Origin of the sequence: Actinomadura sp. NBRC 104425 (genome assembly GCF_030269545.1) — a bacterium.
GTDB classification, from domain to species: domain Bacteria; phylum Actinomycetota; class Actinomycetes; order Streptosporangiales; family Streptosporangiaceae; genus Spirillospora; species Spirillospora keratinilytica.
Genome location: NZ_BSTN01000003.1, coordinates 56,207 through 432,967, shown reverse-complemented (window position 1 = coordinate 432,967; position 376,761 = coordinate 56,207). Strand labels below are relative to the sequence as shown.

General features: G+C 73.5%; 340 protein-coding genes, 5 tRNA genes and 3 pseudogenes (1 of these 348 running past the window's edge). 208 read left to right on the top strand and 140 right to left on the bottom strand.

Going from position 1 to position 376,761, the window contains the following annotated elements; translation table 11 throughout:
• Positions 1-436, top strand: a pseudogene (locus QSK22_RS07810) (DUF5685 family protein); the annotation flags it as partial.
• A gap of 498 nt (positions 437-934) precedes the next feature.
• Positions 935-1,894, top strand: a complete 960-nt coding sequence (locus QSK22_RS07805; RefSeq protein WP_285493311.1) for a helix-turn-helix domain-containing protein — start codon at positions 935-937, stop codon at positions 1,892-1,894.
• Between the two features lie 222 nt (positions 1,895-2,116).
• Here the strand turns inward: QSK22_RS07805 and QSK22_RS07800 are convergent, their stop codons facing one another.
• The 9 genes from QSK22_RS07800 to QSK22_RS07760 form a co-directional block, all read right to left on the bottom strand.
• Positions 2,117-2,506, bottom strand: a complete 390-nt coding sequence (locus QSK22_RS07800; protein WP_285493310.1) for a hypothetical protein — start codon at positions 2,504-2,506, stop codon at positions 2,117-2,119.
• Entirely contained in the window at positions 2,503-2,778 is a 276-nt protein-coding gene (locus tag QSK22_RS07795) for a hypothetical protein (RefSeq protein ID WP_285493309.1), read from the bottom strand. The genes QSK22_RS07800 and QSK22_RS07795 overlap by 4 nt, the downstream gene beginning before the upstream one ends.
• A gap of 207 nt (positions 2,779-2,985) precedes the next feature.
• Positions 2,986-4,221, bottom strand: coding sequence for a helix-turn-helix domain-containing protein (locus QSK22_RS07790; protein ID WP_285493308.1), 1,236 nt, complete (start codon positions 4,219-4,221; stop codon positions 2,986-2,988).
• 314 nt (positions 4,222-4,535) lie between these two features.
• Positions 4,536-5,990, bottom strand: coding sequence for a serine hydrolase (locus QSK22_RS07785; RefSeq protein WP_285493307.1), 1,455 nt, complete (start codon positions 5,988-5,990; stop codon positions 4,536-4,538).
• 129 nt (positions 5,991-6,119) lie between these two features.
• Positions 6,120-6,515: an NUDIX hydrolase gene (locus tag QSK22_RS07780; RefSeq protein ID WP_285493306.1), complete on the bottom strand. Its 396-nt coding sequence runs from the start codon at positions 6,513-6,515 to the stop codon at positions 6,120-6,122.
• Positions 6,516-6,517: 2 nt separating this feature from the next.
• The gene (locus QSK22_RS07775) at positions 6,518-7,345 is read right to left on the bottom strand and encodes an SAM hydrolase/SAM-dependent halogenase family protein (RefSeq protein ID WP_285493305.1); all 828 of its coding nucleotides are present in this window, start codon (positions 7,343-7,345) and stop codon (positions 6,518-6,520) included.
• Positions 7,346-7,370: 25 nt separating this feature from the next.
• Complete coding sequence (locus QSK22_RS07770; RefSeq protein WP_285493304.1) at positions 7,371-7,682, bottom strand: DUF202 domain-containing protein; 312 nt, start codon at positions 7,680-7,682, stop codon at positions 7,371-7,373.
• 13 nt (positions 7,683-7,695) lie between these two features.
• The gene (locus QSK22_RS07765; protein WP_285493303.1) at positions 7,696-8,073 is read right to left on the bottom strand and encodes a YidH family protein; all 378 of its coding nucleotides are present in this window, start codon (positions 8,071-8,073) and stop codon (positions 7,696-7,698) included.
• Between the two features lie 108 nt (positions 8,074-8,181).
• Positions 8,182-8,856, bottom strand: coding sequence for a MerR family transcriptional regulator (locus QSK22_RS07760; RefSeq protein ID WP_285493302.1), 675 nt, complete (start codon positions 8,854-8,856; stop codon positions 8,182-8,184).
• Between the two features lie 80 nt (positions 8,857-8,936).
• On the opposite strand from QSK22_RS07760, the gene QSK22_RS07755 reads away from it, so the two are divergent.
• Positions 8,937-9,950 carry a TlpA disulfide reductase family protein gene (locus tag QSK22_RS07755; RefSeq protein WP_285493301.1) on the top strand — a complete coding sequence of 338 codons (1,014 nt, stop codon included), beginning with the start codon at positions 8,937-8,939 and terminating at the stop codon, positions 9,948-9,950.
• A 31-nt stretch (positions 9,951-9,981) separates the two neighbouring features.
• Here QSK22_RS07755 and QSK22_RS07750 read toward each other — a convergent pair whose 3' ends face one another.
• On the bottom strand, positions 9,982-10,701 hold the full coding sequence (locus QSK22_RS07750; RefSeq protein WP_285493300.1) for an IclR family transcriptional regulator: 720 nt from the start codon (positions 10,699-10,701) through the stop codon (positions 9,982-9,984).
• 100 nt (positions 10,702-10,801) lie between these two features.
• Here QSK22_RS07750 and leuC point away from each other — a divergent pair, with 100 nt between their 5' ends.
• The 4 genes from leuC (at position 10,802) to QSK22_RS07730 (ending at position 13,635) form a co-directional block, all read left to right on the top strand.
• Positions 10,802-12,199: a 3-isopropylmalate dehydratase large subunit gene (leuC, locus tag QSK22_RS07745; RefSeq protein WP_285493299.1), complete on the top strand. Its 1,398-nt coding sequence runs from the start codon at positions 10,802-10,804 to the stop codon at positions 12,197-12,199.
• A 14-nt stretch (positions 12,200-12,213) separates the two neighbouring features.
• Positions 12,214-12,801, top strand: coding sequence for a 3-isopropylmalate dehydratase small subunit (gene leuD, locus QSK22_RS07740; RefSeq protein ID WP_285493298.1), 588 nt, complete (start codon positions 12,214-12,216; stop codon positions 12,799-12,801).
• Between the two features lie 128 nt (positions 12,802-12,929).
• A complete protein-coding gene (locus QSK22_RS07735) occupies positions 12,930-13,199 on the top strand; it encodes an SCO5555 family protein (protein ID WP_285493297.1) in 270 nt (89 codons plus the stop codon).
• A 157-nt stretch (positions 13,200-13,356) separates the two neighbouring features.
• Positions 13,357-13,635 carry an HU family DNA-binding protein gene (locus QSK22_RS07730; protein ID WP_067916442.1) on the top strand — a complete coding sequence of 93 codons (279 nt, stop codon included), beginning with the start codon at positions 13,357-13,359 and terminating at the stop codon, positions 13,633-13,635.
• Between the two features lie 152 nt (positions 13,636-13,787).
• Here QSK22_RS07730 and QSK22_RS07725 read toward each other — a convergent pair whose 3' ends face one another.
• A complete protein-coding gene (locus tag QSK22_RS07725; protein WP_285493296.1) occupies positions 13,788-14,000 on the bottom strand; it encodes a hypothetical protein in 213 nt (70 codons plus the stop codon).
• Between the two features lie 63 nt (positions 14,001-14,063).
• Entirely contained in the window at positions 14,064-14,735 is a 672-nt protein-coding gene (gene cofC / locus QSK22_RS07720) for a 2-phospho-L-lactate guanylyltransferase (protein WP_285493295.1), read from the bottom strand.
• A gap of 84 nt (positions 14,736-14,819) precedes the next feature.
• Here cofC and QSK22_RS07715 point away from each other — a divergent pair, with 84 nt between their 5' ends.
• The 5 genes from QSK22_RS07715 (at position 14,820) to QSK22_RS07695 (ending at position 20,017) form a co-directional block, all read left to right on the top strand.
• Positions 14,820-15,698, top strand: coding sequence for a lysophospholipid acyltransferase family protein (locus QSK22_RS07715; protein WP_285493294.1), 879 nt, complete (start codon positions 14,820-14,822; stop codon positions 15,696-15,698).
• 17 nt (positions 15,699-15,715) lie between these two features.
• Entirely contained in the window at positions 15,716-16,705 is a 990-nt protein-coding gene (locus QSK22_RS07710) for an NAD(P)H-dependent glycerol-3-phosphate dehydrogenase (protein WP_285493334.1), read from the top strand.
• Positions 16,706-16,718: 13 nt separating this feature from the next.
• On the top strand, positions 16,719-17,996 hold the full coding sequence (locus tag QSK22_RS07705) for a trans-sulfuration enzyme family protein (protein ID WP_285493293.1): 1,278 nt from the start codon (positions 16,719-16,721) through the stop codon (positions 17,994-17,996).
• Between the two features lie 20 nt (positions 17,997-18,016).
• Positions 18,017-19,129: a D-alanine--D-alanine ligase family protein gene (locus tag QSK22_RS07700; RefSeq protein WP_285493292.1), complete on the top strand. Its 1,113-nt coding sequence runs from the start codon at positions 18,017-18,019 to the stop codon at positions 19,127-19,129.
• Positions 19,130-19,246: 117 nt separating this feature from the next.
• On the top strand, positions 19,247-20,017 hold the full coding sequence (locus QSK22_RS07695) for an acetamidase/formamidase family protein (protein WP_285493291.1): 771 nt from the start codon (positions 19,247-19,249) through the stop codon (positions 20,015-20,017).
• Positions 20,018-20,162: 145 nt separating this feature from the next.
• Here QSK22_RS07695 and QSK22_RS07690 read toward each other — a convergent pair whose 3' ends face one another.
• A complete protein-coding gene (locus QSK22_RS07690) occupies positions 20,163-20,489 on the bottom strand; it encodes an aldehyde dehydrogenase family protein (RefSeq protein WP_285493333.1) in 327 nt (108 codons plus the stop codon).
• Between the two features lie 4 nt (positions 20,490-20,493).
• Here QSK22_RS07690 and QSK22_RS07685 point away from each other — a divergent pair, with 4 nt between their 5' ends.
• The 8 genes from QSK22_RS07685 to QSK22_RS07650 all read left to right on the top strand — a co-directional run bounded on the left by QSK22_RS07685 (position 20,494) and on the right by QSK22_RS07650 (position 23,529).
• Positions 20,494-20,763 carry a hypothetical protein gene (locus QSK22_RS07685; protein WP_285493290.1) on the top strand — a complete coding sequence of 90 codons (270 nt, stop codon included), beginning with the start codon at positions 20,494-20,496 and terminating at the stop codon, positions 20,761-20,763.
• 333 nt (positions 20,764-21,096) lie between these two features.
• Positions 21,097-21,173 (top strand) — tRNA-Leu (locus tag QSK22_RS07680).
• A 1-nt stretch (position 21,174) separates the two neighbouring features.
• Positions 21,175-21,249, top strand: a tRNA-Leu gene (locus QSK22_RS07675).
• 255 nt (positions 21,250-21,504) lie between these two features.
• Positions 21,505-21,581, top strand: a tRNA-Leu gene (locus tag QSK22_RS07670).
• A 1-nt stretch (position 21,582) separates the two neighbouring features.
• Positions 21,583-21,657: transfer RNA gene (locus QSK22_RS07665), tRNA-Leu, on the top strand.
• A 309-nt stretch (positions 21,658-21,966) separates the two neighbouring features.
• Positions 21,967-22,049, top strand: a tRNA-Tyr gene (locus tag QSK22_RS07660).
• 482 nt (positions 22,050-22,531) lie between these two features.
• Positions 22,532-23,107, top strand: coding sequence for a TetR/AcrR family transcriptional regulator (locus QSK22_RS07655; RefSeq protein WP_285493289.1), 576 nt, complete (start codon positions 22,532-22,534; stop codon positions 23,105-23,107).
• 227 nt (positions 23,108-23,334) lie between these two features.
• A complete protein-coding gene (locus QSK22_RS07650; protein WP_285493288.1) occupies positions 23,335-23,529 on the top strand; it encodes a hypothetical protein in 195 nt (64 codons plus the stop codon).
• On the opposite strand, the gene QSK22_RS07645 is transcribed toward QSK22_RS07650, so the two are convergent.
• The gene (locus tag QSK22_RS07645; protein ID WP_285493287.1) at positions 23,526-24,032 is read right to left on the bottom strand and encodes a DUF3515 domain-containing protein; all 507 of its coding nucleotides are present in this window, start codon (positions 24,030-24,032) and stop codon (positions 23,526-23,528) included. The two genes, QSK22_RS07650 and QSK22_RS07645, sit on opposite strands and share 4 nt — an antisense overlap.
• Positions 24,033-24,068: 36 nt before the next feature.
• Complete coding sequence (locus QSK22_RS07640; RefSeq protein ID WP_285493286.1) at positions 24,069-24,302, bottom strand: Lrp/AsnC family transcriptional regulator; 234 nt, start codon at positions 24,300-24,302, stop codon at positions 24,069-24,071.
• Between the two features lie 97 nt (positions 24,303-24,399).
• On the opposite strand from QSK22_RS07640, the gene QSK22_RS07635 reads away from it, so the two are divergent.
• From QSK22_RS07635 to thiD, 3 genes are all read left to right on the top strand, one after another.
• Positions 24,400-25,320 (top strand): thiamine-phosphate kinase, encoded by a 921-nt coding sequence (locus QSK22_RS07635; RefSeq protein WP_285493285.1) that lies wholly within the window; start codon positions 24,400-24,402, stop codon positions 25,318-25,320.
• 119 nt (positions 25,321-25,439) lie between these two features.
• Complete coding sequence (locus QSK22_RS07630; protein ID WP_285493284.1) at positions 25,440-26,039, top strand: cellulose binding domain-containing protein; 600 nt, start codon at positions 25,440-25,442, stop codon at positions 26,037-26,039.
• A gap of 50 nt (positions 26,040-26,089) precedes the next feature.
• Positions 26,090-26,908, top strand: coding sequence for a bifunctional hydroxymethylpyrimidine kinase/phosphomethylpyrimidine kinase (thiD, locus tag QSK22_RS07625; RefSeq protein WP_285493283.1), 819 nt, complete (start codon positions 26,090-26,092; stop codon positions 26,906-26,908).
• Between the two features lie 160 nt (positions 26,909-27,068).
• Here the strand turns inward: thiD and rpmB are convergent, their stop codons facing one another.
• On the bottom strand, positions 27,069-27,263 hold the full coding sequence (rpmB, locus tag QSK22_RS07620; RefSeq protein ID WP_067916462.1) for a 50S ribosomal protein L28: 195 nt from the start codon (positions 27,261-27,263) through the stop codon (positions 27,069-27,071).
• Positions 27,264-27,531: 268 nt separating this feature from the next.
• On the opposite strand from rpmB, the gene QSK22_RS07615 reads away from it, so the two are divergent.
• The 16 genes from QSK22_RS07615 (at position 27,532) to QSK22_RS07540 (ending at position 47,515) form a co-directional block, all read left to right on the top strand.
• Positions 27,532-29,133: a DAK2 domain-containing protein gene (locus tag QSK22_RS07615; protein WP_285493282.1), complete on the top strand. Its 1,602-nt coding sequence runs from the start codon at positions 27,532-27,534 to the stop codon at positions 29,131-29,133.
• 48 nt (positions 29,134-29,181) lie between these two features.
• Entirely contained in the window at positions 29,182-31,389 is a 2,208-nt protein-coding gene (recG, locus tag QSK22_RS07610; RefSeq protein WP_285493281.1) for an ATP-dependent DNA helicase RecG, read from the top strand.
• A 224-nt stretch (positions 31,390-31,613) separates the two neighbouring features.
• Positions 31,614-32,510, top strand: a complete 897-nt coding sequence (locus QSK22_RS07605; protein ID WP_285493280.1) for a HEAT repeat domain-containing protein — start codon at positions 31,614-31,616, stop codon at positions 32,508-32,510.
• Between the two features lie 129 nt (positions 32,511-32,639).
• Entirely contained in the window at positions 32,640-33,209 is a 570-nt protein-coding gene (gene rsmD / locus QSK22_RS07600; RefSeq protein WP_285493279.1) for a 16S rRNA (guanine(966)-N(2))-methyltransferase RsmD, read from the top strand.
• Positions 33,210-33,381: 172 nt separating this feature from the next.
• Complete coding sequence (gene coaD, locus QSK22_RS07595) at positions 33,382-33,867, top strand: pantetheine-phosphate adenylyltransferase (protein ID WP_285493278.1); 486 nt, start codon at positions 33,382-33,384, stop codon at positions 33,865-33,867.
• 185 nt (positions 33,868-34,052) lie between these two features.
• Positions 34,053-34,619, top strand: a complete 567-nt coding sequence (locus QSK22_RS07590) for a YceD family protein (RefSeq protein ID WP_285493277.1) — start codon at positions 34,053-34,055, stop codon at positions 34,617-34,619.
• A gap of 1 nt (position 34,620) precedes the next feature.
• Positions 34,621-34,800, top strand: coding sequence for a 50S ribosomal protein L32 (rpmF, locus tag QSK22_RS07585; RefSeq protein WP_285493276.1), 180 nt, complete (start codon positions 34,621-34,623; stop codon positions 34,798-34,800).
• Between the two features lie 309 nt (positions 34,801-35,109).
• Positions 35,110-35,895, top strand: coding sequence for a ribonuclease III (rnc, locus tag QSK22_RS07580; RefSeq protein WP_285493332.1), 786 nt, complete (start codon positions 35,110-35,112; stop codon positions 35,893-35,895).
• Positions 35,896-35,941: 46 nt separating this feature from the next.
• The gene (mutM, locus tag QSK22_RS07575) at positions 35,942-36,859 is read left to right on the top strand and encodes a bifunctional DNA-formamidopyrimidine glycosylase/DNA-(apurinic or apyrimidinic site) lyase (protein ID WP_285493275.1); all 918 of its coding nucleotides are present in this window, start codon (positions 35,942-35,944) and stop codon (positions 36,857-36,859) included.
• Between the two features lie 19 nt (positions 36,860-36,878).
• Positions 36,879-37,160 carry an acylphosphatase gene (locus QSK22_RS07570; protein ID WP_285493274.1) on the top strand — a complete coding sequence of 94 codons (282 nt, stop codon included), beginning with the start codon at positions 36,879-36,881 and terminating at the stop codon, positions 37,158-37,160.
• 247 nt (positions 37,161-37,407) lie between these two features.
• Entirely contained in the window at positions 37,408-37,605 is a 198-nt protein-coding gene (locus tag QSK22_RS07565; RefSeq protein WP_285493273.1) for a hypothetical protein, read from the top strand.
• Between the two features lie 594 nt (positions 37,606-38,199).
• Entirely contained in the window at positions 38,200-41,868 is a 3,669-nt protein-coding gene (gene smc / locus QSK22_RS07560) for a chromosome segregation protein SMC (RefSeq protein ID WP_285493272.1), read from the top strand.
• A gap of 101 nt (positions 41,869-41,969) precedes the next feature.
• On the top strand, positions 41,970-43,133 hold the full coding sequence (ftsY, locus tag QSK22_RS07555; protein WP_285493271.1) for a signal recognition particle-docking protein FtsY: 1,164 nt from the start codon (positions 41,970-41,972) through the stop codon (positions 43,131-43,133).
• A 280-nt stretch (positions 43,134-43,413) separates the two neighbouring features.
• Positions 43,414-44,769, top strand: coding sequence for an ammonium transporter (locus QSK22_RS07550; protein WP_285493270.1), 1,356 nt, complete (start codon positions 43,414-43,416; stop codon positions 44,767-44,769).
• On the top strand, positions 44,766-45,104 hold the full coding sequence (locus QSK22_RS07545) for a P-II family nitrogen regulator (protein ID WP_285493269.1): 339 nt from the start codon (positions 44,766-44,768) through the stop codon (positions 45,102-45,104). Before QSK22_RS07550 ends, QSK22_RS07545 begins: the two co-directional genes overlap by 4 nt.
• Before the next feature lie 8 nt (positions 45,105-45,112).
• Positions 45,113-47,515, top strand: a complete 2,403-nt coding sequence (locus QSK22_RS07540) for a [protein-PII] uridylyltransferase (RefSeq protein WP_285493268.1) — start codon at positions 45,113-45,115, stop codon at positions 47,513-47,515.
• Positions 47,516-47,573: 58 nt separating this feature from the next.
• Here QSK22_RS07540 and QSK22_RS07535 read toward each other — a convergent pair whose 3' ends face one another.
• Positions 47,574-48,494 (bottom strand): hypothetical protein, encoded by a 921-nt coding sequence (locus tag QSK22_RS07535; RefSeq protein WP_285493267.1) that lies wholly within the window; start codon positions 48,492-48,494, stop codon positions 47,574-47,576.
• 50 nt (positions 48,495-48,544) lie between these two features.
• Positions 48,545-49,234 (bottom strand): RNA polymerase sigma factor, encoded by a 690-nt coding sequence (locus tag QSK22_RS07530; RefSeq protein ID WP_285493266.1) that lies wholly within the window; start codon positions 49,232-49,234, stop codon positions 48,545-48,547.
• Between the two features lie 339 nt (positions 49,235-49,573).
• Between QSK22_RS07530 and ffh the strand changes: the two genes are divergently transcribed.
• The 9 genes from ffh (at position 49,574) to QSK22_RS07485 (ending at position 57,628) form a co-directional block, all read left to right on the top strand.
• The gene (ffh, locus tag QSK22_RS07525) at positions 49,574-51,151 is read left to right on the top strand and encodes a signal recognition particle protein (protein ID WP_285493265.1); all 1,578 of its coding nucleotides are present in this window, start codon (positions 49,574-49,576) and stop codon (positions 51,149-51,151) included.
• A gap of 943 nt (positions 51,152-52,094) precedes the next feature.
• Positions 52,095-52,571 carry a 30S ribosomal protein S16 gene (gene rpsP / locus QSK22_RS07520; protein WP_285493264.1) on the top strand — a complete coding sequence of 159 codons (477 nt, stop codon included), beginning with the start codon at positions 52,095-52,097 and terminating at the stop codon, positions 52,569-52,571.
• Between the two features lie 2 nt (positions 52,572-52,573).
• On the top strand, positions 52,574-52,816 hold the full coding sequence (locus tag QSK22_RS07515; protein WP_067918821.1) for an RNA-binding protein: 243 nt from the start codon (positions 52,574-52,576) through the stop codon (positions 52,814-52,816).
• 2 nt (positions 52,817-52,818) lie between these two features.
• On the top strand, positions 52,819-53,424 hold the full coding sequence (rimM, locus tag QSK22_RS07510) for a ribosome maturation factor RimM (RefSeq protein ID WP_285493262.1): 606 nt from the start codon (positions 52,819-52,821) through the stop codon (positions 53,422-53,424).
• 147 nt (positions 53,425-53,571) lie between these two features.
• Positions 53,572-54,357 carry a tRNA (guanosine(37)-N1)-methyltransferase TrmD gene (trmD, locus tag QSK22_RS07505; protein ID WP_285493261.1) on the top strand — a complete coding sequence of 262 codons (786 nt, stop codon included), beginning with the start codon at positions 53,572-53,574 and terminating at the stop codon, positions 54,355-54,357.
• 130 nt (positions 54,358-54,487) lie between these two features.
• Positions 54,488-54,841: a 50S ribosomal protein L19 gene (rplS, locus tag QSK22_RS07500; RefSeq protein WP_285493260.1), complete on the top strand. Its 354-nt coding sequence runs from the start codon at positions 54,488-54,490 to the stop codon at positions 54,839-54,841.
• Between the two features lie 265 nt (positions 54,842-55,106).
• Positions 55,107-55,997, top strand: a complete 891-nt coding sequence (gene lepB, locus QSK22_RS07495) for a signal peptidase I (RefSeq protein ID WP_285493259.1) — start codon at positions 55,107-55,109, stop codon at positions 55,995-55,997.
• A gap of 582 nt (positions 55,998-56,579) precedes the next feature.
• Positions 56,580-57,317: a ribonuclease HII gene (locus QSK22_RS07490; protein ID WP_285493258.1), complete on the top strand. Its 738-nt coding sequence runs from the start codon at positions 56,580-56,582 to the stop codon at positions 57,315-57,317.
• Positions 57,314-57,628: a DUF2469 domain-containing protein gene (locus QSK22_RS07485; RefSeq protein ID WP_285493257.1), complete on the top strand. Its 315-nt coding sequence runs from the start codon at positions 57,314-57,316 to the stop codon at positions 57,626-57,628. The genes QSK22_RS07490 and QSK22_RS07485 overlap by 4 nt, the downstream gene beginning before the upstream one ends.
• A 671-nt stretch (positions 57,629-58,299) precedes the next feature.
• Here the strand turns inward: QSK22_RS07485 and dprA are convergent.
• The 3 genes from dprA to QSK22_RS33695 are packed head-to-tail and all read right to left on the bottom strand — an operon-like array spanning position 58,300 to position 61,497.
• Positions 58,300-59,439: a DNA-processing protein DprA gene (dprA, locus tag QSK22_RS07480; protein WP_285493256.1), complete on the bottom strand. Its 1,140-nt coding sequence runs from the start codon at positions 59,437-59,439 to the stop codon at positions 58,300-58,302.
• Complete coding sequence (locus QSK22_RS07475) at positions 59,436-60,992, bottom strand: YifB family Mg chelatase-like AAA ATPase (protein WP_285493255.1); 1,557 nt, start codon at positions 60,990-60,992, stop codon at positions 59,436-59,438. Before QSK22_RS07475 ends, dprA begins: the two co-directional genes overlap by 4 nt.
• Before the next feature lies 1 nt (position 60,993).
• Positions 60,994-61,497, bottom strand: coding sequence for a YraN family protein (locus tag QSK22_RS33695; protein ID WP_352231419.1), 504 nt, complete (start codon positions 61,495-61,497; stop codon positions 60,994-60,996).
• Between the two features lie 142 nt (positions 61,498-61,639).
• Here QSK22_RS33695 and QSK22_RS07465 point away from each other — a divergent pair, with 142 nt between their 5' ends.
• Positions 61,640-62,572 carry a tyrosine recombinase XerC gene (locus QSK22_RS07465; protein ID WP_285493254.1) on the top strand — a complete coding sequence of 311 codons (933 nt, stop codon included), beginning with the start codon at positions 61,640-61,642 and terminating at the stop codon, positions 62,570-62,572.
• Positions 62,573-62,638: 66 nt separating this feature from the next.
• Here QSK22_RS07465 and QSK22_RS07460 read toward each other — a convergent pair whose 3' ends face one another.
• A complete protein-coding gene (locus QSK22_RS07460; RefSeq protein WP_285493253.1) occupies positions 62,639-63,577 on the bottom strand; it encodes a M23 family metallopeptidase in 939 nt (312 codons plus the stop codon).
• 312 nt (positions 63,578-63,889) lie between these two features.
• On the opposite strand from QSK22_RS07460, the gene rpsB reads away from it, so the two are divergent.
• The 5 genes from rpsB to QSK22_RS07435 all read left to right on the top strand — a co-directional run bounded on the left by rpsB (position 63,890) and on the right by QSK22_RS07435 (position 68,709).
• On the top strand, positions 63,890-64,771 hold the full coding sequence (gene rpsB / locus QSK22_RS07455) for a 30S ribosomal protein S2 (RefSeq protein WP_285493252.1): 882 nt from the start codon (positions 63,890-63,892) through the stop codon (positions 64,769-64,771).
• A gap of 96 nt (positions 64,772-64,867) precedes the next feature.
• Positions 64,868-65,704 carry a translation elongation factor Ts gene (gene tsf, locus QSK22_RS07450; protein WP_285493251.1) on the top strand — a complete coding sequence of 279 codons (837 nt, stop codon included), beginning with the start codon at positions 64,868-64,870 and terminating at the stop codon, positions 65,702-65,704.
• Positions 65,705-66,199: 495 nt separating this feature from the next.
• Positions 66,200-66,979 (top strand): UMP kinase, encoded by a 780-nt coding sequence (gene pyrH, locus QSK22_RS07445; RefSeq protein WP_285493250.1) that lies wholly within the window; start codon positions 66,200-66,202, stop codon positions 66,977-66,979.
• Between the two features lie 183 nt (positions 66,980-67,162).
• Complete coding sequence (gene frr, locus QSK22_RS07440) at positions 67,163-67,720, top strand: ribosome recycling factor (RefSeq protein ID WP_285493331.1); 558 nt, start codon at positions 67,163-67,165, stop codon at positions 67,718-67,720.
• Positions 67,720-68,709, top strand: a complete 990-nt coding sequence (locus tag QSK22_RS07435) for a phosphatidate cytidylyltransferase (RefSeq protein ID WP_285493249.1) — start codon at positions 67,720-67,722, stop codon at positions 68,707-68,709. The genes frr and QSK22_RS07435 overlap by 1 nt, the downstream gene beginning before the upstream one ends.
• 54 nt (positions 68,710-68,763) lie before the next feature.
• On the opposite strand, the gene QSK22_RS07430 is transcribed toward QSK22_RS07435, so the two are convergent.
• Positions 68,764-69,897 carry a suppressor of fused domain protein gene (locus QSK22_RS07430; protein ID WP_285493248.1) on the bottom strand — a complete coding sequence of 378 codons (1,134 nt, stop codon included), beginning with the start codon at positions 69,895-69,897 and terminating at the stop codon, positions 68,764-68,766.
• 121 nt (positions 69,898-70,018) lie between these two features.
• Between QSK22_RS07430 and rlmN the strand changes: the two genes are divergently transcribed.
• The 8 genes from rlmN to QSK22_RS07390 all read left to right on the top strand — a co-directional run bounded on the left by rlmN (position 70,019) and on the right by QSK22_RS07390 (position 77,767).
• The gene (rlmN, locus tag QSK22_RS07425) at positions 70,019-71,167 is read left to right on the top strand and encodes a dual-specificity RNA methyltransferase RlmN (RefSeq protein WP_285493247.1); all 1,149 of its coding nucleotides are present in this window, start codon (positions 70,019-70,021) and stop codon (positions 71,165-71,167) included.
• Between the two features lie 93 nt (positions 71,168-71,260).
• Positions 71,261-71,767: a DivIVA domain-containing protein gene (locus QSK22_RS07420; RefSeq protein ID WP_285493246.1), complete on the top strand. Its 507-nt coding sequence runs from the start codon at positions 71,261-71,263 to the stop codon at positions 71,765-71,767.
• 63 nt (positions 71,768-71,830) lie between these two features.
• Complete coding sequence (locus QSK22_RS07415; protein ID WP_285493245.1) at positions 71,831-72,634, top strand: DUF1963 domain-containing protein; 804 nt, start codon at positions 71,831-71,833, stop codon at positions 72,632-72,634.
• Between the two features lie 442 nt (positions 72,635-73,076).
• Positions 73,077-73,505, top strand: coding sequence for an HIT family protein (locus QSK22_RS07410; RefSeq protein ID WP_285493244.1), 429 nt, complete (start codon positions 73,077-73,079; stop codon positions 73,503-73,505).
• Between the two features lie 185 nt (positions 73,506-73,690).
• On the top strand, positions 73,691-74,842 hold the full coding sequence (locus tag QSK22_RS07405; RefSeq protein ID WP_285493243.1) for an ABC transporter ATP-binding protein: 1,152 nt from the start codon (positions 73,691-73,693) through the stop codon (positions 74,840-74,842).
• Positions 74,839-76,086 (top strand): polyamine ABC transporter substrate-binding protein, encoded by a 1,248-nt coding sequence (locus QSK22_RS07400; protein ID WP_285493242.1) that lies wholly within the window; start codon positions 74,839-74,841, stop codon positions 76,084-76,086. Before QSK22_RS07405 ends, QSK22_RS07400 begins: the two co-directional genes overlap by 4 nt.
• Positions 76,086-76,952 (top strand): ABC transporter permease, encoded by an 867-nt coding sequence (locus tag QSK22_RS07395; protein WP_285493241.1) that lies wholly within the window; start codon positions 76,086-76,088, stop codon positions 76,950-76,952. Before QSK22_RS07400 ends, QSK22_RS07395 begins: the two co-directional genes overlap by 1 nt.
• The gene (locus QSK22_RS07390; RefSeq protein ID WP_285493240.1) at positions 76,949-77,767 is read left to right on the top strand and encodes an ABC transporter permease; all 819 of its coding nucleotides are present in this window, start codon (positions 76,949-76,951) and stop codon (positions 77,765-77,767) included. Before QSK22_RS07395 ends, QSK22_RS07390 begins: the two co-directional genes overlap by 4 nt.
• A 43-nt stretch (positions 77,768-77,810) precedes the next feature.
• On the opposite strand, the gene QSK22_RS07385 is transcribed toward QSK22_RS07390, so the two are convergent.
• On the bottom strand, positions 77,811-78,332 hold the full coding sequence (locus QSK22_RS07385; RefSeq protein ID WP_285493239.1) for a PH domain-containing protein: 522 nt from the start codon (positions 78,330-78,332) through the stop codon (positions 77,811-77,813).
• 226 nt (positions 78,333-78,558) lie between these two features.
• Between QSK22_RS07385 and QSK22_RS07380 the strand changes: the two genes are divergently transcribed.
• Together QSK22_RS07380 and QSK22_RS07375 are read left to right on the top strand one after the other, a co-directional pair.
• Positions 78,559-80,349 carry a thiamine pyrophosphate-requiring protein gene (locus QSK22_RS07380; RefSeq protein WP_285493238.1) on the top strand — a complete coding sequence of 597 codons (1,791 nt, stop codon included), beginning with the start codon at positions 78,559-78,561 and terminating at the stop codon, positions 80,347-80,349.
• 43 nt (positions 80,350-80,392) lie between these two features.
• On the top strand, positions 80,393-81,007 hold the full coding sequence (locus QSK22_RS07375; protein WP_285493237.1) for a hypothetical protein: 615 nt from the start codon (positions 80,393-80,395) through the stop codon (positions 81,005-81,007).
• On the opposite strand, the gene QSK22_RS07370 is transcribed toward QSK22_RS07375, so the two are convergent.
• From QSK22_RS07370 to QSK22_RS07340, 7 genes are all read right to left on the bottom strand, one after another.
• Positions 80,982-82,187 carry a hypothetical protein gene (locus QSK22_RS07370; protein ID WP_285493330.1) on the bottom strand — a complete coding sequence of 402 codons (1,206 nt, stop codon included), beginning with the start codon at positions 82,185-82,187 and terminating at the stop codon, positions 80,982-80,984. The two genes, QSK22_RS07375 and QSK22_RS07370, sit on opposite strands and share 26 nt — an antisense overlap.
• A gap of 230 nt (positions 82,188-82,417) precedes the next feature.
• Positions 82,418-83,842, bottom strand: a complete 1,425-nt coding sequence (locus tag QSK22_RS07365) for a GlnX family signal transduction membrane protein (protein WP_285493236.1) — start codon at positions 83,840-83,842, stop codon at positions 82,418-82,420.
• 65 nt (positions 83,843-83,907) lie between these two features.
• The gene (locus tag QSK22_RS07360) at positions 83,908-84,699 is read right to left on the bottom strand and encodes an FHA domain-containing protein (RefSeq protein WP_285493235.1); all 792 of its coding nucleotides are present in this window, start codon (positions 84,697-84,699) and stop codon (positions 83,908-83,910) included.
• 2 nt (positions 84,700-84,701) lie between these two features.
• Complete coding sequence (locus tag QSK22_RS07355) at positions 84,702-86,009, bottom strand: vWA domain-containing protein (protein ID WP_285493234.1); 1,308 nt, start codon at positions 86,007-86,009, stop codon at positions 84,702-84,704.
• Positions 86,006-87,076, bottom strand: coding sequence for a PP2C family protein-serine/threonine phosphatase (locus QSK22_RS07350; RefSeq protein WP_285493233.1), 1,071 nt, complete (start codon positions 87,074-87,076; stop codon positions 86,006-86,008). The genes QSK22_RS07355 and QSK22_RS07350 overlap by 4 nt, the downstream gene beginning before the upstream one ends.
• Entirely contained in the window at positions 87,073-89,535 is a 2,463-nt protein-coding gene (locus tag QSK22_RS07345; RefSeq protein WP_285493232.1) for a serine/threonine-protein kinase, read from the bottom strand. Before QSK22_RS07345 ends, QSK22_RS07350 begins: the two co-directional genes overlap by 4 nt.
• A complete protein-coding gene (locus tag QSK22_RS07340) occupies positions 89,532-89,735 on the bottom strand; it encodes a hypothetical protein (protein ID WP_285493231.1) in 204 nt (67 codons plus the stop codon). Before QSK22_RS07340 ends, QSK22_RS07345 begins: the two co-directional genes overlap by 4 nt.
• Positions 89,736-89,856: 121 nt before the next feature.
• Here QSK22_RS07340 and QSK22_RS07335 point away from each other — a divergent pair, with 121 nt between their 5' ends.
• Positions 89,857-90,396, top strand: a complete 540-nt coding sequence (locus QSK22_RS07335) for a helix-turn-helix transcriptional regulator (protein WP_285493230.1) — start codon at positions 89,857-89,859, stop codon at positions 90,394-90,396.
• 79 nt (positions 90,397-90,475) lie between these two features.
• Here the strand turns inward: QSK22_RS07335 and QSK22_RS07330 are convergent, their stop codons facing one another.
• The 3 genes from QSK22_RS07330 to QSK22_RS07320 form a co-directional block, all read right to left on the bottom strand.
• On the bottom strand, positions 90,476-91,630 hold the full coding sequence (locus tag QSK22_RS07330) for a glutamate--cysteine ligase (protein WP_285493229.1): 1,155 nt from the start codon (positions 91,628-91,630) through the stop codon (positions 90,476-90,478).
• Between the two features lie 69 nt (positions 91,631-91,699).
• Entirely contained in the window at positions 91,700-92,494 is a 795-nt protein-coding gene (locus QSK22_RS07325) for a hypothetical protein (RefSeq protein ID WP_285493228.1), read from the bottom strand.
• 185 nt (positions 92,495-92,679) lie between these two features.
• Positions 92,680-94,287 carry a PucR family transcriptional regulator gene (locus tag QSK22_RS07320; protein ID WP_285493227.1) on the bottom strand — a complete coding sequence of 536 codons (1,608 nt, stop codon included), beginning with the start codon at positions 94,285-94,287 and terminating at the stop codon, positions 92,680-92,682.
• Between the two features lie 155 nt (positions 94,288-94,442).
• On the opposite strand from QSK22_RS07320, the gene QSK22_RS07315 reads away from it, so the two are divergent.
• Both QSK22_RS07315 and QSK22_RS07310 read left to right on the top strand, forming a co-directional pair.
• Complete coding sequence (locus QSK22_RS07315; protein WP_285493226.1) at positions 94,443-95,750, top strand: aspartate aminotransferase family protein; 1,308 nt, start codon at positions 94,443-94,445, stop codon at positions 95,748-95,750.
• On the top strand, positions 95,747-97,282 hold the full coding sequence (locus QSK22_RS07310) for a CoA-acylating methylmalonate-semialdehyde dehydrogenase (protein ID WP_285493225.1): 1,536 nt from the start codon (positions 95,747-95,749) through the stop codon (positions 97,280-97,282). The genes QSK22_RS07315 and QSK22_RS07310 overlap by 4 nt, the downstream gene beginning before the upstream one ends.
• Here QSK22_RS07310 and QSK22_RS07305 read toward each other — a convergent pair.
• Entirely contained in the window at positions 97,218-98,702 is a 1,485-nt protein-coding gene (locus QSK22_RS07305; protein ID WP_285493224.1) for a phospholipid carrier-dependent glycosyltransferase, read from the bottom strand. The two genes, QSK22_RS07310 and QSK22_RS07305, sit on opposite strands and share 65 nt — an antisense overlap.
• 1,291 nt (positions 98,703-99,993) lie before the next feature.
• Here QSK22_RS07305 and QSK22_RS07300 point away from each other — a divergent pair.
• Together QSK22_RS07300 and QSK22_RS07290 are read left to right on the top strand one after the other, a co-directional pair.
• On the top strand, positions 99,994-101,208 hold the full coding sequence (locus QSK22_RS07300) for an ABC transporter substrate-binding protein (protein ID WP_285493223.1): 1,215 nt from the start codon (positions 99,994-99,996) through the stop codon (positions 101,206-101,208).
• A 729-nt stretch (positions 101,209-101,937) separates the two neighbouring features.
• On the top strand, positions 101,938-103,386 hold the full coding sequence (locus tag QSK22_RS07290) for a HAMP domain-containing sensor histidine kinase (RefSeq protein ID WP_285493221.1): 1,449 nt from the start codon (positions 101,938-101,940) through the stop codon (positions 103,384-103,386).
• Positions 103,387-103,512: 126 nt separating this feature from the next.
• Here QSK22_RS07290 and QSK22_RS07285 read toward each other — a convergent pair whose 3' ends face one another.
• Entirely contained in the window at positions 103,513-104,493 is a 981-nt protein-coding gene (locus QSK22_RS07285) for a trypsin-like serine peptidase (RefSeq protein ID WP_285493220.1), read from the bottom strand.
• Positions 104,494-104,691: 198 nt separating this feature from the next.
• Between QSK22_RS07285 and dxr the strand changes: the two genes are divergently transcribed.
• The 8 genes from dxr to QSK22_RS07245 all read left to right on the top strand — a co-directional run bounded on the left by dxr (position 104,692) and on the right by QSK22_RS07245 (position 115,636).
• On the top strand, positions 104,692-105,969 hold the full coding sequence (dxr, locus tag QSK22_RS07280) for a 1-deoxy-D-xylulose-5-phosphate reductoisomerase (protein ID WP_502872285.1): 1,278 nt from the start codon (positions 104,692-104,694) through the stop codon (positions 105,967-105,969).
• A gap of 187 nt (positions 105,970-106,156) precedes the next feature.
• On the top strand, positions 106,157-107,326 hold the full coding sequence (gene ispG / locus QSK22_RS07275; protein ID WP_285493219.1) for a flavodoxin-dependent (E)-4-hydroxy-3-methylbut-2-enyl-diphosphate synthase: 1,170 nt from the start codon (positions 106,157-106,159) through the stop codon (positions 107,324-107,326).
• Between the two features lie 536 nt (positions 107,327-107,862).
• Complete coding sequence (locus QSK22_RS07270; RefSeq protein ID WP_285493218.1) at positions 107,863-109,452, top strand: alpha/beta hydrolase; 1,590 nt, start codon at positions 107,863-107,865, stop codon at positions 109,450-109,452.
• Between the two features lie 152 nt (positions 109,453-109,604).
• Positions 109,605-111,233 carry an alpha/beta hydrolase gene (locus QSK22_RS07265; protein WP_285493217.1) on the top strand — a complete coding sequence of 543 codons (1,629 nt, stop codon included), beginning with the start codon at positions 109,605-109,607 and terminating at the stop codon, positions 111,231-111,233.
• Between the two features lie 85 nt (positions 111,234-111,318).
• On the top strand, positions 111,319-112,161 hold the full coding sequence (locus QSK22_RS07260) for a GNAT family N-acetyltransferase (protein WP_285493216.1): 843 nt from the start codon (positions 111,319-111,321) through the stop codon (positions 112,159-112,161).
• A 30-nt stretch (positions 112,162-112,191) separates the two neighbouring features.
• Positions 112,192-113,100 (top strand): hypothetical protein, encoded by a 909-nt coding sequence (locus QSK22_RS07255; protein ID WP_285493215.1) that lies wholly within the window; start codon positions 112,192-112,194, stop codon positions 113,098-113,100.
• 207 nt (positions 113,101-113,307) lie between these two features.
• Positions 113,308-114,468: a S8 family peptidase gene (locus QSK22_RS07250; protein ID WP_285493214.1), complete on the top strand. Its 1,161-nt coding sequence runs from the start codon at positions 113,308-113,310 to the stop codon at positions 114,466-114,468.
• A 244-nt stretch (positions 114,469-114,712) separates the two neighbouring features.
• Positions 114,713-115,636: a hypothetical protein gene (locus QSK22_RS07245; protein WP_285493213.1), complete on the top strand. Its 924-nt coding sequence runs from the start codon at positions 114,713-114,715 to the stop codon at positions 115,634-115,636.
• A 24-nt stretch (positions 115,637-115,660) separates the two neighbouring features.
• Here the strand turns inward: QSK22_RS07245 and QSK22_RS07240 are convergent, their stop codons facing one another.
• Both QSK22_RS07240 and QSK22_RS07235 read right to left on the bottom strand, forming a co-directional pair.
• Positions 115,661-116,038, bottom strand: a complete 378-nt coding sequence (locus QSK22_RS07240) for a DUF3037 domain-containing protein (RefSeq protein ID WP_285493212.1) — start codon at positions 116,036-116,038, stop codon at positions 115,661-115,663.
• Positions 116,035-116,868 (bottom strand): HipA family kinase, encoded by an 834-nt coding sequence (locus tag QSK22_RS07235; protein WP_285493211.1) that lies wholly within the window; start codon positions 116,866-116,868, stop codon positions 116,035-116,037. The genes QSK22_RS07240 and QSK22_RS07235 overlap by 4 nt, the downstream gene beginning before the upstream one ends.
• 61 nt (positions 116,869-116,929) lie before the next feature.
• Between QSK22_RS07235 and QSK22_RS07230 the strand changes: the two genes are divergently transcribed.
• Positions 116,930-117,589 (top strand): cyclase family protein, encoded by a 660-nt coding sequence (locus QSK22_RS07230; RefSeq protein ID WP_285493210.1) that lies wholly within the window; start codon positions 116,930-116,932, stop codon positions 117,587-117,589.
• A gap of 56 nt (positions 117,590-117,645) precedes the next feature.
• On the opposite strand, the gene QSK22_RS07225 is transcribed toward QSK22_RS07230, so the two are convergent.
• From QSK22_RS07225 to QSK22_RS07215, 3 genes are all read right to left on the bottom strand, one after another.
• Positions 117,646-118,527, bottom strand: a complete 882-nt coding sequence (locus QSK22_RS07225) for a TIGR03619 family F420-dependent LLM class oxidoreductase (RefSeq protein WP_285493209.1) — start codon at positions 118,525-118,527, stop codon at positions 117,646-117,648.
• 66 nt (positions 118,528-118,593) lie between these two features.
• Complete coding sequence (locus tag QSK22_RS07220; protein ID WP_285493208.1) at positions 118,594-119,844, bottom strand: LLM class flavin-dependent oxidoreductase; 1,251 nt, start codon at positions 119,842-119,844, stop codon at positions 118,594-118,596.
• A complete protein-coding gene (locus tag QSK22_RS07215) occupies positions 119,841-120,680 on the bottom strand; it encodes an alpha/beta fold hydrolase (protein ID WP_285493207.1) in 840 nt (279 codons plus the stop codon). Before QSK22_RS07215 ends, QSK22_RS07220 begins: the two co-directional genes overlap by 4 nt.
• A 158-nt stretch (positions 120,681-120,838) precedes the next feature.
• On the opposite strand from QSK22_RS07215, the gene QSK22_RS07210 reads away from it, so the two are divergent.
• Positions 120,839-121,669, top strand: a complete 831-nt coding sequence (locus QSK22_RS07210; protein WP_285493206.1) for an LLM class F420-dependent oxidoreductase — start codon at positions 120,839-120,841, stop codon at positions 121,667-121,669.
• A 16-nt stretch (positions 121,670-121,685) separates the two neighbouring features.
• On the opposite strand, the gene QSK22_RS07205 is transcribed toward QSK22_RS07210, so the two are convergent.
• Complete coding sequence (locus tag QSK22_RS07205; protein WP_285493205.1) at positions 121,686-122,234, bottom strand: DUF4870 domain-containing protein; 549 nt, start codon at positions 122,232-122,234, stop codon at positions 121,686-121,688.
• 65 nt (positions 122,235-122,299) lie between these two features.
• A complete protein-coding gene (locus tag QSK22_RS07200) occupies positions 122,300-123,397 on the bottom strand; it encodes an alcohol dehydrogenase catalytic domain-containing protein (protein ID WP_285493328.1) in 1,098 nt (365 codons plus the stop codon).
• Between the two features lie 130 nt (positions 123,398-123,527).
• Between QSK22_RS07200 and QSK22_RS33690 the strand changes: the two are divergent.
• Positions 123,528-123,632, top strand: a pseudogene (locus QSK22_RS33690) (ABC transporter ATP-binding protein C-terminal domain-containing protein); the annotation flags it as partial.
• Between the two features lie 26 nt (positions 123,633-123,658).
• On the opposite strand, the gene QSK22_RS07195 reads toward QSK22_RS33690, so the two are convergent.
• Positions 123,659-125,491, bottom strand: coding sequence for a glycoside hydrolase family 15 protein (locus QSK22_RS07195; protein WP_285493204.1), 1,833 nt, complete (start codon positions 125,489-125,491; stop codon positions 123,659-123,661).
• Positions 125,492-125,622: 131 nt separating this feature from the next.
• On the opposite strand from QSK22_RS07195, the gene QSK22_RS07190 reads away from it, so the two are divergent.
• The 3 genes from QSK22_RS07190 to QSK22_RS07180 all read left to right on the top strand — a co-directional run bounded on the left by QSK22_RS07190 (position 125,623) and on the right by QSK22_RS07180 (position 130,198).
• Positions 125,623-128,451 (top strand): FAD-binding and (Fe-S)-binding domain-containing protein, encoded by a 2,829-nt coding sequence (locus QSK22_RS07190; protein ID WP_285493203.1) that lies wholly within the window; start codon positions 125,623-125,625, stop codon positions 128,449-128,451.
• Complete coding sequence (locus QSK22_RS07185; RefSeq protein ID WP_285493202.1) at positions 128,448-129,326, top strand: DUF8017 domain-containing protein; 879 nt, start codon at positions 128,448-128,450, stop codon at positions 129,324-129,326. The genes QSK22_RS07190 and QSK22_RS07185 overlap by 4 nt, the downstream gene beginning before the upstream one ends.
• 152 nt (positions 129,327-129,478) lie before the next feature.
• Positions 129,479-130,198, top strand: a complete 720-nt coding sequence (locus QSK22_RS07180; RefSeq protein WP_285493200.1) for a PaaI family thioesterase — start codon at positions 129,479-129,481, stop codon at positions 130,196-130,198.
• Here the strand turns inward: QSK22_RS07180 and QSK22_RS07175 are convergent.
• Complete coding sequence (locus tag QSK22_RS07175; protein ID WP_285493199.1) at positions 130,125-131,507, bottom strand: MFS transporter; 1,383 nt, start codon at positions 131,505-131,507, stop codon at positions 130,125-130,127. The genes QSK22_RS07180 and QSK22_RS07175 overlap by 74 nt on opposite strands.
• Before the next feature lie 276 nt (positions 131,508-131,783).
• Here QSK22_RS07175 and QSK22_RS07170 point away from each other — a divergent pair, with 276 nt between their 5' ends.
• From QSK22_RS07170 to QSK22_RS07140, 7 genes are all read left to right on the top strand, one after another.
• Positions 131,784-133,868: a hydantoinase/oxoprolinase family protein gene (locus tag QSK22_RS07170; protein WP_285493198.1), complete on the top strand. Its 2,085-nt coding sequence runs from the start codon at positions 131,784-131,786 to the stop codon at positions 133,866-133,868.
• Positions 133,865-135,490: a hydantoinase B/oxoprolinase family protein gene (locus QSK22_RS07165; protein WP_285493197.1), complete on the top strand. Its 1,626-nt coding sequence runs from the start codon at positions 133,865-133,867 to the stop codon at positions 135,488-135,490. Before QSK22_RS07170 ends, QSK22_RS07165 begins: the two co-directional genes overlap by 4 nt.
• Positions 135,487-136,338 (top strand): TIGR03619 family F420-dependent LLM class oxidoreductase, encoded by an 852-nt coding sequence (locus QSK22_RS07160; protein WP_285493195.1) that lies wholly within the window; start codon positions 135,487-135,489, stop codon positions 136,336-136,338. Before QSK22_RS07165 ends, QSK22_RS07160 begins: the two co-directional genes overlap by 4 nt.
• Before the next feature lie 224 nt (positions 136,339-136,562).
• A complete protein-coding gene (locus QSK22_RS07155; protein WP_285493194.1) occupies positions 136,563-137,249 on the top strand; it encodes a response regulator transcription factor in 687 nt (228 codons plus the stop codon).
• Between the two features lie 64 nt (positions 137,250-137,313).
• Positions 137,314-138,660 carry an ATP-binding protein gene (locus QSK22_RS07150; RefSeq protein ID WP_285493193.1) on the top strand — a complete coding sequence of 449 codons (1,347 nt, stop codon included), beginning with the start codon at positions 137,314-137,316 and terminating at the stop codon, positions 138,658-138,660.
• Positions 138,661-138,856: 196 nt separating this feature from the next.
• Positions 138,857-140,056: an iron-containing alcohol dehydrogenase gene (locus tag QSK22_RS07145; RefSeq protein ID WP_285493192.1), complete on the top strand. Its 1,200-nt coding sequence runs from the start codon at positions 138,857-138,859 to the stop codon at positions 140,054-140,056.
• Between the two features lie 191 nt (positions 140,057-140,247).
• A complete protein-coding gene (locus QSK22_RS07140) occupies positions 140,248-142,284 on the top strand; it encodes an ATP-binding SpoIIE family protein phosphatase (protein ID WP_285493191.1) in 2,037 nt (678 codons plus the stop codon).
• Between the two features lie 172 nt (positions 142,285-142,456).
• Here the strand turns inward: QSK22_RS07140 and QSK22_RS07135 are convergent, their stop codons facing one another.
• Positions 142,457-142,966: a hypothetical protein gene (locus QSK22_RS07135; protein WP_285493190.1), complete on the bottom strand. Its 510-nt coding sequence runs from the start codon at positions 142,964-142,966 to the stop codon at positions 142,457-142,459.
• Between the two features lie 109 nt (positions 142,967-143,075).
• On the opposite strand from QSK22_RS07135, the gene QSK22_RS07130 reads away from it, so the two are divergent.
• The 3 genes from QSK22_RS07130 to QSK22_RS07120 all read left to right on the top strand — a co-directional run bounded on the left by QSK22_RS07130 (position 143,076) and on the right by QSK22_RS07120 (position 145,875).
• Entirely contained in the window at positions 143,076-143,585 is a 510-nt protein-coding gene (locus QSK22_RS07130; RefSeq protein ID WP_285493189.1) for an HIT family protein, read from the top strand.
• Positions 143,586-143,897: 312 nt separating this feature from the next.
• A complete protein-coding gene (locus QSK22_RS07125) occupies positions 143,898-145,055 on the top strand; it encodes an SMI1/KNR4 family protein (RefSeq protein WP_285493188.1) in 1,158 nt (385 codons plus the stop codon).
• 31 nt (positions 145,056-145,086) lie between these two features.
• Positions 145,087-145,875, top strand: a complete 789-nt coding sequence (locus tag QSK22_RS07120; RefSeq protein WP_285493187.1) for a hypothetical protein — start codon at positions 145,087-145,089, stop codon at positions 145,873-145,875.
• 743 nt (positions 145,876-146,618) lie between these two features.
• Here the strand turns inward: QSK22_RS07120 and QSK22_RS07115 are convergent.
• Complete coding sequence (locus tag QSK22_RS07115; RefSeq protein ID WP_285493186.1) at positions 146,619-147,179, bottom strand: TetR/AcrR family transcriptional regulator; 561 nt, start codon at positions 147,177-147,179, stop codon at positions 146,619-146,621.
• A 108-nt stretch (positions 147,180-147,287) separates the two neighbouring features.
• On the opposite strand from QSK22_RS07115, the gene QSK22_RS07110 reads away from it, so the two are divergent.
• Positions 147,288-148,685 (top strand): amidase, encoded by a 1,398-nt coding sequence (locus QSK22_RS07110; protein WP_285493185.1) that lies wholly within the window; start codon positions 147,288-147,290, stop codon positions 148,683-148,685.
• On the opposite strand, the gene QSK22_RS07105 is transcribed toward QSK22_RS07110, so the two are convergent.
• The 6 genes from QSK22_RS07105 to nfi form a co-directional block, all read right to left on the bottom strand.
• Complete coding sequence (locus tag QSK22_RS07105; protein WP_285493184.1) at positions 148,666-149,427, bottom strand: glucose 1-dehydrogenase; 762 nt, start codon at positions 149,425-149,427, stop codon at positions 148,666-148,668. The genes QSK22_RS07110 and QSK22_RS07105 overlap by 20 nt on opposite strands.
• Positions 149,414-151,528, bottom strand: a complete 2,115-nt coding sequence (locus QSK22_RS07100) for an acetate--CoA ligase family protein (RefSeq protein ID WP_285493182.1) — start codon at positions 151,526-151,528, stop codon at positions 149,414-149,416. The genes QSK22_RS07105 and QSK22_RS07100 overlap by 14 nt, the downstream gene beginning before the upstream one ends.
• Positions 151,525-153,111, bottom strand: coding sequence for a class I adenylate-forming enzyme family protein (locus QSK22_RS07095; protein ID WP_285493181.1), 1,587 nt, complete (start codon positions 153,109-153,111; stop codon positions 151,525-151,527). Before QSK22_RS07095 ends, QSK22_RS07100 begins: the two co-directional genes overlap by 4 nt.
• Positions 153,112-153,199: 88 nt before the next feature.
• Positions 153,200-153,568 (bottom strand): VOC family protein, encoded by a 369-nt coding sequence (locus QSK22_RS07090; protein WP_285493180.1) that lies wholly within the window; start codon positions 153,566-153,568, stop codon positions 153,200-153,202.
• A complete protein-coding gene (locus QSK22_RS07085; protein WP_285493179.1) occupies positions 153,565-153,963 on the bottom strand; it encodes a Zn-ribbon domain-containing OB-fold protein in 399 nt (132 codons plus the stop codon). Before QSK22_RS07085 ends, QSK22_RS07090 begins: the two co-directional genes overlap by 4 nt.
• Before the next feature lie 93 nt (positions 153,964-154,056).
• Positions 154,057-154,758 carry a deoxyribonuclease V gene (gene nfi / locus QSK22_RS07080; protein ID WP_285493178.1) on the bottom strand — a complete coding sequence of 234 codons (702 nt, stop codon included), beginning with the start codon at positions 154,756-154,758 and terminating at the stop codon, positions 154,057-154,059.
• A gap of 51 nt (positions 154,759-154,809) precedes the next feature.
• On the opposite strand from nfi, the gene QSK22_RS07075 reads away from it, so the two are divergent.
• The gene (locus QSK22_RS07075; protein WP_285493177.1) at positions 154,810-155,436 is read left to right on the top strand and encodes an isochorismatase family protein; all 627 of its coding nucleotides are present in this window, start codon (positions 154,810-154,812) and stop codon (positions 155,434-155,436) included.
• Positions 155,433-156,167: an SDR family NAD(P)-dependent oxidoreductase gene (locus tag QSK22_RS07070; protein WP_285493176.1), complete on the top strand. Its 735-nt coding sequence runs from the start codon at positions 155,433-155,435 to the stop codon at positions 156,165-156,167. The genes QSK22_RS07075 and QSK22_RS07070 overlap by 4 nt, the downstream gene beginning before the upstream one ends.
• Before the next feature lie 27 nt (positions 156,168-156,194).
• Here the strand turns inward: QSK22_RS07070 and QSK22_RS07065 are convergent, their stop codons facing one another.
• A complete protein-coding gene (locus QSK22_RS07065; RefSeq protein WP_285493175.1) occupies positions 156,195-157,382 on the bottom strand; it encodes a serine hydrolase domain-containing protein in 1,188 nt (395 codons plus the stop codon).
• 47 nt (positions 157,383-157,429) lie between these two features.
• Here QSK22_RS07065 and QSK22_RS07060 point away from each other — a divergent pair, with 47 nt between their 5' ends.
• The 8 genes from QSK22_RS07060 (at position 157,430) to QSK22_RS07025 (ending at position 165,446) form a co-directional block, all read left to right on the top strand.
• The gene (locus QSK22_RS07060; RefSeq protein ID WP_285493174.1) at positions 157,430-158,359 is read left to right on the top strand and encodes a cyclase family protein; all 930 of its coding nucleotides are present in this window, start codon (positions 157,430-157,432) and stop codon (positions 158,357-158,359) included.
• A gap of 334 nt (positions 158,360-158,693) precedes the next feature.
• A complete protein-coding gene (locus QSK22_RS07055; RefSeq protein ID WP_285493173.1) occupies positions 158,694-159,749 on the top strand; it encodes an ABC transporter substrate-binding protein in 1,056 nt (351 codons plus the stop codon).
• Positions 159,746-160,636 carry an ABC transporter permease gene (locus tag QSK22_RS07050; protein WP_285493172.1) on the top strand — a complete coding sequence of 297 codons (891 nt, stop codon included), beginning with the start codon at positions 159,746-159,748 and terminating at the stop codon, positions 160,634-160,636. The genes QSK22_RS07055 and QSK22_RS07050 overlap by 4 nt, the downstream gene beginning before the upstream one ends.
• Positions 160,633-161,358 carry an ABC transporter ATP-binding protein gene (locus QSK22_RS07045; protein ID WP_285493171.1) on the top strand — a complete coding sequence of 242 codons (726 nt, stop codon included), beginning with the start codon at positions 160,633-160,635 and terminating at the stop codon, positions 161,356-161,358. The genes QSK22_RS07050 and QSK22_RS07045 overlap by 4 nt, the downstream gene beginning before the upstream one ends.
• An 11-nt stretch (positions 161,359-161,369) precedes the next feature.
• Positions 161,370-162,401, top strand: a complete 1,032-nt coding sequence (locus QSK22_RS07040; protein ID WP_285493170.1) for an ABC transporter substrate-binding protein — start codon at positions 161,370-161,372, stop codon at positions 162,399-162,401.
• On the top strand, positions 162,398-163,342 hold the full coding sequence (locus QSK22_RS07035) for an LLM class flavin-dependent oxidoreductase (RefSeq protein ID WP_285493169.1): 945 nt from the start codon (positions 162,398-162,400) through the stop codon (positions 163,340-163,342). Before QSK22_RS07040 ends, QSK22_RS07035 begins: the two co-directional genes overlap by 4 nt.
• Positions 163,339-164,538: an LLM class flavin-dependent oxidoreductase gene (locus QSK22_RS07030; protein ID WP_285493168.1), complete on the top strand. Its 1,200-nt coding sequence runs from the start codon at positions 163,339-163,341 to the stop codon at positions 164,536-164,538. The genes QSK22_RS07035 and QSK22_RS07030 overlap by 4 nt, the downstream gene beginning before the upstream one ends.
• Entirely contained in the window at positions 164,535-165,446 is a 912-nt protein-coding gene (locus QSK22_RS07025; protein WP_285493167.1) for an ABC transporter substrate-binding protein, read from the top strand. Before QSK22_RS07030 ends, QSK22_RS07025 begins: the two co-directional genes overlap by 4 nt.
• 55 nt (positions 165,447-165,501) lie before the next feature.
• On the opposite strand, the gene QSK22_RS07020 is transcribed toward QSK22_RS07025, so the two are convergent.
• The 3 genes from QSK22_RS07020 to QSK22_RS07010 form a co-directional block, all read right to left on the bottom strand.
• Entirely contained in the window at positions 165,502-167,034 is a 1,533-nt protein-coding gene (locus QSK22_RS07020; protein ID WP_285493166.1) for an AMP-binding protein, read from the bottom strand.
• 61 nt (positions 167,035-167,095) lie between these two features.
• Positions 167,096-168,154 (bottom strand): LLM class flavin-dependent oxidoreductase, encoded by a 1,059-nt coding sequence (locus QSK22_RS07015; protein WP_285493327.1) that lies wholly within the window; start codon positions 168,152-168,154, stop codon positions 167,096-167,098.
• 191 nt (positions 168,155-168,345) lie between these two features.
• A complete protein-coding gene (locus QSK22_RS07010; RefSeq protein ID WP_285493165.1) occupies positions 168,346-169,986 on the bottom strand; it encodes a bifunctional lysylphosphatidylglycerol flippase/synthetase MprF in 1,641 nt (546 codons plus the stop codon).
• Between the two features lie 225 nt (positions 169,987-170,211).
• Between QSK22_RS07010 and QSK22_RS07005 the strand changes: the two genes are divergently transcribed.
• Positions 170,212-171,360 (top strand): thiolase C-terminal domain-containing protein, encoded by a 1,149-nt coding sequence (locus QSK22_RS07005; RefSeq protein WP_285493164.1) that lies wholly within the window; start codon positions 170,212-170,214, stop codon positions 171,358-171,360.
• Positions 171,361-171,419: 59 nt separating this feature from the next.
• Here the strand turns inward: QSK22_RS07005 and QSK22_RS07000 are convergent, their stop codons facing one another.
• On the bottom strand, positions 171,420-171,650 hold the full coding sequence (locus QSK22_RS07000) for a hypothetical protein (RefSeq protein WP_285493163.1): 231 nt from the start codon (positions 171,648-171,650) through the stop codon (positions 171,420-171,422).
• A 246-nt stretch (positions 171,651-171,896) separates the two neighbouring features.
• On the bottom strand, positions 171,897-172,559 hold the full coding sequence (locus tag QSK22_RS06995) for a TetR/AcrR family transcriptional regulator (RefSeq protein ID WP_285493162.1): 663 nt from the start codon (positions 172,557-172,559) through the stop codon (positions 171,897-171,899).
• Positions 172,560-172,693: 134 nt separating this feature from the next.
• Here QSK22_RS06995 and QSK22_RS06990 point away from each other — a divergent pair, with 134 nt between their 5' ends.
• Together QSK22_RS06990 and QSK22_RS06985 are read left to right on the top strand one after the other, a co-directional pair.
• On the top strand, positions 172,694-173,296 hold the full coding sequence (locus QSK22_RS06990) for an HAD family hydrolase (RefSeq protein ID WP_285493161.1): 603 nt from the start codon (positions 172,694-172,696) through the stop codon (positions 173,294-173,296).
• A complete protein-coding gene (locus QSK22_RS06985; RefSeq protein ID WP_285493160.1) occupies positions 173,293-174,054 on the top strand; it encodes a putative protein N(5)-glutamine methyltransferase in 762 nt (253 codons plus the stop codon). Before QSK22_RS06990 ends, QSK22_RS06985 begins: the two co-directional genes overlap by 4 nt.
• Positions 174,055-174,058: 4 nt before the next feature.
• Here QSK22_RS06985 and QSK22_RS06980 read toward each other — a convergent pair whose 3' ends face one another.
• Positions 174,059-175,144, bottom strand: coding sequence for an Rv1352/Rv1906c domain-containing protein (locus tag QSK22_RS06980; protein ID WP_285493159.1), 1,086 nt, complete (start codon positions 175,142-175,144; stop codon positions 174,059-174,061).
• A 191-nt stretch (positions 175,145-175,335) separates the two neighbouring features.
• Here QSK22_RS06980 and QSK22_RS06975 point away from each other — a divergent pair, with 191 nt between their 5' ends.
• Positions 175,336-176,100 carry a peptidyl-tRNA hydrolase gene (locus tag QSK22_RS06975; protein ID WP_285493158.1) on the top strand — a complete coding sequence of 255 codons (765 nt, stop codon included), beginning with the start codon at positions 175,336-175,338 and terminating at the stop codon, positions 176,098-176,100.
• A gap of 9 nt (positions 176,101-176,109) precedes the next feature.
• Here QSK22_RS06975 and QSK22_RS06970 read toward each other — a convergent pair whose 3' ends face one another.
• Complete coding sequence (locus QSK22_RS06970) at positions 176,110-176,829, bottom strand: hypothetical protein (protein ID WP_285493157.1); 720 nt, start codon at positions 176,827-176,829, stop codon at positions 176,110-176,112.
• A 185-nt stretch (positions 176,830-177,014) separates the two neighbouring features.
• Between QSK22_RS06970 and QSK22_RS06965 the strand changes: the two genes are divergently transcribed.
• The 6 genes from QSK22_RS06965 to QSK22_RS06940 all read left to right on the top strand — a co-directional run bounded on the left by QSK22_RS06965 (position 177,015) and on the right by QSK22_RS06940 (position 183,289).
• Complete coding sequence (locus QSK22_RS06965; RefSeq protein WP_285493156.1) at positions 177,015-177,323, top strand: hypothetical protein; 309 nt, start codon at positions 177,015-177,017, stop codon at positions 177,321-177,323.
• A gap of 408 nt (positions 177,324-177,731) precedes the next feature.
• On the top strand, positions 177,732-178,805 hold the full coding sequence (locus QSK22_RS06960) for a sugar ABC transporter substrate-binding protein (RefSeq protein ID WP_285493155.1): 1,074 nt from the start codon (positions 177,732-177,734) through the stop codon (positions 178,803-178,805).
• Between the two features lie 106 nt (positions 178,806-178,911).
• The gene (locus QSK22_RS06955) at positions 178,912-179,697 is read left to right on the top strand and encodes an ATP-binding cassette domain-containing protein (RefSeq protein WP_285493154.1); all 786 of its coding nucleotides are present in this window, start codon (positions 178,912-178,914) and stop codon (positions 179,695-179,697) included.
• Between the two features lie 12 nt (positions 179,698-179,709).
• The gene (locus QSK22_RS06950) at positions 179,710-180,990 is read left to right on the top strand and encodes a sugar ABC transporter permease (RefSeq protein ID WP_285493153.1); all 1,281 of its coding nucleotides are present in this window, start codon (positions 179,710-179,712) and stop codon (positions 180,988-180,990) included.
• A 227-nt stretch (positions 180,991-181,217) separates the two neighbouring features.
• On the top strand, positions 181,218-182,027 hold the full coding sequence (locus QSK22_RS06945) for an ATP-binding cassette domain-containing protein (RefSeq protein WP_285493152.1): 810 nt from the start codon (positions 181,218-181,220) through the stop codon (positions 182,025-182,027).
• Positions 182,027-183,289, top strand: a complete 1,263-nt coding sequence (locus QSK22_RS06940) for an ROK family transcriptional regulator (protein WP_285493326.1) — start codon at positions 182,027-182,029, stop codon at positions 183,287-183,289. Before QSK22_RS06945 ends, QSK22_RS06940 begins: the two co-directional genes overlap by 1 nt.
• Before the next feature lie 91 nt (positions 183,290-183,380).
• Here QSK22_RS06940 and QSK22_RS06935 read toward each other — a convergent pair whose 3' ends face one another.
• Complete coding sequence (locus QSK22_RS06935) at positions 183,381-183,914, bottom strand: flavin reductase family protein (RefSeq protein ID WP_285493151.1); 534 nt, start codon at positions 183,912-183,914, stop codon at positions 183,381-183,383.
• A gap of 415 nt (positions 183,915-184,329) precedes the next feature.
• On the opposite strand from QSK22_RS06935, the gene QSK22_RS06930 reads away from it, so the two are divergent.
• Together QSK22_RS06930 and QSK22_RS06925 are read left to right on the top strand one after the other, a co-directional pair.
• Complete coding sequence (locus tag QSK22_RS06930; protein ID WP_285493150.1) at positions 184,330-185,490, top strand: thiolase C-terminal domain-containing protein; 1,161 nt, start codon at positions 184,330-184,332, stop codon at positions 185,488-185,490.
• Entirely contained in the window at positions 185,487-185,915 is a 429-nt protein-coding gene (locus tag QSK22_RS06925; protein ID WP_285493149.1) for a Zn-ribbon domain-containing OB-fold protein, read from the top strand. Before QSK22_RS06930 ends, QSK22_RS06925 begins: the two co-directional genes overlap by 4 nt.
• A 26-nt stretch (positions 185,916-185,941) precedes the next feature.
• Here the strand turns inward: QSK22_RS06925 and QSK22_RS06920 are convergent, their stop codons facing one another.
• The 11 genes from QSK22_RS06920 to QSK22_RS06870 all read right to left on the bottom strand — a co-directional run bounded on the left by QSK22_RS06920 (position 185,942) and on the right by QSK22_RS06870 (position 198,783).
• Positions 185,942-187,456, bottom strand: coding sequence for a hypothetical protein (locus tag QSK22_RS06920; RefSeq protein ID WP_285493148.1), 1,515 nt, complete (start codon positions 187,454-187,456; stop codon positions 185,942-185,944).
• Positions 187,457-187,458: 2 nt separating this feature from the next.
• Positions 187,459-188,400, bottom strand: a complete 942-nt coding sequence (locus QSK22_RS06915; protein ID WP_285493147.1) for an OmpA family protein — start codon at positions 188,398-188,400, stop codon at positions 187,459-187,461.
• Positions 188,397-190,886: an Hsp70 family protein gene (locus QSK22_RS06910; RefSeq protein WP_285493146.1), complete on the bottom strand. Its 2,490-nt coding sequence runs from the start codon at positions 190,884-190,886 to the stop codon at positions 188,397-188,399. Before QSK22_RS06910 ends, QSK22_RS06915 begins: the two co-directional genes overlap by 4 nt.
• A 15-nt stretch (positions 190,887-190,901) precedes the next feature.
• Positions 190,902-191,222, bottom strand: a complete 321-nt coding sequence (locus QSK22_RS06905; protein ID WP_285493145.1) for a nucleotide exchange factor GrpE — start codon at positions 191,220-191,222, stop codon at positions 190,902-190,904.
• 646 nt (positions 191,223-191,868) lie between these two features.
• On the bottom strand, positions 191,869-193,491 hold the full coding sequence (locus QSK22_RS06900; protein ID WP_285493144.1) for an AMP-binding protein: 1,623 nt from the start codon (positions 193,489-193,491) through the stop codon (positions 191,869-191,871).
• Positions 193,492-193,566: 75 nt separating this feature from the next.
• Positions 193,567-194,643, bottom strand: coding sequence for a hypothetical protein (locus QSK22_RS06895; RefSeq protein ID WP_285493143.1), 1,077 nt, complete (start codon positions 194,641-194,643; stop codon positions 193,567-193,569).
• Positions 194,640-195,719: an LLM class flavin-dependent oxidoreductase gene (locus QSK22_RS06890; protein ID WP_285493142.1), complete on the bottom strand. Its 1,080-nt coding sequence runs from the start codon at positions 195,717-195,719 to the stop codon at positions 194,640-194,642. The genes QSK22_RS06895 and QSK22_RS06890 overlap by 4 nt, the downstream gene beginning before the upstream one ends.
• A 160-nt stretch (positions 195,720-195,879) precedes the next feature.
• Positions 195,880-197,052, bottom strand: a complete 1,173-nt coding sequence (locus QSK22_RS06885; protein WP_285493141.1) for a lysylphosphatidylglycerol synthase transmembrane domain-containing protein — start codon at positions 197,050-197,052, stop codon at positions 195,880-195,882.
• Positions 197,053-197,359: 307 nt separating this feature from the next.
• Positions 197,360-197,713 (bottom strand): hypothetical protein, encoded by a 354-nt coding sequence (locus tag QSK22_RS06880; RefSeq protein WP_285493140.1) that lies wholly within the window; start codon positions 197,711-197,713, stop codon positions 197,360-197,362.
• Positions 197,714-197,815: 102 nt separating this feature from the next.
• The gene (locus tag QSK22_RS06875; protein ID WP_285493139.1) at positions 197,816-198,286 is read right to left on the bottom strand and encodes a DUF4439 domain-containing protein; all 471 of its coding nucleotides are present in this window, start codon (positions 198,284-198,286) and stop codon (positions 197,816-197,818) included.
• Complete coding sequence (locus tag QSK22_RS06870) at positions 198,283-198,783, bottom strand: hypothetical protein (protein WP_285493138.1); 501 nt, start codon at positions 198,781-198,783, stop codon at positions 198,283-198,285. The genes QSK22_RS06875 and QSK22_RS06870 overlap by 4 nt, the downstream gene beginning before the upstream one ends.
• Positions 198,784-199,063: 280 nt before the next feature.
• On the opposite strand from QSK22_RS06870, the pseudogene rimP reads away from it, so the two are divergent.
• The 15 genes and pseudogenes from rimP to dacB all read left to right on the top strand — a co-directional run.
• Positions 199,064-199,657, top strand: a pseudogene (gene rimP / locus QSK22_RS06865) (ribosome maturation factor RimP); the annotation flags it as partial.
• A gap of 145 nt (positions 199,658-199,802) precedes the next feature.
• On the top strand, positions 199,803-200,951 hold the full coding sequence (gene nusA / locus QSK22_RS06860) for a transcription termination factor NusA (RefSeq protein ID WP_285493136.1): 1,149 nt from the start codon (positions 199,803-199,805) through the stop codon (positions 200,949-200,951).
• Positions 200,917-201,246 carry a YlxR family protein gene (locus QSK22_RS06855; RefSeq protein WP_285493135.1) on the top strand — a complete coding sequence of 110 codons (330 nt, stop codon included), beginning with the start codon at positions 200,917-200,919 and terminating at the stop codon, positions 201,244-201,246. The genes nusA and QSK22_RS06855 overlap by 35 nt, the downstream gene beginning before the upstream one ends.
• Before the next feature lie 119 nt (positions 201,247-201,365).
• The gene (infB, locus tag QSK22_RS06850) at positions 201,366-204,302 is read left to right on the top strand and encodes a translation initiation factor IF-2 (RefSeq protein WP_285493134.1); all 2,937 of its coding nucleotides are present in this window, start codon (positions 201,366-201,368) and stop codon (positions 204,300-204,302) included.
• A gap of 364 nt (positions 204,303-204,666) precedes the next feature.
• Complete coding sequence (locus tag QSK22_RS06845; RefSeq protein ID WP_285493133.1) at positions 204,667-204,975, top strand: DUF503 domain-containing protein; 309 nt, start codon at positions 204,667-204,669, stop codon at positions 204,973-204,975.
• A 99-nt stretch (positions 204,976-205,074) separates the two neighbouring features.
• The gene (rbfA, locus tag QSK22_RS06840) at positions 205,075-205,557 is read left to right on the top strand and encodes a 30S ribosome-binding factor RbfA (RefSeq protein WP_285493132.1); all 483 of its coding nucleotides are present in this window, start codon (positions 205,075-205,077) and stop codon (positions 205,555-205,557) included.
• Positions 205,550-206,980 carry a DHH family phosphoesterase gene (locus tag QSK22_RS06835; protein WP_285493131.1) on the top strand — a complete coding sequence of 477 codons (1,431 nt, stop codon included), beginning with the start codon at positions 205,550-205,552 and terminating at the stop codon, positions 206,978-206,980. The genes rbfA and QSK22_RS06835 overlap by 8 nt, the downstream gene beginning before the upstream one ends.
• A complete protein-coding gene (gene truB / locus QSK22_RS06830; RefSeq protein WP_285493130.1) occupies positions 206,977-207,861 on the top strand; it encodes a tRNA pseudouridine(55) synthase TruB in 885 nt (294 codons plus the stop codon). The genes QSK22_RS06835 and truB overlap by 4 nt, the downstream gene beginning before the upstream one ends.
• A 181-nt stretch (positions 207,862-208,042) precedes the next feature.
• Positions 208,043-208,990: a bifunctional riboflavin kinase/FAD synthetase gene (locus QSK22_RS06825; protein WP_285493325.1), complete on the top strand. Its 948-nt coding sequence runs from the start codon at positions 208,043-208,045 to the stop codon at positions 208,988-208,990.
• 262 nt (positions 208,991-209,252) lie between these two features.
• A complete protein-coding gene (rpsO, locus tag QSK22_RS06820) occupies positions 209,253-209,522 on the top strand; it encodes a 30S ribosomal protein S15 (RefSeq protein ID WP_285493129.1) in 270 nt (89 codons plus the stop codon).
• A gap of 314 nt (positions 209,523-209,836) precedes the next feature.
• Positions 209,837-212,188 (top strand): polyribonucleotide nucleotidyltransferase, encoded by a 2,352-nt coding sequence (locus QSK22_RS06815; protein ID WP_285493324.1) that lies wholly within the window; start codon positions 209,837-209,839, stop codon positions 212,186-212,188.
• A gap of 136 nt (positions 212,189-212,324) precedes the next feature.
• Positions 212,325-213,650, top strand: a complete 1,326-nt coding sequence (locus QSK22_RS06810) for a M16 family metallopeptidase (protein WP_285493323.1) — start codon at positions 212,325-212,327, stop codon at positions 213,648-213,650.
• A gap of 46 nt (positions 213,651-213,696) precedes the next feature.
• Positions 213,697-214,437, top strand: a complete 741-nt coding sequence (dapB, locus tag QSK22_RS06805; protein ID WP_285493128.1) for a 4-hydroxy-tetrahydrodipicolinate reductase — start codon at positions 213,697-213,699, stop codon at positions 214,435-214,437.
• Positions 214,437-215,018, top strand: coding sequence for a transglutaminase-like domain-containing protein (locus tag QSK22_RS06800; RefSeq protein ID WP_285493322.1), 582 nt, complete (start codon positions 214,437-214,439; stop codon positions 215,016-215,018). The genes dapB and QSK22_RS06800 overlap by 1 nt, the downstream gene beginning before the upstream one ends.
• Positions 215,019-215,041: 23 nt before the next feature.
• Positions 215,042-216,574 carry a D-alanyl-D-alanine carboxypeptidase/D-alanyl-D-alanine endopeptidase gene (gene dacB, locus QSK22_RS06795; RefSeq protein ID WP_285493127.1) on the top strand — a complete coding sequence of 511 codons (1,533 nt, stop codon included), beginning with the start codon at positions 215,042-215,044 and terminating at the stop codon, positions 216,572-216,574.
• Here the strand turns inward: dacB and modA are convergent.
• The gene (gene modA / locus QSK22_RS06790; protein WP_285493126.1) at positions 216,571-217,389 is read right to left on the bottom strand and encodes a molybdate ABC transporter substrate-binding protein; all 819 of its coding nucleotides are present in this window, start codon (positions 217,387-217,389) and stop codon (positions 216,571-216,573) included. The genes dacB and modA overlap by 4 nt on opposite strands.
• A gap of 164 nt (positions 217,390-217,553) precedes the next feature.
• Here modA and QSK22_RS06785 point away from each other — a divergent pair, with 164 nt between their 5' ends.
• A complete protein-coding gene (locus QSK22_RS06785; protein WP_285493125.1) occupies positions 217,554-218,249 on the top strand; it encodes a uracil-DNA glycosylase in 696 nt (231 codons plus the stop codon).
• A 19-nt stretch (positions 218,250-218,268) separates the two neighbouring features.
• On the opposite strand, the gene QSK22_RS06780 is transcribed toward QSK22_RS06785, so the two are convergent.
• The 5 genes from QSK22_RS06780 to QSK22_RS06760 all read right to left on the bottom strand — a co-directional run bounded on the left by QSK22_RS06780 (position 218,269) and on the right by QSK22_RS06760 (position 223,596).
• Positions 218,269-219,135: a 1,4-dihydroxy-2-naphthoate polyprenyltransferase gene (locus tag QSK22_RS06780; RefSeq protein ID WP_285493124.1), complete on the bottom strand. Its 867-nt coding sequence runs from the start codon at positions 219,133-219,135 to the stop codon at positions 218,269-218,271.
• A 67-nt stretch (positions 219,136-219,202) separates the two neighbouring features.
• Positions 219,203-220,906: an MFS transporter gene (locus tag QSK22_RS06775; protein ID WP_285493321.1), complete on the bottom strand. Its 1,704-nt coding sequence runs from the start codon at positions 220,904-220,906 to the stop codon at positions 219,203-219,205.
• Between the two features lie 55 nt (positions 220,907-220,961).
• Entirely contained in the window at positions 220,962-221,519 is a 558-nt protein-coding gene (locus QSK22_RS06770; RefSeq protein ID WP_285493123.1) for a GNAT family N-acetyltransferase, read from the bottom strand.
• Between the two features lie 36 nt (positions 221,520-221,555).
• Positions 221,556-222,125, bottom strand: coding sequence for a CGNR zinc finger domain-containing protein (locus QSK22_RS06765; protein WP_285493122.1), 570 nt, complete (start codon positions 222,123-222,125; stop codon positions 221,556-221,558).
• A gap of 73 nt (positions 222,126-222,198) precedes the next feature.
• Entirely contained in the window at positions 222,199-223,596 is a 1,398-nt protein-coding gene (locus QSK22_RS06760) for an aminotransferase-like domain-containing protein (RefSeq protein ID WP_285493121.1), read from the bottom strand.
• 28 nt (positions 223,597-223,624) lie between these two features.
• Between QSK22_RS06760 and QSK22_RS06755 the strand changes: the two genes are divergently transcribed.
• On the top strand, positions 223,625-224,548 hold the full coding sequence (locus QSK22_RS06755; RefSeq protein ID WP_285493120.1) for a DMT family transporter: 924 nt from the start codon (positions 223,625-223,627) through the stop codon (positions 224,546-224,548).
• A 17-nt stretch (positions 224,549-224,565) separates the two neighbouring features.
• Here the strand turns inward: QSK22_RS06755 and QSK22_RS06750 are convergent, their stop codons facing one another.
• Positions 224,566-225,942, bottom strand: coding sequence for an NsdA family TPR-like regulatory protein (locus QSK22_RS06750; RefSeq protein ID WP_285493119.1), 1,377 nt, complete (start codon positions 225,940-225,942; stop codon positions 224,566-224,568).
• A gap of 25 nt (positions 225,943-225,967) precedes the next feature.
• Positions 225,968-226,417 (bottom strand): hypothetical protein, encoded by a 450-nt coding sequence (locus QSK22_RS06745; RefSeq protein ID WP_285493118.1) that lies wholly within the window; start codon positions 226,415-226,417, stop codon positions 225,968-225,970.
• A gap of 78 nt (positions 226,418-226,495) precedes the next feature.
• Here QSK22_RS06745 and QSK22_RS06740 point away from each other — a divergent pair, with 78 nt between their 5' ends.
• From QSK22_RS06740 to QSK22_RS06680, 13 genes are all read left to right on the top strand, one after another.
• A complete protein-coding gene (locus QSK22_RS06740; protein WP_285493117.1) occupies positions 226,496-226,786 on the top strand; it encodes a hypothetical protein in 291 nt (96 codons plus the stop codon).
• A complete protein-coding gene (locus QSK22_RS06735; protein WP_285493116.1) occupies positions 226,777-227,109 on the top strand; it encodes a hypothetical protein in 333 nt (110 codons plus the stop codon). Before QSK22_RS06740 ends, QSK22_RS06735 begins: the two co-directional genes overlap by 10 nt.
• Before the next feature lie 125 nt (positions 227,110-227,234).
• A complete protein-coding gene (locus QSK22_RS06730) occupies positions 227,235-228,239 on the top strand; it encodes a glycoside hydrolase family 18 protein (protein WP_285493115.1) in 1,005 nt (334 codons plus the stop codon).
• A gap of 394 nt (positions 228,240-228,633) precedes the next feature.
• Positions 228,634-229,569 carry a 4-hydroxy-tetrahydrodipicolinate synthase gene (gene dapA, locus QSK22_RS06725; protein ID WP_285493114.1) on the top strand — a complete coding sequence of 312 codons (936 nt, stop codon included), beginning with the start codon at positions 228,634-228,636 and terminating at the stop codon, positions 229,567-229,569.
• On the top strand, positions 229,566-231,251 hold the full coding sequence (locus tag QSK22_RS06720; RefSeq protein WP_285493113.1) for a ribonuclease J: 1,686 nt from the start codon (positions 229,566-229,568) through the stop codon (positions 231,249-231,251). The genes dapA and QSK22_RS06720 overlap by 4 nt, the downstream gene beginning before the upstream one ends.
• 130 nt (positions 231,252-231,381) lie before the next feature.
• The gene (locus QSK22_RS06715; RefSeq protein WP_285493112.1) at positions 231,382-234,027 is read left to right on the top strand and encodes an FtsK/SpoIIIE family DNA translocase; all 2,646 of its coding nucleotides are present in this window, start codon (positions 231,382-231,384) and stop codon (positions 234,025-234,027) included.
• Positions 234,028-234,421: 394 nt separating this feature from the next.
• A complete protein-coding gene (locus QSK22_RS06710; protein WP_502872283.1) occupies positions 234,422-235,111 on the top strand; it encodes a helix-turn-helix domain-containing protein in 690 nt (229 codons plus the stop codon).
• An 82-nt stretch (positions 235,112-235,193) separates the two neighbouring features.
• Complete coding sequence (gene rimO, locus QSK22_RS06705; RefSeq protein WP_285493110.1) at positions 235,194-236,639, top strand: 30S ribosomal protein S12 methylthiotransferase RimO; 1,446 nt, start codon at positions 235,194-235,196, stop codon at positions 236,637-236,639.
• A complete protein-coding gene (pgsA, locus tag QSK22_RS06700) occupies positions 236,636-237,277 on the top strand; it encodes a CDP-diacylglycerol--glycerol-3-phosphate 3-phosphatidyltransferase (protein WP_285493109.1) in 642 nt (213 codons plus the stop codon). Before rimO ends, pgsA begins: the two co-directional genes overlap by 4 nt.
• A complete protein-coding gene (locus QSK22_RS06695; RefSeq protein WP_285493108.1) occupies positions 237,274-237,777 on the top strand; it encodes a DUF1990 domain-containing protein in 504 nt (167 codons plus the stop codon). The genes pgsA and QSK22_RS06695 overlap by 4 nt, the downstream gene beginning before the upstream one ends.
• Positions 237,778-237,962: 185 nt before the next feature.
• A complete protein-coding gene (locus QSK22_RS06690; protein WP_285493107.1) occupies positions 237,963-239,267 on the top strand; it encodes a CinA family nicotinamide mononucleotide deamidase-related protein in 1,305 nt (434 codons plus the stop codon).
• A gap of 117 nt (positions 239,268-239,384) precedes the next feature.
• Positions 239,385-239,756, top strand: a complete 372-nt coding sequence (locus tag QSK22_RS06685; RefSeq protein WP_285493106.1) for a helix-turn-helix domain-containing protein — start codon at positions 239,385-239,387, stop codon at positions 239,754-239,756.
• A gap of 199 nt (positions 239,757-239,955) precedes the next feature.
• Complete coding sequence (locus QSK22_RS06680) at positions 239,956-240,423, top strand: Dps family protein (RefSeq protein ID WP_285493105.1); 468 nt, start codon at positions 239,956-239,958, stop codon at positions 240,421-240,423.
• Between the two features lie 156 nt (positions 240,424-240,579).
• On the opposite strand, the gene QSK22_RS06675 is transcribed toward QSK22_RS06680, so the two are convergent.
• From QSK22_RS06675 to QSK22_RS06645, 7 genes are all read right to left on the bottom strand, one after another.
• Positions 240,580-241,473 carry a LysR family transcriptional regulator gene (locus QSK22_RS06675; protein WP_285493104.1) on the bottom strand — a complete coding sequence of 298 codons (894 nt, stop codon included), beginning with the start codon at positions 241,471-241,473 and terminating at the stop codon, positions 240,580-240,582.
• A 139-nt stretch (positions 241,474-241,612) separates the two neighbouring features.
• A complete protein-coding gene (locus QSK22_RS06670; protein WP_285493103.1) occupies positions 241,613-242,416 on the bottom strand; it encodes a DNA-formamidopyrimidine glycosylase family protein in 804 nt (267 codons plus the stop codon).
• Positions 242,417-242,448: 32 nt separating this feature from the next.
• Positions 242,449-242,913 carry an RrF2 family transcriptional regulator gene (locus tag QSK22_RS06665; protein WP_285493101.1) on the bottom strand — a complete coding sequence of 155 codons (465 nt, stop codon included), beginning with the start codon at positions 242,911-242,913 and terminating at the stop codon, positions 242,449-242,451.
• Positions 242,914-243,091: 178 nt separating this feature from the next.
• A complete protein-coding gene (locus QSK22_RS06660; protein ID WP_285493100.1) occupies positions 243,092-244,561 on the bottom strand; it encodes a glycoside hydrolase family 3 protein in 1,470 nt (489 codons plus the stop codon).
• Positions 244,558-245,406: a carbohydrate ABC transporter permease gene (locus QSK22_RS06655; protein ID WP_285493099.1), complete on the bottom strand. Its 849-nt coding sequence runs from the start codon at positions 245,404-245,406 to the stop codon at positions 244,558-244,560. The genes QSK22_RS06660 and QSK22_RS06655 overlap by 4 nt, the downstream gene beginning before the upstream one ends.
• Positions 245,403-246,386: a carbohydrate ABC transporter permease gene (locus QSK22_RS06650; RefSeq protein ID WP_285493098.1), complete on the bottom strand. Its 984-nt coding sequence runs from the start codon at positions 246,384-246,386 to the stop codon at positions 245,403-245,405. The genes QSK22_RS06655 and QSK22_RS06650 overlap by 4 nt, the downstream gene beginning before the upstream one ends.
• Before the next feature lie 15 nt (positions 246,387-246,401).
• Entirely contained in the window at positions 246,402-247,667 is a 1,266-nt protein-coding gene (locus tag QSK22_RS06645) for an extracellular solute-binding protein (RefSeq protein ID WP_285493097.1), read from the bottom strand.
• Between the two features lie 252 nt (positions 247,668-247,919).
• On the opposite strand from QSK22_RS06645, the gene QSK22_RS06640 reads away from it, so the two are divergent.
• Complete coding sequence (locus QSK22_RS06640) at positions 247,920-249,140, top strand: ROK family transcriptional regulator (protein WP_285493096.1); 1,221 nt, start codon at positions 247,920-247,922, stop codon at positions 249,138-249,140.
• 48 nt (positions 249,141-249,188) lie between these two features.
• Here QSK22_RS06640 and QSK22_RS06635 read toward each other — a convergent pair whose 3' ends face one another.
• A complete protein-coding gene (locus QSK22_RS06635; RefSeq protein ID WP_285493095.1) occupies positions 249,189-249,323 on the bottom strand; it encodes a hypothetical protein in 135 nt (44 codons plus the stop codon).
• Between the two features lie 211 nt (positions 249,324-249,534).
• Between QSK22_RS06635 and secA2 the strand changes: the two genes are divergently transcribed.
• The gene (secA2, locus tag QSK22_RS06630; protein WP_285493094.1) at positions 249,535-251,904 is read left to right on the top strand and encodes an accessory Sec system translocase SecA2; all 2,370 of its coding nucleotides are present in this window, start codon (positions 249,535-249,537) and stop codon (positions 251,902-251,904) included.
• Between the two features lie 17 nt (positions 251,905-251,921).
• Here the strand turns inward: secA2 and QSK22_RS06625 are convergent, their stop codons facing one another.
• A complete protein-coding gene (locus tag QSK22_RS06625; RefSeq protein WP_285493093.1) occupies positions 251,922-256,757 on the bottom strand; it encodes an Lhr family helicase in 4,836 nt (1,611 codons plus the stop codon).
• Positions 256,758-256,882: 125 nt separating this feature from the next.
• Here QSK22_RS06625 and QSK22_RS06620 point away from each other — a divergent pair, with 125 nt between their 5' ends.
• Together QSK22_RS06620 and QSK22_RS06615 are read left to right on the top strand one after the other, a co-directional pair.
• A complete protein-coding gene (locus QSK22_RS06620) occupies positions 256,883-258,166 on the top strand; it encodes an alpha/beta hydrolase (protein WP_285493092.1) in 1,284 nt (427 codons plus the stop codon).
• A 9-nt stretch (positions 258,167-258,175) separates the two neighbouring features.
• Positions 258,176-258,370, top strand: a complete 195-nt coding sequence (locus tag QSK22_RS06615; protein ID WP_285493091.1) for a DUF3046 domain-containing protein — start codon at positions 258,176-258,178, stop codon at positions 258,368-258,370.
• Positions 258,371-258,407: 37 nt separating this feature from the next.
• Here QSK22_RS06615 and QSK22_RS06610 read toward each other — a convergent pair whose 3' ends face one another.
• The 4 genes from QSK22_RS06610 to QSK22_RS06595 form a co-directional block, all read right to left on the bottom strand.
• The gene (locus QSK22_RS06610) at positions 258,408-258,860 is read right to left on the bottom strand and encodes a DUF350 domain-containing protein (RefSeq protein WP_285493090.1); all 453 of its coding nucleotides are present in this window, start codon (positions 258,858-258,860) and stop codon (positions 258,408-258,410) included.
• Positions 258,861-258,891: 31 nt separating this feature from the next.
• The gene (locus QSK22_RS06605) at positions 258,892-260,049 is read right to left on the bottom strand and encodes a glutathionylspermidine synthase family protein (RefSeq protein ID WP_285493089.1); all 1,158 of its coding nucleotides are present in this window, start codon (positions 260,047-260,049) and stop codon (positions 258,892-258,894) included.
• Positions 260,050-260,051: 2 nt separating this feature from the next.
• Complete coding sequence (locus QSK22_RS06600; protein ID WP_285493088.1) at positions 260,052-260,393, bottom strand: hypothetical protein; 342 nt, start codon at positions 260,391-260,393, stop codon at positions 260,052-260,054.
• A 256-nt stretch (positions 260,394-260,649) separates the two neighbouring features.
• Positions 260,650-261,510: an ATP-grasp domain-containing protein gene (locus tag QSK22_RS06595; protein ID WP_285493087.1), complete on the bottom strand. Its 861-nt coding sequence runs from the start codon at positions 261,508-261,510 to the stop codon at positions 260,650-260,652.
• A 243-nt stretch (positions 261,511-261,753) separates the two neighbouring features.
• On the opposite strand from QSK22_RS06595, the gene recA reads away from it, so the two are divergent.
• The 3 genes from recA (at position 261,754) to rny (ending at position 266,479) form a co-directional block, all read left to right on the top strand.
• Positions 261,754-262,872, top strand: a complete 1,119-nt coding sequence (gene recA, locus QSK22_RS06590) for a recombinase RecA (RefSeq protein ID WP_285493086.1) — start codon at positions 261,754-261,756, stop codon at positions 262,870-262,872.
• Positions 262,873-263,742: 870 nt separating this feature from the next.
• Positions 263,743-264,207: a regulatory protein RecX gene (locus tag QSK22_RS33975; protein ID WP_285493320.1), complete on the top strand. Its 465-nt coding sequence runs from the start codon at positions 263,743-263,745 to the stop codon at positions 264,205-264,207.
• Between the two features lie 694 nt (positions 264,208-264,901).
• The gene (rny, locus tag QSK22_RS06580; RefSeq protein ID WP_285493085.1) at positions 264,902-266,479 is read left to right on the top strand and encodes a ribonuclease Y; all 1,578 of its coding nucleotides are present in this window, start codon (positions 264,902-264,904) and stop codon (positions 266,477-266,479) included.
• 331 nt (positions 266,480-266,810) lie between these two features.
• On the opposite strand, the gene QSK22_RS06575 is transcribed toward rny, so the two are convergent.
• From QSK22_RS06575 to QSK22_RS06555, 5 genes are all read right to left on the bottom strand, one after another.
• The gene (locus QSK22_RS06575; protein WP_285493084.1) at positions 266,811-268,769 is read right to left on the bottom strand and encodes a S9 family peptidase; all 1,959 of its coding nucleotides are present in this window, start codon (positions 268,767-268,769) and stop codon (positions 266,811-266,813) included.
• 212 nt (positions 268,770-268,981) lie between these two features.
• Positions 268,982-269,980, bottom strand: a complete 999-nt coding sequence (locus tag QSK22_RS06570) for an amino acid ABC transporter permease (RefSeq protein WP_285493083.1) — start codon at positions 269,978-269,980, stop codon at positions 268,982-268,984.
• Positions 269,977-270,678 carry an amino acid ABC transporter permease gene (locus QSK22_RS06565; protein WP_285493082.1) on the bottom strand — a complete coding sequence of 234 codons (702 nt, stop codon included), beginning with the start codon at positions 270,676-270,678 and terminating at the stop codon, positions 269,977-269,979. The genes QSK22_RS06570 and QSK22_RS06565 overlap by 4 nt, the downstream gene beginning before the upstream one ends.
• 206 nt (positions 270,679-270,884) lie before the next feature.
• A complete protein-coding gene (locus tag QSK22_RS06560) occupies positions 270,885-271,754 on the bottom strand; it encodes a glutamate ABC transporter substrate-binding protein (RefSeq protein ID WP_285493081.1) in 870 nt (289 codons plus the stop codon).
• Between the two features lie 42 nt (positions 271,755-271,796).
• On the bottom strand, positions 271,797-272,627 hold the full coding sequence (locus QSK22_RS06555) for an amino acid ABC transporter ATP-binding protein (RefSeq protein WP_352231416.1): 831 nt from the start codon (positions 272,625-272,627) through the stop codon (positions 271,797-271,799).
• A 281-nt stretch (positions 272,628-272,908) separates the two neighbouring features.
• On the opposite strand from QSK22_RS06555, the gene miaB reads away from it, so the two are divergent.
• Complete coding sequence (miaB, locus tag QSK22_RS06550) at positions 272,909-274,438, top strand: tRNA (N6-isopentenyl adenosine(37)-C2)-methylthiotransferase MiaB (RefSeq protein WP_285493080.1); 1,530 nt, start codon at positions 272,909-272,911, stop codon at positions 274,436-274,438.
• Between the two features lie 297 nt (positions 274,439-274,735).
• Here the strand turns inward: miaB and QSK22_RS06545 are convergent, their stop codons facing one another.
• Entirely contained in the window at positions 274,736-274,930 is a 195-nt protein-coding gene (locus tag QSK22_RS06545; RefSeq protein ID WP_285493079.1) for an antitoxin, read from the bottom strand.
• Between the two features lie 101 nt (positions 274,931-275,031).
• On the opposite strand from QSK22_RS06545, the gene miaA reads away from it, so the two are divergent.
• Together miaA and dapF are read left to right on the top strand one after the other, a co-directional pair.
• Positions 275,032-275,964 (top strand): tRNA (adenosine(37)-N6)-dimethylallyltransferase MiaA, encoded by a 933-nt coding sequence (gene miaA, locus QSK22_RS06540; RefSeq protein ID WP_285493318.1) that lies wholly within the window; start codon positions 275,032-275,034, stop codon positions 275,962-275,964.
• Positions 275,922-276,746 (top strand): diaminopimelate epimerase, encoded by an 825-nt coding sequence (gene dapF / locus QSK22_RS06535; RefSeq protein WP_285493077.1) that lies wholly within the window; start codon positions 275,922-275,924, stop codon positions 276,744-276,746. The genes miaA and dapF overlap by 43 nt, the downstream gene beginning before the upstream one ends.
• Positions 276,747-277,038: 292 nt before the next feature.
• Here the strand turns inward: dapF and QSK22_RS06530 are convergent, their stop codons facing one another.
• Entirely contained in the window at positions 277,039-278,973 is a 1,935-nt protein-coding gene (locus QSK22_RS06530; RefSeq protein WP_285493075.1) for a sensor histidine kinase, read from the bottom strand.
• A 572-nt stretch (positions 278,974-279,545) separates the two neighbouring features.
• Positions 279,546-280,163, bottom strand: a complete 618-nt coding sequence (locus tag QSK22_RS06525; protein ID WP_285493074.1) for a TetR/AcrR family transcriptional regulator — start codon at positions 280,161-280,163, stop codon at positions 279,546-279,548.
• A gap of 100 nt (positions 280,164-280,263) precedes the next feature.
• On the opposite strand from QSK22_RS06525, the gene QSK22_RS06520 reads away from it, so the two are divergent.
• The 5 genes from QSK22_RS06520 to QSK22_RS06500 all read left to right on the top strand — a co-directional run bounded on the left by QSK22_RS06520 (position 280,264) and on the right by QSK22_RS06500 (position 287,152).
• Positions 280,264-281,274 (top strand): ABC transporter permease, encoded by a 1,011-nt coding sequence (locus tag QSK22_RS06520; protein ID WP_285493073.1) that lies wholly within the window; start codon positions 280,264-280,266, stop codon positions 281,272-281,274.
• A 178-nt stretch (positions 281,275-281,452) separates the two neighbouring features.
• Positions 281,453-282,451 carry an ABC transporter permease gene (locus QSK22_RS06515; protein ID WP_285493072.1) on the top strand — a complete coding sequence of 333 codons (999 nt, stop codon included), beginning with the start codon at positions 281,453-281,455 and terminating at the stop codon, positions 282,449-282,451.
• A 59-nt stretch (positions 282,452-282,510) separates the two neighbouring features.
• A complete protein-coding gene (locus tag QSK22_RS06510; RefSeq protein ID WP_502872286.1) occupies positions 282,511-283,431 on the top strand; it encodes an ABC transporter permease in 921 nt (306 codons plus the stop codon).
• Complete coding sequence (locus QSK22_RS06505; RefSeq protein ID WP_285493069.1) at positions 283,428-285,437, top strand: dipeptide ABC transporter ATP-binding protein; 2,010 nt, start codon at positions 283,428-283,430, stop codon at positions 285,435-285,437. The genes QSK22_RS06510 and QSK22_RS06505 overlap by 4 nt, the downstream gene beginning before the upstream one ends.
• Positions 285,434-287,152 carry an ABC transporter family substrate-binding protein gene (locus tag QSK22_RS06500; RefSeq protein ID WP_285493068.1) on the top strand — a complete coding sequence of 573 codons (1,719 nt, stop codon included), beginning with the start codon at positions 285,434-285,436 and terminating at the stop codon, positions 287,150-287,152. The genes QSK22_RS06505 and QSK22_RS06500 overlap by 4 nt, the downstream gene beginning before the upstream one ends.
• A gap of 23 nt (positions 287,153-287,175) precedes the next feature.
• Here QSK22_RS06500 and QSK22_RS06495 read toward each other — a convergent pair whose 3' ends face one another.
• The 4 genes from QSK22_RS06495 to QSK22_RS06480 all read right to left on the bottom strand — a co-directional run bounded on the left by QSK22_RS06495 (position 287,176) and on the right by QSK22_RS06480 (position 292,045).
• Positions 287,176-287,859, bottom strand: coding sequence for a hypothetical protein (locus QSK22_RS06495; protein ID WP_285493067.1), 684 nt, complete (start codon positions 287,857-287,859; stop codon positions 287,176-287,178).
• Positions 287,860-287,988: 129 nt separating this feature from the next.
• Complete coding sequence (locus QSK22_RS06490) at positions 287,989-289,383, bottom strand: (Fe-S)-binding protein (protein ID WP_285493066.1); 1,395 nt, start codon at positions 289,381-289,383, stop codon at positions 287,989-287,991.
• Positions 289,383-290,591: an FAD-binding oxidoreductase gene (locus QSK22_RS06485; protein ID WP_285493065.1), complete on the bottom strand. Its 1,209-nt coding sequence runs from the start codon at positions 290,589-290,591 to the stop codon at positions 289,383-289,385. The genes QSK22_RS06490 and QSK22_RS06485 overlap by 1 nt, the downstream gene beginning before the upstream one ends.
• Positions 290,591-292,045: an FAD-linked oxidase C-terminal domain-containing protein gene (locus QSK22_RS06480; protein WP_285493064.1), complete on the bottom strand. Its 1,455-nt coding sequence runs from the start codon at positions 292,043-292,045 to the stop codon at positions 290,591-290,593. Before QSK22_RS06480 ends, QSK22_RS06485 begins: the two co-directional genes overlap by 1 nt.
• Before the next feature lie 98 nt (positions 292,046-292,143).
• Here QSK22_RS06480 and QSK22_RS06475 point away from each other — a divergent pair, with 98 nt between their 5' ends.
• Positions 292,144-292,848, top strand: coding sequence for a hypothetical protein (locus tag QSK22_RS06475; RefSeq protein ID WP_285493063.1), 705 nt, complete (start codon positions 292,144-292,146; stop codon positions 292,846-292,848).
• Positions 292,849-292,905: 57 nt separating this feature from the next.
• Here the strand turns inward: QSK22_RS06475 and aceB are convergent, their stop codons facing one another.
• Positions 292,906-294,522, bottom strand: a complete 1,617-nt coding sequence (gene aceB / locus QSK22_RS06470; protein WP_285493062.1) for a malate synthase A — start codon at positions 294,520-294,522, stop codon at positions 292,906-292,908.
• Between the two features lie 331 nt (positions 294,523-294,853).
• On the opposite strand from aceB, the gene hflX reads away from it, so the two are divergent.
• From hflX to QSK22_RS06445, 5 genes are all read left to right on the top strand, one after another.
• Positions 294,854-296,296, top strand: coding sequence for a GTPase HflX (gene hflX, locus QSK22_RS06465; protein WP_502872282.1), 1,443 nt, complete (start codon positions 294,854-294,856; stop codon positions 296,294-296,296).
• 657 nt (positions 296,297-296,953) lie between these two features.
• Positions 296,954-298,168 (top strand): imidazolonepropionase, encoded by a 1,215-nt coding sequence (hutI, locus tag QSK22_RS06460; protein ID WP_285493061.1) that lies wholly within the window; start codon positions 296,954-296,956, stop codon positions 298,166-298,168.
• A 131-nt stretch (positions 298,169-298,299) separates the two neighbouring features.
• On the top strand, positions 298,300-299,145 hold the full coding sequence (locus QSK22_RS06455; RefSeq protein WP_285493060.1) for a DegV family protein: 846 nt from the start codon (positions 298,300-298,302) through the stop codon (positions 299,143-299,145).
• Positions 299,146-300,217: 1,072 nt separating this feature from the next.
• Positions 300,218-300,847: a ComEA family DNA-binding protein gene (locus tag QSK22_RS06450; RefSeq protein WP_285493059.1), complete on the top strand. Its 630-nt coding sequence runs from the start codon at positions 300,218-300,220 to the stop codon at positions 300,845-300,847.
• The gene (locus QSK22_RS06445; protein ID WP_285493058.1) at positions 300,844-303,180 is read left to right on the top strand and encodes a ComEC/Rec2 family competence protein; all 2,337 of its coding nucleotides are present in this window, start codon (positions 300,844-300,846) and stop codon (positions 303,178-303,180) included. Before QSK22_RS06450 ends, QSK22_RS06445 begins: the two co-directional genes overlap by 4 nt.
• A 279-nt stretch (positions 303,181-303,459) precedes the next feature.
• On the opposite strand, the gene QSK22_RS06440 is transcribed toward QSK22_RS06445, so the two are convergent.
• The gene (locus tag QSK22_RS06440; RefSeq protein WP_285493057.1) at positions 303,460-303,642 is read right to left on the bottom strand and encodes a hypothetical protein; all 183 of its coding nucleotides are present in this window, start codon (positions 303,640-303,642) and stop codon (positions 303,460-303,462) included.
• A 255-nt stretch (positions 303,643-303,897) separates the two neighbouring features.
• Between QSK22_RS06440 and holA the strand changes: the two genes are divergently transcribed.
• Complete coding sequence (holA, locus tag QSK22_RS06435; protein ID WP_285493056.1) at positions 303,898-304,857, top strand: DNA polymerase III subunit delta; 960 nt, start codon at positions 303,898-303,900, stop codon at positions 304,855-304,857.
• An 11-nt stretch (positions 304,858-304,868) separates the two neighbouring features.
• On the opposite strand, the gene QSK22_RS06430 is transcribed toward holA, so the two are convergent.
• Together QSK22_RS06430 and rpsT are read right to left on the bottom strand one after the other, a co-directional pair.
• Entirely contained in the window at positions 304,869-305,417 is a 549-nt protein-coding gene (locus QSK22_RS06430; protein ID WP_285493055.1) for an RNA 2'-phosphotransferase, read from the bottom strand.
• 66 nt (positions 305,418-305,483) lie between these two features.
• A complete protein-coding gene (gene rpsT, locus QSK22_RS06425; RefSeq protein ID WP_285493054.1) occupies positions 305,484-305,762 on the bottom strand; it encodes a 30S ribosomal protein S20 in 279 nt (92 codons plus the stop codon).
• A gap of 261 nt (positions 305,763-306,023) precedes the next feature.
• Here rpsT and lepA point away from each other — a divergent pair, with 261 nt between their 5' ends.
• A complete protein-coding gene (lepA, locus tag QSK22_RS06420; RefSeq protein WP_285493053.1) occupies positions 306,024-307,859 on the top strand; it encodes a translation elongation factor 4 in 1,836 nt (611 codons plus the stop codon).
• A gap of 269 nt (positions 307,860-308,128) precedes the next feature.
• A complete protein-coding gene (locus tag QSK22_RS06415; protein WP_285493052.1) occupies positions 308,129-308,878 on the top strand; it encodes a Uma2 family endonuclease in 750 nt (249 codons plus the stop codon).
• A 34-nt stretch (positions 308,879-308,912) separates the two neighbouring features.
• Here QSK22_RS06415 and QSK22_RS06410 read toward each other — a convergent pair whose 3' ends face one another.
• Positions 308,913-309,332, bottom strand: a complete 420-nt coding sequence (locus QSK22_RS06410; protein ID WP_285493051.1) for a DUF4870 domain-containing protein — start codon at positions 309,330-309,332, stop codon at positions 308,913-308,915.
• A 330-nt stretch (positions 309,333-309,662) separates the two neighbouring features.
• Complete coding sequence (locus QSK22_RS06405) at positions 309,663-310,532, bottom strand: hypothetical protein (RefSeq protein WP_285493050.1); 870 nt, start codon at positions 310,530-310,532, stop codon at positions 309,663-309,665.
• A gap of 176 nt (positions 310,533-310,708) precedes the next feature.
• On the opposite strand from QSK22_RS06405, the gene hemW reads away from it, so the two are divergent.
• The gene (hemW, locus tag QSK22_RS06400; RefSeq protein WP_285493049.1) at positions 310,709-311,917 is read left to right on the top strand and encodes a radical SAM family heme chaperone HemW; all 1,209 of its coding nucleotides are present in this window, start codon (positions 310,709-310,711) and stop codon (positions 311,915-311,917) included.
• 65 nt (positions 311,918-311,982) lie between these two features.
• On the opposite strand, the gene QSK22_RS06395 is transcribed toward hemW, so the two are convergent.
• Positions 311,983-312,534 (bottom strand): DUF4870 domain-containing protein, encoded by a 552-nt coding sequence (locus QSK22_RS06395; protein ID WP_285493048.1) that lies wholly within the window; start codon positions 312,532-312,534, stop codon positions 311,983-311,985.
• Positions 312,535-312,642: 108 nt separating this feature from the next.
• Entirely contained in the window at positions 312,643-313,479 is an 837-nt protein-coding gene (locus QSK22_RS06390) for a DUF3097 domain-containing protein (protein WP_285493047.1), read from the bottom strand.
• A 195-nt stretch (positions 313,480-313,674) separates the two neighbouring features.
• Here QSK22_RS06390 and hrcA point away from each other — a divergent pair, with 195 nt between their 5' ends.
• From hrcA to QSK22_RS06375, 3 genes are read left to right on the top strand one after another with little or no spacing between them, the layout of a single operon-like run.
• Positions 313,675-314,691, top strand: coding sequence for a heat-inducible transcriptional repressor HrcA (gene hrcA / locus QSK22_RS06385; RefSeq protein WP_285493046.1), 1,017 nt, complete (start codon positions 313,675-313,677; stop codon positions 314,689-314,691).
• Positions 314,692-315,825, top strand: coding sequence for a molecular chaperone DnaJ (gene dnaJ / locus QSK22_RS06380; RefSeq protein WP_285493045.1), 1,134 nt, complete (start codon positions 314,692-314,694; stop codon positions 315,823-315,825).
• A gap of 44 nt (positions 315,826-315,869) precedes the next feature.
• The gene (locus QSK22_RS06375) at positions 315,870-316,601 is read left to right on the top strand and encodes a 16S rRNA (uracil(1498)-N(3))-methyltransferase (RefSeq protein WP_285493044.1); all 732 of its coding nucleotides are present in this window, start codon (positions 315,870-315,872) and stop codon (positions 316,599-316,601) included.
• A 124-nt stretch (positions 316,602-316,725) separates the two neighbouring features.
• Here QSK22_RS06375 and QSK22_RS06370 read toward each other — a convergent pair whose 3' ends face one another.
• Entirely contained in the window at positions 316,726-317,379 is a 654-nt protein-coding gene (locus QSK22_RS06370) for a hypothetical protein (protein WP_285493043.1), read from the bottom strand.
• Between the two features lie 226 nt (positions 317,380-317,605).
• On the bottom strand, positions 317,606-318,193 hold the full coding sequence (locus QSK22_RS06365) for a SigE family RNA polymerase sigma factor (RefSeq protein WP_502872281.1): 588 nt from the start codon (positions 318,191-318,193) through the stop codon (positions 317,606-317,608).
• A 276-nt stretch (positions 318,194-318,469) separates the two neighbouring features.
• Between QSK22_RS06365 and QSK22_RS06360 the strand changes: the two genes are divergently transcribed.
• The 4 genes from QSK22_RS06360 to QSK22_RS06345 all read left to right on the top strand — a co-directional run bounded on the left by QSK22_RS06360 (position 318,470) and on the right by QSK22_RS06345 (position 321,938).
• Positions 318,470-318,814: a histidine triad nucleotide-binding protein gene (locus tag QSK22_RS06360; RefSeq protein WP_285493042.1), complete on the top strand. Its 345-nt coding sequence runs from the start codon at positions 318,470-318,472 to the stop codon at positions 318,812-318,814.
• 171 nt (positions 318,815-318,985) lie between these two features.
• Positions 318,986-320,041 carry a PhoH family protein gene (locus QSK22_RS06355; protein WP_285493041.1) on the top strand — a complete coding sequence of 352 codons (1,056 nt, stop codon included), beginning with the start codon at positions 318,986-318,988 and terminating at the stop codon, positions 320,039-320,041.
• On the top strand, positions 320,042-320,521 hold the full coding sequence (gene ybeY / locus QSK22_RS06350) for an rRNA maturation RNase YbeY (RefSeq protein WP_285493040.1): 480 nt from the start codon (positions 320,042-320,044) through the stop codon (positions 320,519-320,521).
• Positions 320,522-320,627: 106 nt separating this feature from the next.
• Complete coding sequence (locus QSK22_RS06345) at positions 320,628-321,938, top strand: hemolysin family protein (RefSeq protein WP_285493039.1); 1,311 nt, start codon at positions 320,628-320,630, stop codon at positions 321,936-321,938.
• Between the two features lie 51 nt (positions 321,939-321,989).
• On the opposite strand, the gene QSK22_RS06340 is transcribed toward QSK22_RS06345, so the two are convergent.
• Complete coding sequence (locus tag QSK22_RS06340; RefSeq protein WP_285493038.1) at positions 321,990-322,331, bottom strand: cytidine deaminase-like protein; 342 nt, start codon at positions 322,329-322,331, stop codon at positions 321,990-321,992.
• Between the two features lie 122 nt (positions 322,332-322,453).
• Here QSK22_RS06340 and era point away from each other — a divergent pair, with 122 nt between their 5' ends.
• Complete coding sequence (gene era, locus QSK22_RS06335) at positions 322,454-323,395, top strand: GTPase Era (protein WP_285493315.1); 942 nt, start codon at positions 322,454-322,456, stop codon at positions 323,393-323,395.
• A gap of 41 nt (positions 323,396-323,436) precedes the next feature.
• On the opposite strand, the gene QSK22_RS06330 is transcribed toward era, so the two are convergent.
• Positions 323,437-324,477 (bottom strand): hypothetical protein, encoded by a 1,041-nt coding sequence (locus tag QSK22_RS06330; RefSeq protein ID WP_285493037.1) that lies wholly within the window; start codon positions 324,475-324,477, stop codon positions 323,437-323,439.
• A gap of 99 nt (positions 324,478-324,576) precedes the next feature.
• Between QSK22_RS06330 and QSK22_RS06325 the strand changes: the two genes are divergently transcribed.
• The 3 genes from QSK22_RS06325 to leuA all read left to right on the top strand — a co-directional run bounded on the left by QSK22_RS06325 (position 324,577) and on the right by leuA (position 327,930).
• On the top strand, positions 324,577-325,188 hold the full coding sequence (locus tag QSK22_RS06325) for a zinc-ribbon domain-containing protein (protein ID WP_285493036.1): 612 nt from the start codon (positions 324,577-324,579) through the stop codon (positions 325,186-325,188).
• On the top strand, positions 325,185-325,979 hold the full coding sequence (ddaH, locus tag QSK22_RS06320) for a dimethylargininase (protein WP_285493035.1): 795 nt from the start codon (positions 325,185-325,187) through the stop codon (positions 325,977-325,979). Before QSK22_RS06325 ends, ddaH begins: the two co-directional genes overlap by 4 nt.
• A 217-nt stretch (positions 325,980-326,196) precedes the next feature.
• Positions 326,197-327,930 carry a 2-isopropylmalate synthase gene (gene leuA / locus QSK22_RS06315; protein WP_285493034.1) on the top strand — a complete coding sequence of 578 codons (1,734 nt, stop codon included), beginning with the start codon at positions 326,197-326,199 and terminating at the stop codon, positions 327,928-327,930.
• Between the two features lie 142 nt (positions 327,931-328,072).
• Here the strand turns inward: leuA and QSK22_RS06310 are convergent, their stop codons facing one another.
• Together QSK22_RS06310 and QSK22_RS06305 are read right to left on the bottom strand one after the other, a co-directional pair.
• Complete coding sequence (locus tag QSK22_RS06310) at positions 328,073-328,327, bottom strand: protealysin inhibitor emfourin (protein ID WP_285493033.1); 255 nt, start codon at positions 328,325-328,327, stop codon at positions 328,073-328,075.
• 99 nt (positions 328,328-328,426) lie between these two features.
• Positions 328,427-329,452, bottom strand: a complete 1,026-nt coding sequence (locus QSK22_RS06305; protein ID WP_285493032.1) for a M4 family metallopeptidase — start codon at positions 329,450-329,452, stop codon at positions 328,427-328,429.
• Between the two features lie 178 nt (positions 329,453-329,630).
• On the opposite strand from QSK22_RS06305, the gene recO reads away from it, so the two are divergent.
• The 3 genes from recO to QSK22_RS06290 all read left to right on the top strand — a co-directional run bounded on the left by recO (position 329,631) and on the right by QSK22_RS06290 (position 332,322).
• On the top strand, positions 329,631-330,458 hold the full coding sequence (gene recO, locus QSK22_RS06300) for a DNA repair protein RecO (RefSeq protein WP_285493031.1): 828 nt from the start codon (positions 329,631-329,633) through the stop codon (positions 330,456-330,458).
• Positions 330,455-331,252 carry an isoprenyl transferase gene (locus QSK22_RS06295; protein WP_285493030.1) on the top strand — a complete coding sequence of 266 codons (798 nt, stop codon included), beginning with the start codon at positions 330,455-330,457 and terminating at the stop codon, positions 331,250-331,252. The genes recO and QSK22_RS06295 overlap by 4 nt, the downstream gene beginning before the upstream one ends.
• Before the next feature lie 122 nt (positions 331,253-331,374).
• The gene (locus tag QSK22_RS06290) at positions 331,375-332,322 is read left to right on the top strand and encodes a TauD/TfdA dioxygenase family protein (RefSeq protein WP_285493029.1); all 948 of its coding nucleotides are present in this window, start codon (positions 331,375-331,377) and stop codon (positions 332,320-332,322) included.
• A gap of 61 nt (positions 332,323-332,383) precedes the next feature.
• Here QSK22_RS06290 and QSK22_RS06285 read toward each other — a convergent pair whose 3' ends face one another.
• The 6 genes from QSK22_RS06285 to QSK22_RS06260 are packed head-to-tail and all read right to left on the bottom strand — an operon-like array spanning position 332,384 to position 336,317.
• On the bottom strand, positions 332,384-332,809 hold the full coding sequence (locus QSK22_RS06285) for an OsmC family protein (RefSeq protein WP_285493028.1): 426 nt from the start codon (positions 332,807-332,809) through the stop codon (positions 332,384-332,386).
• 59 nt (positions 332,810-332,868) lie between these two features.
• Positions 332,869-333,321, bottom strand: coding sequence for a Fur family transcriptional regulator (locus tag QSK22_RS06280; RefSeq protein ID WP_285493027.1), 453 nt, complete (start codon positions 333,319-333,321; stop codon positions 332,869-332,871).
• On the bottom strand, positions 333,318-334,196 hold the full coding sequence (locus QSK22_RS06275; RefSeq protein ID WP_285493026.1) for a metal ABC transporter permease: 879 nt from the start codon (positions 334,194-334,196) through the stop codon (positions 333,318-333,320). Before QSK22_RS06275 ends, QSK22_RS06280 begins: the two co-directional genes overlap by 4 nt.
• 2 nt (positions 334,197-334,198) lie before the next feature.
• A complete protein-coding gene (locus QSK22_RS06270; RefSeq protein ID WP_285493025.1) occupies positions 334,199-334,939 on the bottom strand; it encodes a metal ABC transporter ATP-binding protein in 741 nt (246 codons plus the stop codon).
• A complete protein-coding gene (locus tag QSK22_RS06265) occupies positions 334,936-335,922 on the bottom strand; it encodes a metal ABC transporter substrate-binding protein (protein ID WP_285493024.1) in 987 nt (328 codons plus the stop codon). Before QSK22_RS06265 ends, QSK22_RS06270 begins: the two co-directional genes overlap by 4 nt.
• A gap of 32 nt (positions 335,923-335,954) precedes the next feature.
• A complete protein-coding gene (locus QSK22_RS06260; RefSeq protein WP_352231420.1) occupies positions 335,955-336,317 on the bottom strand; it encodes a DUF6703 family protein in 363 nt (120 codons plus the stop codon).
• Between QSK22_RS06260 and QSK22_RS06255 the strand changes: the two genes are divergently transcribed.
• The 3 genes from QSK22_RS06255 to QSK22_RS06245 all read left to right on the top strand — a co-directional run bounded on the left by QSK22_RS06255 (position 336,316) and on the right by QSK22_RS06245 (position 339,882).
• Positions 336,316-336,600 carry an antibiotic biosynthesis monooxygenase family protein gene (locus QSK22_RS06255; RefSeq protein WP_285493022.1) on the top strand — a complete coding sequence of 95 codons (285 nt, stop codon included), beginning with the start codon at positions 336,316-336,318 and terminating at the stop codon, positions 336,598-336,600. The genes QSK22_RS06260 and QSK22_RS06255 overlap by 2 nt on opposite strands.
• 215 nt (positions 336,601-336,815) lie before the next feature.
• Positions 336,816-338,231: a DUF1906 domain-containing protein gene (locus tag QSK22_RS06250; protein ID WP_285493021.1), complete on the top strand. Its 1,416-nt coding sequence runs from the start codon at positions 336,816-336,818 to the stop codon at positions 338,229-338,231.
• A gap of 262 nt (positions 338,232-338,493) precedes the next feature.
• The gene (locus QSK22_RS06245) at positions 338,494-339,882 is read left to right on the top strand and encodes a glycine--tRNA ligase (RefSeq protein WP_285493019.1); all 1,389 of its coding nucleotides are present in this window, start codon (positions 338,494-338,496) and stop codon (positions 339,880-339,882) included.
• A gap of 98 nt (positions 339,883-339,980) precedes the next feature.
• On the opposite strand, the gene QSK22_RS06240 is transcribed toward QSK22_RS06245, so the two are convergent.
• Complete coding sequence (locus tag QSK22_RS06240; protein WP_285493018.1) at positions 339,981-340,655, bottom strand: hypothetical protein; 675 nt, start codon at positions 340,653-340,655, stop codon at positions 339,981-339,983.
• A gap of 375 nt (positions 340,656-341,030) precedes the next feature.
• Here QSK22_RS06240 and QSK22_RS06235 point away from each other — a divergent pair, with 375 nt between their 5' ends.
• The gene (locus tag QSK22_RS06235) at positions 341,031-341,507 is read left to right on the top strand and encodes a hypothetical protein (RefSeq protein ID WP_285493017.1); all 477 of its coding nucleotides are present in this window, start codon (positions 341,031-341,033) and stop codon (positions 341,505-341,507) included.
• 73 nt (positions 341,508-341,580) lie between these two features.
• Positions 341,581-343,848, top strand: a complete 2,268-nt coding sequence (gene secD / locus QSK22_RS06230; RefSeq protein WP_285493016.1) for a protein translocase subunit SecD — start codon at positions 341,581-341,583, stop codon at positions 343,846-343,848.
• 141 nt (positions 343,849-343,989) lie between these two features.
• Here the strand turns inward: secD and QSK22_RS06225 are convergent, their stop codons facing one another.
• Positions 343,990-345,849, bottom strand: coding sequence for a glycoside hydrolase family 15 protein (locus QSK22_RS06225; RefSeq protein WP_285493015.1), 1,860 nt, complete (start codon positions 345,847-345,849; stop codon positions 343,990-343,992).
• 336 nt (positions 345,850-346,185) lie between these two features.
• Between QSK22_RS06225 and ppdK the strand changes: the two genes are divergently transcribed.
• From ppdK to sigJ, 7 genes are all read left to right on the top strand, one after another.
• Positions 346,186-348,876, top strand: coding sequence for a pyruvate, phosphate dikinase (gene ppdK, locus QSK22_RS06220; protein WP_285493014.1), 2,691 nt, complete (start codon positions 346,186-346,188; stop codon positions 348,874-348,876).
• Positions 348,877-349,003: 127 nt separating this feature from the next.
• Entirely contained in the window at positions 349,004-349,756 is a 753-nt protein-coding gene (locus tag QSK22_RS06215; protein ID WP_285493013.1) for a YdcF family protein, read from the top strand.
• Positions 349,757-349,793: 37 nt separating this feature from the next.
• The gene (locus QSK22_RS06210) at positions 349,794-351,089 is read left to right on the top strand and encodes a deoxyguanosinetriphosphate triphosphohydrolase (protein WP_285493012.1); all 1,296 of its coding nucleotides are present in this window, start codon (positions 349,794-349,796) and stop codon (positions 351,087-351,089) included.
• 172 nt (positions 351,090-351,261) lie between these two features.
• Entirely contained in the window at positions 351,262-352,488 is a 1,227-nt protein-coding gene (locus QSK22_RS06205; RefSeq protein ID WP_285493011.1) for an NAD(P)/FAD-dependent oxidoreductase, read from the top strand.
• A 63-nt stretch (positions 352,489-352,551) separates the two neighbouring features.
• On the top strand, positions 352,552-353,757 hold the full coding sequence (locus tag QSK22_RS06200) for an MFS transporter (protein ID WP_285493010.1): 1,206 nt from the start codon (positions 352,552-352,554) through the stop codon (positions 353,755-353,757).
• A 58-nt stretch (positions 353,758-353,815) separates the two neighbouring features.
• The gene (locus QSK22_RS06195) at positions 353,816-354,304 is read left to right on the top strand and encodes a GtrA family protein (protein WP_285493009.1); all 489 of its coding nucleotides are present in this window, start codon (positions 353,816-353,818) and stop codon (positions 354,302-354,304) included.
• The gene (sigJ, locus tag QSK22_RS06190) at positions 354,301-355,215 is read left to right on the top strand and encodes an RNA polymerase sigma factor SigJ (protein ID WP_285493008.1); all 915 of its coding nucleotides are present in this window, start codon (positions 354,301-354,303) and stop codon (positions 355,213-355,215) included. The genes QSK22_RS06195 and sigJ overlap by 4 nt, the downstream gene beginning before the upstream one ends.
• A gap of 108 nt (positions 355,216-355,323) precedes the next feature.
• On the opposite strand, the gene QSK22_RS06185 is transcribed toward sigJ, so the two are convergent.
• Positions 355,324-356,703 carry an LVIVD repeat-containing protein gene (locus QSK22_RS06185; RefSeq protein WP_285493007.1) on the bottom strand — a complete coding sequence of 460 codons (1,380 nt, stop codon included), beginning with the start codon at positions 356,701-356,703 and terminating at the stop codon, positions 355,324-355,326.
• A gap of 229 nt (positions 356,704-356,932) precedes the next feature.
• Between QSK22_RS06185 and QSK22_RS06180 the strand changes: the two genes are divergently transcribed.
• Positions 356,933-357,616: a DUF305 domain-containing protein gene (locus QSK22_RS06180; protein WP_285493006.1), complete on the top strand. Its 684-nt coding sequence runs from the start codon at positions 356,933-356,935 to the stop codon at positions 357,614-357,616.
• 75 nt (positions 357,617-357,691) lie between these two features.
• Positions 357,692-358,156 (top strand): carboxymuconolactone decarboxylase family protein, encoded by a 465-nt coding sequence (locus QSK22_RS06175; protein WP_285493005.1) that lies wholly within the window; start codon positions 357,692-357,694, stop codon positions 358,154-358,156.
• Positions 358,157-358,202: 46 nt separating this feature from the next.
• On the opposite strand, the gene QSK22_RS06170 is transcribed toward QSK22_RS06175, so the two are convergent.
• The 4 genes from QSK22_RS06170 to QSK22_RS06155 all read right to left on the bottom strand — a co-directional run bounded on the left by QSK22_RS06170 (position 358,203) and on the right by QSK22_RS06155 (position 361,361).
• Entirely contained in the window at positions 358,203-359,081 is an 879-nt protein-coding gene (locus tag QSK22_RS06170; protein WP_285493004.1) for an LLM class F420-dependent oxidoreductase, read from the bottom strand.
• A 64-nt stretch (positions 359,082-359,145) separates the two neighbouring features.
• A complete protein-coding gene (locus tag QSK22_RS06165; RefSeq protein ID WP_285493003.1) occupies positions 359,146-360,063 on the bottom strand; it encodes an aldo/keto reductase in 918 nt (305 codons plus the stop codon).
• Between the two features lie 60 nt (positions 360,064-360,123).
• Positions 360,124-360,408, bottom strand: a complete 285-nt coding sequence (locus QSK22_RS06160) for a hypothetical protein (RefSeq protein ID WP_285493002.1) — start codon at positions 360,406-360,408, stop codon at positions 360,124-360,126.
• Positions 360,409-360,458: 50 nt separating this feature from the next.
• The gene (locus QSK22_RS06155; protein WP_285493001.1) at positions 360,459-361,361 is read right to left on the bottom strand and encodes a hypothetical protein; all 903 of its coding nucleotides are present in this window, start codon (positions 361,359-361,361) and stop codon (positions 360,459-360,461) included.
• Between the two features lie 175 nt (positions 361,362-361,536).
• Here QSK22_RS06155 and QSK22_RS06150 point away from each other — a divergent pair, with 175 nt between their 5' ends.
• Complete coding sequence (locus QSK22_RS06150; protein ID WP_285493000.1) at positions 361,537-361,929, top strand: MerR family transcriptional regulator; 393 nt, start codon at positions 361,537-361,539, stop codon at positions 361,927-361,929.
• Here the strand turns inward: QSK22_RS06150 and QSK22_RS06145 are convergent.
• The 6 genes from QSK22_RS06145 to QSK22_RS06120 are packed head-to-tail and all read right to left on the bottom strand — an operon-like array spanning position 361,878 to position 366,444.
• Positions 361,878-362,636, bottom strand: a complete 759-nt coding sequence (locus QSK22_RS06145) for an urease accessory protein UreD (RefSeq protein ID WP_285492999.1) — start codon at positions 362,634-362,636, stop codon at positions 361,878-361,880. The two genes, QSK22_RS06150 and QSK22_RS06145, sit on opposite strands and share 52 nt — an antisense overlap.
• Entirely contained in the window at positions 362,633-363,307 is a 675-nt protein-coding gene (gene ureG / locus QSK22_RS06140; RefSeq protein WP_285492998.1) for an urease accessory protein UreG, read from the bottom strand. Before ureG ends, QSK22_RS06145 begins: the two co-directional genes overlap by 4 nt.
• A 39-nt stretch (positions 363,308-363,346) precedes the next feature.
• On the bottom strand, positions 363,347-364,045 hold the full coding sequence (locus QSK22_RS06135) for an urease accessory protein UreF (protein ID WP_285492997.1): 699 nt from the start codon (positions 364,043-364,045) through the stop codon (positions 363,347-363,349).
• Positions 364,045-365,781, bottom strand: coding sequence for an urease subunit alpha (locus tag QSK22_RS06130; RefSeq protein WP_285492996.1), 1,737 nt, complete (start codon positions 365,779-365,781; stop codon positions 364,045-364,047). The genes QSK22_RS06135 and QSK22_RS06130 overlap by 1 nt, the downstream gene beginning before the upstream one ends.
• Complete coding sequence (locus tag QSK22_RS06125) at positions 365,774-366,145, bottom strand: urease subunit beta (protein WP_285492995.1); 372 nt, start codon at positions 366,143-366,145, stop codon at positions 365,774-365,776. The genes QSK22_RS06130 and QSK22_RS06125 overlap by 8 nt, the downstream gene beginning before the upstream one ends.
• Complete coding sequence (locus QSK22_RS06120) at positions 366,142-366,444, bottom strand: urease subunit gamma (protein ID WP_285492994.1); 303 nt, start codon at positions 366,442-366,444, stop codon at positions 366,142-366,144. The genes QSK22_RS06125 and QSK22_RS06120 overlap by 4 nt, the downstream gene beginning before the upstream one ends.
• A gap of 492 nt (positions 366,445-366,936) precedes the next feature.
• Between QSK22_RS06120 and QSK22_RS06115 the strand changes: the two genes are divergently transcribed.
• The 4 genes from QSK22_RS06115 to QSK22_RS06100 all read left to right on the top strand — a co-directional run bounded on the left by QSK22_RS06115 (position 366,937) and on the right by QSK22_RS06100 (position 372,287).
• Positions 366,937-368,502: a M20/M25/M40 family metallo-hydrolase gene (locus QSK22_RS06115; protein ID WP_285492993.1), complete on the top strand. Its 1,566-nt coding sequence runs from the start codon at positions 366,937-366,939 to the stop codon at positions 368,500-368,502.
• 108 nt (positions 368,503-368,610) lie between these two features.
• Positions 368,611-370,500, top strand: a complete 1,890-nt coding sequence (gene dnaG / locus QSK22_RS06110; RefSeq protein ID WP_285492992.1) for a DNA primase — start codon at positions 368,611-368,613, stop codon at positions 370,498-370,500.
• 72 nt (positions 370,501-370,572) lie between these two features.
• The gene (gene rpoD, locus QSK22_RS06105) at positions 370,573-371,718 is read left to right on the top strand and encodes an RNA polymerase sigma factor RpoD (RefSeq protein ID WP_285493314.1); all 1,146 of its coding nucleotides are present in this window, start codon (positions 370,573-370,575) and stop codon (positions 371,716-371,718) included.
• A 110-nt stretch (positions 371,719-371,828) separates the two neighbouring features.
• Positions 371,829-372,287 (top strand): YbjQ family protein, encoded by a 459-nt coding sequence (locus tag QSK22_RS06100; RefSeq protein ID WP_285492991.1) that lies wholly within the window; start codon positions 371,829-371,831, stop codon positions 372,285-372,287.
• A 47-nt stretch (positions 372,288-372,334) separates the two neighbouring features.
• Here the strand turns inward: QSK22_RS06100 and QSK22_RS06095 are convergent, their stop codons facing one another.
• Positions 372,335-373,579, bottom strand: a complete 1,245-nt coding sequence (locus QSK22_RS06095) for a coiled-coil domain-containing protein (protein WP_285492990.1) — start codon at positions 373,577-373,579, stop codon at positions 372,335-372,337.
• Positions 373,580-373,971: 392 nt separating this feature from the next.
• Here QSK22_RS06095 and QSK22_RS06090 point away from each other — a divergent pair, with 392 nt between their 5' ends.
• The 4 genes from QSK22_RS06090 to QSK22_RS06075 form a co-directional block, all read left to right on the top strand.
• On the top strand, positions 373,972-374,550 hold the full coding sequence (locus tag QSK22_RS06090) for a TerD family protein (protein ID WP_285492989.1): 579 nt from the start codon (positions 373,972-373,974) through the stop codon (positions 374,548-374,550).
• Between the two features lie 63 nt (positions 374,551-374,613).
• A complete protein-coding gene (locus QSK22_RS06085; protein WP_285492988.1) occupies positions 374,614-375,744 on the top strand; it encodes a DUF475 domain-containing protein in 1,131 nt (376 codons plus the stop codon).
• An 87-nt stretch (positions 375,745-375,831) separates the two neighbouring features.
• Complete coding sequence (locus QSK22_RS06080; protein ID WP_285492987.1) at positions 375,832-376,410, top strand: TerD family protein; 579 nt, start codon at positions 375,832-375,834, stop codon at positions 376,408-376,410.
• Positions 376,411-376,688: 278 nt separating this feature from the next.
• Positions 376,689-376,761 carry the beginning of an HpcH/HpaI aldolase/citrate lyase family protein gene (locus QSK22_RS06075; protein WP_285492986.1) on the top strand. 1,154 nt of this gene lie beyond the right edge of the window, so 73 of the gene's 1,227 nt are visible here — the first part of the coding sequence; it begins with the start codon at positions 376,689-376,691; its stop codon lies beyond the right edge, outside the window.

Below are 376,761 nucleotides of genomic sequence, written 5' to 3'. Positions count from 1 at the left end.
CGGGCTGCGGCTGGCACTGGCCGACGTGCGGATGGAAGACCGCCGTCTGGCGCGCGCCCTGCTCGACCGGGAGGTCCGCCGCTCGATCGACCGCGTCTTCAACGCCTATCCGCCGGGCGGGTACGGCTCGCAGGGCCCGTATCCGCCGCAAGGTCCTTATCCGCCGCAGGGCGGCTACCCGCCCCCACCGCCCCACGGCGGACACGGCGGCGGCGGTTACTTCCCGCCTGGAGGCGGCGGGATGTCCAGCGGCAAGGGCCCGCGCCGGCGTCCGCCGTTCCCCATCCCGTGCCTGACCGGCACCCTCACCTTCGCGACATGCGGTTGCTACCAGCCGCCGTGGAGCAAGCACTACAACAGGGGCTGCGGGGGACGCTGCTGGTGCACCCGCGACGGCTGCTGCTGCGACGCATGCGCCGAGGCAGCGAGCACCTGACCCCGTTACCCGCCCACGCGGGTGCACCGCAGCGAGGACGAAGACCCCGCTGCGGTGCCCTCCCTCCACATGGAGGGCGGGGGCGCCCGGGGTCATGAAGGGGTGCCGACGTCGCAGGTCAGGTTTCATGTGGCTCGGCTGGGGCGCTCTTGCCAGGCCGCGGCCGTGCGGGAGCGGGCAGCGCATCACGGCCCGCCCGGTGCCGCGCGGGTCCGGGTGTAGGGCAGGTCCGGGCCGACGCCCCGGACGATCAGCCCGCGCAACGACTTGTCCGGACGCTGTGCGGTGTCGGCCGGCATGCGGGGGTGGGGCGTGTCGGCCGCTGGGTGTCCCCCTCTGGGACCACGGGCGGCTCCTGCGGCGCGCTTCGGCGCGCCTGGGCCGTGGCGCTCTCTAGCGTGGGGGTGGTCTGCGTCACAGCTCACAGATTGCCGTCGCACGGAAAAGAGCCTCGCGCATCTTCCTTGCCGTCGCGCGGCAACGAGTCACAATGCGCTCATGACGCAACGCATCCCTGCAGTTCGTCGTCGCAAGATCGAGCGTGATGCGACGGCCATCCGTCTCAACGGGATTCGCCGCGGTCTGGCCACCGAGGAGATCATTGACCGGATGCTGCGTGCGCTGCCTGACCTGTTCCCGCTGGAGGCGTGGCGCATCGCCCACGGCTGGTCCCGCGCCGAGGTGTCGGCCCGGCTCGACATGCTGTACGAGCGGGACGGCCTCGCGCCACCGGGCATCGACGCGGCCACCCTGTGCCGGTGGGAGCACGCCGAGCGCCGCCCCAGCGACGAGCGGATCGACTACCTGTGCCGCCTGTACCGAACTCGCCCGGACAGGCTCGGCTACGGCACCGACCACACGCCCGGCGAGGTCGGGCACCTGCAGCGCTCAGGCATCATCGACGCCTACCCGCACACCACGGAGGAATCCGAGCAGGATCTGATCAGCCGCATCACGAACGCGCGCGAGCGCGTCAACATGTTCGGGCTGACCAGGAATTTTTACGGCAGTGAGCAGATGCTGCCGGTGTTCGAAAAGAAGGCGGCGGCCGGGCTTCCCATTCAGCTGTTCATCATGGACCCGTACTGCGAGTCGCGGCGTGATCGGTACCGCATCGAGCCTGCCGAGGCGGCGATGGAGGACCCGGACCGGTACGTCCGTGAGGTGCTGCGCCCCTTGGGGGCGGTCGCGGCCCGCTACGACCGGTTCCGGATCTCCCTGTTCAACTTCCCCTGCTCGTTCGCGATCGAGGAGATCGATGACGTGTGCCGTGTGATGCTGTACGGGCACGGCAAGCGCGGCACCGAGGGACCGATCATCACTTTCACCGAGGGGTCGTCGTCACACGCATATCTGGTCGACCAGATCCGCTGGCTGGAGCGGTTGTCTCAGGGGGATACGCCAGAGCCCTGGGCGTCCAAGGGGATCCGCGTCCGGCCGTTCACCCTCGACGACTGACTGCCCGCCGACTCGTCGGTCGGCGGGCGGATCGTAGCTCTGTCTCGTGCTGTCAGCCTGCGGGGGCGCGGGGGCTTAGGCCCTGTAGGACACCGGCGCGTACGACACCTGGCCGCACTGCCAGCAGGAGATGTCCAGCACGCGGCAGGGGTCGAGGTCGGTGAGGGATGGTGCCCGCCAGCGGCTCGCGCGGGTGCTTGCCCGGGCAGTCGGCGACGCGTGTCACCACTCGTCGTCGAGCTGGATGAAGGCGCCGACGAGGCGTCGCCACCAGGGCGGCCGGGGCGCTGCGTGCCTTCCGTGCATCGGGCGCAGCACCCGTCGGGACGGGGCCTGCCGGGGCGGTGCCGAGCGCCGTGCGGACTTGGGCTCGGGTGGCTGCCGCGGCAGGGGGACGGGCCGCACTCCGGCGGCGGCCAGGCGCCGCTCCAGTTCGGCGGGCGTGGCCGCGGCGACCGCTTCGTCACCGGCCGGGTGGCCGGTCGGCCGCAGCACCATCGCCATCCACACGGCGGCGCGGTCGTCCCACCACACCGGCACGCGGTACCGCCGCTGCAGATGGGCGGTGACGGCAACGGTGTCCCACTGCACCGGCCCCGCGGGCGCCATCACCGCCCGGACCCCTCGTCGGCGCACCGGCGCAGGTGCACCCGCACGTACAGGATCGCGTCCCGCAGGTGGTCGGCCTCGGCGAGCGGCTCGCCGCGCCCCGTCCAGAACCACAAGCGGCCGCCGTCCTCCGGGCGTGGCCTGCACGTGATCGTGTCCGTGGCACCGGGCACGTCCTCGTTGGTGACCTGCAGACCGTCCGCCGTGCGGGCGACCGTCAGGCCGTCCGCCCCCAGCGACGTGCCGAGCGCGGACAATGGGTCATACTCGTACATCAGTCGGACCTCCTACGTCCGGCGAGGCCCCGGGGTTCCCCGCTGCCCACACAGCGGCCCGGGGTCGTCCTATCTCTGTGTCGTGTGACACAGAGTTACGACGGGACAGTAGAGAGTGCCGACCGGTTCAAAAGGCGCGCGGTGCACCCCTTTTCAAGTGGGCGCAATCGGCTACCTCGATGAGGGGGTGCACAATGCGCCCTCTGATCACACCGGCAGGCCCAGAACCTGCGCGAACCCCTTCGCCTTTCGCTCGATCAGCGGACCGCCGTGGTCAACCACGTCGGCGGCCATCTGCCGTGCCAATGGTGAGTAATGCACGGCTTCGCGCGACACTTTGTGCGCGTGCCGGAGCCAGTCCAGGGTGCCCGAATAGTCGCGCTTCAGATGATAAGAGCGCGCCGTCTCGATCAACAGACGTGATCGCCGTTCCAGGCTCGGAATGGTCTCCGGGGCGATCGTCTCGGCACGTTCCCGCGCCGCAGCCGACTTCGACAGGTCGGCACCGATGGACACCGCGTGCACGGCCACGTTGGCCGCGCCGAACTGCGTCCAGGGATGCAGGTAGGTGCCGAGACGCTCGGCTGCGCCATTCGCGAGTTCCCAGTGGTGCCAGGCGTCGCCGTCCCGGCCGGCGCGGGCGCACGTGATCGCCGCGTGCAGCTGCAGCGCCCCCCACATCCCCCTGAGGCTGTCGGGCCCGTCTTCCAGCCGCGGCTGGAGGACGGCCGCGGCGTCCATCACCAGCCTGAGGGCCGTGTCGTAGTCGCCTTTGGCGCGGTGCACGTTACCGAGAACCCATGCGGCCCCGGCGAGCGTCTCGGGTTGGTCGGCCTCCTGAGCCGAGGTCGCGCCGCGGTCGGCCGCCACCATCAGCAGGTCAGGCTCGGACGTCCAGGCCAGCATCTGCTCGCACAGTGCGTAGACCTCGGCCAGGACCGCGTATGCGGTGCGCCGAGCGGGGCCGTCCACTGTGCGGGTCGCGGCGCGCGCATCGGTGATCAGCGCGGGCAGGATGCGGCCGACATCGGTGCGCTGGGTGGGGGAGGCGTGCCACAGCCGCCACGCGTCGGCGGTGCGCTGGCGGACTGCCTTGACGTCGACGGGGTCGGGAGGCGTGAAGGTCTGGCTGTGGATGGCCTCGCGGATCGCTGGTACCGCCTCATGCGGGATGCGCCGGAGGGATGACACGGGCAGCGACACGGCGGTGTGCAGATCCATGTCGGTGCCGATGAGGACGGCGAGGTCACCGACGCCGAGAACGTCGGCCAGGCGCAGAAGCATCGGCAGGCGCGGCGGGAGGCGTCGGCTTTTTTCGATGTCTTTCAGCCATTGAGGTGATCGGCCGACGAGTCCGGCGACGATCAGCCGGGACATGCCCTTGCGTTCCCGGATGATCTGGATGCGTTCGCCGGTTTTCTTCCCTTGCAGGTCATCAAACATGACGCACCCTCGGGGTTGTTCCGTTACCTGCTGCCCACGGTACGCGCTTGGGCAGGCGACGTCAGGCGGCTTCGCCTCCGTTTATGCGGGCGGTGGGGCCGCCTATCTGCGCCGGGAGCCGGACTGGCCGTTAGAGGTGTTGAGGCGTGAGCGGGACGACGAGGCGCATTGGTCACTGCAGGACCCGGATGCGCCGGAGTCGGCGTGGGTGACGACCGGACCCGCCGCGCTGAAGGGGAGAGCGGCGGGCGGGACGGCGTCCGCGCCCGAACGGACGCCGTCCCACCGTGCCGCCGGATCGCCTGCGATGCCTTTCAGTTCCGCTCGGCGCGCCGGCTCATGTAGGCGTCCATGGCGCGGCCCAGTTGGGCGAACTTCTCGGTGTAGCTGAACGGGTAGATGCCGGCGGGCGTGTCGGGGCGGTCGGCGTCGATGTACTGCGTGCCCAGGTTGGAGAACACCACGATGATGTAGTGGCGGTCTCCCTTGCCCGGCAGGGCACGGACGATGCCGGCGTCGGCGGCGGTGTTGTTCACCCAGCCGGTCTTGTGGGCGAAGGAGACCTGGGCCTTGGCGTTGCAGGGCCGCACGTCCCGGCCGAACTTGTTGCCCGCGACGGTGACGGTGCCGTCCGCGCCGATCCAGCGGGAGGCGACGGTGCTGGGGATGCCGGGCGCCGGATAGGTGCCCCCGCACCAGTTGCTGGTCGACAGCATGTCGTTGAAGCCCTGCTGCCTGAGCTTGGACATGAAGAACGCGCGCGACGAGGCGCTCAGCACGCCGTCGCTGGTGACCGGCTTGCCGTTCGGTGCGGTCCAGACGCGGCCGGGGGCGCCGTTGACCAGGGTCAGCAGCTTGGCCGTGTCCAGCGAGCTCATCGTGACGGAGTTGGACCACCGGCCGCCGGTCTCCGGGTTGGTGCCCTTGAGCTGGAGCGTCTGCAGGCCGAGGTCCTGGAAGGTCTGGTTCAGCGGGTCGATCGCGTTGTGCTCGTGCAGCAGCTTGACCAGCGCGCAGGACGCGGCGTTCGACGACCAGGTGAGCGACTCGTCCATGTACTGCCGCACCGTCTTGGAGGTGGCGGTGCCGCACAGGGACACCGAGCTGTCGGAGGTGGGCCGGTAGTCGAAGGTGTCGTCCAGGCTGATCTCGCCCTGGTCCACCAGCCGCAGGACGCCGAAGTTCACCATGAGCTTCAGCACCGAGGCGGGGTAGTTGAGCATGTGGTCCAGCGGGGCGTTCTCCCTGCCCGCGACCACGTCGATGGAGCCCTGCCCCTTGTTGGCGTACCAGCCCGCGTCGTCCCACTGCCGCCAGCGCACGCTCGTGGTGGACAGGTTGCGGTCGACGGGGACCACGACGCCGTCCTTGTAGAGCGGGCTCATCAACACGGTGCCGGATGAGACGGGGCGTCCCTTCCGGTCCAGTTCGATGATGGTCGCGTCCATCTGCGGCTGCTGGACGATCGGCTTGGGGTCGGCCGCCGCCGCGTACAGGCGGGCGCGCTGCCGCGGCGACTGCGTCGCCTCCTTGTCGACGGCCGTCCGCAGCGCGCCGGCCTGGGCCGTGCCGGGCGGCGCCGTGTCCAGGACCTCCTCGAACCGCAGCCGGTCGATGGTCGCCCGCAGCCGCTCGGCGAGCGGGCTGGCCGTCTCCTTCCCCGCCTGCGCGGCCTTCCGCACCTCGACCGCCTCCGCTCCGGCCGAGCAGCCCGCCAGCGCGATCGCCGTCATGAGGCCGACGGAGCCGCGCAGCCATCCACGTCTCATCGTGTTCGCCTTTCCCCGATGGGTGAGTTCGTGATCATAGGGAGCGCGGAGGGCACCCACAGCCGGAAACGGGGAAGCCGGCGCCGACGCACAAGAAATCTGGCGCCGAACGACCAATTCGTCCAGGGGTCAGGACAGCAGGCCGTGGGCGGCGGCCATGTCCAGCGCAGCCTGGGCGGCGGGGGCCAGCAGGTCGCGGTCGGCGGGGGCCACGTAGCGGTACTCGTCGACCTCGCCCGCGGGGAGGATGTCGCCCTGGTAGGCGGCCGTGAAGCAGGCCATGCGGACCTGGGTGAAGGCGGGCTGGTCGTGGGCGGGGGCCCGGACGACGCCGACCTCGCGGAAAGAGCCCTCGTCCAGCTGGACGGCCAGTTCCTCGCGGACCTCCCGGGAGAGGGCCGCCCAGTCGTCCTCGCCGGGTTCGCGCTTGCCGCCCGGCAGGTAGAGCAGGTCGCGGCCGCGGGACCGGACGGCGAGCAGGCGGCCGTCGACGGCGTGCAGCCAGGCGACGACGTCCAGTTCCATGGTCACTCCTCGGGGGCGGGGCGGATGGTGAGCACGGTGTCGGAGGCGAGGCCGAAGCGGGCGGCGGCCGAGCCCTGGTTGACGGCCAGGCCGAGCCGGCCGGACGAGTCGACCCAGACCAGGGGCTCCCCCTCGGCCACGCTGCCGAAGGTCTCGGCGAAGGCGGCGCGGACGGTGCGGGGCGTGCCGTCCCGGTCGGTCCAGGCGACCTCAAGGGGCGTGCCGTAGGCGTAAGTGGCGGGAAGGTCGTCCCGTCCGGCAGCCAGGATGAGGCTGCCGAAGCGGTCGATGTAGAGGGCGGACGTGGTCACCGCGTCGCCGTCCCTGGTGACCGGCGGCACCCGCAGCGGGCACAGCTCGCCCGGTGGGACGCGCGGGCCGAGCGCGGACGGGGGCAGGCCGTTGGCCACGTGGGCGGCGGCGGGGGAGAAGATGTCGCGGCCGTGGAAGCTGGTGGACACCTCCGGCAGCCGGTAGGCGGGGTGGGCCAGCTCGTACGCGTCGATCGCGCCGCCCAGCGCTTCGGCGGCCGGGGGCAGGAGCCCGTTGTCGGGGCCGATCAGCACGTCGCCGCGTCCGGTGACGACCGCCACGGGGCGGCGCCGGGTGCCGACCCCCGGGTCGACGATGCCGACGTGCACGCCGGTCGGCAGGTAGGGGAGGGCCTGGCGGAGCAGCATGGCGCCCTCGGTCACCGCGTAGGGCGTCACTTCGTCGCTGAGGACGAGCACGTTCGCCGACGGGGCGATCGAATAGACCACACCGGCGCAGATGGCCGTGTAGGCGGCGCCGAAGTCGGTGGTCAGACTGATGAACGCACGGTCCTGCACGGCAGCGAGGCTACCAACCGGATCTTCAGGCGACGGCGAAGAGGACGCCGATGACGCCGAGCAGCGCGGTGACGGCGGTGGCGAGGAGGACGGAGGCGGGGTCGGCGACCGGGGCTCCGGCGGGCAGGCGCCGGCCGCGGCGGCGGTGGGTGCGGCGGGCGCGGCGCAGTTGCAGGGCGGCGGCGCCGCAGACGGCCGCGGCGGCGAGCACGGCGCCTGCGGCCGACGGCGCGAGCCGCACGCACAGCAGCCCCGCCGCCAGCAGGGAGAGCGTGGTGCGCGACCAGGCGAGGGCGGTGCGCTCGGGCTGGGCCCCCGGGTCCCACAGGCGGCTCACCGTCTGCCCCCGCTCAGGCGGCCAGCAGGGCGACCAGCAGGACGACGGCGGCGGCCGCCAGGCCGTACGACATGACCGGGGCCAGTGCGGGCGGCGGCAGCGTCTCGGCGCGGCGCAGCGCGCGTTCGGTGCGCAGCCAGCGGCGGAAGGCCAGAACGGCGATCAGGGCGCCGGCGGCGGCGAAGCCGACGGCCAGCGCGTCGCGCACCGGACCGGCCAGCAGGTCGCGGCTGAGGGCCAGCCCGATCCCGGCGGCGATCACCGCCAGGGCGGTGCGGATCCAGGCCAGGAACGTGCGCTCGTTGGCGAGGGTGAACCGCGGGTCGGGGTCGTCGCCCTCGGCGAGCAGCCGGTCGGTCCACCGCCCGCGCTCGGGGTCCACGGCGGTCATCGGAACATCACCCGGTGTGGTCGGCATTGCCGGTTCATCGTATGCGGAGACCGTTTTTTCCGCCGAACCGATGTGATTGGGGAATCCGACCGAAAAAGGGCGTTTTATCTAATTCGTTTCGCCGGGGTCGTCGGCGCCGAAGCGGCGGGCCGAGGCGTCCTCCTGGGCCAGCCGGTGCAGGGCGGTGAGCACCTGCTCGTACAGGACCGTGGACACCAGCATGGCGTGCACCGCCCGGCTGCGCGGGGCGTCGGCGGCGACCGTGCCGATCTCGTGCTCGGCCACGGCCGCGGCGGCGCGCGTGTACGGCAGCAGGTCGTCCGGCGTGACGGGGAAGCCGAGGCGGCGCAGCGCGACGAAGGTCTGGGCGAGCAGGTCGCGGGCGGGGGCGCGGTCGGTCACCCGCCAGCCGAGCTCGCGGATCAGCGCATCGACGTCCCGGCGCGCGGCCCGCCACTGGGCCGCCAGGTCCTCGGGCGCGGCCGGGTCCCGGTCGGGCGCGTCCACGTGCGGGCCGATGGCGTACTGGGTGATGCCGAACAGCCGGTGCATGCCGACGTCCGCGTCGTCGACCGCCGCCACGATCCGCCGGATGGCGGCCACCGGCAGGTCGCCGACCTCGCGCAGCGCCCGCACCAGCCGCAGCCGCTCCAGGTGCCGCTCGTCGTACTCGGCCCGGGTGGCGCCGGTCGCCGTGCCCTTCGGCAGCAGGCCCTCGCGGATGTAGTACTTGATCGTCTGGATGGTCAGCCCGCTGCGGTCGCTGAGCTCGGAGATCTTCACCCCGCACACCCCCCTTGACTGGATACTAGAGCTATCCAATACTTGGATACCGTCACTATCCAATAGGGGAGGAGGCCCGGATGTTCACCGTCGTCGACGGCGACCGCATCGAGCGGATCGAGGCCCGGCCCGGTCCCGGCGGGCGGCTCCTGGCCCCGCTGGACCGGCCGCTGCTCGGCTGGGAGCGCAAGCCGCACGGCTGGTGCCGCGACGACGCCTGCCTGCCCGCCGCCCGCGCCGCCGCGGCCGAGACGTCCGACGGCGTGGACGTGGCCGCGTTCGCCGAGCTGACCGGGCATGTCGCCGTCGTCGACGCCGCCGAGCGCGTCGTGGCCCTGGCCGCAGCCGCTCCGCGCCTCACCGCCGCCGAGGCGCCCGACTTCGCATTGGACGGCGTCCGCCTCGCCGACTTCCGCGGACGCAAGGTGGCGCTGGTGTTCTGGGCCTCCTGGTGCGGGTGCCGCTACGACCTGTCCGCCTGGGAGGAGCGGCATGCGGCGCTGCGCGACCACGGCTTCACGGTCGTCAGCGTGGCGTGCGACCGGTCGGCCGACGACGCGCGGCCGTGGATCGAGGAGGCGAAGGCCACCCATCCCGCCCTGGTCGACACCGAGGGCGTCGTCGCCGAGCTCTACAACGTGATCAACGTGCCCACGGTGGTGTGGATCGACGAGCGCGGCCGCATCGCCCGTCCGCAGGACACCCAGACCGCGACCGACCTGTTCCGCTCCATGAACGGCCTGGACTCTAAGGAGTCCTACGCGGCGCTGCGCCGCTGGGCGCTCGACGGCGACGCCGGGCTGGACGAGGCGCAGGTCCGCGAGCACCTGCGCGTCCCGACGGCCGACGAGCAGCGGGCCCGCGCGCACGCCCGGCTGGCGGTCTGGCTGGCCCGCGGGGGCCGGGGCGAGGCGGCGCGGCGGCACGTGGCCGAGGCCGCCGCACTGGCCCCGCACGATGTGGCGATCCGCCGCGGCCTCATGCCGCTCATCGGCGAGGACCCGTTCGGCGACGCCTACTTCGCGTTGCGCGACGAGCTGGAGAAGGCGGGCATCCCCATCTACCGGCCGCTGCCCGCCCGGCCGACGGCATAGCCGGGGCCGGCCGAGAGCCCCGGCCGACAACTCAGGAGGCGGTCCGGCGCATCGCCTCGGAGATCTTCTCGGCGGCGGCCATCACCGGGCCGGCGTGCAGGCGGCCGGGGGAGCGGGTCAGGCGCTCCAGCGGGCCGGACACCGACACCGCGGCGATCACCCGGCCGCCCGCGCCCCGGATCGGCGCCGACACCGAGCCGACGCCCTGCTCGCGCTCGCCGACGCTCTGCGCCCAGCCGCGGCGCCGCACCTGGGCCAGGGTGGTGGCCTCGAACTTGGCGCCGCGCAGGCCCCGGTGCAGCCGGTCGGGCTCCTCCCAGGCCAGCAGCACCTGCGCGGCGGACCCGGCGGTCATCGGCAGCGCGGCGCCCACCGGAATCGTGTCGCGCAGCCCGCTGCTGCGCTCGGCGGCGGCCACGCACACCCGCACGTCGCCCTGGCGGCGGAACAGCGAGGCGCTCTCGCCGGTCAGGTCCCGCAGCTGGGCCAGGATCGGCTGGGCGATCGCCAGCAGCCGGTCCTCGCCCGCGGCAACCGCCAGCTCGGCCAGCCGCGGCCCCAGGATGAACCTGCCCTGGGTGTCGCGGTGGACGAAGCGATGGTGCTCCAGCGCGACGGCGAGCCGGTGGGCGGTCGGCCGCGCCAACCCGGTGGTCTGGACGAGCTGCGCCAGCGAGGCGGGACCCGCCTCCAGGGCGTTCAGCACCAGAACCGCTTTGTCAAGTACGCCGACTCCGCTAGAGTTGTCCATGACTTGATATTGCCGTCTCGTTATGTGAGATGCAAGTCGGACGGCGAGCCCGGCGCGACCCGCGCGCCCGGCGCGAACGGAAACTCAGGTGAGGTGAGCGATGGGCCGTACATTGGCCGAGAAGGTGTACGACGCGCACGTCGTACGGCGTGCCGAGGGTGAACCGGACCTGCTCTACATCGACCTCCACCTGGTGCACGAGGTGACCAGCCCGCAGGCGTTCGACGGGCTGCGCATGGCCGGCCGCACCGTCCGCCGCCCCGAGCTGACGATCGCCACCGAGGACCACAACGTCCCCACCACCGACCTGCTGCGGCCGATCGCCGACCCGGTGTCGCGCACGCAGGTGGAGACGCTGCGCAAGAACTGCGCGGAGTTCGGCATCCGGCTGCATCCGATGGGCGACGACGGGCAGGGCATCGTGCACGTCATCGGCCCGCAGCTCGGCCTGACCCAGCCCGGCATGACGGTCGTGTGCGGCGACTCGCACACCTCCACGCACGGCGCGTTCGGCGCCCTGGCGTTCGGCATCGGCACCAGCGAGGTCGAGCACGTCCTGGCCACCCAGACGCTGCCGCAGGTCAAGCCCAAGACGATGGCCGTCACGGTGAACGGCACGCTGCCCGAGGGCGTCACCGCCAAGGACCTCATCCTGGCGATCATCGCCCGGATCGGCACCGGCGGCGGCCAGGGCCACATCATCGAGTACCGCGGCGAGGCGATCCGGTCGCTGTCGATGGAGGGCCGCATGACGGTCTGCAACATGTCCATCGAGGCGGGCGCCCGCGCCGGCATGATCGCGCCGGACGAGACCACGTTCGCCTACCTCAAGGGCCGCCCGCACGTCCCCCAGGGCGAGGACTGGGACCGCGCCGTCGAGTACTGGACGTCCCTGCGCACCGACGACGACGCGACCTTCGACAGGGAGGTCGTGATCGACGCGTCCGAGCTGACCCCCTTCGTCACCTGGGGCACCAACCCCGGGCAGGGCCTGCCGCTCAGCGAGTCGGTGCCCGACCCGGCTTCCTTCGACGACCCGGTCGAGCGCGCCGCCGCCGAGCGGGCGCTGCAGTACATGGACCTGACCCCGGGCACTCCGCTGCGCGAGATCGCCGTGGACACCGTGTTCGTCGGCTCCTGCACCAACGGCCGCATCGAGGACCTGCGCGCCGTCGCGAGCGTCCTCAAGGGCCGCAAGGTCGCCGACGGGGTGCGCATGCTGGTCGTCCCCGGCTCGATGAAGGTCAAGCAGCAGGCCGAGGAGGAGGGCCTGCACGAGGTGATCTCCGCCGCCGGCGCCGAATGGCGGGAGGCGGGCTGCTCGATGTGCCTGGCGATGAACCCCGACAAGCTCACCCCGGGCGAGCGCAGCGCCTCCACGTCCAACCGCAACTTCGAGGGCCGGCAGGGGCCCGGCGGCCGCACCCACCTGGTGTCGCCCGCCGTCGCCGCCGCCACCGCCGTCACCGGACGCCTGACCGCCCCCGCCGACCTGTAAGGACGTTCTGCACCATGGAAGCCTTCACCACCCACACCGGACGCGCGGTGCCGCTGCGCCGCAGCAACGTCGACACCGACCAGATCATCCCGGCCGTCTGGCTCAAGCAGGTCAGCCGCACCGGGTTCGACAAGGGCCTGTTCTCGGCCTGGCGCGAGGACCCCGACTTCGTGCTGAACCGGCCCGAGTACCAGGGCGCCAGCATCCTGATCGCCGGGCCGGACTTCGGCACCGGCTCGTCCCGCGAGCACGCCGTCTGGGCGCTGCAGCAGTACGGGTTCCGCGTCGTGATCGCCCCCCGGTTCGGGGACATCTTCCGCAACAACTCCACCAAGATGGGGCTGCTGCCGGTCGTGCTGCCCGGCGACGTCGTCGAGAAGCTGCAGACCCGCGCCGAGCAGGAGCCCGCCGCGGAGATCACCGTGGACCTCGGCGCCCGCGAGGTGCGCGCCGGCGACCTGGTCGTCCCCTTCGAGATCGACGACTACACGCGCTGGCGCCTGATGGAGGGCCTGGACGACATCGGCCTGACCCTCCGCCACGCCGACGACATCGCCGCTTACGAGCAGCGCCGTCCCGGCTGGCTGCCCACCACCGTCTGAACGGTCTTTCAGGGGGGCGGTCCGGCCTGACACGGGCCGGACCGCCCCCGGGTGCGCGAGCACGCACGCCCACCGGCGACAATCGACAGTGTGCCCAGACACACGCTCGTATCGTTGGGGGGCTCTCCTTGACCCAAGCCCGACCCCAGCCGGGCGAGCAGCCGGAGGTCCCGCCGCCGTGGAGCGGCCCCGAGTGGGACGACCCCGCGCTCACCCGGCTCGCCCGGCGGCTGCGCGACGCCCACCGCCTGGTGGCGCCGCTGCCCCGGGACACCCGCCGGCGCCTCATCCGGCACCTGCTGGCGATCACCGACCTGGCCAAGCGGGACACCGAACTGGCCTCCCGCAGGCTGGACGCCTTCCTGGCCGACTTTTCCGGCACGACCGACGCCCGCTAACGTGCGGAGTGGCCGGACAGGTCCGGCTCCCGGGTGAGACGGGGGCGATGCCGACAAAAACGCCAGCGACACAAGGATTCTTGCGTGCAGGTGATTGTCTCGCTGCGGAGGCTGCCTTAGTTTCGTTCGGGCAAGGGGGGAACTAGAGGAGTAACCCATGAACAAGCGTGAGCTGGTCGACGCCATCTCAGAGCGGCTGGGCAGTAAGAAGGCCGCAGCCGAGGCGGTCGACGCGATCCTGGAGACGATCCAGGACGCCGTCGCCAAGGGCGACAAGGTCGCGATCACCGGGTTCGGTTCGTTCGAGAAGGCCGACCGGCCTGCCCGTACGGCTCGCAACCCCGCAACCGGCAAGACCATCCAGGTCCCCGCGACGTCCGTGCCCAAGTTCAAGGCGGGCGCCGACTTCAAGAACCTGGTGGCCGGCAAGAAGTAGGTCGTCGGCAGATCACCCGTGGCAGCGCCCGGGCCGCCGCCCCAGGCGGCTGCTCCCGGGCGCTGCGGCATTTCAGGCGCGCTCCGGCCCCGCCAGGGCCGCCTGTGCGCGTCCGAGACGCCGCCCTGCGCCTCCCCGGCCCGCGCGGACGGTCAGGGACCGGTGCCGGGCAGCGGGAACGTCGACAGCGTCACAACCGTGATTCGGCCGCCCTCGGCGGCCAGGTTCACCCGCTGGCCGAACCGCAGCATCCGCAGGCCGCCCGCGTCGAACGCGGCGCTGTCGAAGGGAAGCTCGGTGCCGTCGTCGAGCAGCACGCTGCCCGAACGCGTCTCCGGGTCGTACGTCCGCACCGTGCCCTGCATGGCGGCCACCCTAGCCGGTCCCGCGGCCCGTGTGATGGTCACCGGGCGCGTCCGCCCGGCCCGCTAGGCGGGAGTCTGCAGGGCGGTGATGCGGCGGGCCACGGCCGTGGTGCGCGGGCCGCACCCCAGCGCGAGGGCCGCGCGCAGGTCCGGCAGGGTGTCGACGTCGCGGCGGACGCTCGCGGTGTCCGGCACCAGCAGCTCGCGGGCCCCGCGGGCGCGGTGCGCGGCACGCGAGTCGCCGCCGAAGGCGGGCGCGAACGGCACACCGGGCCGCGCCGTGTACAGGGTGGTGCCGATCCCGGCGGCGTCCGGCACGAACGCCGTCGGCGCCCCGGCCGCCGCGTCCAGGACCCGGGCCAGCTCGTCCGGGCGCAGCGCGGGCAGGTCGGCCGACAGCGCGCCGACCCCGCTGCCCGGGGACAGCTCGCGGCCGCGCAGCGCCCCGTACACCAGGGCGGGGTTCAGCCCGGCGTCCGGCTCGTCCGGCACCACGCGGGCGCCCAGCGCGGCCAGCTCGGCGGCGGGCACCGGGTCGTCGGTGACGACGATCACGTCGCGGACGCGGTCGCAGCGCAGCGCGGCCGCGACCGTGTCGGCCGCGACCGCGAGCGCCAGGGCCTGCCGATGCGGGCCCGCCGCCGCGGACATGCGGGATTTCGCCCGGGCCAGCACCTTGACCGGCACCACGAGCGACCACTGGAGATGAGACGCTGCGCGCTGTGCTGTAGACATGGCAACTCGACACTATGCGCACGCAACCGCGAAACTGAGGACACCCCGCGCTCACCGCGTGGGCGCATCGAGAAAGGGACGGGCATGAGTCAGGGGTACGGGTATTCGCCGGGCTGGCGGAGGCTCACCATCGTCGTGCTGCGCCCGCTGCTGTTCGGGCTGCTGAAGCGGGACTGGCGCGGCCGTGGCAACGTGCCCCGCAAGGGCGGCATGATCCTGGCCGCCAACCACATCTCCGAGGCGGACCCGCTGGCGCTGTCGCACTTCGTGTACGAGTCGGGGCGCTACCCGGTCTTCCTGGCCAAGTCCCAGCTGTTCGAGGTCAAGTTCATCAAGAAGGTCCTGTACGGCACCGGGCAGATCCCGGTCTACCGCGACCGCACCGACGCCGCGCTGGCCCTCAAGGACGCCGAGAAGGCCCTGGAGGCCGGCCAGTGCCTGATCTTCTTCCCCGAGGGCAGCTGCACCCGCGACCCGGAGCTGTGGCCGATGACCGGCCAGACCGGCGTGGCCCGCATGGCGCTCAAGACCGGCGCCGCGGTCGTCCCGGTGGCCATCTGGGGCACCCACGAGCTGCTGCCGTACCCCAAGGTCGAGAAGCGGGGCCTGGCGGGCACCCTGAAGAAGGGCTTCCACCCGTTCCCCCGCAAGAAGATCAAGGTGATCGCCGGGCCGCCGGTGGACCTGTCCCGCTACCAGGGCAAACCGCTCACCAAGAGCACCCTGCGCGAGGCCACCGACGAGATCATGACGACCATCGCCGGGCTGCTCGGCGAGCTGCGCGGCCAGGAGCCCCCCAAGGAGCTGTACGACCACCACAAGGTCCTGGAGGAGCGCCGCCGGGCCGCCGCCGCGGCCGCGCCCGGGGACCGCTCCGAGGCCCGCGCAGAGACCCGAGCAGAAGCCGTGCGGCCGGACGGGGCCGCGGACGCCGGCGAGAGCAAGGAGGCGGAGACCGCGTGACAGTCCGCACCGCCGTGATGGGGGCGGGGTCCTGGGGGACCGTGTTCGCCAAGCTGCTGCGCGACGCGGGCGGCGAGGTCACGGTGTGGGGGCGCCGGCCCGCGGTCGTCGAGGCGATCAACGAACGCCGCGAGAACCCCGACTACCTGCCGGGGATCGTCCTGCCCGAGGGGGTGCGCGCCACCACCGACCCGGCCGAGGCGCTGGCCGGCGCCGACTTCGTGGCGCTGGCCGTCCCCGCCCAGTCGCTGCGGGAGAACCTGGCGGCCTGGACGCCGCTGCTGCCGCCCGATTCGGTGCTGGTCAGCCTGATGAAGGGGGTGGAGCTCGGCACCTGCCGCCGGATGTCGGAGGTGATCGCCGAGGTCGCCGGGGTGCCGGACGAGCGGGTCGCGGTGTTCTGCGGGCCCAACCTGGCCCGCGAGGTCGCCGCCGGGCAGCCCGCCGCCGCCGTCGCCGCGTGCGTGGACGAGGAACGCGCCCGGCGGCTGCAGGCCGCCACCATGACCCCGTACTTCCGCGTCTACACCACCACCGACGTGATCGGCTGCGAGCTGGGCGGCGCGGTCAAGAACATCGTGGCGCTGTGCGTCGGCATGGCGGTGGGGCTCGGCTTCGGCGACAGCACCCGGGCGCTGCTGATGACCCGAGGGCTGGCCGAGACGGCCAGGCTGGGCGCCGCGCTGGGCGCCGACGAGCACACCTTCGCCGGGCTGGCCGGGATGGGCGACCTGATCGCCACGTGCAGCTCGCCGCTGTCGCGCAACCGCACGTTCGGCGAGAACCTGGGCCGCGGCATGACGCTGGAGCAGGTGGTGGCGGTCACCAAGCAGACCGCCGAGGGCGTCAAGTCGTCCGAGGCGGTGCTGGAGCTGGCCCGCAAGCACAACGTCGAGATGCCGATCACCGAGGCGGTCGTCAACGTGCTGCGCCACGGGGTGCCCATCAAGGACGCCGCGATCTCACTGATCTCGCGTTCTCCCAAGCCGGAGCGCTACGGAGTGTGACATGCTGTGAACGATGCGTACCAAGGGAAGCAGTCGTTCACACGGTGAGAACACCCGAGCCGTCCACCTGCCCGCGCCGCCGCTGCCGCGCCAGGCGCCGGTGGGGCAGCCGGTCTGGCGCGCCGGCGCGTTCGCCTTCGCCGGCGCCGCCGAGCATGCGGCCCTGCTCAGCGGCCGCGCGCCCGGCTACTCCTACGGCCGGATGGCCAACCCCACCGCCGACGCGTTCGCGGCCGGCCTCGCCGCCCTGGAGGGGCACGGGACGTCCGGGCCGGTGGAGGGGGAGGCGTTCGCGTCCGGCATGGCCGCAGCCACCGCCGTGCTGCTGGCGTTCACCGACGCGGGCGCCCACGTCGTCGCGCCCGCCGGCCCGCACCGCGACCTGTACGTGCTGCTGGACGGGCTGCTGTCGCGGTTCGGCGTCGACGCCTCGTTCGTCGACGTCGCCGACACCGCCGCCGTGCGCGAGGCGATCCGGCCCACCACCCGGCTGATCTGGGCCGAGGTGCCGGGCAACCCCGGGCTGGCCGTCCCCGACCTGCCGGGCCTGGCCGCGCTGGCCCGCGGCGCGGGGGCGCTGCTGGCCGTCGACGCCACCCTGGCCACGCCGGTGGTGTGCCGTCCCCTGGAGCACGGCGCCGACCTGGTGGTGCACTCGGCGACCGCGGCGATCGGCGGGCACGGCGACGCCACCGGCGGCGCGGTCGTCGGCGCGCCCGACCTGGTCGAGCAGGTCCGCCGGGTCCGCGTGCAGACCGGCGCGGCGCTGGCGCCCGACGAGGCGTTCCTGCTGCGCCGCGGCCTGGAGACCCTGCCGCTGCGGGTGCGCCGCCAGTGCGACACCGCCAACCTGTTCGCCGCCGCCGTCGCCCGGCACCCGGCGGTCCGCTCCGTCGACTACCCGGGGCTGCCCGGCCACCGCGGGCACGAGCAGGCCCGCGCCCTGTTCGACGCCGGCCCGGAGGGCACCCGGTACGGCGCCGTGGTCACCGTCACCCCGGCCGGCGGGCGCCGCGCGGGCCTGGCCCTGGTCGACGCCCTGCGGCTGGCGACCCCGGCGACCTGCGTCGGCGGCACCCACACCCACGTCGCCCATGTGGCCTCCACCACTCACCGCTGCCACGACGACGCCGCGCTGCGCGCCGCCGGCATCGACCCCGGCGCGGTCCGCTTCAGCCTGGGCCTGGAGGACGCCGAGGACCTGGTCCGCGACGTGACCGAGGCGCTCGACGCCGTCGGCCGCACACTGGACGGCGCCGACGGCACCCGGCTCGTAGCCGACACACACTGATCGCTGTAGGGTCGGACATCATGTCCGACGCTTCACCAAAGATCCGTGTGGCCGTGGTCTTCGGCGGACGCAGCAGCGAGCACGCGATCTCCTGCGTCACCGCAGGGGCAGTCATGGCCGCCATCGACCGCGACCGCTACGAGGTGGTGCCCGTCGGCATCGCCCGCGACGGCCGCTGGGTGCTCGCACCCGAGGACCAGCAGCTGGCCATCGAGGACGGGCGGCTCCCCGAGGTCTCCGGCGACGGCAAGGCCCTGGCGCTGCCGTTCGACCCCGCCACCAAGGGCCTGGTGGTGGTCGAACCGGGCCGGGTGCCCGCCACCCTCACCGAGGTCGACGTCGTCCTGCCGCTGCTGCACGGCCCGTACGGCGAGGACGGCACCATCCAGGGCATGCTCGACCTGGCGGGCGTCCGCTACGTCGGCGCGGGGGTGCTGGCCAGCGCGGTCGGCATGGACAAGGGCTTCATGAAGCTGGTCTGGCAGGCCCGCGGCCTGCCGGTCGGCCGGTACGTGATGGTCGGCGACCGGGAGTGGCGCACCGCCCGCACCGCCAAGCTGGACGAGATCAAGCAGCTGGGCCTGCCGGTGTTCGTCAAGCCCGCCCGCGCCGGGTCCAGCATGGGCATCTCCAAGGTGGAGTCCGAGGACGACCTGACCGCGGCCGTCGAGGCGGCCCGCGAGCACGACCCCAAGGTCATCGTCGAGGCCGCCATCGTCGGCCGCGAGATCGAATGCGGCGTCCTGCAGGGGCTGGACGGCGGCCCCGCCGAGGCCAGCCTGCCCGCCGAGATCCTGATGACCGGCGACCACGACTTCTACGACTTCGAGACCAAGTACCTGGACGGCACGACCCGGCTGGCCATCCCCCCGGACCTGCCGCCCGGGGCCGTCGCCGAGGTGCAGCGCCTGGCGGTCGCCGCGTTCGACGCCCTCGACTGCGAGGGCCTGGCCCGCGTCGACTTCTTCTACACCCCCGACGGCCGCTGGATCCTCAACGAGATCAACACGATGCCGGGCTTCACCCCGTCGTCGGCGTTCCCGCAGATGTGGGCCGCCAGCGGCGTGGACTACCCCGCCCTGGTCGACCGGCTCATCCGGACCGCCCTCGACCGCCCCAGCGGCCTGCGGTGACCGGGCCCGGTGCCCGCCGGGGAACGCTAACCGGGTCGTAAGGGTGTTGAAATCACTCGGAAACAGGTCGGTCGGCAGGATTCTTTCGTAACCAGTCCCCGTGAGGAAGGAATCCCGTTGTCGCTCCCGCTTGCCTCCGAACCGTCCATCAGTGCGGCCGCCGCTCCCGCGTTCGCCGTGTCGCCGTGGAGCGGTGGGGACGCGAGCCGTGCGGTGCCCGGGCACGACCGGTGGCACCCGGAGATACCGGCGGTGGCCGAGGTGCTCACGGGCGGCTCGATCCGGATGGAGTGCCAGGCGCGCGAGCCCGGCGCCGATCCGGTGCTGTGCGGTCCGGTCGTGGTGGTGGGCGCCGAGCCCGGTGACGTCATCGTGGTGGACGTGATCGGCGTGGGCCGCTCCGACGGCGTGTACGCGCCCAACGGGCACCCCGGCGTGATCGGCTGCGCGCCGGACGCGGCGATGCTCACGGCCGCGGCCGCCGCCGAGCAGGACCGGAAACCGGCCGCCGAACCGGACGCGGACGTGTGGCGGCTGGACACCGGGGCACCCAAGATGCTGCTCGGGCACGTCGAGGAGGGGACGGCCGCGTACCGGCGCATCGCGGCCGAGGCGGTGAGCAGCGAGGCCCGCGGACGGCAGATCGGCGGCTGCGGCATCGCGCCGCTGACGGCCGGGTCGCGGGTGCTGCTGCCGGTGCACGTGCGCGGCGCCAAGCTGTCGGTGGGCGACCTGCACTTCCCGGTGCGCGGCGCCGACGACTGCCGCCTGGCCGCCCGGTCCGGGTGGATCGACCTGCGGGTCCACCTGACCCGCCGGGGCGTGGAGCGGTTCCGGGTGAACGGGCCGATGCTGATGCCCGCCCCGAGCCCGCTGGCCGGCCGCTGACCGCGCTCGCGCTCGGCGATCAGCTTCTCGATCTGCACGTGCAGGCGGGACCTCAGCGGCCAGCCGACGCAGTGGGGCAGGAAGATCGCCGCCCGCCGCCCCGGTGACGACCGCGACCTTCCCCTCGAACCGCACTGTGCCTCCTCTAGGACGGGCTTTCGGCGATCGCCTTGGTCTCCAGGTACTCCTCGAACCCGGCCACGCCAATCTCGCGGCCGATGCCGGACTGCTTGTAGCCGCCGAACGGGCCGTCCGCCGCGTACCACACGGCCGCCGTTGACGCTGACGGTCCCGGTGCGCAGCCGCCGCGCGACCGCCCGGCGCGCTCGGCGTCGCCGCCGTGCACCGCGCCCGACAGCTCGTGCGGCGAGTCGTCGGCCGGCCGCACCGCGTCGTCGTCGCCGTCGTGCGGCAGGATCACCAGGACGGGCCCGAAGATCTCCGCGCGGGCGGTGCGGCAGTCGTTGGTCAGGCCGGTGACCAGGGTCGGCTCGATCCAGAAGTCGTTCTCGCGGTCTGCCGCCCTCCCGCACCGCCGGCTCCAGACAGCTCTCGACGCGGGCGCGCTGCCGGGCGGAGATCACCGGACCGCACACCGTGCCGTCGTCGCGCGGGTGCTCCTCGAGGCCGACATCACCCGCATGACCGCCGGCACGACCGCCGCCCGCCACCGCTTCTCACCCATGCGCGACGGCACCCCACATCCCCGACTGACCCGGCCGAAGGAGCGCAAGCTGATCTGCTGAGAAGCACGGCGGCTTCTTCCGGCGCCCCCTTGAATATCGAACCGTTCGGCGAACACCGGGCACGTGCCGCACCAATGAGTCATGCGGCCGCCGTCGGAGTTGCGGAATAAGTGTTGCTTGCACGGGGACTTTCTGGCACAGTGGTCTTCGTCAGCCCGACAGGGGAACGACACCGAGACTTTTGGAGAGGAGGACCGGCCATGACGCTCGAACTACTGCGACTGCGACTGCCCGGGGCGTCGCTCGCCGACCATGGCCGGTCCCTCGCCTGATCTCCCGGCCGCGCGGTTCCGAGCGACGCCTTCCCCGACCGATCGCCCCTTCTTTCTACGCGCGGCTCTACTCCAACTGGCAGAGAGGCCACTTTCAGGAAGTGGATGTTCCGGGTTCGAATCCCGGGAGCCGCACCACGCCCCCGTTGCCCAACTGGTAGAGGCGCCTGTTCGAGATGCAGGAACGGTGCAGGTTCGAATCCTGTCGGGGGTACGATCCGGCCCCTCGCCCACGTGCGCTGGGCGAAAGGCCGGACAGGACACGCGGCACGCCGCATGACGGTGCTCCGCGAGCAGGTAGCCCGACAGTGAACCGGACACAAAGACTGAGGGGAAGGTCACCGCGAAGTACGAACGACTACGACTGCCCGGGGCACCGCTCGCTCGCCGCGGCGGGTCCCTCATCTGATCTCCAGCGGAGCGTTTCCAAGCGACGCCTTCTCTGAAGGATCACTCCTTCTCTTTTCGTGCGGCTCTACTCCAACCGGCAGAGAGGCCACTCTCAAAAAGTGGATGTTCCGGGTTCGAATCCCGGGAGCCGCACCACGCCCCCGTTGCCCAATTGGCAGAGGCGCCTGTTCGAGATGCAGGAATGGTGCAGGTTCGAATCCTGTCGGGGGTACGTTCCCGGTTTCTCGCCTACGTGCGGTGGACACGATCACACGGCACACCGCCAACGCGGTGCATGCTCCGCGATTCAGCCAGGCCGCAATATGGGCCGACGACGCGCCTGCTGTGGCATGGTGCCGTTCTGGGGCACGCATCCCGTTCACGTGCGGTGGGCGGAAGGTTGGGCGGGGTATGTGGCGCGCTGTGCGGCACGGTGCTGTCCTGGTGTCGCATCTCTGCGGCCGCATGCGGCTGACGGGGCGTCCCCGAAAATCGCTTGGGAGCAGTGGTCGTGCGGTGGCATTGTGAGGGCGCACGCCGAGGGGTGGCGCCGACGCGGGAGAGTCGGGCCTGCCGGTAAAGCAGGTGCTTCGTGCTGAGTGGGTTCGAATCCCACCCGCCCCACAGAGCCGACCGAACGTCGCGGCACTCAGCACCGAACACCTCTCGACTGCTCCGCATGCCGCGCCGATCGCTGTGAGGGAGAGCGGCAGGCCGGCTCGCCGCTTGGACGGGTCCGTCCGCCGAGAACGTCACGGAGGGCCGGTCGCGGGCGCGCACCTTCACCACCTGCATCGAAGCGCTCGGCGATATCGGCACCGAGCTGCTGGACACGGGGCGTCCGCGATGACCTGTCGGCGGGACGACGGCCGTGCGGTAATCCTGCACCGCAGGCTCGTCGGCCGCATCTGGGAACTGACCCTCGACCTCCTCGACACGCAGGGCCTTCCGGAGGCGTGGGGAGAAACCTACAGTGGCTGCAGTACGTCCGCAGCGCCCGGGAGGCGCGGCAGCCGCAACCTTAGCGTTCCGCATCGGAGGTTCAGCGGGGTCGGCCCTCGCCCGTGTCTTGTCACGCGCACATTACTGAACTAATGTCTGGACACATGTCCAGTGAGTTGGCGACCGAGCCCACCCGGCGGCGGCTCACCGGGCGGCAGGCCGACACCGTGCGGCGGCTGACCGAAGCGGCCGTCGCCGAGCTGCGCGACCACGGATACGACGGGCTGACCGTGCGGAACGTGGCCCGCCGCGCCGGGGTGGCGCCGGCCACCGCCTACACCTACTTCACGTCCAAGAACCACCTCATCACCGAGGTGTTCTGGCGGCGGCTGAGCGCGCTGCCGCCTGTCGAGCGGGGGACGGGCCCGGCGCGCGAACGGGTGGCCTCGGTGCTGCGCGAGGTGGCGCTGCTGGTGTCCGACGAGCCGGAGCTCGCGGCGGCGTGCACGGCGGCGATGCTCGGAAGCGACCCCGACGTGCGCGAGCTGCGGCAGCGCATCGGCGTGCGGATCCGCGAGCGCCTGCGGACGGCGCTCGGCGACGACGCCGACCCCCGGGTGCTGGGCGCGCTCGAAATCGCCTACGCCGGTGCGCTGGTGCACGCCGGCATGGGTCACACCTCCTACGCCCGCATGGCCGACCGGCTGACGGAGATAGCGGAGCTGATGCTGCCCGAGTGAGGTGACGGCTGTGGAGCCCCTGCGGGAGCCTCCACCTGCAGTCCGTTCGACGACGCCGTCCACGAGGACCCCTACCCGACGTACGCGCGCCTCAGGGATGAGGCGCCGCTCTACCGCAACGACGAACTCGGCTTCTGGGCGCTGTCGCGGCACGCCGACGTGGCGGCGGCGTTCCGCGACCACGTCACGTTCTCCAGCGCCAACGGCGTATCGCTGGAGCCCAGCGCGTGGGGGCGGCGGTGGTCCTGGAGCGCGACTGGTTCGACCTCGGCAACGTCACCGCGGTCTCCGTAGAGATGATCAAGGCCGACGTGCTGTCGGACGGGATGCGGCGGCTGGAGCGCGCCGCGTCCGGCGAACCCCTTCCCGGCTACCACCCCCGCGGCGAGAGCCCGGTGCCGCTGTGGGGTGGGCCCGCCTAGATCTGGCCCTCGGGCTTCTTGGGGATGGTGGAGGCGATCGCCGAGCCGAGCTCGATGAGGACGTCGCCCGGCGGCGCGTACTTGGCGGGCACGGTCACCTCGACGTACGCCTGGCGGGCCACGGCGGTGAACGTGACGGGCCGGTCGGCGGGGACGCCGAACCAGTCCACCCCGTTGATGGTCATCAGCTGGGAGTCCGGCCGCAGCCCGGCCGGACGCGGCACGCCGCAGCGCAACGCGATCGCGGGCGAACCCCACGCGGCGGTCAGCGGCGACTCCGGGGTGGTGTCGCGGCGCTGCTGCCCGTGCACCTTCTCCGGCAGCCGCAGCCCCGCGCACAGCCGGGCCGTCGCGGCGTCCGGCGTGGGCACGGGCACCTGGACGGCCCCGGCGCCGCATCCGGACAGCAGCAGGGCGGCGGGCAGGAGCGCCAGGGCGGCGCCCCGCGCCCGCACCGCGCGGCGGACGCCGGGCAGCGGCATGCGGGCACCGGGCGGCGGCACGCGGGGGACAGGAGGGCGCACGGTCGGGTCGGAACCTCAGATGTGCACGATCGGACAGGTCAGCGTGCGGGTGATGCCCTCGACCGCCTGGATCTGGGCCACCACCAGCTTGCCCAGGTCGTCGACGTTGCCGGACTCGGCGCGGACGATCACATCGTACGGCCCGGTCACGTCCTCGGCCTGGACGACGCCCGGGATGTCGGCGATCTGCCGGGCGACCTCGGCCGCCTTGCCCACTTCGGTCTGGATGAGGATGTAGGCGCGCACCATGTCGTCCTCCCCGGGCGAAGAGTGTGTCGACGGTCACCGTATCGTGATACCCGCTGTGACGGCGCGTCGGGGGCGATGTCCATTTTTCGGGGGGCGTATGACCACGATCGGTGACTTGGGGGAGTTTGGCCTGATCTCCCGGCTGACCGGGGGGCTGCCGCTCGGGCCCGACGTGGCGCTCGGCCCCGGCGACGACGCGGCCGTGGTCGCCGCGCCGGACGGGCGTGTCGTGGCCACCTGCGACCTGCTCGTGGAAGACCGGCACTTCCGCCGCGACTGGTCGTCCCCCTACGACATCGGGCGCAAGGCCGCCGCGCAGAACCTCGCCGACGTGGCCGCCATGGGCGCCCGCCCCACCGCGCTGCTGGTCGGGCTGGCCGCGCCCGCCGCCACCGACGCCGTTTGGGCGCAGCGCCTGTACGAGGGGCTGGCCGACGAATGCGCCGAGGCCGGCGCGTCGGTGGCCGGCGGCGACGTGGTGGCGGCTCCGGCGGTCACTCTCGCGATCACGGCGCTGGGCGACCTGGGCGGGCGGCCGCCGCTGACGCGGTCCGGGGCGCGCCCCGGCGACCTGGTGGCGGTGCGGGGGCGGCTCGGCTTCTCCTCGGCGGGCCTGGAGGTGCTGCGGCGCGGCGAGCGCGAGCCCGCGGAGCTGGTCGAGGCGCACCGGCGGCCCCGTCCCCCCTACGAGGCGGCCGAGGAGGCGCGCGCGGCCGGCGCGACCGCGCTGCTGGACGTCAGCGACGGCCTGCTGCAGGATCTCGGTCACATCGCCGAGGCCTCCGGCGTGCGCGTCGAGGTCGACTCCGCGGCCGTCCCCGTGCCGGCGGTGCTCGGGCCCGACGGGCTGCGGCACGCGCTCACCGGCGGCGAGGACCACGCCTTCGCCGGCACCTTCCCGCCCGCCGCGCAACCCCCGCCGACCTGGGCGGTCATCGGCCGCGTCGCCGAAGGCGAGGGCGTCGTGGTGGACGGCCGCCCCTACGGACCCGGCGGATGGGACCACTTCCGCGGTTGAGTCGGACGGGCCCCGCCGACGGCCGGACACCCCCGGCAGGCGCGCGCGCCGTCTTTCAGCGTCTGGTGGGCACATTTGGAGCTGGTTTGGTATACATCCTCTGATCGAAGAGGGATGGGATGGGACGACACACCAAGCCGAACCGGCCCGCCGACGAGGGCGACGCGACCGGCGCCGATCCGCCGGAGAACGGCCGCCGCTGGATCAAGCTCATCGGCCTCGTCCCCCTTCCGCTCTTCCCGATGCTGGCGCTGGTGATGGCGGTCGGCGTGGTCTCCTACGCGTTCAGCACCCAGCAGATCTCCCTGAACTTCGCCGGCGGAGCCCCGTCCGAGCCGCACACCGGCAGCAGCCAGGTGTCCGAACGCGGGCAGGGCGACCGCGCCAGCCGGGGCGCCGAGCGCGCCGACGGCCTGGTGGTCGCCTTCCGGGTCGCCTCCCGCACCGAGACCGGCTACCGCGCCACCGCCACCGTCACCAACCGCGGCACCGAGCCGGTGGCCAAGTGGGCCCTCGCCTTCAGGATCAAGAACTCCAAGATCGTGTCGTTCTCCGGCGCCACCGTCGTGCGCACCGGCACCACCGGCTTCGTGCGCAGCCGTCCCGGCGCCCCGGCGCTGGCCCCCGGCCGGTCCGTCCGCGTGGTGTTCGTCGGCACCGGCACCCCGCGCGGCCCGTACTACTGCATTCTGAACCGCCTGCGCTGCACCCGGGTCTGACCCGCCCGCCGCGGATCATCGCGATCGGGAAACCGCCTAGAGTGGGCGGCATGACGCATAACTCCCCAGGCGACAAGGCACCGCCGCTCGTGCTCACCGTGGCGGGCTCCGACTCCGGCGGCGGCGCCGGTATCCAGGCCGACCTGAAGACGATGCTCGCGCTCGGCACTCACGGGATGAGCGTCATCGCGGCGGTGACCGCGCAGAACTCCCTGGGCGTGCAGGGCTACTGGGAGCTGCCGCCCGAGGCGGTGCGCGCCCAGCTCGACTCGGTGCTGTCCGACATCGGCGCCGACGCGATCAAAACCGGCATGCTGGCGTCCTCGGTGCTGGTGGAGACCGTCGCCGAGGTGCTCGCCGGGGTGGACGTCCCCGTCGTGGTCGACCCGGTCGGCGTGTCCAAGCACGGCGACCCGCTGCTGGCCCCCGACGCCGTCGACGCCGTCCGGAGCGCGCTGCTGCCCACCGCCACCGTCGTCACCCCCAACCTGTGGGAGGTCGAGCAGCTCACCGGCGTGAAGGTGGTGGACGAGGCGGGGATGCGCGAGGCCGCCGAGGCGGTCAAGGCGCTCGGTCCCCGCTGGGTGCTGATCAAGGGCGGCCACCTGCCCGGCGAACCGGCCGACCTGCTGTTCGACGGCGAGCGCGAGTACCGCTTCACCGCGCCCCGCCACGACAACCGCCACACCCACGGCACGGGCTGCACCCTGGCATCCGCGATCGCCTCCTACCTGGCGCGCGGCGAGGACGTCCACGACGCCGTGGCCAAGGCCAAGGAGTACGTCACCGGCGCCATCGCCGCCGGCTTCCCCCTGGGGTCGGGGATCGGCCCGGTCGACCACGGCTGGCGGCTGCGCGGCTCCGCCTGACCCGCCTGCGCGGACAGCAAAAAGTCGGCTCGCCGGAGAACCGGTGAGCCGACTCGCGGATTTCCAGGAGAACGCCCCTGGGAGAGGGGACGGGCGCGACTGCGACGCCGGGCGGACCCCGGTGGACGGCCTGTCGCCCTGGTCGCCGCCCCGGTCCGTCTCAGACGGAGGGCTTGACGACCTTGCCCGCCTTGATGCAGGACGTGCAGGCGTTGATCCGCTTGGTGCTGCCGTTCACGACGGCGCGCACGCGCTGGATGTTGGGGTTCCAGCGGCGCGGGGTGCGGCGGTGCGAGTGGGAGACGCGCATGCCGAAACCGGGTCCCTTGCCGCAGACGTCGCAGACGGAAGCCACGGGAAACTCCAAGTGGTGTCGATGCTGTGCGATGGAGCGACCGGTGTCTCACCGGACGGACCGGCGCTCGCCGAGCGCACCCCGGACGAGGCGCACGGACCAGGGTAGCCGACCCGGCGTCGGGGAGGCGAATCGGCCGCGCCCCCACCCCGGGCGCGGTCTGTTCCCAAGGGTACGTTGCGCGCGGTACAGATGGGGACGCGGAAACCCCTGCGGCACCCGGCGGACACCCCCGGCGGGGGCCGGGCACCGGTGGAGAGGGGCGGGTGTGGGCGAGGTCCTCGACGCGGCGGCGGTACGGCGGTGGAGCAGGCTGGCGGCCGACGCCCTCGGCCGGACCCGCGCCGAGATCGACTCCCTCAACGTCTTCCCCGTTCCCGACGGCGACACCGGCACCAACCTGCACCTGACCGTCCTGGCGGCCGCCGAGGCGGCCGAGCAGGCGGACGGCGGCGCAGACGGCGACGCGGCCGGCGTGTGGCGGGGACTGGCCCAGGGCGCGCTGCTGGGCGCCCGCGGCAACTCCGGGGTGATCCTCAGCCAGGTGTTCCGCGGGCTGGCGGAGATCCTCGGACCGGGAGGCGCCTCCCCCGACCCGGCCCGTTTCGCCGAGGCCCTGGGATACGCGGCGGTCCTGGCCCGCAACGCCGTCGCGCACCCGGTCGAAGGCACCATCCTCAGCGTGCTGGACGCCGCGTCCGCCGCGACCGGGGACGGCGCGACCGGCGGCCTGGCCGAAGCCGCCCGCGCGGCCGCCGCCGGGGCGCGGCAGGCGCTGCGCCGCACCACCGCGCAACTCGACGTGCTGGCCCGCAGCGGCGTGGTGGACGCGGGCGGGGCGGGCCTGTGCGTGGTGCTCGACGCCCTCGCCGCCGTGATCACCGACGAGTACCCCGAACGGTACGAGGTGCCCGCCCGAACCGGGGCGCCCCCGGCCGGCGAGCGCGCCGCCCGGCGGGAGGCCGCGGCCGCCCCCGGCTACGAGGTCATGTACCTGCTGGACGCGCCCGACGAGGCCGTCCCGCAGCTCCGCGAGGACCTCGACCGGCTCGGCGACTGTCTGGTCGTCGTGGGCGGCGACGGGCTGTGGAACGTCCACGTGCACGTCGACGACGCGGGCGCCGCCGTCGAGGCGGGCCTGCGGGCGGGCCGCCCGCACCGCATCCGCATCACCTACCTGCACGCCGAGGAGCACCCGCAGGCGCCGTGCACGGGACGCGCCGTGGTGGCGGTCACTGCGGCCGGCGGGCTGGCCGAGCTGTTCGAGAGCTGCGGCGCGCGGGTGGTGCGCCACGAGCCCGGCGCCGCGCCGCCGCTGGCCGTGCTGGCCGACGCGGTCGTCGCGGCGGGCGACGAGGTGGCGGTGCTGCCCGACGAGCCGGGGGTGCTGGCCCTGGCCGAGGCCGCCGCCGAACGGGCCCGCGACAGCGGCGTGCGCATCGCGGTCGTCCCCACCCGGGCGGCGGTGCAGTGCCTGGCGGCGCTGGCCGTGCACGACCCGCTGCGCCGCTTCCACGACGACGTGATCGCCATGACCCGGGCGGCGGGCGCCACGAGGTTCGGGCATCTGGAGGTGGCCGCCGGGGAGGCCGTGACCAGCGTGGGCCTGTGTCGGCCCGGCGACGTCCTCGGCCTGATCGAGGGCGACGTCGCCATGATCGGCACGGATCTCGCCGAGGTGGCCCGGCAGGTGCTGGACCGGATGCTGTCGGGCGGCGGCGAGCTGGTCACCCTCATCGCCGGCGCGCAGGCCCCGCCCGGACTGGCCGCTGCGCTGGAGGACCACCTGCGCGAGCACCGCCCGGACGTGGAGGTCGCCGTCTACGACGGCCGCCAGGAGCGGTGCCCACTGCTCATCGGGATCGAGTGACCCCGGTCCGCCCCGCCCCTGACAGTGCCGCGCGGTAGAAAGGGGGGCGTGGCGAAACTCGACGAGCCGTTGCGCAAGGTCCTGGGCGACAGGACGGCCAAGGTGCTGGACAAGGGCCTCGACCTGCGAACCGTCGGCGACCTGCTGCACCACTATCCGCGCCGGTACGCCACCCGCGGCGAGCTCACCCCGCTCAACGACCTGCAGGACGGCGAGCACGTCACGGTCATGGCCGAGGTCGTCAAGGTGCAGGGCCGCACGCTGTCGCGCAGCCCCGGCTACGTCCTGGAGATCACCGTCACCGACGGCACCGGCGAGCTGAAGCTGAGCTTCTTCGGCCGCAAGGGCTCCTACCGGCCCGAACGGGAGCTGTCGCCGGGCACCCGCGGCCTGTTCGCCGGCAAGATCAGCACCTACCGGCCGCGCAGCGGGCGCCCGCAGCGCCAGCTGGCCCACCCCCAGTACAAGGTGGTCGCGGCGCGCGACGCCGAGGAGGCCGCCCAGGAGTGGGCCGACGAGATCATCCCGATCTACCCGTCCACCAAGGGCCTGGACATCGAGACGATCGGCAAGTCCGTCGGGATCCTGCTGGACAACCTCGACGGCCTGGGGCTCGGCGACGACCCGCTTCCCGAGCCGCTGCGCCGCCGCTACGGCCTCGTCGGCCTGCGCGAGGCGTACGAGGGCATCCACCGCCCCCGCGACTGGGAGGAGCTCGGCCGCGCCCGCAAACGGCTCAAGTGGGACGAGGCGTTCGTCCTGCAGGTCGCCCTGGCCCAGCGCCGCCGCGCCGCGGGAGCCCTGCCCGCCACGCCGCGCCCCGCCGTCGCGGGCGGCCTGCTCGACGCCTTCGACGCCCGCCTGCCGTTCCAGCTCACCAAGGGCCAGCGCCAGGTCGGCGACGAGATCGCCGCCGACCTGGCCCGCGAGCACCCGATGCACCGCCTGCTGCAGGGCGACGTCGGCGCGGGCAAGACCATCGTGGCGCTGCGGGCGATGCTGCAGGTGGTCGACGGCGGCGGGCAGGCGGCGCTGCTGGCGCCGACCGAGGTGCTGGCGCAGCAGCACTACCGGTCGATCATCGGGATGCTCGGCGAGCTCGCCCAGGCCGGGCAGATCGGCGGGGCCGACCACGCCACCCGCGTGGCGCTGCTGACCGGGTCGCAGGGCGCCAAGGCCCGCAAGGAGGCGCTGCTGGACGTGGCGTCCGGCGCCGCGGGCATCGTCGTCGGGACGCACGCCCTGCTCCAGGGGCACGTGCAGTTCGCCGATCTGGGCCTGGTGGTGGTGGACGAGCAGCACCGGTTCGGGGTCGAGCAGCGCGACGCGCTGCGCGAGAAGGTGTCCGGGGGGCGGCCCCACGTGCTGGTGATGACCGCCACCCCGATCCCCCGCACGGTCGCGATGACGGTCTTCGGTGACCTGGAGACCTCGGTGCTGGGGCAGCTGCCGGAGGGGCGGTCGGAGATCCGCACCCACGTGGTGCCCCCGGAGAAGCCCGCCTACTTCGCCCGCATCTGGGAGCGTATCAAGGAGGAGGCGCGGCAGGGCCGCCAGATCTACATCGTCTGCCCGCGCATCGGCGAGCAGGAGGGCGCCGAGGACGACGCCCCGGTGGTGGCCGAGGACGAGGCCGGACGCCGCTCGCCGCTGGGCATCATGGAGCTGCTGCCGCGGCTGGAGAACGAGCTGCTGACCGGGCTGCGCATCGGCGTGCTGCACGGCAAGCTGCACCCCGACGAGAAGGACGCGGTCATGCGCCGGTTCGCGGCGGGGGAGCTGGATGTGCTGCTGGCCACCACGGTCGTCGAGGTCGGCGTGGACGTGCCGAACGCCACCGTCATGGTGATCATGGATGCGGACCGGTTCGGCGTCTCCCAGCTGCACCAGCTGCGCGGCCGGGTCGGCCGCGGCACGCTGCCCGGCCTGTGCCTGCTGGTCACCGATGCCGAGCCCGGCAGCGGGTCGCGGGCCCGGCTGGACGCGGTGGCCTCCACCACCGACGGGTTCCGGCTGTCCCGGCTGGACCTGGAGCAGCGCCGGGAGGGCGACGTGCTCGGCGCCGCGCAGGCCGGCCGCTCGTCCAGCCTGCGGCTGCTCACGCTGCTGCGCGACGAGGACGTCATCCGCGCGGCCCGCGAGGAGGCCACCCGGCTGGTCGACGAGGACCCCGACCTGGCCGGCCATGCCGCGCTCGCCGACGAGCTGGCGGCCCTGCTGGACGAGGACCGCGCCGGCTACCTGGAGAAGGCCTGAACGCCTGCGGGCCGCGCCCGCGCCCCTGTGACGGAGACCATGCCGATAATTCCCTAGTTAATAGGTTGACTTACTTAAGTTTTCTCGATGACGATGGGGTCGTGTCTCCGATCCGGCCCCTCACCGCGCGGCTGCACGTCGACTTCCGGCGTCAGGCCAGCGCCTTGTGTCCCCGCCGCTGAACCGCAGTCCACAGGTTCCGACGGCACCGGAGGCATGACCCCATGACGACCACCGACCGCGGCGCGCCCGCCGACCCGACCGCCGACCCGACCGCCGACCTGGACGGGCTCCTGCGCGACCCCGAACCCGAGGTGCGCGCCGCCGCCCTGCAGACCCTGGCCGACCTGGTCCGCGCCGACCGCGGCCCGCTGTCGGCCGGCGACACCTTCGCCTGGGCGCTGGCCGACGCCGACCCCGAAGTCCGCCGCGTCGCCGCCGCCGCCCTGCGCGACCTGCCCGAGCTGTACCTCGGCGACGAGGGCGTCGAGGCGCTGCTGCTGGCCCGGTCCGGCGGCGCCGACCCCCACGTCCGCCAGGTGGCCGCCGACGTGCTGGCCGCCCTCGTCCGCACGGCCGACGAACTGTACGCCCAAGGCCTGCAGGACGGGGAGCCGCACCTGCGGGTGCAGGCCGTCGTCGGGCTCGTCGCCCTGCACGCCGCGGCCGAGGTCGCCGACGCCGCCGACGACCCGGCGCGGGAGGTGCGGGTGGCGGTCGCCGAGGGGCTCGGCAGGCTGGCCCGGCCGTCCGGGCTGCCCGCCCTGGAGCACCTGCTCGCCGACCACGACCCGGTGGTGCGGATGGCCGCGCTGGACGCCGCGGCCGCGCTGGGCGTGCCCGAGCCGCTGGCCGGACGCGTTGTGACAGCTCTCACTCACCCCAGCTGGCAGGTGCGCCGACGTGCGGCGTTGGCCCTGGGGGCCGCCGACGACCCCGAAACGGCCGTCCCGTCGCTCGTGCGGGCGCTGCGTGACCGTATCGTGGACGTGCGACGCGCAGCGGTCCAGTCTCTGGAACGATGGGCGTCGCACCGACCGGACGTGCTCACCGCGCTCACCGAAGCGCTGGCCGATCCGGATCCGGGTGTGCGCACGCAGGTCCGCTGGGCGCTGGCCTGACGGGCGGCGGCGCACACGGGCCCGCACGGGCCCGATACCGGCGTGGGCGGGGCGTCCTGGGGTGGGGGCGCCTCGCCCGCCTTATCTCCGCCAGTCTTCTCTCCGCCCGGGCGCCGGGATACTGAGGGCATGACGAGGGTCATTGCGGGCAGTGCCGGAGGGCGGCGGCTCGTCGTGCCGGCGGGGCGGGACACCCGGCCCACCAGCGACCGCGCCCGCGAAGGGCTGTTCTCCACCATCGGCGCGCTGCTCGGTCCGCTGGACGGGCTGCGCGTCGCCGACCTGTACGCGGGATCGGGTGCCGTCGGCCTGGAGGCGCTGTCCCGCGGCGCCGCGCACGCGCTGCTGGTGGAGTCGCATCCGCGCGCGGTCAAGGTCATCCGGGAGAACGCGGCCGCGCTGCGCCTGCCGGGTGCGCGCATCTGCGCCGACCGGGTGGAACGCCTCGTTCGTCGGCCCCCGGACGAGCCGTACGACCTCGTCTTCGCCGACCCCCCGTACGCGCTGTCCGACGACGCCGTGACGAGCCTGCTGGAAGCGCTGCGGGACCAGGGCTGGACGGCCCCCGACGCCCTCGTCGTCGTGGAACGCGCGGCCCGCGGCGCCCCGCACCGGTGGCCCGAGGGCTATCTCCCCGAGCGGGACCGGCGTTACGGTGAGGCGGTGTTCTGGTACGGCCGTGCCGTGCGGCGGTCGTAGGAGCACCCCGCGCCCGTCCGGGGGCAGGGCGCCCGCTTTCGCCCCACCACGGCCCGCGTGCGGGGCGCGGTCACGCGGCGGGCGGGGCAGGAGCCCGGGTGAAAGCGCACCGAACGCGGTTTGGTACGGTCGCGCCGCAGGTCACAACCGCGGGACCGAAGGGGCTAACCTCGTGCGCCGTGTCGTCTGTCCGGGATCTTTCGACCCCGTCACCAACGGGCATCTCGACATCATCAGCCGGGCCTCCCGCCTCTACGACGAGGTGGTCGTCGCCGTCCTGATCAACAAGGCGAAGAAGAGCCTGTTCACCGTCGACGAGCGCGTCGACATGATCGCCGAGGTCACCAAGGAGTACGGCAACGTCAGGGTGGACAAGTTCTACGGGCTGACCGTGGACTACTGCCGGCAGCAGAACATCCCGGTGATCGTCCGTGGGCTGCGCGCCGTCAGCGACTACGAGTACGAGCTGCAGATGGCGCAGATGAACCACCGCATCGCCGGGGTAGAGACCCTGTTCATGGCCACCAACCCCGAGTACGCGTTCCTGTCGTCCAGCCTCATGAAGGAGGTCGTGAAGTTCGGCGGGGACATCTCCGGGCTGGTGCCCGATATCGTCCACGAGCGGCTCGTCGAGCGCCTCCAGGACGCCGACGACTAAAACGCCGCGCCGCCCGGACCCGCGCCGCCCGGATCACCGCCCGGACCGGCGCCGGGCCGTCCTGAGTTGGGGGCGGGCCGTGCGGTTCGCTACCCTGGGAAATCGGCCTGGAGCGACGGCCGTTATCCACCATGCGTCACGAAAGCAGGAATCCTCTGTCCCGCCTCGACTCGACCCGCCCGCTCGTGCTCGACCTCCGAGCGCTGAGCAGGCAGCCCGGGTCGTCGCGGGAGGAGACTCTGGTCGTGCCCGCCCCGGAGGATTTCGGCGTCGAGATGGTGGGCGTTCCCGAGGGCGCGGACCTGGAACTGGACCTGCGGTTCGAGGCGGTGCTGGAGGGCGTGCTCGTGACCGGGACGGTGCGCGTGCCCCTGGAAGGGGAGTGCGCGCGCTGCCTGGACCCGATCGCCTCGACCTTCGAGGCGGACTTCCAGGAGCTGTTCGTCTATTCTGACACCCGCTCCGGCGGGCACGCGGAGGACGACGAGTTCCGACTCGAGGACGACCTCCTCGACCTCGAACCCGTGCTGCGGGACGCGGTGGTGCTGGCGCTGCCGCTGTCCCCGCTGTGCCGGGAGGACTGCCCGGGGCTGTGCCCGGAGTGCGGCGCGCGGCTGGCCGACGTCGGACCGGAGCACCGCCACGAGGCGGCCGACCCCAGGTGGGAGGCCCTTCGGGGCCTGCTTCCCCCGGATCTGCCTTCGGGTGGGAGCCGACCACACGACCGACGAGAAGGAAAGCAGGAGGGCTGACGTGGCCGTCCCCAAGCGGAAGAAGTCGCGCAGCAACACGCGGCACCGGCGTGCGCAGTGGAAGGCCACCGCGCCGAACCTGGTCGAGTGCCCGACGTGCCGCGACAAGAAGCTCCCGCACGTCGCGTGCCAGACGTGCGGCACCTACGACCGGCGGCAGGTCATCGCCCCGTCGGCCTGACCTTCGCACCCCGCGGGGGGCGGATCCGCGCGCGGCGCGGCCGCCCCTTGCGGTGCTTTCGCCATCGACCACACCCGGCGGGCCGAGGCCGGCGCGGGCAGCGAGGTCGGGGACGGGCGCCCGAGGCCGTGGTGCACGCCGGGAATGGCCCCCTGGGCCGGTCGACCGGCGCGCACCTCGTCTTCGCGGAACTCTCCTCGCCGCGCCGCATTGTGCCGTCCGTCCGGCCGCCCGCCGTGACGGCAGCCGCGGCGCACGCGGCTGCGGGCCTTGCGAGGAGGGCCTGTGAGCGCGAAGAAACCCGAACCCGTGCCCGCCGACCGCGCCGAACTCGTCGCCGCGCTCGGCGTGGAGGTCTCCGACGAGCTGCTGGAACGGGCGTTGACGCACCGTTCGTACGCCTACGAGAACGGTGGCCTGCCCACCAACGAGCGCCTGGAGTTCCTCGGCGACTCGGTGCTGGGCCTGGTCGTCACCGACACCCTGTTCCGCGGCCATCCCGACCTGCCCGAAGGGCAGCTGGCCAAGCTGCGCGCCGCCGTGGTCAACATGCGGGCGCTGGCGGGGGTGGCGCGGTCGCTGGGCGTGGGCGCCCACATCCGGCTCGGCCGGGGCGAGGAGGGCACCGGCGGCCGCGACAAGGCGTCCATCCTCGCCGACACCCTGGAGGCGCTGATCGGCGCCGTCTACCTGGACCGCGGTCTGGACGAGGCGTCCGCGCTGGTGCACCGGCTGTTCGACGCGCTGATCACCCGTTCGGCGGGCCTGGGCGCGGGCCTGGACTGGAAGACCTCGCTGCAGGAGCTGACCGCGGTCGAGGAACTGGGCGTGCCCGAGTACCACGTCGCCGAGAGCGGGCCCGACCACCAGAAGACCTTCCGCGCGTCCGTGCGGGTCGGCGGCGTCACCTACGGCTCGGGCGAGGGGCGCAGCAAGAAGGAGGCCGAGCAGCACGCCGCCGAGGCCGCCTGGAACGCCATCCGCGAGATGGCCGTGCGGCGGGAGCAGGGCTCCGAAGAGGGCGAGGCGGACGGTGCGCGCGACGTCTCCGGCAACGCCGCCGCCGACGGCACGGGCGCGTCCGGGCGCCCGTAGTCTGGCGGCATGATCGGATCCGCCGCGCCCGCCCCGGAGGCCCGGGATGCCTGAGCTGCCCGAGGTCGAGGTCGTCCGGCGCGGGCTGGAACGCCATGTCGCGGGCCGCACGATCAGGTCCGCCGAGGTGCTGCACCCGCGGGCGGTGCGCCGCCACCTGTCCGGCCCCGACGACTTCGCCGCGCGCCTGGCCGGCCGCACGGTGGACGTGCCGCGCCGCCGCGGCAAGTACCTGTGGCTGCCGCTGATCGGCCCGGGCAGCGCGCCGGAGGACGCGGGCGAGGCGCTGCTGGCCCATCTGGGCATGAGCGGGCAGCTGCTGGTCGGGGACCCCGACCGGGCCCCGGACAAGCACCTGCGGGTCCGGATCGTGTTCGACGACGACGGGCACGACCTGCGGTTCGTCGACCAGCGGACGTTCGGGCACCTGATGCTGACCGGGCTGGTCCCCGACGCCTTCGCCCCGCCCCCGGAGCGGGCGAAGGCGGCGCCCGTCCCGGAGCCGATCGCCCACATCGCGGCCGACCCGCTGGAGGACGCCTTCGATGACGAGGCGTTCTACCGGGCGCTGCACCGCAGGCGCACCGGGGTCAAGCGGGCCCTGCTGGACCAGTCGCTGATCAGCGGCGTGGGCAACATCTACGCCGACGAGGCGCTGTGGCGGGCCCGGCTGCACTGGGCGCGTCCCACCGAGACCCTCACCCGCGCCGAGGTGCGGCGCCTGCTGGAGGCGGCGCGCGAGGTCATGGCGGCGGCGCTGGCGGTGGGCGGCACCTCGTTCGACAGCCTCTACGTCAACGTCAACGGCGAGAGCGGCTACTTCGACCGCTCCCTGGACGTCTACGGGCGCAGGGACGAGCCGTGCCGGCGCTGCGGCTCGCCGATCAGGCGCGACGCGTTCATGAACCGCTCGTCCTACAGTTGCCCGAAGTGCCAGCCGCGTCCCCGCCGTGCGCGTTATTAGAGGGCAGTGGGGGAGGACTGTGACCGACGAGGCGAAGGTGCGGCTGACCGCGTGGGTGCGGGGCCGCGTGCAGGGGGTGGGTTTCCGCTGGTGGACGCGGGCCCGTGCGCTGGAGCTGGGCCTGGCGGGCAGCGCGACCAACCTGCGCGACGGCCGGGTGGAGGTGGTCGCCGAGGGGCCGCGCACGGACTGTGAGCGGCTGCTGGAGCTGCTGCGCGGTCCGCAAACGCCCGGGCAGGTGACCGGCGTCACCGAGCGCTGGAGCGAGCCGCGCGGCGCCGTCGGCTTCGAAGAGCGCTGACCGGGCCCGGGACCGGTCGCCGACCTGCGGGAAGACGGGTCGCGCGGGCGCCGGGACGGGCCCGGTGATCGAGTAGGGAATTCCGGTTTGTACCTGCTAAACTGGTGACGACAGGTTGTTACCGGCCTGTGATGTGCGTCTTGACCAGGACACCGGCCGGTGCGACTCTAGACGATACGCGCACCAACACTTCGTTGCTCTTCGTGCGCGATCCCTGCTGGTTACTCAGCGTGGAGGACCCTTAGTCATGGCGAAGGCTCTACTCGGCCACGTCGGCGGTCCCGACCCCCGGATGGTCGCGGAGATGCGGCGCCTGCAGCAGCGCGTACGTGATCTGGAAGCCGAGCTGGTGCGGCTTCAGGCGGAGAACGACGCGCTCGCTTCGGCGGCAGACGACGGCGTTATCTCTCTCGGGGTGAAGGACCGCGAACCGGCGCTGACCTGATCGGCGCCTTTTCCATCGAAACAACACAGGGACGTCGAAGGCGGGCGTCCCTATTGTTTTGCACCTTTTTACCGGTCGTTGGTGATGTTCTCCGCGGGGCGGTACGTTCTCGGCGGACCGCGCGAGTTGCCGCACCCGGGCCTTGTGCCGTCCGACGAAACTCCGGGTGCGCTCGCCTGGTAAGGGCCTCCTCGTGACAGCCGCCGGGCATCCGGCCCTCGGCGCGTGACGGCACCCGCCCGCCGGCCCCGTCGGCCGCACCGCGCTTACCGCACATGCCACCCGCACCAGCCCCCCGCGTGAGCGATACCGACCACCTCCTCGGCCTCCACCGCAGTGCACGCGGCACCCGCCGGCGACGTTCGGCGATACGGGCGGACCCCGGCACATCGGGCGTGGCACATTAGAAGGAAGCGGCAGCGCAGATACCGGGCCAGGGGCGTCTTGGCCGGTATCGTTCGACAAGCTCCCGGCCCTGCGCGCCGGGCATGCGACGCGGGCCCGCCCGTCTGGGGGGACGCAGGGGCGGCCCCGCACCAACAGCGTTCCGGGGGGCGTGGCCCTGCGCGATCCGTCGAGGAGGACAGCGAGCGCGTGTACCTGAAAAGCCTGACGCTGCGCGGCTTCAAGTCCTTCGCGTCCTCCACGACCCTGAAGTTCGAACCCGGCATCACCTGCGTCGTCGGGCCGAACGGGTCGGGCAAGTCCAACGTCGTCGACGCGCTGGCCTGGGTGATGGGCGAGCAGGGCGCCAAGTCCCTGCGCGGCGGCAAGATGGAGGACGTCATCTTCGCCGGCACCGCCAGCCGCCCCCCGCTGGGCCGCGCCGAGGTCGTCCTCACCATCGATAACTCCGACGGCGCCCTGCCCATCGACTACACCGAGGTCACCATCAGCCGGCTGATGTTCCGGTCCGGGCAGAGCGAGTACGCCATCAACGGCGACCCGTGCCGCCTGCTGGACATCCAGGAGCTGTTGTCGGACTCGGGCATCGGCCGCGAGATGCACGTGATCATCGGGCAGGGGCAGCTGGACCGGGTGCTGCACTCCGGCCCCGAGGGCCGCCGCGCGGTGATCGAGGAGGCCGCCGGCGTCCTCAAGCACCGCAAGCGCAAGGAGAAGGCGCTGCGCAAGCTGGACGCCATGCAGGCCAACCTGACCCGCGTGCAGGACCTGGTCGGCGAGCTGCGCCGCCAGCTCAAGCCCCTCGGCCGGCAGGCCGAGATCGCCCGCCGGGCCGCGGTCATCCAGGCCGACCTGCGCGACGCCCGGCTGCGGCTGCTCGCCGACGACCTGGTGACCTTGCGCACCAAGCTGGAGCAGGAGGCCGCCGACGAGGCCGCCGTGCGACAGCGGCGCGCCGAGACCGAACGCGCCCTGGCCGAGGCGCAGCGCCGCGAGGGCGAGCTGGAGGCCGAGGAGGCGATCGAGGCGCCCAAACTGGCGCAGGTCCAGGACACCTGGTTCAAGCTGTCGGCGCTGCGGGAGCGGCTGCGCGGCGTCGCCGACCTGGCCGCCGAGCGGCACCGCAACGCCACCGAGGCGCACGAGGAGGAGCGGCGCGGCCGCGACCCCGAGGAGCTGGAGCGCGAGGCCGCGCAGATCCGCGAGCAGGAGGAGATGCAGCGCGCCGCCCTGGAGGAGGCCCAGGCCGGGCTGGACGGCGCCGTCGCCGAACGCTCCGCCGCCGAGGAGGCCCTCGCCGCCGAGGAGCGTCGCCTGCAGGCCGCCGCGCGCGCCGCCGCCGACCGCCGCGAGGAGCTCGCCCGGCTGCGCGGACGCGTGGAGGCGCTGCGCGGCAAGGTCCACGCGGGCGAGTCGGAGATCGGCCGCCTCACCGAGGCCCGCGCCGAGGCCGAGGCGCGCGCGGAGGCCGCCCGGGCCGAGTACGAGGCGTACGAGGGGGAGGTCGCCGAAGACCCCGAACTCCTCGCCGAGCACGAGCTCGCCCAGGAGGCCCTCGCCAACGCCAAAGAGGCCCTGGAGCAGGCCCGCGCCGCCGTCGACGGGCCCCGCCGGCGGCTGACGCAGGCCCGCGAGGCCGTGGCGGCGGCCCGCTCGGCCGACCAGGCCGCCCAGAAGAACGTGACCGCCCTGCAGGCCCGCATCGAGGCGCTGAACCTGACCCTGGGCTCGGCGGCCGACGGCGGGGAGGCGCTGCTCGCCGCCGGCTCCGACGGCTCGCTGCAGGGCGTCCTGGGCACCGTGGCGTCGCTGCTCACCGTGCGGCCCGGCTACGAGACCGCCGTGGCCGCCGCGCTGGGCGCCGCCGCCGAGGCCATCGCGGTCGGCTCGCTGGACACGGCGGAGGCCGCGCTGGCACTGCTGCGCGCACGCGAAGCGGGACGGGCCGGCCTGGTCGTCGGCGGCGGGGCCGAACCGCCGGACGACCGCGTCCCCGGCGTCGACTACGCGGCCGACGCGGTGACCGTCCCCGACGGGATCCGCCCGGCCCTGCGGCACCTGCTGCGCGACGTGGCCGTGGTGGACGACGTTGCGGCCGCCGCCGAGCTCGTCCGGCGCGAGCCGCGCCTGCGCGCCGTCACCCGCGACGGCGACCTGGTCGGCGCCCACTGGGCCCAGGGCGGCGGCGCCGGAGGCGCCCAGAGCCTGCTGGAGATGCGCGCCGCCCTCGATCAGGCCACCGAGGACCTCGCCGCCGCCGAGGCCGCCGCCGAACGCAGCGCCGCCGACCTCGCCGAGGCGGTCGAGGCCGAGCAGCAGGCCCAAAGCGCCCTGGACGCCGCCCAGGCGGCCGTGAACCAGGCCCAGTCGGGCGTCAACCAGGCCCAGAGCGACCTGGACCGCGTCCGGGGCAGGCTGCGCGAGTTCGAGAGCAAGGCCGCCCAGGAGGCCAAGCACGCCGCCCGGCTGGAGGCGGCGGTGCGCGCCGCGCGCGGCGAGGTGGAGCGGCTCACCAAGGCGCTGGACGCCGCAGGCGAGTCCCTGGAGCGCGACGCCCAGGCCGCCGAGGAGCTGGCCCTGCGGCTGGCCGAGGCGGAGGAGGCCGCCGAGGTCGCCGACGACGCCGGGCACGACACGCAGGCCCGCGACGAGCTGGCGGCCCGCTGCCAGGAGCTGCGCGCCGCCGAGATGGAGGCGCGCCTGGCCGTCCGCACGGCCGAGGAGCGCGTGCAGGCCATCGCCGGCCGCGCCGACGCGCTGGAACGCACCGCCCGCCGCGAACGCGAGGAGCGCGCCCGGGCCGAGCGCCGCCGCGCCCGCCGCCGCCGGCAGGCCGAGATCGCCCGGGCGGTGCTGTCGGGGGCCCGGCAGTCCCTGGACCGCATCGAGGTGTCGCTGTCGGCGGCGGTCGCGCAGCGCGAGGCCGCCGAACGCGCCCGCGCCGCCCGCGAGGCGGAGCTGAAGGTGGTGCGCACCCAGGTCCGGGAGCTGTCGAGCACCCTGGAACGGCTGGTCAACGCCGTGCACGGCAGCGAGGTGGCCCGCGCCGAGCAGCGGCTGCGGCTGGAGCAGATGGAGCAGCGGGCGCTGGAGGAGTTCGGCCTGGAGGTCGAGGCGCTGATCAACGAGTACGGGCCCGACCAGCCCGTACCGCCCGGCCCCGAGGCGGGGGAGGACGCCGAACCCGTCCCCTACGACCGGGCCGCCCAGGAGAAGCGCGCGAAGACCGCCGAACGCCGGCTCAACCAGCTCGGCAAGGTCAACCCGCTGGCGCTGGAGGAGTTCGCCGCCCTGGAGGAGCGGCACGCGTTCCTCACCAACCAGCTGGAGGACCTGAAGAAGACCCGCCGCGAGCTGCTGGGCATCGTCAAGGAGGTCGACGACCGCGTCCAGCAGGTCTTCGCCGCCGCCTACGAGGACACCGCGCGCGAGTTCGAGCGGATCTTCGTGCGGCTGTTCCCCGGCGGCGAGGGCAGCCTGTCGCTCACCGACCCCGAGAACCTGCTGGAGACCGGGGTGGAGGTGGCCGCCCGCCCGCCCGGCAAGAAGGTCAAGCGGCTGTCGCTGCTGTCGGGCGGCGAGCGCTCCCTGGTGGCGATCGCGTTCCTGGTGGCGGTGTTCAAGGCCCGCCCGTCCCCGTTCTACGTGCTGGACGAGGTGGAGGCCGCCCTCGACGACACCAACACCCAGCGCCTGCTCACGGTGTTCGAGGAGCTGCGGGAGAACTCCCAGCTCATCATCATCACCCACCAGAAGCGCACGATGGAGGGCGCCGACGCCCTCTACGGCGTCAGCATGCGCGGCGACGGCGTCACGCAGGTCGTCAGCCAGCGGCTGCGCGAACCCGAACCCGCCTGACCCGTCCGCCGGGCCGAGCGGGCGGCCGGGCGGCGACGGAGGACGGGTAGGGACCGGTGGTGTCGGCGCATCGGCGCCGGTCTGGAAAACTGGGGACCGCTATGGAGTATCTGATCCTCATCGCCGGGCTGACCGTCCTCGCGCTCGTCGTGGGCGGCGTGTTGTTCTTGCGGCCCGGCCGCCGCAAGCCCCGCCCGCCCGTCGAGCCTCCGGCGCCGCCCACCGTGTCGGGCGCCGGCACCGTCACCGTCGAGGAGGAGGATCAAGCGGCGCCGACGCTTGAGCGCGCGCCGCCGGCGGAGGCGCCGCCCGCCCCGCCCAAGCCCGAGATCGAGATCCCGCCGCCGTCGGCGGGGCGGCTGGTGCGGCTGCGGGCGCGGCTGGCCCGGTCGCAGAACGCCTTCGGCCGCACCCTGCTCGGCCTGCTGTCGCGCGAGACGCTGGACGAGGACGCCTGGGAGGAGATCGAGGACACCCTCATCGGCGCCGACATCGGCGTGAGCGTGGCCCGGCAGATCACCGAGGATCTGCGCACCCGCGTGCAGGTGCTGGGCGCCCGCACCCCCGAGGAGGTGCGCGCCCTGCTCAAGGAGGAGCTGCTCAAGCAGATCGGTCCGGACTTCGACCGCTCGCTGCGCACCGCGCGGCACGGCGACCGGCCCGCGGTGCTGCTGGTCGTCGGCGTCAACGGCACTGGCAAGACCACCACCTGCGGCAAGCTGGCCCGCGTGCTCATCGGCGACGGCGGCAGCGTGGTGCTCGGCGCCGCCGACACCTTCCGCGCCGCCGCCGCCGACCAGCTGGAGACGTGGGGCTCGCGGGTGGGCGCCGAGGTGGTGCGCCGCGACGAGGGCGCCGACCCGGCCAGCGTCGCGTTCGAGGCCGTCAAGACCGGCGTCGACACCAAGGTGGACACGGTGATCGTCGACACCGCCGGCCGGCTGCACACCAAGACCGGGCTGATGGACGAGCTCGGCAAGGTCAAGCGCGTGGTGGAGAAGCAGGCCGCGGTGGACGAGGTGCTGCTGGTGCTGGACGCCACCACCGGCCAGAACGGCCTGCAGCAGGCCCGCGTGTTCGCCGAGGTCGTCAACGTCACCGGCATCGTGCTCACCAAGCTGGACGGCACCGCCAAGGGCGGCATCGTCGTGCAGGTGCAGCGCGAGCTGGGCGTCCCGGTCAAGCTGGTCGGGCTGGGCGAGGGGCCCGACGACCTGGCGCCGTTCGAGCCCGAGGCGTTCGTCGACGCCGTCCTCGGAGACTGAAAGCCCCGTGCACCGGACGGGACGGACACGCCCCAGCGGCACCCCGAGTGCCGCTGGGGCGTTCTTCTTTGCTGGTTTCGGACGGCTGTCAAGGCTTGTTACGTCCGCCGAAGACGGCCGGAAAACGCGAAACAACGGCCAGTGAGGTTTTTGAAACATTTCAGAAACATCACTGTGGCGGGTTTCACACCGTAGAAACACGAGGGCCTTCCGGGTGAAACGGGTGCCGAACACGCTCTGAGCAGTCCAAGTTCGGTGTCGAGGAGGGACTCTCCCCGAGATGAAGATCGATAGCGGCAGTACCGCCTGGATGCTGGTGAGCACGGCGCTCGTGCTGCTCATGACCCCCGGATTGGCCTTCTTCTACGGCGGCATGAGCCGGGCCAAGAGCGTGCTCAACATGATGATGATGAGCTTCGCCAGCATCGCCGTGGTAGGGATGATCTGGGTCGTGTACGGCTTCTCCCTCGCCTTCGGCGACGGCGGGGCGCTCAGCTCGTTCATCGGAGGCTTCGGCGACGCGGGCCTGGTCGGGTTGGAGAAGGCGGCCACGGCCGACGACGGCACGGGCATCCCGCAGCTGGTGTTCGTCGCCTTCCAGGCCACGTTCGCCATCATCACCGTCGCACTGATCAGCGGCGCGATCGCCGACCGCGCCAAGTTCGGCGCCTGGCTGGTGTTCATCGCCGCGTGGGTGACCCTGGTGTACCTGCCGATCGCGCACTGGGTGTGGTGGTCCGACGGGGAGGACAAGGCCGGCTGGATCTTCGACCTGGGGGCGCTGGACTTCGCCGGCGGCACGGTGGTGCACATCAACTCCGGCGTCGCGGCGCTGGCGCTCGCCCTCGTCCTCGGCAAGCGTAAGAACTGGCCGAAGGAGCCGGCCCGCCCGCACAACCTGCCGTTCGTGCTGCTGGGCGCCGCGCTGCTGTGGTTCGGCTGGTTCGGGTTCAACGCCGGGTCCGCGCTGGCCGCCAACGAGACCGCCGCGGTCGCGTTCATCAACACCATGGTCGCCACCTGCGCCGCCGGATTCGCCTGGATCGTGGTCGAGAAGCTGCGCGACGGCGCGTTCACCACGCTGGGCATGGCCTCCGGCATCGTCGCGGGCCTGGTCGCCATCACCCCCGCCTGCGCGTTCGTCACGCCGATCGGCGCGCTGGTGCTCGGCCTGATCGCCGGCGCGGTGTGCGCGTTCGCGGTCGGCCTCAAGTACCGGCTGGGCTACGACGACTCGCTGGACGTCGTCGGCGTCCACATGGTCGGCGGCATCGTCGGCGCGCTGCTCATCGGAATCCTGGCCACCACGGCCGTCAACGACGGCGGCGCCGACGGGCTGCTGGCGGGCGGCGGGCTCGGCCTGCTGGGCAAGCAGGCGGTGGCCGTCGTGGCCACCCTCGCCTACTCCTTCGTCGTGACGTTCGTCATCGCCAAGGTCATCGACCTGGTGGCGGGCTTCCGGATCCCCGAGGACGAGGAGGTGAGCGGCATCGACACCGCCACCCACGCCGAGACCGCCTACGATTTCGGCGGCGTGCCGTCCGGGGCCTCGCCCGCCGTCGCCGCCGCCCGCAAGTCCCCCGCCGTCTCCGAGGACGGCGCCGCTTCGACCAAGAAGGTGCAGGCCGACGCATGAAGCTGGTCACCGCAGTCATCAAGCCGTTCAAGCTGGACGAGGTGAAGGCGGCCCTGGAGACCTTCGGGGTCAAGGGGCTGACCGTCAGCGAGGCCAGCGGCTACGGCCGCCAGAAGGGGCACACCGAGGTGTACCGGGGCGCCGAGTACAAGGTGGACCTGGTGCCCAAGCTGCGCGTGGAGATCCTCGTCGACGACGAGGACGCCGCCGACGTCATCGACGTGGTCGTCAAGGCCGCGCAGACCGGCAAAATCGGCGACGGCAAGGTGTGGGCCGTCCCGGTGGAGACCGTCGTGCGCGTGCGCACCGGCGAGACCGGCCCCGAGGCCCTGTAGGTCACCGCGTGGCCCTCGTTCACCGAACATTCCGGGAACAGACCGAGCAGGCCCGTCCCGCGACCGGTGCGGGCGGCACCACGGACACGGCCCGCGCAGCCCTGGCGGCTGCGCGGGCCGCGCGCGCCGACGAGCTGGACCGCTGGCTGACCGGCCTGCTCACGCCGCATCGGGACGCCCCCGCGCCGGGGGTGGCCCTACTGGCGGTGGGCAGCCACGCCCGCCGCGAGCTGACCCCGGGCGGCGACCTCGACCTGGTGCTCGTGCACGACGGCCACCCCGGGATCGCCGGCATCGCCGACCGGGTCTGGTACCCGATCTGGGACGCGGGCCTGCGGCTGGACCACTCGGTGCGCACCGTGACCGAGGCGCGGGCCGTGGCGCGCGCCGACCTGAAAGCGGCGCTCGGGCTGCTGTCGGCCCGCCCGATCGCCGGCGACTGCGCCCTGGGCGGCGAGCTGCGCGCCGCCGTGCTGGCCGACTGGAGGGCCGACGCCGCCCGCCGCCTGCCCGAGCTGGCGGACATGTGCCGCGAACGCTGGCGGTCCCAGGGGGAGCTGGCGTTCCTGCTGGAACCCGACCTCAAGGAGGCGCACGGCGGGCTGCGCGACGTGCACGTCATGCAGGCGGTCGCGGCGTCCTGGGTGGCGTCGGCGCCCGGCGAGCGCGTCCGCGCCGCCCACGGCCTGCTGCTGGACGTCCGGCACGCGCTGCACGAGGTCACCGGCCGCGCCACAGACCGGCTGGTCCTGCAGGAGCACGAACCGGTCGCGCACGCCCTCGGCCTCCTCGACGCCGACGTGCTGCTGCGCGCCGTCGCCGAGGCCGCCCGGACCATCACCTACGCGGGCGACCACCTGTGGCGCCGCGTCGAACGGTTCCGCGCCTCCCGCCGCGGCACGGGCGCCCCGCGCCCGGCGATGGGCGCCTGGGCGGGCGCCGCCACGGGACGCGGCGCGGCACGCGGGGTGGAGCGCAAGCCGGTGGGGGACGGCGCCGTCGAGCACGACGGCGAGGTCGTCCTCGCCCGCGGCGCCGACCTCGACGACCCCTCCCTGGTGCTGCGCGTCGCCGCCGCCGCGGCCCAGGCGGGCCTGCCGCTGGCCCCCGCCACCGTCGACCGGCTCGCCGAACGCGCCGCGCTGCCGTCCGCGCCGTGGCCCGACGCGGCCCGCGACGCCCTCGTCGCCCTGCTGGGCGCGGGCGGCGCCGCCATCGGCGTCTGGGAGGCCCTCGACCAGGCCGGGCTGATCGTCCGGCTCATCCCCGACTGGGAACGCGTCCGCAACCGGCCCCAGCGCAACCCGTTCCACCGCTTCACCGTCGACCGGCACCTGGTGGAGGCCGCCGCCGAGGCCGCCTCACTCACCCGCGAGGTCGCCCGGCCCGACCTGCTGCTGGTGGGCGCCCTGCTGCACGACATCGGCAAGGGCTGGCCCGGCGACCACTCGGCCGGCGGCGCCGTCGTGGCCCGCGACCTGGGCGCCCGAATGGGATTCGCGGACGGCGACGTGCGCGTCCTGGAGACCCTCGTCCGGCACCATCTGCTGCTGCCCGACACCGCCACCCGCCGCGACATCGACGACCCCGCCACCGTCCGGACCGTCACCAAGGCGCTGGAGGCCGTTCCGGGGCGCGAACGCGAAACCCTCGAGCTGCTGTCGGCGCTGGCCGTCGCCGACGCCAAGGCCACCGGCCCGTCCGCCTGGGGGAGCTGGAAGGCCCGGCAGGTGGCCGAGCTGTCCCGCCGCGCCGCCGCCGCCCTGTCCGGGGGGACGCCGCCCCCCGCGCCTGTGCTCGGCCCCGAAACGCTCGCTCTGGCCCGCCACGACGGGGGCGCGGTGCGCATCGCGGGGGCGCGCGTCACCGTCGCCGCCCCCGACCGCCCCGGGCTGCTGTGGCGCGCGGCGGGTGTGCTGGCCCTGCACAGGCTCGTCGTACGTTCGGCCCGGACCGTGTCGTCCCCTGCGGCAGAGGCCCGCGCCACCGCCGTGCTGGACTTCACGGCCGTCCCCGAGTACGGCACGCCGCCCGACCCCGCCGCGCTGGAGGCCGACCTGCGGCGCATGCTCGCCGGTCGGCTCGACGTGGCCGAACGCCTGGAACGGCGGGCGCGGTCCATGCGGGTCCGGCCCGGCATCACCGTGCCGCCGCCGCGCGTCGGCATCGTCCACGACGCGTCCAGCACCGCCACCGTGGTGGAGGTCCGCGCCCACGACCGCCCGGGCCTTCTGTGGCGGATCGGGCAGGCGCTGGGGGAGTGCGGCCTGTCGGTGCGCGCCGCCCAGGTCGACACGCTCGGCGCCGAGGCGGTGGACGTCTTCTACGTCGTCGATTCGCAGGGACGCCCCGTCAGTGACCCCGACGCGCTGGCAGCGGTACGCCGGCACGTCCTGGCCGCACTGCGCTGACGCACCCCGTGCCGGGGGTGGGGAGGCGGTAGGGGGCACAGCCGCCTCCCCACCCGGCTCAAGGGCGTCCGGGCCCGTGGCCGGACCACCTGGGCTCGCCGAGACCCTGGCCGGGCCGGTGCGGATCCGACGGACGGCCGGCTTGCCTGTGCCGGGGGGCGTTGTCGGGCTTCCCCCCGGAGCCGGGGTTCGGGGCCTTCATCGGCTTTTCGCCGCCGCTGTTGCCGTTGCCGTCGCTGCTGTTTCCGTTGCCCTTGCTGTTGCCGTTGTTGCCGTTGCCGTTGTTGTTGCCGCGGCCCCTCGGCGGGTCTCCGGCGGGAGTCCGTCCGGTCGAGCTTCGCGGGGTGGACGCCTCGGTGCTCTCCTGCGGCGTCGGCTGCAGCAGCCGCGAACAGTAGCGGGACACCTTGGCGTCGCCTCCCGCCGCCTTGGAGAGGTCGCGGAACCGCTGCGAGCGCAGCGCCTTCGCCTTGGCGTCGCCGTCCAGGCCCGTGTAGTCGCGGCATTTGTTGACCAGTTTCTGATCGGCCGCCGTCGTCCCTGGGGACGGAGTCGCCGTGCCCCCCGTCCGCAGCGGAACCGACGCGGGCGGGTCCGGGGAGGGCGACGGCGTGCGCGACGAGGACGTGCCCTCACCGGCGGGCCGCAGGGGCAGGGTCCCCGCCGCCACCGCGACCCCGCCGCCGACCACCGTGACCAGCACCGCCGCAGCGATCTTCGCGGTGAAGGCGCCGGCGAGCCGCGGACGGCCCCGCCCCGCCCCCCGCCGTGCCGCGGCCGCGGGTGCCGCGGCGCTCGCCGAGCACGCGGCGCGGAACGCCGCCACGGCCGCCTCCTCGCCGGCCAGCTCCGACTCCTGGGCGGGCGCGGCGGCGCGGGCGAGCAGCCGGGCGAGGGGCTCGGCGTGCGGACCGTCCGCCGCGCCGCCGAGCAGGCGCTCCGCTGCGGCGCGGTCGAAGTCCTGGCTGCCCCTACTCATGTCACCCTCTCCAGCGCCAGATCCCCTTGAGCCGTCACACCCGGCCCCGTTCACACCTGACCGGCCGACGGGCCGCGCCGCTCCTCCGCGGGCCCGAGGGGCCGCCGCGCCCGCCGCCGCCGGTGCCCGGCGGCCGGTTCACCGGGCAGGGGCGACGGGTCGGCGGAACGCTCGGCGAGCCGCTCGGCCAGCCGGTGCAGCCCCCGGTACGCGGCGGTGCGGACCGCACCGGGCCGCTTGCCCAGCACCCGCCCCGCCTCCCTGGCGTCCAGCCCCACCACCACGCGCAGCAGCACCGCCTCGGCCTGGTCCTGCGGCAGCCCCGCGATCAGCGCGACCGCCGCGTCCGTGGACAGCCGCGCCAGGGCGTCGCGTTCGGTGTCGTCCCCGCCCACCAGATCGCCCAGCTCGTCGATCTGCGCGCTGGTGTCCGGGCGGCGGCTGACCCGGCGCAGATGGTCCAGCGCCCGGTGCCGCGCCACGGTCGACGCCCACCCCCGGAACCGGTCGTAGTCGCCCTCGAACGAGCCGATGTCGCGCGCGATCTGCAGCCAGGCCTCCCCGGCCACGTCCTCGGCCTCCGCCCCGACCAGAGCCCGCAGATAGCGCAGCAGCCGGGGCTGCAGATCCCGGTACAGCAGCCGGAACGCCGCCTCGTCCCCGGCCTTCGCGGCGCTGAGCGCGGCCTCCAGGCCCTGGTCGTGCGGGTCGGCGCGGCGGGTCCTCCCACGTCTGCTCATGGGCGACCGGGGGGCCGGGCCCAGGTGTTCACCAAGGCATCCTCGAAAAGTGGGGGGTCGGGGTCGGTCGTGGCGGACGTGCGGCGGCCGTCCTCATCGCGAGGGAAGGGCCACTTCACGTCGAGGACCCAAGTCTCCGGATAGGGCCGCCCAGTTGCAAGGACAACCGACCAAAGCGGGACCACCGTGACGTGCGCGTACGCCCCCGCAAGGCTCTGGGCGGGAACTCTGGGCGCGCTGCGCGCCCCGGGCGGCCGCGCCGCGCCGACCGGGCGGGAGCCGGCCGTTCACCCGATACCCTGATAACGATCCCAGACGCTTCCAAGGACGGGTCCAGACGTGTTCGAGACGCTCTCCGACCGGTTGACGACGGTCTTCTCGTCGCTGCGCAGCAAGGGCAGGCTCTCCGAGGCCGACATCAACGCGACGGCCCGCGAGATCCGTGTCGCGCTGCTGGAGGCCGACGTTGCCCTGCCCGTGGTGAAGGACTTCATCGCGCGGGTCAAGGAACGCGCCCGGGGCGCGGAGGTCTCGCAGGCGCTGAACCCGGCCCAGCAGGTCGTCAAGATCGTCAACGAGGAGCTCATCGAGGTCCTCGGCGGCGAGACCCGCCGGATCCGCTTCGCCAAGCACCCGCCCACCGTGATCATGCTGGCCGGTCTGCAGGGTGCGGGTAAGACCACCCTGGCCGGCAAGCTGGCCCGCTGGCTGAAGCAGGAGGGGCATGCGCCGCTGCTGGTCGCGGCCGACCTGCAGCGTCCCAACGCAGTCCAGCAGCTGCAGGTGGTCGGCGAGCGCGCCGGGGCCGCGGTGTTCGCGCCCGAGCCCGGCAACGGCGTCGGCGACCCGGTGGACGTGGCGCGCCGCTCCATCGACCATGCCCGGCGCGCCCAGCACGACGTCGTCGTCATCGACACCGCCGGCCGGCTCGGCATCGACGCCGAGATGATGCAGCAGGCCGCCGACATCCGCGACGCCGTCCACCCGGACGAGATCCTCTTCGTCGTCGACGCGATGATCGGCCAGGACGCGGTGAACACCGCCCAGGCGTTCCTCGACGGCGTCGGGTTCGACGGGGTCGTGCTCACCAAGCTCGACGGCGACGCCCGCGGCGGCGCCGCCCTGTCGGTGCGGCACGTCACCGGCCGCCCGATCATGTTCGCCTCCACCGGCGAGAAGCTGGAGGACTTCAACGTCTTCCACCCGGACCGGATGGCCGGCCGCATCCTAGACATGGGTGACATCCTCACCCTGATCGAGCAGGCCGAGCAGGCGTTCGACGCCGCCCAGGCCGAGCGGATGACCACGAAGTTCGCCTCGGGCGAGGACTTCACCCTCGAGGACTTCCTCGAGCAGATGATGATGATCCGCAAGCTCGGGCCGATCGGCAACCTGCTGGGCATGATGCCGGGCATGGGGCAGGTCCGCGACCAGATCAGCCAGATCGACGACCGCGACCTGGACCGGGTGGCCGCCATCATCCGCTCCATGACCCCGCAGGAGCGCGCCAACCCCAAGATCATCAACGGCTCCCGCCGGGCCCGCATCGCCCGCGGCTCGGGTGTCACGGTAGGCGAGGTCAGCGCCCTGGTGACCCGCTTCTTCGAGGCCCAGAAGATGGTCCGGCAGATGGCGGGCGGTATGGGCTTCCCCGGCATGCCCGGCCGCCGCAAGGCCGCCAAGGCGGCCAAGGCCAAGAACAAGAAGGGCAAGCAGCGCAGCGGCGACCCGCGCAAGCGCGCCGCCGGCCGCGCCGCCAAGGAGACCGCCGTCCCGACCCCGGACGGCAACCTTCCCCAGGGCCTGCCTCCCGGCCTGGGCGGCCCCGGCGCCCTCCCCCCGGGCCTGGGCGGCCAGCTTCCCCCCGGCTTCCAGATGCCGGACCTGAGCAAGCTGCAGAACCGCAAGAAGAAGTGACCCGCCCTCCGGTGGTGCGGCCCCGCCCGCAGACGCGGGACCGCACCACCGGAGAAGGCAATGCCCGGCACGCACCACATCGTCAAGTGCCAGGGCTGGTCAACGCCTCTCGCCCCCCGATGATGCGCGGACCGGCGGCTACCCCTCCCGTCCACTGGCGTGGGCTCATCGTTGCGGCCCGGTTTTGATCATGAGTGTGGTCGGGCCCGATTCTGGCGGGTGGCGGGCGGCCGGGGGTGGCGTGGCCGCTAGGTCTGCGGTTTCAGGTCGCGTCCAGGGCTGCATGTGTGGATCGTCGCGTTAGGTAGGAGGTGCGGCCGGCGGCGCAGGCCATGGTTGCGGCTCGGTTCTTGCGGTAGTTGTCGCTGGGGTCGTTCTTGCCGGATGCGGACGTCTGTGGCGGTGTGTGCGTTGTGATTCGGTGGCCGTGCGTTGATCGTCGGCTCAAGGGCGGGCCGTGTGGAGGGCGTCCGGCGGCTGCGGCGGGCGCTCTGCCCGAGCCGCCCGTTGAATGATCTTCGTTGGGGCGTGAGTCGCACTTCGGCGTCGCGTTGGGGGGCGAGGGGCGGAGGCTTCATGATCAAAAGAAGTTTTTGCAGAACGGACGCGTCCGAGCAGCTCAGGAGGCCGGCGGGATGGGGCAGGGGGCGTCCGCGGTCCGAATCATGAAACCGTGGGACGGCGGCGAAATGGTGCGGCCTGGGCGGTAAGGCGGCGGTGGGGATGTGGCTCGGGAGGGAGAAGCGGCGAGGTGGGCGGCGTGTCATGCCGCGATTGGGTTATCGGGGCGATCGTCTGGCAGAATGGCAGGCTGGAAACCCGGATACGCGCAGGCGCCCTCTCTCGTCCTGAGCGGCCGGAGTCCATGGAGCGGCCGGTAGCCGGTATCCCCACCTGGTGAGGCCCGCTCGGCCCTGTATGAAGTCTGGAGAACACCACACCCGTGGCAGTCAAGATCAAGCTCAAGCGTCTGGGGAAGATCCGGAACCCGCAGTACCGGATCGTCGTCGCCGATGCCCGCACCAAGCGTGACGGCCGGGCCATCGAGGAGATCGGCCTGTACCAGCCCAAGCAGGAGCCCTCGCTCATCCGGGTGAACTCCGAGCGGGTGCAGTACTGGCTGGGCGTCGGCGCGCAGCCGACCGAGCCGGTGCTCAACATCCTCAAGATCACCGGCGACTGGCAGAAGTTCAAGGGCGAGCCCGGCGCCGAGGGCACGCTCAAGCAGGCCGAGCCGAAGCCCGACAAGAAGGCCCTGTTCGAGGCCGCGGTCAAGGAGTCGCTCGGCGAGGAGGAGGCCGCCGCCACGACGGCGCGGTCCCGGAAGAAGTCCGAGTCCAAGAAGGGCAAGGGCGAGGACCGGGCCGACGACGCCGCGGCCAAGGCCGAGGACAACACCGAAGCTAAGAGCGAGGGCTGAACGTGCTCGAAGAAGCGCTCGAGCACCTGGTGCGCGGGATCGTCGAGCATCCGGACGACGTCCGGGTGAAGGCCCGCAGGATCAGGGGCGGCCGGGTCCTGGAGGTGCGGGTGCACCCCGACGACCTGGGTAAGGTGATCGGCCGCAGCGGTCGTACCGCCAAGGCCCTGCGCACCGTGATCGGCGCCCTGTCCGGGGGCCGGCACGTGCGGGTGGACCTGCTCGACCTGCACGAGGTCCGCTGACCATGCGCCCCAGCGCCGACCGCGCCCCAGGGGCGGCGGCGCCCGTCCGGCGCCCCGCGCAAGGACACGCCCGGGCCCGCGGTGCCGGCTCCGGGCCGGCGGCCGGTCAGCTGGTCGTCGGCCGGGTCGGCCGTCCGCATGGGGTGCGCGGCGAGCTCACCGTCGACGTGCGGACCGACGATCCCGATCGCCGGTTCGCACCGGGTACGCAGCTGGCCACCGACCCCGCGTCCGCCGGTCCGCTGACCGTCGAGCACGCCAGATGGCACTCGGGCCGGCTGCTCGTGCGCTTCTCCGGGGTCGACGACCGGAACGCCGCAGAAGAACTGCGCGGCACCTGGCTCGTCGTCGATTCCTCCGACATCCCCCCGTCGGCCGATCCCGACGAGTTCCACGACCAGGAGCTCATCGGGCTGGCCGTGGTCACCGTCGACGGCACCGAGGTCGGCACCGTCGCCGAGGTGCGGCACCACGGGCAGGATCTGCTCGTGGTGCGGCGGACCGGCGGAGGCGAGGCGCTGGTGCCGTTCGTCGCCGCGCTGGTCCCGGAGGTGGACGTTCCCGGGGGGCGGTTGCGCATCGACCCGCCCCCCGGCCTCCTCGACTGAGCGGCTGGGCCGGCCGCGCGGCGTCCTCTCCGGGAGCCGGCCGACCGAACCGGGCACCGGGGGCCGCCCGCCGACGTAGGACGACACATCCGATTCCGGGGCGAAGAGCGGTCGGGACCCCGCGAACCGGCACGACCGAAAAGCCGCATGAAGCTCGATATCGTTACGATCTTTCCGGAGTACTTCGCTCCGCTGGACGTCTCCCTCCTGGGCAAGGCGCGCCGCACCGGCCTGCTCGACGTACATGTGCACGACCTCCGGCAGTGGACCCACGACCGGCACCGCACCGTCGACGACACCCCCTACGGCGGCGGGCCCGGCATGGTGATGAAGCCCGAACCGTGGGGGGAGGCGCTGGACGCCATCGCGCCCCCCGGCGGACCCGTCCCCCGGCTGATCGTCCCCACGCCGAGCGGCCGTCCGTTCACCCAGGCGAAGGCCGCCGAACTGGCCGCCGAGCCCTGGCTGATGTTCGCCTGCGGCCGGTACGAGGGCATCGACTCGCGGGTGGTGGACGAGGCCCGCACCCGCATGCCGGTGGACGAGGTCAGCCTGGGCGACTTCGTGCTGGCGGGCGGCGAGGTCGCGGTGCTGGTGATCGTCGAAGCCGTCGGCCGGCTGCTGCCCGGCGTGCTCGGCAACGCCGACTCGGTGGCCGACGACTCGTTCGCCCCCGGCGCGATGGAGTCGCTGCTGGAAGGCCCCGTCTACACCAAGCCGCCGGTCTGGCGCGGCCGCGCGGTGCCGGACATCCTGCTGTCGGGCCACCACGGCGCGATCGCCCGCTGGCGCCGCGACGAGGCGCTGCGGCGCACCGTGCGCAACCGCCCGGAACTGGCCGCACGCCTGGACCCCGCGACGCTGGACGCGCACGACCGCCGGGTGCTGGCGGAGGCCGGTTTTCCGGTGGACGACGAAGATATGGCAAACTGAGTAGTCGCCGTGCGCGCGCACGCGTCCGGCACCCAGACTCTCATCAAGATCCACTTCGCGCGGCGCGACGCCCCCTCCTCACCGCCGGGGCCTCTCGGACGGCCGCGTGTGACCGTGAGGAACCGCTGTCATGCACACCCTGATCCGTGAGATCGAGCAGGCCACGCTGCGCACCGACCACCCGGACTTCCGTCCGGGCGACACGGTGAAGGTGCACGCGCGCATCACCGAGGGCAAGGTCACCCGGATCCAGGTCTTCGAGGGCGTGGTGATCCGTCGGCAGGGCGGCGGCGCCCGCGAGACCTTCACCGTGCGTAAGGTGAGCAAGGGCGGGTACGGTGTCGAGCGCACGTGGCCGCTCAACAGCCCGCACATCGAGAAGCTGGAGGTCGTCACCCGCGGTGACGTCCGCCGGGCCAAGCTCTACTACCTGCGCAACCTGCGCGGCAAGGCGGCCCGCATCAAGGAGAAGCGCGACTTCTGATCGCCGCCGCGACTTGCGGCGCCTCGGACCGCGGTCCGAGGCGCCTGCTGTTTACTCCGGCATTTTTCGTCTCAATTCCGGGTAATCGCTTTGAATCCGCCTTGTGGCGGGGCGCCGTTTCAGGAACCCTTCGAGGTGAACGGAGCGCAGCCCGCACGGACGGCGCGCCCGGTGCCGGGCGCGACACGATCGTTTGCGCGGGGTGTGACGGCGTCCGCGCCGATAGGCTTGCGCTGGGATGAGTGACGAGGACGATCGGAGAGACGTGCGATCGGAAGCCGAGGGCGCGGTGCCCGACGACAAGCAGGCCGTGACCTCCGGTGCGGAGAGCGCTGGCGAGACGTCCTCGGACGACGGGGAGAGCGGCGACCGCAAGGAGCGCAAGCAGGGCTCCTTCTGGAAGGAACTGCCGATCCTCGTCGGGGTGGCGCTGGTCCTCGCCCTGCTCATCAAGGCGTTCGCGGTACAGGCGTTCTACATCCCGTCGGCGTCGATGGAGAACACCCTGCAGATCGGCGACCGGGTGCTCGTCAACAAGATCGTCTACCACACCCGGGACATCAAGCGCGGCGACATCGTCGTCTTCAACGGCCTGGACTCCTGGGACCCCGAGGTCCAGATGGAGGAGCCGGGCAACCCGCTCTCCCGGGCGCTGCGCGGCATCGGCCGCACCTTCGGTCTGCTGCCCGGCGAGAAGGACTACATCAAGCGAGTCATCGGGACGCCCGGCGACCACGTCAAGTGCTGTGACGCCCAGGGGCGCATCACCGTCAACGGCACGCCGCTGGACGAGAGCTCCTACCTGTACACCGACCCGCGCGGCGCTCAGGACAAGCCGTCCGCCGAGCCGTTCGACCATGTGGTGCAGCCCGGCCAGCTGTGGGTGATGGGCGATCACCGCTCGGTCTCCTCCGACTCGCGGGCGCACCGCGGCGACCCCGGCGGCGGCACCATCCCGACCAACCGCGTCATCGGCCGCGCATTCGTGATCGTCTGGCCCTTGAACCACGTCGGCACCCTCCCGATCCCGAAGACGTTCGAGCAACCGGCCCTGCAGGCCGCCTCGGCCGTCGTCCCCGCGACCCCGATCGCCCTGGGGTTCGCAGGCGCGCTCCCCATCACCTACCTCCGCCGCCGCCTACGCAGCCGCCGCTGAGCTCCGCGCCCCGCCCCGCAAACCAGGCCGCGCCCACAACCTCAGTCGGCGCACGCCCACGACGGCCTCGCCGAAGCGCGCACGCAGGACTCAGCACCACCGTCCGCCACGATCCGGACGGTGCACCGGGCGCCCGCTCCTGCTGCCCGAGGCCCCGCCAAGGCGAACCCTGCTGACCACGCTGCGCCTCGACACGTTCGCCCCGCGTCGGAGAGCTGCCCGCAACTGACGGCCCTACGACCGCATCGCCCCCAAACCCAAGCCGCTTGCCTTGCCGGTGCGTGTGCTGCAGGCGGCAAAGGCGAATCCTGCTGACCACGCTGCGCCTCGACACGTTCGCCCCGCGTCGGAGAGCTGCCCGCAACTGACGGCCCTACGACCGCATCGCCCCCAAACCCAAGCCGCTTGCCTTGCCGGTGCGTGTGCTGCAGGCGACAAAGCGGTCGGTCGGCGGCGGGGGGCTCACCCGGTTGTGGCGGCGCTGGGGCTGCGGGTGGTGTGGTCGCGTCGTGCAGGGGGATCTGTGGGGGTAAGTCGTATTCCGGGCGCAGTGGTGGGCGCGGGCGACGTACGCTGCGGACCATGAGAGGTCGTCCACTCCGCTTCACACCGCGCCGGGACGCCGGGTTGTACGGCTATGAGCGGGCGCTGGAGCACGCGGGTTTCAGCCCGGTGGCCGGTGTCGACGAGGCGGGCCGCGGGGCGTGCGCGGGGCCGCTGGTGGTCGGCGCGGTGATCCTGCCGAGCGGACGACGCGGACGGATCGAGGGGCTCACCGACTCCAAGCTGCTCACCCCGGCGCGACGCGAGGAGCTGTACGCCGAGATCGTCGAACGGGCCGTGGCGTGGAGCGCCGTGGTCATCCCGTGTCATGACGTCGACCGGCTGGGGGTGCACCGGTGCAATGTGACGGGGATGCGGCGCGCGCTGGCGGCCCTGGAGCGGCGGCCCGCGTACGTGCTGAGCGACGGGTTCGCCGTGCCCGGACTGGACGTTCCCGGGCTGGCGGTGATCAAGGGGGACCGGGTCGCGGCGTGCGTGGCGGCGGCCTCCATCGTGGCCAAGGTCACCCGGGACCGCCTCATGATCGATTTGCACGAGCGCTATCCCCGGTACGGCTTCGACGTGCACAAGGGGTACGTGACTCGCGATCATTCCGCGGCGCTGGCCAGGTACGGGCCGTGCCCGGAGCACCGGTTCTCCTTCGTCAACGTCGGGCGGGCCGTGCGCAACAATGGTGGGGAGGCCATGGGGGACGCCGGGTACGGCCCCGTGGGGGAGGTTCCCGGCGAAGGCCGGACGGAAGGGGCACGAGCGTGAGCGCCGAGGATCTCGAGAAGTACGAGACCGAGATGGAGCTGCAGCTCTATCGCGAGTACCGCGACGTCGTCGGCCTGTTCACCTACGTGGTGGAGACCGAGCGCAGGTTCTACCTCACCAACTCGGTCGATCTGCAGGTGCGCAGCTCCGACAACGGAGAGGTCTTCTTCGAGGTCACCATGCAGGACGCCTGGGTGTGGGACATGTATCGGCCCGCTCGCTTCGTCAAGAACGTCCGGGTTGTCACGTTTAAGGACGTCAACATCGAAGAACTCGCCAAGAGCGACTTCGAACTGCCCGCCGACCACTAGGGCCTGTCTCGAAGTGTGGTGAGTGGCGGCATGTCGCACGCCGGACGCAGTGAGGCATCGCGGCCGCGATCTGCGAACCGGCCGATCAGGCGGGCGGTCGGCGTCGGCGCGGCGTGCGCGGTGGCCGACCACCCGGGTTCGACGAGCTCGCCGTCCGCCACCAGGCCACCGTCCACATCGCCGCCATCAACGAACGGCTCTGGCCAACTTTGAAACACGCCCTAGCCGCACCGCCCGCAAACGATCTCCTGGTGAGTCGGGGGCGTCGGGTGCGGCGTGGATCGCGGCATCTGCTTCGGCTCCCCGACTCACACGCTGACACGCCGCCGGCCGAGACCAGCATGGTCGTGCCCGGCTGCGTTGCTGAGGACGGACGAACCGTCGAACGGGACGGGCGTTGCCGTCGTGGGGTGAAGAACGGCGACGGGGCGAAATCGGGCAGGTGGCGGGCGGAGAAGTCGGGTGGCGTGGTGATGACGGCGCTGTGCTCGCCGCGGCCGCGGTAACGCTCGCTGGTTGGGCGACGGGGCTGGAGCGCGGCGTTGAACGCCGGGCGCATGCTTTCGCGAGAGGTGACGATGGCGGCGGGGCGGCGGCGTCGCGGAGATCAGGGTCGGTGCTGGGTGGAGGGTTTTGGTGCTGGGCGGAGGGGTGGGGGCGTCGGGTGGCGGTCATTTCGGTTTCTTGGCGGCCTTGGTGAGGCGCCAGCCGGCGGCGCTGCGTTCGACGAAGCCCGCGGCGGCCAGAAGGCCGAGCTTGCCGTTGGCCGTGGCCAGGTCGACGCCCGCCTTGACGGCGATCTGCGCGGGGCCCGCGGCGCCTCGGCCGGGGAGGGCTTCCAGGACGGCGCGGGCGGTCGGCTCCAGGCGGTCGCGGGGCAGCACGGGGCCGGACGGGACGGGGGCCAGGTCGTCGCCGATACGGCCCACCGCCTCGACGACCTCTTCGGGCCGGGTGACCAGGAAGGCGGACGGGTCCTCCCGGAGTAGCCGGTGGCAGCCCACCGACGTCCGCGAGTCGATCGGGCCGGGCACCGCCATCAGGACGCGGCCCAGCCTGCGGGTCCACGCGGCGGTGCTGAGGGCCCCGCTGCGCGCCTCCGCCTCGACGACCACCGAGCCCCGGCACAGCGCGGCGATCACCCGGTTGCGGACGAGGAAGCGCAGGCGGTGCGGCTCCACCCCCGGAGGCGACTCGCTGATCAGCACCGCCCGCCGGGCGATCTCGGCGAACAGCCCGTCGTTGGACGCCGGATACGGCACGTCCACGCCGTTGGCCAGTACCGCGACCGTCGGGCCGTCGGCGGCCAGGGCGCCCCGGTGGGCGGCCGCGTCGATGCCGAGCGCGCCGCCCGAGACCACCGACCAGCCGCGTTCGGCCAGGTCGGTGGCGAACTCGGCGGCCACGCGCAGGCCGTAAGAGGACGCGGCGCGGGAGCCGACCACGGCCACCGAGCGCAGGCAGGCGTTGCGCAGGTCGCCCGGGCCGCGCAGCCACAGCGCGTACGGGCGCTCGCCGCCGAGGTCGTCCAGCGTGGTGGGCCATTCGGGGTCGCCGGGGCAGACCAGGCGCCCGCCCAGCCTGGCGCAGATCTCCAGATCGCGTTCGGGTTCCGCGGCGGCCGACCGGATCCGCCAGTGCCGCAGGCGGCCCGCCAGACGCTCGGACAGCAGGTCGCCGGGGACGTCCCCGGTGCGGATCGCCTCGACGGCCCCGGCCGGGCCGAGGCGGTCGACGATGCGGTTCAGCAGCGCGTCGCCGGGCTCGGCGATGGCGGTCAGGGCGGCCCTGGCCAGGCGTTCGCCGGTCATGTCCGCCTCCATGTCCACAGGGCGAGCGCGCCGCCGACGTCGTCCGGGGAGGGCTGATCGCGGCCGACCAGGTCGGCGATCGTCCAGGCGACCCGCAAGACGCGGTCGAGACCGCGGGCGCTGAGCGTGCCGTTCTGCAGGGCCTCGTCGGCGGCGTGCATCGCCTCCGGTTCGGGGAGGAAGCGCCGGCGCAGCTCGGGGCCGGGAATCTCGGCGTTGCACCGCCAGGGGGTGTCGGCCAGGCGTTTGCGCGCCCGGTCGCGGGCCTCCTGCACGCGCTCGGCGACGACCTGGCTGGACTCGGCGAACTCCAGGTCGTACCGCAGTTCGGCGCGGCTGGCGGGGACCAGTTCCAGCTTCAGGTCGATGCGGTCGAGCAGCGGCCCGGAGATCTTGGATAGGTATTTGCGCCGGACGCCGGGGGCACAGGAGCAGTCGATCGACTTGGCCGCCGCGCACGGGCACGGGTTGGCGGCCAGGACGAGCGTGAACCGGGCGGGGAAGGTCGCCGTCCCCTCCGTGCGGGAGATCCGTACGGAGCCCTCCTCCAGCGGCTGCCGTAGTGCGTCCAGAACGCCGCTTTGGAACTCGGGTGCCTCGTCCAGGAACAGGATGCCGCGGTGGGCCAGGGACACCGCGCCGGGTTGCAGCGTCCGGCCGGAACCGCCGCCGACCATGGCCGGGCGGGTGGCGGTGTGGTGGGGCGCGTAGAACGGGGGACGGGTGATCAGCGGCTGGTCGGGCGGCAGGGTCCCGGCGACGGAGTGCAGCGCGGTGACCTCCAGCGCCTCTTCCGGCTCCAGCGGGGGCATCAGGGTGGGGAGGCGCTCGGCGAGCATGGTCTTGCCGCACCCGGGAGGGCCGCTGAAGTAGAGGTGGTGACCGCCGGCCGCGCTGATCTCCAGGGCGCGGCGGGCCTCGGCCTGGCCGCGCACGTCCGCCAGGTCGACCCCGGTGCCGTTGGCCTGGCCGCCGAGGGTGAGCCCTTCGGGAGCGGTGCGGACGGGGAGCGGGTCGTCTTCCTCCTCGATCGGCGGCGGCTCGTCGCGCAGCAGGCACAGCAGCCCGCGCAGCGTCCGCGCCGGTATCACCTGCAGGTCGGGGACGAGTTCCGCCTCGGCGGCGTTGGCCTGCGGGACGACCACAGTGCGGCAGCCGGCGTGCGCGGCGGCCAGTGCCGCGGGCAGCACGCCCGGGATGGAGCGGATCCGGCCATCCAGCCCGAGCTCCCCGACCATCACCAGCCCCGCGCAGGACCGCGGCGGTACCGCCTCGGCGGCCGCCAGCAGCGCGACCGCGATGGCCAAGTCGAAGGTCGAGCCCCGTTTCGGCAGACTGGCCGGGAAGAGGGACACCGTGACGTGCCGGTTGGGCCAGTCCTCGCCGGAGTTGAAGATGGCCGCCCGGACGCGGTCGCGTGCCTCGTTGAGCGCGGCGTCCGGCAGCCCCACCAGGTGCAGGCCGGGAACGCCGCTGGTGATGGCCGCCTCGACGTCGATGACGAAACCGTCCACGCCGACCAGCGACACGGACCGGGTCCTGGCGAGCGTCACCTCAGCACACCCCCTTCATGTGCTCGACGGAGAACCCGCAGCTCTCGGCGCGGTAGCCCCCTGGGACGGGGGCGGCCGTGCGCCTGTGGCGCGCGTTGTACCCGCCGGCACCGGCGGCGAGCCCGAACAGCCCGGCCACCACTCGGGCGACCCAGGAAACGCCCCTGCGGCGGGCCCCCGCCAAGGGCGGGGGACCGGGGATCAGGCCGAGGACGTCGATGCGGACGTCGGAGCCGCGGACCCGGTGTGCGGCCGCCCACCGGCCGGCCAGCCGCCGCAACCGGGCGGCCTTGTCGGGCGTGATCGCCTCCAGCGGCGTGCCGTAGGCCGCCGAGCTGCGGGTCTTCACCTCGCAGACGACGGGGCGCCCGCCGTCATGGGCGACGATGTCCAGCTCGCCCTCCGAGCACCTCCAGTTGCGGTCGAGGATCGTCCAGCCCAGACCGACCAGGTAGGCCGCTGCGGCCTGCTCGCCGCGGCGGCCGAGGGTCGCGTTGTCGTTCATGGTTCACCTCCGTGCATCAACGGTGACGCCGCGTCACGACAAGCAAAAGGCGAACCGGATTCTGTGGATAACTCCGAACTGTGATCTTCAAAGTGCCGGCGGATGCTTGCCTTCCCGGCCTGCGTGGCGCAGCGTGCAGGCTGTGAACGCCGACGACGACACCCCCCGGCCGCCCGCCGTCCCGCGCGAGGTGCTGGCGGAGTTCGAGCGGCATCTGCGCTCCGAACGAGGAGTGTCGCCGCACACGCTGCGCGCCTACCTCGGCGACATCCGAGACCTCTGCCGTTACGCCGCCGAGGTCGGGGCGGCGGGGGTGGAGGCGCTCGACGTCGCCGTCCTGCGCGCCTGGCTGGCCAGGCAGCACGCCGCCGGCCGATCCCGGGCGACCCTGGCCCGTCGCACCGCCGCCGCGCGGACCTTCACCGCCTACCTGTTCCGGCGGGGCCTCATACCGGACGACCCGGGGCTGCTCCTCGGCACCCCCAAACGGCTGCGCGACCTTCCCACCGTGCTGGCGCAGGACCAGGCCGCCCGCCTGCTGGACGGCATCGACGCGGAAGGGCCCCTGGGGCTGCGCGACCGTGCCGTTCTGGAGGTGCTGTACGCCACGGGCGTGCGCGTCAGCGAACTGTGCGGCCTCGACGTCGACGACCTGGACGCCGAGCGCCAGACCGTGCGCGTCCTGGGCAAGGGCGGCAAGGAGCGCACGGTGCCGATGGGCGCCCCTGCCGCGCGCGCCGTGCAGGACTGGCTCCGCCGCGGCCGTCCGGAACTGGCGACCGAGCGCAGCGGCCCGGCACTTTTCCTCGGCGCGCGCGGGGGCCGCCTGCACCCCACCAGCGCACGACGGATCGTGCACACGCGCATCGCCGAGGTGGGCGACATGCCGGATCTCAGCCCCCACGGCCTGCGCCACAGCGCCGCCACACACCTGCTGGAAGGCGGCGCCGACCTGCGCAGCGTCCAGGAGATGCTCGGGCACGCCTCCCTGCAGACCACGCAGATCTACACCCAGGTCTCCATCGAACGCCTCAAACAGGTCCACCGCCGCGCCCACCCCCGTGGCGCCGGATAGCGTCCGGCGCCACGGGTCCCCGCGTTGCCGTCGCCTGCACCTACGGGCCCGGCCCGGTGCCAAAGGTCAGGGGGCGCGGCGTTGTCGGCGTTCCCTGGCCAGGTCGATGACGCCGGGTGGCGGGCGTCGTGCGGACGGACGGGAGCGCGTGTGGCGCCAGGCCAGGCTCAGCAGGAACGTCAGCAGCATCCCCACCAGTGCCCCACCGCCCGCCGTTGTGGCGGCCCGCAGGTCCAAGCCGGAGGAGGCGGGCGTCTCCCGCGAGGGCGACGGTTTCGGCTGGGGACGCGGCTCCCAGTAGGGCAGGAGGCGGACCTTCGGCCGCACCAGGCGAAGAGGGTCGAGATAAACCGAGCCCTGGATCAGGCCCCAGTGCAGGCATGTGACCGGGCAGTGCGGCCAGGTCGCCTCCACGGTGCCTATGTGGGTGCCGGGGTTCACATGGCGTCCTCGGCGGACGGCGGGGCGCACCGGCAGATACGTCGTGCGCAGCGCACCGTGGGTGACGGCCACGACGCCCTTGCCCGCGAGGCGCCCCGCATAGGAGACGCGGCCTGCGGCGGACGCGTACACCGGTTCGCCCGGACGGGCCGCGAGGTCGACGCCCCGATGACCCGCGCTCCAGGGGGACGGCGGCGGAGAGAACGCCCGCAGCACCTTGGGGGCGGGTGGCCCTAACGGCCAACGCCAATGGAGTGACGGCGCGGAGGGGGCCTCCCGCCAGGGCGCCGGCGTCGAGGCAAGGGAGCGTGGCGTCGAGGCAAGGGAGCGTGGCGTCGAGGTGAGGGAGCGTGGCGTCGAGGTGAGGGAGCGTGGCGTCGAGGTGAGGGAGTTGGCCGGGACCGGACGGCCGGGGGCGGGCCCCGGCCGCGACGGGCCGGTGGAGCCGGAAGACGCCGGATGGCCCGGGGCGTTCGAGGTGACCGCGTCCACGAGAGACGGGCTGGCGGGAAGGGAGACGGCCGCCAGGGTGGTGCAAGCGAGGAGGATGGTGAGTACGCTCATGTGCGGCAGCCTGCTCCCCTCCGTCTTACGGTCGCCAGACCCGGTAGCGCATGTGGATAACCGCCGCGAGCCGAGGGCCGCCGCTGCGGCCCGTTCCACCCGTGCGCTGCACATCCCGTAGACTGGGGCAACGGTCGTGTGGGTGCTCACCCGGACGGCCGAATTCACGCGCCCGCCGATCACCCGGCTTGATCGCGGTGGGGCACAGCCGCTCGGTCCGTCATGCGTTGGCGGCGAGGCAGTGTCGCGGGCGCAGGCGGACAACCGAGACGTGGCCCGGAAACGACCGGGCCGGACAGGAGATCACGGGCCATGGCACCCGTCGTCACCATGCGGCAGCTGCTCGAAAGCGGCGTTCACTTCGGCCACCAGACCCGCCGGTGGAACCCGAAGATGAAGCGCTTCATCTTCACCGAGCGCAACGGCATCTACATCATCGACCTGCAGCAGTCCCTGTCGTACATCGACCGCGCCTACGAGTTCGTCAAGGCGACGGTCGCGCACGGCGGCACGATTCTGTTCGTCGGCACCAAGAAGCAGGCCCAGGAGGCCATCGCCGAGCAGGCCACGCGGGTCGGCATGCCCTACGTCAACCAGCGCTGGCTGGGCGGCATGCTCACCAACTTCTCCACCGTCCACAAGCGGCTCACCCGGCTCAAGGAGCTGGAGGAGATCAACTACGACGACGTGGCCGGCTCCGGCATGACCAAGAAGGAGCTGCTGGGCCTGCGCCGCGAGAAGGACAAGCTGGAGCGCACGCTCGGCGGTATCCGCGACATGGCCAAGGTGCCCAGCGCCGTGTGGGTCGTGGACACCAAGAAGGAGCACATCGCCGTCAACGAGGCCAAGAAGCTCGGCATCCCGGTGGTGGCGATCCTCGACACCAACTGCGACCCCGACGAGGTCGACTACCCGATCCCCGGCAACGACGACGCCATCCGCAGCGTCAGCCTGCTGACCCGCGTCGTCGCCGACGCGGTCGCCGACGGGCTCATGGCGCGCGCCGGAGCCGCCTCCGGCGGGGACGAGAAGCCGGCCGAGGGCGGCGCCGCCGCCGAGCCGCTGGCCGAATGGGAGCGCGAGCTGCTGCAGAGCGGCCAGACCCCGGCCGCCGAGGCCGCGCCCAAGGAGAGCGGGCCCGCCGCCGACGCCGCCCCCGCCGAGGGCAAGGACAGCGGGGCCGCGGGAGCCTGACGACCGGGGGCTCCGGGGGCGCCCCCGACGGCGGCCCCCGGAGCCCGGTCTCCACCCCAAGCCTTACGTGCCACGACGACAGAGACGAAAAGAGCGATGGCGAACTTCACCGCCGCTGACGTCAAGCGGCTCCGCGAGCTGACCGGCTCGGGCATGATGGCCTGTAAGAACGCCCTGACCGAGGCCGAGGGCGACTTCGACAAGGCCGTGGAGATCCTGCGGCTCAAGGGCGCCAAGGACGTCGGCAAGCGCGCCGAGCGCACCGCCGCCAACGGCCTGGTCGCCGAGCACTTCAACGGCACCGGCGACGGCGCGATCCTCGAACTGAAGTGCGAGACCGACTTCGTCGCCAAGAACGCCGAGTTCATCGAGCTGGCGAACCGCATCGTCGAGTTCGCCGCGGACAGCGACGTCACCGACACCGAGGGCCTGCTGGCGGCCGAGATCGAGCCGGGCAAGACCGTCGAGGCGCTGATCCAGGAGGCCAGCGCCAAGATCGGCGAGAAGCTGGAGCTGGGCCGCTACGCCCACTTCACCGGCGCCTACGTGGCCAGCTACCTGCACAAGTCCGACCCGTCCCTGCCGCCGACCACCGGCGTGCTGGTCGAGCTGGACACCGAGAACGCCGAGGTCGCCAAGGACATCGCCCAGCAGATCGCGGCGATGGCGCCCAAGTACCTCACCCGCGACGACATCCCGGCCGACGTCATCGCCAAGGAGCGCGAGCTGGCCGAGCGGCTGACCCGCGAGGAAGGCAAGCCCGAGAAGGCCATCCCGAAGATCGTCGAGGGCCGGGTCAACGCCTACTTCCGCGACTTCGTCCTGGTCGAGCAGGCGTTCGTCAAGGACAACAAGAAGACCATCGCCAAGGTCCTCGACGAGGCCGGGGTCAAGGTCAAGCGGTTCGCCCGCTTCAAGGTCGGGCAGGCCTGACACCCAGCCCGGACGAGGCCGCGGCAACCGGGTGAGCCGGTGCCGGGCATGGGGGCGCCCCACACGGCGCCGCCCGCGGCCGTCCGGCACCGGCGTCGCGGCACAGGCTCGGATCCGGCCGGACGATGGCAGCGCGTTCCGGCCCGGATCCGGTCAGCCGGTCCGGCAGGACGGGCGGACGAGAGCGACGGGCAAGGCGGCAGCCCTGGACGCGCCCGCCGCCCGGCCCGAGCCGTGACCGGGCACGCAACCTGGGCCAGGGCCTGCTCACTACGGGACGTCCGCAGAAGCTACCGTGGGGCTCAGGGGCTACCGTGTGGGCTGACAAGGGCCTACGAGGGGCTCACACGAGGGCGCAGCAGACTCGGGGAGAGCCGCCGGCGAACAGGTACCTGCCCGCCGGGGAGCCGCCCCGAATCGGGGAACGTCCTGAAAGCCTGCGGGGCAGGCATGCCGGCACAATCCAGCAGACGCCGTATCGAGGAGGCCGCCGACGTGCAGGAGACATCGACAACTGACACGACGGCGGCCTCGTCGTCTACCGCCCGCCCGCACCGCGCCGGGTGGGAGCGGGTGCTGCTGAAGCTGTCCGGCGAGGCGTTCGCCGGCGCCGACCCCCTCGGCATCGACCCCGTCGTCGTGCAGCACGTCGCCGAGGGCGTGGCCGAGGCGGTGCGCGAAGGAGTCCAGGTCGCCGTGGTGTGCGGCGGCGGCAACATGTTCCGCGGCGCAGCGCTCGCCGAGCGGGGCATGGACCGGGCGCGCGCCGACTACATGGGCATGATGGGCACGGTCATCAACTGCCTGGCCCTGCAGGACTTCCTGGAGAAGATCGGCCTGGACACCCGGGTGCAGACCGCGATCACCATGAGCCAGGTCGCCGAGCCGTACATCCCGCGGCGCGCCATCCGCCACCTGGAAAAGGGCCGCGTGGTCATCTTCGGGGCCGGGCTGGGCCAGCCGTTCTTCTCCACCGACACCACCGCCGCCCAGCGAGCGCTGGAAATCGGCGCCGACGCGGTGCTGAAGGCCACGCAGGTGGACGGCGTGTACGACACCGACCCGCGCAAGAACCCGGACGCGGTCAAATTCGACCGGCTGGACTACGGTGAGGTGCTCCAGCGGGGCCTGAAGGTCATGGACGCCACGGCCATCAGCCTCTGCATGGACAACGCGCTGCCCATCGTCGTCTTCGACCTGATGGGCCAGGGCAACATCGTCCGGGCCGTCCGGGGTGAGAAGATCGGCACGCTGGTCTCCCGGGCGGACGGCTGACACGGCCGGGACGCGGCGCGCCGGGCGCCGGGCCGCCGGGTCGGCCCGGCCGCGGAGGCACCGCCGCGGCCCGGACGGCGGCGTCCGGTTCCGGGGAAGCGGCGGCTCCGTGGTCCCGGGGACTCCGGGATCAGGGGACAATGGCAAGGTGGCAAGGGCCGACTAGGTGACATGGGAGTCGAAGTGATCGACGAGACCCTCCTCGAAGCCGAGGAGAAGATGGAAAAGGCGGTCGCGGTCGCCAAGGAGGACTTCCAGGCCATCCGCACCGGCCGCGTCACTCCCGCCATGTTCAACAAGATCACCGCGGAGTACTACGGGACGCCGACGCCGATCAACCAGCTGGCGTCGTTCCGGCTGCCCGAGCCCCGCATGGTCATCGTCGAGGTCTTCGACCGAAGCTCCATGAACGCGGTGGAGAAGGCGATCCGGGACAGCGACCTGGGGGTCAACCCCACCAACGACGGCAAGGTCATCCGGGTGGTCTTCCCCGAACTGTCGGAGGAGCGGCGGCGCGAGTTCATCAAGGTCGCCGGGAGCAAGGCGGAGGAGGGCCGGGTGGCCATCCGCAACATCCGCCGCCGAGCCAAGGAGACCCTCGACAAGCTGGCCAAGGACGGCGAGGCGGGCGAGGACGAGGTCCGGCGCGCCGAGAAGGAGCTCGACGACGTCACGCACCGCTACGTGGCGCAGATCGACGAGCTGCTTGAGCACAAGAAGGCGGAGCTGCTCGAGGTTTGATGGAGCTGCACGAGACCGGAGAGCCGTCGGGCTCACCGGCTGAGGCCCGCGCATCCTCCGGTCCCTCCGGTTCCGCGGAGGGCGCGTCCTCGCCGGGCCGCGCGGGGGACGCGCACTCCCCCGGGCCTCCCGGCGACGCGTCGGCCCCGGCCGCCCCGGGGGACGCGCCCGCGCCGAAGAGGAAGCTCGGCCGCAACCTGCCCGTCGCCGTCGGCGTGGGCGTGCTGCTCGGCGCCCTGGTGCTGGGGTCCCTGTACACGGTCAAGGAGATCTTCCTCGGCGTCCTGGCCGCCTTCCTGCTAGTCGGGCTGCACGAGCTGAACGGGGCGTTCGCCACGCGCGGCATCCGCGCTCCGCTCATCCCGGCGGCCGCCGGGACGGTCGCCACCGCCGCGGCGTCGTACGCGTGGGGGCCGACGGGCCTGGTGGCCGCCGCCGCGTTGACCATCCTCGGCGTGCTCGTGTGGCAGATGCCCCAGGGCGCCGACGGGTACGTGCGCGACGCCGCCGCCGGGCTCTTCATGGTCGGCTACCTGGGGGTCATGGGCGGCATCGCCGCGCTGCTGCTGCGGCCGGGCGACGGCGACGACCGCATCGTGGTGTTCATAGCGGTCACCGTCGCCAGCGACATCGGCGGGTTCTTCGCGGGGTCGTTCTTCGGCAGGCACAAGCTGGCGCCGTCCATCAGCCCCAAGAAGACCTGGGAGGGCGTCACCGGCTCGGCCGCCGCCTGCATGGCGGTGGGCGCGTGGCTGGTGTGGTGGCTGCTGGACGGGCAGCTGTGGCAGGGGGCCGTCATCGGCGCCGCCGCCGTCGTCACCGCCACGGTGGGCGACCTCGTCGAGTCGATGATCAAACGGGATCTCGGCATCAAGGACATGGGGACGCTGCTGCCCGAGCACGGCGGCGTCATGGACCGCCTCGACTCCCTGATCGCCACGCTTCCCGTAGCGTGGCTGCTGCTGGAACTCTTCGTCCCCGCGACGTAGGCGGGGCGCGCGCACCGGTGAACGCCCCGCAGGGCGCCGCACCGGTGCGGACGCCTAGGAGACGACCCAGGAACGGCCCTGCTGCGCCAGACGGCGAACCAGGGCGTCAGAGCCCTCGTTCTTGGCGTAGCGGTGCTCCTCTGCGGTGATGGGCACCAGCCACAGCCACCGCACGTGGTCGCCGCCGACGGACAGGCCCGTCAGACCGGGGGGAACCGGCCCTGCGAGACGGCTCGGGTCCTCCAGCAGCAGCACGCCCTCCCAATGGGAGCCCCCGGTGTTGAGGGGGAACGTGTGCGCCTCGTGGTACCACTTCACCACGTCGCCGGGGGCGAACCACGTGACCGACCGCCACGGGTACTGCGACAGCCACGGGAAGATGCTGCCGGCGCGCTGGCTGGGCAGGGTCGTGGCGACGGCCAGTTCGATGCGGCTGTGCGGCGAGACGTCGTCCTCGTACAGCTCGACGGTGGGCATCCGCTGGCGGCTCATGCCGACGGTGCTGAGCACGGTGAAGTCGCGGCCCTCCTGGGCGGGCCGCTCGGAGACGCCGACCGTGGGCGCCACGCCGCTGCGGCCTCCGGGGTGCTGGCGGCCGACGTCGTGCCAGTAGTGGCCGCCCGGGCCGAGGCGTTGCAGCAGGTGCCCGAGGACCGACTGCTGGAAGTCCGCCCAGGAGCCGTCCTTGGCGCAGACCTCCCAGTGCTCTCGCGCGCGCTCGACGCGGGGTGCGAACTCGTCGATCTCGTCGTCGAGGGGGAAGGCGAAGGGGCTCTGCCGTTTCACGTCCCGGCTGTAGCCGGGGATGCCCCGGCTCATGTCGGACCAGCCCGGGATGACGCACAGCGGTTCCCCCGCTTCGAGGACGGCGACCCCGTCGCCCTCCTCGAACCACACGACCTCCAGGGAGCCGGCCTGCACGGGCTCACGGCCGTCGGGGTGGCGCACATGCGAGGCGGGCATGAGCGGCGCCAGCCCCGCCTCCACCCGGGCCCGATCCTGCTCGACGGGCGCCGCCTGATGGTTGGCGATCCACGCGGCCCCGACCACGCCGCCGCGGACGTCCTTGAGGTACGCGGCGGTGACCACCCCGTCGGACTCGATGACGAGCCGGCGGCTCCCGTAGGGGCTGACCTCGGACAGGACGGTCGACGCGGCTGTAGAGGACCCCCTGCGCAATACCGACATGATCGAGACCTTAGCCGCAGACAGGGCCGTGCGCAGGCATGTCGCGCTCATGGACGCCGCCGCGTTCCCGGAGGCGACGGCGGTCGGGGCATGCGGCGGGGTTTGCGACACTGGGAACATCATGTCTGCCACCGCCGAACCAGCCACCACCGGGGCCGCCGGGAAGAAGGCGCCGCCCAAGCTCGTCTTCGCGGCGCCCCGCAGGGCCAAGCCGCCGCGCCACCTGGCCGACCTCACCCCGGCCGAACGCCGGGAGGCGGTCGCCGCGCTGGGAGAGAAGCCCTTCCGGGCCGACCAGCTGTCCCGCCACTACTTCGCGCGCCTGGTCGATGACCCCGCGCAGATGACCGACCTGCCCGCGGCCGTGCGCGAGCGGCTCACGGCGGAACTGCTGCCCACCCTGATCACCCCCGTACGGCAGCTGTCGTGCGACGGCGGCACCACGCTGAAGACGGTGTGGCGGGCCTTCGACGGCGCGCTGTTCGAGTCGGTGCTGATGCGCTACCCCGACCGGGCCACCATGTGCGTGTCGTCCCAGGCGGGCTGCGGCATGAACTGCCCGTTCTGCGCCACCGGCCAGGCGGGGCTGACCCGCAACCTGTCCACGGCCGAGATCGTCGAGCAGGTCACGGCGGGCGCGCGCGCCATGGCGTCCGGGCGGATTCCAGGGGGCCCGGGGCGCGTCTCCAACATCGTCTTCATGGGCATGGGGGAGCCCCTGGCCAACTACAAGGCGGTTCTGGGGGCCATCCGGCGCATCACCGACCCGAGCCCGCGCGGGCTGGGCATCTCCCAGCGCGCGGTCACCGTCTCCACGGTCGGGCTCGTCCCCGCCATGGAGAAGCTGGCCGCCGAGGACCTGTCCGTGCGGCTCGCGGTGTCACTGCACGCGCCCGACGACGAGCTGCGCGACGAGCTCGTCCCCATCAACAACCGGTGGAAGGTGCGGGAGGTCCTGGACGCGGCGTGGGCGTACGCCGACCGCACGGGGCGCCGCGTCTCCATCGAGTACGCCCTGATCAAGGACGTCAACGACCAGGCGTGGCGGGCGGATCTCCTCGGCAGGCTCTTGCGCGGCCACCTCGTACACGTCAATCTGATCCCGTTGAACCCCACGCCGGGATCCAAGTGGACCGCCTCCCGGCCCCGGGACGAGCGCGAGTTCGTCCGCAGGCTGGAAGCGCACGGGGTGCCGGTCACGGTTCGCGACACTCGGGGGAGGGAGATCGACGGTGCCTGCGGCCAGCTGGCCGCGACCACCGCGAAGTAGCGGGCCGGAAGGGACGTTCCGCGGCGTCCGGGCCTCGGGCGAGGCGGGCGCCGCCCCGGACGGCACGCGCGCAAGGCTGAGGAGTCCGGTGCCGTGAGGACGGGGACGCGCCTGCCGGTGGCGCTGCGCGGTTACGACCGCGCCCAGGTCGACGGGTTGCTGCGCAGGATCGGCGACGCGCTGCGGGGCGGCACCGCGGTGACCGCCGACGAGGTGCGCCGGACCCGGTTCGACGTCGTCCTGCGCGGTTACCAGCCGCGCGCGGTGGACGAGCTGCTGCGCGAATGCGTCCTGGAACTGCAGGCCGCCGCGCCCCTCGGCCGGCGCCCCCGGCGGCCCCGGGTGCACCCCGGATGGCTGATCAGCTGGATCCAGAACGCCCGGTTCTCCGGCTCGGGCGTGCGCGCGGGGTACGACGTGCGGGACGTGGACGCCTTCCTGGACCGCGTCATCGACGGGCTGCGCGGCACCGCTGCGCCGGTGACCGCCCGCGACGTCCGGGAGAGCGCGTTCCGCGTCGTCCGCTTCGGGCCCGGCTACGACGAGCGCGAGGTCGACGAGTTCCTGGTCCAGCTCGCCGGTGCGCTCGAACCCCGCTGACAGAGTTATCCACAGTTTCCGGTTGCTCTGGTCAACGCCCGCCGGACGCGCGACGCTCGTGACATGGATCACTTCACCGCGCAGCGTCAGCGGCTGCGCTCCATGTTCGGCGTCTTCTTCGCCCCCGAGGTCGTCGCGGCGCTCCTGGCGCTGGTCCGGCCCGCGGTGCGGCTCGGCCCGGACGGCGAGACCGCGGTGCGGCTCGGCGGCACGCCCCGGCTCCCCGCCGGCGCACCGTGGCCGACCTGGAACGGCCGCCCCCTCGACTACCTCTGCACCATCGACTTCACCCGGCTGTCCGCGCTGGTGCCCCTCCCCGGCCTTCCCTCCGAAGGGCAGGTCGCCTTCTACTACGCCAGCGCCGTCCCACGCCCCTGGGGCGACGAGCCCGGCCAACGCGACGGCTGGCGCCTCTTCACCGGCGACCTCAGACGGGCCGAGCCGCCGGAGGGAGCGCTGACCTACCCGCCCTGCACCCTGCGTGCGGCGCCCCTGCTGTCCATTCCGGCGCCCCAGGAGCCCGTGCTGCGGCAGTTGGAGAACGCCTACAGCGGCACGCTCCCGGTGTACGAGCAGCTGTATGCGGCCTGGCTGCAGCACATCTGGCCGGACGACACGCCCGTCCACCAGATCGGCGGCTGGCCCGCGCTCGTCCAGCGCCCCCTCGGCTCAGACTGCCGCCGAGCCTTCGGCCAGGACCTCGGCGCCCCCGCGCCGCAGGACGGTGCCCAGAGCTGCACCCTGCTGCTCCAACTCGACTCGGACCCGCGCCTCGACTGGTACTGGGGCGACCCCGGCCGCGTCTACTTCTGCACCCACCAGGGCCAGCCCCTGCACCACGCATGGCTGACCCTCCAGGCGACTTGACTTCCTCCCCGCCTGAAGGCGGGGGTCCAACCGTCGCCGGTCGGCCTTCCTGCTTCACCGCCGGTCGCCTCGCCCGAGAGGACTCCCGATGAGGTCTTACACCAGCTCCACAGGCGTTTCAGCTCTCCGTCGGCCCAGCGGCGAGCACAGGCGGTGAATCGCCTGCCCCTGTCCTGCTCCGCAGGGGTCCGATTCCTTCCCCGCCTAAAGGCGGGGGTCTCCTCGGAGGTCCTCGATGAAACTCAGACACGGTTGCGGGCGGTCGCCGTGTAGGCGATGTAGGTGATGCGGCCGGGAGGCAGGGACAGGGAGACGTCCTGGAGTGCCCAGGGGCCCCTCTTTGCCTAGCGGAAGGCGACGCCGTCCGAATGCATGAGCGCCTGAGTGCAGCGTCGGCCGGGCAAGCGCGCCGTTGGCCTCCGGCACGCGGCACAATGCCCGCATGGGAGACTCCGCGTCCGCCAAGCCGTGCCTGTTCTGCGAGATCGTGAAGGGCGAGCGTCCAGCCCACCTTGTGCTGGACAGCGCGGACGCGGTCGCGTTCCTGGACACCCGGCCCTTGTTCAAGGGACACACGTTGCTGGTCCCGCGCGAGCACATCGAGACGCTGCCGGACATGCCGGAGCACATGCTCGGCACGTTCTTCGCGCAAGCCAGGCGACTGGCGTCGGCCATGGAGACGGTGCTGGGCGCCGCGGGGTCCTTCGTGGCCATGAACAACAGGGTGAGCCAGAGCGTCCCCCACCTCCACGTGCACGTGGTGCCGCGCAACCGCAAGGACGGCCTGCGCGGCTTCTTCTGGCCCCGCCGCACCTACGCCTCCGACTCCGAGGCCGCCGACTACGCCGCCCGCCTCCGCGCCGCCCTGTGACCGCCTAGAGCACCGCCGTGCGGGCGCCGGTGCGGCTGGTGGTGTTGGCGTGCTGTCTGGGGGTTATGAGCCTATACGCTGCCTTTGGTGACGGATGTCGTTGTATTCCGGCTACGGTACGGCGTCGAGGAACACGCCCGCGTCGAGCACATCGGCGGCCGGCGCCCCCCGGACCGGAGGACCCGATGACCGAGACCAAGCACGCCGCGGCGCCTGCGGACGTCGGCGCCGCGCTGCCCGCCATCGAGCTTGCGGGAGTGGCCAAGGAGTACCGCGCGCACGGCCAGACGGTGGCCGCGGTCCGGGGGCTGGACCTGGCGATCGCGCAGGGCGAGTTCTTCTCCCTGCTGGGTCCGTCGGGCTGCGGCAAGACGACCACGCTGCGGATGGTCGCCGGGTTCGAGGAGCCGACGGCGGGCGCGGTGTACCTGCACGGCGCCGACGTCACCGGTGTCCCGCCCAATCGGCGCGACGTCAACATGGTGTTCCAGTCGTACGCGCTGTTCCCGCACATGAGCGTGTTCGAGAACGTGGCGTTCGGGCTGCGTCGCCGCCGCGTGCCCAAGCCGCAGATCAGGGCCAGGGTCGGCGAGATGCTGGAGATCGTCGACCTGGCGGGGCTGGAGCGGCGGCGGCCCGGCGAGCTGTCGGGCGGGCAGCAGCAGCGGGTGGCGCTGGCCCGGGCGCTGGTCAACCGGCCGCGCGCGCTGCTGCTGGACGAGCCGCTCGGCGCGCTGGATCTCAAGCTGCGCCAGGCCATGCAGGTGGAGCTGAAACGCGTCCAGCGCGAAGTCGGCGTCACGTTCGTGTACGTCACGCACGACCAGGGCGAGGCGCTGACCATGTCCGACCGGATCGCGGTGATGAACGACGGGCGGATCGAGCAGCTCGGCACCCCGCGGGAGATCTACGAGCGTCCGGCGACCCGGTTCGTGGCCGGGTTCATCGGCACGTCCAACCTGCTGGAGGGCGAGGTCACGGCGATCGAGGACGGCCGCGCGGTGATCTCCTACGGCCCGGACGGGCGGATCGAGGTGCCGCTGCGTCCAGGACTGGCTGCGGCGCCGGGGCGGCGGCTGGAGCTGACCGTGCGGCCCGAGAAGATCGGCATCGGCACGCGGCCGCCCGGCGGCGCGCTGTGCGCGGTCCGCGGCACCGTCACCGACACCGTCTACCTCGGCACGTCCACCAACTACAACGTCAGCACCGCGACCGGCGCGCAGATGGTGGTGTTCGCGCAGAACGCCACGTCGGCCGAGGAGGTCGCGGAGCGCGGGGACACCGTCTGGCTGACGTGGGAGCCGCGACACTCGTACGCCATGGGAGCAGCGCAATGACCTCCGCCCGCAACCACCTGGACCCCTCGCTGCTGCGCGGGCTGACCCGGCCGAGGCCGGTCAGGCCCCGCCGCGACGTCCTGCGGCTGCTGGGCGCCGCCGGGGCCGGGCTGGTGCTGACGGCGTGCGGCGTGCAGGGGCAGGGCGGCAAGCAGAACGTCACCCGGTCGCAGGTCGCGCAGTACTGGGCGGGCAAGACCAGGAACGGCAGGCTGAGCTGGGCGAACTGGCCCGGGTACATGGAGGACGACCGGGCGACGCTCAAGGCGTTCGAGAAGGCCACCGGGATCAAGGTCGACTACAAGGAGGTCATCCAGGAGACCGCGTCGTGGTTCGGCAGGATCCAGGCGCCGCTGGCGGCCGGGCAGTCGATCGGCTTCGACCTGATGGTCATGACCAACGGCATCCAGCTGGAGAAGGCCCGCCAGCTGGGCTACCTGGCGCCGCTCGACCACTCCCGGCTGAAGACGTTCGCCGCCAACGCCGGGCCCGGGTTCAAGAACCCGTCCTACGACCCGGGCAACACGTTCACCGTCCCCTACGTGTCGGGGATCACCGGGATCGCCTACAACACCAGGTACGTCGACGAGGAGATCACCAGCATCGCCCAGCTGTTCGACGCCAGGTACAAGGGGCGGGTCGGCATGATGGCCGACTCCCAGGAGCTCGGCAACTTCGGCATGTTCCTGATCGGCGTGGACCCGGAGAAGTCGACCCCCGCCGACTGGGAGAGGGCCGCTGAGCGGCTCCGGCGGCAGCGCGACGCGGGCATCGTCCGCAAGTACTACGAGCAGGACTACATCGACGCCGTCAGCAAGGGCGACGTGTGGCTGACCATGGCGTGGTCGGGCGACGCATACAGCCTGGCCGGGCCGGACGTGAAGTTCGTCGTGCCCGAGGAGGGCGGCACGATCTGGACCGACAACTTGTGCATCCCGAAGACCGCCGCCAACCCGGTCGACGCGATCACACTGATGGACTGGCTGTACGACCCCGAGAACAACGCGCCGCTGACCGAGTACATCAACTACATCACGCCCGTCCCCGCCACCCGAACGGTGATCGCCGAGCACGCCCGCCGGGCCGCCGGCGAGGAGAAGAAGGAGCTGGAGCGGCTCGGCTCGAGCCCGCTGGTGTTCCCCGCGGCCGACGACATGGCCCGGCTGCGGCACTACCGGCGGCTCAGCCAGGCCGAGGAGACCCGCTACCAGAAGATCTTCGAGCCGATCAGCAAGGGCTCGTGATGGCCGGTCCCACACGGCGCAGGGCGGCACCGTACCTGATGGTCCTTCCGGCCGGGCTGTGGATGCTGGTGTTCTTCGTCATCCCGCTCGTGCTGATGGTGTCGCTGTCGCTGCAGACCGGCAACCTCGTGGACGGGTTCCGGCAGACGTTCCACTGGCAGAACTACACCGACGGCCTGGCCGCCTACGGCGACAAGTTCGCGCGGTCGCTGTGGTACGGGCTGCTGGCCACGCTGGCGTGCGTGGCGCTGGCCTACCCCGCCGCGTACTGGATCGCCACGCGCGGCGGGCGGCGCAAGCCGACGTACCTGTCCCTGCTCCTGGTGCCGTACTTCGTGTCGTTCGTGCTGCGGACGGTCGCGTGGAAGCTGGTGCTGACCGACAACGGGCCCGTCCTCGGCCCGCTGCGCGACCGCGGCCTGCTGCCCGCCGACGCGCACGTGCTGGACACCGGGTTGGCGGTGGTGTCCGGGCTGACCTACAACTACCTGCCGTTCATGGTGCTGCCGATCTACGTGGCGCTGGAGCGGATCGACCCGCGGGTGGTGGAGGCCGCCCACGACCTGTACGCCTCGCGGTTCCAGGTGTTCGGCCGGGTGGTCCTGCCGCTGTCGCTGCCGGGCGTGTACGCCGGGGTCGTCATGACGTTCGTGCCGATCTGCTCGGACTACGTCAACGCCGAAATGCTGGGCGGCCCGCGCAACACCATGATCGGCAATGTGATCCAGTCGGAGTACTTCGACAACAGCGCCTACCCGCTGGCCTCGGCGCTGTCCTTCACGCTGATGGCGATCCTGCTGGTCGTGATCTTCGTCTACGCGCGCGCCCTGGGCACGCGGGACGTCCTGGAGGCGGCCCGCCGATGACCGCGACCCTCGTCCCGCGCCGCCGGGCCCGGCGCCGCGCCGCGTCCTCGGGACGCCTGCTGCACGTCTACACCGTGCTGCTGATCGCCTGGCTGCTGCTGCCGATCGCGGTGATGATCCTTTTCGGGTTCAACGACACCCACAGCAGGCAGAACTACCGCTGGGAGGGGTTCACGCTCCGCTGGTACCGGCACCTTTTCGACAAACCGGACCTGACCACCGCGCTGGTCAACTCGGTGACGATCGCGCTGCTCAGCACGGCGGTCACCACGGTGCTCGGCACGGCGGCGGGCCTGGCGCTGGGACGCCACCGGTTCCGCGGCCGGGGCGCGGCGAACCTGGTGCTGCTCATGGCGATCTGCTGCCCGGAGGTCGTGATGGGCGCCGCGCTGCTGTCCATGTGCGTCACCTTCAACCTGCCACGCGGCTATCCGACGATCCTGGCGGCGCACGTGATGTTCTCGATCGCGTTCGTGGCGGTGACGGTGCGCGCCCGCGCGGCCGGGCTCGACCCGGCCGTCGAGGAGGCCGCCGAGGACCTGGGGGCCGGGCCGTGGACGAGGTTCCGGCTGGTCACCCTGCCGATGATCATGCCGGGCGTGGTGTCGGGGGCGCTGCTGGCGTTCGTGCTGTCCATCGACGATTTCGTCATCACCGGCTTCACCGGCGGCGCCACCGTCACCTTCCCGCTGTGGGTCTACGGCTCCACCCGGACCGGCATGCCGCCCCAGGTCAACGTGATGGGAACGCTGATCTTCGCGGTCGGCGTGCTGGTGGCGGTGGTCTCCGCGCGGCGGAACGTCCTGCGCCGGTGACCTGCCCGCGGCCCGCCGCCGACGGCCCGGCGGGCCGCGCGGATCAGTCCGGGGAGGGGTCCTCGGCGCCGAACACCTCCGTGGAGACCTCCAGGTACAGCTGCTCGGGGTAGGGCATGAAGCGGACGTTGCGCAGCGCCTGCTTGTCCCCGGCCGACTCGATGACGAACTCCCCGTACCCCAGCATGCGGCCGAGCACCGACCGCTCCAGCGCGATGTCCTCGACCTTGGCCAGGGGCATCATCGCCACCTCGCGGTTGATCACCCCGCTGATGACCATGAGCCGGTGCTCGGTCACCAGGAAATACCGCAGCGACCACGCGAGGACCTTCCACACCAGGTAGCCCAGGGTCGGCAGCCACAGCCACCAGACCCACAGGATCCCGGTCACGGCGGCGACCAGCGCGCAGGCGATCAGCCCGCCCACCACCGCCAGCAGGGCGGGCAGCAGCACGGCCGGATGCCCCCGCACCGCGATCACCCGCTCCTCGTGGGACATCAGGTACCGGCCCACGGTCCGCGACCCGGCCTCGTGGCGGAAGACCATCATGTCCTGGATGTTCATGCGGCACCCTTGTCATGATCAGGGGCTTCAAAGGTAGCCGAAGCGGCGCGCGCGCCGCAGTGCCGCGCGCGTCGGGTTTTCCTCGCCGGGCCGACCGCCGCGCCGCGGTCGCCGCACGTCATGGACGGGTCCGCATACCGCCAACGTTGGGTGCGCCGTCGATATGGCCCCGCGAAATCGGAAACGCCCCCTGTGACCGAGGTGATGTGGTCACGGGGGGAGTGCCATGGCCGAGATGGTGGCCGACTACGTACTCAAAAGGCTGCGCGACTGGGGCGTCGAACACGTCTTCTGCTATCCGGGCGACGGCATCAACGGCCTGGTCGCGGCGCTCGGCCGGGCGGGGGCGCCCAAGGTGGTGCAGCCGCGGCACGAGGAGATGGGCGCGTTCGAGGCGGTCGGCTACGCCAAGTTCGGCGGCGGCGTCGGCGTGTGCATGGCCACCAGCGGGCCGGGCGCGATCCACCTGCTGAACGGGCTGTACGACGCCAAGCTCGACCACGTTCCGGTGGTGGCGATCGTCGGGCAGGTGGCCCGCAGCGCCATGGGCGGCAGCTACATGCAGGAGGTCGATCTGCAGGTGCTGTTCAAGGACGTGGCGTCCGACTACGTGCACACGGTCGCCGTCCCCGAGCAGCTGCCGAACGTGCTGGACCGGGCCCTGCGCACCGCCCTGGACCGGCGCGCCCCCACCTGTGTGATCATCCCGGCCGACCTGCAGGAGGCCGAGTACGAGGCGCCGGCGCACGCCTTCCGGCAGGTGCCCTCCAGCGCACCGGGGTACGCGGCGCCCGAGACGCGCCCGCCCGAGGCCGAGATCGCCCGCGCCGCCGAGGTGGTCAACGCGGGGGAGAAGGTGGCGATCCTGGTCGGCCAGGGCGCCCGGTCGGCCGCCGCCGAGGTGCTGGAGCTGGCCGAGGTGACCGGCGGCGGCATCGCCAAGGCGCTGCTCGGCAAGGACGTCGTCTCCGACGAGCCGGCCTTCGTCACCGGCGCGATCGGGCTGCTGGGCACCCGGCCCAGCTACGAGATGATGCGCGACTGCGACACCCTGGTGATCGTCGGGTCCAGCTTCCCCTACAGCCAGTTCCTGCCCGAGTACGGCGGCGCCCGCGCCGTGCAGATCGACATCGCCGGGCACATGATCGGGATGCGCTACCCCACCGAGGTCAACCTGGTCGGGGACGCCGCGGCCACGCTGCGGGCGCTGCTGCCGCGGCTGCGCCGCAAGGAGCACGGCGCCTGGCGCCGCACCATCGAGCGCAACGTGCAGCGCTGGTGGCAGGCGATGGAAGCGCAGGCGAAGATGCCCGCCGACCCGGTCAACCCGATGCTGATCTGCCACGAGCTGTCGTCCCGGCTGCCCGACGACGCGATCGTCACCTGCGACTCGGGGTCGGTCGCCAACTGGTACGCGCGGCTGCTGCGGTTCCGCGGCCGGATGCGCGGGTCGCTGTCGGGGACGCTGGCCAGCATGGGCCCGGCCGTTCCGTACGCGATCGGCGCCAAGTTCGCCCACCCGGACCGGCCCGCGATCGCGCTGACCGGCGACGGGGCGATGCAGATGAACGGGATGGCCGAGCTGATCACCGCGTGCCGGTACTGGCGGAGCTGGCCGGACCCGCGGCTGATCGTGGCGGTGCTGCACAACAACGACCTCAACCAGGTCACCTGGGAGCTGCGCGCGATGGGCGGCTCGCCGCGCGTCCCGCAGACCCAGGACCTGCCGGACGTGTCGTACGCGGGCTTCGCGCGCTCGCTGGACCTGGAGGGCATCGAGGTCGACAAGCCCGGGCTGCTCGGCTCGGCGTGGGACCAGGCGCTCGGCTCCGACCGCCCGGTGGTGCTGGACGTGCGGTGCAGCGCCGACCTGCCGCCCATCCCGCCGCACGTCGAGTTCGACCAGGTGAAGAACACGATGCAGGCGCTGCTGAAGGGCGACCCGGACGCCTGGGGGATCGTCGGCGAGGGGGTGCGGGCCAAGCTGCGGGAGGCCCTTCCGCGCCGGGGGAGCTAGCGGCCTTCTTGCCCATCGGCGGACGCGTCCGGAAGATGGGATCATGGTCACCCCTGAGGAGTCCCCTCCCGGCTCGTCCCGGGGGCATCGACTCGGTGCGGACGTGACGGGGCGGCCGGTGTGGCGGCTGCTGCTGCGCGGCCTGGGCGTGTTCCTGCCGGGCTGGCGGGCGCCGCAGGGGGTGACGGGCGTCCGCGACGGCGCGTCCGGGTTCGGGCCGCCGGGGTACGTCGACGGCGCCGCCGGCTTCGGCCTGTACCTGGCGGACCGGGCGCGCGGCCTGGAACCCGACCGCGAGATCTACGTGCGCGGGCGGCAGGACCCCAGCTTCGGCATCGTGATCGCGGGGCCGTCGGCGGCGATCGGCACCCGGGTCGTGGACGCGGCCGGGCTGGTGCGGTACGCGCGCCGCCTCACCTTCGAGGAACTGTACGACGCCGCCGACGCGGGCTCGGTGCCCTACGCGGTGCGCGCCGCGCGGGCCGTGCACAACGTGGTCCTCCTGGACCGCGCGGCGGGTGTGGGGCTGTGCGCGGAGGCGGACCCGGTGACGGGGCGGGCCGCGTGCCCGCTGTTCGTGCGGCTGCGCGCGTCCAACCGCACCGTGCGCGCCTACGGCCTCGGCCCGGCCGTCACGACCCCGCGGCCCACAGGCTGAGGTCCCACAGCTGGTGGGAGGGCAGGCGCCGCAGCCGCACGGCGGCGGCGGCCGCGTCCCAGAACACCCCGTCGCTCTCCAGCTCCAGCGACTGCGGCGGGGTGAGCACGGCGCACAGGAACTCGTCGCGGCTGCGCACCGCCAGCAGCGGGCCGATCTGCGCCACGGCGCCGCTGCTCTCGTAGAGCGCGCGCAGCAGCGCCTTGAGCGCGGCCTCGTCCTCGGGGGGAGGGTCGGGGGTGATGCCGGGCGGCAGGACGCGTTCGCCGGGGCGTCCGCGCGCCAGGGAGCGCGGGCCGCCGCCCGATGGGAGGTCGGCGCCCGTGGAGATGAGCAGGGCGGTGAACACGCTGCCGAGGTTCTCGGGGCGCTGCCCGGCCAAAAAGTAGCGGCGGCGTTCCGGCGCGTCGTCGGCCGGCAGGCCGCCGGCCTTCTCGGTGGTGCGGAACCGGATCCGCAGGCCGTTGGCCTGCAGGCACCGCTCGTACACCTCGGCGAGGATGTCCTCCAGCCGGCCGTCACGCGTCCACAGCCGCCCGACCACGTTGACCGACGCCCCGTCGCGCCCGCCGCGGGGGCGGGCCTCCAGCGTGGCTGTCACGGCCTCGTCCAGCTCGCTCTCGGTGAACGCCAGCAGTTCGGCGACGACGTCCTCCACGTCCTCCAGCGTGCGGGTGAGGGCGCGCTGCAGCTCGAGCATCTGCGCGCCGTCGCGCTCCAGCTCGGCCAGCCGCGCCAGCGCCGCCTCCACGTCGGCGCCGCCCGCGCCGCGCTCGCCGGTGCGGGCGCCGGCCTCGGCGACCGCGCGCACCGACGTCTCCACCTCCGCCAGCTTGCGGCGCAGCGCGGCGAGCGTGACCCGCTGCTGCTCCAGCTCGTGCAGCCGGCCCGCCTGCGTGCGCAGGTACTCGTCGGCCCGGTGCACCAGCGCGGCCAGCTCCTCGACCTGGCTGGTGTTGTCGCGCAGCCGAGAGTCGAGCGCGGGCAGCACGTCCCGCTTGACCCGCGACAGCTCGGCGGAGAGCTGCTCGCCCACCGTCACCAGCACGCTGTTCTGCTTGGTGACATGCTCGTTCAGCTCGTCGACGCGACGCACGAACGCGGCGGCCTGGTGCTTGCTCTGCCGGCCCGCGTACAGCTCCAGCGCCCCCACGACGACGCACAGCACCACCAGGATCACCGTCGTCAATGGGACTCCTCCGGACGCGGCGGCGGTTCTCTCATCGTGTTGTGATCGCGACCATAACCTACGAGGCCGTAACAGGACGGGCACTTACGTAAGCGACTTATCTTCCTGACCGAAAGGCACCTGCGACCGGCTTGCGTCGGCGCGCCGGGCACGGCGGCGTACAGCGCCGGAACGGGCGCTGGAGCGTGTCTTCCGCAGGCCGATCTGCAAGCCGGGTCCGTTCACCGGTACTCCGCCAGGCGCGGGCGCACGCCGGCCGCCACCAGGACGAGGATGACCAGCCCCGACACGGGGAGCACCGCGTCCCAGCCGTCGGTGCCCTCGTCGCCGGCCCGCACCGCGTCGTCGAAGTCGCGGCGGTGCAGGCCGGCGAGCGCATTGAGGGACGCATCGTACTGGGCGAACAGCCGGATGCCGGTATCGGGGCCGGTGCCCAGCCGCGCGCGGACCGCCTCGTCGGTGCGGCCGGCGGCGGCCAGGTCGCGGATGCGGCGGTCGGCGAGCTGGAAGGTGCGGAAGTCGTCCAGCACCTTCTGGAACGCCTGCGCCTGCCCGCCGGTCAGGTCGCGTGCGGCCTCGTCCCCGAGGAAGCCCAGAAAGCGCGCCCGCTGCCGGGAGCGGCCCTGGGACTCCACGGCCTCGGTGTACTGGGGAAGGCTGTCGGCCTGCAGGTACAGGATCGACTGCGACTTGCTGAGATAGGTCTGCGTGTAGGTGTCGGCGCGGTCGGGGTCCAGGAGGAAGCGGGTCTGGTCGGCGTTGGCGCTGTTGCTGATGGCGCGGGTGCGCGACAGCGCGAGGATGGGGTCGAACCCGTCGCGTTTGGCGTCGCGCAGGTGCCCGGCCTGGGACGACAGCATGGACGTGCTCATCACCACGAGCACGAGCGCCGCCAGGGTCGCCAGCGCGACGCCCGGGTTGAGCACGCGCCGGAACCGCACGTACAGGTAGTGGTTGAGGGCGAGTAGCAGCGCCAGCAGCAGCACGCCGATGACGACCACCAGCGTGCGGCCGACCAGCACCGCCGACCGCTCGGACTCGTAGGTGTGCCGGACCAGGGTGCCGTTGTCGAGGGTCAGGTTGTAGGCCTTCGGCAGCAGGTCCAGCTTCATCAGGTCGGTGGCCTGCCGGTAGGCGTCCAGGACGCGCTGCGGCGGGGGCCCGGCGGCGTGGTCGGCCTGCTCGTCCAGCAGCAGCGCCTGGCCGGCGTAGCGTTCGTAGCGGCCGAGGGCGTCGAGCAGGTCGCGGGCCGTCTCCCGCTCGGTGGGGCCGTCGGCGAGCCGGGACGCCTGCAGCAGCGCGGCGCCCGCTTCGGCGCGGCTCTGCTCGTACCGGGCGAGCAGCTGGTCGCGGCGCATGCCCAGGTTGCGCGAGTTGCCGATGAGCAGCGCGTTGGCCAGGTGCGCGTCCATGTCGGTGAGGTGGAAGTACAGGTCGCCGGTGGCGACGACCTGCGGACCCGCGTCGTGGCCGATGACGCGGACGCCGTCGCGGGCCGCCCCGACGGCCCACCACGTGGACGCCAGCAGCGCGACGAGCGCCAGGATGACCAGGGCCGTCAGCGCCCGCACCCGGCCCGCGACCGTGCGGGGCAGCAGCGGCAGCGACCGGGGAGGCGGCGTGTGCCGTCCCGGTGGGGCGGGCACGCGCGCGCTCGGGGGCCGCGCCCCGCCCGGCGCCGGCCCCCCGCCGGGGGGACGCGCCACGGCCGTCATGCCTTGCCGCCCTTGCTGAGCGTGATGGTCGTCCACGCGCCCACGTGGATGCGGTCGCCGTCGCCGACGGGCACCTCGACGTTCAGGGGGATCGGTTCGGTCGCGCCGTTGAGGCACGTGCGGTTGGTGGAGCCGGGGTCGACCAGGGTCCAGGTGCCGTCCGGCTTGGCCAGTAGCACCGCATGCACGTGGGAGACGCCGGGGTCGGCCGGGGGCTCCTGCAGGTCGATCTCGGGGTTCGTCCCCCGGGACACGCTGCGCCTGCCGATGCGGATCTGCTTGCCGGTCAGGGGGATCCGCCGTTCGGGGCAGTAGGGCGGGAACGGGATGTCCTTGCTGTCGGGTCCGCCTCCGGCGATGACGGTGTCGTAGTACTCGCGGTCGGCGTTCACGATGGCCACCCACTCCGCCTCCTGGGGTGCGGGCTCGGCGGCTGCGGCCGGGGCAGGGGAGGGCTCGGCAGCCGGGGCCGGGGCGGGGGAGGGCTCCGCGGGCGGGGTCGGCTGCGGCGGGGCCGGCTGCGGCGGGGGGAGTGGTTGCGGCGGACCCGAGGGGGTCGGCCTGCCGCCTCCCGTCGCGAAGTCGTAGCCGCACTCCTCGCAGAAGCGGTCGGTGGACGGCGTCCCGCAGTCCGGGCAGGGCACGCCCTTGCCCCCTGCGGGCTGCCCCGCCGCCGGGGCGGCCTCGGAGGGCGTGGACGCGGGGGAGGCGTCGCCGCCGATGCGCTGACCGCACACGTCGCAGTAGTCGTCGGTACCGGAACTGTGCCCGGACGGACAGATCGCCATGCTCAGCCCTCGCCCCTGCGCGTACGGACGGTCTTGGTCGACCGGGTGTCCAGCGACATCACGTCGGCCTTGTCGACGTTCTTGCGCAGCCGGACCGTCCCGGTGGCCGGGTCCACCACGTCCACCACCTTGCGCAGCATGGACGTGATCGCGTCGTTGCCCGCCTCGTCGGCCAGCCGCACCGCGCGGGCCAGCCGCGCGGTGGCGGTGTCCAGGTCGCCGGCCTCGCGCGCCGCCAGCCCCTCCTGGATGGCCTGCGCCAGCTCGGCCTGCCCGGTGTAGTGCGCCACCCGCGGGTTGATCTTGGTGGACTGCGCCTCGTCGTCGGTCCACTGCGCCAGCACGTTGCCGGTCGCCAGCACCTGCTCGGCGCGGTCGGCCGTGCCCGGCAGCACCAGCTTGATCCAGGCGGCGCGCAGCTCGGTGCCCACCGCCGCGGGCGGCACCTCCACGCACACGTGGTAGTCGCGGCTCTCGGCGCCCCACGCCCCGATCGGGTAGTCCCCGGCCTGCGGCGCCGCCTCGACGCGCCGCCCGGTCAGGTCCTCCACCGACGGCATGACCTGCTTGACGAACTTCACCGCGGCGGTCTTCGGCGTCCACACGCGCAGCATCACGTCGGCGACGGCCTTGCCCATCGCCGCCTCGGTCATGGCCTGGAAGTCGGCCACCAGGTCGGCGGGGTCGGCGACGATGTCCACGCTGCCGAGCAGCGCGGAGGCGATCTTGCGCAGCTCGGCGACCTCCCAGTTGGTGCCCACGCCCCGGCAGTCGCACACGAACCGGCCCGAGCAGCGCTGCAGCACCGCGTCGAGCTGGTCGGGCGTCTCGTGCTGGTTCATGCCGTCGGTGAGCAGGATGGCGTGCCGGATGCCGTCCTGGTGGGCGTCGAACAGCTCGTCGGCCAGCCGCAGCCACGAGCCGATCGCGGTGCCGCCGCCCGCCTGCAGCCGCGCCAGCGCCACCCTGGCCTTCCTGCGGGTGGCCGCGTCGGCCCGCACCAGCGGCGGTCCGCCCGGATAGACCAGCTTGGCGTCGTTGGACCCGGCGATCACGGCGAAGTGGACGCCGTCGCGCAGCGTGTCGACCGCCACCTGCGCGGCCTCGATCGCGGCCTGCAGCTTGCTGTCGGGATAGGACATCGAGCCCGAGGTGTCGATGATGATGACCTCGGCGGCCTCGGCCGCCGCGCCGCCCGCGCGGGCTCCGCCGGACGACTCGACCGACACGATCGCGTGGACCTCGCGGCCGCCCACGGGCAGGTACTTGTTCTGGTCGACCTTGACGGTGAACTGCGGCTGGTCGCTCATCGGGGTTGCTCCGTAGTCGGCGGGACGGATGAGTTCGCGCAGGGCGCGTCCTGCGCGGCGGGGGCCTGCGGGACGGGGACGACGGCGACGGTGACGTTGTCGCGGCCTCCGGCGTCCAGGGCGTGCCGCACGAGGAGCCCGGCCGCCTCCAGCGGGGGGACGGCCTGCGGCGGAGCGCCGGAGGCGGCCGTGAGGACGTCGGTGAGCTGCTCGGGCTCGGGCAGGTAGTTCCACAGGCCGTCGCTGCACACCACCACCGCGCCGGGCCCCTCGACGGGGTGGGTGCGCACATGCGGGGCGATGTCCTCGGCGTCCGCGCCCAGCCACGCGGTGATGACGTGCGCGTTGGGGTGGGCCTCCGCCTCGGCCTCGGTGAGGGCGCCCTCGGCCACCATGGCGGCGGCCCAGGAGTCGTCGTCGGTCAGCCGCCGCGAACCTCCGGCGGACGCGGCCAGCCAGTAGGCGCGGCTGTCGCCGACCCACCCGACGGTCACCGCGCCGGGGGCGACGACGGTCGCCACCAGGGTGCAGGAGGGCGCCTCGTTCGGAGAACCCGCCAGGGCCGCGACGGCGTCGCCCGCGCGGGCGATGGCCGTGCGCATGGCGGACTCGGCGTCCGTGCCGTCGTCCAGTGCGGCGACCAGCGACGCGACGGCGGTTTCGGCCGCGGCCTCGGAGGCGTCCTCGGGGCGCGGCGACGACCCGACCCCGTCGCACACCACCACCGCCACGCCCCCGCGCCACGGGGCGATGGCCAGGGCGTCCTCGTTGCGGCTGTAGCGCAGCCCGCGGTCGCTGACCCCGGCGGCGGCGCCGTCGGGCAGTTCCACCTCGACGTGGTCGCGGTCGGCGGGCTGGCGCAACCCGCAGTGCTCGCAGTAGCCGTCGGCGTCGATGGTGGTCGCGGCGCACCCCGTGCAGCGCCGCAGCCGTACCGGCGCGGAGCCGGAGTGCGGGTCGAGCCGCTGCCCGCACGCCTCGCAGAACTCCTCGCCCGGGTACACCACCTCCCGGCACGCGGGGCACCCCAGCTCCACCGCCTCGGCCGTCCCCCGGTCCCCGGTCACAGCAGCGTCCTGGGGCGGACGGCGTTGGCGCGGTCGATGAGCAGCCGCCGTTCCTCCCTGTCCGTGCTGTGCCGCGCCAGCGACCGGTACGTCCTCTCCAGCGCGCTCCGCACTTGCCTCTCCGTCAGTCTCGCCCCCAACACACTGCCTTCCTGCGGGGAGTGCTTCGGCGCACGGCGCACCCAGGCCAGGGCCGCCTCCAGCACCTCCGCCTCCAGACGTTCCCGCCGCTCGCCTTCGACGTCGAGCGCGGCCAGGCGGTCCCCCGCGCCGACGAGGTCGGCCGCGGTGAGCTCGGACGGGAGACGGCCCCGCACGATGGTCGTCACCGCCGCCAGCTGAGCGGCCACGTGCCGGATCGAGGTCTGCGGCACCGAGTCCAGGACCGCGACGGCCCCCGCCCGGTCGCGCTCGGCCAGACGCACCCGGGCCAGGCCGAACGCCGCGTTGATGTAGGAGTCGTCGGTGCGCCACACCGCCTCGTACAGGCGCGCCGCGTCGGCGGGGGAGGTGCGCTCCCGGCAGAACGCCAGCGCCAGCTTGGGCGCCGCCTCGCCGGGCAGCAGGCTGTAGAGGTCGTCGAACATCGCCGCGGCCTCGTCCACGCGCTCCAGGGTCAGCGTGGCGACCGCCCGGTACCAGGCGAGCCGCCAGTCGCCGGACAGCTCGCCCGCCAGGTCGTCCAGCAGGCGCAGCGCCTCGTCGAGGCGGCCCAGCTCGATGCGCACCCGCACGCCCGTCAGCCTGACCTCGGGCGTGCGCTCGGGCGCGCCGCCCAGGGCCGCCATGAGCTGCCGCGGCTCCAGCGCCGTCAGCCCGGTCAGGAACCCGGCGGCCGGGTCGGCGCCGTCCACCAGCGGCACCGGCAGCGCGGACGCGGCGTCCCGGGGCGTCGGCACCGGCAGCGGGGCGCCGCCGTACACGTCCGGCTGGGCTCCCGCGGCGAACCGCTCCGGGCCGAACAGCGCCGACGGGGCGGGCCGCGGCCGGCCGTCCTCGGCGGCCAGCACCTCCCGCAGCACCCCGGTGAGCTGCTCGGCCATCTCGGCCGCGTCCTGGAAGCGCCGCGCCGGGTCGCGGTGCGTGGCGCGGCGCAGGAACCGGTCGAACGATTCGTGCCGCGCCAGCACCGGCACCTGCTCGCGCGGCGGCAGGCTGGTCGCGTAGGTGGTGGTGAACTCGGCGAACGGGAAGCTCAGCACCGCCAGCGCCCGACCGACGGTGTACAGGTCGGAGCTGACGGACGGTCCCTCGTCGGCGATCTCCGGGGCCTGGTAGCCGACCGTGCCGTAGACGGCGCCGTCCTGGTCGTCGATCCGCCGCACCGCGCCCAGGTCGATCAGCCGCAGCTGCTCCTCGGACTGGATGACGTTGTCCGGCTTGAAGTCGCAGTACAGCAGCCCCTGCGCGTGCAGGTAGCCGAACGCCTGCAGCACCTCCAGGGCGTAGGCGATGGCCTGGCCGAGCGGCAGCGCCTCCTCCCCGAGCCGCCGCCGCTCCAGCAGGATGTCCTTGAGCGAGCGGCCCCCGACGTACTCCATGACGATGTAGCCGGTGGGGGCGCCGGTGGCCGGGTCCGGATGCTGGACGAAGTTGTAGATCTTGACGATGTTGGGGTGCTCGACCTCGGCGAGGAACGCCCGCTCGGCCGCCGCGGCGGCCAGCGCGTCGGCGTCCCCGGTGTCCAGCAGGCCCTTGAGCACCACCCAGCGGTCGCTGACGTTGCGGTCCTTGGCCAGGTAGATCCAGCCGAGGCCGCCGTGCGCCAGGCAGCCCAGCACCTCGTACTGGCCGCCCACCAGGTCGCCGGGGCGCAGCTTGGGGGTGAACGAGAAGCCCGTCCCGCACTTGGCGCAGAACCCTTCCGTGCGGCCCGGCCGGTCGCCCCTGCTGCGCCCCACCGGTTCGCCGCAGCTGCCGCAGAACCGCTTGTGCTCGGCGACCTCCGGGTTCGGCAGGACGGCGCCGGCCGGGTCCCGGTACGGCACGCGCGGCACCTCGACCAGGCCCGCGCCGAGCTGCCCGCGCCGCCCCGACCCGCGCGTGGGGCCCGTCCGCCCCGTGCCCGCGCCGGTGCGCGCGCTGGAGCCGCCGTGCGTCGGCGTGCTGGGCGCGGCCGTCGGCCCGGACGCCGCCGCGGGGTCGGACGGGGCCGCGGGGGGCAGGCCGCAGGTGTCGCAGTAGCCGTCCTGGATCGTGCCGGTGCAGCCCTGCCGTGCACAGGCGTCGCCCGGGGACGTGCCGGGAACCGCCGCCTGCGACGCGGGGGCGGGGGGCAGGCCGCAGGTGTCGCAGTAGCCGTCTTCGATCGTGCCGGTGCAGCCCTGCCGCGTGCACGCGTCACCTTTCGCGGCGGCCGGGGCCGCCGGTAACGGCGCGGGGGCCGGGGGCAGGCCGCACTCGACGCAGTAGCCGTCCTCGACCGTCCCGCCGCAGCCCGGCGCGGTGCACTGAATCATCGGCGCGATCCCTTCGCCCGTGCGGAGAAGGCCTGCTGGTACACCGACAGCGCCACCGTCGCCCCGCGCAGGTCGCACGGGGACGTCCACAGCAGCGCGCGTGCGCGCTCGCACATCGCGGTCAGCTCGTCGTCCCGCAGCCGCCGCAGCGCGCCGTCCACCTCGTCGCGGGTCAGCGGCGGGGGTGCGGCACCGCTCATCGCGGCCCCATCTCACCCATGTTCGCCCCCGGTATCGCGCTTTCGGGGGATCAGTGTTCACCATGCGGACGGCGCCGCTCAAGACCTCCAAACCGTCGGCGTTCGAACGTATTATCGAATCATGGCGAACGTAGCGACGCACCGCACCGCCCTCACCGCCGCGGAGATCGCCGCGCTGGCGCTCTCGCTGGCGCACCTCGGCGCCGGGCCGCAGGCGGCCACCGCCCGCCGCGCCCTGCGCACCCTGCTCGACGACGCCACCGACACCGAGACCGTCGCCGCGCGTTCCCTGCCCGTCCCGGCCGCCCCCCGGCCCGCCCGGTCGGCCGACGCCGCCCCGTCCACCCTGCAGACCCTCACCACGCCGCTCAGCCCCGCCACCGCCGACCGCGCCCGCGTGATCGCGGCCGCGATCACCGAGCACCGCGTCATCCGGCTCGTGTACGGCGACGCCCGCGCCAACGTCACCATCCGCGAGGTCGAACCCGTCACCTGCCTGGTCCACCGCGACCACTGGTACCTGGTCGGCTGGTGCCGGATGCGGCGCGGCGTGCGCGCCTTCCGGTTCGACCGGATCCTCGCCGTCGAGTCCACCGGCATGCCCGCCCGGCCCCACCGCGCCGAGCGCTACCTGCCCTTCCAGGGCCGCGCCGCCGCCTGATCCGAGGCCCCGTGCGGCGGCCCGTCCGTGCCCCTTGCGCGGGCCGCCGCACGGTCCCACCCCTGCGGCGCCCCCTGGGTCAGAACGCCGTGGTGCGCTCCACGGCGTCGGAGACGACCGCGGCGACGTCGCGGGTGCGGGTGTAGGCGGAGCGCTGCGTCCGGGCGCCGTTGCCGCGGTCGAGCAGGCCCCGCAGCAGCCCCCGCACGGTCTCCAGGTCGCCGAAGCGGTCCAGAGCGGGGCCGACGTGGTCCAGCAGCGCGGCCACCACCGCGTCCGCGGGGGCGGCGCGATGGGTGACCGGGTGCACCAGGTCGTCCCGCAGCCCGGAGCGGCTGGCCCGCCACATCGCCAGCCGCAGCAGGTGGGTGCGCACCGGGTCCGGGGGCTCGCCCGCCCGCCACGCCCGCGCCGCCGTTTCGACCAGCGCCCGGACCAGCGCGGCGAGCAGGACGGCGTCGCCGGCGTGCAGGCAGACGTCCGCGACGCGGACCTCCACGGTGGGATAGCGGTGGGAGATCCGGGCGTCGAAGTAGATCATGCCCCGGTCGAGCACCGTGCCCGTGCCGAGCATCCCCTCGACGGTCGCCCGGTACCCGGCGAACGAACCGAACAGCTCGGTCGGCCCGCTGGACGGCCAGCGCCCCCACACCTGGTGCCGCCAGCTCTCGTAGCCGGTGTCGCGGCCCTGCCAGAACGGGGAGTTGGCGCTCAGCGCCAGCAGGGGCGGCAGCCACGGCCGGATCCGGTCGAGCACCGCCGCGCCCTCCTCCGGCGAGGCCACGTTCACGTGCACATGGCAGCCGCACGTCAGCTGCTCCGCCGCGGTCAGCGCGTAGGCGTCGGCCATCCGCCGGTACCGCCGGGACGGGGTGAGCGACGGCCGCACCGCCACCGGCGAGGTCGCCAGCGCCGCCACCGCGACGCCGACGCCGCGCGCGGCCTGCGCCGCGGCGCGCCGGGCCCACCTGATCTGGTCCGCCAGCTCGCCGAGCGACGCGCACGGCCGGGTGCACACCTCCAGCTGTTCGCGCTGCAGCTCGGTCTCCAGGCACTCGCCGCCCGACGACTCGGCCTGCGGGTCGTGGTGGCCGCGCGGCACCTCGCCGTGCTCGTAGCAGTAGCGGATCACGTCGACCGAGACGGCCTTCGGCGCCCCGTCGATCGGATCGACCAGCAGAAGCTCCTCCTCCACGCCGATGGTCCGGGGCTGCGCCGCCTTGCGTTGGTCCACGCTGTCGTTCTGCCCGGGGGACGGCCGATACACGGCCGTGGGCGGGGAGCCGCTGCAGGGCCCCGGCGGTCACGCCCACAGGTAGAGTCCGCGCCCCGTTCGCACGACCGCCGCCAGCCACTCGAAGAACTCCTCCAGCCACGGATCCTCCGCGCCGGCGTCTCCCTCCCACAGGGACCAGCCGCACCTGTACCCGCCGGGCACGCTCCGGTTGAACGCCCTCCGGGCGGCGCCGAGCAGCTCGGCATGCCGGACGACCGCCTCCCACCGCTCGTCCTGCCCGGGCTGCGGCCGGTCCTGCGCCGCCGAGCCCGGTACGGGGCCCGGCGGCGGGACGGCCGGCACGGGCGGCAGCGCCAGCACATCCTCACGTGCTTGCAGGAAGCGCGGCTTGCGCGCCCACGCGTTGGCCCGCCCCTCGGCGGCGCGCGCCGCACCGGTCAGCTCCCGCTGGATCTCGGCCAGATCCCGCGCCATGTCCCAGGCACGCAGCCGCTCCAGGTAGTGCCGCATGCGCCCGGCCCGCACATGCTCGTACCACCCCCGCCAGCGCCCGTACGCCTCCTCGGCCTCGCGCGGCGGCAGCGTCGTCCAGGCGGCGTCGCGCCACTCGGGCGGGAACCGCGGGTTGCGTCCGACCACCATCACCCGGAAGGGCGGCCCGTCGACGAGCAGCAGCCCGCGCAGTCGCCGGTCGACGTCCCGGAACCGCCGCGCCGCCGCGTCCTCGTCCGTCCCGGCGGGACGCGGACGCGACGTCAGCCCCAGCAGGTGCGCCAGCCGCGCGTGCTCGGCCGCCAGCGACGCCACCTCCCGCGGCTCGGCCCCGTCGCGGACGGCGGCGGGCACCCAGTCCGTGCCCATCAGTCCCTGCCCATCAGTCCCTGCCCATCAGTCCCTGCCCATCAGTCCCTGCCCATCAGTCCCTGCCCATCAGTCCCTGCCCATTGCCGTCGCCACCCGGCGTTCCCGGCCGTCACCCGGCATATCCGACAATCCCCCCGTTGATGCCGTCCGCGCACCACGGTAGACGGTCGGGGGCGCGCCGCTCAGGAACGTTCCCAGCGCAGGGAGGCGAGCGCCAGCAGGGCGACGTGGAGCGAGACGCAGGACTCCACGTCGTCGAGGTCGGCGTCGAGGACGCGCTCGATGCGGCGCAGGCGCTCGTAGAAGGCGGGGCGCGACAGGTGGGCGCGCTGGGCGGCGACGGCCTTGTTGCGGCCCGAGTCGAGGTAGAGCTCCAGGATGCGGGTGAGGTCGCTGCCGCGCTGGGCGTCGTACTCCAGCAGCGGGCCCAGCTCGCGTTCGACGAAGGTCTGGACGCGAGCGTCGTCGCGCAGCAGGTGCAGCAGGCCGCGCAGCCGCAGGTCGGGCAGGCGGTAGACCAGGCGGGTGCCGGAGCCGCGCGCGGCCACGTCGGCGACCTGCTCGGCCTCCAGAAAGGAGCGGCGCACGTCGCGGACCGACTCCACCACCGAGCCCGCGGCCATGACCACCTCGCCGTCGGACTGCCTGCGGACGCGGGCGGCCACCTCGTTCAGCGCCGTCTCGACGTCGGCGCGGGCGGGCAGCGAGGCCAGCACGCCGACGCGGGCGTGCGGGCCGTCCTCGTCCAGCACGCCGACCAGGGCGGCCAGGCGGGCCTCCTTGCAGGCCGCGGCCGCCGCCTCGGCCAGCCCGGACAGGGCGCCTGCGGCCGGGCCGGCGCGGGGGCGCAGCACCACGCCCAGCAGGCGGCGGCCCGACAGCGGCACGCCGAGCGCGCGGGCGCGGGCGGCGGCCTCCTGCGGGTCGGCGTAGGAGTGGGCGAGGATCCGCGCGATGATCGTGCCGTGCGCCTGCCGCTCGACGCTCTCGGCGTGCCGGTCCAGCAGGCGGCCGAGCGCGAGAGTGGTGGCGGCGCGTTCGATCAGGACGGTCTCGCGGGGCGTGGGCGGCCGCCCGCAGGTGAGGATCAGGCGGCCCCAGTCCTCGCCGCGCGCGCCGACCATGGTGACCAGCCAGCCGGACGCCTCGTCGTAGCCGGTGCGCCCCTCGGGCCGCACCGCCCGCGAGCGCGTCTCCCAGGCCGACAGCAGCTCGGCGGGGTCGCCCGGCCCCGCGTCGGCGGCCAGCACCTGGTGCGACAGGTTCTCCAGGACGACCGGGTGCCCGCCGAGCGCGGCGGTCTGCCGGACGACCTCGTCGGTGGAGGCGCCCTCCACCGACAGCCGGGTGAAGATCTCGTGCAGCTGCTCGGAGGCGCGCAGCTCGGCCATCTGCTCCTGCAGGATGCGCGCGTGCACCGACTCGGTGATGTCGACGAACGCGGGCTCGTGCGCCAGCATCACCACCGGCAGGCCGTGCTCCTCGGCGGCGGCCAGCAGCGCCGGCGGCAGCGACCGGGCGTACCGGCGGCCCAGCTCGATCATCAGGCCGCTGACGCCGACCTCGGCCAGCTCCCCGATGTAGGCGCGCAGCCGGGCGGGCGCGTCGGGCAGCGCGATCCCGGTGGTGAGCACCAGCTCCCCGCCGTGCAGCAGGTGGGCGATATCGGTGACCTCGGCCACGTGCACCCAGCGGACCGGGTTGCCGAGCCGGTCCGCGCCCGCGACCACCCGCGGCTGTCCGCGGCGGACCGCGTCGAGCTGGAGGACATCCGCCACTGTCGGGAGCATTTGCCGGGATGATACCCGGCACCCTGTCAGCCGGTCATTACGGGATGTAAAAGACACTTGGGCGGTTGCGGCCCCGGCAGACCGTCAAGACCTGGGGGTGCCCTCCTGACAGTCTGCCGGTAGCCCCGGGCGGGACCGCGGACGAGACTGAGGACATGTCGGAACACGCGAAACTGCTGCGCCGCCACCGGGCGGTCATGCCGGACTGGCTGGCGCTCTACTACGGCAGTCCCATCGAGATCGTCGGCGGCAAGGGCAACCGCGTGACCGACGCCGAGGGCAACGGCTACCTCGACTTCTTCACCGGCATCCTCACCAACATGATCGGGTACGACGTGCCCGAGGTGCGGGAGGCGGTGGAGCGGCAGCTGGCCACGGGCGTCGTGCACACCTCCACCCTGTACCTGCTGCGCGGCCAGGTGGAGCTGGCGGAGAAGATCGCCCGGCTGTCGGGCATCCCGGACGCCAAGGTGTTCTTCACCAACTCCGGCACCGAGGCCAACGAGACCGCCCTGCTGCTGGCGGCGGCCGCGCGGCGCAGCGACCAGGTGCTGGCGATGCGGCAGTCCTACCACGGCCGCTCGTTCGGCGCCGTCGGCGTGACCGGCCTGCGCACCTGGAAGAACCTGCCGTACTCGCCGCTCAACGTGCACTTCCTGCACGGCGCCGACCGGCACCTGCCGCAGTTCGCCGGGCTGTCGGACGCCGACTACATCCGGGTGTGCGTCGAGGACCTGCGGCACGTGCTGGCCACGGCGACCGGCGGCGACGTCGCCGCGCTGATCGCCGAGCCGATCCAGGGCGTCGGCGGGTTCACCATGGCACCCGACGGGCTGTTCGCCGCCTACCAGGAGGTGCTGGGCGAGCACGGGGCCTACTTCATCTCCGACGAGGTGCAGACCGGCTGGGGCCGCACCGGCGAGACGTTCTTCGGCATCACCGCCCACGGCGTGACGCCGGACATGATGACCTTCGCCAAGGGGCTGGCCAACGGCTTGGCGGTCGGCGGCGTGGTGGCGCGGCGCGAGCTGATGGACGGCCTGGACGCCAACGGCATCTCCACGTTCGGCGGCAACCCGATCGCCATGGCCGCCGCCAACGCCACCCTCGACTACGTCCTCGACCACGATCTGCAGGCCAACGCCGCCCGCCAGGGCGCGGTGATCATCGGCGGGCTGCGCAAGGCCGCCGCGGGCCTGCCGGTGGTGCGGGACGTGCGCGGCAAGGGCCTGATGTTCGCCGTCGAGCTGGCCGACCCCGGCACCGGCGAGCCCAGCCCCCCGCTCGCCGACGAGATCTTGGAAGAGACGCGGCGGCGTGGTCTCCTGGTGGGCAAGGGGGGTCTGTACGGCAACGCCATCCGCATGGCGCCGCCGCTGACCCTCACCGACGCCGAGGCCTACGAGGGCCTCGGCATCCTGATCGACTCCCTCCGAGCTGTGAACGAGGCCGCGACAGCATGACAACGCAGACGTCCCCGAGCCCCGAGCACACCGCGTTCAAGCACGTCACGCACTGGATCGGCGGCAGGCCGTCCGCCGGCGAGGCCGAACGGCGCGGCCACATCCACGAGCCGTCCACCGGTCGGGTGTCCGGCACCGTCGACTTCGCCTCCCCGGCGGAGGTCGACGCGGCCGTCGCCGCCGCCAAGGCCGCCTTCCCAGCCTGGCGGGACGCCTCGCTGAGCGCCCGCACCCGGGTGCTGTTCCGGTTCCGCGAGCTGGTCGACGCCCACCGAGACGAACTGGCCCGGCTGATCTCGTCCGAGCACGGCAAGGTGGTCTCGGACGCGGCCGGCGAGGTGGCGCGCGGCCTGGAGGTGGTGGAGTTCGCCTGCGGCATCCCGCACCTGCTCAAGGGCGGGTTCTCGGAGAACGTGTCGACGCGGGTGGACGCCTACTCGATCCTGCAGCCGCTCGGCGTCGTCGCGGGCGTCACGCCGTTCAACTTCCCGGCCATGGTGCCGATGTGGATGTTCCCCATCGCGATCGCATGCGGCAACACCTTCGTGCTCAAGCCGTCGGAGAAGGACCCGTCGGCGTCGGTGCGGCTGGCCGAGCTGTGGGCCGAGGCCGGGCTGCCGGACGGGGTGTTCAACGTGCTGCACGGCGACCGCGTCGCGGTGGACGGCCTGCTCCACCACCCCGACGTCAAGGCCGTCAGCTTCGTGGGCTCCACCCCGGTCGCCCGGTACGTGTACGAGACCGCCGCCCGCGCCGGCAAGCGCGTGCAGGCCCTCGGCGGCGCCAAGAACCACATGGTGGTGCTGCCGGACGCCGACCTGGACCTGGCCGCCGACGCGGCGGTGTCGGCCGGGTTCGGCTCGGCGGGGGAGCGGTGCATGGCGATCTCGGTGGTGGTCGCGGTGGAACCGGTCGGCGACGAGCTGGTCGCCAAGATCCGCGAACGGGTGGCGAAGCTGACGGTCGGGCCCGGCGACGACCCCGCGTCCGACATGGGCCCGCTGGTCACCCGTGAGCACCGCGACCGCGTCGCCTCCTACCTCGACAGCGGCGTCGCCCAGGGCGCCGCCCTCGTCGTGGACGGCCGGCAGACCCCCGTGCGGGGCGGACGCGGCGAGGGCTTCTGGCTCGGCCCGACCGTCCTCGACCACGTCACGCCCGAGATGGACGCCTACCGGGACGAGATCTTCGGCCCGGTGCTGTCGGTCGTGCGCGTCCCGTCGTACCAGGCCGCCATGGACCTGCTGGCGGCCAACCCGTACGGCAACGGCACCGCGATCTTCACCAACGACGGCGGGGCGGCGCGGCGCTTCCAGAACGAGGTGGAGGTCGGCATGGTCGGCATCAACGTGCCGATTCCGGTGCCGATGGCCTACTACTCGTTCGGCGGGTGGAAGGACTCGCTGTTCGGCGACAGCCACGCCCACGGCGTGGAGGGCGTCCACTTCTACACGCGCACCAAGGCCGTCACGGCGCGGTGGCCGGATCCGAGTCACCGCGGCGTTCATCTCGGCTTCCCCGCCGGCGGCTGACCGCTGCGCAGAGCGCCGCCAGGAACAGGCCGGCGGCCAGGCAGGCGAACGGCGTGGCGGGCAGCACGTAGCGGTAGTCGAAGTCCGCCGAGGCGAGGGGGAACACCAGCAGCGTCGCCGCCGTGGCCCAGGCGAGCAGCACGGTGCGGCGCAGCCGGGGCGCCAGGAGCGTCCCGGCGGCGCCCACCACGAAGATCACGCCGAGCGCCGGTCCGGGCAGGTAGACGTTCCGCTGGTAGGCGACCATCGTGTCGGCGTGCGGCTGGACGACCCGGCTGGGCGTCGCCGTCCGCCCGTAGGTCATGGCGTCCAGCAGGGCCGAATGGCCGCCGCCCCAGCTCTTGCCCCCCGGGAAGATCTGCGGGTCGGAGGGGAAGTGGTACAGCGCCTCGGTGGCCGCGGTCGGATACGGGAAGCGTTCGGGGCTGAACGCCTTGCCCATCCCGTCGGCGACCGTGCGCAGGTAGTCGCCGGGCTGCGCCAGCACGGCGCGGATCGCGAAGTCCCGCAGCACCTTGTTGGCCTGCGGGCTGACGGTGCTTTCGTAGATCACCCGCGGGGGCGCCTCGCTGCGCCAGATCAGGTGCCCGGGGGCGTAGCCCTGCTGCTTGAGCTCCGGGGTGAGGCACAGCCCGTCCTCGTGCATGGGCGGACGGATCTTCGCGCAGTCGGCGAACACCGCCGTGCGCCCCCACAGGTACAGGCCGTCGCTGTAGGTCAGCCCGTAGCCGCCGTGCGCCGAGTGGAACCACGCCATGTACGACACGATCGGGACGGCGGCCGCCGCGCCGAACGCGGCCGCCGCCCGCAGGCCGCGCCGCCGCAGCAGCAGGCACACCAGGATGACGGGGATCAGCGGCGCCCCCGCGGAGCGGACCAGCACCGCGTACCCGAGCAGCAGCCCGGCGGGCAGCGCCAGCCACCAGGGGGGCCCGGTGCGGATCCGCCACAGCAGCAGCGTCACGCCGGCGGCGATCAGGAACGTGAACAGCGCCTCCGACATGAGCAGGTGCTCGAGCTCGATCTGGTAGGCGTCGTACAGCACCGGCAGCGTGACCAGGGTGGCGGCCCAGCCGGGCAGCCCCGCCCGCCGCAGCAGCAGGTAGATCATCACTGCCACGGCCAGCCCCATGAGGTGCTGGACGACCGCCACGGCGGTGAGGCTGTGCAGCGGCTCCATCAGGTTCAGCAGGAACGAGTACCCGAGCGTCTTGCTGGGGGAGGGATGCGGCCGCAGCGCCCGCCCCAGGTAGAAGTAGGAGTCGCCGGTGAACCAGAGCACGCCCGGGTAGCCGCGCACCGCCGTCCAGCGCAGGTACGCGCCGCCCGCGAGCGCCATCAGGAAGAACGCGTGGGTGCCGAGCCACCGCAGCATGCGGGCCCGGGCGGTGCCGGGGTCGGCGCGACGCTGGGACCGCAAATCCGGGCGAATCGCCCTCGCGGGGGTAAATATCGCAAAGGACCGCCGGGGCAGCGCCGGGCGGCCGGTCGTTTCGTTGATCACCAGAAGGCACACCGTACGGGCCGCCGGTGACGCGGGGGTGAACGGCGGATGGCGGCCGGTGGGAACCCGCCGCTCGGCGGTTCCGCAGCCTTCCGCCGGGTGCGGGTTTTGCGAAGTGAACTTTTGCCGTCCGGGCTCCGACAAATAATAGCTACACGTATTGACTGGGTCTGTGGCGGGCGACACAATCTGATCAGCCCATTTAAATGGGTGAATTCGAAAAGGGTCCTCGGTCGAAGTGCCGCCGCCCGGGAACGCCGGGGCAAAGGGAGCCGCGTGATGACTGCTGACGTGCATGCCGCCGAAGTCGACGCACTCAGCAGACGCTATCCCGGGTGGACCATCTGGTTCGGCCCGCGCACCGGACGGTGGTGGGCGCTGCCCCCGCGCGAGCGGGACGTCGGCGCCTTCGTCGAGGCCGAGACGCCGCAACGGCTCATCGCACGCATCGAGGTGATCTGCCACGCCGAGTCGTCCAGGCGGCCGGCGCCCCAGCCGGCGCCCCAAGCAGCGCTCCAGTCAGGGCAGCTCCAGTCAGGGCAATGGCCGCCCGCGCGGGCGGTAGGGCCGGTGACCGGGCACGGTCCCCGGCCGTCCGACGACCCCCGGCCGGACCCGCGACGCCCCTCGAATCTGCTGCGTCTCGAGGGCGGCACCCCGTCGCCGCTCCGCCGGGTGCCGGCGATGGCGTGGCCGGGCGGCACCGTGCGGTGATCCGCCGCTCCCCCGCCCCGCCGCGTCCGCCGGCGCCGCCGCGGCTCCGGGAAGGGCAGTAGCCCGCGCCATATCCCTCTCCGGCAACCTCCGTGTATGGCGCGGTCACCGGCACCCGCTGCCCGCCCCGGGCCGCGGCGGGCTCCCCCTCCCGCGCGAATCATTTCCCGCGCCGCCGGAAAACGGCGTGCCGGTGCGACCGGAATCGGCGAAGCGGGGTATGTGAAACGGGCCGTTCGCCTCGCTGGATTATTCGGCGTCCATTCTTGCGGACCGGGGGAACGGCCGCGCCCGGCGGCATCGGGTTCCGTTCGAACGGCGCGGCGCGTCCTCGTGCGCGCGCCGCCGTACTCGTGAACGGGGACGGGCCTGATCCTGCGGCCGGAGACGCTACGCTGCGCCGATGGGGCGGGCCGGCGCCGGGGACGGGCGGCCCGCGGGGAGCCGGGGGCCCGCCGACCGCGGCGGACACGACACGCGACTCGGGAGCGACATGGGGCTGAGGGCCAAGGTGCTGGCCTCGGGAGTGGCCGCGGTTCTGGCCGCGGCGCTGGGCGCCTGCAGCGGCGGCGAGGAGAAGCCGGTCGGCACGGTGGGGGTGGCGAGCACCCTCGGGCCGGGGGAGGGCGCCCTCAACCTCGTGACCCTGCCCGGCTACATCGAGAACGGCGGCAGCGACCCGCGCGTCGACTGGGTGACGCCGTTCCAGGAGCGCACCGGCTGCAAGGTCAGCCTGAAGGTGGTCGCCTCGGCCGAGGACATGGCCGAGGTGATGCAGATGAAGTCCCGCCGGTACGACGGCGTGGCCGCGCCGCCCGAGGTGGCCGGGCGGCTCATCGACAGCAAGGACGTCGCGCCGGTCAACACCGGCCTCGTCGACAACTACCGCAAGCTGGAGCCGCGGCTGCGCAACCTGCTCAAGCGCGACAAGACCGTCTACGGGGTGCCGTACGTGTGGGGCTCCAACCTGCTGATGTACGACACGCGGTCGGCCCAGCCCGCCCCGTCGAGCTGGGCGGCGCTGTTCGACCCCGCGCAGGCCCGCCGGTACTCCGGGCGCCTGGTCATGCGCGACAGCCCGCTGGCCATCGCCGAGGCCGCGCTCTACCTGCGCGGCACAGACCGCGACCTGGGCATCGACGACCCGTACTCGCTGACCCGCGAGCAGCTGGAGGCCGCCAAGCGCGTGCTGGCCCGGCAGCGTCCCCACGTGAAGATGTACTGGGAGCTGCCGGCCGACTCGGTCAGCGCGTTCGCCGGGGGCGAGGCGGCCGTGGGGCAGGTGTGGCCGTACCAGGTGGACGTGCTGAGCCGGGCGGGCAAGTCCGTGCGGGGCGTCGCCCCCTCCGAGGGGGTGACGGGGTGGATGAACGCCTGGATGATCGGCGCGCGCGCCGAGCACCCCAACTGCATGTACCAGTGGCTGCAGTGGACGGCCACGCCCGACGTGCAGCAGCAGATCGCCGAGTGGTCCGGGGTCGCGCCCGCCAACCCGCAGGCGTGCGACGGCGACCGGCTGAGGGCAGCGTTCTGCAACGCCTACCACGTGGGCGACCGCGACTACCTCGACAAGGTCATCTTCGCGCACACGCCGTCCAGGCAGTGCGGCACGTCCGGCGGCGCCGAGGGGCGGCGCGACTGCACCGACTACGCCGAGTGGACCGAGGCGTGGTTCGAGGCCACCAAGGGCGGCAAACGCGTCCCGTGAGTCGGGGAAAGGGCTCTCCGGCGCGCCCGACCGCCCCCAGTCGGGCGCGCCTTACGGGTGGTCCCGGGCGTCCCCCCGAAAGCCCGGGTCACCCTCCTCCATGAGAGACCTCCGTGACGGCGGTCTACGTGATGACCGCAGTCCGCGCCGGCTCCGGTTCACGGACCGGAATCCCGGCGTTCGCGCCCGGCTCCCGGTCCCCCCTGCGGGGGCGAGGTACAGGACGGATGGCCGGCGCGCACTCGTCGCACGCGAACACGCCCTGGCCTTCGGGCAGGCGGCCGACCCGGACGCGCGGTCTCGGCCACTTCTTGTGGCAGACGACGCAGGCGTCCCCGTCGCGTTGCGCGGCGGTCAGCACGCCGGGGTCGAACGTCAGCTCGCCCATACGGCCCATCCCTGTCTCCCGTGACGGGTGCCGATGCACGCTTACCTTTATAGGCGGGCCAGTGTGATGTATCAGTTACCGTCGGTGAAAAGCCGGGCAAAGTTCGGTCCCGGGCGCAAGGGGCCGCGCCGGAGCGGCCGCGTGATGCGATCGGCGGGGGCTTTCCCGACCAAAGGTAGAAATCGGGAGAAATATCACCTTTCAATCGGGGTGCCTGCTTTGCCCGGCGTTGTACGAGTCGGACATACAAAGGAGACATGCGCGTCACCGCCCCGCCCAGGCGTGCACGGAACGGGCGGCACTGGCCCCGTTCGCTTCGTGCCCGGGTGACTCTTGCGGCGGTGGGACTGATCGGCGCGGTGCTGCTGATCGTGGGCGTCGCCACCATCGTGGCGGCGCAGTACCTGATCACCTCGCATCTGACCGCCCGCGCCGCCCGCGCCGCCCAGCACACCGCGGCGGCGTACCGACACGGGGCCGCGACCGGGGTGCTGCCCGCACGCGACGGCGTGGCCCTGCTCCAGGTGGTGTCCACCGGCCGCGACCCGCGGGTGCTGGCGGCCAGCGCGCCGCTGCAGGGCAAGGCGCCCCTCAGCCACGCCCTGCCCGCCTCGGGGAAGGACCGCGTCGACACCCGCAGCTGCGGCGATCCGGCGTGGCATTCGGACTGCCTGAACATCGTCGGCTACCGGACGACGGTGCCGGGGCACGGCACCGTCGCGGTGTACGGGGCCGTTCCCGGGCCGTGGGCGCTGGGCAGCCCCGTCCCGGCGCTGACCGTGGCCGGGCTGTGCATCGTCGTGGTCGTCGTGGCCGCCGGGGTGACCTGGCGCGCCGTGGGCCGCACGCTGCGCCCGGTCGCGCAGCTGGAGACCGCCATGTCCGAGATCACCAGCACCGACCTCAGCCGCCGCATGCCGGTGCCCGACAGCCCCGACGAGGTGGCGCGGCTGGCCGCCACGCTGAACGCCACGCTGGACCGCCTGCAGCGGTCGGGCGAGCAGCAGCGCCGGTTCGTCGCCGACGCCTCGCACGAGCTGCGCACCCCGCTGACCGCCCTGCGCACCCGCGTCGAGCTGGCGCTGAGCGCCCCCGAGGAGACCGACCCGATGGAGACGCTGCGCGAGTGCCTGGACGACGCCGAGCGGCTGCACCACGTCGTCGAGGACATGCTGGCGCTGGCCCGGCTGGACGCCGGCGTCGAGCCCGCCCGCATCCCGCTGGATCTGAGCCGGCTGGTGGAGAGCGAGCTGGCCCAGTGGTCGTCCCGGCTGCCGGTCTCCGCCCGCGTCGACCCGGGCGTGGCGGTGGCGGGCAACCGGCTGCAGCTCGCCCGACTGCTGGTCAACCTGCTGTCCAACGCCGACCGGTACGCCGCCGGCCACGTCGAGGTGGTGGTGCGGCCCGAGGGCGAGGAAGCGGTGGTGGAGGTCTGCGACGACGGCCCCGGCATCCCGTCCGCCGACCGGGAACGGGTGTTCCAGCGTTTCACGCGGTTGGACGCCGCGCGCAGCCGCACGGCCGGCGGCACCGGGCTGGGCCTGACGATCGCGCGGGACATCGCCCTGGCGCACGGCGGGAGCCTGCACGTCGCCGACAGCCTGCGAGGCGCCCGGCTGCTGCTGCGCCTGCCCCTGCTGCGCGACGCGGACCGCCTCGCCTCGCCGCCGTCGCCGGACGGGTCCGGTTCGCAGGCGCCGTCCGGTGCGCCCCGGCCGGTCGCCGCCCAGAGCCCGCAGCCGACGAGGTCGGCGGCGTGCCGGCCGCACGGGCCCGGCGAGCGCTCCTAGACCGGCCCTGCGCGCCCCACGGGCCGGACGGGCCCGGGCGGTGAAAGACCCGGCGGCCGGTGCGCGGGGGGAGACACCGGCCGCCGGGCCGCGGGAGGATGCCGGTCCCGGCCGACCGCGCGGGCCTTACGAGGACTGCGCCGTTTCGTAGAGGTCCTGCGCGTCCGCGCCGAAGTACGGGCCGAACATGTGGGTCGGCAGGAAGTTGTACTTGAAGCTGTTGACCGAGTTCTGGATGCCGGTGCCGGTGGACTCGTCGAAGCTGATGAACCACGGACCGCCGCTGGACCCGCCGGTCATGTCGCAGGCCAGGCCGTGGTCGTCGGTCAGCAAGAAGTCGTCGATGGACGGGCCGCTGCAGTAGATGAGCTCGGACCCGTCGTAGGGGTCGGCCGCCGGGTAGCCGAAGGCGTGCATGTCCTGCCCGCGCGGCTGGTTGAACGCGATGCCCTGGCCGCCCACGACGTCGACGAGCTTGCGGCCGTCCAGCTCGTTCACCACGGCCGCGCCCACGTCGTAGTTGAGGTCCTCGCTGGCCGTCCACTGGGGGGTGGCGAGCGTCTTGCCGGCGGTCCACGTGCCGTAGGGGCGCGCGCCGTTGTCGTAGCCCGGCACGAACACCCAGTTGGTGTGCCAGGCCCCGTCCAGCTTGACGCAGTGCCCGGCGGTGATGATGGTGCTCTTGTTGTCGCTCGTCACCGCGTCCCCGGAGCACGAGGCGGTACGGCCCTGATAAGTGAAGAACACTCGTCCCGCCGTGTGCGTCACCTTGCCGCCCCCGGTCCAGGGGCTGCCGGTGTTGGGGATGGAGAAGGAGGGCGGCAGCACCTTGGCCAACCCGCGCCGCACCTGATCCAGGGTCTTCTTGTACTTGGGCTTGAACAGCTTCTCCATGGGGACGGCCGACCGCATGCGTTCGGTCGTCCAGAACCGCAGCACGCGCTGTTGCTCCGAGTCGTCGGGCGCCTGCATCCGGGTCACCGGGCCGGGGGAGGACGGCGGCAGGGGAGCGGCGGGGGCGGATGCGTTCGCGGGGACGGTCAGCAGGGGAACCAGCGCAACACCGCCCACCGCGGCCATGGCCGCGTTGCGCAGAAGGCGTTTCATGTGGTCTCCGGAGATCGGGGGGAGACGGGGGTGAAAGGGTCGGGAGAGAGGTGTACGCCTGTGAGCGGACGGTAGTTTCGCGCTCAATGTCCGACTAGTGGCATAACTTCACAAATGCCGGGCGTTGGATCGGTGTTTTTGCGCGTCACCGCATTTCAGCCCGGGGCCGCCGGCGGCCGCGCACGGGGCCGTCCGCCGATGGCCGACAATGGACGGGTGACCGCAGACCAGAACGCCGCCCCCGCCCCGGCCGACGGGCCCGCCGGGGGCGCCCCCGGCGCGCGCGACGTCGTCGTGCTCGGCTCCACCGGTTCCATCGGCACGCAGGCCCTGGACGTGATCCGACGCAACCCCGGCCGCTTCCGGGTGGCCGGGCTGGCCGCCGGCGGCGGCCGCGTCGACCTGCTGGCCCGGCAGGCCCTGGAGTTCCGGCCCGAGGTCGTCGCGGTGGCCCGCGCATCCGCCGCCCAGGACCTGCAGCTGGCGTTCTACGCCGAGGCCAAGCGGCACGGTTACGCCGCCGGCGACTACGCCATCCCCAAGATCGTGGCGGGCCCGGAGGCCGTCGCCGAGGCGGCGGCGTGGCCGTGCGACGTGGTGCTCAACGGGGTGACCGGCGCGCTCGGCCTGTCCTCCACCCTGGCCGCGCTGGACGCGGGCCGCACCCTCGCGCTGGCCAACAAGGAGTCGCTGATCGTCGGCGGCCCGCTGGTCGCCGAGCGCGCCCGGCCGGGGCAGATCGTCCCGGTCGACTCCGAGCACTCCGCGCTGGCCCAGTGCCTGCGCGGCGGCCGCGCCGCCGAGGTCCGCCGGCTGGTGCTGACCGCCAGCGGCGGGCCGTTCCGCGGCCGCTCCCGCGCCGAGCTGACCGACGTCACCCCCGAACAGGCGCTCGACCACCCCACCTGGGACATGGGCCCGGTCGTCACGATCAATTCCGCCACCCTGGTCAACAAGGGCCTGGAGGTCATCGAGGCGCACCTGCTGTTCGACGTCCCGATGGACCGCATCGAGGTCATGGTGCACCCGCAGTCGGTGATCCACTCGATGGTGGAGTTCACCGACGGCTCGACGCTGGCCCAGGCGAGCCCGCCCGACATGCGCCTGCCCATCGCGCTCGGCCTGAACTGGCCGGATCGCGTCCCGGACGCCGCCCCCGCCCTCGACTGGACCCGCGCCCACACCTGGGAGCTGTTCCCCCTCGACGACGAGGCGTTCCCGGCCGTGGCGCTGGCCCGCCACGTGGGGGAGCGCGGCGGCACCGCCCCGGCCGTCTACAACGCGGCCAACGAGGAGTGCGTGGAGGCGTTCCGCGCGGGCCGCCTGCCGTTCCTCGGGATCGTCGACACCGTCGCGCGGGTGGTGCACGAGCACGACTCGGGCGGGCCGCAGGGCCGGCTTACGCTGGACGACGTGCTGGCCGCCGACGCGTGGGCGCGGACGAGGGCGCGCGAGCTGACCGCCCGCGAGGGCTGACGGGCGCTCCATGGCGGATCCTCGCCGACCCGCTGCGGCCGCCGCGGTGGCGCGGAACGTCCGCAATCGGTCACCCAAAGTATCGGATCGGTCATGACATCGCCGCGCACCGGGCATTCGCCGCCCGGTCGAGCCTTATCCATCCGCCCGTGCCGCCTAGGGTAGGAGGGCGAGGTAAAGGAGAGGGATGAGCGTTTCACTCGGTATTCCGACGGTCCGCGGCGACGAACCGCGCCGGCTGGCTCCGCGCCGCAAGTCGCGGCAGATCATGGTGGGGGACGTGCCGGTCGGCGGCGACGCGCCGGTGTCGGTCCAGTCGATGACCACGACCGTGACCGCCGACGTCAACGCCACGCTGCAGCAGATCGCCGAGCTGACCGCGGCCGGCTGCCAGATCGTGCGGGTCGCGGTGCCGTCGCAGGACGACGCCGACGCGCTGCCCGCCATCGCCCGCAAGTCCGCCATCCCGGTCATCGCCGACATCCACTTCCAGCCCAAGTACGTGTTCGCCGCCATCGAGGCGGGCTGCGCCGCGGTCCGCGTCAACCCCGGCAACATCAAGAAGTTCGACGACAAGGTCGGCGAGATCGCCCGGGCGGCCAAGGACGCCGGGGTGCCGATCCGGATCGGCGTCAACGCCGGCTCCCTCGACAAGCGGCTGCTGGCCAAGCACGGCAAGGCCACGCCCGAGGCCCTCGTGGAGTCGGCGCTGTGGGAGTGCTCGCTGTTCGAGGAGCACGACTTCCGCGACATCAAGATCTCGGTCAAGCACAACGACCCCGTGGTGATGGTCGAGGCGTACCGCCTGCTGGCCGAGCGCTGCGACTACCCCCTGCACCTGGGCGTCACCGAGGCCGGGCCCGCCTTCCAGGGCACCGTCAAGTCCGCGGTCGCCTTCGGCGCGCTGCTGTCGCAGGGCATCGGCGACACCATCCGCGTGTCGCTGTCGGCGCCTCCGGTCGAGGAGGTCAAGGTCGGCACCGCCATCCTGGAGGCGCTCGGCCTGCGCGAGCGCGGCCTGGAGATCGTCTCCTGCCCGTCCTGCGGCCGCGCCCAGGTGGACGTCTACAAGCTCGCCGAGGAGGTCACCGCCGGCCTGAAGGACTTCCCCGTCCCGCTGCGCGTGGCCGTCATGGGCTGCGTGGTGAACGGCCCCGGCGAGGCCCGCGAGGCCGACCTCGGCGTGGCCTCCGGCAACGGCAAGGGCCAGATCTTCGTCAAGGGCGAGGTCATCAAGACCGTCCCCGAGTCGCAGATCGTCGAGACCCTGATCGCAGAGGCCATGCGCCTCGCCGAGGAGATGGGCGTCGACATCGACGAGGACGGCTCGGCCTCCCCGCAGGTGACCGTCCACTGACGTCCGCGCGGGCGTCCCACGCGCCCGCGCACACCCCCTCCGGGCGGCCCGGGCACCTCGCCGCCGGGCCGCCGCCCGCTCCGTCCCGGGCCGCCGGCCCTCTCGCGCCGGGCCGCCGGCCCTCTCGCGCCGGGCCGCCCGCCCGGTTTCGTGCGCCCCTCGGCGGGCTCGCACTGCTTCCCTTCCGCGCCCCGGTCTGCACCCTGGACGCCTGCTCTTGGGCGCGCTGGCCGCGCAAGGCGGTGGTTTGCGGAGTTTTCGGGCTTCGTCACGATTGTGCATCACTCGCTGTCGGCTCTCCCGCCGCAGGTGTCTGCATCGTCAAGATTTCTCCGTTGTTCCGCTCGGCGGGCTCCGCCGGGAGCCCGCGCGGACCGAGGGAGGATCCGTGAGGAGACTCGTACCGATCACCGCGGCGGCGCATGCCCCCGCCACCGACGACGACCACGCGTTGATCCGCTGAAGCGTCAGGGCCCCGTTCCCCGCGCCGGAACGGGGCTCTGTTCTGCCGACCGGACCGATCCCGAGGGGGTTCGTTGAGAAGGCTCGTAGTGATCATGTCCGCCGCGGCGCTCGGCATCTGCGGCACCGCGGCCGCCGCCGGCGCCGCAACGGCGTCCCCGGCGGCCGCGCGCCCCGCCGCCGGCGCCCTGGAGTGGGGCGCGTGCCCCACCGACGTGACCGGCGGCTCGTACCTGAGCAACGCCGAGTGCGCCCAGCTGCAGGTGCCGCTCGACCATGCCAAGCCGAACGGCCGCAAGATCTCGATCGCGGTGTCCCGGGTGAAGGCCACCGACACGGCGCACTACCAGGGCGTCCTGCTCGCCAACCCGGGCGGTCCCGGCAGTGCCGGGCTGTACCTGGCGGGCGGGCTGGCCGCCTGGCTGCCCCAGGAGGTCGCCGCCAAGTACGACATCATCGGGTTCGACCCGCGCGGCGTGGAGTCCAGCAAGCCGGCGCTGAGCTGCGTGCCGGACTACTCCGACCCGGTGCGGCCCGACTACGTGCCGTCCAACGCCAAGGAGGAGCGGGTCTGGCTGGCGCGCTCGAAGAAGTACGCCGAGGCGTGCGGTGAGAAGTACGGCTGGCTGCTGCCGCACATGCGCACCACCGACGCGGCCCGCGACATCGACGCGATCCGCAGGGCGCTGGGCGCCGACAAGATCAGCTACTACGGCTTCTCCTACGGCACCTACCTGGGCGCGACGTACGCGTCGCTGTTCCCCCGCAACGTCAAGCGGATGGTGTGGGACGGCAACGTGGACGTCCGCAACGTCTGGTACGAGGCCCAGCTCAAGCAGAACGAGGCCTTCGAGCGCAACATGAAGCTCTGGTGGGCGTGGACGGCCGAGTACGACTCGCTCTACCACCTCGGCGCGACCGCCAAGGAGGTCGAGGCGACGTACTACCGGATCCGGGCGCAGGCCAAGAAGTCCCCGATCGGCGGCAAGGTCGGCCCGTCCGAGCTGGACGACATCGTGCTCAGTGCCGCCTACAACACCGTCTTCTACACCTACTTCGCCGAGGCGCTGTCGGCGTGGGCGGTGAACAAGGACGCCGGGCCGCTGCTGGGCTGGGTCAGCGAGGGCGGCGGCGACAACGGGTTCGCCGTCTACAACGCCGTGCAGGCCGTGGACGCCCCCTGGCCGTCGAAGTGGAAGACCTGGCACGACGACGCCGTCCGCCAGTACCGCAGCGGCATCCGCTTCAACTCCTGGTCCAACACCTGGTTCAACGCGCCGATCCACTTCTGGCCCGCCGAGAGCGGACGCGCGTTCAAGGTCGGCGACAAGGCCGGGAAGGTGCCCCCGTTCCTGCTGGTGCAGTCCACGCTGGACGCGGCCACCCCGTACCCGGGCGGCGAGCAGATGCGCAAGCTGTTCCCCACCGCGCGGCTCATCGCCGAGGAGGGCGGCAAGACGCACGCCAACACCCTCAACGGCAACGCCTGCCTGGACGACCGGGTCGCGGCGTACCTGAACGCGGGAACGCTGCCCGCACGCAAGCCTGGCCGGGGCGCGGACGTCACCTGCCAGGCCGACCCCAGGCTGAACGACCCGAACCCCTACACGCTCAAGTCCGCGACGGCGCCCAAGGGCAAGGACGTGCTGATCGGCCGTCCCTGACCCCGGACCGGTCCCGGCCGGACTTCGCAGCGGCGGCGCCCGCGGACCGCACCGCCGGTCCGCGGGCGTCGGCTTTGCCGGAGTATCGAGCGGAATCGCGCTGATCACGGCGCTCCCGGACAGCGACGCGTCCGCCCGGTAGACAACGAAGGGTGCTCACTGTCTTCTCTGCTGGCGGGGCGCCGGTCGGCGGAACCGGAAAGGGCGCCGCCGCGGCGGCGGCCTCGGCCCTCGCCCTCACCCTGCTCGCGCCGCTTCCGGCGGCCGCCTCCACCGTCCGGCCGCCGCGCCTGTCCTGGCGCCCCTGCCCGGCCAACGACCCGGTCGAGAAGACCGCGCTGCGGGGCATGGAGTGCGCCACGCTGGCCGTCCCGCTCGACCACTCCCGGCCCCGCGGCAGGAAGATCAGGCTCGCGCTGTCCCGGATCCGGCACACCGCCCGCACCTACCAGGGCGTGGTGCTGCTCAACCGCGGCGGGCCCGGTGCGCACGCCCGCGACCTGCCGCGCTTCGTCACCGGCAACCTCGACAAGAAGGTCGCCGCGCAGTACGACTGGATCGGCCTGGACCCGCGCGGCGTGGGCGGCAGCAAGCCCGCGCTCGTCTGCGACCGCACGTACCAGGACCCGGGGCGGCCCCGCGCGCCCTACGTGCCGCGCAGCGCCGCCGAGGAGCGCGCCTGGAAGAACCGGGCCCGCCGCTTCGCCGCCGACTGCGCCCGCCGCTACGGCTCGATCCTGCCGTACATGCGCACGGTGGACTCGGCCCGCGACATCGACTACGTCCGCGCCGCCCTGCGCCAGAAGAAGGTCACCTACTTCGCCTACTCGTACGGCACGTACCTGGGCGCGGTGTACGCGACGATGTACCCGCACCGGGTGCGGCGCATGGTGCTCGACAGCGTGATCAGGCCGAGCGCCGTTTGGTACCCCAGCAACCTGTACCAGAACGTCGTGTTCGAGCGCCGCATCCGCTCCTACTTCGCGTGGATCGCCCGCCACCACCGGACGTACAAGCTGGGACGCACCCGCCGGGCCGTGGCCCGCTCCTACGCCAAGGTGCACAGGGCGGTCACCCGCAAACCCGTCAACGGCCGCCTCGGCCCGTCCGAACTGGACGATGTGTTCCTCAACGACGGCTACAACGACCGCACCTGGCCGTCGCACGCGCGCGCCCTGTCGGCCTACCTCGTGCGGCGCGACCCCAAGCCGCTGGGCAGGCTCTACCGCAGGCCGACCTGGCTGGACCAGAACAACTACACCGTCTACAACGCGGTGGAGTGCCGCGACGCGGCATGGCCCCGCAACTGGGCCCGCTGGCACGACGACGCCTGGCGGCTGTACCGCAAGGGTTACCGTTTCGAAACTTGGAGTAACACCTGGTACAACGCTCCGTGCGCCTTCTGGCGGGTGCCGGGGGGATCGAAACCCGCCGTCCGAAACCGGCGCGGCCTGCCCCCGATCCTGCTGGTCGCCGGCACCGCGGACGCCGCCACCCCGTACCCGGGCGCGCTGGAGACGCACCGGCTGTTCCCGCGCTCCCGGCTGATCACGCAGCTCCGCGGCGGGAACCACGGCGTCACCTTCAGCGGGGACCGGTGCGTGGACCGGGCCGTGGCCGCCTACCTCGCCACCGGCGCGCTGCCGCCGTCGCGCAAGGGCTCGGACCTGGCGTGCTCCGCTCCGCCGCCGCCCAAGGCCGGCTCCGGTCGGCGGGACCGCCGCACCGGCACCGCCGCGGAGGCCGCGGAAGGGGAACCTGTTGCCGCGACAGGGCGGTGAACGTCATAGGCTTGTTACGTGGTGCTGACGAACGTGGCCCATCTGTGGCGGCCACTGCCCTCAGGGGGCCGGTAACGCCATGCGCATGCTGGGGTCGCTGCCGGTGCGGGTCCTCGACGACCGCCACCGCGACGAGGTGCTGGCCATTCTCGACGCCGACCCGGTGGCCAACGTCTTCGTCAGCTCCCGCGTGCACGCCTCCGGGCTCGACCCCGGCCGACTCGGCGCGCAGATGTGGGGCTACCTGAGGGACGGACGCCCGACGGCGCTGTGCTACTCGGGCGCCAACCTCATCCCCGTCAACGCCGACTCCGCCGCGGTGCGGGCGTTCGCCGAACGCGCCCGCGCCCAGGGCCGCCGCTGCTCGTCCATCGTCGGCCCGATCGACGCGGTCGCCGAGATGTGGGAGATCCTCGAACCGTATTGGGGGCCGCCCCGGGCGATCCGCTCCGTCCAGCCGGTCATGTCGACCTCCACGATGCCGCCGGTGCCCGCCGACCCGCATGTGCGGCGGGTGCGCATGGACGACTTCGACATCGTCTACCCCGCCTGCGTGGCGATGTTCACCGAGGAGGTGGGCGTCTCCCCGCACGCCGGGGACGGCGGGGTGCTCTACCGCGCGCGGGTCGCCGAGCTGATCCGGGCGGGCCGCGCGTTCGCCCGCATCGAGGACGGCCGGGTCATGTTCAAGGCCGAGGTGGGCGCCGTCACCCCGCACGTGTGCCAGGTGCAGGGCGTGTGGGTGCCGCCCGACCTGCGCGGGCGCGGCCTGTCGGTGGGCGGCATGGCGGCGCTGGTGGAGGAGTGCCTGCGCACCGTCGCGCCGACCGTGTCGCTGTACGTCAACGACTACAACGCGCGGGCGCGCGCCGCGTACCGGCGTGTCGGGTTTGTGGAGGTCGGCACGTTCATGTCGATTCTTTTCTGAGCGGGACGCACCGGCCGCTAGCATCCGGCCGTGGAGTTCGCCGGCGCGTTGCGGCAGGCCATCCGGGGCAGCGGCCTGACCCTGGAGCGCATCCGCCACCGCCTCGCCCGCCGCGGGGTGTCGGTCAGCGTGGCGACGCTGAGCTACTGGCAGCGCGGGCGCAGCCGGCCCCGGTCCCGTCCCGTCGTGGCGGCGCTGGAGGAGATCCTGCAGGTGCCGGCCGGGACGCTCACCGGCCTGCTGGACGAGCCGCCGGGCCCGGGCGGCGCCGCCGGACGCGGTGCGGCGGGCTCGGGCGACCGCGCCGACCGCGCGCGTGCCGCCGCCGACCTGTGGCCCGACCCCGAGCTGTACGCGCGCGTCGTCGGGCAGCTCGACCGCTCGGCCGACCACCGGCTCGACCGCCTCAGCGCCCACGACGTGTACCGGCTGGACGCCGCGCGCCGCCCCCGCTCGCTCTCGGTGCGCGAGGTGCTGCGCGCGGCCGGCGACGACGCCGACCGGGTCGTGTGCGTGCACACCGTGGCCCCCGCGGCGGATGCGGACGGGGCGCCGCGCGCGGTGCTGACCGGGCTGCGGTACTGCCGCGCCGGGCGGATCCGCGCCGAGGGCGGGCTGATGGCGTTCGAGCTCGTGCTGGACCGCGTCCTTTCGGCGGGGGAGACCGCGGTCGTGGAATACGAGCTCGTCCTGCCCGCCGACGGGCCGCCCGCGGTGGACTACCGGCGCCGTTTCGCCCGCCCGGTGCGTGATTATCTTTCGGTGGTCCGATTTCACCAGGAAATGATCCCCGCGCGCTGCTACGGTTTCTTCCAGGAGAGCTGCGACGCGCCGCGGGAACGGCTCGGCGAGCTGTGGATCGGCGCGTCCGGCAGCGCGCATATCGCCGCGGGGGCGGTGCGGCGCGGCGTCCTCGGCGTCGAATGGGAATGGGACTGACCGAACCGGCCGGCGAAACGGCGCCGCAGGGAAAAGGTGCCGTCCGAAATCGCAGATCCCGGTAAACATCGCTGACATGAACGCGATGCAATCGTTATCCAGTGGCCCGGCTGTGAAATTCGGGGTGCCGTTGAAGACATTGACGGACGTCCCGCCCCGAAACGAGGATCTCATCGGTCCCCCTGTCCTCCCGCTCACGGAGAAACGATGAGACGACGTACCCTGCCCATCGCCGTCCTCGCCGCCGTTCCCCTGGCCGTGGCGGGCGCCCTGCCCGCCGGAGCCGCTCCCGCCGCCCCCGCCGTCCCGGTCGCCATGGCGGCCGCCGGACAGGGCGTCGCCGGACAGTACATCGTGACGCTGAAGAAGGGCGTCTCGGTCGACTCGACCGTCACCAAGCGCGGAATCCGCACCCAGCACCGCTTCGGCAAGGTGCTGAACGGCTTCTCCGCCAAACTCACCGATGCCCAACTGTCCAAGTTGCGCACCACGCCCGGTGTCGCGTCCATCGAGCAGGACGCCGTCATCACGGTGGACGCCACGCAGAACAACCCGCCATCGTGGGGCCTCGACCGCATCGACCAGACGAACCGGCCGCTGTCGAACAGCTACACCTACAACTCCACCGGTGCGGGCGTGAACGCCTACATCATCGACACCGGCATCTACACCGCGCACTCCGACTTCAACGGCCGCGCCACCAACGTCTACGACGCCCTCGGCGGCAACGGCCAGGACTGCAACGGCCACGGCACCCACGTCGCGGGCACCGTCGGCGGCACCACCTACGGCGTGGCCAAGGCGGTCAACCTGCGCGGCGTGCGCGTGCTCGACTGCAGCGGCAGCGGCACCACCTCCGGCGTCATCGCCAGCATGAACTGGGTGGCCAGCAACCACGTCAAGCCCGCCGTGGCGAACATGTCGCTGGGCGGCGGCTACTCCTCCTCCCTGAACACCGCCGCCAACAACCTGGCCGGCGCCGGCGTGTTCCTGGCCGTCGCCGCGGGCAACGAGACCACCAACGCCTGCAACCGCTCGCCGGCCAGCGCCGCCAACGCCACAACGGTCGCCGCGAGCACCAGCACCGACGGCCGGGCCTCCTACAGCAACTACGGCTCGTGCGTCGACCTGTACGCGCCCGGCTCGTCCATCACCTCCACGTGGCTGAACGGCGGCACCAACACCATCAGCGGCACGTCGATGGCCACGCCGCACGTGACCGGGACCGCCGCCCTGTACAAGGCCACCTACGGCGACGCCTCCTACAGCACCATCCGCAGCTGGCTGGTCAGCAACGCCACCTCCGGCGTCATCACCGGCAACGTGTCGGGCACCCCGAACCTGCTGCTGAACAAGCGCTCCCTGTGACGGGCGCACCGGTGCCGGGCATCCGCGCGTCCGGCACCTGACCCCGTGCGGCGGAACCCCCGCCGCGCCGACCCTGACACGGGCCCCGCGAAGCCGCTCCGGCGGCTCGCGGGGCCCCTGTTTTGTGGAAACTTGCCCGTTGGAAAAGCCTGGCCGCCGCCTTACAGTTACCCCGCAGGTTTTCACTGCTGTTGTCAAGGCCGATCACAGGGGGCGCGGCCGTTGCCCTGTCTACCGGAGGCCGATGATGACGGTGCAGAGCGCCACGACGGAGGACGACCTCGCCGAGGTACTGCGGTACGGCCCGTTCAACGTGGCCCTGCACGCGGCGATCCAGGCCCGCGGGCTCAGCCTGGAGGCCCTGCGGCGGCGGCTGGAGGCGCAGGGCATCGCGGTCAGCCTGTCCACCCTCAGCTACTGGCAGCGCGGCCGCACCCGCCCCGAACGCGCCGACTCGCTGCGCGCGGTGCGGGAGTTGGAGGTCATCCTCGGCCTGCCCCGCCACTCCCTGCTCACTCTGCTGAAGCCGACCGCCGAACGGTCGGCCGGCCCCTGGCTGCCGGTGGAGGCGCTGTGCCCGGAGCCGGGCGTGCGCGACCTGGTGGACGAGATCGGCGAGCGCGGTGAACGCATGCTCACCGGGCTCAGTCTGCACGACCAGTACGTCCTCGGCCCCGACCGGGAACTGCGCGAGGTGCGCACCCGCGCGGTGTTCCAGGCCCGGCAGCGCGGCGCGGACCGGTGGATCGCCGTCTACCACCATCCGCACGGCATCCTGCCGACCTCCCGCACCGCGCACGGCTGCCGCTTCGGCCGCGTCCGCATGGACGGCGCCAGCGGCCTCATCGCCGCCGAGCTGCTGTTCGACCGCGCCCTCGGCCGCGGCGAGACCTACCTGCTGGAGTACGGGTTCGGCTTCGAGGGGACCGGCGGCCCGGCCGTCACCGAGGAGGGCCGCGGCTTCCGCACCCCGCAGCACGAGTACCTCATCGAGGTGCGCTTCCACCCGGCGGCCCTGCCCGCCCGCTGCTACCGCACCTGGCGCCCCGACGCACACACGGCCCTGAAGGACTCGGCCGACCTGCGCCTGTCCGCCTACCACAGCGTCCACTTCATCGAGTTCGGCATGGCCGCCGGCTACCACGGCATCCGCTGGGAGTGGACGTAGCACCGGACCCGGCCGGAGGCTGCGCTATCTGACGAGCAGGTCGAGCAGGCGGGACAGCTCGGCGGCCGGGTCGTCGGTGAGGCCGGCGTGGACGGGGCCCGGCTGGACGATGGTGCTGCGGGGGGCGGTGAGCCAGCGGAAACGGCCGCCCGGGGGCTCCCCGGCGGCCTGGCCGGCGCGTTCGCCGCCGCAGCACAGGGCGTCCACGGCGTGCAGGGCCTTGCGGACGCCGTCCAGGTCGAGGGACGGGTCGAGGGCGAGCAGCCGGCGTTCGTCCAGGTGCGTGCGGCAGCCCAGGAAGTCCTTGGCGCGGCAGTAGACGACGACGCCCACGTTCATGGCCTCGCCGCGCTCCACCCGGGGGACGACGCGCAGCGTGGCGTACTCGAAGACGGTGCTCACCGGGAGCCACCCCCGCCCAGCCGGCTCGGGCGCTTCTCGCCGCGGCGCGTGCCGGTGTCGGGCCGGCGGTGCGCGACGTCCAGTTGCGGCAGCCAGGCGCGGGGCTCGGCGGCGCGGGCGAGCAGCAGCTCGACGTAGGCGTCGCGGGCCGCGTCCGCGCCGTCGAAGTGGGGGTCGCCGTCCAGCCAGCGGTCGGGCACCAGGCCGAGGACCTCCCGCAGGAGGGGCTCGGTGATGCGGGGCGCCAGCTCGGCCTCGGCATCGGCCAGGGCGGTCGCGTACCGGGTGAGGACGTGGTCGTCCACGTCGTACGGGCCGGAGAACACGCGGGAGGCGTTGGCCCAGGCGTGATGGAAGTACAGGCTGGCGCCGTGGTCGATCAGCCACACGTCGCCGTGCCAGACCAGCATGTTGGGGTTGCGCCAGCTGCGGTCCACGTTGCCGATGAACGCGTCGAACCACAGCACCCGGGAGGCGAACCCGGCGTCGGGCGTCCAGCCGAGCGGGTCGAAGCCGAGCGAGCCGGGCAGGAAGTCGACGCCGAGGTTCCAGCCGGTGGACGCCTTGAGCAGGTCCTGCACGTCGGGGTCGGGCTCGTGCCGGCCGATCGCCGGATCCAGATCGATGATCACCTGGTCGGGCACGCGCAGGCCCAGGCGGCGGCCCAGCTCCCCGGCGATCACCTCGGCGACCAGGGCCTTGCGGCCCTGCCCGGCACCGGTGAACTTCATCACGTAGGTGCCGAGGTCGTCGGCCTCGACGACGCCGGGCAGCGATCCGCCCTCCCGCAGGGGCGTCACATATCGGATGGCGGTCACGAGCGGCAACACGCGATCACGCTATCCGGTGCGGGCGCCGACCGGGGAGCCGGGCCGCTGGGAGGATGGGCGCATGGCGACGCTGGTGGACCTGTCGGTGCCCCTCGTGACCGGGATGCCGGTGTACCCGGGCGACCCCCGGGTGGAGATCGGCCCGGCGCTGACGGCGGCGCGGGACGGCGTGAACGTGCAGCGGGTGCACATGGGCTCGCAGTCCGGCACGCACGTGGACGCGCCGTACCACGTCGACGACGCCTGGCCCCGCCTGGACGAGCTGCCGCTCGACCGGTTCACCGGCCCGGCGGTGGTCATGGACGCGCGCGGGCTGCCGCCCCGCACCGCGATCGGGCCCGAGCGGCTGCCGGACGGCCTGGCGCCGGGCGTGGTGCTGCTCATCGCGACCGGATGGTCGGCGCGGTGGGGCGGTGAGGAGTACCTGGCGCACCCGTACCCGGCGGTGGAGACGGCCGAGGCGATCGCGGCGGCGGGGGTGCGCACCGTGGGCATCGACGCGCTGAGCGTCGACCGCACGCCGCCGCCGGGCGACGGGTCGTTCTCCCTGGCCGTGCACCGGGTGCTGTGCGGCGCCGGAGCCGTGATCGCGGAGAACCTCACCGGACTCGACGCGCTGCTCCAGGCGCAGGCGGCGGGGCGGCGCGTCGAGGTGTCGCTGTTCCCCATCCGGCTGGACGGGGACGGCGCGCCGGTCCGCGCGGTCGCCCGGCTGGACTGATCGCATCTCGTCGATCGCATTGCGGCGATGACATTGCGGCGATCACATTGCGGCGATCACATTTTGGCGATGACCTCCTCGGCGAAGCGCTCCATGGTGGCGAGCTTGAGCGCGAGGGTGCGGCCGTGGCGGGCCTTCTCCTCCGGGGTGGCCAGCCACCAGGGCGCGGCCATGGTGCCGGTGACGCCGCGGTCGGCCCACCTGCGGTACAGGTCGGCGCTCGGCAGGGCGCCGATCGGCGCGATCACCTTCAGGTCGTCGAGCGTGCGGCCGTGGTCGGACAGGTGCCGGGCGAGGCGGGCGAGCACGTGGGCGAGCTGGTCCTCGGTGTAGATCCGGTTGCCGATCCAGCCGTCCCCGATGCGGGCGGCGCGGCGCAGGGCGGCGTCGCTGTCGCCGCCGATGTAGACCGGGACGGGGCGGCCGGGGACGGGTGCGATGCTCAACGGCCCGAAGTCGTAGTGGGCGCCGTGGTGCTCGACCGTCCCGCCCCGCCAGAGCGTCCGCAGGGCGGGGATCATCTCGTCCAGGCGCCTGCCGCGCGTGTGGAAGTCCTGCCCGGTCTGCAGGAACTCGTCCTTGCACCATCCGACGCCCACGCCGAGGATCGTGCGGTCGCCCGACAGGACCGCGGCCGTGGACACCGCCTTGGCGACGGTGAACAGGTCGCGAGCGGGCGCGATGTAGACGTTGGTGGCGAAGCGGACCCGCTCGGTGACGGCGGCCATCGCACCGATCGTCACCCACACGTCCGGCCAGTGCGTGCCGGGCTCGTACGGGGGCGCGCCGGTGTCGCTGTAGGGATAGGGGGACTGGTAGTCGGCGTAGAAGATGTGGTCCGACACCGCGACCGCGGCGTATCCGAGCCGGTCCGCGGCCTGCGCCAGCGGGACGTACTCGCGGGTGTCGACGAACGCGGCCCCGAGCCAGAACTCCATGCGCGTCTCCTTCCACGGCGGCCTCCCCTCCGGGCCCCGGGGGCCGGGGCCCCGGAGAGGGGGAGGTCAATCCTGGAACTCGGGGATGACCTTGGTCGCGAACAGCTCCAGGTTGCGCTTGACCGTGTCGGTCGGCAGCACGCCCTGCTGGCCCTGCATGAACAGCCCGAACCACTCCAGGTCGGGCATGCGGTCGAGCATGCGCTGGATGCCGCGCTTGACGTCGTCCGGGGTGCCCAGCAGCGCCAGCTCCACCTCGCTCATGCGCTTGAAGTCGCCCTTCTCCGGCGAGATGGGCCGGTGCCGGTCGTCCTCCTTCTTGCGCAGCACCTCCAGGTAGCCGAACGGGCCGAAGAACGCGGCGAAGTCCTTCTGCATGCCCTTGCCGTAGATCTCGATGGCCTCCTCCTTGGTGTCGGCCATGCCGACGACCTTGAGGATGCCGGTGTGCTCGCCGAGCTTGTAGTTCCGGCCGGCCTTGGCGCACTCCTCCTGGTAGAGCCTGGCCTTCTTGGCGTGCTCGTCGGGGTTGGGGGTGAACATCCACGGCAGGATGTCCTCCTGCGCGCAGCGGATGACCGACCGGTCGGAGATGGTGAACGGCTGCCACAGCTCCGGGTGCGGGTTCTGGTAGGGGCGCGGGCACACCGACACCGACCGGATCACGCCGTTGTCGTCGATCTCGCCGGGGGCGCCGAACGTGCGGGTCCACTCGGCGGCGGGCCACCCCTCGATGCCGCTGTAGGGGGCCGGGACCTCGTAGTCCAGCACGTCGCTCTTGTAGCGCAGCGAGTCCTGCGTCCACGCCAGCTTCATGATCTTCAGGATCTCGCCGAAGACGTCGAAGTTGCGGTTGTCGGACGCCGAGCCGTCGGAGCGGGCCGCGGCGGTGTGCCAGCGCTGGCCGAGCACGTTCATCCACCGGTTCTGGTAGCCGCGCGCCACGCCCAGGCGCAGCCGGCCCTTGGAGAAGTGGTCCAGCAGCGCCACGTCCTCGGCCGCGCGGATCGGGTCCCAGGCGGGCAGGACCAGCCCGAGCGGGGCCAGCAGGATCCGCTCGGTGCGGGCGGCCAGGTCGGTCAGGAACATCAGCGGGTTGACCGAGAACTCGAACCCCTCGGAGTGGAAGTGGTGCTCGGTCATCATCAGCGCGTCGAACCCGATCTGGTCGGCGTGCACGGCGATGTCGCGCACCTCGTCCAGCAGCTTCTGGTAGGACTCGACGTCGCGGCCGATCGGCCGCCGGGCCTTGGCGTTCTCCTCGGCGGCGTACCCGGATCCGGGGATCTGCGGGTTCATCATGATCGCAAACTTCACGCGGGCATCTCCTTGTCGAGCGTGTCGAGCCTGTCGAGTTCGGTGAGCCAGTCGGTGGCGACGTGCAGGAACTCCGCCGGGCGCTCGGCGTGCAGCCGGTGCCCGCCGCCCGGCCAGACCAGGGCGCGGGAGGCGGGGTGCTTGAACAGGCCGCGCTCCCAGTCGGCGGACCCGGCCTGAGCGTGCGACCAGCACGACAGCACCGGGCAGGCGCGCCGGGCCAGGTAGGCGTCGGCGGCGGGGCGCACGCCGAACTGGTCGTCGCCGGAGTACATCCCGGCGAACCCCTCGGCCAGGGCCTGCGGCGCCGTCCCGAGGATCTTGCGGCGGTGCCACTCGCGCAGCCACGGCGGCGACGCGGCGGTGTAGCACCAGGCGTCGTTGGCCAGCGCGGTGCCGTACGGGTCGGCGCGCAGCCCCTCGATCATCGCGGGGAACGCGGCGGCGACGTCCGGCGGCTGCCCGTAGCCGGGGTCGACGCAGACCAGGGCGCGCACCCGGCCGGGGTGCTCGACGGCGAGCGCGCTGACCACCAGGGCGCCCAGGGAGTGCCCGAACGCGGTGACGCGCGGCACGTCCAGGCGGTCCAGCAGGCGCACCAGGTCGGCGGCCAGCTCGCGCGGCCGGTACCCGGAGTCCGGCGCCGAGGAGTAGCCGTGGCCGCGCAGGTCGGGGGCGATGACGCGGTGCCCGGCGGCCAGCCGCGGCAGGTGCGGCACCCAGTCGTGGGAGTCGGCGCCGAGGCCGTGCACCAGCAGCAGCGGGGCGCCGTCCGCGTCGGGCGGCCCGTCGTCGGTGTAGAACAGGCGGACCTCGCCGAGCTCCGCGAAAGGCATGGCCCCTCCGAATCGGTCCGTGTGGACCGCGGTCGCCGACATTCCCGAACAAGCGCACGCTACATCAATCGCGGTTAGCCGAGCAATCGCTTGGTTAGGATGTGTGGCGTGGTCCGGGGAGGAGCGGACGGGACCCGGAGGCGGAGGGGAGCGCGCGGATGCGGCTGGGGATCACGATGTTCGCCACCGACCTGACGGTGCCGCCGCACGAGCTGGCCCGCGCGGCCGAGGAGCGCGGGTTCGCCTCGCTCTACCTGCCCGAGCACACGCACATCCCCGTCTCGCGGCGCACGCCCCCGCCGACCGGCGACGACGTGCTGCCCGAGGAGTACGCCCGCACGCCCGACCCGTTCGTCGCGCTGGCCGCCGCCGCTGCCGTCACCGAGCGGATCGCCCTCGGCACCGGGGTGTGCCTGCCCGCCCAGCGCGACCCGATCGTGACCGCCAAGGCCGTCGCCACGCTGGACCGCATCTCCGGCGGCCGCGTCGTGCTCGGCGTCGGCTACGGCTGGAACGCCGAGGAGGCCGCCGACCACGGCGTGCCCTGGACGCGCCGCCGGGCCGTCGTGCGCGAGCACGTGCTGGCCATGCGCGAGCTGTGGACGCGCGACGAGGCGTCCTTCGCCGGCGAGTTCGTGTCTTTCGAGCCCTGCTGGTCGTGGCCCAAGCCCGCTGGCCGCGTGCCGGTGCTGCTGGGCGGGGCGCCCGGCCCCACGCTGTTCGCGCACGTCGCCGAGTACGGCGACGGATGGATGCCGATCGGCGGGGCGGGCGTGCGCGAGGCGCTGCCCGCCCTGCGCGCGGCGTGCGAGGCCGCCGGGCGCGCGATGGCGCGGGTCGTGCCGTTCGGGACGCTGCCGACCCCGCGCAAGCTCGACTACTACGCCTCGCTCGGGATCGACGAGGTGGTGCTGCGCGTCCCCGCCGGGGGCCGCGACGCCGCGCTGGCCGTCCTGGACGACTACGCCGCGGCCTACCTGGACCGCTAGCGGAGCCCTGCTCGGGCTAGCGCACCATCCGGAAGCACAGCCACGTCGGGAAGCGGTTGGCGACCCCCTGGTTGGCGCGGACGGCGCCCAGGATCAGCAGCACCCACTGCGCGACCATGTGGAACAGCAGCACCGGCACGAAGCAGATGACCAGCGGTGCCGGATGCTGGAACACCGCCGCGAGCACCCCGCCGACCGCCAGCGCGATGAGGACGTGCAGCAGGTAGGTGATCTGCACGTTGAGCGACTGCGCGGCGTGGTGCCGCACGAACGGCGACTCGTTCTTCTTGACGAAATACAGCACCAGCGGCGCGAGGAAGCCCACCGCGATCGTGAGCACGTAGCACAGCAGCGCCCAGGTGGTGTCGTCCGGCCTGACCGGGCCCTGCGGGTTCGGCGGGACGCCGGGCGGCCCGTACCCTCCCGGCGGCTGCGGCCCGTAGCCGTAGGGGTTCCCGGCCCCGGGACCCGAGCCGTACCCGGGGGGAGGCGTGTATCCGGGAGGCGGCGGCGCTCCAGGCGCCTGCCCATAGGGGGAGTGGTGCGGAGGCGGCTGGTCGTTCACGTCGTTCCTCTCGCCGGCGGAGGGTCAGCAGGAATCTATACGAGCTCGCCGACGCCGCAGGAGAGTCACTCGAAGACGACGACGGAACGGGCCACGGCGCCCGACCGGACGTGCGCGACCGCCTCGTTGATCTCCTCCAGCGGGACGCGCTCGCTGACCAGGCCCGCCAGGTTCAGGCGGCCGCGCCGGTAGAGGTCGACCAGCAGGGGCAGGTCGCGGGCGGGCACGGCGTCGCCGCCCTGGGTGCCCATCAGCCGCCGGGACGCGAACAGCCGCCCGGCGGGCAGCCGCAGCTCGGCGTCGGCGGCGGGGCTGCCGACCATGACGGTGGTGCCGCCGGGCCGGGTGGCGGCGAACGCCTCGGTCAGCACCTGCGGCACGCCGGTGGCGTCGAAGGCGTAGTCGACGCCGCCGCGCACGATCCCGCCGACCCGGCGCGGCAGGTCCCCGGCGGGCAGCGTGTGCGTGGCGCCGAACTCCTCGGCCAGCTTGAGCTTGGCGTCCACCACGTCCGCGGCGATGATCGTGGTGGCGCCGGCCAGCGCGGCGCCCTGCACCACGTTCAGCCCGACGCCGCCGCAGCCCGCCACCAGCACGCTGGCGCCGGGCTCGACCCGCGCGGTGTTGAGCACCGCGCCCACGCCGGTGACGACACTGCAGGCGGTCAGCGCGAGCAGGTCGAGCGGCGCGTCTTTTGCGACCTTGACGCACATCGCCTCGGCCACCACGACCTTCTCGGCGAAGGCGCCGATGCCGATGTAGGGCCGCACGGCCTGGCCGCCGGCCGACAGCCGGGTGCTCCCGTCCGGCATCGTGCCCGTGATCGCGGCCAGCCGGGCTGGCCCCGAGCACAGGTGCGCGCGGCCGCGGGCGCACTCGCGGCAGCGCCCGCACGGCCCGTTCATCGCGACGATCACATGGTCGCCGGGCCGGACCGCGGTGACGCCGGGGCCGACCTCCTCCACCACGCCCGCGCTCTCGTGGCCGAGCACGCACGGCAGGTGCGACACCACCGGGCTCTTGCCGTCCAGGGCCTTCAGATCGGAGCCGCAGACGCCGGACGCGGCCACCGCGACCTGCACCTCGCCCGCCGCGGGGGCCTGCACCTCGACCTCGGCGACCTGCAGCGGGGCGCCGAACTTACGCAGCAGCGCCGCGCGCATCACCGTGCTCGCCACGTCGCTCACCTCCGCGCAGCACGCTAGCACCAAGCATTTGCTTGGTCGAGCGTCTCGGGTGCGCCGACTCCGGCGGCGGGCGGCGCGAGGTCGCCGTTGACACCCCCGACCGCCGGTGGCGTCCGTCTGCGACCGGGTCGTCGTGCTGGGCCTCGGCGAGGTGATCGCCGACGGGCCGCCCGGCACCGTCCGCAAGGACCCCCGGGTCCGCGCCGCCTACCTCGGCCGACCGCCTGCGCCGCGGGATCAGCCGAGGACGCGGTCGAGGTTGAACGCGGCGCTGATCAGGGCCAGGTGGGTGAAGGCCTGGGGGAAATTTCCCTGCTGCTCGCCGGTGCGGCTGATCTCCTCGGCGTACAGGCCCAGGTGGTTGGCGTAGGTGAGCATCTTCTCGAAGGCCAGGCGGGCCTCGTCGACGCGGCCGGCGCGGACCAGGGCCTCCACGTACCAGAACGAGCAGATGGAGAACGTGCCCTCCTCGCCGCGCAGCCCGTCCGGGCTGGCCGCCGGGTCGTAGCGGTAGACCAGCGAGTCCGACACCAGGTCGGCGGTCAGCGCGTCCAGGGTGGACAGCCACTTGGGGTCGGTGGGGGAGACGAACTTGCCCAGCGGCATCATCAGCAGCGCGGCGTCCAGGACGTCGCCGCCCTCGTACTGGACGAACGCCCGCCGCCGCGCCGACCAGCCGCGGTCCATGATCCGCCGGTAGATCGCGTCCCGGGCCTGCCGCCAGCGGCGCAGGTCGGCGGGCAGGCCGCGGTGGTTGGCCAGCCGGACGGCCCGTTCGATCGCCACCCAGCACATCAGCCGCGAGTACAAAAAGTCGCGCCGCCCGCCGCGGGTCTCCCAGATGCCCTCGTCGGGCTGGTCCCAGTGGTCGCACACCCAGTCCACCAGCGTGCACACCTGGTCCCAGTGGTCGCTGGAGATCGGCTGCCCCCACTTGTCGTACAGATAGACCGAGTCGATCAGCGCGCCGTAGATGTCCAGCTGGAGCTGCCCGACGGCGCCGTTGCCGATGCGCACCGGCGCCGAGCCGCGGTGGCCCTCCAGATGGTCGAGCACGCGTTCGGGCAGGTCGGTGCGCCCGTCGATGCCGTACATGATCTGCAGCGGGCCGTCGGCGCCGCCGCCGCGCAGGCTGACGTGCCGGATCAGGAAGTCCATGAACGCCTTGGCCTCGTCGGTGAAGCCCAGGCGCAGCAGCGCGTAGACGCAGAACGCGGCGTCGCGCACCCACACGTACCGGTAGTCCCAGTTGCGCTCGCCGCCGATCCGCTCGGGCAGGCTGGTGGTCGGCGCGGCCACGATCGCCCCGGTCGGGGAGTAGGTGAGCAGCTTGAGGGTCAGGGCCGAGCGGTGCACCATCTCCCGCCACCGGCCCCGGTAGCGCGACGCCGACAGCCAGCGCCGCCAGAACCGCACGGTGGCGTCGAACTGCCGGTCGGCCTCGGCATGCGGGCAGCCGCGCGGCGGGACCCGGTCGCTGATCCGGTCGAGCGCGAGCACCTCGGCGTCGCCCTCGGCGAGCTTGAACTCCGCCCAAACGTCCCGGTCGTCGTGCTCGACCGGGACGGTGGAGGTCAGCGCCAGCGTCAGCGACGCCGACTCGAACACCGCCATGCCGCCGTGCAGGCGCAGGACGTGCGGGTCGGCCCCGTACCCGAACCGGGGCGCCACCCGCGTCCGGAACGGCACCGACCCGCGCACGCACACCACCCGCCGGATCAGCCGGTGCCGCTCCTCCTCCCCCGGGCCGGCGACGGGCATGAAGTCCTGGACCTCGCCCACCCCGTCGTCGGTGAAGAACCGGGTGATCAGCACGTTGGTGTCGGGGAAGTAGAACTGCTTGGTCGCCGCCGGTGTCGCGGCGGCCAGCTCGAACGAGCCGCCCCGGTCGGCGTCCAGGATCGCGGCGAACACGCTGGGCGAGTCGAACGACGGGCAGCAGTACCAGTCGATCGTGCCGTCCGTGCCCACCAGCGCCACGCTCCGCAGGTCGCCGATCAGTCCGTGCTCGGCCACCGGCAGATACCGGGACGCATCGTCGTCCGCCCGGTGCCGCATTCCCTCGACCATGGCAAGCCCCCCGTGTCTTCCCAGCGTAAGCCCGGAATCGGCGCCGGTCGTGCCCCGCCCTGTCCGCGGGCGGGCGGGGCGGGGGCATGATGGGAACGCCCGTTTCGGTCATCAGTGAGAGGAGTTTCGGCGTGGGAGTCGAGTTGGCACGGCGGCTGCCCGGGGTCTTCCGGACGGACCCGACCACGCGCGCGGCCTACTCCTCCGACGCGTCCCTCTACCGGCAGGTCCCGGCGGCGGTGGCCGAGCCGCGCTCGGCGGAGGAGCTGGCGCTGGTCCTGGAGATCGCGCGGGAGGCGGGCCTGCCGGTGACCATGCGCGGCGGCGGCACGTCCATCGCGGGCAACTCGATCGGCGCGGGCGTCGTCGTCGACACCTCGCGCCATCTCGACCGGATCCTGGAGATCGACCCGGACGCGCGGACGGCCGTCGTGCAGCCCGGCGTGGTGCTGGACGACCTGCGCGCGGCGGCCGGCGAGTACGGCCTGACGTTCGGGCCGGACCCGTCCACGCACTCGCGGTGCACCCTCGGCGGGATGATCGGCAACAACGCGTGCGGGTCGCATTCGGTGGCCTGGGGGACGACGTCCGACAACGTCTTGGCGCTGAAGATGCTGACGGCCGACGGCAGGGAGCTGCACGCCCGGCGGGGCACCTCGGGGGACGCGGCCATCGACGCGGACCTGACCCGGTTGCGCGACGCGCACCTGGCCCCGCTGCGTACGGAACTGGGCAGGTTCAGCCGCCAGGTGTCGGGCTACGGGCTGCACCACCTGCTGCCGGAGCGCGGGTTCGATGTGGCCAAGGCGCTGGTGGGCAGCGAGGGCACCTGCGGGGTCGTCACCGAGGCCACCGTGCGGCTGGTGCCGGTCCCCAACGCCCGGGTGCTGGCCGTCCTGGGGTTCCCCGACGTGTTCGTCGCCGCCGAGCTGGCCCCGGTGGTGGCGGGCATGGGCGCGTTGACCGTCGAGGGCATGGCGTCCGACATGCTGGACGCGCTGCGTTCCCAACCGGGGCGGGCCACGGCCGGGGCGGAGCTGTGCGAAGGCGGCGGCTGGCTGTACTGCGAGGTCGGCGGCGATTCCGTTGCGCACGCGCGGGAGGCGGCGCACGTGCTCGTCGACAGCGTGCGGGAGCGTCTGCCCGAGGTCACCTCGGTCGTGGTGGAGGACCCGCGCAAGATGCGGGCGCTGTGGTGGATCCGGGAGGCCGGCTCGGGCATCGTCACGCGGCGCCCCGGGGGCGGAGAGGCGTGGCCCGGGTGGGAGGACTCGGCCGTGCCGCCCGCCGCCCTCCCCGGTTACCTGCGCGACCTGTACGCGCTGATGCAGCGGCACGGGTTGCACGGCGTGCCGTACGGGCACTTCGGCGAAGGGTGCGTGCACCTGCGCGTCGACTTCGACCTCGCCGACGAGCCGGGTGTGGCGGGCTACCGGCGGTTCGTGGAGGACGCCGCCGACCTGGTGGCGTCCTACGGCGGCACGGTGTCGGGCGAGCACGGCGACGGGCGCGCCCGCTCCGAACTGCTGCCCCGGATGTACTCGGCGGACCTGCTCAAGGCGTTCGCCGCATTCAAGGACGTCTTCGACCCCGGCCGCCGGCTCAACCCCGGGGTGCTCGTCGATCCGGCGCCGCTGGACGCCGACCTGCGGCCCGGCCCGGGACGCGACGCGCTGCCCGTCACACCGGTGCACGCGCTCTCCCGCGACGGGGGCTCGTTCGCGGCGGCGGTGCACAGGTGCGTGGGCGTGGGCGCGTGCCGCACCCTGGACGCGGGGGCGATGTGCCCGTCGTTCAAGGTGACCCGGGACGAGGTGCACTCGACGCGGGGACGCGCGCGCGTGCTCGCCGAGATGCTGCGCGGCCGCACCGTCACCGGCGGCTGGCGGTCCACCGAGGTGTTGGACGCGCTCGACCTGTGCCTGTCCTGCAAGGCGTGCGCGCACGAATGCCCCGTGAACGTCGACATGGCCACGTACAAGGCCGAGTTCCTGCACCGCCACTACGCCGGGCGGCGGCGCCCCATGGCGCACTACTCCATGGGGTGGCTGCCGTTGTGGTCGCGCATGGTGTCCGGGGCGCCCGCCCGCCTCGTCAACGCCGCCCTGGCGCGTGACCGCGTCGCCGGGGCCGTCAAGCGCTTCGCCGGTGTGGAGCCCCGCAGGCAGATGGTGCGGTTCGCGGAGGAGAGCCTGCAACGGTGGTTCCGGCGGCGCGGTCCCCGGCCCGGGGGCGGCCGGACGGTCGTGCTGTGGCCCGACACCTTCACCAACTTCCACACCCCCGAAGTGGGGCGCGACGCGATCGAGGTGCTGGAGGCGCTCGGATACCGCGTCGTCGTCCCGCCCGGCCGGGTCTGCTGCGGGCTCACATGGCATTCGACGGGGCAGCTCACGGTGGCGCGGCGCGTGCTGCGGCACACGCTGGACGTCCTGGAGCCCGCCCTTGCCAGGGGCCTGCCCATCGTCGGCCTGGAGCCGTCGTGCACCGTCATGCTCCGGGCCGAGGCGCCCGAGCTGCTGCCGGACGACGAGCGCGCGGACAAGCTCGCATCCGGCATGACGACCCTGGCCGAGGTCGTCGCCGAACACGACGGGGACTGGCCGTTCGCCGCACTGGACGCGCGGGCCGTCGCGCAGGTGCACTGCCACCAGGAGGCCAAGGGCTCCTACGACGCCGACCGCGCCGTCCTGGCGCGCCTCGGCGTCGACCCGGACGTGGTGGGCGCCGGCTGCTGCGGCCTGGCGGGCAACTTCGGGTTCGAGCCGGGCCACTGGGAGGTCTCCCAGGGCTGCGCCGAACGCGAGCTGTACCCCAAGGTGCGCGCGGCCTCCGGCGACGACCTCATCCTCGCCGACGGGTTCTCCTGCCGCACCCAGATCGCCCAGGGGACGCACCGTGAGGGCCTGCATCTGGCCCAGGTCCTGGCGCGCGCCCTGCGCTACCGTCGGCGGACATGAAGGACGACGCTCCGCCCGAGAGGAATCCGTATCCGCTGCCCGGCCAGGACTGGGCGGACCAGTCCGCCCCCCAACCGCAGCGTGCCGCCGGACGACGCCCGGGCGGCTGGTGGCCGCGGAACACGACGTCGAGAGACCGCGCGAAGTTCAAGGATGTGGTGCTGTCGTGGCGCGTGGTGGCCGGGGTGTGGGTGGTCGCGCTCGTCATGCTGGTGGGGCGGCACGTCCTCGGCATCGGGGACGACGACGCCTATGTCGCACCGCCGCCCTCCTGGGAGCCGCCGTCGCCGTCGGCCGAGCCGGTCAGCACCGTCCCGGTGAAGGTGACCGGCTGGAAGGCGGTGACCAGCGACAAGTACGGCTTCACCTACGACGTCCCGAAGTCCTGGCGGATCAACTCGCCGACCCTGCTCATCGGGTTCGAGGACAAGGACGGCAAGCCGCTCGCCGCGATGAGCGCGACGGCCGAGTACCGCGACGGTTTCTGCGCGAGCGAGCGGGTCTCCTCGCGCGCGGCGACCGGCTTCAACCAGTACATCGACGGCACGGTGCCGCAGGTGGCCGAGCACGCGGCCCGCAAGTGGGCGAAGGCCGCCTACACCCCCGACAACGGCCCGGAGCCGAACGTCTCCCTGAGCACGCCCCGGACGGTCTCAGTAGGACGGCACAAGGGGGTGCACGTCGTGGCGGACGTCACCGCGATCAGCCAGGCCGCGCCGTGCCAGCCGCCGCGCGCGCTCGTCCACATCGTCGCGGTGCCGGGGCGGGAGAAGGGCAAGACGGTCGCTTTCGTCCTGTACGCCGACCAGGGCGTCGCGGACGCCGCGCCGAAGCGGACGCTCGAGAAGATCGCGGGCAGTCTCCGCCCCAGCTGACCGAGTGCTGATCGGTAGATGTGCGACATGATCACGCCTGTGCTTCCGGTGACGCTGCCCGTCTTCGGCGACCTCCTGCGGCACGGCCCGAGCCAACGTTCTAGAATCCCACTCGGCCGATTTCCACTCGGCCGATGGGAAAGGGAGGCGGCATGAGCGGCGCCGGGGCGGCGATGCGCCGGGTCTTCGTGGACGGCGAGCGGGCCGAGCTGGACGAGCCGCGGGCGGCGGAGCTGGCCGGGCTGGCGGCGCGGGTCCGCGAGCTGACCGAGGCCGTGGTGCACACCGACGTCGACGCCGCCGAGGTCGCCGCCGTGAGCGAGGAGATCGCGGCGCTCACCCGGCGGCTGTCGGCCGCGCGCCGCGCCGCCCCGCCGATCGCCGCGCCCGCCCCCGGCGCGCCGCTCTTCGGCCGCCAGCTCGCCAACCCCGTCATCGGGCCGCTCAACCCGATCGCCCCGCCGGTGGAGATCCACACGCGCTCCGACCGCACGGTGTACTGCGACTTCACGCTGACGTCGGTCTACGAGGGCCCGCCCGGCTTCGTGCACGGCGGCGTGTCGGCGATGGTCCTGGACCAGCTGCTCGGCGCCGCCGCGCACGCGGCCGGCGCGCCCGGCATGACCGTCGCGCTCGACCTGCGCTACCGGCGGCCCACGCCCTACGGCGTGCCGCTGCGCGGCGAGGCCGAGGTCACCGAGGTCGTGGGCCGCCGCACGCACACCGCCGCCCGCATCATCGCCCCGGACGGCACGGTGACGGTCGAGGCCACCGCCGTGTTCGTGCTGCCCCGCGGCCTCACTCCCGAGGTTCTCGGGGGCTCGGACCAGCCGCCCGGGGAGCGGGCGCGGAGTAGGCGTCATCTGCGGTGATGTCGGCGCGGGAGCGGTCCGGCAGCAGCGCTATCGCGGTCAGCGTCAGCGCCGACGCGACGACCATCGCGACGGAGATGGCCCACCAGCCGTGGTCGTGCAGCAGCCAGGTCGCCAGCAGCGGCGCCGGGCCGCCCGCGACCACCGAGGCGAGCTGGTACCCCAGGCCTGCCCCGCCGTAGCGCAGCCGGGTCGGGAAGCTCTCGGCGATCATCGACGCCTGCGGTCCGTACTGCAGGGAGTGCGTGAGCTGCGCCAGCATCACCGCGCCCACCACCACGACGGCGACCCCGGTGTTGAGCAGCGCGAAGTACGGGAAGGCCAGCACCGCGACCAGCAGCGCCCCCGCCGCGTACACGCGGCGGCTGCCGATCCGGTCGCCCAGGTGCCCGGCCGCCGGGATCGCGAACAGCTCCAGCACGGATGCCAGCGTCACCGCGCCCAGCGCGAGCCCCTGCGCCATGCCCAGCTCGTCATGGATGTAGGTCAGGGCGAACGAGGTGAAGATGTAGAACGGCATCTGCTCCGAGCAGCGCAGCAGCGCGCTCAGCACGATCTCCCGGGGGTGGCGGCGCACCACCTCGGCCACCGGCACCCGCGCCACCTGCCGCCGCTCGACGATCTCGGCGAACAGCGGGGTCTCCAGGACCTGCAGCCGCACCCACAGCCCGAGCGCGACCAGCACCAGGCTGAGCAGGAACGGCACCCGCCAGGCCCAGGAGGTGAACGCGTCCTCGGCCGACAGCGCGATCGCGGTCATCGCCCCGGTGCCGAGGATCAGCCCGATCGGCACGCCGATCTGCGGCAGGCTGGCCATCAGCCCGCGCCGCCGCTGGTCGCCCCACTCCATGGCCAGCAGCACCGAGCCGCTCCACTCGCCGCCGACCGCGATGCCCTGCAGGATCCGCAGCGCCACCAGCAGCACCGGCGCGGCCACGCCGATCGCCTCGGTGCCGGGCAGCACGCCGATCAGCGCGCTGGAGAACCCCATCAGCAGCAGCGTGACGATCAGCGTGGCCTTGCGGCCGAGCCGGTCGCCCCAATGGCCGAACAGCGCCGCGCCGACCGGCCGGGCCGCGAACCCGACCGCGTAGGTGGCGAACGCCGACAGCGTGCCCGCGTAGTCGGTGGAGCTGGGGAAGAAGACGTCCTTGAAGACGATCGCGGCGGCCGTGTTGTAGAGGAAGAAGTCGTACCACTCGATGGAGGTGCCGACGACGCTGGCGACGGCGGCCTTGCGCACCTGGTCGCGTCGCGCGGCCGCATCCACGTCGCGGGCGCCGCCAGGCCCTGCGGGATCGGGCACCATCGGGGACTCTCCTTTCCGCCCCCGATCACGGCTTGTCCGGGCAGGGTGATACCCCGGGGAGATCAGTCCGCAAACCGGCGAATGTGGCCGAGATCACGGCCGGATTTCGTCGGCCTCATGTGAACGGTCGGCCGCCGTTTGCCGTCGAGCGTCGCCCACCGGCCCCGGCGATCACCGCGACCTTGCCCTCGGGCATCATGACCGCTAGCGTACCAAGCGGTCGCTAGGTTGGTGGCGGTGGTCCGGCGGGCCGCCGGCAGCGGGGAGGACGCGTCCATGGGCATCACCCTTGCCAGCGATGTCGGCGGCACGTTCACCGACGTGGTGCTCGCCGGGACGGACGGCCGGGTGCACGTCGCCAAGACCCTCACCACCCCCGCCGACCCCGCCGAGGGACTGCTGCGCGGCGTCGAGCAGGTGCTCGCCGCCTCGGGCACGCCCCCGCAGGCCGTCGAACGGGTCGTCCACGCCACCACGCTCGCCACCAACGTCATCCTCGAACGCACCGGAGTGCCCGTCGCGTTCGTCACCACGCGCGGCTTCCGCTCCATGCTGGCGCTCGGACGGCACGCCCGCGTGGAGGAGGAGCGCTACGACCTGGCGTTCACGCCGCCCGAACCGCCCGTCCCCCTGAGGCACACGTTCACCGTGCCCGAACGCCTCGCCGCCGACGGCTCGGTGCTCCAGCCGCTGGACGAGGACGCCGCCGCCCGCGTCGCCGACGACATCGCGTCCCTGGACGTGTCGGCGGTGGCGATATGCCTGCTGCACTCCTACCTCAACCCCGTCCACGAGGACCGCCTCGCCGAGATCGTCGCCGCGCGGCTCCCCCAGGGGACCCCCGTGGTCACCTCCTCGTCGGTGTGGCCCGAACTGGGCGAGTACGAACGGGCCACCACGACGCTGATGTCGGCCTACGTCGGCCCCGTCATGGCGGCGTACCTGCGCCGCCTCGGCGGGCGGCTGCGCGCCCTCGGCGTCACCGCGCCCGTGCACGTCATGGAGTCGGCCGGGGGCGTGCTGCCCGCCGCGCTCGCCGCCGCCCGCGCCGTCCACACCATCGAGTCGGGGCCCGCCGCCGGGGTCATCGCCGCCGCCCGGCAGGGCGCGCGGCGCGGCCTGGCCGACCTCATCTCCTTCGACATGGGCGGCACCACCGCCAAGGCAGGGCTGGTGCGCGGCGGACGCCCCGGCATCACCCACGAGTTCCAGGTCGGCGGCAAGGGCAGCTTCGGCGGCCGCCGCCCCGGCACCGGCGTGCCCATCAAGGTCCCCGCGATCGACCTGGCCGAGGTCGGCTCCGGCGGCGGCTCCATCGCCTGGGTGGACGCGGGCACCCTGCGCGTCGGCCCGCGCAGCGCCGGCGCCGACCCCGGGCCCGCCTGCTACGGGCGCGGCGGCACCCTGCCCACCGTCACCGATGCCGACCTAGTCCTCGGCCACCTCGACCCCGGCGGCTTCGCCGGGTTCCGCCTGTCGCCCGACCTTGCGCGCGCCGCGATCGACGAGCACGTCGCCCGCCCGCTCGGCGTCGACGTGGTCCGGGCGGCGGCCGCGATCCACGACATCGCCAACGCGCAGATGGGCGCCGCGGTCCACGTCGTCACCGTGCGGCGCGGCATCGACCCGCGCGGCTTCACCCTGGTCGCCCTGGGCGGCGCCGCCCCCACGCACGTCGTCCGGCTGGCCGAGCGGTTCGGCATCGGCCGGGTGCTGGTGCCGCCGCGGGCCGGCGTCGGCTCCGCCGTGGGGCTGCTGTACGCCGACCTGGCCGTCGAACGGGCCCGCACCTTCCTCGCACCGGTGAGCACGCTGGTCTCCTGCTCGGCGAGCCGCGACGCGCTCGGCGAACTGGCGTCTGCGCTGGCCGACCTGGAACGTGCCGCACGCGCCGACCTGGAGACCGGCGAGCCGGGCACGGTCGTGCGGTCGCTGGGCATGCGGTTCATCGGGCAGGCCCACGCGTTCACCGTCGAGCTGCCGTCCGGCCCCGTCATGCCCGAGGCCGTGCAGCGCGCCGCCGACGAGTTCCGCAAGCGCTACCGCGAGTCGTACGGCATCGAACTGCGCGACCCGGTGGAGGTGACCACGGCGCGGGTGCGCGTCGTCCTGCCGGCCGGGGCCGACACACCGGCGCACACGGCGCCCGACGGCCCCGCGGCGGACGGCACCCGCCGGGTGTGGCTGGACGGCGCCTTCCGCGACGTCCCCGTGCACACCCGCGACGGCTGCGCGCCCGGCGCCGAACTCCCCGGCCCCTGCCTGGTCACCGAACCCCAGTGCTCCCTGCTCATCCCGCCCGGCTGGCGCGGCACCGTCGACCGGGACGGCGCCCTGCTGCTCGAAGGAGGCACCGCATGAGCGGCGGCGACGACCTCACCGCCGAGATCCTGCGCAACGCGCTGTGCACGGCCGCCGAGGAGGCGGGCATCGTCGTGGTGCGCTCGGCCTACTCCACGTTCATCGTGGAGGGCGCCGACGCGGCCGCCGCCGTCCTGGACGCGCGCGGCCGCCTCGTCGCGCACTCCCTGTCGACGGCGCTCATCCAGTGCGCCAGCCTGCGCAGCGCCCTGCCGTACGTCCTGCGCGCCTACCCGCCCGCCGCGATGCGCCCCGGCGACGTGTTCGCGCTCAACGACGTCTACCAGGGCGGCATCCACGCCAACGACCTGCTGGTGTTCCGCCCGGTGTTCGTCGGCGGCGCCCCCGCCTACTTCACCGGGACGCTCATCCACGTCGCCGACCTGTCCGGGCTGTCGGCGGGCGGCATGGCCTCCGACGCCACCGACGTCTACCTGGAGGGCCTGCAGCTGCCGCCCGTCCGCATCGCCACCGCGGACGGCCTGGCGGACGAGATGGTGCGCGTGCTGGCCGCCAACAGCCGCACCCCCGACCGGCTCGTCGGCGACCTGCGCGCGCTCGTCGCGGGCGCGAACGTCGCCGCCCGCCGCCTCGAGGAGATCATCGACGCGCACACCCCGGACGGCCTGGCCCGCGGGATCGAGGACTACCTCGCCCACACCGAGCGCCGCATGCGCGAGGGCCTGGCCGCCCTGCCGCCCGGCACCCACCGCGGCGAGTACCGGCTCGACGACGGCCACCTGGTCCGCGTCGCCGTCACCGCGGACGGCGCCGGCGGCGTCGTGGTCGACTTCGCCGGCACCGACGAGCAGGTCCCGCTGCCGGTCAACTCCGGCTTCTCGCAGACCCACGGCGGCGTCATGTACGCGCTGCGCTGCTTCGTCGACCCGGCCCTGCCCATGAACGAGGGCTGCTTCGCCCCCGTCGAGGTGCGCATGCCCCGCGGCACCCTCGTCAACTGCACGCCCCCCTACCCCGGCGGAGGCCGCTTCGGCACCGTGGCCGCCGCCGAGGAGGCCATCTTCGCCGCCCTCACCGGGGCGCTGCCCGCGGGCGGCGTCGCCGCGTCCGGCATCCTGCAGGCGTTCAGCATCAGCGGGGCGCGCCGCCCCTGGCTGCACATGTCGTTCGACCTCGGCGGCATGGGCGCCCGCGACGGCTGCGACGGCCCCGACGCCACCGGCGCGCTGTTCGGCGGCGGACGCAACATCATCCCGCAGGCCGAGCCGATCGAGGCGCGGCTGCCGGTGCGGATCGAGGAGGTCTCGCTGATCCCCGACTCGGGCGGCGCCGGCCGCCACCGGGGCGGGCTCGGCACCCGCACCGTGATCCGCGTGCTGGAGGACGCCCGCGTCGACACGCGCGGCGACCGGCTGCTGCGGCCGCCGCCCGGCGCGGCCGGCGGCCGCCCCGGCCGCGCGGGCGGCTACTACCGCGAGCGCGCCGACGGCACCCGCGAACCGCTCGGCTCGCGGGCCACCCGCCAGCCGCTGGCCGCCGGGGAGGCCCTGGTCGTGGAGACCTCGGGCGGCGGCGGATACGGCGACCCCGCGGGCCGCGCGCCCGAGGCCGTCGAACGCGACCTCGCCGACGGCCGCATCACCCGCTGGGAGGCGCCGTGAAGTTCGGCGTACCGCTCGGACTGGTCCACCCCGGGGCCTGGCGCGACCTGGCCGTGGCGGCCGACCGGCTCGGTTTCGACTCGGTGTGGCTGCCCGAGCACCTGGTGTTCGCCACCGACCTGTCCACCGCCGCCTACCCCGGTTCCGGCGAGCCCGGCATCCGCCCGCAGACGCCGCTGTTCGACGCGCCCGCCTACCTGTGCGCGCTGGCCGCCGTCACCGAGCACGTGCGGCTGGGCACCGCCGTCTACCTCTACGCGCTGCGCCATCCGTTCGTCGCCGCCCGCGCCTTCGCCACCCTCGACCAGGTCTCCGGCGGCCGCGCCATCGTCGGCGTCGGCGCGGGCTGGTACGAGGGGGAGTGGCGCGCCGCCGGGGTCGACTTCGCCACCCGCGGACGGCGCCTGGACGAGGCCATCGCCGTGTCCCGCCGCCTGTGGACGGAGCCGGCCGTCGAGCATCACGGCGAGTTCTTCGACTTCCCCCGGGTGGCGTTCGAGCCCAAGCCCGTGCAGCGTCCGCTGCCCGTCCACGCGGGGGGCGAGTCGCGGGCCGCCCTGCGCCGCGCCGCGGCCCTGTGCGACGGCTGGATCAGCATGCCGCAGACCCTCCGGGGCGTCCGTCCGAAGCTCGACCTGCTGCGCGACCTGCGCGCCGCCGCCGGGCGCGCCGACGCGCCGTTCGAGATCACCGTGCACGCCTACGAGCTGTCCGGCCCCGAGGAGATCCGCCACTGGGAGCGGCTGGGCGTCGACCGGCTCATCGTCCGCCCCTGGACCCGCACCCGCGACGCCGTCCCGGCCCTCATCGACTTCGCCGACCGGTACGGGGTGCGACACGCGGCCTGATCATGAGTTGAGCGGTCTGTCGGGACATCTCCGCCATACTCGGAAATCCGCACGATCGGGGCGTGTCGGTACCAACTGGCGTTCATTGAGGGGATGTCCCGGCGATCGTCGGCGCGGCCAGCCCGCCCCGCGCCGCGGGGCCGCGGACGCTCCCGCACAGCCGCCCAGGGGGCAACATATGACATCCCGCGACGCGCCACCACATGGTGGCATACGGTTCGGGCATGGCGAGTGTGCTGGTGGTGGAGGACGACGCGAACGTCCGTACCGCCCTGATCCGGGAGCTGAGTGCGCGGTCGCACGTGGTGCGCAGCGCGGGGACCGCGATGGACGCGCTGCGCGAGGTCACCCAGACGCCGCCCGACGTGGTGATACTCGACCTCGGGCTGCCCGACCTGGACGGCGGCGAGGTGCTGAAGATGCTGCGCGGCGTGTCCGACGTGCCGGTCATCATCGCGACCGCCCGCGACGACGAGCCGGAGATCGTGCGGCTGCTCAACGCGGGCGCCGACGACTACCTGATCAAACCGTTCTCGGCCGAGCACCTGAGCGCCCGGCTCACCGCGGTGCTGCGCCGCGCGTCCCGCTCCGGCCCGACCGCCGAGCTGCGCGTGGGCGGCCTGCGCATCGACCTCGACCGCCGCGAGGTCACCCTGGACGGCGCGCCGCTGGAGCTCACCCGGCGCGAGTTCGACCTGCTGGCCTACCTGGCCGCCCGCCCCGGCCGGGTGGTGGCGCGCCGCGAGCTGCTCGCCGAGGTGTGGCGGCAGGCCTACGGCGACGACCAGACCATCGACGTCCACCTGTCCTGGCTGCGCCGCAAACTCGGCGAGACCGCCGCCAAGCCCCGCTACCTGCACACGGTGCGCGGGGTCGGCGTCCGGCTCGCCGCGCCCGACGACCGGGCGTGATCGAACCGCGGCCGGCCGCGACCCGTACGACCCGCGGGGACGGTGTCGTGGCGCGGAGGCCGGTGTGAGGCGCACGCTGGTGCTGGTGTCGCTGGCGGTCACCTCCATGGTCGCGCTGGCCTTCCTCATCCCGCTGGCGCTGACCGTCCGGGAGATCGCCCGCGACCGGGCGCTGACCACCGCCGAGCGGCAGGCCAGCGCCCTCGGACCCGTGCTCGTCGTCACCGAGGACCCGGCCGCCCTCACCCGAGCCGTCGCCAGCACCCAGGCCGGCGCCGACCGCCGGATGGCGGTGCACATGCCCGACGGCACGGTGGTGCCCGAGCAGACCGGCGGCGAGGCCGTCCGCGCCCGCCCCGAGCAGCTCGCCGAGGCCGGCCGCCGCGGCCGCTGGATGACCGCCCGCGTCTCCGGCGGGTGGGCGCTGCTGCAGCCCGTCGCGCTGGACGCGGGCCGCACCGCCGTCGTCGAGGTGTTCATCCCCGACGAGGAGCTGACCCGGGGCGTCTGGCAGGCCTGGGGCGTGATGACCGCCGTCGCCGCCGCGCTGGTCGCCGGGTCGGTCGCCGTCGCCGACCGGCTCGGCGCCCGCATGATCCGCTCCACCCGGCGGCTGGCCGCGGCGGCGGCCGCCTTCGGCGCGGGAGACCTGAGCGTCCGCATCCAACCGGACGGCCCGCCCGAGCTCATCGAGGCCGGCACCGCCTTCAACGCCATGGCCGACCACGTCGTCCAGCTGCTGGCCGCCGAACGGGAGATGGCCGCCGACCTGTCCCACCGCCTGCGCACGCCGCTGGCCGCGCTGCGGCTGAACGCCGAGGCGCTGGGCGCGGGCCCGGTGGCCGAGGCGACCCGCGAGGCCGTCGACCGCATCGAACGCGAGGTGGACCAGATCATCCGCACCGTCCGCCGCCCGCAGGGCCGCGGCAGCTGCGACGCCGCCAAGGTGCTGCGGGAGCGCGTCGAGTTCTGGTCCGTGCTGGCCGAGGACGAGGGCCGCGCCTGCGAGCTGATCGGCGCCGACCGCCCGGCGAAGCTTCCGCTGCCCGCCACCGAGCTGGCCGCCGCCGTGGACGCCCTGCTCGGCAACGTCTTCCGGCACACCCCCGAGGGCACCGGCTTCGCGGTCACCCTGCACGTCGGCGAGGGGATCACCGGGATCCTGGTCGCCGACGCGGGCCCCGGCATCGCCGACCCCGAAGCGGCCCTGCAGCGGGGCCGCAGCGGCGGCGGCTCCACCGGCCTCGGCCTGGACATCGCCCGCCGCGCCGCCGAGTCCACCGGCGGCTACCTGCGCATCCACCGCTCGGTCCTGGGCGGCGCCCAGGTCCAGATGTGGTTCCGCACCAGGTGGCTGCCCCCGCCCCGGCGCTCCCGCCGCCTGGTCCGGCGCCGCCACTCGCGCACCTGACCTCCGGCGCCGCCCGGGGCTGCCCGGGCGGCGCCGCGGCGCCCCGGCAAGGCGGCTGACCTGCGCGTATACTTCAAAAAGCCGAGGTTTTCTCCTCATAGTGAGCGCACCGGAATCCCTTGGCATCCGGTCGGCGCCGGATGGACGACCGCCGGGCGCGGGCCGGATGTTCCGGATGCGCGGAAGCGTGGACGCGGTGGAACTCGCTGGCCCGCGGACCAAGAACCTGGAGGCGGTCCCCGCCCAGACGAGGGTCGCCAAGAACGGCACTCCCGAGATCGTCTTCGGCCCCGGGGCGCTCGCCGACGTGGGCATCTGCGCACTGCGCAGCGGTGCGCGCCGCCCGTTCCTGGTGACCGATCCGGGGCTGATCGAGGCGGGCTGGGTCGCCGAGGCCGTCGGGCACCTGCGCCTGTCGGGGCTGCGTCCCGTCGTGTGGCACGACATCACGCCCAACCCCAAGGACCACGAGGTCGAGGCGGCGTTCGCCGCCTACCGGGACAGCGCCTGCGACCTGGTGATCGGCCTGGGCGGCGGGTCCTGCATCGACGCGGCCAAGAGCGTGGCGATCCTGGCCGGCAACGGCGGCCGGATCCTCGACTACGAGGGCGTCGACCTAGTCACGCGGCCGCTTCCGGTCACCATGATGGTGCCCTCCACCTCCGGCACCGGGTCGGACGTCACCCAGTTCGCGGTCATCACCGACACGGTGCACCTGGTGAAGGCCGTCATCATCAGCGAGGCGGTCGTGCCGGACATCTCGATCATCGATCCGCGGCTGCTGACCACGATGCCGGAGTGGCTGAACGCCGCGACCGGGCTGGACGCCCTCACCCACGGCATCGAGTCGTTCGTGTCGCGGGCGCACAGCCCGCTCACCGACCGGCGGGCGCTGGACGCGGTGCGCCTGGTCGCCCGGCATCTGGACCGCACCATGGACCGTCCCGAGGAGGCCGGGTCGCGGATGGCGATGGCCCAGGGTGCGCTGGAGGCCGGAATGGCCTTCACCAGCGCCATCCTCGGTGCCACCCACGCCATGAGCCACCAGGTGGGCGGCCTGCTGGACGCCCCGCACGGCGTCATCAACGGCGTGCTGCTCCCGCATGTGATCAGATTCAACGCGCAGGTGGACCCGGGCCGCTACGTCCCGCTGGCCGCCGCCGCGGGCGTCGACGTCGGCCGGTGCTCCCCGGAGGACGCCGCGCACCTGCTCGCCGACAAGGTGGAGCGGCTGGCCGACGCGGTGGGCGTGCCGTCGGGGCTGCGCGCCGTCGGGCTGACGGAGGAGGCGATCCCCCGGCTGGCGGCCACCACCCTCAAGGACGCCTGCATGGCGACCAACCCGCGCCAGGCGACCCGGGACGACGTCGAGCGGCTGTTCCGCGAGGCGCTGTGACCCTCTCCAAGAAACCGTCAAATCACCTCCAAAACAGTGGCGGGCGGCATAACTCTCGCAACGCCTAAGGCTGGGCGGCCTCTAGTGTTGCTGGCGGAATCGGAAATAGCCGCTCCTTGGAGCAAAAGGTCAGCTTTCGGAAACACGCCGGTCACGGCGCCGGGACGGCCTCGTCCGGGGGAGGAGGCTCGGTGAACAAGCGGTCGGGCGAGGGCCGGACGGCCGGACTGGTCGGCAGCGTGAGGGGCGGCAGCGAAAAACACGCCGTCCCCGGCTTGATCAGGCGCGCCCTGGGGCAGATGAGCGACGGATTCCTGTTCGTCGAGGCCGACGGGCGGATCGCCTACTCCAACGAGGCGGCCGACCGCCTGCTCGGCTGCGCGCACCGCATGATCGGGCGGCGGCTGTGGGACGTCCCGGTGTTCCGCGGCGTGCCCGAACTGGCCGACCGCTGCGGTGCGGCCATGGCCGACGACACGCCCGCCGAACTGGAGATCACCCTGCCCCGCGGCGGCTGGTGGCATCGCCTGCGCATCGTCCCGGTCCCCGGCGGCTTCACCCTCACCATCGCCGACATCACCGACCGGTCCCCGCTCGGCACCGGGCGCGGGTCCGCCGCCCGGGCCGCCGACCGCGCGGCGCTCATGGAGCAGCTCACCTGGGCCCTCGCCGAGGCCGTGACCACGCAGGACGTCGTCACCGCCTTCGCCGACAGCGTCCTGCCGGCCTTCCACGCCTCGGGGCTCATCATCGCCACGGTGGAGACCGTTCGGCTCTACCTCGTCGGCACCACCGGCTACAGCGGCGAGCTGATCGACCAGCTCTCCGGCGAACCGTTCCCCGAGAACTCGCCGATCGGGGAGGTGCTGCGGACCCGCATCCCGCTGTTCTTCGAGTCGGGCGACGAACTGGCCGCGCGCTACCCGCCGGAGACCGGCCTGTCGCTGTCCATGGACCGGGACGCCCGGGTGTTCCTGCCGCTCATCGCGTCGGGACGCGCCATCGGCGTCGGCGTCCTGTCCTTCGACCGGCCGTGCCGCCTCGGCGAGGAGGAGCGCACCCTGCTCACCGCGCTCAGCAGCCTGATCGCCCAGGCGCTGGAGCGGGCGCGCCTGTACGACGCCGCCGCCGCGCGGGCCCGGGAGCTGCAGCGCGACCTGCTGCCCCGCGACCTGCCGTCACTGCCCGCCGTCTCGGCCGCCGCCCACTACCAGCCCGCCGGGTACGGCACGGAGGTCGGCGGCGACTGGTACGACATCATCCCGCTGTCGGCCGACCGGGTCGCCCTGGTCATCGGCGACGTCATGGGCCACGGCCTGTCGGAGGCCGCCACCATGGGCCGCCTGCGCACCGCCGTGCGCACCCTGTCGGACCTCGACCTGGCCCCCGACGACATCCTCGACCGCCTCAACGGCATCGTCGGCGACCTGGGCGAGGACAGCTACGCCACCTGCCTCTACGGCATCTACGACCCGGTCACGGGCGACTTCTCCTTCGGCTGCGCAGGCCACCCGCCGCCCGCCGTCGTCTCGCCCGACGGCACCGTCACCTACCTGACGGCCGCGGCCAACCCGCCGCTGGGCGCGGCGTCCCCGCCGATCGACACCACCTCCGTCAACCTGCCCGGCGGCAGCCTGCTGGTCCTCTACACCGACGGCCTCGTCGAGGCGGCCGACCGCGACATCGACAAGGGTATGGCGCAGCTCGCGCAGGAGCTCGGCACGGCCGTGCGCGATGGGTCGGCCGCGTGCCTGGAGACGGTGTGCGACGCCCTCACCGCCGCCTGCATCCCCCTGAACCACCGGGCCGACGATGACGCCGCGCTCCTGCTCGTGCGTACGCATCGGCTCGCCTCCGACGACATCGCCTCGTGGGCGCTGCCCGAGGACCCCAAGGCCGCCGGCCAGGCCCGCGAGCTCGTCCGCCGTCAGCTGGCCGCCTGGAACCTGCCGGATCTGGTCATGACCACCGAGCTGGTGGTGAGCGAACTGGTCGGCAACGTCATCCGGCACGCCAAGGGCCCGCTGCGCGTCCGCCTCCTGCGCAGCCGCACGCTGATCTGCGAGGTGTCCGACGGCAGCCTCACCACCCCGCTGATCCGCCGCAGCGCCCCCACCGACGAGGGCGGCCGCGGCCTGCAGCTCGTCGCCGCCCTCTGCCAGCGCTGGGGCACCCGTTACACCGCCAACGGCAAGACCATCTGGACCGAGCAGCCCATCCCCGACTGAACGCCGCACGCCTCAGAACAGTCCGGGCATGTACGGCGCGCCGTTGGCCCGCACACCCGCGGTCGGCGCGTCCGCCCTGGCCGCACCACGCGGATGACCGGCCTCGGCCGCCGCCCGCAACGCAGTGGTTCCCTTGATCGCCGTGCGGGTGCCGCCCGCCGCCTCGCGGCGTCTATCCGCGTTCGACGGCTCGTTGCCCGAAGTCGTCCGGCCACGGCACGCCCAACGCCTTCCACCACCTCAGATACGGCTCGCCCAGTACGGACGGCATGGCGCCCTCCGCGGCCCACGTGGCCGAGACCTCGTCCAGGGCACCGGCGTCCACGCCGAACAGCCGCGCGGCCGCCCGCCGCGCCTCGGGAGTGTCGTTGTGCGGCAGCGCACCGGCCTGCTCGCCGATCGAAGCCGTGTGCACGGCCGTCCCGTCCGCCCCGAGCACCTCGTTGACGACCCCGTGCTCGTCGAAATCCCCGGCGACGACCGCCCGGCTTCCCCATTCCGGCATCAGCGCCCCGATCTCGCTGTAGAGCAGCGGTTCGAAATCCGCGTACACGAACACCCGCCGCCCTGCCACCAGAACGGTGCAGGCGCCCTCGACCACTTCGCCCAGCACTTTGACGAATCCTTCGGCGTCCCGCCCATCCTTCAGATCGACGACCGCCCACCCGCTGAAAGAAGACATGCCCCTGCACCCTAGGCACCCCCACCGACACACGGCCGTAGGAGAACCCCCAGCACACCGCGAGGCGCGCGCCCGGAAAACGCAGGAGCACGCGTCCGCACGTCAGCGCGTGACCGAATTGTCGCCGCGAATGGGCCCACAGAACGCGGTGGTGACCGAAGGCGCCTGGGCTGGCGTGGCCAAGTTGGCGGATGCGATCATCGGGTGGGTGAGCGACTGCACCTTCTGCGAGATCGTTGCCGGGCGGCTGCCGTCCTATCGTGTCCTCGAGGACGAGCACACGGTGGCGTTCCTCGACATCGCCCCCGCTTCGCCAGGCCACACGCTGGTCGTCCCGCGAGAACACGCCGCCGACGTCTGGACGATCTCCGAGACCGCCCACGCGCATGTCGCCGGGATGGTGCATCGAGTCGCCGCTTTGGTGAAGGCGGCGTTGGCCCCCGACGGCGTGAACGTCGTGCATTCCACCGGCGAGGCCGCCGGGCAGGAGGTTTTCCACTTCCATACCCATGTGGTCCCGCGCCGGCATGGCGATGATCTGCGGCTGATGTGGAACGCCGAGCCGGCTTCGGGCCGTGAACTCGAACAGACCTTGGAACTGATCGCTGCGGCCCGCTGACGGCGCACGCACGATCCTCGGCCATTCCGGCCCCCACCAGAGGCCACAGCCGCTCTGGTGCGCTCGCCAGCGCATTGTTCCGCCCGCGACTGGTGTCCCCGGACCCTGCATGACACAGTCCAGCGTCAGGAACGTCGCCAGGGTGATTCGCATCGTCGTGCTCCCATCGGTCGCGTGTGCCAATGGAGACAAGGGCCGCGTCCGGGACTCGTCGGAACGCGGGTGCGTCGCCGCCGCGAGGCACTGGCCGGGAGCGAAGCGCGCTGAGAGTCCCCTTCGTGTTTTGTCGGAGGTGTGCGCCAGGGTTTTGCCATGGACTGGAGACCATGGCTGACCACGTGGAGCGAGGAGTGGATCAGCTGCAGCGAGCCCGACGAGCTCGATCCGGACGTGGTGCGCGACGGATGGCTCGGGTTCGCTCCGGCGACTGCTGAGGCCGTCGCCGCCGCGGAGGAACGGCTCGGGACGCGTCTGCCGCCGTCCTACCGCGAGTTCCTGCTGACCACCGACGGCTGGCGCAACGCGGGGATCTTCGTGTGGCGCATGCGCGGCACGTCCGATCTCGGCTGGGTGCGCGACCTGGAGCCGTACTGGCAGGACTGGGACGAGCTCGCCGACGACGAGCACGGCGGCGGCGACGGTCCGATCAGCCGGGGGCTGCTGATCTCCCTGGAGACGGACTCGGGCATCCTCTACCTCGACCCGGGGGACGTGGACGAGAACGGCGAGTGGGCCGCCTACAACCTGTTCTCCTGGCGTGCCGAGCCGCCCAGGCGCTTCCCGTCGTTCACCGCGCTCATGCAGGACCTGTACGCCGAGTTCCACTGGATGCGCCGCCCCGAGGGCGCGACGCGCGACTCGTGGGCGGCCAAGGTGGAACAGGCGCGCCGCGACGCCCTCGGCGGTGACGTCGACGGCGCCGAGGCCGTCCTGGCGCAGGCCGAGCGCTTCGGCCACGCGCGGGCCACCGTTCTTCGCGCGCAGATCCTGCTGCTTCTCGGACGCACCTACGAGGCCGAACAGCTCCTGAGGCAACTGCTGCACCCCTCGTTCACCCCCGACGGGTTCCTCTCCGATCCGCTGTTCACCGAGGAGTTCCTGCCCCTGTTGTTCGTCGAGCACGGGCAGGTCAGTTCGCCCAACCGCAACTCCATCCTGCAGACGGCGGTCGGCGGCGACCCCGAACTCGTGGTCCTCGTCGCCGAGTACCAGGCGCGCCTGCGCCGATCCGAGTGCCGGCCGGACTACGGCAACCCCGAGTTCACCGAGCTCGTCCGTGCGGCGCTGGACCGGCACGCGGGCGATCCGGACGCCCTGTGGCGGGCCGTCGGCGACGCGGTGCCCCGCTGGCGGCCGAGATCCACCGACCACATCGCGCCGGTCGTGCTGCTCACCGAGCCGGTCCTGGCCGAGACGCTCACCCCCGAACGCGGCCGCGCCCTGCTGTCTCGGCCCAAAGGTGACCGCTGATGGTGTCCCCGCTAGCCGCGACGACGTCGCCATGGAAATGATCATTGAGGCATGCGGCGACGACCACGACTTCCCCGACGCCGACGTCCTGGAGCCCACCGGCACCGAGACCGATCCGCACGGCCGCACCGTCAACATCCGCCGCGTCCCCTGCCGTCGCTGCGGAACGCTCAGCGTCACCCGGTGGTATCCGCCCCCCGACTCCGCCGACGCGACCGCCTGTGTCTCAGTGGCCGCCACCGTCAGGCACGAACGGCCCGAGCCGGGCGACGTGCCGGGGGTCGCCGAACGCGCGCTCCAGATGACCGACGAGGAGTACGCCGCCGCCCTCGCCCGGCACGGCTTCCCCGAAGGCGTCCCGTCCTGGTTCGCCCCGGACCGCCGCACCACCGCGACCCCCCAGCGCCTCGACCTGACCCTGCGCGTCCGGGCGGGCCAGTTCGTCCTGATCGACAAGGGCCGATCGCTCGGCGAGATCATCCCCGTCCCCCCGCACGCCGAGTCCGCGGGCGAGCTGATCGACGCCGTCCCCGGTGCGGCGCTGCTGTGGGCGCCCGTCCACGACGGCGACCTCCCGCTGACCGTCCTGATCTCACCGGCCGACCCGGGGCCCGACCGCTCGTACCCCCGCATCGCAGAACTGAGCTGCCGCTTCCACACCGGTTACGTCACCCTCCACGAGCCGGCCGGACGCGCCCTGGACCTGCCGCCGCTGCCCGCCGGGCACGGCGACTACCGCCTGCGCTTCCACACCGCCGGCACCCGGGGCCTGCTGCAGATCTGGAACCGGCCCCGCACCGGGCCCCGCGCCATCGTCTGACCCGTGCCGAGCGGGCGCTGTGGTGGCTTTCCGCCGTCATGTCATGCGGAAACCGCAGGTGGGGGCATGCGCATCATTACGGCGGGCGGAGCCCCGGGCCTGGCGCTCCGTGCCCATGAGGGGAACATTGATCGAGGTCCCGCACCGGGTCCCATGCGCCACCTGGAACGCTTCGCCGCCGAGCCGCGCCCGATCGGCGGCGCGGCCGGCGAGCGCGCCAAGAACTACCTGGTGGAGCAGTTGCGGGCGGCGGGGCTGCCGGTACAGACGCAGCGGGCGGCCGGGGCCAACGCGTCCAGGGGGCCGGCGTCGTTCGGGCAGGTCCGCAACGTGGTGGCGACGCGGCCCGGTACCGACCCGACCGGGACCCCGCGAGGACGGCGGACTCGTGGCCGTCACCCGCACGTACACCCGCTGAGACGCCGCCTGCGATCCGTGCGTTACCGCAGGTCGATGCAGACTCCTCGTCCAACAGCGGAGTCTCGGAGTGGACCGGGATAAGAGTGGCTCAGGCGTTCCCTAAGCGAGCCTTAAGAGCGGTCACCGAGGGGGCCGGGCGGCTTAGCGTCGTGGGTGTCACAGCAAGACTTTCGGCGGAGGTGCAGAGGCTGGAGAGCAGAGCGAACGTCGGCTGAGGTTCCGACCCGAGGTTCCTGATTGAGACAGGCGGCTGGCCCGCACGACCCCTTCAAACCGCTCTGGGGGCGTGCGGGCCAGAGCCGTTTCATGGGGGTGCGGGGGAGTCAGTCGCGGGGGAGGGCGCCGTGCAGGAGCAGGCGGAAGGCGTCGGCGGTGCCCGTGGCGGTGGTGTCGCCCGTGGACAGGCGGCGGACGGCCAGGCCGTAGAGCATGGCGACGACGGCGGGGGCGTGGCGTTCGGCGTCGGGGATGCCCAGGGCGGTCAGGACGGCGGTGGCGAGGCGGTCGTAGGCCTCGACGGAGCGGGTCGAGGTGGCGCGGACGGCGGGGTCGCGGGCCGCGTGCAGGTGCAGTTCGAGGTTGGCGAGCTGCTCGGGGCCGTAGGAGAACTCGACGATGGCCTTCTCCACCTCGTCGGCGGCCTGGTCGGCGTCGATGCCCGCGGTGCGCAGGCGTTCGACCCGGGCGGTGATCCGGGCGATCTCCTCGTCGACGAAGGTGTGCAGGGCCTCCCGGAGCAGGTCGGACTGGTTCGGGAAGTGGTAGGTCAGCGAGCCGAGGGAGACGCCGGCCGCGCGGGCGACGGCGCGGTTGGTCACGGCGCCGACGCCCTGCTCGCCGATCAGGCGCAGGGCGGCGTGCAGGATGCGGTCACGGGCGTTCATCGCAGACCAGTCTTCCGGATCGGGAGGTGTTCCCGTTATCGTTCGTTCGAACGAACGATACCCCGGGGCGGGTGAGATGTCCGCTCCGGGCAGATCCGGAGGTGCGGCGTGGAGGGGCTGGCCGAGCAGGCGCGGGCGCTCGCGGACGGTCAGGTGACGGCCAAGGAGCTGGTCGAGCGGTCGCTGGAGCGCATCGCGGAGCTGGACGGGCTCGGCGCCTTCCGGGTGGTGTGCGCCGAGGCGGCGCGGGAGGCGGCGGCCGACGCCGACCGGCGGCTGGCCGACGGGGAGCGGCTGCCGCTGCTGGGCGTCCCGGTGGCGATCAAGGACGATACCGACCTGGCGGGGGAGACGACCCCGTTCGGGGTGCCGGGCGACCACCGGCCCAAGACGGCCGACGCCGAGCCGGTGCGGCGGCTGAAGGCGGCCGGAGCGGTCATCGTGGGCAAGACGACGACGTGCGAGCTGGGGCTGTGGCCGTTCAGCGAGTCGCCTGGGTTCGGCTGCGCCCGCAACCCGTGGAACCCCGAGCACACGCCGGGCGGGTCGTCGGGCGGTTCGGCGGCGGCCGTGGCGGCGGGCATGGTCGCGGCGGCGGTGGGGTCGGACGGCGCGGGCTCGATCCGCATCCCGGCGGCGTGGACGGGCCTGGTGGGCATCAAGCCGCAGCGGGGCAGGGTGTCCGCTTTCCCGCACCGCGACCCCTTCAACGGGCTGACCGTCTGGGGTCCGCTGGCCAGGAGCGTCGAGGACGCCGCGCTGCTGCTGGACGTGCTGACCGGCAGCCGCCCCGAGGACGCCTACCGGCTCGACCCGCCGGTGACGCCGTTCGCGGAGGCGGCTCGGACCAGGCCGCGCAGGCTCAAGATCGCGGTGTCGTTCAAGACGGCGTTCGGGGTGGGCGGCCGGCTCGATCCGCAGATCCGGGCGGCGGTGGAGCGGATGGCCCGCAGGCTCACCGACCTGGGGCACAAGGTGTTCCCGGCCGACCCCGACTACGGGCCGGTGGTGCTGGGGCTGGTGCCGCGCGGCACCGCCGGGGTGGCGGACTGGCTGGACTCCCTTCCGGGGGCGAGGCCGGAGCCGCGCACCGCCATGGAGGCGCGGATCGGCAGGACGGTCGGCAGGCGGCTGCTTCCGCTGGCCAGGCGCATGGATCCGGGGCTGCGCAGGAGGATCGGCAGGATCTTCCAGTACGCGGATGTCGTGCTCACGCCCACGACCGCGCAGCTCCCGCTCAAGGTGGGGGCCTTCGACGGCGTCCCCTACCGCAGGACCCAGTCGGGGGTGGCCGCCGCCTGCCCCTACTGCTGGCCGTGGAACGTGCTGGGGTGGCCCGCGGTGAACGTGCCCGCGGGGCTGAGCCGGGAGGGGCTGCCGATCGGGGCGCAGCTGCTCGGGCACGACTCGGACGAGGCGACGCTCATCTCGCTGGCAGCCGAGCTGGAGGCCGTGGAGGGCTGGACGCGGCGGCGCCCGCAGGTCCTCAGTAGCCCGCACCGGTGAGCATCCCGCCGTCCACCAGGATCTCGCTGCCGGTGCAGTAGCTCGACTCGTCCGACGCCAGGTACACCAGCAGGCCGGTGACCTCCTTGCTCGAGCCGAGGCGGCCGAGCGGCAGCGCCTTCAGGAACGCCTCGGCACTGGCGGCGGTGGCGCTGACGACGTCGTCCTGCATCGACAGCGGCGTGACGATGCCGCCGGGGTGGATGGAGTTGACGCGGATGCCGTCCGGGCCGAGCTCGCGGGCGGCGGCCTTGGTGAGGCCGCGCACGCCGAACTTGCTCGCCGAGTAGGCGGCGAGCCCGGCGGCGCCGATGAAGCCCTCGGTGGACGACACGTTGACGATGGAGCCGCCGCCCGCGGCGCGCATGGCCGGCGTCACCGACTTGATGCCGAGCCACTGGCCGACGAGGTTGACGTCGAGGATGCGGCGGCACTCCTCCAGCGACATCTCCTCGATGGTCTTGTGCCGGATGATCCCGGCGTTGTTGACCAGCACGTCGAGCCGGCCGAAGGCGTCCACGGCGGTGCCGACGGCGGCCTGCCAGTCCTCCGGCGAGGTCACGTCCATGCGGACGAACCGGGCGGCGTCCGCGAGGTCGGCGGCGACTGCGGCGCCCTCCTCCGCCAGGACGTCGCCGAACACCACCTTGGCGCCCTCGGCGACGAAGCGCCGCACGTGCGCCTTGCCCATGCCGCGTGCGCCGCCGGTGATGAGCGCGACCTTGCCGTCAAGCCGTCCCATGCCTGCTCCTCGAGGAGAACGTCTTTCCCGCGGCCACCGCGGCGGCGGCGGCCTCCATGGTGCGGTACACCGGGATCCCGGCGCCGCGGGCGATGCGCCGGACGTCGTCCTCGACCCCTGGCGGCGCGCATTCGCCGTTGCGCAGCACCAGCGTGACGCGCGTGCCGGGCAGTTCCTCCTGGAGTGCGCCGAGCCTGCGCGCGTAGGCGAGCAGCGGGTCGGCGCCGGTGCCGAAGGTGACGAAGCTCTGCACGTTGACGTGCGCGACGACGTCGGTGAACGGGCGGTGCGCCAGGACCGCGGTGACGGCGCCGCGCACCAGGTCCGGGTCGGCCTGCGGGCCCACGGGGATCTCCAGGGGGTTGGCCAGGGAGCTGCCCGCGCCCAGGCCGAGGGCGCGCAGCGCGGCCTTCGCCTCGCCGGGGAGCGCGGCCAGGTCCAGCCCGGCGGCGTCGAACACGTCGGCGGCCAGGACGCCGGCGCCGCCGCTGGGGCCGACGACCAGCACGTCGCGGCCGGGGCCGACGTCGCGGGCCGCGTGCAGGTCGAAGAAGTCCAGGGCGCCGATGAGGTCGTCCTGGCCGGTGACGAGGGCGGTGCCGGTCTGGGCGGCCAGGGCCGACCAGATGCGGGCGTCGCCGACCATGCCGCCGGTGTGGGACGCGGCGGCCGTCCGCCCCTGGCGGCTGCGGCCCCCGACCAGCGCGACGACCGGCTTGCCGGTCTCGCGCAGCGCCTCGAACAGGCCGCGGCCGTCGCGCGGGTCCTCCAGGTAGAGGCCGATGACGGCGGTGCCGTCGTCGGCCGCCAGGTAGCGCAGCAGCTCGGCGGGCGTGACGTCGGCGCTGTTGCCGACCGTGGCGACCTTGGAGAACGCCAGCCCGCGCCGCTCGCCGACCCTGATCACCTCGCCCGCGAGCCCGCCGCTCTGCGAGACCAGCGCGATGCGCCCGGGGCGCCCCGGCTCGCCGCCGAGAAACGTCTGGCCGCCGGCCGGCGCGTACACGCCCATGCAATTGGGGCCGAGCAGCCGCACGCCCGCCGCGCGCGCCGCCGCCAGCAGGTCGGCCTCCAGGTCGGCGGCGCCCATCTCGCGGAACCCGCCGCTCATCACCTGCACGAACGGGATGCCGGCCGCCTGCCGCACCACGTCGGCGCAGCGCGGCGCGGGCACGGCCACCAGCGCGTAGTCGACGTCCGGGGCGGCGTCGGCCAGGGACGGGGCGCACGGCACGCCGTCGATCTCGCCGGCCGTGGGGTGCACCGCGAGCAGCCTGCCTTTGTAGCCCGCCGCCTTGTAGAAGCCGAGGAACATGTTGCCGAACCCGGGTTTCTTGGTGGACGCGCCCACCACCGCGATGCCGCGCGGCGCGAACAGCCGGTCGAAGCTCGACGCGGCGCGCGGCCGCCTGCGGGCCGCGGGGCGGCAGCCCGTGGGCAGCGTGTCGGCGCCCAGAAGGCGGGCGTCCACGGCGACCGCGCCGTGCGGGCCGCAGATCACCGGGTTCAGCTCGAAGTCGGTGAACCCGTCGCCGAGCCGGTCGACGATCCCGCCGGGGCTGCCGACGGCCAGCATCACCCGCACCAGCGCGTCCCGGTCGACGCCCGGCCGGCCGCGCGAGCCGCGCAGCAGGGCGGCGCCGCGCAGCTCGTCCAGCATGGCGTGCGCGTCCGCCTCGGTCACCGGGCACAGCCGCAGCGCCGTGTCTGCCAGCGCCTCCGTCCACACGCCGCCCAGCCCGACCAGCAGCACCGGCCCGAACGCGGGGTCGCGGACGGCGCCGACGATGACCTCCACGCCCGGCGCGGCCTGCTCCTCCACCAGGAAGCCGTCCGGGGTGACGCCCAGGGCCGCCAGGGCGGTGCGCATCTCGGCGGCGGCGTCGCGGGCGGCCTGCGGCGACCCGAGCCCCAGGCGGACGGCGCCGGCGTCGCTCTTGTGCACCAGGCCGGGCCCGTACGCCTTCACCACCAGCGGGCCGGTCAGGTCGTGCGCGGCCGCGGCCACGCCGTCGGGGGACGGGGCGGCCGCGCCGCGCGGCACGGTCACCCCGAACCCCCGGATCCACGCCTTGACCTCGTGCTCGGGAACCGACGTCATCGGGCCGTCCACCGGACGCGGTCGGCGTACCGGTCGCGGATGCCGCGCCGCAGCAGCTTGCCCGGCCCGCCCGACGCGTCCTGCGTGTGCGGCAGCTCGTCGGCGACCACGACGGCGTCGGGGGCCCGGTGGGCGGGCAGCCGTTCGGCGAGCGCGGCGCGCACCGCGTCGGCGTCCAGCGCCGCCCCCGCCCTCGGGACGACGGCCAGCAGGATCTTCTGCTCGACCGCGTCGCCGCCCTCCGGATGCGCGGGCACCCCGACCGCGCCGGCCTCGGCCACGCCGTCCAGCCCGATCGCGGCCTCCTCGATCTGCGCGGGCTGGGTCCACCGGCCGCCCTTGAGGATGGAGTCCTCCCGGCGGCCCAGCACGTACAGGAACCCGTCGGCGTCCATGCGGCCCAGGTCGCCGCCCACGTACCAGCCGTCGCGCAGCACCTCGGCGGTCTTGTCGGGCTGCCCGTCGTAGCCGGCCATCAGGTTGGGGCCGGACAGGTTGATCTCGCCGACCTCGCCGACCACCCGCCGCCCGGACGGGTCGGTGACGCGCACCGCGCAGGACATGCGGGCCCGGCCCACCGAGGAGATGTCCTGGCTGCCGTCGTCCTGGCGGCCGATGCAGGTGTAGGGCGCCTCGGTCTGCCCGTAGTAGCTGTAGATCGCCGCGTCCGGCAGCCGCCGCATGATGCGTTCGCGCAGGCCCGACAGCAGCGGCTCGCCGCCCAGCACGATCGCCCGCAGCGACGACAGGTCGGCGTCGCGGTGCTCGTCGGAGCCGAGCAGCGCCGCAAAGAAGCTGGGGATCAGGCTGACGTGGGTGACCTTCTCGCGCGGCACCACCTTGAGGAAGTTGGCCGGGCCCCAGTCCTGCTCCAGCACCAGCTTCATGCCCGCGTAGAACGCCGGGCCGACCAGCGCGGGGAAGCCGATGCCCCAGATGATCGCGCCGGTGCCCATCACCGAGTCCCGGTCGTGGCCGACGTCCAGCCAGATCTGCGCGGACGCCAGCGAGCTGAAGTGGGTGTGCATGACGGCCTTGGGCAGGCCGGTCGTGCCGGAGGTGTAGAACAGCGCGAGCAGGTCGTCGCCGAACCCGCCGAGCGGCGGCTCGGCCTCGCTCGCCCCGGCGGCCAGCGCGTCCAGATCGACGGCCTCGGCGCCCGGCCCGCCGACGCGCAGCCACAGCTTCACGCCCGGCAGCTCGGGCCGGATGGCGGCCACCGTGTCCTCCACCGTGGCGTCGTACACGAACGCCGTGCACTCCGAGCGCTCCACCACCTGCCGCAGGGTGTCGGCGGGCCAGTACGGGTTGAGCGCGGCGACGACCGACCCGATCTTCATCTGCGCCAGGTAGACCTCGGCGACGTGCAGGGTCTCGTTCATCAGCGACGCCACCCGCATGCCGGGCGCCACCCCGGCCGCCAGCAGCGCGTGCGCCACCCGGTTGACCCTGCGGTTGAGCTGGTCGTAGGTGAAGCTCTGCTCGCCGCAGTACGTCAGCGCCACCTTGTCGGGGGTGCGCCGGGCGTTCGCGGTGAGGATGGCGTAGGCGTAGTTGCTGAAGGGGGAGTTCTCTCGCGCCACGGCTCGGCTCCTTCGGCTCCGGCTCTGGGGGTGGGGTCGCGGACGGTGGCGGGGGACGTGCCTTCGAGAACGGGGACCTGTCGGATGCTCAGGTGCGGGGCGCGTACAGGACGAACGCGTTGCCGGCCGGATCGCGCAGCACGGCGCGGGTCTCGTGCGGCCCCTCCTCGGGGCCGCGCACGATCTGCGCCCCGGCCGCGGTGAGCCGCTCCACCGCCGCGGCCACGTCGTCGACCTTGAACGACGCCGCGGGCACGCCGCCGGTCACGTCCTCGTCCGGCCCGGCGACCGCGAACGTGGTGCCGCCGCCGTCGAAGGCGGCGAACCGGCCGCCGTCGGTGAACTTCACGGCCAGGCCCAGGGCGTCGCGGTAGAAGCGGACCGCCTCGTCCACGTCCTCCGCGACGTACAGGACGTTTCCTACGCGCGGGCCTGTGCGCGTGCCTGTGCGCGTCATGCCGCCGGCCTCCAGTGGGGGATCGGGCCGAAGCCGTCGAGGTCGTCGAAGGTCACCTGGACCGGCATCCCGATCCGCACGTCCTCGGGAGGGCAGCCGGTGACGTCCCCGAACACCCGGGCGCCCTCCGGCAGGTCGATCCACGCGACGACGTACGGCGGGTCGAACCCGGGCAGGAAGGCGCGGTGCACGACGCTGAACGTGTGGACGTGGCCGCGTCCGGACACCGCCTCGTACGCCAGTTCGGCGGCACCGCAGAAGGGGCAGGACGGTTCGGGGAAGTGGACGAACCGCGCGCAGCCCCGGCAGCGCTGCAGCACCAGCTCGCCGCGCCGGCAGGCCGTCCAGTAGGGCTCGGTCAGCGGCGTCGGCACGGGGGAGGGGCGACGGTCCATCGCCAGCCAACCTAGCGCACGCTTGGTTTGCTAACAAGAGCGCCGAACCCCGTTCGCCCGGGGCGGCGGTCCCGGGTGAGGAGGCCGTGCGGCTCAGGAGGGCGGGGCCAGTGCGGCCAGCGCGTCGCGGGACAGCCGGTCGGCCCGGCGGGTGGTCTCCGGCAGGCGGTAGCGCGGGGTCAGCGCGAGGGCGTGGCGGCACGCGGTGTCCAGGTCGATGCGGTGCCCGACCGACACGAACACCGGCTTGACGCCGTCGCGGGTGCGCAGCACGCGCCCGACGGTCTCGCCGTCGTGCCGCACCGGGCTCGCGTCGCCGCGCCGCCCGCCCGGCGGGTCGTAGGCGCCGACGAACGGGGTCTTGGCGACGCCCATCGTCGGCAGCCCCGTCAGCACGCCCACATGGCAGGCCAGGCCGAACCGGCGCGGGTGGGCCAGCCCGTAGCCGTCGCACACCAGCAGGTCGGGCGTCACCGTCAGCCGCCGCAGCGCCTCCACCAGCGCGGGCAGCTCGCGGAACGCCAGCAGGCCCGGCACGTACGGGAACGCGGCCGTGCCGGTGACCACCGACTCCTCCACCACGTCCAGCGTCGCGGCGTCCAGCACGACCGCGGCGGCGGCGAGGCGGCCGCCCCGCCCGCTCCCGTCGCCCTCGTACGACACGTCCAGCCCGGCGATGAGGTGGGGCGCCTGCGGCCCCGGGTCGTCCAGGTCGAGCAGGGGGCGCAGCCGGCTTTGGATCTCCTCGGCCTCCTCGGCGGTGGCGGGCCGGCCGTGCAGGTCGCGTACCTCCATGCACGGGACGTTACCGCCCCCGTCTACCAAGCAAATGCTAGATTGATTCACGTGCCGATCGATCTCGCCGCACTGGCCGCCCCCGCCGACACCGCCGTGCTGGTCATGGAGATGCAGCGCGGCGTCGTCGGGGACCTGGCCCGCTTCCCCGACCTGGTCGAGGCGTGCGCCGAACGCGGGGTGACCGCGGCCGCCGCCCGCACCCTCACCGCCGCCCGCACCGCGGGGATCCGCGTCGTGCACTGCACCGCCGCGTTCCGCGCCGACCGCGCCGGCAGCCACACCGGCAACAGCCCGTTCATCCGCAACCTGCTGCGCGACCCCGCGCACATGCTGGAGGGCACGGGCGCGGTCGAGGTGCTGCCGGAGCTGCGCGACCCGGCCGATCTGGAGTCGCGCCGCTACCACGGGTTCTCCCCGTTCACCGGCACATCCCTGGACCAGACGCTGCGCGCCCTCGGCGTGCGCACGGTCGTCGCCCTCGGCGTGTCGCTCAACCTCGGCGTCCCCGGCCTGTGCCTGGAGGCGGTGAACCTCGGCTACCGGGTGGTCGTCGTCGCCGACGCGGTCGCCGGGACGCCCGCCGAGTACGGCGACGCCGTCATGGCCAACACCGTCGCCCTGCTCGCCGCCCGCGCCACCAGCGCCGACCTCGCCGCCGCCTGGAGGACCGCGTGAACGGACTGACCCTGGACGGACGCGTCGCGGTCGTCACCGGCGGCGCCGGGGGCATCGGCCGGGCCGTCTGCGCCGACCTGGCGTCCCTCGGCGCCCACGTCGTCGTCGCCGACCTCGACGGCGCCGCCGCCGAGGAGACCGCGCAGGCCGTCGGCGGCACCGCCCGCCGCGTCGACCTCGCCGACCCCGCCGACATCGACCGCTTCACGGCCGGGGTGGGCCGCGTCGACGTGCTCGTGCACAACGCCGGCATCAGCATCGTCGAGCCGTTCACCGACAGCGACCCCGCCCACTGGGACCTGATGTGGAAGGTGAACCTGCGCGCCCCCATGCAGCTCACCAAGGCCCTCCTGCCGGGCATGACCGAACGCGGCTGGGGCCGCCTGGTGTTCGTCTCCTCCGACGGGGCGCGCGCCGGCTCCGGCGGCGAGGGCGCCTACGCGGCCACCAAGGCGGGGCTGTTCGGCCTCGCCAAGACCCTCGCCAGGGAGGCCGCGCGCGGCGGCGTCACCAGCAACGTCGTCTGCCCCGGCCCGACCGACACCCCGATGGTGCGGGCGGTGTCCGACCGGCATCCCGGCCTGCTGGACAAGCTCGCCAAGCAGATCCCGCTGCGCCGCATCGGCCGCCCGGACGACGTCGCCGGGCTCGTCGCGTTCCTGTGCACCGACCGCGCCGGCTACATCACCGGCCAGACCGTGTCGGTCAGCGGCGGCATCACCATGCACTGAGGGGCGCCGGCAGCGATGGGCGCGGGCTCAGCCGAGACAGGAGTAGGCGGCCTCGACCAGGCGGGCGGCGCGCAGGTCGCCGACCAGGCCGTCGCCCATCAGGTTGGGCAGGTACGCCAGCGCCAGCCCGGCCTCGGCGTCGCCCAGCCCGATCGACCCGCCCGCGCCGCCGTGCCCGAACGCCGACGCGCGGGCGGCCGCCGGGACGCGGAACGAGGAGGCCGGACGCATGTAGCCGAGCCCGAACGCGGTCTCCTGCAGCATCGTCAGGTCGGGCCCCTGCACGCGCGTCCTGACGGCCTCGCGCAGCGTGCCGGGCCGCAGGATCCGCCCGGCCGCCAGGTCTCGGTAGAAGGCCGCCATGCCCGCCGCCGTCGTCATCATCCCCGCGCCCGGCCAGCCTGCGCGCAGCACCACCGGGTTGTTGAAGCCGCCCTTGCCGGGGTGCGGGTTGTTGACCGCCCGGTTGAGCCGGCTTGCTGGGTCGGCGGCCGCTTTCGCCAGCCGCTCCAGCAGCGCGGCGTCCGGGGCCGGGCCGTCCGCCGTCCGCCGCCCGCCGTCCGAAGCCGGCACGCGCCGCCGCGCGGTCATCCTGGCGCCGCGCTCGATGACGTCGTCGGGGGCGCCGATCCACAGGTCCAGGTCCCCGGCGAACTCCTCCTTCACGAACGCGCCGACCGGCCGCCCCGACAGCCGCCGGACGATCTCGCCGGCGAGCCACCCGTACGTCAGCGCGTGGTAGCCGTGGCCCTCGCCCGGAGTCCACTCGGGCTCCTGCGCCGCCAGCTCTGCCGCCATCGCGGCCGGGTCCGCGGCCTCCTCGGCGGTGACCGGACGCGCGAACGCCGGCAGGCCCGCCTGGTGGGACAGCAGGTGCGCCGCCGTCGTGCCCTCCTTGCCGTGCGCGCCGAACTCCGGCCACCACGCCGTCACCGGGCCGTCGACGTCGTAGGCGCCGCGCTCGGCCAGCAGCAGGGCCGCCGTGGCGGTCAGCGCCTTGGTGCAGGAGAACGCGAAGCACGGGGTGTCGGCCCGCCACTCGCGCCCGGTGCGCCGGTCGGCCACACCGCCCCACAGGTCCACCACCTTGCGGTCGCCCGCGTACACCGCGACGGCGGCGCCCAGCTCCAGCCCGTCGGCGAAGTGCTGCTCGAAGACGTCCCGTACCGCTGCGAAGGCCGGATCGCACCGCCCCTGTACCGCCGTCTGCGCCACGTGCCCGCTCCGCTCCTCGAGGAAGGTCCTACCGGATGTCTCACCGAATGACGTTCGAACAGTATGGCAACTGGGGTCGCTGGGGAACCGGCGACGAGCGCGGCACCCTCAACCTGCTGACCCCCGAGGCGGTCGTCGCGGCGGCCCGGTGCGTGCGCGAGGGGCGCGTGGTGAGCCTGGCGATGCCGATCCGCGGCGCCACCTCCTCGCCCGCGCCCACGACCGTCCCGCACCTGCGGGGCAGGCCGCTGCCGCAGCACTTCATGTCCGTCGACGGCGGCGACTACGCCGCGGGCGCGCGGGCGATCGGCGCGGGGCTGCGGATGGCCGACGACGCGCTGGTCGTCACGCCGCACGGCACCACCACGCACATGGACGCGCTGTGCCACATGTGGGCGGGCGACGAGCTGTACAACGGGCACCCGGCCGGGCGGGTGCGCTCCTACGGGGCGCAGCGGTGCGGCATCGACAAGGCCGGGCCGGTGGTGGCGCGGGGCGTGCTGTTCGACGTGGCGGGGCTGCGCGGCGTCCCGCACCTGGCGGCGGCCGACCGGATCGGCCCGGACGACCTGCAGGCGTGCCTGGACGCGTCCGGCGCCGACCTGCGCCCCGGGGACGTCGCCGTCGTCCGCACCGGCTGGCCGCTGACCTGGCAGGAGGAGGGCCCGGACGGCTACTGGGCCGGGCAGCCGGGCCTGAGCGCCGACGGCGGCCGCTGGCTGGCCGGACGCGACGTCGCCATGGTCGCCGCCGACAACGCCGCGATCGGCGGGCTCAACGAGCGCCAGCTCGCCGACGAGGACCTCGCCGACGACCTGCACATGATCCTGCTGTGGCGGCACGGCGTGCACCTGGCCGAGATGCTGTGGCTGGAGGAGCTGGCCGGAGCCGGCCGCGCCGAGTTCCTGTTCGTTGCGGCTCCGCTGCGCATCGAGGGCGGCACCGCCAGCCCCATCAACCCGATCGCCGTGCTGTGAGCCGTCCCCGGCCGCCGAGCCCCCGCCGTCCGGGCGCACCGGCCGACCGGACGGCGGGACGCGCAGGTCGGCGAGGTTTCCGGGGTTGACAATCCGCTATCCCTACCGGAATTATCTGAAATATGGCGCACGCACTGACCGTCCGGCGCGTGGTCGATCTGATGCGGCTGGACAGCACTCTCTGTAGCTGATCCTGCCCCGGCTTCCCTCCGTCTCTCCCTCCTCCTCCCCGTTCTCTTCCTCCGCGAGCCCCTGCCGCCCCATGCGCCCCGGCGTGTCCGCCCCCGGCGCCCCGTCGGCCTGCTCGCACGACCCGTGAAGGGCCACGTCAGCCATGTCGAAATCCGTCCTGCCCGCACTCCCCGGAAAAAGCCCCCGCCATCGCCTCAGACCGTTCGCCCGCGCCGCCCTCGCCGTGCTGCTGAGCCTGTCGCTGGGCCTGGCCGCCGCGTGCGGCGGGTCGGCCAACGCCGGGGGAGGCGGCACGGGCACCGTGATCAAACTGAAGGACCCCGGCAACGCGGGCGTGCTCGCCTACGCCAAGCGCGAGAAGATCCTGGAAGAGCGGCTGAAGGCCGTGGGCGCGCGGGTGGAGTGGGGCGGCTCCTACGCCTCGTTCACCGCGACCATCGACGCGGTGCGCTCCGGTTCGGTCAACGTGCTGGAAGGCGCGATCTCCCCGGCGGTCGGCTACCTCGCCAACGGCCGCGACCTGCGCGTCTTCGCCGTCACCGACCGCGTCACCGACAAGGCCGCACCGCAGGAGGACGGCCTGGTCGTCAAGCCGGACAGCCCCATCAGGTCGGTGCGCGACCTGGTCGGCAAGCGCGTCGCGGTCAACAAGGCCGGGCGCGGCGAGTACCTGCTGCTGCTCGCGCTCAAGGAGGCGGGCATCCCGGCCTCGCAGGTGCAGCGCGTCTACCTCAACCCGGTGCAGGGCGCGTCGGCGTTCTCCACCGGCAAGGTGGACGCCTGGTGGGCGATCGTCGACGCCTACCCCGAGGCGGTCGCCAAGGGCGCCCGGGTGCTGGTGCACGGCCGCGACCTGCCCGACCAGGACCTCAACATCTGGGCCGCCCGCACCGAACTGCTCCAGGCGAACCCGAAGGCCGTGCAGACCTTCCTGGACGTGCTGCGCGAGCTGACCGAGCAGGAGAAGCGCGACCCGGAGAAGTTCCAGAACGTCTTCCTCGACAAGGGCCCCACCGCGCTGTCCGGGGCGCGGCTGAACGACGCGCTCGCCTCCGCCCGCTACCAGAACGTGCCGCGCCCCGTCACCGACGCCGACGGCGAGCACGTCGCGGCGGTCGCCGGCCTGTTCCGCGAGCAGGGCGTGCTGCCGGGCGAGATCCGCCCCGAGGACGTGCTGTTCAAGCTGGGGGCGCAATGACCGTCGAGACCATCCCCGAAGAGCCAGGGGGCGTGCAGGGCCGGCGCCCAGTCGGCGGCGAGGCGGTGTCACCGGACACCGGGCGGCTGCGCCCACCCGCCTGGCTGGGCAGGCGGCGACGCCACCCGGCGGTGTCGCTTGCCGTCCGGCTTTCGGTCCCGCTGGCGCTGCTGGCCGCCTGGTGGTGGGGCTCGGCCACCGGACGCATCCCCCCGGACGTGCTGACCGGCCCCGGCGCGGTGCTGTCCGCCTTCAAGGAGCTGGTCTCCACCGGGCAACTCGCCGACTACGTGCTGGCCTCGGCGCGCCGCACGGGCCTGGGCGTACTGCTCGGCTGCGGCGCGGGACTGCTGCTCGGCGTGGCCGCCGGCCTGTCGGCCCTCGGCGAGGAGCTGATCGACCCGACCCTGCAGATGAAGCGGGCGGTGCCGTTCCTGGCCCTGGTGCCGCTGTTCATCTCCTGGTTCGGCGTCGGCGAGACGTTCAAGGTCGTGCTGATCGCGGTCGCCGCGTCCGCGCCCATGTACGCCTACACCTACCTCGGCGTCCGCGGCGTCGACCGCAAGGTGGTGGAGGCCGCCCGCGGCTTCGGGCTGCACGGCCCCCGCCTGGCCGCGTCGGTCGTCATCCCGTCCGCGCTGCCGAGCGTGCTGATGGCGCTGCGGATCAGCCTGTCGGTGTCGCTCACCGGCCTGATCGCCGCCGAGCAGCTCGGCGCCACCGAGGGCATCGGCTACCTGGTGACGCTCGCCCAGCAGTACTACCGCAACGACTACATGGTGCTGTGCATCCTGATCTACGCGCTGCTCGGGCTGCTCATCGACCTGGTGATCCGCGGCGCCGAACGGCTCGCCGCGCCCTGGCGGGGGCAGGTGGCGGTGCGATGAGCGGCCCCGGCGAGGTGGCCGTGCGGGTGCGCGGCCTGACCAAGCGGTTCGGCGCCGCGACCGTCCTGGACGGCATCGACCTGGACGTGCGGCGCGGCGAGTTCGTCGCCCTGCTCGGCCCGAGCGGCACCGGCAAGACCACGCTGCTGCGCCTGCTGGCCGGGCTGGAGCGGCCCGACGCGGGCACCGTGCTCACCGCGCCGCGCGTCACCACCGTCTACCAGGAGCCCCGGCTGGTGGTGGCCAAGCGCGTGCTGGCCAACGTCACGCTCGGGCTGCCGCGCTCGGCGCGCGAGCAGGGCCGCCGCGCCCTCGCCGAGGTCGGCCTGGCCGGCCGCGAACGCGACTGGCCCGCCACCCTGTCCGGCGGCGAGGCGCAGCGGGTGGCGCTGGCCCGCGCGCTCGTGCGCGACCTGGACGTGCTGCTGCTGGACGAGCCGTTCGCCGCCCTCGACGCCCTGACCCGGCTGCAGGCCCAGGACCTGGTGGCCGAGCTGTGCGCCCGGCACCGTCCGGCGGTCGTGCTGGTCACCCACGACGTGGACGAGGCGGTGCGGCTCGCCGACCGCGTCGCCGTGCTGCGCGACGGCGCGTTCGCCGTGGACCGCGCCATCGACCTGCCCCGTCCCCGCGACGCCCTGTCGGGCGCGGCCGACCCGGCGGTGCAGGAGCACCGACGCGAGCTGCTGACCCACCTGGGCGTCGCCCTGTCATCCCCGTGAGGAGCCGCCGCATGCCCACGCATGCCAGTCAAAGCGACATCGACAAGATCTGGTTCACCCGCTGCCCGGTGCCCACCGCCGGCGGCCTGGCCCACCGGCACGGGTGGTTGGCCGAGGCGTTCGCGCCGTACGGGCTGGAGGTGGGCGTCCTGCAGGACGCCGGACCCGACCTGGCCCGCCACCACTTCGACCACGACCTGCCGGGCCTGTTCCGCGAGGGCGGCAACGTCCCGGCGCTGGCCGCCCGCGCCGAGGGCGCGCCGACCCGGCTGATCGGGCTGACCTGGATCGAGGAATGGCAGTCGATCCTGGTGCGGCCCGGCTCGGGCATCCGCGGGCCGCAGGACCTGCGCGGCGCACGCGTCGCACTGCCCGGCTGGGCGCGGACGAGGGCGCAGAGCTTCCCGCGCGCGATGGCGCTGCACGGGATCAAGGGCGCGCTCGCCCAGGGCGGCCTCACCCTCGACGACGTGGCGTTCGTCGAGGTCGCCGCCGACATCTCGCCGTCGGTGGGACGCGACGCGCGCGACCGCCGGCTGTCGTGGCCCGGCCTGCAGGAGCTGGTGCGCGGCGAGGTGGACGCCGTCTACGCCAAGGGCGCCCGCGCCGCCGAGCAGGCCGCCGAGCTCGGCCTGGCCGTCGGCGTCGACCTGGACGCCCACCCCGACCCCGCGACCCGCGTCAACAACGGCACCCCGCGGCCGATCACCGTGCACGAGCGGCTGCTGGAGGAGCGGCCCGAACTGGTGACCGCGTTTCTCGCCCAGACGCTGCGCGCGGCCGACTGGGCCGCCGCGAACCTCGACGGCGTCCGCGAGATCCTCGCCGGGGAGACCCGGTCGGGCCGGGCCGGCGTGCACACCGCCTACCGCGACGGGTTCCACCGCACGCTGCGCCCCGACCTGTCGCCCGAACGCCTCGCCCTGCTCGAACGGCAGAAGAACTTCTTGCTGCTGCACGGCTTCCTCGCCGCCGACGTGGACGTGCACGCGTGGGCCGCACCCGAACCGCTGCGCCAGGCCACCGAAAGGAGGGCGGCATGACGACGCCCAGGTTCCTGCTCACCCTGCCGACGGTCGGCCCGTACGCCGACCCGGCGCCGCTGCCCCCGTTCGTCACCGACACCCGCGAGGACCGCTACGGGGCGTTCGACACGATCGCCGAGGTGGGGCGCGCCGCCGAGGTCACCGGCTTCGACGGCGTCGTCGCGCCCTTCGCGCACGACGCGGAGGAGGCGCTGATCGTGGTGGCCGGGCTGCTGCGCGCCAACCGCTGGCTGCACGGCGTCGCCGGCTTCCATCCCGGCGTCGGCACCCCGGTGTACGCGGCGAAGCTGTCGGCGTCGCTGCAGCGGTTCACCGGGGACCGGTTCGGCTGGTGGCCGGTCGTCGACCTGGACCCGGTGACGGCGCGCGCGCAGGGCGACTTCCTGGACGGCCCGGACCGGTACGCGCGCGCCGACGAGTTCCTGACGATCGCCAAGGGCGTGTGGGAGCACGAGGACTACACCTACGAGGGCCGGTTCTTCCAGGTGCTCGCGGGCGGCTTCCAGGGGCCGCTGGCGGGGCGGCGTTTCCCGCCCGTCCACCTGTCCGGTTCGTCGGAGGAGGCGCTCGAGCTGTCGGCCAAGCACGCCGACGTGCACATCTTCGACGCCACCGACGACATCGACGCGCTCATCGCCGACCTCGGCGCGCGCGCCGCCGCGCATGGCCGCACCGTCTCCTACGGGCTGCGGCTGACGGTCGTGGCGCGCGAGGACGAGGCGGAGGCGCGGGCCGTGCGGGGCGTCCCCGGGCACGCGCTCGCCGGGTCGTTCGAGCAGGTCGCCGACGAGCTGCGGCGCTACGTCGACCGGGGCGTCGGCACGTTCGTGCTGGACACCGAGCCGCACGTGGAGGAGACCTACCGGCTGGGCGAGCGGCTGCTGCCCCTGTTCGCTCAGGAACACGCCCGGCGACACGTCCAGGAGCACGCGAAATGACCACAGCGAGCCGCTCGATCGACATCTACTGGCGCATCGGCACGCACGGCGACCAGCGGTCGCTGCGCCGCCGCCTGGTGACCCGGGGCGACTGGTCGCCGGTCGTGCCGGGCAGCATCACCCCCGGGCTGCGCGGCGGCCGGCCCGACGGGTACACCCACCTGGACCACATGGCCGACGTGGCGCGCGCCACCGAGCTGTCGGGGTTCGTCGGCGGGCTGCTGCCGTCCTTCCCGTTCACCGACGACCCGTGGGCGGCGGCCGCGAGCCTGGCCCGGGAGACCACCACCTACCGGTTCATGATCGCGTTCCAGCCGGGGTTCCTGCACCCGGTGCAGGCCGCGCGGATGTCGGCGAGCCTGCAGCGCGCCACCGGCGGACGCGTCGTCTACAACATCATCTCCGGCGGCGGCGGGCCCGCCCAGCTGTGGTGGGGCGACAAGGTCGGGCACGACGACCGGTACGCCCGAACCTCCGAGTTCCTGGACGTGCTCAAGGGCGTGTGGGACGGCGGCCCGTTCAGCCACCGCGGCCGCTTCTACCGGGTCGAGGACGCGGGCCTGCCCGAGCGGCTGCGCGGGCAGCCGTTCCCCGAGATCTACTTCTCCGGGTCGTCGCGGGCGGCGATCGAGGCCGCCGGGCGGCACGCCGACTACTACCTGTCGTGGCTGGAGCCGTTCCCCGCGCTGGCCGCCAAGTTCGACCAGGTCCGCGAGCACAGCGCCGCGATCGGCCGGTCCCCGCGGTTCGCCGTGCGCATCGACGTGCTGGCCCGCGAGACCGAGGACGAGGCGTGGGAGGAGATCCGCCGCGGCTGGCGGCACGTCGACCCCGCGCTGCTGCAGGGACCCGAGGCCGGCGGCGACTCGGTGGGCTGGCTGCGCGGCCGGTCCTTCATCGACTGGCCGGTCCGCGAGTACCGCGAACTGGAGGCGAGCCCCAACGTGTGGGGCGGCTTCCACCTGCTGCGCGGCGGCCCGGCGTTCGGGCTGGTCGGCAGCTACGCGCAGGTCGCCGCCCGGCTCGACGAGCTGATCGCGCTGGGCGTGGACGCCTTCATCCTCGCCGGGGTGCCGCACCTGGAGGAGGCCCACCGGGTCGGCGAGCACGTCCTTCCGCTGCTGCGCGGCGGCCGCCCGGACGGCGGCGCGCACACTTCCGCCCCCACCGTTGAAACGAAAGGAAACCTCCGATGACCCGTGTCGGCTTCTTCCCCAACAACAACTCCCTGTGGGTGCTGCGGCACCGGGGCATCCTGGAGCGGTCGCTGCCGGACGTGGAGTGGGTGGACCTGCGGTCGCTGCCCGCCGGCGACCGCCCCGCCCCCACCGAGGGACTGCCGTCCGCGCACGGCGACCACCTGTTCGACGGCGGCTACGACTTCATCGGCACCGGATCGACACCGCCGGTCACCGCGCAGGGCAAGGGCCATGACATCGTCTACGTGGCGATCTCCGGGCCGCGCGTGGACAACGGGCGGCTCGTCGCATTGGCCGACTCCGGCATCCAGTCCCCGGCCGACCTGGCGGGCCGCAGGGTCGCGCTCGGCCACGGCTCCTGGCAGACGACGCTGCTGCTGTTCGCACTCGACCGGGCCGGGCTGACCTGGGCCGACATCGAGCCCGTGGATGCCGGGCCCGAGGGCGCGCAGCTGCTGCTGGACGGCAAGGTCGACGCCTGGACCGGCTACTACCCGCAGCTGGCCGCGCTGGAGCGCACGACGCAGCTGCGGACGCTGGTGGAGACCGACGGGCTGTTCAGCCACCGCTCGCTGTGGTTCACCCGGCGCGACTTCGCCGTGGACCACCGCGACGAGCTGGCCGCGATCGTCGCCGCGCTGCAGGAGTCGGACGCCTGGGTCCGGGAGAACCCCCGCGAGGCCGCCCGGCTGTTCGCCGCCGAGGACGGCACGGACCTGGACGAGTGGGAGCACGCCCTGCGCAACCGTCCGTTCGGGCTGCACCCGGTGTCCGACGAGTTCGTCGCCGAGCAGCAGCGCGCCGCCGACCTGCTCCACGCCAACGGGCTGCTGGACCGGAAGATCACCGTGGCGGACGCGGTGCTGCCGGAGCTGGCCGACCTGGTCACCGCCTCGGCGCGCTGACCATCCGGACCGCGGGAGGGGACGGCGGCGCGGCGTCCGTCCCCTCCCGCGCACCTCAGGCTCCGGGGTAGCCGCCGCCTCCGTAACGCCCGTCCAGCAGGTCGTAGTCGGGCGTGAAGCCCCTCTTGGGGATCTCGTCGGCGAACTCCACGTGCCGCGGCTTCTTGTACGAGGCGATCTGGCCGCGCACGTGCTCGATGAGCTCCTCGGGCGTGGCGGCGGCGCCGTCCCGGAGCACCACGACGGCCTTGGGGGACTGGCCGAACCGGTCGTCCGGCACCCCGATCACGGCGGCGTCGGCGACGGCCGGATGGGTCTTCAGGGCGCGCTCCACCTCGGCGGGGTAGATGTTCTCGTTCCCCGACTTGATCATGCGCAGTTTCGGGCCGATGAAGGTGATGGTGCCGTCGGGCTCGCGCCGCCCCAGGTCGCCGGTGTGGTGCCAGCCGCCCGCGGTCTTGGCCGCGTTCAATTCGGGGCGGTTCCAGTAGCCGGAGAACACGCTGTGGCCGCGCGCGCAGATCTCGCCGACCTCGCCCGGCGGGACCTCGGCGCCGGAGGCGTCCAGGATCCGCACCTGGGTCAGCGGCGACGGGCGCCCCGCCGGCCCCTGGCCGCCCATGCCGAGGCCGAGGAAGGTGAGCATGCCGCCGACCTCGGTCTGCCCGTAGCCGCCCATCTTCGACGCGCACCAGGGGCTGTCGTCCACGGTGATCATGTCGTCCCACTCCGGGGAGTGCGAGACGAAGCGCAGCGAGGACAGGTCGAAGCGCCGGTCCTTGTTGGCCTCGACCAGCCCGTCGATCATCGGGCCGAACAGGAAGGCCTGGGTGACCCGCTCGCGCTCGATGAGGCGGCAGACCTCGGTCGGCTCGTAGGCGGGGGTGAACACGACCGTGCCGCCGAGCTGGAAGGCGGCCAGCGTGAACATCATCGTGCCGACGTGGAACAGCGGGCCGCAGGCCAGGTAGGTGAACCCGTCCTCCATCTGCCGGACGTGCAGCAGCGACATGCTGTGCGCGATCAGCGCGGCGTCGCTGAGCAGGGCGGCGCTGGGACGCCCGTCGAACGCGGCGGTGTAGAGCGCCAGGACGGGGGAGTCGGCGGACGCCTCGGCGTCGGGGTCGATGGGGGCGCCCGCGGCGGCCCACGCCTCGTACTCGTCCTCCCCGCCCGGGCCGTCCTGTCCGCCCGAGCGCACCCAGCGCGCGTCCAGCGCGACCTGCCCGCGCGCCTTCTCCACCGCCTCCGACTCCTCCCACACGACCACCGCCGGGGCCAGGTCGGCGAGCACGTGGGCGAGCTCGTCGGCGGACTGCCGCCAGTTGGCCGGGCAGAAGATCGCCCCGAGCCGCGAGCAGGCCAGCAGCAGCTCCAGCACGCGGAAGGAGTTGCGCCCCAGCCACAGCACGCGGCCGCCCGCGGCGACTCCGTCGGCGGCCAGCGCGCCCGCCGCGCGGTTCACCCGCGCGTCCAGCTCGGGCCAGGTGAGCCGCACGTCGCCGTCGACCACGGCGGTGCCGAGCGGCCGGCCCCGCCGGTGCTCGCCGAGAACGTCCCCGAGTGTGAGCCGGTGTACGACGGACATCGCGCCTCCTGCGTGTGACGGAAACCGGGGGGGCGGGGAGGGCCGCGGCGCGGTCGCTCGCTCAGCGGAAGGCGGGCATGACCTCCGCGGCGAAGAACTTCAGGACCTTCTTCATCTCCTCGACGGGCATCGGCCGCGTCGAGCCGAAGTCGCACATCAGGTGGGAGTAGCCCATCTGCTGGATCATCTTGATCTGGCCGATGACCCGCTCCGGGTCGCCGATCACCTCCAGCTGCTCCCAGCGGAACTCGCTGTCCACCGAGCCGCCCTTGAGGTAGCGGTTCTGGTAGTACTCGAAGCCCTTGGCGGCCTCGCCGGTGCGCGCGTCGATGGGGGCGCTCTGCGCGTTGAAGATGCGCGAGCGGTCGAAGGCGGCCTCGAACCGGGCCTGGTCCGCTCTGGCCTGCTCGATGGTCGGCGCGACGTACACGATGCGGCTGGCCACCAGCTCGGCGCCCGCGGTGTCCACGCCGTTGGCGGCGGCGACGGCGTGCCAGGTCTCCGCCGCCTTGGCGATCTTGCGGAACGGGGCGGCCGGGTCGGCCAGGATCGGCAGGCCGCGGGCGGCGTAGATCTCCACGGTCTCGGGACTGATCGCCGCCACGTGCAGCGGCGGATGCGGTTTCTGCAGCGGACGCGGTGTCAGTGTGAGCGGACGGCCGGTGCCGTAGTAGCGGCCCTTGTACTCGTAGCCGTCCTGCGTCCACAGGCCGACCACCATGTCGAGGCACTCGTTGAACCGGACCCGGGCCTCGCCGAGGTCCAGCCCGAAGTTCTCGAACTCGACGCTCTGGTAGCCGCGGCCCACCCCGAGCTCCAGGCGCCCGCCCGACAGCAGGTCCACCATCGCGGCCTCCTCGGCCACGTGGATCGGGTTGTGCAGGGGCAGCACGACGACGCCGGTGCCCAGCCGCAGCCGCTCGGTGCGGGCCGCCAGGTGGGCAAGCATCGTGAAGATGTCGGGCACCACCCCGTAGTCACGGAAGTGGTGCTCGGCGACCCACACCCCGTCGAAGCCGAGCTCCTCCAAAAGCTCGATCACCTCGATCTGGTAGTCGTACACCTCGCGCGCGCTCTGGCCCGCGTTCTGGTGGAACAGGTGGAAGGTCGAGAACTTCATCGGGCGGTCGGCCACGTCTACGGCTCCTTCTTCACCGGGCCCGGCGGGGGCGCCCCGGCGTCCGCCGGGGCGGGACAACGCCGGATCCCATCATTACGTACCAAGCGCTCGCTTGGGAAGCCTAGCAGGCCATGACCCCGGCCAGGCGGCGTTGCCGGCGGCGCGGCGGCGTTCGCTCCCCGCCGTGCCGGTCAGGGACGCTGCGGCAGGCCGGCCGTATCGGGCAGCGGCTCCTCGGCCGCGGGCACCGGCCGGGGCCGGCCGAACTCCAGCGTCAGCAGCGCCGCAGCCACCCGGGCGATGTCCCACCAGGACCGGAAGACGATGCTGCGCGGCCGGTACGCGGGCCGGAACTTGCGGTCGAACAGGTACAGCGACTCCACCGCGATCCACGGGTCGAGCAGGTGCAGCGCCCGGTATCCGGCGCGCTCGGCCGGGCCGCGCTCGGCGGACTCCAGCAGCTCGCGGAACGCCGCGAAGTTCAGCGACACCGTCGCCACGCCGTGCCGCCGCGCGTACTCGACGACCTCCACGATCAGCCGTTCGTTGACCCCGTTGGGCCCGCCCGGCGCCCGCCGCATCGCGTCCAGGCTGATGCCCGACCCGGCGACCACGTACCGCTGGAACGCGACCGGCTCTCCGGCGCGGTCGTGGGCGACGGCGATCAGCGCGCCCGCGTGGTACCCGGTCAGCAGCTCGTCCAGGTTCATGGAGAAGCCGCGCTCGGACGCCCCGCCCAGCGAGCGCGCCGCGATCCGCCGCAGCGCCCCGCGCAGCTCGGGCGCCAGCTCGCCCTCGCGCAGGATCCGCACGGTCACGCCCGCGTTGCGGGTGCGCCGGACGGCCTGCCGGACGTTGCGCATCCGCCGCCCCTCAAGGGAGAACCCGCCGGTGCGGATGACCACCTCGTCGCCGAAGCCGAACGAGCGCAGGGGCGCCCACAGCGGCACCAGGTCGGCGCCCGCGCCCAGCACGGCGGGCCGCCACCCGGCGCGGCGGCACATCTCCAGGAACCGCGCGACCGCGGCCCGGTGCGACGCCGGATCGCCCACCGGGTCGCCGCCCGCCACCGCGACGCCGAACAGCACGCGGTAGCCGATCGCGGCCCGGCCGTCCGGGCTGAACACGTACGACTTGTCGCGGCGCAGCGCGAACGGGGCCAGGGTGTCGGACGCCGGGTGCGCGACGAGCCGGGCGACGCGGCGCCGCTCGTCCTCGTCCCCCGGCGGCGGCGCAGGGTCGGGCGCGAGCAGCGTGGTCAGGACGAGCAGCAGCCCGGCCCCGCCCGCCAGGGCCAGCACCCCCGGCAGCCACGACGCCCCGTCCAGCGGCGCCCCCATGGCGCCCAGGCCGAACGCCACGTCGTGGCCCACCGACCGCACCGACACCCCGCCGACCAGCACCGCCCCCGCCGCCGAGGCGACCACCAGCACCGCGCCGGTGCGCACCGCCGCACGCACCCGCTCGGGATGCGGGCGGACCGCAAAGCCGTCGCGCAGCCGCCACAGCACCGCCGCGGCCGCGGCGAGCAGCGGCAGCCGCCAGGGCGGGTCCTCGCCCGCCGCGACGGCCAGCGCGCCCGCCGCCACCAGGACCAGCAGCCCGTACCAGGCGGCGCGGCGGCGCAGCAGCACGCCGCGCGCCAGCAGGACGACGGCCGCGGCGAGCACCAAGGCGTGCGGCGGCGCCAGCGGATTGCCCGTCACCAGCACCGAGAGCGTGACGACGGCGTGCGGGGCGCCGCCCAGCGCGGGCACCGCGAGCAGCGCGGCGACGGCCGCGGTGACCGCGGCCGGTGCCCGCAGGGACCCCTCCGGCCGGGTGCGTTCCACGATCGACACCTCCGCCGAACCGCAACCATGGTCTCCGGAAGCTCATTCCCCGGTCCGGTCGTCCGGCATAGCCGAGCAAGCGCTTGTCTAGAAGTCCGGTTCGGGTTAGCTTCCCCCAGAGGGCCGCGCGCATCCAGGGCCGCGCGGGCCGCCGGGACGCCGCCCGCCGGGGATGGAACGCGCCCCGTCTCCGGCGGGCGGCTTCCGAACGCGGAGGGACGGGCGGTGACCGGCAGGCAGGGCTTCTCCGGCAAGGCGGCGATCTCCGGGATCGGCATGACCGCGCTGTCGCGCGCGTCCGGCCGCACCGAGCTGGAACTGGCCGCCGACGCGTCCCGCGCCGCCCTGGCCGACGCGGGCGTCGACCGGCCCGACGCGATCCTGTGCTACCACCTGGGCGACTCGGCCCCGGTGCCGCACCTGGCCCGCGCGCTGGGGATGCCCGAGGTCGGCTGGCACAACGAAATCTACGGCGGCGGCACGCAGAGCGCATCGATCCTCGCCGACGCCGCCATGCTCGTGGACGCGGGCCTGGCCGAGAACGTCCTGGTCTACCGGGCCCTCAACGGCCGGTCCGGGCGGCGCCTGAACACCCTGGGCCTCCGGCTCGGCGAGGGCGTCGAGGAGCAGTTCACCCGTCCCTACGGCATGGCGGGCCCGGTGCACCAGTTCGCGCTCGCCGGGCAGCGCTACCTGCACGACACCGGCCTGACCGAGGAGCACACCCACGCCGTCGTCGACCAGTCCCGCGCGCACGCCGCCCGCAACCCGCGCGCCATGCGCCGCGACCGCGTCGACCTGCCCGCCTACCTGGCCAGCCCCATGGTCGCCTCGCCGCTGCGCCGCCTGGACTGCTGCCAGGAGACCGACGGGGCGTGCGCGCTGGTCGTCACCCGCGCCGACCGCGCGCCCAACGCGCCGCGCGTGCACGCCGTCGTCCGCGGCGGCGGGCCCGGCGCGTCCGCCATGGACAAGGCCGCGGACGTCACGCGCGTGTTCTCCGCCTACCTCGCCGGACCCCTGTACGCGGCCGCGGGCATGAAACCCGGCCACATCGACGTGGCCCTGCTCTACGACGCCTACAGCTGGCTCGTCCCGCGCCAGCTGGAGGACTTCGGCCTGGCCGCCCGCGGCGACCTGGGGGCCGTGCTGCTCGCGCGGGAGATCGCCTGGAACGGGCGGGTGCCGGTCAACCCGCACGGCGGGCTGCTGGCGGAGGGGTACGTGCACGGCTTGAACAACGTCGCCGAGGCCGTCCGGCAGCTGCGCGGCACGGCCGTCAACCAGGTCGCGGACGCCGCCGTCGCGCTCGTCACCGGATTCGGCGGCGGCTACGGGAGCGCGGCCGTGCTCACGCGCCCGCAGGGGGGATAGCCGGGACGGGGCAGCCGATGGGCAGCGGCCGATGGACGGCGGTCAGCCGATGGACAGGGTCAGCCGATGGACAGGGCGCTGAGGATGGCCTCGCGGAGCTGCTGCGGTGTCGGGGCCTCCAGCAGGCGGGGGCCGCCGCGCAGCGCGACCATCGCCCACCAGGAACCGGTGGCCTCGCCGTACCAGACGCGGACGCCGGGGAACTGCTCCTGCAGGCCGCGGACCAGCGCGGCCCGGAACTCCGCCTCGGGCGGCTCGCCGTGGTCGGCGGCACCCCCTTGAGCCGTCATCGTGCCCCTTTCCCCCCGGTCCACCCTTATGGGGAGCAGCGTCCCGTTGCCGCGGAGCGTCGCTCTGACCAGGCAATATGTAATCGATACCACGATATGCGGGCGGGCGGGCGGAGGAGGCACCGACACTCCGTTTCGGTGCTTTCACCGCTCGGTGGACTGCCCGCGGGGTTAGGGACGAATCCCCCGGGAGGTAATGAAAAACCCGGGCGCCGCAGGGGCGCCCGGGCTCCGCGTGCCGGCGGCTCAGTGGGTGTTGATGCCGTCGAACATGACCTTGAGGTAGTGCTCGGACAGCCCGGCGGCGTCGAGGCGGCCGCCGGGGCGGAACCAGCGGACCGCCACCCAGATGGTGTCGCGGATCATCCGGTAGGTGAGCTTGGGGTCGATGTCGGAGCGGAACAGGCCCTGCTCCTGGCCCGCCCGGATGGTGTCGACCCACATCTTCTCGACCTCGTCCTCGGACTTGGTCAGGTAGTCCAGGCGGTCCTTGAGGTAGTTCCAGTCGTTCTGCATCACCGTGATGGCGGCGCGGTGCGGCTCCAGCGTGCCGAACGCGATCCGCACCAGCCCGGCGATGGTCTCCCGGGGGTCGCGCCCCTCCTCGATGACGGCCCGGTAGGACGACATCACCTCGTCGAAGAATCCCGAGAGGATCTCGTCGACGATCGACTCCTTGGAGCTGAAGTGGTGGTAGAGGCTGCCGGACAGGATGCCGGCCTCCTTGGCGATGTCGCGCACCGTGGTGGCCTGGTAGCCCTTCTCGGCGAACAGTTCGGCCGCGAGCCTGATCAGGTGCTCACGCCGCTCCGAGGCCAGCGCCGGCGAACCGCGGCCGCGGCGGCGGGTGGCGCCCTCACCGGTGGTGCGGGCTTTGGGTCGTCCTGAATTGGTGCTCGTGGTCGTCACCCTCTCATTATGCCGACGCGCCCAACCGCTTGCTCGATCGGCCTGCTCCCACCAGGGTATCGAGTCCCAACAAGCGCTTGGTGGCGCTCGGGCCGCGCGCCGCGGCGGACCGGACCGGCCGTAGGCTCGGACGCATGGCCGATGTGATCGTTTTCGACCTGTACGGGGTGATCGCCCGGACCCAGAGCCCCGAGGCCATCCGGCGGATCGAGAAGACGGCCGGGGTGTCCGGCGGGTCCGCCGCCGCGTTCTGGCAGGCGTACTGGGAGTGCCGTCCCGCCTACGACGCCGGCCAGGACGCCGCGGCCTACTGGGCGGCGGTGGCCGACCGGCTCGGCGCCGCCTTCCCCGACGTCCCCGCCCTGGTCGAGGCCGATCTCGACAGCTGGATCGACGTCGACGAGGCCATGGTCGAACTGGTCGTCGAGCTGGCCGACCGCGGCCGCACCCTCGGCCTGCTGTCCAACATCATCGGCGAGCTGGTGCCGCGCTTCGAGACCCGGCACGGCGAGTGGCTGTCGCGGTTCGCGGCGCTGACCTACTCCTGCCGCATCGGCGTGGCCAAGCCCGACCCGCGCGCCTACCTGATCTGCGCCGAGCGGCTGGGCGTCGCCCCGGGCGAGGTGCTGTTCTTCGACGACCGGGAGGTCAACGTGGTCGCCGCGCGGGAGGCCGGCATGCGCGCCGAGGTGTTCCGCTCGCCCGCCCAGGTACGGGAGCTGGTGCGGCTTCCGTGAGCTTCTCCCGCGTCGCGGCCGAGCTGCGGGCCGCCGGCTGCGTCTTCGCCGAGGACGAGGCGCGCGTGCTCCTCGCCGCCGCCCGCACGTCCGCCGAACTGGACGCCATGGTCGCCCGGCGCGCCGCGGGCGCGCCCCTGGAGCACGTGGTCGGCTGGGCGGAGTTCTGCGGGCTGCGCATCTCCGTCGGCCCCGGCGTGTTCGTCCCGCGCCGCCGCACCGAGTTCCTGGCCCGCCGGGCGGCCGCCCTCGTCCCGCCCGGCGGCGTCGCCGTCGACCTGTGCTGCGGCTCGGGCGCGGTCGGCGCCGTGCTGGCCGCGTCCGCCGCGCGCCCCGACCTGCACGCCGCCGACATCGACCCGGCCGCGGTGGCCTGCGCCCGCCGCAACCTGCCCGCCGCGCACGTGTACGAGGGGGACCTGTTCGACCCGCTGCCGCCCGCGCTGCGCGGCCGGGTGGACGTGCTGGTCGCCAACGTGCCGTACGTCCCCACCGGCGAGGTCGCCCTGCTGCCGCCCGAGGCCCGCGACCACGAGCCGCGGACCGCCCTCGACGGCGGCGCGGACGGCCTGCGGATCGCCCGGCGCGTCATCGCGGCGGCGCCGTCGTGGCTGGCGCCCGGCGGCCGCCTGCTGTTCGAAACCGGCCGCCGCCAGCTCCCGGATGCCCTGCGGGCCGCCGCCGAGCACGGCCTGCGGCCGGAGGCGGCCGCCGACGACGACCTGGACGCCACCATCGTCATCGCCGCCCGCGCCTGACCGGTCACCCGGACGGCGGCAGCTCGCCCTCCGCCGCGCCGCCCGCCTCGGCCGCCTCGGCCAGCCGGCTGCGCAGCGTGCGGACGAGCGCCTCGCTGTGCTCGGTGAGCCGCTCGATGGCCGGGATCGCCAGGTCGTCGCGGACGGTGCCGGCCAGCAGCTCGTCGTACTCGTGCGCCTTGGCGGCCAGCGTCTCCAGATGGCGGTGCGCGCGCAGCGCCTCGTCGGCGGCGCGGGTGCGCTCGGCGTAGCGCTCCAGCGCCTCCACGCGGCGCGTCACGGCCGCCACGGACGCCTCCAGCTTCTCGCGCAGCGGACGCAGCGCCGCCTCCACCTCCGGCAGCCCGGCCGACTCGGAGATCTCCCGCTGCTCGCCGCGCAGCCGGGACTGCCGCGCCAGCACCTGCGCGATCTCCCACTCCTGGCGGGGCAGGGTGACCGCGTTGTCCAGCGCGTCCAAAAGCCCCTCCCGGTTGACCTCCGAGTCGCGCACCGTGTCGACGGCGGCCTGCACGCGGGCCAGCAGCGCGCGGCCCTCCTCGTCGAAGTCCTCGGGCGTCAGATACCGGTCGCGGCGCCGGGCCAGCTCGCGGGCGCGCCGCAGGTCCAGCGAGAACGCCGGGGAGCCGAGCGCGACCAGCATGGCCAGCATCGCCAGCCCCAGCAGCCACAGCGACCCCAGGATGGGCGAGCCGACCAGCCCGATGCCCAGCACGGTCAGCGGGGCCAGCCACATCAGCGGCCGCTGCCGGGCGACGATCCGGTCCAGCTCGGCGCGCAGCGACGGGTCGGCCACCGGGCGCACGTCGGCCGCGCCGCCCTGGCCGTCCTCGCCGCGCGGCGGGGCGATCTTGCGCCAGTACGTCCCGACGTGGGTCTCGAACGCGAAGTCGGTGGGCGCGATCTCGATCTCGGTGGGCCCCGCGGGCAGCGGCCAGGATCCGACCGGCTCGCCCCCGCCCGGCCCGGTGAACCGCACCCACCAGCCGCCCTTGCCGTCCTCGCACCGGTAGCGCCCCGGCGCCACGTCGATGCCGACGAAGAACGTTCCGATTCCTGGGATGGAATTGCTCCAGGCACCACTGGTCACCGGCGACCTCCGAGCCGACCTCTCCGCCGTGTCCCCTCGTTCCCTCCCACGAGGCGCGCCCCGCGGACGTGCTTCTGCACCCGTGCATACGTCCGGCGAGACGATACGGGTTGCTTTACCCAGAACCTGCCGGAGGAAGTCCCGGACGGGCCATGCTCTTGGCACCCGGCGCGGAATGGAATACTCCAGGCGTGCGACCTTCCACCGACCCCTTTGACCAGCCCCCGTGGGCGATGCAGCTGGTGGTGCGCGTCGAGAAGGCGGTTGTGCCTGCGGGGGGACGACCCCCCGCACCCCCCGCCCCTCCGGGAGGCGGACCGCCCGCGCACGGCGCGGTGTGCGCGGCCGCCGCGACCGCGGTCGTGACGCTGCTCACCGACCCCCGGGCGGCCGACCCGGAGGGGGAGTGGCACCCGTCCGTGGCGCGCTGGGAGGCGGGCCGCATCCGCAAGGTGGCGCGGCGGGCCCGCGGGGCGCGGTGGGCGGACGTGCAGCGCCTGCCCGGGGTGACCGTGGATGTGCAGGGCGCGCAGGTCCGGGCGTTCGTGCCCGGCGCCGTCGACGAGGTCCCGCCCGAGATCGCCAAGCTGCAGGTCGCCGGGCTGGACCTGCCCGGCGAGGACGAGCCCAAGCCGCCGCCCGAGCCCCCGTACGCCGCGATCGCGCTGAACCCGGACGCGGCGATGAGCACCGGCAAGGCCGCGGCGCAGAGCGGGCACGCCGCGCACCTGCTGCTGCGTCAGGCGCCCCCGCCGCAGGCGCACGCGTGGATCGAGGGCGGCCTGCGGGTGCACATCGTCCCCGTCCGGCCGGAGGGCCGTCCCGCCGTGGAGGGCGGCGCCGAAAAGGTGCCGTGGCGGCGGTGCGTGGAGCACGCGACGGTCGCGGTGCGCGACGCCGGGTTCACCGAGGTGCCGCCCGGCACGATGACCGCCGCCGGCTGGATCGTCGCCTGAGCGGGGCGCCTAGGCGGACGGCTGCTCCTTCTGCTCGTTCGCCTGCTCCTGCTGCTCCTGCGGTTGCTGCTGCTCCTGTTGTTGCTGAGAAGGCTGCTGAAGCTGCTGCATCAGCCGCGCGCGGCGCTGCTGCCAGCGGTTGAGCGCCTCCAGCGCCAGCTCCTGGGTACGGGTCAGCCCGCTTGGCCGCAGCTCCGAGTCCGGCGAGCCGGAATCCGAGCCGGCGCCCGCGACCGGGCGCTCGGCGGGGCGCGGCAGGGCGCCGCGGCCGACTCTCACCCGCACGCTCAGCGCGTACGACAGGAACAGCAGGAACGCGAACCCGGCCAGGTACAGGGTGTGCTCCACCAGGCCGACCCAGTGGCCCTTGACCACGTCCACCACGGCGAACAGCGCGAACCCGGCCGCCCAGCCGGTGAGCGCGGGCAGCAGCCACACATCCCGCCGCCGGGCCAGGCCCGCCACGGTCAGCGCCACGAGCAGCAGTTCGACGACCTTGACCAGCACCAGCGCCGGGGCGGCCAGGCCGGAGCCGATGTAGTCGGCCAGCTCGGCGCGCCGGTCGTCCCACGAGATCAGCGCGGTGAGCAGGCCGGTCGCCCCGTAGGCGGTGGCGAACACGCCGATCGGGTGGTGGAAGCGGTGCCAGTTGCCGGTGCCCGAAGCCCCCCCGGTCCGGCCCGGCAGCGGCAGGTCGGGCCTGGTGAGCTTCGCGAAACCCTGCGTCATCGGTCTCCTGCCTTTGCTCGCGAGTGCTACGCGCAAGATATCCCGAATGCCCGGCGGGGGGCGGCGATGACCGCGCTGACCTGCCCGAAGTGCTTGCGTCCGTCCCGGTGACGCGTCAGGCTGGCCTGGTCGGGCCGCGCGGAGTCCATGGCGGGGCGCGGGGCGCCCCAGGTTGGAGAAGCGGGATGACGCCTGACGAGATGGCGCCTGACACGGGAACGGCCGCGTTGTCCGCAACGCGGATCGACTATCTGGAGAGGCTCGGCGAGGAGCTGCGGCGGCGGGGGTTGCGCGCGCGGCTCACCGTCCCGCGCGACGGTGCGCCCAGCCTGCACGTGATCAATCCGGCCGCGTCCGTCCTCACGGAGAACATCCTGGTCGAGGACGGCGCGGACGGGTGGTGGTACTGGTGGTCGTGGGCCGAGCGCATCGCGGCCGCCGACGACGTCACCGCCGCGGCCGCCCGCGTCGCGGCGGTCCTGGCCGCGGACTGACCCCGCGCGCCGCATGACGGACCAGACGGCGTGATCATGCAGCCGCCGACGACCGGGCCTGCATGATCACGCTTTTCGCATGCCCTCCCTCCGCCGCCCGCGGCCGCTGCCCCGGGGTGAATGTTGAGGCGGAAAACATTCGGTTCGCGCTGCGGTGATGTGCCGCCGCCCGCCCGGTCGGCTCCCGCAGGCAAGCGACATCCGCTTTGATCTCGCGTTACGGGATTGTTACCGGCTCCAACAAATTCGGTGGCGGCAGCGTCTTGGCGAGCCCGGGGGAGGCGACATATGTTGCGGGGCACAACATACGCGCGGTTCGTGATCCCGGTCACGGTGCCGCGCGCGTCCCACCCCGTCAACCCCCGGCCGCGCCGGCCGCGGCCGACCCCCGAGAAAGGACCCGTGCACATGCGCAAGGGGATCCTCAGCCTCGCCGCCGTCTCCGCGGCGGCGGCGCTCACGCTCACCGCGTGCGGGGACGACTCCGGCGAAGCCTCGTCCGAGTCGTCCAAGGGCAAGATCGGCGTGATCCTCCCGGACACCAAGTCCTCGGTCCGCTACGAGAGCTTCGACCGGCCGTACCTGGAGCAGGCGTTCAAGGCGGCCGGCGTCGAGTACGACATCCAGAACGCCGAGGGCGACACCCAGCGGTTCCAGACCATCGCCGACCAGATGATCACCAACGGTGTCACCGTGCTGGTGGTGGACGGCATCGACTCCAACTCCGCCGCCGCGGTGCAGCGCAAGGCGCAGCAGCAGGGCGTCAAGACGATCGACTACGACCGGCTCACCCTGGGCGGCGTCGCCGACTACTACGTCTCGTTCGACAACGTCAAGGTCGGCGAGGAGCTCGGCAAGGGCCTGCAGAAGTGCCTGGGCGACAAGGACGCCGACATCGTCTACCTCAACGGCGCGGCCACCGACAACAACGCCACCCTCTTCGCCCAGGGCGCGCACAGCGTGCTCGACAAGGTCTCCACCTACAAGAAGGTCGCCGAGCAGGCGGTGCCGAACTGGGACAACCAGCAGGCCGCCACGATCTTCGAGCAGATGTGGACGCAGCAGAACGGCAAGATCGACGGCGTGCTGGCCGCCAACGACGGCGTCGGCAACGCGGCCATCTCGATCCTGAAGAAGAACGGCGAGGCCGGCAAGGTGCCGGTGACCGGCCAGGACGCCACCCTTGAGGGGCTGCAGAACATCCTGGACGGCAACCAGTGCATGACGGTCTACAAGCCGGTCAAGCAGGAGGCCGACGCGGCGGCCAAGCTGGCGGTCGCGCTGATCAAGGGCGAGAAGGCCGAGACCAACGGCACGGTGAACGACCCGCAGGGCAAGCGCAACGTGCCCTCGGTGCTGCTGACCCCCATCGCGGTGTACAAGGAGAACGTCAAGCAGGTCGTGGACGACGGGTTCGTCAAGAAGGACGACCTGTGCAAGGGCGCCTACGCCGCCAAGTGCAAGGACGCCGGAATTCAGTGACCCCTGCGGCGGGCCCCTCCGCTGGGGGCGCGCGCTCCTCCCGCGCCGCACGGCGCAGTGCGCGCCCGGGGCCCGCCGCGGGCCACCCGCTCCCGAAGGGAAACACGTGGCAGACAACGGTGAACCCGTACTCCGGCTGATCGGGGTCAACAAGAGCTTCGGTCCCGTCCACGTCCTGCACGACGTGGACTTCGCCGTGCACCGCGGCGAGGTGATGGCCCTGGTCGGCGACAACGGCGCGGGCAAGTCCACACTGATCAAGAGCATCGCCGGCATCCACCCGATCGACTCGGGGCGCATCGAGTTCGAGGGCCGGCCGGTGCAGATCAGCGGTCCCCGGGACGCCGCGGCGCTCGGCATCGAGGTCGTCTACCAGGACCTGGCCCTCGCCGACAATCTGGACATCGTGCAGAACATGTTCCTCGGCCGGGAACGGCGCCGGGGCATCGTGCTCGACGAGGACTCGATGGAGGAGGCGGCGCGTGAGACGCTGGCCCGGCTGTCGGTCCGCACCGTCAAGTCCGTCCGGCAGCAGGTGGCCAGCCTGTCCGGCGGGCAGCGGCAGACCGTCGCGATCGCCAAGGCCGCGCTGTGGGAGTCGAAGGTGGTCATCCTGGACGAGCCCACCGCGGCGCTCGGCGTGGCGCAGACCCGGCAGGTGCTCGATCTGGTCCGGCGGCTGGCCGACACCGGCCACGCCGTGGTGCTGATCTCGCACAACATGAACGACGTGTTCGAGGTGGCGGACCGCATCACCGCCCTCTACCTGGGCCGGGTGGCCGCCGAGGTGCGGCGCGCCGACGTCACCCACGCCCAGGTCGTCGAACTGATCACCGCGGGCCGGTCCGGCGACCTGGGGCTCGCCCCGGCGACCGCGGCCGAGAACATCTAAAGGAAGATCGCGATGTCCACCGAAATGTCAAAGGGCGCCGCCGCGGCGACGCTGGCGGACTCCGACTTCGCCGTCGACCGCAGGACGCACGACGTGCGGTCGGCCGCGCTCGACTACTGGAGCCGGGTGCGCTCGGGCGACCTCGGCGCGCTTCCGGCGATCCTCGGCCTGGCCGGGCTGGTGGTGCTGTTCACCGCGCTGCGCCCCGAGACCTTCCTGAGCGAGCGCAACATCGCCAACCTGTTCGTCCAGGCGCTGCCGGTGACGATCCTGGCGATGGGCCTGGTGTTCGTGCTGCTGCTCGGCGAGATCGACCTGTCGGCCGGCGTCGCCAGCGGCGTGTGCGCGGCGGTGATGGCCAAGCTCATCGTCGAGGCCGACCAGCCGTGGTACGTGGCGGTGCTGGCGGCGGTGGCCGTCGGCATCGTGATCGGCACCGCCATCGGCTGGCTGGTGGCGGTGATCCGGATACCGTCGTTCGTGGTGACGCTCGCGCTGTTCCTCGGCCTGCAGGGCATCACGCTGCGGCTGATCGGCGAGGGCGGTACGGTGCCGGTGCGCGACGAGGTGATCGTGGCGCTGGCCAACAAGAACATGCCGGTCTGGCTGGGCTGGGTGCTGGCGGTGCTGTGCGCCGTCGGCTACGCCGCGATCCAGCTGGGGCGCTGGCAGCAGCAGCGGGCGCGCAGGCTGGCGGGCCGTCCGCTGCAGCTGGTGGCCGCCCAGTGCGTGGTGGTCGCGCTGGCGCTGCTGTTCGTCACCTACCTGCTCAGCCTGGACCGCGCTCCCAGCCCGCTGATCACGCTGGCGGGCATCCCGTGGGGCGTGCCGCTGGTGGGCGTGCTGCTGATCGTGTGCACGTTCGTGCTGACCCGCACCGCCTACGGGCGGCACATCTACGCCGTCGGCGGCAACGCCGAGGCCGCCCGCCGCGCCGGGATCAACGTGACCCGCATCCGCATGTCCGTGTTCATGATCTGCTCGGGGCTGGCGGCGGTCAGCGGGATCGTGGCCGCGTCCCGGCTGAACTCGGTCACCCCCGACGCCGGCGCGGGCAACACGCTGCTGCTCGGCGTGGGCGCGGCGGTGATCGGCGGGACGAGCCTGTTCGGCGGGCGGGGCAAGGCCCGCGACGCGGTGCTCGGCGGCCTGGTGGTGGCCGTCATCGCCAACGGCCTCGGCCTGCTGGGCGCCAAGGCGTACGCCAACTACCTCATCACCGGGTCGGTGCTGCTGCTGGCGGCCAGCATCGACGCGCTGGCCCGGCGGCGGAGGGCGGCGACGGGGCGGTGAGCCTGCCCGCCCTGTCCGGATGGTTCCCGCGCGGCAGGGGCGGCGGCCGAGCCGGGGACCCGGCCCACGCCGGGTCCCCGGCGGAGGCCCCGACGTGGGCGGGGGCCGGTCCGCCCGCCGCCCGCACGGCTCCGAGCGCCGCTGCCGCAGGCTGGGAAACTGCTAGGCTCACCGGTCAGGACCGCTCCGCCGCCCTCGGCGGGGCGGCACGGTGGGAGCCCCTCGGCATGTCAGCAGTCACGCCCGTCCTGGACCTGCGCGGCGTCCACAAGAGCTTCGGACCCGTCACGGTGCTGCACGACGTCGACTTCGTCGCCTACCCCGGCGAGGTCACCGCGCTGGTCGGCGACAACGGCGCCGGCAAGACCACGCTGGTCAAGTGCATGGCCGGGATCGTGCGGCGGGACCGCGGCGAGTACCTGTTCGAGGGCCGCCCGGTCCGGGTGGACAGCCCCCGCGAGGCGGCCTCGCTCGGCATCGAGGTCGTCCACCAGGACCTGGCCCTGTGCGAGAACCTCGACATCGTGCAGAACCTGTTCCTCGGCCGCGAGCGCCGCCGCGGCATGGTGCTGGACGAGGCCGAGATGGAGGAGGTCGCCGCCGACATCCTGGCCGGGCTGTCGGTGCGGATGACCGGTTCGGTGCGCCAGCCGGTGTGGGCGTTGTCGGGCGGGCAGCGGCAGACCGTCGCGATCGCCCGCGCGGTGCTCGGCGACTCCAAGGTGGTCATCCTGGACGAGCCGTCGTCGGCGCTGGGGGTGGCGCAGACCCGGCAGGTGCTGGAGCTGGTGCGGCGCCTGGCCGACCGCGGCCTGGCGGTGGTGCTGATCTCGCACAACATGAACGACGTGTTCGCGGTGTCCGACCGGATCGCCGCGCTGTACCTCGGCCGGATGGTCGCCCAGGTGCGCACCGCCGACGTCACCCACACCCAGGTGGTCGAGCTGATCACCGCCGGGCGCAGCGCGACCCTGGAGCAGCCGGGCGGGCCGCTCGGCGCGGACGTCCCCTCGCCGGCGGCGGAGCCGCCCGCATGATGAGGGCAGGCCCGTCGCAAGAGGAGATCCGGCGGCACAACCTGGGCGCGCTGCTGCGCTTCGTGCACGTGCGGGGCCCGGCGTCGCGGGCCACCCTCGCCGAGACCCTCGGGCTCAACCGCAGCACGATCATGGCGCTGACGTCCGATCTGACCGCGGCCGGGCTGGTGCGCGAGGAGCTGCCGCGCCGCCCCGGCCGCCGCGCGGGGCGGCCGTCGCTGGTGGTGCGGCCGGAGTCGACGCGGGTGTACGTGCTGGCGTTCGACGTGGGCGTGGACCGGCTCACCGTGGCGCGGGTCGGGCTGGGCGGCGTCATCCTCGACCGCCGCGAGGCCGCCCGCCCCGCCGCGGGCAGCGGCGCCGCCGCCCCGGGGGCGGCGGCCGATCCGCACGAGATGGTGAGCGCGCTGGCGGCGGCGGCGCGCTCGCTGGTGCGCAAGGCCGGGGACGAGGCGACCTGCGTGGGCGCGGCGCTGGCGTTCCCCGGCATCGTGCGCCGCTCCGACGACCGCGTGATGTTCGGCCCGAACCTGGACGTGCGCGGCGTCGCGGTCGGCGAGGTGCTGTCGCGGCGGCTCGGCCTCGGCGTGCCGGTCGCGGTGTGCAACGACGCCAACCTGGGCGCGCTGGCCGAGCACGAGCGCGGCGCGGGCGTGGGCGTCAACGACCTGATCTACCTGCACGGCGACGTGGGCGTCGGCGGCGGCATCATCACCGGCGGGCGCCTGCTGGGCGGCGAGGACGGCTACGGCGGCGAGATCGGCCACATGGTCGTCAACCCGGGCGGCCGCCGCTGCGCCTGCGGTTCGCGCGGCTGCCTGGAGGCCGAGGTCGGCGAGCGCACCCTGCTCGACCTGGCCGGGCGGCGCGAGTCGCCGCAGGTGCCGGGGCGCGAGGCGGTGCGCGCGGTGGTGGACGCGGCGGCGCGCGGCGACGTGGTGGCCCGCGATGCCCTGCACCGGGTCGGCACCTGGCTCGGCCGCGGCGTCGCCGACCTGGTCAACATCTTCAACCCCGGGATGGTCATCTTCGGGGGCACGCTGCGCGACGTCTACCTCGGCGCGGCCGCGCAGGTGCGCAGCGTGCTGGCGACGGGCGCGCTGGCCGCGCCGCGCGAGCGGGTGAAGCTGCGCACGGCCGCGCTGGCGGACGACACCACGCTGGTGGGGGCGGCGGAGTTCGCGTTCGCCGACGTGCTGTCCGACCCCGTCCAGGTGCTGGCGCGGCTGCGCACCACGCCGGAGGACGCGCCGGTCCCGTGAGCGGCGGCGGCCCCGCGGCTCAGCCGCCGGATCAGCGGCCGGCTCAGCCGCCGGATCAGCGGCCGGCTCAGCCGCCGGATCAGCGGCCGGCTCAGCCGTCGAAGCGGCCGTAGCCGCCGTTGTAGAACAGCAGGGGCTCGCCGTCGTGCAGCTTGTCCAGGTGGTGCACCCGCGCCACCACGATCATGTGGTCGCCCGCGACGTGCTGGTCCTCGACCGAGCACTCGATCCACGCCAGCGCCCCGTCGATGACCGGCCCGCCGCTGGGCGAGGCGCTCCAGCCGATGCCGGCGAACTTGTCGCCGCCCTTGGCGGCGAGCTGCCGGCACACGTCCAGCTGGCCCTCGCCCAGGATGTTGACGCACAGGCGGGGCGCGCTGCGCAGCCGCGGCCAGGTGGTGCTGGTGTGCGCCACGCAGAAGGCCACCAGCGGCGGGTCCAGCGACACGGAGGTGAACGAGTTGGCGGCCAGGCCGGTGGGGCGGCCGGCTTCGGCGTCGATGCCGGTGATGGCGACCACCCCGGTCGCGAACCGGCTGAGCACCGACCGGAACCGGGCGGAGTCGACGCCGGTCACCGCCCCGTCGGCCGGGGACGCGGACGAGCCGTTGGGCGATCCGTGCATGCGGCGATCCACTCCCTGGCCTGCGGGGCGCTCGGCCGGGCGGCGCGCGCTCCGGCCGGCCGGCGGCCCGGTGGCCGCCCCGGCCGGCGCGGCCGCGGTCGCGGCGTCGGCCATCGTGCCCGATCCCTTCTCTTAGCCAAGCGCTTGCTTGGACGATAGGGCGGCCCCGTTCGCGGTGTCAAGCCGGGCCGTCTCGGCGCCGTTCGTCGGTGCCGATCTCCTGGGTCGGTCTCCAGGGCCGGTGTCCGGCATTGCGCGGTGCGGGACCGCCCGCCCCCGCGTGCCATTGCAATGCATTCGGCGCCCGGTCGATTCCTGAAAGCAGTCGAATGCGACGAAAGTCCGATCCTGGACCTAGGTCCTTCGGCGGAGTAGAGTCGCGTAAGCAAGCGATTGCTTGGTATGGGAGGGCGGCGTGACGGGCTTGCGCGACCGGACCGCGATCGCCGGGGTCGGCTACACCCCGTTCAGCAAGGACTCGGGGGTGTCCACGCTCACCCTGGCCGTGCGGGCCGTCATGGCCGCCCTGGACGACGCCGGCCTGTCCGTCGACGACGTGGACGCGCTGGCCACCCACCGCGTCGGCGACTCCGTCCCGCCGTGGGTGGTGGCGCCCGCGCTCGGCATTCCCGAGGTGTCCTGGTACCTCGACCAGTTCGGCGGCGGCAGCGTCTCGCACGCGGTGGTCGGCCAGGCCGCCATGGCGGTCGCCGCGGGCGTCGCCGACACGGTCGTGTGCTACCGGGCCATCAACGCGCGGTCGGAGTTCCGCATGGGCGGCACCGGACGCGGCGCCGCCCCCGTCTTCGACGCGCAGTACCAGGCGCCGTACGGCTACTTCGCGCCGCCGCAGCAGTTCGCCATGTTCACCCGCGCGCACATGAACGCCTACGGCACCACGCACGAGCACCTGGGCCGCATCGCCGTGACCCAGCGCGCCAACGCGGTGAAGAACGCCCGCGCGCTCAAACGCGACCCCATCACCCTGGACGACTACCTGGCGTCCCGCTGGATCGCCGAGCCGCTGCGGCTGCTGGACTGCTGCCTGGAGACCGACGGGGCCTGCGCCCTCGTCGTCACCTCCCGCGAACGTGCCCGCGATCTGCGGCGGCCGCCCGTGCTGGTGTCCGGCGCGGCCTGGGGCGGCGGCGACAGCATGTTCTCCGGGACCGGCACCGACTTCACCGTCACCGAGGCCGCCCGCCTCGCCCCCCGCCTGTACGCCATGGCGGGCGTCGGCCCGGCCGACATCGACGTCGCCGAACTGTACGACTGCTTCACCTACTCGGTGCTGGTGCAGCTGGAGGACTACGGCTTTTGCGCCAAGGGCGAGGGCGGCCCGTACGCGGCGTCCGGGGCGATCGCCCTCGACGGCGAACTGCCCGTCAACACCCACGGCGGATTCTTGTCCGAGGGATACGTGCACGGCATCAACCACATCGCCGAGGCCGTCGCCCAGCTGCGCGGCACCGCCGGCGACCGCCAGGTGCCCGGCGCCGAGGTCGCCCTGTCCACCGCCCAGCCGGGATACGTGCTCGCGGGCACCTCGGCGCTGATCCTCAGGAGCGACAGGTGAGCCTTCGGCAGCGTCCCCGCCCCCAGGCCGACCGCGACTCGGCGCCCTGGTGGGCGGCCGTCCGGCGGCACGAGCTGCTCGTGCAGCGCTGTGCGGGCTGCGGCACGCCGCGCTTCCCGGCCCGCGCCGTCTGCAACAGGTGCCGGTCGCTTGCGTACGACTGGACGCCCGCGTCCGGCACCGGCCGCGTCTACAGCTGGATCGTCAACCACCAGGTGTTCCTGCCGTCCATGGCCGACGAGGTGCCGTTCACGGTGCTGCTGGTGCGCCTCGACGACGGTCTCGGCCACGGCGACGACCTGCTGGCCTACGGCAACCTCGTCGACGCCGACCCCGGCGTGCTGCGGCCCGGCCTGCCCGTCGAGGCCGTGTTCGCCGACGTCGACGACGACACCACCCTCGTGCAGTGGCGCCCCCGCCGCTGACAACCCGGCCGGACACCGGCACCCGGTCAGACCTGGCTTTGGCCCTGCCGGTCGCCCAGCAGCCAGCCCTCCGACAGCCGCTCGCGGACCGGGTCGAACGCCATCACCTGCTGCAGCGCGCCGCGCGGCAGGCCGTGCCGGGGACGGCTGCCGAACCAGGCGACCAGGCAGGCGCCGAACAGGATCAGCGCGATCGCCAGGCCGCCGTCCAGCACCACCAGCGTCAGCGCCGACGCCACCAGCAGCGCCAGCGTCAACCACCTGCCCGCCAGGATCGTCCGCCGGTGCCGGACCGCGCACGAGGCGCAGCGCGGCACCTTGATCGCGATCCGCTGCCAGTTGTAGCGCATGTAGGGGCCGGCGTACTCGGTGCGCAGGTTGCCCCACATCTTCTGCTCGTGGGTGCTGGGCAGGTGGGTGGGGTTGACCCGGCAGAACCAGCACGTGGCGAACAGCAGGTTGCTGCGGGCGGCGGCCAGGTTCTCCTCGATGCGCGTGCGGACCGACTCGGTGGTGGCCAGCGGCAGCGCCTGGTCCAGTAGCGCGACGGTGGTCCGCCAGTCGTCGGTGGCGCGGGCGTAGGGCACCAGGCAGCGCAGCACGCGGGAGGCGATCTCGTCGCCCGCGCCCTGGATGACCGGGTCCCCATCGTCCAGCAGCACGCCCAGCATGCCGAGCAGCGACGTGGACTGCTCCAGGAACCGCGCAGTCACCTCGGCGCCGCGGTCCGGGGCGGCGTCGATGGTGCGCTCGGCGTTCTCGCCCAGCGACCGCAGCCGGGCCGTCTCGGGCTCCACCGCGCGGGCCAGCACCTCCATGACCGTCGCCGTGGCGAACCCGGACCGCCGCATCAGGGCGACCTGCACGGCCGCGTCGCCGTACCGGCCGTCGCGGGCGGCGCGCACGGCCAGCCGGGCGTTGATCGACAGCAGTGCGGCGGGCAGCCGCGACCGCATCCGCGTCGCGGTCTCCAGGGTCAGCCGCGGATCGGCGATCTGGGTGACGCGGGTGTCCACCCGGGCCCACACCGCCGGATCGGCGACCACCCGCGACCAGTAGGCGAACGCCTTCTCCCACAGCGCCCGGCCGTCCGGGTCGAGACCGCCGCCGTGCTCCTGCCCGGCCGCCCGGTCCAGGGCCCGCACATGGGCCAGCACCGCCAGGTTGTGCGCGGCGGTCGCCGGGTCGGCCGAGGACTCCTGCCACAGGCGCTCGGCGGTGTCGGCGTCGCCGCGCCGCAGCGCGGCCAGCGCCTCGTCGGGGCCGCCGTCGCGGGACGGCCAGAACCAGAAGAACTCGTCCTCCAGCCGGCGCGCCGGATCGCGCAGCCGCTGCATGGCCTGGTCGGTGACGGTCGCGTCCGGAGGCGGCGACAGCGGCAGGACCGCCGTGCCGGGCCCCTGGGAGACCCCGAGCCGCTCCTTGAGCCGCAGCTCCTCCGAACGCCGCCGGATGTCGCGGGCCGTGGCGTCCACCGACAGCCCCGTGATCCGGAAGGCGTTCTCGCGGTACAGCTCCGGCCCCACCTCGTCGAAGAACACGCTCACCCCTCGCCCGTCGCGGAGATCCGCAGGGTCACCGTCCGGTTGCGCGCCGCGGCGTCGGCGCCTTCGCCCCGGTACGGCGGCAGCGCGCCGCCCAGGCTCGCCACCGAGATGCGGGCCGTGGGCACGCCGGACGCCTCGCGCAGCACCTCGCGGGCGACCGTGGCGCGGGCCAGGCCGAGCTCCATGTTCCCGGCGTACTCGCCGCCCGCGCGCAGCGGCGAGGCGTCGGTGTGGCCGATGACGGTCACCTCCAGGCGGCCTGCGGCCGGACGCAGCCGCGCGCCGAGCGCGGCGAGCACGGCCCGGCCGTCGGCCGACAGCACCGCGTCGCGGCGGAACAGCCCGCGCCGGAACGTCACCGAGATCTCCCCGGGCGACCGCCGTGCGCGCACGCCCGGCACCTGCAGGTCGAGACCGTCCAGCGTCGCGGCCGCGTCGGGGGTGTTGGAGGGCGACGGGGACGCCGGGACGGTCACGGGCGCGGCGGCGGGCGCTGCGGGCTCGCGGTCGCCGCCGCCGAACCGGATGTCGATCAGCAGCGCGAGCATGACCAGCGCCACCAGCGGCACGCCCACGCGCCGCGCCAGCGTGCCGACCGCGACCGGGCCGCGCGCGCCGCCGGCGCGGATGGCGGCGATGCGCGCCCGCGCCGCGGCGAACTCCGCGGTGCCGGGGGCGAGACGCTCGGCCTCGGCCCAGCACCGGTCGGCCTCGTCCAGGTCGCCCTGCTGGGCGTGGATGCGGGCCAGCAGGTCGAGCGTCACGGCGTCCGGGTCGGACGCGCGCAGCAGCTCCTCTGCCTCGGCGTAGCGTCCGTGCCGGGCCAGCGTCCGGGCTTGGGCGAGCGTCACCTCGCGGGCGGCGCGCAGCAGCGCGTGCGGCCCGTCCGGAGTCTCGTGCGCCGGCTCGCTCACGGCGGGCGGGGCGGCGCCGTTCATCGGCCCCGCCGGACGGTGCTGAACGGGTCGGGCGGGGGCGGCGGCGACGGCAGCATGTCGCGCAGCTGCTCGTTGACGTGCCGCAGCGTGGCGACATCGCCGGTCTCGGCGGCCCGCCGGCCCGTGGCGACCAGCTGGGCGGCCTCGTTCGGGTCGCGCATCTCCGGCTGCAGCACCTGCAGCTCGTCGAACGCCAGGTACTGCAGGTCGCCGGTCTCGTCCAGCACCTGGATCACCAGCGTGCGCAGCTCGTCCACGCGCTGCCGCAGCAGCACCGCGTCGTGCGCCGTGATCGCCTCCTGGATCGCGTTCTCGGCGGCCGCCAGCAGCTGCCGGTGCTGGGGCCGCCCGCGCTGGGTGACGATCTCGCGTGCGGCCGGCACGACCTCGCGCGCCTCCTGCACCAGCATCGGCCACTCCAGCGCATCCTCGACCTCGTCGATGGCGGCCTTGAGGTCCAGCAGCCGCTTGCCGCAGGTGACGGCCGCGTCGGTGTCGACCCGGGCGGCCTCGACCATCGCCGCCACATCCTCGACGATCTTCTCGGCGTCGATGCGCGCCAGCACCTGCAGCGCGGGCGGGTCGTCCAGCTCGGTCGCCAGCCGCCGCGCCGCCGCCAGCCGGCGCTTCTCGGCCTCGGCCTCGCGGGCCAGCTCGGCGTGCTCGGGGACGGTCTCGGTGCGCAGGTTGATCGCGTGCTCGAACTCCTCGTCCAGGATCGGGACGTAGGCGCGCGCGACCACCAGCCGCGACTCGTCGATCACGATGGTCAGATCGACCTCGCTGCCCTCGGGCACGTCCCGCCGCACCTGGCCGGGCGAGACCTCCAGGCGGCCGATGCGGCGGTTGCGGTCGGCGCGGTCGTACTCGCCCTCCAGCACCGGGATGCGGATCATGCCCTCGCCCTGGCCGCGGCTGATGCCGACCGTGGTGCGCAGCAGGATCCGGCGCCGCGCGGGCAGCGGCGTGCCGCGTTTGATCAGCCACTCCACCTCGTTGCCGTCCAGGCCCACCCCGATGGAGTGGGTGAGCGGCGGCTGGGTGTCGACGACTCCGACCGTGTAGGTGAGCTCGTCCGGTGTCACCTGGCGGGCGGCGCCGGTGGCGTCGGTGAGCTCGATGCGGAAGGTGTTGGCGCGGCCCCGCTCGGCCCACAGCGTCGTGACGAACGTCCCGTCCGGCGACAGCTCGATCCGTCCGCTGCGCCACACCGGCTTGGCCTCGGGGTTGACGAACTCGATCGACAGCCCGGCGGTGGGCCCGCCGGTCACCCGGCCGCCGACGAACGGCTCGGTGTCGGGGCCGACCGGGCGGTACTCCAGCTCGACGGCGTACTGCCCGGTGGGCGGCGGCGCGGCCGGGACGGCGGTGTCCGCCAGCCGCTGCGTCCCCGCGAAGATCGCCGCACCGCGCGCCACCGCCGTGATCGGGTCCTTGCTGTGGTCCAGGGCGATGCCCAGGCCCTCGGCGGGGTCGGCGAGGCGCTCGCGCAGGTACGGCGACAGCGTCGGCCCGCCCACCAGCAGCACCTTCTCGATGTCGCCGGGGCCGAGCCCGCTCTCGGCCAGCGCCTTGCGGCACAGGTTGATCGACCGGACGATGAACGGCTCGGCCAGCCGCTCGACGTCGGCGCGGGTCAGGTCGATGTCGATCTCGTAGGTGCGGCCCTCGGCGTCCCTGAGCTCGTCGAAGATGTTCACCGAGTCGGCCTGCGACAGCCGGATCTTGGCGGCCTCGGCGGCCAGCTTGAGCTTGTTGACCGCGCCCAGCCAGCGCGGCTTGCCGCGGCCCAGGTCGGTCAGCCCGTGCTCGCGCGCCACCGCCGGGATCAGCAGCTCCTCGACGATCGCCCAGTCGATGAGCTTGCCGCCCAGAAAGTTGTCGCCCCGGTGGTTGACGACGGTGAACTCGCCGTCCCGCACGTTGATCACGGCGGCGTCGAAGGTGCCGCCGCCCAGGTCGTACACCAGCCAGAACACGTTGTCGGCGGCGGACTGGAACCCGTAGGCCAGCGCGGCGGCGGTGGGCTCCTGCAGCAGCGGGGCGTGCGTCAGCCCGGCCAGCGCGGCCGCGCGGCGGGTGGCGTCGCAGGCGCTCAGGTCGAACGCCGCCGGGACGGTGATGACGGCGGCGGAGATTTCCTCGCCGGTGCGCTGCGCCACGTCCCGCTTGAGCGACTTGAGGACCGCGGCCGACATCTCCTCCGGTGACAGCGTCCGCCCGCTGGCCTCGAACAGCTTGTCCTGGCCGGTGGTGCCCATGCGCAGCTTGAATTCCACGCAGGTGTTGGCGACGTCCTGCTCGCTGCGCTTGCGGGCGATGTCACCGACGTACAGCCGGTCGCGACGGTCGATCATCACCGCGGACGGCGTGGTGTCGGCGTTGTCGTTGTTCTTGATGATCTCGGTGTCGACGCCGTTCAGCCGGGCGATGGCGCTGTTGGTGGTGCCGAGGTCGATGCCGAAGTCGATGGTGGTCCTGGTCATCGGCGGTGCGGTTCCTTAGGGTCCGGGGGTCGGCTGGTCGGAGGAGGCGGGCGTGCCGACGATCACCTCGCCCCGCTGGACGACGCGGTCGTGCAGGTAGACGCTGGGCCGGACGGTCTCCACCACCTGCTCGCGGGACAGGCCCGGTGTCGGCTGGAAGGCCACCACGGTCAGCGCCAGCCCGGAGTCGAACGGGGTGTTCAGATGGTCCTGGATCTGCACGCCGGCCTCGGCGAGGGCGTCCCACGCCGACTCCAGGTGGCGGACGACGGCTCGCGGCGGTTCCACCGGCGAATCGGCGAGCTTGCTGCGCAGCCGCCAGATGCTGGTCGCCACGTCGGCCACCGCGCGTCCTGGCAGGCCGGGCGGTGTTTCGGGCGTCGTATCAGGCGTCGTATCAGGCGTCGTTTCAGGCGTCGTTCCGGGAGGCGTTTCGGGGTCGGTTTCGCGGTCCGGTTCCGGGTTTCGTGCGGCGGTGTCGGTCTGCTGTCCGGTGTCAGGATTTGCCGCGGTTTTCCCGGTCGGGGACCGGTTTTCTGAAGGGCCGGCGGGCGGTTCGGCGCCGGTGTCGCGGGCCGCGGCCAGGTCGGCGAGGACGGCCAGCGCCTCCGCGGGCCACATGCTCGACCGGATCCGAAATTCCTTGGGCTGCCGCCACTGCCGGAGCACGGCTCCGGCGTCGGCCACCACGCGCCCCGCCCGCATTTCCCGCGTTCCCCCAGTTCACAGATGCACCGCGACGAAACGCGATTGTCGCAGTCGGTGGCGGGGAAGTCCAGAGCGATCATCTCCCCCCGGCCGCGCCGCCTTTGCGCAGCGCAATGAATGGCCTGGTGAAAGCGCTGGTGATTGCGAATCGGCGGCTGTGCGACCCCGCGAATTCACCTTCCCGTGGCCGGGGCCGGCGCCGTCCGGCAGTCGTCCGCCCCCCCCGCCGACCGGTGCCGCCGGCCGGTGCCGCCGGCCGGTGTCCGCGGGCAGGTCACGGCCCTTCCTGGGCGGCGCGGGCGTGCAGCGCCGGTTTGTCGATCTTGCCGTTGGCGTTGACCGGAAGCGCGTCCACCAGCACCACCCGGCGCGGCACCTTGTAGTTGGACATGTTGGCGCGGGCCCAGGCGATGATCTCCGCGGGGTCCGGTGCCGTCCCGGGCGCCGGCACCACGTAGGCCCGGCCGACCTCGCCGTGCCGCTCGTCCGGCACCCCGATCACCGCGGCCTGCGCGACGAGCGGGCAGCGCAGCAGCAGGGCCTCGATCTCGGCGGGGTAGGCGTTGAAACCGGAGACGATGAACATCTCCTTCTTGCGGTCCACGATCGTCACGTTGCCCGCCTCGTCCAGCGTGCCGATGTCACCGGTGTGCAGCCAGCCGTCGGCGTCGACCGCCTCGGCCGTGCGCGCCGGGTCGTCCCAGTAGCCGCGCATCACGCCGTAGCCGCCGACCAGGATCTCGCCGCGCTCGCCGGGCGGCAGGTCCTTGCCGTCGTCGTCGACGATCCGCACGCTCACCCCGGGCACCGGACGTCCGGTGGAGGCCGCGATCACCTCGACCGGGTCCTCCGGCCGGGTCATCGACACCACGGTGCCCTCCATCAGCCCGTAGGCGTTGATCACGCGTTCCACGCCGGCCTCGCCGACCATGCGGCGGATCAGGTCGGGCGGCACCGCCGCCGCCCCGCAGATCGCCACCCGCAGCGACGACAGGTCCCGTCCCGGCAGCCCGTCCAGGATCCGCAAGAACATGGGCGGCGCCCCGGCCAGCACGCTGACGCGGTCGCGTTCGATCAGGTCCAGCAGGTCGTCCGGCCGGAACACCGCGACCGGCATCATGGTGGCGCGGCGCAGCACGCAGGCCAGCAGCCCGGCGTTGATGCCGAAGCCGTGCGAGAACGGGGCGATGACCGGGTACCGGTCGCCCTCGCGCAGCGTGACGATCTCGGCCCAGTCCCAGTAGCCGCGCAGCAGCTGCTCGTGGTGGAGCATGACGCCCTTGGGCGCGCCGGTCGTGCCGGACGTGGCCATGATCTCGGCGAGGTCGTCCGGGCCGACGGCGGCCGCCCGCTCCTCGGCGGCCTCCGCCGGCACCGACGCGCCGCCCGCGAGGAGGTCCCGCCAGGCCAGCACGCCGGGGCGGCCGGGGGCGCCGGCCGGCGGCAGGACGACCACGCGGGCGAGGTCGGGCAGGTCGCGGAAGGGACGGCCGTCCGCCGGCTCCCCGGCGACGTCGGCCAGCATGCCGAGCTGGGAGACGTCCATGAACCCCTCGGCGACCAGCAGCGCCTTGGCGCCCACCTTGCGGAGCATCTCGGCCGCCTCGATGCCCCGGAACCGCGTCGACAGCGGCGCGATGATCGCCCCGGTGTCCCAGATGCCGTACGCGGCGGCCACCCAGTCGGGGGTGTTGGGCGCCCACACCGCCACCCGGTCGCCGGGGGAGACGCCCAGCGCGATCAGACCCCGCGCCACCGCGCGGGCGCGTTCGGACAGTTGCGACAGCGTCAGGGAGACGCCCCCGGCGCGCACCACCTCCACGTGCCCGTGCCGGGCGGTCTGGTCCCGCAGCATCCGCGGGATCGTCCCCCAGGCGGGTACCGGTTCCAACTGCATTGCGCCTCCTCCGGAGAGAGGACCAGCCGCCCCGCGGCGGTCGCGGCCGTGGAGCGGAGGAGAACGGGGGACCGCCTAGGGCAGCCGCGCGCGGTCCCGGCCGAGGTGGTGGCCGCGCAGGTCGGTGACGGTGCCGGGCCGCCGCTCCTCGGCGACCTCCTCCTCGACCACGACGTCCACGGCGACCGGGGTCAGCGCGTACAGCGCCTGCGCGATCCGCTTCTTCCACATCGGGTTGGCGACGAGGGTGCCGCGGTTGAACGTCACGTGCAGGGCGGCGGCGTCGAGCGTGCCGTCCCGGCTGATCCGCAGGTCCCACCGGCTGACCCCGTCGATCCGCGCCAGCGCGGCCGCGATCCTGGGCACCGACACCCAGCGGCCGCGGACCAGCACGTGCTCGCCGACCGTGTGGGCGGGCGCGGGCACGCCCCGCTCGCCGCCCGCCAGCCGCACCGCGTGGCCGGTGCGCAGCGTCGCCCCGCCGAGTGCGGTATGCCAGGACGGCGTGACGACCAGCTCCGCGACGCCCTCGCCGTAGGGGGCGTCCAAAAGCACGTCCTTGTCCGGCGGTGCCAGCCCCAGCAGGCCCCCGCGGACGGGGGTCAGCACGGGGTCGGACGGGGCGCGGTGCGCCAGCGGCACCCCGAAGAACGGGTCGGCGTACAGCTCCCGCACCGAGGCGTCGAACTCGGCGGCGAGCTGCCCGCCGGTGTTGGCGGACGGGATCTCGCCCACCAGCAGGATGTGCCGCAGCTCCAGATCCAGGGGGTCCACCAGGAACTCCAGGTGCAGCCGCGCGAGGAAGTCCATCGCACCGGTCGGGGTGGCGACCAGGACGGTGGCGCCGACGCTCTCCAGCGCGGCGTGCAGGCGCATCCGCCCGCGCGGCCCGACGGACGCGGCGGCTTCCGCCACCTGCGCGGCGGCCTCGGCGATCAGCGCCCCGGCCGGCTCGCCGTCGTTGTTGAGCGCGACGACGACGCGGTCGTCCGCGCCGACGCCCGCCGCCGCCAGGGTCCGCGCCGCCAGGTCCAGCGCAGCGGCGCGGTCGTCGGCGCCCAGCGGGACGACCAGCTCGCCCTCCGGGGAGACCGACAGCAGTCCGGCGGCGGACCGCCCGGCGGGGAAGGTGCTGCGGGTGGGCCAGCTCACTGCGCCTCCTGCGGGACGACCTCGCGCATGAACAGCTTCATCGAGTTGCAGACGTGCTCGTGGGCCAGGCCGCCGACCTGGGCCTGGAGGATGAGGTCGGTGGCGCCCGCCGCCTTGACCCGCTCGACGGCGGCGCGGGAGCCCTCGACGTCGTCGATGACGACCATGGTCTCCTCGCGCAGCACCGCCATGGCCTCCTCGGGCGGCATGCCCGCGGCCTGCTGGCCGAGCACCCGGTGGGTGGCGTGGCGGGCGTCGGTGTAGTCGGGCGGCGCGACGAGGTTCACCTGGCGGCGCAGGTACCACAGGACGGGGTCGGCGGCGGTGTCCACGGCCTCCTGCCGGGTGGGCGCGACGTACCAGGGGATCATGAGCGCGACGCGGCGGGTGGCGGGGTCGAAGCCGTGCTCGGCCAGGCACTGCTTGTACTCGGCGATGTCGTCGGCCACGTCGCCCAGGCCCTTGAGCATCGTCATGCCGAGCAGGTTGTGGCCCTTGCGGGCCGCGGCCAGGTAGCCGTCCAGCGAGGTGGAGGCCACCCACACCGGCGGATGCGGCTCCTGCACCGGCCGCGGGTACACCGAGACGCCCGGGATCTCGAAGTACTCGCCGGACCGGGTGACCGGCTGCCCGTCGGCGTTCCAGATCTCCAGGACCGCCTCCAGCGACTCCTCCCAGATCCGCCGGGACTGCTCGAACGGCCGCTGGAACGCCTGGTACTCCAGGGGGGACGCGCCGCGTCCGGTGCCGAACTCCACCCGGCCGCCGCTGATCACGTCGAGCGTGGCGACCCGCTCGGCGGTGCGGATCGGCGACTGGAACGGCAGCAGCACCACGCCGAGGCCGAGCCGGATGCGCTCGGTGCGCTGGGAGATCCCGGCCAGCACCAGGTCGGGCGCGGAGGAGTGGGAGAACCCCCGGGTGAAGTGGTGCTCGACGAACCACGCGGTGTCGAAGCCGAGCCCGTCGGCCAGCACCACCTGGTCCATGACGTTCTCGAACGCGCGCCGTTCGACCTCGCGGGAGCGCCCGCGCACCTCAAGTTCGTAGCCAAGGCTGACCCGTAGGGACGTCATCGAGCCTCCGGTGATGCTCTGCTCGCCAGGTGACCAAGCGTTTAACCAAGCGCTCGCTTGGGAGATTAGCAGCAGGGCACCATCGCAACAAGGCGCGAAACGTGCGGGAGAACGTGCGGGAGAACGTGCGGGAGGAGATCGGCCGGGGCCGGGGGAGGGCTCAGCCGTTGCGGGGCTCGGCGCCGCGCGCGCCCGGCGGGACCGCGTACGGCAGCAGCAGCGCCACCGACGAGCAGACCTGCAGCAGCCCCTCGCCGAACGCGGCCAGCCACTGCCGGGCGCCCTCCGACAGGCGCGGCCCCCCGTGCAGGACGAGCCACGCCAGCCACCCGACCGCCACCACGCCCCAGTACGACACCAGCCGGTACAGGCCCACGGCCGCGCCCGCGGGGATCAGCGCGGCGCCGAACGCCACCAGCGCCCCGGCCATGCTGCCCTCGATCGCGCCCAGCCCGCCCGGCAGGACCGGCAGCACGCTGCCCGCCGCCTGCGCGGCGAAGTAGGCCAGCACCACCGCCTGCGGAGCCAGGTCCACGCCCACCGCCAGCACCGCCGCGTGCAGGGCCGCGATGTCGAACACCCAGTTCGCCAGGGCCAGCGCGACCAGCGCCGCCCAGTCGCGCCGGGACGGGCGCAGCACCCGGCGCCCCTCCCACAGCCGTTCGGCGTACGGGGCGATGCGGCGGTGCCCGAGCACCCGGCGGACGGCCCGGCGGCCGAACGCCGCGAGCCGGGCGCGCACACCCGGCCGCAGCGCGGCCACCGCCGCCGCGCCGGCCAGGGCCGCGGCCGCGCCCAGCACCAGCAGCACCGGCGTGCGGGCGCGCGGATCGGCGAGCAGCGCCGCCAGGCCGATGGCGGTGTAGGCGGTCGTGGTGATGACGCCGCCGAGCAGGATCACCGCGGTGGCCAGCCGCGCCGAGGCGCCGCTGCGCCGGAACTGCCGGAAGGTGTAGACGACGCTCAGCGCGGGCCCCGCGGGCAGCGTGGTCGACAGCGCGTTGCCCGCGTAGGTGACGGCGAACACCCGGCGCAGCGAGATCCGCAGCCCGCCGATGCGCAGCAGCCGCCGCTGCAGCCGCGCGAACGCGCCCATCGATCCCGCCGCCCCCAGCACCACCACGGCCAGCCAGCCGGGCTCGGCCCGGCGCGCCGCGTCCCACATGGCGCCGAAGTCGGGGAGCCGGTCGTGGAACGCCGCCAGCGCGCCCACGGTCGCGGCCAGCACGCCCAGCTGCACCCACATGCCGCGGCGCCGCGACGACGGCTCCGGGGCGACCGGCGCGCTCTCCTCCCGCTCGCGGGGAGCCGGCGCGGTGACGACCTCGCCCATGACCCGCTCCCCTCCGCGCAAGACCCACGCAGCTGCGATTGCGGCAACCGCTCCGACGCCAAGAGCATTCCCGTTGCAGCCGGGCGAAATCCGGATATTTGATCTACGTCGGGTCGGCGGCGTGCGGCCATCCTCCGGCCCCGGCGGCGGCAGCGGCGATCCTCGGCGGAGGCGGAACCGTCACACCCGGCGCACCGCCGTCATCGGGCGGCGGATCTGCACGGCCCGCCCGAACAGGCCGAATGCGCGGCGCCGCCGCGCATGGGGACGGGCACGGCGGCCGGTGGGCCCGGCCGCCGTGCGGGTGCTAGCGCGAGCCGTCCGAGCGCGCGGTGTCCGCCGCGGGGGCGGGCAGCGCCCTGCGCTCCGAGGGGAGGGCGCGCCTCTCCTCGCCCGTCCGGCCCTCCAGCGCGGGCACGTCGTCCGGGCCGTCGACGGCGAGGTCCGGCAGATGGCGCGCGGCGGCGGCCAGCAGCTCCTGGACGCGGGCGGTGAGGCTGGCCAGGTTGGCGCGCGCGATGTAGGCCTCCTCCTTGGCGCGGTGCGCCTCGCGCCGCGCCTCGTCGCGCTCGGCCGCGAGCTGGTCGATGCGCGCCCGGTACACGGCGCGCAGCTCCTCCAGGCTCGCGGTGGCGGTGTCGCGTTGCTCAATAACGGCCATACCGGTCAAGCTCCCCCGATCTCCCCAATACTCTGCAGTTCGGGTGAACGATCGCTCGGGGCGGAACTGTTCCCGGAGGTCGCCGTGATGATCAGCGCATGATCAGCCGGGGCCGGCGGTACGCCCCGGCGCCAGGGCCGACGGCGGCAGCCCCGGGAACGCCGCACCGGCCGCCCGCGGCAGGCCGGCGTCGGCCCGCCAGCGCACCGCACGCGCCACCGCCTCCTGCATCGCCCGGGCCGCCAGCGTGCGCAGCGCGGCCTCCGGCGCGCCCGCCAGCCCCGCGTACGCGGTCACCACGCCGTCCTCCAGCGCGGCGGCCAGCTCGGCGGCGGTGCGCGCCGAGGTGACCCGCACGGGCAGGCGGTAGGCGGGCGCCGCCGCCGCCGGACGGGCGCCGCGCTGGGAGATTTGCGCCATCAGCCGGTCGCGCTGCAGACGGTGGGCGTCCCAGTGGGACTCGGCCGACCGGCGCAGCCGGCCCCGCAGCCGCGCGCCCACCACCCCGTAGCCGTACACCGCGGCGTGCTCGGCCTTCAGCGCCTCCTGCAGGGCGTCCACCGAAGGGCTCACGCGTCCCTCTCCAGGGCCGCGGCGTGCCCGGCCTCGCAGGCGCCGATGCTGGCCAGCAGCTGCGCCAGCCCCGGGCCCGCGCGCTCCACCTCGGCCGTCCGCGCGGCGGCCGCCCGGCTTTCGGCGCGGCGCAGCGCGGCCAGCGCGCCGGACGGGTCGCCGGGGACGGGCTGCGCCACGGGCGAGGGGGACGGCGCCGGGCTCGCCAGCCGGCCGGATCCGGGCACGTAGTGGCGGCGCAGCACGGCCAGATGCTCGCGGTGGTGGGCCAGGGCGGGGTCGATCCGCTCCGCCAGGTCGGCGTGGGCGCCGCGCACCGCCTCGTACAGGCCGATCAGATCGTGCTCGGCCGTGATCGCGCCGACCAAAATCGTCAGCTCGGGATCGAGCGCGGGGGTCGCGGCGGGCTCGCGGCCGCAGCCGCCCAGCGCGGGAAGGGCGATCCCGGCGGTGCCCCCCAGCACCGCCCGCCGGGACACCGTGCTGGCCTCGGGCAAGCGTGTCTCCCAGACCTCGTGGGGGGCGACCCCCGGGATGGTGTGACGAGGACGGGCCGCGACGAGTCTTCGGCTCATCAGGCCAGCTCAAGCATTCCATATCCGGCGCGCCGGTGACCCGTCCGAAAGGGCGCTGAGGTGCCCGGCTGTCGATAGTCTTGAGTTGTCAACGGACACGCCGCGTTTCAGAGCGACAAACTGGAGGTCCCATGGGCGTGGAGTCCGGCCCTAACGCTCAGCGGGGCCGTGTCGGCGTCTCGTGCGCGCGTGGAGGACGGTCATGAGCAGGCCGAGCCGCGAGGAGGCGGTGGCGCAGCTGACCCGGGTGCTCGCACCCGCGGTGGCCGACGCGGGCTTCGACCTGGAGGAGGTCGACGTGCGGCCCGCCGGCCGGCGGCGCCTGGTGCGCGTCGTGGTGGACGCCGACGGCGGGGTCAGTCTCGACGACGTGGCCGAGCTGAGCCGGCGCGCCTCCGACCTGCTGGACGAGCACGACGTGATGGGCACCGGGCCCTATGTGCTGGAGGTCACCTCGCCCGGCGTCGACCGTCCGCTCACCGAGCCGCGGCACTGGCGGCGCGCCAGGGGGCGGCTGGTGGTCGCGCCGCTGACCGCGGGCGGCCGGATCGAGGGCCGCGTGGTGTCCGCTGACGACGAGGCGGTCGTCATCGACGTCGTCACCTCCCAGGAGCCGGACGGTGCGGAGGCGTCCTCCGGCAAGGGGCGCTCCGCCGCGAAGGGCACCGGCAGGCGGGGCAGGGGGCCTGGGGGCGGGCCCGTGTCCGGCGGGGTGACCAGGCGCCGTTTCGACTTCAAGGAGCTGGGGCGCGGCCGGGTGCAGGTGGAGTTCCGGCGGGCGGACGACGCGGCCGACGGCGAGGCCGTGGACGGCGCGTCCGGACCCGAAGGGCCGGCGGGTGCGGGGGAGCGTCCCGCGGGCGGCACGGCCCTCCGCGGCTCCGCCGACGAGGCCGAGGAAACGCGTTCGCCGGCCGAGCCGGACTAGAGGGGGGAGCCTCGTGGACATCGACATGACCGCACTGCGCAGTCTGGAGAGCGAGAAGGACATCTCGCTCGACGTGGCCGTCAAGGCCATCGAAGACGCCCTGCTGATCGCCTACCACCGCACCGAGGGGGCCGCGCCCAAGGCCCGGGTGGAGCTCGACCGGGAGACCGGGCACGTCACGGTCTGGGCGACCGAGACCGACGAAGAGGGCAACGCCGTCCGGGAATACGACGACACCCCGACCGGTTTCGGCCGGATAGCGGCGACGACCGCCAAGCAGGTCATCCTGCAGCGGCTGCGCGACGCCGAGGACGAGCTGACGTTCGGCGAGTACCTCGGCCGCGAGGGCGACATCGTCTCCGGCATCATCCAGCAGGGCAAGGACCCCCGCAACGTCCTGGTCGACCTCGGCAAGATCGAGGCGATCCTGCCCCTGCAGGAGCAGGTGCCCGGCGAGGCCTACGAGCACGGCGAGCGGATCCGCGCCTACGTGGTGCAGGTCCGCAAGGGCCACCGCGGCCCGTCGGTGCAGCTGTCGCGCACCCACCCCAACCTGGTGCGCAAGCTGTTCGCCCTGGAGGTGCCCGAGATCGCCGACGGCACCGTGGAGATCGCGGCGATCGCCCGGGAGGCCGGCCACCGCACCAAGATCGCGGTGCGCTCGCGCAAGGCCGGGGTGAACGCCAAGGGCGCGTGCATCGGCCCGCTCGGCAGCCGCGTCCGCAACGTCATGCACGAGCTGCACGGCGAGAAGATCGATATCGTGGACTGGTCGGAGGACCCGGCCGAGTTCGTGGGCAACGCGCTGTCCCCGGCGCGGGTGTCGGCCGTGGAGGTGGTGGACGAGGGCGCCCGGGTGGCCCGGGTGATCGTCCCCGACTACCAGCTCTCGCTGGCCATCGGCAAGGAGGGCCAGAACGCCCGGCTGGCGGCCCGGCTCACCGGCTGGCGGATCGACATCCGCTCCGACACCGAGCAGGGCGGCGCCGAGCGGTCCGGAACCGAGCGTTCCGGCGCCGGGGCGCAGGCCCAGGGGACCGGCGCGGCCGAAGCGGCACAAGCCCCGAAGGCGGCCGGAACCGGCGAATCAGGATCGACTACATCAGGATCGACCACATCAGGAGAGCATGCGACAGGTCCCGCCGACGCCTCGCCGCGGTAGACTCGAGTCACGCGAGCGGGCGGTTCCACTGCGCACGTGTGTGGGCTGCCGGGTTCGCACGGCCAAGTCCGAGTTGCTGCGCCTCGTGGCGGTCGAGGGCGTGATCGTCCCCGATCCTCGTGGGCGGATGCCGGGCCGGGGGGCGCATCTGCACCCCGATCCCGGATGTCTCGAGCTCGCAGAGCGGCGTCGGGCGTTCCCTCGGGCCTTCCGCCTGGCGGGGCCGCTCGACACCTCCGCGCTGCGAGCGCGGCTTGCGGCGCGGGACGCGCGGCAGCAGGATGGCCAACGGTAAGCGACGTCTAGTCGGAAGCAGGTCGAGATTGCTATGAGCGCTCGATGAGCACGCCGCGATGAGTACGGCAAGGTAACGACGGTCCGGAGGCCGCACCCCCGGACCGAGTAGGGAGTGCAGTGGCGAAGGTCCGGGTTTACGAACTCGCCAAAGAGTTCGGTGTCGAGAGCAAGGTCGTCATGGCCAAGCTCCGTGAAATGGGCGAGTTCGTCCGTTCGGCGTCCTCCACGATCGAGGCGCCGGTCGTACGCAGGCTGACAGAAGCCTTCTCAGACAACGCGTCCGGCAAGAACGCGTCCAAGCAGGGCGACCGCAGGGCCGCCCCGCGCAGGCCCTCGGCGCCCGAGGCGCCGAAGCCCACCGCGCCCCGCCCGGGTCCCCCCGGCGCGCAGGGCGCCCGTCCCGCGCCGCCGCGTCCGGCGGCGCCCACACCGCGTCCGCCCGTGCCCAAGCCGGGCCCGGCGGGCGGTCCGCGCCCCGGCCCCGGCCCGCGTCCCCCGGTGCCGCCCGCGCCGGGTCAGCGCCAGCCGGGCCGGCAGCAGCCCGCCCCGCAGCAGCCCGCCGCGTCGCAGGGCGGTCCCGCGCCGACGCCGCGGGCGCCCAAGGCCCCCGGCGGCGCGCCCTCCGGCGGCGTTCCCAAGCCGGGTCCCCGGCCGCCCAAGCCGGGCCCGCGTCCCGGCCCCCGTCCGGGCGGCCGCGGCGCCCCGGGCGCTCCGCGTCCCGGCAACAACCCGTTCAGCTCGACCAACACCGGCATGGGCCAGCCGCCCAAGCCGGGCCCGCGTCCGGGTCCGCGTCCCGGCGGCGCCCAGGGCGGCGACCGCCCCGGCGGCCCGCGGCCCGGTCCGCGCCCCGGCGCGCCCGGCGCCGGCGGCCCGCGGCCCAGCCCGGCGAACATGCCGCCGCGTCCGGCCGGCGCGCGGCCGAGCCCGATGAACATGCCGTCCCGGCCCGCCGGCGCCCCCGGGCGCGCGGGCGGTCCCGCGCGCGGCGGTGGCGGCGGACGCCCCGGCGGCGGTCGTCCCGGCGGGGGCGGCCGTCCGGGCGGCGGCTTCGGCGGCCCGCGCACCGGTGGCGGCGGCCGTCCCGGCTTCGGCGGTCCCCGCCCGGGCGGCGGCGGCCGCGGCCGCGGCGGCACGCAGGGCGCGTTCGGCCGTCCCGGCGGGCGTCCGGCCCGGGGCCGCAAGTCCAAGCGGCAGCGGCGCCAGGAGTTCGTCGACAGCATGCAGGCGCCGGCGATCGGCGGCGTGCAGGCCCCGCGGGGCGGCGGCAAGACGATCCGCCTGCCGCAGGGCGCGTCGCTGACCGACTTCGCCGAGAAGATCGGTGCCAACCCGGCCTCGCTGGTGCAGATCATGCTGCACCTCGGCAAGATGGTCACCGCGACCCAGTCGGTCAACGAGGACGACCTCAAGCTGCTGGGCATCGAGCTGGACTTCGACGTCCAGATCGTCAGCCCGGAGGACGAGGACCGCGAGCTGCTGGAGTCGTTCGACATCGAGTTCGGCGAGGACGAGGGCGACGAGGAGAACCTGCGGCCGCGTCCGCCGGTCGTGACCGTCATGGGCCACGTCGACCACGGTAAGACCAAGCTACTGGACGCCATCCGGCACGCCAACGTCCAGGCGGGCGAGGCCGGCGGCATCACCCAGCACATCGGCGCCTACCAGGTCGAGACCGAGGTCGACGGCGAGCTGCGCAAGATCACCTTCATCGACACCCCGGGTCACGAGGCGTTCACCGCCATGCGGGCCCGCGGTGCCGACACCACCGACCTGGTGGTGCTGGTGGTCGCCGCCGACGACGGCGTCAAGCCGCAGACCACCGAGGCGATCGACCACGCCACCGCGGCGGGGGTGCCGATCGTGGTCGCGGTCAACAAGATCGACGTCGACGGCGCCGACCCGCAGCGGGTGCGCGCCCAGCTGACCGAGTACGGCCTGGTCGCCGAGGAGTACGGCGGGCAGACCCTGTTCGTCGACGTGTCGGCCAAGCAGCGCACCAACATCGACGGACTGCTCGAGGCGATCATCCTGACCGCCGACGCCGAGCTCGACCTGAAGGCCAACCCGGACATGCCCGCCCAGGGGTCGGCCATCGAGGCCCACCTCGACCGCGGCCGGGGCGCCGTGGCGACCGTGCTGGTGCAGCGCGGCACCCTGCGGGTCGGAGACTCGATCGTCTGCGGCGTGGCGCACGGCCGAGTGCGGGCGATGCTCGACGAGAACGGCAACAACGTCGAGGAGGCGCCGCCGTCGCGTCCGGTGCAGGTGCTCGGCCTGACCGCCGTGCCCAGCGCGGGCGACAGCTTCCTGGTCGTCGACGACGACCGGGTCGCCCGGCAGATCGCCGACAAGCGGGAGGCGCGCAAGCGCAACGCCGAGCTGATGCGCACCCGCCGCAGCATGTCCCTGGAGGACTTCATCAAGCAGGGCGAGCGGCAGGAGCTGCTGCTCATCCTCAAGGGCGACGTGTCCGGCTCGGTGGAGGCCCTGGAGGACTCGCTGCTGAAGATCGACGTCGGCGAGGAGGTCACCCTGCGGGTGATCCGCCGCGGCGTCGGCGCGATCACGCAGGACGACGTCAACCTGTCGCTGGCCTCCGACGGCGCGGTGATCATCGGCTTCAATGTGCGGGCCGAGCGCAACGCGCAGGAGATCGCCGACCGCGAGGGCGTGGACATCCGCTACTACTCGGTCATCTACCAGGCGATCGAGGAGGTCGAGGCGGCCCTCAAGGGCATGCTGAAGCCGGAGTTCGAGGAGGTCCAGCTCGGCACCGCGGAGATCCGCGAGATCTTCAAGGTGCCGCGGATCGGCAACATCGCCGGTTCGATGGTCACCTCGGGCGTCATCCAGCGCAACGCCAAGGCGCGGCTGGTCCGCGACGGCGTCGTGGTGGCCGACAACCTCAGCGTGGCGTCGCTGCGCCGGTTCAAGGACGACGCGACCGAGGTCCGCGAGGGCTTCGAGTGCGGTATCGGCATCGGCTTCAACGACATCAAGCTCGGTGACGTCATCGAGTGCTTCGAGATGCGCGAGAAGCCGCGCGACTGACACTCGCGACCGAGCCGACAGAACGGAGCCGACCGAACCGAGCCGACAGAACGGAGCCGACCCAACCGAGCCGGACGAACCGCATCGCGCGAGCGAGGAGGACCGCGGGCCGTGGCGACACGGCCCGCGGCCCTGTTCCCTGAACGGCACGGTTCCCGAAAACCGCGTGACAGGGCGCCGGGTGGATCTTCTACCCTGGCGTCATGACGGCCGCCGGGCCGCCGACCGGCAGCCGGTCCGCGTCACCGCCGACCGGTCCGGCGCACCCGGGGAGGGCACCGTCGCCCCGGCCCGCTCCGCACGGCGTTCCCGCGGTGCGGCCTCCACACCCCGCGCGCATGCGGGGGCATATCGACTACCCGAGGTGACCGACCAGGTGTACGTGGGTGCGCTGACGCTGGATCTGCTGCTGGGCGACGTGCGTTCGCTCAAACAGAAGCGGTCGGTCGTGCGTCCGATCATCGCCGAGGTGAACCGGCGGTTCCCCGCCGTGGCCGTCGCCGAGACCGGCGCGCTCGACCTGCACCGGCGGGCCGAGATCGCGGTGGCGGTGGTGTCGGCCACGGCGGGCAACTGCTCGCAGGTGCTGGACTCCTGCGAACGGCTCGTCGCGGGCCGTCCGGAGATCGAGCTGCTGTCGGCCAGGCGGCGGCTGTTCAACGACGAAGACTGAGCGGGGGAGCGCGGGGGCACGGTGCCGATCCCCGCGGGCCGGGCGCGAGAACCCCGCATCGCCCCGGCCCTGCCAGGACCATAGAAAAGGAGTGCGACCATGGCGGACCCGGCCCGGGCGCGCAAGCTCGCCGACCGCATCCAGCAGATCGTCGCCGAGATGCTGGAACGGCGGATCAAGGACCCTCGGCTCGGCTTCGTGACCGTGACTGACACCAGGGTCACCGGCGACCTGCGCGACGCCACGGTCTACTACACCGTCTACGGCTCGGAGGGCGAGCGCAAGGAGACCGCCGCGGCGCTGGAGAGCGCCAAGGGCGTGATCCGGTCGGAGGTCGGCCGCAAGACCGGCGTCCGGCACACGCCGAGCATCACCTTCGTCCCGGACGCCGTGATCGAGAACGCCGCGCACATCGACGACCTGCTGGCCAAGGCCCGCGCCAAGGACGCCGAGGTGGCCCGTGCCGCCCGGTCGGCCACGCCGGCGGGGGATGCCAACCCCTACCGCACAAGTGAGGCCGATGAGGAGCCCGACGGCACAGACGGCGGGGACGGCGCGGCGGGACACTCGTCAGATGACTGAACCGGAGGGGCGCGCGAGGCGCTCGGCCCTGCTCGGTGCGACCCCGTCGCGTCATCGCCGGGGCCCGCAGAGCCGGCCCGGGGCGGCGGCCTCGCAGGACTCCCAGCCCGCGACGCCGTCCGACCCGGGTCTGCCCGCCATGCCGTGGGAGGGGCGGATCGCCGCAGCGCGCGTCGGCGGCGGTGCGCCCGAGGGCGCCGAGGCCTGGTCCGAGATGGAGGCGCTCGGGCCGTGGGAGGGGCCGTACGCCGAGATGCTCCGCTGCGCCGCCGGGCGGCGGTGCGGCTCCGGGACGGAGCGCCGCGCCGCTGCGCCGTGCGCGCGGCCGGGCGGCGAGCAGCCCGGCCGCGGTGAGTCCGGCCGCGGTGAGTCCGGCCGAGTCGACGCGCCGGCCCGCTGGTCCGGCCTCGACTGGGACCGCGCGGTCGAGCTGATCGGCAAGGCCGACGAGATCTGCCTGGCCTGCCATGTGACCCCCGACGGTGACGCGCTGGGCTCGATGCTGGCGCTGGCGCTGGCGCTGCGGTCCCTGGGCAAGCGGGTGCTGGCCTCGTTCGGCGAGCCGTTCACCGTCCCGACGAGCCTGCGCTTCCTGCCCGGCCAGGACCTGCTGCTCGAGCCGTGGCGGATGCCCGCCGCCCCGCAGCTGCTGATCGCGCTGGACACCGCGGCGGCGGAGCGGCTGGGGTCGCTGGCGTCGCGGGTGCGCGCCGCGGCGACGCTGATCGTCCTGGATCACCACGCCTCCGGCGGCGGGCTCGGCATCCGCGGGCCCGAGCAGGTCCGGCTGGTGGACCCCGAGGCGGCGGCGACCGCGATGCTGGTGGACGAGCTGATCCGCCGGCTGCGCGTCCCGCTCACCCGCGACATCGCCCTCGGCCTGTACGCGGGGCTGGCCAGCGACACCGGCTCGTTCCGGTACCGGTGCACCACGCCCGCGGTGCACGCGATGGCGGCGCGGCTGCTGGAGGCGGGTGTGCGCCCCGACGAGGTGAGCCGCGAGCTGTGGGACCGCGCCTCGTTCGGCTACCTGCAGGTGCTGGCGGGCGCCCTCGGCCGGGCCCGGCTGGACCGCGACGCCGCGGGCGGCCTGGGCCTGCTGTGGACGGCGATCAGCCGGGCCGACCGCGCCGACAGCGGCGTGCCCTACGACCAGCTCGAAGGCGTCATCGACCAGCTGCGGCGGGCCGACGACGCCGAGGTCGCGGTGGTGTGCAAGCAGACCGACGAGGGCGACTGGTACGTCTCCACCCGGTCCCGGGGCCGGGTGGACGTGGGCGGCGCGTGCGGCGAGCTCGGCGGGGGCGGGCACCGCACTGCCGCGGCGTTCACCGCCACGGGCGAGCCCGCCGACACCATCGACCGGCTGCGCGCCGTGCTGCGCGGCCCCGGCGACCAGAGCGACCACGGGGGGACGGGATGAGCAGCCGCGCGCAGATCTCGGGGCTGGTCGTCGTCGACAAGCCCGCCGACTGGACCAGCCACGACGTGGTCGGCCGCATGCGGCGGCTGGCCGGCACCCGGCGGGTCGGGCACGCCGGCACCCTCGACCCGATGGCCACCGGCGTGCTGGTGGTCGGGGTGGGCGCGGCGACCCGGCTGCTGGGGCATCTGGCGCTGACGGAGAAGGCCTACGACGCCACGATCCGGCTCGGCCAGACCACCGACACCGACGACGCCGAGGGCGAGATCATCGCCACCGCCTCGGCCGCGGGCGTCGCCGACGAGGCGCTGCACGCCGCGGTCGCGGCGCTCACCGGGCCGATCAGCCAGGTTCCGCCGCAGGTCAGCGCCATCAAGGTGGACGGCAAGCGCGCCTACCGGATGGCCCGCGAGGGCAAGGAGGTGGCGCTGGCGGCCCGTCCGGTGACGGTGCACGCGTTCACCGTCACCGCCGTGCGCCGCCACGGCGACCTGGTGGACGTGGACGCCTCCGTCACCTGCTCGTCCGGCACCTACATCCGGGCGCTGGCCCGCGATCTGGGCGCTGCGCTGGGCTGCGGCGGCCATCTGACCGCGCTGCGCCGCACCCGCGTCGGCCCCTATGACCTGGCCATGGCCCGCACGCTGGACCAGCTCGCCGAGAAGCTGGAGATCATGCCGATGGCCGAGGCGGTGGCGGCCGCGTTCCCGCGCCGGGAGGTGTCGGCCGACGAGGCGCGCAAGGTCGTGCACGGCGGGCGGCTGCCCGCGGCGGGCCTGGGGCCGGGGCCGGTCGGGGTGTTCGCGCCCGACGGGACGCTGCTGGCCCTGATGGAGGAGCAGGGCCGGGTCGCCAAGCCGCTGGCGGTGTTCGTCCCCTAGCAGGGCGTCCGGCCCCTGTCGCCTCCGAGTACTTTGTTGCCTCCGAGTAAACTTCGTCGCGGTCCGGCGGGTTTCGCGTCGTGAGGCGGCCCCCTCGGTCGTGTGGCGGGGCCGCGCATGGCAGTCTGTGATGCGACAGGGGAAGACCGGGCAGGCAGGTTCCGACGCAGGGGAGTGCATGGTGCGGCGCTGGCATGGCCTCGACGAGGTTCCCGCCGATTGGGGCAGGACGGTCGTCACCATCGGCGTGTTCGACGGCGTCCACCGGGGGCACCAGCGGATCGTGGGCCGGGCCGCCGAGCTGGCCCGCGAACGCGGGCTGCGATCGGTGGTGATCACATTCGATCCGCACCCCGACGAGGTGGTGCGGCCCGGCACCCATCCGCCGCTGCTGGCGTCCACCGCGCGCCGCATCGGCCTGCTGGAGGGCCTCGGCACCGACGCGGTGGTCGTGGTGCCGTTCACGCTGGAGCTGTCGAAGGTGCCGCCGGACGAGTTCGTCCAGTCGGTGCTGGTCGACCGGCTGCACGCGGCGCACGTGATCGTCGGCGAGGACTTCCGGTTCGGCCACAAGGCCAAGGGCGACGTGGCGCTGCTGCGGGAGCTGGGGGAGAAGTACGACTTCACCGCCGAGGGCATGCCGCTGGTGGCCGACGGCGACACGATCTCCTCCAGCTACATCCGCGCCCGGCTGGAGCGGGGCGACGTCGAGGGCGCCGCGCACGCGCTGGGCCGGCCGCACCGCGTGGAGGGGGTGGTGGTGCGCGGGCACATGCGCGGGCGCGCGCTGGGCTTCCCCACCGCCAACCTGGAGACGCAGCCGCACACCGCGATCCCCAGCGACGGCGTCTACGCCGGGTGGCTGGTGTGCGACTCCGAGCGCTATCCCGGCTTCCGCTGGCCCGCCGCGATCTCCATCGGCACCAACCCCACGTTCGAGGGCACCGGCGAGCGCACCGTCGAGGCGTACGCGCTCGACCGCGACGACCTGGACCTGTACGGCGAGCACATGGCCGTGGACTTCCAGGCCCGGCTGCGCGACACGCTGAAGTTCGACTCGGTCGACGCGCTGATCGAGCAGATGCACCAGGACACCGAGCGCACCCGCCAGATCACCGCGGACGCGTAGCCCCGGCGGCCGCACGGTCCGCGGCACCGCGCAGGGGCCGGACGGGAACCGTACGGGGCGGAGCACGGTGATCACCCTCCGTCAAGGGGCGGAGGTCGGTGCACAAGCCGGGCATGGTACGGTGAAGAGTCACCGGAGCCATACCGGCCGGTGGGCTGCACCCTCATGCGGCTCACCCCCTTTATTCCTGAACGCATCATGCGGACCCGGGCGCCCGGCGGGGCGCGGGATCTGCGGATGACGATCTCATCGAAGGAGCCACGTGCCGCTCGACACCGCTACCAAGCAGAAGATCATCGCCGAGTTCGCGACCAGTGAGGGTGACACCGGTTCGCCGGAGGTCCAGGTCGCGCTGCTGACCAGGCGGATCAACGACCTGACCGAGCACCTCAAGGAGCACAAGCACGACCACCACAGCCGCCGCGGTCTGCTGCTGCTGGTGGGCCAGCGCCGCCGGCTCCTGAAGTACCTGCAGAACAAGGACATCAACCGCTACCGGCGGCTGATCGAGCGCCTCGGTCTGCGCCGTTAGGACGGTGGGGGAGCGGCTCGCTGGGGCCGCTCCCTCCGATTATTCGCGCCCGGCGGGAGTGAAACCCCCCGGGCCGGACAACTGAACACAGAAGAGAGCCTCGCGGACCTCCCCCTTGGTGCGGGCCGGTCCTCGGTAGTGGCTCCCGGATCATGCCTTCGCCGCAGACGGGTGGGGGCGCGCGACAACGTGGGCGATCCGGGCGCTTCGATCGAAGACCGGCACAGCGCGACATCCACGGGAACCGGGCCGCGAGGGCGCGAGAAACCAAGGAGATTCCCGTGACCGAGATTCCCGTGAGCCAAGGCGCGCGCATGGAAGGGGCGCACAGCTCCGAGGCCGTGATCGACAACGGACCGCTCGGCACCCGCGTCGTCCGGTTCGAGACCGGCCGGCTGGCCCGCCAGGCCGCCGGCTCGGCCGTCGCCTACCTCGACGACGAGACGATGGTGCTGTCGGCGACCACCGCGTCCAAGAAGCCCAAGGAGAGCCTGGACTTCTTCCCGCTGACGGTGGACGTCGAGGAGCGGATGTACGCCGCCGGGCGCATCCCCGGCTCGTTCTTCCGCCGCGAGGGCCGCCCGTCCGAGGACGCCATCCTCACCTGCCGGCTGATCGACCGGCCGCTGCGCCCCTCGTTCGTCAAGGGGCTGCGCAACGAGATCCAGATCGTCGCGACGGTCCTGGCGCTGCACCCCGACCACCTGTACGACGTGGTGGCGATCAACGCCGCGTCGCTGTCCACCCAGTTGGCCGGGCTGCCGTTCTCCGGCCCGATCGGCGGCGTGCGCGTCGCGTTGATCGACGGCCGCTGGGTCGGCTTCCCCACCCACCCCGAGCTGGAGCGGGCCACCTTCGACATGGTGGTGGCCGGCCGGGTGCTGGAGGACGGCGACGTCGCGATCATGATGGTGGAGGCCGAGTCCACCCGCGACACCCTGGCCCTGGTGGCCGAGGGCGCCGTGGCCCCCACCGAGGAGACGGTGGCCGAGGGCCTGGAGGCCGCCAAGCCGTTCATCGCCGCGCTGTGCAAGGCGCAGTCCGAGCTGGCCGCCAAGGCCGCCAAGCCCGTCGCCGAGTACCCGCTGTTCCCCGACTACCAGGACGACGTGCTCGAGGCGGTCAACGCCACCGTGGCCGCCGAGCTGGCCGAGGCGCTGACGATCGCCGACAAGCAGACCCGCGAGAACCGGCTGGACGAGATCAAGACGTCCGCGCTGGAGAAGCTGGCCCCCGACTTCGAGGGCCGGGAGAAGGAGATCCCCGCCGCGTTCCGCGCCGTGACCAAGCGGCTGGTGCGCGAGCGGATCATCCGCGACGGGATGCGCATCGACGGCCGCGGCGTCAAGGACATCCGCCGCCTGGCGGCCGAGGCGCACGTGATCCCGCGGGTGCACGGCTCGGCGCTGTTCGAGCGCGGCGAGACCCAGATCCTGGGCGTGACGACGCTGAACATGCTGCGTATGGAGCAGACGATCGACACGCTCAACCCCGAGCGCACCAAGCGCTACATGCACCACTACAACTTCCCGCCCTACTCCACCGGTGAGACCGGCCGGGTCGGCTCGCCCAAGCGCCGCGAGATCGGGCACGGCGCGCTGGCCGAGCGCGCCCTGATCCCGGTGCTGCCGAGCCGCGAGGAGTTCCCGTACGCGATCCGGCAGGTGTCGGAGGCGATCGGCTCCAACGGCTCCACGTCGATGGGCTCGGTGTGCGCGTCCACCATGTCGCTGCTGGACGCGGGCGTGCCGCTCAAGGCGATGGTGGCCGGCATCGCGATGGGCCTGATCCACGAGGGCGGCGAGTACGTCACGCTGACCGACATCCTCGGCGCCGAGGACGCCTACGGCGACATGGACTTCAAGGTCGCCGGCACCCGCGACCTGATCACCGCGCTGCAGCTGGACACCAAGCTGGACGGCATTCCCGCCCAGGTGCTGGCCGCGGCGCTGCGGCAGGCCCGGGGCGCGCGGCTGGCGATCCTGGACGTGATGGCCGAGGCGATCGAGGAGCCCGCGGAGCTGAGCCCGAACGCGCCGCGGATCATCACCATCAAGGTCCCGGTCGACAAGATCGGCGAGGTGATCGGCCCCAAGGGCAAGATGATCAACTCGATCCAGGACGACACCGGCGCCGACATCACCATCGAGGACGACGGCACGATCTACGTCGGCGCCACCGACGGCCCGTCCGCCGAGGCCGCCCGGCAGGCGATCAATGCGATCGCCAACCCGCACATGCCCGAGGTGGGCGAGCGGTACCTGGGCACGGTCGTCAAGATCACCACGTTCGGCGCGTTCGTGTCGCTGCTGCCCGGCAAGGACGGCCTGCTGCACGTCTCGCAGATCCGCAAGCTGCACGGCGGTGCCCGGATCGAGAACGTCGAGGACGTCATCAAGGTCGGCGAGAAGATCCAGGTCGAGGTGACCGAGATCGACCAGCGCGGCAAGCTGTCGCTGGTGCCGGTGGAGGTCGTCGAGCGCGAGGCAGCCGAGCGCGAGCAGGCCGCGGCCGGCGCCGGGAACGGCGAGGCCGCCGCGGACGAGGCCGCCGAGCCGGCCGCGGACGGCGGCGCGGCCCCGTCCGAGGGCGGCGAGCGGCGGCGTCCGCGCCGGCGCCGCACCCGCCGCAGCGGAGGCGATGACGCGGCCCAGCGCAACACCTGACCGTACGGGGGCCTACCCCCGCTGGAAGTCGTGACCGACCGGCCCACCCCAATAGGCTTGGGGTTCGGCCGGTCGGCCCGTTTGGACCCGGCGCAAGGCGCCGGATCGTCCGCCCCGAGTGAATGCGAGCGACGACGTGACCCTGGCGGCGAGGGCGCAGGAGCCCGGAACGACCCATACCATCCACCCCGGCAGCGACGGTTCCGGTCCGGTGAAGCGGACGGTGCTGCCCGGCGGCCTGCGCGTGGTGACCGAGTCGATGCCGACGGTGCGGTCGGCGGCCTTCGGCATCTGGGCGGCCGTCGGCTCCCGCGACGAGGCCCCCGCGGACGCGGGCGCCAGCCACTACCTGGAGCACGTGCTGTTCAAGGGCACCGAGCGGCGGTCCGCGCTGGAGATCTCCGCCGCGGTCGAGGCGGTCGGCGGCGACCTGAACGCCTTCACCGCCAAGGAATACACCTGCTACTACGCGCGGGTGCTCGACTCCGACCTGCCGCTGGCCGCGGACGTGGTGTGCGACATGGTGGCGTCCTCGCTGAACCGGCCCGAGGACGTGGAGGCCGAGCGCGGCGTGATCCTCGAAGAGATCCACATGCGCGACGACGACCCCGGCGACCTGATCCACGACGAGTTCGCCGCCGCGCTGTACGGCGACGGGCCGCTGGGCCGCCCCATCCTGGGCACGGTCGAGTCGATCAACGCGCTGACCCGGGACCGCATCCACGGCTACTACCGCGAGCGCTACATCCCGCCGAACCTGGTGGTGGCGGTGGCGGGCCGGGTCGACCACGACGAGGTCGTCCGGCTGGTGCAGGAGGCCTACGCCGACCGGCTGACCGGCGACGCGCCGCCCAGCCCGCCCCGGCTGGGCGGGGAGCCGGTCCCGGTGTCCCCGTCGGTCCGCGTGCTGGACAAGGACACCGAGCAGGCCCACCTGGTGCTCGGCGGCGTCGGCGTCGCCCGCGGCGACGACCGCCGGTTCGCGCTGGGGGTGCTGAACGCGGCGCTGGGCGGCGGGATGTCGTCGCGGTTGTTCCAGGAGGTCCGGGAGAAGCGCGGCCTGGCGTACTCGGTGTACAGCTACACCTCCCAGTACGCCGACACCGGCGTCTTCGGCGTGTACGCCGGCTGCCAGCCCGGCAAGGTCGACGAGGTGCTGTCCATCTGCCGGGACCAGGTCGCGGCGGTGGCCGAGCGCGGGCTGACCGACGAGGAGCTGGAGCGCGGCAAGGGGCAGCTGCGCGGCGGCATGGTGCTGGGCCTGGAGGACACCGGCTCGCGGATGAGCCGCATCGCCAAAAGCGAGCTGGTGTACGAGTCGCTGCTGGCCGTCGACGAGGTGCTGGCCCGCATCGACGCGGTCACCCCCGACGACGTGCGCGAGGTGGCCCGGGACGTGCTGGCCGGGCCGCAGGCCCTCACCGTCATCGGCCCGTTCGGCGACCGTGATTTCACCCTCTGAGCTGGGGCTGGATAGGCTCGGTGACCGGTCCGAACAGGAGGAGAACGTGATCAAAGTCGGGGTGCTGGGCGCGCGCGGACGCATGGGCGCCGAGGTGTGCCGGGCCGTGCAGGGCGCGGACGACATGGAGCTGGTGGCCGCCGTCGACCAGGGCGACGCGCGCGACCCGCTCGCCGCCGCCGACGTCGCGGTCGACTTCACCCATCCCGATGCGGTCATGGACAACGTGCGCTGGTGCGTCGAGCACGGCCTGCACGTGGTGGTCGGCACCACCGGGTTCGACGCGTCCCGGCTGGACACCGTGCGGTCCTGGCTGGCGGCGCACGGCAAGGGCAACGTGCTCATCGCCCCTAACTTCGGCATCGGCGCCGTGCTGATGATGCACTTCGCGCAGAAGGCCGCCCCGTTCTTCGAATCCGTCGAGATCATCGAGCTGCACCACCCGAACAAGGCGGACGCGCCGAGCGGCACCGCGCACCGCACCGCCGAGCTGGTCGCGGCGGCGCGCGGCGAGGCGGGCACGGGCCCCTCGCCGGACGCCACCACCGCCGAGCTGAAGGGTGCGCGCGGCGCCGACGTCGACGGGGTGCGGGTGCACGCCGTCCGCCTGTCCGGCCTGATCGCGCACCAGGAGGTGCTGCTCGGCGGGCACGGCGAGGTGCTCACCGTCCGGCACGACTCGATGAACCGCGAGTCGTTCATGCCGGGCGTGCTGCTGGGCGTCCGCTCGGTCGCCGGGCTGCCCGACCGGCTCACCGTGGGCATCGAGTCGCTGCTCGGGCTGTGATGCGCTTCGCGGCCGAGCCCTGGGACTACCTCGCCGCGGACGAGGCGATCGACCACGAGCACCCGGTCGTGCAGCAGGTCGCGTCCGAGCTGCGCACCGGCGACGATGTCGCCTACGCGCGGAACGCGTTCGAGTACGTCCGCGACCGGGTGACCCATTCCCAGGACGCGGGCGACCGCCGCGTCACCTGGCGCGCGTCGGACGTGCTGAGCGAGGGCACCGGCCTGTGCTACGCCAAGGCGCACGCGTTCGTGGCGCTGCTGCGGGCGGGCGGCGTCCAGGCGGGGCTGTGCTACCAGCGCCTGCGGGACGGCGACGGCTTCGTCGTGCACGGGCTGGCCGCCGCGCTGATCGACGACCGGTGGGTGCGGCTCGACCCGCGCGGCAACAAGCCGGGCATCGACGTGCGGTTCTCCGCCGACGAGGACGCCCTGGCCTTCCGCCCCGACCCGGCGCTGGGCGAGGAGGACTACCCCACCGTGTACGCCGCGCCGCACCCCACGGTCCTGGACGTGCTCAAGAGCCACGACGACTGCGTGGCCATGTGCGAGAACGGGCGCCTGCCTTCCACGCTGGAGTGACGCTGCGTCGCTAGGCTCTCGCCATGCGTAGCGTTCCGCTCGCCGCCGCGGCGGCCGCCATGGCGGCCGTCACCGCCGTCGCCACGCCGGCGGCCGGTGCCGTCGCGGCCGGCTTGCACGACCTGCAGGACGACATCGACGCCATCCTCGCCGACCCGCGCCTGGCGGGCGCCGGGGTCGGTGTCGTGGTGCGCGACGCGCGGACGGGCCGGACCCTGTACGCGCGGGGCGCCGACACGCCGCTGATGCCCGCGTCCAACCAGAAGCTGCAGACCCTCGCGGCCGCGTTGGACGTGCTGGGCCCCCGGTACCGGTTCCGCACGACCGTCGCGTCCGGGCCCCGCAGCGGCGGTCGGGTGCACGGCGACCTGTACCTGAAGGGCACCGGCGACCCGACGCTGCGGCCGCGCGACTACCGCCGCCTGGCCGGGGCGGTGGCCGCGGCGGGGATCCGGCGCGTGGAGGGCAGGCTCGTCGCCGACGACACCCACTTCGACGACCGGCGGCTGGGGGACGGCTGGGAGGCCGACGACGAGCAGTACGCCTACGCCGCCCAGGTGTCGGCGCTGACGCTGTCCCCGGACCGGGACCTGCACGCCGGGGCGGTGCGGGTGGACGTCGCCGCGACGCGTCCGGGCGCGCCCGTGCGCGTCGCGCTGCGGCCGAAGACCCGCTACCTCACCGTCGACAACCGGGCCAGGACCGGCGGGCCCGGGACGCGGTCCACGCTGTCGGTCACCAGGCCGCGCGGCACCGCCGTCATCCGCGTCACCGGCCGGTATCCGGCGGGCCGGCCCGTGCTGCGGCGGCTGCGCAGCGTCCACGAACCCACTCTGTACGCGGCCGCCGTCTTCCGCGCCGCGCTCCGCGCCCACGGCGTGCGCGTGGACGGCGCCACCGTACGCGGCCGCACGCCCGCCGACGCCAGGAGGGTGGCCGTCCGCCGCTCCGTGCCGCTGGCGATGCTGGCCGTCCCCTACATGAAGCTGAGCAACAACACCATCGCCGAGATTCTTGTCAAGGCGATGGGCCGCGAGAGGAAGGGTGTCGGGAGCTGGCCCGCGGGCCTGTCGGTGACGCGCCGCCGGCTGGGCCGCCTCGGCGTGGACACCTCGCCCCTGACGCTCGCCGACGGCTCCGGTCTGTCGCGCGCGAACCGGACGACGGCGCGGCAGCTGTCCGAGCTGCTGCTGCGGGTGCGCGGCGAGCCGTGGTTCCCCGCGTTCGCCCGCTCCCTGCCGGTGGCCGGGCACCCCCACCCGTGGGTGGGCGGCACGCTGGCGTCGCGGATGAGGCACAGCCCTGCGGCGGGCAACGTCCGCGCCAAGACCGGCACCCTCACCGGAGTCACCGCCCTGTCGGGCTATGTCAGGGGGCGCGGTGGGCGCCGCCTGGTCTTCTCGATCGTCCTCAACGGCTACCGCGCCCGGTACGCGCCCAAGGACATCGAGGACAGGATCGCGATCCGGCTCGCGGGCGGGCCGCTCCTTACGCGCGCCGCCCGCACGGCCGCCCCGCGGGCGGACCGCGAATGCTCCTGGACCGCCGCCTGCTAGCCCTGTGACGCCTGCTGCTCCTGCGACGGCTGCCCGCTCTGTGACGCCTTCGGGAGCGCGAAGCCGTGCTTGTGGAACAGCGCGCGGGCGGTGGGGGTGGTGAGCCAGTCGACGAAGTCGGCCGCGTCCCGCGGGTGCGCGCTGTCCTTGACGGCGGAGGCCGGGTAGGCGGCGGTGACGTTCTGCTCGGCGGGGATCGGCACGCTGCTGGTGGCGATGCCCGCCGACCGCAGGTCGGTGATGTAGACCAGCCCGGCGTCCGCCTCGCCCGTGCGGACCTGGTCCAGCACGGCCCGCACGTTGACCTCCTCGGAGCTCCACCGCACGGTCAGGTTCGCGCGGGCCAGCATCTGGCGCGCGTACCGGCCGGCTGGGACGGACTCGGCGGCGATCGCGATCCGCAGGCCGCGCCGGGTCAGGCTGGACAGGCCGCGGATGCGCCGGGGGTTGCCGGGCGCGACCGCGATCGTCATCGAGTTGTGCGCGACGATGCGGCGGGGCCCGACGAGATCGGCGGCGGCCTGGTCCATCGTCGTCTCGTCCGCGGTGATCAGCACGTCGCCGGTGTCGCGGTCCTCCAGCCGCGCGGCCATCTCCTGGGAGCCGCCGAAGACCGTCTCCAGCCGCACGTCCCGGTGCGTCTGGGTGTAGGCGGTGACGAGCTCGCCGAGGACCTCGGTCAGCGACGAGGCGGCCAGCACGGTGAGCGTCCTGGGGCCGGACGAGCGGCCGCAGCCCCCCGCGGTCCCCGCGAGACAGAGCAGGACGAGGACGGCGCAGGCCACCAGGCGCCGTCGACGGGGGGTGTCGGGCATATGGCCTCATCTTAGGGATCGCTCCGGTCGCCGCCGGTGATTCGCCCCCGGTGTGTCAGTGCGCGCGGCTAGTGTGCTGCAGGCGGATGCGCCGGACGACGGCGCACCGGCCCGCACGCGGTCCGCGTGCGCGTGACGTAACTTCCCCCTGAACGGAGGCGTGGATGTCGCTCGACCTGATGGAGCTGCTGCCCGACGACTGGCGGCGCCGGCTCGACCCGCTGGTGGACCCGGAGGTCATGGCCGGGCTCGGCGCCTTCGTGGAGCAGGAGTACGCGTCGGGCACCGTGTACCCGCCCCGGGAGGACCTGTTCAACGCGTTCCGGCACTGCCCCTACGACCGGGCGCGCGTGCTGATCCTCGGCCAGGACCCCTACCACGGGCCGGGGCAGGCGCACGGGCTGAGCTTCAGCGTCCGCGAGGGCGTGCGGCTGCCCCCGTCGCTGCGCAACATCTTCAAGGAGCTGGCCGCCGACCTGGGCGTGCCGGTCGCCAAGTCCGGCGACCTGACCCCGTGGGCCGACCAGGGCGTCCTGCTGCTCAACGCGGTGCTGACGGTGCGCGAGGGGCAGGCCGGCTCGCATGCGGGCAAGGGCTGGGAGCAGTTCACCGACGCCGCCATCCGCGCGCTGAACGACAAGACCGACCGGGTGGTGTTCGTGCTGTGGGGCGGGTACGCGCGCAAGAAGGCGCCGCTCGTCACGGGCGCGCACCACGTCGTCCTGGAGTCGGCGCACCCCAGCCCGCTGAGCGCCAAGAAGTTCTTCGGCACCAAGCCGTTCAGCGCCGTCAACAAGGCCCTCGCCGACGCGGGCCAGCCCGAGATCCGCTGGGAGCCGGCCGGGGCCGGGCAGGGCTAGCGGGCCCGGGGGAGGCGGCTCACAGGGCCAGGCCGACGGCGAACAGCGCGCCGAACGCCAGCTGCAGGCGGCCGGTCTGGCCCAGCACGGGGATCAGGGCCGGGCCGGTCGCGCCGCCCATCACGGTCTGCGCCGGCGGCACCGACAGCGGCGCGGCCAGCAGCGCGAGCAGGGCCCACGGGTGCGGGGCGGCCACCGCCAGCACGATGGTGAACGGCAGGGCGGTGCACGCGGCGTACAGGATGCGGGTGCGGCGGTCGCCGAGCACGACGGCCAGGGTGCGCTTGCCGGAGGCGGCGTCGGTGGGGATGTCGCGCAAGTTGTTGACGACCAGCAGCCCGCAGGCCAGCAGCCCGACCGGCACCGCCGCCGCCCACGCCTCCCACGGCAGCGTCTCGGTCTGCACGTACACGGTGCCGACGACGGCGACCAGCCCGAAGAACACGAACACCGACAGCTCGCCGAGCGCCCGGTACCCGTAGGGGTTCTTGCCGCCGGTGTAGAACCAGGCGGCCAGGATCGCGGCCGCGCCGACCAGCAGGAGCCACCAGGTGGTCACGGCGGCCAGCACCAGACCGGCCACGGCGGCGGCGAGGAAGCAGCCGAGGGCCGCCGCCAGCACCTGGCGGGGCGGCGCGACCTTGGAGCCGACCAGCCGCAGCGGCCCGACGCGGGCCTCGTCGGTGCCGCGGATCCCGTCGCTGTAGTCGTTGGAGTAGTTGACGCCGATCTGCAGCAGCAGCGCGACGAACGCCGCGAGCAGGGCCCGCCACCACACGAACCCGTCCTGGCCGATGGCGACCCCCGTGCCGACGGCGACGGGGACGACGGAGGCGGGCAGGGTGCGGGGCCGGGATCCGGCGATCCATTGGGAGAGCGTGGCCACGGTGACCTCTGTTCGGGGATGCTGGTCGGGGACGCTGTTTCAGGTGACGCGGTGCGCCGGGACGGGTTTACCGCCTAGATTCTCGCCGATTCCGATCACCGCGTGCGCCCGGCCCGCCGCCGTCGCCCGCCGGGCCGCCGCCCGGACGCAGCCGCAGCGTCGTCAGCAGGCCGAGCGCCAGGACGGCGCCCGTCGCCAGCAGCGCCTGCTTCGTCCCTGCGGCCAGGCTCTCGTCCGCCGCCCGCGCCACGTCGGCCATGCCGGGCGCGTCGTGCAGGTCGCGCGCGAACGTCCCGGCGCTGTGACGCAGCTCATGCACGATCACCGTCTGCCGGTCCGCGGTCAGCGGGCCCTCCTGGAGCCGGTCGGTCATGGCGTTCCCCAGACCGGTGGCGAACACCGCGCCGACGAACGCGATACCGAGGGCGCCGCCGATCTGCCGGGAGGTGGACTGGGTGCCGGACGCCTGGCCCGCCTGCTCCCTCGGCACGTCCATCAGCGACACGTTGGTCAGCTGTGCGGAGGTCAGGCCGAGCCCCAGCCCGTACAGCAGCATCCACGGCGCCATGCCGAGCCCCCCGGTCGCCGGGCCGAGGGTGATCGCCAGCGCGAGGACGGCGGCGACCTCCAGCACCATGCCGAGCTGGACGACCCGGTGCGGCCCGCCGCGCTGTGCCAGCCGCCGCGCGGCGCCGCCCGCCAGGAACGCGCCCGCCGCCAGCGGCAGGATCGCCAGGCTGATCTGCAGCGGCGCGCTGCCGTGCACGCCCAGCAGGAACAGCGGCAGCACGAACAGCAGGCCCAGCTCGCCCACGTTGACCAGGGCCAGGGCCAGGTTGCCGCGCCGGAAACCGGGGATCGCGAAGAGCGTCAGGTCGAGCAGCACGGGGCGGCCCGCGGCGGCCCGCGCCCGTTCCACCAGCACCAGCGCCGCCAGCAGCACCGCCGACAGCCCCAGCATGACCGGGACGGGCGACGGCCCGCTCTCGGACCAGTCGAACGGCCCCATCGAGAACGCCCGGGTCGCCGTCCACCAGCCGTAGGACTGGCCCTCGATCAGCCCGCACATCAGCGCGCCGAAGCCCAGCGCCGACAGCACGCCGCCCGCCCAGTCGATGTCGCGCAGCGCGCCCCGCCGTCCGGCCGCGCGCGCCGGGCGCGGCGCGCGGGTCTCCGGCATGAGCAGCAGCGCCCCGGCGGCCAGTGCGGCGCCCAGCGGCAGGTTCATGCCGAACGCCCACCGCCAGCCCGACGCGGACGCCACCGCGCCGCCCAGCAGCGGGCCCAGCGCGGCCATGCCGCTGATCAGCGCCCCGTAGATCCCGAACGCCGCGGCCCGCTCCCGGCCGGTGAACGTCGCGTGCACCGTCGACAGGGCGGCGGGCAGGATCATCGCGGCGCCCACGCCCTGCGCGGCGCGCGCGGCGATCAGCGCCGACCCGCCGACGGCCAGCGCGGCGGCCGCGCTCGCGGCGGTGAACACGCCCACGCCCAGCACGAACAGGCGGCGCCGCCCGAACAGGTCGCCCGCCCGCCCGGCGGGGATCAGCAGCGCGGCGAACACCAGCGCGTACACCGAGGTCACCCATTCGGCGTCGGTGCTGGTGAGGCCGAGCCCGGAGATGATCTGGGGGAGCAGGACGCTGACGATCGTGGCGTCCACCACGATCAGCGCGACGCCCAGGCTGATCACGACCATGCCGAACCAACGGTGGCGGCCGGTCGCACGGGCCGGCGTCTGCGCGGTCGGCGAGGTCAGGGACGTGGACATGGGCACGGCTTCAAACATAAGGGCGGGTCGAAGCGGCCCCGCACCGCCCCCGGTTTTACGGCGTGGACCGGTCCTGCGGTTCGCGGATGTCGGTGTGCAGCCGGATCTCGCGCACCGGCTCGCCCATGTCGAGGGTGCGGGACGTCCCGTCCGGCGCCCACCCGGCCGACCCGAGGAACGCGCGCATCGCCTCGTCGGCCTCGAACACCCACGTGGTCAGCGTCTCGGCGCCGTCGTCGCGCAGCAGGTCGGCGGTGGCGGCCAGCAGGCGGCTGCCGTGCCCGGCGCCGGTGTGCGCCGGATCGACCAGCAGCGCCACCAGTTCGGCGGTGCCCGGCGCGGCGTCCGGATCCTCGGCGGGGCCGTGCGCGGCGAACCCCACGACCAGGTCGGACGCCACCGCCACCAGCACCCGGTGCCGCGGGCTCGGCGGCGCCGTGATCGACTCGGCCCACCGCTCGTGCCAGCGGTCGCGGGCGGCCGGGCTGGTCACCTGCTCCAGCACCGCGGCGGGCAGCAGGTCGCGGTAGAACCGCCGCCAGGCGCGGACCTGGATGTCGGCGACGGCGGCCGCGTCCGGGCGGCGCGCGGGCCGCACGCCCGCATCGGCCATGGCGTTCCGTCCTCTCCTCGCGCGTACGCGACCACGCTACCGCTGCGGGGCCTGCGCGGTCGCGGCGCGGCGGCGCGCCCGGTAGGCGCGGGTCTTGGTGCGGTTGCCGCACACCCGCATGGAGCACCACGCGCGGGAGCGGTTCTTGGACGTGTCGAGGAACGCCCACAGGCACGTGTCCTGCCGGCAGACCTTCAGCCGGGGCCAGGTGCCGTCCGCCGCGGCCGCCGCGACCGCCGCCGCGATCCGCGCCAGCCCGGCCGCCACGCCGCACCCGACCGGCACGAGCACGGGCCGCCCGTCGGCCAGCGAGATCCGCAGCGGCAGCCGCTCCAGCACCCCCTCCAGCTCCGCGGGCGGCCGGCCGGCGGCGGAGGAGTGGTGGGCGAGCATGGCGGCGCGCAGGCCCTCGCGCAGGGTGACGGCGGCGGCGAGGTCCTGCCCGGTCGCCCGCGCCGGGCCCGCGACCAGTCCGCGGCCCTCCAGCCAGTGCGCCAGCTCGCCGGGCGTGCCGAGCCGGTCGACGCCGCGTTCGACGTCGAGCGTGTTGACGAAGTCCCGCAGCAGCAGGGCCGGGCCGGATTCCGCGGCTCGCATCTCGGCCATCTTCTCTCCTGCCCTCCGCGGCCGAGGCTACCAGGGCGGACGCCGGTGACCGTGATCGACCGGTCGCCCGGTGTCAGCCCGCGGTGTGCAGGGCGGCCGCCAGGCGGCGGACGCCCTCGGCCAGTTCCGCCTCGGACGCGGCCGCGGCATAGCTGAGCCGCAGGTGGGGCCCGGACGGCTCGGCGGGGAAGAACGGCCGTCCCGCGCTCACCAGCACGCCTCCCTGCAGCGCCGCGTCGGCCAGCTCGACATCGCTCGTCCCGTCCGGCAGCCGCGCCCACAGGTGGAAGCCGCCGGACGGGCGGTTGACCCGCAGCTCCGGCAGCTCCCGGCCGAGCGCGGCGAGCAGCGCGTCCCGCCGGGCCTTCAGGGCGGTGCGCACGGCGCGCAGGTGGCGCGGCCAGCCCGGGGAGCTGACCAGCTCCAGCAGCGTCTCCTGCAGCGGCCGGGCCGGGAAGAACCCCTCGACCAGCTGGGTGGCGCGGATCCGCTCGGCCACCGGGCCGCGGGCGATCACGGCGCTGACCCGCAGGCTCGGCGCGGTGGCCTTGGTGAGCGAGGCGATGTGCACGACGCGGCCGTCGGCGTCCTGGGTGACCAGCGGCGGCGGGCCCGGCTGGATCCCCAGCAGGCGGGCGAAGTCGTCCTCGACCACGAACGCGCCCGCCGCCCGCGCCACCGCCAGCACCTGGGCGCGGCGCTCGGCGGCCAGCACCGCGCCGGTCGGGTTGTGGAAGGTCGGCTGGCAGTACAGCGCGCGGGCGCCGGTCATCGCGAACGCCTCGGCGAGCAGGTCGGGACGCACCCCGTCGGCGTCCACCGGGACCGGCACCGGGTGCAGCCCGCTCGCCCGCGCGACGGCCGTGGCGCCCACGTAGGTCGGCGACTCGACCAGCAGCGGTGCGCCCGGCGGCAGCAGCGCCCGCAGCACCGTCGTGATCGACTGCTGCCCGCCCGAGGTGATCAGCACGTCGGCGGGGGTGACGTCGCCGCCGACCGTGCGGGCGAACCAGGCGCGCAGCTCCGGCACCCCGCCCAGCGGCGGCGTCTCCCAGGCGGCCGGACGCCGGGCCGCTCGCGCCGCCGCCGCGGCGATGGCGCGCGCCGGCTGCAGCACCGGATGCAGATAACCGCCGCTGAGCGGCACCACGCCCTCGCGCGGCGGCTCCAGCAGCCACGCCACGCCGCCCGCCTCGATCGACCGGTCGCCGAGCGCGACCGCCTGCCAGCCGTGGTCGGCGGGCCCGGGCGCCTTCGCCGGACGCTCGGCCACGAAGGTACCGCTGCCCGGGCGGGTCACCACCACCCCTTCGGCGGCGAGCAGTCCGAGCGCCCGCGCCACCGTGACGGGGCTGACCTTGTGCCGTGCGACCAGGACGCGGCTGGACGGCAGCCGGGTACCGGGCCGCAGCCGCCGCGCCTCGGCACGCAGGACCTCGGCCAAGGCCGCCGCACTGCTATCCTTTTGCATGAGATATAAGGATAGCGCTACTGACCCGGTGTCGATAGTGCCGCGCGGCCTGGGCCTGGCCGGGCTCGGCGTGCTGATCTACTCGTTCACCTTCCCGAGCACCGTCTACGCGCTGGAGGGGCTCGACCCCTACCTGATCGGCATCGGCCGCTCCGCCGCGGCCGCCGTGCTCGCGGTGTTCGCGCTCGCCGCGGTGCGCGCCCGCCCGCCCCGCCGCGACCAGTGGCCCGCCCTGCTGGCGGTCGGCGGCGGCGTCATCTTCGGCTTCCCGGTGCTGTCCACGCTCGCCCTGGACCACGGCGCCTCGTCCGCGCACTCGGCCGTCGTGATCGGCCTGCTGCCCGCCGCCACCGCCGTGGCCGGCGTGCTGCGCGCCGGCGAACGGCCGTCCCCGGCGTTCTGGCTGGCCGGCGGCGCCGGGGCCGCCTGCGTCACCGCGTTCGCGATCGCCCGCGGCGCCGGCCGCCTCACCCCCGCCGACCTGCTGCTGTTCGGCGCGCTGGTCTCCGCCGCGATCGGCTACGCCGAGGGCGGCCGCCTGGCCCGCGACATGGCCGGCTGGCGCGTCATCTCCTGGGCCACCGTGATCTACGCGCCGATCACCTTCCCCGTGACCGCCTACCTGCTGGCCACCACCGACCCCGACTGGACGCTCCGCACCGCCACCGGATTCGGATACGTTGCCCTGTTCTCCGCCTACCTGGGCTTCTTCGCCTGGTACGAGGGCCTGGCCCGGGCCGGCATCGCCCGCGCCAGCCAGCTCCAGCTGGCCCAGCCCGTCCTGACCCTGCTGTGGTCGGGCATCCTCCTGGGCGAACTGATCGACGCCCTCACCCTGCTGGCAGCGGTCGCCGTCCTGGTCTGCGTGGCCCTGACCCAACGCACCCGCATCCGCTCAACAACAACCCCCACCAACCACACCCCCACCCCAACAACCCCCACACCAAGGTGACCACACCGCCGCTCTCATCACTCCCGTCGACGCGCGCTGGGCAGCCCGACGAGGGCCGTGTGGATGTGGTCGTCGAGTTCGGTGACGAACGGCTCGGACCGCCACGGCCGCAGCTCCTGCCGCGCCTGCCGCAGCCGCCACGCGGGCACCCTGCCCCGCGTGGCGGCCGCGAGCTCCACGCATTCGTGCAACTGTCCGGCCGCCGTCTCCGCCGCCCCCGGACCTCCGCTACGCAATGTGGCCAACGCCCGGTCGGCCAGCACGATCGCGCGCTGGACGCTTCCCCGCGATCCCCCGAGCGCCCGCGCCGCCCGGCCGAGCCGCTCCTCGGCAGCCTCGGCCTCGCCCAGGAACAGACCGCAGACGCCTTCGAAGCCCTCCAGCCGTCCTTTGGAGAACGTCCCGCCCATGGGATCGTCGGAGGTGTCGGTGTCGAGATCGCACCAAGCCAGGCGCAGCGCGGCCCGTGCGTGGCGGTGCAGGGGAGGAGTGCTACGCGCGGCCATCTCCGCCTGGAGTGCGTGTGCCCGTGCCCGTACCAGCCGACTCGGGCCGCTGCACGCGTCCGCCACAGCGGTATCGGCGAGGCGCCGGGCCCTGGCGATGTCGCCGGTGGCGTAGTAGACGACCATCGTCTGGCCGGTGCGGATGAGCGCTCGGTGGGACGGGTCCGCACCGCAGGTGGTGCTCACCGCCTGCTCGTAGAGCGCGAGGGCCGCGCCGTCGTCATGGGTCTCGAACGCCAGCCGGGCCGCCAGGGCGTACGCGGTGCCCGCGACCCGGCGGAGCCGTGCCCGCACGGTCGGCGGCTGCTCACCGGCCAGAAGGCGCCGGCAGGCGTCGACCACCGCGGCGTGGCTCAGGTGCAGACGCACGAACGGCACCGAGCCGACCTGCGCGTCGACCGCTGCGGTGGCGACGTCGAGCTCATCGAGCAGCGGCAGGTCGGCGGTCTCCGGACGGGCGAGGGCCGCGGCGAGATGCCGCCGCAGGCGCGTACCGAGGAACGCCAGAAGGCTCGTCCCGGACTCGGTGACCGCCGCCGCCGTGGAGGCGGCCAACTCGTCCAGCCGGTCCCGTTCCACGCCCAGCGACGACAGTGCCGCCAGCAGCTCCTGGAAGTCCGAGCCCGAGCCCAGGGCGACGGCTCCGAGAGGCGTGCGGGCGTACAGGTGGGCGAGTAGCACTTGGTAGCGCTCGTCGGGCGGGTGCTCTCCCGCCTCCCAGCGGGCGATCGTGCGTTTGATGCTCGCGGGTTGGGCCGCGGCGATGCGGGCGAAGCGCAGCCGGGTCGCCAGGGAGCGCAGTTCGGCCGCCAGGTCGCCCCAGGACATGCCGCGGGCCTCGCGGAGGCGGCGGAGGGTTCGCGCGCCCTGCTGCTTGTCGGTGCTCACACCGGCAGTACATCACCGATCGTGATCAAATGGGCACGATCAGGCGTGGAAGTCCCCGCTCGGCCGCATAGGCGAGCGTGTAGGCCGTGCCGCTGCTCGCGTCGGCGCCCGCGCGGGGAAACCCGATCACGAAATCGCTGCGGTCCACCATCCAGCGGTTGCGGGCGTGGTAACCCGGCGTGCGCGGCTCGCCGCCCAGTTCCACCAGTTCACCGAGGCGTCCGGCGGCGCGGGCGGCCGCGACGGCATCCCGGGCTGCGGGCGGCTGGTCGGCGAGCTTCGCCGGGACGGCGACGATGAGGTCGGCCTCGGTCTCGTCCGCCAGCCACAGCAGCGCCAGCGAATCGATGCCCTTCGCGCCGCCGAGATGGAAGCGGGCGCCGCGGCGCGCGAACGGGCGGACGTACTCCTCGAACAGCGCCCGGTACTCGTGAGCGGCGCGGTGGCCGGTGGACCGCGTCCCCGTGATCGTCATCGCCTGCGGCACCGTGCGCTCCCCGTGTCATCAGATGTCATCTGTTGACGCACCGCAGCCGCCGATTCACTGAGCGGTATGAACGCCCCATTCGACAAGTCTGCCACCTCCCGTCAGGACGCTGCGGCGCGGCGGGCTGAGATCGCGGCGCTGGTGCACTACTTCCCCGGTGTCCAGGTGTGGTTCGGCGTCTACACGCGGCACTGGTGGGCGCTGCACGACGGGCGCTTGTACATGGGCCGTACTCCCGCGCACATCGGAGAGCAGATCGCCGGTGTCCGTGGGCAGGCGTGGCCGTCCCCCAACGTTCACGGCGCCGACCCCAGGCCGCCGGGTGAGCCTGCGGGAGGCGGTGGAGCATGGCGATGACGAGTGTGGGCGTCATGCTCCTGCGCCGTTACCTGAGGTGTCGCGGGTGGCGGCTGTATGACCTGGGCGGCGGTGTCTTCGAGATCGCTCCGGCCGACGGTCGGCGGCTGCGGGCGCCGTTGCCGCCGCTCGCCCTGGCGCCGCTGCGGCGCGACGGCTGGGTCTGGTGGCAATGGGCGGCGACGCTGTACCCGATTCCGATCTGCCGCGGCGCATGGTTCGACCGGGCCGGGCCGCTGATCGCGGCGACGCTCGACCGCGTCGTGGATCTCGCCGACGAGGCGGCCCCTGGTGCGGGGCCGCCTGCCGGTGGCGGAAGTTGAGCGGGCGCCGTCGTTTGGCTCGTTTGTGCGGGTTCGCGTTGGAAGTCTTGGTTGTGTGATGGGGTGGGGCTTGTTGGAGATCGTCCTTGGTTAGGGGTGTGTCTGTGCGGCGGGGGTTGAGGGTGGTGTTGTGGGGGGTTGCCTATGTGCTGGGGTTGGTGGCCCTGGTGATCGCGGGGGCGTGGACGTGGTGGCAGCCCGAGCCCAGGGCGCGGGGCACACTGGTCAACGGGTTGTGGGCGCGGCACCAGTGGGTGGGGGAGCCGCACACCGAGCAGGAGTACCGCGACCTGGCGCGGCTGCTGCGGGAGAACCGGATCACCGACGTGTTCTTCCACGCCGGGCCGTTCGAGGCCGACGGCACGGTGCCGCCCGCCAAGTACCGCAACGCGGGGAAGCTCATCGAGGCGATGCGGCGGTACGCGCCGGGGGTGCGCGCCCAGGCGTACCTGGGGCAGATCCGCAAGGTGGACGGGCACGGCATCACCGACCTGGACGACCCGGCCGTGCGCGCACGCGTGCTGGACACCGACCGGATCTTTTTGGACCTGGGGTTCGACGGCATCCACTACGACTTCGAACCCGTCTACCCGGACGACGGCGCGTTCCTCGACCTGCTGGAGAGCACCCGCGAGCTGACCCGGGCCCGCGGCCGGGTGCTGTCGGTGGCGCTGGAGCAGCCGACGCTGGTGGACGCGGCGCAGCCCGTCTACAAGAGGCTCCTTCCGCGTCACGGGACCGTGCACTACCCACCGCGGCCGACCGAGGAGTACCTGCGAGCCGTCGCCGACCGGGCCGACCAGGTGGCGATCATGACCTATGACGTGTCGCTGCCGACCGAGTCGCTGGCGGGGTGGCATTTCGCCCGCCACACCCGGCGCACCCTGGAGCTGATCGGCGACCGCACGACGGTGTTCATGGGCGTCCCGACGTACCGGCCGCTCATGGACTGGGCCGAGGACCTGCCGGTGGCGCTGCGGGGGGTGCGGCGCGGCCTGGACGGGCTGGAACGCCCGCCGGCGCGGCCCTACGGGGTGGGCATCTACGCCGAGTGGACCACCGACGCCGGGGAATGGGCCCGTTACCGGGCGAGTTGGCTGCCGGAAACGTCAGGGAACCTTAGCGGTTAGGCAAGGCGACCTCGCCGCATCGGCGGGTCGTCGGCCGAGCCCGCCGGGAGCGAATCGGCCGTAGCGGGCAAACCCCGCAACCGGTTATCAAATTCGCGTGATTCGCGGCATGTCCCGGCGTCGGTCGTCGGTACCACATCTCCGTGTTATCCGATCGAGTCCGGATAGTGGCCGGACTGGGCCCGGAACGCGTAGTTCGCGTGCAAACATGTGCGTCAGAGAAGCCGTCGCCACGCGTACCCCCGAGCGTGTGGCGACGGCTTCTTCCACGTCCTCCCACGTGGCGGTCCCCCGCCCGCGATGCCGCGGCCCGGACGCGCCTGGTCGGACACCCCCACGGGGTGGAGGGACCTGCGGGTCCACGGTGCCCCGCCGTAGCGGTACCGTTCGTTGCATGGCACCCAGCACAACGAGTGACGCTCCGTTCGGGCGGATGCTGACCGCGATGGTCACCCCCTTCCTGCCCGACGGCCGAGTCGACTACGACGGAGCCGCCCGGCTGGCGGCCCATCTGGTCGATGAGCAGCGCTGTGACGGCCTGGTCGTCAACGGGACGACCGGCGAGTCGCCCACCACCGGCGATGCCGAGAAACAGCGGCTGGTACGCATCGTCGTGGAGACGGTCGGCGACCGCGCGACGGTCGTCGCCGGTGCCGGGACCAACGACACCGCGCACAGCGCCGAGCTGGCCCGCCAGGCCGAGGCCGCCGGGGCGCACGGCCTGCTGGTGGTCACGCCGTACTACAACAAGCCGCCGCAGGAGGGCCTGCTGCGGCACTTCACCGAGGTGGCCGACGCCACCGATCTGCCGGTGATGCTGTACGACATCCCGGGCCGCACCGGAGTGCCGATCCACACCGACACCCTGCTGCGCCTGGCCGAGCACCCGCGCATCCTCGCGGTCAAGGACGCCAAGGGCGACCTGTTCGCCGGATCGCAGGTGATGGCCGCCAGCCCGCTGGTGTTCTACTCCGGCGACGACGCCCTCAACCTGCCCTGGCTGGCGGTGGGCGCCGCCGGGTTCGTCAGCGTGATCGGCCACGTGGTGGGCGCGGACCTGCGTGAGATGATCGACGCGTACCTCGCCGGAGACCGGGAACGGGCTTTGGCGATCCACCGCCGGCTGCTGCCCGTCGTCACCGCGATCATGACCCGCACGCAGGGCGCCATCGCCGTCAAGGCCGCGCTGAACCTGCTGGGGCTGCCCGGCGGCACCGTCCGCGCGCCGCTGGCGGACGCCTCGCCCGAATTCGCGGCGCGTCTGCGGGAAGACCTGATGATTGGGGGAGTCAAAGTGCCGGAGGCGAGTGTTCCGGAGGTCGATGCGTGAGTCATCCGCACCCGGATCTCTCCCCTCCGCCGCCGCTGGCGGAGGGCGGGCTGCGCGTCGTCGCGCTCGGCGGGCTGGGCGAGATCGGCCGCAACATGACGGTCTTCGAGTTCGACGGGCGGTTGCTGCTGGTCGACTGCGGGGTGCTGTTCCCCGAGACGGAGCAGCCCGGCGTCGACCTGATCCTGCCCGACTTCGAGTACATCCGCGGCCGGCTGGACGCGGTGGACGCGCTGATCCTCACCCACGGCCACGAGGACCATATCGGCGCCGTCCCGTACCTGCTGCGCGAACGGCCCGACATCCCGATCGTGGGGTCGCGGCTGACGCTGGCGCTGCTGGCCGCCAAACTCTCCGAGCACCGCATCAAGCCGGAGCTGACCGAGGTCGGCGAGGGCGAGCGGCGCACGTTCGGGCCGTTCGACTGCGAGTTCCTGGCCGTCAACCACTCCATTCCGGACGCGCTCGCGGTGGCGGTGCGCACCCCCGCCGGCCTGGTGCTGCACACCGGCGACTTCAAGATGGACCAGCTGCCGCTGGACGGGCGGCTGACCGACCTGCCGGGGTTCGCCCGGCTGGGCGCCGAGGGCGTCGACCTGCTGATGTCGGACTCGACCAACGCCGAGGTGCCCGGTTTCGTCACCAGCGAGCGCAACATCGGCCCGGTGATCGACGAGGTGTTCCGCACCGCGCAGGAGCGGATCATCGTGGCCTGCTTCGCCTCGCACGTGCACCGGGTGCAGCAGGTGCTGGACGCGGCGGTCGCCAACGGCCGCAAGGTGTGCTTCATCGGCCGCTCGATGGTGCGCAACATGGGCGTGGCCCGCGAGCTGGGCTACCTCAACGTGCCCGACACGGTCATGGTGGAGCAGAAGGAGATCGACAACTTGCCGCCGGACCGGCTGGTGCTGGTGTGCACCGGTTCGCAGGGCGAGCCGATGTCGGCGCTGTCGCGGATGGCCAACCGCGACCACCAGATCCGCGTCACCGAGCGCGACACCGTCGTGCTGGCGTCCTCGCTGATCCCCGGCAACGAGGAGTCGGTCAACCGGGTGATCAACGGGCTGACCCGGTGGGGCGCCCGCGTGGTGCACAAGGGCAACGCGCTGGTGCACGTGTCGGGGCACGCCGCGGCCGGCGAGCTGCTGTACGTCCTGAACGTCACCAAGCCCGGCAACTTCCTGCCGATCCACGGCGAGTGGCGGCACCTGCGCGCGCACGCCAAGCTCGCCGCGATGACCGGCGTGCCGGACGAGAACATCGTCATCGCCGAGGACGGCGTGGTGGTGGACCTGGTCGACGGCCGGGCCCGGATCGCCGGGGCGGTGCCCGCCGGGTACGTGTACGTCGACGGGCTGTCGGTCGGCGAGGTCACCGAGACGTCGCTGAAGGACCGGCGGATCCTCGGCGAGGAGGGGTTCGTCTCCATCGTGGTGGCGGTCGACTCCACCTCGGGCAAGCTGCTGGCCGGCCCGGAGATCCACGCGCGCGGCGCGGGCATCGTCAACGAGGACTTCGACGAGGTGCTGGACCGGATCGAGGCGGTGCTGCGGGACGCGGCCGCCGACGGGATCAACGACTCGCACCAGCTCAGCCAGCTGATCCGCCGCACGGTCGGCAAATGGGTCAGCGACAGCTACCGGCGCCGCCCGATGATCGTCCCGGTGGTCGTCGAGGTCTGACCGCTCCGCCGGCTCTTCGAGCCCCCGCCCGGCGCGGCCATCCGGGCGGGGGAGGTGTGCGGGGCCGGTGTGCAACACGCCGCCTGCGGTACTCGCGGAACCCGTGAGGTCCTTGGCTAGTCTCAGCATCATGGCCACACGTGCGTCCGGGGGAGCGAAAGGGGCTGCTGGGCGTTCCCGAGCGGCCTCGCAAGCTCCGCGCACCCGGTCGGCCGCGGCGCGCAGACCCTCCGGCTCGCCGGCTCCGCGAAAGCGTCCGAGCGGTGCGGCCAGGGGAGGCGGCGGCCGCGGCGCGGCCAAGCGCCCCCCGCAGCGACCCGGTCCGTTCGCCCAGCTGTTCATCGGCCTTTTCACGCTGCTGGCCAAGCTCTACCACCTGCTGGCGGTGACGGTCGGGTCGGTGTTCCGCGCGTACGGGCGCGGCGCCCGCGAACTGGACGCCGAGCACCAGCGCGACGGCCTGGGCCTGGCGCTGCTGGGCGGCGCGATCGTGCTGGCCTCGGTGACGTGGTGGCGGCCCGACGGCGTGCTCACCCGGGCGCTGGAGCAGGTGGTGCGCGGCGGCCTCGGGGTGGTCTGCATGGGCCTGCCGCTGCTGCTGGCCGTGCTGGCCTGGCGGGTGCTGCGCCATCCCGAGCACAACGAGGAGAACCCGCGCATCGTCATCGGCCTGACGGCGCTGGGCGTCGGTGTGCTGGGCATCCTGCACCTGGCCGCGGGCGGCCCGTCCCCGGCCAGGGACATGGCGGGCGTGCGGGCTGCGGGCGGCGTCGTCGGCTGGCTGGCCGCCGCGCCGCTGGAGGCCGCGCTGAGCGGCTGGGTGGCGGTGCCGCTGCTGCTGTTGCTGTCGGCGTTCGGGCTGCTGGTGGTCACGGCGACGCCGATCAACCGGGTGCCCGAGCGGCTGCACGACCTGTGGTCGGTGGCGACTTTGCAGGGCCGCCCGGAGCGCCCCGGACGCCGCCCCGCCGCCGCGGACGAGGACGACGCGCCGCCCCGGCCCAGGCGGCGCCGCAGGAAGACCCCGCAGGACGGCGACGAGCTGGAGGTCGGCGAGCACTCCAAGCCGTACGACACCCCCGTCCTGCAGGACAGGCCGAAGAAGAGCGCGCCGCAGCCGGAGCTGGCCGACGAGCTGTTCGGCCCCGACCCGTTCGGCTCGCCCGCGCCGCCCGCGGCCGTCCCCGACCCGCCCTCCGAGCCCGAGCCGGCGACCGAAGTCGTGCCCGCACCGCCGCCCGCCCTCGAGGTGCCGGACCCGACCCCGGCGCCGCGCCAGGCCGAGCAGCTGCCGCTGTCGTCGTCGGGGGAGATCTACGAGCTGCCCTCGCCCGCGCTGCTGCGTCCCGGCACGGCGGCCAAGCCGCGCACCAAGGCCAACGACATGGTGGTGCAGGCGCTCACCGAGGTGCTGGAGCAGTTCGACATCGACGCGCAGGTCACCGGGTTCACCCGGGGGCCGACGATCACGCGCTACGAGATCGAGCTGGGCCCGGCGGTGAAGGTCGAGAAGGTCACCGCGCTGACCAAGAACATCGCCTACGCGGTCAAGAGCGCGGACGTGCGGATCATCTCCCCGATCCCCGGCAAGTCCGCGATCGGCGTGGAGATCCCCAACGTCGACAAGGACATCGTCAGCCTGGGCGACGTGCTGCGCTCGCCCGCCGCGGTCAACGAGCAGCACCCGATGGTGGTGGGGCTGGGCAAGGACGTCGAGGGCCGCACGGTGGTGGCGAACCTGGCGAAGATGCCGCACATCCTCATCGCGGGCGCCACCGGGGCCGGCAAGTCCACCTGCATCAACGGGCTGATCACCTCGGTGCTGATGCGGGCCACCCCGGACGAGGTGCGGATGATCCTGGTCGATCCCAAGCGGGTCGAGCTGACGATGTACCAGGGCATCCCGCACCTGATCACCCCGATCATCACCAACCCGAAGAAGGCCGCCGAGGCGCTGGAGTGGGTGGTCGGGGAGATGGACCGCCGCTACGACGACCTGGCCGCGTCCGGGTTCCGGCACATCGACGACTTCAACAAGGCGGTGCGGGCGGGCCGGCTCACCGCGCCGCCCGGCAGCGAGCGGGTCTACCAGCCGTACCCGTACATGCTGGTGATCGTGGACGAGCTGGCCGACCTGATGATGGTGGCGCCGCGCGACGTCGAGGACTCGGTGGTGCGCATCACCCAGCTGGCCCGCGCCGCCGGGATCCACCTGGTGCTGGCCACCCAGCGGCCCAGCGTGGACGTGGTGACCGGGCTGATCAAGGCGAACGTGCCGTCCCGGCTGGCGTTCGCCACCTCCTCGCTGGCCGACAGCCGCGTCATCCTCGACCAGCCGGGCGCGGAGAAGCTGGTCGGGCAGGGCGACGCGCTGTTCCTGCCGATGGGCGCCAGCAAGCCGATGCGCATCCAGAACGCGTTCGTCTCCGAGAAGGAGATCCACGCGGTCGTCGAGCACTGCAAGAAGCAGATGGAGCCCGCCTACCGGGAGGACGTCACCGAGGCGGCGGGCCCGAAGAAGCAGATCGACGAGGACATCGGCGACGACATGGACCTGCTGCTGCAGGCCATCGAGCTGGTGGTCAGCACGCAGTTCGGGTCGACGTCGATGCTGCAGCGCAAACTGCGCGTGGGGTTCGCCAAGGCGGGCCGGCTGATGGACCTGATGGAAAGCCGCGGCATCGTCGGTCCCAGCGAGGGGTCCAAGGCGCGCGACGTGCTCACCAAGCCGGACGAGCTGGCCGAGGTGCTGGCCAAGGTGCGCGGCGAATCGTGAACCGCGCGCAACGATCATCGCCGAACACCCGCCGCGGGACCGTGATGATCGCGTACGATCGGCCCACCGCGGGCGGCGCGGCCGCTCCGTCCGTCGCTCGCGTTCGCGGACATTTCGTCATAAATCCCTCGCCATGCCATAAATGATCTTTGGTTGGCGGGGGCGGGGGGTGGATGACGCCTTCGGCGCCGTTTCCCCCGTCGGCATGGCGGATTGATGCGAAATCTTGCCCAGTTTCGAACGTGTTGCCTGTCGCCCAGCGGGCATTGCGATTTCTAGACTGGTGTCACAGGAGTGTGGGGACGGTCCAGGCGCGCTCTCAGGGAGGCCCGGCGTGAGCATTGGTGAGACCTTGGCGAGGGAGCGTCAGCGGGCCGGTCTCACGATCACGCAGGTGAGCTTGCGAACGCGGATTCGTGAGACCGTCATCCGCGGCATCGAACGCGACGACTTCAGCGCCTGCGGCGGCAACTTCTACGCCCGCGGGCACATCCGCAGCATCGGCCGCGTGATCGGCATCGATCCGGAGCCGCTGGTGCAGGAGTTCGACGCGATGCACGGCGGCGCCCCCGCGCCGATCTCCGCGGTCACCGCGTTCGAACCGGAGCACCCGGTGCCGTTCCGCGAGCGCCGCGCGCCGAACTGGAGCGCGGCGATGGCCCTGGCCCTGGCGCTCGTGGTCATCTACGGGGTGTTCCAGGTGTTCAGCGGCGACTCCGCGCACCGCACCGCCCGGCAGGTGGCCGGATCCCCCGAGCTGGGCGCGGTCTCCCCGTCGCCCACGGACACGCGGCGGGCCGAGGAGCCGGTGGCCGTGGCGCCGCGCAAGAACGTCCAGCTCGCGGTGCAGGCGCGGCGCAACACGTGGCTGAGCGTGCAGGGCGACAAGGGCCGCGAGCTGTTCAGCGGCACGCTGCGTCCCGGGCAGTCGCGCGAGTGGACGGCCAAGAAGAAGATCAGCATCATCATCGGCAACAGCTCCGGGGTGCGGCTGACCGTCAACGGCAAGAACCTGGGCACGCCCGACCAGAACGGCGGGGTGGTCCGGCTGAGCTTCACACCCGACGACCCCGATGCCGCCTGACCCGCGGCGCCGCCCGGAACGGGGTCCGGGCGGGTGCCCCCGGACGCAACGCGCGGGGCCCGCGGCCCGTTACCGTTAGGGCATGTCCAATCGCCGCACGGTCTCCCTCGTCACCCTCGGCTGCGCACGCAACGAGGTCGACTCCGAAGAGCTCGCCGCCCGCCTGGAGGAGTCGGGGTGGGGCCTGACCGACAACGCCGACGACGCCGACGTGGTCGTGGTCAACACCTGCGGTTTCATCGAGGCGGCCAAGAAGGACTCCATCGACACGCTGCTGGCCGCGCACGACTCGGGCGCCAAGGTGGTGGCGGCGGGCTGCATGGCCGAGCGGTACGGCAGGGAGCTGGCCGAGGCGCTGCCCGAGGCCGACGCGGTGCTCGGCTTCGACGACTACGCCGCGATCGGCGAGCGGCTGGACGATGTGCTCGCCGGACGCCGGCTCACCCCGCACACCCCCCGCGACCGGCGCACCCTGCTGCCGATCACGCCCGTGGAGCGGTCGGCGTCCGCCTCGGCCGTCGCGGTCCCCGGGCACGGCGCGCCCGCCGACCTGCCCGCCGACCTGCCCGCCGACCTGCCCGACGGGGTCGCCCCGGCGTCCGGGCCGCGGGTGCTGCGGCGCCGGCTGGGCGGCGGGCCGGTCGCGCCGCTGAAGCTGGCGTCCGGCTGCGACCGCCGCTGCTCGTTCTGCGCGATCCCCGCCTTCCGCGGCGCGTACGTGTCGCGCCCCCCGGCCGACGTGCTGGCCGAGGCGCGCTGGCTGGCCGGGCATGACGTGCGCGAGCTGGTGCTGGTCAGCGAGAACTCCACCTCCTACGGCAAAGACCTGGGCGACCTGCGCGCCCTGGAGAAGCTGCTGCCCGAGCTGACGGCGGTGGACGGCGTCGCCCGGGTGCGCGTCAGCTACCTGCAGCCCGCCGAGCTGCGCCCCGGCCTCATCGAGACGATCTGCGGGACGCCGGGCGTCGCGCCGTACTTCGACCTGTCCTTCCAGCACGCCGCGGCCCCGGTGCTGCGCCGGATGCGCCGGTTCGGCGACCCGGAGCGCTTCCTGGAGCTGCTCGACCGCATCCGCGCGCTGGCGCCGGAGGCGGGCGTGCGGTCCAACTTCATCGTCGGCTTCCCCGGCGAGACCGACGGCGACGTCGAGGAGCTGCTGGCGTTCCTGTCCGCCGCCCGACTGGATGCGGCGGGGGTCTTCGGGTACTCCGACGAGGACGGGACCGAGGCCGCGACCCTGGACGGCAAGCTGCCGCCCGAGGAGATCGCCGCCCGGGTGGAGGAGGTGTCGGCGATGGCCGAGGAGCTGACCGCGCAGCGCGCCGAGGAGCGCATCGGGACGCGGGTGGAGGTGCTGCTGGAGGACAAGACGCCGGACGGCGCGTTCGAGGGGCGCGCCGCCCACCAGGCGCCCGAGGTGGACGGCGCGGTCGTCGTGCACGGTGCGGCCGGGGCGTCCCCCGGCGACATCGTCACGGCCACCGTGACCGGCAGCGACGGCGTCGACCTCGTGGCGGACATGTCATGATCGCCGGAGCGCCCGACCCGGTGGCGGGCTCGGCGGCGCCCTCCGGCCCGCCCGCCCCCTCCGGCCCGCCCGCCCCGCAGGCCAGCGTCTACAACATCGCCAACGGCCTGACGATGCTGCGCATCCTCATGGTGCCGGTGTTCGTGTGGCTGCTGTTCCAGGACGGCACGGCCTGGCGGCTGGCGGCGTTCGCGGCGTTCGCGGTGGCCTCCGTCACCGACAAGATCGACGGTGATCTGGCTCGCAGCCGCGGCCTGGTCACCGACTTCGGCAAGATCGCCGACCCGATCGCCGACAAGGCGCTGACCGGGGCGGCGCTGATCGGCCTGTCGGTGCACGGCGAGCTGTGGTGGTGGGTGACCGCACTGATCCTCACCCGGGAGATCGGCATCACCGTGCTGCGCCTGGTGGTGATCCGCTACGGCGTGATCGCCGCCAGCAAGGGCGGCAAGCTGAAGACGCTGCTGCAGGTCATCGCCATCGGCCTGTACATCCTGCCCGGCCCGTTCGACCCGGTGCGCTGGGCGGTCATGGGCGCGGCCGTGGCGGTGACGGTGGTGACCGGCGCCGACTACGTCGTGCGGGCGTGGCGGCTGCGCCGCACCGCGCGCCCGGCGCCGGCGGGGAAGGCGCCGTGACGGAGCTGACCTACGCCGAGGTCGGCGCCACCGAACACGGCGACCTGCCCGGCGGCTACCGGCACCTGCGCCACCGCGCGCTGGTCGGCTCGGGGCCGCGCGCGATGCGGGAGGCGGCCGACGCCGTCCTGGAGTTCTGGATGCACCGTGCGGCGGGCGTGCGCATCGACGCGTCGGCGCAGCGGGCCGCGCCCGGCGTGCACGTCGAGTCGCGCATGGGCATCGGCCCGCTGAGCCTGTCGGCGCCGTGCCGGGTCGTGTGGGTGCAGGACGGCGCACGCCGCGCGGGCTTCGGCTACGGCACCCTGCCGGGGCATCCAGCGACGGGGGAGGAGGCGTTCGCGGTGGAGCTGGACGACATGGACGACGTGTGGCTCCAAGTGACCTCGTTCAGCCGCCCCGCCGGGTGGCAGATGCGCGCGGCGGGCCCGCTGGCCCCGCTCTTCCAGCGCGTCTACGCCCGCCGCCTGGGTACCACCCTGCGCCGCCTGGTCGGCTGAGCGCGGGGCGGGGGTTCTGTACACGCGCCGATCCCCTCCGAAGGAATCCGGGCGGGCCGCCTGCCCAGGATGACCCGCTCCCCCGATGGGGTGCGCCCGCAGCGCGTCGTCCCGCCGCCCCGATCCCCGACGGGCTGCCTCGGCGCGAGTAGATTCGGTGCCCACCGGCTGCGAGAGGGGACGCGATGCGGGTCGAGTTGCTCACCGTCGGAGACGAGCTGCTGCTCGGCGACACGGTCAACGGCAACGCGGCGTGGTTGGGGCGGCGGCTGGCCGACCACGGCGTCGAGGTGACGCGCAGCGTGGTCGTCGGCGATGAGCTCGACGTGATCGCCGAGGCGGTCGCCGAGGCGCTCGGCCGCGCTGACGCGGTCATCGCCACCGGCGGCCTCGGCCCGACCGGCGACGACGTCACCCGGGACGCGCTGGCCAAGGCGGCGGGCGTGGCGCTCGTCCGCGACCCGGCGCTGGAGCGGCGGCTGCGCGAGCGCGCCGCAGCGGCCGGGCGCGAGCTGCAGCCGATGGCGCTGCGCATGGCGGACGTCCCCGAGGGCGCCGGGCTGCTGGCCAACTCGGCGGGCAGCGCCCCGGGCCTGCGGGTGCGCCTGCCGGGCGGAACGGTGTACGCACTGCCGGGCGTCCCGGCCGAGGTGCGCACGATCATGGAGGAGGTCGTGCTGCCGGAGCTGGCGGACGCCGCCCGGTCTCAGGGGCGCGGCCGCACGGCGGCGCGCCGCGTCCTGCGCACCGCCGGCATCTGGGAGTCCGAGCTCGCCGCCGCGCTGGCGCCGGTGCAGGCCCTCGACGGCGTCGCGCTGGCGTACCTGCCCGAGCCCGCCGAGGTGCGGGTCCGCCTCACCGCCGCGCCGGACCGGCTCGACGACGTCGAGCGGCGCGTCCGCGAACTGCTCGGACCGGGCGCGGTCTACGGCACCGGCGGCGAGACCCTGGACCGGGTCGTGCACCGGCTGCTGGCCGAGCGGTCGGCGACGGTGGCGACCGCCGAGTCCCTCACCGGGGGGCTGATCGGCGCCGAGCTGACCCGGATGCCCGGCTCGTCGGCGACGTACGCCGGGGGAATGGTGGCGTACTCCACGGCGTTGAAGGAGGAGTTGCTCGGCGTCCCGGCCGACCTGCTCGCCGAGCACGGCGCGGTGCATCCGGACGTGGCCGCGGCCATGGCCGCCGGAGTGCGCGAACGCCTCGGCGCCGGCTACGGCGTGGCGGTCACCGGCGTGGCGGGTCCCGACCCGCAGGACGGCCGTCCGGTCGGCACCGTCTTCGTCGGCGTGGCCGGTCCCGCAGGACCGCCCGTGGTGATCGAACCGCGACTGCCCGTGCCCGGCACCGGTGCCGAGGCGCGTGGAATAATTCGCCGAATGACCGTTGTGCATGCTCTTGAGCTGCTACGACGTGTTCTGCTGGACTTGCCGGTGCGGTGGGCGGCGGTCCCCGGCGGGGGCCACGCTCGCGAAGATCGGGAAGTCTAGGGCTGATTACAGCGTTACGTTCCAAGCGAACACGAAATCCACGGTCTGCCACCCCCGCGTCCGAGCCGGGTACGGTGGAACCGTCAGATGGTCCACACTGAGGGAGGGAGCGAGACGATGGTCCTGCTTCGCCAGCTGCTCGGTGACGTACTGCGGCAGCTGCGGCTGCGCCAGGGACGCACCCTCCGCGAGGTGTCCGCGGCGGCACGGGTTTCCCTCGGCTATCTCTCCGAGGTCGAGCGGGGACAGAAAGAAGCCTCTTCGGAACTGCTCTCCTCGATCTGCAAGGCCCTGGGGGTCCCGCTGTCGCACGTGCTTCGTGAAGTGGCGGACCAACTGGCCTTGGCCGAGCTCCAGCACGAGCCGGTGCTGGCGGGCGCTCCGCCCGAGCACGAGCGCATCTCCGACGAGCGGATCCCGTCCGAACGCATCCCGGCCACCCCGGAGGAGATCACCGGCGAGTTCCGCGCCGACATGGTCGCGGCCTAGCACGGGGAGCGGCGGCCCGCCCCGGCCGCCCCGGGCGCGGTGCCACCCCGTGCCCTGCCGGGCGCGGCCGTGCCCGCATGCCGTGAGGTGACGCGGGGCGCCGGCCGATGTGGCCGGTCTCACGGATGAATGCGGCTTTTATGGGGAGCCTTCCGTTGTTAGTGCCGATACCGGTGAATGACGTGGAAGGAACTCCCAAATGGCAACGGTCAAAAGCCCGCTGGGCGATGAGGCCCGCAAGGTCGTGGCGGAGGCGCTGCAGGGCGCCCTCGTCGACCTGATCGATCTGTCGCTGTTCGCCAAACAGGCCCACTGGAACCTGACGGGCCGCAACTTCAAGGTCGTCCACGAGCACCTCGACGAGGTCGTGGACCTGGCCCGCACGTACACCGACGAGGTGGCCGAGCGCGCCATCGCCCTCGGCATCAACCCCGACGGCCGGGTCCGCACCGTCGCCGACCGCACCCCGATCCCGCAGCTGGAGCCGGGCTACGTGGCCGACGACAAGGTGGTGGCCGCGATGACCGACGTGCTGGCCCAGCTGATCGAGCGGTTCCGCGAGCGGGTGCGGGCCACCGACGAGCCCGACCCGGTCACCCAGGACCTGCTCATCGAGGTCACCAGCAAGCTGGAGAAGCAGCACTGGATGTTCCAGGCCCAGCTGTAACCGCAGCGACGGGCGGCACGACGGCCACGATCGACCAGCGCGGAACCCCGGCCGCAGGCGGCCGGGGCTCGGCGTGAGAAGGGGGCGGTGACGCGCGCCGAGCACGCACGCGGCCGCCCCGCCGTGACAGCCCCGTGACAGGCGCTGCGGCGGCCGTCACGGAGCCGGGGGCAGGTGGGCTTGGACGGTGGCGGCGAACTCAACGGCGAGCGGGCTGAGGGCGTCCCAGCTGCGCGCCGCCCAGCCCGCCTCCAGCGGCGGCAGCTCCGGGATCGGCACCAGCCGCACCTCGTCCCGGGGGTTGCGCGTCCAGCCGGGCAGCGCGGGCAGGACGGCATGCCCGAGCCCGAGCTCGGCCAGCAGCAGCGCGGTGTCCCAGTCGGCCACGCTCGTGGTGGACTCCAGGCGCACGCCGTGCCGCTCCAGATGGCCCGCCAGATGCCCGCGCGACGTCGACTGCTCGGGCAGCTCGATGTGCCGGGTCCCGGCCAGGTCGGCGAGCGCGACCGACTCGCGGCGCGCCAGCGGCGCGTCCGCGCGCACCGCCAGCACCCACGGCATCCGGTAGGAGGGGCGCTGCTCGATCCCGTCCACCGGCGGGCCGATCGTCACCCAGGCCAGGTCGGCGTCGTGGGCGTGCACCGCCTCCAGGCAGCGGCGGCTGGAGTTGGCCGTCTGGAACTGCAGCGTCACGTCGGGATGGCGGTCCCGGAAGGCCGCCACGCCCGCCGCCATGAAGTGCCGTACGGTGGTCGCGCCGGTCGCGATGCGCACCGTGCCGCCCCGGCCGCGCCGCAGGTCGTCCAGCTGCCCCAGCGCCGCGTCCAGTCCGGCCAGGCCCTCGGCGGCCGCGCGGCGCAGGATCCGCCCCGCCCGGGTGGGCACCACCCCGCGCGGCCGCCGCTCCAGCAGCACCAGGCCGGTCTCCCGCTCCAGCCGCTTGACGTGCTGGCTGACCGCCGACTGGCTGCACGACATCTCCCGCGCCACCGCGCTCAGGCTCTGCGCATCGCACACGGCCACGAACACCCGAAGGTCGTCCAATGTCATGCGTCCAAGGTAGAACTTGGAGATCGCCAAGCGAACCCGAGAATTGACTTAATCTCGCGGGCGGCGCACGATCGCCGTAGCAGGCGGCGACCCGCCCGGGGGCTCGCGCGACCCCGGCGGGCGCCGACCGCTGCGGGAGCTATGCGCCGCCCGCCGGCGCGGGCTGGCAGTGCGGGCACCAGAAGGTGACGCGTTCGGCGGCGTCCGGTCCCTGGTCGGCGCGCCGCACCCGGGTGCCGCAGCGGCGGCAGGGCAGGCCGGCGCGCCCGTAGACCCAGTGCTCGCGGCCGGGGCGCCGGTCGCCGGTGGTGATGTGGCCGCGGCGGTCCCTGTTGGCGTCCAGCAGCCGGTGCGCCAGGTCCACCAGGTCCGGCAGGTCGGGCACGTCGCCGACGGGCGTCCAGGGGTGCACGCCGCGCAGGAACAGCACCTCGGCCTTGTAGACGTTGCCGATCCCGGCCAGGCGGGTCTGGTCGAGCAGCGCCTCGCCGATCGGGCGGGCGGGCTGCTCCGCCAGGCGCCGGACGGCCTCGGCGGCCGGCCCGGGACCCCAGTCCGCGTCCAGCAGGTCGGGGCCGAGGTGCCCGACGGCGCGGTGCTCCTCGGCGGTGCGCAGCAGGTTCACGGTGCCGAGACGGTAGCCGAGCGCCAGCCATTCGGCGTTGCCGAGGACCAGGCGGATGCGGTGGTCGCGCGGGGGCGGCCCGGCGGCCCGGCGCACGCGCCACACGCCGTCCATCTTCAGATGCGTGTGGACGGTGACGCCGCCGTCGACGCGCACGAGCAGGTGCTTGCCGCGCGCCACGGCCTCGAGGACGGTGCGTCCGCGCAGGTCGGCGGTCGCCAGCCGGGGCACCCGAAAGTCGCTGCGCGTCAGCGGACGCCCGGCGAGCGCCTCGTGCAGGCGCCGGGCGGTCTGCCAGACGACGTCGCCCTCGGGCATGGTGCGCCCCTCAGCAGCCCCTCACATGCCCCTCAGATGAAGGACGGGCTCTCCCAGGCGGCGGGGTCCTCGGTCAGCTTGCGCACCGGCTCGGGCAGCTCGCCGGACGCGATGTGGGCGAGGGAGACCCGCTCCAGGATGCCGCGCTCGCTGGCGCGCAGCGCGATCCACACCTCCTGCAGCGAACGGGCCGGGCCCTCGTAGCCGACGTGCTCGGGACGCTCGCCCCGTACGCCCAGCAGCGGCCCGTCGATGGCGCGGATGATGTCGGCCAGGGAGATCTGGTCGGCCGGCTTGGCCAGCCAGTAGCCGCCCTCGGGGCCGCGCTGGCTGCGGACCAGTCCGGAACGGCGCAGCTGGCCGAGGATGTTCTCCAGGAACTTTGGCGGGATCTGCTGCGCCTCTGCGAGCTGGACCGCTGTCACCGGGTGACTCCCGGCCACAGCCAGCTCCGCGGCGGCACGCAGCGCGTAGTCGACCCGGGCGGACAATCGCATGGCAGCCATTATCCCTTGTCGGTAGGACTGGTTCGGTTCGGTCCCCCACCTTGATCGCCGACGCCGCGGCGGACCCGCGGAAGGGGCGGTCCGGAGCGTTCCCAAAGCCGTTCGGGCGGCGTGCGCGGCGTGTCCCCGCACGACCGCCCGGCGGCGGCCGCGCGGGGACACGCGGCGGTCAGGCCAGGCCGAGGAGCTCGGCGGCGGCCTGGGCGTTGGCGTGCGCAGCGCCGTAGGTGGCCAGGTGGACGGCCCCGTCCGGACGCCACACCGGCAGGCCCATCTCCACCACGACGGTGTCGGGGCGGGCAGCCACCAAAGCCTGGGCCAGGGCCCGCTGGCCCGCATGGCGGTGCGCGTCGCGCAGCACGACGACGAGACCGCGGCCGCTGGCACGTTCCAGCACGTCCTCCGCCTCCGCCGCCGACCCCTCGGCCCGCACCGCGTCCGGCGCCCACGGGCCGAGCCCCCACGGGGTGGGCCCGACCGCGATGTTCCCGGTCGCGGCCACCTCGACGACCAGCGGGGCCTTCCCGCCGTTGCGCCAGTCGGGCAGCTCGCCCGACACCCGCACCGCCCGGCGGGCCGCCTCCAGCCCGGTGGCGCGGTCGGCGGTGGCCGGGGCGCGGTCGGCCAGCCAGTCGCGCAGCGCGCGGGTGCGGGCCGCCGCGTCCGCCAGGCGGTCAAGGGGCAGCCGCCCGCTGCGCACCGCCTCCTCGATCGCAGCCAGGACGGCGCGCAGGCTGTCGTGGTGTTCGCGCGAGCCCAGGCACAGCAGGTCGGCGCCCGCCAGCAGGGCCCGCACGGCCGCCTCGGGGATTCCGATCTCGCCGCTGGCGCCCGCCATGTCCAGCGCGTCGGTCACGATCACCCCGTCGTAGCCGAGGCGGCCGCGCAGCAGCCCGGTGATGGCGGCGCGGGACAGGGTGGCCGGGACGCCCCCGGTGACCGCGGGCAGGTTCAGATGGCCGGTCATCACCGCCCGCGTTCCGGCCTTGATCGCCGCGCGGAACGGCACCAGCTCGCGGCGCTCCAGCAGCGCCATGTCGGCGTCCACGACCGGCACGGCCAGGTGGGAGTCGGCCACGGTGGCGCCGTGGCCGGGGAAGTGCTTGGCGCACGCGGCCACCCCCGCCTCCTGGGTGCCGGTCACGGCGGCGGCCGCGTGCCGGGCCACCAGCTCGGCGTCGGAGCCGAACGAGCGGGTGCCGATCACCGGGTTGTCGGCGGCGGTGTTGACGTCCACCGACGGGGCGAAGTTGAGGTTCACCCCCGCCTCGGCCAGCTCGGCGCCCAGCGACCGGTAGACCCGGCGGGTCAGCTCGGGGTCGTCGACGGCGCCGAGCGCGGCGTTGCCCGGATAGGGGCTGGCGGTCACGTGCCCGGTGAGGCGGGTGACGTCGCCGCCCTCCTCGTCGATGGTGACCAGCGGGTCTCCCGCCTTGCGCAGCTCGGCGGTCAGCGCGGCCAGCTCCTCGGTCCCTGGCACGTTGCCGTTGATGGCGAAGACGGTGACGCCGCCCAGCCCCCTCTCCACCTCCTCCAGCAGCCAGCGGGGCGGCAGCGCGCCGGGGAAGGCGGGCAGCAGCGTGCCCCGCGCCAACCGGGTGATCTCGCTGTCCGTTCGGCTCGTCTCCGGCCCGCTCATCCCTTCACCGCCCCGGCGGTCAGGCCCGCGACCATGCGGCGCTGGACCAGCAGGAAGAACGCGATGACCGGCACGGTCAGCAGCGTGGAGGCGGCCATGATCGGCCCCCAGGCGTTGCCGCTGCGGCCGAAGAAGAACTGCAACATGATCGGCAAGGTGTATCTGTCCTGGTCGTCGAGGAAGGTGAAGGCGAAGATGAACTCGTTCCAGGCGGTGATGAACGAGAAGATGCTCGTGGCCACCAGGCCCGGCGCCACCAGCGGCAGCAGGACGGCGACGAACGTGCGCACCGGCCCGGCGCCGTCGATGGCGGCGGCGTCCTCCAGCTCGCGCGGCACCGCGGCGACGAAGCCGCGCAGCATCCAGATCGCGAACGGCACCGCGAAGGCGATGTAGACCACCAGCAGCCCGGCCAGGCTGTTGAGCATGTCCAGCCGCTTGAGGTCCAGGAACAACGGGATGACCAGGGCCTCGATCGGCACCATCTGCACCACCAGCAGCATGATCAGGAACGTGGTGCGGAACCGGAACCGGAACCGCGCGACGGCGGTGGCGGCCAGCAGCGCCAGCAGGCTGGACACCAGCACGGTGCCGAGCGCCAGCAGCGCGCTGTTGCGCAGGTACACCCAGAACGGCACCTCGGCGATGCCGCCGTTCACCACCAGGTCGAAGTGCTGCAGGGTGGGATGCGCGGGCAGCGGCCGCGGCGTGGTGCTGAAGATCTCGGTGTTGGGCTTGAACGCCGTGGACACCATCCACAGCACGGGGAACACGGCGACCGCGAAGACCAGCAGCCCGGCGCCGTTCAGCAGGGCCTTGCGCACGCCCTTGGTCCTGGCGCTCATGCCGTCTCCCCCTGGCGCACCATGACGCGCACGTACACGGCCGTGACGACCAGCAGGATCGCCGTCAGCACCAGCGCGATCGCCGAGCCCATGCCGAGCTTGGGATTGAGCGACCCGAACGCCTCGGAGTAGGCGTACAGCGACAGGTTGAAGGCGTCCCGGTTGGCCATCCCGGCCATGATGAACAGCTGGGTGAACACCTTGAAGTCCCAGATCACGCTCATCACGACCAGCACCATGAAGATCGGTTTGAGCAGCGGGAAGGTGATCTGCCAGAACGCGCGCCAGGGGCCGGCGCCGTCCACCCGCGCCGCCTCGTACAGCTCGCCGGGCAGGCTCTTCAGCCCGGCCAGCACCGAGACGGCCACGAACGGGCAGGACTGCCACACCACGCACACCGTCAGCACGGTGTAGGTGGGCAGCGGGGCGGCGAACCAGTTGTAGTCGCTCCAGCCGCCGCCGACCAGCGCGTCCGGCAGCAGGTCCAGCAACCAGTTGACCAGGCCGCCGGTGGTGCCGAACAGCCAGGAGAAGATGATCGCGGCGGTGACCGGCGGGGTGGCCCAGGCGACCATCACGCCGCCGGCGACGAACCGCGACATGCGCCGGCCGAGCCGGTTGAGCAGCAGCCCCACCAGCGTGCCGAGCACCAGCGTGGCCGTCACCGCGACCGCCGCGAACAGCACGGTCTGCCGCAGCGACTGCCAGAAGAGCGGGTCGCCGAGGATCGTCTCGAAGTTGGCGGTGCCGACGTTCTCGGCGGGCTCGCCGCGCAGCTGCCGGTTGCCGATCTTCTGGAACGACATGACGGCGATCTGCACCATCGGCCAGAACATCAGCACCGCGATGACGACGACGGTCGGCGCGATGAGCAGGTACGGGCCGTAGCGCGGCCCGCGGCGGGTGCGGCGGGGGCGGGCCCGGCCGGAGGGGGCGCTCCGGCCGGGCCGCCTGCGCACCGCCGGAGCGGTGTCGAGCATGGCGTCAGCCCCCGATCACGGGTTGAGCAGCGTGTTGGCCTGCTCGTTGGCCTTCTTCATCTCCTCGGCGGCGGAACCGCCCTGCATCACCGCCTTGACCGTGTTCGGCAGCACCTTCTTGGCCTGCTCGAACTCGCCCCAGCCCGCGCTGATCGGCGGGAACTTGGTGTTGGTCGCGATCTGCGTGAAGGCCGCGAGCGCGGGGTCGGTGAAGCTGACGTCCGAGCGCATCGAGGAGAAGCCGCTGTAGTCGGCCCACGCCTTGGCGTTCTTGGCGTTGTTGAGGACGGTGATGTAGTCGAACGCGGCGTCCTTGGCCTTGCTGTCGTTCCACACCGCCAGGTCCGAGCCGCCCGCCATGACCGGCGCGTTGCCGCCGTTCTTGGCGGGGATCGGGAACACCGCCCACTTGTCGGCGTCCTTGTCGGAGATCTTCTTCATCTCCTTCAGCGCCCAGCTGCCGTCGATGTACATGCCGAGCTTGCCGAGGGCGAAGTCGCGCTGCGGGCCCTCCAGCTCGTTCTTGCCGATGTACTTGGCCGGGGCGACCTTCTCCTTGGTGACCAGCCCGGCGTAGAAGTCGACGGCCTCGACGGCCGCCGGCTGGTCGAGCTTGCCGACGAACTTGCCGCCCTCGTTGACGGCCACCTCGCCGCCGTTGCCCCAGATGAAGCTGAGCAGTGCGTTGGTCTGGTCGCTGGGCGCGCCGATGCCCGGGACCTTCTTGTCGTCCTGGATCCTCTTGGCCGCCGCGGTCAGCTCGGCCCAGGTCTTGGGCGGCTGGATGCCCAGCTCCTGGAACCAGTCCTTGCGGTACCAGACGGCGCGCACGCCGCCGTACCACGGCACGGCGTAGGTCTTGCCACCGGAGCGGTCGTTGGCCAGGGCGGTCTTGTTGAGCTTGGCGCCGTCGGCCCAGCCGTTGAACTTGTCGGTGATGTCGGCGAGGCTGCCCTGCTCGATGTGGGACTGCACGTCGGTGTTGCCCAGCTCGGTGACGTCGGGCCCCTCGCCGCCCGCCGCGGCCTTCTGGAACGTGGTGGCGACCTGCGCCCACGGCACGTACTTGACGACCACGTCGGTGTCGGGGTGCTTCTGCTTGAACTCGGCCTCGACGCCGTCGAGGAACTTGGTCTGCTCGGGCGTCCCGTCGCCCATCATCCAGACCTTGAGCTGCGCGGGGCTCTGGCCCGTGCCGTCACCGTCGTCGTTGCCGCCGCCGCATGCCGTGGCGGCCAGGGCGAGCGCGGCCGTCACGGCCGCTGCCTTGATGTACTTCACTGGGGGTCCTTTCCGGCTCATCCAGCGGGCGGGCCTTCGCGTGCGCGTCCGGGGGATGCGGTGGAACCGGCGGGGAGCCCGTAGGGTCCCAGCCATGGCACCGAATCGGCCCGTGACGCCCTGCTCGTCGGTCGGCTGTCGTGCGGCCTGGTCCGGCACCGGGGGCGGTCCGGCCGCCTGCGCGTAAACTAACAAGAAAGTTTCCTAAACAAAACCGCCTGTTAGCGGATTGAGACGTTGAAGGGGTGGGCCATGGCCAGGCGCCCGGGGACGCCGCGGCTGCTGCGCGAGCTCAACGACCGTGCCGCGCTGGAACTTCTGGTCACGCAGGGGCCGCTGACCCGCGCGCAGATCGGCGCGCACACCGGGTTGTCGAAGGTGACCGCCTCCCAGCTGCTGGCCCGGCTGGAGGAGCGGGGGCTCGTGCAGGTGGTGGGCGAGCGCGCCGGGGGACGCGGGCCGAACGCCGCGCTGTACGCCGTCGTGCCGTCCAGCGCCTACGTGGTGGGCATCGAGGTGGGCCCGGACGGGGTGACCGCCGCCGTCGCCGACATCACCGGCGGCATCGCCTCCCAGGTCACCGTGGACCCGGGCGGCACCGACGACCCCGTCGGGACCGTGCACAGCGCCGTGGTGCGGGCCTGCCGCTCGGCCCGGGTCGCGCTGCGCCGCGTCACCGCGCTGGTCATCGGCACGCCCGGCGTCGTCGACCCGCGCACCGGCGACGTGCAGTTCGCCTTCGACCTGCCCGCCTGGCACGAGGGCGTGCTCGACGCCCTGCACACCGACCTGCGCCGCCCCGTCGTCATCGAGAACGACGTCAACCTGGCCGCCATCGCCGAACGCGCCTACGGCGCGGCGCAGGGCGCCGAGGACTTCGCGCTGGTGTGGCTGGGCCGCGGCATCGGCCTGTCGATCATGCTCGGCGGCCGGCTGCACCGGGGCCGCTCGGGCGGCGCGGGCGAGCTGGGCTACCTGCCCGTCCCCGGCGCGCCCCTGCCGATGGGGTCGGCCCGCCGCGACCACGACGCCGAGGGCGTCACCAAGTCCAGCTCCTGGGGCATCCCGGCCCTGGCCGGCGGATACGGCTCCCTGGTCGGCACCGACGCGGTGCTCGACCTGGCCCGAGCGCACGGCCTCACCGAGCCCACCGCCGTCGACTGCGTGCGCGCCGCGGCCGCCGACGAGGAGCTGGGCGGGGCCTTCCTGGACGAGCTCGCCGACCGCATCTCCTACGGCGTGACCTCGGTGAACATCGTCCTGGACCCCGGCCTGGTCGTCCTGTCGGGCCAGCTGGGACGCGCCGGCGGGCGTCCCCTCGCCACCCGCATCGAACGCGCCGTGGGCCGCTACAGCCCCACCCGCCCGACGGTGGCCGTCACCGAGGTGGAGGGCAACCCCGTCCTGCGCGGCGCCCTGCACGCCGCGCTGGAACAGGCCCGGGAGGAGGTCTTTTCCGCCCCCGCGGGCTGACGCGGCGTCCGGCGCCTCCGCGCGGTGCCGCCGCGGAGGCGCCGCGGTTCACCGCGCGGGGCGGCGCGCCGGCGGCTGCTCGCGGCGCCGCCGAGGATCCCGCAGGGCGCGGTCGAGGACGGTCTGGCTGATGATCTGGCGCCTGCGCCGCCGGGCGGCGACCCACCGTGTCGTCGGTGTCATGGCGACTCCCCGTTCCGCGGCGACCCGCCCCCGGGCCGCCGCAACCCCCTATGTCCCGATCATCCCAGGAGTGCGGCTCCGGCGGATCCGCCCAAGGGAGGAAAACGCGGACGAACCTCTCAGACCTTCTGCCGAGGTGCCGTGCGACCCTGGAACTGAAGGCGCCCGCGACGTCTTCCCGGCACCGAGCCGATCAAGGAAACTCGTCGACATGGCATTGCGCGACCGGCTGCGCCGCCTCCTGCAGCGGCCCGGCACCGTCGACCTGCGGCCGTTCCAGGCCGCGGTCGCCGAGGCCGGCGCCCGCGAACCCGAGGTACGCGCCCTCTCCGACGAGGCCCTGACCAGCGCCGCACGCGCCCTCTCGGGCGGCGACCCCGGCTCCTCCGACGGCCGCTCAGCCGATCCCCGCTCCGCCGGCACTCCGCACTTTTTGGCCCTGGCCCGGGAGGCGGCGCGGCGCACCCTCGGCGAGCGGCCGTACGACGTGCAGCTGCTCGGCACCCTCGGGCTGCTGTCGGGGCACGTGGTGCAGATGGCCACCGGGGAGGGCAAGACCCTGGCGGGCGCGCTGGCCGCCGCCGGATACGCGCTGCGCGGCCGGCGGGTGCACGTGATGTCGGTCAACGACTACCTGGCCCGCCGCGACGCCGAATGGATGGGGCCGCTGTACGCCATGCTCGGCGTGACGGCGGCGTGGGTCGGGCAGTCGTCCACCCCGGACGAGCGCCGCCGCGCCTACGCCGCCGACGTCGCCTACGCGCCCGTCAGCGAGATCGGATTCGACCTGCTGCGCGACCGCCTGGCCACCGACCCCTCCGACCTCGTCCTGCCCGAACCGGACGTCGCGCTGATCGACGAGGCGGACTCGGTGCTGGTGGACGAGGCGCGCGTGCCGCTCGTCCTGGCCGGCGCCACCGACACGGCCGCCGCCGACGCCACGTACGCCGAACTGGTGCGGCGGCTGCGGCCCGGCCTGCACTACACCGCCGACGAGGAGGCCCGCAACGTCCAGCTGACCGCCGCCGGGGCCCGCGCCGTCGAGGACGCCCTCGGCGGGATCGACCTGTACGCCCCCGAGCACCTGGACGCCCTCACCGCCGTCAACGTCGCCCTGCACGCCGAGGTGCTGCTGCAGCGCGACGTCGACTACATCGTCCGCGACGGCGCGGTGAAGCTGGTCAGCGCCTCGCGCGGCCGGGTGGCGCTGCTGCAGCGCTGGCCGGACGGCCTGCAGGCGGCGGTCGAGGCCAAGGAGGCCCTGGAGGCGTCCCCCAGCGGCGAGATCCTCGACTCGATCACCGTTCAGGAGCTGGTCGGCCGGTACCCGGTGCGCTGCGGCATGACCGGCACCGCCCTGGCCGTCGCCGAGCAGCTCCGCGAGTTCTACGACCTGGAGATCGCGGTCATCCCGCCCAACCGCCCGTGCGTGCGGGTCGACGAGCCCGACCGGCTGTACGCCACCGCCGCCGACAAGGAGGTCGCGATCGTCGACGAGATCGCCGCCGCGCACGCCGCCGGACGCCCCGTGCTGGTCGGCACCCTCGACATCGCCGAGTCCGAGCGCCTGGCCCGCCGCCTGGACCGCGCCGGCCTGCCCTGCGTCGTCCTCAACGCCAAGAACGACGCCGAAGAGGCCGCGATCATCGCCCGGGCCGGGGCGCCCGGCGCCATCACCGTGTCCACCCAGATGGCCGGGCGCGGCACCGACATCCGCCTCGGCGGCGGCGTCCCGCCCGCCGCCGCGTCCCCCGCCCCGCCGCCCGCGGCCGACCGCGACCGGGTGGCCGGGCTCGGCGGCCTGCTGGTGATCGGCACGGGCCGCCACCCCAGCAGCCGTCTGGACGACCAGCTGCGCGGCCGCGCCGGACGGCAGGGCGACCCCGGCGGCTCGGTGTTCTTCGCCAGCCTGGAGGACGACCTGGTCGCCCGGTACGCGCCCGAGGAGTCCTACGACGGGCCCGTCGCGCCGGACGGGCGGGTGGACGCCAAGGGCGCGCACTGGATCGTCGACCACGCCCAGCGCGTCGCCGAGGGCGTGGATCTGGAGATCCACCGCAACACCTGGCGCTACCACCAGCTGATCAGCCTGCAGCGCCGCGAGATCCTCGCCGAACGCGACGCCGTCCTGCACGGCGACGCCGCCGACCGGCTGCTGGCCGGCCTGCGCCCCGAACGGCACGCCCGGCTCGTCGAGGAGGCCGGCCCCGAGCAGACCGCCGCCGCGGCCCGCCAGATCATGCTGTTCCACCTCGACCGCTGCTGGGCCGAGCACCTGGCCTTCCTCGCCGACCTGCGCGAGGGCATCCACCTGCGCTCGCTCGGCCGCGGCCTGGACCCGCTGGCCGAGTTCAACCGCGAGGCCGTCCCCGCGGGCAAGCGCCTGCTGCAGCGGGCCCGCGACCGCGCCGCCGACACCTTCGACGCCTTGAAAGTCACCGGCGGGCGGATCGACATGCCCGGAGCGGAACTGGCCCGCCCCTCGGCGACCTGGACCTACGTCGTCCACGACAACCCGTTCGGCTCGCTGGACGAACGGGCCTTCCGCGGCCTGGTCGCCATGTTCCGCCGCACCCGGTAGACGCGGCGCCGGACCGGTCAGCCGCGCAGGCGCAGGCCGCGCGGGGTGGGGTGGAACCCGGCGGCCTCCAGCGCGGCGGCCAGCGGGGTCCGGCCGATCGACTCGCCGTCGGCGCGTTCGACGGTGAGCTTGCCGAGCGCGCCCTCCCGCACGGCCAGGGCGAGGGCGTCCACCGCCGGCTGCAGCACCCGCGGATCGTCGGACCAGGTCAGCAGCGTCCGCCCGCCGCGTTCGACGTACAGCACCAGGCGGCCCTCCACCAGCACGACCAGCGCGCCCGCCTTGCGGCCCGGCTTGTGGCCGCCGGCGACCTCGTCGTCGCGTTCGGGCCACGGCAGGGCGGCGCCGTACGGGTTGGCCGGGTCGGCCGCCGCCAGCACCAGCGCCCGTTCGCCGTGCTGCGGGGCGGGGGTCTGCCACGGGTCGGCGGGCTCGCGCGGACGCAGCGCCCGCAGCCGGTCGACGGCCCCGGGCAGCGCGAACTGGGCCGCGCCCAGGCCCTCGACGAAGTAGCCCCGGCGGCACCGGCCGCTCTCCTCGAACGCCCGCAGCACCGGGTAGACGGCCGCGAACCCGCCCGGGGCGCGCTCGGCCGCCACCGCGCCCCTGATGACGATGCCGTACCGCTCCAGCAGCGCGTCGGCCAGCGCGTGCGACCGGCGCGTGGCGTCGGCCTCGCGCTCGGGCAGCAGCCACCAGCGGCCCGCGACCGTCGGCGGCCCGGTGCGGGACGGCAGCACGGGACGGCCCCGGCGGCGGGTGGCGCGCGCCCGGTGCGCCGGACGCCCGGCCCCGAGCGCCGCCCGCAGCGGCGCCGGCGTGTCGTTGGTCAGCAGCCCCGCCCACACCAGGTCCCACACGGCCGCGACCAGGTCCTGGTCGGACGCGGTGACGGTGGCGTTGACCCGGTCCGACAGCGTGCGGAAGAACAGCGCGCCGCCGTCGCCGAGGACGTCCAGCACCGCCTGGTGCACGGGCGTCAGGGTGAGCGGCGCCGGTTCGGGCAGCAGCAGCGGCGCGGTGTCGGCCAGGTGCAGCGACACCCAGCCGTCGCCGCCCGGCAGCCCGCCCTGGCCGGCCCAGACCACCTCGCCCGCCGAGGTCAGCTCGTCCAGCAGGGCCGGGGAGTAGCCGGGGACGCGCGCCGGCAGCACCAGCGTCTCCAGCGCCGACGCCGGGACCGCCGCCCCCTGCAACTGCTCGATCGCCTGCACCAGCGCGTCGATGCCGCGCAGCCGGGACCCGCCCGCGATGCCGTGCCAGGCGGGCAGGAACCGGCCCAGCGCCTCGGGCGGGGACGGCTCCACCTCGGCGCGCAGCCGCGCCAGCGACCGCCGCCGCAGCGTCCGCAGCACGCCGGTGTCGCACCATTCGCCCGCCGGCGGCCCCGAGATCGCCTCCACGGGCAGGAACTCGCCCTCCACCACGCGGCCCGCGCCGCCCAGCCGCCGCAGCGCGTCGGTGACCACCGCCGTGCCCAGGCCGAACCGCGCGGCGACGTCGGCCGCCCGGAACGGCCCGTGCGTGCGCGCATACCGGGACACCAGGTCGCCGAGCGGGTCGTCCACCGGCTCCAGGAACGCCTCGGGGACGCCCACCGGCGGCGGCACGCCCAGCGCGTCGCGCAGCCGGGCCGCGTCCTCGACGGCGGCCCAGCACTCGCGCCCGCCGACCCGCACCCGGATCGCCCGCCGAGCCTCCTCCAACTGCGCCGCCCACTGCGGCCCCTGCCCGCCGCCGTCGGGCGTTGCATCGCCCGCGGCGGGTGCGGGGATCGTGCGGGCGGCCAGTTCGGCGGCGGTCAGCGGGCCCAGCTCGCGCAGCAGGTCGGCGACGCCCTCCACGTCGCGGGCACGGCGCTCGGGAGTCAGCCGCTGCAGCCGGCGCTCGGTGTCGGCGACGACCTGCGGATCGAGCAGCTCGCGCAGGTCGGCCTGGCCCAGCAGCTCCGACAGCAGCGCCGTGTCGAGGGCCAGCGCCTGGGCGCGGCGCTCGGCCAGCGGGGAGTCGCCCTCGTACATGAACGCACCGACGTAGCGGAACAGCAGCGACCGGGCGAACGGCGACGGCTCGGGCGTCTCCACCTCCACCAGCCGCGTTCCGCGTCCCGACAGGTCGCGCATCACCTGCGTCAGCCCGGGGACGTCGAACACGTCCTGCAGGCACTCGCGCATCGTCTCCAGCACGATCGGAAACGAGGGGTACTTGCTCGCCACCGCCAGCAGCTGCGCGGCCCGCTGCCGCTGCTGCCACAGCGGCATGCGCCGGTCGGGGCGGCGGCGCGGCAGCAGCAGCGACCGCGCCGCGCACTCGCGGAACCGCGCCGCGAACAGCGCCGACCCGCCCAGCTCGTCCACCACCGCGCGTTCGATGTCGTCGGGGTCGAACACCACCAGGTCGGCGCCCGGCGGCTCGTCCATGTCGGGGATGCGGATCACGATGCCGTCGTCGGCGTGCATGGCCTGCGCGTCCACCCCGTACCGTTCGCGCAGGCGCCCGGCGATGGCCAGCGCCCACGGCGCGTGCACCCGCGCCCCCAGCGGGGAGTGCACCACCATGCGCCAGTCGCCGAGCTCGTCGCGGAACCGCTCGACGACGATCGTGCGGTCGTCCGGGACGTGCCCGGTGGCCTCGCGCTGCTCGGCCAGGTAGGACACCAGGTTGGCGGACGCCCACTCGTCCAGCCCGGCGGCGGATACGCGCGCGCGGGCCTTCTCGGCGGGCAGCCGGGCCAGCTCGCGGGTGAACGCCCCCAGCGCCCGCCCCAGTTCGGCGGGGCGCCCGGGGGAGTCGCCGTGCCAGAACGGGAGCTTGCCGGGCTGCCCCGGGGCGGGGGAGACCAGCACCCGGTCGGGGGTGATGTCCTCGATGCGCCACGAGCTGGCCCCCAGGACGAACACGTCGCCGACCCGCGACTCGTACACCATCTCCTCGTCCAGCTCGCCCACGCGGGACGCCTTCTCCCCGGCGAGGAACACGCCGAACAGGCCGCGGTCGGGGATGGTGCCCCCGCTGGTGACCGCGAGCCGCTGCGCTCCCGGGCGGGCGCGCAGCGTGCCTGTGATGCGGTCCCACACCAGGCGCGGGCGCAGCTCCCCGAACTCGTCGCTGGGGTAGCGGCCCGCCAGCATGTCCAGGGTCGCCTCCAGCGCCGACCGGGGGAGCGTGGCGTACGGGGCGGCCCGTTTGACCACGGTCTCCAGGTCGTCGACGGACCACTCGTCCATCGCCACCATGGCGACGATCTGCTGGGCCAGCACGTCGAGCGGGTTGCGGGGGTGCCGCAGCTCCTCGATCTCGCCGCGCCGCATCCGCTCGGCCACCACGGCGGTCTGGACGAGGTCGCCCCGGTACTTGGGGAAGATGACGCCCTTGGACACCGCCCCGACCTGGTGCCCGGCCCGCCCGACCCGCTGCAGGCCGCTGGCCACCGAGGGGGGCGATTCCACCTGCACCACCAGGTCGACCGCGCCCATGTCGATGCCCAGCTCCAGGCTGGACGTGGCCACGACCGCCGGCAGCCGCCCCTGCTTGAGCGCCTCCTCGATGCCGGCCCGCTCCTCCTTGGACACCGACCCGTGGTGGGCGCGCGCGACCTCCCGGGGCGCCCCCTGCGCCACCCCCGCCTGCGCCATCATGTCGGCCGGCAGCGCCGCGGCCCCGCGGCCCGGTGCCTGCTCCCGCCCGCCGCCGGCGGCGTCGCCGTCGCCGGTCAAGGCGCGCCGGACGTCCCGCATGCCGTTGCGCCCCGGCGCGTCGCCGCCGCCCTGGGCGGGCGCGCCGGTTCCGTCCGGGGGCGGTGCGTCGTCCGGCGGGACCAGGCGTTCGAAGGCCAGTTCGTTGAGGCGGCCGCACAGCCGCTCGGCCAGGCGGCGGGAGTTGGCGAACACCAACGTGGAGCGGTGGGACTCGATCAGGTCGAGCAGGCGGTCCTCCACGTGCGGCCAGATGCTGCGCTGCCGCGGGTCCGCGCCGCCGGAGGCGTCCACGAACTGCCCGATCTCGCCCATGTCCTCGACGGGGACGACGATGTCGAGGTCGAACACCTTGTCGGACGGGGGCTGCACGACCGCCGCGGGCCTGGGGCCGCCCAGGAACGCCGCGACCTCGTCCACCGGCCGCACCGTCGCCGACAGGCCGATGCGCTGCGCCGGGCGCTCCAGGAGCGCGTCCAGGCGTTCCAGGGACAGCGCCAGATGCGCGCCGCGCTTGGTGCCGGCCACGGCGTGCACCTCGTCGACGATCACCGTCTCCACCCCGCGCAGCGCCTCGCGGGCCTGCGAGGTGAGGATCAGAAACAGCGACTCGGGCGTGGTGATCAGGATGTCCGGCGGCCGGGTGGCGATCCTGCGGCGCTCGTCGGCGGGGGTGTCGCCGGACCGGACCGCGACGCGGATGTCCGGCTCTGGCAGGTGCAGGCGCCGCGCGGCCTGCCGGATGCCGGTCAGCGGCGCCCTCAGGTTGCGTTCGACGTCGACGGCCAGGGCCTTCAGCGGTGACACGTACAGCACCCGGCACCGGTGCCGCGGATCGGCCCGCCCGCCCGCGCCGCCCCGGCTCTCGGCGTTTTGGCTCTCGGCGTTTTGGCTCTCGGCGTTTTGGCTCTCGGTGTCTTGGTTCTCGGTGTCTTGGCGCTCGGTGCTGCGGGGCGCGCCGCCCGCCGCGAGCCGGTCCAGCGACCACAGGAACGCCGCCAGCGTCTTGCCCGAGCCGGTGGGCGCCACGACCAGGGTGTTGGCGCCGCTCGAAACCGACTCCCATGCGCCCGCCTGCGCCGCCGTGGGCGCGGCGAACGCCCCCCTGAACCACGCACGCGTGGCCGGGGAGAAGCGTTCGAGCACGTCAACGCTCATGCAGCCATCCTGCCTCGCGGGTCCGACAGAACGCGCCGGGGTGACGTGCATCACGTTGTAAGCAACCGCTTTCCGGTTTGAAGTGTCATGCAGGGTCGAGTCGGTCCGCCCCCCGAGGAGCCCGCATGTCCTTCGCCCTGTTCGCCATCGGCGTGACGGCCCTGCTGCTCACCGTGAACGCCCACGCCCCCCGCCACTCCGCCGCCCTGGCGGTGCCCAGCTTCTTCGCCGGGTGGCTCGCCATCGAACTGGCGCCCCACCTGCTGGTCGCCGAGGCCGCCGGGATCGGCCTGACGGCGGCGTACGGGGGGTCGGGCGCCTGGCCCGGCCGGGTGGGGCTCGGCGCGGGACTCGTCGGCATGGCCGGGACGGCCGCCACGATCGTCGCGTCCCGCCGCACCGTCGTGACCCTGCGTGAATGCGGCGCGCCCATGGAGATCGACCCGTCGAAGACCCGCAAGACCTCCCGCTACCCGGTCTCCCACCTCGTCCTCCCACCGCTGTGCCTCATCCCGCGGCGCGGCGTGCGGGTGCACCGCGATATCGAGTACCACCGGGAAGGACGGCAGCGCCTGAAGCTGGACGTCTACCGGCCCGCGTCCTCCGGAGAGGAGCTGCGGCCGGGGGTGATGCAGATCCATGGCGGGGCGTGGGTCATCGGCGACAAACGCGAACAGGGGCTGCCCCTCCTCAACCACCTGGCGGTGCACGGCTGGGTGGGGTTCAACGTCAACTACCGGCTCAGCCCCAAGGCGACCTGGCCCGACCACCTCATCGACTTGAAACACTTCATCGCCTGGTACCAGGAGCACGCCGCCGAGTACGGCGCCGACCCCGACTTCCTGTGCGTGACGGGCGGTTCCGCCGGGGGGCACCTGGCCGCGATGGTGGCGCTCACCGCGGGGAGGGCCGAGTACCAGCCCGGCTTCGAGGACGTGGACACCTCCGTGCGGGCGGCGGTCCCGTTCTACGGGGTGTACGACCTGGTCACCCCGGGGCTGTGGCCCGCCCCCATGGGGGCGACCGCGCTCATGCAGCGCATGGTGCTCAAGAAGTCCTTCACCGAGGACACCGAGGCGTTCGTCGAGGCGTCCCCCATCGGCCACCTGCGCCCGGACGCGCCGCCGTTCTTCATCGTCCACGGCAGCCACGACACCCTCGTCCCCGTGGCCGAGGCGCGGCGCTTCGCGCAGCGGCTACGGGAGACGTCCCGCTCACCCGTGGTCTACGCCGAGATGCGGGGCGGCCAGCACGCCTTCGACGTCTTCCCCTCCTACCGCACGGCCCGCGTCGTGGAGGCGGTCGAACGCTTCCTGACGGGGCTGCACCGGCAGTACGCCGAAGGCGTACGGCGGCCCACCGTGCCCGGCGAGATCACCGAGTCGGTCGACGGGGGCCCGGTCGGATAGCGTGGACGGGTGCGGCTGACACAGTTCTGGGAACGGATGAACGAGCAGTTCGGCGAGGGCTACGCGGAGAGCGTCGCCAAGGACTACGTCATGGCCGAACTCGGCGGCCGCACCATCGAGCAGGCCCTGGCCGACGGTGAGGACGCCAAGAAGGTGTGGCAGGCCGTCTGCGCCACGTTCGACGTGCCCCCGCACCTTCACTGACGTCCGCACCGTCCCCGGGCGGCCCCGCCCTCCCGGGTCAGCCGTAGACGGCCATGGCGGTCACCAGGCCGATCGCCACGTTCGCCACGCCCAGCAGGACCACCGCGGGCTCCAGCTTGGGCTCCTGCACGCAGCTGCGCACGTCCACCCCGACCAGGCGGTCGAACACCAGCACGGCGAGGGCCTGCGCGATGACGCCGACGCCGCCGAACACGGCCACCCGGATCAGGCCCTCAAGCAGGTCACCGCCCGCCGAGTAGATGGCCACGGCCACGATGAAACCGATGCCGATGGTCGCCGCGCAGGCCAGGAACGTGGCGTTCGGGCTGCGGTCGCGGCGGATGATCGAGATCAGCCGGCCGGGCGTCGTCCAGTCCACGACGTAGAAGCCCAGGATGAACAGGGCCAGGCCGACCGCGGCATAGGCGAAGATCGCTCCGACACCCTCGGCGAGGATCGGCCCGAGTTCGTCGTCGAGCGCGAGTGACATCGTTCTCCTTAGGGGTTTTCCGGGGATCCGGTCACAGGGGAATCCGGTGCGGGACGAAGGACGAGGTGTCGTCCGTGATGAGCCCGGCGGTCTCGCGGATGCCCAGACCCGCCGACTCGTCCTCGACCACCCACGCGCCGAGCACCGGACGGTAGCCGTCGAACTCGGGCAGCGGGCAGAACTCCTGGAAGACGAAGCCCTCCCGCCCGTACTGGCCCCCTGTGTGCTGCTCGGTGCCGTCGGGGGTGACGATGCTCATGCTGGCGCCCTCGCGCCCCAGCAGCGGCTTCTTGACGTACGCCGTGAGGTCGGACGGGGTGTTCAGGTAGGCGGGCAGCAGGTTGGGATGGCCCGGGAACAGCTCCCACAGCAGCACCAGGAGCGCCTTGTTGGACAGCACCATCTTCCAGATCGGCTCGATCCACGCCGTGGGCGCGTCGGCGACGTGCCGCCCGAAGGGCTCGGCGACGATCCACTCCCAGGGGTACAGCTTGCACAGCGTGCGGATCTCTTCGTCGTCCAGATCGACGAACCGTTCGCGCCGCGGGTCCCAGCCGATGTCCTCCATGGCGATCGCCACGCCGGGCAGACCCGCCTCCTCGGCGGTCTCCTGCATGTAGGCGATCGTCATGACCTCCTCGCCGGTCTCGTCGCCGTTGGTCCAGGCGAAGTGCAGCGGCCCCTTGCCGAAGGCGGGCGCCATCGCCTTCCAGCGGTCGACCAGGCGTTCGTGGATGGAGTTCCACTGGTCGTCGTCGGGGTGGACGTCCTGGAGCCAGTACCACTGGATGATGGAGCTCTCCACCAGCGAGGTGGGGGTGTCGGCGTTGTACTCCAGCAGCTTGGCCGGGCCGGTGCCGTCGTACCACAGGTCGAACCGCCCGTACAGGTGCGGGTCCCTGCGGCGCCACGACTCCTCGATGAGGGGCGCCACCCACTCGGGTATGCCCAGCACGTGGTAGCGGCCGGTCTTCACCACATGCTCCACCACCTGCAGGCACATGCGGTGCAGCTCCTCCACCACCTCCTCCAGGGCCAGCACCTCGTCCATCTCGAAGACGTAGTGCACGGACTCGTCCCAGTAGGGACGGGAGAGGTGCTCCGGGTGGGCGGTCCTGTGGAAGGCCAGCCCCTGGGCCTCGATCCGGGTGGTCCAGTCGGGCCGGGGCGCGGAACGGACGCGTCGCAACGTCAGCCTCCGCTGCGTCCGCTGCCGCCGAACCCCCCGCGGAGGGTCTTGCCGCTGCTGGACTTGATCTTCCCCCTGCTCGGGGCGTAGTGGCTGCCGCCGGAGACGAATGAGGTGCCGGAGCTGTCGGTGGTGCGCTTGCCGCCGTAGTACCAGAAGTAGCGGCCGTAGTCGGTGTCGGTGTACGAGTAGGTGCGCTCGCAGAAGAAGTCGGGGACCACCTTGTAGCCGCCTTGGACATCCCCCGTCGGGATGGCCCGGCGGTCCACGCAGTACGCGATCGTCGACTTGGAGCTACAGGCCACCAGCGTGAGCGACAGCGCGCTGACCATACCGATCTTCACCGCCCGGGAACTGAGCCGGGGCCGCGGAATGTCCTGTGGGGGCAAGGGACACGTCCTTACGAAACGAGACGGCGACCGCCTGGCGGATTCCGTACCGTGGGGGTGAAGTATCCACCGGCGACGGATCCGCGTAGCGGAGCCATAGCTTAGGGGTGCTCGATCATGGGACGGAAGCTCACGCCGTCCCGGTTCCACTGCAATCCGGACACATGCTCCGGAATGCGGCGAGTCACCGTGTGTCCGCGCCCCGCCCCGCTCAGTCGGGGATCGGCAGGTGCGCGTACAGGTCCATCGGGTCGACCGTGGACGGCAGGTCGCTCACCTGGCCGTCGCCCACCTCGACCACCCGCCACTGGCCGTCCTCCCGGCGCGCCATGTCGGTGGTGATGAACCGGCAGCCGAGGCTCCGCACGGCGGGCGCCACCGCCTCGTACTCCGGTTCGATCTCCACATCGGGGTTGTCGGGGTGCGGCCCCACCAGCGCGGGTTCGCCGTCCACCCACCACACCCGCGCCTCGCCGGCGCCGTCGAAGCGCTCGTACTCGCGTACGACGATCCCGCCCGCCAGGAAGTCGTCCTGCAGCGCGATCATCTTCGCCACCACCGAGCGCAGCTGCGTCAGGTTCCTGACGTCCGGCACGAAGCACGCCTGCTCCCACTCGTGCTTGCGCGACTTGACGTAGTCCTTCACGACGGCGGGGCCGGGGGACAGGGGCCGCACCAGCTCGGCCAGGTCGCCGGGGTCCCCGCGCGGATCCACGGGCCGCCACACGCTGTGCGGCGTCAGACCTGCGAACGTGTCGTGCCAGCCCGGAAGCTCGTGCGCGCGCTGGTAGTCCTCGGGATGGGTGAGCAGGATCGTGCCCCGCTTCTTCAGGGCCGCGGCGAGGGCGGCGTACTCGTGGCTCGTCATCATCCAGCCGCGGTACCAGGCGGGACCGAGGTCGTCGGGGACGGCCCGTATCGCGGAGTCGACGTCGCCCCGCCGCAGGGCGTCGTGGTCGATGAGGGCCGTCTCGCCGTAGTGGTCCCGCACGGCGGCGGCCTCGCGGGCGAAGTGTGGGTCAACGCGCCGGGGGTGGAGCGGATCGACGCAGAAGAGGACGGTCAGCGTCATGGTCAAACCCTCCGTGACTGCGCCAGCGTACGGCGTCCGGGGCGTCCGACGCACGGAGATTCCGGGTCGAATCACCACACGATCTCATGATCGAACGGATGTTCGGTAGAGTGAGCCGCGCACGCGACGTTATCCACACGCCGGCCGGCATCTCGAAACCGTCGGTGGCTCCCCGTAACGTCACCCGTGAATCGGCCGGGCTCACCGGGCCGCGACAGCACCGGACAGACAAGGGGCACCTCAATGGCAGCGAACGACCGGGAGAAGGCTCTCGAAACCGCACTGGCCCAGATCGAGCGCCAGTTCGGCAAGGGCTCGGTGATGCGGCTGGGCGACGAGGCGCGGGCACCGGTCGAGGTCGTGCCGACCGGTTCGATCTCCCTCGACATCGCCCTGGGCATCGGCGGCCTGCCGCGCGGCCGGATCGTGGAGGTCTACGGCCCCGAGGGCAGCGGTAAGACCTCCATCGCGCTGCACGCGGTGGCCAATGTGCAGAAGAACGGCGGCATCGCCGCGTTCGTCGACGCCGAGCACGCGCTCGACCCCGAGTACGCCCGCAAGCTCGGCGTGGACATCGACGCCCTGCTGGTGTCCCAGCCCGACACCGGCGAGCAGGCGCTGGAGATCACCGACATGCTGATCCGCTCCGGCGCCATCGACATCGTGGTCATCGACTCGGTGGCCGCGCTGGTTCCCCGCGCCGAGATCGAGGGCGAGATGGGCGACAGCCACGTCGGCCTGCAGGCCCGCCTGATGTCGCAGGCCCTGCGCAAGCTCACCGGCGCGATCAACCAGACCAAGACCACCGCGATCTTCATCAACCAGCTGCGCGAGAAGGTCGGCGTGATGTTCGGCTCGCCCGAGACCACCACCGGCGGCCGGGCGCTGAAGTTCTACGCCTCCGTCCGCCTGGACGTGCGCCGCATCGAGACCCTCAAGGACGGCACCGAGCCGGTCGGCAACCGGGTGCGCGTCAAGGTCGTCAAGAACAAGATGGCCCCGCCCTTCCGCACCGCCGACTTCGACCTGCTCTACGGCCAGGGCATCAGCAGGGAGGGCGGCCTGATCGACCTGGGCGTCGAGCACGGCTTCGTCCGCAAGTCCGGCGCCTGGTACACCTACGAGGGCGACCAGCTCGGCCAGGGCAAGGAGAACGCCCGCAACTTCCTGCGGGCCAACCCCGACATCGCCGACGAGATCGAGAAGAAGATCAAGGAGAAGCTGGGCGTCGGCCCCAGGATCGACAAGGAGGCCCCGGAGACCGCCGCGGCCGCCGCCCCGCCGGCCGCGCCCGCCGCCTCCCGGACCGCGGCCGCCACGGCGCGCAAGGGCGCCAAGGGCGTCAAGCCCGGTGATTCCTGACAGGGAATCCGCCGATCCGGGTGACTCCTGACGAAGAGTGGGCGATGATCTCGTATGCAGGGCGGCGGCGCCTTGCCCGGCACCGGCGGACCGGTGCACGGTCCTTCCCCGATGGCGCCGCCGCTCCCGAGGGCCACGATGAGCGCTCACCCTGAACCACCCGGCGAGTCACCCGACGAACCGCCCGGCGAACCGCCCGGCGACGAGTCGCCCGGCACCCCCGCATGGCTCATCCCACCGGCCGACAACCCCTGGGGCGAGCCGCCCCGCCCGCCGAAGCGGGAGCGGATGCCCGCCAACCCGTGGGGTGAGCCTGCCGCCCCGTCCACGGGGGAGGCGGGCCCGCCGCCGTTCCCCTTGGCGCCGCCACCCGAGCGTCCCGCCTGGACCCCTCCGTCCCCCGGCGGCAACCCGTGGACCGAACCCGTCGCGCAGCCCTCCGACCCGGCCGACACCGGCGCGTCCCAACCCCTCGCCGCCGAGGCGAGCGAGCCCCGGGCGTCGGCCGCCACACCTGAGACCGAGCACGTCGGCAACTCCACCCGCGAAGAGGGCGAGCCGGACGACAAGGGCACCGCCACAGGGGCCGAGCCGGCCATCCCGCAGGAATCCGCGCCGCGGAGTGATTCCGCCGGGCCCTCCCCCGGGCAGACCCCGAGGCGTGGCGCAGAGGGGCGTCGCCGGCGGGGGCGGAAGGCGAACCTCGAGCGCCGGGCGGGGTGCGGCGAGTCGCTCGGGTCAGTGTGGGAAACGGGGTTCCGGCACGACGGCGCCGGGGCGGCTGCGAGCGGTGGCACGTCCGCCGAGCGGCCCGAAGGCGAAGGCACCGGCGGCGACGCGGAGGCACGGGCGCGGGAGATATGCCTGCGGATGCTGACCGCGGCGCCGCGCACCCGCGCGCAGTTGGCCGACGCGCTGCGCCGCAAGAAGGTGCCGGACGAGGTGGCCGAACGCGTCCTGGGCCGCTTCACCGCCGTCGGGCTGATCGACGACGAGGCGTTCGCACAGGCGTGGGTGCAGTCGCGGCATCGCGGACGCGGACTGGGCAAACGGGCCCTGGCCGCCGAGCTGCGGCGCCGCGGCGTGGCGGACGAGACCGTCAAGGAGGCGGTGCAGTCCCTCGGCCCGGAGGAGGAGGAACGCACGGCCCGGGAGCTGATCGCCCGGAGGCTGCCCGCCACTCGCGGCCTGGACACGGCGAAACGAACCCGGCGGCTGGTCGGCGTCCTCGCCCGGAAGGGGTACCCGCCGGGCCTGGCATACCGCGTGGTTCGCGAGGTGCTTGAGGAGGACGGAGCCGACGACGTCCCGGAAGGCGAATGGGACCTTGAGTGAGTCGGCATGGCCGCCGACGGCGCTCCGCCCGGCCCCGTGCCCCGGCGGCGTCCGGCGCGCACCGTGGAGCGGCACGCCGCCGGCGCGCGGAGGCGTCCACGGGGTGCCGGGCCGCCCCTCGCTGCTCGGCGTCCCGGTCGGCTCGCCCCTCCGGACCGCCTGGCAGGCGGGGGACGGGCCTGTTCGGCGGCGGAGCCGCCGGCGGCGTTCTGCCCGGTCATCCGGCCCGGCGGCGTCCGGCGTGCGGGCGGGGTGCCGGGTCGCCCCTCGCTGCTCGGCCTGGCCTTTCGAGCCGCCGAGAAGGGCGGGAGGCGGGCTTTTTCGGCGGGCTGCGGCGGGGCGTGGCGGCGGTGTAAGGGAGCAGGTCGGCCGATGTGCGGACGCCGGTAAGGAAGTCCTCACGTGGGCGTTCGGTTAGTCCGGAATGCCCCTCGTTTGCTTGCTCATTACCTCCGTGCCGCTTACCGTTACGGCAGTGAGGAGTTACTCCGCGCACCGCGGATTGCCATACGTCCGAGCACGTTCGAGCAGCTGAGAGGTGGACAGGTAGAAGATCGCCGCCGCGCAGACCGGGCCGCCCGCCGCTGGTCCGGATGCCGACCGTGCACCGGCTCGGCGGCCGCGCCGCGGGTAAATCCTCGCTGACCAGGGCTCCCGGCCGAGAGGGGCCCGCGGCCGAGGAGGGGTCTGCCTCATGGAGAGCGTCCTGTTGGGTGCCGCGCTGCTGGTGACCCTGGTCGCTCTCGTGATGGTGCTGCGACGTCCGGGCGTCGTGCCTCCCCCCGTCCCGTCCGAGGACGAGCTGGACGCGGCGCGCCGGGAGGCCGAGCAGATCCGCGCCGCCGCCAAGGCGGACGCCGAGCAGATCCTGGACCGCGCCCAGACGCAGGCCCAGCAGATCGCCGGCTCGGTGCGCGCCGAGCTCGACGAGGAGGCGCGGACGCTCCGCGACGACCTCAAGACCCTGCGCGACGATCTGGAGCGGCGGGAGGCCCGGCTGGCCGAGCGCGAGCAGCGGCTCGACGCCGAGGTGCGGCGCCTGGAGGAGTGGTCCGCCAAGCTGGCGGAGACCAAGCGGGCGCTCGCCGAACGCAAGGACGAGCTCGGCCGCCTGGAGGAGGAGCGCCGCCGCGTCCTGGAACGCACCGCCGGGCTGACGGCCGAGGAGGCCAAGGCCGAACTGGTCCAGGCGATCGAGAACCAGGCCAAGCGGGAGGCCATCCCGATCACCCGGGAGATCGAGAACGCGGCGCGGGCCGAGGGCGAAAAGCGCGCCCGAAAGATCGTGACGCTGGCGATCCAGCGGGTGGCCAGCGAGCAGACCGCCGAGTCGGTGGTGTCGGTGCTGCACCTGCCCGGCGACGAGATGAAGGGCCGCATCATCGGCCGCGAGGGCCGCAACATCCGCGCGTTCGAGTCCACCACGGGCGTCAACCTGATCATCGACGACACGCCCGAGGCGGTGCTGCTGAGCTGTTTCGACCCGGTGCGCCGGGAGGTCGGCCGGCTGACGCTGGAGAAGCTGGTGCTGGACGGCCGCATCCACCCGCAGCGCATCGAGGAGGTGTACGAGCGCAGCAAGCGCGACGTCGAGCAGCTGTGCATCCGGGCCGGTGAGGACGCCCTGGTCGAACTGGGCATCACCGACATGCACCCGGAGCTGATCGCGCTGCTCGGCCAGCTGCGCTACCGCACCTCCTACGGGCAGAACGTGCTCAAGCACCTCATCGAGTCGGCGCACATCGCCGGGATCATGGCCGCCGAGCTGCGGCTGCCGGTGGAACTGGCCAAGCGCTGCACGCTGCTGCACGACATCGGCAAGGCGCTCACCCACGAGGTGGAGGGCAGCCACGCGCTGATCGGCGCGGAGATCGCCCGCCGGTACGGGGAGCACGAGGACGTCGTGCACGCCATCGAGGCGCACCACAACGAGGTCGAGGTGCGGACGGTGGAGGCGGTGCTGACCCAGGCCGCCGACGCGATCAGCGGCAGCCGCCCCGGTGCGCGCCGCGAGTCGCTGGAGGCGTACGTCAAGCGGCTGGAGCGCCTGGAGCAGATCGCGCGCGACAAGCACGAGGGCGTGGAGAAGGTGTTCGCCATGCAGGCGGGCCGCGAGATCCGCGTGATGGTCAAGCCGGAGGCGGTCGACGACATCCAGGCGCAGGTGATCGCCCGCGACATCGCCAAGCAGGTCGAGGACGAGCTCACCTACCCCGGACAGATCCGCGTCACCGTCGTCCGCGAGTCCCGCGCCACCGAGTTCGCCCGCTGATTGCGGGAGAGGCCGCCCGGCCGGGCCTCGCGATCGCCCGCCGGTGGGCGCGGCCGGCTCCGCAACCTGCACGTCGTCGCCCGGCGTGCAGGACCCCCTCGACGCCGAGGAGGCTGGGCCGTACGGCCCGCGGAGGGCCGGCGGCCTTCGTCAGAGCGCGCTGGACGGTCCGAGAGGCCGACCTGCTCCTCCCCACCACCTCTGGCCTGCCGGGGCGTCCGCTGCGGGATCAGGCGTGGCTGGGGCGTGCTGGGGCGCCGGGAGCGGACGTCGTTGTCCGGCTCCCCGGGAATCGGGCTCGGATCTTCGGGTGTGCGGACCTCGGCGGCGGTCAGAAGAGGGTGATGGGCTTCACGTCGCGCGGGGTGAAGCCGAGGGTCTGGCCGTAGAAGGCCAGTTCGGCCTCCAGGCAGGCGATGACGGTCTCGGCGCGGCGGAAGCCGTGGCTTTCGCCCTCGAACGTCAGGTAGGCGTGCGGGACCTTCTTGGCGGCCAGGGCCTGGGCGAAGCGCTCGGACTGATCCGGGGGGACGATCGGGTCGTCCAGGCCCTGCAGCAGCAGGACAGGGCAGGACGTCTCGTCGGCCCGGTTGAGGGGCGAGCGCTCCTCGTAGGCGCGTTCGAACCCCGGCAGCGGCCCGACCAGGCTGAACAGGTAGCGCGACTCGAAGTCGTGGGTGGCGTCGGCGAAGGTCTTCAGGTCGCTGATGCCGAAGTAGGACGTGCCGGCCTTGAACACGTCGCTCTGGGTGACGGCGGCCAGCGTCGTCCAGCCGCCCGCGCTGCCGCCGCGGATGGCGATGCGCGCCGGGTCGGCGATACCGCCCTCGGCGAGGGCCTTGGCCGCGGCGACGGCGTCCTCGACGTCCACCACGCCCCACTGGCGGCGCAGGCGCTCCCGGTAGGCGCGGCCGTACCCGCTGGAGCCGCCGTAGTTGACCTCCACGACGCCGATGCCGCGGCTGGTGAAGTAGGCGCGCTCCAGGCTCAGGACGCTGGAGGAGCGGCTGGTGGGGCCGCCGTGCACGAACACCACGAACGGCGGCAGCTCGTCGGCGGGGCCCTCGGTATCGGGGCTGGCGGGCGGGTAGACCAAGGCGTGGACGGGGCGTCCGAACGGGCCTTCGAGCTGCTCGGCGCGCGGCCGGGGCAGGTAGGCGGCGTCGGGCAGGTCGGTCAGCTCGCTGCGCAGGGCGTCCGAGCGGCCGGTGGCGGTGTCGATGCGCACCACCGTCGGCGGGGTGGTGGGGCCTCCGGCGATCCCCACCACGGTGGTGCCGTGGGCGGACAGCGCGGGCTGCCAGTGCTCGTAGGGGACGTCGACGTCGGTCAGTTCCAGCGTCTCGGGGTCGTAGATGCCCAGGCGCATGTCGCCCTCCCCGTGCAGGACGGCCAGGCGGCCGTCCTCCAGCAGGGCGTAGGGCATGCCGCCGAGCGTCCACAGCGGCGCGGCGAACTCCTCCTCGGCCGGGTACAGCGCGGTGGCCGACTCCCCGTGCAGGCCCACCTGGTAGATGTTCCACCAGCCGGGCCAGTCGGAGATGACGTACAGGGACTCCTCGTCCCGCCAGATCGGCGCCAGGGCCGACTCGGTGAGGCCCCCCTTGACGGTGTAGGGGGTGACCGCCCGGCCGTCCTCGAGGGTCGCCACGCGCAGCTCCGTGCCCTCCCACGGCATGCGGGGGTGGTTCCACTGCACCCAGGCCAGGTGCCCGCCGCCGGGGGAGGGCGCGGGGCAGGCGTAGAAGTCGGCGCCGCTGACCAGTTCCCGTATGGCGGAGGCGTCCTGCGCGGCGCTCCCGTCCAGGGGGACGGCGACGATGGCGCGGCGGATGCCGTCGGGGGTGTGCCCCTCGCACACGCACCACACCTCGGCCCCGTCCGGGGACAGGACGTAGTCGGCGTAGCGCAGGCCCCCGGGGACGGCGGGCTCGGGCGTCAGGGGGCGGGGCTTGGCGCCGCCCGGGTCGAGCCGGTGCAGGCGCTGGTCCTCGTAGTGGGAGAAGACCAGCGCGTAGCCGCCGGCGACGGGGACGGGCAGGTACGAGCGGCCCCCGTACTCGTGGACGCGCGTACGGGCGTCCCAGGGCGGCGGGAGCAGTTCGGTGCGGTGGCCGTCCCGCAGATGGATGACCGTGGTACGCCCGCCCTCCTCGGGGCGGGTCTCCTGCCACCACACGTCGGAGTCGTGAACGGTGGGGAAACCGAGGCGGAGCCGGGCGCGGGCGACGTCGGCGGCGGAAATGGGGGACGGCCAGGAGCCGTAGGGGAGAGTCGCACGAGCGGTCATATGCGAATCGTCCCGCATACAGGCACCGGTTGGGGCCATGACGGGGCAGTTGACCTCGGAAAGATACAAGGCGTTCACGTGGGACGCCTCAGAGGCGGGTCAACGCCGCGGCAACCCGGCGTATCTCAGCGGTTCATCTGGGCTTTCCCAACGTGAAGGGGGCGCCGACGCTTGTGGCGGCGGCGCCCCCTGGGGTGGGAGAGGGTGATCGGTCAGGTGGCGGCGCCGGTGGCGCTGCCCGCGGCGGCCATGCCGGGTGCGGGCGGCGCGCCCGTCCCGGTCCCCATGGTCTTGGCGGACGTCTTGCGGCTGCGGCGGCTGCGGCCCTCCAGCCAGGTCGCCACCCGGCTGAGCGCCATGTTGATCGCGATGTAGATGACCGCGACGACCAGGCCCGCCTGGATGAGGTTGTTGTTGTAGTTCGGCGGGATCTGCTTGAACCCGGCCTGGAGCAGTTCGGCGTAGGCGATGATGAAGCCGAGCGCGGTGTCCTTGAGCAGGACGACCAGCTGGCTGACGATCGCCGGCATCATCGCCGTGACCGCCTGCGGCAGCAGCACCAGCCGCATCACGCCGTTCTTGCGCAGGCCGATCGAGTAGGCGGCCTCCGCCTGCCCCTTGGGCACCGACAGCACGCCCGCCCGCACGACCTCGGCGAGCACCGAGCCGTTGTACATCACCAGGCCGAACACCACCGCGGCGAACGCGGGCACGGTGATCGTCCCGGCGTTGATCTCCACGCCGAAGATGGAGAAGAAGTAGTCCACCGACATGCGCTGCAGCTGGCCCAGCGGGGACTCGGCGATGACCGGGCTGATCTTGTTCGGCAGGAAGAACGCCAGGAAGATCAGGATCAGCAGCGGGATCGCGCGGAAGAACTCCACGATCGCGCCCGCCGGGACCCGGATCCACCAGTGGTCCGACAGCCGGGCCAGGCCGAACACCGCGCCGAACAGCAGCGCCAGCACCGAGGCGACCGCGGCGGCCTTCAGGGTGTTCCACAGGCCGGGCAGGATCAGGTTGTCCCAGACCCGCCACTCGATGAACGGCTTCCACAGCTGGCCCTCGAACTGGCCCTTGTCGGCCAGCCGCCAGACCAGCGCGGCGATCACGGCGAGCACCGCGACCGCCGACACCGCGGTCAGGATCCGGTTGCGCGCCTGCGCCCGCGGGCCGGGCGCGTCGAACAGAACGTTGGCTTCCTTGCTCATCGCGCCACCGCCATCCGCTTGGCCAGCCAGCCGAAGAAGAACCCGGTCGGCAGGGTGAGGATCATGAACCCGATCGCCACGCCGATGAACAGCGGGATCGCACCGCTGCTGAAGGACGGCAGGTCGAGCAGGTCCTTCATGACCGTCGCCGTCTCGGCGTAGCTCGCGGCGGCCGCCACCGTGGTGTTCTTGATCATCGCGATGAGGATGCTGCCCAGCGGGGCGATCACCGTGCGGAACGCCTGCGGCAGGATGATCATGCGGAGCGACTGCATGAAGGTCAGCCCGATCGACCGGGCCGCCTCGGCCTGGCCGAGCGGCACGGTGTTGATGCCCGAGCGCAGCGCCTCGCAGACGAATGCGCCGGTGTAGGCCGACAGCCCGATGACCGCCCACCAGTAGTAGGTCGTGCCCGGATCGTCGGAGAACTGCAGCGCCAGGGTGTCGTTCAGGCCCAGGGCGCACATCAGCAGCACCAGGGTCAGCGGCGTGTTGCGCAGGACGTTGACGTACACCGTCCCGACGGAGCGCAGCACCGGGACCGGCGAGACCCGGAAGCTCACCAGGACCGTCCCGATGATCAGGGACAGCACTCCGGCGCCCACGGACAGGCGCACGGTGGCCCAGAAGCCTTCGAGGATCTTGTCGAAGTTGTCGAAGAACGGGCCGAAGTCGAATAGCTCGCTTAGCTGTGACATGACGTTCCAGCGTTCGGGGACATGCCGCTGCCGCCCGGCGGGCGCGCCCGCGGCGGACGCACCCGGAGGCGCCCATCGGGGACGCGCGCCTCCGGGGAGGACACCGGCGCGGGACGGCCTCAGCCCGCGGCGGGACCGGACCCGGGCGGGTCGGTCCGGGGCCGCGGCCCGGACGGCGGGCTCAGGCCGTCATCCAGCGGTCGGTCTCAGGCGCAGCCTTCCATCTGCGGAGCGGTGGTGACGAGCTTCAGCCCCGTGCCCGAGAAGTGCTTCTCCAGCAGGGTCTTGGCGGTGCCGTCGGAGTACATCTTCTGGATGGCCTGGTTGACGGCCTCGCAGGTCTTGGTGTCGCCCTTCTTGATGCCGACGCCGTACTTCTCGTCGGTGAAGGGGTCGTTGATGACCTTGAACGAGCCCTTCTGCTGGGCGGCGAACCCGGCCAGGATCAGGTCGTCGGTGCTGACCGCGTCCAGCGCGCCCGCCTTCAGCTTGGCCGCGCACTCGGAGTAGCTGGAGGCGTCCACCAGCGTCACGCCCGAGATGGCCAGCTTGCCGTCCGGCGGGCCCTCGGTCACGCGGCGGAAGGAGTTGGAGCCGGCCGCCTTGCACAGCTTCTTGCCCTTGAGGTCCTGGGCCTTCTTGATGTCGTTGTCGTCCGCCCGGACCATCGTGTCCTGGTGGGCGACGTAGTAGGGGCCGCCGAAGGTGACCTGCTGCTTGCGGGCGTCGGTGATGGAGTACGTGGCCACCACCAGGTCGACCTGGCCGCCGCCCAGGAAGGACTCGCGGTTGGCGGACGTGGTCTCCTTGAACTCGATGCCGCTCTCGGGGACGCCCAGCTGCTGGGCGATGTACTTGGCGACATCGACGTCGAAGCCCTCGAAGGTGCCGTCGGGCTTCTTCAGCCCCAGGGAGGGCTGGTCGTACTTGATGCCGACGACGAGCTTCTTGGTCTCCTTGGCCTTGTCGACGACGCTCTTGGCCTCGGTCTTCTCGGTGTCGCTGCCACAGGCGGCCAGCGCCAGGGACAGCGCGGCGACGGCGCCGACGACAGCGCCGAAACGACGTACTCGCATGCTGTGGTGCACCTCTGCTTTCTGCTGGAGTCCCCGTTGCTCTCAGTGCGTAAGGATCTTGGAGAGGAAGTCCTTGGCGCGCTCGGTGCGCGCGTTGGTGAAGAACTCGTCGGGGGTGTTCTCCTCGACGATCTGACCGTCGGCCATGAAAACGACCTTGTTCGCCGCGCGCCGGGCGAAGCCCATCTCGTGGGTGACCACGATCATGGTCATGCCCTCTCGGGCCAGCTCGGTCATCACGTCGAGCACCTCGTTGACCATCTCCGGGTCCAGCGCCGAGGTGGGCTCGTCGAACAGCATGACCTTGGGCTTCATGGCCAGCGAGCGCGCGATGGCGACGCGCTGCTGCTGCCCGCCCGACAGCTGGGCGGGGTACTTGTGCGCCTGGCTGGCGATCCCCACCCGGTCGAGCAGCTCCATCGCGTGCTTCTCGGCCTCCTGCTTGGGGACCTTGCGCACCTTGATCGGCCCGAGGGTGACGTTCTCCAGGATCGTCTTGTGGGCGAACAGGTTGAAGGACTGGAAGACCATGCCCACGTCGGCGCGGTGCCTGGCCAGCTCCTTGCCCTCCTTGGGCAGTTCCTTGCCGTCCACCAGGATCCTGCCGCCGTCGATGGCCTCCAGGCGGTTGATCGACCGGCACAGGGTCGACTTGCCGCTGCCGGACGGCCCGATGATGACCACGACCTCGCCGCGGTTCACCGTGAGGTTGATGTCCTTGAGGACGTGCAGATCGCCGAAGTGCTTGTTGACGTTCTCCACCACGACGAGAGGCGCCGCGCCCGCGTTGTCGTCCTGGGGCCCGCCGTCGACCTTGGTGACCTCCGCGGCCACGTCCTTGCCGAGGTCGGGCCCGCCTCCGCTGTCCGTCATGGGCTCGGACTTTACGACATCCGCGGCGGGGCTCCGGCTTCGGAGCGGTACCGATACGATCACGAATCCGCACGTCGGCGGCATATTCACAGGCTCGGCGACCCCCTGCCGGCGCACCGCTCCACCATCATGATTGCACGTCACGGCACATGTCTCCCGTCCGGCTCCGCGGACACATCCGTGCACCGGGCCGGTACCGCTTCGTGACCTTGGCGGAAGGCGCCCGGGCGTGCCGGAGCGGCGCGCGGCGCCCGGGGCGGCGCGTACCCTTGGTGATTGCCATGACCGCACCTGCAGACAGCGGCGCCCGTACGTACGAGATCCGTACCTACGGCTGCCAGATGAACGTCCACGACTCCGAGCGCCTGGCGGGGCTGCTGGAGGCGGCCGGATACGTGCGCGCCGACGGCGCGGAACCCGACGTGGTGGTGTTCAACACCTGCGCCGTCCGGGAGAACGCCGACAACCGGCTGTACGGCAACCTGGGCCATCTGCGCCCGGTCAAGGACGGGCGCCCGGGCATGCAGATCGCGGTGGGCGGCTGCCTGGCGCAGAAGGACCGCGACGCGATCGTCAAGCGCGCGCCGTGGGTGGACGTGGTGTTCGGCACCCACAACATCGGGTCGCTGCCCGCCCTGCTGGAGCGCGCCCGCGTGCGGCGCGAGGCGCAGGTGGAGATCGAAGAGTCGCTGGTGACCTTCCCCTCGACGCTGCCGACGCGGCGCGAGTCGCCGTACGCGGCGTGGGTGTCGATCTCCGTCGGCTGCAACAACACCTGCACCTTCTGCATCGTGCCGTCGCTGCGCGGCAAGGAGCGCGACCGCCGCCCCGGCGAGATCCTCGCCGAGGTCGAGGCGCTGGTCGCCGAGGGCGTCATCGAGATCACCCTGCTCGGCCAGAACGTCAACGCCTACGGCTCGGGGTTCGGCGCGTTGGGCTCGGCCCCGCACGACGTCCGGGAGATGACGGCGGGCGGTCAGTCGGCGTTCGCGGGGCTGCTGCGCGCCTGCGGCGGCGTCACGGGCCTGGAGCGGGTGCGCTTCACCTCGCCCCACCCCAAGGACTTCACCGACGACGTCATCGCCGCGATGGCCGAGACGCCGAACGTCATGCCGTCGCTGCACATGCCGCTGCAGTCCGGCTCGGACCGGGTGCTGAAGCGGATGCGCCGCTCCTACCGACAGGAGCGCTTCCTGGGGATCATCGAGAAGGTCCGGGCCGCGATCCCGGACGCGGCGATCACCACCGACATCATCGTGGGCTTCCCGGGCGAGACCGAGGAGGACTTCGAGCAGACCCTGCACGTGGTGCGCGAGGCCCGCTTCTCCGGCGCCTTCACCTTCCAGTACTCCAAGCGCCCCGGCACCCCGGCGGCCACCATGGACGACCAGGTGCCCAAGGAGGTCGTGCAGGAGCGCTACGAGCGCCTGGTCGCCCTCCAGGAGCAGATCTCCTGGGAGGAGAACAAGAAGCTGGTGGGGCGCAGCCTGGAGGTGCTGGTCGCCGAGGGCGAGGGGCGCAAGGACGGGGAGACGCGCCGGCTGTCCGGCCGCGCCCCCGACAACCGCCTGGTGCACTTCCGCGCGCCGGACGAGGCCGTCCGCCCCGGCGACATGGTCACCGTGGAGACCACCTACGCCGCCCCGCACCACCTGGTCGCCGACGGGCCCGTGCGCGCCGTGCGCCGCACCCGGGCGGGGGACGCCTGGGAGGCGCGCCAGGGCGAGTCCAGGCCGACCGTGTCGCTGGGCATGCCGACCATCGGGCGTCCCGCGGCGCAGCCCGCCTCGTCCGGCTGCACGGCCCACTGAGGCGCCGTACCGGCCTGCGCGGGCTCGGCCCGCCCCCGCATGTAGTCGGACGTCCCGCGGCAGGGACGCAGTCGCGCAGGGATAGGCCCGCCGGCGGCCTCCGCCTCCACGGGCCGAAATCGACGTTCGACAGGCGGCTGCCCGGACTGCCGCGCCGACCCCGCGGCGAGGCGGCCGCGCGCTCTGGGCGGCCGGCGAGCGTGACGGCTCGCCGACGCGGCCGCCTCGTTCACGCCGGAAGGTCGGCCCACGAGGCGCGCTACGGCGTGGGCCATCGGTGGCGTACTGGACGCGGGTTTATTCGGGCCTGTCGGCGTCGCCGCGGCGGCTGCGGTCGATGTACTCGTCCGCCTTGCCCTCGGCCTCGTGGATCTGGTCGGAGTACCTGCCCCCGGTCTTCTCGTCGATCTTGTGTCCGGCCTTCTCCACGCCCTGCCGGGCCTTGTCGGAGTGCTGGCCGAGCATCGACTTGAGCTTGTCGACGATGGACATGCTCATTCCCCCCGAATTGGTGTGCGACGCCCCGGAGAGCGCCCGTATGAACCGTCTATACCCGCGCGCTTGCCAGAATTAAGCCCGTGACCTCACCCGATGTGATCGCCGTGGTGGGCCCGACGGCCGCCGGCAAGTCCGATCTGGCGGTGGAGCTGGCGCTGCGGCTGGACGGCGAGGCCGTCAACGCCGACTCCATGCAGCTGTACCGGGGCATGGACATCGGCACGGCCAAGCTCACCCCCGAGGAGATGCGGGGCGTCCCGCACCACCTGCTGGACGTGTGGGACGTGACGGTGACCGCCAGCGTGGCCGAGTACCAGCGGCTCAGCGACCGGGCCATCGCGGACATCCGGGAGCGCGGCCGCACACCCGTGCTCGTGGGCGGTTCGGGGCTGTACGTGCGGGCTGCGCTCGACCGTCTGGAGTTCCCGGGGACCGACCCCGCGGTGCGCGCGCGCTTGGAGAAGGAGCTCGCCGAGGTCGGCTCCCACGCGCTGCACGGACGGCTGCAGGAGGTGGATCCCAAGGCGGCCCGGGCGATCCTGCCGAGCAACGGGCGCCGCGTCGTCCGGGCCCTGGAAGTGATCGAGATTTCGGGGCGGCCGTTCAGCGCCACCCTGCCCGAGCACCGCTACCGCCACGACGCCGTGCAGATCGGTCTGCTCGTGCCCCGTCCCGAACTGGACCGCCGTATCGCGGCGCGGGTGGAGCGCATGTGGCGGGCGGGGCTGGTCGAGGAGGTCCGCGAGCTCGAACGGCAGGGCATCCGCAACGGGCTCACCGCCTCCCGCGCCCTCGGCTACGCCCAGGTGCTGCGGTTCCTGGCCGGGGAGTGGACGGAGGAGCAGGCCAAGCAGGAGACCATCCGCGCCACCCGGCGGTTCGCGCGCCGCCAGGAGTCGTGGTTCCGCCGCGACCCCCGCGTGCACTGGCTCCCCTACGACGCGCCCGACCTGGTGGCGCGCGCGCTGCGGATACGATCGACCACATGCGCTTCGTCAAGGGACACGGGACAGAGAACGACTTCGTGATCGTGCCTGATCCCGGCGGTTCCCTGGACCTCACCTCCGCCATGGTGGCGCGGCTGTGCGACCGGCGCGCCGGGATCGGCGCCGACGGCGTGCTGCGCGTCGTCCGCACCAAGGCCATGGGCGACGCCCACGCCGCCGCCGACGACGCCGAGTGGTTCATGGACTACCGCAACGCCGACGGCTCCATCGCCGAGATGTGCGGCAACGGCGTCCGAGTGTTCGCCCGCTACCTGGTGGACGCGGGCCTGGCGGCGCCGGGCGAGTGGAACGTCGCGACCCGGGCCGGGCTCCGGCGGGTCTCCCTGGGGGCGACCGGTGACGTGAGCGTCGCCATGGGCGCCCCCGTCCTCCTGGGGGTCGGCCAGGCCGCCGTGTCCGGACGCACCTACACCGGCGTGCGCGTGTCCATGGGCAACCCGCACCTGGCGTGCTCCATCGACGAGCCCGTGGCGACACTCGACCTGACCCGCGCTCCGTCCTTCGACCCCGGCGTGTTCCCCGAGGGAGTCAACGTGGAGTTCTTCCGCGCGGTGGGGGACCGGCACCTGGAGATGCGCGTGTACGAGCGCGGCTGCGGGGAGACCCGCTCCTGCGGCACGGGGACCGTGGCGACGGCGGCCGCGGCGGCCGTCGACCCCGACACCGGGACGATCCGCGAGGGCGTGTGGACGGTGGACGTGCCCGGCGGGCGGCTGACCGTCACGTTCGACGGCGCCACCAGCCACCTGAGCGGCCCCGCCGTTCTGGTCGCCGAGGGCGACATCCGCTCCGACTGGGTGTGACCGGCGCAGTAAGCAAAGGGTTCCCGGAAGGGTCGGGACCTTTGTCCCTGACCCCCGGGACCGCGCCCGGCCTAGCGTTCTACCTGCACACCCTCTGGTGGATGGCACCCGCGGGCCGGGAAGGGAGCCCCGGCGCCGCGGACGTGCCCGAGGGCCGGCGGCATCCTTCTTGGCGGGGGGCGGTCGCCGGCCCTCCACTCGCGCGCCCCGACGAATGCCGCGGGGGCGTCGTCCGGAGGCGCAGGGGCGGGCACCAGGGGGTGTGCGGCACGGGGCAGGCGCCGGTAGGGCGTCAGCCGTGCCCGTGGGAGCCGTTGGAGATGGGCAGCCAGGCGCGCACCAGTGTGCCGCCGTCCGGGCCGGGCCCCACCGTGCAGTAGCCGCCCAGCTCGGCGGCGCGTTCCCGCATGGACGTCAGGCCCACCCCCGAGCGCAGTTCGGACGGCAGGCCGACGCCGTCGTCCCCGACGGTGACGTGCAGGTCGCCGTTGAGATGCAGCCGCACCACCGCCGCGTCGGCCCTGGCGTGCCGGTGCACGTTGGTCAGCGCCTCCTGCACGATGCGGTACGCGGCGACCTCGGCGGCGGCGGGCAGCGTCGTCAGATCGCCCTCGACCTGCACGTCCACCCGCGGGCCCTCCCCGGTGGACACCACCCCGCCCAGGGCGCGGATGGCGCCGGCCAGACCCAGGTCGTCCAGCGCGGGCGGACGCAGGTCGTAGACCAGGTCGCGCACCTCGCCTATGGTGCGGCCCATCATCGACCGAAGGTTCTCCAGCAGGGGGTCGACGGCGGCGGGGTCGCTCCTGAGAGTGACGCGGGCCGCGTCCACCGTCATCGCCAGGCTCGCCAGGGTGGGGCCCAGCCCGTCGTGCAGGTCGCGGCGCAGCCTGCGGCGCTCCTCCTCGCGGGCGCGCAGGATGCGCTCGCGGGAACGCTGCACATCGGCGGCGAGCCGGGCCGCGTTGGCCAGCTCGGCCAGGTTGCGGGCCAGGACGCCGGTGAGCCGCGGATCCGGTCGGCGCCCCGGGGCGGGCTCGAACAGCAGCCGCCCCACCGTCTCCCCGTACCACACCAGGGGGACGCGCTGGGGCCGCTCGCCCAGGGAGCCGCTCTCGGCCGACATCAGCCGCCCGTCCCGGTCGGACACCTCGATGGCCACGCCCGTGGCGTGCAGCGCCTCACGCACCGCCTCCGTCGCCACGGACAGGGCGCCGGACGGGCCGGGGGCGGTCTGCATGAGCGCCTGCAGCCGGTCGGCGATGCGGTACGGGTCGCGCTCGCCGTGGATGAGCCGGTCGACGGCGGCCTGCAGGCGGCGCCGCGCGGGTTCGAACACCGCGCCCGCCGCGATCGCCCCGGCCAGCCCGGCCAGCGGCCCCCGCTCCGCGGCGACCAGGCCGGCCATCCCCAGCAGCGCGAAGTACACGCCGGTGATGATGACGATCAGCCCCGAGTAGACCAGCGTCCGGCTGATGACCAGGTCGATGTCGAACAGCCGGTACCGGGTGATGGCGATGGCCACGCACAGCGGGACGCCGGCGACCGACACGTTGCGCACCACGTCCCCGATCGGGGTGGTCTCCCCGACGTAGATGACCGCCACCGCGATCACGCCCGGGTACACCACCCAGGCGATCTGCCTGCGCACCTCCGGTGACGAACGCACGAACCGGATCGCCACCGACGCCAGCGCCAGCGCCAGCGTCCCCAGGATCGTCGCGCTGATCGGCAGCGGGATGTCCTGGAACGGGTAGACCGACACCCCGTTGTGGAACCGGCGCGCCCCCGGGTCGACGGTCAGGTGCACGCACACGATCAGCGGCACGGTGCACGCCACCGCCAGCACCGGCGCGAACCACCGCGACACCAGCCGCCCGTCCGGGAAGATCAGCGGCAGGACGAGCGTGAGCGCGAACGTGTCGACCGCCCACAGCCACTGGCCCAGCCAGGTCCACAGCCAGGCCCCGGCCCAGCCGTGCAGTTCGGACAGCGGCCCCAGGTTGAGCGCCAGCACGTACACGCCCGCGCTGACGCCGCTGCCCATCATCACCCAGCCGACCCGCAGCCCCGGCCGGTACCGCAGCAGCAGCGCCGCCGTGGGCGTCCAGATCACCGCGACGAGGATCTCGGGGTGCCACCACACCATCCGCCGGTCGGCGGGCAGCCAGAACCCCAGCACGAGCGACCCCACCGCCGCCAGCACCGCGCACAAAGCCAGCGCCAAGACCGCTCCGCCCCTGCCCCTTACCCGGCCCCGCTGCACCGTGCCCATGTCGCCCATGTCGAAGGCGCTCCCGACCCCTACCGAGAAAGAAGTAATGGAATGTTAAAGCGTCCTGGTGCTCACCCCGCGCTCTTCCGTGTCCGGCTATGGACACCTTTCCGTCACCTGAGCTGGAACCAGAACGCCCGCCCGTCCGTCTGGCGCGGCGTCCTGACGCGAAGGGGGCGGGCGCCTCAGGACGGCAGGACTCGTCTCAGCACACGATGAGAGAGTCGCCAGACGGAGTACTGCCGCCGCTCACGCGACGGCAGGGCGGCAGAGCACACGCCCCGGTCACGGCCACGTCCCCATGGCGTGGCCGTGCCGGACGACCGGTGGTCGCGTTCACCGGCCGCCTCGCAGGGCGGGCCTCGAACCTCGACAGGGGCGGGTTCGAGGCACCGTCACACCGAATGGCCTTGCCGCGGGCCACGACTCACGACCGGCCCCCTGGCTGAAGGTGCCCGCGCCCGTGGGCGCAGGCGCGGCCGACCGGTTGAAGCGTCCTGTCCGCGCCGGGTGGGAGGCGGGGCTCAGGAGGAGGAATCGGTTGCCGCGGTGCTGTGCCTCAGGGCGTACAGCCCGTCGCGAAGCGTCTCGGGCGAGATGCCGCCGAGAATGACCCGCTGGAGCATGAAGCCGGGCACCAGCGCCAGCAGCGTCCTGCTCACGGCCTCCGGATCGCTATCGGGAGGCAGCATGCCGGCGTCGCGCAGGTTCTCGGCGTAGGTCGTCCACAGCGCGTGCACGGGCCGCAGGACGTTCGCGATGTTGTTCCGGTAGCCGGAGTCGTGCATCGCCAGCGACCACACCTGGGGCGCCAGCGTGAACGAGTTCAGGTACGACTCGCCGTTCTCCAGCATGTGGGCCATCAGACGCTCCATGGCCTCCTCCGGGGGCGGCGGCGGATGCTCGGCGACGATCTCGTACAGAGCCCCGCCCATCATCGAGATGGCCTCGGAGGAGATCGACTCGACGATCTCGGTCTTGCTCTTGAAGTACCGGTAGACGGCCCCGGCGGACAGGCCGGCCTCCGCGAAGATGTCCTGCATCGACGTCTCGTGGAAGCCCTTGCGGATGAAGCAGGCGCGGGCGGCGTCGAGGATCTGCTGCCGGCGCTGCTCCAGGTGCGCTTCGCTGACTCGCGGCATGTCCACAATGTAAAACGAATATTCGTTCTTGACAATCCCCGGCCCCTCCGGCACGCTGGGCGTCATAAAGAACGAACGTTCGCTTTCGCAGGAGGCAGTCGTGTCCCCCACCGCGCCCCCCGCTGCGTCCCCCACGCAGGCAGGACGGATCGCCGGCATCATCGTCGCCGTCGTGGTCGTCCAGTTCCTCATGCTCGTCGCGTTCGCCTGGCCGGCGGCGCGCAGCGCCCCCCAGGACCTGCCCCTCGTCGTCGCCGGGCCCCAGGCGCAGGCGGTGGCCCAGCGGCTCGAGCAGCAGCGGCCCGGGGCGTTCGACGTCAAGACCGTCCCCGACGAGGCGGCCGCGCGGGCGGCGCTCACCGACCGCGAGGCCTACGGGGCCATCGTCACCACCGCGCAGGGGCCCCGGGTGCTCGTCGCGTCCGCGGCCTCGCCGGCCGTCGCGCAACTGCTCCAGCAGCTCGCCCAGAACATGTCGCCCTCGACCACGCCCACCGTGCCCGTCCGCGACGTGGTGGCGGCCGACCCGGACGACCCCAGGGGCGCGGGCTTCGGTGCCCTGGCGCTGCCCCTGGTGATGTCCAGCCTGGCCGCCGCGGTCATCGTCACCTTCCTCGTTCGCGGAATCGGCCGGCGGGCCGTTGCGGTGACGGGCATCGCCCTCCTGGGCGGGGCGTGCGCTACCGCGCTCGCCCAGGGCTGGCTCTCCGTGCTCCCCGGGTCGTACCTGGCCGTCGCGGGCGCCATGGCGCTGGCGATCATGGCCGTGGCCGGTGTGATCACGGGCTTCACCTCGGTGATGGGGCGGCCGGGGATCGGCGTCGGCGCCCTGCTGTTCATGCTGATCGGCAACCCGCTGTCGGCCGCCACGTCGGCGCCGGAGATGCTGCCCCAGCCGTGGGGCGACCTCGGCCAGCTGCTTCCCCCCGGCGCCGCGGCCACGCTGCTGCGGTCGGTGGCCTTCTTCGACGGCGCGGGAGCGGGCGGACCCCTGGCCGTGCTGCTCTGCTGGATCGCCTTCGGTGCCGTGCTGATGACCGTCGGCGCGCTGCGCAGCCGCCGCGCCGAGGCGCCCGAGGGCGCCCCGAGGGAGCCCGTCCCGGTGCACTGACGCCGATTCGCTCCTTGACGACCCCGGTGGGCCCGCCGCCCGCCGGGGTTGTCCCATGTATGCGCCCGGACCAGCGGTTTTCCCACGGCCAACCCGCCGAGATCGGCTCGTCGTCCCGCGCTTAGAGTGAGCGATTAGTAGCATTCCGTCACGTCGCGTGCTCGGGGAGGGGGGTGGCATGACGACGTTCCTGCTGCGGCGGTTGGCCGGACACGCCGTGCTCGTCGTGCTGGCCGCCAGCGCCGCCTACCTGCTCGCCGCCGCGGCGCTGGACCCGCGCTCCAACTACGCCGACCGAAGCCCGCGCCCGCCCGACGCCGTCGTCGACGCCGAGCTGACCCGGCTGAACCTCAACGACGAGACCCCGCTGCCGCAGCGCTACGCGGTCTGGGCGCGGGGCGTGCTGCACGGCGACTTCGGACGCACCTGGCAGGGGGAGCCGGTCAACGACGAGCTGTGGCGGCGGCTGCGCGTCAGCCTGCGGCTGCTGGCGGCGGGCGCGGTGCTCGGGGGCGTGCTGGGCGTCCTGCTGGGGGTGTACGCGGCGTCCCGCAACGGCCGCATGCCCGACCGGCTCATCACGTTCGGGTCGTTCCTGCTGCTGGCCATGCCGGTGTTCGTGCTGGCGGTGCTGCTGCAGCTCGCCGCCCGGCAGGTCAACGAGTTCACCGGGCTGCGCCTGTTCGAGTGGGTGGGCGAGTCGTCCCCGGGGGCGGGGGAGGGGCCGTTCGGCCCGCTCGGCGGATTCGGCGACCGCATCCGGCACCTGCTGCTGCCCACGGCCACCATCGCCCTGGCCCAGTTCTCCCTCTACTGCCGCTACCAGCGCGCCATGATGCTGGACGTGCTGGACGCCGACTTCGTCCGCACCGCCCGCGCCAAGGGCCTGCGCCGCAGGGACGCGCTGCTGCGGCACGGCCTGCGCACGGCGCTGATCCCCATGACCACGTATTTCGCCTACACGTTCGGGTTGCTGCTGCTCGGCGCGATGTTCACCGAGAAGATCTTCGGCTGGCACGGGCTGGGGGAGTGGCTGGTCGACTCCATCACGCGCGGGGACGTCAACGTGGTGGCGGCCGTCAACTGCTTCGCCGCCGCCGCCGTGCTGCTCGCCGGGCTGCTGTCGGACGTCGCGTACGTCGTCCTCGACCCCCGCGTGCGGAGGAGGGCTGCGTGAGCGGCAACGGTGCGAGGGGCCGCGGCCCGCAGGGCGGCGGCCATACGAGGGGCGACGGCATGAGCGACGCGGGCCCGCTCGACCTGCCCTCGCCGCGCGCGCTTGCGGCGCGGCGCGTGCTGGGCAACGCGCGGGCCGTGACGGGGCTCGTGCTGCTGGGCCTGCTGTTCCTGCTCGCGTTCGCCGGGCCGCTGGTGTCCCCCTGGGGCCACGACGAGATCGACTTCACCGCGTTCCGCCGGCCCCCTTCGCCGGAGCACTGGTTCGGCACCACCGGCAGCGGACGGGACGTGTTCGCGCTCACCGTGCGCGGCATGCAGAAGTCCCTTCTCATCGGGCTGTGCGTGGCCGTGCTGTCGACGGGCCTGGCGGCGGTGGTGGGCGCCGTGGCCGGATACCTGGGCGGCTGGGTCGACAGGCTCCTGATGTGGGGGGTGGACCTGTTGCTGGTTCTGCCGTGGTTCCTGGTCGTCGCCGTGCTGTCCCCGGCGCTGGGGGGGCGCTGGCCCCTGCTCATACCGCTGCTGGCCGCGTTCATGTGGATGGTGACGGCCCGCATGGTGCGCGGCATGACGCTGTCGCTGCGCCACCGCGAATACGTCCTGGCGGCCCGCTTCCTGGGGGTGAGCACCCCCCGCATCATCGCCCGCCACATCCTGCCGAACCTGGCGTCGCTGCTGATCGTGGACGCGAGCCTGGGGGTGAGCGTGGCCATCATCGCCGAAAGCGCCCTGTCGTACTTCGGCTACGGCGTGCGGCCCCCCGACACCTCGCTGGGCACCCTCATCGCCGACGGCAGCGGCACCGCGCTCGCCTACCCGTGGCTGTTCGGGTTCGCCGGGGGGCTGCTGGTCCTCATCGTCGTCGCCGTCAACCTCACCGGCGACGGGCTGCGCGACGTCCTCGACCCGGCCGCCCCCCAGCACCCCCGGCCCCGCCCCAGGCCGCGCACGCCACGGCGGTACGGGGGGCGCACATGAGCGTCCTGACGGTACGGGACCTCCACGTCACCTACCCGCCGGGCGTGCGGGCCGTCCGCGGCATCAGCCTGGAGGTGGGGGCCGGCGAGGTCCTCGGCGTCGTCGGCGAGTCCGGTTCGGGCAAGACCGCCCTCGCCCTGGCCGTGCTCGGCCTGTCCCCCTCCGGCGCGGACGTGCGCGGCTCGGTGCGGCTGCGCGGCCGCGAACTGGTGGGCCGCTCCGACGCCGAGATGTCGCTCCTGCGCGGACGCGACATCGCCATGGTGTTCCAGGACCCGCTCTCCGCGCTGACCCCCGTCCACACCGTGGGCGACCAGATCGCCGAGACGATCCGGGTGCACGCGGGCGCCACCCGCCGAGCCGCCCGCACCCGCGCCGTCGAACTGCTGGACCTGGTGGGCATCCCGGACGCGCCAAGGCGCGCCCGTGCCTACCCGCACGAGTTCTCCGGCGGCATGCGGCGCCGCGTCATGATCGCCATGGCGATCGCCAACGATCCGGTGGCGCTGGTCGCCGACGAGCCCACCGGCGGCCTGGACGTCACCGTCCAGGCGCAGATCCTCGACGTGCTGCGGGTCGCCCGGGAGGCCACCGGGGCCGCCGTCCTGCTGATCACCCACGACCTGGGCGTGGTCGCCGGCGTCGCCGACCGCGTCATGGTGATGTACGCGGGCCGCGCCGTGGAGACCGCGCCGGTCGATCAGATCTACCACCGGCCGCGCATGCCGTACACCATCGGGCTGCTCAGGTCGCTGCCGCGCGCCGATGGCACCGTCCGCCCGGTGCCGATCGACGGCGCGCCGCCGTCGGCGTCCGCGCCGCCTGCGGGGTGCGCGTTCGCGCCGCGCTGCCCCGTGGCGCTGGCGCGGTGCGGCGACACCGTGCCCGAACCGGCGCCGGTCGGGCCGGGCGGCCACCGCGCGGCGTGTTTCAACATCGAGGCGACCGCGGACCTGGACGCGGTGTTCCCCCACCGGCCGGCGGCGCGCCGTCCCGAGGCCCCTGCGCGCCACCGGCGGCCGGTCGTGCTGCAGGTGGAGGATCTGGTCCGGCACTACCGGCAGCGGCGCGGCGGGCCGGTGCACGCCGTGGACGGGGTGACGTTCGACGTGCGCGCGGGCGAGACGCTCGGGCTGGCCGGGGAGTCGGGCTGCGGCAAGACCACCGTGCTGATGGAGATCCTCAGGCTCGCCCGGCCCCAGCGGGGCCGCATCACCGTCTTCGGCGAGGACACCGCCGCGCTCGCCGCCGCCGACCGCAAACGGCTGCGCCGCGACCTGCAGGTGGTGTTCCAGGACCCGTTCTCGTCGCTGGACCCGCGCATGCGCGTCGCCGACATCCTCGCCGAGCCCCTGTCCGCGCACGGCATGCCCGGCCCGAAGATCCAGCTGCGGGTGCGGGAACTGCTGGGCGTGGTGGGGCTGCAGGAGGAGCACGCCTGCCGCTACCCGCGCGGCCTGTCCGGCGGGGAGGCCCAGCGCGTCGGCATCGCCCGGGCCCTGGCCCTGGAGCCCCGCCTGCTGCTGCTGGACGAACCCGTCGCCGCCTTGGACGCGTCCGTGCAGGCCGGCGTCCTGGAGCTGCTGGACGAGCTGCGCGCCCGCCTCGGCCTGTCGTACCTGTTCGTCGCCCACGACCTGGCGGTGCTGCGCCATGTCGCCGACCGCGTCGCCATCATGTACCACGGTCGGCTGATGGAGATCGGCGCCGCGTCCGCGGTGTACCAGAGGCCCGCCCACCCCTACACGCGCGCGCTGCTGGACGCCGTCCCGCTGCCCGATCCCCTGCGCGAACGCAAGCGCCGCCGCATTCCGCTCCAGGGCGACCCGCCCGACCCCTTCGCACCGCCCGCAGGGTGCCGTTTCCGCCCGCGCTGCCCCCGGTACACCGCGCTTCGCAACGACGCCCTGCGGCGCAGGTGCGAGACCAGCGATCCGGCCCTGCACGTCCTCGATCCGTCCGTGGACCGCCAGGTCGCCTGCCACCACGCGGAAGGGGCCAAGTGAGCCGCCGCCTCTTCGCCGCCAAGCCGCTGCCGCGCGCCGTGTGCGGGATCGGCCTGGCCGTGGCGATGCTCGCCGGGGCGGGCGGGTGCCGCGGCACCGGCGAGAGGCCCCGGCTGGACGCGCGCAAGCTGCCCGCCTCCGACGTCAACCGGACGCCGCGCGAGCAGATCCGGGACGGGGGCACGCTGCGGTGGCCGCTGCCCGAGTTCCCCACGCAGTGGAACTTCCACCACGTCAACGGCACCAAGAGCGTGGTCACCAACGTCCTGCAGGGGCTGCTGCCCCACGTGATGCGGGTCGACGCCAAGGCGGTGCCGCACCCGGTCCCCGAGTACGTGGAGTCGGCCCGGGTGACGCGGGATCGTCCCGAACAGGTCGTCACCTACCGGCTCAACCCCCGGGCGAGGTGGTCGGACGGCACCCCGATCACCTACCGCGACTTCGCGGCGCAGGCGCGGGCCCTGTCCGGGCGCGACCCCCGGTACCAGGTGGCCATCAACACCGGGTACCGCAACATCCGCAGCGTCGAGCGGGGGGCCGACGACCGCGAGGTGGTGGTGAGGTTCGCCCGGCCCTACGCGGATTGGCAGGCGCTGTTCAGCCCGCTGTACCCGGCGTCCACCACGTCGGACCCCGTGGCGTTCAACACCGGATGGCAGGGGCGGATGGGGCCCACCGCCGGGCCGTTCCGGCTGAAGAAGATCGACCGTACGGCCAAGACCGTCACCATCGTGCGCGACCCCCGGTGGTGGGGGCGCCCCGCCAAGCTCGACCGCATCGTCTACCGGGCGATGGACGTGGCGGCGATGCCGGAGGCCTTCGCCAACGGCGAGATCGACCTGATGGACGTCAACGTGGACGCGGGCGCGCTGCGCCGGGCCGAGGGCGTCCCCCACGCCGACATCCGCCGGGCGGGAGGCCCAGACTGGCGGCAGTTCACGCTCAACGCCGCGTCCCCGCTGCTGGCGGACGTGCGCGTGCGGCGCGCGGTCGTCCTGGGCATCGACCGCGACGCCCTCGCCCGGGCCGCGCTGGGGGACCTGGGCTGGCCCGCCCAGACCCTCGGCAACCACTTCTTCATGAACACCCAGGAGGGCTACCAGGACAACTCCGGCGACCTGGGCCGCTACGACCCGGCGGCGGCGGAGCGGCTCCTGGACGAGGCGGGCTGGGTGCGCCGGGGCAAGTACCGCGTCAAGGACGGCCGGACGCTCGCGCTGCGTTTCGTCGTGCCCTCGGGGATGCCCGGCAGCAGGCAGGAGGGCGACCTCACACGCGCCATGCTGGCCCGGATCGGGATCCGCGTGGACGTGCGGCAGGTGCCGGTGGACGACCTGTTCGACCGGTACGTCACGCCGGGCGGTTTCGACATCGTGCCGTTCTCCTGGCTCGGCACCGCGTTCCCCATGTCCGCGCTGCGTTCGGTGTTCTCCCGGCCGAGCGGCGACCGCATCCAGCAGAACTACGCCCGGGTGGGCACGCCCGCCATCGACGCCCTGCTGGAGAAGGCCGTCCACGAGGTCGATCCGGCCAAGGCGCGCCGCCTGATCAACGAGGCCGACCGGCTCATCTGGCGGCTGGCCATCGTGCTGCCCGTCTACCAGCGGCCGCAGATCGTCGCCGTCCGCAGGGACCTGGCCAATCTCGGCGCCCTCGGCTTCTTCGAACCCCCGTACGAGGACATCGGCTTCACCGGCGTCGCGGCCGGCCCCTGAGGCGCCGCGACCGCTCCCGGTGGTCAGGGGAGGGCGAGCTCGACGCCCTTGCGGTCACTGGTGTAGCGGGCGTTCCACACGTACAGCCTCAGGTCGGACGGGTCGAGGTCGTCCTCGACCGGCAGGTCGGACGCCACGCGCACCACGTAGGAGGCACCCGCTGGTATGAGCGTGTCGGCGCCGTCCCGTACCGGCGGCTTGGAGCCTTCCAGGCGCGCCGTGACCTTGCTGCTGTTCGGCAGCGTGCACATGGAGTCGGGGATGCCGGGCTGGGGCATGCACCGGTCGCGCGCGGAGTCGGGCACACCGGAACGCGGCATGAACAGGTCGGCGGGGTAGTCCAGGAGCACCGGGCGCTGCCCGGTGTTGGTGATGACGTAGTCGGCGTAGGCGTAGGTGGACCCGGAGGGCGGGGGCCGGCCGTCCCCGAAGGGGCGCGGATCGACCCCCGTCTTGACGGCCGCCAGCCGGTATCCGTACCCCTCCGGCGTGGTGAAGGTCAGCGGGCGCCCGGTGGCGGGGGACGGCGTGGAGGCGGGGCCGCCCTCGCCGGCGAGAGAGCCGCCGCCGTCCCCGTCGGGCTGCAGGACGGCGATGCCGGCGGCCACCACCGCGATCCCGGCCGCGCCCGTCAGCGCCCCCGCCAGGCCCACCCGGCCCGCGCTCCTCCTCTTGCGGTGGCTGCGTGGACGGTAGCTGTTGGCCATGGTCGTTCCCCGGGTCGACTCGCGCCTCTGACGTCTCTGCCGGTACAGCGGTACTCGCCGGTCTCAGGGCGACGCACTATACCGGACATATCGCTCGACACGACGTACGTGACGAACGGCGGAAACGGCTCAGATCGGGCGTCCGAGCAGGAAGGAACGGTCCAGCCCGCGCAGCGACGCGTCCAGGATCTCGGCCGTGTGCGCGACGGCGATCCGGTCCCCCCGCCGGGCGAGCGCGTCGCAGATCTGCATCGCGCATCCGGGGTTGGCGGCGACGAGCAGCTCGGCCCCGGTGGCGTGCACGCCGGCCGCCTTCCGGTCGCCGAGCTCCGCGGCGGCCTCGGGCTGGAACAGGTTGTAGGTGCCCGCCGAGCCGCAGCAGACGTCCGGGTCGGCGATCTCCCGGACGGTCAGCTCGGGGATGCCCGCCAGCAGCGCGCGCGGCTGGGAGCGCACCCCCTGCGCGTGCGCCAGGTGGCACGCGTCGTGGTAGGCGACCGTGACTGGCAGCGGGTGCCGCCGCGCCCGCGGCCCCAGCTCCACCAGGTACTCGGCCAGGTCGCGCGTCTTGGCCGAAAGGGACTCGGCGCGCTTCGCCCACGCCGGGTCGTCGGCCAGCAGCCGCACGTACTCCTTCATGGCCGACCCGCACCCGGCCGCGTTGACGACGATGACGTCCACGCCCTCGAACGCCTCCACGGTGCGGCGGGCGAACGCGCGCGCCTCCTCCTGCCTGCCCGCGTGCAGCGACAACGCGCCGCAGCAGCCCTGCCCCCGGGGGATGACCACGTCGCAGCCCTCCAGCGCCAGCACGCGCGCCGTGGCGGCGTTGACCCCCGGGAAGAACTCGCGTTGCACGCACCCGGTGAGCATGCCGACCGTCGCCCTGCGCTCCCCCCGCGCGGCGACGTGTTCGGGGAGCCGGGGCAGGGGCCTGCCCAGCGGCGGGGCGAGGCGTTCCATGGCCGCGAGCGAGGGCGAGACCCGCTCCAGCAGCCCGAGCAGTCCGCTGCGCCGCACCAGGCGGCGCAGCCCCGTGCGCTGGTAGGCGCGCAGCGGGCCGCGCAGCGCGCGCAGACGACGCGGGTACGGGAACAGCCGGAACACCGCCTCGCGGGTCAGCCGTTCGGCGACGGGACGCGGGTGCTCCTGCTCCACCTCCGCCCGGGTCAGCTCTATGAGCCGGTCGTACCGCACCCCCGACGGGCAGGCCGTCACGCACGCCATGCACCCAAGACAACGGTCGAAGTGCTCGACCATGGGCGCCGACAGCGGCGTCCCCTCCACGTGCTGCTGCATGAGGTGGATGCGGCCCCGGGGGGAGTCCATCTCCTCGCCCCACAGCACGTACGTGGGGCAGGTCGGCAGGCAGAACCCGCAGTGCACGCAGTCGCTGAGGAGCCGGGGCAGCTCCCCCTCCCGCGGGGCGGCCGCGTCCTCGCCGGCGCCCGGGGGCTCGCCGGCGCCCGCGCCGTTCGCGGCCGCCGGGTCGTCCGGGGCCGCAGGATCGTTCAGGGCGGTCATCAGATGCCTCCAGCGAAACGGCCGGGGGAGAGGCGGTGGTCGGGGTCGAACTGGTCCTTCACCCGCCGCATCAGCGACAGGGCGGGGACGGGGCCCCACATGTCGATCGCCTCCCGCACCCCCTCGGGGGCGTAGCAGACGACCGCGCCGCCGTCGTGGGGGGCGAGCGCGCCCCGCAGCTTGGCGAGCGCGCTGGCGACGTCCCCGGCGCCCATCTGCCCCGGCAGGCCGACATGCCCGTGCCCCGAGGCCGACCACACCGCCGCCGCCTCCGGCGGGAGGGCGCCGAGCAGGTCCGGCAGCGACGCCGGGGGCGCGTTCACCTCGATGAGGGTCGTGCCGTCGGGGTAGGCGCCCCAGCCGTGGGGAGCCTGCTCCGCGACGGCCGCCCGCGGGCCCAGCAGGTCGGCGACATGGGCGGCACGGGCGGCCACGCCGTCCGGTACGCCCTCGACCAGCACGCCCAGCGCCGGGCCCTGCCCCGGGGACGTCCAGCACTGCAGCGCGCTGGGGACCACCGGGGAATGCAGGACCGCCTGCACGGCCTCGTGGGCGGTCCCCGCGTCCGCCACGGGGGACGTCACGTAGGCGCATGCGGACGGCAGCGGGTGCAGGCGGAACGTGGCCTCCACGATCAGCCCCAGCGTGCCGTACGAGCCGCACAGCAGCCGCCCCAGGTCGTACCCGGCCACGTTCTTGACGACCTTGCCGCCCGACCGCGCCGTCCGCCCGTCGGCCCGCACGATCGTGATCCCGATGACCAGGTCGCGCGGCGCCCCGTACAGCAGCCGCAGCGGCCCGGCCGCTCCGGTCGCGATCGTCCCGCCGACCGTCGACCCCGCCAGCGGCACGTCCAGCGACAGCCGCTGGCCCCGCTCGGCGACCGCCTCGGCCAGCCGCCGCATCGGCAGCCCCGCCTGCGCGGTGACCACCAGGTCGCCCGCCGCGTGCTCCACCACCCGGTCCAGCCGCCGGGTGTCGACCAGCAGGTCGCAGCGGTGCGGCGGCAGGCCCCAGTCCAGCCGGGTCTCCCCGCCGCGCGGCACCACGGCCAGCCCGTGCTCGGCCGCCACGCGCATCACCTCGGCCGCCTCGGCGACGTCCGCCGGCGCCGCCACCCAGCGCGGCACGACACCCAGCACGCCCTCCTCCGGCTCGCCGGGCCGCACGTCCGCGCAGACCTTCGCCAGGGCGTCCACCGTCTGCATCAGAACTGCTCCGCCTTCCCCTGCGCGACGAGCGGATGCACGCCCCTGCGGACGCCCGGGACCTCCCCGCACAGCCGGGGCGTGGGGAACACCTTGCCCGGGTTGCACAGCCCCGCCGGGTCGAACCCGCACCGCACCATCTGCATCGTGTCCAGGTCGGTCTCGTTGAACATCCGGGGCATGTACCGCGCCTTGTCCACGCCCACCCCGTGCTCGCCGGTGATCGACCCGCCGTGCTCGATGCACAGGTCGAGGATCGCCCCCGACACCTCCTCGGCGCGCTCGGCCGCCCCTGGCACGGCGTCGTCGAACAGCACCAGCGGGTGCAGGTTGCCGTCACCGGCGTGGAACACGTTGGCGACCCGCACGCCCGACTCGGCCGACAGCTCGTCGATGCGCGCCAGCACCTCGGGCAGCGCGGTGCGCGGGATCACGCCGTCCTGCACGATGTAGGCGGGGCTGATCCGGCCGACCGCCGCGAACGCCGACTTGCGGCCCTTCCAGATCAGCGCCCGCTCGGCGTCGCCTGCGGCGACGCGGATCTCGAACGCCCCCGCCTTGCGGCACAGCCGCTCCACCTCGGCGAACTGGTGCTCCACCTCGGCCGCCGGGCCGTCCAGCTCGACGATCAGCACCGCCCCCGCGCCCGGCGGGTAGCCGCAGCCCACCGCCGCCTCGGCCGCCTCGATCGACAGCGCGTCCATCATCTCGATCGCGGCCGGCACCACCCCCGCCGCGATGATCGCCGACACCGCCGCGCCGCCCGCCTCGATCGTGTCGAACGCCGCCAGCAGCGTGCGCACCGCCTCCGGCAGCCGGGTCAGCCGCACCGTGATCTTGGTGGTGATGCCCAGCGTGCCCTCGGCGCCGACGAACGCGCCCAGCAGGTCGTAGCCGGGGCCGCCGGCGCGCAGCGTGGCGATCTCCCCGTCCGGGGTGACGATCTCGCAGGCCAGCACGTGGTGCGCGGTGAAGCCGTACTTCAGGCAGTGCGCGCCGCCGGAGTTCTCCGCCACGTTGCCGCCGACCGAGCAGATCTGCTGGCTGGACGGGTCGGGCGCGAAGTAGTAGCCGTACGGGCGCACCGCCCGGGTCACGTCCAGGTTGATCACCCCGGGCTCCACCACGGCCCGCCGGTTCGGGATGTCGATCTCCAGGACGCGGCGCATCCGGGCCGTCACGATCAGCACGCCGTCCGTGCGCGGCAGCGCCCCGCCCGACAGGCCCGTGCCCGACCCGCGCGCCACGTACGGCACGCCCGCCGCCACGCACGCCCGGACGATCTCGGCGATCTGCTCGGCGGAATCCGGCAGCACGACCAGCCCGGGCACGGCGCGGTGCGCGGTCAGCCCGTCGCACTCGTACGTGCGCAGCCGCACCGGGTCGGTGATGACGGCGTCCGCGCCGAGCAGCCCGGTGAACCGCTCCGCCAGCGCCCGAAGTGTCTGCTCCATCCCGTTCACCTTCCCTCCGGGGCCGCGTTCACCACAAGATCGCCTGAAGTCGCCGTTCCGCGGACATACCGGGGCAGGGTCGGGTAGTTTCCCGGGCCATGCTCCCCGAGTTCCTGACCGCCGACCTCACCTTCCCCGAAGGCACCGTCCGCGAGCAGCTGGAGATCGCCCAGACGTTGCTGCCGGGGACGCTGTCGGCCGCCAGCGGGCTGGCCGACGAGCTGCGGGAATGCGTCGAGGAGGGGCTCTACCACTTCTGGATGAACACCCTGCAGGACATCGGCATCTGGGCCGAGGGGAACGGCCGCGACGCCGAGCTCCCCCCGGAGTTCTGGGTACGCGTCGCGCAGGCCGCGCACGGCTTGGAGCTCCCCGAGTTCATGCCGTACTGCCTGGGCAAGGCGCAGGGCTGGCCGCGCCGGGACCCCGCCGACGTCATGGCCGCGTTCGCCACGCTGCCGGAGACGGACGGCCTGACCAGCGAGCTGCGCGGGGCGAGCGACCGGGTGGCCGGGCTGCTGGCCGACGACGACCCCGCGGCCGGGCCGCTGCTCGCCGCCGGCGACCTGGAGGGGCTGGCGCACCATCTGCGGTCCGGCGCCTACGACCGGCTCGGCGAGGAGCTGAGCGAGATGTTCTCCGCCGCCTTCGACGAGGTGTTCGCGCTGGTGACGAGCAAGGGCTTCCCGTTCGAGCACCGCGCCCACGCGTGGGCGATCATCGGGGCGAATCCTTTCCGGGTGGTCCTGGACGAGGGGCTGGTGTCGCTCAGCCACGCCGAGGTGTGGTGGCGCACGGGCTGACGGGCGCGGCGCGCCGGACCCCGGGCAGGGCCTGATCCGGCGCGCCGCGCCGGCCGGTCACGGGAAGCGGGCGTACGCCGGGGTGGTCAGGAACTCGGCGTACTCGTCGGCCAGGGTGACCTCCTTGAACAGCGCCACCGCCTGCTCGTAGCGCGGCTCGTCGTAGGCCCCGCCCAGCTCCTTGCGGATCTTGGCGAGCTCCTCGTCCATGATCCGCTCCACCAGCTCGCGGGTGACCTTCTGCCCGTCGGCCAGCTCGACGCCGTGGCGCATCCACTGCCACACCTGCGACCGGGAGATCTCCGCGGTCGCCGCGTCCTCCATCAGGTTGTGGATCGCCACCGCGCCCGACCCGGCCAGCCACGTCGCCAGGTAGCGCAGCGCCACGTCGATGTTGTTGCGCAGCCCCGCCTCGGTGATCTCGCCGGGCGTGGCGCTGAAGTTCAGCAGGTCGGCCGCCGACACGCGGACGTCCTCGCGCAGCCGGTCCAGCTGGTTGGGCCGGTCGCCGAGCACGCCGTCGAACACCTCGCGGCAGACCGGCACCAGGTCCGGGTGCGCCACCCAGGACCCGTCGAAGCCGTCGCCGGACTCGCGCGTCTTGTCCGCCCGCACCTTCTCCAGCGCGACCTTGTTGACCTCCGGGTCGCGGCGGGACGGGATGAACGCCGCCATGCCGCCGATGGCGTGCGCGCCGCGCTTGTGGCAGGTGCGCACCAGCAGCTCGGTGTAGGCGCGCATGAACGGCGCGGTCATGGTGATCGCATTGCGCTCGGGCAGGACGAACTCGGCGCCCCGGTCGCGGAACTTCTTGATGATCGAGAACAGGTAGTCCCAGCGGCCGGCGTTCAGCCCGGCCGAGTGGTCGCGCAGCTCGTAGAGGATCTCCTCCATCTCGAACGCCGCCGGGATCGTCTCGATCAGCACGGTGGCGCGGATGGTGCCGCGCGGGATCTCCAGGATGTCCTGGGCCCGGTTGAAGACGTCGTTCCAGAGCCGCGCCTCCAGGTGGCTCTCCATCTTCGGCAGGTAGAAGTACGGGCCCCGGCCCTTGTCCAGCTGCCGCCGTCCGCAGTGGAACAGGTACAGCCCGAAGTCGAACAGCGACCCCGACATCGGCGCGCCGTCCACCAGGACGTGCTTCTCCTCCATGTGCCAGCCGCGCGGGCGGACCACGATCGTGGCCAGCTCCTCGTCGGGCCTGAGCGCGTACTTCTTGCCGCTGGACGGGTCGGTGAAGTCGATCGTGCGGTCGAGGGCGTCGCGCAGGTTGAGCTGGCCCTCGATCATGTTCGTCCACAGCGGGGTGTTGGCGTCCTCGAAGTCGGCCAGCCACACCTTGGCGCCGGAGTTCAGCGCGTTGATCGTCATCTTCCGGTCGGTGGGACCGGTGATCTCGACCCGGCGGTCCTCCAGGCCGGGCGCGGGCGGGGCGACCCGCCACGTCTCGTCCGCCCGCACCGACGCCGTCTCGGGCAGGAAGTCCAGCGTCCCGCCCGCCGACAGCCGCTCCTGCCGCTCGGCGCGGGCCCGCAGCAGCTCCTCGCGCCGGGGTCCGAACTCGCGCTGCAGCGCGGCCAGCAGGCTCAGCGCCTCGGGCGTGAGGATCTCGTCGTATCGGTCGTGCAGAGGGCCGGTGACCTCGATGCCCTCCGGGCCGTCGGGTGCAGCCATCGTCCCGCCCTTCTTTCGTATCGTGAAAACTCACTTCTGTTACGTGGAGAAAGCTACTCGTCCGTGCCGACGGCGGTCAAAGGGGGGTGAGCGACGCACCGCGGTCGACACGCCCCTACCCACTCCGCGCCGCCGCCACCATCGGTCATCCCCACGTCGCATAGCGTGAGGGCGCCGGTCGCTTTCGTCCGGTTGCATGCGGGCGCGGCCGGGTACGGCCCTGTCAGGTGGGGACACCTGCGACGGGGAAATAAACGGATGACCCGGCGACCGCACCGTGAGACGATCGGCGGGAAGACACAGCCGCTCAGCGGCGTTCTACAGAGGACATATGACTCAATTCTTCTCTGAGGACCACGAGCCCCGGATCCCGGACGCGCTCCGCGACGAGCCGATGACCGGGGACCTCGATCTGGAGGACCGCCGGGCGCTGCGCCGCGTGGCGGGCCTGTCCACCGAACTCATCGACGTCACCGAGGTCGAGTACCGCGTCCTGCGGCTCGAACGCGTCGTGCTCATCGGCGTGTGGACCGACGGCACGGCCGAGGCGGCCGACAACTCGCTGCGCGAACTCGCGCTGCTGGCCGAGACCGCCGGATCGCAGGTGCTGGAGGGCCTGATCCAGCGGCGCAGCCGCCCCGACCCGGCGACCTACATCGGCGCGGGCAAGGCCGCCGAACTGCGCGACGTGGTGGCCGCCACCGGCGCCGACACCGTGATCTGCGACGGCGAGCTGTCGCCGAGCCAGCTGCGGCACCTGGAGGAGACCGTCCAGGTCAAGGTCATCGACCGGACCGCGCTGATCCTGGACATCTTCGCCCAGCACGCCCGCAGCCGCGAGGGCAAGGCGCAGGTCGAACTGGCCCAGCTGGAATACCTGCTGCCGCGCCTGCGCGGCTGGGGCGGCAACCTGTCCCGGCAGGTCGGCGGCCGCGCCGCCGGCGGCGTGGGCATCGGCGGCCGCGGCCCCGGCGAGACCAAGATCGAACTGGACCGGCGGCGCATCCGCGCCCGCATGGCCAAGCTGCGCCGCCAGATCGCCGAGATGGCCAAGGCCCGCGACACCAAGCGCGGCGAGCGGCGCCGCAACGAGGTGCCCGCCGTGGCGATCGCCGGCTACACCAACGCCGGAAAGTCGTCGCTGCTCAACCGGCTCACCGGCGCCGGGGTGCTGGTGGAGGACGCGCTGTTCGCCACCCTGGACCCCACCGTCCGGCGCGCGCAGACGCCCGGCGGCCGCGCCTACACGCTGGCCGACACGGTCGGATTCGTCCGGCACCTGCCGCACCAGCTGGTCGAGGCGTTCCGCTCCACGCTGGAGGAGGTCGTCGAGGCCGACCTGATCCTGCACGTGGTGGACGGCTCCGACGCCGACCCCGAGGCCCAGATCGACGCGGTCCGCGAGGTGCTGCGCGAGATCGGCGCCGAGGGCATCCCGGAACTCGTCGTGATCAACAAGGCGGACGCCGCCGACGAGCTCGCGCTGGCCCGGCTGCAGCGCCGGGAACCGCACAGCGTGGTCGTCTCGGCCCGCACCGGCGCCGGCATCGCCGAGCTGCGCGCGGCCATCGAGGCCGACCTGCCCGGCCTGGAGCGCGAGCTGCGGGTCCTGGTGCCCTACGACCGCGGCGACCTGGTCGCCCGGGTGCACAGCCGTGGCGAGGTGCTCAAGCTGGAGCACCTGGCAGAGGGCACCGCCCTGCACGCCCGCGTCCCGGACGACCTGGCCGGCGAGCTGGAGCGCTTCGAGGACCTGGCCGCGACCACCTCCTGACCCCGGCCGCCCCGGTGCGCGGCGTCAGGGGTGGCGGCGGCGTGCCCGTCTGACGCGGCTGCCGTGGTCCGGCTGGGAGCGCAGGGATTTCCCACAAAAGCAGTGGCTTGCGGGGAAAGATGCGGTAACGTTGCCCAGCAGGGTGGACGTCCAAGGCGTCCCTCCGGAATCCGCCTTCGGGACGGGCCGAATGCGGGCTCCGTGGTCGCCGAACGGTGACAGCTTCTCCATTCCGCTTGACGGCTCCGCCGTAACCCGTACGGTCGTATCACTAGGGGCGGGTGAGGCGTCGATGCGGTGCGCACAGACATTCCATGGTTTGTCGGGTGGTGGGCGCAAGCTGTCCGGTTGTCGGACCTCGGTGAACCGTTCGCGCGCGCGTCTCGCGCCCTCCCCGGCCCGCCGCCGCCTTCATGGAACCTCGGTCGAGACGCCCGCGTTGACGAGCCAGAGGTTGTCGGCCGGGCCGTCAGTGCACTACCGTGACGAAACCGATATCTACGGTCTCGTTGCTCATGGCGATCGAACGATCGCCCAACCCTCCAGCGGTGAGTCGCCGGCACCCAGTCGGCGTTTCGGATCGAGAGCAGGTGGCCCTCTTCATGGCGTCCCGTTCAGCGCCGAACGGCGCGATGTCCCATCCGGGTCGGTGACCCGATGACGGTACGGCTGTTGACGAACATCGGCAGGCTCTGGACGGGCACCGACGTCTGCAGCAACGCCGCCGTTCTCATCCACGACGACCGGATCGTGTGGGCAGGCCCGGCGGCCGACCTGCCGCAGAGCGTGCCCGGCGTCATCGACGACATCGTCGACGTCGACCATGTGGAGAACCTCGGCGGCGGCCTGGTCACGCCCGGGCTGATCGACGCCCACTCGCACCCCGTCTACGCGGGCAACCGCTGGGCCGAGCTGGCCATGCGCACCAGCGGCTCGTCCCACTCGGCGATCGCCGCGGCGGGCGGCGGCGTCAACTCCACGGTCACCGTGACCCGCGGCACCGACCCGTGGACGCTGTGCAACGGCGTCCGCGAGCGGCTGCGCCAGTGGATCCTCGCGGGCACCACCACGGTCGAGGCCAAGACCGGCTACCACCTCACCCGCGACGGCGAGCTCGCCGACATCCGCATGCTGCGCTCGCTGGAAGGCGAGCCCGCCATGCCGCGCATCCACGCCACCTTCCTGGCCGCGCACATCCTGCCGCCGGAGTTCTTCGGCCGCCGCCGCGACTACATCGAGGCCGTCCGGCTGTGGGCCGCCGACGCCGCCGCGGCGGGCGCCGACAGCATCGACGTGTACTGCGACGAGGGCCACTTCACCGCCGAGGAGGCCCGCGCCCTGCTGCTCACCGGCAAGCGCGCCGGGCTCAAGGCCCGCATGCACGCCTGCGCCAACGAACGCGTCGGCGCCGCGCAGGTCGCCGCCGAGGTCGGCTGCGCCTCCGCCGACCTGCTCACCCACGCCAACGACGACGACATCAAGGCCTTGGCGCACGCCGGGGTCACCGCCACCGTCTGCCCGGGCAGCGCGCTCAACAGCTCGCGTCCCCCGGCGCCGGTGCGCGCCATGCTCGACCGCGGCGTCACCGTCGCCCTCGGCACCGACCACAACCCCGGCCAGTGCGGCATCACCTCGATGCCGCTGGTCATCGGCCTGGCCGTGGCGATGTACGGGCTCAGCGTCACCGAGGCCCTGCGCGCCGCCACCCTCGGCGGCGCGGCCGCGCTGCGCGTCGGCGACCGCGGCTCCCTGGCCCCGGGCATGCTGGCCGACATCGTCCTGTGGGACGCCGACCACGAGGGCGCCTTCGCCTGGGCGTTCGGGCTGCGCGCCCTGCGCGTGTGGAGGGGCGGCATCCCCGTCCAGTCCTGAGCGGCGACCCGAGCCCGGCCGCGCCGCGCGGCCGGGCGTTCGTCGGCCTCCTCCACCGGGCGGGGGCGGCGGACACGACACCGTTACAGGCGGACACCCTCGCGTCACCTCCCGAGGAGTAGCCTCGCCCCATGGCCAGCGCGGTTGCGGTCGTCACGGACTCCACTGCCCACCTTCCCCCGGGGCTCGCCGAACGCCACGGGATCACCGTCGTGCCGCTGCAGGTCGTCATCGGCGGCACGGTTCGGGACGAGGGGCAGATCACCAGCGACGAGGCGGCGCAGGCCCTCAGGCAGTGGCATCCCGTCACCACCTCCCGCCCGTCGCCCGAACGCTTCGCGCACGCGTTCAAGGCCGCCGCGGGGGGCGGTGCGCGCGCCGTCGTCTCCGTGCACCTGTCCGCGGCCATGTCCGGCACCGTGGAGGCCGCCAGACTCGCCGCCGAGGACGCCCCGGTGCCCGTCCGCGTCGTCGACACCGGCGCCATCGGCCTCGGCCTGGGCTTCGCCGCCCTGTCGGCGGCCGCGGCCGCCCGACGCGGCGCCGACGCCGACGAGGTCGCGGCCGCCGCCGAGCGGCGCGCCCGCCTGTCCCGCTCCCTGTTCTACGTCGACACCCTCGAACACCTCCGCCGCGGCGGCCGCATCGGCGCCGCCGCCACCCTGCTCGGCTCGGCCCTCATGGTGAAGCCGCTGCTGAGCATCGTGGACGGCCGCATCACCCCGCTGGAGAAGGTCCGCACCTCCTCCCGGGCGATCGCCCGGCTGGAGGAACTCGCCGCCGACTTCGCCGGCGACCGCCCCGTCGACCTCGGCGTCCAGCACCTGGCCGCCGCCGCCCGCGCCGAAACCCTCGCCCGCCGCCTGCGCGACCGGATCCCCCGGGTCAGGGACGTCCACGTCGGCGAGGTCGGCCCGGTCATCGGCGCCCACGCCGGCCCCGGCATGCTCGGCGTCGTCGTGGCGCCGCTCCTGTGAGCCGAGTTATCCACAATCTCCGCGAGGTCTGTGGCGGCCCCGTCCACCCCGCCTAACGTCGAGCCTCGTGAGACACCTTGCGGCCCCACCAGCGGCCTACCTCCGTTCCGTTCCCACCGACCCCCGCCGGCCGCCGACGGCTCCCCGAAAGGCCACCCGGCGCTCCATCACCCCACGTCCGCCCACCGCCTCGGCACCTGCCGGACGCCTGATCGTCCTGTCGCACAGTCACCACGCCGCCCCTTCGGACGCGGCACACCAGCCGCAGAACCCCCACCAGGCCGACACGCACCGAGCCCCCGAAACACCCGCCGTCCCGTCGCCCAAGGCACGCCCACACCCGGGCCCAGTACGGCGCTTGGACGACCGCCCGGACGGTGGCGAGCACCGCACACCCGGCGGGCAGGGGCCTGTGCGTAACGCTTCGTCGCCGCAGCGTCGGCTGGTACATGCGGGTGAGGTGTCAGCGCTCCCGTCGCCCAAGCCACGCCCGAGCGTGGGCGCGGTGCGGCGTGTGGATGAGCCCTCGGGCAGCCGCGGGCACCGCGCACACAGCGGGCAAGGCCCTGTGCGTGCCGCCCGGGCTCCACAGCGCTGGCCGGCACGTGCGGGCGAGGTGTCAGCGGCCCAGTCACCCGAGGCACGCCCGAGCGTGGGCGCGGTGAAGCGTGTGGGCGAGCCCGGGGCAGAGGCCGTCCGCCGTGGGCATCGCGCAGCCGGTGGAAAGGGGCCTGTGCATGTCGCTCAGGAGCCGCAGTGCCGGTCGGCACGTACAGGGGCGCCGCCGGAGGCGCGCGGGCTCGGTCGTCATTTGCGTCCGGTGCGCGTCGGACGGGGCGACGACGGTGCTCGTCGCGAGAGCGCTGGGCAGCCGGGGCGCGTAGAGACCCAAACGGGTTATGCGGACGTGCACGGAGGGGATGCGGAACCGGTACGGGTGGACGAGCCTGCAGGCCGGCGGGCCGAGGCAGGAGGCCTCGGGATGCCGGGGGCGGCGCGGCCCGGTCCCGGATCGGGACCGCCTCGCCCACCGGGCGACGGAACCCCGGGAAGGCGCGGGCCGTTCGCCGACGTGCTGGGGCGGCTGGATCCCGGGGCGGGAGGCGTACGGGCGCTGGCCATCGTGGCGTTGGCCGCGGCGCTGGTGGCCGCCGGTTACCTGTGGCTGGCGCGGCCGCGTCCCGTCGCGCAGGCCCACGGGCGGCCGACACTGGTCGCGGGTTCGTCGGTGCCCGCCACCGCCCCCGCGAGCGGCCGGGGCGCGCCGGTCATGGTGCACGTGTACGGCAAGGTCAGGCGGCCCGGCGTGGTCACCCTGCCCGGCGGGTCGCGGGTGGCGGACGCCATCAAGGCGGCCGGAGGCGTGCGCCCGGGGGCCGATACCGGCGCTCTCAACCTCGCCCGCAAGGTGGTGGACGGCGAGCAGATACCGGTCGGTGTGCGAGCACCGTCCGCCACCCCTGCACCGGACGCGACACCCGCCGGGGCGGTCGGGCCGTCCACCGCCGGCGCGCAGCTCGACCTCAACACGGCCAGCGTCGACCAGCTCGACCAACTCCCCGGAGTGGGGCCCGTGCTCGCCCAGCGCATCGTGGACTACCGCACCCGGCACGGCGGGTTCCGCTCCGTGGAGCAGCTCCAAGAGGTCTCGGGCATCGGCGAGCGGCGGTTCGCCGACCTCAAGAATCTGGTGCGCGTGTGAAGGACCATGACCTGCGGCTGGTCGCCCCGGCCATGGCCGCCTGGCTGGCCGCGGCGGTCGCGCTGGGAGCGGGGCGGGCTGTCGCGTACGGCGTCGCCGGTGCCGCCGTGGTCGCGGTCGTGCTCGCCGTCCGCCGCCGAAGCGCCGCACGCCGCTGGTGCACGCTGGCATTGACGTGCGCCGCGGCGTCGGCCGCCGGGGTGGGGCTCCGCGCCACGGCCGTCGAGTCCGGCCCGGTGCGCGACCTCGCCGACGCGGGAGGCCGCGCGGCGGTCGAGGCGGTGGTGACCGCGGACCCGCGGCAGGTCGCCGGGCGGCGGTTCGCCCTGATACGGATGCGGGCCGAGACCGTCGACGCCGGCGGGCGCAGGACGAGGGTGCGCGTCCCGATCCTTGCGATCGCCGCCGATCGGCGCTGGACCGGCCTGCTGCCCAGCCAGCGGGTGCGTTTCACCGGCCGGTTCGCCCCGCCGAGGCGGGCAGAGCTGCTCGCCGCCGTGGTCGTGGTGCGCGGCCCGCCGGACGTGCTGGGGCCCGCCTCGACCGTCCAGCGCGCCGCCGAGCACGTGCGCGCGAGGCTGCGCCTGGCCGTGGCCCGGCTGCCGCCCTCCCAGCGCGGCGTCCTGCCCGGCATGGTCGTGGGCGACACCTCCCGGCTCGACCCCCGGCTCGCCGAGGACTTCCGGACCGCCGGGCTCACCCACCTGCTCGTGGTGTCCGGCGCGAACCTGGCGATTGTCGTCGGCGCGGTCCTGGGCCTGTGCCGGCTGGCCGGGCTGGGACGGCGGCGGGCGCCGTTCGTCGCCGCACTGGCCGTACCGGTGTTCGTGGTGGTCGCCCGTCCGGAGCCCAGCGTGCTGCGAGCGACCGTCATGGGGCTGATCGGCCTGCTGGCGATGTTCACCGGGCGGCGCCGGCAGGGGGTGCCCGCGCTCTGTGCCGCGGTCCTGTTCCTGGTGCTGATCGACCCGACGCTCGCCCGCTCCTACGGGTTCGCGCTTTCCGTGCTGGCCACCGCCGGCCTGCTCGTCCTGGCACCGCCGTGGCGGGAGCGGCTGCGGCGCCGGGTCCCGGGGCCGCTGGCCGACGCCCTGGCCGTCGCCGCGGCCGCACAGGTCGCCGTCGCCCCCGTCCTGGTGATGCTGTCCGGAGAGGTGGGCCTGGTGGCCGTCCTGGCGAACCTGCTCGCCGCCCCCGCCGTGCCGCCCGCCACGCTCCTCGGCGCCGCCGCCACCGTGATCGCGCTGCTCTGGCCCGAGGCGGCCCAGGTCGTGGTGCGGCCCGCGGGGCTGACGGTCGGCTGGATCGTGTGGGTGGCCCGCACGGCGGCCGGCCTCCCGTACGCCACCATCCCGTGGCGCGGCGGCGGGCTCGGCGCGCTGGCGCTGCTCGCCGCCGGCGGCTGCGCCGTGCTGATCCTGAAGTACCGCCGCGCCCGGCTCGTCGCCGCGGCGGCCATGGCGGGCACGCTCGTCGCGGTCGCCGGCCTGCGGATCCTGTCTCCGGGCTGGCCGCCGCCGGGCTGGATGATGGTGGCCTGCGACGTCGGCCAGGGCGACGCCTTGGTGCTGTCCACCGCGCCCGGACAGGCCGTCGTGGTGGACACCGGCCCGGAGCCCCGCCCGGTGGACGCCTGCCTCGACCGTCTCGGTGTCCGCGACGTCCCCCTGCTCGTCCTCACCCACCCGCACGCCGATCATGTGGAGGGCTTCGCCGGCGTCCGCGACGGGAGAAGCCTGCACACGGTGCTGACCACACCCCTCGGCACCGCCGAGGAGGTCCTTGCGGCCCTCGGGCCCGCCACCCGCACACGGTGCGCCGAGCCCGGTGACGCCCGGCCTTCTCCCGCACGGTCGCGGTGTTGGGCGGTGGCGCGTCCGGCGGTGGCCGGGCAGCGTTGGCAGATCGGCGAACTGACCTTGGCGGTCCTGGGGCCCGCGGCGACCGGGCCCCGGTTGACCCGCAACGACGACGGGGCGGCCGTCAACAACGCCAGCGTCGTGCTCCTCGCCCGGCGCCCGGGGTTCAGCGCACTCCTCGCCGGAGACGTCGAACCCGAGGCGCAGCGCGTTCTGCTGGGCGTCGTGCCACCGGTGCAGGTGCTGAAGGTGCCGCACCACGGGTCCCGCAAACAGGAGCCGCAGTTCCTGGCCGCGACACACGCGGAGATCTCCATCATCTCGGTCGGACGGGACAACGACTACGGCCACCCGTCCACCGCCACCATGGACATGCTGCGCCGTCTCGGCATGCGCATCCACCGCACCGACGAGGACGGAGACATCGCCGTCGTGCGTACCGCCGCAGGCCTGGCCGTCGTCACCCGCCGCTGACCCGCCGGCAGCCACCCGACTCCGTTCACTGCAGCGCATGTGCAAGAGGCCGGAGGCTTCGGTGTTGTGTGTGTTGCTGGAGGGTTGGTCGTGGTTACCCGCTGCTGGCCCGCTACCGGCCATCTGACTCCGTTTACTGCAGCGCATGTGCAAGAGGCCGGAGGCTTCGGTGTTGTGTGTGTTGCTGGAGGGTTGTCGTGGTTCCCTGCCGCTGGCTCGCTGGCGGCCATTCGACCCCGTTCACTGCAGCGCACGCGCAAAACGCAGACAGGCGTCAGATCACGCATCGGCGCGGTGGCACGGCAGGCAGGACGCATCCACGCCGCGGGACATGCGGGCGTGGTCCGGCGCCCGGTACAGCTCGTCGACGGTGTGCGGGCGGACGGCGCCGGCGGCCCGGACGCGGCGGGCGACGCCTCCGCTCGCGCCGCAGAAGAAGGCCGTCCCCGCGCGGTGCCGCATGCCGACCAGTGGCGCATTTCCCGGCGTGCTGCCGCTCTTGGGCGTGGCGTCGCTTGTCGGTGTCCAGCGCTTCTGCAGATGCCGTTGCCTGGAGGGCGTGCCGGCCTTTCTCCGTCACCGAGACCCTTTTTGATTCGGGCTCGGGCGGGGGCGCTGGTGTGGGGGCTCGAGGGTGGGGTTTGCGGGAGCGGGGGTTCCGGGCGGGGGTTGTGGTGAGTGGCTTGGGGACGGGGCGGGGCGTGGCATGCTGCTGGGGTGGCGGGTGAAGGCCTGAATCTGATCGTCGGAGACGAAGAACTGCTCGTGGAGCGGGCGGTCGCTGAGATCGTGGCGGAGGCGCGGGCCGCCGATCCGGAGGTCGAGGTGATCGACCTGGTGCCGGGCGGGCTGGAGCCGGGGCGGCTGGCGGAGCTGACCTCGCCGTCGCTGTTCGGAGGCGGCAAGGTGCTCGTGCTGCGCTCCGCACAGGACCTCGGCAAGGACCTGACCGCCGAAGTGCTCGCCTATGCCAAGCAGCCCGCCGACGACGTCGTCCTGGTGGTCGTCCACCATGGCGGGGCCAAGGGCAAGGCGCTGGTGGACGGGCTCACCAAGCTCAAGGCACGCAAGATCGCCCGGCCGAAGATCACCAAGATGGCGGACCGGGTCGCGTTCGTCCGCGAGGAGATCCGCCGGTCGGGCGGCAAGGTGTCGCAAGACGCGGCGCGGTCGCTCATCGACGCCGTCGGCAACGACCTGCGGGAACTGGCCGCGGCGTGCAGTCAGCTCGTCGCCGACACCGGCGGCAAGGTGGACGACGCGGCCGTCGCGCGCTACTACCGGGGCCGCGCCGAGGTCAGCGGGTTCACCGTCGCCGACAAGGCGATCGAGGGGCAGCTCGCCGACGCGCTGGAGCAGCTGCGGTGGGCGCTGGCCACCGGTGTCGCGCCGGTGCTGATCGTCAGCGCGCTGGCGCAGGGCGTGCGGGGGCTGGCCAAGGTCGGCGGGGCGCCGCGGGGGGCGCGGGGGGCGGCGCTGGCCAAGGAGCTCGGCATGCCCCCGTGGAAGATCGAACGCGTGCAGCGGCAGCTGCGCGGCTGGTCCGGCAACGGTGTCGCGCGTGCGCTGAGCGTGGTCGCCGAGGCCGACGCGCAGGTCAAGGGCGGCGCCGCCGATCCGGCCTACGCGCTGGAGAAGGCGGTGGGGGAGATCGTCGCCGCTCGAGCGCTGCGCTGACCCGCCCCGGGTCAGCCGCCGAAGCGCAGGTACCGGGGCGGGACGCTCTCGACCAGCCAGACGTTGTTGGGGGTCACCCGGAACTGGTGGCCGTCGGCGGCCATGCGACCGGAGTCCACGGTGAGGACGACGGGGGTGCCGCGGCGGGAGCCGACGCGCTCGGCGGTCCGGCGGTCGGGGGACAAGTGGACGGCATGGCGGTTCATGCGGCGCAGGCCCTCGCGGCGGATGGCGGCCACGAAGCGGGACGTCGTGCCGTGGTACAGGTACGGCGGCGGGGGCGTGACGGGCAGGTCGAGATCGACGTCGACCGAGTGGCCCTGGTTGGCGCGGATGCGCCGGCCGGTCTCGTCGAAGGCGTAGCGGCGCTTGTCGTTGACGGCCACCACGTGGTCGAGTTCGTCGCGCGAGATGGGGAAGCCGTGGCGGGCGGCGGCCGACAGCAGTTCGTCGACGTCCACCCAGCCGTGCGGGTCCAGGGTGATCTGGATGTCCTGGGGGCGGTTCCGCAGATGCCGGGCCAGATACTTGGAGATCCTCACGGTGCGGCGTTCGTCCATGAGGTCACAGTACGCCGGACGCCGCGGCCCCACCGGGCCGCGGCGTCGACCGGACGAGCGCGGAAGTTACTCGGCAGCGGCGGCCTGCAGCGCGGCGGCCCGCTTGGCGATCGCCGACTTGCGGTTGGCGGCCTGGTTCTTGTGGATGACGCCCTTGCTGACGGCCTTGTCCAGCTTGCGGGCGGCGTGCCGCTGCAGCGCGATCGCCTGCTCGACGTCACCCGCCTCCGCGGCCTCGCGGAACTTGCGGATCGCCGTCTTCAACTCGGACTTCACGGCCTTGTTGCGCAGGCGGCGCTTCTCGTTCTGCTTGTTCCGCTTGATCTGGGACTTGATGTTAGCCACGTCGTAGTGCCTCAGCTAGGTTGCGATCCTTCGCCTGCCCCCATACACGGACAGGCTCCGACGAAAAGGTTTGGGACGGGGGCGACGGTGCCCCAGGGCACGACGCTACGCCACACGCAGTCGCACAGCCTATCAATCAACGCCGTCCCGCCAAAACCGAGCGGCGCCCCGTGCACCGAGCACGCCGCGCGGCATGGGACCATGGGATACGGCAGGATCTGCCGCATCCATGTCCACCAGTGAGTTTGCGAACGGACGCCGGTGCCTGAGCCGAACAAGACCGATCCCGCGATCATCCGGAACTTCTGCATCATCGCGCACATCGACCACGGCAAGTCGACGCTCGCCGACCGCATGCTGCAGCTGACCGGCGTGGTCGAGGAGCGCCAGATGCGCGCTCAGTACCTGGACCGCATGGACATCGAGCGCGAGCGGGGCATCACGATCAAGAGCCAGGCGGTCCGGCTGCCGTGGACCGGGCCGGACGGCCGCGACTACGTGCTCAACCTCATCGACACGCCGGGCCACGTCGACTTCTCCTACGAGGTGTCCCGGTCGCTGGCGGCGTGCGAGGGCGCGGTGCTGCTGGTGGACGCGGCGCAGGGCATCGAGGCGCAGACGCTGGCCAACCTGTACCTGGCGCTGGAGGCCGACCTGCACCTGATCCCGGTGCTCAACAAGATCGACCTGCCCGCGGCGCAGCCCGACCGGTACGCCGAGGAGCTGGCCGGGATCATCGGCTGCGACCCGTCCGAGGTGCTGCGGGTCAGCGGCAAGACCGGCGAGGGCGTGCCCGAGCTGCTCAACCGGATCGTCGAGACGGTCCCGGCGCCGGACGGCGACGCCGACGGGCCGGCCCGGGCGCTGATCTTCGACTCGGTGTACGACACCTACCGCGGAGTGGTGACGTACGTGCGGATCGTCGACGGGCACCTGTCGCGCCGCGAGAAGAGCCTGATGATGTCCACGGGCGCGGCGCACGAGACCCTGGAGGTCGGGGTGATCTCGCCCGAGCCCAAGCCGGTGGAGGGGCTCGGCGTCGGCGAGGTCGGCTACCTGATCACCGGGGTGAAGGACGTCCGGCAGGCGCGGGTCGGCGACACCGTCACCGGGGCGTCCAATCCGGCGCCCGAGCCGCTGGGCGGCTACCAGGACCCCAAGCCCATGGTGTTCTCCGGTCTGTATCCGGTGGACGGCGACCAGTACCCCGAGCTGCGCGACGCCCTGGACAAGCTGCGGCTCAACGACGCCGCGCTGATCTACGAGCCGGAGACCTCGGCCGCGCTGGGCTTCGGCTTCCGCTGCGGCTTCCTCGGCCTGCTGCACATGGAGATCGTCCGGGAGCGGCTGGAGCGCGAGTTCGACCTGTCGCTGATCGCCACCGCGCCCAACGTGGTCTACCGGGTGGTGATGGAGAACGGCGCCGAGCACGTGGTCACCAACCCCAGCGAGTTCCCCGAGGGCAAGGTCGGCGCGGTGTACGAGCCGGTGGTGCGGGCGACGATCCTGTCCCCGAGCGACCACATCGGCGCGATCATGGAGCTGTGCCAGGGCCGGCGCGGCGTCCTGCAGGGCATGGACTACCTGTCGGAGAACCGGGTCGAGATCCGCTACACGCTGCCCCTCGCCGAGATCATTTTCGACTTCTTCGACCAGCTGAAGTCGCGCACCCGCGGTTACGCCTCGCTGGACTACGAGCCCAGCGGCGAGCAGGAGTCCGACCTGGTGAAGGTGGACATCCTGCTGCAGGGCGAGTCGGTGGACGCCTTCAGCCAGATCGTGCACCGCGACAAGGCCCGCGAGTACGGGCTGATGATGACCGGCAAGCTCAAGGAGCTCATTCCGCGGCAGCAGTTCGAGGTGCCCATCCAGGCCGCGATCGGCGCCCGCATCATCGCCCGCGAGAACATCCGCGCCATCCGCAAGGACGTGCTCGCCAAGTGCTACGGCGGTGACATCTCCCGCAAGCGCAAGCTGCTGGAGAAGCAGAAGGAAGGCAAGAAGCGGATGAAGACGATCGGCCGCGTCGACGTCCCGCAGGAGGCCTTCGTCGCCGCCCTGTCCACCGGCGAATCGTCGGACAAGGGCAAGAAGTAGCACACCACCCGTTTACGGCGCCCCGGACGTGCAGGGGGTGCGTGGAACCCTCGCGTCCGACGAACGCGTGAGCCCCGCGAGCGGGCATGCCCGCAGGCCCGTCATGCCTGCGGCGGCGCCGCGCCCGCACAACCGCCATCCCCGCAGTGGCGTCGCCCCCATGGGGCGCTGCGGCCGCAGGCGCGCGATTGGTCGACGGGAGGTAGGGCGTTGTTGCGGAAATGGTAAAGCGGTGGTGACGGAGTGTTCATGCGGGAACACTGTGTGTCGTGACCCATACGTTGTTGCATCAGGTTCTGGTCTCCGACCTGGTGGTGCCGATCGGGCTTGCGGAGACCGAGGACCAGGAGTCGCTCACGGGGTTCGGCGCCCGGCTGGCGGACGACACCTGGCTGCGCTCCGACCTGATGGTCTTCCGCAAGGAGCAGGCCAGGGACGATCTGTGGTACATCGACGGCGGGCCGCTGCTGGCCGTCGAGGTCGCCTCGGACGCCTCGCGCGCGGCCGACCTCGGCCCGAAGAAGGAGATGTACGAGCGCTTCGGGGTGCCGTCGTACTGGGTGGTCGACCTCAACGGCGACGAGCCCGAGGTCGAGGTGTTCGAGCTCGGGTGTGACGGCCGGTACGCCGAGGCGGTCCGCGTGACCCGGGGCCGGTCCCGCAAGCTCACCCGGCCGTTCCCGATCGAACTCGCCCCCGACGTCATCTTCGACCGGCTGCCGCGCCGGTCCGCTGCGAGGAGGACAGCCGCCGTGCCCGACCAGCCGCACCGCATCGGCCCCGATCTGCCGCACTGCGAGGAGCCCATCCTCATCGACGCCTTCGGGCACCGCTGGCCCACCGGTGCCGAGAAGGTGGAGTTGTGGGACGGCTGCCCGGTGTTCTACGGGGAGTGGGATGAACGCGACGTCGAGATCGCCCAGCGCGCCTATCCGGGGCGCGTCATCCGGCTGGACCAGCCGCCCGGCGAGCCCGGCACCATGACCGTCCTGCCCGGCCCCGGCGACCCGGCGCGGTGAACGGCGCCCGCCGCCCGCGGCCGCGGGCGGCGGGCTACTTGAACAGCGGCCAGGCGACGAAGGGCGGCACGCGGCGGAACTCGCCGCGGTTGGCGGCGCGCGCCGCGTGCACCAAAAAGACGAAGGTGACCAGGCTGAACACCAGTGGCACCCAGATCAGCACCTCGACCAGCAGCGACAGCAGCGCCCCGACGACCCACACGGCGACCGCCGCGACGCCCATGTTGAGCCCCTGCGCGGCGTGCCACCGGACGAACGGCGAGCGGCTCCTGCCGATGTAGACGACCAGCGGCGCGATCACGCTGACCACGAACTGGCCCACATAGGCCATCAGTGCCCACGTCATGTCGTCGTGGCCGGAGGGGCCCTGGGGATGGCCGCGGTGGCCCGGCGCCGCGGCGGGCGGGATGGGCTGGTGGCCGTAGCCGGGGGACGGCGGAGGCCCGTAGGCCATGGCGGGTGTCCTCTCGAATGCCTGTTGGCGAACCGTGTGACTCCTTTGACGCTGCCGAGCCCGGCCCGGTTCACGGCGGCGGGGTGCGGCCCCCGTCATGGGGCGGCGGCCAGGCGGGGACCAGCGGTGCGCCGCGGCCCGGTTGATGGCCGCCACCGCCCCGGCGGGAAGCGGCCGCCGCGCCGCCCGGGCGTGGGCGGCGTCCCGGATCGCCTGGCGCACGGCCTTGGCCGCGGCCGGGTCGCGGGCCGTCACGGGCGCCGCCAGGACCGCCGCAGCGGCTGCTCGGCCGGCCGGCGGGCCGGGCCGGCGGGCTCGTCGCCGTCCGGATCAGCGGTGGCGGTCGTCGGCGAGCGGGTCGCGGAGAGCTGCGGCGGTGAACCGGTCGGCCGTCCCCTCGGGCGGGTAGAGCGTCACGCCCAGCGCGGGCAGGACGTGCAGGCCGCTCCTGGTCACCACCTCGTGGCCGAGGTCGCGGAACAGCGTGATGACGTCGCGGGCGGGTTCGTCCAGCAGGTCGATGCCGTCGAGGCGGACGCGCAGCTCGGGGTTGCCGCCCCAGCCCGGGCGGCGCCCGCCGTGGATCTCGCCGATCCGCTCCACGCCGTCGGGGCCGCGCCAGGTCGACAGCGAGAGGCTGCCGCGCCCCACCCGCACGGTGCGCGTGCCCTCCCAGCCGCACACGAACGAGGCGACCGGCGCAGGGGTGCGACAGCGCTCGGCCACGGCGGTCAGCGCGGTCCAGGCGTCCTGCGCGAGGGTGGTGAACGGCAGGCTGGCGTCCGGCAGCAGGGCGCCGCGCCCCGGCTCCAGCGTCACCACGAACGGCGGCACCCGTCCCGGGAACCGCGCGGGATCGGGTTCGCGCAGCGTGACCAGGCCCTCCCAGGCGACCGGCTCGTCCACCGCGAACCAGGTGATCTCGCTCTCGACGCCCAGCTCGGCGAACGTGCGGTCGGTCAGCGTCTCCTCGACGCGGCGGCGCAGCGCCTCCGCCGCCTCGGCCAGCCGGCGCGCCCACCACGCGGGTTCGGGGTCGTCGCGGCCGTTCTCACTCCACAGGACGCCCGGGCCGCCGAGGTCGGCGTGCCGCTCCGTCCCGTCCTCGTCGACGACCACCGAGCGCCATCCGGCGGGCTCCCCGTGCAGCAGCACCCGAGCCGGCACCCGGCCGTACCCCGTCGCCTTTCGGTTCCGCACGTGGCCGACTCTATCCGCGCTGATCACCACCCCGGGGGCGCACGCGGCAGGCGGCGGACCTGGAACGCTTCCCTCGCTCGGAGGAGCACATGCCCGCCCGGCTGCGCGACGGGCTCGCCGGGCGGTGACCCCCGGGGGCGGTCTCGGCATGAGGCAGGGGGCGGCAGACTGGAGGGGTGCCCGCTACCCTGCCCGATGGTGACCCCGTACCCGCCGACGGTGCGCTCCCCCCGCGCGCCCTGGAAGGGCTGGGGACGCGGCCGTTCGCCTTCTACGTGCACGTGCCGTTCTGCGTGACGCGGTGCGGCTACTGCGACTTCAACACCTACACCGCAGGTGAGCTCGGCCCGGGGGCGAGCCGCGACTCCTACGCCGACACGGCGATCGCCGAGGTACGCATGGCGCGCCGGGTGCTCGGCGACGCGGACCTGCCCGTGGCGACCGTCTTCGTGGGCGGGGGCACCCCGACGCTGCTGGCGCCGGACGACCTGGGCCGCGTGCTGGCCGCCATCGACGCCGAGTTCGGGCTGGCCCCGGACGCCGAGGTCACCACCGAGGCCAACCCCGAGTCGGTGGACGAGGCGTACCTGGGCAAGCTCCGCGAGGCCGGGTTCACGCGCGTGTCCTACGGCATGCAAAGCGCGCGCGAGCACGTACTGGCCGTGCTGGACCGCGCCCACACCCCCGGACGCGTGCCCCGGGTCGTGGACTGGGCCCGCAAGGCGGGCTTCGAGCACGTCAACCTGGACCTCATCTATGGCACCCCGGGGGAGAGCCACGACGACTGGCGGGCGTCCCTGGAAGCGGCGCTGGCCGCGGAGCCCGACCACGTCTCGGCCTACGCGCTCATCGTCGAGGAGGGCACCCGCCTGGCCGCGCAGGTGCGGCGCGGGGAGCTGCAGCAGCCGGACGACGACGCCATGGCCGACCGCTACCTCATCGCAGACGAACTGCTGAGCGCGCACGGCCTGCACTGGTACGAGATTTCGAACTGGGCGGCGGCCCCCGACGCCCGCTGCCGCCACAACATGCTCTACTGGACGGGCGCCGACTGGTGGGGCGTGGGCCCCGGCGCGCACAGCCACGTCGGCGGCACCCGCTGGTGGAACGTCAAGCACCCCGCCGCCTACGCGGCGCGGCTGGCCGAGGGCGTCACCCCTGCGCACGCACGCGAGGTCCTGGACGACACCGACCGCCGCGTCGAGCGCATCATGCTCGAACTGCGGCTGGCCGACGGCTGCCCCGCCGACCTGCTGGACGACGGCGCCGTCCGCCGCATGATCGGCGACGGGCTGATCGAGCCGGAGCCCTACCGGCGCGGCCGCGCGGTGCTGACCCTGCGCGGCCGCCTGCTCGCCGACGCCGTCGTCCGCGACCTGATCTGACGCCTCGACCCGGAAGGCCGGACGCGCCGGACCGGCCCGGCGGCCGGCCCGGCGCGGTGCGCGCGTCAGCGGATCATGGGCCAGGCCATGAACGACGGGAAGCGGTACCACTCGCCGCGGTTCCCGGCGACCGCCGCCATGATCAGCAGCACGATCTCCGCGATGAACTGCGCGAGGAACGTGAAGAACCCGATGATCAGGAACATCAGCACGATGTTGATGACCGTGTAGACCATCTGGGTGATCGCGAAGTTCAGGCCCTGGGCGCCGTGGTGCCGCAGGAACGGCGACTCGTCCTTCTTGATCAGGTAGACCAGCAGCGGCGCGATGAAGCCGAGCAGGAACTGGCCCAGATGGCCCAGCAGCGCCCACGTCCGCTCATCCGAGGTGATCTGCCCGGGGCCGTACCCGGGGCCGTACGGCTGCAGCTGGCCGCCGTAGGAGCCGTACGCGGGCGGCTGCCCGTACGTGCCGTACCCCGGTTGCCCGTACCCGGGGGGCTGTTCGTACCCGTAGCCGGGCTGCTGCCCGTAGCCCTGTGGGCCGTAACCGGGCTGGGGCTGCTGCCCGTGGTCGGGCGGGTCGTATCCCGGCTGGCCGGGTTGCCCGTGCGTCATGGCCTGCTCCTCGTGGTCGCCTGCGGTGAGGGCTGCGGGGCTGGGACAAGGGATAGGAGGGGACAGGGACAGGGTGCCCGCCGAGGCCGCACCGCGGCCGGGAGGGCGCTAGGGGGCCGTCACGAAGTCGATGATCTCTTCGACGCGCCCGAGCAGCTCGGGTTCCAGGTCCGTGAAGGAGTCGACGGAGCCGAGGATGCGCCGCCATCCCTCGCCCACATCGTCCCCCCAACCCAGAGCAGCGAGCACGCCTTGCTTCCAAGGTACGCCGCGAGGGACGTCCGGCCACGCCCTTATTCCAAGGGCGCGGGGCTTGACGGCCTGCCAGATGTCGACGAACGGGTGGCCGGTCACCAGGACGTGGGGGGAGCGCACCTGCGCGGCGATCCGGCTCTCCTTGGACCCCTCCACCAGGTGGTCGACGAGCACGCCCAGGCGGCGCTGCGGGCCGGGCGCGAACTCCTCCACGATGGCGGGCAGGTCGTCCACGCCCTCCAGGTACTCCACGACCACGCCCTCCACCCGCAGGTCGTGGCCCCAGATCTTCTCCACCAGCTCGGCGTCGTGCACGCCCTCCACGTAGATGCGGCTCTCCCGGGCCACCCGCGCGCGCAGGCCGCTCACCGCGATCGACCCGGAGGCCGAGCGCGCCGGGGCCCGCGGCCCCCGGGGGGCCTGGGCGGGCCTGACGAGCGTGACGGGCTTGCCGTCCAGCAGGAACCCCGCCTTGGTCAACGGGAACACCCGGCGCTTGCCGAACCGGTCCTCCAGCGTCACGCCGAACTTGTCGCAGCCGACCACGGCGCCGCAGAAGCCGCTGTCGGGGTCCTCCACCACAAGGTCGCGTTCGGCCGGGATCTCGGGGACGCTGCCCTTGCGGGGCCGCCGCCAGTCGCCCGCCAGGACGTCGTTTCCGTAGTCCTTACTCCGCACGGATCCGCACATTAACCGCACCGGTCGCCCCGGCATCGGCGGCGCACGTCCTTCGGCGTGGCGCGGCCCGGGAGGCCGCGGCCGGCCCCCGGGGCGCCCCGGGCCGTTTCCGACCGCGCCGGGCACTCCAGCCTGCGCCCGCCGGGCCGTACACTTGGCACTCGGAAGTATGGAGTGCCAGTACGGGGGCAGGGAGGAGGTGACCACGTGCTCGACGACCGGAAGCTGGCGGTCCTGCGCGCCATCGTCGAGGACTACGTCTCCACCAACGAGCCGGTGGGGTCCAAGTCGCTGGCCGACCGGCACAACCTCGGCGTGTCCCCGGCGACGATCCGCAACGACATGGCCGTGCTGGAGGAGCAGGGGTACATCACCCAGCCCCACACCAGCGCGGGGCGGGTGCCCACCGACAAGGGCTACCGGCTGTTCGTCGACCGGCTGTCCACGATCAAGCCGCTGTCGGCGGCCGAGCGGCGCGCCATCGAGACGTTCCTCAGCGGCGCCTACGACCTCGACGACGTGGTGGGCCGGACGGTGCGGCTGCTGGCCCAGCTGACCCGCCAGGTCGCCGTGGTGCAGTACCCGTCGCTGACCCGTTCGACGGTGCGGCACGTGGAGCTGGTACCGGTGGCCTCGCACCGGCTGCTGCTGGTCCTGATCACCAACACCGGCCGGGTCGAGCAGCGGGTCATCGAGACGCCGCGCGACGTCTCCGAGGAGACCGTCGGGCACCTGCGGGCGCTGCTCAACACCTGTCTGGACGGCTGCGGGCTCGGCGAGGTGCCGAACGCCGTGGCCGACCTTCCGGAGAAGGTGGCGGTGGACGACCGGCCGGTCGCCGCGGCGGTACTGTCGGTACTGCTGGAAACGCTGGTCGAAAAGCACGACGAGAAGATCGTGTTCGCCGGCGCCGCCAACCTGGCCGCCGTCGACTTCTCGCAGAGCCTGCGCGAGGTCCTGGAGGCCCTGGAGGAGCAGGTGGTGCTGATGCGCCTGCTCGGCGAGGTCGGCGACTCCTCGTCTTCTGTTACCGTGCGGATCGGCACGGAGAACCCCGACGAGGGGCTGCGCTTCACCTCGGTGGTCGCGGCCGACTACGGCGTCGGGGATCGGACGCTGGCCCGGCTCGGAGTGCTCGGGCCGACACGCATGGACTACCCCAGCACGATGGGAGCGGTACGGGCAGTGGCACGCTACGTTGGACAGATCCTGGCGGGGTCGTAAGTGGCCAACGACTACTACGCGACCTTGGGGGTCCGCCGCGACGCGAGCCCGGACGAGATCAAGAAGGCGTACCGGCGGCTCGCCCGCGAGCTGCACCCGGACGTCAACCCCGATCCGGAGACCCAGGAGCGGTTCAAGGAGATCACCCAGGCGTACGAGGTGCTCTCCGATCCCAAGAAGCGCGAGATGTACGACCTGGGCGCGGATCCGTTCGCCCCGAGCGGGGGCGCGGGCGGGGCCGGACCGTTCGGCGGCGCCGGCTTCCCGTTCAGCGACATCATGGACGCCTTCTTCGGCACGGCGACCTCGCGCGGCCCGCGCACCCGCGCCCGGCGCGGCCGCAACGCCACGCTGCGCGTCGAGCTGGACCTGGCCGAGACCGCCTTCGGCACCACGCGCGAGCTGACGATCGACACCGCCGTGGTGTGCACCACCTGCGACGGGTCGGGCTGCGCCCCCGGCACCCACCCGGAGACCTGCGACACCTGCATGGGCCGCGGCGAGGTGCAGCAGGTGCAGCGCTCGTTCCTCGGCCAGGTGATGACCTCGCGGCCGTGCCCGCGCTGCAACGGCTTCGGCAGCGTGATCCGCACCCCCTGCCCGGAGTGCTCGGGCGACGGCCGGGTCCGCACCCGCCGCACCGTCAAGGTCAAGATCCCGGCGGGCGTGGAGAACGGCATCCACATCCAGCTGGCCGGGGAGGGCGAGGTCGGCCCGGGCGGCGGCCCGCCCGGCGACCTGTTCCTGGAGATCGTCGAGAAGCAGCACCCGATCTTCGAGCGGGAGGGCGACGACCTGCACTGCACCGTGCAGATCCCGATGACCGCGGCGGCCCTCGGCACCAGCGTCACCATCGACACCCTGGACGGCGCCGAGGAGGTCGACATCAAGCCGGGCACGCAGTCCGGCCACGTCATCACCCTGTACGGGCGGGGCGTGCGGCACCTGAACGAGAGCGGCCGCGGCGACCTGCTCATCCACGTCAACGTGGAGACGCCGACCAAGCTCGACGACGAGCAGGAGGCGCTGCTGCGCCGCCTGGCCGAGCTGCGCGGCGAGGAGCGCCCGCCCGGCAAGTTCGCCCCCGGCCAGCGCAGCGTGTTCTCACGGCTGCGCGACGTGTTCAACCAGTAGCCCCGGGGAAATCCCCGGACGGCGACCAGTCAGAACGGGAACCTGTGTCTCCGCCGGTCTTCCTGGCCGAGTCCTCCGCGCTGGAGGACGACCGCGTGCTGCTCGACGGGCCGGAAGGCCGGCACGCGGCCACCGTGCGCCGGCTGCGGCCCGGCGAGCGCGTCGACCTCACCGACGGCGCCGGGCTGCTGGCCGAATGCGTGGTGGCCGCCGCCGACCGCGCGTCGCTGACCCTGGACGTGCTCGCCCGGCACCGCCACGAGCGCCCCCAGCCGCGCCTGGTGGTCGTCCAGGCGCTGCCCAAGGGCGAGCGGGGCGAGCTGGCCGTGGAGACGATGACCGAGGCGGGCGTGGACGAGATCGTTCCGTGGGCGGCGGCCCGCTGCGTGACGCAGTGGCGCCCGGACCGGCGCGACAAGGCCCTGGGACGCTGGCGCACCGCCGCCCGGGAGGCCGCCAAGCAGGCCCGCCGCAGCTGGCTGCCGGAGGTGCCGCCGCTGGCCGCCACCGCCGACGTCGAGGCCCGGATCGCCGCCGCGGCCTGCGCCGTCGTCCTGCACGAGGAGGCCGCCGAGCCGCTCAGCGCGCTGCGGCCGCCCCGCAGCGGCGACATCGTGGCGGTCGTCGGCCCGGAGGGCGGCATCGCCCCCGAGGAGCTCGACCGGTTCGCCGCCGCCGGGGCGCGTCCGGTCCGGCTGGGCCCGACCGTCCTGCGCACCTCCACCGCGGGCGTGGCGGCCGCGGCCGTCCTGCTCGCCGCCGCCGGCCGCTGGTAAGCGCACGCCAAGGCGCGCACGGCACGGGTGCGGGCGTGCGTCTTGCGGGCATGCGGAAGCCGATCCCGGGCTGGAGGGATCGCGGGGTGTGGGAATGCGCGCGTCGGCTCGGTGACCCGTCGGATCACTCCGGGGCCACGGCGGGCGCGTCCGTGGAGGCGGGAGCGGGCTCGCTCGACGTCGGTGCCTCGGGCTGCTCGGAGGGCTCGCTGGAAGGCGTCGTCGGCGTGTCGGGCGGCTGCTGCGTCGGCGGGGTCGGCGTCGTCGGCGGGGTGGTGCACGGGCCGCTCGCCTGCGGGGCGGGGGAGCCGGCGGAGGCCCGGTCCGTGGTGCTGTCGCCGTCAGCGCACCCGGGGGAGCCGCTGGCGGTCGACGGGGTGACGGTGGCGGACGCCGAAGGGGCGTCGCCGGGAGCGCTGCCGTAGGAGTCGGGGAGGCGGGTGCCGGGCTGTGCCCCGGGAGCGCCGGAGACCGTCCCGTCCAGGCTGCTGTGCTCCTGGCCGTCGGACGAGCCGTTGCCGCCGGCGGTCGACGACAGGAACCCCAGCGTCTGCGGCGCCGAGACGCCGAGTCCGGCGATCGCCACGGCGGCCGCGACCGCCAGCAGCGGACGCGCCCAGTTGGCGGTGAACCAGTCCCAGGAGAACCGGCGCCGCCGCCGCTCCTCGATGCGTCGGCGGATCTGCTCCAGGCCGTCGGCCGCGGGGGTGACCTTCTCCGCCTCCGCGTTGAGCGCACGGCGGAGGATCTCGCCGTACTCGTCGTGGGGGTCGGTCATGTCACATCCGGGGCGAAGGGAGCGGCCCGCAGGCCGGCGGAGGCCCCGTCCTCCTTTCGATTGCTCGGTCGCGAGGACGGCCCGCAGGCGCGCGACGGCGGATGCGGTGCCGCCGTCGCGCGCGGGGGGTCGCCCCTCAGACGCGCGCCCCCGACGGCCGACGGCGCGGCAGGGCCGCCCCTCGACCGCCCGGGGGGCCCGGGCGGCCTCAGGTGCTGGGTGGAAGTCACGAGAACTGCTCCAGGACGTTGCGCAGCGCGGCCATCCCGCGGGCCGTGTGGCTCTTGACGGCGCCGCGGCTGATGCCCATCGCGCTGGCGATCTCCGCTTCGGACAGGTCGGCGTAGTAGCGCAGCACCAGGGCCTCCCGCTGGCGGGCGGGCAGCCGGTGCAGCGCCTCGACCACCGCACTGCGTTCCAGCTCGCCGATCGCGCCCGCCTCCGCACTGGGCGCGTCCGGGAGCCCCTTGGGGGCGTACTTCTCCACCACAGCGCGGTGCCGCAGCACCGACCGCGACCGGTTGACCACCGACTGACGCAGGTAGGACAGGGCCTTGTCGGGATCGCGCAGGCGCCGCCAGCCACCGTGCATGGCGACGAAGGCGTCCTGGACGACCTCCTCGGCCGTCCCGGCGTCGCGGACCAGCATCGCCGCGAGCCGAACCAGCGAACGGTAGTTGGCGCTGTACAGGGCGGTCAGCGCCTGATCGGCATCCCAGGCGACGGCCACCGCCCCCGCCGTGCCCCTGGCCACGAGGGTCTCGGTCACGTCTGTGGGACGCGCGCCCTCGTCGTCCGGTTTACGAAAGGGCATGTTCCTGCCAACCTCGGTCACCTATCCGCCGCCTGTGCCGCCCTGCGGCCATCCGTTCGGATGAGCGCCTCGGGACGGCGTGCATGACGAACCCGACCGGCCGAAAGGCGGGAGGCGCAGGGGTTCCGGACCGGGGGGTACGCCAGGGTTGCCACCTTAATCCAGCGGACCGCTGGAATGCGGCCGATCCGTGATCGGGCGATCGGCGAGCCGCGGCCGGGGCCGCGGGTCCGGCGCCGCTCGGTAGGATTCGGGCACGATCGCGGAGGGAGACCGATGACCGACTGCCTGTTCTGCAAGATCGTTTCAGGGGACGTGCCCGCCAAGGTCGTCCGCGAGACGGCGCGCACCGTGGCGTTCCGCGACATCAACCCGCAGGCCCCCACGCACGTGCTGGTGATTCCCCGCGACCACCACCAGAACGTGGCCGAGCTGGCCGCCGCCGATGCCGACCTGGCGGCCGAGGTGCTGCGCGAGGCGCACCAGGTGGCCGTGGACGAGGGCGTGGCCGAGGCCGGCTACCGGGTGGTGTTCAACACCGGTCCGCAGGCGGGCCAGACGGTCTTCCACGTGCACGCGCACGTCCTCGGCGGGCGCGGGCTGAACTGGCCGCCCGGCTGACGGGCGCGGCGCCGCCGTCTCCCCCGCGGCGCCGTTTCCCCGGCGGCGCCGCGGGTAGCCACCGAGAATACGGCGGCGACATGTCGCGACGGGCCAGTACCATGGATGGCGACATACGCGGAAACCCGGTAGCGCAGAAGGCAGGTCGAAAGAGGCCGCAAGGCCCGGCTGATGGTCGAATCAACTCACCTGGAGCGCGGCGACCGCGCAGCCACGCGCTCCCAGATCAAGATCGTGGTGCCGGACGACCACTCCATGGTGAGTCTGCTGGGCTCCCGGGACGAGTTGCTCCACGTCGTCGAACGCGCGTTCCACAGCGACATCCACGTCCGGGGCAACGAGATCACCGTGACCGGGGCGGAGGCGGAGACCGAGCTGGTCTCCCGCCTGTTCGCCGAGCTCATCGAGTTGCTCAAGGGCGGTACGCCGCTCACCCCCGACGCCGTGGAGCGCAGCCTGGCCATGTTGCGGAACCAGACCGAGGAGCGCCCCGCCGAGGTGCTCACCCTGGACGTGCTGTCCAGCCGGGGCCGGACCATCCGCCCCAAGACCCTCAACCAGAAGCGGTACGTCGACGCGATCGACAAGCACACGATCGTGTTCGGCATCGGCCCGGCGGGCACCGGCAAGACCTACCTGGCGATGGCCAAGGCGGTCCGGGCCCTGCAGGACAAGCAGGTCAACCGGATCATCCTGACCCGCCCGGCGGTGGAGGCGGGCGAGCGCCTGGGGTTCCTGCCCGGCACGCTCTACGAGAAGATCGACCCGTACCTGCGCCCGCTGTACGACGCGCTGCACGACATGGTCGACCCCGACTCCATCCCCAAGCTGATGGGCGCGGGCACCATCGAGGTCGCCCCCCTGGGGTACATGCGCGGCCGCACCCTCAACGACTCGTTCATCATCCTCGACGAGGCGCAGAACACCACGCCCGAGCAGATGAAGATGTTCCTCACCCGCCTGGGCTTCGGGTCCAAGGTGGTCGTCACCGGCGACGTCACCCAGGTCGACCTGCCCAGCGGGCAGCGCAGCGGGCTGCGCGTCGTCCAGGAGATCCTCGAGGGCGTCGACGACATCCACTTCTGCCGCCTGACCAGCCACGACGTCGTCCGGCACAAGCTGGTCACCGACATCGTCAACGCCTACAACCGCTACGACGAGACCCGGGTGCCGGAGATCAAGCAGGGCGCGGCGGGGCGCGGGTCGTCCCGCAAGCGGGGGCGGTAGATGAGCATCGAGGTGCTGAACGAGTCCGGCGTGCCCGTCGACGAGGCCGACCTGGTGGCGCTGGCCCGGCACGTGCTGGACGGCATGCGGGTGCACCCCCTGGCCGAGCTGTCGGTGCTGCTGGTGGACGAGGTCGCCATGAGCGAGCTGCACGAGAAGTGGATGGGCGAGCCGGGCCCCACCGACGTGCTGGCCTTCCCGATGGACGAGCTGCGCCCCGGGTCGATGTCCGGAGGCACCGACGACGATGACGAACCCGACCCCGGGCTGCTGGGCGACATCGTCCTGTGCCCGGCGGTCGCCGAGCGGCAGGCCGCGCAGGCCGGCCACAGCACCGAGGACGAGCTGCGGCTGCTGTGCACGCACGGCATCCTGCACCTGCTCGGGTACGACCACGCCGAGCCCGAGGAGCACAAGGAGATGTTCGGGCTGCAGGCCGAGCTGCTGAAGTCCTGGCGGGACAAACGCGCGCAGCGATGAACACGGGCGGGCGCCCGGCGCTCCGGGCAGGCGGCACAGGCGGGCCGGGGGCCGGCGCCCCCGCCGCACCGCGCCCGCCGCACCGTGCGGTGAGCGGAGCGGGCCGATGACCACTGCGCAGGGGTGGCTGCTCGGCCTGGCGGCCGGGCTGGTGGTCCTGGCCGGGCTGCTGGCCGGCACCGAGGCGGCGCTGGCCCGGGTGTCGCGCGTGCGGGTCGAGGAGCTGCTGCGGGAGGGCCGGCGCGGCGCCCGGCGGCTGGCCGAGGTGGTCGCCGACCCGGCGCGGTACGTCAACATGGTCCTGCTGCTGCGGATCAGCTGCGAGCTGGTGGCGACCGTGCTGGTCGCCGACCTGTGCATCGCGTGGCTGGACGAGACCTGGCGGGCCTACGTGGTGGCCGCCGCGATCATGATCGTGGTGAGCTATGTGGCGGTCGGGGTGGGCCCGCGCACGCTGGGCCTGCAGCACGCCGACCGGGTGGCGCTGGCCGGGGCGGCGGTGATCCACCCGGTGACGCGGGTGTTCGGGCCGCTGCCGCGGCTGCTGATCCGGCTGGGCAACGCGCTGACCCCGGGCCGCGGGTTCCGCGAGGGCCCGTTCGCCTCCGAGGCCGAGCTGCGCGACCTGGTCGATCTTGCCGAGCAGCGCAGCCTGATCGAGCCGGGCGAGCGGCAGATGATCCACTCGGTGTTCGAGCTGGGCGACACGCTGGTGCGCGAGGTCATGGTGCCGCGCACCGACATCGTGTTCATCGAGCGCGGCAAGACGCTGCGGCAGGCGATGTCGCTGGCGCTGCGCAGCGGCTTCTCCCGCATCCCGGTGGTGGGGGAGAACGAGGACGACGTCGTCGGCATCGCCTACCTGAAGGACGTGGTGCGCCGCGTCCACGAGAACCCCGGCGGGGAGACCTCCGAGACGGTGTCCTCGGTGATGCGTCCGGCCACCTACGTGCCCGACAGCAAGCCCATCGACGAGCTGCTGCGCGAGATGCAGGCCCGGCAGATCCACCTGGCGATCGTGATCGACGAGTACGGCGGCACCGCCGGGCTGGTCACCATCGAGGACATCCTGGAGGAGATCGTCGGGGAGATCGCCGACGAGTACGACGTCGAGGCGCCCCGGGTGGAGTGGCTGGACGACGACACCGCCCGGGTCACCGCCCGGCTGCCCGTGGAGGACCTGGCCGAGCTGTTCGGCGTGGAGATCGACGTCGAGGAGGTCGAGACCGTCGGCGGGCTGCTGGCGCACGCGCTGGGCCGCGTGCCCATCGAGGGCGCCACGGCCGGGGTGGCGGGGCTGACGCTGCGCGCCGAGAGCATCGCCGGGCGGCGCAACCGGATCGGAACGGTGCTGGTGCGGCGGGACCGCGCCGAGTCTCCGGAGGAGACCGCCGAACGCGCCGAATCGACGACCTGAGGCCCCGGCGGGCCGAGGCCCCAGGGGGCTTTTGAGGGGCTTCGGCTGGGGTCAGCCGGGCTGGACGGTGCCGCGCACCGTACCGTCGAACCCCGCGATCAGCACGGGGGCCTTGGCGCCGAGGTCGCGTACGGCGGCGATGTCGGCGTCGCGGGGGGTGTCCTCGGCGGTGACCAGCGCGGCCGCCTCCAGGTCGTCGGCGCCGCTGGACACGGCCATGGCCACGGCCAGCTGCAGGGCCGACAGCTTCAGCGACGGCAGGTCGACGGTGCAGGCCGCGTAGGTGCGGCCGGTGTCGTCGCGGACGGCCGCGCCCTCGGCGGCGCCGGTGCGGGCCCGGGCGGACCTGGCCAACGTGATGATCTTGCTGTCCTCGGCGCTCAGTTCGCTCACGGGGCCCAGCCTAGAGCGCCGTCCGCGGGCCCCGGGGCGTGGGGCGGGCGCCCCGCCGCCCGACGCCGCGTCCTGGGCGTCCGCCCGCGTGGGGGACAATTGACGGCGTGAGAGCTGACAGGGTGACAACGCCGGGCGGCCCCGAGGGGACGGCGCCCGAGAAGGGAGCGGCGTTCAGATCCGGGTTCGCCTGCTTCGTGGGGCGGCCCAACGTGGGGAAGTCGACGCTGATGAACGCCCTGGTCGGCACCAAGGTCGCCATCACCAGCGACCGTCCGCAGACCACCCGCCGGGCGATCCGCGGCATCGTGCACCGGTCCGACGCCCAGCTGGTGATCGTGGACACCCCCGGCCTGCACAAGCCGCGCACCCTGCTGGGGGAGCGGCTGGACAGCCTGGTGCGCTCCACGCTGACCGAGGTCGACGTCATCGGGTTCTGCGTGCCCGCCGACCAGCCGATCGGGCCCGGCGACCGGTTCATCGCCCGCGAGCTGGCCAACGTCAAACGCACGCCGGTCGTCGCCATCGTCACCAAGACCGACCTCGCCGACCCCGAGACGATCGCCAGGCAGCTGCTGGCCGTGCAGGAACTGGGCGACTTCGCCGAGATCGTCCCCTGCTCGGCCGAGAGCGGCTTCCAGGTGGACCTGGTCGCCGACCTGCTGATCTCCCGCCTGCCCGAGGGAGTGGCGCTGTACCCCGAGGGCGACCTGACCGACGAGCCCGAGCAGGTGCTGGTCGCCGAGCTCGTCCGCGAGGCCGCGCTGGAAGGCGTGCGCGACGAGCTGCCGCACTCCATCGCCGTGGTGGTGGAGGAGATGGCGCCCCGCGAGGGCCGCGACGACCTGGTCGACGTGTACGCGCACCTGTTCGTCGAGCGGCCGAGCCAGAAGGGCATCATCATCGGCCACAAGGGCACGCGGCTGAAGGAGGTCGGCGCCCGCGCCCGCCGTCAGATCGAGGCCCTGCTGGGCACCAAGGTCTACCTCGACCTGCGGGTCAAGGTCGCCAAGGACTGGCAGCGCGACCCCAAGCAGCTGCGCCGCCTCGGCTTCTACGACTGAGCCGGGGACGCCCCCTCAAGCCGCCGTATCCGGGCCTCAGGTCACGGCGGCGACCATGTCGCGGAACTGCCGGCCTCACCCTCCGCACCGGTCCCGTCCGCGCCGTCACGCGCCTTCTCCACGCCACCGCGCTCCGCACCCTCTTCCGCGCCACGGGACTTCCCCGTGCCGTGGGGTCCTTCCGTGGTGCGGGGCGTCTCCGGTGTAGACGGCTCCGCCGCCTTGCCGGGCTCTGCGTTGCTGCTCGGCTCTTTCGGTTCGGTTGCCTGGTCCTGCGGGGGCTGCCGGGGGTCGGCGGGCTGCGGCCGTTCGGCCGGGGGCTGCTCGGGGGCGGGCGGCCGGGCGTCGTACCACTGGGGCTGCGCGGGCTGCTGAGGCTCCGCAGGCTGCGGGGGCTCGGCCGGAGCGGGCCGCGCGGCGGGTTGCGACGAGCTCACCCGGGCGACCACGGGGCGGGCGAGGCCGAACCCCAGCACCAGCAGGGACGCCGCCACCGCCAGGTACCAGCCGTACGCGGGGACGATCTCGTAGCCGAAGGGCGTGTCGTGGCCGACGAGCTGCTCGCGCGTGTCGTCCAGGCGCATCAGGAAGATGCCGGACGTGACCAGGGCCATCCCGCCGGGGACGGCGGTGAGCGAGGAGACGCGCGGATCGCCCGCGATCAGGCCCCAGAACGCCATGCCCAGCGCGACCAGGGCCAGGACGGGGATCGCCGCGATCATCCCGTCGGCGTCCAGGCCCGTCGCCGACCCCAGCTCGCGCGTGATCGTCGTGCCGAAGGCCTGCAGCACCACCCGTGCCGCCACCCACGGCAGGAACGCCGACACCAGCAGCACGGCCGCCGCGACCAGCACCCCGACGTTCCACATCGTCCCCGCCCAGAACGGGGTGCGGGGCGCGGGCGGCTCGATGGACGGGACCAGGGGCTGGGCCGGCGGCACGAGCGGCTGTCCGAGCCGCGAGTGACCGCCGGACGGCGGCAAGAAGTCCGGACGCCCCGTCCCCGGAACGGACCGTTCCACGGCGGACCGGCCGTCCGGCCGCCGCGCGGGGTCCCCTTCGTGTTCAAGGTCACCGCTCACGGACCCAGCGTAAGGGGCGGCGCCGCGCGGCCCGGACGGGCACGGCGGTCGGCGCACATCGGTACGTTGGAGGGGCACCCGAACGGGAGGAGAGGCCCGGTGTTGCTGATTTTCGGCCTGTCGGTGTTCTTCCGCACGGTCGGCGAGGGCGTCTTCCACTGCCCGCGCTGCGGCGGCGACCGGGCCTACCGGCGGCGGATCGGCCGGCGTTGGTTCACGCTGTTCTTCCTGCCGGTGATCCCGCTCGGCCAGGTCGGGGAGGTCGTCGAGTGCCGCACCTGCCGGACCCGGTTCGCCCCGTCGGCGCTGCGCGCGCCGACCGCGCAGCAGATGGCCGCCGCGCTCCCGGCGGGCATGCGCGCCGCGGCCGGGCTGGTGCTGCGGGCGGGCGACCCGTCCGACGGCGCGGCCCGCGCAAGGGCGATCGAGGCCGTCACCGGGTACGGGGACGCCCATTACGACGACGAGGCGATCGAGGCCGACCTGCGGCTGCGGCCCGAGTTCCTGGAGGAGGAGGTCTCCCGGGCCGGCGCGCAGCTGGCGGTCGAGGCCAAGGAGTGGTTCCTGGCGCAGGCCGTCCGCATCGGGCTCGCCGACGGCCCGCTCACCGACCGGGAGCGGCAGGCCCTGCACCACGTCGCGCACCTGCTGGGCATGTCCCGGGCGCACGCCCTCGGCGTGATCGTCACCACCGAGGGCGCGTCCAGGTGACCGCGGTGCGGCCGGGCACGGCCCTGGTGCGGGCGCCGGGCCCGCGGCTGGCCGAGGGCATCGTCACGCATGTGCGGCGGCGGCCCGTGGACGTCGGGCTCGCGGCGCGCCAGCACGCCGAGTACGTGGCGGCGCTGGCGGACGCGGGCTGGCGGGTGCGCGAGGTCGAACCGTCCGAAGCCCACCCCGACGCGGTGTTCGTCGAGGACACCGTCGTGGTGTGCGGCGACCTGGCCGTCATGTGCCGGTCCGGGGCGCCGCGGCGGCGCGGCGAGACGGTCGCGACCGAGAAGGCCGTGCGCGAACTCGGCCTGCGGGTGGCCCGCATCGAGGCGCCGGCCACCCTGGACGGCGGCGACGTGCTGCAGGCGGGCGGCACCGTCTATGTGGGCCGCAGCGGACGCACCAACGAGGAGGGCGTCTGCGAGCTGGCCCGGCTGCTCGGGGCGCGCCGGGTGGTGCCCGTCGCCGTCGCCGGCCGCCTGCACCTGAAGTCGGCGATGACGGCGCTGCCCGACGGGTCGCTGATCGGCCTGCCCCAGCACGTCGACACCTCGGTGCTGCCGGGCCTGCGGGTGGCGCCCGAACCCGCCGGCGCGCACGTGGTGGTGCTCGGCCCCGACCACGTGCTGCTGGCCGCCTCGGCGCCGCGCACCGCCGAACGCCTCGCCGCCGACGGCTGGCGCGTCACCCGCGTCGACATCAGCGAGTTCGAGGCCCTGGAGGGCTGCGTGACCTGCCTGTCGGTGCTGATCCCCGAGCCCGCCCCGGGCGGACCGGCCGGCCCGTGACGGCGCGTCGCGGCGCAGCCTCGCACGTCTCAGATGGCGGACTCGGTTTCCGTTACCCGGATGAGATCTGTTAGCTTGGCACCCGTGCTCCGCGGACTGCTTCTCCTTAGCGGCCGCAGCGGGGGCCTGTGAGAAGGTCGGCTCCCTCGCTGCGGGGCTTTGACGTGAGCGTCGGCCGCTAGGACCATTCCGAGCACACAAGAGGGCTCCTCCACAGATGAATGCACAGAAGCCGTCCGGCATGCCCGTGCACCGCTACCGGCCGTTCACCCCGGTGGACCTGCCGGACCGCACCTGGCCGAACAAGACGATCACCCGGGCGCCGCGGTGGCTGTCCACCGACCTGCGCGACGGCAACCAGGCCCTGATCGACCCGATGGACGGGCACCGCAAGCTCAAGATGTTCGAGCTGCTGGTGCGGATGGGCTACAAGGAGATCGAGGTCGGCTTCCCCTCCGCCAGCCAGACCGACTTCGACTTCGTCCGCCGGCTGATCGAGGAGGACCGGATCCCCGACGACGTGCGGATCTCGGTGCTGACCCAGGCGCGCGAGGAGCTGATCGAGCGCACCGCGCAGTCCCTGGTGGGGGCCGAGCGCGCCACCATCCACCTGTACAACGCCACCGCGCCGCTGTTCCGCCGCGTGGTGTTCGGCATCGGCCGCGACGAGTGCAAGGCCCTGGCGGTCGAGGGCACCCGGCAGGTCATGAAGTACGCCGCGCAGTACCTGGGCGACTGCGACTTCGGCTACGAGTACTCGCCGGAGATTTTCATCGACACCGAGCTGGACTTCGCCCTGGAGGTCTGCGAGGCGGTCATGGACGTCTGGGAGCCCGGCCCGGACCGCGAGATCATCCTGAACCTGCCGTCCACCATCGAGCGGTCCACGCCCAACGTCTACGCCGACCAGATCGAGTGGATGAGCCGCAACCTGTCGCGGCGCGAGCACGTGTGCCTGTCGGTGCACCCGCACAACGACCGCGGCACCGGCGTGGCGGCGGCCGAGCTGGCGGTCATGGCCGGCGCCGACCGGGTGGAGGGCTGCCTGTTCGGCAACGGCGAGCGCACCGGCAACGTGTGCCTGGTCACGCTGGGCATGAACCTGTTCTCCCAGGGCATCGACCCGCAGATCGACTTCTCCGACATCGACGAGATCCGCCGCACCGTCGAGTACTGCAACCAGCTGCCGGTGCACGAGCGGCACCCGTACGCCGGCGACCTGGTCTACACCTCCTTCTCCGGCTCCCACCAGGACGCGATCAAGAAGGGGTTCGCGGCGCTGGAGGCCGACGCCGCCGAGGCGGGCGTACCGGTGGACGAATTCCGCTGGGAGCTGCCGTACCTGCCGATCGACCCCAAGGACGTGGGCCGCACCTACGAGGCGGTCATCCGCGTCAACAGCCAGTCCGGCAAGGGCGGCGTGGCCTACGTGATGAAGCACGAGCACTCGCTGGACCTGCCGCGGCGCCTGCAGATCGAGTTCTCCCGGGTGGTGCAGCGGTACACCGACACCGAGGGCGGCGAGGTCACCCCCGAGCGGATGTGGGAGATCTTCGAGGCCGAGTTCCTGGCCAACGGGCCGCGGGTGGGGCTGCTGGCGCACCGCGCGGTGTCCCGGGTGGACGAGAAGGACGTGCTGAGCTGCGACGTCCGCATCGACGGGGAGATCCGCGAGATCGAGGGAGTCGGCAACGGCCCGGTGTCGGCGTTCGAGGCGGCGCTGGCCACCGTCGGCGTGCGGGTCCGGGTGCTGGACTACGCCGAGCACGCGATGAGCGCCGGCGGCGACGCCCGCGCCGCCGCCTACGTCGAGTGCGACGTGGACGGCACGGTGGTGTGGGGCGTCGGCATCGACGGCAACATCGTCACCGCCTCGCTCAAGGCCATCCTGTCCGCGGTCAACCGCGTGGCCCGCGCAGCCGCCGAGGCGGACGCCGCAGGCCCGCGCTGAGACGGACCCCGGGGGCCTGGCGGGGCGGCGCGGTACCCGCCAGGCCCCCGGGTGCGCCATGCCCGGCGCACCCGTCCGCTACCGCGGCTCGCGCGGTCGCCGTGTCACGACGTCGCCGTCGCCGCCGTCACCGCGCCGCGGATCAGCGTGCGCGCCCCAGCACGTGGTGGACCAGTTCCCGCAGCGGCCCCTGCAGCTGGGCCTCTCCGACGGTGGCGGTGTCGCCGTCGATGTCGATGTCGTAGAGGAACTGGTCGGGGATGCGTCCGGGCGGAGGCACGGCGCTGAGGTCCACCCGATCGACCAGCCGGGCCAGCATCGGGTCGCTGGCGCTGTCGGACTCGGCCCGCTGCTCGATCCCGGCGAACCCGCCGCTGCGGACCACTGTGACCTTCACTCTGCCTCCGGTTGCCTCATCGGTGTCGCCGGTCACCTCCGTGACGCCCCGGGCGGGCGCGGAGGGGGCCGCGCCACATCGCCTGTCGCTTATTCGGTGTCATGCCTGCACGCCTACCCCGGCCCACGCCTCTTTCACCGCGGCGGTCTCGGTGGCGTCCGCGCCGTAGAGCCGGGTGGCGGTCTTGACGGTCTCGGCGGCGAACCCGGCGAAGTCCACCTCGGGGGACAGGCCGCCGCCGGTGAGCGTGTCGTACCAGATCCGGCCCGCCTTCTCCCAGGCGTGCCCGCCGATCGCCGTGGCCGCCAGGTAGAACGCCCGGTTGGGGATGCCGGAGTTGATGTGGACGCCGCCGTTGTCGCGGTAGGTCTCCACGTAGTCGTCCATGTGGCCGGGCTGCGGGTCCTTGCCCAGCCGCGGGTCGTCGTAGGCGGTGCCCGGCTCCTTCATCGACCGCAGCGCCACGCCGTTCACATCGGGGCCCAGCAGGCCCTGCCCGATCAGCCAGTCGGCCTGGTCGGCGGTCTGCCCCAGGTGCGACTGCTTGATCAGCGAGCCGAACACGTCGGACACCGACTCGTTGAGCGCGCCGGACTGCCCGTAGTAGTCCAGGTTGGCGGTGTACTGGGTGACGCCGTGCGTCAGCTCGTGCCCGGTGACGTCCAGTGGCCCCGTGAAGCCCAGGAACACCGTGCCGTCGCCGTCGCCGTACACCATCTGCCGGCCGTCCCAGAAGGCGTTGGCGTAGTCGCGGCCGTAGTGGACGGTGGACAGCAGCGGCAGCCCCGCCCCGTCGATGGAGTCGCGGCGGTAGGCGGACTCGAAGAAGTCGAAGGTCACACCGAGCCAGTCGTAGGACTGGTCGACGGCGGTGTCGCCGGTGGCGTCCTGCCCTTCGGTGCGGACCTCGCGGCCGGGCAGGTCCTCGCGCTGCCCCGCGTCGTAGATGGTGCGCTTGGGGACGAAGTCCTCCGCCGGGGGCGGTGTGCTCACGGCCAGCGTCCGGCGGTGCGTCCGGGTGGCGGAGCTGGCGGCGAGGGTGCGGCGGGCCATGTCGCGCAGCGCCGGGTCGCCGCCGCCGGCGAGCCGTTCCAGGATGTGCGGTGGCACGATCGTGCATCTCATTGGAACAACGCTGCCAGTTCCGCGGGGACGCGGCCACAGGTTCCGGGCTACAGACGCGGCCTATTCCGGTCACGTACGGTGATGGCCTGGTCCGCCGGGCGGCGCAGGCGCGAGGGCCCGCGGGGCCGACACCGCGGGGAGCGTCTCCAGGGCGGGCGAAGTGCGGGAGAATGGGCAGGTGACCCTCTACCGCGACGAAGGCATCGTCCTGCGCACCCAGAAGCTGGGCGAGGCCGACCGCATCGTGACGGTGCTGACCCGGCGCACCGGGCGCATCCGCGCTGCCGCCAAGGGGGTTCGCAAGACCAAGTCACGCTTCGGGGCGCGGCTGGAGCCGTTCACGCATGTGGACCTGCAGCTGTACGAGCGGCGCTCGCTCGATCTGATCACCCAGGCCGAGACGCTGCGGCCGTACGGGCAGCAGCTGGTCGCCGACTACCCGCGCTACACCGCCGGTACGGTGATGCTGGAGACCGCCGAAAAGCTCACCGCCGCCGAGCGCGAGCCCGCGCTGCGCCAGTTCCTGCTGCTGGTGGGCGGGCTGCGCACGCTGGCGGAGGGCGCCCACGACCCGCGGCTGGTGCTGGACGCGTTCCTGCTGCGCTCGCTGTCGGTCGCCGGGTGGGCCCCGGCCATCGACGAGTGCTGCCGGTGCGGCGCGCGCGGGCAGCTGCGCGGGTTCGCCATCCCGGCGGGCGGCGCGGTGTGCGCGCGCTGCCGCCGGCCGGGCGCGGCCACCCCGGCGCCGCCGACGTTCGCGCTGATGCTGGCGCTGCTGCGCGGCGACTGGGAGACGGCCGACCGCAGCGAGCCGCGGCACCGGATAGAGTGCAGCGGCCTCGTGGCGGCGTACCTGCAGTGGCATCTGGAGCACGGCATCCGGTCGCTGCGGCACGTGGCGCGCGAGTCGTGCCCGCCGTATCCGGATCCGCATCCGGACGGCCGGGGCGGAGACGCCGGCGGCGCCGAGGCGGACGACACGACCGACCACAGGGAGCGAGTTTGACCAGGGCCGTTAAGCCCCCGATACCGCACAGCAGCGGCGCGAGGCCGCCCGCCATCCCGCCGGACCTGGTGCCCAGGCACGTGGCCGTCGTGATGGACGGCAACGGGCGCTGGGCCAAGCAGCGGGGCCTGCCGCGCACCGAGGGGCACAAGATGGGGGAGGACTCCCTCTTCGACGTGATCATGGGGGCGATCGAGCTCGGCATCCCCTACCTGTCGGCGTACGCGTTCTCCACCGAGAACTGGAAGCGCTCGCCCGACGAGGTGCGCTTCCTCATGGGCTTCAACCGCGAGGTGATCCGGCGCCGCCGCGACCAGCTGAACGAGATGGGCGTGCGGGTGCGCTGGGCGGGGCGGCGGCCGCGGCTGTGGCGCAGCGTCATCAAGGAGCTGGAGACGGCCGAGGAGATGACGCGCGACAACACGGTGCTGACCCTGCAGTTCTGCGTCAACTACGGCGGCCGGGCCGAGATCGCCGACGCGGCCGCGGCCATCGCCCGGGACGTGCGGGACGGCCGGCTGTCCCCCGACAAGGTCGACGAGAAGCTGTTCGCCCGCTACCTCGACGAGCCGGACATCCCCGACGTGGACCTGTTCCTGCGCTCGTCCGGCGAGCAGCGCATCTCCAACTTCCTGCTGTGGCAGTCGGCGTACGCCGAGATGGTCTTCCTCGACACGCTGTGGCCCGACTTCGACCGGCGGCACCTGTGGCATGCGTGCGAGGTGTACGCCTCGCGCGACCGGCGCTACGGCGGCGCGGTGCCCAACCCGGTGGAGCCCGCCCCCGCCACCTGACCCGGCGGCCCGCGCGGCCGCGTTCCCGGCAGGGCGTTCCCCGCGCCCTCGCCGTTGGCGGAAAACCACAATTCCTATCAATTAAGTTGACTAGATGTGCCGACCCGCGTACGGTCATGGCCATGTCGCATCGGGTCCTGGGCTCGGCCCGCACCGCGGCGGCCGGGCCGCTGCGCGTCACACCGGTGGCCGGCCGCATCGGCGCCGTCGTCACCGGGGTGCGCCTGAGCGGCGACCTGCCCGACGGCGTGGTGGTGCGGATCTGGGACGCGGTGCTGCGCCACAAGGTGCTGTTCTTCCGCGACCAGCACCATCTGGACCCCGCCGGGCAGGTCGAGTTCGCCCGCAGGCTCGGCGAGCCCACCGTCGCCCATCCGGCCCTGCCCCCTTCGGACGAACGCCGGCACGATCGAGAACACGGCTGCGAACACGTCCTGGACGTCGGTGACGCCCGCGGCCGGCGCGCCGACGAGTGGCACACCGACGCCAGCTACACCGCCCGCCCGCCCAAGGCGGGGGTGCTGCGCGCGGTGCAGGTGCCGCCGCACGGCGGCGACACCGTCTGGGCCAACACCGCCGCCGCCTACGACGGCCTGCCGGTCGAGCTGCGGGAGGTCGCCGACCGGCTGTGGGCGCTGCACACCAACAGGTACGACTACGTCCGCCCGCACGCCGCCGGGGCCGGGCGGCGGCGCGTGCCGGTCACCCCGGTCACCTTCGAGACCGAGCACCCGGTCGTCCGGGTGCACCCGGAGACGGGGGAGCGCACCCTGCTGCTCGGCGGCTTCGCCCGCTCCGTCGTCGGCCTCAGCGACCGGGCCGACGCCAAGGCGCTGATCCGCCTGTTCCAGGAGCACGTGACCCGGCTGGAGAACACGGTGCGCTGGCACTGGGCGCCCGGTGACGTGGCGGTCTGGGACAACCGCGCCACCCAGCACCGCGTCGTGCACGATTTCGGCGACCGCCCGCGCAGCCTGCACCGCGTCGGCCTCGCCGGGGAGGTCCCCCTCTCGGTCGACGGGCGCCGCAGCGTCCCGCGCACCGGCCCCGCCGCCCGCACCGGCGGATGACCTGGCAGTGCGGTGCGGACGGCGGCCCCGGCGGCACCCGCCGGGGCCGCCGTCCGCGCGGTCAGACCAGGGCGGCGTCCAGGGTGATCTTGGTGCCGGCCAGGGCCTTGCTGACCGGGCAGCCCGCCTTGGCGTCCTGCGCGGCCTTCTCGAAGTCGGCCGCCGACAGGCCCGGCACGCTCGCCCGCACCGTCAGGTGGACGCCGGTGATGCCCTCGCCCGGCTGGAAGGTGACCTCGGCGCGGGTGTCCACCTTCTCCGGCGGCGTGCCCGCGCCGGCCAGGGCGTGCGAGAGGGCCATCGAGTAGCAGGTGGAGTGCGCGGCGGCGATCAGCTCCTCGGGGCTGGTGCGGCCGTCCGGCTCCTCGGCCCGCGACGGCCAGGTCACCTCGAAGGCGCCGACCTTGGAGGAGTCCAGCGAGACCTTGCCCCGGCCGCCCATGAGCGGCCCTTCCCAGTGCGCGTTCGCGGTACGTGTCGTAGCCATGACTCGATTCTTCACCATGGCCCCCGTGCGCCCGTTACGGCGGGCCGCCCAAAAACGCGTCAGGATCCGCCCGCGGCGGCCCGCCCATGCGCGCCTCCGGAAGCGCCGTCGGACGCGTTCTTGGACGAGTTATCGGACGCGGCGCAGGCGGCGCAGGTGCCGAACACCTCGACGGTGTGGGTGATGTCCACGAACCCGTGCTCGGCCCCCACGGCGTCGGCCCACTTCTCCACGGCCGGACCCGCCACCTCCACGGTGCGGCCGCAGCCCCGGCACACCAGGTGGTGGTGGTGCTCCTCGCTGCGGCAGGCGCGGTAGACGGCCTCGCCGTCGTCGGTGCGCAGCACGTCCACCTCGCCGGAGTCGCTGAGCGCCTGCAGGGCCCGGTAGACCGTGGTCAGCCCGATCTTCGAGCCGCCCGCCCGCAGGTCGGCGTAGATGTCCTGGGCGCTGCGAAAGCCCTCGCACTTGGCCAGGGCCTGCCGTACCGCGTTGCGGCGGGTCGTCGTCATCCCCCTCTTACCTCCGCCTCGGCTCTCGCGTCCGCCCGCGCCTCGCCGGGAAGCGGGGCCGGGACCGCGCGGCGCCGGCGCACCACCGACCCCCCGAGCACCGCGGCCAGGAAGATCGCCAAGGCCAGCAGCACGATCGAGGGACCCGGCGGCAGATCGTACTGGAACGACCCCGCCAGCCCCGTCACCGCCGACAGTACACCGACTCCCATCGCCACCAGCATGGTGGCACGGAAGCCCCGTGTCACCTGCTGGGCGGCCGCCACGGGGACGATCATCAGCGCGCTGACGAGCAGCAGCCCGATGGCGCGCATGGCGATCACCACGGTGATCGCGGCGGTTGCCGCGATCAGTACGCTGAGGAACCGGACGGGCAGCCCCGCCGCGCGCGCCACGTCCTCGTCCTGGCACAGCAGGAACAGCTCCCGGCCGAACAGCAGCACGACGCCGAAGACGACGACGGCCAGGGCGGCCACCACGTACAGGTCGCTCAGGGTGACGCTGCTGATCGACCCGAACAGGTAGGCCTGCAGGCTGGTGCCGCCGCCCTCCAGGTTGGTCAGCAGCACGCCCCCGGCCAGGCCGCCGTAGAACAGGATGGCCAGCGCCACGTCGCCGCCGCTGCGGCTGCGCGCGCGCAGCACCTCGATCGCGATCGCGCCGAGCACCGACACCGCCAGCGCGCCCAGCAGCGGGGAGGTGCCGGTGAGCAGCGCCAGGCCGATTCCGGTCAGCGCGATGTGCCCGACGCCGTCGCCCAGCAGCGACAGCCTGCGCTGGACGATGAACGTGCCGACCGCCGGCGCGGTCAGGCCGATGAGGACCGCGCTGACCAGCGCGATCCTCATGAATTCGTACTGCAGCATGTCCAGCATCGTCAGCCGGCTCTCATCTCGATCTCACCGTGGTGGGGATGCGCGCGCGGCGTCCACGCCGACGCCGGAGGCGCGCCGTCGTGCACGATACGCCCGTGCTCCAGGACGACGGCGCGGTCGACCAGCGGTTCCAGCGGCCCGAGCTCGTGGGCCACCAGCACCACGGCGCGGCCCTGGCGGGACAGGTCGCCGAGGACGGCGGCCAGCGCCTCCTGGTTGGCGGCGTCGACGCCCGCGGTCGGCTCGTCCAGCACCAGCGCGTCGGGTTCGCCCGCCAGCGCCCGCGCGATCAGCACCCGCTGCTGCTGGCCGCCCGACAGCAGGTGCGCCGAGTCGCGTGCCCGGTCGGCCAGGCCGACGGCGTGCAGCGCGGCGTCCACGGCGGCGCGGTCGGCGGACGAGGCGGGACGCCAGCGCGACTGCCGGGCCACCCGGCCGGACGCCACGACCTCGCGGACGGTCGCGGGCACGCCGCCGCCCATCGGCAGCCGCTGCGGCACGTACCCGATCCGCTTCCAGTCGCGGAACCGGGCGGGCGGGACGCCGTAGATCTCGGTGCGGCCGCCGGACAGCGGGACGAGCCCGAGCAGCGCCCGCACCAGCGTGGACTTGCCGGACCCGTTGGCGCCCAGCACCGCCACGAACTCCCCGGCGCCGACCCGCAGGTCGACGCCGCGCAGCGCCTCGCGGCCGTCGTAGCGGACGCGGCCGCCGGTCATCTGGAAGGGCGGGGCGGGGCTCATGAGCACTCCAGCGCGGTTCGCAGTGTGTCCAGGTTGCGGCGCATGACCGTCGGGTAGTCGTCGCCGGAGCCCTCCTTGACGCCCTCCACCGGGTCCAGGACGGCGGTGCGCACGCCCGCCTCCCGGGCCAGGGTCTCCGCCACCTTGGGGCTGACCAGCGTCTCGGTGAACACGGTGGTGGCGCCGGCGGCCTTGATCTCGCGGCTCAGCTCGCCCAGCCGGGCCGGGGACGGCTCGCCGGCCGGGTCCACCCCGGCGATGGAGACCTGCTTGAGGCCGTACCGGTCGGCCAGGTAGCCGAACGCGGCGTGCGAGGTGACGATCGTGGTGCGCTTGCAGGACTTCAGCCCGTCCCGCAGTTGCCGGTCGAGACGGCCCAGCTCGGCCGCCAGCGACTGCGCGCGGGACTTGTACCCGGCCGCGTGCGCGGAGTCGGCGGCGGCGAGCCGGTCGCCCAGCGCGGTGGCGATGGTCGCCATGCGGTTGGGGTCCAGCCACACGTGCGGGTCGTAGGAGACCTCCGCCTCCTCGTGGCCGTGCTCCTCCTCGGCGTGGTCCTCCTCGTGCTCGTGCTCGTCGCCGCCGGACGGGGCGGGCAGCGTCTTGACGACGCTCGCGGCGTCCAGCGACTTGTCCTTGGCGTGCTGCTCCACGGCCTTGTCCACGGCGGGCTGCACGCCCTTGACGTAGACGGCGAAGTCGGCCTCGCCGATGTCGGCGACCTGCCGCGGGGTCAGCTCCAGGTCGTGCGGCTCGGCGCCGGGCTTGGCGAGCGTGGCCACGGACGCGTCAGGACCGCCGACCTTCTGCGCCAGCCAGGCCATGGGATAGAAGGACGCGACCACCTCGGTGCCGCCGCCCTTGCCGCCCGCGGCGGCGTCGGAGTCTCCACAGGCGGTCAGGCCGAGCAGCCCGGCCGCGGCCACGGCGGTCAGGGGGACGGCGCGACGAAGCGCGCGAATGTGGGTGTGAGAGGCGAACACCCCTCAAGTGTGGACGAAGATGAAAACGGTTGTCAAAACCGACCAATCACATGACCTGCGGCGAATGCCGCAAGCAGCACCATGGCCGCGATGCGCAGGGCCCGTCCCGAGCCGTCCAGCACCGGCCAGTTGAGGTAGGCGAACCACGCCAGCACCGCCAGCAGCACCAGCAGCCCGGCCGCGCCCACCCAGCCGGTGCCCACCATGCCGACCGCCAGCAGCACGAACACCGCCACCAGCAGCACCCAGCGGGGCAGCCGGTGCAGGAACGCCACCGGCGTGGCGCTCAACCGCTCGACCGTCGCCCGTATTCCCGAGGATCCGCTCCCACTCCGCACGCCCCCAAACCTACGCCGGGCGCGGCCGGTCGCGCCGGACTGGGAAGATGGCCGCATGATCGCCATCACCCGGTACCGCGTGCCCGAGGAGCAGTCCGACGGGTTCGCCGAGCAGATGGGGCGGGTTCTGGACGCCCTGGCCGCCAGCCCCGGCTACCGCTCGGGACGGCTGGCGCGGACCGTCGACGAGCCGACGCTGTGGGCCCTGGTCACCGAGTGGGACGGCGCGGGCCACTACCGGCGCGCGCTCGGCGCGTACGACGTGCGCATGCGGTTCATCCCGCTGTCGGCGATGGCGGTCGACGAGCCCGGCGCTTACGAGGTCATCACCTCCCGCTGAGCCCTTCGGCGACCGCGGCCGCGGTCCTCCCGCAGTTGGAAAAGCCCTCGGAAAGGATCTTCTGGACGCCGTTTGGCGTCCGGTGAGGCGGGCGATCACTGCCGCGTCACGATCATGCCGGCCGGCCGGGGAGCCGGGGGCACGCCACCGGCGTCCTGGCCGGGCCCGTTCCGGACGGGCCCGGCGCGCGGCCGGGTTCACCGAGGGGAGCTGGGATGCGCCATGCCGCCGTGCTCACGGGTCTGCTGGGGGCGACGATGGTCGCCTCCCTCCTCGTGGCCGCCGCGCCGTCCGTCCCGCGGGCCGAGGCCGGACAGGCCGGGCGGGCCGGGACGGCGGCCGGCCGCCTGCGCGTCGTCGAATACCGGGGGGTGCGCGTCCCCGTCCCCGCGGGCTGGGAGGTGCACTGGCTGGACCGCGACCCGACCCGCTGCGTGCGGTTCGACCGGCACGCGGTCTACCTGGGACGCCCCGGCCCGCAACCCGACTGCCCCGCCCGCGCCGTCGGCCGCACCGAGGCTTTGCACGTCGCGCCGGTCGACACCGCGCCCGACGCGCGGCAGCGCCGTACCGGGGCCGTGCGACCCGACCGCCTGGCCCGCTTCACCGTGCCGCGCGACTCCGCCCATGAGGCCCTGCTGCGGCTGCCCGAGGCGGGCGTGCGGATCCACGCCACCTACGGCGACGACCCGGAGGGGCTGGAACGGATCCTGCGCGGCACCCTGCTGACCCCGTTCTGGACGCGCGCGTACCGCCCGCACGTCCCGGGCACGGCCGCGGACGACCCGCCGCCGGGCGGCTTCGTGCCCTCGCTGCTGGAGGAGGTCCTGCCGTGGCTGCAGCCGTCCGGCCCGGAGCCGACGGTGCCCCGGTCCGACGAGCCGCGCCCGCGCAAACCCCGGGCGCACAAGCCCCGGGGGCACAAGCCGCGTCCGCGCAAGCCGCGCAAGCGGTGGGTGCGGGCCAAGGGCTTCGACACCTGCACCGCGCCGTCCCTGGCCGCCATGGCCGCCTGGCGCCGGTCGTACAAGGTCGCCAACATGTACATCGGCGGCGCCGCGCGCGCCTGCGCGCAGCCCAACCTGAACCGGGCGTGGGTGCGCCGCGTCCGGAAGATGGGGTACCGCCTCATCCCCACCTACGTGGGCCTGCAGGCGCCGTGCACGCGATTCCGGCAGCGCTTCGCCCCCGAGGACGCCGCCGAGGAGGGGCGCTCGGCCGCCCGCGACGCGGTCCGCCGCGCCCGCGCCCTCGGCATCCCGCGGCGCAACCCGGTGTACTTCGACATGGAGGTGTACGACCACCGCCGGACCTGGTGCAGCCAGGCAGTGCTGACGTTCCTGCACCACTGGACGAAGACGATGCGCAAGCTGGGCTACGTGCCGGGCTTCTACAGCAGCGCCGGGTCGGGCGTCCGCGACGTCGGCAGCGCCCGGGGGATGGCCAAGCCCAAGGTGGTCTGGTTCGCGCACTGGGACGGCAAGACCGACCCCTACGACTGCCCGTACATGTCCGGCCGCTGGTGGCCGCCGCACAACCGCATCAAGCAGTACCGGGGCGGCCACCGGGAGACGCACGGCGGCGTCACCATCAACGTCGACAACAACATGGTCGACGGCCGGGTCTACTGACCGCTGCCCGCGGCCGTGCCGACGACACCCGGTGCCATGCTTGCGACCTGCGGATTCTCCGGGGCGATGCGCGGAGGCCGCCGCGGTTGCCCTAAGCTGGGGAGTCTCGGAGCGCCCGGGCCGCCACACCGCCCGCCCGCCGCGTTCCGCCACACCAACGGGGATCGCACTCACCCCGGCCCGTCGCGACGCTCCGCCGCCCGGACGGGGCCGGGACGTACGACAAGGACCCGCCGACCGCCAGCCGGATGGAGAAACGCATATGGCACGCCGTTCCGACGTGATGGACACCATCGTCAACCTCGCCAAGCGGCGGGGCCTGGTCTACCCGTCGAGCGAGATCTACGGCGGACTGCGCGCCTCCTGGGACTACGGCCCGCTCGGCGTCGAACTGAAGAACAACGTCAAGCGCCAGTGGTGGAAGGCCATGGTGCAGGCCCGCGAGGACGTCGTCGGCCTGGACTCGTGCGTGATCCTCGCCCGCGAGGTGTGGGAGGCCAGCGGCCACGTGCAGGCGTTCGTCGACCCGCTCACCGAGTGCCAGTCGTGCCACAAGCGCTTCCGGGCCGACCACCTCGAGGAGGCCTACGAGGAGAAGCACGGCAGGGCCCCGGAGAACGGCCTGTCCGACGTCAGCTGCCCCAACTGCGGCGTCAAGGGCTCGTTCACCGCGCCGCGCATGTTCAACGGCCTGCTCAAGACCTACCTCGGCCCGGTCGAGGACGAGTCCGGCCTGGCCTACCTGCGGCCCGAGACCGCCCAGGGCATCTTCATCAACTACCTCAACGTCCAGCAGTCGGCGCGGCGCAAGATCCCGTTCGGCATCGGCCAGATCGGCAAGTCGTTCCGCAACGAGATCACGCCGGGCAACTTCATCTTCCGGACCCGCGAGTTCGAGCAGATGGAGATGGAGTTCTTCGTCCGCCCCGGCACCGACGAGGAGTGGCACCAGTACTGGATCGACGAGCGGATGCGCTGGTACACCGACCTCGGCATCCGCAAGGAGAACCTGCGGCTGTACGAGCACCCGCAGGAGAAGCTGTCGCACTACTCCAAGCGCACCGTCGACATCGAGTACCGGTTCGACTTCGTCGGCAGCGAGTGGGGCGAGCTGGAGGGCATCGCCAACCGCACCGACTACGACCTGAGCACCCACTCCAAGGCGTCCGGCGCCGACCTGTCGTTCTTCGACCAGGAGGCCGGCGAGCGGTTCATCCCGTACGTGATCGAGCCCGCGGCGGGCGTCGACCGGTGCACGCTGACGTTCATGATGGACGCCTACGCCGAGGACGAGGCGCCCAACGCCAAGGGCAAGATGGAAAAGCGCACCGTGATGCGGCTCGACCGGCGGCTGGCCCCGGTCAAGGCCGCGGTGCTGCCGCTGTCGCGCAACGCCGACCTGTCCCCGAAGGCCCGCGACCTGGCCGCGCAGCTGCGCCGGCACTGGAACGTGGAGTTCGACGACGCCGGCGCGATCGGCCGCCGCTACCGCCGGCAGGACGAGATCGGCACCCCGTTCTGCATCACCGTCGACTTCGACACCCTCGACGACGAGGCGGTGACGGTGCGCGAGCGCGACTCGATGAACCAGGAGCGCATCGCGATCTCGCAGGTCGAGTCGTTCCTGGCCGCGCAGCTGGTCGGCTGCTGACGGCCGGATCCGCCGAGCGCTGCCGAACGGCGGCGGGGCCGCGCCCCCGGTGGGGGAGGGCGCGGCCCCGCGTCGTGTCCTGGGTCAGCCGGTTCGGATCACTCGGTGACGTACAGGCTCTGGTCGTAGGTGCCCGATCCGGGGGTGCTCTCGCCGAGCAGCTTGTAGTTGGCGGAGACCGTCGCGGTGGACGGGCACAGGAAGCTGCTGCCGCTGCTGATCTTGCTGACGGTGGCGTTGCTGACGCCGACCTGCGCCTCGGCCACGCTGGTGTCGCCGCGGTTGGGGTTGTCGGGGTTGTAGCCGTTGGCGGTCAGGTTGCCGCCGTAGATGCAGGTGATGCCGCCGAAGATGTTCACCACCGCGCGGACGCGGAAGTTGGCGATGGTGACCGCCGCGTCGCGGCCGCCGGTGTGCGCGGTGTCGTAGACGACGGTGCCCCCGGTCCACGGGAAGTTCTCGGGCGTGATGGTGGAGGAGACCGTGCCGCTGCAGGGGCCGCCGTTGGTGGCGAAGGTCGCCGAGTCGATGGTCAGGCCGGTGCCGTCGGACTGGATCGATCCGGTCAGCGTCGACTCGTTGCAGCTGCCCGAGCCGATGGAGGTGCTGACGGTGGCCGTCCCGAGCAGGGACGCCTGGACCCTGCCGGAGTAGGCGGGGGCGGTGGCCGAGCCCGCGCGGACGGTGGTCGTCGCCGCGGACGCCGCGGGGGCGGCGAGGGCGAGGGCGGCCAGGGACGCGACACCGATGACCGCGGTCCTTCTGAAATGCACCACCGGACTTGCTCCTTCCGGTTGCGGGGTGGGTGAACGCGAGGGTAATTCACCTTTTGCACCCCGACAATGACCTCGTTCAGCAACAAATTGGCCGAAATGGGACATTGATCGTTTCTCGGTAGGTGATGGGGGAAGCCCGGCAAACCGCTGGAAGGGATCCGATCCGAGCAGCCGGCCCGGCTGCTGCCCGAGCGGTGGTTCTCCGGCCCGAGCCCGAACCGGCGGTGAGATGATCCGGGCGGACCTGTGCGGCGTCGCCCCCGCGACCGGCCCGATGGGTTAACGTGGCCGGACAGGGACCGGCGGCGAGGCCGGCCCGAAGTGCGTGCCCGAGGGCCTGGGCCCTGCCGCCGCTGACGGGAGGAGACGCGCGTGCGCCGTTACGCTCCCCTGTTCGACGAGCGCGGCCGGCTGTCGCGGTTCCTGGTCGTCGCCCTGAGCCTGCTCGGACTCGTCGTCGCTCCGGCGGCCGCGGGAGCCGCTCCCGCGGCCGCCGGAGCGAGTCCGGTCATCCGCAGCGGGCAGCCCGCGGCGCCCGGCGGGGCCGCATCCGGCGGCACGGTCCGCGGCAGGTCGCCGGCGGCACGGTCCGCGGCCGCGCGGCACGTCCGCCAGTGCGCCCCTCGCGGCTGCCCGCACGCCCGCGACGCGGCGGCCGCGGCACGCGACCTCGGCGCACCGCACTCCGGGGCGCCCCTGGCGGCCGTCCTGCCGGGCGCCCCCGCCCCCGGCCCGCTGCCGCAGACCGGTGTACGTCCCGCCGGGCAGGCGCAGTACGCGACGTCCGCCCGGATCTCGGCCGCACGCGGCCGCGCCCCTCCCTCCTCCACGACGACCCGGCTGATCTGATCCGACGACCGGCGCACGCCGGTGCACGCGGCCGCCCGCCGACGGGGGCCGCACTCCTCGTGGAGGTACTCCCTTGTCTCGCGCCAACGCGGTGCGGGCACTGCTGTCTGTCGCGGTGCTCGCCGCGTCGCTGTTCTTCGTCCTCACCGAACCCGCCCGCCTCGGCCTCGACCTGCGCGGCGGCACCCAGATCGTGCTGGAGACCCGGGACTCGCCGCACGCCAAGGCCGACGCCGCGGCCACCGACCGGGCCCGCCAGGTGCTCGAACGCCGCGTCAACGCCCTCGGCGTGGCCGAGTCGTCGCTCACCCGCTCCGGCGAGCGGCGCATCATCGTCGAACTGCCCGACGTGCAGGACCCCGCCCGGGCCGCCGAGGTGATCGGCAAGACCGCCCAGCTCACCGCCCACCCCGTCCGGGTCAACGACGGCAGCCCCGCTAAGGGCGAGCAGCTGCTGCCCGACGAGCAGGGCCGGCAGATCATGCTCGGCCCCGCCGCGCTGACCGGCGACGGCATCGGAGCGGCCGAGGCCGGATTCGACTCTGAGAACCTCGGCGGCTGGTACGTCACCGTCAAGTTCCGCGGCAAGGGCGGCGGCATCTGGGAGCGCATCACCGCCCGGGCCGCCTGCGCCACCGGCGACGAACGCCGCATCGCCTTCGTCCTGGACGGCCGGGTCATCTCGTCCCCGCAGGTCACCGCGGACGTGCCGTGCAATGTGGGGATCACCGGCGGCGCCACCCAGATCACCGGCGACTTCACCGCCAAGGCGGCCCGCGACCTGGCCGCCCTCATCCAGGGCGGGTCGCTGCCCGTCCCCGTGAAGATCATCGAGCAGCGGGTGGTCGGCCCGACCCTGGGGGACGAGGCGATCGAGGCGAGCCGGCAGGCCGCCGTGATCGGCGTCGTGCTCACCGGCCTGTTCATCATCGCCGTGTACCGGCTGGTCGGCGCGCTGGCCGCCGTCGCGCTGGCCTGCTACGCCCTGATCTCCTACGCCGCGCTGGTCATGGTGGGCGCGACGCTCACCCTGCCCGGCCTGGCCGGGTTCGTGCTCGCGGTCGGCATGGCCATCGACGCCAACGTGCTGGCCTTCGAACGGGCCCGCGAAGAGTACCGGGCGGCGCCCCGGCGCGGCGTCCGCGCCGCCCTGTCCGCCGGCTTCGACAAGGCCTGGTCGGCGATCGCCGACTCCAACATCACCACCCTGCTGGCCGCCGGGCTGCTGTTCTTCCTGGCGTCCGGCCCGGTGCGCGGCTTCGGCGTCACCCTCACCATCGGCGTGCTGGCCTCGATGTTCTCGGCGATGCTGCTCAGCCGCGCCCTCACCGAGGCGGTCGTGGCCCGCCGGGCGGTCGCCCGCCGCCCGGGGCTGACCGGCCTGGGCTCCATCGGCAGGCTGCGCGCCTGGCTGGACCGCCGCGACCCGGATCTGATGCGGCACCGCCGGCTGTGGCTGGGCGTCTCCGCGCTGTCGGTGGCGGTCGCGCTCACCGGGATCTTCGTGCGCGGGCTGAACTTCGGCGTGGAGTTCACCGGCGGTCGGCTGGTGGAGTACTCCACCAGCCGACCGGTCGACATCGACGACGCCCGCGCCGCCGTCTCCTCCGCCGGGTTCCCGCGCGCGGTCGTGCAGACATCCGGCACCGACGACATCTCCGTGCGCACCGAGAACCTCAGCAACACCGAGGAGAAGCGGATCCGCGACGCCCTGGCCGCCGAGGGCGGCACCGTCACCAAGCAGCGCGACGAGCTGATCGGCCCGACCCTGGGCGACGAGCTGCGCCGCAAGGCGCTGATCGCGCTGGCCGTGGCGCTAATGGTGCAGCTGGCCTACCTGGCGATCCGGTTCCGCTGGACGTTCGGGGCGGGCGCGGTGCTGGCGATGTTCCACGACGTCGTCGTGGTGACCGGGGTGTTCGCCTGGCTCGGCAAGCCGATCGACGGGGTGTTCCTGGCCGCGCTGCTGACGATCATCGGGTATTCGGTGAACGACTCGGTCGTGGTGTTCGACCGCGTCCGGGAGCTGTGGCGCGACGACCCGAAGGCGCCGTTCGCCCGCGTCGCCGCCCGGGGCGCCCTGCAGACCGTGCCCCGCACCGTGAACACCGGCATGGGCGCGATCTTCATCCTGGCGGCGCTGGCGCTGCTGGGCGGCGACTCGCTCACCGACTTCGCCATCGCCCTGCTGGTCGGCATCGTCGTCGGGACGTTCTCCAGCGTGTTCACCGCCACACCGCTGGCGATCGTGCTGCAGGGCCGCAGCAAGACTCCGGCGCCCCAGCACAAGAAGCCGCACCGGCCCGCCCGCCGGCCGGGCGACTCGGGCGCCGTCATCTAGGTTCCCTCCGTCCACCCGGCGCCCCTGCGCGGGCCGCCGGGTGGACGCCGGACCCCGTCCCCGGCGCCCAGAGCCGTTGTCGTCTTCGGACCGTGGCCCGGCTCGCAGGATCCGAGTCGCAGGCCACGGCCGGGGGGTGCGTCAGGCCAGCGGGGGCTGGCGCTCGTGGTCCTCGGCGCGGATCACCTGCATCACGGCGTTGATCAGCGCCAGGTGGGTGAACGCCTGGGGGAAGTTGCCCATGTGCCGGCCGGTGTGCGGATCGATCTCCTCGGCGTACAGCTGCAGCGAGCTGGCGTAGGAGAGCAGCTTCTCGCACAGGGCCTTGGCGCGCTCCAGCTCGCCGATCATCACCAGCGCGCTGACCAGCCAGAACGAGCAGATGGTGAAGGTGCCCTCGTCGGAGTTGAAGCCGTCGTCGGTCTCCGCCGGGCGGTAGCGCAGCACCAGGTCGTCCTCGGACAGCTCGTCGGCGATGGCCAGCACCGTCTCGCGGACCCGCTTGTCGTCGGCGGGCAGGAAGCCCAGCAGCGGGATCAGCAGCGCCGAGGCGTCCAGGGCGGTGGCGCCGTAGTGGGCGGTGAACACCCCGCGCTCGTCCAGGGCGTTGGCCAGCACGTCGGCGTGGATTTCGTCGGCCGCCTTCTGCCAGCGCTCGGCCATGGCGAAGTCGCCGCGGATGCGCGCCAGCCGGGCGCCGCGGTCGGCCGCCACCCAGCAGAACACCTTCGAGGAGGTGAAGTGCTGCGGTTCGCCGCGCACCTCCCACATGCCGCAGTCCGGCAGCCGCCAGTTGGCCAGCGCGTCCTCGACCTGCTTGACGACGATCTTCCACAGCCGGTCGTCCAGCCGGTCCCGCTTGCGCACGAACAGGTAGATGGAGCCGATGATCGCGCCCCACACGTCGTGCTGGGCCTGCATGTACGCCTCGTTGCCGATGCGCACCGGACGGGCGTTGTCGTAGCCGGTCAGATGGTCGAGGGTGGACTCGGGCAGCTCCTCGCGGCCGTCCAGCCCGTACATGATCTGCAGCTTGCCCTCGGCGGCCTCGGCCACGTCGGTGATGAAGTAGAAGAAGTCGTTGGCCTCCCAGTCGTACCCGAGGGTGTAGAAGGCCCACAGCGCCATCGTGGAGTCGCGGATCCACGTGTACCGGTAGTCCCAGTTGCGGTCGCCGCCCGGTGACTCCGGCAGGGACGTGGTCGCCGCGGCCGCCACCGCCCCCGAGGGCGCGAACGTCAGGCCCTTGAGGGTGAGGGCGCTGCGCTGCAGGTGGCTGCGCCAGGGGTGGTCGGGGAAGCGGCCGCGGTCCAGCCAGTGCTGCCAGTGGTGCACCGTCCAGGTCAGGCGCTCCTGCGCCTCCTCGTAGCTGTGCGGGGGCTCGTGCTCGCTCCACGACAGCGCCACGAACCGCGAGTCGCCCTGCTTGAGCAGGGTGCGGGCGGTGGCCAGCGACCCTTCGAAGCCGATGTTCATGTCGCTGGTCAGGCGCAGCGACACGCCGTTGCCGCGCGCGACTGCCTCGTGGTAGCCGAGGCCGTAGTGCTCCCACCGGGCGGGGGCGCGCCCGTAGTCGAACACGGGCATGCAGTCCAGCCGGACCTGCACCTGACCGTTGACGCAGCGCACCATGCGCAGCAGCACGTGGTCGGCGTCGTAGTCGGTGGGGGCGCGCCGGTGGGTGTGCGACCGCTCGGTCTCGTGGTGCCAGGGGCCCATGAGCAGCGCGTCGGTGACCACCAGCCAGCCGCCGTGGACCCACCAGGTCGTCTCCAGCACCATGGTGCCGGGGATGTAGCGCCGCGCGGCGGGCACCTCCACGCCCGCGGGGCCGACCCGGAAGTACCCGGCGTCGCGGTCCAGGATCGAGCCGAACGCGCTCGGCGAGTCCATCCGGGGCAGGCACATCCATTCGATGTTGCCGCTCGGCGCGACCAGGGCGGTCGTCTCGCAGTCGGACAGGAACCCGAAGTCGGCGATCGGGGCGAACGGGTCTCCCACGCGGCCACCGGCGACCATCGGCCTCACAACCTCACCTCCTCTTTCCATGATTCCCTTTCGAATGCGGTGCTTTGACCATGTGACGGCCGTGTTTCCTCGGTTGCGTGTCTGGAATGTCGTTATTGGAATAGACCACTGCGCCCGGCCCTACCTGCGCAAACGCACGCAGCGTAACGGAGTGACGAGCGTGCGCGTCCAACGCGGGTACAGTCCCGGCAAACAGGGCGGCGCGCGCCAAATCGGTGGTGCCCGGGGGTGTCCCCGGTCACGGTGCGCCCGCCGCCCGTCACCTGGCCGCGCGCCACGCGGCAGGACCGGACCGCGAAGGAGGGCCCCGTGCCGAAGCTGGTGTACGACTTCACCGAAGGCAACAAGGACCTGCGGGATCTGCTGGGGGGCAAGGGCGCCAACCTCGCCGAGATGACCAATCTCGGCCTGCCCGTGCCGCCGGGCTTCACCATCACCACCGAGGCGTGCCGGTACTACCTGGAGCACGGGGAGCTGCCCGGCGGGCTGGCGGAGGAGGTCGACCGCCACCTGTCGGCGCTGGAGGAGACCATGGGCAAGCGGCTCGGCCAGCCCGACGGCCCCCTCCTCGTCAGCGTACGGTCCGGGGCCAGGTTCAGCATGCCGGGGATGATGGAGACCGTCCTCAACATCGGCCTCAACGACGAGTCCGTGGCGGGGCTCGCGGCCCAGGCGGGCGACGAGCGCTTCGCCTGGGACTCCTACCGGCGGCTCATCCAGATGTTCGGCAAGACCGTGCTGGGCGTCGACGGGGATGTGTTCGAGGACGCCCTCGAGGCCGCCAAGAAGGCCAAGGGCACCGACCAGGACACCGACCTGGACGCCGCCGACCTGCGCGGCCTGGTCGGCACGTTCAAGCAGATCGTCCGCGAGCACGCCGGACGCGACTTCCCCACCGACCCGCGCGAGCAGCTGGACCTGGCGATCAAGGCGGTGTTCACCTCGTGGAACGCGCCCCGCGCCGTGCTGTACCGGCGCCAGGAGCGCATCCCCGCCGACCTCGGCACCGCCGTCAACGTGGTCGCCATGGTGTTCGGCAACATGGGCATGGACTCGGGCACCGGCGTCGCCTTCACCCGCGACCCCGCCACCGGCCGCCAGGGCGTCTACGGCGACTACCTGCAGAACGCCCAGGGCGAGGACGTGGTCGCCGGCATCCGCAACACCGTGCCGCTGACCGAGCTGGAGCGGCTCGACCCCCGCTCCTACGCCGAGCTCCTGCGAATCATGGAGACGCTGGAGAACCACTACCGCGACATGTGCGACATCGAGTTCACGATCGAGCGCGGCAAGCTGTGGATGCTCCAGACCCGGGTGGGCAAGCGCACCGCCGCCGCGGCGTTCCGCATCGCCTGCCAGCTGCTCGACCAGGGGCTCATCGACGAGGACGAGGCCGTGGCGCGGGTCACCGGCGACCAGCTGGCCCAGCTGATGTTCCCCCGCTTCGACGCGGCGCAGGCCGACGGGAGCAAGCTGCTGACCACCGGCATGAACGCCTCGCCCGGCGCCGCCGTCGGCAAGGCCGTCTTCTCCTCCGAGCGGGCGGTGGAGCTGGCCGGGCAGGGCGAGGACGTCATCCTGGTGCGGCGCGAGACCAACCCCGACGACCTGGCCGGGATGGTTGCGGCCCGGGGCGTGCTCACCTCCCGCGGCGGCAAGACCTCGCACGCCGCCGTCGTGGCCCGCGGCATGGGCAAGACGTGCGTGTGCGGCGCCGAGGAACTGGACGTCGACGTGCGGGCCGCCCGCTTCACCGCGCCCGGCGGCGTGACGGTCCAGGAGGGCGAGACCATCTCCATCGACGGCACCACCGGCCGGGTCTACCTGGGCGAGGTGCCCGTCGAGGACTCCCCGGTGGTGCGCTACTTCGAGGGCGCGCTCGACCCCGGCGAGGGCGACGAGCTCGTCCAGGCCGTGCACCGGATCATGAAGCACGCCGACGCGCGGGCGCGGCTGGGCGTGCGCGCCAACGCCGACACCCCCGAGGACGCCGCGCGGGCCCGCCGCTTCGGCGCGGGCGGCATCGGGCTGTGCCGCACCGAGCACATGTTCCTCGGCGACCGCCGCCGCCTGGTGGAACAGCTGATCCTGGCCGAGACCGACGACGAGCGGCGCACCGCCCTGGCGGCGCTGGAACCGCTCCAGCGCGCCGACTTCGAGGGCATCCTCGAAGCCATGGACGGGCTGCCGGTCACGATTCGGCTCATCGACCCCCCGTTGCACGAATTCCTCCCCGACCTCACCGAGCTGGCGGTCAAGGTCGCCCTGGCCGGCGGCGACGCCGACCCCCGGGACCGCAGGCTGCTGGAGGCGGTCCGCCGGCTGCACGAACAGAACCCTATGTTGGGACTGCGGGGTGTGCGCCTGGGTTTGGTGATTCCCGGGCTGTTCGCGATGCAGGTCCGGGCGATCGCCCACGCGGCGGCCCGCCGGGTCGCGGTCGGCGGCGACCCGCGGCCGGAGATCATGATCCCGCTGGTCTGCGCCGTCCAGGAATTGGAGGCGGTGCGCGACGAGGCCCGCCGGGTGCTGGCCGAGGTGCGCGAGGAGACCGGCGTGGACGTGCCCGCGCTGATCGGCACCATGATCGAGCTGCCCCGGGCGGCGCTGACCGCCGGGCAGATCGCCGAGGCCGCCGAGTTCTTCTCCTTCGGCACCAACGACCTCACCCAGACCACCTGGGGCTTCTCCCGCGACGACGTGGAGGCCGCCTTCTTCGGCCGCTACCTGGAGCTGGGCGTGTTCGGCGTCTCCCCGTTCGAGACGCTGGACCGCGAGGGGGTCGGCCGGCTGGTGCGCATCGCCGTCGAGGAGGGCCGCGCCACCCGTCCCGACCTGAAGCTCGGCATCTGCGGCGAGCACGGCGGCGACCCCGAGTCGGTGCACTTCTGCCACGAGGTCGGGCTGGACTACGTGTCCTGCTCGCCGTTCCGCGTGCCGGTGGCGCGGCTGGAAGCGGGGCGCGCCGCGATCAGCGCCGCCGGCTCCGACAGCCGCTGACCGGCCGCCGGCCGCCTGGGCGGCGGCCGGCGGCACGCCGCACTCGGACGGCGGCCGGGGGCCGCCTGCGCCGACGATTCGGAACGTCGGCGTATCCCCGGCCGTCTCAACTAACGTGTCGAGTGCGATGACGTTGGAGATGGAGCTGCCCGGCCCCGACGTCCCGGAGGGGCCGGGCGACGACAGCGGCGGCAGCGGCGAGGGCGAGCGGCGCGGACGGCGCGCCCGCCGCCGCCCCCGCTGGTTCGTGATCACTGTGAGCGTCGTGCTCGGGCTGCTGGCCGTGGCCGTGCTGACGCCGCTGACCGTGGCGTGGCGCGTGTGGTACCAGGCCCGCCAGGACGAGCGGCCCCGCTCCGACGCGATCATCGTGCTCGGCGCGGCGCAGTACAACGGCGTGCCCTCGCCCACCCTGCAGTGGCGGCTGCAGCACGCGCTGAACCTGTACCGCGACGGGGTGGCGCCGGTGATCGTCACCGTGGGCGGCAAGCAGCCCGGCGACAACTACACCGAGGCCGACTCGGGCAAGCGGTGGCTGGTCGACCGCGGCGGGGTGCCCGCCGACCGGGTGGTGTCCGTGCCGGTCGGCGCCGACACGCTGGAGAGCATGAAGGCGGTGGGCGCCGAGTACCGGCGGCGCGGCTGGCGCACCGGCGTGATCGTCACCGACCCCTGGCACGGCCTGCGCTCCAAGCGGATGGCGAGCGACAACGGCATCGAGGCGGCCTCGTCGCCGACCCGCAGCGGCCCCAGCGTGCAGACCCGCGACACGCAGTTCCACTACATCGTCCGCGAGACCGGCGGGTACCTGTCGTACGTGCTGTTCGGAAAGAGCGTCGCGGTGCCCAGCGAGACGATCGTCACCACGCCCGGCCAGTGACGACGGCGCCGGTGCGCGGCCTACCCTGGATGGGGCGATGAGCAACTACGCAGACCGCGACCGGGAGCGCTGGGCTCCCGAGCCGCCCAAGCGCCGTGACCGCACCGCCTTCGAACGCGACCGGGCCCGGGTGCTGCACAGCGCCGCGCTGCGGCGGCTGGCGGCCAAGACCCAGGTCGCCTCGCCGGACGCCACCGCCGAGAACCACGTGCAGAGCCTGCGCACCCGGCTGACCCACTCGCTGGAGTGCGCCCAGGTCGGGCGGGAGCTCGGCAAGTCGCTGGGCTGCGACCCCGACCTGGTGGAGACCGCCTGCCTGGCCCACGACATCGGGCATCCGCCCTTCGGGCACAACGGCGAGGCCGCCCTCGACGTGGTCGCCCGCGACTGCGGCGGCTTCGAGGGCAACGCGCAGAGCCTGCGCGTGCTGACCCGGCTGGAGCCCAAGTCGTTCGCGCCCCCGGGCCCGCCCCTGTACGGCCGCAGCGTCGGCCTCAACCTCACCCGCGCCGCCCTGGACGCGTCCATGAAGTACCCGTGGACGCAGGACGAGTCGGTCAACGGCAAGTTCGGCGTCTACCAGGACGACCTGCCCGTGGCGCGGTGGGTGCGCGACGGCGCCCCGGCCGGGCGCACCTGCTTCGAGGCGCAGGTCATGGACTGGAGCGACGACGTCGCGTACTCGGTGCACGACCTGGAGGACGCGCTGGTCGCCGGGCACGTCACCTTCGACCGGCTCGCCGACCCGGCCGAGCGCCGCCTGGTGTGCGCCACCACCCGCAAGCTGTACTGCGACGCCACGGGCGCGCCGGGCGGGGGGACGGCCGCGCCGCTCGACGCCGACCTGGGCGAGCTGGAGGAGCGGTTCGCCGCGCTGCTGGCCGAGCCGTACTGGCCGGACCGCTACGACGGCACCCCCCGCGCCCTGGCCGCCTTGAAGAACCTCACCAGCACGCTGATCGGCCGGTTCTGCCTGGCCGCGGAGGACGCCACCCGCGCCGCCTACGGCGACCGTCCGCTGACCCGGTACGGCGCCGACCTGATCGTGCCGCGCGCGCAGCGGCTGGAGTGCGCGCTGCTCAAGGGCGTCACCGCGCACTACGTGTGGATCAGCCACGAGGCCGCCCGGGCCCGCCAGCGCGAGCTGATCATGGAGCTGGCCGAGCTGATGCTGCGCGGCGCGCCCGGCACGCTCGACGCCGCGTTCCGCGCCGCCTACGTCGAGGCGCCCGACGACGCGGCCCGGCTGCGCGCCGTCGTCGACCAGATCGCCTCCCTCACCGACACCTCCGCGATCGCGCGGTACAGGGCGCTGTCCGGACGCGGCGAATAGCGCGGGACGGACGGCGTCCCGCGGCGTCCTGCGGTGTTCCCCGGCGGCCGGGGGCGGAACGGGCCGTTCTGCTGCGCGCGGTCCTTCCTTGGCTCCTGCTGCGGGTGGGCCTTGTCCCGTTCGGGGCACAGCAGTAGGGACGTAAGCAGACGCCCACGCGCAGGAGGTCGCCATGCCCGAGGAGACCATCGTCATCGTCGGCGCGAGCCTGGCCGGTGCCAAGGCCGCCGAGACGCTGCGGGGGGAGGGCTACGGGGGCCGCGTGGTGCTCATCGGCGAGGAGGTCGAACGGCCCTACGAACGGCCGCCGCTGTCCAAGGGCTTCCTGCTCGGCCAGGAGCCGCGGGAGAGGACGCACGTCCACGACCGCGAGTGGTACGACCACAACCGGGTGGAGCTCAGGCTGGGCACGGCGGCCACCGCGGTCGACCCGTCCCGGCACCGGGTGACGCTGGCCAGCGGCGAGGAGGTCGGCTACGACCGGCTGCTGCTGGCCACCGGCGCGTCCCCGCGCAGGCTGGAGGTGCCCGGCGCCCGGCTGCAGGGGCTGTACTACCTGCGGACGCTGGCCGACGCGGCGGCGCTGCGCGAGGCGATCGCACCCGGCGGGCGCCGCGTGGTGGTGGCGGGCGCGGGCTGGATCGGCCTGGAGACCGCGGCCGCGGCCCGCGCCTACGGCAACGACGTCACGGTGATCGAACCGGAGCCGACGCCGCTGCACGCCGCGCTCGGCCCCGAGGTGGGCGGGCTGTTCGCCGACCTGCACCGCAGGCACGGCGTCATCCTGCGGCTGGACGAGGGCGTGGCGGGGTTCTGGGGCGCCGGGCAGGTGTCGGCGGTGGTGACCTCGGGCGGCGCGGAGATCCCCGCGGACGTGGTGATCGTCGGCATCGGGGTGCGGCCCAACACCGCGCTGGCCGAGCGGGCCGGCCTGGAGGTGTCGGACGGCGTGCTGGTCGACCAGTCGCTGCGCACCTCCGATCCCGACATCTTCGCCGCCGGGGACGTGGCCGCGGCCTACCATCCGCTGCTCGGCCGCCGGCTGCGCGTGGAGCATTGGGCCAACGCGCTCGACGGCGGCCCGGCCGCGGCGCGGGCCATGCTCGGGCGGGAGGTGTCCTACGACCGCGTCCCCTACTTCTTTACCGATCAGTACGAGCTGGGCATGGAGCTGTCCGGCGTGGCCGCGCCCGGAGAGTACGACGAGGTGGTCTACCGCGGCGACGTGGCGGGGCTGGAGTTCATGGCGTTCTGGCTGTCCGGCGGCCGCGTCGTCGCCGGGATGAACGTCAACGTGTGGGACGTCGCGCAGGACGTCCAGGCGCTGATCCGCTCCGGCGAGCCGGTGGACCGGGCCCGGCTGGCCGACCCCAAGACTCCGCTGGCGGATCTGCTGTAGCGCCGGAGATCTCACCCTTAGGCAAGATCGTCCATTTGTGGTGAGTCGCGTACAGTCGGCCTGGTGGTGACTCAGACGGCGGCCGGGACGCTCGGCCGGGCCCGGCTGGCGGTGACCGTCGCGTTCGTCGCGCACGGACTGATCGGCTCGGCCTGGGTGGCGCGCATCCCGCAGGTCAAGGAGCATCTCGGGCTGAGCGAGGGCGGTCTCGGCGTGGCGCTGCTCGGCGCCCCCGCCGGGGTGGTCCTGGCGGTGCGCTTCGCCGGCGCCATCGTGGCCCGCTGGGGCAGCCGCGCCACGACCATGGCGGCCGGGGCGGCGGCCGCGCTCGCCCTGGTGCCGATGGGGCTGGCCGGGAACCTGGGCGTGCTGATCGCCGCGCTGCTGCTGTTCGGCGGCTCGCTGGGCCTGATGGACGTGGCGATGAACGCCCAGGGCGTGGCGGTCGAACGGCGTCTGGACCGGCCGATCATGTCCGGGCTGCACGGCGCGTACAGCATCGGCACTCTTGCGGCGGCGCTGGTCGGCTCCGGGCTGGCGCATCTGGACGTGCCTGTGCAGGTGCACCTGTCGGTCGCGGCGGCCGTCCTGGCGGCGCTGGTGCTGGCGGGCTGCCAGGGATTGTTGGACCGTTCCGCCGACGAGCCGCCCGACACCGCCGGGGAGGACGCGCCCCCCGGGGCGTCCCCGCGCAAGGCCGGGGCGGACGCGGCGCGCGGCGCGCGGCGCATGCTGGCCCTGCTGGGGTTCATCGGTCTGTGCTCGTTCGTCGGCGAGGGCGCGGTGGCCGACTGGAGCGCCGTCTACCTGCGCGAGACCCTCGACGCCGGAGCGGGCGTCGCGGGCCTGGCCTACGCCGGTTTCGCGGTCGCGATGACGGCGGGGCGGCTGGCGGGCGACCGGGTCGTGGCGCGGTACGGCCCGGTGCGGGTGCTGCGCGCCGGAGCCCTGATCTCGGCGCTCGGGCTGGGCCTGGGACTGGCGGTCGGGCACCCGGCCGCCGCGATCATCGGGTTCACGCTGTTCGGGATCGGCATCGCGCCGGTGGCGCCGGTCACCTTCAGCGCCGCCGGCAACCTGCCGGGCGTGCCCGCCGCCCGCGGCATCTCCCGCGTCACCGCCGTCGGCTACCTGGGGCTGCTGGGCGGGCCGCCGGTCATCGGGTTCGTGGCGCAGGAGGTCGGGCTGGCCGGCGCCCTGTGCGTTCCGGTCGCGCTCGTCGCGGCGATCCTGCCGTCGGCCCGCGCCACCGCCACGGCCGCACGCTGATCGTTCCGCCGAGGGCCGAGGTCGGAGGCGGGTCCGTCCTCCGGTAAGGTTTGGGCGAATGAGTACCATGCAGCGGTCGCGGCCGGGCCAAGCCGCGCCGGCGGACCGCGGCCCGCACGGGATGGTGAGGAGCCCGCGCCTGTACCGTTTCGTACGCGAACTGCTGACCTTCGGTTTCGTCGGGTTCATCGGCACGGTGATCATGATCGGCGGGGCCAACCTGCTGCGGCACCTGCACGGCGGCGGCCCGATCTTCAGCGTGGTGCTGCCCACCGCGCTGTCCACGCTGGTGTCCTACCTGGCCAACCGGTTCTGGACGTTCCGCCACCGCGACAGCACCGGCTCCGGCCGCGAGGTGGCGATCTTCTTCGGGCTCAACGGCGTCGGGCTGCTGATCCAGGTGGCCTGCACCGGCTTCACCTACTACACCCTCGGCCTGCACGGCGGCGTCGCCTACAACGCCGGCCTGCTGGTGGGGCTGGGGCTGGCCTCGGCGTTCCGCTACTGGTCGTACCGCAAGTGGGTCTTCACCCCGGCCACCGCATGACGCCGCCGCGGCCCCCGGCGCCGGACGAGGCCGCGCGGGTGCGACTGGACGCCGAGTGGCCCGAGCACCGCCCGGCCGTGTTCGGCGTGGCGTACCGCATCACCGGCAGCGTGGCCGACGCCGAGGACGTCACCCAGGACGTGTGGCTGCGCGCGGCCGCCACCGGGTCCCTCGCCGAGGTCCGCGACCTGCGCGCCTGGCTGGTCACCGTGGCCGCCCGCCGCGCCTACGACGTGCTGACCTCCGCCCGCGCCCGGCGCGAGAGCTATGTCGGGCCGTGGCTGCCCGAGCCGCTGCTGACCGGCCCGGACGCGGCCGAGCCGGTGCTGGTCGACGACACCGTCGGCGTCGCCATGCTGCTGGTGCTGGAGCGGCTGTCGCCGCCCGAGCGGGTCGCGTTCGTGCTGCACCGGGCGTTCGACGTGCCGTACGCGCAGATCGCCGAGGTGCTGGGCCGGTCGCCCGCGGCGTGCCGCCAGCTCGCCTCGCGGGCCGGACGCAAGATCGCCGCCGCTGGGGCGTCGCCCGCGGCGGGGCGGCGGGCCTCCCGGGCCGAGCACGAGCGGGTGGTGGCCGCCTTCCGCGCCGCGTCGCAGGACGGCGACGGCGCGAGGCTGCTGGCGCTGCTGGACCCGGACGCCACCTACACCACCGACGGCGGCGGCCGGGTGTTCGCCGCCCGCAAGGTCGTCGCCGGGGCCGGCCGGGTGGCGGCCGTGCTGCTGCGGGTGGCCGCCAAGTACGCCTACCGCCTGGTGCCCGCCGAGATCAACGGCGAGCCGGGCCTGCTGATGTACCGCGGCGGGCGGCTGGTCGGCGCCGACACCGTCGAGGTGGTGGACGGCCGCGTCACCGCGGTCCGCCGCGTGCTCAACCCCGACAAGCTCGCCGGTCTGCGCCACGTCGCCTGAACCGCCCGGCCGGAACGCCCGGTCCGGGCCTCCGCTCGCCGGAACAGGGAAAGGCCCCCGGCGGGCGCCGGGGGCCTTCGAGACGACTCCGCTGCGGCCGTCGGCCGGTCAGTCGAAGTAGTCGGGCTGCGACTGGACGTTCAGCACGTCGAGCTTGACGCGCTTGGCCTTGTCGGTGGCCTTGTCCCGGATGTCGATGACGTCCAGGCCCTTCTGGATGTCGCTGGAGTAGATGTAGCCGTTGTAGTAGTACGCCGACCACGAGCCGCCCAGCACCAGCTCGTCGTTGCTCAGCGGACCGCGCTCGAACCAGCCGATCTCCTTGGGCCTGCGGGAGTCGGTGAAGTCCCACACCGAGATGCCGCCCTGGTACCAGGCCTGCACCATGATGTCGCGGCCCTTGACCGGGATCAGCGAGCCGTTGTGCGCCACGCAGTTCTCGGTGTCGGCGTTCGCCCGCGGGATCTTGAAGTAGCTGCGGAAGACCAGCTTGCGCTTGTCGCCCTTGCCGACGATGTCGTAGACGGCGTCGGCGCCCTTGTCCGGCCCGATCGCGGCGTTGCAGGTGGCGGTGCCGCCGCCGCCCAGCTCGTCGGTGAAGACGATCTTGTTGGCCTTGTTGTTGAACGTGGCCGAGTGCCAGAACGCGAAGTTCTCGTCGTCGCGCACGGTGTCGATGATCCGCGGCTTGAGCCGGTCGGAGATGTCGAACAGCACGCCGTCGCCCATGCACGCCCCGGCCATGATGTTCTTGGACGGGTAGGCGGTCAGGTCGTGGCAGCCGGTCGTGGCCGAGGTGCCCTCGGGGTAGGGCCGCCCGTCACCGGGGTTCCCGCCGTCGGGGAACAGCACCGGCTCGGCCGCCACCCGGGCCGCCTGCGGGTTCTTCAGCGGCACCTCGACGATCGAGATCAGGTCGTGCGGCGGCTGGCAGTCGGGGTAGCTGCTGCTCGGCGAGTACGACGAGACGTAGATGTAGACGGTGCCGCGCTCGCCCGGGACCAGCGTGTTGGTGTGCGAGCCGCACTTGGTCTCGACGGCCTTGACGTAGCGCGGGTTGCGCACGTCGCTGATGTCGAAGATCTTGATGCCCTCCCAGGCGTCCTTCTCCGACGCGGGCTTGGGCACCGACTGGCACGAATCGTCGCTGCGGGAGCTGTCGGTCGACAGGAACAGCAGGTTCCCGGAGATCGACACGTCGTTCTGCGAGCCGGGGCACTTGACCACGGTGACGATGCGCGGCTTGGCCGGCTTGGAGATGTCGTAGACGGTGAACCCGTCGTAGTTGCCGGCGAAGGCGTAATTGCCCTTGAAGGCCCAGTCCGTGCCGTAGGAGCTGGTGCCCGAGAACACCGGCGGCTTGGGGATGTTGGCCAGGTGGTGCATGTTGGCGGTCTTGACGATCTCGTCCTGACCGGGGATGTCCGCCGCGGCGGCGGGCGCCGCGGCTGCCGACCCGGCCAGCACGAGCGCCGCGAGGCTTCCCACCAGTGTTCGTCGCCTGGGTCTGCGTCCGGAGAACAGCGCCACCCTCACTCCTTCGTGTGTGCAAAGGCCCCCGACGGTAGATTGATCATCCGGAGTATGGAGTGAATCGCGCCGTTTGAATAGGTCTGTATGGATCTGTGAGCTTTCTGAGATCAAAGGCTCTTTTTTCGTCGCGTCCGCTGCGGCTACCGTCCGGGGTGTTCGAGCGCAGGGCGGAGTGGGGAGACGGATGCACTACCGGACGCGGTACCGGATGGCGCTGCTGGCCGCGGCGGCGGCCGCCGTCGCGGGCGCCTTGGGCGGATGCAGCGGCGACGGGGACGGCGCGGCGACGCCCAAGGGCACCGTGCTCATGCCGGGACGGCCGGGGGAGCCCAACAAGACCGCGGTGGCCGGGCCGTCCAGCCCCGCGCCGCCCACGGCCGCGGAGTTCCGCTTCATCGAGATGATGATCCCGCACCACCAGCAGGCCGTCGAGATGGCCTCGCTGGCCCCCGGGCAGGCGTCCGATCCGCAGGTCAAGGCGATGGCCGAGCGCATCGACGCGACGCAGAACGTGGAGATCGCGGCCATGCAGAACTGGCTGCGGCAGCACGGCAGGGGCACCTCCCAGGGGCAGGGCGGCCACACCGGGCACGGCGCGCACGGCGGCGCCTCGCCCTCGGCGTCCGCCCACGCGAACATGCCCGGCATGGCGACCCCGCAGCAGATGGAGCAGCTGCGCAAGGCCCGCGGCAAGCACTTCGACCGGCTGTTCCTCAACCTGATGATCAACCATCACCAGGGCGCGCTGACCATGGTCAAGGACGTGCTGGACAAGGGCACCGACGTCACCGCCCAGCAGATCGCGCGGGACGTCCAGTCCACCCAGCAGGCCGAGATCAACCGGATGCGGGCCCTGCTCGACGGCTGAGCGGGCATCCGCTGTCACACGGAACCGGACCGCGTCGTCTCCCTGGCGACCGCTTGACCGAGCGAAGGGAAGACGATGAAGCAGCGGATGAACCTGCGCGACGTCGCCCCGGACGCCTACCGGGCGTTCCTGGCCGCCGAGAAGGTGCTGAACGAGTCGGGGCTGGACCCGCTGGTGTGGCACCTGGTGAAGCTCCGCGCCTCCCAGATGAACGGCTGCCTGTACTGCATCGACATGCACGTGCACGAGGCCCTGGCCGACGGCGAGACCCCGGACCGGCTGCACCAGCTGCCGGCGTGGCGGGAGTCGCTGCTGTACACCGAGGCCGAGCGCGCCGCCCTCGCCTACACCGAGGCGGCCACCCGGCTCGGCGCCGACGGCGTGCCCGACGCGGTCTGGGACGAGATGACCGGCCACTTCTCGGAGCGTGACCAGGGCACCCTGGTCGCCCTGGTCGCGATGATCAACCTGTGGAACCGGGTCTGCGTGCCGACGCGGGTGCGTCCCCCGGCCCGCCCCGTCCCCGCGTCCCGGGCATAGCACGGCCGGGCCGCCGGGAGGCCCGCCTCCCGGCGGCCCGCCGCGTTCAGCGCCCGGCGGGGGTGATCTTCTCGGTCTGGGCCAGCGCCTCGCCCAGCACCCCGGCCAGGTCGTGCCCGGTGGCCTGCGAGTAGATCACGTGGTCCACGCCCGACTCGGCCAGTCGGCCCACCGTGTCCACGACCTGGTCGACCGAGAGCTCGCCGGGCCGGCTGTCGGTCACCACCAGCGACGTCTTCTCGATTTCGGCGTAGTCGCGGCCCTCCCGCTCGCAGTGCTCGCGCAGCACGTCGAGCTTTCGCGGCAGCTCCTCGGTGTCGAAGATGTTGCAGGCGTCGGCGTACTTGGCGACGAGCCGCAGCGTCTTCTTCTCCCCGGAGCCGCCGATGAGGATCGGCGGGTGCGGGCGCCGGACCGGCTGCGGCGAGTTCAGCGGCCGCTCCAACCGGTAGTGCACGCCCTCGAAGGCGCTCTCGTCGCCCTTCCACATCTGGTGGGCGATCCGCAGCGTCTCCTCCAGCCGCTCGAACCGCTCGGCGGTCGGCGGGAACGGGATGCCGAGGCCGCGCGACTCCTCGTCGTTCCAGGCGGCGCCGATGCCCAGCCAGGCCCGGCCGCCCGACAGCACGTCCAGCGTCGTCACCGTCTTCACCAGGATGCCCGGGTGCCGGTAGGTGACACCGGTGACCAGGGTGCCCAGCGTGATCTTCTCGGTGAGCGCCGCCGCGTACGCCAGCGCCGTGTAGCCCTCCAGCATGGGCTCCTCCGCGGGGCCGACCACCGCGATCTGGAAGAAGTGGTCCATCACCCAGAGGGAGTGCAGCCCCGCCTGGTCGGCCTCGCGGGCCATCCGCCCGTATTCGGCGGCGATCCGCTCGGGGCCGCCGGAGAAGGTGAAGCTGGGCACCTGCAGTCCGATGCGCATGAACAGTCCTTTTCCTCGATTACGGCGGGATAGTGGTGTTTCGCGCGCCGCAGCGCGTTCCGGATCAGGCCGATGCGGCCGTGTCCAGTCGTTCCCTCAGCTCGGCGTCCAACGCCAGGTCGGCGGCGCCGAGCGCCTCCTCCAGATGCTCCATCGCGCTCACGCCCACGATGGGGATCATCGGCGGGTCGCCGCCCATCAGCCAGGCCAGCACCACCTGGTTGGGGGTGGCGCCCAGCTCGTCGGCCACCGACTTCAGCGCCGCCAGCCGCCGCTTGTTGGACGGGTGCTCGTACGCCCGGTGCAGCGGCTTGTCGGGGCGCGTGTAGGAACCCGACAGCAGCGCGTTGTACACCCACAGTCGCAGGCCCTCCGCCCGCACGTAGTCGAGCAGCTCCTCGTCGGCGTGGTGGTGGCCGTTATCGGGCAGCTTCACCCCCGGCTGAGGCAGCAGGTAGGAGTAGCGGTACTGCAGGTCGTCGTACCGGGGCTCGCCGAGCGCCCTGGCCCGCTCCACCCGCCACACCGCGTGGTTGCTCACCCCGACCCGGCCGACGGCGCCCTCCCGCACCAGGTCGCGGAAGGCGCCCATCGTCTCCTCCAGGGGCACCGACCGGTCTTCGATGTGCGCCCAGTACAGGTCGATGTGGTCGGTGCCGAGCCGCCGCAGGCTGCCCTCGGCGGCGCTGCGGATCGCCTTCTCCGACAGGCCCTCGGCGTTCTCCAGCCCCGTCCCGGGAGTCTTGGGCTGCGCCCCGACCTTGGTGCCGATGAAGACCTGGTCGCGCACCTTGCGGCTGGCCAGCCACCGCCCGATGACGGTCTCGCTCTCACCCCCGCGGCCGCCGTCCAGCCAGAACGCGTAGTTGTCTGCGGTATCGATCATCGTCCCGCCCGCCTCGACGAAGCGGTCGAGAATGGCGAACGAGGTCTCCTCGTCCACCCTGGTGCCGAACCACATGGCGCCAAGTGCGAACTCCATGCCGCCAGATCCTGCTTGCTGGAGCGCACTCCAGGTCAACCCCGCACCGGCGGGCCTCGCTCAGGCGAATAGGTCGTCGATGGTGCGGACGGTGTCGGCGCGTGCGGCCCATGTCGCCAGCCGCTCGATGTCGGTGCACGTGGTGATGCGTTCGCGTGCGTCCTCGGTAACGGTGACGCCGTGCGTGGACAGCACTTCGAGGACCACGTTGACCATCAGCTTGGCTGTCTCCTCGCGGCCCTCCCTGCGGCCTTTCTCGAGGCCCTCCTCGAGGCCTTCTGCGTAGCCTTTGCCGTAGTGTTCGCGGGCGAGGGGGGTGTAGACGGGCCACTTTCGGGGGTGCATGGGGTTTCCGTGGTCCTCGAACCGGTGTCCGGTGTGCTGTTTGCTGGTGCCTAGGCGAACACGTCGTCGATGGTGTCGGCGTTGGCGGCGCGTGTGAGCCAGGCGTGGAGTTGGTCGAGGTCGGTGCAGTTGGTGATGCGTTCGCGTGCGTCGTCGGGGATGTTGACACCTCGTGAGGAGAGGATCATGAGGGTCGCGTTGGCCGCCTCCTCCGTACGGCCCTCCTTGCGGCCTTCTGCGCGGCCCTCCTCGAGGCCTTCTGCGCGGCCCTCCTCGCGGCCTTTGCCGTAGTGTTCGCGGGCGAGGGGGGTGTAGACGGGCCACTTGGTGGACTGCATGATCTCCTCCATGATCTTTCGTGCCGCCGGACCGGCTATGTTGTATGCGTGTTCATAGTATTGCGGAGTGTCACCGTCAAGGGCGGCCATGAGGGCCTCGACGACCTTGCGGTGCTTCTCGCCGTGGGCCGAGACTGACAGGACGGCCATTCCGAGCCGGGCGGCGGCCTCGGTCGGGTCGGTGATCATCGGTATCTGCTCGGGGCCCACGACCACGGGTTGCAGGGTGTACCCCGGCAGCTCGGTGCGGATGGGCTCGGCGTAGAAGGCGGCGGTGTCGGCATTGGGGCAGACGACGATGACGTCGACACCGCCGTGCCGCTGACTCAGCCACTGCGCGGCGGCGTAGCGCGGCAGCTGCCTGCGCTTCGACTGGGACTTCGTCTGCTGGATCTCCACGATGATGCCGTGGACCGGGTCCTGCGGCGGGCCGACGGTGAACACGTTGTCGGCGGTGAAGTCGATCGAGGGCCGGTCGTTGTAGGTGTTCTTCGCCTCCTGGACCGGGAGGTCGGGAGGCAGGTCGAGGTCCTTGAGGTGGCCGAGGATGTCCACGACCAGCCTCGGGTTCTCGCGGAAGAGCTCGTTGAGAGCGTCATGGCGTCTAGATGGCATGTCGCTGAACGTTACCTTACGATTTCTTAGAGTGATGGAAGGGTTCGCGAGTTTGTGATCCAGATCACTTTGGATGGTCGTGTGGGGGCCGGACGGCGTTGAGGCCGGGGCCCGCCGCGCGGGTGAAGGCGCGGACGATTGACCTGGAGTGCGCTCCAGGGGCACGCTGTGGCGGGTGAGGTCCTACTCCCCGGCTGAGACCGCCAGCAGAAGCGGCTTCAGCATCGACACGCTGCGCTACTACGAGAAGATCGGATTGCTGTCGGGGATCGCGCGCGACGCGGCGGGGCGCCGGGTCTTCACCGACGACGACCTGGCCTGGCTGGGCATGCTGCGCTGCCTGCGCGACACCGGCATGCCGATCGCCGAGCTGCAGCGCTACGCCGAGCTGGTGCGCGGCGGCGACGAGACCACCCCGAAGCGGATCGCGCTGCTGCGGGCCCACGACCGCCGGGTCGAGGAGCAGATCGCCCGGCTGCGCGAACAGCAGCGCAAGATCCAGGAGAAGATCCACTTCTACGAGGACGCCGCCGCGACCGCCGGGCCCGTCGCCGACGCCGCCACCTGAGCGATCGACTCGCCGCGGGCGAGGCGGCGGCGCAGCAGCGCGGCGTCCGGCGCAACGGCCGTGACGAGCACCGCGGACGGGTGCGCCAGCGGCAGGACGGCCAGCCCCTCCTCGGAATGCGGCTCGCGGGTCAGTCCGGGACCCACCAGCAGCACGTTGCCGACGGCCCGGGCGTCCCCGAGCACCGCCGGGCCGTCGTGCCGGTCTCCGACGCGCAGCTCGTGACGCAGCAGCGGCGTCCGGCCGACCGTCACGTCGAGCCGGCTGTGCAGCCGACCGGGCCGTTCACCGTGCCGTCCCAGCACCAGCTCCTCGCACAGCCGCAGCGTCGCCCCCTCGGCCAGCGCGATCTCGGTCACGGACCGGTGGTCGCATCCGGCGGCGGCCACCGTGGGCTCGGGCGCGAAATCCAGGTGGGCGCCCGCCCCGATCCGCGCCCGCACCGCCAGCCGCGACACGCCGTCCCCGGGCAGCACGACCGCGGCCGCCGCCGAACGCACCGCCGACCGCGCCCCCGGGCCGACCTCCACGTCGATCTCCAGGACGTCGCCGCCCAGCGGGCCCGCCGCCGCGCCGACCAGGTAGACGGCGCCGGCGGTCTCGCGCAGCGCCAGCGGCCCGTCCGAGCGCAGCCGCGTGCAGCGGGTGCGCCCCCGCGCGTCGCGTTCGGCGGTGACGGCCGCGCGTGCCGTGTACCGTCGGGTCACGTGACCGGCGCGGCGGCCGCGCGCGCCTCGTGCAGCACCCCGCGCACCCACGCCGCCACCTCCGGCGCGTCGGGATGCTCGCGCAGCGAGGTCAGCGCCACGGGCCCGCCGCCGCGCACTCGGACGGCGTCGCGCTCCATCAGCGCCACGTCGCTGCCGACCAGCGGCGCCAGATCGGTCTTGTTGATCACCAGCAGGTCCGCGTTCGCCACCCCCGGACCGCCCTTGCGCGGAACGTCGTCGCCGCCCGCCACGTCCAGCACGAAGATCTGCCGGTCGGCCAGGCCCCGGCTGAACAGCGCGGTCAGGTTGTCGCCGCCGCTCTCCACGATGACCAGGTCCAGGCGGCCGTGCCGGGCCTCCAGGGACTCCACCGCGTCGAGGTTGGCGGAGATGTCGTCGCGGATGGCGGTGTGCGGGCAGCAGCCGGTGCGCACCGCGGTGATCCGGTCGTCGGAGAGCACGCCCTCGCGGCGCAGGAAGTCGGCGTCCTCGGTGGTGTAGATGTCGTTGGTCACCACCGCCAGCTCGAACTCCTCGCGCAGCGCGCGGCACAGCGCCGCCGTCAGCGCGGTCTTGCCGCTGCCCACCGGGCCGCCGATGCCCAGGCGCAGCGCCCGGCCCGCCGCCGGCGCGGCCTCGTGCGGGTCGTGATCGTGGTTGGCGCCCACGGTGCGTCCTCCCGTCTCCCAGTGTTCCCCTGACGGCGTCTACGACTCGAACAGGCGCAGCCCGGCATGGACGTGCGCCTCGGCGAGCAGGTCGAGCAGCGGCGCGGACGGCGCGGGCAGCACCCCCCACCCGGCCCCGTCCTCGGCCCCGTCCTCGACTGACGCGGCGGCTTCCCGCGCGACGTCGTCCACCTCGGCGGCCAGCCCCGCCAGGACCGCGTGCACGCCCAGCGGGTCCAGGCCGAGCAGCCGGACGGCCGCCGACGCCGGACCGGTCACCGCCCCGTACGCGGAGACCGCCGCCGCCTGCCGCGGGGTGCCGCCCGCCGCCGCGGCCGCCGCGCCGAGCACGAGCGGATGGTGCGGGTCGGCCAGCTCGGCCGCCAGCGCGTCCAGGCCGGGATGCGACCAGGCCGCCCGCGCCGCCCGCGACAGCGACCGCCCCTGCGCCCGCGACGCCCGCCGCTGCGCCGGCGACGGCATGCGCGCGTCGGCCTCCGCGTCCAGCTCCCGCCACCGGTGCGGCCGCACGCCGGCGTGCGCGCACGCGGCCGCCGCCAGGGCCGCGGCGGTCAGACCTGCCGTGGCCAGCCGGCCGCGCAGGAAGCCGCGCAGGTCGTCCAGCCCGGTGACGGCGCGCGCGGTGACGGCCGGTTCGAGCCCGCCCGAGTGCGCGTGGCCGCCGGCCGGCAGGCGCGCGTCGGCCAGCAGCAGCAGCGCGGCGGGGACCTCCTCCATCAGAACAGGAAGTAGCGCTGCGCCATGGGCAGCTCGTCGACCGGGGCGGGTTCGATCTCCTCGCCGTCCACCGAGACGGTGAAGGTGTCGGGGTCCACCTCGATGCGCGGCAGCGCGTCGTTCAGCGGCAGATCGGCCTTGCCGAGCCGCCGGGTGTCGCGGACCGGGACGAACCGGCGCCGCACCGCCAGCCGGTCCGGCAGCCCGTCGTCGAGCGCCGCCTGCGCCACGAAGTGCCGGGACGTGGCGGCCGCCGCGGCGGGGGAGGCGCCGAACATCGGACGCGGCAGCACCGGCTGCGGGGTCGGGATGGAGGCGTTGGCGTCGCCCATCGCCGCCCACGCGATCATCCCGCCCTTGACCACCGCGTGCGGGCGCACCCCGAAGAACGCCGGGTCCCACAGGACCAGGTCGGCCAGCTTGCCCGGCTCGACCGAACCGATCTCCCCGTCCAGGCCGTGCGCGATCGCCGGGTTGATCGTGTACTTGGCGACGTAGCGGCGGGCGCGCAGGTTGTCCGCGCCGTTGTCGGACCCGCCGTCGCCGGGCAGGGCGCCGCGGCGGCGCTTCATGGCGTGCGCGGTCTGCCAGGTGCGGATGACGGTCTCGCCGATCCGGCCCATCGCCTGCGAGTCCGACCCGATCATCGAGATGGCGCCCAGGTCGTGCAGGACGTCTTCGGCCGCCATCGTCGTCGGGCGGATGCGGGACTCGGCGAACGCCAGGTCCTCGGGCACCGACGGGTTGAGGTGGTGGCACACCATGAGCATGTCCAGGTGCTCGTCGAGGGTGTTGACGGTGTGCGGGCGGGTCGGGTTGGTCGACGACGGCAGCACGTTCGGGTGCGCGGCGACGGTGATGATGTCGGGCGCGTGCCCGCCGCCGGCGCCCTCGGTGTGGTAGGCGTGGATCGACCGCCCGCCGACGGCCTTCAGCGTCGACTCGACGTACCCCGCCTCGTTCAGCGTGTCGGAGTGCAGCGCCACCTGAACGCCCGAGGCGTCGGCGACGCGCAGGCAGGCGTCGATCGCGGCGGGCGTGGCGCCCCAGTCCTCGTGCAGCTTGAAGCCCGCGGCGCCCGCGCGCAGCTGCTCCCACATGGCCTCGGCGGACACCGTGTTGCCCTTGCCGAGCAGCGCCACGTTCACCGGCCAGGGGTCCATGGCCTCCAGCATCCGGTGCAGGTACCAGACGCCGGTGACGGTGGTGGCCTTGGTGCCCTCGGCCGGCCCGGTGCCGCCGCCGAGCAGCGTGGTCACCCCGGCGCCGAGCGCCTCCTCGGCCAGCTGCGGGCAGATGAAGTGCACGTGGGAGTCGACGGCCCCGGCGGTGAGGATCTTGCCGTTGCCCGCCAGCACCTCGGTGGTCGGGCCGATGACCAGGTCGGGGTGGACGCCGTCCATCGTGTCGGGGTTGCCCGCCTTGCCGAGCGCGACGATGCGGCCGTCGCGCACGCCCACGTCGGCCTTGACCACGCCCCAGTGGTCGAGCACGACGGCACCGGTGATCACCAGGTCGAGGGCGCCTTCGGCGCGGGTGGCCCGGGACTGCCCCATCGACTCGCGGATCACCTTGCCGCCGCCGAACACCGCCTCGTCGCCGGTCGCCGCGCCGTCCGGGCCGCGCGCCAGGTCCTCGGTGACCTCGATGAACAGGTCGGTGTCGGCGAGCCGGACGCGGTCGCCCGCCGTCGGCCCGTACAGCTCGGCGTAGCGGGCCCGGGACAGCTCAGTCATCGAGGGCTCCCGCCCTGTCCGTGTGCATGTCCATGTGCATGTCCGTGTGCATGTCCGTGTGCATGTCCGTGCGCAGCCCCGGCACGACGCGGGCGCCGGCCAGCGGGACGAGCGCCACCTCGCGGGCCACGCCGGGCTCGAACCGCACCGACGTCCCGGCGGGCACGTCCAGCCGCTGCCCCCACGCCGCGTCCCGGTCGAACTCCAGGGCGGGGTTGGCCACGGCGAAGTGGTAGTGCGAGCCCACCTGCACCGGACGGTCGCCGGTGTTGACGACGGTGAGCGCGGTGCGCGGCCGGCCCGGGTTCAGCGGCACGGGCTCGGCGGCGGGGACGACCTGCCCGGGGACCATCGCGCCGCTCACGGGATCGGCCGGTGGACGGTGACGAGCTTGGTGCCGTCGGGGAACGTCGCCTCGATCTGCACCGACTCCAGCATCTCCGGCACCCCCTCCATGACGTCGTAGCGGGTGAGCACGGTGCGGCCGGACTCCATCAGCTCGGCCACGCTGCGCCCGTCGCGGGCGCCCTCCAGGATGTGCACCGCGATGATCGCGGTCGCCTCGGGATGGTTGAGCCGCAGCCCGCGCGCCCGCCGCTCGCGGGCCACGGACGCGGCCACATGGAGCAGCAGGCGCTCCTGCTCGTGTGGAGTGATCAGCACTCTTGGGACGGTACTGCCGGTATGACCGTTTACGGAACAACGGAATTGCCGTTTTAACATCCATTTCACGTGGTCGGACGGAAAGTATGAATCGGACAGACCGTAAGTAGGTCCCGATTTGCCGAACGCCGATCTCCCCGGCGGTGTCCGGCACCCTGCGTAACGATCACCGCGGTCTCGTCGATCAACCTTTCGGAAGCAGATCGTCGACGACCTGCCGGGCGCGGTCGGCCTTCCCGACCGGAACCGCGCATACCGGCGATGCCGTGCCGACGTCGAATAACAGGCCGATCCCGACTTTTACGCCGACGCAAGCCCGACCACCGGCCCGCCCGTCACCGTCCCGCCGGCCGAAACAGCGCCGAAACAGCGCCGAAACAGCGCCGACGTCGGCCTGTACGCCGCGTTCACGCGGACCCCGGGCAGCCCCCGCCGCCTGGGTGTTCCCGGCCCTTTTCCGGAATCCCGCCAATACCGGAGTAAAGGAGATCCATGTCGACGACGACCGACTCCCGGGAGCCCGACCGAAACCCACCTGCTCCGATCACCCGCCGCGCGTTCCTCGGCCGCACCGGCGCCGGAGCCGCACTGCTGGCCGGCGGCCTGGTCGCCGGGGAGACCCTCGCCGGGGTCCCGGCCGGAGCGCGCACCGCGCCCGCCGGCGTGGACCCCGCCGACCTGGACCCCCTGGCCCTGCTGAAGAAGATGCTGGCCTACGACACCCAGAACCCCGGCGAGGGCGGCGTGACGCTCCCGCACGCGCGGATGCTCAAGTCGGTCTGGGAGTCGGCCGGGGTGTCCGCCGAGATCGTCCCGACGCCCAAGCGGGACAACGTCCACCTGATCGCCCGGATCGAGGGCACCACGGCGGCGCCCCCGCTGCTGCTGCTCGGGCACTCGGACGTCGTTCCGGTGGAGCGCTCCAAGTGGTCGGTGGACCCGTTCGCCGGAGTCGTCAGGAACGGCGAGATCTACGGGCGCGGCGCGCTCGACATGAAGGGCGCCAACGCCGCGTTCGTCTCCGCCCTGCTGCGCCACCTCGACGAGGGCGCGAAGTTCGACCGCGACATCATCGTCCTCACCGACTGCGACGAGGAGTCCGGCCCGTACGGGTCGCGCTGGCTCGCCGAGCGGCACTGGGACAAGGTCGACGCCGGGATGGTGCTCACCGAGGGCGGCTGGTTCCTGGCCCGGCGCGACGGGCGCACCCCCATGCTCATCACCGTGACCCGGCAGGACAAGGTCTACTTCAACCTCGACCTGGTCGCCGACGGCACCGCCACCCACTCCTCCAAGCCCGGTCCCGGCTCGGCCGTCGCCAGGCTGTCGCGCGCCGTCACCCTTCTGGACGGCTGGCTGGCGCCCGTCACCCTCACGCCCGTCACCCGCGAGTACTTCGCCGCCCTGGCCCGCGCCACCGACGACGCCGCCTTCCGCCGCGCCATCGAGCTGATGCTGGCCGCCCGCACCCAGGCCGCCCGCGAACGCGCCGCCGCCGTCGTCGTCAAGCGCAGCTCCTACCCGTGGCTGCACCGCGCACTGCTGCGCACCACGCACGCCTTCGTCATCGAGGACGCGGGGTACAAGGAGAACGTCATTCCGTCCACCGCCACACTGCGGATCAACTGCCGGGGCGTGCCGGGCGGGCAGCGGCCGCGCGAGTTCCTCGCCCAGGTCCGCGGGCTGCTGGACGGCCGCGGCGTGGCGGTCAAGCTCGTCGGCAACGCCGGAGAGAGCGAGGAGGACGCGCTCAAGCGGCTCGACGAGACCTTCGCCAGGCCGCCGTCGTCCATCGACACGCCGCTGTTCGCCGCGATCAAGGACGCGGCCGGGAAGACCTACCCGGACGCGGTGTTCGCCCCGGCGCTGTTCGAGGCCGGGACGAGCCTGTACCCGTGGACCTCCCGGGGCATCCCCGGGTACGGCGTCTACCCTTATGTCCTGGACAACGACCAGCTCGTCAGCATGCACGGCAACGACGAGCGCATCGCCGTCGACGCGCTCAGGCGGGGCACCGAGTTCGTGTACCGGATGTTCGACCGGTTCCGGGTGCGCTGACCCGCGAAGCGCCCCCTCCGGGCGTCCGGTCGCGGGCGGATCGGCACCCCCGCACCGGTCGCGGGCGGCGGGCCCGGGTTGTCGGGCCGACGGATTAGACTCGCCGCCGTGGCCGGCCGGATTCGCAACGAGGACATCGCACTCGTACGGGAGCGTTCGCCGATCGCCGACGTGGTCGGGGAGTACCTCCAGCTCCGCAACGCCGGCGGCGGCAACCTCAAGGGCCTGTGCCCGTTCCACGACGAGAAGTCGCCCTCGTTCAACGTCACGCCCGCGCGCGGGCTGTGGTTCTGCTTCGGCTGCTCCAACGGCGGCGACGTCATCAAGTTCGTCCAGGAGATCGACCACCTGTCGTTCACCGAGGCGGTCGAGCGGCTGGCGGCCAAGGCCGGGATCCAGTTGCGCTACGAGGACGGCGGCCCCACCCCCCGCCGCGACGCCGGCCAGCGCGCCCGGCTGATCGAGGCGCACCGGGTCGCCGCCGAGTTCTACGCCGAGCAGCTGGCCGCGCCGGAGGCGGTCATCGGGCGCAGGTTCCTGGCCGAGCGGGGGTTCGAGGCGGCAGACGCCGAGCGCTTCGGGGTGGGCTACGCGCCCCGCGAGTGGGAAGCCCTGGTGCGGCACCTGCGCGGGCGCGGCTTCGCCGACCGCGAGCTGGTCACCGCCGGGCTGGCCAAGGAGGGGCGGCGCGGCCCGATCGACCGCTTCCGCGGCCGGCTGGTGTGGCCGATCCGCGACCTGAGCGGCGACGTCATCGGCTTCGGGGCGCGCAAGCTGTACGACGACGACGGCACCGCCAAGTACCTCAACACCCCCGAGACGCCGCTGTTCCACAAGGGCTCAGTGCTGTACGGCGCCGACCTGGCCCGCAAGGAGATCGCCCGGCGCCGGCAGGCCGTGGTCGTCGAGGGCTACACCGACGTGATGGCCTGCCACCTGGCGGGCGTGCCGACCGCCATCGCCACCTGCGGCACCTCGTTCGGCGGCGAGCACATCAAGATCCTGCGCCGGCTGCTGATGGACCAGGACGAGTTCCGCGGCGAGGTGATCTTCACCTTCGACGGCGACTCGGCCGGGCAGCGGGCCGCGCTGCGCGCCTTCGAGGAGGAGCAGAAGTTCGTCACCCAGACGTTCGTGGCCGTCCAGCCCGACGGCCTCGACCCGTGCGACCTGCGCGTGCGGTACGGCGACGCGGCGGTGCGCGACCTGGTGGCCTCCCGGCTGCCGCTGTTCGAGTTCGCCATCCGCAGCCGCATCGGCGACTACGACCTGGACACCGCCGAGGGGCGGCTGGCGGCGCTGGACGCCGCCGCGCCGGTGGTGGCCTCCATCAAGGACCGGGCGCTGCGGCAGATGTACGCGATCAGCCTGGACCGCTGGCTGGGCATCATGGACGAGCAGTTCGTGCTGCGCCGCGTCCGGGAGCTGGCGGCGCGGCAGCGGCCGACCGCGCGGGCGAACGGGCGCGCCGGCGGCGGGGGGCAGGCGGCCCCGGCGGCGCCGCGGCGGCCGTCGTACGACCCGAACGACCCCGACGTGCAGCGCGAGCGCGAGCTGCTGAAGCTGGCGGTGCAGCGGCCGGCGGTGCTCGGCCCGCAGTTCGACCAGATCCCCGCCGAGGACTTCCTGGCGCCGCCGCACGCGGCGGTGCGGCAGGTGATCGCGGCCGCGGGCGGCGTGACCGCGCCGGTGAGCGCCGCCGAGTGGGCCGGCCTGCTGCGCGACCACGCGCCGAACGAGCAGGTCAGGGAGCTGATCACGCGGCTGGCGGTGGAACCCGTGCTGTACGCCGGCGATTCGGACGACCGATATGCCGCCGACCTCCTGGCTCGTATCCAGGAACGCCAGGTCACGCGCATGATCGCCGAGGTCAAATCTAAACTCGCGCGGCTGAATCCGGCCGAGCAGGTCGAGGAGTACAACCGGCTGTTCGGCGATCTTGTCGCGCTTGAGCAGCAGAGACGGGAGTTGCGCGAGCGCGGGCTTGGCTCCCAGTGAGTCACGGGACCCGGAAAATGGGTCCTGTGATCTAGGCCCTTCGTGACGCAGACTGTCATCGTGGGCCCTTCGGTGCTGCCAAGCGAGGCGCCATCGGTTGACCAGGTGGCGGACCTCGTCGCGCGCGGCAGAGAGCGCGGCGGTGTGACGGTCGACGACGTCGCCGCCGCTCTCGATCGCTCCGACTTGCCGGACGACTCCCTGGAGCGGGTCGTCCGGATGCTCGCAGAGCAGGGGGTAGAGGTCCTGGAGTCTCCGCAGGAGACCGAGGACGTCACGCGAGCGGATGAGGGAGACCTCGGCAAGCGGGCGCCGACGAGCGACCTGGTTCGCATCTACCTGCGGGAGATCGGTCGCGTACCGCTGCTCACGGCAGAAGATGAAGTCGAACTCGCGAAATCGATCGAGGCGGGCCTGTTCGCCGAGGAGAAGCTGCGGCACACCGCCATCCTCTCCCCGATGGAACGGCTCGATCTCGAACTGCTCGCTCGCGAGGGGGCGCGAGCGAAGCAACGCCTGATCGAGGCCAACCTGCGCCTGGTGGTGTCCATCGCCAAGCGCTACGTCGGCCGGGGCATGCTGTTCCTCGACCTGATCCAGGAGGGAAATCTCGGACTGATCCGCGCAGTCGAGAAATTCGACTACACAAAGGGGTTCAAGTTCTCGACCTACGCCACCTGGTGGATCCGCCAGGCGATCACCCGTGCCATCGCCGACCAGGCCCGGACCATCCGGATCCCGGTGCACATGGTGGAGACCATCAACAAGCTGGTCCGCGTGCAGCGCCAGCTGCACCAGGACCTCGGCCGCGAACCCACCCCAGAGGAGATCGGCCGGGAGATGGGCCTGCCGCCCGCCCGCGTGGTGGAGATCCAGCGCATCGCCCAGGAACCGGTGTCCCTGCAGTCGCCCATCGGGGAGGAGGACTCCGACCTCGGCGACTTCATCGAGGACGCCGACGCCGTGGTGCCGATGGAGGCCGCGGCGTTCATCCTGCTGCAGGACCAGCTGGAGGACATCCTGGGCACGCTGTCGGACCGCGAGCAGCGCATCATCCAGTTGCGCTTCGGGCTGACCGACGGCCATCCCCGCACCCTGGAGGAGGTCGGCCGCGAGTTCGGTGTGACCCGGGAACGGATCCGGCAGATCGAGTCCAAGACCCTGGCCAAGCTGCGCCACCCCTCCCGCGCCCAGATGCTCCGGGAGTACCTGGACTGACCGGCCGGTGTCCGGGACCGGCGCTCCCGGACACCGGCCGCCGGGGCGGAGGATGCGCCGGGACGGCCCGATCGGCCCGCTCCCGCGTCCCGTGGATTACGGTGGGAGCCATGCTGATCGTGACGACTGAGGTGCTGGCCGGGCACGAGATCCGCAGTGCGTTCGGCGAGGCCATGGGCGTCGCCGTCCAGACCGATCAGGGCCGTGCCGGGGCGCACGGGGGTGCCAGCGGCACCTTCCGCGTGACGGGGGAGCAGCCGGGCGCGGGCCTGGCCGTGCTGCGCCGCCAGGCGTTGGAGCGTCTGGTCGAGGACGCGCGCCGCAAGGGCGCCAACGCGGTGGTGGGCATGCGGATGGACTCGGTCGCGCTCGCCGGAGGCGGGCACGAGGTGTGCGCCTACGGCACCGCCGTGTGGGCCGAGCCCGCCGCGGGCGCCCCGCGCGACCAGGTCGCCGCGCAGCAGTCCCCGGCCGTGCCGCACATGCCGCCGTACGGGGACCCGCAGCCGGGCGGAGCGCCCATGGCCGCCCGCAATCTGACCATCGGCGTCCACGACCGTCCCCGCTGACCCGCCGCGCCGGGTTCCGCTGCGGTGCCCGAAGGCGGGCGCCGGGGTCAGGCGCCCGCGGCGCGTTCGGCGCGGATGCGGGTGACGACGTCGCCGGCCGCGGTCTTGATCGCGTCCAGTTCCCGCAGGTACCCCCAGTAGTCGGGGTGGGTGCCGGTGAGCAGGGAGGGCGCCTTCTCCAGGCGCTCCACCAGGGCGTCCAGCGCGCGGGCGTGGTGCGGCGCCGGGCCGCCGGGCGCGGCGACCGCCATCCGCTGGGCGTCCCGGACCGCGAACCGCACCGCGTCGGCGGGCTTGCCGGGGTCGGCGGCGGCCTCCTCCAGCTGCGCCACCCGCCCCGTCACCTGCCCGGCGCGGCGGTCGGCCGAGTTCAGCTCGGTGCGGGCGGCGGTGAGCGCCTGCTGCGCCTGCCGCCACTCGGCGCGGCCCGCGTGCGCCGTCGCCTCGGCGAGCCGCTCGCGGGCCCGCTCCACGGCCGCCTCGACGGCCTCCGGCGCGCCCCGCAGATCCTGCCAGCACGCCTGCGAGTAGCCGCGCAGCAGTTGCCGCATGGCCTGCCGCACCGCCTCCACGCGGCCCGCCACCACGTCCACCCGGGTGCGCACCGCGGTGATGCCGTTGCGCACCTTCTCGGCCTGCTTGGGCAGCTCCTCGGCGGCCTCGCGGGCGCGGTCGGCGAGCTGCCGCACCTCCTCGGCCTTCTCCATCGCCCCGGCCAGGCCGAGCCCGCCCAGCCCCGGCGAGCCCACCAGCGCCAGCGCCTCGCGGGCCCGGGCCAGCTGCGCCTCCGGCTCGGCGGCGTCGAACCCCTCCTCGCGCGCCCGCGCCACGGCCGCGTCGGCGGCGGTGACCGCGTCGCGGGCGGCCGTCAGCCGCGGCGGCAGCCGGTCCAGCGCGGCCTCCAGGCGCCGCATCTGCGGGGCGAGCCGCTCGGCGAACCCGTTGAGCCGGCCGGTGACCTCCCGGAGCCGGTCGGTGACGGCCAGGAAGGCGCGGCGGGCCGCGTCGTACTCGGCGGGCGTGCGGTCCTCGGACAGGTCGTGCGCGTCGACGACGGCGATGTAGGCGGAGGCGGCGGCGTCGGCGTTCCGGCTCAGCCCCTCGAACTCCGTGCGGACCGGGGCGGCGGCCGCGCCGTCCAGGTCCGCGAACAGCGTCACGCGGTCCTCGACGTACTTCTGCGCCTGGTCCATGTCGTAGAACGCCGCGGCGGCCGCGTCCCTGGCCTGGGCCGCAGCGTCCGCCGCCTGTGCGCCCCGGCCTCGCCGGCGGGCGTCCCCCGCTCCCAGCAACGGTGCCCTCCCTTCGCTCGGCTCCAGTCTCGCTCAGCCGCCCGTCCCGTACACCTTCCGCCGGTTGTGTCCGGCGACACCTGGGGGCCGACCGGAACTCGGGGAACGGATAGCATCGCTGCAACGTCGGTATAGCGAAGCGTCGAGACGGCGCGGCGCGCATCGGCGCCGGCAGCCAGCGATCAGGAGGCAGCGTGGGCGTCAGTCGCAGCGGAAGCGGCACCGCCTTCCCCATCGGTCTCCCGACGGCCCCGGTGACCGGCGCGGCCCTCCGGGCCACGGTCGAGCACGGGCCGCGCGCGGCCGGGCGGGCGCCCGCCCGGCGGCCGGCAGCGCCATGGACATTCGGCGTGAAGTTCTGATCAACGAGTCTCCGAGGGAGTGGACCGACCATGGGTGTGTCACTCGCCAAAGGCGGCAACGTCTCGCTGACCAAGGCCGCGCCGAGCCTGACCGCCGTCGCCGTGGGCCTGGGCTGGGACGTGCGGGCCACCACCGGCGCCGACTTCGACCTGGACGCCAGCGCGCTGATGCTGGGACCGGACGGCAAGGTGCTGTCCGACCAGCACTTCGTCTTCTACAACAACCTGCGCAGCCCCGACGGCTCGGTGGAGCACACGGGGGACAACCTCACCGGCGAGGGAGAGGGCGACGACGAGGTCATCAATGTCGAGCTGACCGCCGTCCCCGAGGGCTGCGAGCGGATCGTGTTCCCGGTGTCGATCTACGAGGCCGACGCGCGGGGGCAGAACTTCGGGCAGGTCCGCAACGCCTTCATCCGCATCGTCAACCGCGCCGACGGCACCGAGCTGGCGCGGTTCGACCTCACCGAGGACGCCTCCACCGAGACCGCCATGGTCTTCGGGGAGCTGTACCGGCGGAGTGGGGAGTGGAAGTTCCGCGCCGTCGGGCAGGGCTACGCTTCCGGCCTCGCCGGGATCGCCATGGACTTCGGTGTCAATGTCGGCTGAGCCGCCGGCCGCGGCCGGTCCGGCTCCGATCGTCGGTTCCCCCCAACGAGCAGAAACACGCGCATGATTCTTCGCACCTTCGGGTGGTCCTTCGCCGTCACGATCGTCGGCCTGATCGCCGCCTTCCTGTACGACGGCGGTCTGGGCCTGGCACTGGTGGCCGTGCTGGCCGTACTCGAGATCTCGCTGTCCTTCGACAACGCCGTTGTCAACGCCAAGGTGCTGGAACGGATGGACCCGTTCTGGCAGAAGATCTTCCTGACCGTCGGCATCGCCATCGCCGTGTTCGGTATGCGGCTGGTGTTCCCGCTGGTCATCGTGGGGATCACCGCCTCGCTCAACCCGATCGAGGCGTTCGACCTGGCGTTGAACGACTCGCATCGCTACCACGAGCTGATGCGGGACGCCTACCCGATGATCGCGGCGTTCGGCGGCATGTTCCTCATGATGCTCTTCCTGGAGTTCGTCTTCGAGGAACGGGCCGACAAGTGGCTGCCGTGGCTGGAGGCCCCGCTGGCCCGCATCGGCAAGCTGGACCAGCTCGCGGTCGTCGTGGCGGGCGGCGCGCTGGTGGCGGTCGCCCACTACTTCGCCGACAACCCGGGCGAAGTGATGATCGCCGGCGTGCTCGGCATGCTGACCTACATCCTGGTCAACGGGCTGGGCGAGCTGTTCTCCGAGGCCGGCGAGGACGACGAGGAGGACGGCGAGGCCGCGCAGGCCGGCGAGCAGGCGGCCGAGCCCGCGCGCCGCGGCGGCCCGAGCGAGCTGGCCCTGGCCACCGGCAAGGCGGGCTTCTTCCTGTTCCTCTACCTGGAGGTGCTGGACGCCTCGTTCTCCTTCGACGGCGTCATCGGCGCGTTCGCCATCAGCACCGACCCGATCGTGATCGCGCTGGGCCTGGGCATCGGCGCCATGTACATCCGGTCGCTGACGGTGTTCCTGGTCCGCAAGGGCACCCTGCACGAGTACGTCTACCTGGAGCACGGCGCGCACTGGGCGATCGGCGCGCTGGCGGTGTGCATGCTGGTCGGCGTCGGCCACCACGTGCCCGAGTGGATCACCGGCGGGCTGGGCGCCGGACTGATCATCGCCGCGTTCCTGTCCTCGGTGCTGCGCAACCGGCGCGAGGGTGCCGACGCCGCGTCCGGCGGCCCGAGCGGAGACAAGGAGCTGCACTCCACCAAGGTCTGATCGCCCGCACGTCCACCAGGTCCGTCCACCCAGGTCCGTCAACAGGTCCGAGCCGCACCCCGCACCGCTCACGCGAAGGAGCCGATGATGTCGATCTCGCTGCAGAAGGGGCAGAAGGTCTCCCTGACCAAAGCGGGGGGAGGCGGTCTGACCCGCGTCAGGATGGGCCTGGGCTGGGACGCGGCGCCCCGCAAGGGGCTGTTCGGCCGCTCCAGGCCGCAGTCCATCGACCTGGACGCCTCCTGCCTGCTGTTCGACGCCGCCGGGAACCTGGTCGACTCGGTCTGGTTCCGGCAGCTGCGCAGCAAGGACGGCTCGGTGCTGCACACCGGCGACAACCTGACCGGCGAGGGGGAGGGCGACGACGAGGTCATCAACGTCGATCTGACCGCCGTCCCGGCGAACATCACCCAGCTGGTGTTCACCGTCAACTCCTTCACCGGCCAGGACTTCTCGCAGATCCAGAACGCCTTCTGCCGGCTGGTCGACGAGACCACCGGCCAGGAGATCGCCCGCTACGAGCTGAGCGGCTCCGGGCGGCACAACGCGCAGATCATGGCGAAGGTCTCCCGGGACGGCGGCGGTTGGGCGATGACCGCCATCGGCGCGGCCGCCACCGGCCGCACCTTCCAGCACCTCCTCCCGGTGGTCGCCGCCCACCTGTGACGGGCGGGCGCACCGACGGAGCACCGACGGCCGGGTGCGCGCCGCTTCACGGCGGCCGCGCCCGGCCGTCGTGTTCGGCGCGCGCGGGCGCGCCGGGACGCGTTTCACGCCCGTGCGGGGACGGATGGGAACGTATCGTCGGTTCCACTCGTTGACGGACATACTCTGAAGTGTCCGTGGGCGTCCGAAACGGCGGCGGCCCAAGGCCCGTTCGCCGACGCCCATGCGGAGTGGGACGGCGAGGGCGGGGCCCTTTCGGCGATGGGGAAGGACCCGGCGTGCGTCATTTCGACCACATCGACATCGGGCATCGCAAGCACCTGTTCTACCGGCACCCCCGGCCCTTCGACC

What these genes read in the sequence shown, in the direction of transcription:
- QSK22_RS07805 (WP_285493311.1), top strand. Translation starts at nt 935, where the DNA reads ATGACGCAACGCATCCCTGCAGTTCGTCGTCGCAAGATCGAGCGTGAT.
- QSK22_RS07795 (WP_285493309.1), bottom strand. Translation starts at nt 2,778, where the DNA reads ATGTACGAGTATGACCCATTGTCCGCGCTCGGCACGTCGCTGGGGGCG.
- QSK22_RS07790 (WP_285493308.1), bottom strand. Translation starts at nt 4,221, where the DNA reads ATGTTTGATGACCTGCAAGGGAAGAAAACCGGCGAACGCATCCAGATC.
- QSK22_RS07785 (WP_285493307.1), bottom strand. Translation starts at nt 5,990, where the DNA reads ATGAGACGTGGATGGCTGCGCGGCTCCGTCGGCCTCATGACGGCGATC.
- QSK22_RS07780 (WP_285493306.1), bottom strand. Translation starts at nt 6,515, where the DNA reads ATGGAACTGGACGTCGTCGCCTGGCTGCACGCCGTCGACGGCCGCCTG.
- QSK22_RS07765 (WP_285493303.1), bottom strand. Translation starts at nt 8,073, where the DNA reads ATGACCGCCGTGGACCCCGAGCGCGGGCGGTGGACCGACCGGCTGCTC.
- QSK22_RS07755 (WP_285493301.1), top strand. Translation starts at nt 8,937, where the DNA reads ATGTTCACCGTCGTCGACGGCGACCGCATCGAGCGGATCGAGGCCCGG.
- QSK22_RS07750 (WP_285493300.1), bottom strand. Translation starts at nt 10,701, where the DNA reads ATGGACAACTCTAGCGGAGTCGGCGTACTTGACAAAGCGGTTCTGGTG.
- leuC (WP_285493299.1), top strand. Translation starts at nt 10,802, where the DNA reads ATGGGCCGTACATTGGCCGAGAAGGTGTACGACGCGCACGTCGTACGG.
- leuD (WP_285493298.1), top strand. Translation starts at nt 12,214, where the DNA reads ATGGAAGCCTTCACCACCCACACCGGACGCGCGGTGCCGCTGCGCCGC.
- QSK22_RS07730 (WP_067916442.1), top strand. Translation starts at nt 13,357, where the DNA reads ATGAACAAGCGTGAGCTGGTCGACGCCATCTCAGAGCGGCTGGGCAGT.
- QSK22_RS07725 (WP_285493296.1), bottom strand. Translation starts at nt 14,000, where the DNA reads ATGCAGGGCACGGTGCGGACGTACGACCCGGAGACGCGTTCGGGCAGC.
- cofC (WP_285493295.1), bottom strand. Translation starts at nt 14,735, where the DNA reads ATGTCTACAGCACAGCGCGCAGCGTCTCATCTCCAGTGGTCGCTCGTG.
- QSK22_RS07715 (WP_285493294.1), top strand. Translation starts at nt 14,820, where the DNA reads ATGAGTCAGGGGTACGGGTATTCGCCGGGCTGGCGGAGGCTCACCATC.
- QSK22_RS07710 (WP_285493334.1), top strand. Translation starts at nt 15,716, where the DNA reads ATGGGGGCGGGGTCCTGGGGGACCGTGTTCGCCAAGCTGCTGCGCGAC.
- QSK22_RS07705 (WP_285493293.1), top strand. Translation starts at nt 16,719, where the DNA reads ATGCGTACCAAGGGAAGCAGTCGTTCACACGGTGAGAACACCCGAGCC.
- QSK22_RS07700 (WP_285493292.1), top strand. Translation starts at nt 18,017, where the DNA reads ATGTCCGACGCTTCACCAAAGATCCGTGTGGCCGTGGTCTTCGGCGGA.
- QSK22_RS07655 (WP_285493289.1), top strand. Translation starts at nt 22,532, where the DNA reads ATGTCCAGTGAGTTGGCGACCGAGCCCACCCGGCGGCGGCTCACCGGG.
- QSK22_RS07640 (WP_285493286.1), bottom strand. Translation starts at nt 24,302, where the DNA reads ATGGTGCGCGCCTACATCCTCATCCAGACCGAAGTGGGCAAGGCGGCC.
- QSK22_RS07635 (WP_285493285.1), top strand. Translation starts at nt 24,400, where the DNA reads ATGACCACGATCGGTGACTTGGGGGAGTTTGGCCTGATCTCCCGGCTG.
- QSK22_RS07630 (WP_285493284.1), top strand. Translation starts at nt 25,440, where the DNA reads ATGGGACGACACACCAAGCCGAACCGGCCCGCCGACGAGGGCGACGCG.
- thiD (WP_285493283.1), top strand. Translation starts at nt 26,090, where the DNA reads ATGACGCATAACTCCCCAGGCGACAAGGCACCGCCGCTCGTGCTCACC.
- QSK22_RS07605 (WP_285493280.1), top strand. Translation starts at nt 31,614, where the DNA reads ATGACGACCACCGACCGCGGCGCGCCCGCCGACCCGACCGCCGACCCG.
- rsmD (WP_285493279.1), top strand. Translation starts at nt 32,640, where the DNA reads ATGACGAGGGTCATTGCGGGCAGTGCCGGAGGGCGGCGGCTCGTCGTG.
- mutM (WP_285493275.1), top strand. Translation starts at nt 35,942, where the DNA reads ATGCCTGAGCTGCCCGAGGTCGAGGTCGTCCGGCGCGGGCTGGAACGC.
- QSK22_RS07565 (WP_285493273.1), top strand. Translation starts at nt 37,408, where the DNA reads ATGGCGAAGGCTCTACTCGGCCACGTCGGCGGTCCCGACCCCCGGATG.
- ftsY (WP_285493271.1), top strand. Translation starts at nt 41,970, where the DNA reads ATGGAGTATCTGATCCTCATCGCCGGGCTGACCGTCCTCGCGCTCGTC.
- QSK22_RS07550 (WP_285493270.1), top strand. Translation starts at nt 43,414, where the DNA reads ATGAAGATCGATAGCGGCAGTACCGCCTGGATGCTGGTGAGCACGGCG.
- QSK22_RS07545 (WP_285493269.1), top strand. Translation starts at nt 44,766, where the DNA reads ATGAAGCTGGTCACCGCAGTCATCAAGCCGTTCAAGCTGGACGAGGTG.
- QSK22_RS07535 (WP_285493267.1), bottom strand. Translation starts at nt 48,494, where the DNA reads ATGAGTAGGGGCAGCCAGGACTTCGACCGCGCCGCAGCGGAGCGCCTG.
- QSK22_RS07530 (WP_285493266.1), bottom strand. Translation starts at nt 49,234, where the DNA reads ATGAGCAGACGTGGGAGGACCCGCCGCGCCGACCCGCACGACCAGGGC.
- rimM (WP_285493262.1), top strand. Translation starts at nt 52,819, where the DNA reads ATGCGCCCCAGCGCCGACCGCGCCCCAGGGGCGGCGGCGCCCGTCCGG.
- trmD (WP_285493261.1), top strand. Translation starts at nt 53,572, where the DNA reads ATGAAGCTCGATATCGTTACGATCTTTCCGGAGTACTTCGCTCCGCTG.
- rplS (WP_285493260.1), top strand. Translation starts at nt 54,488, where the DNA reads ATGCACACCCTGATCCGTGAGATCGAGCAGGCCACGCTGCGCACCGAC.
- QSK22_RS07490 (WP_285493258.1), top strand. Translation starts at nt 56,580, where the DNA reads ATGAGAGGTCGTCCACTCCGCTTCACACCGCGCCGGGACGCCGGGTTG.
- dprA (WP_285493256.1), bottom strand. Translation starts at nt 59,439, where the DNA reads ATGACCGGCGAACGCCTGGCCAGGGCCGCCCTGACCGCCATCGCCGAG.
- QSK22_RS33695 (WP_352231419.1), bottom strand. Translation starts at nt 61,497, where the DNA reads ATGAACGACAACGCGACCCTCGGCCGCCGCGGCGAGCAGGCCGCAGCG.
- QSK22_RS07460 (WP_285493253.1), bottom strand. Translation starts at nt 63,577, where the DNA reads ATGAGCGTACTCACCATCCTCCTCGCTTGCACCACCCTGGCGGCCGTC.
- rpsB (WP_285493252.1), top strand. Translation starts at nt 63,890, where the DNA reads ATGGCACCCGTCGTCACCATGCGGCAGCTGCTCGAAAGCGGCGTTCAC.
- tsf (WP_285493251.1), top strand. Translation starts at nt 64,868, where the DNA reads ATGGCGAACTTCACCGCCGCTGACGTCAAGCGGCTCCGCGAGCTGACC.
- QSK22_RS07435 (WP_285493249.1), top strand. Translation starts at nt 67,720, where the DNA reads ATGGAGCTGCACGAGACCGGAGAGCCGTCGGGCTCACCGGCTGAGGCC.
- QSK22_RS07430 (WP_285493248.1), bottom strand. Translation starts at nt 69,897, where the DNA reads ATGTCGGTATTGCGCAGGGGGTCCTCTACAGCCGCGTCGACCGTCCTG.
- rlmN (WP_285493247.1), top strand. Translation starts at nt 70,019, where the DNA reads ATGTCTGCCACCGCCGAACCAGCCACCACCGGGGCCGCCGGGAAGAAG.
- QSK22_RS07415 (WP_285493245.1), top strand. Translation starts at nt 71,831, where the DNA reads ATGGATCACTTCACCGCGCAGCGTCAGCGGCTGCGCTCCATGTTCGGC.
- QSK22_RS07410 (WP_285493244.1), top strand. Translation starts at nt 73,077, where the DNA reads ATGGGAGACTCCGCGTCCGCCAAGCCGTGCCTGTTCTGCGAGATCGTG.
- QSK22_RS07405 (WP_285493243.1), top strand. Translation starts at nt 73,691, where the DNA reads ATGACCGAGACCAAGCACGCCGCGGCGCCTGCGGACGTCGGCGCCGCG.
- QSK22_RS07400 (WP_285493242.1), top strand. Translation starts at nt 74,839, where the DNA reads ATGACCTCCGCCCGCAACCACCTGGACCCCTCGCTGCTGCGCGGGCTG.
- QSK22_RS07395 (WP_285493241.1), top strand. Translation starts at nt 76,086, where the DNA reads ATGGCCGGTCCCACACGGCGCAGGGCGGCACCGTACCTGATGGTCCTT.
- QSK22_RS07390 (WP_285493240.1), top strand. Translation starts at nt 76,949, where the DNA reads ATGACCGCGACCCTCGTCCCGCGCCGCCGGGCCCGGCGCCGCGCCGCG.
- QSK22_RS07385 (WP_285493239.1), bottom strand. Translation starts at nt 78,332, where the DNA reads ATGAACATCCAGGACATGATGGTCTTCCGCCACGAGGCCGGGTCGCGG.
- QSK22_RS07380 (WP_285493238.1), top strand. Translation starts at nt 78,559, where the DNA reads ATGGCCGAGATGGTGGCCGACTACGTACTCAAAAGGCTGCGCGACTGG.
- QSK22_RS07375 (WP_285493237.1), top strand. Translation starts at nt 80,393, where the DNA reads ATGGTCACCCCTGAGGAGTCCCCTCCCGGCTCGTCCCGGGGGCATCGA.
- QSK22_RS07360 (WP_285493235.1), bottom strand. Translation starts at nt 84,699, where the DNA reads ATGGCGATCTGTCCGTCCGGGCACAGTTCCGGTACCGACGACTACTGC.
- QSK22_RS07355 (WP_285493234.1), bottom strand. Translation starts at nt 86,009, where the DNA reads ATGAGCGACCAGCCGCAGTTCACCGTCAAGGTCGACCAGAACAAGTAC.
- QSK22_RS07345 (WP_285493232.1), bottom strand. Translation starts at nt 89,535, where the DNA reads ATGATTCAGTGCACCGCGCCGGGCTGCGGCGGGACGGTCGAGGACGGC.
- QSK22_RS07340 (WP_285493231.1), bottom strand. Translation starts at nt 89,735, where the DNA reads ATGAGCGGTGCCGCACCCCCGCCGCTGACCCGCGACGAGGTGGACGGC.
- QSK22_RS07335 (WP_285493230.1), top strand. Translation starts at nt 89,857, where the DNA reads ATGGCGAACGTAGCGACGCACCGCACCGCCCTCACCGCCGCGGAGATC.
- QSK22_RS07325 (WP_285493228.1), bottom strand. Translation starts at nt 92,494, where the DNA reads ATGGGCACGGACTGGGTGCCCGCCGCCGTCCGCGACGGGGCCGAGCCG.
- QSK22_RS07320 (WP_285493227.1), bottom strand. Translation starts at nt 94,287, where the DNA reads ATGCTCCCGACAGTGGCGGATGTCCTCCAGCTCGACGCGGTCCGCCGC.
- QSK22_RS07315 (WP_285493226.1), top strand. Translation starts at nt 94,443, where the DNA reads ATGTCGGAACACGCGAAACTGCTGCGCCGCCACCGGGCGGTCATGCCG.
- QSK22_RS07310 (WP_285493225.1), top strand. Translation starts at nt 95,747, where the DNA reads ATGACAACGCAGACGTCCCCGAGCCCCGAGCACACCGCGTTCAAGCAC.
- QSK22_RS07300 (WP_285493223.1), top strand. Translation starts at nt 99,994, where the DNA reads ATGGGGCTGAGGGCCAAGGTGCTGGCCTCGGGAGTGGCCGCGGTTCTG.
- QSK22_RS07285 (WP_285493220.1), bottom strand. Translation starts at nt 104,493, where the DNA reads ATGAAACGCCTTCTGCGCAACGCGGCCATGGCCGCGGTGGGCGGTGTT.
- dxr (WP_502872285.1), top strand. Translation starts at nt 104,692, where the DNA reads ATGGCCGACAATGGACGGGTGACCGCAGACCAGAACGCCGCCCCCGCC.
- ispG (WP_285493219.1), top strand. Translation starts at nt 106,157, where the DNA reads ATGAGCGTTTCACTCGGTATTCCGACGGTCCGCGGCGACGAACCGCGC.
- QSK22_RS07260 (WP_285493216.1), top strand. Translation starts at nt 111,319, where the DNA reads ATGCTGGGGTCGCTGCCGGTGCGGGTCCTCGACGACCGCCACCGCGAC.
- QSK22_RS07250 (WP_285493214.1), top strand. Translation starts at nt 113,308, where the DNA reads ATGAGACGACGTACCCTGCCCATCGCCGTCCTCGCCGCCGTTCCCCTG.
- QSK22_RS07245 (WP_285493213.1), top strand. Translation starts at nt 114,713, where the DNA reads ATGATGACGGTGCAGAGCGCCACGACGGAGGACGACCTCGCCGAGGTA.
- QSK22_RS07230 (WP_285493210.1), top strand. Translation starts at nt 116,930, where the DNA reads ATGGCGACGCTGGTGGACCTGTCGGTGCCCCTCGTGACCGGGATGCCG.
- QSK22_RS07225 (WP_285493209.1), bottom strand. Translation starts at nt 118,527, where the DNA reads ATGGAGTTCTGGCTCGGGGCCGCGTTCGTCGACACCCGCGAGTACGTC.
- QSK22_RS07215 (WP_285493207.1), bottom strand. Translation starts at nt 120,680, where the DNA reads ATGCCTTTCGCGGAGCTCGGCGAGGTCCGCCTGTTCTACACCGACGAC.
- QSK22_RS07210 (WP_285493206.1), top strand. Translation starts at nt 120,839, where the DNA reads ATGCGGCTGGGGATCACGATGTTCGCCACCGACCTGACGGTGCCGCCG.
- QSK22_RS07200 (WP_285493328.1), bottom strand. Translation starts at nt 123,397, where the DNA reads ATGCGCGCGGCGCTGCTGCGTAAGTTCGGCGCCCCGCTGCAGGTCGCC.
- QSK22_RS07195 (WP_285493204.1), bottom strand. Translation starts at nt 125,491, where the DNA reads ATGGTCGAGGGAATGCGGCACCGGGCGGACGACGATGCGTCCCGGTAT.
- QSK22_RS07185 (WP_285493202.1), top strand. Translation starts at nt 128,448, where the DNA reads ATGAAGGACGACGCTCCGCCCGAGAGGAATCCGTATCCGCTGCCCGGC.
- QSK22_RS07180 (WP_285493200.1), top strand. Translation starts at nt 129,479, where the DNA reads ATGAGCGGCGCCGGGGCGGCGATGCGCCGGGTCTTCGTGGACGGCGAG.
- QSK22_RS07175 (WP_285493199.1), bottom strand. Translation starts at nt 131,507, where the DNA reads ATGGTGCCCGATCCCGCAGGGCCTGGCGGCGCCCGCGACGTGGATGCG.
- QSK22_RS07170 (WP_285493198.1), top strand. Translation starts at nt 131,784, where the DNA reads ATGGGCATCACCCTTGCCAGCGATGTCGGCGGCACGTTCACCGACGTG.
- QSK22_RS07165 (WP_285493197.1), top strand. Translation starts at nt 133,865, where the DNA reads ATGAGCGGCGGCGACGACCTCACCGCCGAGATCCTGCGCAACGCGCTG.
- QSK22_RS07155 (WP_285493194.1), top strand. Translation starts at nt 136,563, where the DNA reads ATGGCGAGTGTGCTGGTGGTGGAGGACGACGCGAACGTCCGTACCGCC.
- QSK22_RS07135 (WP_285493190.1), bottom strand. Translation starts at nt 142,966, where the DNA reads ATGTCTTCTTTCAGCGGGTGGGCGGTCGTCGATCTGAAGGATGGGCGG.
- QSK22_RS07125 (WP_285493188.1), top strand. Translation starts at nt 143,898, where the DNA reads ATGGACTGGAGACCATGGCTGACCACGTGGAGCGAGGAGTGGATCAGC.
- QSK22_RS07120 (WP_285493187.1), top strand. Translation starts at nt 145,087, where the DNA reads ATGGAAATGATCATTGAGGCATGCGGCGACGACCACGACTTCCCCGAC.
- QSK22_RS07115 (WP_285493186.1), bottom strand. Translation starts at nt 147,179, where the DNA reads ATGAACGCCCGTGACCGCATCCTGCACGCCGCCCTGCGCCTGATCGGC.
- QSK22_RS07105 (WP_285493184.1), bottom strand. Translation starts at nt 149,427, where the DNA reads ATGGGACGGCTTGACGGCAAGGTCGCGCTCATCACCGGCGGCGCACGC.
- QSK22_RS07100 (WP_285493182.1), bottom strand. Translation starts at nt 151,528, where the DNA reads ATGACGTCGGTTCCCGAGCACGAGGTCAAGGCGTGGATCCGGGGGTTC.
- QSK22_RS07090 (WP_285493180.1), bottom strand. Translation starts at nt 153,568, where the DNA reads ATGACGCGCACAGGCACGCGCACAGGCCCGCGCGTAGGAAACGTCCTG.
- QSK22_RS07085 (WP_285493179.1), bottom strand. Translation starts at nt 153,963, where the DNA reads ATGGACCGTCGCCCCTCCCCCGTGCCGACGCCGCTGACCGAGCCCTAC.
- nfi (WP_285493178.1), bottom strand. Translation starts at nt 154,758, where the DNA reads ATGGAGGTACGCGACCTGCACGGCCGGCCCGCCACCGCCGAGGAGGCC.
- QSK22_RS07060 (WP_285493174.1), top strand. Translation starts at nt 157,430, where the DNA reads ATGACGTTCGAACAGTATGGCAACTGGGGTCGCTGGGGAACCGGCGAC.
- QSK22_RS07055 (WP_285493173.1), top strand. Translation starts at nt 158,694, where the DNA reads ATGTCGAAATCCGTCCTGCCCGCACTCCCCGGAAAAAGCCCCCGCCAT.
- QSK22_RS07050 (WP_285493172.1), top strand. Translation starts at nt 159,746, where the DNA reads ATGACCGTCGAGACCATCCCCGAAGAGCCAGGGGGCGTGCAGGGCCGG.
- QSK22_RS07045 (WP_285493171.1), top strand. Translation starts at nt 160,633, where the DNA reads ATGAGCGGCCCCGGCGAGGTGGCCGTGCGGGTGCGCGGCCTGACCAAG.
- QSK22_RS07040 (WP_285493170.1), top strand. Translation starts at nt 161,370, where the DNA reads ATGCCCACGCATGCCAGTCAAAGCGACATCGACAAGATCTGGTTCACC.
- QSK22_RS07035 (WP_285493169.1), top strand. Translation starts at nt 162,398, where the DNA reads ATGACGACGCCCAGGTTCCTGCTCACCCTGCCGACGGTCGGCCCGTAC.
- QSK22_RS07030 (WP_285493168.1), top strand. Translation starts at nt 163,339, where the DNA reads ATGACCACAGCGAGCCGCTCGATCGACATCTACTGGCGCATCGGCACG.
- QSK22_RS07025 (WP_285493167.1), top strand. Translation starts at nt 164,535, where the DNA reads ATGACCCGTGTCGGCTTCTTCCCCAACAACAACTCCCTGTGGGTGCTG.
- QSK22_RS07020 (WP_285493166.1), bottom strand. Translation starts at nt 167,034, where the DNA reads ATGTCCGTCGTACACCGGCTCACACTCGGGGACGTTCTCGGCGAGCAC.
- QSK22_RS07015 (WP_285493327.1), bottom strand. Translation starts at nt 168,154, where the DNA reads ATGAAGTTCTCGACCTTCCACCTGTTCCACCAGAACGCGGGCCAGAGC.
- QSK22_RS07000 (WP_285493163.1), bottom strand. Translation starts at nt 171,650, where the DNA reads ATGACGGCTCAAGGGGGTGCCGCCGACCACGGCGAGCCGCCCGAGGCG.
- QSK22_RS06990 (WP_285493161.1), top strand. Translation starts at nt 172,694, where the DNA reads ATGGCCGATGTGATCGTTTTCGACCTGTACGGGGTGATCGCCCGGACC.
- QSK22_RS06970 (WP_285493157.1), bottom strand. Translation starts at nt 176,829, where the DNA reads ATGACGCAGGGTTTCGCGAAGCTCACCAGGCCCGACCTGCCGCTGCCG.
- QSK22_RS06965 (WP_285493156.1), top strand. Translation starts at nt 177,015, where the DNA reads ATGACGCCTGACGAGATGGCGCCTGACACGGGAACGGCCGCGTTGTCC.
- QSK22_RS06960 (WP_285493155.1), top strand. Translation starts at nt 177,732, where the DNA reads ATGCGCAAGGGGATCCTCAGCCTCGCCGCCGTCTCCGCGGCGGCGGCG.
- QSK22_RS06950 (WP_285493153.1), top strand. Translation starts at nt 179,710, where the DNA reads ATGTCCACCGAAATGTCAAAGGGCGCCGCCGCGGCGACGCTGGCGGAC.
- QSK22_RS06945 (WP_285493152.1), top strand. Translation starts at nt 181,218, where the DNA reads ATGTCAGCAGTCACGCCCGTCCTGGACCTGCGCGGCGTCCACAAGAGC.
- QSK22_RS06940 (WP_285493326.1), top strand. Translation starts at nt 182,027, where the DNA reads ATGAGGGCAGGCCCGTCGCAAGAGGAGATCCGGCGGCACAACCTGGGC.
- QSK22_RS06935 (WP_285493151.1), bottom strand. Translation starts at nt 183,914, where the DNA reads ATGCACGGATCGCCCAACGGCTCGTCCGCGTCCCCGGCCGACGGGGCG.
- QSK22_RS06915 (WP_285493147.1), bottom strand. Translation starts at nt 188,400, where the DNA reads ATGAACGGCGCCGCCCCGCCCGCCGTGAGCGAGCCGGCGCACGAGACT.
- QSK22_RS06910 (WP_285493146.1), bottom strand. Translation starts at nt 190,886, where the DNA reads ATGACCAGGACCACCATCGACTTCGGCATCGACCTCGGCACCACCAAC.
- QSK22_RS06900 (WP_285493144.1), bottom strand. Translation starts at nt 193,491, where the DNA reads ATGCAGTTGGAACCGGTACCCGCCTGGGGGACGATCCCGCGGATGCTG.
- QSK22_RS06890 (WP_285493142.1), bottom strand. Translation starts at nt 195,719, where the DNA reads ATGACGTCCCTACGGGTCAGCCTTGGCTACGAACTTGAGGTGCGCGGG.
- QSK22_RS06885 (WP_285493141.1), bottom strand. Translation starts at nt 197,052, where the DNA reads ATGGGCGAGGTCGTCACCGCGCCGGCTCCCCGCGAGCGGGAGGAGAGC.
- QSK22_RS06880 (WP_285493140.1), bottom strand. Translation starts at nt 197,713, where the DNA reads ATGGCCGTTATTGAGCAACGCGACACCGCCACCGCGAGCCTGGAGGAG.
- QSK22_RS06855 (WP_285493135.1), top strand. Translation starts at nt 200,917, where the DNA reads ATGCGACAGGTCCCGCCGACGCCTCGCCGCGGTAGACTCGAGTCACGC.
- rbfA (WP_285493132.1), top strand. Translation starts at nt 205,075, where the DNA reads ATGGCGGACCCGGCCCGGGCGCGCAAGCTCGCCGACCGCATCCAGCAG.
- QSK22_RS06835 (WP_285493131.1), top strand. Translation starts at nt 205,550, where the DNA reads ATGACTGAACCGGAGGGGCGCGCGAGGCGCTCGGCCCTGCTCGGTGCG.
- truB (WP_285493130.1), top strand. Translation starts at nt 206,977, where the DNA reads ATGAGCAGCCGCGCGCAGATCTCGGGGCTGGTCGTCGTCGACAAGCCC.
- QSK22_RS06815 (WP_285493324.1), top strand. Translation starts at nt 209,837, where the DNA reads ATGGAAGGGGCGCACAGCTCCGAGGCCGTGATCGACAACGGACCGCTC.
- QSK22_RS06800 (WP_285493322.1), top strand. Translation starts at nt 214,437, where the DNA reads ATGCGCTTCGCGGCCGAGCCCTGGGACTACCTCGCCGCGGACGAGGCG.
- dacB (WP_285493127.1), top strand. Translation starts at nt 215,042, where the DNA reads ATGCGTAGCGTTCCGCTCGCCGCCGCGGCGGCCGCCATGGCGGCCGTC.
- modA (WP_285493126.1), bottom strand. Translation starts at nt 217,389, where the DNA reads ATGCCCGACACCCCCCGTCGACGGCGCCTGGTGGCCTGCGCCGTCCTC.
- QSK22_RS06785 (WP_285493125.1), top strand. Translation starts at nt 217,554, where the DNA reads ATGTCGCTCGACCTGATGGAGCTGCTGCCCGACGACTGGCGGCGCCGG.
- QSK22_RS06775 (WP_285493321.1), bottom strand. Translation starts at nt 220,906, where the DNA reads ATGTCCACGTCCCTGACCTCGCCGACCGCGCAGACGCCGGCCCGTGCG.
- QSK22_RS06770 (WP_285493123.1), bottom strand. Translation starts at nt 221,519, where the DNA reads ATGGCCGATGCGGGCGTGCGGCCCGCGCGCCGCCCGGACGCGGCCGCC.
- QSK22_RS06765 (WP_285493122.1), bottom strand. Translation starts at nt 222,125, where the DNA reads ATGGCCGAGATGCGAGCCGCGGAATCCGGCCCGGCCCTGCTGCTGCGG.
- QSK22_RS06760 (WP_285493121.1), bottom strand. Translation starts at nt 223,596, where the DNA reads ATGCAAAAGGATAGCAGTGCGGCGGCCTTGGCCGAGGTCCTGCGTGCC.
- QSK22_RS06745 (WP_285493118.1), bottom strand. Translation starts at nt 226,417, where the DNA reads ATGACGATCACGGGGACGCGGTCCACCGGCCACCGCGCCGCTCACGAG.
- QSK22_RS06740 (WP_285493117.1), top strand. Translation starts at nt 226,496, where the DNA reads ATGAACGCCCCATTCGACAAGTCTGCCACCTCCCGTCAGGACGCTGCG.
- QSK22_RS06735 (WP_285493116.1), top strand. Translation starts at nt 226,777, where the DNA reads ATGGCGATGACGAGTGTGGGCGTCATGCTCCTGCGCCGTTACCTGAGG.
- dapA (WP_285493114.1), top strand. Translation starts at nt 228,634, where the DNA reads ATGGCACCCAGCACAACGAGTGACGCTCCGTTCGGGCGGATGCTGACC.
- QSK22_RS06715 (WP_285493112.1), top strand. Translation starts at nt 231,382, where the DNA reads ATGGCCACACGTGCGTCCGGGGGAGCGAAAGGGGCTGCTGGGCGTTCC.
- rimO (WP_285493110.1), top strand. Translation starts at nt 235,194, where the DNA reads ATGTCCAATCGCCGCACGGTCTCCCTCGTCACCCTCGGCTGCGCACGC.
- pgsA (WP_285493109.1), top strand. Translation starts at nt 236,636, where the DNA reads ATGATCGCCGGAGCGCCCGACCCGGTGGCGGGCTCGGCGGCGCCCTCC.
- QSK22_RS06690 (WP_285493107.1), top strand. Translation starts at nt 237,963, where the DNA reads ATGCGGGTCGAGTTGCTCACCGTCGGAGACGAGCTGCTGCTCGGCGAC.
- QSK22_RS06685 (WP_285493106.1), top strand. Translation starts at nt 239,385, where the DNA reads ATGGTCCTGCTTCGCCAGCTGCTCGGTGACGTACTGCGGCAGCTGCGG.
- QSK22_RS06680 (WP_285493105.1), top strand. Translation starts at nt 239,956, where the DNA reads ATGGCAACGGTCAAAAGCCCGCTGGGCGATGAGGCCCGCAAGGTCGTG.
- QSK22_RS06675 (WP_285493104.1), bottom strand. Translation starts at nt 241,473, where the DNA reads ATGACATTGGACGACCTTCGGGTGTTCGTGGCCGTGTGCGATGCGCAG.
- QSK22_RS06670 (WP_285493103.1), bottom strand. Translation starts at nt 242,416, where the DNA reads ATGCCCGAGGGCGACGTCGTCTGGCAGACCGCCCGGCGCCTGCACGAG.
- QSK22_RS06665 (WP_285493101.1), bottom strand. Translation starts at nt 242,913, where the DNA reads ATGCGATTGTCCGCCCGGGTCGACTACGCGCTGCGTGCCGCCGCGGAG.
- QSK22_RS06660 (WP_285493100.1), bottom strand. Translation starts at nt 244,561, where the DNA reads ATGAGCGGGCCGGAGACGAGCCGAACGGACAGCGAGATCACCCGGTTG.
- QSK22_RS06655 (WP_285493099.1), bottom strand. Translation starts at nt 245,406, where the DNA reads ATGAGCGCCAGGACCAAGGGCGTGCGCAAGGCCCTGCTGAACGGCGCC.
- QSK22_RS06650 (WP_285493098.1), bottom strand. Translation starts at nt 246,386, where the DNA reads ATGCTCGACACCGCTCCGGCGGTGCGCAGGCGGCCCGGCCGGAGCGCC.
- QSK22_RS06640 (WP_285493096.1), top strand. Translation starts at nt 247,920, where the DNA reads ATGGCCAGGCGCCCGGGGACGCCGCGGCTGCTGCGCGAGCTCAACGAC.
- QSK22_RS06635 (WP_285493095.1), bottom strand. Translation starts at nt 249,323, where the DNA reads ATGACACCGACGACACGGTGGGTCGCCGCCCGGCGGCGCAGGCGCCAG.
- secA2 (WP_285493094.1), top strand. Translation starts at nt 249,535, where the DNA reads ATGGCATTGCGCGACCGGCTGCGCCGCCTCCTGCAGCGGCCCGGCACC.
- QSK22_RS06625 (WP_285493093.1), bottom strand. Translation starts at nt 256,757, where the DNA reads ATGAGCGTTGACGTGCTCGAACGCTTCTCCCCGGCCACGCGTGCGTGG.
- QSK22_RS06620 (WP_285493092.1), top strand. Translation starts at nt 256,883, where the DNA reads ATGTCCTTCGCCCTGTTCGCCATCGGCGTGACGGCCCTGCTGCTCACC.
- QSK22_RS06610 (WP_285493090.1), bottom strand. Translation starts at nt 258,860, where the DNA reads ATGTCACTCGCGCTCGACGACGAACTCGGGCCGATCCTCGCCGAGGGT.
- QSK22_RS06595 (WP_285493087.1), bottom strand. Translation starts at nt 261,510, where the DNA reads ATGACGCTGACCGTCCTCTTCTGCGTCGATCCGCTCCACCCCCGGCGC.
- recA (WP_285493086.1), top strand. Translation starts at nt 261,754, where the DNA reads ATGGCAGCGAACGACCGGGAGAAGGCTCTCGAAACCGCACTGGCCCAG.
- QSK22_RS33975 (WP_285493320.1), top strand. Translation starts at nt 263,743, where the DNA reads ATGCTGACCGCGGCGCCGCGCACCCGCGCGCAGTTGGCCGACGCGCTG.
- rny (WP_285493085.1), top strand. Translation starts at nt 264,902, where the DNA reads ATGGAGAGCGTCCTGTTGGGTGCCGCGCTGCTGGTGACCCTGGTCGCT.
- QSK22_RS06575 (WP_285493084.1), bottom strand. Translation starts at nt 268,769, where the DNA reads ATGACCGCTCGTGCGACTCTCCCCTACGGCTCCTGGCCGTCCCCCATT.
- QSK22_RS06570 (WP_285493083.1), bottom strand. Translation starts at nt 269,980, where the DNA reads ATGAGCAAGGAAGCCAACGTTCTGTTCGACGCGCCCGGCCCGCGGGCG.
- QSK22_RS06565 (WP_285493082.1), bottom strand. Translation starts at nt 270,678, where the DNA reads ATGTCACAGCTAAGCGAGCTATTCGACTTCGGCCCGTTCTTCGACAAC.
- QSK22_RS06560 (WP_285493081.1), bottom strand. Translation starts at nt 271,754, where the DNA reads ATGCGAGTACGTCGTTTCGGCGCTGTCGTCGGCGCCGTCGCCGCGCTG.
- QSK22_RS06555 (WP_352231416.1), bottom strand. Translation starts at nt 272,627, where the DNA reads ATGACGGACAGCGGAGGCGGGCCCGACCTCGGCAAGGACGTGGCCGCG.
- miaB (WP_285493080.1), top strand. Translation starts at nt 272,909, where the DNA reads ATGACCGCACCTGCAGACAGCGGCGCCCGTACGTACGAGATCCGTACC.
- QSK22_RS06545 (WP_285493079.1), bottom strand. Translation starts at nt 274,930, where the DNA reads ATGTCCATCGTCGACAAGCTCAAGTCGATGCTCGGCCAGCACTCCGAC.
- dapF (WP_285493077.1), top strand. Translation starts at nt 275,922, where the DNA reads ATGCGCTTCGTCAAGGGACACGGGACAGAGAACGACTTCGTGATCGTG.
- QSK22_RS06525 (WP_285493074.1), bottom strand. Translation starts at nt 280,163, where the DNA reads ATGCCGCGAGTCAGCGAAGCGCACCTGGAGCAGCGCCGGCAGCAGATC.
- QSK22_RS06515 (WP_285493072.1), top strand. Translation starts at nt 281,453, where the DNA reads ATGACGACGTTCCTGCTGCGGCGGTTGGCCGGACACGCCGTGCTCGTC.
- QSK22_RS06510 (WP_502872286.1), top strand. Translation starts at nt 282,511, where the DNA reads ATGAGCGACGCGGGCCCGCTCGACCTGCCCTCGCCGCGCGCGCTTGCG.
- QSK22_RS06505 (WP_285493069.1), top strand. Translation starts at nt 283,428, where the DNA reads ATGAGCGTCCTGACGGTACGGGACCTCCACGTCACCTACCCGCCGGGC.
- QSK22_RS06495 (WP_285493067.1), bottom strand. Translation starts at nt 287,859, where the DNA reads ATGGCCAACAGCTACCGTCCACGCAGCCACCGCAAGAGGAGGAGCGCG.
- QSK22_RS06490 (WP_285493066.1), bottom strand. Translation starts at nt 289,383, where the DNA reads ATGACCGCCCTGAACGATCCTGCGGCCCCGGACGACCCGGCGGCCGCG.
- QSK22_RS06485 (WP_285493065.1), bottom strand. Translation starts at nt 290,591, where the DNA reads ATGCAGACGGTGGACGCCCTGGCGAAGGTCTGCGCGGACGTGCGGCCC.
- QSK22_RS06480 (WP_285493064.1), bottom strand. Translation starts at nt 292,045, where the DNA reads ATGGAGCAGACACTTCGGGCGCTGGCGGAGCGGTTCACCGGGCTGCTC.
- QSK22_RS06475 (WP_285493063.1), top strand. Translation starts at nt 292,144, where the DNA reads ATGCTCCCCGAGTTCCTGACCGCCGACCTCACCTTCCCCGAAGGCACC.
- aceB (WP_285493062.1), bottom strand. Translation starts at nt 294,522, where the DNA reads ATGGCTGCACCCGACGGCCCGGAGGGCATCGAGGTCACCGGCCCTCTG.
- hflX (WP_502872282.1), top strand. Translation starts at nt 294,854, where the DNA reads ATGACTCAATTCTTCTCTGAGGACCACGAGCCCCGGATCCCGGACGCG.
- hutI (WP_285493061.1), top strand. Translation starts at nt 296,954, where the DNA reads ATGACGGTACGGCTGTTGACGAACATCGGCAGGCTCTGGACGGGCACC.
- QSK22_RS06455 (WP_285493060.1), top strand. Translation starts at nt 298,300, where the DNA reads ATGGCCAGCGCGGTTGCGGTCGTCACGGACTCCACTGCCCACCTTCCC.
- QSK22_RS06440 (WP_285493057.1), bottom strand. Translation starts at nt 303,642, where the DNA reads ATGCGGCACCGCGCGGGGACGGCCTTCTTCTGCGGCGCGAGCGGAGGC.
- QSK22_RS06430 (WP_285493055.1), bottom strand. Translation starts at nt 305,417, where the DNA reads ATGGACGAACGCCGCACCGTGAGGATCTCCAAGTATCTGGCCCGGCAT.
- QSK22_RS06410 (WP_285493051.1), bottom strand. Translation starts at nt 309,332, where the DNA reads ATGGCCTACGGGCCTCCGCCGTCCCCCGGCTACGGCCACCAGCCCATC.
- QSK22_RS06395 (WP_285493048.1), bottom strand. Translation starts at nt 312,534, where the DNA reads ATGACGCACGGGCAACCCGGCCAGCCGGGATACGACCCGCCCGACCAC.
- QSK22_RS06390 (WP_285493047.1), bottom strand. Translation starts at nt 313,479, where the DNA reads ATGTGCGGATCCGTGCGGAGTAAGGACTACGGAAACGACGTCCTGGCG.
- QSK22_RS06370 (WP_285493043.1), bottom strand. Translation starts at nt 317,379, where the DNA reads ATGACCGACCCCCACGACGAGTACGGCGAGATCCTCCGCCGTGCGCTC.
- QSK22_RS06365 (WP_502872281.1), bottom strand. Translation starts at nt 318,193, where the DNA reads ATGCCCTTTCGTAAACCGGACGACGAGGGCGCGCGTCCCACAGACGTG.
- QSK22_RS06360 (WP_285493042.1), top strand. Translation starts at nt 318,470, where the DNA reads ATGACCGACTGCCTGTTCTGCAAGATCGTTTCAGGGGACGTGCCCGCC.
- QSK22_RS06355 (WP_285493041.1), top strand. Translation starts at nt 318,986, where the DNA reads ATGGTCGAATCAACTCACCTGGAGCGCGGCGACCGCGCAGCCACGCGC.
- ybeY (WP_285493040.1), top strand. Translation starts at nt 320,042, where the DNA reads ATGAGCATCGAGGTGCTGAACGAGTCCGGCGTGCCCGTCGACGAGGCC.
- QSK22_RS06345 (WP_285493039.1), top strand. Translation starts at nt 320,628, where the DNA reads ATGACCACTGCGCAGGGGTGGCTGCTCGGCCTGGCGGCCGGGCTGGTG.
- leuA (WP_285493034.1), top strand. Translation starts at nt 326,197, where the DNA reads ATGAATGCACAGAAGCCGTCCGGCATGCCCGTGCACCGCTACCGGCCG.
- QSK22_RS06305 (WP_285493032.1), bottom strand. Translation starts at nt 329,452, where the DNA reads ATGAGATGCACGATCGTGCCACCGCACATCCTGGAACGGCTCGCCGGC.
- QSK22_RS06290 (WP_285493029.1), top strand. Translation starts at nt 331,375, where the DNA reads ATGTCGCATCGGGTCCTGGGCTCGGCCCGCACCGCGGCGGCCGGGCCG.
- QSK22_RS06285 (WP_285493028.1), bottom strand. Translation starts at nt 332,809, where the DNA reads ATGGCTACGACACGTACCGCGAACGCGCACTGGGAAGGGCCGCTCATG.
- QSK22_RS06280 (WP_285493027.1), bottom strand. Translation starts at nt 333,321, where the DNA reads ATGACGACGACCCGCCGCAACGCGGTACGGCAGGCCCTGGCCAAGTGC.
- QSK22_RS06275 (WP_285493026.1), bottom strand. Translation starts at nt 334,196, where the DNA reads ATGCTGGACATGCTGCAGTACGAATTCATGAGGATCGCGCTGGTCAGC.
- QSK22_RS06270 (WP_285493025.1), bottom strand. Translation starts at nt 334,939, where the DNA reads ATGAGCCCCGCCCCGCCCTTCCAGATGACCGGCGGCCGCGTCCGCTAC.
- QSK22_RS06255 (WP_285493022.1), top strand. Translation starts at nt 336,316, where the DNA reads ATGATCGCCATCACCCGGTACCGCGTGCCCGAGGAGCAGTCCGACGGG.
- QSK22_RS06260 (WP_352231420.1), bottom strand. Translation starts at nt 336,317, where the DNA reads ATGCGGCCATCTTCCCAGTCCGGCGCGACCGGCCGCGCCCGGCGTAGG.
- QSK22_RS06250 (WP_285493021.1), top strand. Translation starts at nt 336,816, where the DNA reads ATGCGCCATGCCGCCGTGCTCACGGGTCTGCTGGGGGCGACGATGGTC.
- QSK22_RS06245 (WP_285493019.1), top strand. Translation starts at nt 338,494, where the DNA reads ATGGCACGCCGTTCCGACGTGATGGACACCATCGTCAACCTCGCCAAG.
- QSK22_RS06215 (WP_285493013.1), top strand. Translation starts at nt 349,004, where the DNA reads ATGACGTTGGAGATGGAGCTGCCCGGCCCCGACGTCCCGGAGGGGCCG.
- QSK22_RS06210 (WP_285493012.1), top strand. Translation starts at nt 349,794, where the DNA reads ATGAGCAACTACGCAGACCGCGACCGGGAGCGCTGGGCTCCCGAGCCG.
- QSK22_RS06205 (WP_285493011.1), top strand. Translation starts at nt 351,262, where the DNA reads ATGCCCGAGGAGACCATCGTCATCGTCGGCGCGAGCCTGGCCGGTGCC.
- QSK22_RS06195 (WP_285493009.1), top strand. Translation starts at nt 353,816, where the DNA reads ATGAGTACCATGCAGCGGTCGCGGCCGGGCCAAGCCGCGCCGGCGGAC.
- sigJ (WP_285493008.1), top strand. Translation starts at nt 354,301, where the DNA reads ATGACGCCGCCGCGGCCCCCGGCGCCGGACGAGGCCGCGCGGGTGCGA.
- QSK22_RS06180 (WP_285493006.1), top strand. Translation starts at nt 356,933, where the DNA reads ATGCACTACCGGACGCGGTACCGGATGGCGCTGCTGGCCGCGGCGGCG.
- QSK22_RS06175 (WP_285493005.1), top strand. Translation starts at nt 357,692, where the DNA reads ATGAAGCAGCGGATGAACCTGCGCGACGTCGCCCCGGACGCCTACCGG.
- QSK22_RS06170 (WP_285493004.1), bottom strand. Translation starts at nt 359,081, where the DNA reads ATGCGCATCGGACTGCAGGTGCCCAGCTTCACCTTCTCCGGCGGCCCC.
- QSK22_RS06165 (WP_285493003.1), bottom strand. Translation starts at nt 360,063, where the DNA reads ATGGAGTTCGCACTTGGCGCCATGTGGTTCGGCACCAGGGTGGACGAG.
- QSK22_RS06160 (WP_285493002.1), bottom strand. Translation starts at nt 360,408, where the DNA reads ATGCACCCCCGAAAGTGGCCCGTCTACACCCCCCTCGCCCGCGAACAC.
- QSK22_RS06155 (WP_285493001.1), bottom strand. Translation starts at nt 361,361, where the DNA reads ATGCCATCTAGACGCCATGACGCTCTCAACGAGCTCTTCCGCGAGAAC.
- QSK22_RS06135 (WP_285492997.1), bottom strand. Translation starts at nt 364,045, where the DNA reads ATGGAGGAGGTCCCCGCCGCGCTGCTGCTGCTGGCCGACGCGCGCCTG.
- QSK22_RS06130 (WP_285492996.1), bottom strand. Translation starts at nt 365,781, where the DNA reads ATGACTGAGCTGTCCCGGGCCCGCTACGCCGAGCTGTACGGGCCGACG.
- QSK22_RS06115 (WP_285492993.1), top strand. Translation starts at nt 366,937, where the DNA reads ATGTCGACGACGACCGACTCCCGGGAGCCCGACCGAAACCCACCTGCT.
- QSK22_RS06100 (WP_285492991.1), top strand. Translation starts at nt 371,829, where the DNA reads ATGCTGATCGTGACGACTGAGGTGCTGGCCGGGCACGAGATCCGCAGT.
- QSK22_RS06090 (WP_285492989.1), top strand. Translation starts at nt 373,972, where the DNA reads ATGGGTGTGTCACTCGCCAAAGGCGGCAACGTCTCGCTGACCAAGGCC.
- QSK22_RS06085 (WP_285492988.1), top strand. Translation starts at nt 374,614, where the DNA reads ATGATTCTTCGCACCTTCGGGTGGTCCTTCGCCGTCACGATCGTCGGC.
- QSK22_RS06080 (WP_285492987.1), top strand. Translation starts at nt 375,832, where the DNA reads ATGTCGATCTCGCTGCAGAAGGGGCAGAAGGTCTCCCTGACCAAAGCG.